Here is a 461,373-nt window from a genome sequence, read left to right as displayed (position 1 = left end):
GGTCTTTAAAAATTAACCCCAATATTCAAGAGGATTTGTCTTTGGAAAAATCATTTCCCTTTGAATACAGTAATAAGGACAATCCTAATTTCAGTATAATGACAAAAGCTGGTTTGCTATGGGATACAAAACAGGAGAAGGCACTTTTAAGAGGTAACCTTATACATTATATTATGGGTTTGATTGAGACCAGTGTCGATATTGACCTTGTTTTTAAAGATTTAGAGCAAAAAGGAGCAATAAATGACGAAGAGACTGCTCCTTTAAGAGAAAAAGTATTGAATGTCGTTAATCATGTCAACCTTAAAAAGTACTATTCCAAAGGAGTTGTTGTCAAAAACGAAAAAGAGATAATTACCAAAAACGGTGAAATATTAAGGCCTGACAGAGTAATAATAAATGAAGGAAAGGCTACTATTATAGATTATAAAACTGGTAAAGAAAATGCTTCTTATTCTAGGCAATTAAATTCCTATGCAACCGCCCTTGAAGATATGGGCTACAAGATCAAGGACAAAATCATAGCCTATATCAATGACCAGATAACAATTGAATACATTTAATTACTATATATTATGTACGGAAAAATAAAAGATCACCTGACAAAAGAACTGGAGTCTATTAAAAATGATGGCCTTTTTAAGCAAGAAAGAATAATCACGTCTCCCCAAGATGCGGTTATTAAAATATCTACAGGTGAAGAAGTAATAAATTTTTGTGCCAACAACTATCTAGGACTTTCATCCCATCCAGAAGTGATTGAAGCCGCAAAAGACACCATGGATACCCACGGCTTTGGAATGTCCTCGGTGCGTTTTATCTGTGGCACACAAGACATTCATAAAAAACTTGAGAGAAAAATCGCTGAATTTTATGGGACTGAAGATACCATTCTATATGCTGCCGCTTTTGATGCAAATGGAGGTGTTTTTGAACCATTGTTAACTGCAGAAGACGCCATTATCTCGGATTCATTGAACCACGCTTCTATTATCGATGGGGTTCGTCTATGCAAGGCGATGCGTTATCGCTATGCCAACAGCAATATGGAGGATTTGGAGAAACAGCTGATTCAAGCCCAAAAAGATCAGGCACGTTTTAAGATAATTGTTACTGACGGTGTTTTTTCTATGGATGGCTTATTGGCGCCGTTGGATAAAATTTGCGATTTGGCCGATAAGTATGATGCCATGGTAATGGTAGATGAATGCCATGCCACAGGTTTCATTGGTTCCCGAGGCAAGGGCACGCTTGAAGAAAAAGGGGTAATGGGCCGCGTGGATATTGTTACCGGCACATTAGGCAAAGCACTTGGTGGGGCAATGGGAGGTTATACAACCGGGAAAAAAGAAATAATAGAAATACTTAGACAAAGGTCTAGACCATACTTGTTCTCAAATTCATTGGCACCGGCCATTGTAGGAGCTTCAATAAAGGTTTTTGATATGTTGTCCAATGACACCTCACTAAGAGATAAACTTCAATCGAATACCGAATACTTTAAGAAAGGAATGAAAGATGCGGGATTCGATATCATCGACGGTGACTCAGCAATAGTTCCTGTTATGTTGTATGATGCAAAATTATCGCAACAGATGGCCAACTTATTATTAGAACGCGGCATCTATGTTATCGGGTTTTTCTATCCTGTAGTTCCAAAGAATAAAGCCAGAATACGTGTGCAACTTTCAGCCGCCCATGAAATTGAACATTTGAATAAAGCCATCGCAGCTTTTGTTGAAGTGGGTAAACTATTAAAAATCGTTTAAATGCATCTTTACGCCCATGAAATGCGTTAAAAAAAATGGGAGTATGATTTTGTTAATAATATTTAACAACTTACATTTGCAGCTAATAAACACTTAAACTTAAAATTTTGAACATGAAACATCTTAGCAAATTAATGGTTGTTGCCTTACTTGTAGTAGGCTTTAACAGTATACAAGCGCAAGACGAGAACAACCCTTGGCAAGTTAGTTTTGGGGTAAATGCCGTTGACGTATTTCCAACTGGTGATGTAAGTTCGTTTGGTGAAGACTTCTTTAATGTAAGCGACCACTGGAACATTCTTCCTTCTATCTCTTACGTTGGCGTATCTAAATCAGTAGGCGATGGTTTCTCTGTTGGTGCAAGAGGTTCCTTAAATAAAATTAGCAAATGGGGAAATACATCTGTTGATGATCTTTCTTATTATGCACTTGACGGTACTATTAAGTACAATTTTGCTAAAAACACTGTTGTTGACCCTTTCTTAGAAATAGGTGGTGGTTATACATGGGTTGATGAAATTGGTGCTGGTACTGTAAATGGTGGATTAGGTGTTAATTTCTGGTTTACAGAAAACATTGGTCTTACATTACAAACAAACTATAAGCATGCTTTTGAAGATTATGGCGTTAAGCATTTTCAACACTTAGCCGGTCTTGCCATTAAATTTGGTGGTACAGATACCGATGGTGATGGTATTTATGACAAAGATGATGCTTGTCCAGAAGTTGCTGGTCTTGAGGCATTCAATGGTTGTCCTGATGCAGATGGCGATGGCATAGAAGATAGCAAAGATAGCTGTCCTAATGCTGCTGGTTCTAAAGAAATGAACGGTTGTCCTGATGCTGACGGTGACGGTGTTGCTGATAAAGATGATGCTTGTCCTAACGAAGCTGGTACTGCTGCTCTTGCAGGTTGTCCTGATGCTGACGGTGACGGTGTTGCTGATAAAGATGATTCTTGTCCTAACGAAGCTGGTCCTTCTGAAAACAAAGGATGCCCTTGGACTGATAAAGATGGTGATAGTGTTTTAGATAAAGATGATCAATGTCCTGATGTTGCTGGTACTGTTGCAAACAATGGTTGCCCAGAAGTAACTGAAGAAGTTCAAAAACAATTGAACGACTATGCAAGAACTATCTTGTTTGACACTGGTAAATCTTCTATTAAAGCTGAGTCAACTTCAGTAATGGTTGATATCATTCAAATATTGAGTGAGTACCCAACTGCTAAGTTTACTGTTGAAGGTCACACTGATAGCGTTGGTAGTGCTAAATTAAACCAAACATTGTCTGAGTCTAGAGCAAATTCTGTTCGTGATTTCTTAATCGACAAAGGAATTGGTTCTAGTAGATTGTCTGCAATCGGTTACGGTGAAGACAAGCCAATTGCTACTAACAATACAAGATCAGGTAGAAAACAAAACAGAAGAGTTGAAATCAACTTAGTAAAGTAATTTCTTCTTCGAAATACCTATCAAAATAAATTTGAAAAGCCCTGACAGAATTGTCAGGGCTTTTTCTATTTTTGGTTATGCGTAGTTTTATAGAAGAAGTTGTAAATAATATATATAGTGAACAAAAATGTTTTGAGGACACTATATTCATCCTTCCGAGTAAAAGGGCTGGTACGTTTCTAAGAAACAGTCTTGCCAAAATTACTTCAAATACAATATTCTCACCTGAAATATTTAGCATTGAAGAGTTCATAGGTAATATTTCAGGACTCTCAACGGCCACTAACACTCGACAACTTTTCGAGCTATACTATGCTTACCTTGAACAAAACAAGGGCAACCCAGAACATTTTTTGGATTTCTCCAAGTGGGGACAAACTCTATTACAAGATATTAACGAGATAGATAGATACCTGATAGATGTTGATGGGCTTTTTTCAAACTTATCAGCCATCCAGGAAATCAATCATTGGTATTTGGCATCTGAAAAGACCAAGATGGTCGAAGATTATATTAAATTTTGGAACAATCTCCACCAACTTTATATTGCGTTCAATGAAAGACTGCTTCAAAAAAAAATAGGACACCAAGGGCTTATATATAGAAAAGCTCACGAAAAGGTAGAAACCTATTTAGAAGCCAACAAATCCACTCAGCATATTTTCATAGGTTTTAATGCTCTCAATACATCGGAAAGTAATATTATACAGCGAATTCTTGAGACTAAAAATGCCCAAATCTATTGGGACGCGGATACTTATTATCTTAATGACCCAATACATGATGCAGGCTATTTTATTAGAGACCACAAAAAAAAATGGCCCTATCTACAAAACAACACACTTAAAGGAATCAGCACTACATTTTTACAAGAAAAGAATATTCAGATAGCCGGCGTGCCAAAAAACGTTTCACAGGTTAAATTTGTGGGTTCTCTTCTCAGAACACTGAATAATGAAAATAGTGATACGTTAAAACGTACCGCCATTGTTTTAAGTGATGAGGCATTACTTAACCCGTTGTTAAATGCTATCCCATCGGAAATTGAAAAGGTGAATATCACTATGGGCTACCCCTTGAATAAATCACCTTTTGACAATTTTTTCAATCAATTTTTCAACCTGTATATAACTAAACAAAACAATGGTTGGTATTATAAAAATGTATTAAACTTCTTATCCGATGCGAATACCCATTTACTTTTAGATGATCAGGACGAAAATATGCCTGAATCTTTGATCTCTGGTATTAAATTAAACAATCTAACTTTTTTAAATAACAACATAATTAATTCTTTAGCCAAGAATCCCAACAAAACCTTAACTCAATTGTTCTTTGAACAAATTCCCTCGCCCAATCAATTTATTGAGCACTGTTTGCAAATAATCTCGATATTAAAAACTAAGCTCCAGGCCTCAGAAAACAAATTGGCTTTGGAAGAGTTGTTTAGATTTTATAGCGTTTTCAACCAAATGCAGCAATTGATTAAAGAACACGATTTTATAAGTGACTTAAAATCTTTACAGGCCCTATTTGTTGAATTGCTATCCATGGAAAACTTGGATTTTAAAGGTGACCCTCTGGAAGGATTACAATTGATGGGAATGCTGGAAAGTAGAAATCTTGATTTTGAAACAGTAATCATCACATCGGTCAATGAAGGAATTATTCCCTCTGGGAAATCCAATAATTCCTTTGTTCCTTTAGATTTAAAAAGAGCATTTGGGCTGCCTACATTCAAAGAAAAAGATGCGGTCTATACGTATCATTTTTACCGTTTACTGCAACGTGCAAAAAATGTGTATCTAGTTTATAATACTGAACCAGATGTGTTAGAAGGAGGTGAAAGAAGTCGATTAATAACGCAACTTTTAACTGATACGAATATCAAAGATAATATCACAGAGTTCATAGCGGTACCCGAAATAAAAGTTGAAATAAACAAAGAAAACCAAATAACCAAGGATGCTTCACTAGTAAATCTTATCAAAGAGCTAGCAACTAAAGGATTCTCTCCTTCCTCACTAAGTAATTACATTAGAAACCCCATGGATTTCTACAAGCAGAATCTTTTGGGTATTAATGATTTAATGGAGGTGGAAGAAACCGTTGCAGCAAATACATTTGGAACTATCATACATGATACTTTAGAAGACCTGTATAAACCTTTTATTGGTCGTTATCTAAACAAGGAGGTTCTAAAAGGCATGAAAGCCAATATAACGGCGTTGGTGAAGAAACATTTTGCAAAAACGTATTCAAATTTGAATACCATCCAAGGTAAAAACTTAATCGCCTACAATGTGATTATAAAATATGTTGAGAATTTTATTGATTTGGAGATAAAGCAATGCCAAGATTCCCAGATAAAAATTCTTGGGTTAGAAGAAAAAATGGAAATAACAATGAACATGCCCGAATTGGGGTTTCCGGTCAAACTAAAAGGTAAGTTGGACCGTATTGATGAAAAAGACGGTGTCCTGCGTATCTTAGATTACAAATCTGGAAAGGTGATGTTAAATCAAGTTGAAATATTTGATTGGTCTTTGATCACCGAAGACTTCAAATTTAGTAAGGCATTCCAATTATTGTGCTATGCCCTTATGTTTAACGATAAGGCTCCCTTAAATCAGCTTGAGGCAGGTATTGTTTCCTTTAAGAACTTAAATGCTGGTACTTTGAGTTTCGCAACAAAAGAAAAAAGAAACAGCCGCAGCAAGGATAAAACCATTACAACTGAAACCCTTAAGACTTTCAGTACAGAATTAAAAAGATTAATTATTGAAATATGTGACCCCAACATCCCTTTTGTCGAAAAGGAGGTTTGATGTTATTTTTTATCTGGTCTGCTTGGTCTAACTTCTATTTTACTAGGAAGCGTTCTTGGGTGCATTTTCAATAGATCCAATACCAGCTCACCAATATCCTCAGGTTGAATTTTCCAAGCATCTTTATCTGAAGGTTCGTTGTTATTAAAGTGTGTTGCTACAGAGCCTGGCATTATTGTAGAAACTTTAATGTCATATTTGCGAAGATCCAACATCGCTGCTTGGGTGAAACCAACAACTCCAAACTTTGTTGCATTGTAACCTGCACCCATGGCAAAGAAATTAGTGCCCGCAAGACTTGCTAACGTAATATAATATCCCTTAGACACTTTCAAAGCCTCTACAGAGGCTTTTAAGGTGTGAAATACACCATTTAAGTTGGTATTGATCATATTATGCCACTGCAACTCGGTCATTTCGTCTACAGGAGCAAAATGCCCAACACCTGCATTGGCCAAAACCACATCCAATTGTCCCCATTTGCCAATAATGGTTTTTATCGCCTCTTCTTCGTCCACATGTTTGGTTACGTCAGATTCAAGGATTAAAACGTTTTCTTTGTTATTCAACTGCCTAGCCGCAGCTTCAAGAGATTTTACGCTTCTACCGCTTATGGCCACTTTCATTCCCTCTTTAAGCAATGATTGAGCTACTCCAAGCCCTATTCCTTTTGATCCACCAGTAATGTACGCTACTTTACCCTTTAAAACTGTCATAATGTTTAGTTAGATTGAAGAAAACGAATATAGTATTTTGATACTTAAACAAAAAGTATTTCCTTTGACCCTCTAAAAGTCGGGGGATTAGCTCAGCTGGCTAGAGCGCTTGCCTGGCAGGCAAGAGGTCACCGGTTCGACTCCGGTATTCTCCACAAAAGACAAAAAGCTGAACTTACGTTCAGCTTTTTTTAGCAAAATGATAAAAGTAATTTTTGGGAAATAATTAGAAGGCTTCAAACCTATTTAACCTCAAAAAAATGTTCTTCCATTATGTAGCTCCCCTCATCAGAATATCCCTCTAATAAAATCCGGTATGTACCTGGAACATCGGAGACATAAAAATGTTGGGTAAGTTTTTTTGAATCGAGGCGAACATTGGGCCCCCAAAACAATTGGGTCCTATAATCAGGAATCCTTTGGAGCGCCTTGGTAGAATAATCAGGAGATGAATATCTTTTGTATAACATAGGGCCTTCCAATTCAAATTCCGTTATGTATTCACCACTCAGTTGCGGTACAAAATCCCCATTTTTTGAGATAATATCAATAATTCCCCAAAATACCTCAGGTCCATAGCGGTATGGCCCTGGAAATACATGAATACGCTCTAGGTCGTGTGCACTATTACCTAAAACCTCATCATGGTCCTGTACCAGTATGCCATCCACTAATAGTAGTGGGTCATTTGAACTAAAAGGTCCTTTCTTGTATGGGTTATATGGGTCAAACACCTCAAATGCTTCCTTACCATTCTTCCTCCGAATTCTCGCAAAACCTACAACCTCAACCATGGTCTCCCTTATAGATGGAAAACGTGTATAATCATCTAAAAAGTAATCTCTACCAATATTACTATAAAATCGGTCACCGCTCTCTCCTTTGGATACAACAATACTTTCTTCATTGAAGTAGGCATTATGAATCTGTAATTGGATGCTTCTTTCTTGCAGCCAATCTTTGATTTCCGGATTTAACTGCAAGTCATAAGTCGATTTCAATTCGGTTGAATCAAAAGTAGCATCCTCTAAGACAATTTTATATTGTTCCTTATCAGGCCCTACTACCTGCATTATGCTTTTTGCAGTTTCATAGGACTGATCTATGGAGATAAAAAACCGTCCTTGAAGATTTGTTTTTGCCATTTTAAAAATATAGTCCTTTCCCGGAACAGTGAACGCTACCACTTGGTTCTCAATAGGTTTCTCTCCATCAACCGACAGTACTCTTCCAAAAATAAGCTCACCCCGAAGTTCGGGAAGGTAAAAAAGGTTTCTGCCCCGTATACTATATTTTTCAGTTTCCGCATGAGGTTCCGAAACTTGAATTGGATCAAGTCTTCGTACCGACAACGCATAGTTTCCAGACCCTTCTTGGTCATTCAGGTTTTCTACAGTAAGATTCACCTCCTCACGTAATGCATATATAGATTTATCGGTTTTGAGGGAAAAATATCTGGCCTCTGGCCGAGGAAGGACATCCGAAGCTGTACTGGGAAATATTCTAACGCGTTGGGCAGAATCGATTTCATTTTTCAAATGAACATTCCCCTTTACATAAGGATTGATAATGTAAATAGTTTTGGGTGTAATCCCATTTTCCAAATTATTCAATGAGAAATTCGTGTAGCTCAAAAGCTGATAAATACCTGTTTCCAAACCTGTTGGGATGAAAAAAGACCCTTGACTCATACCTTTTTTCAATCTCAGCTTATGTTCAAATATTACAGAATCGTTTACCCCCCGAAGTGAAACATAGGCAACCTTGCTCAAGGTACTTGAAGTGTTTGAATCGGTATGGTTATAGATTTTATACTGAAGTGGTTCCCCTGCCAATAATATATTGGTATTGATTACCAGCTTCGTCCTCTCATCTGGAAAAATCTGAACATCCCCTAAAATTTGGTCACGGGAAATTTGGCCCTTTACAACAAAAGTGATACAAAGTAATACGAAGATCAGATCTTTAGGTTTCATAGGTTAGTCCTCCCAATAGTCGGGTTTTATATGTGTTGAAAATGCAGTGCATTTAGAGCACTCCGATTTTGTAATGTAATGAGGGCCTTCCACGATATCATCAGTAGAATAAACCTGGTAGTTCTCGAATTCAAGCTTTCTTCTTAACTCTTGAAAACTAATCTCATTAGAAATGAGCCAAACGCACTCCACAAAATACGGTGGCAGATCCAAGCTAAAATCATTATGGTCGAAGTAGATTCTTTGTGAGTATACCGAGGCGGCCCCAAAATAGCCCAGTACCTTTTCATCTGGGTCGGTATCTGAGGCAATATTGCCCGAAACAAAACCAGGTTGACCTTGGGACAACAGGTTCTCTTCACTACTCAGATCTGCTAAGGTCTTATAAAAGGTATGCGCCTCAATGCTCTGGGTATACTGCCTTACCAGGATACTGTAACGCTCCCTAAGAACAGGATTCTCCTTGTCGATAAACCGTATCGGGAAACGGGTTATCCGTTTCTCTTCCATGTCATTTGTTGAGGTTTGGACATACCCAACAGAACTATCCGTGGGATAGCAGAACTCCTCGTCAGACCATTCCCTGGGGGTAAGCACTATTTCACCAAATTGGGTAAAATCGCTATAATTTACAATCTCCCAATCAAATTTTGCATTTGCTGGGAGCCTTACTTTATAGGTCTCCTCATACTCGTATCTAAAATACTCGGCACCTGTTGCATTATCCGAATCAACAAAGACCTGTATGCCCTCTTTTCCGTTTGCCGAAACAAACTCCGCATAGACTTTTTCTAATTGGGACTTAGGGGGAAGCCCAACAACTTTGGAAGTATAGCCACGACCATCGGAGGTTCTGATTTTTAAGGTATACTGGATATTCGTCTCAGCTTGGAACTCAATATCTGAAAGGTAGGTCTTCGTCTTAGAGTCATAAGAGAAAGTGAATACTGTGGCATTACTGTCCTCGATATTTACATCTGCGGAACCCTCAGTGCTTTCACCAAACTCTTCCAAGCCAATGGTCCTGGATAATTTAACAACCTGTCTTTTTAACTCATCGGTGAGGGTGCTTTCCACTACTAGTACACTATCAAAATCTATGGATTTAATGACAAAGGGCTCTGTACAAGTTGTTTGCACTAAAAAAAGAAAATAGAGCAGTATGTTTTTAGTTCTAATCCTTCCCATGGTCTTTTAAAACTTAAAATTGTATGTAATGGTTGGTACAGGAATCGAGAATATAGAGGTTTTAAACGCCTTTATTCGCCCCTCTTCATTTACAAAAAACACCGAATATGGATTATTCCTTCCTAAAACATTATAGACCGAAATATTCACAAAACTGTGTCCAATTTTTTTCTTTTTATGGTTGCCTTCAATGTTTATTCCAAGATCTAAACGGTAATAATCTGGAATCCGAAATTGGTTGCGATCACTGTACAGTACCTGTTCCTCATTGGCATAAATAAACTTTCCTACAGGGTAAGTAATTGGTCTTCCTGTTTGATAAACAAAATTAGCCGAAGCACTTATACGTTTATTAAACCTGTAATTTCCTATCAACGATAAATCATGGGGTTTGTCAAAATTCGCTGGAAAGAAATCCCCGTTGTTTACCTGCTCTTGCTGTATTGCACTGTTCAATTTTATCAATGCCCTGGAATAACTGTAACCAAGGTACCCATTAAATCTTCCTGCCGTCTTTTTAATCAATGCTTCAACACCATATGCTTTCCCTTGGCCTTGTAGTAATTCAGTTTCCAAAGCATCGTTCAGGATCAATTGCGCACCGATCTTATAGTCCAAAAGGTCATGCATTTTTTTATAATAACCTTCAAGGCTAAATTCCAAATCGTTCTCCACAATATTCTTGAATATACCTATGGAGTATTGATCCGCCCTTTGTGGTTTAATGTTCAGGTCCGATAATTTCCAAATATCTGTTGGAGACATCGTAGTGTTGGTAGTCAGCAAATGTAGGTACTGTAATGTTCGATTGAAACCGGCCTTTAGAGACAGGTCCTTGTCCAACAGATACCGTCCTGAAATGCGGTATTCGAACCCGCCATGAGTCTTTATTACTTCATTGTTACCATAATTACGCACTTCGGCAATTGAGCCTTCGCTTTTAGGCACACCTTCAACATAAACATTTTGGGAAGCTTCACCCAAACCGGCAAAGAGGGAATAACGTAAGCCTATGTCAAGCAACAATTTGTCATCCACCTCAAAAAGGTCCGATATATAAAGTGCTGATTCCAGCCCCTTCTCTCTGTCTATCTTCCTTTGTTGAACATTGGAATCTGATCCTATTGGTTTAATGGTGCCTGGATCCGAAACGTACAATTTACTACTAAGGCCATAGCTCAATTTATGTTTATTACTCAGGGCATTGTAAAGGTTCACTTTGAAGAGGCTCTCGTTCAGGACATATCCGAAATCAAAGTCATTATTTGCCTCAGCTTTATAAAGAATATCATATTGATATCTACTATTACCAACTATTATACTGGCCCTACTCTTTTCACTGAATTTATGGTTCCATTTTAAAGAAACCAGTCCATTACTGTATCCAAAAACAGAATCCGATGTTATGCTAAACTTGTCCTTACTATAATATATAGTACTCTGCACCGAATTGTTTTCATTCACATCGTGGGAATATTTTACTATCCCGTCATAAAATGAAGCCTCGCTATTATTCAAAGATTCTTCATCAAGATTCTTTAGAATATAGTCGGCATAGGTGGCTCGGAAACCTGCAATTATGGACGCCTTTTTTTTAATTAGCGGAACCTCTAAAGCTAGGTTGGCCGTAATAGGGCCAATTGACCCTTCTCCCGAAATCTTTTCAGTATTACCAATTTTCGTCTCAATGTCAAAGACTGAAGACAATCGCCCCCCATATTCAGCAGGTATACTTGCCTTATAGATTTCCAGACTTTGCGTGGTAAAGGGATTGATTGCAGAGAATAAACCCAAGAAATGTGTGGGATTATAGATTACTATATCATCCAGCAACATTAAATTCTGATCTGCCCTACCTCCCCGTACATTTAACCCACCAGATCCTTCTCCAGCAGTCTTGATTCCTGGCAATGTTAAGGCTGCTTTTAGCATGTCACGTTCTCCTAACACCAAAGGTATTGTCTTTATTCCCTCAACATTGATTATTGAGGCTCCAACCACCGCGTCCCTAACATTTGCGTTTTTTTTGGATTCTACAACTACCTCATCCAATACTTCAACATCCTCGGATATTTCCAAGTTCATGGCGCCGTTCCCATATATTATCAAATCCTGGTATACCTTCTCATATCCCAATAAATTAGTTTCCAGCCTATTCAGGCCTTGCGGCAATTTAAAAGAATAGAACCCATCGCTGTCCGTATTTGTATAGATTTCTCTATCTATTGTGAAAATTGACAAATTCTGAACGGGCTCATTATTATTCATATTCGTAACCCTTCCAGAAATCGTGAATTCCTTGTCTCTTGTGTTAGGGTTTTGTTTGCCAATGGTAATGGGACCCCGTTTTCTATTCGTGCCTTTGGGCAGAAATTCCTCTTGAAAAATGGGAGCCGATCTATCCTGAATTTCTTCTTTTAAATTTCCTTCGTCAAAAAAATCAAAGGGCAACTGTTCAAGAACAATAGCATTGTTCAGCAAGATGATACGATTGTCTTTTATAAAATAATTGAGGCTTGTTTCTTCAAACAGTTCGTTTAATATCGCCCTTATTTTCCTGTTGTTATAATTCTTGGTAACCCTGTGATCCTTCAACCAAACTTCTTCAAAGTAAAAAAAGTAATTGGTTTTATCCTCCAGCTTGAGTAATGCGTCTTTTAGAGGAATGTTGTCAAATGCTATGGTTATGATCCGCTCATTTTGGCCCTGCATGACACAAATAAAGCCAAACAGGGCAATAAACATTAGCAGATTCTTTTTCATTCGGCGTTTTACCACAATAGCGGTTGGTTTAATTTGCATCCAGAAATTTTACAAGCGAAGTCATAAAACTATCCATGTTGTTTCTATACAAAGTTTTGTTTTGTTTTTGAAAATTTCGGATTTGCTTGTACTTATCAGGAATCACATTCTTTAAATCCTTGATAGAAAAAATGGTGTGATATTTCCCCTTGTACAACAACACGTAATAATTGTCCTGATAAAAGCGGTACTGTAAAACATTGTCCACGGTTTGCCTTTTTCTCTTTTTGACCTGCTTTATATAAAGTGATACCCTTTCACCCTGTAGGGCGGCCTCGAAAAAACCATTACCCTCAAGGTTCAGTTTCTCATCCATTAACCTAACAAAGGTTTTGTTATGAATTCTAAATTGTGAGATATTCCCAGATAATGGTTTAATCAGAAAATGATTCAACTTGTCATTGGATCTTATAATCAGATTATCCTCCAAAATATCATATTTCATCAATACTTTGGTATAAAACTGATTGTTATATACGACTGTACCACTCATGATGGCAGAGGAGTTTAGATAAATATGACTGTCATCCCAAGAGTCTAAATACTGATCCTTAAATTCGGGGCCATTAAAAAGCCCTGTGTTATCAAGGCCTACGAGTCCATCATATACATGATGAATAATGCTTTTCGTTACAGACTGTGAATAGGAACCTAAACATGTAACAAGAAAAACTAATAAGAACAGACATTTTTTATTTGCAATCATGTGTTCTTTTAATAATGGTTGCCCCATTAACAATTTGGGGACAAGCCACAATATTTTGACTTTCCCAATGGGCATTGATTTGTCAAACTTTTAATGACTCCCTATTAAATATAAGCAGTTTTATTGACGAATTGACTCGTTAGACCAAAAAAGTAGTAAGGCTTACAACTCTTTGCTTTTTTGATATTCTTTGCGCAATTGAAAGTCCCATATAATTCAACCGACAATTATTCGAAATTAAGAGAACGCAGAAACATTTTTATGTACTGCAGTAATACTATAGGTTTTATTAAGGTTCAATTTTTGTGTCTCATAATTTGCACAAACATTTCGTTATTTCAACAAATTTGCAGATTGCACACTTTTCATTGATTTTAAACGAAAATAAACGATTTCAAAAAAATAATTCATATGTTATTGATTATCAATTACATATATCGTAATAGAAATTTCTTTGTTTTTCAAACAGAAGCCTAACAGGCAAGAAGTCACCGGTTCGACTCCGGTATTCCCTACTGCATAAAAAAGTTTCAAGATTCACCTACTTTTGGTACTTTTTGTTTTTTTAATCTATTTAGGATTATATCAACTCCTTTTCTTCTAATGATTTTCTAAGCAAAGCTTGATTCTCCCAAAACTGGTCTTCAATTTTTTGTAGGGTTTTGTCAAATTCTGGATGAGATTGCAATGGTTTCATAACTGGGTCCTTTCTCATAAATAGTAAAATCCAGTATTGGTAATTATCCTCTGTAGCAAAATTTTTGAGTTGTTCCATGGCTTCATCGAGCTCACCTTCATAAGCATATTTTACTGCCATGCTTGCACTTTTATAAATAGATTGATCTTTTTCACAATATTCGGCATACGAATTAAAAAAGGTTGAAGCTTCTTTATCCAGACCCATTTCTTTGTATACTTTACTAATCTTTATATCCTCTTGAGGGTAAATATCTAAATTATAAGCTTCCCGAGAATCAGCGAATTTTTTATAATAGTGAAAAGCTTTTTCATAATCTTCTTGAAAATAATGGAATTTAGCTACCTCTTGCATGAGATCTAAACGCGTAGTATCCTTTGACCATTCAGAGGTTAACTGTTTTGTGGTCTCCTCCATATTTTCGTTTTTAGCATACTCTACGTATACCTTTACCAATGGTGAATAATAATTCTTAGGATCATAATTAAGCGACTCATTAATAAAAGTTATAGATTCATCGACAAATCCCGATTGAACCAATGCATTACTTAAGTGCAAATAAATGTACCCTTTGGCAACCGAATCATTGGCCGCAATGTCTAGCTGTACTCCTTTTAAGGCATACTCCAAATATTTATCTGTATTGGGAATTGCACGGGCATATAAATCCGCAAGCATTTGAACTACAGGAGTTGAATTAGGGTTATACTCCAATGCCTTCTCTAAATGCGGAAGTGCCAATCTATACTCATCAGTTTGGGCATAATATAACGCTTTGGCAATAAGACTTAAGTCCGATTTAGAATCATACAGTAATGCCTTATCGGCATAATTATTTATGAGCTCTGTATATTGTTTATGCTTTTTATCAATGTCTAGAAAATAATATGAAATTGCAATATTAGCATAAGCCCTCGCAAATTGAGTATCTTCTTTAATAGCTTTTTCAAATAATAAAACCGCCTCTTCTAAACCTTCTTTCGTTCGTGAATGATATGGCTCCAGTGCTTTTAAATAATAATCATAAGCTTCTAAGTTATCAGTTGGTTTTTTTTCAATTCGTTCCAACTCTGCAGGTGTAACTACAGCTTCAATGGACACGGCAATCTTCTTAGCAACATCATTCTGTAAAGCAAAAATATCCACTATTTCTTGATTGTATTGCTCAACCCAAATAGGAGTGTCAGTTGAAGCTTCAATCAATTGGATATTGAGCAATACTTGGTTTCCTACTCGTTGCCCACTACCTTCAACCAAATAATTTACGTTGAGTTCTTTTGCAATTTCGGGAGCACTTAAATTGGTTTGCCTAAACTTTTCAACAGAAGTTCTACTTATTACCCTTAGTTCTTCAATTTTTTGAAGGTTGTTTAAAGCAGATTCCATCAAACCATTAACAAAATATAGATTTGTAGAATCGTTACTTTCGTTTTTAAAGGGTAAAACGGCTATAGATTTTACAATCTTTTTTTCTTGAGGCACCTCTTTATTATTGAACATAAAATAAGAGGCTACAACAAGTACTGCACACATTCCTGCAACAAGATACCAACGATTCCTTTGAACAAAAGTGGACGTTGGTTCCTCAATTAATTCTTCATCCTTATGTTTACCAACTTCTCCTGGTGGATATCCATACTGTTCCCGAAAACATTTTATAAAGTACGAAGTACTACCAAACCCCACTTGGTGTGAAATTTCTGAAACCGTTAATTCAGAATAACTTTTCAAAAGCTCCATACCCTCTTGAAGACGGATTTCACGTATAAACTGACTTGCAGAAAGCTGCGTTTCTCTCTTAATTTTTCTAAGCAAATTAGACCTGCTCATGTTCATAGCATCTGCCAATTCTGAGACTCCAAACTGCTCGTTGGCCAAATTCTCACGAATTAATGCTTCCGCCCGATTAATAAAGCCGATCTGATTTGATTCTTGTATTGACATGCTATTCTTTACTAGCCCAAATTTTAAATAATATTAAAAAAACGGTTTTCATTAAATACGTGCTTGGCCTATGAAAAAAGCACCATTTGCATCATAATTTATACTGCCGCGTCATAATTTTTATTCCCTTATGAAACTTTATATGAATATCCGCATAGCTCATATGGCTTGCATCAAGTTCTATAGAACCTTTGTAATATCAAAAATTAAAACAAACATTTTAAAAATTAAATCATGAAATTAGTTAGAATCACATCATTAAGAATTTTAGTAAACATGTCACTTGCACTCCTTTTGTTTACTAGTGCATGCGGGCAATCAAACAAAACAAAAGAATCAAGTAGTGTAGAAGAGCAGTCTAAAGTAGCTGCACCGGAAATAGATATTAATGCGGCAGTACTTACAAATAATATTGAGGCCGTTAAACAACACATAGAAGCAGGTACCGATATTAATACGAAAGATCCAATGAGTGGATCTACTCCGCTAATTACGGCCGCAAGTTTTGGAAAAACTAAAATTGCTAAAATACTTATTGATGCCAAGGCAGATATGTCCTCAAAAAACAATGACGGAGCTACCGCCTTACATTCTGCTGCATTCTTCTGTAGAGTAGAAATAGTACAATTGCTTATTGACGCAAACGCTGACACTACTGCTAAAAATAATTTTGGCGCAACACCGAGAGAATCAGTATTGGGAGCCTATTCAGATATGAAACCTATCTATGAAATGCTACAACAACAATTAGCTCCAATGGGTATGGAAATTGACTTAAACGAGATAGAAAAGACTCGTCCTGTTATTGCAATGATGCTACAATAAATCACCTAATAACTTTATTCCGATGACAACAGAAAGAAGATACGATATAGATTGGTTACGAGTTATTGCTATTGGATTACTTCTTATTTACCATATAGCAATTGTATTTCAACCATGGGCTATGTTCATTGCCTTTATAAGAAGTGACGAACTTTTAGAAGGATTATGGAAACCAATGACAATGCTTAATGTATGGAGAATACCGCTACTCTTCTATGTATCAGGTATGGGATTATATTTTGCAATGCGCAAACGAAACTGGAAACAATTAATTCTAGAACGTGCAAAACGAATTTTATTACCTTTTCTGTTCGGGATTGTAGCCATTACACCCCTACATATGTTTCTTTTTCAGGAATATCATAATATGCCCTTAGGCTATTATCCACACATGGGACATCTGTGGTTCTTAGGAAACATATTTGTGTATGTCGTATTGCTAACACCATTATTCTACTATTTAAAAAAGAATGAAGGGGGAAAGGTAAAAAAGGGATTGTCATTACTTATGAAAAACCCACTAGGCCCCTTATCATTATCGGCATTTTTTGTCATGGAAACTATCATTGTAAAACCACAATTATTTGCTTTATATGCTCAAACTTGGCATGGCTTTTTTCTTGGGCTTCTAGCGTTTTTCTTCGGATTCATTTTTGTGTATAGTGGTAAAACTTTTTGGCAAACTGTTTTAAAATGGAGGTGGCTATATATTGGGTTAGCAGCCGCTCTATTTGGAATTAGGTATTTCGTTTTTGCGACAGAAGCCCCTAGATATCTTACTGCAATTGAATCAAATTGCTGGATTTTTGGAGTTTTCGGTTTAGGATACAAATACTTGAATAAGCCAAGTAATCTCTTAAGTTATTTGAGTAAGGCTGCTTACCCTGTTTACATTGTACATATGTTCGCCCTGTATGCAGGAGCTACGCTCATTTTGCCATTACAAATGCACGTCGTACTTAAATTTATTTCTATAACAGTGTTCACGGTAATTGTATGCTTTGTTATTTATGAGTTCATATTAAAAAGAATCGGTTTCCTAAAACTCTTGTTTGGAATAAATTGGAAACCAAGATTAAAAAAACAATCAATAATTGAGAAAGCAATCAAAAAATTAATTCCGAACTGAAATTTCAGTAAATCGGTTAAATCAACAGTTTATTTAATCAATCAAAAACGAACAACCCTATGAAAGCAGTAATTTATAATGATTACGGCTCACCCGAAGTTCTTAGAGTAGTGGAAATAGATAAGCCAATACCAAAGGATAATGAGATTCTTGTTAAAATACATGCAGCAACTGTGACCTCTGGTGATGTAAGGCTTCGGAGTTCAGATTTTCCGCCATTATTTTGGCTACCAGCTAGACTCATATTCGGTTTATTTAAACCTAAGAAAAAAATATTATGTCATGAGCTAGCTGGAACTATTGAAGCTATTGGGAATAAGGTTACTCATTTTAATGTTGGTAAAGATGTATTTGGAACAACTACCATGCTTAAAACTGGTTCTTATGCCGAATACATATGTTTACCTCAATCTTGGAAAAATGGAGTAGTAGCATTGAAGCCTAAAAATTTAAGTTTTGCAACATCTGCCACTTTACCCGTAGGTGCAATGACTGCAATGTACCTCATTGGAAAAGCAAATATTCAATGCCCCAATTTAGATTTTTTCAACCTAAAATTTTGGCAAAGTTATAACTGGCATTCACCAAATTGTCATAGCTTGAATTCATAGCATCCTCAAGGGATGTGACCTTTCTTAAAATTGAAGTTACATACGAAAGCCCAAATTCTTCTTGCATTTCAATCGAAAGATCAACCGCACCACAAAATGCAGCCACTGGTATCCCTTTCAATTTCGCAGATTGCACAACGCCACCCATGGTTTTGCCAGAAAGGGTTTGTTCATCCAATTGGCCTTCCCCAGTTATAATCCAATCAGCATTCACGATTTTCGAGTCAAATTCTGAAAGTTCTTTTATCAAATCAATCCCAGAGGTCAAATGCCCATGTAAAAAGGCTATCGCACCCCCTCCAGTGCCACCTGCCGCCCCAGCGCCCTTTTCTTGTTGTAGATCTATACCATATTCTTTCTGGACAACTTCAGCCAAATTACGTAGTCCTGCATTAAGAACTTCTATTTCGTCAGTAGTTGCTCCTTTTTGGGCGGCATATATTTTAGCGGCTCCTTGCTCCCCATAAAAAGGATTGGTGACGTCACAAGCAACTTTAATCCTGGCTCCTTTAAGTCTTGGGCGAACCTCTGAGTTATCAATTTTACAAACAGCGACCATATTTTTACCAATTGGTTCCAATTCTTGATTGTCTGCATCAAGAAAACGATAGCCGAGCGCACTTGCCATTCCCATTCCACCATCATTAGTAGCACTTCCTCCGATACCAAGTATGATTTCTTTGGCTCCTTTTTCCAACGCATCTACAATTAGCTCGCCTGTACCAAATGAAGTAGCTTGCATACAATCATATTCCGATTTAGGTAGAAGCTTAAGCCCGGATGCCTCCGCCATTTCAATAAATGCAATTTGTTTTCCTGGGGAATAAACATAAGAGGACTCCATTGATCGAAAAAAAGGGTCCTTTGCCTGTATTATAATTCGTTGACCATTAATATAAGTATTGACCACATCAATAGTACCGTCACCACCATCTGCCAAAGGGATTTTAGTAATTTCGGCATTTTTGAAGACCATACGTAATCCTTCTTCAACCGCCTCGCAAAACTCAAACCCAGATAGTGATCCTTTAAACTTATCTGGAGCAACGACGAATTTCATGAGTCAAAATTTGCATTAAGGGAATAATAGGCTTTTACTAGTCTTTCTTAACACTCAAAACCAAAACAGGGATTGGAACTGAAAATTCAGATTTTAGTACGGTATTCTTTTCCCATATGTTTTTGAAAAAACCTCTTTTCCTCCTAAAAACACTAAGGAGTTCTGGCTGTTTTGATTGAAAATGCTCCATAACCCCAAGATAGGTTGTTGCATTCTCAGTTATAGTAAGCTGGGAGCATAAATCCATCAAAGAAGTATCAACTCTTAAGTCCTCATCTGTATAACCAGGTGTTTTGACCAAAAGTAGGTTTACCTTAGAATCATGCTTTTTTTGTATTGCCACCAAAGGATCCACTATTCTATTTCTTTTTACAACACCTGATTTAAACGCCAAAAGTACATTTTTAAAAGGCTTGTATTTGGTTCCTTTAGGTACTACCAATGCTGGTATATCTGTTCTTTTCACGATTCTACCGGACGTATGGCCTAAATAAAGGCCTTCTTTTATCTCATTACTTCTGGGTGCCAGAATAATAATATCTATCCCCAGTTCTTTGTCAATATTCTTAATACCATCAACTAAATCCCCATTATAGGTTGCAATTTTAATATTTACATTTTTAGAATCAACCTGATTTATTACTCCCTTTAAACGTTCCTTACCACTTTTAGCAACCTTTTCTGAAATATTGGCCAGACTTCCCGCCTTGGCACTAACATTAAATACTTCCATCACAAAAACTGCAGCTGAGAAGTCCGCAGCAAAATCTACGGCATATTGTAAAGTTTCATTTGCGTTAGGCGATGTGCCAATGGGAACAAGGATGTTGATCATATCTATAAGTATTTATTATTACTTTAAATTTACAATTAAAATAAAACCAATTCATGATTCGTCGTGCAAAGATATTGGAAATTAGTAAAATACTTGCCTTAACTAAGGCTTGTGCGGCATATATGATCAAGAACGGGATTTATCAATGGAATGAGCACTACCCTTCTAAACAAGCTTTTGTAAACGATATTGAACGTGAAGAACTTTTCGTGTTGGTCAAAAATGATAAAATCATAGGTACTTTGGTCATTTCTGAATTCATGGATGAAGAATACGTTCCCATCAAATGGTTGACCCCAAATACACTTAATGTTTATATTCATCGCCTTTCTATTCATCCCGATCAACAAGGAAAGGGTCTTGCCCAAGAATTAATGGACTTTGCCGAGAACTATGCCAGGGAACATAGTTATGTCTCCGTTCGTTTAGATACTTTTAGCCAAAATAAGCGCAATCAAAGATTTTATGAAACCCGAGGCTATCAAAGATTGGGTGATATATATTTTCCAAAACAAAGTGAGCATCCTTTTCATTGTTATGAATTGGTGTTGTAATCCAAAAATGACAATTGAAAACAGTAGTTAGTTTTAAAACAATCAACAAATTGGCTATTCCTGCAACCATTGCGGGTATTGCAGAACCTATATTGTCGATTACCGATACGGCTATTGTTGGAAATATTCCAGTTGACGGTATTGAGTCACTTGCCGCTGCAGGTATTGTTGGGTCATTTTTATCAATGCTTATTTGGATCTTGGGTCAAACACGAAGTGCCATTTCCGCCATCATTTCACAATACCTGGGTGCTGGCAAATTGGACCAGGTAAAAACACTTCCTGCCCAAGCTATTACCCTCAATATCCTCCTGAGCATCCTCGTTCTTTTATCAACCATTTTCATCGTTGAGGATATTTTTAAATTAATGAACGCTTCAGGCAAAATTCTACAATATTGTGTCTCTTATTATTCCATTAGAGTTTGGGGTTTTCCGCTCACTTTATTTGTGTTTGCCGTCATGGGAATCTTCAGGGGTTTGCAAAACACCTATTGGCCAATGATGATTGCCATAGTTGGGGCCATTTTAAATATAGGATTGGATTTTCTGTTGGTCTATGGCCTAGAAGGGTATATCGATGCCATGCATTTAGAAGGTGCGGCATGGGCCAGTTTAATTGCCCAGGGAATTATGGCAATAATGGCCTTTATACTTCTAATCACAAAGACCGACATAAACCTAAGAGTGCGTTTTCCACTTCATCAAGAATTGAATAGACTGATCATAATGAGCTTAAACCTTTTTGTGCGTGCAGTAGCCCTGAACGTTGCCCTAATCTTAGCGGTTAGGGAAGCAACAGCTTTGGGAGATAAATACATTGGCGCTCATACCATAGCCATCAATATATGGCTTTTTGGTGCTTTCTTTATCGATGGCTATGGTGCCGCAGGCAATATAATGGGCGGACGATTATTGGGTGCTAAAGATTACAACGGTTTATGGCAATTGGCCAAAAAAATCATGTTGTATGGGGCCATTGTAAGTTTAATATTGATGATCACCGGATTTGTATTCTACCAACCTATTGGCCGGGTTTTTTCCAATGAAATTCAAGTTTTAGAAACTTTTTACGCCATCTTTTTTATATTGATACTTGGCCTTCCAATGAATACCATTGCCTTTGTTTTTGATGGTTTGTTCAAAGGCCTGGGAGAAATGAAATACTTGAGAAATGTATTGTTAACAGCTACTTTTATAGGATTTGTACCAACACTATTTATTACGAAGTATTTGAATTGGGGACTATATGGAATATGGATAGCCCTTACGGTTTGGATGTTCATTCGTGGCACTGCGCTAATATGGAAGTTCAGACGAAAGTTTCGCCCCTTATTACAAAACACTTAATTTTGAACAAAACTATAATTTATGGGCACTAACAGGGAAAACGGAAGTCTCTATACCAATATAGAAAATAAGGTTGCCACTGTTGAATTTGGGCATCCTGCGAGTAATTCTTTCGTGGCGGAACTTTTAGGCCGTCTTACCAATGAAATTAATTCGCTCTCAGAAAATGACAACATAACAGTGATTGTTCTAAAATCGGAAGGAGATAGAGCCTTTTGCGGTGGCGCCTCTTTTTCCGAACTCATGGCAATTTCGAACTTGGATGAAGGTAAAATGTTTTTTAGTGGCTTCGCCAACGTGATCAATGCCATGCGGAGATGTAAAAAAGTAATTGTTGGTCGTGTTCAGGGAAAAACCGTTGGTGGCGGTGTTGGTCTTGCAGCAGCCTGTGATTATGTTTTCGCCTCCGAAAATGCCTCCATCCGTCTTTCTGAACTATCTATAGGAATAGCTCCGCTTGTAATAGCTCCAGCTGTTGAGCGTAAAATTGGTAAAGCTGCAATTGCAGAAATGTCACTTTCCCCAACAGAGTGGAAAAATGCCTATTGGGGTAAAGAAAAGGGATTGTTTTCAAAAGTGTTTGGTTCTTTAAAAGAGTTGGACAAAGAGCTTGACTTCTTTACTCAAAAACTATCATCCTATAACCCTGACGCCTTGTATGAATGGAAGAAAGTTTTGTGGGAAGGTACTGAAAACTGGGATTCACTTCTTACTGAACGTGCTACTATAACAGGAACATTGGTGCTCTCTGAGTTCACGAAAAATGCACTTTCTAAATTCAAAAAATAATATTCCTGAGCAGATTTCGTTTTACTTTTTTAAATATTTCAGATGGATATTCTTGATTTTCTTAACAGTGACCTCGTCTTTCCTATTCTTGCTTTGTTCGTAGTGGTTATATACTTTGTAAACCGTGTTCGTAAAAGAAGAAGATTCAAAAGGTAATTCATGATTCGGTTTCACGTTTAGTTCCGAAGTTATGTGGTGCAAGCATTGATTATAGGTTTTGTTGAGCCCCGTATTTTTTCTTTGTATTATTTTTTTGAGAAGCAAGGAATTACGTGCTCTTTAAAATATGGCTCCTGATTGACCCAAAACATATAGCGGACTTTTAAAAAATCTTTTGCAAATCCATGAAGCAATGGTACAATGTTTTCGTTGTGTTCGTCTACATTTGCGTGCTCCACTTCCCCAGTTTCCCCAATATAATTTCCATCTTGTATAGCAATTCCTAGTGGTACTGTATATTTACCTTCATGCATTAATGTTATGGTATGGTTTAATTGTCCCGTTCTTTTTACCATTAAATCAGGGCCTCCTAGCCCTACACCAATTTCTTCACCATACTTGTATATACTTTTAAGATAACCTTTGTCTTCCCAGGGCAGCCATTCTCCCGGCATGAAATTAGCATAGATCATAGTAGTGGAATTCGAAAAAGCTCTTTTTAATGCCTTCATATTTGCCTTTAATCCAGCAACGTATTTCTGTTCTGAAAACGTAGAGTCCATTTTTTCACTTACTTCAATGGCCGTTTCCTGAAGATTGATGCCTTCAATTTTTCCATCGTATTCTTCTCCTAAAGCCTGTAGAAACAATGCAAAACGTTCTCTTACTTTTTCGTTCCATCTTTTTGCCACCCAACCAGCTGGTTCTCCATTTTCAGTATACTGTTGTATAGCTCCACCATCGTAATCATCTGTTAGCAGGTAGTCTGGCACAGCATTGTTATTTGGATAAAACGTTGCATCTTGTATTTGTAAAAACAGTTTTTTACCATGTTTTTTCAGGTAATCATAATCTTCTTTTAGTAGTGAAAAATCGTATTGTCCTTTTGAGGGTTCAAAATTTTTCCAGAAATACATAATCTGGGCACCTTTGAACATTGGGTGACGAAGTAATGGGTGATCGATTATTTCGTGCCTTTCTCGAGCAAAATAAACAAAGTGTTGAATGCTGTCCTCAGGTATGGGGCAGTTTGCGCTTAAGTACTTTTTGTAAGCATTCTTGTATTTTTCTCCAACATTTTCTGAATTTTGGCCAAAACAAATTTGAGTGGTTATAAAAATAGCTAAAGTTAGCACTACAGTATGTACAATTTTGCCCGCCATTTTTTAATAGTGTTAAAATCTCTTGTATTGGTTACAAAGATTGGATATAGTTCTAAGCTATACCTCACTTATAAAAACTAAGTTACTACCTCCCCAACTTTCATAATACGATTTATACGGCAAAGTAGCTGCAACAATGTTTTTGGTATGTTTTCTATCCTATATATTAGCGCCTGCATAACTAACTTTGTTATATTTGAATAGATTCAATTCAAAACATATGTCTCTACGCAACATAACCTTAATTCCTTTTGTTGCCATTGCTTCTCTTATCCTCATAAGTTGTGGGTCAAAGTCCGATACCAAAAAACAAACCGCAAAGAAAGAAACCGCCAATGAAATCGCGGATAAAGTAGACTATACCTATCAAGGCGAATCTTTAAAAGTGGCAATCATTGGTCTGACCCATGATCATGTTCATTGGATTCTTGGTCGCGAACAACATGGTGATATTGAAATTGTCGGTATTGTCGAGCCCAATCTTAATTTGGTTAAAAGACATCAAAAGCAATATGGGTTTTCTATGGATTTGGTCTTTAAAACCATGGAGGAAATGATAAAAGTGGTTAAGCCAGAAGCAGTAATGGCCTTTAATGATATTTATGGGCATTTGGAAGTTGTAGAATATTTTGCCCCTAAAGGCATTCACATTATGGTTGAAAAACCATTGGCCGTGAGCTTGGATCATGCCGAAAAAATGATTGCTTTGGCCAAAAAACATAAAGTGCAATTAATGACTAATTATGAGACCTCATGGTATGGGAGTAATGCCAAGGCTTTTGACCTAATTCATAAAGAAAAGAAGATTGGAGACATTCGTAAATTAGTATTTAACACAGGACATCCAGGGCCAATAGAAATTGGTTGCAGCAAAGAATTTGTCTCGTGGCTTACAGATCCAAAACTAAATGGAGCTGGCGCCCTTACCGATTTTGGCTGCTATGGAGCTAATTTGTCGACATGGTTTATGAAAGGTGAAACGCCACAGGCAGTAACCTGTATTACCCAAACAATCAAACCGGACCTCTACCCCAAGGTTGATGATGATGCAACAATAATCTTGGACTATGACAAAACACAAGTAGTAATCCAGGCATCGTGGAATTGGTCGCACAACCGAAAAGACATGGCGGTTTATGGTAAGCATGGTTACGTGCTCTGCAAAAATGGCGAGGATATGGAAGTTCTAGAAAATGAAAAAGTTGGCCCTAAACCCTTAAAAGCCTTGGCCCTTAAAAACGGTATACATGACCCTTTTGCCTATTTCACCAAAGTAATAAAAGAAAATCAACCTATGGAGTCTTTCGGTCTTTCTTCACTGGACAACAATTTAATGGTAATGCAGATTCTCGAAGCGGCGAAAGAATCTGCCAAAACCGGCAGAACCATAGTTTGGGATGAATTTTTCGCCAACAAATAATAAGTATATCATGAAATATCTAAAAACCACCCTTGTATTGATTTTGGTTCTCACTATTAGTTACAGTTGTAAAGACGAAAGTGCGAGTACCAAAAAAGAAGTTGCTAAGCAATGGTTCAAAGGAAACCTACATACACATTCTTATTGGAGCGATGGTGATGAGTTCCCAGAACCCATATTTGATTGGTATAAATCCCAAAACTATCATTTCTTGGCATTGACCGATCATAATACCTTGGCAGAAGGTGATAAATGGATTGAAATTAAGGAGGATTCGGTTTATCAAAACGCATTCAAAAAATATCTTGACACTTATGGGGCCGATTGGGTAGAATATAAAATCGATTCGGGTAAAACCTTGGTGAAGCTAAAAACATACACCGAGTATAAAAGTAAATTTGAGGAGCCCGGTAAATTTTTGGCCATTCAGTCCGAAGAAATCACCGATAGTTTTGATGGGAAGCCATTGCATATGAATGCCACCAATTTGGAGTATAAAATCGATCCTTCGGGTGGTGGTAATGTAGCTGAAGTATTGCAGAATAATTTAGACCAAGTACTTAAACAAAGAAAAGAAACAGGCACTTTGATGTTTCCGCATGTTAACCATCCCAATTTTGGATATGGTGTGGCTTTGGAAGATATGATATCGCTAAAAGGGGAGCGTTTTTTTGAAGTATACAACGGGCACCCAATGGTACATAACATGGGTGATTCCGTTCATATTTCAACAGAGATTATGTGGGACCTGATTAATATTTCATACCTGAGAGATAAAAAACCCATAATGTTCGGGTTGGCAACAGATGATTCACACCATTACCATAGAAAAGGCTCTGAATGGAGTAATGCTGGCAGGGGTTGGGTCATGGTACAAGCAGATACGTTGTCGGCCAAATCATTGATTACTGCCATGGAATCTGGGGATTTCTATGCCAGTACAGGAGTTGAGCTTCAAAAAATTGATGCTGTAGCTAGAGAGCTTTCAATAGAAGTCATTCCAGAGACCAATGTAACTTATACCTTGGATTTTATTGGTTGTATGAAAGGTGATTCAGAAAGCAAGGTATTAAAATCAATTAAAGGCAATAGTGGAAACTATAAGATGCCCGACGATCTTTTATTTGTGAGGTGTAAAGTTACGTCCTCGAAAAAACAAGATAATCCCATAGAAGATATAATCTATGAAATGGCATGGACACAGCCCATCTTAGGGTCAAAATAATCCAGAGGTAATACTATTGACTTTCGTTTTAAAGAATGCATACCTTTGCAACCTAATCATGCTTCATGAAAAACATAAGGATTACCAAACAATTTACTTTCGAAACCGGTCATGCGCTATATGGGTATGATGGTAAATGCAGAAATGTACATGGGCATAGTTACAAACTTTCTGTAACCGTAATTGGGACTCCTATTGCCGATACTTCCCATGTAAAATTGGGAATGGTCATCGATTTTGGCGATTTAAAGAAAATCGTAAAAGAAGAAATTGTTGATCCTTTTGATCACGCAACTGTGTTCAACAAAAACACTCCACATGTTGATTTGGCGAAGGAATTAATGGAGCGGGGCCATAATGTAATACTTGCAGATTACCAGCCTACAAGCGAAAATATGGTGATTGACTTTGCGGAAAAGATAAAGACCAGACTTCCAGAAAATATTTCATTGCATTCATTAAAACTACAGGAAACTGATACTTCTTTTGCCGAGTGGTACGCATCAGATAATTAATTGAAAACGCTGTAATTTATTTGCGTCGCATCTATTCTAAATACCAAAAATTATTTCAGGGTAATTCCCATTTGCAATGTAGGGTTGAATATTTTCCTTCGTAATAGTCGTCTTCCACACATAAACCTTTTCTAAATACTCCATTTTTGAAAAAGTGTCAAGGCTCGCTTTGGTAATCTTGGTCCCATATAAATTGAGTCTCGTAATATTTTTACTTGAGACAAGTGCAGCAACCCCAAAATCTGTAATTGGGTTATTATGAATTCTTAGTTTTTTTAAATTCTGAAATTGCCCGATGCTTTTCAAATGTTTATCATTTAAATAATTATCTGCAAGAGATAGGGATATAATATTTTCTTTTATTTTGAGAAGTTTTTGGAGCTTTTCATCCCATATTTCCAAATTGGCTTTGGAAATAGTTTTAGCCGGTAATACGACCTCATACAAATTTGAGCCAAATATTAACTCCCTAATCCTAAAACCTTCAAGAATAATCTCTTCTAAAATAGCAGGGTCAACCATTTCTACAGCTGGCAGTTTATCATGTCTTCCTTCGCCTTTCCTCTCTAAACCAAGCATATTTGACGCAATGTATAGTATTTCATCCGAGGTTTCCACCGAGTCAACTTTTATGGTAAAATCGGCTTTGGCATTTTCTATCCAATATATTAGGATTGTTTTTTCTTCTTCAGTTAAGGGCGTCTTACCTTCGGGAGGCATAAAGTCTTCATGTTGGGAATCAAGTTGAATTCGTCTAATCATTTCCGATTTTGAGGCATTCCCAGCGGTTAAAACCGGGCCGTTTTCACTTCCTTTCAGAATTGAAGTCTCATCTTCATAGGACAGTCCACCTTTCTTCTTACCTGAATTATGACAGCTAATACATTTGTCCCCCAGAATGGGCTCCACCAAATAATCAAATACTTCGGCTTCCTCAATGGTTTCCAATGGTTTTAACTTCTTTTCTTCCTTTTTTCCAAAAGGAGCATATTTAAAGAGATAATCGCTCCCATGAGTCAGGTTTCCTCCATAGTGCCCTGTAACCATTAACAAGGTCATTAATAGTACTAGTATAATAATGCTCAATTTATGGTGCTCTATTTTTGGTATCCTAATTTTATCAATCTTAATAAGCCATGCAAAAAACGCAATTATCGTAGTTGCAATACCAAACCATAGATGATTGTTTAAAGCCTCTTCGTCATAATCCCCACTTTGTGATAACATATACCCCAAAATACAAGCAGTCAAGGCCGTCAACATGCCCAATAGCAAAGCCAAAGGAACAACCTCAGTCAAGGTCTGTTTTTTCCTTATACCACCAATCAATTCCAATACAAATGCAAAAATCAAAAACCCAATAGGCAGATGAACTATTAAGGGGTGAAATCTTCCTAAGAACAAAATAAAATCAGATGCGCTCTCCATATTGACGACTATTAAATATTCCTGAAAATGACCCAACCCCTTTCTAACTTGATTGGAGCGGTATGATGTGAGTTCCAGCGGCACTGGTATGGATTCTTACCCTCATCTATGTATATATCATGTCCATTGTTAAATATGGCAGTTTCATCTTGATACATTTGTTTTACTGGTCTATTCATTGGCGGTTTTTGATAAAATTTCTTCGTGAGTTCAACATTGGTTTATTTGCTTACTTATGCTAAAATATCCTTCACCACGTTTCCGTGTACATCGGTCAAACGAAACCGTCTTCCTTGATACTTATAAATCAACCTTTCATGATCTATACCAAATAAATGCATCAATGTAGCTTGAAAATCATGGGTATGAACTGGGTCCTTTATTATGTTGTAACCAAAATCATCAGTTTCCCCTAATGTAAAACCAGGTTTTACACCTGCTCCTGCCATAAACATCGTAAATGCCTTTGGGTGATGGTCACGACCATAGTTTGTAGCAGTTAATTCACCTTGAGAATACACAGTTCTTCCAAATTCGCCTCCCCAAACCAGTAATGTGTCTTCGAACATTCCTCTTTGCTTTAAATCTTTTATAAGGGCTGCCGTAGCCTGATCAGTATTCTTACTTTGGTACTTAACTCCTCCTGGGCAATTTCCGTGTTGGTCCCACCCTTGGTGGTATAGTTGTACGAATTTCACGTCTTTTTCCAGTAGCCTCCGGGCCATTAAACAGTTTGCTGCATAGGTACCAGGATCTCGACTATCTTCTCCATACATTTCAAAAATATAATCAGGTTCATCAGATAGGTCGGTTACTTCAGGTACAGAGGTTTGCATCCGAAAAGCCATTTCATATTGCTTCATACGGGCATTGATTTCTGGGTCGCCGTATGCGTCATATGCTACACTATTTAATTGGTTTAAATAATCTAGCATATGTCTTCGGTCTTTGCCGTCATAATTTTCTGGGTCACTAAGGTAAAGCACTGGGTCTTTTCCTGATCTAAACTGTACCCCCTGATGTTCAGTTGGCAAAAACCCATTCCCCCACAAACGGGAATACAAGGGTTGTCCAGATCCATTTTTAGACACCAATGTTATGAATGTAGGTAGATTTTCATTGTCCGACCCTAAACCGTAGCTAAGCCATGCTCCTATAGATGGCCGCCCCGGAAGCTGGCTGCCTGTTTGGAAAAAGGTAATGGCCGGGTCATGATTGATTGCATCGGTATGCATGCTCTTGATAAAACATAGATCGTCAACAACTTCTGACAAATAGGGCATTGCATCGCTAACCCAAGCCCTAGACTCGCCATACTCCTTAAAGTTCATGGTGGACGGGGCTATAGGAAATGCAGTTTGGTCAGCACTCATCCCTGTTAGCCTTTGCCCTGCACGTACAGAATCCGGTAAATCCTGACCAAACCTATCAATAAGTTTAGGCTTATAGTCGAACAGGTCCAGTTGAGAAGGGCCTCCGCTTTGAAACAAATAGACAATTCGTTTTACTTTGGGTAAATAATGCGGCAACCCCAAACTATTGGTATTGGTAATTGATAAGTCTAAATCATTATTTTGAGTACCGACAGTACTCCACATCTTGTCAGTTTTAAGTAGAGAGCCTAGTGCGATTGCTCCAAGACCCAATGAGGTTTTCTTAAAAAATGTTCTCCTATCAAGTTGCTTTTCTATTTTCTGTAAGTCCTTATTACTTGATCTCAATATATCGTGGTGGTCACACATTTTTAGGTTTTATGCCTGTTTTCAATTTTTTTAAAACTTACCTTTTGGTAATAGTAGCGTCGGAATTCATGATAGTACTCACTATCACTGTATTGGCCGCAACAAGGGCCTCATCATCTACGGTTTTGATACTAGATGCTCCTGAATTCATCCACCCTTTGGTTTTTAATTTGTTGATTCTAAATTTTTCATGTTCTTCTTTATGGAACTTAGAAAGTATTTCTAATTCTTCGGATTTAATTTTTCTGCCTGTCAACTTCCTAAAGATAAATGCTATACCCTCTTTGGAGCTGTCATAAGCCAGCATCTTCTTTCCTAAAACCCTAGCTGCTTCTATATATGTAGGATCATTGAGTAATACCAAAGCTTGTAATGGTGTGTTGGTCTCCTGCCTACGAACAGTGCATACATCTCTGGTGGGTGTATCAAAGGTCGCTATGGTCGGATAAGGCACTGATCTTTTCCAAATCGTGTACATACTTCTGCGATACAGTTTATCTCCTGTATCCTGTTTATATTCTCCCCCGTTCACCTTCCATAAATCTTTAGGTTGATAAGGTTTTACGCTTTCTCCTCCAATTTCTGTATTGAGTAAGCCAGAGCAAGCTAGAGCATTGTCTCTCAACATCTCACCGGTCAATCTTTTGGAAGGGCCTCTCGCCAACAGCCTATTTTCAGTATCATTCTCTCGTGTTTTTTTATCCACAATGGAAGATTGCTGATAAGTATTCGACATTACAATCATTTTTTGTAGTTCCTTGACGTCCCAGCCTGATTTTCTAAAAGATATTGCCAACCAATCCAACAACTTTGGGTGACTGGGCATTTCGCCCTGGTTTCCAAAATCCTCACTGGTTTTTACCAATCCGACACCAAAATAATGCTGCCAGTATCTATTAACAGCCACTCGTGCTGTTAATGGGTGGTCTTTATGAAATAGCCATTTGGCAAAACCCAGACGGTTTTTGGGGTAGCTATCGGGCATTGGTAATATTGCTTCTGGAGTGTCTGGAGACACCTCTTCTCCTTTGTTATCATAAACTCCCCTTTCCAAAACATATGTCTTTACAGGCTCTGTGGTTTTTCGCATAACCATAACTTCTTGAATCTTTTCTGCACTATCTACATATACTTTCCGAAGCTTTGCTAATTTTTGGTAAGCCTTGTCTGTTTTTTTTGTAATGACTTTAATATAATATTCCTTCAATAATTTTTTGTCCTTTTCAGTTAGTTGAACATTGCTTTTGGACAGTATTAATGATAAATCTTTATTATCTGCCAATTGCATTATCTCAATAGTTGATAATTCCTTATTAAAAACCTTGACTTCATCAACAACTCCTCCCTTAATCCCTTTGCCTCGCCACCGAGCTCCTAGTTGTAGTCCTGGCTCTGTTTCATTTCCAAAAAGAATATTCTTATACAGATTATCGACTTTAATAGCTGTCTCTGCTTTCTTACCATTTACAAAAAGTCTATATCCTGAAGCCTTGCTGGAACCGTCATAAGTGACTCCTAAATGAATCCATTGATCTCTAGGAAACCCGTTTTTGGATATTTTGATAATGGCATTATCGGGCGCGGTATGTGCCATCATTAATTCAAGTCTGTTGTTATTAATCTTTAGATGATACCCCCGCCAATTATATAAAATGGCACCATCTCCTTTGTGAAAAATATTTCCATCTTCTATTTCAGATGGGATATTTGCCCATACACTTATACTAAACTTATCATTTCTTCCAAAAACTCCTGTCTCTTTCAAATCTAACCATGAATCTCCGTCAAATACTATTCCCTTTCCAAATTTCCCCATAGTAAGTAGATCTTTCTGGTCTCGCTTCATAGTGGCCTTTTTAGAGGGATTCAATGCATCTACAAGTGATTCATCGTTCAAATCAAAATAAGATACTATGCCTTTTGGTTTCCTTTTTTGAATTCCTTTATATTTTTGGAATCTTATCCATTCTTTAAAATCCAAGGTTACCTCTGATTTTTCTATTTCCTTTATCTCTGCATGAGACTCTTCCAACAACCCCTCCATATATATTTTTATTTTTTCCTCTTCATCTGTGTATAATAACATAGTGGGAACAGGCATAGCGTTATTAAAAGAAATTTGACCCGATTCATTTATAGAATTAAAATAGCTGGTTAGTTCATAAAAGTTCTTTGTTGAAACAGGATCATATTTATGGTCATGACATCGCGCACATGCAACGGTAAGCCCCATAAAGGCTTGACCAACTGTACTGACCCTATCAACGGCATATTCAACTAAAAACTCTTCATTTACGATACCTCCTTCCATGTTCTGCGGATGCAAGCGATTAAAGGCGGTAGCCAAATTCATTTCAGTCGTTGCATTTTCTATTAAGTCTCCAGCCAGTTGCCATGTTACAAATTGATTGTAAGGCATATTTTTATTGAAAGCTTCAATTACCCAATCTCGCCAAGGTGACATATCACGATAACGGTCAACACTATAACCATGTGTATCTGCAAATCTGGATAAATCCATCCAGCCCAATGCCATTTGTTCGCCGTAATGAGAGGAATTCAATAATCGATCTACTTGCCTTTCATAGGCATTGATAGAGGTATCTCTCATAAAGAAATCCAAGTCTTCCAAAGAAGGTGGTAATCCTGTAAGATCTAGTGAAAGCCTCCTCAGTAAAATCTCCTTATCTGCTTTTGCCGAGGGTAGTATCTTCTCTTTTTTAAGCCTGTCAAGAATAAAATTATCAATTGAATTTGCCGCTAAATTTACATTTTCAACCTTTGGTACCTCATACTCTTGAGGTTTGATAAAAGCCCAATGATCTTTATACTCTGCACCATCTTCAATCCATTTTATCAACATCGCTTTCTCATAATCGGAAAGAGATAAGTGAGATTCCGGTTCAGGCATAACATAATTTGGGTCTTCAGAAATGATTCGATGAAAAACTTCACTATTTTTTAAGTTACCGGGGTCAATGGCTACTTTACCCGGAGATTCAGGTAATTCAGAATAAGCCAAGTTGGAAATATGTAGCTGAAGGCCAGCCTTTATTTTGGCTTTGTCAGGACCATGACATAAAAAACATCTATCTGAAAGAATAGGTTTTACGTGTTGGTTGAAATCTATTCTCTCAGGAAGCTTTTTATATTCCAAAGCCACTGATTCTGGTAATTCTGGGGCTACACAAGAAAAGAAGAACACAAGTACAATGAAGACCAAAAGATTCTTTGCCTTAAATATAAAAAATGATTGTTCCAACATTATTCAACTATAAAATCTTGCTCTTCTGAATTGCAATACTTAACGATTTATTTAATGTACATTTCCAGTTAATCGTACATTAAATATTAACAATATACTGCTTTACAAGCTTATACAAAAACAATGGTTTCCATTTCATTTCGGTATAAAAAATCATAAAGGTTTAAATTCTCCCTGGGTTAGCGTAAGAAAAAATGAATAAATTGTGTTTAGGCTTTCCTTATCTTTGCGACTAAATGACAAAAACCATAAATACGCCTGAAGGTAAAAAAGTCTACTTCGCTAGTGATAACCATTTAGGGGCGCCGACCAAAGAAAAGAGTTTTCCCCGTGAACAAAAATTCGTTGCATGGTTGAATATGGTAAAGCAAGATGCCGCGGCAATTTTTTTATTGGGTGATCTCTTTGATTTCTGGTTTGAATACAAAACCGTTGTTCCAAAGGGCTTTACTAGAACCTTGGGGAAACTTGCTGAAATTACCGATGCCGGAATCCCAGTTTACTATTTTGTTGGGAACCATGATCTTTGGATGAATGGTTATTTTGAAGAAGAATTGAACATTCCGGTTTTTCATAAACCCCAACGATTTAACATTAACAACACTTCTTTTTTTATTGGACACGGTGACGGATTGGGTCCTGGAGACAAAGGGTACAAGCGGATGAAAAAAGTATTCACGAATCCAATGTCGAAATGGTTTTACAAATGGCTACATCCTGATTTAGGGGTTAAACTAGCGCAATACCTATCCGTCAAGAATAAATTGATTTCCGGAGATGATGACATTAAATTCTTGGGAGAGGACAAGGAGTGGTTGGTACAGTATTGTAAGCGAAAACTGGAACAGGAACACCAAGATTATTTTGTTTTCGGCCATCGCCATTTACCGCTCGAAATAAATCTGAATGATACCTCTGAGTACGTTAACTTAGGAGATTGGGTCTCTTTTTATACATATGGGGAATTTGATGGGGAAAAGCTTTCATTAAAGAAATTCGAAGATTAAGCTGTTATCTCTATCCTATTGTTTTCGGGATCCAAAACCACACTTTCGTAATAGCCATCGCCAGTTGTTCTCGGCTCTCCTACAATTTTGAAACCTGCCGTTCTTAACTGCTCAGTAAGTGAATCAACTTTTGTCTTTGACCCAACAGATACCGCAAAATGGGTTATTCCAAACTCCTCTTCCAAATCATTCATTCTTTGGGTAATATCTGGTCTCTGCATAATCTCGAGTCGCGGGCCCTCATCGAAACTTAAAAAATAAGAAGTAAATTTTTTAGTGGGATTATAGTACATTTCGTTGGACCTTGCCCCAAAATACGTTTCATAGAAACCTTTCATGACCTCCAAGTCCTTTACCCAAATTGCTAAATGTTCTATTTTCATTGAATCTTATTTTATATCACGAAGTTTCAATTGTAGGCGAACACTCCCATTCCATTCATTTTCATCGATTGAAAAAACGGCATCAAATGGCTTTGTATTCTTTACAATCGCCATCTTATCCCCAAGATTAAAACCAATTCCCCCAATTGAACGTGAACCATTTTGGGTAACAGCCAATTTTAAATGTTTTTCACCTTCACCCACTCCCTTTGCATAACCAGAATCCTTTAGATTTTCTGCCATGAACACTGGAGTCATATTTCCAGGTCCAAAAGGAGCAAATTGACGAATAATCCGGTATAGTTTTGGAGTGATATCAGACAGTGAAATCGAATTGTCAACGTTTATTTCAGGAGTCAACAAATGGGGCTCTATGGTATCGGCAACCACTTGCTCAAATTTTGCCTTAAAAGGCTCATATTGCTCAGGTAACAAGGTCAAACCTGCGGCATATTTATGGCCTCCAAATTGCTCAATATGTTCAGAGCAAGCTTGTAAGGCATTATAAACATCAAACCCTTTTACCGATCGCGCAGAGGCCGCCAATTTATCACCACTTTTAGTGAACACCAAAGTAGGTCGGTAGTAGGTCTCTGTTAAACGCGACGCAACTATCCCAATCACCCCTTTGTGCCACGAATCTTTATAAACTACCGAGGTAAATCGTTCTTCCTCTTTGTTTTCCTTGATCCGAACCAAGGCCTCAGCGGTAATTTCTTGATCCAGGTTTCGCCTATCAAAGTTGAATTGTTCTATTTCTTTTGCAATAACCTCAGCTTGTTCTAAATTTTCCTCAACAAGCAAATTCACAGCATGCTGACCGTGTTTCATACGACCAGCGGCATTTATTCGTGGGGCTATAATAAAGACTACATCGGTTATGGTAAGTTCATTCTTCTTAATCTGGTTGATTATAGCCTTAAACCCAATTCTAGGTTCTGCGTTGATCACCTTCAATCCAAAATAAGCCAACACTCTATTTTCACCAGTCATTGGCACAATATCGGCACCTATAGCCGTGGCAACCAAATCTAAATACATAACCAAATCGTCAATGGTCTCCCCTTTATTTGAAGCCAAAGCTTGGATTAGTTTAAATCCAACTCCGCAACCACAAAGCTCATCATAAGGGTAGTCACAATCTTCCCGTTTAGGGTCTAAAACCGCAATTGCATCGGGTAATTGATCTCCCGGTCTATGGTGATCACAGATAATAAAATCTATCCCCTTATCGTTGGCATAGGTTACCTTATCAATTGCCTTGACGCCACAATCCAGGGCAACAATCAGGGCAAAATCGTTATCCTCGGCAAAATCGATTCCCTTATAGGAAACCCCATAGCCCTCGTCATACCTATCCGGAATATATGTCGCAACATTGGGATAGCCTTGCAACAAATAAGAAGATACCAAAGCAACTGATGTAGTTCCGTCCACATCATAATCACCGTAAACGAGAATATTCTCATCATTGGCTATTGCCTTTTCAATCCTGGCAACTGCCAAGTCCATATCTTTCATCAAGAATGGATCGTGTAAATCTGTTAATTCAGGGCGAAAGAACTTTTTGGCTTGATCGTAGGTCGTAATTCCTCGCTGAATCAAAAGAGTTCCAACCAAACCATCAACTTTCAAGGCACTGCTAAGTTCTTCTATTTGCTTCTGCTCAGGTTTTGGTTTTAGTGTCCAACGCATCTTATGATTCTCGATTCTAGGAAGTATGAAAAATCGTCTTTATTTCGAGCTCTGCGAACTGTCGAAACATTTCCATCACACCACAATATTTCTCCACAGAAAGATCTACTGCGCGTTGTAGCTTCTTTTCGTTTAGGTCACTACCATAAAAATGATATTCAATCAAGACCGCATCATAGTGTTTAGGATGTTCTTCGGTCATATTGGCAATTGTGTCTATTTTGAAAGTTTCAACTTCCAGTTTCATCTTCTTGATAAGTGAGGCCACATCCAAGCCCGAGCACCCAGCTAATGCAGACAACATCAACGATTTTGGTCTAAGACCATCACCTTCCTCAGCATCTTCTATTTTAAATGAATTTCCTGATGTGTTATTACTTTCAAAGGCCATTCCACCCAACCATTTGGTGGTAATATGATTTGTGTTTGCCATAATTTTCATTGAATTTAAGGGATAAAAATACGATATAAAACTACAATTATTCAGTCTGAATTTTTTTGCCATAGATAACCAGTCACCCATGTTCAACTGGGTTCATAATTTGTCATTTCGAACGAACTTTAGTGAGGAGAAATCTCATTGTCTTACTCTATGGTGCGATTTCTCCTTTTGGTCGAAATAATATCACTCAATGCTCTTTAAATAATACTTGAAACCCGTTGTTGTAACTCAGGTACAACGCTTTCATTAAACCAAGGGTTTTTGGTTAACCAAAAACGATTGCGGGGAGATGGGTGCGGTAGTGGCAAACATTTGGGCAAATAAGATTCATAGTTGGCCACTGTTTCTGTTAGTGTTTTTTTAGCCTCTTTTCCCAAATAGTATTTTTGGGCATACATACCAATCAGGATTACCAATTCTAAATTCGGCATTTTATCCAACATGGGTTTGTGCCATAAGGGGGCACATTCAGTTCTTGGCGGAAGATCACCCGACTTACCTTTGCCAGGATAACAAAAGCCCATTGGAATTAAAGCGATTTTGGAGTCATCGTAAAAAATTTCATCTGAAACCCCTAACCATTTTCGTAATTGCCTGCCACTGGGATCATCCCATGGCACTCCTGTTTTGTGCACTTTAGTACCCGGCGCCTGACCAATTATCACAATTTTTGAGTCGGGATGAGCCGCCACAATAGGCCTGGGACCCAAAGGCAGATGAGACTTACATACCTCACAACCACGAATTTCTGAAAGTAGTTTTTCCATTTTTTCAATTTATTACCGCTTCTGCAGAAAAGGCTTCCCTTGTCCTAAATTATAAAGGTTTTGAACAAAAATATAGTCAACATACCCCAAAATGTACCCGTGGCCATGCTCAAAATAGCCAGAACAATGGCATGTGGCATCCATTTTTTCTCATAAGCTGCAGTTACGGCCGGCGCAGTCGCAATGCCCCCAATATTTGCCATACTCGCAATTGGCACCCAAGCCATATTTATGTTCAACAGTTTGGCAATTAACATCATAAACACAAAATGGCCTACCAACCAGACAATCAAAAACAAAAGAAACGAGCTGTTAAATCCAAGGGTTGCAAATTGCAGTTTCAATCCTAAAACGGCCATAACTACTAGAATGAGTATGCCACCTACCTTAAGTGCAAACCTGTAATTCCAATTAGGTAATAAATTACTTAGAACTAAGCCCAAAAAAGAAAGGGCCACAATTCTACCCACGAAACTATCAATGGTCCAATTACAAAGAACAACCATTCCTAAAATGATTACGAAGCATAACCAAGAAGCTATTAAGTTCCCTTTTTCAGTTCTTATATCTTCCGGTATTCCTGCATCCGTTATATTTAATTTTTTGTTCATCAAACCACTCTTCTTAATAAATTGAAACATTAGAATTGTCCAAATGTTCACCAATATATTATCCATAACAAGAACAGAAAGAAAAATGTTTTCAGGGCATTCTACCAGCTCTTTTAAAACCAGTTGACTCGTACTTCCGCCAATCCAACTACCTACGATTGGAGGGATTCCCATCCAATATTCTTCAGCTATCAATGTTTTGGAAACCAAATCTGTATCAAACAAGCCCAAACCCAATAGAACAGGAAAAACTGCGATGAACATTGATCCAGCTGCAAATAGCAATATAGGCTTCCACCCAATAGCTTTTAATTGACTTAATGATAGACTACTCATTACGGCAATGATCGCCAAAGGAATAAAATAGTCTTTGCTAAAAGTATGGATATCTGCCTGCGAATAATCAACATTCAGGAGATAAGAAATAATTGCCGGAATAACATAAGCTAACAATATGGCCGGTACCCAATCGAAAAGTGACTTAATATGCTTGTTCTCCCATCGATCTAAAAAATAAACCACAATGACCGTAAACAAAGAAATTAGCCAGGGTGTCATTATTTAGAAGGACTTTTTAAGATTCCTAAATGAATGATTCTTCCCCCGCTCATATTTACCGGATTGGTACTTTTACCAATGACTATACCTTCTTCAGGGGCATAGAATTCTTTCAAAACCTCTCCAAATGAATTTTTAACCATTGCAATACGCTGGCCTTTAGAAACTTTTTCGTTTAGACTTACGCCTATCTCAAGCAAGCCCCCTTGATCTGCGAACAGCCAATAAGACTTACTACAAACATTTTCAATTTCGGGAACCTCAACATTTTGAGGTTTCATTTTAAGCCATTTCAAAAGATTGTCTATTCCTCTTTCACCTCGTTCAATCATTACTGGTTGATAAACTTGTGGGTCTCCATACTCTACCGTAATGGATTTGATACCTTGCGCAAGTGCGGCGGCTCTCATCGTTAGACCGCTACTTGTTCCAAAACTTGGTTTTCCCTTGTTGGAGACTATAATATCAGGTAACTGTAGCTTCAGCATTGCAGCCAATGTGTCATTGGCCATGTCTCCCCTACCATATAGGGCATTTATCCTACCAAAACTTGCAGTATGCATATCTATATGAAAATCGAAATGAGGTAGAACCTTCTCATTAATTTGATAGGCCATTTGTTGTGACCTGTTCCCTTCTTTTTTGCCCGGGAAATTCCTATTAAGGTCTTCATCGTCTATGTATTTTCTCTTGTGATTGGAAATACTTATTGGGTTTATCCCTGGAACCCCAATTAGGGTGCCTTTAAGCATTGAAACATCTAAGCCCCTGAAGGTGTTTTGAATTATCGCAATCCCATTAAGTTCATTGCCATGAATTGCGGCAGTAAGCCCTAGGACTGGTCCAGTTTCATTTCCTTTGGCAACAAGTACAGGAATAGAGATAGGTTTGTTCTGGCTATCCGATCCCAATTGCAACCAAAATTTTTGAATGCTTCCGCTTTTGATATTGTCCAGATCAATCTCTTGAATAGTCAAAACTTCATTGGCCGTTTGGCCAAAAAGTAATCCGGATGAACAAAACGCAAAGAAAAGAAGCTTGCATAAATTCATAAGTATGTTGAGGTTGGTTGTACAGCTAAAGATATTCTTTTTTGCTGTTCGGCACGTATTTATTTCCTGCCAGAAACCACAATGACTATTTCACCCTTCGGTGGTTTTGTGGTAAAATGTCCCAAAACTTCTATAATTGTACCACGTACTGTTTCTTCATACAGTTTAGTCAATTCCCTGGAAACTGAAATCAATCTATCTTCCCCAAAATATTCGGCAAAATGAGTTAGGGTTTTTACCAATTTATGTGGTGATTCATAAAAAATCATGGTTCTAGATTCTTCCGCCAATAGTTTTAATCTGGTTTGTCTTCCTTTTTTTACTGGCAGAAATCCTTCAAAGACGAATTTATCGTTTGGCAAACCACTATTTACCAAAGCTGGTACAAAGGCAGTAGCTCCGGGTAAACAATCCACTTCAATATCATTTTCTAAACAAGCCCTGGTCAGCAAAAATCCTGGATCCGAAATGGCTGGAGTACCTGCATCAGAAATCAAGGCGATATCTTCCAAATTGCTTTTCAACCGCTTCACCAGATTATCCACTGTTTTATGCTCATTGTGCATATGGTGACTTTGCATTGGTGTATTGATCTCAAAATGATGTAGCAATTTTCCACTGGTTCGGGTATCTTCAGCAAGAATAAGAGACACTTCCTTTAAAACCCTTATAGCACGTAATGTAATATCTTCGAGATTTCCTATAGGTGTAGGTACAATGAAAAGTTTTCCCATAATCTGAACTAATACCTTACTCTCTTACCTAAAAAATATGAGGTTAACAAGAATACCAACGCCATTAAAGCCCCAAATTGTTCACCGTCACTGACCATGACATGTGCAAAGAAAGCCAAGACAAAATTGAAAAAGAATCCAGCATAGGCCCATTCTTTTAGATTACCTCCAATATTGGTTAAAATAACAATCAGACCTAAAACTTTCAGTGTAGCCAAAGGATAAATTATATAAGTTGGGAAGCCCAAAGCAGTAAAAGCTTTTACAACTTCGCCGTGATTAAAAAAGTACATCCCCGCTGAAAATAGGACTAGTAGTGTCAATAGCGCTGTTGCTATCCAGTAAATTATTTTTTGTGTATTCATCGAATTGCAAATTTAGTAGAAATTAAAGGTAGCCAAAAATAACCTTTGAAAAATCAAAAGGCCCCACTATAGTGTGAGACCTTTAAATTTCATATATCAAAAAGACCTAGGAAAATCTTCGCTCTATCAAAGTCATAAAACGTTCTTCATATTCCTCTTTACCTTCCCAGTTATTATAATCAGGTTTTACCATACTGTTTATAAACGCAATGGAACGTTCTTCTGTTTCTATTGTATTCAATTGTGATAGGACGCGATTATAGTCTTCTGTACTCTCATTGAACAAATGCTTTACAAAAGCCAGGCGGTTGTTCAAATCAATTTTCAATTCTTTATCGGCAAGTTTATCGTTTAACGATTTTACTTTTTCTTCTTTGTTGGATACCTCCTTGACTTGTGGCTCAAAAAGCTCCTTGTCATTTTTCATTAAATTAGGTTTCGCCATAAATTCGGCCAAAACTTCATCAACAGCAGCTGTATTGGGCATTTCAGAAACCATGTCTTTTATGGTCTGTATTCCCGGTGTAATGATATCCTCTTCATGGGGATTGCTCTCAGGAACCGAAGAATCAACTTTCAGTACTGAGTTTGCCATTTTTTCAAATTTGGCTGCAATCACATTTTTGGAAACATCAACCTCAATGTCATTCAATTCTTCTTCAATGAATTTCAATACCGCCAATTTCTCATACAGGTTTTTCGAAGCCTCGTACAAATCGGTAATTTCATTGATGTTCCTAGAGGTAATGATGTCTGTGGACATTTTCACCAATTCCTCTTTTAATTTTCTTTTCATGATGGTTTCTTCTCTTTTATTTTCTCCTTTCGGAAAAGGTGAATCTTTTTTGAATAACTTTATAATTCTTATAAATAAGAACGAAAAAACACCTTATTTTCGTCTAAAATTACAAAATGTTTCTCGAAAATACCGTTAATCATAAAGAACAATTCGGCTGGATAGAAGTTATCTGCGGCTCAATGTTTTCTGGTAAGACCGAGGAATTGATTCGGAGATTAAAACGTGCCCAATTTGCTAAACAAAAGGTCGAGATCTTTAAGCCCATGGTTGATAAAAGGTACCATGAAGAAATGGTGGTTTCCCATGATGCCAATGAAATTAGGTCCACTCCCGTACCTGCTGCAGCGAATATTCGCATTTTGGCCGATACTTGTGATGTGATTGGCATTGATGAAGCGCAGTTTTTTGATGATGAAATAGTGACAGTTTGCAATGACCTAGCAAATAGAGGGGTTCGAGTAATCGTTGCAGGCCTGGACATGGATTTTAAAGGAAATCCCTTTGGTCCTATGCCTGCCTTAATGGCTACTGCAGAATATGTAACGAAAGTGCATGCCGTATGTACACGCACTGGAAATTTGGCCAATTATAGTTTTAGAAAAGCCCATAATGATGATCTGGTGCTTTTGGGTGAAACTGGAGAATATGAACCTTTGAGCAGAGCGGCGTATTACAAGGCTATGCTTAAAGAACGGGTTAAGGAAATTGATGTAGATGTTGAAGAAATTTCAAAAGCTAAAAAAGACGTCAATGGCTAAAGCTTCGGAAACCGTTTTAGAAATCGATTTAAACAACCTAGAACACAACTACAACTATCTTCGGTCAAAGCTGAATTCCGATACCAAATTCTTGGCAGTGGTCAAAGCTTATGCCTATGGTTCGGATGCGGTTAAAATTGCTCTTAAACTTGAGGCTATTGGGGTTGATTATTTTGCCGTGGCGTATGTTAATGAGGGTGTTGCCTTGCGTATGGGAGGCGTAAAAAAATCGATTTTGGTTTTGCACCCCCAATCTGTAAATTTTGACAAACTTATTGAGCATTGTTTGGAACCAAGCCTTTATTCCCCTAAAATTCTCAGGGAATTTTTAGAAGCAACTAAGCGGAATGGGCAAAAGGATTATCCTGTACATATTAAGTTCAATACAGGATTGAATCGTTTAGGGTTTTGGGAAAATGATGTTGATTATATAATGGATCAGCTAAAGGAAAGAAGGGATATTAGAATAACATCTATCTTTTCACATTTGGCTGCTACCGAAGATTCTACTGAAAAACAATTCACACTAAAGCAAATTGATACTTTTACCAAAATAGTATCTGATTTTGAAGAAAAACTGGGGTATAGCCCTTTAAAACATATATTGAATACTTCTGGAATCATTAACTATCCAGAAGCCAATTTTGATATGGTCCGCAGTGGTATAGGTCTTTATGGGTTTGCCAATGATGAAGAAATTGATTCTCAATTAAAACCAATCGCTACTTTAAAAACCATAATCTCACAAATCCACAAAATTGAACCCAATGAAAGCGTGGGTTACAATAGAGCATACACTTCCGAAGGTTACCGTGTAACAGCAACACTCCCTTTGGGTCATGCGGACGGTATTGGCAGACAATATGGTAAGGGTAAAACCTTTGTAAGTGTTAACGGAACTTTAGCCCCAATTATAGGCAATGTTTGTATGGACATGATTATGGTCGACATTACTGGTATTGATTGTAAAGAAGGTGATGAAGTTATTATTTTTGGGGGCAATCCTACGGCCCATTCATTTGCAGCAACGGCAAATACCATCTCCTATGAATTAATTACAGGAATCTCCCAACGTATAAAAAGGGTTTTCAAGAGTTGACAAAATTTCTTTTAACATTTTGTTAAGATTCCGCTTTTTAACTAAATTGCGGTAACATAAATAATAATCAATTAACTAAAAACACTAAGACATGTTAAAAGAATTCAAGAATTTTATTATGACAGGCAATGTAATTGATTTTGCAGTTGCTGTTATCTTGGCTGGTGCAGTTGGCCTAGTAGTAAACGGATTTGTTGCGGATATCATTATGCCAATTGTTGGTCATTTTGCCGGAGGAATGGACTTTGCAAGTATGAAAGTAATCCTAACAGAAGCTTCAGGCGTTGAGGGTGAAGCAGGGTACGTTGCCGAAAATGCAATTCGTTGGGGCGCATGGGTAAACACCATCGTTAATTTGTTAATTGTAGGTTTTGTTATGTTCTTGATTGTTAAGGCATACAACAAAACGAAAACTCCACCTGAACCAGCAGCTCCTGCAGGACCAACTGCTGAAGAATTATTAGCGGAGATTCGCGATTCTTTAAAGAAATAAATTGCAAACTAAGTCCCTTGGACTTACCGCTACATTACTATTAATTTAACCTGCTCTTGTTTAAGAGCAGGTTTTCTTTTAGCCATCATTCACTATTGTTTCGTTTTAATTGATTGTTGTATTTGTAACTTTTTGTTAAATAATATTTATTCAACGCTTTTTATCTTGCCCATTCACGAATCGTGAAGTACATTTGCCCTCTAAATTGATAATAAATGAAAGTTGCTGTTATAGGCGCCACTGGAATGGTTGGCGAGGTAATGCTGAAAGTATTGGCAGAGCGTAATTTCCCGATTACCCAATTGCTATTGGTCGCATCCGAAAGATCCGTGGGTAAAAAACTAAAGTATAAGGGAGAAGATCATACTGTAATTGGTCTTGAAGATGCGGTTGCCGCTAAACCCGAAATCGCGATTTTTTCCGCCGGTGGTGACACTTCTACAGAATGGGCTCCAAAATTTGCCGAAGTTGGTTCCACTGTAGTTGATAATTCTTCAGCATGGCGCATGGATCCAACAAAAAAATTAGTGGTTCCTGAAATCAATGCCAAGGAGTTGACGAAGGAAGATAAAATAATAGCCAATCCCAATTGTTCAACAATACAATTGGTAATGGCATTGGCCCCATTGCATGATAAATATAAAATGAAACGTGTTGTGGTATCAACCTATCAGTCCGTTTCAGGAACTGGCGTAAAAGCTGTACAACAATTGGAAAATGAAATTGCTGGCGTACAGGGCGAAATGGCCTACCCTTATCCTATTGGTCGCAATGCATTACCCCATTGTGATGTTTTCATGGAAAATGGTTATACTAAAGAAGAAATGAAATTGGCTCGTGAGCCTCAGAAAATATTTGATGATAGAACATTTTCCGTTTCCGCTACTGCCGTGAGAATTCCAACGGCAGGTGGGCATTCAGAATCGGTGAACGTAGAGTTCGTGAATGATTTTGAACTGAATGAAGTACGTCAGTTACTCAATAACACGCCTGGTGTTACGGTTCAAGACAACCCAGATACCAACACATATCCCATGCCAATTTATGCCCATGATAAGGATGAAGTTTTTGTTGGTCGTATTCGTAGGGATGAAACCCAAAGAAATACGTTGAATATGTGGATTGTTGCTGATAACCTGAGAAAAGGTGCCGCAACCAACGCCGTACAAATTGCCGAATACTTGGTCAACAATCAATTGGTATAAAATCTTCAATAAACGAATAAATTCAAAACCTTTGGAGCCTAACTGTTCTAAAGGTTTTTTTGTGCTATTTTTAGAGCTAATTAATCCATCAGTCATGAAAAAAGTATTCATAATCCCAATTGCAGTCGTGCTACTTACAGCCTGTAACACCAATACTAAAAAAGACCCAATCACCGTGAACTACCCAACTACAACAAAAGCAGATTCAGTTGATACTTATTTTGGAACAGAAGTGAAAGATCCATATCGTTGGTTAGAAGACGACCGGAGTCCAGAAACAGAAGCATGGGTTAAAGAACAGAACAGTACAACTTTTGGGTATCTGGAGAAAATTCCTTTCAGGGATGGATTAAAGAAACGGTTGGAAAAATTATGGAATTATGAGAAATTAGGCTCGCCTTTCAAAGAAGGGGACTATACGTATTTCTATAAAAATGATGGACTTCAAAACCAATATGTCGTTTATAGACAAAAAGATAGTAAAGAGCCTGAAGTCTTTTTGGATCCCAATACATTTTCAGAGGACGGAACAACATCTTTGGCCGGGCTCAGATTTACAAAAGATGGTTCAAAAGCAGCTTATCTAATTTCAGAAGGAGGGAGCGATTGGCGAAAAGCAATAGTAATCGATGCTAAATCAAAAGAGATTGTCGAAGATACATTGGTCGACATTAAGTTTAGCGGAGTTTCCTGGAAAGGCAATGAAGGCTTTTACTATTCTAGCTATGATAAGCCTAAAGGAAGTGAACTTTCAGCCAAAACTGACCAGCACAAAGTGTATTATCATAAATTAGGGACCCCTCAAAAAGAGGATAAGGTCATTTTTGGAGCGAAACCGGAAGAAAAGCATCGATATATAGGTGCTGGTGTTAGTGAGGATAATAGATATTTGACTATTTCTGCATCCACATCCACATCGGGCAACAAGTTGTTCATTAAGGATCTTACTAAACCCAACAGTAAATTGGTGACCATTTTGGATCATACAGATACAGATAGCTATATTATAGAAAATGTAGGCTCGAAGCTCTATATCGTTACGAACATGGATGCACCCAACCAAAAAATAGTAACCGTGGATGCAGCGAATCCAACCCCAGAAAAATGGATCGATTTCATCCCGGAAACAGAGAACGTATTATCTCCAAATACAGGTGGAGAATATTTCTTCGCTGAGTATATGGTAGATGCCATTTCAAAAGTTTTTCAATATGATTATGATGGCAACTTGGTAAGGGAGGTAAAACTTCCAGGGGTAGGTAGTGCTAGTGGATTTGGAGGAAAGAAAGAAGATAAGGAATTCTATTTCTCTTTTACCAATTACAACACCCCGGGTTCTTCTTATAAATACAATGTTGAGTCTGGTGAATATGAACAGTATTGGAAACCAGACATAGATTTTAATCCCAATGATTATGAGTCGCATCAAGTATTTTATAATTCTAAAGATGGGACGAAAATACCTATGATCATTACCCATAAAAAAGGATTGGAACTAAACGGGGAAAATCCGACTATACTATACGGTTATGGTGGTTTTAATATTAGTCTTACACCATCTTTCAGTATTGGTAATGCTGTATGGATGGAACAAGGGGGCATATATGCTGTTCCCAACCTGCGTGGTGGCGGTGAATACGGTAAAAAATGGCACGACGCGGGTACTAAAACCAAAAAACAGAATGTATTTGATGATTTTATCGCAGCCGGGGAATATTTAATAGCAAATAAATACACTTCTAAAGATTATTTGGCCATTCGCGGAGGGAGCAATGGTGGACTTCTAGTTGGGGCTACGATGACCCAACGACCAGATTTAATTAAAGTGGCCTTGCCTGCGGTCGGGGTACTTGACATGTTGCGCTACCATACCTTCACTGCTGGCGCAGGATGGGCTTATGATTATGGTACTGCCGAAGAAAGTGAAGAAATGTTCAATTACCTAAAAGGATATTCCCCGGTTCACAATGTGAAAGAAGGAACTGAATATCCCGCCACCTTGGTGACAACTGGTGATCATGACGATAGAGTGGTTCCTGCACATAGTTTTAAGTTTGCAGCAGAATTACAATCAAAACAGGCAGGCCCCAATCCCACCTTGATTCGTATTGAGACCAATGCTGGACACGGCGCAGGTACACCAGTTAGTAAGACCATTGAACAATATGCCGATATTTTTGGGTTCACCTTGTTCAATATGGGATTTGAGGAACTCCCCAACCAAAGGGTGTTAAAAGAATTCAAGGATTAAAACTAACTTGTATCAATATTTTATAACAATGTCCGTTTCTTATTGAAACGGACTTTTTTATCCGTAAAACAAAAAATAAATGCTAAACGTAGATCATATTTCCTTTAGTTATGATGATAATTTGGTGCTGGAAGACATTAGCCTAAAAGTATCTAAAGGTGAACATGTATCGATTATTGGGGAAAGTGGGTGTGGAAAAAGCACCTTACTAAAGATTATCTATGGTCTTTTACAAGTTGACAAGGGTGAGGTCTTTTGGGATGAAACAAAGATTTTAGGTCCCAACTACAACTTAGTTCCTGGAGAACCCTATATGAAATATCTTTCGCAGGACTTTGACCTTATGCCTTTTACTTCAGTTGAAGAAAACATAGGTCAATTTTTATCTGTTTTCGAACCTGAACATTTAAAAGAGCGTACCTCAGAGCTTTTGGAAATGATCGAGATGACAAAATTCGCTAAGGTAAAGGTAAAATACCTGAGTGGAGGTCAACAGCAACGTGTTGCACTAGCCAGAGTACTTGCCCAAAGACCTAAGGTATTATTGTTGGACGAACCTTTTAGCCATATCGACAATTTCAGAAAAAACAGTTTGAGAAGAAACCTATTTGGGTTTTTAAAAGAAAAAGATGTGACGGTTATAACGGCCACCCATGATCATAATGATATGTTGCCATTTGCAGACACAGTTGTTGTACTGAAAGACCATAAAATCATAGCTAAAGACACCCCGAAAAACCTTTATGAACACCCAAAAGACCTATACATAGCTGCCTTGTTCAGTGAAGCCAATAAAATTCCAATAAACATTGTAAAAACCTATGCAGATACAAAACGTAGGATTATAGTCTACGCCCATGAGTTTAGGGTTTCTGAAAAATCAGGATTGGAAGTTGAGGTAAAACGTTCTTTTTATAAAGGAGGATATTATATGATCCAAGGAATTTATGAAGGACAGAAAATTCATTTTAATCATTCGATAGCATTGGAGCCAGAGTTGAAGGTGTTTTTGAATGTTTCAATAGAAACAATCAATCAACGATTGAACCAGAACCCAAATGGATAAAAGCACACTACTTCAAGAATTAAAGTTCAAGGCAATACGAAGTAGCGGTGCCGGTGGGCAGCACGTGAATAAGGTTTCAAGCAAAATAGAATTGACATTTGATGTTTTAGCTTCAAACGCACTTTCCGAAATTGAAAAAGAACGTATTTCCAAAAAGCTAATCACTAGATTGACCAAGGAAAATATTTTAATTCTTCAAGCTGATGATTATCGCAGTCAACACCGAAATAAAGAACTGGCAATCAAGCGATTTTTCGAATTACTTGAAAATGCCCTGAAAGTCAAAAAGAAACGTAAGAAATCAAGGCCTACAAAATCATCAATCGAAAAAAGACTGAAATCAAAGAAGAAAGCAGCACTTAAAAAAGTGAGCCGTCGCAAGCCTGATATTGATTGATTTTTTAGATATTTACTGTGAAACACTCATAGGAAATTCTATTAAAAAATGAAATACCCTCTACTACTCATACTATTACTTATAAGCGTTATTGGTATTTCGCAAGATTCCCAGACTAAAGTACTTTTCGTTATTGCCGATGGAATTTCTGCCGATGTCCTGGAAAAAATCCAAACTCCAAATCTAGATGCAATTTCTGAAGTAGGTGGCTACACTCGAGCATATGTAGGAGGAGAAAAAGACGGCTATTCCCAGACTCCCACAATTTCTGCAGTAGGATATAACAGTCTTTTGACGGGTACTTGGGCTAACAAGCATAATGTTTGGGGTAATGGGATTAAAAATCCCAATTATAATTACTGGACCATTTTTAGGTTTGCCAAAGAACAAAATCCAGACCTTAAAACAGCCATTTTCTCCACTTGGTTAGATAATCGCACCAAATTAATAGGAGAGGGTTTAAAGAAAACCGGAGGTTTTGAATTAGACTACCATTTTGATGGATTTGAATTGGACACACTTAACTTTCCACATGATGAGGATCGATTGTATATCCACAAAATTGATGAACATGTAGTTAATGAAACCCATCAATATATCAAAGAAAAAGGTCCGGACCTTTCATGGGTCTATTTGGAATATACAGATGATATGGGGCACAAATATGGGGATAGCGAACAATTTTACGAAGCTGTTCGCATAATGGATAACCAAATCGGCAAAATATGGGATGCTATTGAGCATCGGAAAAAGTTCTTTAGCGAAACTTGGGAGATTTATATTACTACAGACCATGGTCGCCTTCAAGATAATGGAAAGGGGCATGGGGGCCAATCAGAAAGAGAACGTCTCACCTGGATTGTCACCAATGCCAAAAACTTGAATTCTTATTTTATGGGTAACCAGCCTGGTATTGTTGATATTATGCCCAGTATGCTGAAATCCTTAGGGTTGACTCCTTCAAAGGAGCAAAACTTTGAAATTGATGGTATTCCCATAACAGGTGAGCTTTCAACAGCCAATATTAGGTCGGTGCTTTCAGAAAACAAAATACGGGTTTCATGGAAATCATTTGATCCAAATAAAAAAGTAAAAATATGGTTGAGCACCACCAATAATTTTGAAGTAGGTAATAAAGATGAATATAAACTTATGGGCAAAGCTAAAGGGGGCGAAGAAGAGTTTATAATTGATGTTGGCAATATCCCTACCAATTTATACAAAATTGTAGTTGAAGGCAAGCATAATTACGGCAACACTTGGATCGTAAAAGATGAAAAATAAATTTTGCCTTATTCCTCAGTCTTGAATTTGGCCAGACCAGACCAATCGCTCCAATTCAAATTTTGATCCCTGTAACGAACTCTCCAATAATATTGCTGATTGGGTTTTAATCTAAGAATCAACTCATCTGAAAGGTCATCATCTTTCTGGCGATTAGCTTCGTAATACCAATTCTCATGTTGTTTCCATCTGTCAACAACCGGCTTTTTAAAATCGCTTGAAGTAGCTATTTGCCAATGCGATGCAGCATGAAATTTATTTTTATAATCACTTTTGAATTCACTTCCCTTCAAGGTAATGCCCTTGAATTTCACAGTTTCACTATTAGGACTAAGTGACTTTGGCGCATTGGGTTTGCTACCCTTCTTAAAAATGGTGATGCTATCCCTGAGTTCGTTCTCCCTAAATTGTTTGGAATTACCCCTACTTATCCGCTTTACGGTAAAATTTGGGTTATCCTTAGATCCATCAACTTCTACCATTACAAAACCATATTCATCTTGGGTAACTGTAAATTCTTCATAATCCCTTCCTTCAAATTCACCCCAATTATCAATTGCACCTCCTGCTGTGGCTACATTTACCCATAAATGTTTATGGCCTTTGGACTGTCCCCTGGAATACCCATGAGTATGTCCAAAAAAGTGAATGCTGGGTTTTCCAGTACTAGTGCTGAATTCTTCCAATTGCTTGACCACTTTTCCTGCAAAATCAGCCTCTCCTGGAATCCATAGTTCCGATTTATGTGGGTGGTGCAATTGTGCAAACACAAAATCAATCGAAGACTCGTCAGCTGTTTTTTTCAACAAGACTTTTAGCCATTCCAATTGAGCTGAAATGTCCCTATAGCCTTCGTTTGAGTCTAAGCCAATGATGCGGGTATTTCCATAATCCTTATAATACCAATGCTCTGCAAAAGCGGCAGTTCCATTTTCCGGAAGACTAAAATATTTGAAATAAAAGCGAGAATTTCTTTCATGGTTTCCAGGAACTGGGTAAACTGGAACCTCAGCAAACAGTTTTTCAGCAGGATTGAAAAAATGATTTTTCCATTGGTGATATTTTGCACCGTTTTCGACCAAATCACCAGGTATCATCACCATCGCCAAATTATTGGGAAGGCTGCCTTCGTATTCTTTAGTCAGGTATTTTAATACCCCTTCATTCACCATTTCGGCAAATTTATCTGGGTTCTGGTGGTCGTACTGCATATCGCTCATAGCAACAATTTTGAACGACTCCTCATCGGAAGCGAAAGGAGGTGTTTTAAACTGGTATACATCAGAAATTGCTTTCTCGGTCCTTACTCTATAATAATATTCTGAAAAACGCTTTAAACCATTGATTTCGACCTCATGGATCCTTGAATCAGAGAAATTAATACTATGTGAGTTGCCCAGTGTCCTGTTCTTTACCTTTGGGGTTACTCCCCACTCAACAATACTTTCCTCACCGGACGAGGTTTCCCAAACCACTTTAATAGAGCTTGGCGTAGCATCCTGCAAAAAAGGCTGAACCAAAATTTTCGTGTCATTCTTTTGGGCAAAAACTCCTATCGATATAAAAAATGCAGTAAGGAATGCTACTCCATTTGTTCTAATGTGATGTTTGTAAACCATAATTTTCAATTAAATAGTTTTTATTCAAATTTCCAAAAGGATGGATCAAAGCGAAATACAATCTTAAAGTACCTGAAGAATCTTTATTTGATTTCCATTGAAATCAATAACATCATCGACCTTTTTTCCTAATAAAATAATTCCTATTGGTGTATTCATTGAAATGCAATAGGTCCTTTTTTCCGTGGATTTGTATTCGCCTGCCGATATTGCTAAAAAGTAGTTGGAACTATCGGTACAAACCAAACTTCCTAAAGAAGCCGAATCTTTTTTAGTTGTGATATCTACTTTATTAATGATTTTGGCCATTTTTTCAACTTCGGCCAACTGTGTCCCAAGCTTTTCGCGCTCCAGCTGAAGCATAGCGCGGCCAGTTTCATGTTTGTCGCCGGCACTGCTTTTGGTTTCAGAACCTAAAGCTTCATGCACTTCTTTTATCTGAGATTCAATGCGTCCCTTTCTCTCGTTTACAAAACCTTTACAGAAATCTAACAATTGTTCTTTAAGAACGATCTCACTCATATTATGTAGATTAACTAGAAGCTTTATTATTCATAATGGTACAAATCGGCCAATCTGTACACCAAGTAGCTGATCATTTGATCCTCCGTACTCCCTTGATCATACATACTTTGAATCTCAACTTTATTCTCGGCCTTGAAAAAATCCAAATCATTGGACCTATATTCACTGAATATATTCCATGACTTGAGGCCTTCAAGCATTTGTTTATGCGCATGGTATTTTTTGGTCACAACCTCATATTTCTTTTTAAAATCCCGATCTTTTTTTAAGCCCTCATTCGCTTGCATACGATTCCATCTTTCATATTCAGCAGAAAGTCGAGTGTCTGCATTTTCGGCCTCCGAAATTATCTTAAAATATGCCCTCGAAACCAACGAATGAAATCGTTCTTCAAATAGTGATTCCAAATTTAATTTCGTTGATAAGCCATCATCTGCAAGGACATCATCTTCATTAATTGCTACAAAATCAGAATTATATTCCTTTTCATTACTGTTCTTGGCGACCAACGAATTCTTCCATGCCTCAGATTTGATTATTTCCTTCCAAACTTGGGTGTACTCTCTTTGATACTTCGATTTAGTTGTTGAACAACTACCAAGTACACAACCGAGAACCACTATAGTGAGTAGAGTTTTGAAATTTCCCTTTGCCATAAATCTGTATAAAAACCCATAACAACTGGTCACATAAAAACATGAACTACAGTCAATTTTAAATACGGCTAAGAAAATGGAGGAATGCTAAATATTTTGGGGTGTCACAATATAGTGAGAAAATAATTATGTAGGGCCAATTACTCCATTAGATTGGCCAGATCATCACCTATTTGGCTTCCTATGGCCACACCCATACCCCCTAAACGAACACCACAAAAAACATTGTTGGACAATTGCTTTACAATTGGTTTTTTCATTGAGCCAACACCCATAATGCCACTCCACCTTCGTTCAATCTTAAAAGGGGTATTAGGAAGTATTGTTTCTGAAAGCATTTTTTCAAGTTTATCTTGTATTAGTTGGGTCTCACCATGTTCAAAGGTTTCTTCACCCTGGAAATCCAAATTACGCCCGCCGCCAAAAAGTACTCTGTTTTCAATATTCCTAAAATAATAGAACCCTTCATCCAAATGAAAAGTTCCTTTTATTTGGAGATTAGGAATTGGTTTGGTTATTAACACTTGAGCTCTCGCTGGTAGTACTTTTTCGTCAAGGAGTTGTGCGGCAAAACCATTTGTGGCAATGAACAAATTTGAAGTCTTAAATTCAAAGGCATTGGTTTTAACCAAGACTTTATTCCCAATATTCTCAAATTGCTCGACTGCAATGGTGTTTAGAATTGTAATCCCTTTTGATAATACCAAGTTCATCAATCCTAACATCATCTTTCCCGTATCAATTTGACCTTCATGAATATTGGATATATATTTCTCTTTTATTCGCTTAAAATCAAATCTATTGGATTGTGTTTCAAATGCATCGGTACCAAATATTGGGTTCAAAAGCTTATTCGCTTTTTTTAAATTATCCAAACATTTCTCATACAGTTTACTTTTCTCATCTACAAATAATTCATGACCTCCGTGCTGTTGGAAATCCAATGTATCATCCCCTAAGTTCTGTCGAAGTAGTTGAATGCCTTTCCATCTTTTCAGCACCAATTGAAACACTTCTTCCTCAGCGTGTGAATCTAGGTCGGAGAGTACCTCTGAAATGCTTCCAAAGCATGCAAATCCCGCGTTCTTGGTACTTGCACCTTGTGGTAAGACTCCTTTTTCCAAAATCAAGATTTTTGCCTTTGGGAATTTATTTTTTAGTGCAAGTGCACAATTTAACCCAACTATACCACTGCCGACAATTGTAAAATCAACATTTGATAACCACGTTTTATATTCCCAATAGCTAAGATTCATACTCTAATATAAAAAAACCCTGACCGTTTGGTCAGGGTTTTTATCTATTCTTCCATTTCTGGGTCAATTTCAAAATCTTCCATGAATTTAGTAGTGTAATTACCAGCTAAATAATCCGGATGTTCCATAAGTTGTCTATGGAAAGGTATTGTGGTTTTAATCCCTTCAATTACAAACTCATCCAGAGCACGTTTCATTTTATTAATTGCCTCTTCACGCGTCTGTGCCGTTGTAATCAATTTAGCAATCATTGAATCATAATTAGGTGGAATAACATAACCACTGTATACGTGGGTGTCCATCCTAACACCATGACCCCCTGGAGTATGAAGCGTTGTTATTCTACCCGGTGAAGGTCTAAAATCGTTATAAGGATCCTCTGCATTGATTCTACATTCTATAGAATGGAGTTTAGGATAGTAATTTTTCCCAGAAATAGGAACTCCACCAGCAACCAATATTTGCTCCCTGATCAAATCATAATCAACAACTTGCTCTGTAATGGGATGTTCTACTTGAATACGGGTATTCATTTCCATAAAGTAGAAATTTCGGTGTTTATCTACCAAAAACTCAATGGTCCCGGCACCTTCATATTTAATGAACTCCGCTGCTTTTACAGCCGCCTTTCCCATATCTTCCCGAAGTTTATCGGTCATGAACGGTGAAGGGGTTTCCTCAGTTAATTTCTGATGCCTTCGTTGAATAGAACAATCACGTTCAGAAAGGTGACATGCTTTACCATATTGATCACCAACAATTTGAATTTCGATATGGCGAGGCTCTTCAATCAACTTTTCCATATACATACCCCCATTACCAAAAGCAGCCGTAGCTTCTTGAACAGCACTTTCGAAAAGGTCTTCCATGGCATCTTCACTCCAAACAGCACGCATGCCTTTACCACCACCGCCTGCAGTCGCCTTTATCATTACCGGGTAGCCCATTTTTTTTGCTACCTTTTTAGCTTCAACTACATCTTTCAACAAACCTGCTGAACCCGGAACAGTTGGCACCCCGGCTTTTTTCATGGTTTCTTTGGCTGAAGCCTTGTCTCCCATGCGGTCAATATGCTCGCCTGATGCACCAATGAATTTTATTTCGTGCTCAGCACAAATTTTAGAAAATTTAGAATTTTCTGAGAGAAAACCGTAACCTGGATGAATTGCATCTGCATTTGTGATTTCGGCAGCAGCAATTATGTTAGGTATTTTTAGGTATGATTCATTACTCGGCGCAGGACCAATACAAACGGCCTCATCTGCAAACCTAACATGTAAACTCTCTTCATCGGCTTTAGAATAGACTGCGACGGTCTTTATCCCCATTTCCTTACAGGTTCTAATGATCCGTAGCGCTATTTCGCCCCTATTTGCAATAAGTATTTTTTTGAACATCTTTTTAGGTTTTAAATTTTAAGCTCTAAGTCTCTTTGGTGGTCAGCACCAATTGTCAACTTAAAATTTACTAAGATGGATCTACCAAAAACAATGGTTGGTCAAATTCTACTGGAGAGGAATCCTCTACCAAAATCTTCACAATCTTACCAGAAACCTCTGATTCAATATCATTGAATAACTTCATAGCTTCAATAACACAAAGAACATCGCCCTGTCCTATTGATGTACCAACCTCAACAAAAGATGGCTTATCAGGTGATGGTTTTCTATAGAAGGTGCCAATAATAGGTGATTTAATAGTGATGTATTTTGAGTCATCCTCTGCCTCCTTAACTGGAGTTGCAGGTGCCGCAGCTTCCTGTTGAGCTGGTGGTGCGATTGGCGCCATTGCCGCTTGGGCCATTGGAATTTGCTGAACAATTGTAGTTTCGGGACTTGAACTTGTTGATCCCGTCCTAATCGTAATCTTTATGTCATCTGTTTCTAACTTTACTTCGCTAGCTCCGGATTTTGCCACAAATTTTATGAGGCTTTGAATTTCTTTAATATCCATTGAAAATGATTTTAGTTTAGTTGATCGGTTATTTGTTGTATGCCCATTTTAAATAAATGGACCCCCATGTGAATCCGCCTCCAAAAGCAGCGAATACAAGATTGTCTCCCTTCTTAAGCTGTTCTTCATAATCATGAAGCAACAAGGGCAAAGTGGCTGAGGTTGTGTTGCCATATCTATGTATATTCATCATGACCTTAGAATGGTCCAAATCCATCCTATTGGCCGTAGCGTCAATAATTCTTTTGTTGGCTTGGTGTGGCACCAACCATGAAACCTCATCACCAGTAAGTTGATTGCGCTCCATAATCTTAGCAGCAACATCTGCCATATTGGATACGGCAAATTTAAATACCGATTTACCATCCTGATAAATGAAATGTTTCCTGTTTTTTACTGTTTCCTCAGTAGCTGGCATTAAAGAGCCCCCAGCATCCATCCCAAGATACTTTCTTCCATTACCATCAGCCCTTAAATATTGGTCTTGAAGACCCAAACCTTCCATGTTTGGTTCAAAAAGTACTGCACCCGCACCGTCTCCAAAAATTATGCAAGTGGTCCTGTCTGTATAGTCAATAATAGATGACATTTTATCGGCTCCAATTAACAATACTTTTTTATAAATGCCTGATTGTACAAAACTGGACGCAGTCGACATTCCAAATAGAAAACTGGAACAAGCTGCTAATAAATCGTAACCAAATGCATTTGTTGCCCCAATCTCTGATGCCACAAAAGCTGCTGTTGAGGCAACCAAACTATCTGGTGTAGCAGTGGCAACAATTATTAGATCAATCTCCCCAGGGTCAATACCTCTTTTATCGATCAAATCTTGGGCCGCCTTTATAGCCATGTAAGAAGTGCCCTTGCCCTCTTCATCCTTAAGAACCCTTCTTTCTTTAATCCCAGTTCTGGATGTAATCCATTCATCATTTGTATCAACCATGCTTTCAAGCATTTTATTGGTCATGATAAATTTGGGAACATATCCTCCCACAGCCGTTATAGCCGCCGTAAGTTTAGTCATACTTGAATTTCTTTTGTGTCAAAAACCTTCAAAAATGCGTCAAAAGTGGGGAAAATTAATGATTTTTTACGACTTTTTGACTAAAAAGTGATTGTTTATGGATTTTTGAAGTATTTGACATTTATTAGTGAATTTCAGGTTATTCTAAAAATCCACCCCATAAAAAACCCCGCTAATTAATAGCAGGGATTACATATACTTTCACTTAAAGAACTATGCCTCGGCTTCCTCAGTTTTGTCAATAAGAACTTGGCCTTTATAATAAAGTTTACCTTCATGCCAATGAGCTCTGTGAAACAAGTGCATTTCTCCTGTTGTAGGATCCTTAGCAATTGTTGGAGCTACTGCCTTGTAATGTGTTCTTCTTTTATCTCTCCTAGTTTTGGAAATTTTTCTTTTAGGATGTGCCATCGTTATTTATTTATCCGTTTGTAACTTTTTTAATTCATCCCATCTGGGATCAGTATCTTCCTTATTTTCTTTTTCTTCTTTTGGACTAAGCTCTTCTAGTTTCTTCAACGTTTCAGATTCTAAAGTTCCATCCAATACTCCAGGGTGCACCCTTTTCTGTGGAACCGCTAAAACCAACATTTCATAAATGTATTGCGCTATGTTCACTTGATGTTCGGCATGGGGAATAATCAAAATTTCATCATTCTCATCATTATATTCGTCACCAAACTTTACCACCAGCTCCAGCTCACCAGAGATTTTCTGGTCAAAAGGTTCACCTGTTGTATCGCAGTATACATTTACTGAGCCTTCTGCCTGCATGTATAACTCTAACATGGTGCTCATTTTGTGAAGAACAACATGTAAATTGACATGAGAAGCATTGAACTCATCGTACCCAAAAGATTCAAAGAACTTGTTTTCAATATAATAATCAAACTCGTGTTTTCCTTGCTTCAATCCAGAGAAAGGAATATCGAACTCCTTTTGCTTCATCATTTCAACACTTGTTAAATTACTCTAGCCCATATAAAGGCGGGTGCAAAGATAATTTTTTTTTGCTAATTGCCAATAAACTCATGTAAACTTTTAAGATTGGCTGAAAAATTGATTAAATTGATTTCTAGGCGATTAAAGCAGTTAGCCATGAGTGGGTCAGGACACTTACAGGATATGAACAACCGTATTCGGCAAAACAGACCGCAACCGCCTTCCAAACGGCCAAAATTCAAAGATCATAATCGGGAAAGTATCTATTCACAAGGGGATAAGTATAAAGGCACAAAATTCAAAAAAGTATCTGAAGATAAACTTGCCGAAATCAAGCCAAAAGAAATCGTCGTAAAGAATGGGTTATTTTCTAGGCCTAATTGTGGCTTTGCTAATAATAGCTTTTATGTTAATTCTTAAAAGTAAATTACCTCCTCGCTTTTTGTTTTTGTAGCTGATTTTCTGTCAACTTCTGATATTCCTTTCGATTCCTAAATATTTCAATGGCCTTGAAAAGTGCTTCCTTAAATGAGTTATGATCTGCTTTTCCTTTTCCAGCAATTTCATATGCTGTACCATGGTCTGGTGATGTGCGCACCCTTGAAAGGCCAGCCGTATAATTAACACCATTACCAAAAGAAAGGGTTTTAAAAGGTATTAATCCTTGGTCGTGATAGGAGGCCAAAATGGCATCGAAATCTTTATATGAATCAGATCCAAAAAAACTATCGGCAGAATAGGGTCCAAAAACCAAGTGGCCAGCATCTGACATTTCCTTTATAACAGGCTTCATAACCTCATCATCTTCTTTGCCAATAACACCATTATCACCACTATGAGGGTTGATGCCTAAAAGGGCTATTTTTGGCCTACGAATGCCAAAATCCATCTGCAAAGATTTTTCAATGATTCTTACTTTGGTTCGTATCAAAATTGGGGTAATGGCCTCAGGGGCATCTTTTACTGCAACATGATCAGTCAACAATCCAACTTTCAAGTCATTGGTTACCATGAACATGAGGCTTTCGCCTTCAAATTCCTGAGCAAGGTAATCTGTATGTCCCGGAAAATTAAATTCGTCCGATTGAATGTTTTTTTTATTGATTGGTGCAGTCACTAAAACGTCAATCTTGTTTTCCTTCAAAGCTTTCACTGCAGCACGAAGCGATTTTATGGCATATTCGCCTCCTGTTTTGGTCTCTTGGCCAAATTCGATTTTGGGATTCTCTTTCCAAACATTGACCACATTAACCTTGCCGTCAAGTGCCTTGGCCGCGTCATGTACACCGTTGAAATTAATTGCAAAACCCAACTCGTTTTTTTGTTGGGATATGGTTTTATTGGAAGCAAAAATAACCGGGGTACAAAAATCTAACATGCGGGAATCCTCAAAAGTTTTGAGTGCAATTTCACACCCAATTCCGTTTAGATCTCCAATAGATATTCCTACCCTAATTTTACTGCTTTCCTGCATTATATATTTACCTTTGTAACTTAAATTGTTGCACAAAACTACTTAATTTAAACGACACATGTTTACGGGAATAATCGAATCTTTAGGCAAAATTGAGCAATTAGAGAAAGAGGGTGGAAATCTTCATATCAGCGTTAAATCCGACATTACTTCCGCCTTGAAAATTGATCAGAGCGTTGCCCACAATGGCGTGTGTCTAACAGTTGTATCAATTAAAGATCAAGTTTATACAGTTACCGCAATTGAGGAAACCTTGGAAAAAACAAGTCTTAGAACATTGACAACCAGAGATAAAGTAAACCTTGAACGGGCAATGATTTTAGGTTCAAGATTAGATGGGCATATTGTACAAGGGCATGTAGATCAAACAGCCAAGTGTATCAATATCACTGAAAAAGATGGTAGTTGGTTCTTTACATTTGAATATGATCCGGACCTGAACAATGTCACCATCGAAAAAGGTTCAATTACAGTTGATGGAGTGAGTTTGACGGTTGTGAATAGCAATAAGAATTCTTTTAGTGTTGCCATAATTCCCTATACCTACGAACATACCCGGTTTGGTGGTTACAAAATTGGTTCACTGGTGAACCTTGAATTTGATGTTATTGGTAAGTATGTTGCGCGAATGCTTGAACTTAGACAATAAGGGATTTTTCGAGATTTAATAGTTGTGGCTACACCTTAATGAATATCTTCTTTTTATACATTACGTACGCTAAAAGAATGTAAAAACTCACAACAGTCAACGCGTATAGCAGGGAAGAGAGTTCCATTGCCATAAAATCATGAACATAGATATTACTGAACAACCAACCATGTAATGAGGTTTCACCACCCACTTTAATCATGCCAAATAATTTAGATACAAAGCTTGACAAAAAGTAAACCGTTATTGCATTTGCACCGGCATATTTAAAAATGCTACCAAATTCAATTTGCCTAACATCAGAAATATAATAGACAAGTGCCAGAAAAATATTGGCCCAACCAGAGGTAACCAACACAAAACTACTACTCCATAGAGCCTTGTTTATTGGAAAAACCGTATGCCACAAATACCCTAAAGCCAACATTACAACTCCAAGACCGACTAAGACCATTGTTTTATTATCCTTTTTTGAAGTAAGAATCAAACCAGTAAATACTCCCGTTAAAGCAGAGGCTATAGAAGGTAACGTACTCAGAAAGCCCTCAGGGTCATAATCTGGTTTATAGTTATGAGTGCCAAAAATCTTAACATCCAAGTAGTTGGCCAGATTGTTAGGTGCTCTATCAAAAGTAGATTCTATACCTTCTACTGGCACATAACCCATTAAAAGCCAATATCCTACCAAAAGGACTATGCAAATGCCCAACAAAGTTTTCCAATTGAAATTAACGAACAATACAGCCGTAAATAAAAATACAACTCCTATTCGTTGTAAAACACCAGGAAACCTAATATCCGCAAAGTCTTTTATAAAAGGAAAGCTTAAAGTGAACGCCCCTAAAAACAATCCAAGTCCAATAAGTTTTAGACTACGTACTGCTATTTTTTTATACGTCTGTGTGGAGGCCTTTTTTTTCTGATATGCAAAAGAAATGGATGTCCCGACAATGAAAAGGAAAAAAGGAAATACGAGATCTGTAGGTGTATAACCATGCCACTCAGCATGCAAAAAAGGTGTATATACACTGGACCAAGTCCCTGGAGTATTGACTAAAATCATCAATACAATGGTCAAACCCCTAAAAATATCAACCGAAATTACCCTGTTCTTCATTTGCTAAGGCCTATAAAATATCATCTTTCATTTTTCCCCAAGCCTTAATCAGTAAAAATCCTGCGACTAATGCCACGCCCGTAAGAATCATAGCTGAAGTTGTTTTGCCATAGATCCAGTGGCCTGTGGCAAACATGATAGTATAAATCAATACAACACCTAAAAGCATGGCTCCGATACCTGCAGGAACGGTCCATTTTTCTCCTTGGTCAATTTCGATATTTTCTTGTTTGGCTTCGTCCACAATTTTGCTCCAACCTGGCCCTCCTGGCTGTATTTTTTTATAGAATGAACGCAATACGTCCTTGGACTCTGGTTGTGTTGTGAAAGTTGCTGTAAGCCAAATTATGGTTGTTACTATCATCACAAAAGGTATCTCTCCCCACTCAGGAAATATCCCAGTGTCAGCATTGAAAAAGAAATCACCAAGTGGAGTTGCTTTCAATAGGATTGACAATATTCCTGAAGCGAACATTGCAGAAATCTCTGTCCAAGCATTTATTCGCCACCAGAACCACCTAAGTATAAAGATTAATCCAGTTCCTGCACCAAACAGTAACAACATATCAAAAATTTGCATTGCATTCTGCATTGCCAAAGCTAAGATTGCGCTTAAAACCATTAAGATAACAGTAGAGAACCTACCAACAGCTACTAATCTTTTTTCGGAAGCTTGCGGGTTTATTTGTTGTTTGTAGAAGTCAAAAACAATGTATGAAGAACCCCAATTTAATTGTGTTGATATTGTACTCATGTATGCCGCAATCAATGACGCCAACACCAACCCTAATAAACCACTAGGTAATTTGGTCAACATAGCAGAATAAGCTAAATCATGCCCTAATTTATCAGCTGGCACATTTGGAAATGCTTCTGAAATACTAGCGATATCTGGATACACAACCAATGAAGCAAGTGCTACCAAAATCCAAGGCCAAGGTCTAAGTGCATAATGCATAATATTAAAAAAGAATGTGGCACCTATGGCATGGTTCTCGTCTTTGGCCGCTAACATACGTTGAGCAATATAACCACCACCACCAGGTTCTCCGCCTGGATACCAAGAACTCCACCATTGCACCGCAAGCGGAATAGCCAATAGTGTAATCACTGCTTTTGTATTACTGAATTCTGGTAATATAGAAAGTTTATCGATTACGTTTTCGTCTGTCATTACAGCATTTATTCCGCCTACTTCTGGTAAATTAACCAAATAATATGCGGCACCTATAGCTCCTGCCATGGCCACAAAAAACAGAAGAAAATCGGTATAAACCACCCCTTTAAAACCGCCCAAAGCACTAAAAGTCACTGTAATCAGACCTGCCCCAACAACGGTTTGCCAAGGCTCGAGCCCTAGCATAATTCCACCTATTTTAATAGCTGCCAGAGTAACCGCGGACATGGTTATTACATTAAAAATAACTCCTAAATAAACTGCTCTAAATTTTCTAAGAAAGCTGGCTGGTTTACCTCCGTATCGTAATTCATAAAATTCCAAGTCGGTATTTACATTCGATTTTCTCCAAAGCTTTGCGTAAACAAAAACTGTCAACATTCCCGTAATAAGAAAACACCACCAAACCCAATTTCCCGAAACACCGTCAGTTCTCACAATATCTGTAACCAGATTGGGCGTATCTGTTGAAAATGTGGTTGCTACCATAGATAGACCTAGCAACCACCAAGGCATTGTTCTACCTGAAAGGAAGAACTCGGAACTATTTTTCCCAGATTTTTTTGAAACATAAACCCCAATTCCTAATACTATTGAGAAGAATACGATTATGAAGCTATAATCCAAAGTACTTAATTCCATTTGGTTGGTTTTTGGTTAAGAGCTAAAGATAAAATTTTTTGAGATACATTTGCTCCTTGTTCGCTAAATAACAACTGTGCTCCTATCAATAGAATCAAACATATCTCTTTTCTCATGGGTTTTAGCCATCACGGCTGCATTTGTTGTTGGCGTTTCAAAAGCTGGGATAAAAGGCATTGCGATTATCATTGTTACTTTAATGGCTTTAGCATTTGGTGCTAAAGAATCAACCGGTATTATAGTGCCGCTCTTGATTGTTGGCGATATTTTCGCAGTAATCTATTACAACCGTCATACACAATGGAAATACATTGTCCGATTCTTACCGTGGATGGTTGCGGGGGTACTCATTGGAGTTTTTATTGGAAAAGACTTAGATGAAAATACATTTAAAATAGGAATGGCCATTATTATTCTAGGTAGTGTGCTTATGATGTATTGGTGGGACCAAAAAAAATCAAAAAATGTCCCAACACATTGGGGTTTTGCTGGTTTCATTGGGGTTCTAGCAGGAATCACTACAATGATAGGGAACCTAGCAGGTGCTTTTAGTAATATATTCTTTTTGGCGATGCGGTTGCCTAAAAATGAATTCATAGGAACCGCTGCATGGTTGTTCTTTATTATCAATATTTTTAAAGTGCCTTTTCATATTTGGTCTTGGGGAACAATTACTACAGAGACGCTTCTAATAGATTTAAAGCTTATCCCAGGAATTCTTGTTGGCTTGTTTATTGGTGTGCGGCTAGTGAAAATAATCAAGGAAGACTTCTATAGAAAAATGATATTGATCCTTACCGCTATGGGGGCGATTTTGATTTTATTCAGATAGATTTATTTACAAATCGCTCTCTGAAAGTGTTATTGTTAAAGGGTTCTGCAATTGTCTGGAAATCTGCTCCAAATAGTGTTCCCATTGTTGCTGATTATTGAACCGCCCTCTTTCTTTCCATCCAAAACCGGCATAATAAGTGATTTTTTTACCAGACACTTTTAAATGTGCATAAACATTGCTCAAATCTTTTTGTTCAACATCATATTTCTCATAGCCAAGGAATGCTCCTGGCTCTGCAATGATTCCTGTTCCCAATTCAGAATTACCGTGGGGCTGCCAATAGCTCACCCATCCTTGCTCCTTGTTAAATGAAACTTGGCCATCCTTTTCATGAAGTGTTAAGCCAGCAGAAATTTCATTTGTTCCTTCCAGGATAACTTCAAATTTTGACAGATTGTTTCCGTAATCCAAACTTATAACCTTAGACTCTTTGATTAAACTCCCTGCGGCGGTCCATTTGTCAATTTCAAGATGAAAACTGGTCCTAATTGGTCCTGTAGTAATTGTTCTCCATTCTGTATAGTTCTTAGAGAAATGATAAGAAGAGTCCTTTTTAACCGCAACACCACCAACACCCCTGCTCACACCAACATGAAAATTGTCGAGTCCCTCACCATCATCTTCATGATACGTTCCTCCCGTTTGGGTTTCCTTTTTATACCATTTGTTTATTATGGGGTAATCAACCTTTTTCAACCAGGCATCAACTCCACTGGAAAGTGTGCCTCCTTTTTTGCCATCTTCAACCATTTTTTGAGCTGTGGGACCATACATTCTAAATGCCACCCTATTGTTCTCCCAAGCATAGTCATCAGTCCTTTCGGGAACAAATCTTGAATAACAATAGTCTATACTCTGGGGCTGGTCACCGTCTGCGGTTTTTATGATTTCATAAGATTTTCTTGATTTTCCATTTATTTTTGGTTGAAATATTAGTAAATCGAATTGATTATCCCCGTCTTCATCTACTAATTGTGAGATCAATACCTCATTCGACTCCAAATCCCTAACGCCTAAACCATCAAGGCTATTGATTTTTAAAAGTCCTTTTGTCAATTCAACAGTTTCAGAAAACCGCTCAATATCCAACGAATTTTTCACCAATATTACTTTTTTGCTTTTTTCAGCACAAGCAGACATAAGCACTAGGCCGATTATACACATACTATTCCTTATAAAAATCATGGCTCCTTGCTTTTAAAATTTGTTCGCTACACTTCGTTTGAAGGTTTTCCAATGGTCGCAAGTATACCGCCATCCACATAAACAATGTGGCCGTTTACAAAATCACTCGCTTTTGAAGCTAAATAAATTGCTGTCCCGGCAAGATCGTTAGGGTCACCCCATTTGGCAGCTGGTGTCCTATTGAGGATAAACTCATTAAAGGGATGACCCTCTACCCTTATTAAATCCGTTTGTGAAGTAGCAAAATATCCAGGTCCTATTCCGTTCACTTGAATATTATGTCTCGCCCACTCGGTGGCCATGTTTTGGGTCAACATTTTCAATCCACCCTTGGCAGCAGCATAAGCACCAACCGTGTTTCTACCTAATTCGCTCATCATAGAGCAAATATTAATAATCTTACCCTGTTTTCGATTTATCATGCTTTTTACAACATGTTTGGAAACAATAAAAGGGCTTACCAAATCAACATCTATTACTTCTCTAAAATCAGCCACCTCCATTTCTTCCAAAGGAGTCCTTTTGATAATTCCAGCGTTATTTATAAGAATGTCTATTAATCCTATTTCTGTCTGAATTTTTTCGATGGCTTCCTTGACAGCAACTTCATCCGTAACATCGAACTTGTACCCTTTCGCCTTGATCCCTAAAGATTTATAGTATTTTATTGCCTGATCAATTTTTTTCTGTGAAGAATTTCCATTAACGATAATGGTCGCTCCCGCCTTGCCCAGACCTTCGGCCATAGCCATGCCCAGACCATGAGTACTACCAGTTACCAATGCGATTCTTCCTGTTATATCGAATAATGATAGTCCCATATTCTTTATTTTAAATCAGATATTTTGGCAATATCCATATCGTTATAGTCCAAATTCTCTCCTGCCATACCCCAAATAAAAGTATAGTTTGAAGTACCTGAGCCACAATGAATAGACCATGGTGGTGATATAACGGCTTGATGGTTATGCATCCAAATATGTCTGGTTTCATTCGGCTGTCCCATAAAATGACAGACTGCTTGCTCCTCAGGAACATCCAAATAAAAATAAACCTCCATTCTCCGATCATGAACATGAGCGGGCATTGTATTCCAAACACTTCCGGTTTTCAATTCGGTCATCCCCATCTGTAACTGGCAGGAAGTTACCACATCTCCAATAATCATTTGGTTCACAGTTCGATGATTCGCCGTTTCCAAGGCACCTAGTTCGAGTTTGTTGGCATCGGCCAAACTCACTTTTTTAGTTGGATAGGTAGTATGCGCAGGTGCTGAATTTAAATAAAACTTAGCAGGGGTTTGAGGATTCTCACTTTTAAAAACTACTTTTTTGTTCCCCTTTCCTATATACAAAGCATCTTTATGGTTTAACGAATATGTGTTTCCATTAACCTCAACGGCGCCTTTTCCTCCAACATTGATGATACCTAATTCTCGACGTTCCAGAAAATAGTCTGCCTTTATAGGGTCAATTGCCTCAAGTTCAAGTGGCGAGATGGGAACCGCCGAACCAGCAATATATCTATCATAATGAGAATAAGTTAGATTTATTTTTCCCTCTTGCATAAGATTATCAATGAGAAATTCTTCACGCAATTTGGAGGTATCGTGTTTTTTTACTTCTTCAGGACTAGAAGCATATCTGGTTTCATATTCTGTTGGCATCGCTATAAATTGTTACTTAATTAGATTTGATACAAAAATAATAAAACAAAATACAATCGATTGTATTTTTTATATATTTGTCACAAAATGTCTGTTAACACTCGATTTTCATGCAAAAAAACAATGTAACCATTCATGATCTTGCAAAGGCCTTGAACATTAACCCATCAACTGTTTCAAGGGCATTGAACAATAGTTCTAGGGTTACACAACAAACTAAAACCAAGATTTTGGCAAAAGCCGACGAACTTGGTTATCAACGAAATGCATTGGCTTCGAATCTTCGAAAAAACAAAACCAATACAATCGGAGTGATTGTGCCCAGAATTTCGCGTCATTTCTTTTCTTCTGCAATAGCGGGTATAGAGGAGACTGCATTTGAATTCGGATACAATGTGATGATCTGTCAATCTTTGGAAGAACTCGAAAGGGAGCGTAACTTGATTAGCTCCCTAATGGCTAATAGGGTAGCTGGTGTATTGCTTTCGGTATCTATGGAAACCACGAACTATGACCACATGCTCGGATTAAAGAAAAACGGTACTCCGATTCTTTTTTTCGACCGTCATTGCGAAATACCCGGAAATAGTAATGTGTTGATTGATGATTTTCAAAGTGGATTCGATGCTACTGAACACTTGATTGCCAACGGATGTAAAATCATCGCTCACTTCTCAGGCCCCAAGGAACTAAAAATATATCAAAATCGACTGAGAGGGTATCTCGCGGCTTTGCAAAAGCATTGCATTCCTTATCGGCCGGAATTGGTATTCACTTCCAGACTGATGGAAGAGGATGGAATTGAAAATGCAAAAAAGATAATGTCATTGGGTATAAATATAGATGGGATTTTTGCTGCCAACGATGTATCGGCGATAGGTGCCATGAAACATTTGAAAAGTGAGGGCGTAAAAATCCCTGAAGATATTGGAATTGTGGGTTTTAGCAACGAACCTATTTCAGCGGTTATAGAGCCGTCATTGACCACAATAGATCAATCAGGCCATAAAATCGGAAAGTTAGCAACCAAACTATTGCTCAAACAGATTAAAAACGAATCAGGTCAGATACAACCGGAAACACTTGTGCTAAAAACTGCATTAATATCACGCGATTCGTCAAAACATATATCAACTAAAAACTAATAATTCTATGAATTTATCAAAAATTCTTTTTGTAATCATCTTGGCTGGAATGTCATTTTCATGCAAGGAAAACAAAACTAGAGATAAAGCAACCTCAGGGAAAGAAGTCGCATTTTCGCCAATAGAACATTCCAAAGAGCAGTTAACATTGCAACTTATAGATGCCGAAAAAGCAAATCGTATTCCAAGAACAATTGATGTTGATGGCAACATGCATTGGGCAAACAAAGGTTTTGACTGGACCGAAGGTTTTTTCCCAGGTAGTTGTTGGTATCTATATGAGTTCACAAAAGATGAAAAATGGAAAACAGCAGCGGAAAAGTTTCAAGCTTTGTTTGAAGATCATAAAAATTTCACCACATATCATGATTTAGGGTTTGTTTTCAATTGTTCTTATGGAAATGGTTACCGATTGACCAAGAATGAGGTGTTTAAAGAAGTTATGATTACGGCCGGAGATTCTTTAATGACACGCTTTGACCCAACTGTAGGGTGTATCAAAAGTTGGGACGTTGACAAAGGGTGGCAATCTGAAAGAAACTGGATGTTTCCGGTAATTATTGATAATATGATGAATCTTGAAATGCTATTTGAGCTTACCGAGCTTACTGGAAATAAAAAATACAAAGAAGCTGCCATCACACATGCCAGCACCACCCTTAAGAATCATTTTAGGGACGACAATAGCTCCTATCACGTGGTCGATTATAATCCTGAAACAGGTGAGGTGCGCAGCAAACAAACTGCTCAAGGCTTTGAACATGAAAGCGCCTGGGCAAGAGGGCAAGCCTGGGGCCTTTATGGCTATACGGTATGTTATCGCTATACAAAAGATTCCAAATATTTGGAGCAGGCGCAAAAAATTGCCGATTTTATCGTATCCTACAAAACTCTACCTGAAGATGGTATCCCTTATTGGGATTATAATGCTCCAAAAATCCCAAATGAACCTAGGGATGTTTCGGCGGCGGCAATTACAGTCTCAGCTTTAATCGAGTTGGATGCATATTCCGATGTAGAATATCGTTCTATAATCGATAAAATTTTATCATCACTCGCATCCGATGAGTACACTAATAAAACTGGGGAAAACAAGAATTTTATACTTAAACACAGTGTGGGAAGCATTCCTCATGGCGCCGAAATTGACGTGCCTTTGAATTATGCAGACTATTATTATCTAGAAGCATTGACAAGATATCAGAAATCATATGCCAATTAAGTAGTCAGGTCCCTATCAAAATAGAGAGCAATAAAAAAGCTGCTTCCTTTCAAGAAGCAGCTCCTATTGATTTCATTTATAATTTTTTGATTAAATGGTGCCTAAGTGCCATTTAAACATCCAGGCTATCCAAGAAATTCCTAAACAAATAAGGAATTTTCCTAATTCTACATAATTTATCCTTGTCCTCATATTTCGGGGTTTTATTTATACCCCAATATTAAGTCTAGTCACCAAATCGTATTTTGCTTTTGGACTAAGTTTAAACAATAATCGATGAAACCTACCGTAAATACAGTTGGGCGAGAAAAAGATGTGTTTTGCAGAGAGAGGTGAATCATATCTCCTCTAGATAAATTGCACATAGGTTCTATGAAATGAAAAAAGTAGGACTATTTAGAGAATAATAGAAAAGCCCCAGTTTTCACTGAGGCTTTTGTGGTCCCACATGGGCTCGAACCATGGACCCCCTGATTATGAGTCAGGTGCTCTAACCAGCTGAGCTATAGGACCCGCAAAATGCGGTCGCAAAATTAGCATTTATTTTTAAACGCTGCAAACATTATAAGGCCCAATGGGCCGCTATTTCACCTAAACATTTATAATAGCCGAAAATACCCGTAATTCTCCGTATTTTTGCCCCATGGAAACACAACGACAAAAAAAGATTGGAGGGGTAATTCAGAAGGATATCGTTGATATTTTACAACGTGCGGCCATAGATGGTGGTCTTACTGGGATTCTGATTTCGGTTTCCAAGGTAACCGTTACCACAGATCTTTCAATTGCCAAAGTATATATAAGTATTTTCCCAAATAAAGATTCAAAAGAATTATTGGAGGGTATACAATCCAACCAACCACTGATCAAGCATGAATTGGCCCAGCGCACCAAACACCAACTTAGAAGAGTTCCTGAGCTTTTGTTCTTTTTAGATGATTCGTTGGATTATATAGAAAATATTGAAAACTCATTAAAAGGTGAGGAAAATCCAATTGAAAACAGAGACTTGCTTGAAAAAAGAAAAAAATCCTAGCGGTTGAATTTTCCCATTTACATAGCACAACGATATCTACGCTCTAAAAGCAGTCAAAATGCTGTGAACATCATTAATTTCATTACATTTCTAGTTATTGTTATTGGATCGGCTTCATTGTTTATTGTTCTTTCGGGATTCGCCGGTTTAAAAACGTTCAGTCTTTCCTATACCAACATTTTTGATCCAGACATAAAAGCCTCGCCGGTTACTGGTAAGGTTTTCAATATTACCGAAGGGCAAGAAGAAAAGCTTTCTTCAATTACGGGGATAACTTCTTTTTCAAAAGAATTGGAGGAGCAAGTATCATTTACACACAAAGGAAAAAACCATTTTGCCTATATAAAAGGCGTGGATGATTCTTATACCAGCACAACGGCTATAGATAGTGCTCTTATTTTTGGAAACTGGTATTATTCACAGCAGCAAGGTGTTGCAGGCATTGGACTTACCAACAAACTAGGGTTGACCATTAACCAACATAGGAACCCTTTGGTTGTGATTGCACCCAAACCGGGGAAAGGTTCAATTTCGCAATCAAAGCCATATAATGAGTTGCCACTCGTAATAAGCGGAGTTTATTCTGTGGAGGAGACTTTGGATAAAAAATATGTGTTTACAAATTTGGCTCTTGTACAAGCCCTTTTAGAAAAGGATAGTACTCAGATATCAGGAATCAACTTCAAATTATTACCAGATGCCGACACGCCAGAACTTAGAAACCAGATTTCATCTGTTTTTGATGAAGGTATCGTACTCAAAAATAGAGAAGAGCAGAACAGTACTTTATACCGTATGCTCAACACTGAAAATTTGGCCACATACCTTATTTTTACACTGGTTCTTGTTATAGCTCTCTTTAATGTTGTTGGCGCCATTATCATGATGATATTGGACAAACAACAAAATTCCAAAACCCTTTATAATCTAGGTTCTACAATAAAAGATCTTAGAAGAATATACTTTATTCAAGGAGTTATTGTAACCGCGGCTGGTGGTATCATAGGCATTCTATTGGCCTCGTTATTAATTTGGTCACAATTGGCCTTTGGGTGGTTGAAAATAACCCCCTCTTTAGCCTATCCGGTCGAATATCAGTTAATCAATGTGTTGATTGTTTTGGGGACCATTATTGTTTTGGGGATCATAGCTTCAAAAATAGCAAGTAGCAGAATTACCAAAAAATTGATTGCGGCCTAGAAATCATCAAAAACATGGTTGCCAAATTTTTCCAAGACCTCATCAAATGCGGCAAAAACATCGGTTGATTCATCACTGGTAACCATTTTCATTCGGTATTCCTTAAAATTCGGTATTCCCTTAAAATAATTGGTATAATGACGACGAGTCTCAAAAACACCCAATTTTTCACCTTTCCAATCTATGGCCATTTGTAAATGCCTTCTTGCGGCTTCCACCCGCTCTTGCATTGTTGGTGGCGCTAAATGTCTTCCTGTCTTAAAATAATGCTTCACCTCATTAAAAAACCAGGGATAACCTATGCTTGCACGACCTATCATAGCGCCATCCAATCCAAACTCATCTCTCATTCTCATAGCGGCCTCTGGAGAATCTACATCGCCATTTCCAAAGACAGGAATATGCATTCGTTGATTGTTTTTTACCTCGGCAATAGGCACCCAATTTGCCTCTCCCTTATACATTTGAACTCTGGTTCTCCCGTGAATTGAAATAGCTTTACATCCTACATCTTGCAATCTTTCCGCTACTTCAACTATTTTAATGGATTCTTGGTCCCATCCCAACCTTGTCTTTACCGTTACAGGAAGCTTAGTATGCTCAACCATAGCCTTTGTCAACGAAACCATAAGGTCAATATCCTTTAATATTCCCGCACCGGCACCTTTGCTAACCACTTTCTTTACTGGGCAACCAAAATTAATATCGATAATATCTGGATTAGAAGCTTCAACTATCTCAACCGATCGTAACATAGAATCCAAATTGGCCCCAAAAATCTGAATGCCTACAGGACGCTCTTTCTCATAGATATCGAGTTTCATGACACTTTTCGCTGCATCACGAATAAGCCCTTCCGAGGAAATAAACTCAGTATACACCACATCAGCACCTTGTTCTTTGCACAATGCACGAAAAGGGGGATCGCTCACATCCTCCATAGGCGCTAGCAAAAGCGGGAATTCTGGTAATTTTATGTCTCCGATTTTTGGCATGGCACAAATTTACAATTATTACATAAAGCCTTAAAATCATAAAACCCCCTATATTCGTTCTTATGTTTTTTGATTTTACCATCCCCTACGAACCCGTATTCTTTGGGTTTAAAACCAATGTTCATTTGGTTTTGGAATACCTTGCCTTTTTCGTTGGGTTTAGATACTATGTTATTTTAAGGAAAAATACGAAAGACGACATTTCAACCAACAACCGACTTTCAATAATCATTGGGGCAATTTTTGGAGCCTTGATTTTTTCGAGAATCTTTGCTTTTCTAGAAAACCCTACTGTTCACTACGCACAGGGTTGGATTTCAATTTTAAATAACAAGACAATTATGGGCGGGCTCTTTGGCGGGCTACTGGGAGTAGAGTTTGTCAAAAAAATCATTGGAGAGAAACAATCGTCTGGCAATCTTTTCACATTACCCATAATCTTGGGTGTTATCATTGGCCGAATTGGTTGTTTCTTATCTGGAATAAATGAATTTACATATGGTAAAGTCACCGACGCCTTTTCGGGAATGGATTTAGGAGATGGACTCCATAGACACCCAATTGCCTTATATGAAGTTATTTTCCTTATTGTGCTTTTCGTTATTATCAAAAATCTACTTGAGAGAAAAGAACCTGATTTCAATGGAAGTTATTTCAAACTATTCATGATAACCTACTTTTCATTTCGATTTTTAATGGAATTTCTAAAACCAAATATCTTTCTAATTCTTGGCTTGAGCAGCATTCAATATTTATGCCTACTTTGTTTATTATATTATTCCAAATTCATAAAAAATAGCATAACATATGCCTACAAGAGACTACACGTACTATGATTTTACTTTAAGCCTTTGTCCTGACTGTCTCAGGCGTGTGGATGCTAAAATTATATTTGAGAATGAGAAAGTATATATGCTCAAGAATTGCAAAGAACACGGCAATTCAAAAGTCTTGATTGCGGATGATATTGAATACTATAAGAATATTCGCAACTATAACAAGGTCTCTGAATATCCTAAAACCTTTAATACAAAAACCCACTACGGTTGTCCTTATGATTGCGGGCTTTGCCCAGACCATGAACAACATTCGTGCTTAACGGTAGTTGAAGTAACTGACCGCTGCAACCTTACTTGTCCCACATGTTATGCCTCGTCCTCACCTACTTATGGAAGACATAGAAGCTTGGACGAGATAAAAAAAATGTTGGACACCATTGTCAAAAACGAGGGTGAGCCCGATGTCGTTCAAATAAGCGGAGGTGAGCCAACAATACATCCCAATTTCTTCGAAATCTTGGATTATGCAAAATCGTTGCCCATTCGACATTTAATGCTGAATACCAATGGTATTAAAATTGCCAAAGAATTTGCCTTTGCAAAAAAACTGGCTGCCTACGCCCCGGATTTCGAAATCTATCTTCAGTTTGATTCTTTGGATGATACCGTGCTACAAGTTTTGAGAGGCGCCGATTTGGCCGATACTAGATTGAAGGCCTTGGAGCACCTCAACCAACTAAACCTTTCAACCACATTGGTCGTTACCCTTCAAAAAGGACTGAATGATCACGAAATGGGTAAAACCATTGACTTCGCTTTAAAACAAAAATGTATTCGTGGAGTGACCTTTCAACCTACACAAATTGCGGGAAGGTTAGACAATTTTGAGGTAGATGAAAACCGAATTACTTTGACTGAGGTCCGAAGGAAAATTTTGGAACAATCTCCTGTTTTTGAATCAGATGACCTAATACCTGTACCTTGTAATCCCGATGCATTGGTAATGGCCTATGCCCTGAAAATGGGCAATGAGGTTAGCCCTTTAACTCGATATATAAATCCTGATGATTTATTGAATGAAGGTAAAAACACGATTATTTATGAACAAGATGCCGAATTACAGGGTAAAATGATCGAGCTTTTCAGTACAGGGAATTCTGTTGAAAAGGCTTCGGAAAATTTAAAATCGATTATGTGCTGTCTTCCGGAGATAGATGCCCCTGAATTGGGTTACGACAATTTATTCAGAATAATTATCATGCAATTCATAGATGCCCATAATTTTGATGTTCGAGCAATAAAAAAATCATGTGTGCACATTGTGAACAAAGATTATAAAATAATTCCTTTTGAAACTATGAATCTTTTTTACAGAGATGAAAAGGTTGAAAAACTAACTCATCTTCGAAATGAAATTTAAATTAATAACTTAGTAAGACAACAAATAGCAAATGAATAGTCTATCGGTTCTTGAGGTTGGTAACTTAGATGGTCTTGTCGCCATACTTTTTCTAATTATGTTTGGCCCCGCAATAGTACTCGTAATTATTGGCTTTGCGTTGAGGGCAAATGAAAAAAAGAAAGCGTCAAAAGTTCTTTTTATTCTTGCTGGTGTTTATTTATTGATTAGCCTTGGAATCTGCGGTGGCTTAATGGGTGGTTTTTAGCTAGAATTAAATTCTATTTCGCTCCTCAACTTTTCTTGATTTTTTGTTTGTCCGAATCTTTGTATTCCCAAACTTGTATCTTAATCCTAATACCAACATTCGGCTTTCAGGTCGGTAAAATGACGTATTATTTTGGTTAAGATAATTTCTCGTGTTAAAAAGCTTTGCTTTATTGAAAATATCATCAACCCCCAATGATATACTTCCTGCTTTGTTAAATATGGTCTTCCTTAGCGCTATCCCCATTCTGCTGTACTCTTCTTGTCTAGAATTTCCTTGTATTACAGGTGAGGAATAGAGAAAACTCACATCTGCCTTTAAGCTATTATCTTCTAGGAACGAAAGACTGCTGTTGGATCTAATATAAGTGTTCCATAATCCATTTTCAACCTGTTCATCAGAATCCAAATCGGTAAATTTACTCTCAATATAAGAGGTTGATGCCATAAAATAAAAGTACCAATTATTGGTTATGTTCTTACTTACCGACAGATTGAAACCGTAAGCAAAGTCCTTATCAATATTTGAACTTATAAACCGCAAAAGTTGGTTTTGGTTATCTTGAAAAACAAGTCTCTGGTTCTGGTTTGTTCTATTTCTATAAAAAACTTCAAAAGTATAGTTTCGATTCAAAGTGTAACCTGAAACCAAATAATGTCTGGAGGACGGTAATAATTCTGGATTTCCCTCTACCACAGAATTGTAGCTTTGAAAAACCTGAAAGGGATTTACATTATCATATCTAGGGCGGGAAATTCTTCGGTAATAATTAAGATTAAAATCATGCTTTCTATTTGGTGTATACTGGATAGAAAAAGACGGGAAGAGTTTAAAGTAATTATCCTTATCTATACTATTTGTTATGTTCAATTCACCTATCGTTCTTGTATATTCGGCCCTAAGTCCTCCTTTTGCTTTTAACTTGCCCCATTTATTATCAATCCCCAAATACCCAGCAACGATACTTTCATCATAATGGAACAACCCCATTTCAGTCGGATTTATTCCTGGTTGGTCCCGATCAAACCCTTCTTGATCAATAATGCTTTCCGAATGAATTCCGGCATACCGCATGCCTGTTTCAAACTTAGAATTTTTTCCCAAGGGAGAGATGAAATCTGCCTGAAAGCTAAAAAGTTTGATACGCTGTGTGGACGAAGTAGAGAAGTCATTTTCGCCAGTGAGATTGCCCCCTATATCAAGAAAATCAGTTTGTAATTCCTGACCACGCTCAAAATCATAATAAGTGTAATGTGAATTTATGGAGACTTCAGCACCTTTTTTAGGTAATTTATGAACAAAGTCTAAATAGAAAGATACGTTCAACTGTTCAGAATCAGAATCATTAATTGTGTTAAAGCTAGATAGCGGAGTGCCTTCTTCATCATTGATTTGGGTCTTGGTGTCATATACTCTTCCAATGCTTGGATTCCACTGATTTAAGGTTGATAGGGATAATGAATTTCTATCATCAAAAACATAGTCAAAAAAAGTATTGAAATTATGCCGCTTACGTCTTCGAACATAATCTTCATTCGCCGTCCAGCTTGAGGAAATGATTCCATCATCAACAAAATTCGTAATATCTGTGTATTGGGTAAACCACTTTTCATTAGTAAAGCTATAATTTGCAGAAAAACCTGCTTTTTTTCCTTTAAAATAGTGATCCATTCCAAAAGTGTGTTTCGGATAGATTCCTTGTCTATATCTGTTAAAAATGGCCCCATTATATCCTGAAATGAGGTTTTTCTTCATTTTTATGTTTATCAACATTCCGTCCTCCGCACTATATTTAACGGGAGGGTTTGTTATCACCTCAATCGACTCAACATTACTTGCCGTTGTTCCTGAGAGTAGGTTGATGATATCGGCCCTAGGAAGATTCACTTTTCTCCCGTTGATCATAATGCCAATATCTTTACTGCCTTTCACGGAAAGTTCGTTGTTAATAACCACAATACCCGGGGCTCTCTTTAAAGCTTCCCATATGTCACCATCTGAAAGCGCAGTATTTTCAATATTAAAAACCAATCTATCAACCTTTCGCTCAACGCGTGGTTTTTGTGTAGTTACAACAACTTCTTGTAAAGTCTGTGCATAATTTGATATGATCAGAGGGCCAATAATAGTGTCGCTGTTGATTTTTAACTTTAAATAATCCGATTCATTTTCTAAATAACTTGCCTTGATAAAATAATCTCCAGGAGGAATATTGTTTATCTTGAAAGCCCCATTCTCATCGGAAGAAGTTCCGTCAATAATGATAGAATCAATAACACTTAGCAGCAACACGTTAGACAACCAAATAGGCTCGCTATTAGTGCTTACAACTTTACCTTGAATTTCATATTCTTGAGAAAACAAAGAGGAGGTAAGAAAAGTAAAAAACAATAAATAGATTATCTGTTTAATCACAAAAAGACTCTATTAGCGCGTGAATTTAACAAAAAAAAACGGAATTGTCCTACAAAAAAAAGTGCGTTTCATCGATTATTTTCTAAAATGTATTCCCTTTCATAAATGTTGAATGGCAAAACAACCAAGGTATTTTTTGCACTATATTTGCACTTCTGAAAGAGCGGGGTCCAATTCGATTGAATTGAGCCATGGTAAAATTGAATTTAATTTTAGTTAGTTGAAGAAAATAAGAAACTTCTGCATAATTGCACATATTGATCACGGCAAAAGCACCTTGGCCGATAGGCTGTTAGATTTTACTGGTTCCGTTACGGAACGGGAAAAGAAAGAACAGCTATTAGATAGTATGGATCTTGAGCGTGAGCGTGGCATTACTATAAAAAGCCATGCTATACAAATGGAGTACACTTATAAAGGAGAAGAATACATTTTAAATTTAATCGATACTCCGGGCCATGTTGATTTTTCTTATGAAGTTTCTCGATCAATAGCAGCATGTGAAGGAGCGCTGCTGGTTGTGGATGCCGCCCAAAGCATTCAGGCGCAAACGATAAGTAACCTTTATTTGGCGTTGGAAAATGACCTTGAGATTATACCTGTTTTGAATAAGGTTGATTTGCCAAGTGCTAATCCTGAGGAAGTAACCGACGATATAGTGGACCTTTTAGGTTGTGAGGCAGAGGAAGTTATTCCTGCAAGCGCAAAAACCGGAATTGGTATTGGGGAAATTCTAGAGGCTATTATCGAACGTATTCCGGCACCTACTGGAAACCCGGAGGAATCCTTACAGGCATTGGTCTTTGATTCCGTCTATAATCCATTTAGAGGGGTAGAAACCTATTTTAGGGTTATTAATGGCGAAATCAAGAAAGGACAAAAAATAAAATTTGTTGCTACTGATAAGAGCTATTTTGCAGATGAAGTTGGCACTTTGAAATTAACCCAACACCCTAAACAAGTTATCAAAACTGGGGATGTAGGTTATTTAATAACAGGGATTAAAGACGCCAGAGAAGTAAAGGTTGGTGATACCATTACCGATTCGGCCAACCCAACGAAAAATGCCATCGAGGGGTTTGAGGATGTGAAACCCATGGTGTTTGCTGGAATATACCCGGTTGATACTGAGGATTTTGAAGAATTACGTTCTTCTATGGAAAAGCTTCAGCTGAACGATGCTTCTTTGGTCTTTGCGCCAGAAAGTAGTGCTGCTCTTGGTTTTGGTTTTCGCTGTGGTTTCTTGGGAATGCTTCATATGGAAATCATCCAAGAACGTTTAGAGCGTGAATTTGATATGACTGTCATTACCACAGTTCCCAACGTAAGTTACCACGCTTTTACGCGTAAAGATCCCGATGTCCCATTAATCGTTAACAATCCTTCTGATCTTCCTGACCCCTCAACTGTTGATCGTGTAGAAGAGCCTTACATAAAGGCGACCATAATTACCAAATCTGATTTTGTGGGCAATGTTATGTCGCTCTGTATTGAAAAAAGAGGATTAATTACAAATCAAACATATTTAACTACCGAAAGGGTAGAGCTTAATTTTGATATGCCATTGGCAGAAATTGTTTTTGATTTTTATGATCGGTTGAAAACCGTTTCAAAAGGTTATGCGTCTTTTGATTATGCTCCTATAGGTATGCGCACTTCTAAACTGGTACGCGTAGACATATTATTGAACTCTCAACCAGTTGATGCCTTATCTGCCTTAATTCACGCCGACAATGCAACGAATATTGGCAAGAAAATGTGCGAGAAATTAAGACAACTCATTCCTCGTCAACAATTTGATATTCCAATACAAGCTGCTATTGGTGCAAAAATCATTTCTAGAGAAACCATAAAAGCGCTTCGTAAAGATGTTACTGCCAAATGTTATGGCGGAGATATTTCTCGTAAACGTAAGCTACTGGAAAAACAGAAAAAGGGTAAAAAACGCATGCGACAGGTGGGGAATGTAGAAATTCCACAACAAGCCTTTATGGCCGTTCTAAAACTAAACGACTAACAACCAGCTGCCTTCAACTCCTAATCTTCGGTACAAAGTAGGTTTACATATTCTTTAATTGGCACGCCTAACAGATCGTTCTCGGTCAAGGTTTGGGTCGCTTCCCCTTTTGACAAAGTATAGGTGCCATTACCGTTATCACATAATTCATATGCAACATTAGTGCCTGTGCATGACGCACAGGTATTCTTTTCATCATCATTTGAGCAACTACCTGTACAAATCAAAAGACCAAGCATTATAAGTATTGAAAGTGACTTTTTCATAGAAAATTTTTATTAAAAACCCTTATCCAGAAGATTTTCTAGAGTACAATATAATTATAATTCTTTCCAAAAATGTTTTTGTTGTATTTGATGTCCTATTCTAAGGAAAATATTTCTGCAGAAATATAGTCATGTCCAGGGTAAAATTTATAAAAAATCAAGACCTTTATAAAATTGAGTACTCTATGTCCAATTATCAAAATTTTAGATAAAAAACCTCGTAATTCCTGTTTTTTATTAGCGATCCTCAGAATGGTCGTTGGTCTAAAATTCACAAAATTAACGCAAAACCTTCCAGTTATATACTTTTTTGTAGTTAAATTGAGCTACCTAAATTACTACAATAATGACATTATATATTGCCCAATTCACGGCAAAGCACCGTATTATCCAAATCGAGGAGAATTCAATTTTTACCTGGCATCAAGAAAGTGGAGAGATCGATACAGCCATGTTAATGAATAAAATAAAGAACGAATCCTCTATTCATTTCTTTAAATTGGTAGCAGGTAAAAACTATGAAGTAGACCCGGAAGATATCTCTGTTACCATTTGGAGAGCTGAACCTTTCTCAGGATAATTCAAACAAATGGTTTTCCCAAATAAACCAATAAATATCCTTCTTCTATATCCTTGATTTCCTTGCTATAAGATGGCATAATTTTTAAATCACCACCAGGTTTTTTCAAGAATATTGGAATAATATCTTCATCACTTTTAGTGACCTCGATAAGACGTTCGTAATGTGCTTGATCATTTATCTTAATTTCATGGATTTTTGGATATTTCCTACTCGTTTCTACCAATTTAATAAAGTCATCAGTATGCGAAAACAATCCCTCTTTTGGGTTGTCCTTTGAATTTTTCATTTCATCTGAAGTGACCAATCTAAATGCTCCATTTTCACCAAATTGATTTCGAAATTTATTAATCGCATAACTGTTTATTTCAGCATTTCCCGTCATCGCCATTAAATATCCAACATCATTAAGCTCTATATTATCTGTTAACGCGTCTGAATAGATATTGGCGTTAAACGCTTCCAATCCCAATGCCTTTGCTTTATTGATATTTGATTCATTGTTATCGATCAAGACAACATGACGATCATTGTTAAATAGATACTCGGCTATTAGAATTGATACCTGGGAGGCACCTATAATTACAATTCCTTCAGATTTTCTCAAGAAAACACCAACTATTTTTGCAATATACCTTGCAGTGGTTGCATTCAATAACACGGTGCCAAGTACAATCATAAATACCAAAGGGGTAATGTAGTTAGCCCCTTCTACTCCATCTCTTGCTAATTTCAATCCAAATAAGGAGGCGATACCTGCTGCGACAATACCTCTAGGACCCACCCAACTGATAAATAGTTTTTCATTCAATTTGAGTTTTGAATTCCTGGTACTAAGAAAAACACCTATTGGTCTAATAAGAAAAACAACGATAGCGAAAAGCACGACCGTTTTCCAATTATATATCAATAAAAGGTCTTCCATATTAATATTTGCCGCCAGAAGAATAAAGAGAATGGAAATAAGAAGCACACTTAAAGATTCTTTGAAGTAGAGCATTTCTTTTAAATAAGTCGAATTGAAATTACCAAGTACCATCCCCATAACTACCACTGCCAAAAGGCCGGATTCATGTGCAAAACTATCTGATAATACAAAAACACCAAGCACTGACGCAAGTGAAAGCACATTCAATAGATAATGTGGTATCCAATTTTTGGTTATTGCAAAATTCAACGCATGTGCAAATGTGAAACCGAAGGTAAAACCAAACAAAACAATTTTTCCAAATTCAACCAAAGCGGTTTTTGTGAATTCTCCGCCTGCTTCGACACTTATGAATTCGAACACTAATACGGCCACCAAAGCACCTACGGGATCTATCAAGATACCTTCCCATTTTAAAACGGTAGATACATCCTTCTTCAAAGGAATGTTTCTTAAAATTGGCGTAATCACCGTTGGCCCTGTGACTATGATTAAAGCCGAGAATAAATAAGAAATTTGCCAACTTAAATCAAATATAAAATGTGCCGCAATAGCCGCTCCAAAAAAAGTGACAACAGATCCAAGCGTAATCAATTTGGTAATGACCGGGCCAACATTTTTAATCTCACTCAATTTTAGCGTCAACCCTCCTTCAAATAGTATTATGCTTATGGCCAAAGAAACAAAGTGAAATAGACTTTCTCCAGGAAACAAGCCTTCAGTACCATTCCAAATAGGTTCAATCCACTTGGTACCGTCCTCGGATAAATATTCAGCTGCTATTGGGCCCACCAATAAACCAATGAGAATTAGTGGAAGTATTGCCGGGATTTTAAACTTCCAGGCGAACCATTGAGCTATAATTCCAAAAATGATGATTCCCGCTAATTCGATCATTATTAAAAATTTAACGAAAAATACCCTTTTATTGCAAAATGTACAATTTGACGAATCAAGAATTTGCTAAATAAATATTGTTATATTCGACTTTCAATCTTTTTTCATGCAGAACGGTATCCATCCTTTTAAAACCATATTATTTGGCTTTGCTTTCTCGCCTTCACTAAAAGTGAATGTAATGGAGACCGCTCGAATCGCATATTTTTTTAATGCTAAATTGATTTTACTGCACGTAGGTGAAAAATCCGAAGAGAAATCCAATAAAATCAATCGATTACTGGCTGAAACTGAACACAAAGACCTGGATATTGATATCCAATGGAAACAGGGGAAACCATATGATGTTATTTTAAACGCATGCGATACTCTTAAAATCGACCTATTGGTTCTCGGTGCATTGCAGCATGAGAATATGTTCCAATTTTATGTAGGGTCTATTGCGCGTAAATTGACAAGAAAGGTATGCTGCTCGGTATTGCTATTGATCAAGCCATCTGCCGTACGAGTACCTTGCACAAATGTTGTTGTTAATGGTTTGGACGCTCCTGATACGCCTTTGGCAATTACCGATGCCTTTTATGTGGCCAATGCACTTGGCGCGCAACAATTGACAATCGTAGAAGAGATTCTACAAAGTGAGATACATGTTACCGTGGAAGATGACAGATCATTGAAAAAGGCAAATTTGGTCAAAGAAAGACTTAAACATCGTGAAGAATCAAGGGTTCGTAAACTTGTCTCTGAGCTGCCCATTTCACTTACCGGTTCGGTAAAAGTGAAAACCCAAAGTATTTTTGGACAAAGAGGATATTCTATAGGTCATTATGCCGAAGTAGTGAGAGCGGACCTATTGGTTATGAACGCACCTACCAAAACAGGTATTTTGGATCGGATTTTTCCGCATGACCTAGAACATATATTATCTGATTTACCAACTGACCTTTTGATAATTCGAAGATAAAACGTGTCAGCAAAAACCAACCATACCAAGACATTTGTCAAAGCATTACCCAAGAATATTTTCTCGGGTTTTGTTGTTTCTTTGATTGCACTTCCCTTAGGATTAGGACTAGCCTTGGCCAGTGAAGCTCCGCCCATTTCTGGTATTATTGCGGCAGTAGTTGGTGGCATTGTGGCTTCAATTTTAGGTGGGTCAAATGTTACCATTACCGGTCCGGGAAATGGTTTGGTCATTGTACTGCTAGGGGCAATCACTACTTTGGGTGAGGGGGATATGTACCAAGGTTTTCTTTTTACTTTGGCCGCTATAGTCGTATCTGGGGTATTGATGATTTTGCTTGGATTCCTGAAAATGGGTCGCTTGGCTGATTTTTTTCCAGCTTCTGCGATTGAGGGTATGCTCGCCGCAATTGGTTTGGGGATTTTAGCCAAACAGTTTCATATCATGATTGGACACAACAATGAAAGCGGGAGCATCATTGGACTACTTGGAAAAATACCATCTGGGATTTTAGAGATATTCCAAAATTCTGATATGTCTTCTGTAGTAGCGGCCGGTATAGGAGTGGTTAGTCTTTTGATAATGGTTTTCTATTCCAAGATCAGAAATGAATATTTTCACTTAGTGCCTGCGCCCATGTGGATTCTTATACTAACAGTAGGTATGAGTTATCTTTTGGCCGCTCTCAACATCCCTTACCCTATGGATGGTTCATATCTGATCAATATTCCTGATGATGTGGTCACAAATCTAGCATTCCCTGATTTCTCCAAGGCATTGCAAGGAGATTTTATACAGGCTGTTGTGGCAATTACCCTTATTGCAAGTATAGAATCATTACTGAGCATAAAGGCGGTTGACAAATTAGATCCACAAAGTAGAAGATCAAATGTGAATAAAGATTTAAAGGCGTTGGGGTTGGCTACTACTATAAGCGGGTTTCTGGGTGGTCTAAATGTAGTGACCGTAATTGCTAGAAGCTCGGTGAACGTTAACAATGGGGCGACTAATAGGTCTGCAAATTTTTTCCATGCAACATTTTTAGTGGTTTTTGTACTTCTTTTCCAAGAACAACTACGCAGAATTCCTTTAGCTGCCCTAGCTGCAATTTTAGTCTATACGGGTTATAAGCTTGCGACGCCGAAAACCATCACCAAGATTGCCAAAATAGGACGGGAACAAATCATCATATTCCTGACTACTCTATTAACCACTTTATTTACAAACCTTATTACGGGTATTAGTGCCGGTATCTTAATAACATTTATCATTCATGCCATAATCAATAAAGATGTTGGCTTTTTCCTTAGTCATATGGCGAAGCCAAACGTTCTTTTGTACAAAGAAAAAGATGGGGGTAACTTTTATATAAGCATCAAATACTTCTGTACTTTCATTAATTTCTATAAGCTAAAGAGCAAACTGGATGTTGTCCCCGAAAATGAAGATGTTATCCTCGATTTTTCGCTCTGTAATTTTGTGGACCACACGGTAATGGAAGGATTGGAAAACTATACCGAAACGTTCACAAAAAAAGGAGGGAGCATCGAAATAATAGGGTTAGATAAGCATGAGGCCGATTCACACCATCCTTTCGCCATTCGTAAAATCATCCCTTTTGATAAAATTAAGCCGATTGAACGCTACTTTACTAAGCGACAAAAACTTTTAGAGGCAACAGCTAGTGATTTTGATCTTTCCTATAATGCCAAAAAAAATACTGAGACAAGCTTCTTAAGTGATTTTGTGTTTTTCAGAACCCGTGAAATTCCCTATCTGTACAACACCTTATCCGATGAAAAAAATCGCTATGAATTGTTCGATGTTGAGTTTACAGAAGGTGCCTTTATAGCACGTGAAGTTGTCAAGACGACAGTAATGCACATTAATCTAAACTGTGAAATACCAGTCTTTACTTTGGATAAAGAAGGGTTGTTGGACTTTAAATACGGATTGGCAGGGTTTAGGGATATTGAAATTAAAAATCATCCTGATTTTAACAGGCGGTTTTATTTAAGTGGTGAAAATACTGATGCAATACATACTATGTTTTCAGATGATTTAATCCTCTTTTTAGAGAGCCATCCTTACTATCATATTGAATCTAACGGTACGTCTTTATTGATTCTTAAGAAAGAACGACTATTAAGCGTTCAGGAAATCAAAGCATTGCTATATTTTGGCCAACAATTCAGAGAATTGATGCAAAAAAAGTTATAATTTGTTAAAAGGGCCCATTAAACTTCGGCCCAAGGAAAAAATCCACTATCCTTTTCTTAATTTGCAGCCTCTTTATTTTACTTGAATGACATTATACCCCATAGAGACCGGAAATTTTAAATTGGATGGCGGTGCCATGTTTGGAGTGGTGCCAAAATCTATTTGGAACAGGACCAACCCAGCTGATAATAATAACATGATCGATATGGCCGCCCGAAGCCTCTTGCTTGAAGATGGTAACCGACTCATATTGATTGATACTGGTATGGGAAATAAGCAATCTGACAAATTCTTTGGCTATTACTATCAATGGGGAGATCACACCTTGGATAATTCACTGAAAAAATATGGATTTCATAGAGATGATATAACAGATGTCTTTATGACCCATTTACATTTTGATCATTGTGGGGGAAGCATTCAATGGAATAAAGATCGCACAAGCTATGAACCTGCATTCAAGAATGCCCATTTTTGGACCAATAGAGACCACTGGCTATGGGCCACCGAGCCCAATGTGCGTGAAAAAGCATCTTTTTTGAAAGAGAATCTTTTGCCAATGCAAGAAAGTGGTCAATTGAAGTTTATTGAAAAAAGCGAAAAACCATATATAGAAAAATCAGAATTGGGTTTTGGTATTCTTTTTGTTGATGGTCATACAGACAAACAAATGTTGCCACATATTAGTTACAAAGAAAAGACCTTAGTGTTCACTGCTGATTTAGTGCCAACTGCAGGGCACATTCCTGTTCCCTATGTAATGGGTTACGATACACGGCCCCTGCTAAGTATGGCAGAGAAGCAGTTGTTTATGAATGATGCCGTTGCAAATGAGTACTACTTGTTTTTAGAACATGATGCCCATAATCAAATATGCACTTTGAAAAATACAGAAAGAGGAGTGCGGCTAGATAAAACACATACATTTCATGAAGTTTTCAATTAAACCATGTTCAAGGATTTTCGTAAATTTCCATTCTGATATAATATATACTTCCTACAAATAAAATTCCATTATAAACTTTAGACACTAACTTAAATTAATAAAATGAAACGAATCATATTCAAATCGTTCTTAAGTATTACTGCAACAGCACTTATAATAAGTTGTGGTGCAACATCCATGGTATTGACTCCTGTTGAAAATATAGATACCATGCCCCTAAAAGTGGCAGAATTATCTGAAAGTCAGAAAAAGTCATGGGGACATGCTGATCTAGCAACGGACACTATTCCGGGCATGAGTGTGAACAAGGCTTATGCCGAGATAATAGGCACAAAAAAAGGAACAAAGGTAATTGTTGCTGTTCTTGATTCAGGTATAGATCTAAAACATGAAGATTTAGATGGTGTTCTGTGGACAAATAGAAAAGAAAGACCGGGCAATGGTAAGGATGATGATAATAATGGTTATATCGATGATATTCATGGTTACAATTTCTTGGGAGAATCTTATAATGAACAGCTTGAATATGCTAGAATCTTAAGATTGAAGTTGGGTGATGCTAGTTTACAGGCAAATGCCAAAGCTAAGTTGGATCAAGAAAATCAAGAAGCAGTTGGCAATAAACAACGATATGAACAGATTTTACAAGCAGTAAAGAGTGCCGATTCGGCAGTAAAACAGCATTTGGGTAAGGAAGATTACACCAAAAAAGATGTGTCGGGAATCAAAACAGAAGATCAGACCCTACAACAACATATCGGCGTTTTGATGCAAATGTATACCTATGAAGATAGCATCCCAGAACTTATCAAACAGGTTGAAGACGGCATTAAACACTTTACAGAGCAATTGAATTACAACCTGAAGGTTGATTTTGATGGTCGAAAAGTTGTAGGTGATGATCCGTATGATCTTTTGGACACAAAATACGGAAATGGTAATCCTCAAAACAGAGTCGAGGACGAAAGTCATGGTACTCACGTTGCTGGAATTATTGCGGCAGAACGAAACAATGGTAAGGGTGCAAATGGCGTGGCGAATAATGTAGCCATAATGAGTATTAGAGCAGTACCCAACGGAGATGAATACGACAAGGATATTGCATTGGGTATTAGATATGCCGTCGATAATGGTGCCAAAATAATCAATGGTAGTTTTGGCAAATCTTTCTCTCCAAATGCGCAATGGGTCTATGAAGCTATTAAATATGCGGCTTCAAAAGATGTGCTGATTGTACATGCTGCAGGCAACGATGGAGCAAATTTAGATGACCCAAGTAATCCAAACTTCCCAAATGACCAAGTCAATAATGGGCCTGAAATTGCAGACAACCTAATTACCGTTGGTGCTTTAGATCCAAAATATGGTTCAGAAATGCTGGCCTCTTATTCAAATTATGGTGCTGTTAATGTAGATGTTTTTGCTCCGGGAACCGATATTTATTCAACAGTACCCAACAATAAATATGAATTTATGCCAGGTACTTCTATGGCCTCACCTGCTGTTGCAGGAGTTGCTGCTTTGATACGATCACAGTACCCAAAATTAACCGCCCCACAAATAAAAAAGATTATTTTGGAATCTGGCCTACCAACAAAAGCAACGGTAATTCTTGGCGGGGACCCTTCTAAGAACAATACATTGGACAAAATCAGTACATCGGGAAAAATAGTAAATGCGTACAACGCTTTGCTCATGGCAAGGACGATGTCAGCCCGAAAATAAATACATTTCATACACTCAATTATGCAGTTAAAAAAAACAGCGTTCTTTATCTTTTTAATTGGTCTAAGCTCAATCACTTTAGCCCAGAACAATACTTCATATTGGCAACAACATGTTGATTATACCATGGATGTTAATATGGATGTTGAGAATTATCAATACCAAGGAACGCAAAAACTGGTTTATACCAATAATTCACCCGAGGAGTTAAAACGGGTGTATTACCATCTTTACTTTAACGCATTTCAGCCTGGTAGTGAAATGGATATTCGTCTTCAGAACATAAAGGATCCTGACGGTCGAATGGTCAATGAAGGCAAAAGTAGAATTGCCGACTTAACTCCTTCAGAAATTGGGTATTTGCATACCAAATCGTTAAAACAAGATGGTGTAGAAGTTAACTTTAACGAGGAAGGGACTGTTTTAGTAGTTGATTTAGTTAAACCGATTCCATCAGGAGGTAAAACTACGTTCGAGATGGCGTTTAAAGGTCAAGTACCTGTTCAAATTAGAAGATCAGGGCGAAACAATAAAGATGGTGTTGCCCTTTCTATGAGTCAATGGTACCCAAAACTGGCCGAATATGATTTTGAAGGTTGGCATGCTGACCCATATATCGCCAGGGAATTCCATGGTGTTTGGGGTAATTTTGATGTAAAACTTACCATTGACAAGAACTATGTTGTAGGCGGAACAGGGTATTTACAAAACCCTCAAGAAATTGGGCATGGTTATGAAGTCGCTGGAACAAAAGTAAAAAAGGTAAAAGGTAAAACCCTTACCTGGCATTTTAAGGCTCCAATGGTTCATGATTTTATGTGGGCGGCAGATCCTGAATACGTGCATGACACCTTACAAATGGAGAATGGTCCTACACTTCATTTCTTATACAAAAACGACCCTAAATACGCTGATACTTGGACCAAAGTGCAGCCAATGACTGAAAAGGCCATGCGCTTTTTTAGTAAGAACATAGGAGAATACCCTTATGAGCAATATTCTGTGATTCAAGGAGGTGATGGGGGAATGGAGTATGCTATGAGCACACTTATTACAGGAGGCGACAAACCCGGAAGTGTGGTTGGCACTATGATTCATGAACTTGCACATTCGTGGTTTCAACATGTTCTGGCAACAAATGAAGCCAAACATGAATGGATGGACGAAGGTTTTACCTCTTTTATTTCTGCCCTATGTAGCAATGAAATTAGAGAAAGCAAAAAAGACAATCCGTTTGAAAACTCATATAAAGGGTATTATTATTTGGTAAATTCAGGTAAAGAACAACCGCAAACTACCCACGCAGACAGGTTTGCTGAAAATATGCCTTATGGTATTGCCGCCTATAGTAAAGGTGCTATTTTCCTTTCCCAGCTGGGATATATTGTTGGTCAAGACAAACTTATGAAAACCATTAGAAAATATTTTGAAGATTTCAAATTCAAACACCCTGTGCCAAACGACATCAAAAGAACTGCTGAAAAAGTATCTGGAATGGAGTTAGATTGGTATTTAATGGATTGGACACAGACCACCAACACAATTGATTACGGCGTAAAGAATGTATTTGAAGACGGTACTAGAACCAATATAACATTAGAGCGCATAGGCCTAATGCCAATGCCTTTGGATATTTTGGTTGTCTATACCGACGGCTCACGTGAAACTTTTTATGCGCCGCTGAGAATGATGCGCGGTGAAAAAGATAATCCTTATCCAGACCTGAAGAGAACTGTATTGCCAGATTGGCCTTGGACTCATCCAACGTATGGGTTTTCAGTAAACAGACCAAAGAGTGAAATACGGGCCATTATGATTGATCCCTCCCAGCTAATGGCCGATGTAAATACTGAAAACAACGTTTGGCAAGCTCTTGATTAACACATTTTTCTAAATAGATTTACTGGTGGTTATCCTATACCACCAGGTATTTCTATACATCTCATTTTTAGCGGTAAGTTCTCGATTGTTCATCGCAAAATGTGTCTTATCAAGTACACGATTTCTATACCCCAAAAGGTGAAAAAAGGGTTTTGTAAAAAAATGGGCTACTTTGGTGTTCACCAATAGCGATTGCTTTTGTTTGTTGCCCCATGATACCCCTGGTAAAACATGTAGCAGTGCCCCAAAATTGGTTCTCCTTAAAAAAGCTGAAAGTGTAAGTGCCCATGAAGGTATTTTTCGTATTAAAAAAAAGCCCTCCTCGCCTTGTTCTTGATACAAAGGCATAAAAATAATTGTATCTTTTTCTGCCTTTATAAATTCATCTCTTTCCATCGCCAAGGGCGTTCCTTCAACAACCTCTTCAAAACTCTTGAAGCCCTCCATCATCTTAAAATCTTTAATGTCATTAATATGATGGCGGTGCACTATTTCGTAAAAATTCGAGTTTGATTTCGCTGATTTTTTTAATTGATTATAAAAATCCTTAAAGTCCTTTACATCAGTTTTGCTTAAAAAACCACTATACACCAAGGTGAGCCATGTAAACGCTATGCTGTTTTTAATGGCAGTCTCCTCGGTATGCTGGCCAGATTCAAACCCTAAAGAAACGTATCCCTTTTCGTTGATATAACTCAAAAGTGGGCCATTTAAATACTCCTCAATTCCCAAAATAATTGGCACGGGGAAAAGCTTGGAAAACCTACGATTGATCAATGCATCATTTATCGTAATAAAAGGCAGTGTTTTACTAGAGGTAGTATGAAAATCAATAAAATAAAATGGACCTTTTTCCTCTTTTAGTATACCCAAAATCAATTCATGAATAATAACAAGCTCCTTTTCCTCGGCCAACCGGCTGTCTTTATCCTTGAAATTGATATTTCCAATATTTGAATGGGTCCATAAACGGTTTAGGTCTTTCTCAAGAAATCTTTTGCCTTTCAGTAAAGCAGGTAAATTTCCACGAATACCGTAAAAGCTTCCCTTAAATGTAACAGCAGAGGTTTTAAGCTCGTTAAAAACGTGTTCAAGTGCTGTTACCCCCGATTGCTCATTGCCATGAATACCGCCAAAAAAAATCAAAGTAGGACCAGGTAGATTTCCTTTGATCTGGCCAATAATGCGCCTTGTCTCCAAGGTTTTTTTAGGTTTCACGACAGTCTCCATAAATTACAAGTCCTTGGAAGTGATGATGCCAACAAGTTTTTTGTCACGAACAACAGGTAAACAATTTATCTCATTTTCTTCCATTAATCTTGTTGCTTCATCCAAAGGAGTCTCAGGCGTTACTGTAATCAAATTCTTCTGCATTATCTGATTGATGCTTTGTTCATGCTCTTCCGGTCTATCCAAATATTTTCCAACATCGGTCCATGTTAAAAGACCAACTAAATCAAGATGAATATCAAGAATAGGTACATGGTGAATATTCTTCCACTGCATCATTCTCAAAACTAGCTCCATGCTGTCATTTTCTTGAGCGGTAATGGTTCTGATATTCATTCGTTCCCCAACTTTTCTATTGTCCTTAGGGACCTTAAATTCATCGCCTCTAGGTAGTTGCCAAATATCTACGTTATACCCTTTGTCCTGTCTCTCATACATCGTCGCAGACAAAATCTTCAATGCGTCTGGAGTTTTATACTCTTTTTTAAGTTTTCGAAAACCTTCAACTATCCACCTTGAACCATTTCTTGATCGAATTCTGTTCTTTATGATTCTTAGATATTGTTCGGCATCAGCAGGGCTCACTTTCATGCTATACAAGCCTCTATAAGCCATAGGTAAGAAGTGGTCCATTAAAAGGTCTTGACTTGACACCAGTTTGCCGTTCCAATAAAATTGTGTTGCCATACCATATCTGGCCGCATTGAAAAAGTTGCTTTTTGCATCTTTGAATTCCATTTTGGTATGTATGTCATCAAACTCCTTTGGTCTTCCTTTCATCACACCGACCCAAAACATCATATTAGCAATCTCATCGGCTGTCGAAGGGCCCGAGGGTATATATCTGTTTTCTATTCGCATATGGGCCTTGCCATCAGTTGTACCATAGCATAGTCTGTTCCACTTGTACACAGTGCCATTATGTAGTTTAAGCGCTTTTAATTTTGGTGTTTTTCCTTCTTGAATCTCAGTCATACTGTCAGTTTCGAAATCGGTAGTAATAAGACTTCGAAAGCCAATAACAGTATCTTTAAAAAAGTCAGCTACAGAACCTTGAGCCCATCTATTTCCGAAACCAACCCTTGGTTCTCTTTCATTCAAAACAAAAGTGCTTGCCCGTGTATCTACACTTTGCGCAAACAAGGCAATACGCGATTCTTCCCAAAGCTCACGCCCCATTAACATAGGAGAGTTCGTACATATTGAAAGAATAGGTCCGGCAATCGCCTGCGCCCAATTGTACGTATCTGCAAATTCATCAGGGTTTATTTGTAAATGAGATTGAAAGCTGGTATTACAGCCCTCATAAAGTATAGAGTCGTGCTTCAGGTTTAGTTCATCTACCCCTTTAATATGTAGTTCAATATCATTCTTTCTAACTTCTTTTATTGCCTCGTTTAAAATCTTATATCGCTTTAGTGGCGTCATATAAGAAAGACTTAGATGCTTGGTTCGTATGGTTGGCAAAATACCGGTTAACATGATTTTTGTTTCTTTTTTTGCTGCAGCTTCCTCAGCCGTGTTCAAAAGTTTTTTTAACTGTCTGTGTAATGTAGAAAAGCAGTCTCCTTTTAATTCGTGAGGGTCCAGGTTTATTTCTAGATTATAAAGAGCGATTTCAGAGGTAAAGTACTTCTGGTCAAGCTCTTTCAATATTTCAACAGCATTGTTGGCCGGGCCCCATTCTTTATTCACCAAGCAAAATTCCTGCTCGGCCCCTATCCTTGTAATGTCTTTTTCAAACATGTTGTTTTCAAGCATATATTCCAACGCCTTGATGTCTGACATTAATTGTTTTATATAAATTGATTTGTTCGGGTTTCCGATCAGCTTTTCTACGTTTAGTTCTCCCATACTTAATATATTGTCGTCTATCTAAAAAACAGACTAGTGTTCACCAATACAAAATAGCGCCTTTTTCGTCCGCCAACAAATGACAAATGTCATAAAACCTTTACAGTGAAATTTCTTTACTTTTACCCAATCATGTCGATGAAATTTCCAAAAAAAGAAAAACTCAAAAGTAAAAAGCTGATAGAACAACTCTTTCAAGAAGGAAAAAGTTTGTCAAGTTTCCCTATTAAATTAATATACCTCAAGATAGAGGAGCCAATGAACGCAAGATTTAAAGCGGGAATGGCTGTACCGAAAAAGAATTTTAAAAGCGCAGTCAAAAGAAACCGAATCAAAAGATTGCTCAGAGAATCCTATAGGTTGAACAAACACTTGGTTTTTAACAATAGTGAGGGAAACTTTGCGTTTCTAATTTTATACCTTGGTAAGGAAATGCCCAAATACATTGAGTTGGAAAAGAACATGCAATTAACCCTGCACAAGTTTTTAAAAAAAATTGAGGATGAATAAGTTGATTAAAAAAAAGGTGTTGGTTCCGGTTTTGGCGGTTACCTTTTTAATTGTTGGAAGTGGATTTAAGAGCGATTTCTTTGAGATTGCGAAGCAAATAGAGATTTTCACTACACTTTTCAAGGAGTTGAACATGAACTATGTTGATGAAACAAATCCAGCAGAGTTAATGGATACCGCAATAAAGAATATGCTGAATGAACTTGATCCGTACACCAAATTCCTAAATGAACAGGATGTCGAGGCCTATAAAATAAATAATGCAGGAGAATATTCCGGAATAGGCGCATTGGTACGTTCCTATGACGACCGATTATTGGTTGTTGAACCCTATAAAGACTACCCCGCGGATAAGGCTGGTTTAAAAGCTGGCGATGAAATTATTAAAATTGGGGAAATCAACGTTGCCGATTTTGATGATAATGCAAGTGAGTTGCTAAAAGGGGCAAACAATTCATCAGTCGCAATCACCTATAAAAGATTGGGTAAAACGAATACTACAACAATAAAACGTGAAGCCATTGAAGTTGATGCGGTGCCATTTTATCATATGGTAGATGATAAGACAGGGTATATAGTATTGGCAAAGTTTAATGCAAAAGCTTCTTCACAGACCAAAGCGGCCCTAATCGACCTTAAGGGAAAAGGGGCTGAAAAAATAATACTGGATCTACGAGGCAATCCAGGCGGACTATTGTCCGAAGCAATAAATGTCACAAATCTTTTTGTCCCCAAAGGTGAGTTGATCGTGACTACCAAATCAAAGGTAAAGAAGTTCAATTCTGAATATAGAACCAAGCGTAAACCGGTAGATATTGATATACCATTGGTTGTGTTGGTAAACGGGAGCAGTGCTTCGGCCAGTGAAATTGTTTCAGGCAGTTTACAAGATTTAGATAGGGCTGTTATAATTGGCGCACGCAGTTTCGGAAAGGGGCTGGTTCAAAGACCAATGAAACTTACTTACGGAACCCAATTGAAGGTTACGATAAGTCGCTATTACACTTCTTCTGGAAGATGCATACAATCCTTGGATTATTGGAATAGGGATGAGGACGGTAAAGCTGTACGTAATACCCAGTTCAACGAATTTAGAACAAGGAACGGTCGAAAAGTCCAAGATGGTGGTGGTGTATTACCGGATATTGAAGTAGACGAATTAAAAGCAAATTCTTTGACCATGGCCTTGGCACAAAACAATGTAATGTTTGATTATGCCACGAACTACCATTACCAAAATAATATTGAAAACCTCAGCGATTTCACTTTTTCAAAGGATGATTTCAATGCGTTTAAAACTTTTGTTTCCCAAAGTAATTTCTCATACGAAACAAAGACAGAAAAGGCCATCAAAGAAGCTATGGGCAATTCGGATGATGATATGTTCGGGGCTTCAGTCCAAGAAAATTACAAATCTCTTTTAACTGAAATAGAAAAGAGCAAAATCCTGTCTTTGGATAAGCATCAAAATGAAATCCAAAAGAAGTTGGAAGACGAAATCGTAAAAAGGTACTTCTATAGAGAAGGGCTGTTTGAATATTATTTAACCCACGATGAGGCAATCTTGGTCAGTACAGAACTTTTGGCAAATGAAAACAAGTACAATGCCATCTTACAATAATCTAGGATATCATTTATAGATACAACTTCCTGGATTCGATTTTATAAAATGTTTGCCGTAGTTAACGGCTTTTGGATCCATGCACCCTTTCAGGTTTTTTATTTTAATATTCTTAAAGTCAATTGGTTGTCCCTCGCTTTGCAAAGCAATAAATCCTGAAGTCAAAGGCTGTCCGTCTTTTTTTATTTCTGCATCATAACGATCAACCACACCACCTCCCATTTGAGGTTTGGTATATTGCAGCACCTCTTTTCCATTTATAATATGCGTAACCAAAGAATCACCTAATACTATAAGTTCTGCTTTCACCCATTGCTTGCCAAAAAAGGTTTCTGAAGACGAATTGATGCAGTGCCTTGGATCTACTTTTCCTTGATATACTACATCGGTTCCCGGTGAGCACATATTGCCCGTTGGCCTAGGTTTGTCTTTTTCCAATCCTGCCAAAAACTGCATTTCTACAGAAATAGGCCAATTTTGTTCTTTGGGCATGGTTTTAGGGTCTTGACTATGAAACATTATGCCGCTATTTTTCAAGGTAAAGCTTGGAGCACCTGGATGCAGCTCACCTACAAATCTATACTCCATAGACAAATGAAAATAGGAATAGGGTTTATTATAATATAAATGGCCAAAACGATCATTAAAATCGCCCTCGTACTGATTGTAGCGTACTTTTATGATTTCATCTTCTACCCTAAAAGTATCACCATGATTATCCCCTGTCTCATAATGATGAATTTTAGTGGTCCAATCCGCAATGTCCTTTCCATTGAAAAGGTCTTGCCACACATCTTTATCTGAAATGGTTTTTACACTTGCACATTGACTTAGCAAAATCATCATGCCCAAAAAAACAAGCTTGTTCAAAAAAGACCTCATATCTCAAGTTTAAAACGATTCTATCTGTAAGATACCATAAGTTTGTTTGTAAATGTATAATAATGAGCTATTGGGCCAACTATTTCTTACTTTTATAGGCATTTGCAAATAATTTATTCTTTATCAACCTTGAACAAAATTCCATGAGGAAAACCTGTGCTCTTTTCGTGTCGCTCCTTTTTTTAATCTCCTGTAAAAATTCTCCGGAAAAACTTGGTGATTTTGAGGTTTTACCACTACCACAAAAGTTTGAAATTAATGGGGTTAGTAGCCTAAATGTTAAGGATTTAAAACTTTATCATTCAAAAATAAATTCAGAGCTTCCTATTGAAAATGACCTATTTGGTAAAATGAAGCGGGCTGATAAAGAATCTAAAGCCCAGTTGCTGTTTGAGGTTGATAATTCTCTGGATATAAAAGATCAGGGTTACTTGCTGAAAATTGATAATGATAAAATAAAGATTACTGGAAAAGATTCCATTGGTCTCTTTTACGGGGTCAAAACTTTGGAGCAATTGTTAATAGACTCCAAGGAGCAAGAAGTGAACCTGCCAGTATGCACAATTGAAGACTACCCTTTGTTGGCCTATAGGGCCGTACATTTAGATGTGAAACATCACTTAGAAAAAGAGGCATATTATTATGACCTTATCGACAAATTAGCAGGATATAAAGTGAACGCCATTATTCTCGAAATCGAGGATAAATTAAAATTCACAAAACAACCAAAGGTGTCTTCAATGGATGCTTGGTCCATAGAAAAATGGAAGAAACTTAGTGATTATGCCGCACAGCGACACATTAGCATAAGCCCTTTGGTTCAAGGATTGGGCCATGCTTCCTTCATTTTAAAACATGATGAATACAAAGCATTAAGAGATAATACAGAAAGTGATTGGGCCTTTAATCCTTTAGACCCAAAAACTTATGAGGTGCAATTTGATTTATATCTAGATGCTATGGAGGCCACTCCCCATGGGAAATATTTACACGTTGGTGGTGATGAGGTACATACAACCGGGCGTGATAGTGGTAAATCTGCCTTGGAGTTGCAATTGGGATGGTTAGCAAAGGTCAGCACTTTTGCTGAAAAGCATGGTCGTATTCCCATTTTTTGGGACGATATGCCACTGCGGCAAGCGGATGTTTACGAACCAATGTTCAGGCCCAATATGACCAAAAGGGAAGTGGACAGCATATGGTCACAAAATGAACATAAGCTAACTTCTTTTTTAGACAAATTTCCAAAAAACTGTATTTATATGCGATGGAATTATAGTTCACCTGAGGCCTATGGAAATACAAAGGCCATGCAATGGTTCGCCGATAATGGTTTTCAAGTTATGGGTGCCACTGCCGGGCAAACCCGTTGGGTTCTGATGCCACAATCAGAAAGTAACATGGATAACATAAAATCTTTTGCAGTTAACTCTATCAATAGTGGTCTAAACGGACTTTTACTCACGCTCTGGGACGACGATTCTCCACATTTTGAACTTTATACACGCGGAATAATCGCTTTTGCGGAATATACTTGGTCAGGGGAAAAAAGGGGTAAAGACAAAATCAAATCCGCTTACAGACAAAGGGAGTTTTCATATACATTGAAGGACTCTACTATGGCATTCATTGACGATTTGGAAGATCCTGTTGTTTTTTGGAAAAATGCATTGCTTAAGGGGAACAAAAGAAACTATCTAAAAGGAATGGACAACCCTATTGAAGAAGGAGTCATTGATATGCCGAACAGAAACAAAAAGGGAGAATGGAGTATAAAATATAAAGAACGTTTGGCTAATGCTGAACTTGTAATGAAAGGGTACGACAGCATTTCAAACAAAATATCCCAAATGAGATCAAGTGCATTACGGAACAGCTATAGTTTAGATGTTTATAATCAGGTAAATAAACTGGCGCATTATGCCCCAAAAGCATTATTAACTCTTAAGGCTTATGATAAGGCTCAAACACCTGCTGAGGAATTGGAAGCTGTGAAAAAATTAGGTATGTTAAAAGTGGAGTTTTCACTTCTACGAGGTGCATTTGAAGCTGTCTATGAAAAAACCCGGGTGCTTAATAAACCAGATAATTACATTCTAGATCAAGATCATCATGTACATATGGCCAATCAATCCTTGAATTTTGATTGGCAATTCATCGGTGAGCAACTATTCTTAGACAAGCTCGATATGGCCTTGCCCAACTTAATTTATTTGGAAAATGCTGAATCCACATTAAAATAGTAATCCCATTACACTTTAAAATAGACTTTTTTCTGATCTAGAAAGTAAGTGATATACCAAAAGATAAAGAGTACGAATAGTGCATTTACTACCATTATCCAATCATTGGGAACCCCTATGGGTGCCAAAAGGCCTTCGGTGAATATTTTTCCAAAACCACGAAACCACTGAACCCCAACGGTCTCAGCAAAAAGGTAAATGAAAATTGAATTTGTACCCACTACGCTGAAAATCTTTAGCCAATTGGGTTTATTGCCCTTAATGTCAATCCACCAATAAAACAATGCTAAGGTAAGTAGACACCATCCCCCAGAAGCCATTGTAAACGATGTTGTGGCTATTCTCTTGACAATGGGTGTAATGTTCAGTAGGTCCATTGAATACCCTAATATCAACAAAACAACACCCCAAATGACTATGGGCTTAAGCTTATTTTGATCCGTGGCTGATGATAATAGCAACTTACCACAAACAACGCCCCAAATAGTATGGGCAGCTGTGGGTAGAAAATTTACAACCACCCAATAACCACTATTGGTTTTTCCCATGACCAGCATATCAATAAAAGAGCCGAAACTTTCGTGTCCTTGTACATAAGGTGCAGATGGGTTGTAGGTGCGGTAAAGAATTTCAGTGAGCAACAATAACCCTATCGATATACCTATCTGAGCCTTATTGGAAAGACTCATTATAAAATAGGCGATTAAAATCGTAAAGGCCAATTGTACCAAAACATTCCACAGTTCCCATACCAGCGCATGGCTATACACGCAATGAAGCAAGGCACCAAAGGCGAACAAAAGAAAGCATCTTTTCAATATGTGTCTCGTGGCCGACTTCCTTGATCCACTGGCTAAACGTTTTCGTAAAGAAAAGGGCATTGCCACCCCAACAATAAACATAAAGAAGGGTTGGATCAAATCCCAAAAACGCAAACCATTCCATGGATGGTGATGTAATTGATGAGCTAGGCCTGAAAAAATGGTGCCATCTGTTAGCTCGGTGAAATTGTGATGAAATCCAGCAGCTTCGGCCACTAAAAGAAACATGGTGAGTCCTCTAAAAACATCTAAGGAAAACAGCCGTTTTGAAACATTGGTAACGGGTATCGACATAATGAATTTGGTTTGGTTGTTGTTCAGGAAGATACTTAGAAATAATAGAGGGTCAAAATTGTTTGAAACTTATCACATTCAATTAACTTTATGCAAACAATCAAACAATTCGGAATCAACTTTGATTTTTAAATAGTCAAAAAAATAGGATTGCAAACGTCAAAGAAAGAAATTCCCATGAAATCATTTCTAAAAGTATTCATGCTAGTTTTTCTGAGTACGGCCATTCAGGCGCAACAAACAGAAAAGTATACATGGCTAAATCCATTAAACTCCATTAATCAGCTAGAGGGGCAGGGTTGGGAAAACATTGGGTATAATCGATTACCTAAAGAGACAAAAGCGACTGTAAGAGCACCTATTTGGAACCTCTCTCGGCATAGTGCCGGTATTACTATTCGTTTCACCACAAATTCCGAAAAAATTAGGGTTCAATATCAAGTCGAGGGCCACCATGGTATGCCACATATGCCGCCAACGGGTGTCAGTGGAGTCGACTTATATGTAAAAAATGGTACTAATTGGCTTTGGTGCAGAGGAAGATATCAGTTTAAAGATACCATTCTGTATAATTATAGGATTGATAACAATCAATCAGGAAACAAAGAATATCAATTATACCTCCCACTGTACAATTCAGTAAAAAACCTGCAGATTGGAATTTTGGAAAAAGATGAAATTACATTTCAAAACCTAACTGACCAAAAACCCATTGTTGTCTATGGCACATCAATTGCGCAAGGAGCCTGTGCCTCAAGACCAGGTATGGCCTGGACAAATATTCTATCTCGAAGATTTAAGGAGCCTGTTATTAACTTGGGGTTCTCTGGGAATGGCCGATTGGAACAGGAAATAATCGAGCTTATGACCGAAATACATGCCTCCGTCTATGTGCTGGATTGTTTGCCCAATCTCTCGCCCAATGAAAAAAGAACAAAATCTGAAATACAAAAGCGAATTACCAATAGTGTTAATCTATTAAGGAAAGAACATCCTAAAACTCCCATTCTATTAGTACAACATGCTGGATATTCTGATGGGCTTGTTGATATCTCTCGCCAAAAGGTATATACAACACTGAATACCTGGATGACTGAATCCTATGAAAGGCTTTTAGAAGAAAATGTGACTGGACTCTATATGCTTTCAAAAGATAATATTAGGCTCAGTAATGATGCCTTTGTTGATGGTACGCATCCTACAGATTTAGGAATGCAGCAATATGCAGATGCTTACGAAAAAGTTCTCGAAACAATTTTACACCAACAATGATGAAAACATATGTTTTTCTAACCATATTATTTCTATCAATTTCCTGTAAGGATACTTCGAGTAAATTTGAAAAGAAATCTGAGGTGATTTTGAGCAGTCCTGTTTCGGCAAACTCACTAATTATTCTAGGCACAGTACAAGATGCCGGCTCTCCACATATTGCTTGCAAAAAAGATTGCTGTAAGAATCTTTTCGAAGCACCCAATGTTAATCGAAAAGTAGTTTCCTTAGGTCTTGTAGATGTCCAAAATGAAAAGACATTTCTGTTTGAAGCCACCCCGGACATCGCAACACAACTGAAAAGTCTAAAAAAGAAAACTCCTTTTAATTCAAGTGAAATACCAAATGGTATTTTCGTTACCCACGCCCATATAGGGCATTATACAGGACTCATGTATTTGGGCAAAGAGGCAACCAATGCAAAAAAAACAAGGGTGTTTGCCATGCCTAAAATGAAAACCTTTTTAGAGCAAAACGGACCCTGGGGGCAATTGGTAACCAATAACAATATTTTACTTGAAGAAATTCGGAATAATACAACAATTGAATTATCTCAAAAGATAAAGGTTACTCCCTTTAAGGTACCCCATCGTGACGAATATTCAGAAACAGTAGGCTACAAAATTATTGGCCCTAATAAAACAGTGCTTTTCATTCCTGATATTGATAAGTGGTCAAAATGGGAAACCAACATTATTGATGTTGTGAAAGATGTTGATATTGCCCTTTTAGATGCTACTTTCTTCAATACTGAGGAAATAAACAATCGCGACATCTCTGAAATTCCGCATCCATTCGTTATTGAAACTATGGAATTATTCAAAAACCATCCTAAAGATGTAAAGAACAAAATTCATTTCATTCATCTGAATCACACCAACCCACTTTTGGATGAAAATAGTGACCAGACCAAAGAAGTCTTGGCAAATGGATTTAATATTTCCAGAATCAATGATATCATCGAGCTTTAAGCATCATTTGGAACATGTTTTGGGCTGCCCAATCACTAGATTTGAGCCTGTTTCGGGAGGTGATATTTCCAAAGCGTTTTGTATTTATACGGCAACCAATCGTTTCTTTTCCAAGATTAATCAAAGTGATTTAGCAAAAGAAATGTTCTTAACGGAAAAGTTAAGTTTGGACAGTATTAATCAAACCAATACCATTAAAGCACCTGAAGTAATCCATCTTGGACAACATCATGACGGTTCTTATATAATAATGGAATATGTGGAGTCAAAAAGCCCCTCTTCAAAAGAAATGGAGGCTTTTGGGCATCAATTAGCGGCTATGCACAAATACGAAATTGGAAGTTCTTTTGGGCGGGAACAAGACAACTTCATCGGTACCCTACAACAGTCCAATAAAAAACATTCCGATTGGGTTCAATTTTATGTTGGCGAACGACTTTTGCCACAATTGAGATTAGCCAGAAGCAAAGAACTACTGAGTTCTAATGAAATACCAAAAGAAATCGGGCTTTTAAAAGGCTGTGAGAGGTTATTTCCCAAAATAAAACCGTCATTAATACATGGCGATTTATGGAGTGGGAATTACCTGATCAACAATGAAGGTGTTCCTTTTCTTATTGATCCTGCCCTATATGTTGGTCATTATGAGGTGGACATGTCCATGACCCAATTGTTCGGAGGTTTCTCATCACCTTTCTACAAAGCCTATGAAACACATTTCCCAAAAGAAATACTTCATAATGAACGTAAAGACATATATCAATTATACTATCTTCTTGTCCACCTAAATCTTTTTGGGAAGTCCTATTCTCAGGCAGTAAAACAACTATTGAAAATATACTTCAATTAACTAATCTTCCCATTACATTATTTTCTAACTTTAAAACAACCAATTACAACGGTATATGGGTTTTATTAGACAAGTATCTAAATTAGCAATGTGCTGCTCACTTTTGATTTTGGTCATCACTTGCGATAAATCCAGCACCAAAACACAAACATATACAACTTGGTCTTCCTATTTAGGGGATTCTGGACGAAGCCATTACTCTACCTTATCAGAAATTACACCTGAAAATGTTGAAAATCTAAAAATCGCATGGAGCTACAAGGCGCCAGATTGGGGGCAAATGCAAATGAACCCGATAGTGGTAGACACCATATTGTATGGGGTAACCGCAGCGCTTCGCGCATTTGCTCTCAACGCAACAACAGGAAAAGAGCTTTGGCGTTTTGGAGATTCACTTCAGGCCTGGCATTCAACCAGCCGAGGGGTTTCGTATTGGGAAAAGGATAATGACAAAAGAATTCTGTTCACACACGGGCCTGATTTATATGCATTGAATGCGTTAACCGGTCAACCAATTAAGGGTTTTGGGATTCAAGGAAAAATAGATTTGCGTTCTGGTTTACCAGAAAGCGATATGGATAAATTCGTTATTTCCAGTACACCTGGGACCATATTCAAAGATTTAATAGTTATGCCTCTTAGATTATCCGAAGATGTCGATGCCGCACAAGGAGATATTATAGCATTCAATGTTATAACTGGTGCCGTGGAATGGGTTTTTCACCCCATCCCCCATCCTGGAGAAGAGGGTTTTGAAACTTGGGAAGATAAAAATGCATGGCAAAACGTATTTGTTGGAGCAGCAAACAACTGGGCAGGAATGGCTGTAGACGAAGAGCTGGAAATCATCTATATTCCTACTGGTTCGGCAGCTCCGGATTTTTATGGCGGTATGCGAAAAGGCAGTAATTTATTTTCAGATTGTTTGTTAGCCTTAAATGCAAATACTGGTGAGCGAATTTGGCACTTTCAGTTTACCCATCATGATATTTGGGATCGTGACCCACCAGCCCCACCAAATCTTTTAATGGTTGAGCGAAATGGGAGAAAAATTCCTGCTGTTGCGCAAGTCACGAAACAAGGTTATGTGTATGTTTTTAATCGCAAGACTGGGGAGCCGCTTTTTGATATAGAGGAAAAACTTGTACCTAAATCTACCTTAAAAGGAGAAGAAGCATGGCCCACGCAGCCTTTTCCTGTAGCCCCTAAGCCTTTTGCTCGACAATCCTCGGACCTAACTGAAAATGATATTAGTCCGTTTGCTGAAAACAGAGATGAATTGCTAGCTTTACTTAAATCAATTGATAAGCGCATATATGCGCCTCCAGGTATGAACCCGGCACTTTTGCTTCCTGGTTATGATGGAGCTGCTGAATGGGGTGGTGCGGGCACAGATCCAGACGATGGGATCATATATGTAAATTCAAATGAAATGCCATGGATCATGCAAATGCAAGAGGTGAATCAAAAGGGCAGTGCAGCTTCTTTAGGGGAAAAACTATATAATAATAATTGTATTATTTGCCATTTGGCAGATAGGTCAGGAATCCAATTAAGTGGCTTCCCTGCTTTAACGAACCTTAAAGCGACCAAATCAAGAGAAGAGGTTGCTCTACAGATTAACCAAGGTAAAGGAATGATGACCGGTTTTCCCCAGATTACAGGTAAGGAAATGGAGGCATTATTGAATTTTCTGTTTGATGAAAACGATAAGCAAGAAGTTCTTTCCGATACAAAATCATATCCATTGCCATATAAACATTTAGGATACAATAAATTCTTTGATAGCAAAGGAAATCCAGCAATAACAACTCCTTGGGGTACTCTACATGCTATTGATTTAAATACCGGTGAGTATATTTGGTCTATTCCTTTTGGAGACACCCCTAGTTTAGGTGAACATGGAAAAGGTACGGGCACTGAAAACTATGGTGGGCCTGTAATTACAGAGAACGGGTTGCTTTTTATAGGGGCCACAAAAGATGGATATTTTAGAGTATTCGACAAACATTCAGGGGAAATACTATGGGAGCAGAGGCTCCCGGCGGCGGCATTTGCCACTCCTGCAATGTATGAAGTTGATGGTAAACAGTATATCGCCATAGCCTGTGGCGGTGAAAAATTAGGAACTGAAAAGGGAAATCAAATTATCGCTTTCGCCTTGGAATAACAGAAGATATGGGAGAATTAAGAACATTAGTAGTTGGTTGCGGTAATATGGGAGCTTCGCACGCACGAGCCTATCATCAATTAAATGGTTTTGAAATCGTGGGATTGGTAAGTCGTAAACCGGAAAGCAGAGGAAAATTATCCAAAGAATTGGGTGGTCTCCCAACTTTTGAAAATTTTGAAAATGCTCTGTTACTTACTAAACCGGACGTAGTCTCAATAAATACATATCCTGACACCCATGCCGCCTTTATTAAAGCAAGTTTAGAGGCAAATGCCCATGTTTTTGTAGAAAAGCCCTTGGCATTAACTGTTGAGGAAGCTGAAGAGTTAGTTTCTCTAGCACTTGCCAAAAATAGAAAAATGGTGGTGGGTTATATATTACGAGTACACCCAGCTTGGACCAAATTCGTCGAAGTTGCCCGTACGTTGGGCAAACCCCTTGTTATGCGCATGAATCTCAACCAGCAAAGTTCTGGTGTCAATTGGTATACGCATAAGCAATTGATGAATTCAATGTCCCCAATAGTCGATTGTGGCGTGCATTATGTTGATATCATGTGTTTGATGACCCAATCAGTGCCCATAAGCGTAAGTGCTATTGGTGCAAAACTATCAGATGAAATAGATGCGAAAATGTACAATTATGGGCAATTACAAGTTCGATTTGAAGATGGTTCAGTAGGCTGGTATGAAGCAGGTTGGGGACCAATGATGAGTGAAACTGCTGTGTTTATCAAGGATGTAATCGGACCTAAGGGGTCTGTTTCTATTTCAGATGAACCTAAGGGTGATTCCCAGGATATTGAGGGTCATACCAAAACGGGTGGGTTGCTATTGCATCACGGTTCGTTGAATGAAAAAGGTGAATTTGCCAAAAGGGATGAAATGATAAGTACAGTCGATGAACCTGATCATGACGGACTTTGTCTTTTAGAGCAAGAATACTTCCTAAAGTCAATCACTGAGAATCTTGATTTAAGTGACCACCTACGGGATGCTGTAAACAGTTTAAAAATTGTTTTGGCCGCAGATGAATCATTCCGGTCAGGAAAAACGGTAGAACTATAACTAATCCTTGAAAAGCGGTGAATTCGATAGATTGATCAATCCCTCGTTCTCCTCTTTTAATATGCGTTTTGAACGTAAATAGCGACTGTGGTTGTACTCATCATAAATTGATGAATTTTTATTCATGCTGCCTATTTGTACCCTGCCTGATGAATGAATGAATTCGTTATTGCCGATCCACATACCAACATGAACCACTTTTTCCTTGGTCGAATCCGTTGCTTTTCTTCCAAAAAACAAGAGGTCTCCTTCAATCAGGTTTTCAAAGTTTTTTGTAGAATCTATGGCTTTGCCCGTATGAACTTGCTGAGAAGCGTCGCGTGGAATCACCATGCCATTTAGAAAAAATATGGTCTTTGTAAAACCACTACAATCCACCCCTTTTGTAGATGTACCGCCCCAGAGGTAAGGAACTCCCATTAAGGTTTTTGAAGTAGTTACCAATGACTCCGGATTTGGGTTCAAAGTTTCAATCCAATCCTCGTAACTCTGTGCTTTGCTTTTTTCAATAAAAGCGACCCTTCCATCAGGAAATTTGACTCGATAGAATAGTTTACCCTCATCTAATTCTTCTAATATTCCTCCTGCAACTACATCTGAGATTACTTGTGAATTTGTGTCCTTTTCAGAAAATGCATGCCCGAACGTGCTTGTAAATATTACTTTTTTAGAGGACCTCCATATGTTGGCTTCATTCTCATCCATAAACTGAATTCCACCACTGTCGACCCAGGAAAGATATTTATCTGGTGTTTGGATTAAATACCAATTTTCAAACTTCTTAAAAACTTTTATAGGGGTTCCCAAGGTAGCCTGGGTAGCCAATTCAGCTGAATGCGCATGATTACTTCGAAGGTTTGCAACTGATATTTTGATGACTCCTTTGGTTTTTCCTTGTAACTCAGGAGTTGGTAAAATCTGTATACTATCAATAAACACAACGTTTTCAGAAGATAGTTTCTCTTTTAATGCTGATACCGCTTCTGGCAGGTTGCTTTCTCCTTTTAAAACATACTCATCAGTATTTTTTATTGCTTTAACATTGAACAAGGCTACCCGTTTATCAGGGGCAAACGCTGATTTAATTAACGAAATTTCTCCTTCAAGGAGGTTATCCTTTGGTTTATTAGTTTCACACGAGCTAAGCATCAAACAAGAAATTATCACCCAATTAAAAATATGCTTTGGTTTCATTCAAAAAAGTTTCGGTAAAAATAACTAATAATGTTTGGTAAAACTTCTAGCTCGATTCATTACAATAGCCACTATTCTTTTACAGTATGATTTTTCTTAATTTCGTCGAGAATGAAAAAACTAAAGGTCATAGAACTTTTTGCGGGCGTGGGTGGCTTTCGCCTTGGACTTGAAAACACAGGTAATTACGAAGTGGTATGGTCCAACCAATGGGAGCCTGCTACAAAAGCCCAACATGCATCAATGGTATATGAGGCCCGATTTGGTTCTGAAAATCACAGTAACCAAGATATATCTGAGGTGCCCACAGGAGAGATTCCGGATGCTGATATTCTTGTTGGCGGGTTTCCCTGCCAGGATTATTCTGTTGCTACCACCTTACAGAATTCGAGAGGACTAATAGGTAAGAAAGGAGTGCTTTGGTGGTCTATTCACAAAATTCTTTCAGAAAAGAAAAATCCGCCTAAATATTTGTTTCTAGAAAATGTGGATCGCCTGTTAAAATCGCCATCAACACAGCGTGGAAGGGATTTTGCCATTATGCTTAAAAGTTTGGGTGAACTGGGGTATGCAGTTGAGTGGCGGGTGATAAATGCCGCCGACTATGGCATGCCACAACGAAGAAGGCGAATTTTTTTTATTGCCTATCACAAATCAACCGCAATTTATAAAAAACTGAAGAAAGCAGATTCTAGTCAGTGGTTAAATGACATTGGCACCATTTCAGAAGCATTTCCCGTTCATCATATACTTGAAAATCATAAGCGTTTTTCCATTGAAGGTAATTTGGTTGAAATTTCTGAAACCTTCAATCAGGGCGAAAAACTATCTCCCTTCGCAAATAGTGGGGTTTTTGTTGATGGTAGGGCCCATACAGCTAAAGCTTTCGCCAACTATGAGGGGGGCAAAACGGTTCTAAACGATGTTTTACAAAACGGGGAAGTAACACCTGAGTTTTTTATTCCGGCTGAAGACGTGCCAAAATGGGAATATCTTAAAGGATCAAAAAAGGAAGTACGCACTGCCAAAACCGGTTTTCAATACAATTATAGTGAAGGGGCTATGGTCTTTCCCGATGCTTTGGACAATGCATCACGTACCATTATCACTGGTGAGGGTGGCAAAAGCCCGTCAAGATTCAAACACGTAGTGCAATCTTCAAAAGGCCTGCGCAGGTTAACTCCGGTTGAATTGGAACGTTTGAACATGTTTCCTGATGACCACACCAAATTAGAAGGTGTAACCGATGCCAAAAGAGCCTTTTTTATGGGTAATGCCCTTGTCGTTGGTGTAGTTGAAAAAATAGGAAAAAAACTTTTTGATAAAATAAACCAGTAAACAGTGGCACTGGAAAGTAAGTTCAAAAATGATCTAAAGAAAGAAAAACATCTCTTTCCTTTTCTTGATTCAATCTACGAAAAGCATCTTAAACACTACAGTTTTCATCGTATTCATGCTTTAAGGGAACAATTGGAAGGAACTGATTTAATTCTCACCCACTTAATTTCCAAAAAAACCTTTATTATTGACGAAAAGGCGCAATTGGATTATATAAATGATGATCTACCCACTTTTGCTTTTGAATTAAGCTATCAGAAAAAAGGGGAACCTAAAATTGGGTGGCTTTTTGATGTGACCAAGAAAACTGATTTTTATTCTTTGATTACCGCCATTTACTCAGATGAGCCAAATAAGTTTACTTCTTGCAAAATTACTTTTGTAAACCGGGAGAATCTGGTTGGTTTTTTAGAAGCACGTAGTATTACACAAACGTATCTAGAGCAATTTGTTGTAAAGGCCGACAAGGTGCATGGGAAAATCAAAATTCCTGAATTGGATTCTAAAAATGAGGGGTATCTTTTTTATTCGGCGCAAAACAAAGCTGAAAAACCCTTAAATCTTATTTTAAAACTCGACTTTCTAATAGAAAATGGCCTAGCAAAGCGATTGATCTAATTCATTTTACAAACTAATTAGTTTGTAGTAGGGCTAAAACTTGTCCTGTTAGTTTAAAAAACAACCGTTCGTCGATAACATACGAACATATATACGTTATTTAGACATTTCTTTAGCTAATTCTCTTGATTAAAAACAAACTACTTGGTCGGTTCTTGTTGAAGGGAGCTATTTCGAAAAACCACTGGACCATATGTTAGGAGCAATCAATCAAATAACAACATTTATCGAACCGTATTGACTTTTCTTATTGCAATATGCTTTAAGTTGCGACAAAATCCTTAAGCTGAAATCCTTAATTTTAATCAATGACTGACGGCTAGCTGAACAATGTCCATTGGAGAAGTATACAACACATTATAATCGAAAATATAGAAAAATGGAGCTAACATCAAAAATCAAAGAAGCAATTAACAAAAGTGTGTTATGCTGGTTAGCAACAGTATCTGGCGAAAACATTCCCAATGTTTCACCAAAAGAGATTTTCAGCTTTTATGGCAAAGACAAAATCATTATTGCCAATATAGCTTCACCACAAACTGTTCGGAACATCAAACAAAATGAAAACGTCTGCATTAGTTTTATTGATATTCTGGTACAGAAAGGATATCAAATAAAAGGTAAGGCAAAAATCGTAACTAAATCTGATTCTGATTTCATGGAAATGGAGCAAATATTAATCAAAATGACTGGTGATAAGTTTCCTTTTTCCACAATTACGAGAATTTCGGCAGAATACATAAAACCAATTATAGCACCTAAATATATCCTGTATCCGGAAACAACAGAACAGGAACAAGTTGAAAGTGCCAAGAAAGCATATGGGCTTTAATTGTTCTTTACTCTTGTGGTGCTTATAGTGAACGGCAATCTACAATGAGCGTGTGGAAAAACCATCGGCTCAGGACGAGTTACAAAAAGAAATGAAATTACTTACTCATCTTCATGTCGCTTGGATGACCAATCTTATAAGCTTAGTTTTTGATAACCACCTAGATGTGATTCACAAATATCAAGTAAAAGTGTATTTCATCAATAAAGTAAAACGGCTTTAGGGTTTTGGGGCTTTCAAAACAACATTGTTTTATTATATAAACCCGACCGAAGAGTCTGTTGGGCGTTGAATGAACTCGTCTGTCAACTGAAAGGAAATTTTGTTCTATTGGGCAATTTTTCAATGATATTTGTCTCAGTATTAATTCATATCTTTCTCATCATTGACATGATAACCAAGCCATGAGACCTCTTATATATCGCCTTTATATTCTTTTCTTTTTTACAGGGACCATGGCTTGGTCACAGAATCTTGGTGATTCGTACATCGTGGCCTGGTCACAATTTCATCCTTCAAAGGCACTTTCAGAAGGGATTAGAACCGCTGTGTTTGATTATGAGGACCTTTCTCAGGAAAAGATATCGAACTGGGTAGAGTATAACCAGAAAATCTTAGGTAAACTTTCCAGCCCCAACAATGCAAAATCAATTGATCCAATAGATGCTAGATTGTTACGGGTTCAGGTATCGTCTGAAATTGATAATTGGACCAAACTATCGCTGCACGCCAGTTCTTTAACCTTATACAGTAGATTGATCGCGCACAGTATTGAGCCTGTCTTACAGGCTGATTATCTTTTAAGCAATGAAAAATCTTCTTTGATCTGCAAGTGTCTTACCGCAGTCCGTCATTTGAGCGATGCTGCAATATCCAACTTGAAACAGGTAACTAAAAATGATCTTGAAAACGGGAAACAGGATCTTCGTTTAGCATTGGATTTTTATAAAAACGATTTGCCTAAGCTGGTTGAGAACGATAGATCAATTCAAAAATGTGATGGTTTTACTGAGATTTTATCCCGAACTATGGCAAGTCTTGAAAAATTAGTGGCCTTTGTAGCATCGGAACTTCAAAAGAATATAAGAAACGTGGATGATAATATTGGTCGCGATGAATATGCCAGAAGGCTTAAACTTTACACCGATAGTCCGCTATCGCCCGAAGAACTCAGTAAAATGGCCTTAAAGGAAATCGAAATAGTAAGGGGGTTGATGGCCAATGTCTCCAAAGTGTATTTGGCAATGGAATACCCCAATAGATCTATTCCAAAAAAATACGATGAACTAACTGGCGCTGCACTTGCCGATATGGAAAAGGATGCCCCATTGAACGGCGCTGATTATCTTCAGTTTTGGAACGATTTGTCAAATAAAGCCTTGCTGTTCATTAAAGAAAATAAGATTGCGACTTTGCCTAAAAATCAAACACTACGTATATTACCCGCACCAGAAAGTGCTGGCCCTGCAGCAAGAATAGGCTGGGTTGCCAGTGCACCCCCTTTTGAGCCAAACCCATTGACTACCCTTTATCTGCCTTCGATACCAGATACACTTCCTGTGCTAGAGCAAAAAGAATTTTGGGCTTCTTTCAATAGACCCTTTAACCGCATGATTGTAATCCATGAGCTATTTCCTGGTCATTATATGCAATTGAAAATAAGTAGAGAAACCCCACACCCCATTCGTTTATTGTTTCCATATGGCATTTACACAGAGGGTTGGGCCACATTCACTGAAAAAGTTCTCCTTGATGCAGGTTGGGAGGCAGATAATCATTTAACCCTCTTGGCTCATTTACGCAAACGATTGGAAAATGCCAATCGCGCCTATACCTCAGTACAAGTACATTGCAATGGATGGAATCAAGAACAGGTTCTGCAATTTTCAACAGAAACCTCACTCTTGGCCCCCCAATTTGCCAAAAGCCTATGGGGAAGAATCATGAAATCCCCAATGCAACTAACTTCTTACTTTTTAGGGGGTGCTAAATTTACCTCATTGCTTCAATCGGAAAAAGAGCGTCTTGGCAATTCATTTGATTTACAGCTATTTATGGATACAATTATGATATCAGGACCAATACCAATCGATGAATTCCATGAACTATTTGCTAAAATATCCCCCAATTAATATATGGAACGTATAGAATTGCAACAGGGTTATTCGATTTCTAGAGTCATAAAAGGGGGTTGGCACCTAGCTGGTGGGCATGGTGCTATTTCTGAACGACAGGCCCTTGAAGACATGCGCCATTTTGTTAAGGCTGGTATAACCACCTTTGATTGTGCCGATATATATACGGGAGTTGAAGAACTTATTGGCAAGTTCTTAAAAACTTATAAGGATGAAATATCCGCAGGGGAACTTGAACCCATACAAATCCACACAAAATATGTTCCCGATTACAGTTCTCTGGCGACATTAAGAAAAGAGGATGCCACACGGATAATTGATCGCTCTTTGAAACGATTAGGTGTTGACCGACTTGATTTGGTGCAATTTGCCTGGTGGGATTACAGCTTCCCCCGTTACCTTGAAATTGCAATGCACCTAACTGCTTTGCAAAAAAGTGGTAAAATAAGGCATATAGGGGTTACTAATTTTGATGCGGCCCATATTCAGGAAATGCTTGATGCTGGGGTTACAATTGCAGCGAACCAAGTACAATATTCAGTTCTTGATCATCGAGTGGAACATGATATGCTCAAAATTGCACAACACAATGACATCCCTTTTCTATGTTATGGCACTGTTGCAGGTGGATTCCTAAGTAATCGTTATTACCGCTCACCAGATCCCAAATCCCCTTTGGAAAATAGATCATTGGTAAAATACCGTTTAATAATCGATGAATTTGGAGGTTATGGGCTTTTTCAAGAAGCGCTTAATGTGTTAAATGAAATAGGAGCTAAATATAATGTGGGGATTGCTGAAATTGCCAGTAAGTATATCCTTCAAAAACCAAAGGTAGGAGGTGTTATTATTGGGGCAAGAAATCAAAAACACCTAAGTGGATTAAAGAAATTGGGCCATTTTACGCTTAAGGAAGAGGATTTGCAAATGATAGAACGTATTGTCGCACAAAGTAAAGGGCCTAAAGGACCTTTCTATCATCTTGAACGGGATAAAAATGGAAAGCATGGCGCCATAATGAAATATAACCTAAACAAAACCTAAGCACAGTGAAGCTGGATTCAAAGAAAGAGGGAATGCTCCCTCTAAAATTTTATGGTGGTGTCTTGGGCGCTTTAGTGCCCTTTTTAATTTTTGTTGCCGGTGTAATATATATAGCCTTGTCTGGGGCTCCTGATGAGCGTGGGTTTTGGCCAGTTCTACTATTCTCCATTAGCGTGGGGTTGATTTTATCAAAAGACCGCAACGGTTTTTCCGAAACTATTATTTCAGGAATGTCCCAAAAGATTGTAATGATAATGATTACTGCTTGGATTTTGGCATCAATAATAGGAATATTAATGACTTTGACAGGTTTTGTAGAAGCGCTTATTTGGGCCTCGAACTTGTTGAGTTTAAACGGAATAGGATTCGTTATAGCCACATTTATAATATGTTGTATTGTTTCCCTTTCCACTGGTTCAAGTTTTGCCACTATATTAATCTGTAGCCCACTACTCTACCCAACAGGGGGAATTTTGGGTTCCCATTTACCAACTTTGGCCGGTGCCATTATCGGTGGTGCCGCTTTTGGTGATTTTATTGCCCCAATATCCGATACGACGATTGCAAGCGCATTAAGCCAAAAAGCTAAAATCGGGAAAACCGTAAAAAGTCGAATAAAATATGTTCTTCCGGCAACGCTTTTGGCACTGGTCTGTTATATTTTAAGTGCTTATTGGTTTAGAACACCTGGTCAAATAGATCAAGAAGTTTTATCTGGAGACCCTAAAGGACTTCCTATGCTATTGGTTCCCATATTTATCATTTACCTGTTCTTAAAAGGTCGTCATTTATTGCATGGCTTACTGTTGGGTTTATTGTTTGGCACCGTATTGGGGCTCTGTCTAGGACTTCTGCCTTGGACACAGGTCATATCTTTGGATCTTGAAAACTTTGCAGCAAAAAGTTTTATTATCGATGGCATAAATAGAGCCTTGGGCATCAGCATATTCACCATTTTGTTGATGGGTCTTGTTGCGACATTGAAAGCAAGTGGGTTAATGGGAATACTTGTTGATTTTGCGGCCGAGCGAACCAAAACGGAAAAACAAGCAGAAGGTTGGATTTCTGTTGTTATGAGCATGGCGGTTTTACTTACTACCCATAGTATAGTAGCTATACTAATGGTTACTGAATTCACTAAGGAAACTGGAGGCAAACTGGGGGTGCCAAAAATTAGGAGGGCCAACCTATTAAGTCTTATAGCATGTATCTTTCCCTTTATTCTTCCGTATTTTATTCCGGTTATATTGATGTCAAACATGACCAATACAGGTAAGGAATTTGGTCTACCGCAAATAAGTCCATTTCAAGTTGGGCTTTTCAATTTTATGTCGTTGGCCCTTTTGATTGTTGCCATTATTACCATTATTTTTGGGGTTGGAAGAAGAAAAAAGAAAATGAACAATGGGTAAAAAACAACTTCGCGAGGATCAATTTGAGCTCTACGACCTCAGTATCGTGGTAGAAGAAATTTATGGAGTTTGCACTTGTAATATGAATGTTGGAGATTCATTCTATTTGAAAAGTGGAAAAATATCATTGCCAGATAATACTGATTTTTGTTTGTATGCGCTACAATCAACAATTCCGTTATTACCCACTAAACAACGTAAAAACAATCCGGCTGATTGGATGGAGACCGATTCAAGGGTCACATGTCCGGATCCCGAATGTAAATTGGTAATGCGTATTGATCGTGAAAAATCACGTGTATTGAACCATGATGATGTGAGCCCCATAAAATGGAAGAAATAAAGTTTTCTTAAATGAAATGGTAACCGACTGAATTTTGGATATATTATTCAAGAATGTCCATACCATTAAAATAGTGGTATATTCTAAAATCAACTAAATGTTATAATTATGTACACCAAAAAAACCTACTCCACTCTCCAAATGGTCTGGTGGACACGCTTTGAAACTATCATTTTCTTTATAATAATCACCGTTTGTGTCGCTGTTTATTATTTTCTTGATTTGGTGTGGTTAAAAATCCCTTGGACCCCTTTAGCGTTAATAGGAACAGCTGTTGCTTTTGTGATTGGTTTTCAAAACAATGCCGCCTATGGTAGGATTTGGGAAGCGAGAAAAATATGGGGCGGTATCGTAAACACTTCACGGACTTTTGGAATGCTTGTTCAAGATATGGTCAATAATGAGCATTCAGCAAAACCGTTGGGTAAAGAAGAGTTGCAAAAAGAGATAAAAACACTTACTTATCGCCATATTGCCTGGATGACTGCTCTAAGACACTCAATGCGAGAATCAAAACCTTGGGAAACTACAGTAAACCATAGAACAAATCAAGATTGGAATATTCGGCCCCCAGAACTTGACTCTAACTTAGAAGATGATCTAAGACCATATATCTCTGATAAAGATTTGATATATTCCATCAATAAAAACAATAAACAAACAGCACTTCTTTATCTGCAATCACATCATTTAAGAGAGCTTAAAGAACAAGGGGTGATTTGGGAATTCTCTTTTCTTGAGCTAGAAAGTATTTTACAGGAGCTTTTTACGCTCCAAGGTAAAAGTGAACGAATAAAAAACTTTCCTTATCCCAGGCAGTTTGCGACACTTAACCATTTTTTTATGTGGGTATTTGTACTTTTATTACCCTTGGCACTAGTGCCTCAATTTGCAGAGATTGGTAAAGAATTTGTTGATGTATATCCTATGGTTGGTAAATGGTTCGTATGGTTGGCAATTCCCTTTTACGTAATTGTATCCTGGGTCTTCCATACTATGGAAAGAATAGGCAGAACAGGTGAAAACCCTTTTGAAGGCACCGCGAATGATGTGCCTATTTCTACTATAGCAAGGGGTATAGAAATTGATTTAAGACAAAACCTGGGTGAATCAAGTGAAGATATTCCCAAACAATTTCCTGTAAGGCACAATACGCAGTTTTAGAACACTATATATTCAACTCACCATAAACAAAGTTATACAAGGTTTTTTAACTACCTTTAATTGAATATAATTGACAATTAATGGGTTTTATAAAAAATGTTTATTCGGTTTTAATTTTGATTTGCTTTATAACCACAGGTGTGAGTTCCCAACAAACAAAACTTAATGGAAAAATCACCGCAATTAATGGTGTTGTTATAGAAAAAGCCGAAGTGTTGGTTAAAAACAAGCAACGGTCCACATACTCAGATGATTCAGGGTTGTTTACAATTGAATGTAGGTTAAAAGATAAGCTTATTGTTAAAGCCTCCGGGTTTAAGACAAAAACTATAAAAGTCAAAAATATAATAGACACCTTGAATATAGATTTGGTGTTGAATGGTGATGAAAGCAATCTTGAATTAGCGGCGACAGCGGGTCATCTTAAGGGTGATAATCTAATTTTGGCCCAAAAGTACTATGAAGAAAAAAACAATTTTGGTTTTGGCTACACAAATGTGATTGATTTAATAAAAGGCAAATTCCCGCAGATTAGTTATGTTAATAATGAATTTATAATGAGGGGTAATAATTTTGTCGCTACCAATAATGGTAGTAAAAATGGCGCTGTAATAGTTATTAATGGTGTGGTTTCTGATGTAAGTGTTTTACAGAGCATTATTGTTTCAAATATTAAAAACATTAAAATTTTAACCGGGTCTGAAGCTACCAGATTTGGCATGGGAAGCGGAAATGGTGTAATTTCTGTTAGTCTTAAACAAAATTGAATCTATTGTTGTTCGCTTGATTTTCCATTAAATATTATATTATAATTCACTGTTAATCAACGTATAAAATTTGCTGCTGTTAGATTTTTCAACTATCTTTTACCTATGATTAGTTTAGAAAAATCAGCAAATAAGGAATTTTTAGAAAAATCCATTCATCATTTGGAAGCTACCGGTTTTGAAAGCATAAAAGCGGATATTGATGGTTATGAAACCCCTAAATCATACGCTAAGGTAGGTAGCGATGTTAAGATAACCCCAGATATAGTGGCGCTTAAAAATGGAATGAAATATATTTTTGAGATTAGTCTTAAATCAGAAAAGCCATTGCTTTTAAAATCTAAATGGTTGTTTTTAGATGCCCTAAGTAGATTAAAATCAAATAGATTTAGGATAATAACCACAAAAGGGCACTATAAGTTTACCGAGAACATGCTCGAGGACATTAACTTGAGCAACAAATCACCTATTAGAATATAAAGGTTTTATCTATTTTCTCAACATTCCTATATGAGGAATACCATCCTCAAGATATTCTTCTCCTATTTCCTTAAACCCTAAAGAATTATAGAATTTTTTTAGATAGGTTTGGGCAGAAAGATGAATTGTTGTTTTATTGAAATTATCTTGAACGGCCTTTATTGAAGCGTTCATTATATCATAGCCATAACCATATTTTCGTTCATTTTCTTTAACAACCACTCTACCGATGCTTGCCTCATTAAAATAATCACCTGGTTTAAAAATCCTCGTATAAGCAACAACCTTTTGGTCCTTTATCCCAAGTATATGAACAGCTTTTTGGTCTTTTCCATCTAGGTCTTGGTATACACAGTCCTGCTCCACAACAAATACTTCTGAGCGTAATTGAAGTATTCCGTACAATTCACTATTCGTTAATTCATTAAATTTTTTTGTAGTAATAACCATCTTTAGTCTTGAACTATAATTTGTTTAGCATCACATTTTCCAAATTCCGGTTGAATATTAACATGGTTTATTCCATATTTATGATACATTTCTTCTTCTATTTTATCTAGAACAACATCAAATTCTGAAATCTTAATGTCCTCCAAGAAATCTATATGGGCCTCAAGATGAACCTCATCTTCATTCAATTGCCAAATATGCACATGGTGAACATTTTTAATGGGGTTTATTTTACTTATGGTCTCTACTATATTTTTTACATGAATGGTATTTGGGGTAAACAGCATTAAAACTTTGGTAGATTCTTTTAAAAGATCGTACCCCATATAAATAAGATATAAAGCAATAACCAATGTCAATGTTGGGTCAACCCAATACATTTGATAAAATTTCATTAACAACCCACCAACTAAAACAGCAACTGAGGCCATCATATCGGTCAATAGATGTAAATAAGCTGATTTCATGTTCATATTACGATCAGCGTCTTTTTTCAATAATAAAACACTAAAACCGTTTGCTGCAATTCCTAAAAGAGATAACCATATAACTAAGTCAGATTCAATTTCCCGTGGTTCCATAAAACGTTCGATAGCCTCAATAATCAAAATAACGGCCACAATAATCAATGTTGATGCATTTACGAACGCAGCTATTATTTCTGCTCGTTTATAACCAAATGTTTTATTACTTGATGCTTTCTTTTTAGAGAGAAGTGTTGCCCCGTAACTAACAATAAGTGATAATACATCACTGAAATTATGCAAGGCATCAGATAATAATGATAAGCTACCGGAAATTAACCCTCCTATCACCTGAGAAACAGTGATAAGAATATTAAGAAAAATAGAAATAAGAAGGTTTTTACCTTTTAACTCTGTATGGGCATGGGAATGATTGTGGTTATGTGCCATTGATTAAAAAAGTAATATAAAACAAACAGGTTCCTGTATCAAATAGATTAAATCAAGAACATGCTATTTTTTCGATACGTCGTTCATGTCTACCTCCTTCAAATTTAGTGTTCAAGAAAACCTTTACCATTTCCAAGGCCTGAGCTAGTGAAAGAAACCGTGCTGGAAGGCTTAATATATTAGCATCGTTATGTTCACGGGCAAGTTGAACAATTTCTTTATTCCAACAAAGTGCACATCGTATCTTTTGATGTTTATTCGCCGTCATTGAAGCACCATTGCCACTTCCACATATAATTATACCATAATTCACTTTTCCTTCCTCTACATCTTTAGCCACTGGATGTACAAAATCAGGATAATCAACACTATCAGTACCATCGGTACCATAATTGCTAACTTCTATATTCATTGATTTTAAAAGGCCGATTATAGCTAATTTATATTCGGTTCCCGCATGATCATTACCTATTGAAATTTTCATTTTTGTAAGAGTGAGTTTACCACAAATGTACAAATACATTGTTATTAACAACAAATGGAAAGTATTGACGTTTATAGTTTAGAATGTATTCTAATACATTGTTATTAACTTACCAATATCACTTACTAACTTGTTTATAATTAAACTAAAAAAAGTAGTAATTAAATTTTGTTTTTAATCTTCAATTTTGTCTTACAAAACTATTTGGTAAGAAAAGAATTTACTTCTAAAATAATAACAGAAAGATATTAAGTTAAATATCTAATTAATTAACAATTTGTAAATACTAACTTATCAATAAATTTATGTTGAAATAGGTTATCAACCACTATTGATAACAATTATAAATGACTGATTAAAAGCAAAGAAAACCTCTAATAAGATGTAGATAAAATACCAAAATCATATAAAAGTATTTTTAATACATTTTTTATATCAACTATTAACATACTATCATAACCATCATTTTGTTTTTTAATTTAAAAGAAAAAATATGGATATATATAATATTAGTTGATAACTAATAAATTATCAAATAAACTTTAAGGAAAGTATACAAAATATATCTACTGGATTATAATTTGTAATTTTCCGTTCAAATAAAAATTTTAATGTCCAAGAAAAAGAAAAAAGCTAGAAACCATAGAAAAAACGAAATAACAAAAGGAATTTTTACAGTACTTGAAAAAGAACCAAAAAAAAGCTTTACATATAAACAAATTGCCGCCAGAATTGGTGTTAATGACGCCAATGAACGTAATCAATTAATAAAAAAACTTACCGAACTCAAAGAATCAAAGAGAATTTTAGAAGAAACTAGAGGACATTTTAAAGCAACAGCGTCCACTAAAACCTATCATACTGGTATTGTTGATATTACAGGTAGAGGAAATGCTTATATAGTTATAGAAGGAATGGATGAAGATGTTTTTGTTCCGTTCAATAAATTAAGAAAAGCCTTTCATAAAGATACTGTAGAGGTATATATATTTCCAAGAAGAAACGGTAAGAAACTAGAAGGTGAAATAACCAAGGTGGTGAAAAGAAATAAAACCACTTTTGTTGGTATTGTAGACATGCAAAAGACCTTTGCTTTTATAAGACCATCGGATTTTAGAATGTATACTGATATTTTTGTTCCAAAAGAAAAAATAGGTAAAGCTGAGGATGGTGATAAGGTTGTTGTTGAAATTACTGAATGGCCAGATAAAGCAAGTTCACCTTTTGGAACTATTACAAGTATTCTTGGTAAACCAGGTGAACATCATACAGAGATACATTCCATTTTAGCGGAGTATGGTTTACCTTATGAATTTCCTTATGAAGTTGAGCAATATGCCAATACACTGGATACCTCAATAAAAGCAGAGGAAATTGCTAAAAGAAGGGACATGAGAGAGGTGCTTACCTTTACAATTGATCCTAAAGATGCCAAGGATTTTGATGATGCACTTTCATTTGAAATTTTAGAGAACGGAAATTATGAAATTGGTATTCATATTGCAGATGTATCTCATTATTTAAAACCGGATACTATTCTAGACGAGGAAGCTTATGATAGGGCAACTTCAGTATATCTCGTGGATAGAGTGGTTCCTATGTTGCCTGAAGTATTATCCAATAATGCATGTTCGTTAAGGCCTAATGAGGAAAAATACACGTTTTCCGCCATTTTTGAATTAGATGATAAGGCGATTATAAAGAATCAATGGTTTGGTAGAACAGTAATAGATTCAAATGAGCGGTTTGCTTATGAAGAAGCGCAATATATTATTGAAAATGGAAATGGAAGTATTCCTAACGAAATATCAATAAGAGGAAATGGGTATTCTGTTTCTGAGGATATTGTAAATGCCACTTTAACATTAGATAGGTTAGCAAAGATTATGCGTTCAAAGAGAATGCAGCAAGGTGCAATTTCATTTGATAAAGTTGAAGTAAGGTTCAATCTAAATAAGAACAATGAGCCTGAAAGTGTTTATTTTAAGGAAGCTAAAGATGCTAACAAATTAATTGAGGAATTTATGTTATTGGCCAATAGAAAAGTGGCCGAGTTTATAGGAAAACAAAAACCTAAGAAAACCTTTATTTATAGAATCCATGATGATCCAAATGAGGAAAAATTAATGGCTTTAAATGGTATTATCTCTAGGTTTGGGCATAAACTTAACTTTAAGGATAAAAAATCGATCAGTGCTTCTTTAAACCAGCTTCTTGAGGATGTTAAAGGTCAAAAAGAACAGAATTTAGTAGATACCTTGGCTATACGAAGTATGAGTAAGGCAATTTATACAACAGATAATATTGGGCATTATGGTTTAGCCTTTGATTACTACTCGCATTTTACCTCACCTATTCGCCGATATCCAGATGTTATGGTGCATAGATTACTGCAGCATTATTTAGATGAGGGTAAATCCGCTAAAGAAGAGATTTACGAGGATAAATGCAAGCACTCTTCAGATATGGAAAACCTAGCGGCTAACGCCGAGCGCGATTCTATTAAATATATGCAGATAAAATTCATGCAAGACCATCAAGATAAAGAGTTTATAGGTGTTATCTCTGGTGTTACCGAATGGGGTATTTATGTGGAGATTATTGAGAACAAGTGTGAAGGTATGGTTAGGATACGAGATATAAAAGGTGATTATTATATCTTTGATGAAAAACAATACGCTATTGTTGGTGAAAGAACTAAGAATACATATCAATTAGGTGATGAAGTCATTGTAATGGTAAAAAATACAGATTTAATTAAACGTCATCTTGACTTTTCACTCATCGGAAAGAACGAATAAATACCTCTTTTGGAATAGATTTTGTTTAAGTTAGTAAGAAAATACCTAAAAACTGAAACAATGAAAAATTTGGTTTGGCTTTTGTTGCTCTTGTTTACAACACAAACAACAGTAGCTCAAGACGAAAAAATAACCCAAGAACTTCAACCATTTTCAGAAATCAAGGCTTTTGATGGATTATCTATTAATCTAATAAAGGGATCTGAGAACAAGGCGGTTATAACTGGAGTAAACACCAAGAATGTAGCTATCATCAATAACGATGGGGTTTTAAAAATACGCATGCAGATTACAAAACTGTTTAGTGGTTATAGAACATTTATTGATGTTTATTATACCAATAAGTTAGTAGTGATAGATGTAAATGAAGACGCAAAAATTTCTTCAAAAGAACCCATTCAACAAGATGTTTTAGAATTAAAGGCCCAAGAAGGGGGTGAATTATCTATAAGTGCCGAAGTTGAGCAACTTTTGGTAAAAACGGTTACTGGTGGTGTGATTGAAACTTTTGGTAGTGCAGATTTGCAGGATGTAGCAATAAATACAGGAGGAGTCTACCAAGGAAAGGAGCTGATTACAAAGTTTTCAACCATAAATGTTAATGCTGGTTCCAAAGCAGAAATTTATGCTACCAATTATGTAAAAGCCACGGTAAAAGCAGGTGGTGAGGTGTTGGTTTATGGTGATCCCACAAAAATGGACGAAAAAACGGTTTTTGGTGGTATAATTACTAGAATGTAAAGCACGCAGATGTTAGAAGATATTCAGGGAGCGATTCCATTGGGCTTTTTATTAAGCTTTATGATTGGGCCTGTTTTTTTTGTCTTACTTGAAACAAGCGCGGTCAAAGGATTTAGGGCGGCTTTAGTTTTTGATCTTGGAGTTATTCTCGCTGACATTCTTTTTCTTGTAGTGGCTTATTTCAGTAGTTTTCAGTTATTGGAAAACCTAAGCAATCAGCCAGGACTTTATGTTTTTGGAGGAGTTATTCTATTGGTTTATGGAATCACAACCTATTTTAAAACTGATATAAAAAAAGATAAACCTTCATTAAGAACAAAAAAAGGTGATTATATAAGTCTTTTTGTAAAAGGTTTTTTATTGAATTTCATAAATATTGGCGTACTTGTTTTTTGGCTGGGAATAATTATAGTTGTAGGACCTAGTTTAGATAATGACCCTAATCGTATTCTTGTGTTTTTTGGCACAATGCTAGGCGCTTATTTAGCCACGGATATATTTAAAATACTATTGGCCAAACAATTAAAACGTAAGCTAACACATAAGTTGATTTCCCAAATAAAAAAAGGCCTTGGGATAATATTGATCATTTGTGGGTTGGTGCTTATTACAAAAGGTTTCTTACCAAAGGATAAATTCAATATTGAAAAGGGAATTGAAAAAATAGAGCAGATTAGAGAATAGCTGCAAGAAAACCAGAAATAAAAAAAACCTCTGTTTAAAGAGGTTTTTTTGAGGCATCGAGTGGATTCGAACCACTGTAAAAAGCCTTTGCGAGGCCTCGCCTAACCACTCAGTCACAATGCCTTTTTTAATATTGCAAATGTAAGTTCTTATTTTAAATATTGAAAAAAGCCCCCTTAAATATTAAGAGAGCTTTTTGAGGCATCGAGCGGATTCGAACCGCTGTACAAGCTTTTGCAGAGCTGTGCCTAGCCACTCGGCCACGATGCCATTTTAGTGGTGCAAATGTAGCACCTTATTCTTAGGTTTCAAAAATATTGATCACGATCTTTTTGAGCTTAAAACAACGGTAACCATTTCCACATCACCACCTATTGGGGGGTTTATTTTAGAGACGGACACCTTTATTTTATCAACTGTAGTCAATTCGAGAAATACACGGTCTATGATGCGATTAGCAACATGCTCCAATAGTTTTGACGGAATGTTCATTTCCTCCTTTACAATGTGGTTTATATGAACATAATCCACCGTATCAATAAGATTGTCAGAAATTGAGGCTTTTTTCAGATCTGTGCGCAATGTAATATCTACTCGATATTCACTACCAATAATACTTTCTTCATCCAAACACCCGTGATGGGCATGCGCCCTGATATTGGTTACTTTGATTACTCCCATTAAATAATGCTATTTTACGCAAACTTAGGTCAAACCAATGAAAGAACTAGTAAGTACATCGACAATTACTTATACCTTGGAAAAGGTCAACCCCTAAGGTAACAACATGTGTTCCTGTACTGTAACCAAGTATTTCGTTCAAGATTACCTGATAAGAATATCCGAAGTAGAAATTATTCTTTTTAAGACCAACGATTGGAGCCACATAAAGCGGGTCACCAATTTGATCATTTAAGAAGCGATAAGTAGCACCTACATAATAATAATCCTCAAAGTCATACCATCTAAATTTTACATTTAAATCAGTAACTGATCTACCATCACTTTCAAAAAGTTGAAAGAAAACCGAAGGTTCAATTTCTAGCTTACTATTCTTGTTTTTGGTATATCTATATCCTGTATATACATAGTAGTTGCGTAACGTATTTGGCTCAAAAACCGGATTGAATCTAGTAAGATCTTTATCCAATAAATTTGAAGCATTAAGACTGAAATAGAACTTATCGTATCGATACATAACCCCCACATCAAAGTTGTGGTTGGTTGTAGCCCTATCATCGGTAACACTTGGGTCAAGCGCATCAAAATTCTCTATATCAATTCTGAACTGGTTAAAGTTATATGACAATCCAAAAGAGAGGAATTCATCATCGTACCTATCCAAAGTCAAATGGTGGGCAAAGGACATTCTGGCCCCCCTTTGTTTGGTTTCGCCATTACTATCGTTATAAAGCAAGGCTCCAATTCCAGACTTTTCACCAATACGCATGTCTGCAGCAAGAGACTGTGTATCTGGTGCATCTTTGATTCCTACCCATTGTGTAAGTCCATTTACACGAATTTTCACATGATCTCCGATTCCCGCATAAGTTGGAGACATCACAAAAGGATTATCTGCCAAATACTGTGATAATTGGGGTATGGTAAGCTCTTGCCCATTTAGGGCAAGGGCAGTTACCAGTAGCATAAATGTCAATAAGTTATTACGCATTATTGTTTTAGGTTAAGTTTATCTATACAAGGTAAAATGTCCTACGAATTCTCTATCATCATTTTCTCCTTGTAGTTTAATAATGTACCAATAGTCACCCGTAGGTAGTTCGGCTCCATGGTAAGTACCATCCCATCCATTTTGGTCGACAACGTTATCTTCTACTACTCTACCATAACGATCATAAATTTTTATTAGTATCTCAGGGAACCCTTCTAAATTCTCTGGAATCCAGAAGTCATTATTACCATCTCCGTCGGGAGTAAAGAAATTAGGAATTTCAATATCTATGAACTCCATAGCTATCATCGCAACCACTTCACAGCCCAATTCATCAACTACCCTAACTTCAAATGTGTCAGTCCTATTAATGAAATACGTATTGTCATCTCCGTTATCATCTCCATCAAAATAAAAGGTATAAACACCGCTTCCACCTGTTGCAATAGCTGTTATTTCGTTGATATTATTGTTTTGCAACTCTAAGGTCAAAGGTTCAAATGCTTGGATTTCAAAATCAATTTGATTTACACAGCCGTTTGAGTGTGCAATAGTCAATTGATGCATTCCAGGGGCTATATCGGCAAAGTCTGGAGTCAATTGCATATCCAGTGGATCCAGAGAATCAATAGCGTACATGACATCACCAGCAACTGAAGAGTCCTCAAGGGTCACTTCAATATAGTTGTTTGGTGTGTCTCCGGTACACTCGTAGATTGGATCTACTGTGGCATTTAGGTTAACACCAGGAGCAACTTCAACGACCAGATTATCTTCACAACCTTGCGCATCTCTTACAAACAACAAGTAATTTCCAGCTGCAAGATCGGTGAAATCCACTCTATCTTGTACAAAATTTGATAAATCATTTAGACTTATGCTATATGGCGCAGTACCGCCAGATATTGAAACCGTAATCGTACCATTTTCTTCACCTACACATATTTCAGGGGTGGAAGTTGCAGATATCTGCATCATTGCAGGCTGATTAATAGTATAATCCAACATCTCGAAACAACCGTTCATGTCCTGGGCAATAACTGTATAATCACCAGGAGACAAATTGGTAAATGTATTGACCGTATCAAACTGATTTAAATTAGGTGAAATCGCATATTGATATCCACCGGATCCACCAGAAAGTGTTACTGTAATACTACCATTGGTGTCGCCAAAACAGCTAACATCTACAACATCTTCTGTGTAAGTTAAAGGTACAGGCTCAGTAATGATTACCTCTTCAGCAGGGGCAACACAATCTTCACTATATACATTCACATAATATGTGCCAGCAGCAAGACCCGTGAACTCACCCAAACTCTGCGGTCCGGCAATTCTAGAGGCCAATGTTAAGGCGGCATTGGTATATAATTCATATTGATAGTTACCCAATCCACCTTCTGCGCTTGCATAAATGATTGCTGTGGCATCACCATTGCAATTGATTATTGCAGCTGATCTATCAACAATTAGAGCCAGCGGTACAATTGCGTTTTCAGTAATTTGGTTAGAAGCTACCGATTCACAAGCCCCGCCCAAATCCCTAACATAGTACTGATGAGAACCTGCACCCAAGGTGCCTGTTTCAGGCAATGGCATTGGGTTACTGGTCATTGGACTAAATGTTACATTATCTAAACTGTACTCATAAGTACCACTACCACCAGTTGCACTTAATTCAAACTCTACCCCAGTTGCACAGGTCAAAGGATCTGTGCGAATCAGTGTTGCTTCAATTAATGTGGGTTCAGTGATTGTTACTTTGTTGGTTTCAACATCACAGTTCCATCCATCAGAAACAGTAATACTATAGATTCCAGCCCCTAAGCTGTTAAAGGTGTCACTTGTTTGCCTTGCTGATGTAAATTCAATAAACGTATTTGAAGCATCGTAATAGTTTAGTTGATATTCATAATTACCACTACCATTTATTACGTTTGTGGCAGAAACAGTTCCTGTAGTGTCACCATAACATATCAATGCAGTATTTAAAGGAATGGCATTGGCCGTAACAGCTATGGGCATTACAAATAAAACAGGGTATGGGTTAGTAATTGAACATCCACCTGCATCGACAATATTTACACTATAATCACCTGCTGATAAGCCAGCGAATACAGCAGCATTTACATCAAATGCTGTATCATATACTTCTGCAGTAGTCGTGTTGGTTAAGGTAATGTCATAAGGCGCTACACCACCTGTAGGATTCACTCTTATTTCACCTTGATCATCGGTACATTCTACTTCAGCAAGCACTGTAGTCACTTCAGTCAATGGCATATCTGGCGATAAAACGGTAACCATATTGGTATCGTCATTACAGAAAGGCACTGTGGTTTCAGTAACTGTAACATAATAATTACCACCGTCTAACCCACTAATTAATCTAGGGTTAACACTTGTATCTGTACTAACAACTACACCAATAGCATTGTTTGCATCATCATAAAGCTGATAATCATAAGTTCCAGTATAACCAGAAATATTTATTTCCAATGAACCGTTACCATCTCCAAAGCATATCACAGGATCAATTGCAGTTGCAGTAACTTCAATTAAATCATAAGGAGCTATTTCGTAAGGTAATGTATCAACATAACAACCAGTGTTTGTGTCGGTGATTCTAAAGGTATAACTACCTACGGCGGTTAAATCAAACTCGGCCGTAACATTCGTGGGTGTACCAGTTAAGGAACCATTCGGGTTACCAATAGGCAATAATTCATATGTATAATTATTAGCAAGATTACCGTCATCAGCTACTGTGATGATCACTTCTTCCCTTCCATTTACACAGGTTATTGCGTCAATTAAAGTAACAGTAGCTGTGAATGTATTGATTGGATCAATGATAACACTTGTTGTATCGGTACAACCATTGTCGTCCATTATTGTAACAGAGATATTTTGAACCACACCTGTGTCAACCACATCAAAAGTATTTGAGGTGAAGAAATTGGTTCCGTCGATACTGTATGTATATGGAGCTGTCCCATCTGCACCAGTCGCAGTAATTGTAGCAACAGAAACCGTATTGCTTGGATTACAAACAAATGTTGTGGCGGTAGCAGTAACATCGATTGCTACAGGTTCAGATATCACAACTGTCTGTGTGTCTGAACACGCTCGATCGGAAGTCACCGTAATATCATAAGAGCCTTGTACCAAACCAGTGAATATATTACTGGTTTGAACTGTTGGTGGATTCACACCATCATTCAAGGTATAAGTATATGGAGGATTGTCGTTTGAAGGATCAAGGATTACCTCGATAGATCCATCATTGCCTCCGAAACAAGAGACATTTTCCTGAACATATGTGAATACTACAGGTGTAGGTGTCTCTAAAGTTATAGGAGCCTGTGCGTCACAGCCTGAACCGCTTGTGTCATAAACAATGGCAGTATACGTATCTGGTGCTAGACCGGCAAACACATTGGATGGCTGACGCACTCCACCGGTAATACTCACGTTACCACCATCAAGAAGATCATATTCGTAGCTTCCAGAACCTCCGTTTGCAGTTATTGTAATTTCTCCATCATTTAATGCACAACTTGGTTGTACGGTACCAAGTGGGGTCAAACCAAGAGGTGGCAATATTGTAATGGTATCTGTAGACAAACAACCGTTGGCATCTCTAACCGTAACGGTATAGGTTCCAGCTGCAGAAACAATAATTGTATTGCTTGTTTGGTAACCATTTCCAACACTATATTCAAGAGGTGCAATACCAGTTCCTACCACATCAAAAGTATATGTTGTTCCGTCTGAAGCACATTGATCCGTAGCATATACTGGGGCTGTAACCGTTGGCATTGGATCTTCGTCCACTGTTATTGTTATAAAAGTCGTACAACCTCTAGAATCCTGTACATAAACATCATAATCTGTTGGATATGTAGCCGGTGTCAATACCGCACTGGCACTTGAGGTGTACAATCCTGTCGGAGAGGTTGTTGTTGGTACAAATGCATATGTATAACCTGGAGTTCCACCGCTGGCCTGAACACTTACTTGGGCACCAATATTACAATTCGCATTGATGTTACTAATTTCGATTAAACTCACTGCTGCGTCTGGTGATTCTATCGTAACAGTGTTTGATAAGGCATCACAGAAAGGAACGTCTGTTGCAATCACTTCCACATAATAGTTTCCTGCAGGAAGTCCTGTTAAAATTCTTGGGTTTACAGATGTGTCAGTAGCCACAACCGCACCTATTGCCGTTGCTGTATTATCAAATATCTGATAAGTATAATTACCTAAATAATTGTTTACCTGAATACTCATTTGCCCATCAGAATCCCCAAAACAAGTTACTGGAGCTACGGGAGCGGCAACAACTTCAATAAGATCATAAGGAGCAACAGTATATGGTAATGTTGTAAAGTAACAACCGGTTACATTGTCTGTTACCCTGAATGTATAATCACCAGGAGTAGTCAGTGTGAAATCTGCAGTAGTACTCACTAGACTTTGTGATGGACCACTTGGGAGTTGCTCGAAAGTAAAATCTCCCGATCCTCCAACTACGGTTACACGTACAGTTTCTGGATTTGAACAAGTAATAGCATTTACCAAAGATACCGTTGCATCGGTAATAGTTGGTAATGGGTTGATTGTTACAGCGTCAGTATCCATACAACCATTATTATCCCTAACAGTTGCTGTAATGTTCTGAATCGCGCCTGTATCAATAATATTGAATGTATTAGTTGTAAAGAAATTTATTCCGTCAATACTGTATGAATATGGGGCGCTTCCTGTAACTGGAACATCTATCGTAAGGATCGACTCATTTACCGTATTATCAAGAGCACAGGCGAAATCAGTTGCACTGGCGCTGGCCACCAATTGCGTTGGTTCTATAATTTCAATGCTGTCTGTTTCAACACAACCTCTATCGGAAGTGACCGTAATAGTATATATTCCTGAATTTAATCCTGTGAATATGCCCGTATCATTGGTTATTGTCGGATCCACACCATTATCTATTAAATAAGTATAGGGTGGATTGTCATTTACTCCATTTGCTGGAGTTATTAAACTAATCGTAATAGTTCCATTTGCATCGCCAAAACAGGTAATATCTGTTTTTTGTGTAGTATCTAGCGTTACTGCAGTTGGTTCTTCTAATGAGATAGGCGCATCGGCAACACAATTTGGTGTGCCCAGTGTATTGTCGGTAATTCTCACAATATAATCACCAAATGCAACTCCCGTAAATTGGTTTCCAGTTGGGGCTATACCTGTTGGTGTAAGATCAGAACGTAAAAGTACTGCAGTATATGCACCGGACCCACCACTGACTGTAAATTCAATCACACCATCGTTTGTGACACATGTCGGTTGGGTAAGGGCAATTGCATTTGCGGTTAATTCTGGCTCAATGGTAATATTCTCTATTTCACCACAATTATTGGCATCTCTTATCTCAATAACATATGCTCCAGCCGTTAAGCCAGTATAGTTATATGGGAAGCTGGCAATACTTTGGAAAGCACCTCCATTTATACTCATAGTATAAGGAGCTACACCTGTATTGATAGCATCTAAAGAAACTGTTATTGCAAAACTGCCCTCATCTGCACATTCATCATCGATAACCAAAGAAATATCAGGTGTTGTATCAGTATCTACAGTAATCGCAAATGGTACGGCAATAACACACCCGTTTGCATCTTGGACATATATATCCCAATTTAAGCTTGTTGTTGGGTCTAATTCAATGGTATTATCAAAAGGATAAACACCAGGATCACCAGCGCCACTTATTGAGGCACCATAATTATATCCTGCTGTGCCACCAGTAGCCTGCATGGTAACTATCGCATTGGCTTCGTTACAGTTCGCATTAACATTACTGATTAATGTCAAGGCCAAAGGTTCAGGAGCATCAATAGTTACATTATTGGATGTACCAACACATTCAGGGAATGCGGTTTCGGTTATTCGCACAGAATAAATTCCTGCAGGAAGTGTTGAAGCAACATTGAATATATATGGATCACTCGTTGCGTTATCAGAGTTGTTCGTTCCAGCAACAGCTGTGCCAGTAGCATCAAAGACTTCATAATCAAAGGTTCCTATATAGCCCGTGATTGTAACCTCAATTATACCGTCAGAGCTATCACTACAAGTGGCATTATTTGTCACAACGGCCGTTACATCTATTAAATCATAAGGCGCAATTGTATGTTGGACTATAACCGAACAATTGGTTACCGTATCAGTAATTTCATAAACATAGGTTCCTGGTGCGGTCAGAACAATATTTGCTGGGTCGGCTACCACATTAGCGCTTGGTAGTTCGGTATATGTGTATGTTCCCGAACCGTTTGAAGCGACAATTTCAATTATTTCTTGTCCGTTGTTACAGTCAATCACTTGGTTTTGGTTGATAACCGCCGTAACCTCCTGCATGGTAGGAATAGCTACAATCGCATTGTCTTCACAACCATTTGCATCCCGAACAACAACAGTAACATTTGGTGAGCCAAATGGCACTTCAAAAGTACTGGCAGTTTGGAAATTCACACCACCGTCAAAACTATAAACATATGGGCTTGTACCTGAAGGATTTCCAGGGGTGGCATCATTAACAGTTACGCTAATGGTACTGGCCAAATCTGTACAATTAAAGGCAGACGCAGATGCTGAAATATCCAGTTGAGTCGGTTCATCAACATCAATAGGCAAAGTAGCTTGACAACCTTTGGCTGATATTACAGTAACATTATATGTGCCTTGAGTTAGCCCAGTAAATACATTTGAAGGTTGTCTTGTTGTTCCTCCATCTAAACTATATTCATAGGCAACATCAATATTGCCTGGATTTAATGTAGCTGTGATTGTACCATCATTTCCACCAAAACAACTAACATCTGTTGCGTCCAAAGTAAATGTCGGAATTGCAGGTGCGGGTAAGGTAATTGTTACCGGAGTTGTGCAATTTGTTGTTGTATCCTCTACTTCAAAAGTATAAGCTATAGAATGTGTAAGTCCAGTAAATATTCCTGAAGCTTGTGTTGGTCCTGCTGGAGTTATTTGAGTATAACTATAGTTTCCAGAACCACCACTGGCAGTAACTGTAACCTCCCCTGAGTTTGCTGGGACGCAGTTATCTGAAGCCGAAATGTTCGCGATTAAATCCAAAGGAGGAAAAATCGTAATATTTTCGGTCTCCGTACAACCATTGGCATCAGTGATTGTAAATGAATGTGCACCTGAACTTAAGTTAGAAACTGTCATTACATCACTTACCAAAACCAATGAACTCGCCTGTGGCGCACCTCCGTCAATACTAATTGTGTGCGGCACTATACCAATTGCATCTAAGGTAATATCTACAGAGAATAAACCTTCGTCAGCTGTACATTGATCGTTAAGAGCTACACTTATTAATGGGGTGGGATCTTCTGTAATGGTAACATCCAGTAATGGAGAAATACATCCGTTTGAATCTTGGGCATATATATCCCAAACCAAACTAACAACAGGGTCAAGAGTAAATGTTGATCCTTCTGGGAATGCTCCCGGAGCCGCTGCTCCGTCAATTACATATGCATAGCTATAGGGTCCTGTACCACCGCTAGCTCTAACCGTTACCTCTGCATCATCATTACAGTTGGCTGCTATTTGGTTAATTAAATTTAAAGCCACAGGTGTTGGCTCGGTAATTCTAAATGTTGTCGTATTACTACATGAAGGTAAAATAGATTCCTCAACAAAAAGTATATAGTCACCAGGGGGTAGATCTGTAACCGTCAAACTTTGAGGTCCACCCGCAGGTCCAGGCCCAATAGTTCCTGAATAAGTTCCAGCACCTACTACAGGTGTGTTGGTCAACGCATTAAGAATAGAATAATCTATATTAGTAACGCCTATATCATAATTATCTACTGTATAGGTCATGACACCATCATCTGCACCCGAACAAGTAATATCAGTTGTACTGTCTACCACAATTGTAATGGCCGATACTGGCGGAATAATTACTTCTTGATAACTGGTACAAAGGTTTACGTTATCAATCGCCTCAATAATATAAGTCTGGCCAGGATTAAGTCCTGTAAATGTTGCTATTTCCTCACCGGGCAAGCCTGGTACTTCTGTAGTTGGAGCGGTTCCAATTCCGTATATCTGGAAGCTATAATCTCCCGATCCACCTGAGCCAGTGATTTCCGCTGTTCCTCCCGTTGGACAATCCGGTGGAGGAATAAATGCAGATAGACTCAAATATGGATTTGACAATACACGTACCGACCCCAAGTCGCTTTCGCAACCGTTGGCATCCACTATTCTTACATAATAATCACCAAAATCAACACCATCGAAGGAATGTGTTGTACTTGCTGTTGTTGCAGGGTTGGGGTCTCCACTTCCCAAAACAACTATATTGTTTGAGCTATCATAAAGGGTATAAGTAAAGTTAGTAAATCCACCTTGTGTAATAGTTACATCTATCCCACCTAAGTTGTTTCCAACCCCAGGATTACAAGTAACATCCCTTGCAACCATATTAGATAAAATCTGCAATGGTTCATCTACTGTGGCATTACTTGTGAGTTCACAACCTCTTGAGTCTCTTACGATAAAAGGATAAACGCCAGCTGCAAGGCCTGAATATGTTGTAGTTGACGTGAATGCACTTCCATTAAAACTTATAGTGTAAGGCGCTGTTCCAAAACTAGTATCAACATCGATGAAAACTGATCCATCAACTCCACCAAAGCAAGCAACATCGGTAACAACAGGTGTCGCTTGAGGAGTTACAGTTGGTGTTATTAAAATTTCATTTGTTTCTACAGTACAATTTCTGGCATCGGTAATCAAGAACTGGTAAGTTCCTGCCGCACCTGCACCGTTGTAAGTGAATGAATTGCCAATTATTGGTGTCGTTGCACCGTATCCACCACCGTTTAATTGTACCTGATAGGTTGCATATGGCGTATATCCACCATTTACAGTTACATCAATAACAGCGTTTCCTGTGCATAAAAGATCTTGGGTTAATAGTGCAGTTGCCGCTAATTGAGGCTCAATAGTTTCCGTTAGGACATTGGAGACACAACCATAGGCATCAGTTACCTGAATATTATAAGTGCCTGGCGCTAGGTTCGATGTTGTAAAAGGATTTCCAATAATGGCGGTTTGAGCGCCTCCATCTATACTATAAGTATATGGAGCTACACCATCTGTAATATTGATTACAAATGAAGCCTGATTTCCTCCGTCATAACAAAAATCAGAAGCAGGATCTAAGGCAATAGTAGGTGTATCAGCTGGTGTTAATGTAATTGGTTTATCTACCACACAACCTCCTGCATCTCTTACGTAAATGTTGTAAGTCCCTGCAGGTACATTAGTAAACACATTAGAATTCTGGTATGCATAAACAATTGCAGGACCTACTGTATTCTCCAATTGATATTCGTAACTGCCCCAACCGTCTGTTGCAGTTACAGTTACAGTGCTATTTTCAATACAGGTAACAGGAGTATTGGTAAATGTGAAATCCAGGGCAGCAGGAGGGTCATTTATGACCATGCTGGTTGTTGTTGTACAGTTGGTTGTATCGTCTGTTATTGTAACGGTATAAGTGTCAGCTGCAAATCCAGCAACAGCTATTGGCGTTGTAAGATTAATATTGTTTTGAGATTGTACAACCAAGGACATACCATCTGTTACAATGTAACTATAAGTGGATGCGAAGTCACTAACTGTAAACGTGAATGCGCCATCAGAAGCACCAAAACAGCTAACATTATTGGTCAATTGAGAAACCGCAGTAACTTGTGGAATATCTACAACTGTATAACTTTCCTCTATCTGACAACCTTTATCGTCAGTTACCCTGAAGGTATAGGTATCAGGGGATAAACCTGTAAATAAGTTGCTATTGCCATTGTTAACAATGCTACCCGCAGGTGCGATAATTTCGTAGACGAAAGGCGCTGTGCCATTTACCACAGACACAGTAATATTAGACACTAGTGCAGGGCAGGTTATTGCGGAAGCACCAAAAGTAAGGTCGGTAGGTGGGTCAAGGGAATCTATTACAATTGCGGGAGTAATTGCCACACAACCATTTGAATCTCTCACCGTGATAGTATATGAACCAGTCGTAATTCCAGTGTTGAATGTATCTGATGGCTGGAAATTGATACCATCAATACTGAATTCATAGCCAGGAGTACCCCCTGAATAGCCGGTAACTTGTATGGTAGCTGAAGCATTATCACAACGATATTCTTGAACTAAATTGATTGTTCCTGGAGCAACTACAGTAGGTGCGGTCAATGTAACACTATCATTTGTTACACAACCTTTAGCATCAGTAACTGTGTAATTGTATGTTCCTGCAACTAAACCTGCATAGATAGTTTGTGTTGATGGTGCACTACCATCAAAAACAATTTGATAAGGTGTTGATCCACCGCTTATTTGTAGTTCTGCAACACCATCCGCACTTGTATTACAAAGTGGCTCGGTTATTACTTCAACTACTGTTGGAGGATTGTTATCTGTAACAACTATTTGGTTTGTAGTAACCGTACAACTTTCAGTATCTGTAATTATAAATTCATAGGTACCAGCTGTTGTGGTAAAGTATGAAAAAGGTATACTTGGAACAGCCGTACTAGCAAGTATGGTACTTCCATCTCTAATTACCTCATAAGTGAACGCTGGATTTCCTCCAGCAATATTTATGCTTATTTCAGCATCTGGAGTTGCAGTACAATCTAAATCCTTAATTAGGGCTGCAGAGGCTGTTAAAGTTGGGAAAACATCAATACTAGCACTTGCGGTACAGTTTTTACTATCAATAACTTCTACTGTATAACTTCCTGGTCCTAATCCTGTGAAATCAACATCACTTTGATAGGCGCCACCGTTTAAACGGTATTGGAATGGCGCTTCTCCTCCTGAAGTTACAGCAGCCGTTAAAACAAGTCCGGTTGTGCTATCATAACAAAGACTATTGGCGCTAACACTAAGTACCGGTGACACCGTTGGGTTCAACGTGAAATTACCAGATACAACGCAGCCATTAGCATCGGTAACATTTACCGTATAAGCTCCAGAGGTGTCTGAAAGACCAGTGAATGTACCCGAAGTATTTGTAGTTGAAGCTGCACTTGGATCAATAATCTCGTATGTATATCCTACCCAACCTCCAGATACGTCAATTGTAACGGTTCCGTCTCCAGTACAAGTCGGATCTGTTGGTGTAATACTATCAATTACTAAAGTCGATGGTGGATCATTTACTGTAACTGTTGTGGTATTTGTGCAATTGGTTGTTTCGTCCGTAACTACGATAACATAATTGTCAGCAACAAGTCCAGTAAGGTTTATGGTAGTAGTTGATTGCCCTGTAATAGCTGCTCCTCCATTAATTGTGTATTGGTAAGTTGTTGAAAACCCGCTTACGGTATAATCCACCGCTCCGTCAGCAGACCCAAAGCATGAAACATTATCAACTAATATTCCAACAACATCGATAGGGGTAACCGGGTTAATGGTATAATTTTCGGTATAAGTACATCCGTTGGCATCTGTCACCAAGAATGTGTAAGTGTCTGGTGCAAGACCAGTGAATATATTATTTGTTCCGTTGTTTATTGAAACTGGTGCAGTTATTTCATAGGTAATTGCACCTGTTCCATCTGTAACTGTTAGAGTAACATCAGAGGTTTCAGCAGGACAGTTTGGTGGTGTTGCACTAAAAGATATGTCCGTTGGTGGGTCTAATGCGGGAATAATAACCGCTGTTGTAATGAAAGTACATAAGCTGGCATCTCTTACCGTTATTGTATAGGTGCCGTCCGTGAGACCGGTAAAAGTATCCGAAGCTCCAAAAGTTACACCATCAATACTATAAGTATATCCCGGAGTTCCTCCAGTTATATTCTGAACTTGGATGGTTCCATCTTGTAGACAAGTATACGGCTGTGTTAATATAGCATCTGCAGCCATTGGGTTTGGTGCAGTAAGGGTTACACTCCCATTGAAAGTACATCCTTTGCTGTCCTCAACAACATAATTATAAGTACCAGCTGTTAAACCAGTATAAAGTGTTTGAGATGATAAGCCAGCACCATCAAAGTTTACTTGGTATGGGGCTGTTCCAAAGCTTGGGTCAATTACGATTTCAACACTACCGTCAGTTGCCCCATCACATGTAGGATTAATCGGGTTGTTTGTTGCAGTCGGGTTTGTAATTGGATCAACAATAACTGTAGTTTGCGCTGTACATCCTTCGTTGTCTGTAATCAGGAATATAAAGGTGCCATCTACGGCCGTGTTATAGGTAAAAGTGTTTCCTACTACTGCTACGCTTGCCCCACCATTTACTTGATATGAAAAACCAGCATAACCCCCATTTATGGTTATATCAATAATAGCTTCAGGAGAAACGGTACAATCCAGTTCTTTTGTAAGAACCGGTGTAATAGTCAGTTGTGGTTCTATAGTAATATTGTTTGATGTCCCAGGACATCCATAGGTATCAGTAACAACTACAGTATAAGAACCTGGTGTAAGATTATTAAAAATATTTCCACCTTGTGTTGGGCCACCGTTAAGGCTATAGGAATAAGGTGCTACACCTCCACTTGCGGTTGCTGTAAGGCTTACTCCTGTGGTTGGATCATAACATAAATTGGTCGTTGGGTCAAGTGTTACTGTAGGATTTACAGGTGTTGCTATATTAAATATATCAGTTACAATACATCCACCAGCATCAGTTACACGAACTGTATGATTACCAATTTGGGTCAATCCTGTAAACACATTACTTGGTTGTGGGCCAAGAACAACTGCATTTGGTTGTATGATTTCATAAGAATATCCTCCCCAACCATCAGTTGCGGTTATGGAAATTGTTCCATCTGCAGAACAGCCAAGTGGAGTTAAATTATATGTAAAGGCTAAAGGGTCGGTAGGCTCACTAATTGTGACCACATCTGTTGCGGTACAGTTGGTGGTTTCATCTGTGACAATTATTGTATAATCACCAGCTGAAAGCCCTGTCAAGTTAATAGTGCTTGCTGTTTGGGCGGTGATATTAGCCGCACCATTTATACTATAGGCATAAGTTGATGCAAAATCAGTTACAGTAAAATCAACGGCACCATCTGATGCACCCACACAGGTGACATTATTCACAAGAACGCCTGCAGTGGCGATCGGAGTTACGGGTGCAATTGTAAAGTCTTCTGTATATTCACACCCTTTGCTGTCTACAACCCTAAAGGTATAAGTATCTGGAGCGAGATTGTCAAAATTTGCAGTTGCTCCAGTTATAGACGTGGCTGCAATCGTGGCAGGTGCGATAATATCAAAAACGAAAGGTGTATTGCCGTCGACAACGGTCACTATTACGTTTGATGTTTGCGTTGGACAATTTGGAGCCGTTGCTGTAAATGTTAAATCAGAAGGCTCGTTAAGTGGATCTAATGTAATTGCAGGTGTTGGGAACAAACAACCATTCGCATCTCTAACGGTAATGGTATATGTGCCATCAGTTAAATTTTCAAATCTATGTGCATTTGGAGTAGTATCTGGAATAAATGTGACTCCATCAATACTATATTCAAAAGGTGCTGTGCCTCCAGCAACATTTTGTGCTTCGATTATACCATCTTGAGTACAGGTATAATCTTGAATAAGTGCAGAGTCAGCACTTAATGCGCTGGTCGGGGTCGATATTGTGTAATATTCAAAATAATCACACGAGGCACTTCCTTTACGTTGATTGATGACTATTGCATAATCACCAGAAGCCAACCCAGTGAAATATCCTGTGGTATTTGTGTCCAGAGCATTGGCAAGATTGTAATTGGTTTCATCGAAACCTGTAGCATCAAATAGATAATAGGTTAACTGGTAACCGTGAGCATCAGTAAGATTGAATTGAATTGTTCCTGTGGAATCACCAAAACACTGTACATCCGTTAATGTTATTGGGTCAAATTCTGCTGCAGGTTGAAATTCTATACTTACGGTATTTGAAATGACTGGACAACTATTACGGTCTACAACAACAAAAGTGTAATCTCCTGGCAGAAGTATATCAAAAATAACGCTCGTTTGAAACTCAGCTGGTGGAATATCGTTTACGGTTGGATATGAAGTAATCGTAGTACCACCTTCATCAACATATTCCCAAATGGCATAGGTGTGGGGAGTTTGTCCACCATTGGAATCCATTTGTATATTTCCTTCTTTACAAGAAATATGTTGTGAAACCTGAGCGGTTAAGGTTAAGTCATTCTCATCAAGAATGGTGATTTGTTCATTATATGAACAACCATCATCGGTATTTACATAAGCAATATAATCACCTGGATTTAAGCCTGTAAACGTGTAGTTATTATTTGTTTGCGCCAGCTCGTCATCAACCAAAGTTCCTAATCCACCATTAGAGCCATCATCTAATCGTATTTCGTAGTCATAATTAGCATCAGCATTGGTGACCTGAATAGTGGCTGTACCTAATAAGTTACAATTTGCAGGAGTGAAGTTTACGTTGTACTGAACATCCCTTTCTACAATACCAATCACAGGTGTTTCGAAAATACAGGCATCGTCTATTGGTACGCCCGCATTGTCTAACTGAGTAACTTGAACTCTATATGCGCCATTTTCACCAGTTCCAAAATCAAAACTTGGGCCATTGTTGGCGCTAAAAGGAATTAAAATATTACTTGTTGCATCATCAACCAATTGGTAGCCGTAACCCGCACCTAAATTGGTGATGGTAATGTTACCATCAGCCGTACAAACGATATCGTTGTTATTATACAGTATGTCCAATGTATTTTGAAACACATTAAAATAGAATCGGCTCGTACACCCGTTTTGATAGGTTACAGACAGTCTATATTTGCCCGCACTTGAAACCAAATAGTTATTACCAGTTCCCTCTGGAGCCCATGTACATGTAAGGTTTTTATTTGCACAATCATCACCTGAAGGGGTACAACTTCCTTCGTCTAATCGTTCCCAAACAAGACTTTGCGCGTCAAGAATATTAACCTGTAGTTGACGGGTATCACCCACACCACAAAGGAATAACTTGGGTAATAAATCATTATCAATGCTACATTGAACTATTTCCCCAGCCAAATCATTGGAAGGATCTGTGTCACTATTTACATCGTTGAAGTATTCTATTATTGGATTAGGAATTGTACCTGAACCATAAGGAACAACAGTTATAATTTCTTTAAACCCTTTACATGGGTCAGCAACAATTTTGTCTACGATGTAAGTACCAACAGTTGTAACTGACATTGTGCTTGGGTCATTGTCTGGGTCACCATCTGTGATTACCGTATCTGTTGCATCAAACTGATTATTGCCATTGTCATCTCTTACCCAAATGTATTCATCAAAATTATCACCTGCATCTAGAATAGCTTCACTACCACAAAGCTCAACAGTACGTTCAAAATTACAGTCGGAAAGATCATCCAATAAAAAATTGGTTGCTCCGGGAATTATGAATCCACAAGTGTCAAAATCAGTAACACTGGGGTCATCTGTAATTAGTGCCGTATTTTCTACTCCCTGATAGGTTGAATAGGCTAAATTTTGTATGAGATCAGAGCAGGCATCTATAAAGTCAAAGCAATTTTCAGCTACCTGTACGCGCATTCGTATTGAATACGGTGTAAGTCCTTGCTCAACCAAATTGTTTGGGATTGAAAAGGTCACAGTTCTGCTTGCTGGCTCATATATGTAGGTTACACCCGGAGGCAATACCATATCAGCAGCTGTAAAGTCAACGCCATTTGGCGGGGCAACATTTACAGGAAGAACATCTCTTATTGTGTAATTGTCCGCATCATCATTGCCAATGTTCTGAAATGAAAGAACATAGTCTAAAGTTTGACCAAGATTAACGCCGAGACCTGTGATGTCAACCCCTCCTGGAGTATTTACTTTTTTTTCAAGAACAATATTGGGCTCAATGATTTCTACATCAAAAGAGGTAAAGAAAACGTCATATTTATCTTGGGTTGAGCTTAGTCTTAAAACAGCACTTGTTGCGTCATTTGGAATTACATTGTTGCCTGGAACATTGGTGACAGGAAATAAATCCACATCCCATCCTAAAGTATTTAAACTATTCGGGTTTCGTGCTGTAAAAATATTTGGATCTATGGTAATGTTCGAATTAAAGAAATTATTGGCAGGGTTTAAGGTGCTGCTAAGTGGAGTGAAAGAGCCATTAGCGTTTATTTGTAAACCATCTCCACCTATTCTGTTATCTCCTTCAAGAGCAGCAATACCAATATTTGCATTTACTTGAAACGGTGCAGGAAGAGTGGTAAAGCCACTGACTGGGATGTCTACGTCTGGTGCTGCAGAAGCAATACCAGCATACCCATCGAAAGTAGTAATGTATTTACTGCCTGGTAAGTTTGGATTTTCATAAACCACGACCATGGTCCACCCACCAGAAATACCTCCAGATATACTACTTCCGGAGCTTGCATTTACGTTAGCAACAAAATAATCACCATCTGGGTTTGCAAGCCCAGTAACTATTGAAGTTACATCTTTATAACACGCATATGGGCTGTAATAACCAAAATCTGCATCACCATCACCATCAAAAAGAATTTCATCGGCTATAAGATCTTGGTAGGTACCTCCCGGAACTTGAAACTTAACGTCATCAATAGTACTTCTATCACCGTTTACATAAACGGCAGACCAATACAGACCTGCATAGCGCACTAAAGAGCACCCTTCATCAGGGACATCTAGAGTAGCACTACTAGAACTAAATGTAGTTGGATCACTATCAACATCAATATACTGCATATTGAGATTGTCGTTATAGTCTGAAGAGCTTCCTGTTAGGTTATAGGGGTCATTTGCACTATTTGCGGGTATCCACGTATGTTCGGCAACCCATCTCCATCGTCCTCCTCTTCTAACCCAAGCTCCTTGCCAATAACCATCATTTTGTCTGTTTACTATATTATTAGCTATAAATGTCAATTCTCCACGAATGTCAGCGGAATAACGAACGTCAAAATCGTTTTTTACTTGAGAAAAGGCCGAAAAAACACCTAAAAAGAGAAAACTCGTTAATAAAAGAATTTTGGTTGACTTTATTTTCATTAGGTCGGTAAGTTTGGTATTAACTACTACTTAATTCTAATCTTTACATTGGTAGCCTTCGATAATGTTGAATCTGGTTACTACCAATAACAAATATTGCTCTTAAAAATCAGGAAGGAAATTTATTGTTGTAGTCTGCCTTAGTTATGTTGTGAAACGCTATTTTGGCAGGGTTTGTGTAAGTCAGGGACTGAAATGGATTTTAACACTTACTTTTTGTAAGAAAGAACAGTTTTTTTGTTGGTTTAAGTGGTTTATCACGATGTGGAACAGGTAACAGATTTTAATATAAAATCCAGAATTATGGTTTTCCAAATCACTGAATCATTAAGGATTCGGATGAATTTTTTAAAATAAAAAAACAGGTTTAAAGTCGATATTTCTAATCATGAAGAGTGCAATTATACCAAGACTCTTTTCATTGATATTGTGTCGAAAGGACCTTATAAAGTTGTATTTTACAAGTATATAAGGCCATAATTGACGGTAATACGAAACCGTTGTATGCAAGATTAAATCATTATACTATAAGCCAACTTTAACCTGAAAAAAATGAAAAATATTTTGCTTATGCTATTATTGTCATCATTCATTATTGCATGTGGTGATAAAACAAAAAAGCCCAATATCATATATGTTTTAGCCGATCAATGGCGGGCTGAAGCACTAGGTTCCAACGGGAATCCAAATGTTATAACACCCAATCTTGATAAATTGGCTTCAGAAGGAATTAGTTTTACCAACGCCATTTCAACGAGCCCTGTTTGTACTCCATACAGATCGATGATGTTAACGGGACGATATCCTTTGAAGAATGGCATGTTCATGAATGATGTTTCGCTTGACCCTGACTCTCAAAGTTTTGGCAAACTCTATAAAAATGAAGGATATAGTACTGCCTACATTGGGAAATGGCACGTTGATGGTAAGGGCCGTTCTGCATTTATTCCAAAAGAAAGGCGACAAGGCTTTGATTATTGGAAAGTATTGGAGTGTTCTCATAGTTATAATAATTCAAATTATTGGGGAAATGATGATGAATTGCATTCATGGGAGGGGTACGATGCGGCAGCTCAAACGAAAGATGCTATTGCCTTTATAGAAGCTCAGACAGAAAATAAAAGCCCATTTTGTTTGATACTCTCTTGGGGACCACCTCATGCCCCTTATAAGACTGCACCAAAAGAATTTCAGAAATTATACGAAAATATGGACATACAATTAAGACCAAATGTTCCAGTTGAATTAGCTGAAAATACAAAAGCCATGTTGAAAGGATATTATGCACATTGTTCTGCACTTGATAGTTACATCAAACAATTACAGGACGCCATAAAGAGAAATAATCTTGAAGACAATACCATTTTTGTTTTTACATCAGATCACGGAGATTTAATCAACAGTCATACGGAAAGAAAAAAACAAAGAATTTATGAAGAATCGGCTAAAGTACCATTTATTATAAAGTATCCCGCATTATTGGGTAAGCAGGGACGCAAAAGTGATTTCCTGCTAAACACGTTGGATATTTTACCTACAATGTTGGGAATGTCAAGTATAAAAGCCCCTGAGGGTTTGGATGGAGAAGATATATCAGATGTCATTCTTGGCGAAAAAGAGGATAATCGAAAAGCTGCTCTTGTTGCGTGTATTCAACCCTTTGGGCAATGGAAAAGAACTTTAGGAGGTAAAGAATTTAGAGGAGTGATAACAAAAAGATATACTTATGCTAAAGATTTGTCCGGAGAATGGTTGTTTTTTGATAATGTTGAAGATCCATATCAACTGAATAATCTTGTTGGAAATCCATCTTTTAAATCAGTTGCTGAAAATTTGGAAGAATTACTCGATAAGGAGCTCGATCGTTTGGACGATGATTTTTTACCAGGAGCTTCATATTTGGAAACATGGGGGCATAAAGTTGATTCAACCGGAACAGTACCTTATGTAAATTAATGATGAAAAAGTAAAAGAATATATCAAATTAGTTCTTAAAGCAATTGAAGTAGAGCTAAACAAATAATGAAAGAACAACAAAGATTTCAACTGAGAAGACATGTCCTGTGCCCTAAATGTCTATAGAATGATTCTTTGATATAATATTGGGTCAACTTTATAGGGCTAACAAAACCAATAACCTGTATACGTTAAGCGATTTGGCCAGGGGTAACCCGCATAATCCACATTTTATCGTCATAGGCATCATTAAGCTTGGTGTAATAAGAAAGAAGCGCATTGTTCCAAGATCGGTGACGTTTAAGATAAACATACCTATAATTGTTCTCAGGGTTGACAAAATAGCTTGCACTAAGTCCGTAGGAGTTTAATAACTTAACAAACCTGTTTGCGTTTTTTGGGTTCGCAAAAACATTGGCAATTAAGTAGTATCCAGAATCAACACCGTTGATTTTTTGAGTTCTTGGCTCTTGCTTGTTAGCCGTTACCTTGTCTTTGACCACAATGTTTTGTTGTAGAACGTCATCATTATACTTAGAGGACCTTTCTTTGACCTTATTAGTGTTTTCTACATAGGCCTCATTGGTATATCGGTTGTCAACATTCATGATCCATGTTAGACCATCATATTGACCATTAATATTGCTTTTATGAGCATCAACAGCTTCTTGCCATGTATTGTGACGTTCTAAATAAACATATTTAAGACCGTTATTGGGGTTGTCAATATAATCAGCAGAAATTCCTTTTTGCTTAAGACCATTGATAAACTTGGTCATATACTGACCACCTTTATAAACATTGGCAACAAGATAGTAGCCGTCTTTTATACCTTGCAAATCTCTAAATTTTCGACTTTTAACTTTTTTGGCTTTAGTTACGTGTTCAACATTTTTTGAGCGTCGTGTATTGTCTCTAGATGCAACCTGAGGTAAATCTGATTTAATTTTAGTCGCAGCTACGGCCTCTTTTACTTTTTGAGATGGTTGATTGACGTCAAACACAGGTTTGTCGTTAGCTTTTGGCCTATCATTTTTATTTACTGCCAATACCGCGTCCTTCTCCTTAATAAATTCATCTTCTTTGGGTGCAGGGGGTAATTTATCATTAAACTGCTCGGTATATTTGTCTTCGTGTGCATCTTCCTTTCCGTCATTACTAGCATTTTTTGAAGCCATTGCAATATCCGAGTTGTCCCCTAAGAATAGTTTTTCTGCTTTTTTCTCTAGATCTGGACGCTCGCCTTTCGTCTCATTTCGAACCATGCGCATTACCATTTCAAAACGTTTTTCCAAATCTTGCTTGCGATTTAGTTCTAACGAATCCTGGCGAAACATCAATTCAGCAATAATTGCATCATTCTCTGCTAGTTTTTTCTGTAACTCTTCTAACTGCTCATTACTTGCAACTGTATCTTCTAATGGAAGTTCATTGGAATCAACCAGATCATCATTATTGTTTTCCAAGAATACGCGATCCTCAGTCAGGTTAGGGGTAAATGAATAAGCAAAGGATATTTCGTGAGTAACTCCGAAATTGTCAAAGTTATTTGAAAGCCCTTTTTCCATGGTATAACCTAACGAAAGTCTTTTGTTGAGGTTAAATCCGACACCGGCAGAGGCGCCATAGAAACTATCGTAACCGCCTTGTACCCATCCTAATTTTGGAAGGTCAAGTATAAGGCTACCCCCAAAAACGATATCATCTTCACCGACTTTTCTAGCTCTCGCCAAAGGCATTAACCGACCACCTTCTAGTGCACCAGAGGCATTTTCAAAATCATGGGTGTATTGTAAATGGCCAGAAAAGGTTTTATCTGCAAATTCGGTAACTGATTCACTTGTTTTAAGATTGTAATCAAAAAGATTCTCTGCAAAAAGCCCAAAATCAAACTTTCCATAGGAAATGTTGAAACCTGGTTGAAAGGATAACAAGTTGCTATCCTGTAAACCTGCCAAGAATGGATCATCCTCAACGGTTGTAACACGATTAATGTCAAAACCACTGTTATAATAAGAAACATTGGCGCCGAAAGTAAAATTACTTTTATCACTTAGTTTAATACCATATGCGTAGTTTGCTAGGACGCCAAAGTTTGTAACGGTTCCTTCTCGTTGTTGGTACAAACTTAGTCCAAGTCCTGTTTTATCACTGATACGACCACTATAGCTTAAGAAATAGTTTTGGTTGTTATCATCAAATTGTACCGATTGGTTTCTGTGTAAAAGATTCACATAGGAAACATCTTCCCGAACCGTTGAAAATGTTGGGTTTATTAAGAATCGGTTGTATTTTAACAAGTTCTGCGATGGCACATCATAAGGAACAAATGGCGTATCTTCTTGAGCGTTGGCTTTGACCAAAGACAGAACAAACAACAATATGAATAATATATTTTTCTTAAGCATTGTAATAGTTATCTAATCACGGTTATTGTGCCTTGTTTCAGCACTTCTTGAGCATTTCTGATTTTGTAATAGAAAACCATATTTTGCTTAGGAAATGACATGGAAGATGAAGGCCATGTGTTTTTATAATCAAACTCATTTAAAACCTCTTCGCCTTTTTCATTGTAAATAATGACATTTACATCCAATTTATTGGAATAGGAATTAGGTATAACCCATTGATCATTAATTCCATCACCATTTGCACTAATCACATTGGGGACCCTGAATGTATCTAAATAGGTTACGGTAATCTGTCTCGAAATTTCACAATTATCAATACTGGCAACTAAAGTATAGGTGCCTTCCGTTGTGAAATTATAAGAATCGGAAATACTCATCTCCACATTATTTGAGTCGTACCACCGATATGCGGTTCCTCCACTTGCTGTTACAGCTCTAGAAGTACCCTCTGGGAATACTACATCTCCTGCTGGACTCAATGTAATCAAGGAAGCATCTAGAGGTGCAATAGTAATTTCATTGGATGTCAACGAACAACCTCCCCTGTCTAGTACCAATCGGTATGTTCCTGTTTCATTTACATCAAAAGCCCCATCTGTTGTATTAACAGAGCCACCGTCTCTTTGCCATTCATAAGTTTCTCCACTTAAGTCTGTAGCGGTGCTAATGGTTACAATGTCCGATGCACTACAATAAACGGTACTGGTGCTTGATATTGTTAAGATTTCTGATGTCAAAAGCTGTACATTCAATGTATTGGATGGCGCCGTATATGTACTTATGGTTCCTTCAATTGTATAATCACCATTTTCAGAAACATCTGTCAAACTAATAGAATTATTGGTTGCACTTGAAATGTCGGTACCATTTAGTTTCCATTGATATGCGAAATCTGTGGCAATACTTGAAGTAACATCTATTTTGCTCAAGTCAGGCATTACAGCATTGATAGTCTGTACTTGCAATACAATATCAGTTGAAGCGCATGCCGTATAAGAAGAATTATAATCAGTAATAAGTTCAAAAGAAGCTGGTATAACTACTAGTGAGTTTTCAGAATTTTTTATAGCTCCAGGACAGGTTCCACCACCTTGTGTGATTTCGGCGTAATATGTGCCATCCTGTGTAATATCTAGGGTGTTATTAGTTTGGCCTGAGATCTCTACTCCATTTCTGTACCATTTAAATGTTGGTGAAACAGCAGATGTGCTAATGCTTAATGTTTCGGTTTGTGATGGTAACAAAACTATGTTTTCTGGATTATCTCTAGTTGCAGTAAAGCTATCGGCGTTGTTCATGCTTATTGCGGCCGACATTTCGTTGCAAATCGATGCAGAGGAAATCTCAATTTGATAATCACCTTCAAATCCTGGGATGTTGGCGTCAACAGTATATGTTGATAAAGTAGCACCAGAAATCTCAACATTATCTTTAAACCATCTATAACTCCATGATGGATCAGTTGTGTTTATACTTAAGGTTTCAGTTTCACCTGCGCAAAGCACAGTTTTGGATGGTGGGTTTATAAATATACCTTCTCCACCACCACCAATGGTAACATCTACAATATTGGAATCTGTGTTTGCAGAACCTGAACATGTAGGCCCGTAGTCTATCAATGCAAAATACATTCCTGAGGCGGTGACATTTAAAGTATGTCCTGTTTCACCTCCTATAGGTGAACCACTCATATACCATATGTACTGATAGGTTTCGGGATTGGTAACATTATCAACTTGAAGTGTTATAGGTCCTGTTGCACAAATAGTTCCTGGGGGCACACCACTACCATCATCACTGATGTTGATATTTGTAGTAACGTCCATATAATACATATTGTATGCGGGAGACTCAGCACTTGTGTTTGCGGGATCAGTTGATCTTACCCTTATCTTATAACCTTGGCCTCTTGTGTCGGTAGGAATCCCAAATTCAGTATCAAATTCTTTTGAGCTATTACCATTCTGGTCATCGATTGTGGCAAGGACAGAAGCATTGGTAAAATCTCCGGAGGCATCTGACAATTCCAATATAAATTCATTTGAACTGTTGGCTGTACCCGCCCAAGATATCTTGGCATAGTATTCATTAAAACCACCAACGCCTGCGCAAATGGCAGTCCACGGTGAATTACCGGCTAAATTTGGATTGTCAGCTGGTTCTGGTTCATTTACCAAGATTTGTGCAGAAAGAGGTGCGAGGGTCAACAGCAAAAATCCCACAAGAAACATGTGGAAACGGAACTTTGATGTACATTTCATAAGTAGTTACAATTTTTGTTCAACGTGTTTTAGCTGTTTGATTTGGGGTTTGAATTTGTTGTGATTTCGCTGTTTAACGCTTTTAATAACGCTTTTGACAAAGTATCACAACTATTCAACAACAAATATGTTATTTAATTATGCGTTTAGAAACTTATTGTTGTGGCGCATCCCAAATATGTTGTGAAACCCCAATATTTGTATGCTAGGGCATTTCATGGCCTGCAATAGCTGCATTTTTCCTACATTTGCACTTCTTAAAAAAAGTGAAATGAGTGAAGCTCCAAAATCATTGAATTTTATAGAACACATTATAGAAGAAGACCTTGAAAAGGGCTTTCCAAAGGCGAAATTACGTTTTAGGTTTCCACCTGAACCCAATGGGTATCTGCACATTGGACACGCTAGTTCAATTTGCTTGAATTTTGGATTGGGATTGCGTTATGATTCACCTGTAAATCTTAGGTTTGACGACACGAATCCGGTTAAGGAGGAACAGGAATTTGTTGATGCCATTAAACAGGATGTGGAATGGTTGGGCTACAAGTGGAATACCGAACGGTATGCTTCAGATTATTTTCAGGAACTTTATGATTGGGCTGAAATGCTTATTCAAAATGGAAGAGCTTACGTAGATAGTCAGTCCTCCGAGGAAATGGCGAACCAAAAGGGAACACCAACAGAACCAGGCACGAATAGCCCTTTTAGAGAACGTAGTGTTGAAGAAAATCTTGAGTTGTTCAGAGCAATGAAAAATGGTGACTTTAAGGAAGGAACGCATGTGCTTAGAGCAAAGATTGATATGTCCTCTTCGAACATGCTTATGCGTGACCCAATCATGTATCGGATATTGCATAAAGCACATCACAGAACAAATACTGATTGGTGTATTTACCCCATGTATGATTGGACACATGGAGAAAGTGATTATATTGAGCAGGTGTCACACTCCCTATGCACGCTAGAGTTCTTGCCTCATCGCGAATTGTATAATTGGTTTTTGGACCAAGTGTATGACAATGAAAAAGTAAAACCCAAACAGAGAGAATTTGCTCGAAGAAACTTGAGTCATACAGTTGTAAGTAAACGCAAATTGTTGAGATTGGTTGAGGACGGTGTTGTAAATGGATGGGACGATCCTCGCATGCCTACCATTTCTGGATTACGAAGAAGGGGATATACCCCAGATTCTATAAAGAGTTTTGCTGATACGATAGGAATAGCGAAAAGAGAGAATCTAATTGATGTTTCATTGTTGGAATTTCATGTGCGTGAGCATCTAAATAGAATAGCGCCAAGGGTAATGGGCGTTTTGGACCCAATTAAGGTCGTGATAACAAATTACCCTGAGGCTTCTGAAGAATGGTTAAATGCTGAGAACAATCCTAGTGATGAATCCGCAGGTTCAAGAGAAGTTCCTTTTTCTCGTGAAATTTATATTGAGCGTAATGATTTTAAGGAAGAAGCAAACCGTAAATTCTTTAGATTAAAACTTGGTGGAGAAGTACGCTTGAAGAATGCTTATATCATTAAAGCCGAAAGCTGTACTAAGGACGATAATGGCAACATCACAGAAATACAATGTACATATGACCCCAAGAGCAAAAGTGGTAGTGGTACTGAGGAAAGTCTGCGCAAAGTTAAAGGAACGTTGCATTGGGTTTCAGTTAAACATGCAGTGGAAGCAGAAATTAGAGTTTATGATCGTTTATTTTTAGATGAGAGTCCGGATACACATAAAGACAAAGATTTCATGGAATTTGTGAATCCTGATTCTTTAAACGTCATTAAGGGGTTTTTAGAGCCAAGTTTAAAAAGTTCTAAAGTTGGTGATATTGTTCAATTTCAGCGATTGGGATATTTCTGTGTTGATCCAGATAGTTCAGACGAAAAACTGGTTTTTAACAAAACGGTTGGATTAAGGGATACCTGGTCAAAAATCCAACAAAAAAATTAGTATTGATATTTCTTATCGATGAAATTATATCAATCGGTATTATCTATTGAAATAGTACTGTTTTAAGGGCTTTTGAGCAGTTATTTATTTTCCGTCATGCAATGTGATGGTGTCATTTGTTAAAAGGACTTAGAGGCCATTAGAACAAGTATTGATGATTAGGTAACTCTGATTGAAGAAAACAACCGAGAGATGAACATTTAAAACAAAAAAGCCTCCAATTTTGATTGGAGGCTTTTTATTTATTGTAATCCAATTATTTTTTTGGATTATTCTTTTTCATTTCTTCTCCGATCATATTACTTGCCGTAAATGAAGCAACCATGTTGTTTAACATATCGCTACCCGCTTGTGGAGAATTGGGAAGTAATATTAAATTGGTATTTGTCTCCTCTCCTATTGATTGTAGTGTGTCATAATGTTGGGTTACAACAATCAAAGCTGATGCTTCTTGAGAATTTATGCCAACCTTGTTCAATACCTCTACAGATTCTTCAAGTCCACGAGCAATTTCTCGACGTTGGTCTGCAATACCTTGTCCTTGTAATCTTTTGCTCTCTGCTTCGGCCTTGGCTTTTTCTACGATAAGAATACGAGCGGCATCACCCTCAAACTGAGCGGCAATCTTTTCACGTTCAGAAGCATTGATACGGTTCATTGCTTCTTTTACCTGTGCGTCTGGGTCAATGTCAGTCACCAAAGTCTTAATGATGTCATAACCATAATTAATCATCGCCTCTTGGAGCTCAGATTTTACAGCAATTGCGATATCATCTTTTTTCACAAACACATCGTCCAATTTCATTTTAGGAACTTCTGCACGCACCACATCGAATACGTAAGAAGTAATTTGATCATGGGGGTACTCTAGTTTATAAAAGGCCTCATATACTTTTTCCTTAATAACAACGTATTGAACTGATATTTTTAGTTTCACAAATACATCATCTAGAGTTTTCGTTTCAACTATAACATCAAGTTGTTGAATTTTTAGACCAACTCTAGTAGCTATACGGTCAATTAATGGAATTTTCATCTGAAGCCCGGAATGGCGTATGCTTTGAAATTTTCCAAAACGCTCAACTATAACAGCAGTTTGTTGTTTAACTGTGAAAAAAGATGAAAAGAGAATAATCAGTCCGATAAAAATAATCGGTATAAGAAAGAAATTGCCCATGATATTTAGATTTTAGTTAGTGAATTGAAGTTACGAATTAACGGTATTATATACGTATGAAAATAGAGCAATTTGTTACAGTTTGATTCTTAAAGTGTGGAAATGGCTTTTTTAATTCTAGAAATGCTCTCTTCTGCACCAATCATGTCCATGATGTCAAATAAATGAGGACCCTTCATAGCGCCAACAATAACCAGTCGTAATGGCGGCATTACTTTTCCAAAGGACAATTCTTGTTTACCTATCCAATCTTTAATTATCGTTTCAATATTCTGAGAGGAAAAGTCATCAATACCTTCCAGTAGTTGAGCAACTGCATTCAGAATGTCTGGGGTATCCTCTTTCCACTGCTTGCGCATTGCTTTTTCATCATATAACTCAGGAGTTTTAAAGAAATAATCACTTAATCCCCAAAAGTCGGATACAAAGTTGGCTCGCTCTTTAATCAGCTCAACCACTTTCTCAATGAACTGCTCAGTGGGGATGGACTCAAGACCATCTTTGCCTTCTAACTCACCCATGAACAATTTGGCAAGCTCACTGTTTGGTTTGGATTGTAAATATTGATGATTATACCATTTGGTTTTGTCTGGGTCAAAACGAGCTCCCGATTTATGTACACGGTCTAAGCTGAAATCTTGTTTAAGTTCTTCCATGCTGAATAACTCTTGCTCTGTTCCAGGATTCCATCCGAGCATTGCTAAAAAATTGATTGTCGCATCAGGGAAGTAGCCCGCCTCACGATAACCAATAGAATCGTTCCAAGTTAATGGAAACACAGGAAAGCCCATTTTTTCACCATCTCGCTTGCTTAGCTTTCCTTTGCCTACGGGCTTCATAATCAAAGGAAGATGCGCAAATAGTGGTGCTTGCCATTCAAAGGCATCATACAATAATTGATGAAGGGCTAGAGATGGCAACCATTCTTCACCCCGTATCACATGGGAGATTTCCATAAGATGGTCATCAACTATGTTGGCCAAATGATAAGTGGGCATACCATCGCTCTTGAACAGCACTTTATCGTCCAATATGTTGGTATCTATTTCTATTTTGCCACGAATGATATCATTTAACTTAAGCTTCTGGTCTTGTGGTGTCAAGAACCGGACTACGTAGTCATGGCCAGCATCCAATTTGGTCTGTGTTTCTTCCTTGGTCAAGGACAAAGAATTTTCAAGCTTTAACCTGTTGTGCCAATTATAGATGAATGTTTTCCCTTTTGCTTCATGGTCTTTTCTATGAAAATCCAATTTTTCAGAAGTATCAAATGCGTAATACGCCTTTCCTTTAGTTATTAACTCTTCAGCGTATCTTTTGTACAAATGCTTTCGTTCACTTTGTCTGTAAGGTCCAAATCCGCCATCTTTCCCTGGTCCTTCATCAAAGGGGATATTACACCAATTTAAAGCTTCGACAATGTACTGTTCCGCGCCTTCAACATACCTATTTTGATCTGTATCCTCTATGCGTAGAACAAAGTCACCATTGTGTTTTTTAGCAAATAGATAATTAAAAAGAGCAGTACGTACTCCTCCTATATGTAATGGCCCTGTGGGGCTTGGTGCAAACCTAACTCTTACTTTTCGACTCATGAACTAAGATTAAGCGGCAAAGATAATCGAAACCCATGAAGCGCCAAAGCCGTTTATACTTCGTAGAGTGAGAATATTTCGGACGTGTATATGGGGAACTAGTGCTGTTTGGCGAATTTCATCTCATCAGGAACCCTTGGATTCATAATCTTAAACCAGAGAGGAGGTATCAAGGACATGACCATTGACGTTGGATAACCAAAAGGCATTTGGGGAGAAGTGTCATGATAGTCAAGAATTTGATATTTTTTGGAGGCTTTATAATGGTGATCACTGTGCCTGGTTAATTCATATAAGACTATTCGGCCTACTACATGGTTACTGTTCCAAGAATGTATTTCTTTTACTCGTTCATATCGGCCAGAAGGTAGTTTGGACCTTAATAACCCGTAGTGTTCTATATAGTTTACGGTCTCTAAAAGTAGAAAACCGACAATGGCTGTGCCAATTGCAAAATACAAGCCATTTAGATTGAAAAAGGTAAAGACTAAAAGCAGGTATGTAACTTGAATTATTGAATACCAGAGCATATCGTGCCGAACGGAAAACAGTGGAGTATTGTTGTTTTTTCTTAATTTCTGTTGAATTTTCCAAGAGTTTATGTACTGCTTAATTACTGATGTGAACCAAAAAGAGTAAACAGACTGGTTATATTTTGCTGTAGCGGGGTCGTTCTTTGTTGCTGCGTTTGCGTGATGACCATGATTGTGCTCTATATAAAAATGCATATATAAAGAGGGCAGTAATAAAAGCTTAGCTAAGTAGCGTTCTTTTGTTTTGTTTCGATGACCAAGCTCATGCGCCACATTGATTCCATTTGTGCCCAGAACTATGCCTACAGAAATGGTTATGCCAACGATTTCCAGGTAACTAAGAGATTGAGAGTTTATTAGCCATAATGCATAGATCAGGAGACCATACACAACGGGAATATTTAGGTATAGCAGCCAATCAAATATTTGTTGATGTTTCTTTTTTTTACGCTCCTCCAAAGTGGTGTTTGTTGTGTCCAACGGAAGCAGTATTTCAAGTATTGGAATGATAACGAACGCATATAATGGAGTAAAATAACTCCAATAGCCCAATAATTGAATGCTTAGTAAGGCAGAAGCCGGTAATGTGAAAGCCGCTAAGTATTTTAAATCTTTCATCCCATGCCTTTTAACAAATATTTGCTATCTACCATTGATTTATAATATATCTTGGTCTTAAATATAGTTGATTTGCAGGCATATAGTAACATACTTGAGAAATTAAACCTATTCACCAAAAAGTATTATACCAAAATGCTCATAAAGGGTTTACTCCTTTTTGTTGTGCTTTTGGCGATGCTTTTTTTCGTTGTTTTAGGGTTTGAGTTTGTATTATGGATGAATTCTGTTGGTAGAATGGTATTGCTCTTTGTTTTGATTCTTTTGGGCACTTATTTGCTTTATAGATTTATAGTGATACCATTGCTTTTTTTATCAAAAGTTAAGAATGGTATTTCAAACAAAGACGCTTCTTTATTAATTGGCAAGCACTTTCCCGAGGTTGATGATCAGTTGTTTAATTTGTTAGATCTGGCTGACAATAAAAACCAATCGGAATTATTATTGGCTAGCATTGAACAACGTTCAGAAGCACTTAACCCTGTGCCTTTTAGTAGGGCAATCGATTATAGAGAAAACTTAAAGTATGTTAAGTATTTGTTGCTACCTATAGGGGTGTTTAGTTTGGTATGGTTAACGGGGAATATGGGTTCTTTCTTTAATTCTTACGAACGGGTCATCAATTATGATATAGCGTATGAACCACCTGCACCTTTTAGGTTTAAGTTATTGTCCAATGACCTTGATGTGCTAGTGGATAAATCGTATACGATTAGAGTTTCTACTATAGGTGATATGCGTCCAGACGCTGTAAACATTATGGTTAATGGCAACGAGTTAATGATGCAAAATGACAATGGAACCTATAGCTACAGTTTGTCACCTCCTCTTTCCAAAATGGATTTTCACTTTGTTTCGGGTAAAGTAGAATCCAGAATATACACTTTAAATGCTTTAAAAGCTCCCGCAATTCTGAATTTTGAACTACTTCTTAATTACCCTTCTTATGTAAAAAAAGAGAATGAAATTCTGAAAAGTACTGGCAATGCTATCTTACCTGAGGGAACAAATGTTACTTGGAAAATAGTTAGTGAAAACACTTCCAAAGTTTTGCTAAAGGAAAAAGATACTGTACAGGATTTTTTAAAATCCACTGAAAATGTGTTTATGTTTTCAAAGAAGATTTATAGTGATTATTCATACGGAATTACGACTTCAAATGAGAATGTTGATGAGTATGAGAAGTTGGACTATAAGTTTACCACTATAAAAGATTCATACCCTAGCATTCGGGTGGAAGATGTTGTTGATTCTGTAGATTTGAATTTAAGATATTATGTGGGTGAGTCTTCAGATGACTATCAATTAGTAAATATAAGATTGGTATGTTATCCTGAGTTTGATGATGAAAACAAGCAGTATGTTGAAATAAGTAGGCCATCTTCGAATTTCAATCAATTCTATTACACTTTCCCTTCGGGATTAGATCTGGAGGAGGACGTTCCGTATAGTTTTTATTTCGAGGCTATTGACAATGATGCCATCCACGGAGGTAAGTCTATAAAGAGCCAAGTATTTGGCACGACCTTGTTGAACGAAGATGAATTACGCAAGATGGAGTTGCAAAAACAACAGTCTATAATTAAGAACATGGATGAGTCTGTTGAAAGATTCGAGGAGCAACAGGAATCACTTAAGGAGATTAGTCAAAAACAAAAAGAAAAGGAACAGCTTAATTATAGTGATGAAAATCAGATCAAGGATTTTCTAAGGAAGCAGCAGAACCAGGAGGACTTAATGCAAAAGTTTAGCAAGGAGCTGAGGGAAAATCTTGAGAAAACAACAAATAACGAGGAGTTAAATAGTTTACTCAAAGAACGCTTGGAACGTCAGGAATTGGAAGCAAGAAAAAATGAACGTTTATTGGAGGAGTTAGACAAGATTGCTGATAAAATTGACAAGGAAGAATTGGCTAAAAGGCTGGAGGAATTGGCCAATAAACAAAAAAACAGCAAACGTAATTTGGAACAATTGTTAGAACTAACAAAAAGGTACTATGTAACGGAAAAAGCAGCACAATTAGCTGATGAGCTTAAAAAATTGAGTAAAAAGCAGAGCTTGTTATCGGAGCAGAAACTTAAAGAGGAGATTTCCGCCCAAGAGCAGCGGGAATTAAATGTTGATTTTGAGGAATTGGCAAATGAGTTGGGAGAATTAGAAAAGGACAATCAAGATTTAAAGAAACCAATAGATTTGGAGGTTAATAAGAAGAGGGAAGAGTCTATAAAGCAAGATCAACAAGAAGCTTTGGATGCAATAAAAGTAAATCTGAAAAGTGATGAACCTTCTGATTCTCAATTAAAAGACAAAGGCGCTGAAATAGCTAAGCAAAAGCAGAAATCTGCGGCGCAGAAAATTAAGGAGATGGGAGAGGAGTTAAGTGAATCGTCCGCAGCAGGGGGTGGTGAGTCAAGTATGGCTGAAGACGCGGATATGTTGCGACAAATATTGGATAATTTAATTACGTTTTCTTTTAAACAAGAGGGTTTGTTTGAGAGTTTGGAGGCTTCGGATTTAGATATTTCGAATTTTTCAAGCACGATTAGAAAGCAGAGTGAATTGAGAGCGCTTTTTGAGCATGTTGACGACAGCCTCTTTTCTTTATCACTGCGTAGGGCAGAGTTGTCGGAATTTGTCAATGAACAGATTACAGATGTGTATTATAATATTGATAAATCGTTAGAAAGTATTGCTGAGAATCAGATGTATCAGGGTATTTCTTATCAGAAATATGTCTTGAATGCTAGTAACAACTTGGCCGATTTCTTGGCTAATATTTTGGATAATATGCAGCAAAGCATGCAATCAGGTTCTGGTAGTGGTAGCGGTGAACCAGGATTTCAACTGCCCGACATAATAAAAGGGCAAGGTGAATTAAAGGAAAAGATGGATGGTATGGGTGAGTCGGAGGGAGGACAACCAGGCGAGGGAGAAGGTAAAGGTGAAAAAGGCAAGGAAGGTCAAAAGGGGCAAGATGGTGAAAAAGGTGAGAATGGTTCGAAGACAGGAGGAGACACCGGGAAAGGTGAAGGTACATCAGGGAGGGGAGAAGATGGAAAAAGTGCTGGAAATGAAGATGGTGGAAAGGAAAATGGCCCCAGCGAAAGAGAGTTAAAGGAAATTTATGAAATTTACAAAGAGCAACAATTGTTACGGCAAGAGTTGGAGCAGCAGTTGTTGAATATGATAAATGAGGGAGATAGAAAACTTGGGGAGAAGCTTGTAAAGCAAATGGAAGATTTTGAAAACGATTTGTTAGAGAATGGGGTTACACAAAGAACAATATCCAAGATTAATAATATTGAGCATGAGATGCTAAAACTAGAAAATGCCACACTAAAGAAGGGAAAGAAATTGGAACGGGAAAGCAATTTCAATTCAGAGATCTTTCAGAACCCCATTCTTACGAAGCCCTCTGCTTTAGAGAATTATAGAAATGAAGTTGAAATATTAAATAGACAAGCACTACCTTTGCGGCAAAATTTTCAGAATAGAGTAAAGGAATATTTCAAGGACAATGATTGAGTTCTTTCAAGAGGGAAGTTTTAGGATACATGCTAAAGAAAAGTATGCCGATTGGATTGGTAGGATAATTGTTTCGGAGGAATCTTTTGTTGGTATTATAAACTTCATCTTTTGTGAGGACGACTACTTACTAAAGGTTAATCAGCAACATCTTAAACATGATTATTTCACCGATATCATAACCTTTGATTATACAGATGGTAATATTGTAAGTGGAGACGTTTTCATTTCAACAGAAAGAATAGAAGAGAATGCCGGTTTGTTCGGTGTGAATTTTAACACAGAGTTGTTACGTGTTATGTCGCACGGTATTCTTCATTTGCTTGGCTATAATGACAAGTCCGAGGATGAGGTAATTAAGATGAGAGCTAAAGAAGAGGAGAAAATTAAAATGTTCCACGTGGAACAAAGCTAGATTTTATGTTTGGAGAAGAATACGATGTAATAGTTGTTGGTGGTGGACACGCTGGGGCGGAGGCGGCAGCGGCAGCGGCCAATATGGGCTCTAAAACTCTGTTGGCTACAATGAACCTGCAAACTATTGGCCAAATGTCGTGCAATCCTGCAATGGGAGGAATTGCAAAAGGACAAATTGTTCGGGAAATTGATGCTTTGGGTGGTTATAGCGGAATTATTACCGATAAATCGGCTATTCAATTTAAGATGTTGAATAAATCAAAGGGCCCTGCGATGTGGAGTCCAAGAACGCAAAACGATAGAATGCGTTTTGCCGAGGAATGGAGACTGGCTTTGGAGAACACGCCGAATGTGGATTTTTATCAGGAAATGATAAGTGGCCTTTTGCTTGATGGTAATAAGGTCGTGGGTGTCAGAACCTCTTTGGGGATTGATGTTAAAGGAAAGTCAGTAGTACTTACAAATGGAACTTTTTTAAATGGCTTAATACATATTGGAGAAAAACAATTTGGTGGTGGACGAGCTGGTGAAAGAGCGGCAACGGGAATAACCGAACAACTTACTGATTTAGGTTTCGATAGTGGAAGAATGAAGACGGGTACCCCACCAAGAGTTGATGGCAGATCTTTGGATTTTTCTAAAATGATTCTTCAACCTGGTGATACTATTCCGGAGAAGTTCTCTTATTTGGACACTCCTGTTTTGACAAAACAAAGGGATTGTCACATGACGCATACAAGTAAGTTAGTCCATGATTTGCTAAAGGAGGGTTTTGAACGATCTCCTATGTTTAATGGCAGAATAAAAAGTCTTGGGCCAAGATATTGTCCGTCTATCGAAGATAAGATTAATAGGTTTGCGGACAAGGACAGTCATCAGTTGTTTGTTGAGCCTGAGGGATGGGACACTGTGGAGGTTTATGTGAATGGATTTTCCACTTCTTTACCAGAAGATGTTCAGTTTAAAGCGCTGCGTTCAGTGGTTGGGTTTGAGAATGTAAAATTCTTTAGACCTGGTTATGCCATTGAGTACGACTATTTTCCACCTACTCAATTGAAGCACACACTGGAGACTAAGTTGATTGACAATTTGTATTTCGCAGGTCAAATAAACGGAACTACAGGTTATGAAGAGGCAGCCTCGCAGGGACTAATGGCTGGAATAAATGCACATCTTAAGCTAAATGAAAAGGAACCTTTTATTCTAAAAAGAGACGAAGCATATATAGGTGTTTTAATAGATGATCTTATTACTAAGGGTACTGAGGAACCGTACCGTATGTTCACTTCAAGAGCTGAGTATCGTACCCTTTTAAGGCAGGATAATGCAGATTTAAGACTAACTCCTAAGAGTCATGAAATTGGACTGGCAACAGATGACCGATTAAAACGCATGGATGAAAAGAAAAGGAAGTCTGATGCTTTTGTTCAATTTTTCAAAAGTACAAGTGTTGGACCTGAAGCCATTAATCCAATTTTGGAAAGCGTTGACTCTTCCTTGGTAAAACAATCCGATAAGATGTTCAAGGTTTTTTCAAGACCAAAAGTCACCATGAATCATATGCTTCAGTTAGATTCAGTTTCTGAGTTTGTTTCTGATAATGATTTGGACAGGGAGGTAATGGAGCAGGCTGAGATACAGGTGAAGTATTCTGGCTATATTCAAAAGGAGAAGAACAATGCCGATAAATTGCATAGACTCGAGAATGTCAAAATTCCAGATAATTTTGATTATTCAAAGTTGAAATCATTATCGTATGAGGCCCGTGAAAAACTTGAGACCATAAGACCAGTTACGATTTCACAAGCCTCTAGAATTAGCGGGGTCTCGCCATCGGACATTAGCGTGCTTTTGGTATTTATGGGACGATAAAATATTTATTGTTCCACGTGGAACAATTCTTTTTTTGTAGGTTGGTTTATACTTTCACGACAAATTAAAAGTTTGGTTCATCACTTTTAAATTCGCTTTCATAAGAATTGGTTTTAAAGTATCTTCGATGATTCAAAAAGGATAATTTGTCTACTAAACTGCGCAATGAAATCATATTTAAAGACTAAAGATTATTCGGTAACCGGAGAAGTTTTTGAACTTGTTGTCGATGAAGAATTAGAGATGTTGATTACCCAACCTCAACCCAAATATCTTGATAAATATTACGACAGTGACAAATACATTTCACATACAGATGCCAATGATACTTTAGTCGACAGGATATATCAAGTCGTAAAAAAGTATAGTATTTGGAGGAAGTTCAAAATCGTGAAAAAATATGGCACGGATTGTAGAACTATTTTAGATGTTGGAGCGGGAACTGGTGATTTTTTGTTTACTGCTAAAAAATGTGAGTGGGAAGTGAGTGGGGTAGAACCTAATCATGATGCAAGAATGCGTGCTAAAGAAAAAGGAGTGAATCTGTGCACAAGTTTGGAAGATCTCAAGAAGAATAACTTCAGTACAATTACCCTGTGGCATGTTTTGGAGCATTTACCAAATCTTAACCATCAAATTAAGCAACTGGTTTCTTTACTTGGGAAAGAAGGTACGATGGTTGTAGCCGTCCCTAATTATAAATCATACGATGCAAAGTACTACAAGGAATATTGGGCGGCGTATGATGTACCACGACATCTTCACCATTTTTCTAAAACCGCCATTGAGAAACTCTTTTCAAACCATGGGATGAAAGTGGTTAAAACAAAACCAATGGTTTTTGATTCATTCTATGTTTCTCTGTTATCTGAAAAATATAAGACAGGCCGTCAAAACTATGTTAGGGCAATTGCGATTGGTTTTCTTTCAAATTTGAAGGCTTGGGTTAGCGGGGAGTACTCTTCTCATATTTATGTTCTAAAAAGGGAGTAAAATCGATTTTAAGACGGTTTGGGGGCTTTTGAGCCTTGCGAGTGCTAGATAGACTGTATTTCTGTCAAAAGATTAAATATAGAGCACGTTAGGAGTTCAATATTAATTGATATTTTCTATTATTTTATTTATTTATCATAGAAATTATCTATTATTTGCGCTATCTTGATTTTCCTCTGAAATGGAGTCATTTACCAAATCACAAATACTTGAATTAAAGAGTTAGTTTTAAAAACCTTTCCTATTTTTGCGCAATTCTATAATTTAATCCTTTAAAAGGAAGAATTTTAAATCATACAAAAATGAAAAGAGTATTATTCGCTATAGTCGTATTGATGATGGTATCATGTCAACAGGAAAAAATAGGATATGTTGACAACGTAAAATTGATGGAGGACTATCAAGAAAAAATAGATGTTGAGGCCAAATACAAAACAAGATTGGATGCCTTTGGGAAAAAGAAGGACAGTATTTCGCAAGCCTTTCAACTAGAGGCACAGGCCTTTCAATTGAAAGCTCAGAAGATGTCACAAAAGAAAGCTCAAGAAGAATATGCTGTTATTCAACAGAAAGGACAATTCATAGGGCAACAATTGCAACAAGAAGAACAACAATTACAATTACAGGGCCAAACCGAAATGGATAGCTTAGTGACTAAGGTGAAAAATGAGATCAAGGATTTTGGTAAGAAAAACGCCTACTCATATATTTTAGGTGGTGGCGATGGAGGTAGCGTTCTTTATGGTACCGATGCCAATGACCTTACTTCGCAAATCACCAAAATTTTAAATGACAATTACTCAAAGTAAATTTTCAAAATGGCATTTGCCAAATAAAAGTAATCTAGGAGCCCTAACATAACTGTTAGGGCTTTTTTAGTACTACGGTTGTAGCAAAAAGACTAGAAAGATTGCCGGTACAAAGTATATTGCAATGGTTCTTGCCCCATCATAATCTTTGGCTATTCGTTGTCCAAATAGTAACATAAGCAAAGCAATACAAGACAAAATTGCACCATATAATGCCAAGGCACTTTTACCTTCAGCTACAAGTTGGTAGATGCCTATTATGCACAGGATTCCGGCGACTATCTCAAGAATTAGTATTGTGGCCACTAGGAAAGGCACCATGCCTCCCAAAAAGGTCTTTGAAAAATGTCCTCTAAGCCATGATATATTTCCATTCCAGTCCATTATTTTATCCAATCCACTTTGAATAAATGTAATTACCAAAAACAATAAAAGTAAAATCTCAGTGACGTTATTTAGTGGATGCTCCATTTTTTTATTTCAGGGTAGATTAGTTGATAAGCGAACTTTCTTTTTTATGCAATAGACGTGTGAGTTTTATTGAAAGATCGGTAAGTATTATTTTAGAATTGCCATTTCGCTCAATATGGTACATGGCATTTTCTAGCTCTTCCACAATATCCAAAATGTTGTTTTCATGAATAAAAGGGGCGAATTTTTCCAATTGAAAACCATCCATGTGAATTCGCATAAAGGCCAGTTCTTTAATGTTAAAGTTAATCAACATGGCCTGGCGCATTACTGCTATGCAGTATTGTAGAAATTTTTTCTGTGTTTCTCTTCCGGTTTTAGCAACTTCTTCAGCCCATAGAATAAGTTCATGTATAGCAGATTTATTGCCTTTTGCCTTGAACGCACTTCGTACCCATTGTACAAACCATTTCTCAAAGACAAGATCCTCTGAATCGTTGTTCATTAAATCAAGGGCCTTATTAAAATTGCCGTTGGCCTCATGTGCCAGGCGTAATGCCTCCTCTCGCATGAGTCCTTTGTCCTCCAGGGCTTTTGCCATGAACTCTTCGGCAAGAGGCGGAAAATGTAGAATTTGACAACGAGATTTTATGGTCTGGATAATCTGCTCCTCATTTTGTGCAACCAATAGAAAAACAGTTTTTTCAGGAGGTTCCTCAATCAATTTCAAAAGCTTATTGGCCGTGGCAACGTTCATTTTTTCTGCCATCCATATCAGCATCACTTTATACCCTCCCTCATATGATTTTAAGGAAAGCTTCTTCACTATAGCATGTGCCTCATCAACCCCTATTTGTCCTTGTTTTTTTTCAATTCCAATTAAACGGTACCAATCAAAAAGGTTTCCATAAGGTTGTTCCATGATAAATTGCCGCCATTCCTCCATATAGTGATTACTCACTGCATGACTTTTCACCTTATCGGAATTTGAAACAGGAAAAGCAAAATGCATATCGGGATGGGAAAGTGTATTGCACTTAATATTACAAGCTTGATTATCAACACTACTGTTTTCGGCATTTTGATTGGCACATATTATATATTGTGCATAAGCTATTGCCATTGACAGTGCACCCGAACCTTCAGGCCCCACGAATAATTGGGCATGGGGTATTCGACCGGCATCAGCGCTTTGGGCCAGGTGATTTTTTATATGGGAAAGTCCCAGTATATCATTGAACAGCATCATCCAAAGATAGTTTTTTTGAATAAGTAAATAAACATTATATAATATTGAAATTATTCAGCTTATTTTCAATAAAATCCCTTAAATATTTACCTTTGCAGTTCATTTAAAACGAAGCATCATGATGACCATTGACGATTTTAATTTTGAAAATAAAAAAGCATTGATTCGAGTTGATTTCAATGTTCCATTGGATGGGGAATTCAATGTAACGGATACGAATAGAATTGAAGCTGCGAAACCAACTATAATCAAGGTTTTGGAAGATGGAGGCAGTGCTGTTTTGATGAGTCATTTAGGGAGACCAAAAGGGCAGAAAAACCAAGATATGTCGCTTAAACATATTTGCGGTAAAGTTTCTGAGATTATTGGAGTTCAAGTTAAGTTTGTTGAAGATTGTGTTGGTGAGATGGTTGAAAAAGCTGTTGCTGAACTTCAGGAAGGAGAGGTTTTATTATTGGAAAACCTTCGTTTTTATGATGAGGAAACTTCTGGTGATGTCGATTTTGCTGAAAAACTTTCGAAATTGGGTGATATTTATGTGAATGATGCTTTTGGAACCGCTCACAGGGCCCATGCTTCAACTACAATTGTTGCGCAGTTCTTTTCTGGCCAAAAATGCTTTGGCAACTTATTGGCCAAAGAGATAAAATCTATTGAGAAAGTGATGCGTACAGGAGAAAAACCTGTGTTGGCAATTCTAGGAGGGGCAAAGGTTTCTTCTAAGATCACCATAATTGAAAACATACTTGACAAGGTGGATCATCTAATTGTCGGTGGAGGTATGACGTATACTTTTGTAAAGGCCCAAGGGGGTAAAATCGGGGATTCTATTTGTGAGGATGACAAAATGGATCTTGCGATGAGTATACTTGCCCAGGCTAAGGAAAAAGGGGTTCAAGTTCATATACCTGTTGATGTTTTGGCAGCAAATGATTTTAGCAACGATGCCGATACACAAGTGGTTGATGTAGATAAAATACCAGATGGCTGGCAAGGTCTGGATGCCGGTCCAAAAACTTTGGATATTTTCAAAGAAGTGATTTTAAAAAGTAAAACCATTTTGTGGAATGGCCCTGTTGGGGTCTTTGAAATGGAGAATTTTTCGAATGGAACCATCAGCGTTGGTGATTTTATTGATGAAGCCACACAAAATGGTGCTTTTTCATTAGTAGGTGGTGGTGATTCGGTAGCGGCTGTCAAGCAATTTGGATTCCAAGAAAAAGTGAGCTACGTCTCTACTGGTGGTGGTGCGATGTTAGAGAGCCTCGAGGGAAAAACTTTGCCCGGAATCGCTGCAATATTAGAAGGGTAAGGGCGTTATCGATTAACGGGAGTTACCGTATTAAACGATACTTTAGGATTTTAAATTTTATTCTTTCAAAAAAAAATACGATTTTCGTTAGTTCCCGTTAACTAAAGAACATCCTATGTTTTCATTTAAATCTTCATGTTTAAGCTTTGTCTTATTGATTTTTTTGACCATTCCAATAATGGCCCAAGAAACTAAAGACGCTGCTGTTGAACAAGGCAAGGTCGTCGAGGCCAAAGATATTCCGTTAGATACACTTGCCATAAATGATAATGCGCTTCCTGTTATTGCCATTGGCGACAAAAAAACTTTTGATTTAAAGGATATCGAAATTGCTGCAAAATATGATAGCCTTTGGATGAAGGAATTATACGAAAGTGCGGAGCTTTATGACGATATGTACAGAGAAGTATCTCAGCTTGATACTGATTTTGCTCCAAACAGCACATTGAATACCGATACCCTTAAAATGCGATTGGAAAGGTTGAATCAAAAAACACCTTTTAATGTTGCGTATAATCCCTCATTAGAGAACGTGATTAAGTCTTTTTTGGTTCGTAAACGTGGCTTAATTGAGCGAATGCTTACCGTAAGCCAATTTTATTTTCCACTTTTTGAGGAACAATTAGACAACCATGATATTCCTTTGGAAATGAAGTATCTCGCCATAGTGGAATCTGCCTTGAACCCAAGGGCTAGATCTAGAGTTGGTGCTACTGGTCTATGGCAATTTATGTACGGCACGGGAAAAATGTACAAGTTAGATGTTAGTAGTTATGTAGATGAACGTAGCGACCCTATAAAATCCACAGAAGCTGCCTGTTTATACCTTTCTAAACTATATGATATTTTCGACGATTGGGATTTGGCTTTAGCGGCATATAATTCTGGTCCAGGAAATGTGAACAAGGCCATACGGCGATCAGGTGGATATAAAAACTATTGGAACATCAGAAGAAACCTTCCACGTGAAACAGCTGGTTATGTGCCTGCATTCCTAGCAACAATGTATTTGTTCGAGTATGCCGAGGAACATGGTATAAAACCAAAAAAAGTTGACCGCACCTATTTTGAAACAGACACCATTCATGTAAAAAGCTTGATTACGTTTAATCAAATTTCTGAATTGGTCGGAGTGGGCGTTGATGAATTGAAGCTGCTAAATCCATCATACAAATTAAACATCATTCCTTATGTAAAAGGAAAAGATTATTCCTTGAGATTACCAAAGGCTGCGATGGGAAAATTCGTTTCAAATGAGGAGGCTATCTATGCACACGTTAAGGAGCAATTAGGGAGCAAGGAATCTCCTTTGCCCCAGTTGGTAAAAGCGGATGATAGAATACGATATAGGGTACGAAGCGGAGATTATCTAGGAAAAATTGCAGAAAGATATGGTGTGGGAGTTAGCCAAATCAAGAGATGGAATGGTTTAAGAAACAATAATCTACGCGTAGGCCAACGGTTGACTATCTATTCCAGAAAACCAGTTACCTCTAATAGAGCTACAAAAACCACGAAATCAGCTTCGCAAAAGATAAGCGGAGTTGGAGCAAAGGTGCATACGGTAAGGAGTGGCGATTCACTTTGGACCATTTCAAGAAAATATCCTGGAATTAGTATCGAAAATCTACGAGAATGGAACGGTATTAGTGGTAATAACCTAAAACCAGGCACAAAACTGAAATTGTGCGATTGTTCATCGTAAACTAAAATTACATATGAGACATTTTAAGTTACTGTTTGCTCTTTTGTTCTTTATTGTTTTATCCTGTAAAGATCAAGGCAAAAAAAGCTATCTACCCAGCTCTATTGGCGCGTATAACACTTTAATCGTTGTAATAGATAATGAGCTATGGAAGTCTAAGGTTGGCGATAAGGTTCGCGAACATTTTGCAGCATCATCCCTAGGGTTGACAATGGATGAACCTTTATTCTCAATAACGCAGATACCACCAGGGGTTTTTTCAGGAGCAGTTCGTAATAGCAGATCGGTTCTTTATGTGCAAAAAGACACTATTAATTTGGCCCATATTAAAACTGATATGTATTCAAAACCGCAAAAGGTGGCCGTGGTTAAGGGTAATTCAGATGATGAGATAATAGAAAATCTTGACTTGAAAGCCGAAGAAATGATAGGAACCTTTAAAAACCTAGAAATTAGTGAGGCGCAGACTAGATTTCTAAAGTCTTTGAACAAAGAGAAAGATATTCAGGAGAAATTCGGAATCAATTTAAATATACCGTCAATTTATAAAGTGGTGAAAAGTGAAGAAAATTTTGTTTGGGTCGAAAGGCTTATCCAAAAAGGGCAAATGAACATTATTGCTTATGAAATGCCTTGGGATAGTTTTTCGGTAGATTCTACTTTTATTAAAGATATAGTTCGCATGCGCGACTCTATTGGCAGCTTGTATATTCCTGGTCCAGATGTTCCTGGCAAAAGAACCCATATGCGTTCGGAACCGGCATTTGCCCCATCTGTTTTTCCTGCTGAAATTGCAGGCAGAAAAGCAGCTGAGGTTCGTGGTTTATGGGATATTAAGAATTACCCTATGGCGGGACCATTCTTAACTTATATTGTCAACGACAGGGAGAATAATAGAAAAATCGTTGTGGAAGGTTTTACGTTCGCTCCGGCCACTGAAAAGAGAGATTATATGTTCGAATTGGAAGCCATAATCAAAACATTGAGATTCAATTAGTAACTTAAAATGACATAAAAAAAGCCCCTAAACTTAAAGTTTAGGGGCTTTTACCTTTTATAGTGAATCTTAGAAATTGCCAAAACTAAATCCTGTTGATACTCTAAATACAAATGCATAAATCACAATTGCCAGTAGCGAAAAACAAAACCACGAAAAAGCCTTGAAATATCTTTTGATAAATTGATTGCTCCAGTTTCTAAAAGCTTCAAAATAAATGTTTTTTAAGAGTAATAATTTTCCCATACGTCCATTAGTTTAATTATTGTTACAGCAAAATTCACTATTTAGAATAATTGTCAAAAATAAAAAGGACGAAATGACAAATAATTTGGTTCATTAAAGCCTGGAATTGTATCCAATCTATGAACGGCTATTTTAATCGATTAAAAGGAGAATTAATGGAGAGAATGAGATTAAATTTGTTCTGCAAACTGAAAATAAAAAGCGCCCTTTTTCATGGGGCGCTCTAAAATTGGGTTGGTTTAAGAATTACTTAATCGAACGCAAATCCTGTAGACACTCTAAATACGAATGCATAAAGCATTATGACGAAACTGGCAAAGCAGAACCATGAAAAGGCTTTAAAATAGGATTTGACAATGGCATTGCCTAAGTTTCTAAAGGCCTCCAAATAGATTTCTTTGATTAGAAGTACGTTTTTCATGTTGTTTGGGTTTAGGGTTAAATAGTGTCACTTGGTATGATATATAACGGATAATCAGTTAATTAGGTGTTTTTTTCTTAGAATATGTTGTCAACACGGTTTAGAATGTTGTGAACTTTTAAAAGGGGCATAAAAAAACCATGATTCTTTGTTGAATCATGGTTTTTAATATATCAGATTTGTTCCTTGTTTTACATTTCAACAATAATGAATTCAGATCGTCTGTTGAGCAAATGGTTTGCCTCTGAACACCTTACGCTTCCGTCACATCCATTTATCAGTCGCTCTTCTCCATAACCAATAGCACTCTGAATTCTATTTGCGTCAATTCCCTTAGAGATTATGTAAGCCCTAGTTGATTTGGCACGCTTTTCAGATAAATATTTGTTATATACACGTGCTCCCCTTGAATCGGTATGTGATTCAATTTTAATCACCATAGTAGGATACTCGGTCATTACCTGAACGAGCTTGTCGAGTTCCTCAGATGCATCTTTTCTAATATATGATTTGTCAAAATCAAAATAGATCATCTCGGTTTTCAGTTTGCGAATACCATCTTCTACTGCAATCATTTCTTTTAATCTTCGAAGTGCAACTTCTGTATTCACCACTTCGTTGTCCTTTGTTGATACCCCTACTTCTTCATCAAAGTAATCTTGACGAGTTGTTTTGACGGTATATTTTGTGTTACCCTCTAAATCTTCAAATAGGAACGTGCCGTCATCATTGGCCACCATTTCCTTGATTTTCATGTTATTTTCATCTAATAGGGTTACCAAGGCTTTTGGCATAATATTACCTGTAATCAATTCGGTTACAACACCTGCAATGGCATTTAGATTTTCAGGAACTTCTTCAACTACCAATCGTTTAAATGAATAAATATCATCATCTCCTTTACCCCCTCTTCTGTTGGAGGCGAAGAAACCTTTTTGGTTCTCCTCGTTCACGATATAGGAGAAATCGTCTTTGTTACTGTTTATGGGTTTACCTACATTCTTGACTTCAAGAAAACCTTCCTCTTCATCTATGGCCGCTTCGAATACATCTAAGCCGCCTAAGCCAACATGGCCATTAGAGGAAAAATACAGCTTCTCTTTATTTATAAAAGGAAACATTTCTTTTCTTTCTGTATTGATACCGGGGCCTAAATTTCTTGGTTCTGAAAAACTTCCGTCACCGAGGACGTCAACAACAAAAATGTCGGTCTGGCCAATTGTCCCGGGCATGTCAGATACAAAATATAGTAATTTTCCGTCTGGGCTAAGTGCAGGATGTCCAGTAGAATAGTCATCGCTATTAAACGGCACCTCTCTGGCCTCGGTCCATTCACCGTTCACTTTTGTTGAACGATATATTTTGAGGTGATTTACACCTTTTTTATCTCTTTTTAATTTTTTACCGTAATTATTCCTTGTAAAGTACATGGTTTCATTATCCGGAGCGAAAGTCACTGAAGCTTCATGATATTTTGTATTGACCGCTTTAGAGAACTTAATAGCATCTTTGAGCTCTTGCGATTCTTCATTTAGTTTAGCTACATATAAGTCGAGAAAAGGTTGATTGTTCCATTTATACTTTCTGGTATTGAATATAGATGTATCATTAGAAGAGGCGTATACTATTTGCCCATCGCTATGGAACATTGGAGAAAACTCTGAATATTTTGAATTTATAGCTAAATTAAGAACATCAAATTCTTGTTTAGAATTTCGCAATTCGTCCAATACAACTTCGTTTGGCAAGGCATTTTCAGCAACGTCTCTTGAAATTGAAGCATCTGGGTCTTGCATTTTACGGTTGTATAACCTCATAAGGCGTTTAGACCTAGCATATTTACCAGTGCCCTTTAAAGAGTGTGCATATTTGAAAATATTATCAGCGGACATTTCTTTCCCATAATTTTCATATAACAGATTATACCAATGATAGGCTTTTTCCATATTGGTATTAAAGTAATGCGCGTCCCCAGCTTTTTGGATGATGTCGAAAGAATGGTTCTTTTCACTTTTGTTCAAAGCTTGTTCGTACAATTCGGCAGCTTCTGCATACCACATTTTGTCAAAATAAATATCAGCTTTTTCAATAAGTTTACTTCGATTTGGTTTGCCTTGTGTTGTATTTTGTCTTGAGTAATTGTCATCGGAAGTTTTTTGACTTTCCAACATTTCGTAAGATACTTCCTCGACATCCATAGCCTCGTTATTATCACCATTGGCCACATTCAATATCCAAACAGCTTCTTTGTATAATCCATCAAGATCGGTACTGGCCGCATCTATCGCCGTTTCCCAATTTTCATGATGCTGTAGATACAGATAGTTCATCTTGTTTTCAGGATTGTGGATATATCCGGCGTCAAAACCTAATTTTCTATGTTTTTTTGCTGCCTTTTTAGCATTTCGGTTCTTTCCAAAAACTCCAGCGACAATGTAATACCCATCTTCTATTTTATTTAAGTTTGTCAGTTTTCTTTGCAGTATTCCTTTGATATCTGCTGCTGCTTCAAAAAGGTCAGCTTCTGTGGAAGACTCGTTTAATTTACTATAATTCGATTGGAAATTATCGCTATAGATTCCTGTTATTTCTGATGATGGAGTCGCTTGGGCCACAACACCAATATGGAGGAACAGAAAGTATATAACTGCTAGTATGTAATATTTGATTTTCATGGTAGCAAAACTGTAATTTGGTCTTAACTTTAAGATTGGTTGTTTTATTGAGCAAATTAAATAAGGGTTGCCCAATATGAATTAAAGACCGAATCTAAGCGTTCTTTAAGTTTTGAAATATTTTTTGTTGTGAAAGAGTTGTTTTTTGTCGTGTAATACGGCTTTTTGTCGATAGACGCCCAATTTGTAGGATACGAGAAGAAGTGAGAACTTTGCTGAAAATGATCAAAGATTAAAAAATACCAATAAGTACATTGTGATTTTAGAGCAAAAAAACACCCCAAGAAGGGGTGCTGTTATATGATGTATTGAGAAAATGCTATTTGTCGTTGTTATCCTCAATTTTTTCCTCCTCTTTGGAGGCATCTTTAAATTCTTTGATTCCACTTCCGAGCCCTCTCATTAATTCAGGGATTTTTTTTCCTCCAAACAAAAGAAGAACAACCATTACAACGATTGCTATTTGCCACGGACCTATTGCTAAAAATATCTGTAAAGCTGTCATAATTTGTAATTTAATGCAAAGCAAATGTACTAAAAACTTATTAGTTTGCTGTTAATATTAACGTAAGAGGTATTTTTTAATTGCATAAACTGAATTTTAAAAAAATACGTACATAAAAGAGTTGACGAAGCGAAATGCATCTGTTATAAAAAAGTGAAGAACCTCATTAATTTCAATTCTAAGTTTATCTTTGCGTACGATGGCTAAAAAAGTAAAGAAAAGAAAGGATATCAAAAGAAAGCTGCTGCACAAGTATCGCCTGGTAATCCTTAATGAAAGTACTTTTGAAGAAAAAATAAGCTTTAAACTAAGTCGTTTAAATGTATTCGTAACAGGATCACTTTGTATAATTGGTCTAATCGGCCTTACCATATTACTCATAGCGTTTACACCTCTACGTGAGTACATACCTGGCTATTCTTCTACCAAACTGAAAAGACAGGCGACCGAACTCACCTATAAAACAGACTCTTTAGTAAACACATTATATTATACCAATAGGTATTTGAATAATATTAGAATGGTGCTCCGGGGTGATATTGAGAATAATGAGATAAATAGAGATTCTTTATTCGAGCAATTTAAATTGGATCCATCAAGTGTTGATTTAGATCCTATAAAAGAGGATTCGCTACTGAGAGCAGAAGTTGCTTTAGAGGATAAATATAATTTGTTTGAAAGAAACAGTGATAAGTCCAACTTAGTGCTTTTTCCGCCCTTAAACGGAACATTGTCTGAAAAATACAATAGAGATATTAAGCATTTTGCTGTAGATGTTGTTGCCCCCAAAGACACCCCTGTAAAAGCTGTGGCCAACGGTATAGTAATTTTTGCTGAATGGACGACTGAAACGGGATATGTGATTATACTTGAACATAAAGATGGTCTATTGAGTGTTTATAAACACAATGGTTCTCTGAGCAAATCACAGGGTGATATTGTTCGTGCCGGAGAAGTCATTGCTTCAGTGGGCAATACCGGTGAATTTACCACAGGCCCTCATTTGCATTTTGAATTATGGGACAATGGCAACCCTGTTAACCCCTTGGATTTCATAGATTTTAAATAATATGTCATTAAAATCGGCTGCCGCGAGAATTTTTGCCAAACGAATAACCCAAAAAACTTCAAAATGGGCTAATCGTCCAATTGAAACGCAGGACAAAGTATTTAGGTCTTTGATAAAGGCAGGTGGCAAAACCCTATTTGGTAGAGACCATGATTTTGCTGAAATACATAATCATGATAATTTTGTGAAAAGAGTCCCCATAAGGGATTATGAGGAGCTTAAGGACTATGTTGCCAAGGTAGTTGATGGGAATTCAAACATCCTATGGCCCGGAAAACCGATATATTTTGCAAAAACTTCAGGGACGACTTCAGGTGCCAAGTACATTCCGATAACAAAAGTATCTATCAAACATCAGGTTGAAGCTTCACGTAATGCCATTCTAAATTACATTGATGAAACAGGAAATGTTGATTTCGTTGATGGCAAAATGATATTTTTACAAGGGAGCCCTGAACTTGAGGAAAAAAATGGCGTTAAACTTGGTAGGCTTTCGGGCATATCAGCACATTATGTTCCCAATTATCTACAAAAAAACAGGCTACCAAGTTGGGAGACCAATTGCATTGAAGATTGGGAAACCAAGGTAGATGCAATTGTAAATGAAACCATCAATGAAGATATGACTGTAATAGCAGGAATTCCTTCATGGGTGCAAATGTATTTCGAAAAATTAAGCACCAAAGGCGATAAAAAGATTGGTGAATTATTCAAGAACTTTCAACTATTCATTTATGGCGGGGTCAACTATGAACCTTATCGAGCTAAATTTGAAAACCTCATAGGCAAAAAAGTAGATAGTATTGAATTATTCCCAGCCAGTGAAGGTTTTTTTGCATATCAAGATTCTCAAAAAGAAAAGGGAATGCTACTGCTTTTAAATTCCGGGATTTTTTATGAATTTGTAAAAGCAGAAGATTTTCATAATGAAAACAGAAAACGCCTTACACTCAAAGATGTTAAAATAGGGGTCAATTATGTGATGATTATTTCTACCAACGCAGGTTTATGGGCATATAATCTTGGAGATACCGTTCAGTTTATTTCATTGAAGCCTTATAAAATAGTCGTTTCAGGAAGAATTAAGCATTTCATTTCGGCATTTGGGGAACATGTAATTGCCAAAGAGGTTGAAGAGGCAATGCAAAGGGCGGTTGAAGCTACAGATGCCAGAATCAATGAGTTTACAGTGGCACCTCAAATAACACCTAAAGAAGATGAACTTCCTTATCATGAATGGTTGGTTGAGTTTGAGAATCAACCAACTGACATGGATAAATTCATTCAAATTTTAGATGCGTCACTACAACAACAGAATAGTTATTATTTTGATTTGATTGAGGGTAAAATTCTTCAGACCCTGAAAGTTCTGCCTATAAAAGTTGGAGGGTTTCAGGAATATATGAAGTCAATAGGTAAGTTAGGAGGTCAGAATAAAGTACAACGACTATCCAATAATCGCAAGGTCGCTAATGTCTTATCCACGTTTGCCCAAGAGAGTTGATATTTGGTCTTTGGCTAAAGTACCAGTTATGAATCATCAATTTTAATTGTAATTTTGCATGAACTTTCTCTATGAATCCAAGAACTAATACGACAAGAGCACAAGAATCTACAAATGCAATAGAACGTTTGTACATTACAATGCGACATTTATTTAATCGGGGGTTCTATAAGCCCATGGGTGTTTCAGGCGAAACACTAAGAAATGCACTTTTGCAATTACGCCCAGAAATTTATGGCTCAATAGCCGAGGAAAAGGCTGAGTTAAGTGGACTTGTATATGTTTTGGAACGTCTACCAGAAGGCATTGAACAATGCAGGTTTATAAACCTCACTTCAGACGAAGGTTATGGCAAAGCACATTTTGATGCAATTATACCACCTAAGAGAAGAAGAAATTGTTATCGTATCGATGATGAGCAAATGAATATTGAGATCACTAGGGGAAGATCCGATATTTATGACATTCTTACCCACCTAACTTTTTTGTTCATAGAATCTTACAAAATATCTAAGAGGGTATTGATAGAGGATTCCGATAAAACCATTCGAGATTGGGACAAACTGGAAACAGTGGTAAAAAAACAAAAGTTGACCCAGTCAGAGCGTGAGGTCGCTTTGATACATACTGCAAATATCTTAGGTAGGTCTTTTGATGAAATATTGGAGTATTACAAAAAGTTTGCAACCAAAAAGAATCCTGAAAAATTCTTACATATCATTTATTGGATGGGCAAACTGGCGATTGAAGAGGAGGTGACAGGAGATAAGCGTGCTATAACTTTCACTTCACTTTTACGAGAGCGACTTGGCCATCATATCCATGGTGAGGTTTGGGCAAACACGATAAAAGAGGTTTTGGCAAAAAATGAACTACTCTCAAGACCAATACACATCATTAGTGCAAATATGCACAGTGTCATGAATTCTTTGTTTGCAAGAAAGGCACTTAGTAAAGAGTATCCTAAGAATGGCTCGTTGGAAATTTACGAGGCATTAAGTTCACCAAAAAACAAAGAACTGCAGAAAAAGGTAACTCAAATTGCTACTAAGAATGGGATGATAGCCATTGACGACATCTCTGGAACCAACATAGATGTTCAGGTTTTTGACTTGGCCAAACTAGGAAAAGATGCTTGTTGTTATGATTTGGGCGAGGACATTCCAAATAATCAAAAACCTGTTATATTTGTTATGGACTATGCCTTTGGAGAGCAAGCATATGAAACCATAGACGAGCTTTTAAAGCCCTACAAAAGTGCAATGAAAGGGGATATATTTTTGGATGTAGCTTCAATTTCAATAATGGGGAAAGCAGGAATCTTAGAAGGTGGCAAAGGAGATTTAATGATTCCATCAGCGCATATTTTTGAAGGTACATCAGATAATTATCCATTCAAGAATGAATTATGTGCCAAGGATTTTCAGGGACATGGATTGGAAGTATTTGAAGGTGCAATGGTTACAGTTTTAGGCACATCTCTGCAAAACAGAGATATTCTGAAGTTTTTCCATAAGTCTACCTGGAATGTCATAGGATTAGAGATGGAAGGTGTGCATTATCAGAAAGCAATACAATCGGCTTCAAAGATTCGCAGGAGTATTAGAGAGGATGTAAAGGTCAGATATGCCTATTATGCTTCTGATAATCCTTTGGAAACGGGAAGTACATTGGCATCGGGAGGTTTGGGAACAACAGGCGTTAAACCCACCTATTTAATAACTGACAGAATTTTAGAACAAATATTTAACTCATAGGTTATAATGGCAGAAAATAATTCTTCAAATTCAACTTCAAATGATGAAATAGACCTTGGGCAATTATTTGCTCTTCTAGGAAATGGCTTTAGGAACGTTTTTCATGCATTCTTAAGGGTGTTTTCATATTTTAAGAAAAGAGCATTGGTTATGTTCATATTGGTTGTAGTTGGTCTTGCTGTAGGGTATGGTCTAAATCAGATTATTAGCAAAAAGTTGAGGACCCAGGTTATAGTTAAGCCAAATTTGGAGAGCAAAGAATATTTATATGATGTAATCGGCGAAATACAATCAAATATTAAAGCTCGGGACGTTGTGTTTTTTTCAGCTTTGGATATCGATGTTGATGACCTAAAAGGATTTGAAATATCGATAACACCAGTAGAAAATCAGACCAATATAGAGACGGATTTGAAATATTTAGAGCTCTTGGAGAAATTTCAAGGTAGTGAGGTGGTATCTGATGTCGTTCGCTCAGAAATACTGAACAAAAGTTCACTTAACCACAGGATTACCTTTTCATACTTAAATGCTGAAAAAGGGGAGAAATTTTCTAAAAAACTTATAAACTATGTTAATTCTAACAGTTATTTTAATGAGTTGGTAAGTGTAAATATTGAAAATGCAAAGAATAGAATCAAAAAGAATGAAAGTCTTGTTAATCAAATAGACCATTTGATTTTGAACTATTCTAAGACAATAGGGGCTGGGAATAATAACGCTGAGGGAAGGATAGTATTGGATAATGAGGAAAAAATGGATATAACTGGCTTGTTGAAACTAAAAAACGAGCTAATAAGAGATACAGAGAATAAGAAACTGGAGTTGCAAACTAAAAAACAGGCAATCAGTATTATTAATTTTGGTAAAACGCACCAAGTACAGAAGTCCTTTTTTGGAAAGAACATTGTACTTATACCCTCCATTATGCTCTCAATTTATTTTCTCTTTTTGTTTCTTAAGTATTTAAACAAGAAAGCTTTTGAACTGCAACAATGAAATTGGACAATAGCTTAGGTAAAACAGTACTGATAACTGGTGGAGCAGGTTTTATCGGCAGCAACTTCATAAAGTATTTTCTGGCAAAAAACAGCAAAACCAAAGTGGTGAATTTGGATAAGCTAACTTATGCGGGAAATCTTGAAAACCTTGGTGAAATAGGAAATAACGATAGATACAGCTTTGTTGAAGGGGATATTTGTGATTATCATTTGGTGAAAACCATTTTTAAGGAAAAGAGCATAAAAGGGCTCATACATTTTGCCGCAGAATCGCATGTAGACAACTCCATCAAGGATCCGAATAGTTTTATTAAGACCAATATAGAAGGGACTTCAGTTTTGTTGGAAGTGGCAAAAGAATTTTGGTTGGAAGAGCCCAATGTTCCAAAAGGAGGATTCGAAAATTCGCGATTTCATCATATTTCAACTGATGAGGTATATGGTAGTTTAGGTGCTGAAGGGGTGTTTACCGAAGAATCTAAATATGCCCCCAACAGTCCATATAGTGCTTCAAAGGCCGCATCTGATTTTCTCGTAAGAAGTTACAACCATACGTATGGACTGAATATTGTTACCACAAACTGTTCTAATAATTATGGTCCTAATCAGCATGATGAAAAATTAATACCAACTGTAATTCGAAAGGCCTTAAACGATGAACCAATACCAATTTACGGTGATGGTAAAAATGTTAGAGACTGGCTTTACGTGATAGATCATTGTGAAGCACTAAATACTGTTTTCAATAAAGGTAGAACAGGTGAAACTTATGTAATTGGTGGCAATTGTGAGTATAATAATCTGTACATTGCTATCAAGATATGCGATATTTTGGATGAACTTGAGCCTAAAAAAAACGGTAAATATCAAGATCAAATAACTTTTGTAGAGAATCGTTTAGGCCATGATTATAGATATGCAATTGATTTTTCAAAAATATCAGAAGAATTAAATTGGGAGCCAAAGGAAAATTTTGAATCTGGAATTCGAAAAACGATAAAATGGTATGCGCAAAAATATCTTGGAAAATAATATGAAGGGAATAATTCTTGCTGCAGGCACTGGTACACGGTTACATCCTTTGACTTTGGTTGTGAGTAAACAGCTTATGCCAGTTTTTGATAAGCCAATGATTTATTATCCTTTGGCTACTCTGATGTGGGCCGGTATAAGGGAAATTATGATTATCACCACACCCAAAGACAAACTGTTGTTTCAAGAGCTCTTGGGAGACGGGTCACAATTGGGTTGTATTTTTGAGTATGCAACGCAAGAGGAACCAAATGGCCTCGCAGAAGCATTTATTATAGCAGAAGAATTCATTGGCAGTAGCAAAGTAGCTTTGGTTTTAGGAGATAATATTTTCTATGGATCTGGTTTGGCTAAGTTATTAACGGAGAGCATTGACCCTGATGGAGGAATAATTTTCGGATACCACGTAAAAGATCCAAAACGATATGGAGTGGTGAATTTTGATAAGGCGGGCAATGCCTTATCTATAGAAGAAAAGCCTAAGCAGCCAAAATCCAACTATGCTGTGCCCGGAATATATTTTTATGACAATCATGTAATCTCAATTGCGAAGGGCATTAAACCCAGTAAGAGGGGAGAATTGGAAATTACGGATATTAACAAGGTATACTTGGAACAAGGTAAACTAAAAGTGAGCGTGTTGGATAGGGGAACCGCATGGCTAGATACGGGAACATTTGATTCTCTTTTGCAAGCTTCTCAATTTGTTGAGGTCATAGAAAGTAGACAGGGCTTAAAGATAGGGGCTATTGAGGAAGTTGCTTATAGAATGGGATATATCTCCGAAAAACAATTGGCAGATTTGGCCGAGCCCTTAGTTAAAAGCGGTTATGGTTCGTATCTTCTCGATATAGAATAAAATCAGAATTGAATTATATTGACAAATTGTCTTTTCCATTTTAGAAAATCATCATATAATAACTATTGAAAATTGAAAATAACACCAACAAAAATCAAAGATTGCCTATTGCTGGAGCCAAATGTTTTTGAAGACGAAAGGGGCTCTTTTATCGAGTCCTTTAAAAAACAAAATCTAGAAAACGCCCTAGGTTTCAAAATTGATTTTGTTCAGGATAATATTTCTATTTCTAAAAAATGGGTTTTGAGGGGGTTGCATTTTCAAATCAATGATTATAGCCAAGCAAAACTCATTAATGTGGTAAGGGGTAGGGTTTTGGATGTTGTGGTCGACCTTAGAAAAGATAGTGCGACTTATGGCCAACATTTTAAAATAGAACTGGATTCGATAGACAGAAAACTGCTTTTTATACCAAAAGGTATGGCACATGGATTTTTAAGTCTGGCTGATGATACTATTTTTTCATATAAGTGTGATGCCTATTATAATCAGGCGGCTGAAGGAGGTATCTTTTATAATGACCCTGACCTTGCAATAGACTGGGAATACCCTGGGAATAGGTTTATTTTATCGGAAAAAGATTTACAATTAACCCCCTTTAAAACCATATGAAGAAAAAATCAATTCTTGTAACAGGTGCTTCAGGTCAATTAGGAAAGTGTCTCAGGAAAATCGAGAGTGATTATCCAGAACTTTCTTTTGTTTTTAAAGATGCATCCCAGCTGGATATAACCAATAAATCAGCAGTTTTTAAATTATTTGATTCTTTCAATTTTGATTTTTGTATTAATTGTGCAGCTTACACTAATGTAAACGAGGCTGAAAAAAACCCAAAACAAGCTTTTAGAATTAATGAAGAAGGCACTGGAAACATTTCTGAACTATGTAGGCAAAAAGAAGTTGTACTACTTCATATTTCAACCGATTACGTTTTTGATGGGGAGAAGGGTACTCCCTATACAAAAGATGATATGCCCAACCCTATAAACGAATACGGTAAATCCAAGTTAGCCGGGGAAAGACAGATCCAGCAAACGACGAGGAGATATTATATCATAAGAACCTCGTGGCTTTATTCTGAATTCGGTAAAAATTTTTATACGACCATTTTGAAATTGGCCAAATCAAACAAAATTCTAAGAGTTACCGATGAACAAAAAGGCTGCCCAACCAATGCTAATAATTTAGCAGCTTACTTGATGCAGATTATAGGTAATGAAATAGTGTTGGATTACGGCATCGTTCATTTTACGGATTGCGAACCAATGACGTGGTTTGATTTTGCAAAAAATATAATCAAAGAAAATAATTTACAAAACACCGTTGAGGTTGTTCGCGATAAGAATAATCGTACTTTTGTTAAAAGGCCAAAAAACAGCGTCCTAAGTATTAAAAATACTCAAAACCAGTCTTGATGTTTTAACAAATAAAGACATATCGATTATATCGTAAAGCAGATCTTGAGCTATATAGTTCCTACCAGTTTGGTTAATTTTGTAAAATTCTAAGACTAGAATAATGAAATCTATTAAAATAGAAGATTTTTTAATTAGCAAGGAGAGCCCTTGTTTTATAATTGCAGAGGCAGGTGTGAATCACAATGGGAAACTTGAGATGGCGTTGGAGCTTGTTAGGAAAGCTAAGGAAATAGGCGTGGATTGCGTAAAGTTTCAAACATTTACTGCTGAAAGTGTTATCACGAAAAAGGCACCAAAAGCCAACTATCAGTTAGAGGTGACTGATCCAGCAGAAAGTCAGTTTGAAATGTTAAAAAAGCTGGAATTGTCTGGTGATGATTATATAAAAATAATTGAAGAGTGCAACAAGCAGAATATTACCTTCCTTTCTACACCTTACAACGAAGAAGATGCAGATTTTCTTAATAAACTTGGAGTTTCTGCCTTTAAAATAGCTTCTGGACAAATAGTGGAACTTGCCTTTCTTGAGCATGTTGCCAAATTTGGCAAACCAATAATTTTGTCATCCGGGATGGCTACATTGGCCGAAGTTTATGAGGCAGTAATGACTATTAGAGAAGCTGGAAACAATCAGATGGCCATATTGCAATGTACCACCAATTATCCTTCCCAAAATGAGGATGCTAATATCAGGGCGATGATTTCCATGGGCAATTCTCTTGATTTGATTTATGGTTATTCGGATCATATTGAAGAAAATTATGCTTGTTTTGCAGCTGTGGCATTAGGTGCAAAAGTTATTGAAAAGCATTTTACCCTTGACAGGAATTTACCAGGCCCGGACCATAAAGCCTCTTTGAATGTTTTGGAATTCGGGTCTTTGATTGAAGGAATTCGAAAAACGGAAACCGCCTTGGGCAGTCCAATAAAAAGGCCTTCCCTAAAAGAGATTCAAAATACAAAGGGGATGCGAAGGAGTATTGTACTTAATAGTCCGATTAAGAAAGGTGAAACCATTACTATGGGGAACATGGCTTTTAAAAGGCCAGCCACAGGAATTGCCCCAAAAAGAAAAAAGGATTTGATTGGCAAAAAGGCCGCAGTGGATATAGATTTGGACGTGCCCCTTAAAGAAAACATGATTTTATGGGATTAGGTCTGGATGTATTACAAATTTCTCAGAAAAATACTAGTGAGTTGGTGTCCTTTATCAAAAACCTAGGTGATGAGCAAGAATCTTTCAGGTATTTTAAGAGTAGGGATGTAAAGGCATTGGAAAACCATGTTTTTACTTTCCTTTTATTACTTGATAAAACCCCTATTGGTTATGGACATTTAGACGCGGAAGATAACATTATTTGGTTAGGAATTGTAGTAAAAAAAGAGTATCAGGGTAAAGGATTCGCAAAAGAAATAATGCTGGTCTTAATAGATAAAGCTAAGGAACTAGGGTTAGATAGTATACAGTTGTCGGTAGATAATGACAATGTAAGGGCATTAGCTTTATATAAGCGTTTTGGATTCGAAGTAGTTTCAGAGAATGAGGGATATTCCATTTTGAGAAAAGAAATATCCCGTAATCAACAAAAAGCTATGACCATTGGTATAAGTACACTAGCATTTCATAAAAACAGTAGGGAAGAGATTGTTGACCAGGCTAGGGAAAATAACTGGACGATTGAATTTAGTTCAAGCTTTCCCTTTCAGGAGGACATGGTCGATTTTTTTATTGGGACAGATATTAAACGTCTTGCTCATAATTATTTTCCTGCCCCTAAGGAGCCATTTGTCATTAATCTTGCCAGTGCCAATGAAGAAATACGTAAGTGTTCAATTGAACATTGTATCCAAGGTCTTCAATTATCAAAAAAGTGTGGAGCGAAATTTTTTTCAGCTCATGCAGGATTTTGCATTGATCCGGATCCTTATGAATTGGGAAAACAATTAGATGTGAATGTGTCTATTGATCGTGATTTAAATTGGAAATTGTTTTTGGATTCGGTTCAAATTATCCTTTCGGAGGCTGAACGTTTGAATCTTACATTTTTGATAGAAAATAATGTAACAGCCAAATTTAATCTTCGTGATGATGGGCAGGAGGTACTTTTTTGTTCTAGGGCAGAGGAAATGATAAAATTTGTAAAGGAAATATCTTCTAATAGATTTGGATTACTTTTGGATACGGCACATTTGAAAGTATCTTCGCAGGCATTGAATTTTAATATGGAAGATGCGGTTGATAAAATAACACCATTTGTGAAATATTTACACCATAGTGATAATGACGGCGAAAGAGATACCAATGAATCAATATCAACTAACTACTGGTTTCTATCTAAGATGAGGAATTTTGAAGACTGCATTCATATTTTGGAGGTGAAAAATATTGATACAGTTCAAATTAAAAATCAATTAAATTTGCTGGAGATTCATGGACACTAAAAAAATTCCAATATATAAACCCTATATAGGGGAAAACGAGAATAAAATCGTTGCAGAATGTATGCAATCTACTTGGATATCTAGTCAGGGAAAGTTTATAAAGACTTTTGAAGAGAAAGTTCAGGAATATACTAAAGCAAATCATGCTATTACAGTTAGTAACGGTACCGTAGCGATTCATTTGGCTATGTTGGCTTTAGGCATTGGACCTGGAGACGAAGTAATCACTCCGAACTTTACTTATGTAGCTTCTTCAAACTCGATTTTGTATGTAGGTGCAACCCCTATTTTTGTCGATATTGATCCTTTCAGCTGGAATTTGGATCCATCTCTAATTGAGGCAAAAATATCCTCAAGGACAAAAGCCATCCTGTATACTAACGTATATGGGGCTCCTGTCGAATACAATAAGCTTAAAAGAATTGCCGACAAGCATGGAATCTATCTTATTGAGGATGCAGCAGAATCTTTCGGGGCTACTTATGAGGAGAAGATGTCAGGAACATTAGGTGATATTTCTACTTTTTCCTTCTTTGGAAACAAAACCATAACAACAGGAGAAGGAGGTATGGTATTGACCCCTCATAAGAAACTGGCAGATAAAATCAGAAAGCTGAAAAACCAAGGCAATTCAGATACCATTCGGTATTATCATGATGTTCTCGGATATAATTATAGGATGACTAATATTCAGGCTGCAATTGGTGTGGCCCAGCTTGGCAAAATTGATGATATACTGGAACTAAAAAGGCAGCTACAACGAAATTATGAGGAGGGGCTTAAAGATTTGGTGAGTTTCCAGAGGTTGCCAGAAAATTCCACCTCTTCATATTGGATGTGTTCAATTTTGTTTAAATCAATTGATGAAAGGGAAAACATCATAAATGCCCTGGAAAAAGCGAATATAGAGACAAGGCCTTTTTTTACTCCTATAGACGAACTGCCTTTTTATAACAAAGTCGAAGATTGCCCGCATACCAAGGAAGTTGCGGCAAGGGGAATGAATTTACCCAGTTTTCCTGCATTGAAGAAGAATGAACAAGATAGAATAATAGAAATAATCAGAAATAATATTAAATAGATTGTGAAGAAAAAAGCACTAATTACTGGGGTTACTGGGCAGGACGGAAGTTATTTGGCCGAATTTTTATTGGAAAAAGGATATGAAGTCCATGGCATGGTCAGAAGAGCAAGTTTAGAACAAAAATTAAGGATTGATCATCTTTATAAAGGTGTTGACAGTCATGAACTCGATTTTCATGTTCACTATGGGGACATGACGGATTCTTCTAACATAATGAGATTATTACAACAAATTCAACCAGATGAAGTATATAATCTGGCCGCCCAAAGCCATGTTAGAATATCATTTGATATCCCGGAGTATACGGCCAATGCCGATGCAGTTGGAAGCCTAAGAATTCTTGAGGCAATCCGAATATTGGGGCTTGAAAACAAAACCAAATACTATCAGGCATCGACAAGTGAACTTTACGGAAAGGTTCAAGAGATACCACAAAAAGAAACTACACCCTTTTACCCCAGAAGTCCTTATGGGGTCGCAAAAATGTACTCATATTGGTTAACGATCAATTATAGGGAAGCTTATAACATATATGCTTGTAACGGCATTCTTTTTAATCATGAAAGCCCACGAAGGGGGAATAGTTTTGTCACAAAGAAGATTGCGGAATCTGTCGCTAAAATTAAAGCAGGTAAACTTGAAAAGATGCGTCTTGGAAATTTAGATGCCAAGAGGGATTGGGGGTATGCAAAAGATTATGTGAAGGCAATGTGGTTAATGCTACAACAGGAAACCGCTGAAGAATTTGTGATTGCTACCGGAGAAACTCATACAGTAAGGGAGTTTATTGAGAAGGCTTTTAATTACATAGAGATAGACATTGCTTGGAAAGGAACTGGTGTTGATGAAGTTGGTTATGACAGTAAGACGAATCAAATATTAGTTACTATTGACCCATATTACTTCAGACCTACTGAGGTCGATATTCTTATTGGGGATGCGACTAAGGCCAAAGAAAAATTAAATTGGGAAGCCAGTGTAAAATTTGAGGAATTGGTTGATATTATGATGGAATTTGAACTGTCCAAGATTTAATGGTGATAGAGAATGAATCCATTGATAATAATACCAGTAAGAGGAGGGTCAAAAGGTATCCCTGGTAAGAACATTAAAAAATTAAATGGAAAGCCTTTAATTCACTATACCATTGAAGCTGCGAGAAAGCTTTTCAAAGATGAGGTTATTTGTGTATCAACGGATTCCAAAGAGATAAAACAAGTGGTAGAACAAATTGGATTACCCGTTCCTTTTCTTAGACCAAAAGAATTGGCTACGGACTCCGCAAACACTTATGACGTTCTTTTGCACGCCTTAGATTTTTATGAAAAGAAAAATTACTTCCCTGATGTGATTATTTTTTTGCAAGCAACATCACCATTCCGTACATCTAAGCATATAAGTGAAGCATTGGAGTTGTATGACAAAAGTTGTGATATGGTTGTTTCGGTCAAGGAAACAAAGGCAAATCCTTATTATGTGCTTTTTGAAGAAAATCATGAAAAGTGGTTGACAAAATCGAAAAAAGGCAATTTCACTAGACGCCAAGATTGTCCCAAAGTATGGGAATATAATGGAGCTATCTATATCATAAATGTCAATTCTCTAAAGAACAGGAGCCATTTAAGTTTTAAAAAAGTAAGAAAATATGTGATGGAGGAACAATACTCATTAGATTTGGACTCTCCTATGGATTGGTTACTCGCCGAAAGAATTTTCGAGGACCTTGATTAGACAACAACACTCATTGAATGGGCATTCTTAAAAATACTGGGGTTCTACTGGCTTCAGAATTCATAGCTAAAGGTATTGCCTTTCTATTGATTCCCCTGTATTCCTTTGTGATAGCACCAGAGGACTTCGGTAAAATTGCAATCTTACAACTCTTTTTCACAGGGTTTTTTTTAATAATTTCATTTTCACTCAAAAGTACTTTTGATAAGTATTACTTTGATAATGATGGAAAGCCAGTGACCGCTTTATTCACCAACCTTGCCGTACTACAATGTATTTCAATACTTTTTGGAAGTATCTTATATCTATCATTAAGGGTCTCCATCCTTGATTTAATTGACATTGAAAATACAGCTTATTTGGATTTGGTTTTTTTTACATCCGTAGTTGCTATTTTTTTCCCAGTAGTTAGCTCTTATTTGATATGTGTTGGTAACGTGAAAAAAATAGGTTTGATTTCTATTGTGATCTCGATAGTAAGGAGTTTATTTGCCTTGATTCTAGTTCTTAAAATGGAAAATAAAATTTTGGCTGTTTTGTTAGCCAATTTTATTGAGCAGTTGTTGGGTCTATTGATTTCCATGCCATATTATTTTAAAAGTTTAAAAGTTGGATTAATAGAAAGCACTTTCATTAAGGAAATGGGTAGGTACTCAATTTTATTCTTCCCGGCGATTTTATCAACTTTTTTAATTAAATTCTCCGATAGACTTATGATTCAATTGATGTTAGGATATCACAGTTTAGGAATATATTCAATGGGGACTAGACTTGTGAATATTCCAGGGCAGTTCATCTCCACGGTAAATAAAAATTTCACCCCTCAGATATATCAGAGTATTAGCGAGAAAAACCGTAATAAATTTAATCAACTAATCAAGTTTTTTCTTATTGCTATTTTTGTTTTATTATTTGCTTTGATTTTATTTTCGAAAGAGATTTTCTACATAATAGGAGAAAATTACCAAACTTCATTTATTATATTTATTATATTATCATTTTCTTCTTATATAAATGGTTATAATTTGATATTGCAACCATCGATGACATATTTTAGTGAATTCGTAAAATACAAATCGATAATATTCATGACCATTGGGGTTATTAATATAATTCTTAACATAATTGTTATACCAATCTATGGCATCAACGGGGCTGCAATAGTTACTGCATTTTCTTATTTTATTTCTATTCCGTTTAGTTACCACTATTCAAAAAAGGCTTTTAGCGGAGATTATTTTATGAAATGGTTTTTCCTTTCAAGCCTCGCGCTCATAGGTATTTCTATCTATATGATTTTTAGTGCAAATGAGAACTCTAAGTTTGAATTTTTGATTAGGGTAATACTCTATTTTGGTATTAGTTATATTTTCATTGGTAAATTGGTGAACTTTAAAGATTTGTATGTAAAATTGATGAGATTTTTACGTAAAAAGATTACATCGAAGTAATAAGTAAAGATTAAAAATGTTTATTTTTTAAATTTGATTAATGAATAAAAAGGCCCTTGTAATAATTGAGTCACCACTTCAGCTAATTAATTCAAATGAATATCTCAAAGCGCATGCAGTTGACTATGAGGTTGATTATTATTTGATCAGTTCAAGAGAAGTGAACAACCTAAACCAGATAAAAGATACATTCAGCACTTTAGAATTATGTGGTAATGTCAAAATAATTAGCGTTCAGGACATTAATAAAAGTTTTATCACGCGTTTAAAGTTTTATAAGAAAGTTATTCATTCGGCAAGGAGTAATTTAAAAAACAAATATGACCTAGTGCTTGTTGGGCATATTGCATCAATATACCAAGCTATTATGGCCAATAGCACAAAGGGTGCACATTGCATATATCTAGATGATGGAACTGCTGCATTCCATGAACACCAGGTACTTAAAAAGAAAAAAATCAAATCATTTTCTTCAATTTACAAAAGAATATTCCCAACTTTGGTAGGGTTAAATGCCAATATTAAAACTAATAATGATAGAATAAGTTTTTTTACCATGTATAGGGAGTTAATGGAAAATGACCACCCTTATTTAGAATATAAGTACAACAGTTTCAACTATCTTAAAAAGGAGTATACCAAAAAGGACATTGACGCAAACACGGTATATTTCATAGGAACCCCATTTTATTGGAATTCTGAATCATATAATAAAGCAGAACACATTTTTGAACAAGTAGCAGTATCTTATCATGATAAAAAGGTGGTTTATTTTCCACACAGATATGAAAGCCAAGAACATAAATTAATTGTAAAAAAGCATGGATGGCAAATTATAGAACCTGGTATTCCAATAGAGTTGTCTCTAATGAAAATGAGTTATTTGCCTGTTGAATTTGGGATGTTTACCTCATCCGCCTATTATACAATTTTGAAATTGATTCCCAACATTCAATTCAGATCTTTTGAAATTTCTAACCTAAAACACATATTTAACGGTCATAACACCTACAAGCTCTATAGAGAGTATGATAAAAGTGAAAACGTAAAAATCATTAAACTGGAATAATTTTGTAATGACCATATCTCTAAAAAAGGAAATTTACAGTTTGGGGCTAATCGCCTTTGGATTGAACTTGGTCCTTTTTTTCTCCTTATCAGTTAATCTTTTTTTGGGATTGGTGATACTTCTGATGATTTTTTTTGGAGTTGTCAGTAACTCAAAATTGTTTTTCGCATTTTTTATTCAAACGATATTCTTTCAAAATACTTTTATTGCTTTTTTTTCAGATTTGCTTGGTTCCGATGCTGAATTTAAAGTATTGCATGGCATTAATTTTTTAGTACCTTCACTTCTGGCTCTATTTATATTTAAGGATAGTTCAACATTTCTTAACAGATCATTTTATCTAAAAACTATTGGGATTGTTTTACTATTGGTAGTATATTTTGTTTTTGGGGTATTGAATTATGGATTTCTCAATAGCGTTGTATATTTAAGGCTTTTTGTGGCTCCAATACTTTACTTGTTAGCGGGGCTTTATTTTTCTAAAAGGTTAGAACTATCCTTTCTTAACAACAATATGAAAGGCTTACTCATTATATGTGCGATTATTACCACCCTACAGTTTTTGTTCCCCTTAATTGTAAGTTTCTTTCTTAATGACCTTAGTTATTTTGGCATTAAAGTAGGTGTGGCAGATTGGGATGAGTTGCTTGCTTTTTACAGAAAAAAGAAGTTGTTCAATATCTCTTGGTTTGATGTAAAGCTTGCGAGGATAGGATCTTTAATCAAAAGTATTATTTCATTAGGGTATTTCTTGTCAATTTTGGGAATTTACTTTTATTGGCCCCATAAGAAAATACGGCTGTTTCTGATTTTTGTGTTGGTTGTACTATCAGTGAATTCCAAAGGTGCTTTCTTGGTAATTTTTTTCGCGATGTTGCTGTACTTTTTAATGTATAGGACCAATTTGTCAAAAAATCTAGCAATCACCCTTTATTTCGTTATCAATATTCTGCTGATTTGCCTTGGTGTGTACAGCAGAAATGAACATATAGTTGGTTTTTTTGCTGGTGTAGAGTATTTACCAACTTTGGGTAACGGCCTTGGTTTTGGTGGAAATTTATCAAATTCATTGGTTTCCGGCCCTTCTGGCAATCCACTTCCAGATCTTGGGTATTGGACAAGATTCCAAAATGGGAGTGAAAGTGTATTTGGAGTACTTTTCTCTAGTCTGGGAATTATGTCGTTATTTTATATCTATTACTTCATAGACACAATTAAAAAACTATTTATATCACTTGGTTCTTCGGTTGTACAGTTAAATATTATCAAGATATTGACTATTGTTCTTTTTGTTCAGGGAATATATCAGGAGGAGGCATTTTCGCCATATGCCTTTGGGATGGTTTTATTTTTAATAGGGTTAAATTATAATAATGTCAAGGGGAGAAAAGCTCTATCTATTTAGTTTATGCGTATTAGCATTTAGCTTATGTTTTGATCCAGATTGGAGCAGTAAATCACTGATTTTTGTCGGAATTGTTGCTCTTTTTAACTTGAAAATAGAAAGAGAATTGTTCAATAGTAAACTTTTGTACGCATTGTTGGCGCTTCTGGTATTCTCCCTATTGAATATTTTTTTAGTTGCCAAGCGTTTTGATGAATCGTTTCTGATTCTTATCGGATTAGTTTTCTTTTTCTATTTTTTGTTTTTACACACAAGCCTTAGACCAAGTTGGCATAGATATTTGTTGATTTCGTTTGCAAGCGGAGTATATTTTGTGGGATTTATAAACTTGACCGTTGCCTCATTTGAAATAATAGATCTTAGTGCAAATTCTCTTTACAATTCCTGGCAGCAGTATTCTATTATAGATATTCAAAAAATATACTATGCCTTTTACCTTAATTTGGCTTATTTGTTTATTGTTGATGAATTGGTAAAGAGTAATATGAAGTTCAAAGTAATTTCGATTGTAGCAATTTGCGCAATATCACTTTTGTTACTCTGGTATACCGGTTCATTAAGTGGAATCGGTTTGTTGATGGTTTTGAGTTTTCTGATTGTGGTTTATCATGTTATACCAAAGTATATCTCGATTGTTTCGAATGTGATGGTTGTATTACCACTTTTGATCTTTATTGCTTTGACAAATCCAACAGTCCAAAATGTCTTTAGTAAGATTGATGGAGAAAATTCTAGAATACGAAACTTTAACACCAATAAGGAATTGGTAAGTCAAGCCCCGATTTTTGGATATGGCCTGGGTAAAGAATTTGAAATAATGCAGGCGGCAAGGAAGCCTAGAAGTTGGGAATTTAAGAATAAGTATCATGCCCATAATCAGTATTTTGAGTTTCTTCTGGGTGGTGGCGTATTATTAGTGTTGCTGTTTTTTTATTTCTTCTTTATGCTGTATGAGCGTGCTATTAAGAATCGAGGAAAGCATCTTTTGCCAATCGGTTTTTGCGTTAGTATTGTTTTTGTATTTTTAATAGAATCTATCTTTAGAAGACATCATGGGGTACTGTTTTTTTCTTTCTTTTTCATGCTTTTTATCCATTACTTAAAAAATGACAATATTAGTGTAACTTTGAGTAAGGAAATAGAATAAATCAATTGCTATTAAAGGTTTATGAGTGGTACCAAAAGGGTTTTGTTGATTTCCAGTGTTGGCGGGCATTTGGAACAACTGTTAGGGTTAAAAGGGGTTATTGATGAATTTGAAACCTATATCGTAACTGAGAAGAACAAATCAACAGTCAATCTAGAAAATAAATATTCCAGTATTTTCTTTATTCCTTATTTGTCCAGAAAAAATCTTTTGAGCTTTATAATCAATTTTATCAAGGGCATTTTTATCTCCTTTAGATATTATTCGAAGATAAGACCGGATGTTATTGTGACCACAGGTTCAGGTGCGGTTTTGCCAATGTGCCTGATTGGAAAATTATTTGGAAGCAAAGTGGTTTTTATTGAGACTTTTTCGAGAATAGAATCCAAGACCAAAACGGGGAAGGTAGCTTATTTTTTTGCTGATTTGTTCATAGTGCAGTGGGAGGAGTTACTTGAAATTTATCCCAAAGCTGTTTATATAGGACATATTTATTGATGATATGGTATTTGTAACTTTAGGAAATCAAAATTTCCAATTTAAAAGATTGTTGACCAGCTTAGAGAAGCTAAAGAAAGAGGGTGTTATTAAACAGGAAATATTGGCACAGGTTGGCCATACTGATTTTGAGAGTGACAAAATAAAAATCAAAGAACTTTTGTCAAAAGAAGAGTTTGATCAATGCATTGATAGAGCGGATTTCGTTATTTGCCACGCAGGTACTGGTTCAATAATAAACGCAATAAAGAACAATAAGAAGGTAATCGTGGCAGCTAGGTTGGCGGAACACAATGAACATATTGATAATCATCAATTGGAGATCAAATCGGCTTTTGAGAAGAAGGGTTATATACTTGGAACCAGTAATGACATGAGTGATCTTTCTGAAAAAATTAAAATGATAAATGAATTTATACCAAAGGAGTTTGTTTCAAACAATAAAGAGTTCAACAATCAATTGATTTCTATCATCAAAACATTATAATAGATTTGCAAATGTTTTTTAAGCAGGGAAGATATTCCGGTTTTATCACTCCAATTTCGTATATAATAGATTTATTGGTGATTAACTTGTTTGCTTATTTTTTGCCGATCAATTTTCAAAACCCTATACTTTTTCATAGTTACCTAAGTTTATCGTGGATTATTCTTTCATTCAAGAATGAGTTTTATCAAGTTCAACGTTATACTAAAGTAGCCTTTATCTTAAGAAAGTTATTTACCCAATTCGCTTTCTTTTTTCTGATTTTATATGCATTTATCGGGTTTTTTAAGCAACCTATTATGAGTAGGCTTGCCTTGGCCGAGTATTTCTTTTATGTATTCGTGACTGTGTTTATTATAAAATTCCTCAACTATATATTATTATTGAAATATAGAGAGCGCATTAAGGGTAATGTGCGAAACGTCGTGGTTATTGGCAAGAATAAATCAACCGACCAGCTAATCTCTGTGTTTGAGGAACGGGCAGAGTTTGGATACCAATTCAAAAGGCAATTTTGCACGGAGGATGAAAACTTGAACATCCGCGAATGCTTTATGTACATCATGAAAGAAAAAATCGATGAGATTTATTGCTCTATTTCAGCCATATCAAATGAAGAACTGGTAAAGTTTATTGATTTTGCTGATAATAACCTTAAAACCCTCAAGTTTATTCCTGACAATAAAAACATTTTTACGAAAAAGTTGAAATTTGAGTATTATGATTATATTCCAATTTTGTCTTTACGAGATATACCTCTACACAGCCCTATCAATGCTTTCATTAAAAGAACTTTTGATATATTGTTTTCACTGGGAGTTATTTTTGGGCTTTTGATTTGGATTGCACCTTTATTGGCAATCTTAATCCGTTTGGAATCCAAAGGCCCAATTTTTTTCATTCAAAAAAGAACAGGAATCGACAATCGGGAATTTCAATGTTATAAATTCAGGTCTATGGGCATGAACAATTCAGCCGATGATATTCAAGCTGGCAAAAACGACATGAGGGTTACCAGAATAGGTAAATTTATTAGAAGAACGAGCATAGATGAATTGCCACAGTTTTATAATGTTTTGTTCGGAAATATGTCTGTCGTTGGCCCAAGGCCTCATATGCTCAAGCATACAGATGAATATGCCAATAAAGTTGATAAATATATGCTACGGCATTTTGTGAAACCTGGGATTACAGGATTGGCTCAAATTCGGGGTTATCGGGGAGAAATAGAAAAAGACAGTGATATTTTAAATAGAATAAAGTTTGATATTTTTTACATTGAAAACTGGTCCTTCTTTCTAGACATTAAAATTATATTACAAACTGTGTTGAATGCCATTTCAGGAGAAGAGAAGGCATATTGAGCAAATTAGAAAATTGTTTTGTCTTATTTAATGGTAATTTAACAGAATATATTGCTGGACACTATTTACAACTTTACATTTGATCAACGATAGAATAATACATAGACTTCCCACCAACAAAGATTATTTATGAAAAGAGTTTTAATTACTGGAGCAGCAGGCTTTTTGGGCTCCCATTTGTGCGATCGTTTTATAAAGGAAGGTTTTTATGTAATAGGGATGGATAATCTTATTACAGGAGATTTGAAAAATATTGAGCACCTTTTTAAATTGAAAAATTTTGAGTTCTACAACCATGACGTGACAAAATTTGTTCATGTGCCAGGAAAACTGGACTATATCTTACATTTTGCTTCGCCCGCTAGTCCTATTGATTACCTGAAAATACCAATTCAAACATTAAAAGTTGGAGCATTGGGAACGCATAACCTATTAGGGCTGGCAAAAGAAAAAGGTGCGAGGGTTCTTATTGCGTCAACATCAGAAATATATGGCGACCCATTGGTTCACCCACAAACTGAAGAGTATTACGGAAATGTAAACACCATAGGGCCCAGAGGGGTTTATGATGAGGCCAAAAGATTTCAAGAATCAATTACTATGGCATATAATAGATTTCATGGTGTAGAAACAAGAATTGTTCGAATCTTCAATACCTATGGACCTAGAATGCGATTAAATGACGGAAGAGTTATTCCTGCATTTATGGGGCAAGCTTTGCGAGGTGAGGATCTTACTATTTTTGGAGATGGATCTCAAACCAGATCATTCTGTTATGTGGATGATGAGATTGAAGGAATTTATAGACTATTGATGAGCGATTATGCTTTGCCTGTCAATATTGGTAATCCACATGAAATAACGATAAGTGATTTCGCTGAGGAAATAATAAAACTCACCGGAACCAACCAAAAAGTGATTTACAAACCGTTGCCAGTGGATGATCCTATGCAACGTCAGCCCGATATTAGTAAGGCAAGAGAATTATTAGGTTGGCAACCTGTAGTTGGACGAGCAGAGGGAATGAAAAAAACATTCGAATATTTTAAAACTCTTTCTGAAGAAGAATTGAAAAAAACAGAACACAGGGATTTTTCAGACCGAATTAGATAGATATATGGTTATTGCCAACAAGAGAGTGTAGAATTTGTGTTTTAAGAGGGCAATTTTGGGTTCCATACTGTATTTTTGCGCAAACTTTATTTTATGAATATCCTTATTCTTGGATCTGGTGGTAGAGAACACACCATCGCTTGGAAACTACACCAAAGTAAAAACCTTTCTAACCTTTATATAGCGCCTGGAAACGCTGGAACCGCTGATATTGGCATCAATATACCAATTGGTGTAAATGATTTTAAAGGTATAAAAAATGCAGTATTGACCAACGATATTGATATGGTTATTGTTGGCCCTGAAGATCCCTTGGTTAATGGAATCCATGATTTTTTTCTTAATGATTCTGAATTAAGAGAAATCCCTGTAATTGGACCGCAAAAAGCTGCGGCAACATTAGAGGGCAGTAAAGAGTTCGCCAAAGAATTTCTTTACAGACACAATATTCCAACTGCTGCATATCAAAGTTTTACTTCTGAAGACCTTGAAGAAGGTTATACTTTTCTTGAATCGTTAAAGGCTCCATATGTGCTCAAAGCAGATGGACTGGCCGCTGGGAAGGGTGTTGTGATTTTGAACGACCTGAATGAAGCAAAGGAAGAACTGAAATCAATGCTAGTTGATGCCAAGTTTGGTAATGCAAGTGCCAAAGTAGTAATTGAAGAGTTTTTATCGGGTATTGAGTTAAGTGTTTTTGTTTTGACCGATGGTAAAGGATACAAAGTATTACCAACGGCAAAGGATTATAAAAGAATTGGCGAAGGTGACAAAGGATTGAACACGGGAGGAATGGGAGCTATTTCCCCGGTTCCATTTGCCGATAATGCTTTTATGGACAAAATACACGAACGTATTGTTAAGCCTACCGTAGATGGGCTTAAAAAAGATAATCTCCCATACAAAGGATTTATCTTCATAGGATTGATTAAGGTAAATGATGATCCTTTCGTAATTGAATACAATGTAAGAATGGGAGACCCAGAGACCGAGGTGGTCATACCAAGAATCAAAAATGACTTGGTTGATGTCTTTAAGGCCGTTGGGGACCAGTCTTTGGATTCAATTGATCTGGAATTTGATGAACGTACGGCAACTACCGTGATGTTGGTGTCTGGTGGTTATCCTGAAGCGTACGAAAAGGGTAAAGAAATAAAAGGGTATGAAAATATCGAAGATTCAATAGTATTTCACGCAGGCACCCAAATCAAGAATGGTAAGGTAGTTACCAGTGGAGGGCGAGTAATGGCAATAACTTCCTATGGCAATAACCATAAGGATGCATTGCAAAAATCATATCAAAACATCCAAAAGATAAATTTTGATAAAATGAATTACAGAAAAGATATTGGGTTTGATCTATAAGTAAGAATGAGAGGTAATAGACTTGTCCTCTTCATTATTAGCGTTATAAGTCTTTAGCTGTAACATCCAATAGACAAAAGCAGTGGCGCAGATAATCATAAATATCCAATTAACGGTATTGGCAGCCCACCAGTTTTCCATAAACCTAAAAAAGTCATAGGGCCAGAAAAGTCCGTTTACAAATAAATCCTGTATGCCTTCAAAAAATGCCTTCATGTTATAGTATATTTACGAAGCAAAAATATAAAAACCCAAGATGATATCAAGCATTTTTGGAAAAACTAAACCAATAAATTTTATAATAGTACTTACTTTTCTGTTTCTATTCTATTGGTTGGTACACCTTTTTCTATATCAGAAGGTATATGGGCCAAATGAACTTCTATGGCAGGTTTTTGTTTTAGCGCTTTTACTTTTCACTTTTTTTGTGGTCGATTTTATAGTTAAAAGAAATAAAATGACAGGAACAAACTCTTATACAATTTTGTTCTTCGCTTTATTAATGATTGTTTTTCCTGAGGCTCTGTCAGATAGTAAAGCTATACTTTGTAATTTTTTCCTTTTGTTGGCAGCAAGAAGACTTATAAGCATGCGGTCTTTGAAAAGCATGAAATTAAAAATTTTTGATGCATCATTATGGATAATTTTTGCCAGTTTGTTTTATGATTGGGCTATAATTTACCTACTTGTTGTTTATATGGCAATCTATATCTACGAGCCAAAGAATTTTAAAAACTGGATAACACCATTTACCAGTCTTTTTACGGTATTGATGATTGTATATAGTTTCTTGATTATAACCAATAGTCAAGAATTTTTTCTGGACCACTATAGGTTTTCATTAGAATTCGACATTGCCTATTATCTAAATTGGGGAAATAGCTCTAAACTAATAATTTATACACTGCTTTTTTTGGTTGTATCAACAGTTGCTTTTTTAAGGCTAGGCAATTCAGGAGTTGGGAAAATTGTTACAACTCGCCTAATTGTCTTTTTTTTTATAATAGGGTTGGTTTTGAATATTATGGTTTCTTCTGAAAAGCACCACCCAATCCTACTTACTTTTTTCCCTGCGGCTGTCTTAATGGCCAATTATGTTGAGTCGATTAAAAGGCCCAACATAAAGGAAATAGTGCTCATGTTTTCTATTTTTATTCCCTTTATTGTATTCCTTTCAATCCTGATTTTAAAGTAAATAGAAGTATCTTTGTAATAAATAATAATACCTATGTTCAGCGAGTTAGCCAATAAGATTTTTGCCAAGAGTATTGAGAAATATCATGTGATTGATGCAGTAGATCAACAGTTTGAAAACCCTTATTCAAAAGACGATGTTAAGCATCTTTTATATCGTAAAAATTGGATTGATACGGTTCAATGGCATTACGAAGATATTATACGCGACCCAAATATTGATCCTATGGCGGCATTAAGTCTAAAACGACAAATTGATGGCAGTAATCAAGATAGGACCGATTTAGTTGAGTATATAGATAGTTACTTTCTTCAAAAATATAAATCGGTCCAGATTAAAGAAGGTGCATCAATAAACACTGAGAGTCCTGCTTGGGCATTAGACCGATTGTCAATTTTAGCATTGAAGATTTACCATATGCAGGAAGAGGCGTACAGAAATGATGCCTCTAGCGAACATATTACAAAATGTAAGGAGAAACTTAATGTACTCTTGGAACAACGAGTAGATTTATCTACGGCGATTGACCAACTTCTTACTGATATTGAAGATGGCAACAAATACATGAAGGTCTATAAACAAATGAAGATGTACAATGATGATGAATTGAACCCTGTTCTTCGTAATCAAAAATAATTTCTTACTTTTTTAGAATGAGCAGTTATAAACACCTATTGGTAATTCGATTGTCTGCCATGGGAGATGTTGCAATGACTGTTCATGTCCTAAAAGCATTGACCACTACCTATCCCAAATTGAAGATTACAGTCTTGACAAGAGCTTTTTTCAGACCAATATTTGCTGAGATGAAAAATGTGTCTGTATATGAGGCTGAGGTAAAAGGAAGACATAAAGGGCTCTCTGGACTTTGGAGACTATACAAAGAACTCAGGGGTTTGGATATTGATGCTGTGGCTGACTTACATAACGTATTGCGAAGCAATATTTTGATGCAGTTTTTTCGCTTAAGTGGCACTCCGTTCCTTCAGATTGATAAAGGAAGAAATGAAAAGAAGAGACTCACATCACTTGAGAATAAAGTTTTTAACCCTTTGCAGTCTACCCACCAACGTTATGCCGATGTTTTTGACAAACTTAAGTTCCCTATTTCTTTATTGGCGGAGAATGTATTACCAAAAAAGGAATGTAGTTCCAATACCATAAGTATTGTTGGGAAGAAGGACAAAAAATGGTTGGGAATAGCAGCTTTTGCTGCATTTTCAGGAAAGATGTATCCACTTAAGTTAATGGAAGAAGTGGTACAAAAAATAGATAATACCAATAAGTATAAAATATTGCTTTTTGGGGGCGGTGAAAAAGAAAAAGAACTTCTGGGTTCCTGGGAAGGCAAATTCATCAATTGTACCAACATGGTTGGTAGGCTCTCCTTTGAGGAAGAATTGGCTTTAATATCAAACCTTGATGTAATGCTATCTATGGATAGTGGCAATGCCCATCTCGCATCATTATATGGAATACCCACTGTGACCCTTTGGGGGGTAACACACCCGTATGCTGGTTTTGCCCCATTTGGACAAGACCCTCAAAATGCGCTACTATCTGACCGAAATAAATTTCCGCTTATTCCGACATCTGTTTATGGTAACAAGGTTCCTAACGGGTATGAAAAGGTTATGGAAACCATTCCACCTTCAGTTGTAATCAAAAAAGTGAAGCAGCTCTTGGGATAAAACTACGTTGATTTTTAAAAAGTAGATTGCTTTACCTCTATAGATTTAAAATACTGTTTCAATTGAGCCATGAAACGATATTTACGAGCACTAGGGGTAGATTCTGCCATTAGGGTACGTACACCGATAAAAGAACTCATCAAAAACAAAGCAACACCTTCTGCATCAACATGTCTATCTATATGACCATTGAATTTTCCTTTTTGGATGGTTGAAACCAAGTTCACTTCCCATATTTTAAGGATGTCATTCAAATGTTTCATGATCTTATCATTTCTACCATTGAATTCATTGACAAAATTGTTCAATACAAAACCATAGTCCAACTCATTATGGACAGCAGTTTCCAATGCGTTTTCAAAGCAATTTGTGATAAGATCTAAAGCATTGTCGTGACCTTCTATTGGTTCAATAAGCAAACTATATACTCTACGTACCAATAAATTTTCTATGATTTGAATAAAGAAATCCTCTTTGGAGTCAAAATGATAGTAGAAAGCTCCTTTAGATAGCGAAAGCTCTTTGAGAATGTCATCGACGCTTGTATTGTAATATCCTTTTCTATAAAACAATTCCAAGCCTGTTACTTGCATACGTTGCATGGTTGCCATGCGTTTTAGATTCTTGTCCATAATGGTTTTTGATTTGGGGTTAAACCGACCGTTAAGTCATATACAAAGAACCCTCGGAATTGGGTTATAAGCATTTATCAAAGACGTAGCAAGAGAAAAACTCGTTGAAATGAGTAATTATCGATGTATAACCTTATTTTTTGAGTGGAGGACAAACCACATGGTCGGTTTAAGTGTTAGTTTATCAAGATAAAGAGATAGGAGTATTCCTACATATTGCTTGATTTTAGGATTGTTTTACGTAACTGTACCTTGACAACTACTACCTGCACCAGCAGTGCAACCGTAACAATGCTGCGAAATAATAATGTTTCGGTCATTGAGAATATCTTCATTGTAATCTTTGATATGCTTTATTTTACTCGCAACCTTTAAATCCAGCATTTGGTTAAAATCACAATCATAGAGCCACCCGTCCCAACTTACTGAAATTGTATTGGTACACATTACATTTTCAACAGCGGTAGGATTGTATGCTTCTACCAAAGCATACATATAATCTTCATAATTATCTGAAGCAATTAGATAATCAAGAAACCGGGCAATAGGTAAGTTCGTGATTGCAAATAGATTGTGAAACTGAATTTCAAAATCTTCATTCAAGGCCTTTTTAAAATCTTTTTCCATTGCCATTTGGTCCCCGGGAAGAAAAGCGCCTGAAGGATTATAGACCAAATCCAATTTTAGATTGCTATCTGGCATACCATAACCAACGGAATTCAATTCTTGTAAGGCTTTTATTGATTTGTCAAAAACACCATCCCCCCGTTGCTTATCAGTTTTACCTCTTGTATAGTGGGGCATAGAGGAAACCACATGTACATTGTGTTTTTTAAAGAACTCTGGAAGATCATGATATTTTTTATTCGCCCGAATTATAGTCAGATTTGACCTTACGATAAAATCCTTAATTCCCGCCTTGGCCGCTTCTTCGACGAACCATCGAAAATCAGGATTCATTTCTGGAGCACCTCCGGTGAGATCAAGCGTATGCGCGCCTGTATTGCGAATTACCTCAAGACAAAGATGCATTGTTTCTCTGGTCATAATCTCTTTCCGGTCAGGTCCCGCGTCTACGTGGCAGTGCTCACAAACTTGATTGCACATATAGCCCACATTAATCTGTAAAACTTCTAATTTTTTGGGGCGAAGAGGAAAATTACCAGTATTTGCTATTTTATCCTTAAAGTAGGGCAACTCGCCTTCTTCGAATATTCCACCATTAAGAATATCTAACTGCTTATTGGTTTTTGCAAGTTCGTCATGCCTTGCTTTTAGAGATTTTAGAGCCATTTTTTTATCTGAATATTGTTCGTTAGTTGTAAGTTTTCTTTAGAACTAACAGCGAACAATAATTTTACATTGAAATTTTATTGTACTTATTCATCATTTGAACACCATGCACCAGTGTTGCTCCACTTTCAATAGCGGCCCCGGCATGAACTGCTTCCATCATTTCTTCTTTGGTGATTCCTTTTTGAAGCCCGTCTTTGGTATAGGCATCAATACAATATGGGCATTTGACCACGTGTGACACTGCCAATGCAATTAGTGATTTTTCACGGGCGGAAAGTGCTCCTTCTTCAAACACTTTTCCGTAATAATCAAAGAACTTGGTCCCTAGTTCCTCACTCCATTCTGTTATTTTTCCAAATTTTCTTAAATCCGTTGGGTCATAATATGAGTTTGCCATATAATAGTTTATTAGTAATTGTGTTAGTGAAAACCATTCACATTTGATGCGAACAACAAATTCACGTGTTGATTAATTAAATAGATGATTGTGGATATTTTAAGTGAATATCCAGGGTGATGGGATTTTTACAATTGTATTGGAGAACCACGGTTGTGAAGTAGGCCAAGGCCATGTGATTCCACCAGAGGTAAACCGAACTTATAAAACACAGGATTTTGCCTAATAATGGCGAGGAGAATTCTAAAAACCTGTATGGGTAATCCTGTTGTATACGAAATAATGTACCTTATATCGTTCGAATCATCAATATCTTTCAGTCTCTTTAGTTGAATAAGTTCAACACCAACTGTAATAAACTCATTTATAAATTGACCGTTTAACCCCATGGTCTTCCATGGTAATGACTTAAAGGATTTTTGATTGAAATTGACCTTATGCATTCCCAGCAAATAGAATCCACCATCAGTTGAAGGGCCTAAAACCACTTTTTCTTCTGATAATATATCTGCTGTCCTGATTATTTGGGAAGCATTCAGGTGTGGAGTATCGTTGCCTATTGCGATGACTTGGTCAAACCCTTTGTCATAAACAAACTGAAATGCATTGGTAAAACGCTCTCCGAAAGATATTCCGTTTTGTTCTTTTTCTGTAAGATAGAAATACGGAAGAGCTGTTTTTTTAACGGTGTTAAGAGTATGTGCTGAAAGTGTAGAAAACAATAAGCCAGCACCATTGATTTTTTTTCGCCTCATTTCCTCATGTGGTGAAAGGGCAAAAACCAAAATGGCAGTTTTATGTGTAATCGGTGCTCGCATTTTAACTAATGTAGTAGTAAATTTACAATAATACCTGTTTAATATGAGTCGATAAGCATAGAATAACTTAACAAACAAGCTTCAATCATATTCTAAAGGATGAAAACGCTTAACCGACCATCAGGTCAGATTTGTGAAGTTAAAATAGATGTGCTAAATCACTGAATTGGGATTGTAGACCCGTATTGATCGATGAAAGGCAATAAGCTCTAAACATTAAGTGAAAGAAAACAACCCAACAGACTAAGTGGTTTGTAAATTGAAAAACAAAAAGGGTCTTATAAAGGGTGCCAATTGCTAAACATCATCATAATCAACCGTTAGAGAAGGGGTCGTTGGTTTAGCCTGACAGGTAAGGATCAAACCTTCCTCAATTTCGCCATCGGTGAGTATTTGATTCTTTACCATTTCGGCCTTTCCTTCAGTAATTCTGGCAATACAACTGCTGCAAACACCACCCTGACAGGAATAGGGCGCGTCAATATTTTCTTTTAAAACCGCATCAAGAACCACATCGTTCTTACCCATGGTCAATGCATATTCTTCATCGTCTAAAACTACCGTGACCTGGGTTTTACCGTCTGAAGAAGTTGTAGGGGTCACTTCAGCTATGGTTTCAGAAGTGGTGAAAAGCTCAAAATGAATCTTTTCTTTATTAATTCCATTTTCTTGAAGTGTATTACTTACTAAATGAATCATGTCCTCAGGACCACAAAGATAAAAAGCATCAAACTGGGTGTCCTTGTGTTTGTTCTTTAAGGCATAATTTACCGTTGATGTATCAATGCGACCAAAAAGCGAACCTTCTTCTTGGGTTTTACTGTTAGTGAAATAGACAAAGAATCGATTAGCATATTCCAACTGAAGTTTAACCAATTCCTTATAGAACATGGTTTCTGCATTTGATTTATTACCATACACCAATACAAATTTGTTGCTGGTATTACTTGTTAATACCGACTTTAAAATGCTCATTATTGGCGTAATGCCACTACCGGCAGCGAATGCCGCGATGTTTTTGGGTTCATCTGCACGTTTGAAAATGAACCGGCCTTCAGGAGGCATAACTTCAAGCACGTCACCTTCTTTTAAGTTAGTATTGGCGTATGCTGAGAATCCACCCTTATCCACTTTTTTAACCCCAATGGTCAGATAATCTCGTTTTGAGGAAGAACTAATTGAGTATGCACGGCGCAGTTCTTTACCATTTACTTCTTTCTTAATGGTTATATACTGCCCAGGAACAAAGGCAAAGGTTTGTTTCAACTCTTTGGGAATATTAAAGGTGATAGCTACAGATGTTGGGGTAAGTGGTTTTATGCTTTGTACCGTAAGTGGATATAAATCGGCCATTTTATTGTTTCATTGAAATTAATCTGCAAAGCTAAGCATTGGTAAATCGATTTAAAACGGAAACTAAAAAAAAACATACCTAAAATACTTATGCATAAGAAAATTAAGTATATATTTGATTCAACTACTGGTTAAGGAGCAGTCGGGAATTTAAGTTAAATGTGAATGGCGAATTCTAAATTATACAAGGGCAGTCTAAATACGATAATCCTCAAATTATTGGAGGAAAAGGGGAAGATGTATGGTTATGAGATTACACAAAAGGTAAAAGAACTCACTAAAGGAGAATTGAACATTACCGAAGGAGCGCTTTACCCTGCATTGCATAAACTGGAGGCAGAAGGTCTTTTAGATGTTGAGGTGGCCAAAGTTGATAACCGGCTGCGCAAGTATTATAAACTCACAGAACAAGGAGAAAAAGAAACCGTAAACCGTTTGGCCGAATTGGAGGATTTTATTCGCAGTATGCAAAACTTGGTAAACCCTGATTGGAGTATAAACTAGATTTTATGAAATTAACTCAAAATCAGATACAACAAATAGAGACTTATCTTGATTCTAAGGAGCTTACCCATTTAGATCTTAGAAATGAAGTATTAGATCATATGGCGAATGCAATTGAAGAATCAATTCAAGAAGAAGGGTTGACTTTTAAAGAAGCCTTTAACCAAGAAATCAACAAATGGAATCCAGAACTGGTAAATTATTCCAGTTTTTGGATAGGATGGGCTTGGACCGGACCTAAATTAATGATTATAAAAGCTGTTAAGGAAACAAAGAAATTCTATTTAAAGAGTTTGTTGGCCACTGCAGTTATCTCTTTAATGATTCACATGACCTATATAAGTTTAATAGGAAATGACCATTTGAACATAATGGATGGCTTTGTAGGATTGGTTTATATCGCAATTTTAGGTTTAACGCTATTGTTCTTCTGGAGAATTAAAGCGACGGATTACCAAACCACTTATAGTTATTTGTATAAAATAAACACTATTGGTTTTGCCTTTATGTACCTGGCTTTTAACCCATTGTTGCCTGAATCGAACATGATTTTCGATATAGAAAAGACATATTATTGGGGTTTGTTCTTTCATTCGTTCCTATTGTCTTTCGCATATACCTTTTGGGACTTATATAAATCGCATCAGAGTTCAAAAAAGTTGACTTTTGCATGAAGTTCACTCAAGACCAAATACAAGAACTGTTTAAATTTACTCGCAAACATTATGTGGAGCATTACGATGTGCAGACCGAATTGGTTGATCATTTGGCAAATGGCATTGAGGAGCAAATAAGTCTACAACCCAAAATAACGTTTAAAGAGGCTCTTAATCTGGAATTCAAGAAATTCGGGGTTTTTGGTTTTCAGGAAGTTATCAATAAAAAGACAAATGCCATGTCTTGGCGTTACTGGAAGATTATTTTTCAATTTTATAAAGAATATTTCAAGCTTCCTAAGTTGGCAATGACAGTTACTTCAATTTTAGTCGTAACTGCATTATGCAGGTTGATTCCAATGGAGTTTAAGCATTATACTTTTGTGGGCATCTTATTTGCAATTGAAATAATCCTATTTGTCATCTATTTCCGGAATCGAAATAATTATCAATCGGAACGAATTAAAGATGGTAAAAAGTGGATGCTAAAAGATCAGATTTATTCATTTGCAAATAGTATTCAGATTATCAACCTCTTCCCTATAATGCTTAATTTACCTTTTTTCAGTAATTACTTTATGGAGTATAGTTTTCTTATTGACCTCTCTTTTGCATTGTTGGTAGTTTGTTTGATAGTGTTTTGTTACGTGGTCGTCAAAGTTATTCCCCAAAAAGCGGTGGAACTCTTGTCCGAAACCTATCCGGAGTATAATATGGTAACTTAATATGTAACAAATCCTCTTTCCTTTATACTAACTCCACAGAGCAAAATACCAACCTATGTTCAAACACTTTGTTAAGCTACAATGGAAAGCATTTTTTAGGTCATCCAATTTTGGAAAGGGCCTTGCCCTTAAATTGTTAATGGGCTTTTTCGCAATTTACATGATGGTCTCTTTTGCAGGCCTTGGTGTTGGGCTTTTCTTTATTCTTAAAAAATTATACCCAGATGTTGACCCTATGTTGACCGTTAGTGGCTTTATGTTGTATTGGGTACTGATAGAGCTTCTAGTTCGTTACTTTATGCAAAAATTACCGGTAATGGATGTAAAGCCTCTGCTTAACAATCCAATTAAAAAAAGTAGCATCACCCATTATATATTGGCAAAATCCGGACTCTCAGGGTATAACTTTATGGCCCTGTTTATCGCTGTGCCATTTTCTGTTGTATTGTTAGTACAGGGTTATCCCATGCTTAACGTTTTGGTTTGGTTGTTTGCGGTAGTATGTATTGTATTGACAATCAACTACACCAATTTCATAATCAATAAAAGCGACAAGATTTTAATAGTCTTGGCTACTTTAATTTTGACTCTTTATGGGTTGGAGTATTTCAACTTCTTTCCAGTAAAAGAATATGCTGGCAAGGTATTCTACTATTTATACCAAAACCCAATTTTGGCCTTTGTGCCATTTGGTTTGGCTTTAGGAACGTATTATGTCAATTATAATTTCCTTCGCAAGCGTCTGTTTTTAGACGCATCACTTAAAAAGAAAGCCAAAGAAGCGGTTACCTCAGATTTGTCTTGGACAAAACGTTTTGGGGACATTGCCCCCTTTCTTCAATTAGATCTAAAATTGATATGGAGAAACAAGCGTACCAAAATGCAGGTCTTCATATCCTTGGCAATGATTCTTTATGGATTGATTTTTTATGGAATGGATGCTTACGGCCAAACAAGCACCATATTCCTTTTTGTGGGGATTTTTATGACGGGAATTTTCCTTTCTAACTTTGGGCAATTCATTCCCGCGTGGGATAGCGAATACTATGGAATGATGATGTCACAGAATATTCCGCTACGAAAATATCTTGAATCAAAAGCAGGACTAATATCAGTTAGTATTGTAGTAATGTTCTTGTTGTCTATACCTTATGTTTATTTTGGTTGGAAGGCCTTGGCCATAAATTTTGCGTGTGCCTTGTACAATTTGGGAGTTAATGTACCGGTGATCTTGTTTTTTGGATCATTCAATAAAAAACGAATAGATCTTACAAAAAGCGCAATTGGAAATATGCAAGGAACCAGTGCGACCCAATTTTTGGTACTGTTACCTCTAATGGTCGTTCCAAGTCTTATCTATTTTGGTTTAAAAATGCTGGTTTCTTTCGAAGCGGCTATTATTACACTTGCGGTGTTGGGAATAATTGGTTTTGCACTTAGGAAATCGCTTTTAGATAAAGTAACAGAGGCATACAGAAAAAAGAAATACGGAATGATAGCTGGGTTCAAAGAACAGAACAGTTAATAGAAAATAAAACTTGACACTTAAAAGTAAAGTATGATCACAACACAAAATTTGACCAAAAAATACGGCAGCCAGTTGGTTTTGAATATTGAGCATTTAGAAATTCCTAAAGGCCAGAGTTTTGGTTTGGTAGGAAATAATGGTGCAGGTAAAACCACTTATTTTAGTTTGTTGTTGGATTTGATTCAACCTACGACCGGTCATATAGTGAACAATGGTGTACAAGTGAACACTAGTGAGGATTGGAAACCTTTTACCTCCTCTTTTATCGACGAATCATTTCTAATTGGGTATTTAACACCCGAAGAGTACTTTTATTTTATTGGTGAATTACGTGGTGAAAATAAGGCGGATGTTGATTCGCTGTTATCCAATTTTGAAGAACTCTTCCATGGTGAGATTTTAGGGCAGAAAAAGTTTCTACGTGACCTATCTAAAGGAAACCAGAAGAAAGCAGGTATTGTAGCGTCTTTCATAGGTAATCCCGAAGTGATAATTTTGGATGAGCCTTTTGCTAACTTGGATCCAACGACCCAAATAAGATTAAAAGCGATTATAAAAGATTTGGCAGCCAAACAAGAAGTTACCGTTCTGGTTTCAAGTCACGACCTTATGCACGTAACTGAGGTTTGCGAACGTATAGTTGTATTGAACAAGGGCGAAATCGTAAAAGATATTCAGACTTCTGCCGAAACACTTCGAGAACTTGAAAGCTTCTTTGCAGGAAGCCCTGTTTCTGAGACTGAGGAATAAACCTGTAGCGAAAAGCTTCACATATTTTTATTGAAATATCCCGTTCGCTACAATCTAGGAAATAAGTGGCATTGGATAAATTATGCATTTTGTCGATAAACAGCATAATAATCCCGCTGTTTTTCAGTTTACTAGATGTACGAATACAGAGAATTTTGAAGCTTCAATATAAAATCATCTTAACCGCGGTTTTGGCAACGCTCATCTTAAGTGCCTGCTCTACCAAAAAAGACGCATTTCTCAATAGAAATTGGCATGCTATGAATACAAAGTTCAACACTTTGTACAATGGAGATATTGCATTTGAACAAGGGAGAGAAGAACTCAACTCCAGTTATCAGGATGATTATTGGGAGGTTCTGCCCATAGAGCGGTTAGAAGTAACCGAAAATATAAAACTCGATTCCGAGGACAACAACCCCAATTTTATAATAGCAGAAGAGAAGGCGACCAAGGCCATACAGAAACATAGTATGGATATTAATGAGGAAGAACGAAACCCAATGACCGATGAGGCATTTTTGCTTTTGGGGAAGGCAAGGTATTTTGATCAACGTTATATGCCAGCATTGGAAGCTTTCAATTATATCCTTAAAAAATACTATGAAAGCGATAAATTAAACGAGGCCAATATCTGGAGGGAAAAAGTAAACATTCGCTTAGAAAACGAAGAACTTGCCATTAAGAACTTGAAGCGTTTAATGAAGTTTGAGAACCTAAAGGATCAAGAATATGCCGATGCCCGTGCAATGATGGCACAGGCCTATATTAATCTAAACGTACCAGATACTGCCATACAGCATCTAAAAGTAGCGTCGTATTACACTAAAAAGAACCCTGAAAAAGGACGATATTATTACATCATAGGGCAATTGTACAATCAATTACAGCATAAAGACAGCGCTAGCTATGCTTTTGATAGGGTGATTGAGTTGAATAGAAAATCTCCACGCGTATATATGATAAATGCGCATCTCCAAAAAATAAAAAACACAGAACTTACAGATGAGAATAGCTTAGAGTTATTTGAATATTTGACCGAACTGGAAGAAAATCGGGAGAACCGGCCGTTTTTGGATAAGATATATCGTCAATTGGCAGAATATCATTTAGAAAGCAATTCTGATAGCTTGGCATTGGTTTACTTTAACAAGTCTTTACGGGCAACACAAAATGAACCAAAATTGAACGCCCTTAATTATGAGAATTTAGCGGTTTATAATTTTGATTTGAACGAGTACAAAGCAGCTGGTTCCTATTATGATAGCGTTTTGACCAATCTCCCGGAGAACACCAAGAAGTACCGATCGATTAAAAAGAAACTAGACAATCTAGAAGACGTAATCAAATATGAGGACATAGTTCATTATACTGATAGTGTAATTACACTTTTTGATTTACCCAAAGACAAACAAATAGCTTATTTTGAAGCGCATATCGAAGCTTTGAAAAAAGCAAAAGAAGAAGCTGAGAAAAAGGAAGTAGAACGAATTACGGAAGGTTTTGCGGCGTTTACAGAGAGTAAAGGCGGGAAAGAAAACAAGGGCAAATTCTATTTTTATAATATTACCAGCCTTGGTTATGGTAAGAATGATTTTACCAACAAATGGGGCAAACGTACCCTTGAAGATGACTGGCGATGGTCGAATAAAAACACTATAGCCATTTCGGATGAAAATGGCGAATCCATTGTCGATGCCAACGATCAGGAATTGGAACCTTCGGAGGATGAGAAATTTTCGTTGGATTTTTATATGGATAAGATACCTAACGATGTGGCCATTATCGATAGTCTTAAGACCGAGCGAAATTTTGCCAACTATCAATTGGGACTGATTTATAAAGAAAAATTCAAAGAGAACCTTTTGGCCACGGGCAAATTGGAGGATGTTTTGGCTTCCAAACCAGAGGAGCGATTGATACTTCCGTCAAAATATAATCTGTATAAAATTTACGAAGAAGAGGGTAGCCCATTGGCGGCCAACATGAAAGAGAATATCATTCAAAATCATTCCGATTCTCGATATGCTGAGATTTTGTTGAATCCTGCGGCTGTTTTAGAGGGTAATTCGGATAGCCCGGATGCCCAATATGTAAAACTTTATAAATTGTTTCAAGGGCAAGAATTCTTGAAAGTGATAACTGCCACCGAGGAAAGCATAAACAAATACACTGGTGATCCAATTGTACCTAAATTTGAAATGTTGAAGGCAAATGCGATTGGTAGATTACAAGGGTTTGAGGATTTTAAGGAAGCCCTTAATTATGTTGCCTTGACATACCCGAATAATCCTGAAGGTAAAAAGGCGGAGCAAATGGTTGCCGAGCAATTACCAAAATTGGAGCCTAAGGAATTCTCGCCGGAAGTTGGTTCTTCTGGCGCAGGAAATTGGAAAGTGGTTTTTCCTTTTAAAAGACATAACAATGAAGAGGCGTTGAAACTCAAGGAGCTTCTGGAGAAATCGATTGTAGATCTTAAATACAGGAACATTGTTTCAAAAGATATTTACAATCTCGAAGATCAATTTGTGGTAGTTCACGGTTTTAAATCAAAGGAATTTGCCTTGGGATATGCCGAACTCCTAAAAATTAACAGGGATTACAAGGTTAGCAAAGAGAATTTTGTAATTTTATCTTCCAACTATAAAATCATACAAATACATAAAAACTTATTAGATTATAAGAATATCGTTTTAACCCCAAAACCTTGAACATGTTTTCAGATAACAAAAAACCTAGAACTATGAATGAAATCGGTGGACAACCAAACAGAATCGAGAAAAACACAAAAATCAAAGGAGACATCATCTCTGAAGCAGATTTTAGAATCGACGGAAAATTAGACGGAAATGTTAAAACTTCCGGTAAAGTGGTAATTGGAAAAGACGGTTACATACACGGAAAAGTAGAATGTGTAAATGCCGATATCGAAGGTAATTTTAATGGAGAACTTTTGGTTTCAGATTTATTATCGTTAAAAGCTTCCGCAGTTATTGAAGGAACAGTGGCTGTGACAAAATTGGCCGTTGAACCTGGGGCCACCTTTAATGCTTCTTGTACCATGAAAGGTAAGGGCGGATCATTTAAAAGTGGAAACAACCCATCCAATACTGGCGGTTTTAAATCCGCTGTAAGTAGTAATGGACCAGCAAAAGCCTCCTAAGAAAAAGAATAATCTTAAAAATTTTGCAATGCTTTCGGGTATTGCATTTGAGATGGGCGCTATAATATTTTTAGCGGCCAAAGGGGGTGTTTGGCTTGACGAACACTATCAAACAGATAAAAGAATATTTACAGCAATTGCTACACTCATAGGTGTGGCAATTTCTATTTGGGTAGTTTTACGACAGCTTAAAAGAATTAGAAACTAATGGCCAAGATTAACCCAATCGTTCAATTTATTGCCCTCTTGATAACTTCATTGGCTGTAGCATTTTTTCTGCACATTGTTTTTCTTAAAACTAATGAACTACCACAATTTGACAATCTTATTGTACTTTCTTATGTTGTTAATGGTATTTTGGCTGGGACTATTTTCGCTGGCCTTTATGCATTTAGAAATAAGCTTAAAAATCAAATAGGTTTCTTATTTATAGGAGGTAGTTTCTTGAAATTCATCTTCTTTTTCATTCTTTTTTACCCCGTCTATAAAGCGGATGGAGAAATGAGCGGAATGGAGTTCGCCTCTTTTTTTATTCCTTATGGTATTTCTTTAGTTGTTGAGACGGTTTTTACCGCCAGGCTGTTAAAAAAACTTGATTAATTATCCTATTCCTTTTTCTTTGCCAAATCCCTGAAAATAAACTCTAAAATGCTTTTTTCTTTTTAGTAGAAAATCATACATTTGCACCGATTTTTAGAGACCGATATTTTTGAGTGATATGCGAAATCCATTTTTATTGAAATTTCTTTTGGCCGCTGTTCTTCTTTTGGGCAACATCTCTTTTGCGAACATAAGTGATACTTCTTCTAAAGAGCCTGAAAAGGATTTAAAGACCAAAATCAAGGAAGATATCGATCATCATATTAAGGATTCACATTCGTTTACTTTTTTTTCAGATTCTAAGAAGAATAAACACTACGGCTTTTCGCTTCCTGTAATTTTATGGGATGACGGTTTAAAAGTATTCTCTTCATCTAAATTCCATCATGGCGAAACATTGGCGGAGGTAGATGGCAATTATTATAAACTATACCACAGTAAAATTTATAAGACGGACGCGGAGGGTACCATCAATTATGATGAGGACCATCACGCCACTAATGTAAAGCCAATTGATTTTTCGATTACCAAGAATGTGGTAATGATGTTTGTGACAGGCTTGTTAATGTTTTTATTGTTTAGTGGTTTGGCTAAGTCGTTCGGAAAAGGACCTATTGCTAAAGGAGCCGGTCGTTTCTTTGAGCCTATAGTACTTTATATTCGTGATGACATTGCAAGACCAAACATTGGCGAAACGAAATACAAGCGATTTATGCCCTATTTATTGACGGTATTCTTCTTTGTATGGTTTTTGAATCTTTTTGGCCTTACTCCGCTTGGAGTAAATGTTACTGGCAATATCGCAGTTACTTTTGCCCTAGCAATAATAACTTTTTTAATTACTCAATTTTCCGGAAATGGAAATTATTGGAAGCATATTTTTTGGATGCCTGGAGTGCCTGTGCCAATGAAGTTTATTTTGGCCCCTATTGAATTATTGGGTGTGTTTATCAAACCGTTTGCCCTAATGATTCGTTTATATGCCAATATTATGGCAGGTCACGTGGTTCTAATGAGTATTATAGCCTTGGTTTTCACAGTCCAGAATTGGCTTGGAGGTGGGTTGTCTTTAGTGCTTGCCTTTTTCCTTTCTATTATTGAGTTATTGGTTGCGGCCTTACAGGCCTATATTTTCACCTTATTATCGGCTTTGTATTTTGGCTTTGCAGTAGAGGAGCACGAGCATGATGAGGCACATTAATTTTGAATGTTTAATTTTTAATTTATATATATTATGGAAGTACCAACTATAGTAGGAGCAGGTTTGATCGTAATCGGTGTAGGTATCGGTATCGGTAGAATTGGTGGTTCAGCAATGGATGCTATCGCCCGTCAGCCTGAGGCTACTGGTAAGATTCAAACAGCGATGTTGATAGCAGCAGCGCTTATTGAAGGTATTGGCTTTGCAGCGTTGTTTGTGGGCTAGTAGTATTGAACAAAGGCCATAACGGTTGGTTGTGGCCTTTGTTTTTTTATAAATTGATTAAATAAAATAGTATGGATAAGTTAATTAATGATTTTTCATTTGGGCTATTTTTCTGGCAGATATTACTTTTTGTATTGTTGCTGCTATTATTGCGCAAGTACGCTTGGAAACCAATTCTAAATGCGGTAGATGATCGTGAAGATGGAATTAAAAGTGCGCTCGCTGCTGCTGAGGAAGCAAAAAAGGAAATGCAGAATGTCACTGCTGATAGTGAGAAATTGTTAAAAGAGGCTAGAGCAGAACGTGAAGCTATGTTGAAAGAAGCTCGTGAAATAAAAGATAAATTAATCGCTGATTCAAAAGAGCAAGCCAAGGTTGAAGGTGATAAAATGATCAAGCAGGCTCAGGCTACAATCGAGAGCGAAAAGAAAGCGGCTGTTTCAGACATCAAAAACCAAGTAGCAGAACTGTCAGTTGATATTGCTGAGAAAGTCATTAGAGAACAATTGGCCAATAAAGACAAACAGTTGAAATTGGTTGATGATATGTTGGGTGACATTAAATTGAACTAAGGTAAGAATGAAGGATACTAGAGCAGCCATACGATACGCAAAAGCAATTTTGGATATTGCAGTTGACAATAAAGCAACTGATGCAATTGAAAAAGATATGCGCTCTGTGGTGAGTACCATTTCTGATAGTAAAGAACTAAAAGATTTGTTGTCAAGTCCTATCATTAAGGGAGAAGACAAGAAAGTTGCCTTATCTAAGATTTTCAAAGGAAGTCATGCTATTACTGAAGGTATGATCAAGCTTTTGGTAGACAATAAAAGAGTGGGCATGTTGAATGAGGTTGCTTTAAAGTACATCATTCTCAATGAACAATTAAAAGGTCAGGATGTTGCTGTTGTTACCACAGCTGTTCCGTTGACCAAGGACTTGGAAAAGAAAATCTTGGGACAAGTCAATAAGATTACGGGTAACGAAGTAACTATTGAGAATAAAATCGACGAAAACATCATCGGAGGTTTTGTGCTAAGAGTAGGCGATTTGCAGTTTGATGCAAGTGTCGCCAATAAATTAAGTAGTTTAAAAAGAGAATTTACAAATAGTCTTTAATATATTTTAAGGCCTTTGGGTCTAAAACTTTATATCTAAAACAAATGGCAGGAGTAAAAGCCGCTGAAGTATCAGCAATTTTAAAACAACAATTATCAGGATTTGAAGCAACCGCTTCTTTAGACGAAGTAGGAACTGTATTGCAGGTTGGTGATGGTATCGCAAGGGTATACGGATTATCAAATGCACAGTATGGTGAATTGGTTGAGTTCGAAGGAGGCCTTGAGGGTATCGTTTTGAACCTAGAAGAAGATAATGTAGGTGTTGTATTGTTAGGCCACTCCAAAGCAATTGGAGAAGGAGCTACAGTTAAACGTACTCAACGTATCGCATCGATAAATGTAGGTGAAGGTATTGTTGGTCGTGTAGTAGATACTCTAGGAGCTCCTATAGATGGTAAAGGACCTATATCTGGAGATTTATACGAAATGCCTTTAGAGCGTAAAGCTCCAGGTGTTATATTTCGTCAGCCGGTAACCGAGCCACTACAATCAGGTATTAAAGCAATTGATGCTATGATTCCTGTTGGTCGTGGACAACGTGAATTGGTGATTGGTGACCGTCAAACAGGTAAGACAACGGTTTGTATTGATACCATCCTAAACCAAAAAGAATTTTACGATGCAGGCGAGCCTGTTTATTGTATTTATGTCGCTATTGGCCAAAAAGCTTCCAACGTTGCGAACATCGCGAAAGTGTTGGAGGATAAAGGCGCCTTGGCATATACAACTATTGTAGCGGCTAATGCTTCTGACCCTGCACCAATGCAGGTTTACGCTCCTTTCGCTGGTGCTGCGATAGGTGAATATTTCAGAGATACTGGTAGACCAGCCTTGATTATATATGATGATTTGTCTAAGCAAGCTGTTGCTTACCGTGAAATTTCATTATTACTAAGACGTCCACCGGGACGTGAGGCGTATCCAGGTGATGTATTCTATCTGCATTCAAGATTATTGGAACGCGCCGCAAAAGTGATTGCTGATGATGATATTGCAAAAGACATGAATGATTTACCAGATGCCTTGAAACCTTTGGTTAAAGGTGGGGGATCGTTAACCGCATTGCCAATTATTGAAACGCAAGCGGGAGATGTATCAGCATATATTCCAACAAACGTAATTTCTATTACTGACGGACAAATATTCTTGGAACAAGATTTATTCAACCAAGGTGTTCGACCTGCTATTAACGTAGGTATTTCGGTATCAAGGGTGGGTGGTAACGCACAGGTAAAATCAATGAAAAAAGTAGCAGGTACTTTGAAACTGGATCAGGCCCAGTTTAGAGAATTGGAAGCGTTCGCAAAGTTTGGTTCCGATTTGGATGCGGCTACATTGAACGTTATTGAAAAAGGACGTCGTAATGTTGAGATTTTGAAACAAGCTCAAAATGATCCTTTCACTGTTGAAGATCAAGTTGCAATCATTTATGCAGGATCTAAAAACTTATTACGTGATGTTCCTGTAGAGAAGGTAAAAGAATTTGAAAATGATTTTATCGAATTTATGAATGCCAAGCATAGAGATGTATTGGATTTGTTAAAAGCAGGGAAGCTTACAGATGAGGTTACAGAAACTCTGACAAGTGTTTGTAAAGATTTGACAGGGAAGTATAGATCATAAATAATTGTCATTCCTGCGAGGGCAGGAATCCGTAATCAATTGATTCCGCACTTAGTGCGATATGACAAATAAGAAGTATGGCAAATTTAAAGGAAATACGTAACAGAATATCATCGGTTTCTTCAACGATGCAGATTACCAGTGCCATGAAAATGGTTTCAGCTGCAAAATTAAAGAAGGCACAGGATGCAATTACCGCAATGAGGCCTTACGCTAACAAGCTTACTGAGCTGTTGCAGAGCTTAAGTGCGAGTTTGGATGCTGATTCTGGGAGCACTTATGCCGACAATCGTCCAATAAATAAAGTATTGGTAGTAGCTATTACTTCGAATCGTGGATTATGTGGTGCGTTCAACACCAATATCATTAAACAATGTGCAACTTTAACCGACGAATCATTCGGAGGTAAGCAAGTTGATTTTGTCGCGATTGGGAAAAAGTCCAATGATATTTTAAGCAAAAACGCAGCCGTAATTTCTAATCATAGTGATGTTTTCGATGATTTGACCTTCGAAAATGTGGCTGTCATAGCCGAGGAATTAATGGAGTTGTTCAGAGACGGCTCTTATGATCGAATAGAATTGGTTTATAACAAGTTTAAAAACGCGGCTACGCAGATTGTGATGTCCGAACAATTTTTACCAATTGTTCCTTCTGAAGATTCTGAGGCTTCGGGTGCTGACTATATTTTTGAGCCTTCAAAAGCTGAGATTGTTGAGCAATTGATTCCAAAATCATTGAAAACACAATTGTACAAGGCAATTCGTGATTCTTTTGCCAGTGAGCATGGCGCACGTATGACAGCAATGCATAAGGCAACAGATAACGCTACAGAGCTTAGAGATCAATTGAAATTGACCTACAACCAAGCGAGGCAAGCTGCAATTACAAATGAAATTCTTGAAATTGTTGGTGGAGCGGAAGCTTTGAATAACTAAAAACTAGAATTTGGCTTTTAATTCGGAAGCTGAAACCTTAATAAAAAACAGACCTCGCATCATGCGAGGTTTTTTTTGGATTAAATCTAATGGAACGGACCTTCTTTGTTGCCTTGCGATAAATACCTATTTTTAAGCTCTAATTACTCTCATTTGAACCTTTTGAACAAACTTTTTAAGCAGACTGCGATTTACGGGCTCGCCACGGTATTTCCCAGAATGCTTTCATTTCTTCTATTGCCGTTTCATACAGATATTTTACAAACTGCTGACTATGGCCAACTTTCTGTTATTTATGCCTGGTTTGCCATTTTTAACGTGTTTTTGGCCTATGGAATGGAAACTGCTTTTTTCCGCTTTTACAATGGCACTGACAGTAAGAAAAAAGTCGTTTCAACCTCATTGGTATCAGTAATAATAACTACTGTGGCATTTATGGTAATTGCCTTATTGCTTCAAAATAGTATTTCCGTGGCAACCAATATAAATCCAAATTATTTGAGATACGCCATATTTATCTTGACATTGGATGCATTGGTAATTATTCCGTTTGCATGGTTACGTGCAAATGAAAGACCAATGCGCTATGCCGTAGTCAAAATCTTGAATGTTGTTGTGAACCTTGGACTGAATGTGTTCTTTCTTTATTTCTTGCCTAAGTTGGCGCAATCGAATCCAGATGGTTTGTTCAGTGGTATTTATCGGCCAAATTTTGAAATATCGTACATTTTCATCGCTAATCTCATTGCCAGTGCCATTACACTTTTCCTTATGCTGCAGCTGTATTTAAAGACCAAGTATGTCTTTGACAAGGTGCTCTGGTGGAAAATGATGAAATATGCAATGCCTGTTCTTGTGGCTGGCGTCGCTTTTACAATTAATGAAGTTTTTGATAGGATATTGTTGGAGAGGTTACTGCCAGCGGATGTTGCTGATAGCGAAGTGGGAATGTATTCGGCCTGTTATAAGCTGGCATTGTTCATGACCTTGTTCGCAACAGCCTTTCGTATGGGAATTGAACCGTTTTTCTTTAGCCATTCAAAAACAGAAAATCCACAAAAGGCATATGCCCAAATTACCAATTATTTTGTTGTTTTGGGGAGTATTATTTTATTGGGGGTAGTTGTGTTTGCAGATGTTTTGAAGGAGCTTTTTGTTAGGGACCCCAAATATTGGGAGGCAATGAGCATCGTACCTATCATAATTCTTGCTAGTTTCTTTTTAGGTATTTACCACAATCTTTCAGTATGGTATAAAGTAACGGATAGAACCAAATATGGGGCTTATATTTCAATTATTGGAGCCATTATAACCATTATCATTAACCTTGTGTTTATTCCGCATTTTGGGTATATGGCCTCTGCGGTGGCAACATTGGCGGCTTATGGAAGTATGACGATACTTTCCCTGTTTTTTGGCAGAATGTACTACCCTATTCCGTATAATTTCAGAAAAATAACTTTTTATCTATTAATCTCAATACTATTTTCGGCCTTGTCATTTTACGTTTTTGATCGTAATTTGTTCTATGGTATTCCTTTGTTGCTGTTATTTTTGGGAATGGTCTATAAGCTTGAAAATAATAACCTAAAAAAAATATTTCTTAAAAAATGAATATTAAAATAATTAATAAATCTGCCCATGCCCTGCCACATTATGAAACTATTGCTTCGGCTGGTATGGATTTGAGGGCAAATAGCACGGACACAATAACTTTACAACCTTTAGAACGCACAATAGTCAAAACCGGTTTGTTTATTGAATTACCCATTGGATATGAGGCGCAAGTTCGCCCTAGGAGCGGTCTGGCTGCAAAAAAAGGCATAACAGTACTAAATGCTCCAGGAACGGTAGATGCGGACTATAGAGGTGAAATAGGGGTTATACTAGTAAATTTATCAAATGATCCCTTCGTCATTGAAAACGGGGAACGGGTGGCACAATTGGTTATTGCAAAACACGAACGTGCCGAGTGGCAAGAGGTAAAAGAGCTATCGGATACTTCAAGAGGTGCTGGCGGTTTTGGAAGTACAGGCACAAAGTAGTTTTAGGTAGGCTTTAATCAGTTAAGGGTTTCTTTAAGGGTGTTTTAACAAAAAACAGAAGGGCTCTGGAATACTTATTGATAATTTTACTTCGTTATTCATTTCAAAGAGTAATTCATTAAGACTAGAATGAAAAAAGTACAATCGGTATCGGTATTGTTAATGGCATTTATGCTAAATACCTTTTTGGTTGTTGCTCAAGACCAAGAAATCAATATTGAAGATAGTGCCGAAGTCTTTCTAGAGGAATATTCCGATTCTTTTCAAGAAAATTTCTTTGAAGCGTTAAAGCAAAAGGGAATTGAAAATTATGACAAGGCCATCAATTTGCTATTGGAATGCAAGTTGCTGGATGCAAAAAACCACGTGGTCGATCATGAATTGGCCAAAGTCTATTTGGTCGATAAACAATATATTTCCGCTCAGGATTATGCACTTTCAGCACTTTTGGCAGAACCCACCAATCTCTGGTATCTTGACACCATGGTCCAGACGATACAAATGCAGGGTAGTTCTTTAGATCAGGAGAATCTGGGCATTCCTTGGAGCAATAACAAACTTAAAGAAAATCTGGCATTGATTTATTTTAGGCAGAAGAACTATCAAAATGCATTGGCAATACTATCAGAGGTTAAGAAGTCATCTTTTAAACAAGATTTAACTTCGAAAATAAACGATTCAATTAAGGAGAATGAAGTAAGAAGAGAAAATAAAAATGCTCCTGTTCCAATTGAAGTCAAGACGTACCCCTTAAAGGAACTTAAGACAAGATTGACCGAATTAATGGTTCAAAACAAAATTTCGGAATTGGTTCAACAAAGTGAAGAAGCAATAGAGAATTACCCCTCCCAACCCTATTTTTATTATTTGAATGGGCACGCTTTGAATAAAAGTGCAAAACACAAAGAGGCCATAGAAATCTTAGAAGCTGCTTTGGATTATATGCTTGATGATGTGCCATTGTTGAACAATATATATCAAGAATTGGTCGATGCACATACGGCCTTGAATAATTCTTCGAAGGCAAATACGTATCTTCGAATGATAAAACCCGGGTTTTAGACTATGACTACTTTTATTCGATGGGCACAGCTCAGTGTTATTGTACTGCTAATATTTTCCTGCAAATCCAAAAAACTTGTTTCAGATGGTACGGTTGATGAAAATATGTCTGCAAAGGCTATTATTCGAACACACTATCAAAATCAGATAAATTTTAAAACCTTAAGGGGCAGGATGAAGATTGGGTATTTTGATGGGGAATCCTCAAAAAGCACAACAGTTAGCTTGCGAATGGAAAAAGACAAGGCCATTTGGATCAGCGCGCCTTTCGGTGTGGTCAAAGCCTACGTTACACCCAATAGGGTTTCTTTTTACAATAAGTTGCAAAACGAGTATTTTGATGGTGATTTTTCATATTTGAGTAATATGTTAGGGACTGAATTGGATTTTGATAAACTCCAAAATCTGCTTTTGGGCCAGGCACTTTTTGATTTGAGAAAAGACAAATATGAAGCATCAATTGCATCAACTGGCTATATTCTAAACCCAAAAAAGCCATTGACTTTGTTCAAAACCATGTATAGGATTGAACCTGAGAATTTTAAAATATCCTCTCAACAGCTATCTCAACCCTTAAAGAAACGCTTATTGGACATTGAGTACAAGAACTATCAAAAAATAGATAAAAAGATTCTGCCCAATGAGATTGTGGTTACTGCAGTGGAGGTCAATACTGAGAGTATTATCAACATAGATTATCGTAATATTGAATTCAATGGATCGTTGAACTTTCCATATAAAATACCAAAAGGTTTTAAAAAGATCACTATAGACACTAATGCCCTATAAACAAGTTTCACTTTTTTGCTTAGTACTGCTTTTGACTTTTTTGTCATTAGGGAACGTTTACGCCCAAACCAATGAACAAAAAGCATTGGAGGTCAAACGTGAACAGCTTCAAAAAGAGATAAATGAAATTAATCGCCTACTCTTTGCCGAAAAGAAAGAAAGGGGCAATGTATTGGATCAGATGGAGGCCTTGGACAAAAAGATAAATGTTCGGCAACAGTTGATTCGAGTCACCAATCAACAATCAAATTTATTGAATAGGCAAATCAATGCCAATATTCGAAATATCTCAAAACTTCGTGAGGATTTAAAATTGCTTAAGGAGGAATATGCTACTATGATTCGGAAATCGTATCAAAATAAATCGCAGCAAAGCAGATTAATGTTTCTGTTATCCTCCGAGAATTTTTTTCAGGCATTCAAGCGCATGCAGTACATGAAACAGTATACGCAGTACCGCAAAGAACAGGGAGAGCAGATTATGGTCAAAACAGACGAACTTACACAATTGAATGTTGATTTAACCGCTCAGCGCAAAGAGAAAGACCAATTGATAGCAACAAACAATCGTGCGAAGGCGGAATTAATGAAAGAAATGAAATCCCAAAAGACATTACTGGGAAGCATTCGTCAAAATGAAAGTAAGTACGCATCTGCTATTCAAAAGAAAAAAAGGGAGGCTCGCAAGATAGATAGACAAATTGAAAAATTGATTCGTACGGCAATTGCTGCTTCCAATAAAAATTCAGGAGCGGGAAAAACTAGACGAACCTCTGCCAATAAATTCTTTCTAACGCCAGAAGCCACATTGGTAGCCAACAATTTCTCGGCTAATAAGGGGAAACTCATTTGGCCCGTTGAAAAGGGAATAAAGAGTCAAGGTTTTGGGGTTTATAAAGATGCGGTGTACCCTGGAATAAAGCATCAGAGCAATGGGGTAATCATAACTACCGATGAAGGGGCAACAGCAAGAGCTATTTTTGAAGGCGAAGTAATTGCTATTCTATCGGTGCCAGGGGGTAATAAAGGTGTTCAGATAAAACATGGGAATTTTATCAGCACCTATTACAATCTATCTGACCTATATGTAAAAAAAGGAGATAAAGTTGCCATTAAATCTGAGCTTGGTAAAATTTATACCAATCGGTCTAATGGTCAGACTCGCCTAAAATTCTACCTTTATCAAGATACCTCACGTCTAAACCCCGAGGAATGGGTTTATCAACTTTAATCATTTAAAATGACCTTCGAAAAAAAGACTATTACCAATTTAGCAGGAACCTTCAAACTACACAACGGTGTTCAAATGCCTTATTTTGGATTAGGGGTGTATTTGTCTGAAGATGGGCAAGAAGTTATAAATGCGGTAAAGTGGGCTATTAAAACCGGCTATAGGCATATTGACACTGCATCAATCTATAATAATGAGGAGGGAGTTGGAGAAGGTATTAAGCAAAGTGGAATTAAAAGGGAAGAAATTTTTGTCGTAAGTAAAGTGTGGAATGCAGACCAAGGCTATGAAAGCACGTTGAAAGCTTTTGACGATAGCCTAAATAGACTTGGGTTGGATTATTTGGATTTATACCTTGTACATTGGCCAACTAAAGGCAAGTATAAAGAAACTTGGAGGGCTTTGGAACAGTTATATAAAGAGAAAAAAGTTAAGGCTATAGGAGTAAGTAATTTTTTACAACACCATTTGGAAGATTTGTTGGGTACAGCTGAAATTGTACCGATGGTCAATCAAATGGAGTTTCATCCATATCTGGTTCAACAAAACTTAATCGATTTTTGTAATACCAATAACATACAATATGAGGCCTGGTCTCCTATGATGCAAGGTCGAATCTTTAATTTGGACAGCATCAAAGAAATAGGGGAAAGGCATGGCAAATCTCCTGCTCAAGTAGTTCTACGTTGGGATTTGCAAAAAGGTGTGATAACCATTCCTAAATCTTCTAAAAAAGAACGCATAATAGACAACGCTGATATCTTCGATTTTGAACTTTCGAATGACGAGGTCGCTTATTTGGATGGTTTGGAAAAAGGGCAAAGATTTGGCCCTGACCCCGATAATTTTGATTTCTAGTTTTATTTAAAACAGACTATTCACCCATAAATAAGGCTCTTAGCTCCGTGGCCTCATTGGGTTTCATTTTGCCGGCAAGTACCAAACTCAATTGCTTTCTGCGCAAAGCTGCGGCGAAACGTTCTTTTTCCAATTCAGTCTCAGGCTCAATAGCAGGTACTTCAGTTGGTTTGCCAGTTTCATCAACGGCCACGAACGTATAAATAGCCTCATTGGCCTTTGAACGTTTGCCGTTATAACGGTCTTCCATCCAAACATCAATATATACTTCCATAGAGGTGTTGAACGCTCGTGAAACCTTAGCTTCAACAGTCACAACACTACCCAACGGAACAGCGTGGTTGAATGCAACATGGTTTACAGAGGCCGTGACAGTAATTCTTCGACTGTGTCTTCGTGCAGCTATACTTGCAGCTCTGTCCATTCGTGCTAGTAGTTCTCCTCCAAAAAGATTATTTAAAGGGTTGGTCTCACTAGGGAGAACCATATCGGTCATTATGGTACGGGATTCACTGGGATTCTTTGAATGCATATTCAAGTTTTGGACAAAGATAATTTATTGAAAGAAAGTAAAGGGGGCAGAATAGGGTCTATCTAACAGATTTCATCCAAGCATCTTTTGAATGACTTCTCTTTATTTGCCTTAAAACCCGTAAAGCTTCTTGGGCATCTGTATAGCTACTATAGGTTACCATATGTAAACCATGCTCATTTGTTCCTAGATAAGTAGCATCATAACCTTGTCTTTGTAAAAGGCGTATTTTTTTATCCGCGTTTGGCTTGAATCTAAATACACCAGCAACTATATGGTGCATGGCCAATTGTGGTTTCTTGGTTATTACTTCAAGGTTTAATGTTGGTAATTCCAAGGGGGCAGTATCAAAGAAAGTTGCCTCCTGAATATTTTTTGAAACTTTTTCCTGTGCTTTTTCAACTACTATTTGTTGCTGGTTAAGGCCTTCATTATAAAGTCTATATCCAGTTAATCCTGCTGAAAGCGCTAAAAGAATAATAGCGGCGTATTTTAAATAGGGTCTTAGTGATGACTCGCTTCTGCGCTCAGGAGTAATAATAAAAGGTACTTTTTCCTCAATTGCAACTACCTCTTCTTTCAAGACTTCCCGGATAATTGGGGCAGAGACAAATGATGACAATCCAAAGGATGAGGTTAAATGGTTGAGTTGATAAGAAGGTTGAAACAACATTCTTCCTTCTTTACTTGATTTCAGATCACCAATATTCTCTAATGTCAAACGCTCGCCTTTATCCAATACACGCTTCCATTCATTTACCGTTTCCAATACCTTTTGCAACATTTCCTCATAGGAGCAATTTTCAATTTCGGCCATGTACGAAACCAAAAGACCATCATTCGATGATAATTGCTTGTTAAAGGACAATGACTTTGAAGGAGGATAAAATGAGTTGGAATTCTTATTGAGCACCGCCGATTTGTGTTGGGACAAAAATGCACCAAAACTAGGTACAACCACACAGTTGTAACGGTAAAGTAAATCTGATATATAGCGTTCTAAGACCATTTCAACAAATATTGTAAAAAATTCATAGCATCAATAGGCTGGAATGGACTTTTTATTAACATTATATTTTTGGTAATTTGTGGATAACTAAGCACTGACCATAAATGACTACAGATGAATTAATTGCGGTTTTAAGACTGCAGAGCATTCCCAATATTGGGGATGTCACGGCTAAAAAACTTATTTCGCATTGCGGCAGTCCAACGGCTGTTTTCAACGATAAATCGCAAAACCTGCTTAAGATAGATGGGATTGGCAGCTTTACCATCAAAGGACTTCATGATTCAGAACATAAAGAAGCCGCCGAGAATGAATTAAAATACATTCAGGATCATAACATTTCCTATTCATATTTTACTGATAGTACATATCCTAAGTATTTGAAGCATTGCGTTGACGGCCCATTGATTATGTTCAAGAAGGGCAATATTGACCTTGAGGAGCAAAAAACTATAAGTATTGTTGGTACTCGAAAAGTCACGAGTTACGGCACTGCGTTTTGTGAAAAGTTAATAGAAGATTTGGCACCACTTAACCCTGTAATAGTGAGTGGTTTTGCTTATGGGGTCGATATTTGTGCACAAAAAACAGCAATAAAACACGGTTTGCAGACCATAGGGTGTTTGGCCCACGGATTAAATCAAATATACCCAAAGGTTCATTCAAAATATGTTGAGGAGATAGAGAAAAATGGAGGCTTTTTTACCGAGTTTTGGAGCACCAGTAATCCAGACAGAGAGAATTTTTTAAAAAGAAACCGGATTATTGCAGGTATGAGTGAGGCTACCATTGTTGTAGAATCAGCAGAGAAGGGCGGCAGTCTGGTCACGGCCGACATTGCAAACAGTTATAACCGTGATGTATTTGCCGTTCCTGGAAGGGCTCAAGACAAGTACAGTTCTGGCTGCAATAACTTGATTAAACAGCAAAAAGCACATATGATTACATCAGCTGCAGATTTAATCTATTTATTGAATTGGGAACTCGAGGAAAAAGAAGGTAAAACTATTCAAAAACAGTTGTTCGTTGAATTGGATGAGGTTGAGAAAGCTATTTATTCATATTTGGAGAAGGAAGGCAAACAATTATTGGATAGTATCGCCTTGGATTGCAATTTGCCAATTTTCAAAGTTTCCTCTACGCTACTGAATATGGAAATGAAAGGTGTTGTTCGGCCATTGCCAGGAAAATTGTTCGAAGTAATCTAAATCAGACCACTTTATTGTCATTTTAGCACGAGTTTCAATCCACAATTTACAAACCGAGTAGTTTGTTCATTGTCCCTGTTTCCATCAAATCTACGTTAAGACGGTATTTCATCGATAAAGCGTGGATTGAAATCTGAACAATGGAGCTTTTGATACAAAACTCAATCAATCTAAAACCAACTAAGTGGTTTGTTTCCGGGAAACTTAATCTTTTTGACCAAAAGTTTTAAGATAAACACCAGGGGTACCATATTCTGATAGTCCTTCGATGTCTACTTGAAGTTGTGTTGCATTATCAGAATTGTAAAAAATCAACTGGGCATTACCATTTCTGTCAGTGGTAAAAGAGGGGTTCCAGTATAGCGTGGCACGATAGTCGGGAACATCATTTCCTTCAAAATTAGCATCATATTTCGGTGAATAAAACTCTCTCTTGGCGGCATGCCCAAAAATTGAAAAACTTGGTGATTGCGGAAGGTCAAGGGTTTCACTACCTCCTCTTTTGGTATAGACGAGAAAGACTCCATCGCCACCCCTTGAACCCCAAATGGCTGCAGAAGGCCCCTTTAGGAGCTCTACCCTTTCAACGTTTAAGATATCCATTGAGGCAATTCGACTAGGTACACTAGGTCTTAACTGTGCAATATCAGTAATGACTGGATTACCATTAAGCACCCATAGAGGAGCACCACCTCCGCGTACACTTACTGTAATGTAAGGAAAGGACCCTGTAACCGTTACACCCGCAAATCTTGTTATGAAGGCCATTAAGGTTAAAGCTGTTTCATGAGTGTCTTTTGTATATAAAGTAGCATCAGGTGTCTGCCCAAGAGTAGAGGGCATTGTTGGCATATCATTTTTTATAATTCGTTCAGTAAGTACTACCTCTTCCAACTCCGTGGCATTCTGAAAATCATATATAAGACGCATATTCTTTCGTGTCGCCGAGAAATTGGCATATTCCTTAATCGCTTCTGTACTCTTATTTGTTTGGAACCCGCTGTGTCTTGGCAAGGGTAGATTGATTTTGTTGGTGTCCAGTATTATTTGAACATCTATTGCAGCGTTTCTTTTGTCAAGCGCGTTGAACACTAACTTTGTAGAATCCCTAAAATTAAAATTAGGTATTGAAAATTTACCCTCGTGAGATGTTTTGGCAGAAAACATATCTAAATTCTCTTCGGATTTGCCTACTACATTTAGTGTTGTATTATCTAAGGTTTTGCCGCTTAAATTTTGGGCAATCCCAGATATTATAAGTCCTTTCGAAAAAGGATATTTCTTTGGAGTATTATGGTTTTTATTGATATCCTGCCACTGAAATTTTCGCCAACCATGTGTTAGCATAACCAAATCAAGACTGTGCATTGTTGACCTTCTTTGGTTCTTGAAGAGTAGGCCGGAGTTGCTTATATGACCTTTTACGTCTGATTGCAGGAGGAGATGAGTAAGGATATTCCCTGAATCCTGATTTTTAACTAACTGTCCTTTATCAGTCACCGCCATAGAAAGTTCTGCCGAAATAGGCCGTCCATAAGTATCTGTCACATGAACGTCTATGGCAACCTTATCTCTTCTTTTGAATTTTTTTTGATTGATTTTAGCAGTAACAACCAATTCATCCTGATTGTTCACGAAAACCACACGTTCGGACCAAGGCTTTTTGTCCTGATCAAAAAGTGTGAGGGCCATTACACCACTTGGAATTCCATTTTTTGGAATTTCAAAACTAACAGTTTCCAAATCCTCAAATTCAAACTTGCCCTGATAATATTTTTTATTGTTTAAGTGACCTACAATATAGAAGGGTTTCTTCCTTAAAAGTGAGGTGGCCTGTATTTTTACTTGAATGCTTTTTGGATTAACATTGTTCACGGTCATCGTATAGCCCTCTTCCATAATTTCAGGAAGCTTAAACTCGGTCCCGTCATTTAAAATTGCCGTATACCGCTCCCCAGATTTGGGTTTATAAGAGAAAAAACCCGAACCTCTTGCCATGGTTCCTAAGGTAGCCACAAATTTACCTTGCGAATCCACTATTCGTCCCTTTATTTTTCTTTCGAGACCATCACTTCCAATGGCTTTAAAAGCCATTACACTAATAAGACCATCAACTGAATGACCTCCTTCCGGAAAAAACTGTAGATCAATCTTATCTTCCATCTTGGACAATACCTGTGGTTTGCCTCCTTCAGTTACAACCTCGATTGTACGAGTAAAAAAGAATTCAGATTCAAAATTTCGCATCCAATCGGTATAAGAACGTATTTGATACTTTCCGGATGGTAAATTTTCAGGAAGTTTAATGGAACCATAACATTTTCCTCCAATTATTTCATTGGTCTGTGAACGTATTATTTTGTTTTCAGACCCTATTAAGTCAACATAGAGAACTTTACTGCCCGTTGAGAAATGGTGATGGGATCCCAATACCACATAACTACTATACCAAACATCTTCTCCTGCAGAAAACAACTCTTTATCAATATGCAGGTATACTTTTTCTACAGGATTATAATTGTTATATAGACCAACATTCTTACCCATTTCTTTAATGAATGGATCACCTGCCAAATTAGATTTCATCAGTGCTATTTGATTACGACTGTTCAAAAATATAGAACCAAACGCCCCGTTCTTTTCAAAAGAATCAATGACCTCTTTTTCCACAGGTGTCCGCTTTATGATAGGATTGTCCTGCCAAAACTTTTCGTTATAACCAATTTCATCTAGCTTCTGCCAATCGCTTTTATTTTTTCTGAACTGGCCACCCAATTTTTTTCGTGAGGTGGGGATGTAATGTTCGAAAAAAGTCAAATTGGATGTTGACGTAGTATGATATTGGAGGCTGTCATTTTTATAATAGTCAAATTCCTGGTCAATTTTAATATAATCAACTACCGATTTAAGAACACTGTCCTGCCGGTAAACAATTTCATAGGAAATGGAATAGTCTTTCCATGAGCTATTTTTTTCAGTAAGTTTTACCAATTTCAAATTGTCATGGGCCAAATCACCTTTAATTTTAAGAATCTCATGATTGGATGTATTAACATATACTTCAGCATCAAAGATTGGAATTTGAAGATTTTTTTTTGGTTTGAACCATAGCACGGCAATTTTGCCATTTTCAGATGAAATATATTCGATGATTTTGACCGTATAAAATGAGGCAAGATCAGAATGCATTGGAAAAATTAGATCATCTGTAGCCGGTTGCAAAGGAGTTAATAAACGAGAAAGAAGCGTATAGTTTTTATTATGGACACCTCCCGGTTTTAAGGCATAACGCCCTTCCAATATTTCCCAATTCCCGATACCTTTTGAAGTATAATGAAGGTCATAGATAATTTCTGAAAACTCGGAATAAGCATCATCGTTTTTTGATTTCTGCCTGTAAAAAGCCCTTCCATAGTTACGTTTGTTAGAATTTCGACTAGCCTTTTCAAATGCTTTTCTGGCCAGTTCATAGGCATATTTGTCCCTTTTGGAATCCACGACCACCACCTCGTCAAGATTATTGGTCAGGGGTATAAGATTGATGGTCAAATCCGAGGCATCTGATATTTCCAATTGCTGTTTTTCATAGTTGAGGTGAGAAAAGACAAGTTTAGTGGGTAATGAATCCACATCCAGGACGAATTCTCCTAGCTCATTACTTGCAGTACCGGTGAAGGATGATTCCACGGTTATATTGCAATAGGGTATAGGTTCACCAGTAGCATTGTCAATGACCTTACCATTAATTTCCTTTGGATTGGGAGTTTGGGAAAACGCACTTACACTTATGAAAAAAATTGTGAGAAACCTTGTGACTCGTCCCATGACTAATACCTCTTTAGCTAAAGTTACGAACTAAAGCTCAGAATGTTAATGTGAAAACAATAAAACTAATACCCTACCTTACCCATGATCCGATTTGCGACTAACAATTTTCATGGCTTTTCCTCTACTTCGTTAAAAGAATTCAAATAGGCCCCTGGGGTTCCTTGATTAGAAAGCCCTTCAATGGCCACCTGAAATTGACGGGCATTATCTGAATTGAAAAATTTCAGGGAGGCATTACCACTCTCATTCGTTGTAAACGAAGGGTTCCAATAGAGCGTTGCGCGATGGTCTGGTAGACTGTGCCTGTCAAGCTTTACACTGTAATTGGGAGAATAAAACTCTCTTTCTTTTGCATGCCCCATAATATCAAATTCTGGGGAGAGTACAAGTTCACTTCCACCACCTCTTTTTGTATAAACAAGGAAGACCCCATTGGCACCCCTCGAACCCCAAATAACCGCGGATGGTCCTTTAAGAAGTTCTACCCTTTCTACATTGGAGATATCCATTGAAGCAATTTGCGCAGGTACACTTGGTCTTAAACTTCCAATATCGTTACTGACTGGAATACCATTGAGTACCCATAACGGAGCACCACGCCCACGTATACTTACGGCAATGTATGGAAATGATCCATAAACTGTTACACCTGCGAATCTTGCAACGAAGTCCATTAAGCTTAGACCTGTTTCACGCGTGTCTTTTGTTCGTAAGGTCGCATCTGGGGTCTGACCGAGGGTGGAGGGCATTGAAGGGTCTATCCTTTTTGCAATTCTTTTTGTAACTACGACCTCGTCAAGCTCAGTGGTTTTATTATAATCGTACAAAAGGCGCATATTTTTTCGTGTTGCCGAAAAATTGGAGTATTCATTAGTCGCTTCTATATCCTTGACTGTAGGCATACTTTTAAAATGAGACAAAGGCACTGTTATAATGTTGGTGTCCAAGACCACTTTTACATTCATGGGTTTTTTTGTGGAACTAAGCGCATTGAAAACAATTCGCGTAGTGTCACTAAAATTAAAATCAGGTATTATGAATTTTCCATCCCGTCCTGTTTTAGTGGAGAACATACCCACAAAATCACCAGATTTGGCAATTACATTAAGATCTACATTTTTAAAAAGTTTATCAAATTTGCTTCTGGCCTGGCCCGATATGGTAAGTCCTTTTGTGAAGTCGAATTCCTTGGAGGGGAGGGTGGTGCCTTCATGAAGATCTAGCCACGGAAATTTTCGCCAGCCATGGGTTAGCATTACCAAATCCATGGCATGTAATGTTAATCTATTTTGATTCTGAAAAAGAAGTCCTGGATTGCTTATATGACCTTTGATATCGGACTGTAATAAAAGGTGAGTCAATATATTTCCTGAATTAGGATTTTTTATGACTTGACCCGCATCGGTTATGGCCAAGGAAAGTTCTGTAGAGACTGGTTCTCCATCATTGTTGGTGACATTTACATCAACTGTGATTTCACTTCTTTTTAAGGGCTTTTCCGGGCTTATTTTTGCATTTATCACCAACTCTTTCTGATTGTTGATAAACACCACCCTTTCGCACCAAGGCTTCTTGTTCTGATCAAAAAGGGTGAGGGCCATTACACCACTTGGAATTCCATTTTTTGGAATCTCAAAGCTAACTGATTTCTTACTATCAAAATCAAACGCACCTTGAAAATATGTTGTGTTATTTATAATCCCTAGGATATAAAAAGGTACTTTCCTTAAAAATTCTGTAGCCTGTATTTTTATTTTGATGTTCTTTTTGCCCGTATTATTTATGGTCATGCTATAACCCTGATTCATAATTTTGGGAAGTGGATACTCCGAGCCATTGTCCAAGATAGCAGTATAGTTTTCACCTATCTCAGGCTTAAGATAGAAAAAGCCACTTCCTCTTGTAATGGTGCCTAAATGCGCCACAGGCTTTCCTTTCGAATCCTTGATATAACCCCGAATTTTTCTGTCCAGCCCATCACTCCCAATGGCTTTAAAGGCCACCTGCCCCATAAGGCCTAACACAGAATGTCCTCCTTCCGGGAAGAACTGTAGGTCCATTGAATCCGAAATACTCTGGGGCGGAAGATGCATATCTGTTGCACCGACCACCTTTATCGTTTTTGTGAAAAAGAAATTATCGTCAAAATTCCGCATCCAATTGGTATAGCCTCGTAGTTGGTAATTCCCTGAAATGAAATCCTTGGGAAGTGCTATGGAACCAATGGCCTTGCCATCAACAAGTTCGTGTGTTTGAGAAACCAAGATTTGAGTATCAGGACCAATGAGGTCAACGTGAAGGACCTTACTGGCCAATGAAAATAGGTGGCGCTCTCCTAGAACGGTATAAGCTTTATACCATAGATTTTCCCCAGAAGAGAAAAAATCCCTGTCTGTATGGAGATACATTTTTTCTACAGGATTATGATAACTGTATTGTGTAACACTGGAATCCAACTCCTTTAAAATCAGCCCATTGATCTTATCGGATAGTATCAATGTTTCTGGATTCTGGCTATTGACAAAGCACCCTAGTAAAAGAAAAAAAATAAGACATTGAATGGTTGTGGTTGGATTTTTCATTAATTGAAAAAGGTTTTACGGGCGGTAATAGAGTTAAGATCAATATGCATCCACTTCGCATCTTCACTTGCAAAGAAAATATACAAAAATTGTATCAAAAATCATACAATTTCAAGCCCTTGACCAAAAATTAATAACCAACCTTGCCCCTAACCCTCTGGAGAACTTCATTTGCCACTTTTTTGGCTTTTTCAGCCCCGATTTCAAGGGCATGATCAACCTCATCAAGATTAGTCATATAGTAATCGAATTTTTCGCGTGCCGAACCAAACTTTTCCAAAAGCACTTCATACAATGCCTGTTTTGCATGACCGTATCCGTAGTTTCCACCTTTGTAATTGGATCTCATTTCAGCAATTTGTTCAGGAGACGCAAGAATCTTGTAAAGCGCGAAGACATTATCCGTTTCAGGATTTTTTGGATCCTCCATTGGCGTACTGTCCGTTTTTATGCCCATTATCTGCTTTCGTAATTTTTTGTCCGGCTGAAAGATATTGATAAGGTTCCCTTTGCTTTTACTCATCTTTTGGCCATCGGTTCCAGGAATGTACATAGTTTCTTCATGAACTTTTCCTTCAGGAACCACAAATACTTCTCCCAGTTGGGCATGAAATCTAGAAGCTACATCTCGTGTCATTTCAATATGTTGCAACTGGTCTTTGCCCACAGGGACAATATTGGCATCGTACAATAAAATATCAGCAGCCATTAACATCGGGTAAGTAAACAATCCTGCATTTACATCTTCAAGCCTATCTGCTTTGTCTTTAAAAGAATGTGCGAGAGTTAAACGTTGATACGGAAAAAAACAACTGAGATACCAAGCTAGTTCGGTTACTTGAGGAACATCACTTTGCCTGTAAAAGACAGTTTTATCTATATCCAACCCAAAAGCAAGCCATGTAGCAGCAGTTGCATAAGTGTTTTGTCTTAGTTCCTCCCCATTTTTAATTTGGGTCAACGAATGCATATCCGCTATAAACAGAAATGATTCGTTTTTGGGATTCTTAGCCATTTGTATCGCCGGTGCAATTGCACCCAAGATGTTTCCTAAGTGGGGAACCCCTGTACTCTGTATGCCTGTTAGTATTCTTGCCATTGGTTTGGTTTCAAGGAAGCACAAAGGTAAAACAAATCATAAATAACAACATCAAATTGTTATTTTTGATCAATGCCGAAATTTGTACGTAACATAGGACATATTTTATACCGAATTTGGTTTTATGTAATGGTCACATTGCCCATAATCCTTTTCTTTCCGTTTTTGGTGGTTTCAACCTTGTCTGAAAAATGGTATCCCCAATTTTTCTGGTTGGCCAGGAATTTGTGGGCCAGACCAATTTTGTTGGGAATGGGCTGTCCCCAAAGAATTATCAGGAAAGAGAAGCTTGTAAGTGGCAAGAGTTATATGTTGGTTGCCAATCATACCAGTATGTTGGACATTATGTTAATGCTCCGTATTAGTAGAAACCCTTTTGTTTTTGTCGGAAAGAAAGAGCTTGTAAAAATTCCACTTTTTGGGTTTTTCTATAAACGTGTTTGTATCATGGTCGACAGAGAAGATAGCAGGAGTAGGACAGGTGTATACAGAAGGGCACAACGAAGATTGGACCAAGGTTTGAGTATTTGTATTTTTCCCGAGGGAGGGGTGCCTGAGGAAGAAATATTATTGGATTCTTTTAAAGATGGTGCTTTTAAAATGGCCATTGCGCATAATATACCAGTAGTGCCGATGACATTTTATGACAACAAAAAACGTTTTTCATTTACATTTTTAAGTGGAGGCCCGGGAATGATTAGGGCCAAAGTGCATTCTTTTTTTGAAACAGGAATTTTAGAAGATGAGGACAAGTCCACTTTAAGGGAAGAGGTACGAAATATCATTTTAAATGAACTTATCACTAACTCGTAATTGTTTCAGGTTGAGTATAGCAACGCCTCTTTTATATCTCCGTCAATTTTGATTAAACCCTTTTTATTCAAACCAATTTTGGACAACAGATTCTGCGATTTTTTGTTTTTTTGAGAGGTAATGGCCAGGATTGGACTCAAACCCAATTCTTTTTGACCATAGTCTATTACAGCTTGGGCTGCCTCATGGGCATATCCCTTACCTTCAAATGCAGGAAGAATTGCGTAGCCAATGTCAACACTTTCTAAATAGTCTCGTTTTAAAAAACCACAAAGTCCGATGGGCGTTTCATTTAATTTCAAACAGACCTTTAACAATCCATAACCGTTTTTATCAAGGGAATCTATTAAACTTTCTTGAATATACCTTTCGGCTTTTTTTAAGTTTGAAATACCCCTGTCTCCTATAAATTCTAGCCATGTAGGGCTATTCAACAATTCAAAAATAAAAGGGGCATCACTTAATACTGCTCGTTGGACAATAATTCTGTCTGTTTTTATTAGTAGCATCTATCTCTTTAAATTTGTTTGATTGTCTAATATAGAATTAAAACAACAAACAAAGCCCTGCCGAGAGATCGACAGGGCTTTGGGTGTCATTGTGACCAACAATGACCTACCTAACCAACTTTTTTTAAAACTTAAAATTCAGCCCACTATAAACACCAATGGTAAAAGGTCTGAAATCGCCCGAAGTACCAGAAAATGTGTTCAATTGATATTTGAAGACGGGTTCAATATTCATCTGTACTTTAGGAGAGAATTTATAATTTAGGCCAAAACCAACATTGGTACTAAAGTTCACATCGTTTACATTGTTGGCTTCGCCCATTTTGGTAACCAATTCACCTGAGGTGAGTGTAACCGAATTATCAATCAAGAACAAAGAACTAACACCACCGATAAGATTAACACCAAACTTAGAATCAACTAGGGAATAATTGAGTTCCAATGGAATTTCTAAATACCCAAACTGTTGTGCCATTACTCCCAATAAGGATGGATCTTGTGCAGCAGCATCCAATGCAGCATTTTCTGCAAAGGAGTTTCGTCCATTTACCTTACTTTCAACTACAATATTTCTTGAAGCAAGACTATAATCAATATTGTCAATTTGGCCACCCCCCAAAGCCTCCAATGATGATGAAAACTCAATATCATTTGTGTTATAACCATAATCAACTTTATGAACCCCAGTTTTTATTAATAGCTTTTTGTTTATTTCATAAGAGACGGCAAGTCCATAACTAAGATTAATATCGCCCGATTTTGAATTAGGGACAAATATTGAATGGACAGGGGAACCCTCACCAATGGCGTCAAAGTAAACAGGTGCTATGCTAGGACCAGCAGACCATCTGCTTTTTGTAGCCTCTGCCACAATTTCCTCTTTCTTCTGTTCCTCAATCTCATCAAAAATTGATTTTTTACCTTCTTCAATTTCTTGTTTGAGATTGTCGGTTTTCTCTTCGGCTACTTCAGTAATTATATTCCGCTCGTTTAAATCTTTGGTCCCTGTTTCACTTTCAGTTGTAATGACTGAAATGCCCTCGGCTATTTTTTTATTGGGATCCTTGGATTGATTGGCAGCAATTTCGGTCTCTTTTTTATTGGAAATAACATCATTAACAATATCGTTCCTTTTCTCAACCGTAACTTCACTTTTTGTTATTGCAATTCCTGTTTTGGTAATGTTTTGCTTCTGTTCAGTATTTACAGGTTTGTCGTTTTCTGCCAAACTGATGTTGGTATCAACCGTTTTCTCGATGTTTGATCTTTCCTTTGGGCCCTTGTTTAATTCTTCTAAAGTCCCACTATCAGATTTCGTGGTTTCAACAACTTCTTTCTGTTCAGAGGTTGCCGATTGATTAATCCCTTGTTTTTCATTCAGGGTTTCTACATCCGTAATGATTGTATTGGTCCCGTTTTCGCCATTCTTGAAAGGATTAATGAGAAATAATCCAATTGCCAGAGCTGCGGCAATACCACCTAGTTTCCACCAAAAGGGGATAACCATGCGGGTTTTCTTCTTTTTATTCAAAGAGGCCTCAATAGATTTCCAGACTTTTTCTGTAGGGATGTCTGAAAACTCCGAGAATTTCTCTTGGAATATTTTGTCCAGGTTCTTTTTACTCATTTTGCTATTTGTTAAGCAAGGTTCATTTTTTTGATTCTGATGTGAACTAAATATTGGCTCACAAGTTTATACCCAACGCAATGATTAAAATTCCAATGATTGCCTTGTTTGTTTTGTTTTCGATTTTCTCTTTTAATATCATTCTTGCTCTAGCAAGATTTGATTTTGACGTTCCAGTTGACGTTCCCAACATTGCACTTATTTCTTTATGCGAATAACCGTCCAATACGTATAAGTTAAAGGTCATTCTATATTTATTTGGGAGTTCCTGAATATATTTTAGCAGTGTTTGGAGACCAACATCAGTATGTTCCGTTTCAATTTCTTCCTCCCCTTCCACATTGTCTGTAACTACCTTTAAGTATTCTTCTTTTCTATATTTCTGTAATACTGTGTTTACAGTGATCCTTTTGATCCAACCTTCAAAAGAACCTTTTGATTTATACTGTCCAATTTTCTCAAAAATGGTCATGAAACTATCATGGAGACTATCTTCGGCCTCCGTTTTATTGCGCGAATACTTGAGACAGATACCGAACAGTATATGGGAAAACTTCCTATATAACTGCTCCTGCGCCTTTCTATCGCCCTTTTTACATTTATCTATGAGTTCTTCCAGACTCAAAATATTGGTTAGGTTATGGTGTAGGTTTAGTTCACAGGAACTTCAACCTCTAAATATTGTCGGTTACCATCTGCATCTTCACCCTGATAAAATTTGAATAAATATGTTTGGTTATGAAGCACTATGAAATCGAATGATGCCATTTCTTCACGAATTGCCTGTGTGCATGCCTCGTCATCAGTGCGTTGTGAGCCGATTGCCACTACTTGTCTTGTGGTCAAATCATCCTTAAACACATCAAAACCTTCATAATAAGTACACCCATCAGGAAGAATATATGTAACCTTGATTTCATACGTTTCTTCGAGGTCAAACGATTCAGGCATTTCAACACTTTCTATTTGTAATGGAACAAAATGAAAATTTGGGCCATCATCTTCTAAATCGCAAGAACTAAAGGTTAGGGATACCGCTAGGGCACATAGTGCCAAAAACATCCTTTTCATAAGCTGATAATTTATTTCTAAGATGAAACTATTTGACTATGGTTGCGTTTATTGTCGTTAAGGTACAAGAAAAGTTGTTCAGCTCAAGAAATTCTCCTTCGAGCTACAAAAAATTAGGACAAAAAAAGGCACCGTAAAGGTGCCTTATACTATTTAATGATTGAATCCTATTTTACTGTTGTAATGGCCTCACGAATTTTTACATCAAGTTCTTCATATAATTCTGGATTATCATTTAGTAACGCTTTTACAGCATCTCTACCTTGACCAAGTTTAGTATCACCATAACTGAACCAAGAACCACTTTTCTTTATGATTTCATATTCAACACCTAAATCTATGATTTCACCAACCTTAGAAATACCTTCACCATACATGATATCGAACTCGGCTAATCTAAAGGGCGGGGCAACTTTGTTTTTAACAACTTTTACTCTTGTTTTGTTTCCTCGCACGGCACCGTCTGTATCTTTGATTTGTGTTGAACGACGAATATCCAAACGAACGGAGGCATAGAATTTAAGAGCATTACCACCTGTTGTAGTTTCTGGATTACCGAACATAACCCCAATTTTTTCTCTTAACTGGTTGATAAATATAACTGTGCAATGGGTTTTACTGATTGACCCTGTCAATTTTCTTAAGGCTTGTGACATTAGTCTTGCATGCAGCCCCATTTTTGAGTCTCCCATTTCACCTTCAATCTCGCTCTTTGGAGTTAAGGCGGCAACAGAATCGACCACTACGATATCAATTGCTCCTGAACGGATTAAATTATCAGCAATTTCCAAGGCCTGTTCACCATTGTCTGGTTGCGAAATAATGAGGTTGTCAATATCAATACCTAATTTTTCGGCATAAAAACGATCAAAAGCATGTTCCGCATCAATAAAAGCTGCTATTCCACCATTTTTTTGTGCTTCTGCAATCGCATGTAGTGTTAAGGTCGTCTTACCAGAAGATTCGGGACCATAAATTTCAATAACCCTGCCGCGTGGGTAACCACCAACACCGAGGGCAATATCAAGACCTAGAGAACCAGATGGGATTACTTCAACATCTTCTACAACACTATCTCCCATTTTCATTACGGCACCTTTGCCGTAAGTCTTGTCCAATTTATCAAGGGTTAGTTTTAATGCTTTTAATTTTGCTTCTTTTTCAGAACTCATTTCGTATAAAATTAGGAACGCTAATTTACCAATTCTTTTTTCATAAAACCATTGCCCCAAATTATTTTATACACAGTTTTTAGGTGCTGTATTTTTTTATGACGCAACCTTTTTGCAAAAAGTACATCTTACTAAAAACTGTATATACTAACTCTATATATAAACCATTTGTCTCAGGACAATGGTCAACGGTGGTCATTTCCCTTTTGCATTTTAAGAATGCTATGAAAAAGAAAAAATGGAGTGGCCAATTAAGAGTCTTGAAATTTCAAGACTCTTTTTTATGCAATACATTCAGATTTTAGAGTTACAATACACAAGATATTGGGCTTACTTATTAATTTTCTTATAAAACGTATCTTTGCGGTCCAAAATCAAAGACCTTGCAGGTATGACAACAAGTGGAAAAATTGAATTGATGGCGCCGGCCGGGAATTTTGAATCCTTGCAAGCAGCTATTGAAAATGGTGCTGATTCGGTTTACTTTGGTGTTGAACAGCTGAATATGCGCGCCAGGGCAAGTATTAATTTTACTTTGGAGGATTTGCCCGAGATTGCAAGCCGATGTATTAAAAAGAATATTAGGACCTATCTTACCCTTAACACGATTATATATGACCATGACCTTTCAGTAATAAAAACCATTCTGAATTTGGCCAAAAAAGCCAATATTACGGCGGTGATAGCCATGGATCAAGCTGTGATTGCCTATGCTAGGCAAATAAATTTGGAAGTCCATATTTCAACCCAAATCAACATCACCAATATTGAAGCTGTAAAGTTTTACTCCTTATTTGCAGATACAGTGGTTTTGAGTCGCGAGTTAAGTTTACGACAGATCAAAAACATTTGTAATCAAATACAAAAGGAAGAGGTAAAAGGGCCTTCTGGCAATCTAATTGAAGTTGAGATTTTTGGACACGGGGCTTTGTGTATGGCTGTGTCTGGGAAATGTTACCTAAGTCTACACTCCCATAATTCATCGGCAAATAGAGGTGCTTGCAAGCAGAACTGCCGCAAGAAATACACAGTTATTGATCAGGAAAGTGGTTTTGAGATTGAGTTGGACAATGAATATATGATGTCACCGAAAGACCTGTGTACAATTGATTTTTTGGATCAAATAATTGAAGCAGGTGTAAAAGTTTTGAAGATTGAAGGTAGAGGTAGGGCACCTGAATATGTAGCTACCGTTATAAAAACATATAGAGATGCTATAGATTCCCATGAAAATAATACCTACTCCAAAGAAAAGATAGAAGATTGGATGGTTGAGCTTGAAAAAGTGTATAATAGGGGGTTTTGGAGCGGTTATTACTTGGGTCAAAAACTTGGAGAATGGAGTGACGGTTCTGGTTCTCATGCCACTCAAAAGAAATTGTATGTTGGTAAGGGAATTCATTATTATCCAAGGCCTGGTATCGCTGAATTCAAAATTGAAGCTTTTGATATAAAAGTCGGGGACAAGTTGCTGATCACGGGTCCTACAACTGGGGTTGAAGAATTGGAACTAAAAGAAATGATGGTTGACGATGTCATAGCTGACCAAGTAAAAAAAGGCCATAATTGTACAATCCCTACAGGGTTTAAGGTCCGCCCTTCTGATAAATTGTATAAAATAGTCCAAGAATAATGGTAGTTGTTACGCTACAACGTAAAAAATGTATTGGGTGCAATTATTGTGTTGAACTGGCACCCGAACAATTTCAAATGTCCAAAAAAGATGGAAAGACCGTTTTGTTGAAATCTACAGAAAAGAAAGGGTTTTTTACCATCAAATCCCATGACCATAGTACTTACGAACCTTGTTTACAGGCACAGTTGGCTTGCCCGGTGAAGATTATAACCACCAAAATAACTTAGGATTATTCTATCTTTGTCGTTTAAACTATTCTTTAACTTAAACGATTGGTATAGCATGCAACTGTACAATACATTAAGTGCAAAGGAAAGGGAATCTCTTATTGAACAAGCGGGACAAGAACGTTTAACAATTTCCTTTTACCAATATGCACACATAGGGAACCTTTCTATTTTTAGAAATCATTTATTCATCAATTGGAATGAAATTGATGTTTTGGGACGGATTTATGTTGCGAATGAGGGCATAAATGCCCAATTATCGGTTCCAGCTGAAAACTTTGATTCCTTTAAAAATCATTTGGACAGCATATCTTTTTTGAAAGATGTACGATTGAACATAGCCATAGAGCAGGACAACAAATCTTTCTTAAAGTTAAAGGTAAAGGTCAGGAAGAAGATTTTGGCAGATGGTCTTAATGACGAGACTTTTGATGTTACCAATATAGGGATCCATGTAAACGCCGTTAAATTCAATGAACTTATTGAAGATTCCAATACGGTTTTAGTTGATATGCGTAATCATTATGAAAGTGAAATAGGCCATTTTAAAAATGCCATTACACCTGACGTTGATACTTTTCGTGATTCGTTGGATATAATAGAGAAAGACCTTGAAGACTTCAAAGAGAACAAGAAACTGGTCATGTACTGCACAGGAGGTATTCGTTGTGAAAAGGCAAGCGCATACTATAAGCACAAAGGTTTCAAAAATGTCTATCAGTTGGAAGGGGGTATTATTGAATACGCAAGACAGGCCAATGACCAAAATCTAGAAAACAAGTTTATTGGAAAGAATTTTGTCTTTGACCATAGAAGAGGTGAGCGTATTTCAGAAGATATCATAGCTCAATGCCATCAATGTGGTAAGGCTTGCGATACTCATGTAAACTGTGCCAATGAGGCATGCCACCTGTTATTTATCCAATGTGAGGAATGCGCAAAAAAAATGAGTGATTGTTGCTCTCAGGAATGTAAGAATGTTTCAGCATTGCCCTTTGAGGAGCAAAAAAGGTTGCGAAAAGGGAAAACTGCGAGTAATAAAATCTTCAAAAAAGGACGTTCCGAGGTTTTGAAGTTTAAAAAATAAGAACTGTAGACAGGGTATTTTTTCAATTGCAAGAGCATGCTTTATATCTGCAACAAATTATACTATCTTTACATTTAAGATTAATATGAACCTTTTTTGGGGAAAATTTTTGGTTTTTCCCAAATCAAGATACAAAATATGGGTTGTAACAGTTGTTCAACCGGTAAGGATGGACAGCCAAAAGGGTGCAAGAACAATGGTACTTGTGGCACAGACGGCTGTAATAAATTAACGGTATTTGATTGGCTTTCCAACATGTCACTTCCAAGTGGTGCAAAACCGTTTGACGTTGTTGAGGTCCGATTTAAAAATAGCAGAAAAGAGTTCTTCAGGAATACAGAAAACCTATCACTTTCAATTGGTGACATAGTCGCCACCCAAGCACAATCAGGTCATGATATTGGCATGGTTACATTAACAGGGGAACTTGTTAAAGTGCAAATGAAAAAGAAAAAGGTGAAATCCGACTCTGAGGAGATTGCAAAATTATATCGAAAAGCTACCCAAAAAGACATCGACATTTGGCAAAAGTCAAGGGATAGAGAAGAAGAAATAAAGAAACGTTCCCGGGAAATTGCCATAATTCTAAAATTGCAGATGAAAATCTCTGATGTTGAGTTTCAAGGTGATGGGTCGAAAGCAACTTTTTATTATACAGCGGAAGAACGGGTCGATTTTCGACAATTGATAAAAGATATGGCCAAAGCCTTTGGAATTCGTATCGAAATGCGCCAGATTGGTTACCGTCAAGAGGCCCAACGCTTAGGGGGTATTGGCTCTTGCGGTAGAGAATTGTGTTGTTCTACGTGGTTGACTGATTTTAGGTCAGTGAGTACTTCGGCAGCGCGTTACCAACAGCTTTCTCTAAACCCCCAAAAACTTGCGGGACAATGCGGTAAATTAAAATGCTGCCTTAATTATGAACTCGATTTGTATTTGGAAGCCTTGAAAGATTTTCCGCCTCAGGACACCAAACTATTTACTGAAAAGGGAATGGCGTTCTGTCAAAAGTCCGACATTTTTAAGGCCACATTGTGGTTTTCTTATAAAGATGAACCTGCCAACTGGCACATACTTTCAAAGGATCAAGTAATTGAAATTGTTGCAAAAAACAAAAAGAAAGAAAAAGTTGCAAGCTTAGAGGAATATGCTGCTGACAATATTATTGAAGAAAAGGTAGTTTTCGAGAATGTTGTGGGTCAAGACAGTCTAACCCGTTTTGACAAGCCAAAACGCCGAAATAACCGAAACAAAAGCAAAAGGAGAAGAAACGATAATAGAAAAAGACGACAAAAAAATGCATAGGGTACTTTTATCATTTGTGTTTATTGCCTTAATGGTTTCCTGTGATGATTCTCTGGTGAAAACAGGCTTTAAGGCAACAAATAATGGTGCTTGGAACAAAGATAATATTGTGGAATTCACTTTTTCTGAGATGGACACCGTTCAAAATCATCATGTGTATATCAATGTGCGCAACGATAATACTTTTCTGTACAGCAATCTATTTTTAATAGCGGAACTTGATAAACCAAATGGTGACACTGTCACTGATACTTTGGAGTTTATAATGGCCAAACCGGACGGCACATGGTTAGGTAAAGGGTATGCAAATACTAAAGAAAATAAACTATGGTATAAAGAAAACATCGTTTTTTCCTCTTCAGGCGTATATACATTACGGTTGTCCCATGCCATGCGTAAAAACGGCAATTTAGATGGGATTATTAACCTCGAAGGCATTACAGATGTCGGGTATGAAATTGTAAAAAGTAATGAGTAAACGTATGGCAAAGACCAAAAGAAAAACATCAAAAAACAGTTTTATTAGTTTTATTAAATGGTTTTGGATTCTTTTTGCCACTGGAGTGCTATCCGTTGCATTGTTATTTTTATCGGCTTCTTGGGGATGGCTTGGACCACTACCGACATATGAAGCTCTAGAAAACCCACAGACCAATTTGGCATCCCAAATCATATCATCCGACGATGAAGTTCTTGGTAAGTTTTATCTTGATGATAATCGTACAGATGTGAGTTATGAAGACCTTCCACAAAACTTAATAGATGTTCTTGTCGCTAGTGAAGATATTCGATTTTATAACCATTCTGGTATTGATTGGTTTGGAACATTGCGAGCACTCTTCTACTTAGGTAGTCGCGGTGGTGGAAGTACCATCACACAGCAGCTTGCAGGACAAATTTATGTTGGTGCTAAATCAAGAAACCCTATTGAACGAATAAAACAAAAAGCGAAAGAATACGTAATCTCCACACAACTAGAACGAAGGTATACCAAAGAAGAAATTATAACGATGTATCTGAACATTTATGATTTCGGCAATAATGCAGATGGAATTCAATCTGCATCAAGAATCTACTTTGGTAAAGAGCCAAAACATTTGAAAATGGAAGAATCTGCAATGCTAGTAGGCATGTTACAGAATTCCTCTTTGTACAACCCATTACGCCGCCCTGAGAGAACACAGAATAAAAGAAACCTCGTTTTACGTCAATTAGGTAGATATGAATATATAACTGAAGCAGAAAAAGACTCTTTACAAGCTCTGGAATTGGATTTAAATTACCATCCACAGTCCCATAGTGTAGGCCTTGCCACCTATTTTAGAATGTACCTTCAAGGCTTTATGAACAAGTGGATAGCAAAGAACCCAAAGCCTGCGGTTGAAGGTGAACGTGATAAATGGAGTCTTTATTTAGATGGATTAAAAATTTACACTACTATAGATTCCCGTATGCAATTGAATGCTGAAGAGGCAGTTCAGGAACATATGAAAAAGTTACAAGCTGAGTTTTTTCATCAGAATACACCTGAGCGGAACAGAACTGCTCCTTTCCTAAATCTGGAAAAAGAGGAGATAGACCGAATTATGGAACAGGCCATAAAAACTTCTGATCGTTGGCGACAAATGAAAAAACAAGGCAAATCAGAAAAGGATATTCGCAGTTCTTTTACAAAAAAGACTGAAATGGCTGTCTTTGATTGGAAGAGTGAAGGTCATGAAAAAGATACTATCATGACTCCGATAGATTCAATCAGGTATTATAAAACGCACTTAAGAACGGCAATGATGTCCATGGAACCACAAACCGGACATGTAAAAGCTTGGGTCGGAGGCGTTGATTACAGGCATTTTCAATATGATAATGTGTACCAAGGTAAACGCCAAGCGGGCTCAACCTTTAAACCTTTCGTTTATGCGGCTGCTATCGATCAGTTGAGATTATCACCTTGTTACGAACTGCCAGACTTGGAGTATTGTATAGAGGCACATAAACACGGAAATATGGAAGCTTGGTGTCCCGACAACTCAAGCGGAAGGTTTTCTGGTGAAATGTATTCCTTGAAAAGAGGATTGGCCAATTCAAAAAACTCAATAACTGCCCAACTAATAGATATGGTTGGTCCAAAATCTGTTGTATCCATTGTAAAAAACCTTGGAATTAATAGAGATATTTTAGAAGTGCCTTCAATTGCTTTGGGAACGGAAGATATGAATGTTTATGAAATGGTTGGTGCTTATGGTGCTTTTGCCAATCAGGGCGTTTTCGTGAAACCGGTTATGGTTACCCGTATTGAAGATAAAAACGGGACAGTATTGTATGAATATGTTCCTGTAACCAAGGACGTATTAAGCAAGGAAGTATCTTATGCAATGGTGAACCTTATGGAAGGGGTTACACAGGGAGGTTCAGGAATTCATTTGCGAACTACAGGTTACGATAAAATTAAATCTAGACCAGAGTTCAAAGAGATTATAACTGGATACCCTTATGAGTTCAAAAACCCAATTGCCGGAAAAACAGGAACAACACAAAATCAAAGTGATGGTTGGTTTATGGGAATGGTACCCAATTTGGTAACCGGAGTATGGGTTGGTGGTGATAATCGATCTATACACTTTAAATCCCTTAGATATGGTCAAGGGGCTTCTATGGCATTGCCTATTTGGGGACTGTACATGAAGAAAAATTACGCAAATGAAGAATTGGGAGTCTCTGATGGCGAATTCATTGAACCTGAGAATATGTCAATTAATTTGGATTGTTCAAAACCAGTGGAAGACCCCAATGCACCAAAAGAAACAGATGATTTAGATGATTTGGACTTCTAATAATGGCATAGATAACCTAATATCTTAAAAGCTAAATGCCCTTACTTTTTAAAATAAAGTAAGGGCATTTTCTTTTTTAAAATGCTAATTTAGTAATAGGGATATTTTTGTTTAATCCAAGACAATTTTTATGATTCGTAAAACAGTAGAGAATGTACGTGAGGCATTAAAAGGGGTAAAAGACGGAATGACATTTATGTTGGGCGGCTTTGGTCTCTGTGGAATTCCTGAAAACACAATAGCCGAATTGGTACGATTGGGTATTACAGATATTTCATGTATATCAAACAATGCTGGGGTTGATGATTTTGGTCTGGGGCTTTTACTCCAAAAACGACAGATACGAAAAATGACATCTTCATATGTTGGAGAGAATGACGAGTTTGAACGACAGATGCTAAGTGGTGAGTTGGAGGTGGAGCTCACCCCTCAAGGCACTTTGGCGGAAAAATGTAGGGCCGCTCAAGCTGGTTTCCCCGCTTTCTATACTCCTGCAGGATACGGCACAGAAGTAGCCGAGGGAAAGGAGACAAGAGAATTCAATGGTAAGATGTATGTTCTGGAAAACGCCTATGAGGCTGATTTTTCCTTTGTTAAGGCATGGAAAGGGGATGAGGCAGGAAATCTAATATTTAAAGGTACTGCACGTAATTTTAATCCTTGTATGTGTGGGGCGGCCAAAATTACAGTAGCCGAGGTTGAGGAATTGGTGCCTGCAGGTTCCTTGAATCCAAACGAAATACATATACCTGGAATATTTGTACAACGCATATTCCAAGGTGAACATTACGAGAAGCGAATAGAACAACGAACGGTAAGACAAAGGGATTGATTACTAATACTCAATAAATGAAGTTATCATATACCTGCTCTGCATGTAAAAAACAAAATACACTTAAAGAAAAAGAGAACACTAGAGCTGAGTTACAAATGAAATTGAGAGGTGATGAAGTCCATGTAAATTGCCAAAACTGCGGTAAAATGGATAAAAAACATCTAAATAGAATTACGGCCATTGTTGATAACAGAATTGTTTTGTTAGGAGTTGGACTTGGAATTATATCGACAATAGTTCTTTGGAGCTTTTTAGGAGCAATTGCAGTTTTTACATTCAGTATACCTATTATGTTTTGGAGACATGATAGTGAGAAAGCTCATAAGTTTAATTCCTATATTATTAAAAGAAATTAACATGCTTGATAAGAACGGAATCGCAAAGCGAATCGCAAAGGAGGTCAAAGATGGCTATTATGTAAATCTGGGGATAGGCATTCCCACCCTTGTTGCCAATTTTGTACGCAATGATATTAGTGTGGAATTTCAAAGTGAAAACGGGGTTTTGGGTATGGGGCCATTTCCGTTTGAAGGGGAAGAAGATGCAGATATCATAAATGCAGGCAAACAAACAATTACAACCTTACCGGGAGCTTCATTCTTTGATTCGGCAACCAGTTTTGCCATGATTAGGGGCAAACACGTAGACCTTACTATTCTGGGTGCGATGGAAGTTTCGGAAAAAGGTGATATTGCCAATTGGAAAATTCCAGGTAAAATGGTTAAGGGAATGGGAGGCGCGATGGATCTAGTTGCTTCAGCAGAGAATATTATTGTCGCTATGATGCACACCAATAGAGCTGGTCAATCCAAATTACTTAAGGATTGTAGTTTGCCTTTAACAGGAGTGGGTTGTGTTAAAAAGATTGTTACAAACCTTGCTGTCCTTGAAGTGGTAAAAGAAGGATTCAAACTTTTAGAACGTGCTCCAGGTGTTAGCGTTAAGGACATAAAAAATGCGACCGAAGGAGTATTGATTATCGATGGAGATATCCCTGAAATGCAGGTTTAAAATAAAAAAGCAGGTAGTTCATCGATGAAAATCACCTTTGACTTTTTTCACAACATTTTAAAGTTATTTCACAACAATAATTTAGAGAAGACATACGTTTTAATCTAAATTTACTTTGTAATAAAAAGTTGAAACCCAAATCAAAACTATAAACCTACTTTATTATGGAAGCCCAAATTAACCATGCCCCAAGTCCTAAAAAAATACAAGTTTACAAGAATGACTTCTTCAGTGGAGTTGTCTTATTGACCAAAAAATTATTTATGCTTTAAATACTAGTATAGAATTTATTCCTTGAGCCACGCCCACAACGTGGCTCTTTTTTTGCTTAATTTTAAGGGTAATGAGGAAGCAACACAAACTTGTATATAAAAAATGTGGCCCGGAAGATATAAATGAGCTAACGCAGGTTTCGATAGCAACATTCGTTGATGCATTTGAAAAAGATAATGACCCGGAAGATTTTAAAAACTATATAGACCTTGCATTCAACAAGACTAAATTGAATAAGGAACTTAAAAATCCGAACACATCTTTTTACTTTGTTTTTTTAGAAGAAAACCTCGTAGGGTATTTTAAATTGAATCAAAACGAGGCTCAATCTGATTTAAAAAACATGGATTCGATTGAGTTGGAACGAATTTATGTTATAAATGAATATCAGGGTCAGGGTTTGGGATTGCAAATACTTCAAGAGGCAAAGAAATTGGCCAAGAAGACCAATAAGTCATACTTATGGCTAGGAGTTTGGGAACTTAATAAAGCAGCAATTAAGTTCTATGAAAGGCATGGATTCTCAAAGTTTGGAATGCACCCTTATTACATTGGAAAAGACAGGCAATTGGATTGGCTTATGCAATTTGATTTGATTAACTTCAACCAGGAATAAAACCAATCACCATGCGAGTTTTTAAACTACTTCTTTTAGCCCTTATATGCTCAAATTTTGCAATTTCACAAGAAGAATTCTACTTTCCGGAACGAAATGTAGAATGGGAGGTGAAATCTTCCGAAGAATTTAAAATAGACACCGAAAAACTTCAGGCTGCTGTTGAATTTGCTAATAACAACGAATATTCTGGCTCGCGGGATCTTAGAATAGCAATATTAAAGGGATTTGAAAGAGAGCCATTTCATGAAATATTAGGGCCGACCAAAAAGCGTGGAGGTCCGGCAGGAATGATTTTAAAGAACGGGTATGTAATTGCAAAATGGGGAGATACCAAACGAGTTGATATGACCTTTAGTGTTACCAAAAGTTTTTTATCAACCATTGCCGGATTGGCTGAGGACCATGGGCTGATAGCAAACACGAAAGATATAGTTGAGGATTACATTTGGGATGGTACATTTGGAGGTGAACATAATGGCAAGATTACATGGGAGCATCTCTTGCAGCAAAATTCAGATTGGTCTGGAGAACTTTGGGGTGGTAAGGATTGGGGAGATAGACCGCCAAAGGAAGGTGACATTGATGATTGGAAATTCAGAAAACTCAATGAGCCGGGAACAGTTATGGAATACAACGATGTTCGTGTAAATGTTTTGGCTTATTCCCTTACCCACGTGTGGCGAAAACCATTGCCAATGATTCTAAAAGAGCAGGTGATGGATAAAATTGGAGCATCGACTACATGGCGTTGGCATGGTTATAAAAATGCTTGGACAGAGATAGACGGAATTCAAATGAAATCGGTAACGGGTGGAGGTCATTCAGGTGCTGGAATATTCATAAATGCCGAAGACATGGCACGTTTTGGTTTATTGTTCTTGAACAATGGTAAATGGAGAAATGAAAGGATCATTAGCGAGGAATGGATTCAAAAAGCTATTACACCCTCAAAACCCAATGTAAATTATGGTTATATGTGGTGGTTAAATAAAAAGGGTAATCGCCATTGGAAAGGACTCTCGGAGAACATTTATTATGCTGCGGGATTTGGAGGCAATTTCATTGTCATTGACAATAAAAACGATTTGGTGATTGTTACGAGGTGGTTGGAGCCAAATAAGATAGGTGATTTCATGAGCAAGGTCAATGCTGCCCTGGATTAACCTAAGTCATTGCCGTTAACCTTTCTTAGAAGCGAAGTCTTGAATGATCTTCCAATAGGAATTTTATTATCCTTCATTATCAATTGATTCCCATTAATTTTTTCAATTCTATTGTAGCTAACTATAAATGATTTGTGCACTTGGATAAAATCGTCAGCAGGCAATTTCAGTATCCAATTTTTGAGTGATTCAATATAGGACCATTTTGCATGATCTGTTACCACGGTCACGTAGTTTTTGTCAGATTCAATATAGATAATGTCACTGAAGTTGATTTTATGAAGGGTTTTATCAATGTTTAAAAAAACATGTTCTGTACTTGTTTCTACGTTGATGATGTTGTGTGCCTTTTTTTGATGGTTTTTTTTTGCCTTATTTACGGCCTTTAAGAAACGCTCGAATGAAAAGGGCTTTACAAGATAATCGCAGATTGTATCCAATTCAAAACTCTCTACCGCATGTTCATGATAAGCAGTCGTCATAATCACAGCAGGAGGATTGGCAAGGGTCTTTATGTATTGAATTCCTGAAATATCTGGGAGATTGATATCAAGAAAAACAACATCAATATTTTGGTTTGAAATTAACGTATTGGCATTCAAGGCGGATTGAAAACAGCCCTCGATTGTTAAATCTGGTAATTTCGAGATATAGTTCTGCAAAATCCGTTGGGCTGGAAGTTCATCTTCAATGATAATACAGTTCATATAAGCTGAATTTTTAGGATCACCTTGTAAAGATTCTCATTGGAGATTTTCAATTCATATTTGTCTTTATAGATTAAATTTAATCGTTTTTTCAAATTTACCATACCAATCTTAGTGTTCTCCTCTGAATCATAATTTGGATTCACAGCATTCTCACAAATACATTCCAAAGAAGCATTTTTTACTCTAATACGGATTGTAATTTTGCTGTTCGATGCGCTATGTTTAAAAGCATTTTCAATGAGGGTTATAAGTAAAAGGGGTGCAATTACAAAGTCATTGCCTTCAATTTCCTTGCTATAATCAACCTCCTTTATATTTTCGGTTCTAATTTTTTGAAAGGCGATATAATTATCAATATAATCCAACTCTTTCTGTAAATCAATCTTGTGGGCATCACTCTCGTACAATACATGTTTCAAGTTATCGGAGAGTTTTAGGATCATTCCAGGAACTTCTTTCGGCTTTTCAAGGGAATAGGAGTAAATGGTGTTCAAGTTATTGAAAAGTACATGCGGATTTATCTGTGATTTCAGGAATTGAAGTTCCATTTCGGTATGTTCCTGTTTAATGAGTTCTACCTCCTCCTGTTTTTCAAGGTAGCTATACAACATCCATAGGAAAGAAAAGAAAACGATGGGTACAAGGGTTTGCCAGAGGTAGTCAGATAGGCATTTCATGACCGAACATCCACACTGCGCAAAATAATTGCAATAGGCTTGTGTACCTAAAAATGCTATTGACCCAATTATCAAACCATAGACCAAGTACATTTTTCTTTTGACAAAAAATGGCAAAAGAATGCCATTATTCACATATACAATGGCCACAAGAATAAAGAAATACTGTAAAAAAGGATTCTCTTTCCAGTAGTAATTGGAAAATACGAAAAGTGATATGAATACAAACAAGGCCCAAAAAAGGAGGTGGATTAGGATTTTGGATATATGTAGGCCTTTAAATGTCATATAGGACTTATTTAATGAGAAAAGTAATAAGAATGTACAAGATGCTCAAATCTGGTGTACAAAGTGCTATTTCAAAGGTATAAACGTCAATTAACGCTAAAGAACAGTTGGTTCATACAGGACTGTTGTTGAAATGACTTTCAATGCAGATGGTACATTTTTATGGGTAATTATGCCATTTGACCCTAGGTTTGAAGAAATGACAACCTTTATTATGAAGACACGAACTATACTGATAATCGGAGTTTTATTCGGCTTGGGCACTCTAAATACTTGGGCTCAGGAAATCAATCAAAAATCAACTGACACCAACGGGAGAGAAAAGCTTCTGGGTGTTATAAATGAAGAAGGCCTAAAGCAAAATTCTTTTGCCCAATGGTACAAAACCAATTATGATAATTATGTGGTAGATTCGGAAGTACTAACCATCATTGAAAAGCGATTGAAGAAATATGAGATTCTGGCTTTTATGGGCACTTGGTGTGGTGATAGCAGACGTGAAATCCCTCGTTTTTATAAAATTTTGGATAGTATTGATTTCCCTATGGAAAATCTCACTATGGTTGGAGTGGACAATGCACGTGAGAATTATAAAAACAGCCCAACTGGTGAGGAAAGAGGGCATGACATTATAAAAGTCCCCACATTTATTATTTTGAAAGATGGGAAAGAAGTAAACCGAATTGTCGAAACCCCTAAGGTTTCTTTGGAAAAAGACCTAAAAGCTATTGTTCAGAACGCCTCTTATATACCTAATTACAAAATTGTACCTGTAGATTAGTTTAAAGCTTTTTCAAAATTTCAGTTGCTTGTTCGAGCGTATCATTCGTTTTAGCAAAACAAAATCGAAGGACTTTATTGTCTTGACCTCCAACGTTAAATACTGAAATGGGAATTGATGCTAATTTGTATTCAATGATCAATCTTTTGGCAAAGTCGACATCACTTTCATCCGTGATTTTTGAATATCCAAGCAATTGGAAATAAGTGCCTTTTGAAGGTGCTATCTCAAAACGTGAACCCTTGAGGCCATTAAGGAATAAGTCTCTCTTTTTCTGGTAAAAATTATTGAGGTTTAAATAATGTTGAGGTTCTTGAAGATAAGTTGACAGTGCATGTTGCAGAGGGTGATCTACACAAAATACATTGAATTGGTGAGTCTTTCTGAACTCATGCATTAGTTCGGCAGGTGCGACGCAGTAACCCACTTTCCACCCTGTCACATGAAAAGTTTTCCCAAAAGAAGCACAGATAAAACTGCGTGATGCCAAATCATCAAAACGGGATGCACTTTCGTGCACATAACCATCAAAGACGATATGTTCATACACCTCGTCGCTTATAACGATAATATTGGTGTCTTTTAAACTCTTTTGAAGTTCAAGCATATCTTCTTTGGAAAAGATTGTGCCACTCGGATTGTGTGGGGTATTCACAATGACCATTTTGGTCCTTTGTGTTATTTTATTTCGGAATACTTCCCAATCAACTTTGAAATTTTGATTCAATTGTAAATAAACAGGGCTGCCACCATTTACCTCAATAGCCGGTTCGTAACAATCATAGGCAGGTTTAAATACAATTACCTCGTCTCCGGGCTCAACGAATGCTGTAATAGCCGTGAAAATAGCTTGTGAAGCTCCGTTCGTAACCGTTATTTCTGTTTCTGGGTTATATTCCCTGTGGTGCAAGGTCAATATTTTATTGGTAATGACTTCTCTTAGTTTGGGCAAACCCGCCATGTGTGCATATTGGTTATGCCCTTCATTCAGGGCTTTTGTAACCAAATCGAGTAGGTGTTGATCGGGTTCAAAATTGGGAAAGCCCTGTGATAGATTTAAGGCATTGTGCTGTTTGGCCATTTTCCCGACAGTTGTAAAAATGGTTGTTTTTACATTGGGGAGCTTTGATTTTATGGGCATAGTTGGGCATAATTTAGTTCTCGATTTATAAAAGTAATAAAACCTTAAAGGTTTAGAGAACTTGTTTTTTGAAGATGGTCAATTACTTTTTGAAGACATTCATCCAATTCTTTTTTTATCTGATGCTCCCAAAACCGGAATACTTTATACCCTTGTTGGCCAAGTGCTAAATTCACTTCTGCATCTCGCTGTTGGTTCCGTTCAATTTTGGCAATCCAGAAATCTCGGTTCGATTTTATTTTATGCTTTCGTTCTTCCCAATTATGACCATGCCAAAACTCGCCATCAATGAAGACGACTGTTTTGTATTTATTGAGAACAATATCGGGTCTGCCTATTAATTTTCTCGAATCAACCCTGTATCGATATCCTATAGCCCATAGTGCTTTTCGAAAAGCAAGTTCTGGTTTGGTGTTTTTACCACGAATCTTGCTCATGATTTTAGAGCGTTCAGGGGTAGTATAAAACCCAGATTCTTCATTAAATCGAGGAACCTTGATGGGTTCTTTGGAATAGGGTTTTGGCATAACTAAAGATAAAAAAATCCCATCTGAAACCAGATGGGATTTTTAAAATTTATAGTCGGGGTAAGTGTTTTAGAACTTAATTAAACTTGCTTTAACCAATTCACGGTTCATACGTGCAATATTCTCTAAAGAAATTCCTTTAGGACATTCAACTTCGCAAGCTCCCGTATTTGTACAGTTTCCAAAGCCTTCCAAATCCATTTGGGCAACCATGTTTTTAACACGGTCAGCAGCTTCAACTTGTCCTTGTGGTAATAATGCAAATTGAGAAACTTTAGCTCCAACGAATAACATGGCGGAAGAGTTTTTACAACTTGCAACACAAGCTCCACAACCTATACAAGCAGCAGCATCCATGGCTTCATCTGCATTGTGTTTTGAAATAGGTAAGGCATTTGCATCTTGGGTATTTCCTGATGTGTTTACAGAAATATATCCACCAGCTTGTTGTATACGTTCGAAAGCCATTCTATCAACTATTAAATCCTTGATTACAGGAAAAGCTTTTGCTCTCCAAGGTTCAATAGTAATAGTATCACCGTCTTTGAACATACGCATATGCAATTGACAGGTAGTAATACCTCTATCGGGACCGTGGGCTTCACCATTTATATGCAAGGAGCACATGCCGCAAATACCTTCACGACAATCATGGTCAAAAGCAACTGGTTCTTCACCCGAATTTACAAGCTGTTCATTTAGAACATCCATCATTTCTAAGAATGACATATGTTCTGAAATGTCAGAAACCTTGTAATCGACCATCTTGCCTTTATCCTGTGGTCCTTTTTGTCTCCAAATTTTAAGCGTCAGATTCATACTATATGAGTATTGAGTAATAAGTATTGTGTATTGAGAAATGAGAAAAATAAATATCTCACATCTAATACCTCACCACTATTTATAACTACGTTGTTTTAATTCTATATCCTTAAATTCTAATTCTTCTTTATGAAGTACGGCATCTGCAGGTTCTCCTTTATACTCCCAAGCAGATACAAAAGCAAAGTCTTTATCGTTACGTTTTGCTTCTCCTTTTTGCTCACCGTCCAATTCTACAGATTCTTCACGGAAATGTCCTCCACAAGATTCATTTCTTATCAATGCATCTTTAGCGAACAACTCTCCTAATTCTAAAAAGTCCGCTACACGACCTGCTTTCTCCAATTCAGGATTCATTTCGTTTGCGTCACCAGGAACTTTTACCTCTTTCCAGAACTCTTCACGAATGGCTTTAATTTCAACCATCGCTTCTTTTAGGTCTTTCTCGTTTCTAGACATCCCTACTTTATCCCACATTACTTTACCTAAACGTTTGTGGAAGTGGTCAACAGATTTCGTTCCGTTATTATTGATAAAGAAGTCAATTTTATCTTTTACCTCTTTTTCAACTTCATCAAATTCTTTTGTCTCCGTTGAAATAGGACCAGTACGAATATCATCAGCTAAATAATCGCCAATAGTATAAGGTAATACAAAGTAACCATCGGCCAAACCTTGCATTAAGGCAGAAGCTCCAAGTCTGTTTGCCCCGTGATCCGAGAAGTTGGCTTCACCAATACAATACAAACCATCAACGGTTGTCATTAAGTTGTAATCAACCCAAACACCACCCATAGTATAGTGAGTTGCAGGATAAATCATCATTGGTGTTTCATACGGATTTTCAGCGATGATTTTTTCATACATCTGAAATAAGTTACCGTACTTCTGCTCAATAATTTCTTGACCTAATTTTATTATTTCCTCTTTCGAAGCATTCTTAAGCCCTTTTATTTTTGCTTGTTCTGATCCATAACGCACAAAAGCAGCCGCGAAATCTAAATAAACAGCTTCACCAGTTGCATTTACTCCGTAACCAGCATCACAACGTTCTTTTGCAGCTCTTGAAGCTACATCACGTGGCACTAAGTTACCGAATGCAGGATAACGACGTTCTAGGTAGTAATCTCTATCTTCTTCAGCCAATTCAGTAGGTTTTAATCTACCTTCTTGAATTGCTTTAGCATCTTCTAACTTTGCGGGCACCCAAATTCTACCATCATTACGCAATGATTCAGACATCAATGTTAATTTTGATTGATAATCACCTGATCGTGGAATACAGGTTGGGTGTATTTGAGTAAAACAAGGATTTGCGAAAAACGCTCCTTTTTTATGTATTTTCCAAGCAGCAGTTGCATTGGATCCCATTGCATTGGTTGATAAGAAATATACATTTCCATATCCTCCTGTTGCAATAACAACGGCATGTGCTGAATGACGTTCTATTTCACCTGTGATCAAATCACGTGCAATAATACCTCTTGCTTTCCCATCAACCTTAACCACATCCAACATTTCGTGACGATTGTACATATCAATCTTACCACGAGCAATTTGTCTGTTCATTGCTGAGTAGCAACCTAACAATAATTGTTGCCCAGTTTGTCCTTTAGCGTAAAAAGTTCTTGAAACCAATACCCCGCCAAAAGAACGGTTGTCTAACAGACCGCCATAATCACGAGCAAAAGGAACCCCTTGAGCTACACATTGGTCAATTATATTTCCAGAAACTTCAGCCAAACGATGTACGTTCGCTTCACGAGAACGGTAATCACCCCCTTTTACAGTATCATAAAAAAGACGATAAGTAGAATCGCCATCGCCCATATAGTTTTTAGCGGCATTAATACCACCTTGTGCTGCTATTGAGTGAGCTCTACGTGGAGAATCCTGGTAAGCAAATGCTTTTACATTGTAGCCTAACTCCGCCAAGGTTGCAGCGGCAGAACCTCCTGCCAGTCCAGTTCCCACAACAATAATATCAATATGACGTTTATTCGCAGGGTTTACAAGATTTATCTTGTCCTTATAGGTGGTCCACTTGTCCTTAATTGGCCCTTCAGGCACTTTTGAGTCTAATACAGACATAAGTAAATGGTATTAATGGTTAAAATGATGACAAAGAGCTATTATAATGAATCCTAATGGAATCAATATTGAATATGCCGTGCCAATATTTTTCATAAACTTTTTTCTTCCCATTGTCGCTCCAATGGATTGGAACGCTGAGGTAAATCCGTGAAGCAAGTGCAATGCCAATAACACAAAGGCTATTACATAGGCACCAACACGCCAAGGTTCAACAAACTTATGTTGTAGTTCTTCAAAATAACGATAACCGTCTGCACCTTCCAACATTCCGGTCATATCGCCTTGAACATATTTAGTATTCAATTCAGGAATCCAAAAATCGATAAAGTGCAACACGATAAAGGCAAGGATTGCCAAACCGCTATAAATCATGTTTCTACTCATCCAAGTAGAATTTGCAGCGCCATTGTTTCTGGTATACTTTACATTTCTTGACCCCTTATTTTTAAGTTCAAGAACAAATCCCATGACAAAATGAAATACAACCCCAAAGATAAGAACAGGCTGCATTGCAAACTGTATTAATGGATTCGTGCCCATAAAATGGGAAAGCTCATTAAATAAGTTCTCACTGAAAAGTGAAGTTATGTTTACCGCTAAATGAATGACTAAGAAAATAATAAGAAAAAAAGCAGAAAGTGCCATCGCATACTTCCTACCGATTGAAGAATTAAAGAACCCGCTCATTGGTAGTTGAATTTAGGTTGCAAATTTACTGATCTGCTAAAATATTAACAAACTTTGCAGGGGTTTAGCGCCTTATTTAGATTGATTTTAATCAATTTGGATTCAATTCGTATAAAACGCCTTTTTGGTTTTGGTAAAATTGTAATTTTTAACCGATATTACATACCAATTGAATCACTAACCAGTTAATTTAATGGATATCGGACTTCTTTCAGTGAGTATGAATGTGTATTCTACCAAGCGCATTGCAGAAGAAGCTGAAAAACTTGGACATTATATTGAGTTGATAGACCACACCAAATGTTCCGTTAAATTGGGGTCATCTCGACCAAAAGTGTATTATTTAAATGAAAATGTGACAAATGCTTTTGATGCCATCATACCTAGAATAGGAGCTAAAGTAACTAGACACGGGGCAGCAATAGTAAAACAGTTTGAAATGAATGGAGTTTTCAGTACTGCGAAAGCGCTAAGCATTTCTAGAGCACGAAATAAGGTCCGAACGTTGCAAATTCTTTCAAGAAAACACATTCCTATTCCCGACACCTTATTTTCAATAAATCCAGACGATATAAAAGAACAGATAGAATTGTTGGGCGGCCCTCCAGTGATTATTAAACTTCAAGAAGGTACGCAAGGTCTAGGGGTTATATTGGCGGAATCTGAGAAATCAGCAAAATCAATTATTGATACTTTTTATAAGATGGATACTAGTATTCTCCTTCAAAAATATATTGAAGAATCCAATGGTGAGGACATTCGAATTTTCGTAGTTGGAAATAAAGTTATAGCTAGTATGAAACGCACCAGTCCAGTTGATGAGTTTCGCTCCAATGTACATAGGGGAGGTCTTACAGAAGGTATTGAGATAACTCCCAAGGAAAAATATATAGCCTTGAAAGCAACTGAATATCTTGGTCTTGGTGTTGCAGGGGTGGATCTGATCAGATCTAAAAAAGGGCCATTGTTGTTAGAAGTAAATGCTTCTCCAGGTTTACAAGGAATTGAGGCTGCCACAGGCGTAAACATTGCTAAAGAAATTATACTTTTTGTTGAGAAAAATGTTCAAAGAAAACGAAAATAGAAATATTATTATCGGAGGTGAAACAGTTGCTCCGGGGGAAGAAAAGCTATTGAAAATAAATATTGACAGACTTCCGACCGGAACACTGATAGATATTCCTATCTACGTGTTCAATGCTAAAAACCCTGGACCAACCATTTTGATTCAAGCGGGTTTACATGGTGATGAAATCAATGGTATTGAAATCGTTCGGAGAATGCTTGATGAACAACAGTTTCGAATTAAGAAGGGTGCTGTAATTGCTGTACCAATACTTAATATTTTTGGTTTTATTCATTTTTCCAGGGATGTTCCTGACGGTAAGGATGTAAACCGAAGTTTTCCAGGGACAAAGTCGGGCTCAATGGCCAGCAGAATTGCTTACCATTATGTGTCAGAGATAATGCATCAGATGGATTTTGCGATAGATCTGCATACAGGAGGTGCGCAGCGTCACAATTTTCCACAAATACGATTTACAAAAGAAGATGATTATAGTAGCGAATTGGCCCATATATTCAATGCCCCTTACTCATTTTCATCCAGATTGATAAAAGGGTCATTTCGTAATGCAGCTTTTCGTATGGGCAAGCCATCCATTGTTTTTGAGGCTGGGGAAAGTATGCGATTTGATGATTATTCCATTTTAGAAGGTATGCAGGGCATCTTAAATGTATTGAAGCATTTTAGTATGATTTCTAAAATAGAGCCCAAATATGTCGAGCGGATGAAAACAGTTCAATTACAGGAGCGTAAATGGTTACGAGCACCAACAGCAGGAATGTTCATTCCTGAGCTTACTAATGGGAGTGAGATTAAAAAAGGTCAAGAACTAGGATTGATAACTGATACATATGCAAAGCGAAGTAAAAAAATCAAAGCACCCTATGATGGTTATGTTTTTAGTATTAATCATCAGGCCGTGGTGAACCAAGGAGATGCTCTATTTCACATTGGAAAAGGGTAAAAATGGCGTTAACTCATTAATTCCCTTAAAAAAACCAAGGATTTCCAGAATAGACTAACTAGTTTGTTTTTGCAAGCTGATACCATCTTTAAATGGTTTGTTTAATCCGATTTCAACCTTAATTTCATCGATAACCAACCAATAAATCTATCATAATGCCGAAAATGCGGAACGAACAAACCAAGGAGTTTGTAAAGAACTCCTCCATTGCATCTGAATTAAGATTAAAAAACAAGAATTTACTGTTCTTTTCAATACCATTCCATTAAAAACGGTAGGTGTAAACAATTTTCATAGCCCCTCCTTGTTGTATTGTAAAAAACCTATTGTCAAATGTGGGGTTGTTCAGCCAATTGTGGTTATATACAAAAAAAACATCGGTCCCAGGAGTAACTATCCATCGAAAACGGGTATTAGTGCCCAAAATCTCACTTACATCATCAAACTGAATATTTGATGACAACGAAATATCGGGGGTAAAATCAAGCCCTAGATCTATCTGAAACAAATTTGTGTTAAACCCACTATTTTCAGCTGTTACTTTTGAATATCTATACCCACTGCGTAGATTAATACCAGGTACAGGACGAACAGTTAAGCCCAAATCCAAGCTGGAAATATTCCCAGTCCAAAACCCTCCGGATTCGTATTCAATAGAACCAGATATCTTCCGAAATGATGCGGAAGAGGCCTCTAATTCGTAATTCCAATTCACATATTCTCCAGGAACCACGATTACTGAACCGTCTCCAAGTATATCAAAATTTTCATCAAGAAGTTCATAGTTTCTAGATACTTCAACACCTAAACTCTCACCTGATTCGAATCTGATTTCACCTAAGGTAAACCTAAGATTTTCGGTAAGAAGTTTGTTTTCTAATGAAGTGAGATACTCGTAGTTTATACCCCATTCTATCTCTCTTATGACATTGCTTTTTTCAAATAAAGGAGCGTATTTAATTGTTGGTTGTAATCTTTTGAAACCATTCCTTCGGTTAAACCCAACCGCTGGATTGTACTCATCCCCAAATTCCCTATACGAAACCCAGGCAGACCAAGGTTGGTTCGGAAAATTAAATCGTAGACCGCGTACCGATCGATCTGACAATGTTGTGGAGTCGTCAAAAGGCGAATCAGGATTGTGCCCAACAAAAAAAGCTGAGAACTGCAGTACTTTGTCGCCCAAGAATTCGGAAGTGCTCAAAGTTAGATCGGCCGCTAATGTTTTTCTATCTTGAACGGGATTACCAAACAACATATCGTTTTCGGTACTTCTATGGGTATATAATATGCCGATTGCACTCTCTTTCCAAAAATCGCGTCTATATCTGGCCACGGTAAAACTTTCCGGATTCAATTCCCCCTTTTCCCCTGTACGAGTATGTATAAGTGCAATGTTGTTCTTGCCGATATTTCCTATAAGACGACCACCATACTTAATGGGGACAGGCACCCCGTCAACTAGGCCGATCCTACGGCTAAAATAAGGATCTACACGACTTTGAGGAGCAAATTGTAGAATTGAAGATCCTTCAAGGAAAAAATCTCTTTTTTCAGGAAAACGTAAAGGAAAACGAGTAAGGTTTATTTGTCTATCGTCTACCTCGGTCTGTGCAAAATCAGTGTTATACGTGAAAGAAGCCTTCAATTGGGGCGTAATGTTATAATTAATATCAAATCCCATATCCGCAGATTCGTCATTTGTATACTCATCTATTTCATTGTTATATTCCTTTCCTACCTGTGTTATGAAGTAAGGGACGACTTCAAGCCCTATTCCCTGTGATGGATTAACAAGGCCTGTAAGTATGCCGGCATTTTGTGGTCGTAACAATCCCTGATTACGGTGGTGACCTGTCCATAGTAGTTCCTCATTTTTACGACGGATTGTTCTTTGAAAATTTATCCCCCAGGTATCACTTTTGGAATCAAAGTTTATGCTCCTAAAAGGAATCCTAATTTCGGCCGACCAGCCAAAGTCGCCAATATGTGTCCATGCTTTCCAGATACCATCCCAGTCTTGATTCAGAGTTTGCCCTTGTCCTGAAGAAATAAGACCATCTCCACGCAATCCCAAAGGATTTATTTCAAAAAAATAAGCCCTTCGTTTGTCCATGAATGTGTCAAAAACCCATCTAAATCGATCGTCCGTTTCCAGTGATGCGTCTCTTTTCATTTGAAAAGCCTTTATCCCTGATGGATCGCTGTCATAACAAATTACTGAGATATAGATATTTTGCTGATCGAATGCGATCCTTATTTCTGTGCGCTCCGTTGGTTCACCGCCCTCTTTCGGTTCTTGCATTAGAAAATTTCCATTTCCCGGAATATTCACCCAAAATTCCTCGTCTACTATACCATCTAAATGTAGCTCAGTGTTATTGAGTAAACGTCCTTTAATTTCCTTAGGCGCCTGCCCATTGCCAATATCCTGACTTGATCCTAGAAGTGAAAAAAAACATAAAGGAATCAGACAAATTACATTAACAATATTCATTAAAAAGCGATTCATAATGAGTTCTTTACGCTAATCCTTTTAGTTTTAAGAGACATCCATATCTTCCAACTGTATTCCTAATGCTTTCGTTGATAATTGTACTTCAATCAATGATAGAATCAAAGAAACCATCAAGGCGAATAAACTTATTCCGAAGACCAGATTGGCCCAAAAATCAAGCTCAACATATATCAAAAACATGGTAATAACAGCCAGTAGAAAGCTTATTATAGCTACGGCCTGCATATTCTTGATAATAGTTAATCGTTTTCTCAGTTTTTTAACTTGTAAACCCACAGTGGTAGATTCGGTTTCCTGATATTTCTGATGCAATTGTCGAATCAAAGCGGCAATTGCCAAGTATCTCGCATTATATGCCAACATTGATAATGAAATTGCCGGAAAAAGCAGCGCGGGAATACTTAAGGTCAGCTGCATCTATTCTTTTTTTGTAAAAATTCGAGCACTTGATTCATTAGCAGTGGGAAAATCATCCGGAATAGGGATGCTTACATTTCCGGTGGCAGCCCACTCTGCGCCACGAAGCATGGTGGTTATGAAACCAACACATTGTACCGAATAGTCTGCATGCCCCATGATATTATGAAAAACACGTCCCTTACCATAATTTATTACCATTAATGCTGGCTCATGCCTTTCTGTTCCTTTATATTCCTTGGCAGCGTATGTAGTGGCCAGAATCTCCATATTCTTGGCAGGACCACGAAGTTGCTCATACAATTCATCTTTGGTGTGCAGCCATTTAGAGGGCATATCTCGGGTTATCGGGTGTTCTGAATTTCTTAGTTGAATGGTATATTCATGTTGTGGTCCATGGGAGCCACCATTTCCCGGGGTCATATCGCGAATCTCTTCACCAGAATCATTATAATAAACATAAGGACCATCCTTCTCCGTTCTATCGCCCCAGCCCCCTAAGCCAATCATTTGATTGTATGCGGTCCATTTTGGAAAAGAGTTGTCTGCGGCATGAAAAACCACCAATCCCCCTCCATTTTTCATGTACGTTTCAAATGCTGTCTGGGTTTCATTGGGCCAAGGTGCGGCATTCCATCCAAAATTGCATAGGATTACATCATACTTGGAAAAATCAGGTTTAAAATCAGGGTCGGTTTGTGGCTCATTCTTAGCTATTGTTTTATCCATTCCTTTTATAGCAAAATCCGATAAAAATGGCTCGCCTTTCCAAGTATATGCTGTACGCTTTATATCAACTTTGAACAAATCCGTTTCCTCCATATATTTTTTCAACATGAAAGTTGTTTTAGGCCATTGATCATGGTTGTTCTGACCATCAATGATAAGTGCCGTTATTTTCTTCTCTTGACCTTTAGATCTTTCCTGGGAAATTGCTGAAAAGGAAAGGCATAATGTTAGTAATAGTATAAGGGATTTCAATCGCATTTTATAAGAATTTAACTGTCATTAAAAATAAGGTATCATACTTCAATTTACAAGGTTTCACTGGTGTTTTCCTTGATTTTCAAATCGTTATAAAAAAGAGTTTAAAAATTACAAATCAGCAATAATTAACTTGTAAAATGAATATATGTGCAATATTTTGTTAAATTTATGATTATAATCAACTAAATCATTTTAAAAATGGAAGAGTATTTACCGTTAATTATTCAACTGGTTTCAGGTGCCCTTGGGGGCAATGTAGCTGGAAAGTTATTAAAGAATATGTCCTTGGGTACCCTAGGAAATTCAATTGTTGGTATTCTAGGTGGTGGATTGGGAGGTCAACTTCTAGGCATGCTTGGAATGGACGTTGATGCTGGAGGAATGGACATAGCAGGAATTTTAGGTAGTGTTGCTGGCGGTGGTGTTGGTGGTGGTGTTTTAATGGCAATTATAGGTGTTATTAAAAAAGCCATGGCTAAATAAAGTAAATTAACCAACTTAAATCAAGGAAGGAGGCTAAGTCAATTTGGCCTCTTTTTTTTATCTTTCCTGAAAAGAAATCATCACATGTATAAGTTATTGATTCCCATCGTTTTTTTATTGTCAAACTGCTCTTCTGAAAAGATGTATGACGTAGGGCAGATAGATACTCCAAAGGGTGAAATACTGGTTTGGCTTTATGAAGAAACCCCAAATCATAAGAATAGCTTTGTTCAACTGGCAAATGACGGTTATTGGGACTCCCTCACTTTTAATAGGGTTATTCCAGATTTTGTTGCCCAAGGAGGTTGCCCAGATACTCCTGAGGGTTTTAATGACCCGGAATATTTGTTGGAGCCAGAATTCAACGATAAACTTTTACATGAATATGGTGCCTTTGGTGCTGGTAGGGATGGTAACCCTGATAAGCTATCGGCACGATGTCAGTTTTATATTGTACACAATAAGAAAGGGGAGCATCGTTTGGATGGCGACTATACCGTTTATGGAAAAGTGATAAAAGGGATGGGTGTCGTCGATGCTATCGTTAACAGCCCAAGGGATTCAATAGACGAACCCCTTACCCCAATAACTATGGATGTGAATATCATTAAAATGAAAGCAAAAGACCTTCAAGAGTTTGGTGTAATAAAATAATCTATTGGTTACGATTTAATTTTTTTGTCCAATTGGATCTGCAGCTTGCTTTTTTTCAATTGGGAATTAAGCTTTTTCACCTCTACCTTCATAAAGGTTTTGAACTTCTTGTTCACATTTTCCAATCGTTTGTTAAAGATTGCATACACATCGCGTTGCTGATCGGTGGGTTTAAAGTCTATTCCATGTCCGCCAATATCGCTTGCCAAAGCGCTTAGTCTACCGTATAATTTCATCGGAGATCTAAAGGCATCTTCCCTTGCTCCGGTCAAATGAATATCATAAAGATGGCCTACAATTTCCTCTGCCACAGAGCGTAACTCAGTTGCGTGATTAATATCGCTTTTACGTTTTAAGGCAGGGATGATTTCGTTCAGTTCGGCACGAATGTCCTCAATATCATTGATCATGGTAACCGCAAGGTTCATGGCATCACGCAGTTCCAATGAAAAAGCTACTTGTTCCTGTATACTCTCTAAGGACCCTTCTGAAACGGGATCTTTGAGTACTTCCAGATCTCGTACATATTCTTCCTCGCCAATAACAAGTTTTACCTTGAAATTGCCAGGAACCGCTTTTGGACCAAATTGTCCGCGCCATAGATCCAAATCCCAAGTCACTAATGGTCGCCAACCTTCTCCTTTCAGCTGTACCCATGGTCTTCCTGGAGGGGTCGATTTTAATTTTGGTTTATAAGTGGGTTCATATCGCAAATCCCACATGGTTCTATGTATGCCCTTATCGTTTTTGCCTTTTAAGGTTCTTATGATTTCATTATTGGCATTTAATATCTGTATTTCCACCTTTTGATCCGTACTGTCTTTTAAGTAATAGTGAATGTCTGCCCCATAACCAGGGTTTTTCCCGGAATTATTACTGGGACCATCCGTCTTTATGCTTTGCTTATCATGGAATCTATAAGCCTGTCGCAAACTAAAAAGATGCGCTTGTTTATCTTTTGCATCTAAATCAAACTCTCGCAGTGGCGCAATGTTATCCAAAATATAATAGCCTCTTCCGTAGGTTCCTACGACCAAATCATCAAACCGTTCTTGAATTGCGAGCCAGTATACCGGAACTGGCGGCAAATTGTTTCGGAAACGCATCCAGTGTTCGCCATCATCATGACTTATGTAAAGCCCGTTGTCAACCCCGGCATACAGCATACCTTCACGCTTTGGGTCTTCTTTAACCACGTGCACAAAACTATGAACGGACTTCGGGATATTGTCACTGATTTTCTTCCAGCTTTGCCCATAATCCTCAGTTTTATAAATATACGGGTCAAAATCACCCATTTGGTGCAAATCAACACTTATATAAGCAGTGCCTTTTTTATAACGGGAGGTTTCTATATTTGATATGGTGCTCCACTTTGGAAGATCCGTGATATTTGAACTCACATTGGTCCAATTTTCTCCACCATCTCGGGTAATATGTACTTGGCCATCATTGCTACCCGTCCAAATGACCCCTTCTTCTAGGGTCGATTCTGAAATTGATATCAAGGTAGAACCATCAAAGGTCATTAGGTTGTCGGTTGCAATACCGCCAGAACTCTGTTGATGCGATTTGTCGTTCAAGGTCAAATCTGGGCTGATCACCTGCCAGCTTTGCCCATTATCGTCAGTTTTATGTACAAATTGGCTACCTACATAAACACGATGCTTTACATGGTTTGAAAACTCAAGCGGAAAATACCAATACCATCTGTATTTCATATCCGCAGGTGCCCAACCGTAACCAGCTTCTGGCCAAACCCGAACATCTTGCGCATGCCCTGTTTTGGCATTGAATCTCTCGAGTCCACCATCATAACATCCGGACCAAATTATATCATTGTCAAACGGGTCGGGTTGCGCAAACCCGCTCTCACAGCCACCTACGCCTTCCCAAAGACCAATCGGTATATAACCTTGTAGGCTATTGCTGGGGCCTTTATAGGAATACCCGTCCTGACGGTTACCGTAGACATTATAGGGTATTTGATCATCAACAGAAACATGATACATCTGGGCAATGGGGAGCACTATTCTTTGAAAAGTTTTACCATGGTTCAAACTTATACTGGCACCACCATCGTGCGCGACCATTATGCGATCTGCATTGGTAGGGTCTACCCAAATATCATGATTATCCCCTCCTGCCTTATAACCGCCTTTTATCGTTTTACCACCATCTTTTGAGGTGCTGAATTTTACGTTGGCAAAATAAACCTCGTTGGGATCAGCCGTAGAAACCGCCATTCGGGTATAATACGGGGCACGCTCATTAATATCGTGATTACGTGTCTGTAAGGTCCAGCTTTCACCAAAATCCTCGGACTTATATAAAGCCGGACTATCAATTTCAAACAAAGCATATACCACATTGGGATTGGAATGCGAAATGGCTATTCCGGTTTTTCCCACGGGATTGTTTTTTCCTCCTGGCAGCCCATTTTTGGATAGGGCTTCCCAAGAATCACCACCATCCAAAGAGCGATAAATTCCTCCGCCAGGACCACCACTGCGTAATCCCCAGGTATTTATATGAATAGACCACATGCCGACTAAAAGGCGATCCGGATTTTGGGGATCTAAACCAATATCCGCAGCACCCGTATTTTCATCGACGAATAGAATTCGTTTCCAGTTTTTACCACCATCGGTTGTTTTATAGATACCACGTTCTTGTTGAGGTCCGTACGTGTGACCCAATGCCGCGGCATAGACGATATCGGGATTTGTAGGGTGTACAATAACACGACCAATTCGCCCAGTTTTTTCAAGACCCATATTTTTCCAGGTCTTACCTGCGTCCTCTGACTTGTAAATACCATCACCCATGGCATGCGCTGGCCTGATTACAAAGGTTTCGCCCGTTCCTACCCAAACAATATCAGGATTAGAGGGGGTTATGGCCACAGACCCAACAGAGGAAACATCTTGGTCGTCAAAAATAGATTTCCAAGTGGCCCCGGCATCTTCGGTTTTCCAAAGGCCACCGGATGCAGCCCCAACATAACTGATCATATTGTCGCCTGGCACTGCGGCTATGGCTATGGTCCTATTGCCTTCTGGACCAATAAATCGGAATTTCAGGTTTTTAAAAACTTCGTTATCGGTTTGTGCGTTGTTGGAAAATGTTACTAAAAAGAGAAGGCAAAGGGTGAATAGTTTTGATTTCATATGGTGGTTGTCTGCAGAAAAATTCCTTTAATTGGTTGCTATTTGAATGAATCGGGGAAATTCAAAGATAAGTTGCATTCACTAAGATAATTAAATTCAGAAATTGACCCTTTCAAATATCTAATTATTAAATTTATCCTTTATAAATAGTGATATGAAATACGAACAGATTAGCAGTCAACTCTTCATTAAGAACCGCAAAAAATTTATGTCTAAAATGATGCCATCGAGCATTGCGGTCTTCAATTCCAACGATATTTATCCGGTAGGTGCAGATTCTACTTTAGATTTTGAACAGCATCGCGATATTTTTTATTTAAGTGGTGCCGATCAGGAGGAAACCATTTTAGTATTGTTTCCTGATGCGATGGATAAAAAGCACCGGGAAATTTTGTTCGTTCGCGAGACCAACGACCATATTGCGGTATGGGAAGGCCCAAAATTGACCAAAGAAAAAGCGACCGAAGTCTCGGGGATAGAGACTATTTATTGGTTGACCGATTTTGACAAGGTTTTCTTCGATTTAATGACTGAGGTATCCACCATTTATTTCAATACCAATGAACATTACCGGCAAGCGGTAACCACCCAAACAAGGGAAGACCGTTTTATCTTGGATTGCAAACAAAAATTCCCAGCGCACCAACCGGCCAAAAGTTTCCCGATCATGCAGGAAATTCGTGGGGTCAAAGAGCCTGAGGAAATTGCATTGATGCAAAATGCATGTGATATCACCGAAAAAGGATTTCGAAGATTATTGGGATTTGTTAAACCGGGAGTTTGGGAATATGAGATCGAGGCGGAATTGTTGCACGAGTTTGTACGTAATCGTTCAAAGGGTTTTGCCTATACACCCATAATTGCATCTGGGGGCAATGCCAATGTGTTGCACTATATAGAGAACAATTTACAATGTAAAGATGGCGATATGTTGTTGATGGATGTCGCTGCTGAATATGCCAATTATTCCAGTGACCTAACCCGTACCATCCCTGTAAATGGTAGCTTTACCAAGCGACAAAGAGCTGTGTACCAATCGGTATTAAAGGTAAAGAACGAAGCGACCAAGCTATTGGTTCCCGGAACCATTTGGGCAGAATACCATAAAGAGGTAGGTAAGATCATGACCTCAGAATTATTGGATTTAGGTTTGTTGGACAAGGCCGATGTCCAGAACGAGGATAAGGATTGGCCAGCCTATAAAAAGTACTTTATGCATGGCACGAGCCATCATATTGGATTGAATACCCATGATTATGGAGAACTCAAAACCCCTATGAAAGCCAATATGGTTTTTACGGTAGAACCGGGAATCTATATCCCTGCTGAGCATATGGGTGTTCGTTTAGAAGATGATGTGGTGATCCAGGAAAAAGGAGAACCATTCAACCTAATGGCCAATATTCCTATTGAAATAGAAGAAATCGAGGACTTGATGCAGCAGGCATAGCCTGTTTAGTTCACCCATAACCAGCCATGGCTACCAGCAACTGCTCCGGCTGTGGTAATTAAACTAAGTATCAATAATATCCAGTGTGCCCTGTGCATGATGGCAAATGTGCGCCCTGGGTTTTCATTCCCATATTTTCTGAATAATTTATGTAGCACCAGCGGTTCTAGGATGAACAATACGATGGTGAAGAGTATCCAGACCAAGGTCATGGCATGGATCCACCAGAATTTAAAATCCAAATACCTATCCCAAGCATCGAGAACGTAAAGCATATAAAATCCTGAGAGACCTGTTAAAACGGTAGTGATTTTGGCTTGTAGCGCAAACCTGCCCTCAATTTGTTCAAAAGTCTTTAATTGCTCCTCTTTGGATTTCATTTTTTTTACGGCAGGGATGATTACGGTGGTCACCATACTTACCCCACCGATCCATAAGACGACGGCGATAACGTGAATGACCCGCGCCAAAGTAAAATGCTCCATGATTGATCCAATTAGGAGTGTAAATATAGGCTAGAAATCCACCATCATATATTCTTGTTCGAAAATATAAGGCCAATGTGATCATTCATAGCGCAGATGGCACCATTCGTAATCGTATCAACTATGATTAGGAGTGTCGAGAAACCTTAGGAACGAGTGAAAATGAAATGAATGGAGCACGACACCGAATTCCCGTCATTGTTAAAGTCATATTCTCCGTTATCGGTGCCCCCGTTAAAGGATAGGGTTGTCCCATCAAAAGTATGGCCGTAGGTATCCCAATCATCAGGATAATCATCCCAGACAATTGCAAAGTAGTAGGTTTCTTGCCATTCTTCCCAGAACAGTTCCCCACTTACAGTATATGCATTGCGGTCCAAGGGATTTATGGTCAAAACAAACTTTCCATTAGATTGTACAGTCATGCTGGCTGTACCGCCGTCTTCGACCACGTCTACTGATACGGAGCTTACACTAAATTGGGCTTTTGTGGCCTCCCAGGTTCCAGCGAGTTCGCTGATTGGGAACTTACCGTCTTTGGTGAGTAGGTCTTCGGGATCATCATCCTTAGTACAGGAGAAAGTCAGGGAAATCAAAGCGAGCAAAAAGAGTGGTAGGTACGTTTTCATAGCGATAAATTTTTGAAGAGGGGGGCATAGCCCCTTCTGTTTATACCAATAAAACTATCGTGTTTTTCTACGGTCGGCAATGACAAGGATCAGTACTGCACACTCTTATGACATATGCCCTCTACAATTAATTTCTTTTGGTATAGAATGATAGTAGATTAGAGCAGCTGAATTTATAATTACTTTTTTATTCTTATAGTGAAATTAGTATGTAACCAAAAAAAGCGCAAGAGATTAATTTGCGCTTTTTTGTGTTTAAAAATTTGAGTCTAGAGAGGGTATGGCCAATCGATTTGGCCTTTATAATCAGAATGATGTTCGTGTACCAATTTCCATTCACCCTTTACTTCAACAAATAATAATGTAATTAGATTATTGACTCTAAAACCTGTTGTCCCGTCATTAAAATCCAGTATAAAATCTGAGAGAAAGGTTAAATTAGCAACATTCCCATTATATACAGCAACTTTCAAAGTTCCAGGGGCAGCGTTAAAGTATTGAACATTAGACACTACTTCGCCAAATAAAGTACGTTCGTTATGTTCATTGCCCGCACTATCAAAAGATTCTCCATTATTGAATTCAACAAACTTCTTTCCATAGGCATGAAAAGAAATCAGCTTGTCCATATATTCGCTATCATATCCTTTTCCGGCTCCGTCTATTATAGTTTGTGCAATAGCTCCGAAAGTTGTTAAGACCTCTTGCTGCGCTTCTGAACCAAAATCAGGAACAGAAGGGTTGGATCCAGTTGAGCTCTCTATTGCTTCTTCAACATTGACGGGAGAATGATGTTCGTGGTTCATTTTCCATTCACCATTTGTTTTAACAAATAATAAAGTAATTAGATTGTTGACTTTATGTAAATTTCCACCTATCATCAGTTCAAAATCTGAGATAAAAGTCAAATTAGCTACATTTCCAAAATAAACAGCAACTTTCAAAGTTCCAGGAACAGCTGCAAATTTTTGAACTCCTCCTGGGTCTACTATAGTACCAAAAAGCGCACGTTCATTAGCTTCATTACCCGCACTATCGTAAGATAGTCCATTATTGAATTCAACAAAATTATCGTCATAGGCATGAAAAGAGATAAGTTGGTCCATAAAGTCGGAATTAGGTCCAAGTCCTGCTCCGAGTGTAATATTTGTTGCAATGGCCCCAAAAGTTGCTAAGACCTCTGCTTGTTCTTTTGGATATCTCCGGTGAATTTCAGATGAGCCCTTTGATGCGGATTTGCCCTTGACTTTAGTCAAATCTTGAGATTTCGATTGTGTCTCTTGAACATTGTCTTCATTTTGCGAACACCCATATAAAAATAATAAGGATGTAAGAAATACAGTTACTACTAGTTTTGTTTTCATGATAATTATATTAAGATTGCTGAAAAATCAGGAGGATGTCAAGGAACGTTCAAGGTTCCAGGTATATGTTCCTTCTTAAACAAGGACCATAGGCTCATACTCATTTTTAGGCAGATTCCGGAGGAAAAGAAACAGAATCCCAAGGCTTCAGTGTATATTATTCTGCAAGCAAATCCACCAGTTCTTTTTTTACAGATTCAAAAAACAGCAGCAACTACATTCATACACTGACCAATTGCGTTAGTATACGCCCTGAACGGGCGTAAAAGAATGGATTATCACAACCGCCTTTATTTTTTGTTTTCCATGTTAAATGAAGTGTCGGTATAACTAGAAAGTCCGCCTTTTTTACATTAATGTCACTTTTTAACCCTCTTCCTTTTTCAAAGGCGAATGGTGCTCATGAACCATCTTCCACCCATCCTTGGTTTTAACAAATAGCAACGTAATCTGATCGTTTACCACTACAAGGTCTTCCCCAAATTTGAGTTGAAAATCAGAATGAAAGGTTAAATTGGCCACATCGCCATATACGGCAATCTGTAGATCGTTGGCATCAAATTTTACGACTTCGGTCACAGATCCAAAAACACTGCGTTCGTGTGTTTCATTTGCTTCACCACCATTTCTAGGTTCACCATTTTTGAATTCTGTGAACTTTGGGCTGTAGGCGTGAAAAGAAATGAGCTTGTCCAGGTCTTTGTCTTTAATACTCTGTGCTATTGCCCCAAAGGTTTCCATTACTTCTTGTTTGGCTTCAGGAAATTCATCATTGACCAAATCTACCTGTGCGGCGCAACTGGCAGTTAAAAAACCCGATAGAATAATACTTGCTAACGTTAATCTTGATTTCATACTAAATAATTTATATGGTTGGTTTTGTTTTGGTGCAAGACCTTCTTACACCAAGATTTTGTATGTAATAAAGATGACAAGAAGTGTAAAACACCACTAAACAGGCATGTTGCGATGTTGTTAGTTTTTTGTTCGAGGGTTTAAATTATGGTGCAGAACCTTTAAATGGTGTTGAAATGGTTATTTGTGGAAATCAAAACTCGGAGGTGGACTTTATGGCCAAACCAATACTTGAAAAGCCAACTTTGTCATACAGCTCCTTGTACCGTGGGTCGTTTCTTAAAGGGGCCAAAAGGGGTTCTTCGCGTATCCAGGTCATTTCAACTTCATGCCTGTCATACGATTTTTGTAACCATTTAAATGCCGCTTCATAATCTTCTAAGCTGCAATAATACATGGCAAGAAACCAGGCAGGGCTACCGGAAGAACCAGCGTTGTATGCTGCATGCAGCTCGGCCAAGTACTTGGCTGTATTTTTTGAATCCCCATCCATTTGGGCATAAACCGCATTCAGCCACATTAAAATAGGCGGATAATCAGGAAATTTGGTCAATATTTTATGTAGCTGAACCTTTGACTTTTCATATTCCCCTAAATAGAAATAGATCTTCGCAGATTCTCGTAAATACCACAAATTGTCGTCATATAAACTATTGTTGGTTTCCAACAAATCGAATGCTTCACTCTTTTTATCAAGAAATAGGTTAGCTTCCGCCTTGAAACAAAAAAGAACACCAAAAGAAGGGTCGATCATAAGAAATTCGTTCATATCATCTATAGCCTCTTGATATCTTCCTGTTTTTATTGCATAATCCGCATTGATTGATGGCGTATCATCGTAATAAGGATCTTTCAACAATCGTTGATAGTAGGGCTCTACCTTTTCAAAATCCCAATCAAAATAGTAATAACCAGAATATAGTTCTTCTTCTACGGCTGCATTGTCAGGATCCAACTCCAATGCTTTTTCCAGCAACTTTTTTGTATTCTCCCAGGCAATTTGTTCATCAAAAATTCCCCAAACCAATCCCCCAAAACTCCATACCCTTGCCTGGCTGGTATAGGCCTCAACAAAATTCGAGTCTATTTCTATCGTTTTTTGGTAAAGAGCGATGGCATTCTTATACGTTGATTCATTGGCTTTGTTGCGTTGAAACTCAGCTTGAAGAAAATAGGAATAGGCCTGTTTACTTTGTGTGGGTATTTTTTGGATAGCTGCCAATTCGTTTTCTGAAATTGTAGCACTCATATTTTTGGCTATGGCTTCGACCACCTCAGTCTGTATCTTAAAAATTTCGTCACTTTTCCATTCTTTCATATACTCCTCGGACCAAAGATGCACATCTGAGCGCCCATGGATCAATTGTAGGTTGATTTTTATCTGATCACCGGAAATCTGGAGATTCCCCTGTAAAACATTCGCCACTCCTAATTCTTTGCCGATTTCTTGTAAGGTTTTTTCGGTCTGCTTGTATTGAAGGGCAGAGGTAAAAGGAACTACCTTATCAATAGCCTCGATTTTGGTGAGTCTAGAGATAATGGCATCGGTCATACCATCAGAAATATACTCCAACTCGGGATTCCCTGTCCAGTTTTTAATGGGTAATACAACTATTGATTTATTATCGATGGCGGTTGCCTGTGTTAGCGATTCTTTATGCTGTGTGGTATCCGATCCAAAGAAATAGTAGATTACCAATAGAATTGCGGGAACCAAAAATATGGCCCAAAGTAATTTTTTGTTCGTAGATTTTCTTACCGTTTTGGTGCTTTCTCCACTGATAAGACCTTCAATCTCATCGTTGGTTTTTGATTTGACTTCTCCTGGGGTGAAGCCATAAAACTTATGAAAACAGGTATTGAAATAGGTGGGGCTGCTAAAACCTACCCGATATGCAGCCTCAGAAGCGGTTACCCTTTCGTTCCTTAGAATCTCCAAGGCTCTTTTTAGCCGATATTCTCGAATAAATTGGCTGGTTGAAATACCCAATAGCTTTTGCAGTTTTCGATGAAGACTGGATCGGCTCATGCCAACCGCTTGTGCTAGATCATCAACGCCGAATTGCTCATTATTAAGATTGGACTCAATTGTTTGGGTCAGTTTATCGACCAAAGTTCCACCCGAGGATTTTTTTTGAAAACTATCGTCCAATTTATGGTTTGTACTCATTAACGTATCTAATTTCTTTGGGGGAGCTATACAAGGTAAACAATTTAAAATTTCTTACTAGTTCAGGTGTTTTTTGATTTCCTCAATACTTGAATTTATTATAACTTCGATTATCGCAGGTTAGGTTGTTGAACAAAAACCAACCGCTAACATTCAACTACAGTTTATGAAACGTAGATCATTTTTAAAAGGAACCACCACAGCCATTGCAGGACTTGGACTTACAACTTCTTGTGCCAATACAACTCAGGAGAAAATCAAGAAACCAGTTAAGGTTTGTGCAACTATTGACCAGCAAAAAGTTTCTTTCTACGCTGAGGTTATCAATGAGTCGATAAAGGTAATTCACATAGCCGACACGCATTTGTTTAAAGATGATGAAAGAGGAATTCCGTACCAGGAGTATAGTGATCGAATGGCGAAGGCTTACAATCAAACCATACATTTTCAAACGGGCATAAATACCACTCCGGAGGAAGCCTTTGAACAAACACTGGCATTTGCCAAAGAAGAAAAAGCCGATGTGATAACCTTGATAGGTGATATTTTTAGTTTCCCGTCTGAAGCGGCAATAGAGTGGGTTCTCTCAAAATTGAAGGATACGGGTATCCCGTACATTTATACAGCAGGAAATCACGATTGGCATTATGAAGGTATGAAAGGCACATTGGAATCTTTACGTGATACGTGGATTGCAAAGCGATTATTGCCCTTGTATCAAGGAAATAACCCTTTAATGGCGGCTTACGATATCAAAGGAATCCGGTTTTTGGCCATTGATAACTCTACCTATCAAATCAATGAGGAGCAATTGGCCTTTTTTACGGACCAAGTTGCCACTGGAATGCCATTGGTTTTATTGGTTCATATTCCAATGTACGCTCCTGGAAAGAGTATTTCTTTTGGTTGCGGAAATCCGGATTGGGGAGCAGCCACTGATCGCAATTTTAATCTGGAAAGACGCCCTAAATGGCCAGAAAGTGGACATACGCAAACAACGCGTGATTTTCACAAGAAAGTTTTTAATGCGCCAAATGTACTAGGCATTTTTGCGGGACATATTCATCGAAATTCTATTGAAATGATCAAAGGAAAACCACAAATAGTTGCAGATGACAATGCCAGTGGTGGTTATTTGGATATCAACTTCTTACCCATGGATGAAAAGGATAAAAAGTTAATCCTGTAATAGTTGATAAATTTTAATCCTTCCTTTATTTTCTCAACGCATTAACCAGAAGCATTACCAATAAAGAAGGTAATACCCATCCCATGCTAAAAGTGCCCAAAGGGATCAACTCTTTAATTGAGGCAATGGAATTTTCAAACCCAATACTCCCTAAAAAGTCAGGTATACTAAATAGGATGGTGGTAACAACAACTGCTTTAAAAACCAGAGGGGAGGTATATTTTTCTGGCATCACATTCAATAAAATCAATATTATGGTAATGGGATAAATGAACATTAGGGCAGGCACAGCAACCGCAATTATATAATGTACATCAAACTGTCCCATGACCACACCAAGGACACAACCTACGATTGCCGTAATGGTATACGCCAATTGTGAGTCTCCAAATTTATATTTCATAAAATCGGCTGTACCGGTAACAATACCTACCGCTGTGGTAAAACAGGCCAAACTAACCAAAATGCTTAAAAAGAGGTTTGCAGTGTTGCCCAATGTTTTAATACTAATACCATTTAACAATGCAGTACGTGAAATATCAGCATCAAACTCATTGTGCATCAGGGCACCGGTAAAAATGAGTCCGGCATAGATCAGGAACAAGCCCAGACCAGCGAGCCAACCTGCTCGGCGTATCAAACTCTTTTTCTCGGCATAGGAAGCATTCTTTTTTCTAAGGTTTATCGAAATAATAATGACCCCACCAACGACCACCGCCCCGATAGCATCAAAAGTTTGGTAGCCTTCCAGAATTCCATCGGTAAAAGGTTTGGTAAAAATGATTTCCCCAAAGTCAAAATCAAAAGAGAAGGTAGCCACGCCTATAATCAACAACAGAATACTAATAATTGCAGGTGTAAGTATTTTGCCTATTACATTCAATATTTTAGATCTATTTATTACAAAGAGGTAGACCAGGCCAAAGTAAATAAAACTGGTAACCAAAGACGAAGATTCAAAAAAAGGCTGTATGGCTATTTCATGGGTGACCGATGCTGTACGGGGTGAGGGCAATGCAATAGAGATGGCATAAACGATAAAAGAGTATACCAGGGCAAAGGTGGGGGAAACTTTCTTGCCAAAATCGAACATAGTGCCCTGTAATTTGGCATGTGCCAAAATTCCCAGAATGGGTATCAAAACGGCTGAAACACAAAACCCCAAAGTTACCAGCCACCAAAAATCACCTGATTTGAATCCCAGTAAGGGCGGGAGGATTAAATTCCCTGCTCCGAAGAATAATGAAAAAAGGGCAAAGGCAATTACTAGGGTTTCTTTGGTTTTAATCATTGTTGGTAAATTGATTGGAAAGATAGAGCAAAAATAGCTAAAGACGATTATGTATTTCGTCGATAAAAGCATACCGATAATCGAAATATGTGCAATTCAACGAATAAACGACTCCAAAATGGTGTCAGTGCCAATAAAAAGCAGTAATGCGGCGTTGTAGCATAAAGAGTTTTATAAGAGACTTTTTTGAATAACCTAAAATCGAACTATAGCATTTATTTGGCTCCCAAATCTCAATAAATGCGCGCCTAAAAACCTACAGCATGAAAAAAATGATATGCCAACTTTTTGGACACCACTACACAGTCTCCAAAAAAGTCACCAAACACATCAAGGAATATAAATGCATTCATTGCGATAGAGAAGTAACTACTGATGTGGATGGAAATCTATCTGTGTTAACACCAGAATTACAAGATATCAACAAAACTCTAGAAAATATTTATCAAAGAAGACATAGAACTGCGGATCACGCAGCCTAATTATGTTTTGGCAAACGAATTCCAACCCTGAGCGGTCAATGGAATTTTAGAGTTATTCCTGGAAATTAAGTGTGCACCTTCGTTCTCAGCAGTCATGTGCCCCACGACTGTTAAGTTAGGATTGCCCTTTATTTTCGGGAATTCTTTTTGGTCTATAGTAAACAATAACTCATAATCCTCACCACCACTAAGGGCGACCAAAGTGCCGTCCATTTTAAATTCTTCACAGGCGGATATCACTGTTGGGTCCAACGGGATTTTATCCTCGAACAAATTACAGCCTACATTACTTTGTTTGCACAAGTGCAATATTTCAGAAGAGAGGCCGTCACTAATATCGATCATTGAAGTTGGTCGCACCTCTAATTTGTTTAGTAATTCTGAAATATCCCTTCTTGCTTCGGGTTTTAATTGGCGCTCAACGATATAAGAGTAGGGTTCTAAATCTGGCTGGCTGTTAGGGTTCACTTTAAAGACCTCTTTCTCACGTTCAAGTACTTGCAACCCCATATAGGCACCTCCCAAATCTCCAGTTACGACCAGTAGGTCATTGGCTTTTGCACCAGACCTGTAGACAATTTCATCCTCGTTTGCTTCCCCGATGGCAGTTATACTTATTATGAGCCCGGTCAAAGATGAAGTAGTGTCACCACCTACCAAATCAACATTGTAGCTTTTGGTGGCCAAGGCAATACCAGCATATAATTCCTCCAAGGCCTCTAAGGGGAACCTATTTGATACGGCAATCGAAACCGTAATCTGTGTTGCCTTCGCGTTCATGGCGTATATATCAGAAAGATTCACCATAACCGCTTTGTAGCCCAAATGTTTTAAAGGCATGTAGCTGAGGTCAAAATGTACGCCTTCAATCAAAAGATCAGTAGAAACCACGGTTTGCTTTTCTTTGAAATCCAGAACCGCCGCATCATCACCAATTCCCTTGAAGGTTGTTTTATGGTTAATGGAAAAGTGTTTCGTCAGGTGCTCAATTAACCCAAATTCCCCCAAATTTTCCAAGTCCGTTTTTTCTTGATTTTTGTCTTCTAGCATTTGGCAAAAGTAGGTAGTAATTACAAAACAAGCATTTAAATTATGATTAAAGCTAAGGCCTCTTTGTCTGTTCATTATATAAAATGGGTTTTAATTTACTTGTAGATCGGCGATTATCTGTTAGCTTTATAGCTATACAATTACCAAAACCATGAAAAAAACCAAACTTTTCCAACTGGTAATCATTCTGATTATTACGGTTGGCACAATCTCATGTGAAAGAACAATTGACCACGACCGCCCTATTGAGAATTGGGTTTTTCGCTCCGTGATAGACAAGCAACCAAGAATGCTCACAGTAGCTCTGCATAAAGACTTATATGCGTGTTACAATCTACAATCTGGGAATTTGTATAAGATTTGGAAAGGCGGTGTTAACTACGATGGGGCGGTCTACACGACAGCTCATGGGATTCAACCCACCAGTTTCGGTTTTCCGTACATGCAAGACGATTCGCTTGAGACCCAATGGGCTATAAAATCAGATAAAACACTGGAAATCCCAAAAATCAATTATTTGGGCTATACCTTGATCAAAGGTCAGGTAGCTCTTGATTTTGAACTAAAATCACAAGCGGGAAAATCAATAAAAATTCGTGAAATACCAGAAGTGGGCCTAAAGGATAGCACGATAGGTATGATTCGAAAATTTCAAATTTTGGAAGGTTCTTCGATGGAGATGGTGCCAATCTTGACCTATAACCTGGATAAGGAAAAAGTTCAAAATGAAACAATTACCGGAAGTACCAGGAATGAAGTTTCAGATCAATTGGAAATTACCAAAAACACAACGATAAAAACCTATTTTAATCAACCTCCCAAGGATTGGAAGCCACCTGTCATTGATTATTTGGGCCTTATTTCTGATGGGATGCAATTGGCTGAACAAAGTGATTGTAAAGCGTGTCATTTAATCAATGAGAATTTAGTTGGGCCTGCATATGATTCCATCGCCACGAGATATCCTTTTGATTGGGCGAGTGTAGATTTGCTTGCAGACAAAATCAAACTGGGCGGTACTGGTGTTTGGGGAGACCTTTTAATGACTGCACATCCCGACCTCTCTAAGGCTGATACGCAAAAAATGGCGTATTATATTCTATCCTTGGATGGGGAAGCTGAGCCATCTACAAGGAGTGTTGACCTTGCATTGGATACTCCTGATATACCAATTGAATTGGATGTTACTGATAGAACAATAGAAGACCAGTATCTAAAGAAAGAAGGAGTTGCCATCAGTTTTTATTTGCAAGACGATAGTGGAAACCTTTATGAGGAATTGACCAAAAGCACCTTGCCAATTTATAATACTGTAGCACCTGCTATACATATGCCAACATCTGGCATCTTGGGTGAAATCAACGAGAACTTTTATATGGAGTTCAATGGTTTTATTAAATCGGAAACCCAAGTTGAAAAAACGTTTCGATTGATTAGTGATGACGGTTCTGTTCTTAAACTTAATGGTAAGGAGGCCATTGATAACAAGGGATATCATGCACCTCAGGCAGTGAATGCTCAAATAAGGTTGAACAAAGGGTTTAATGACTTTCTATTGCAATTTCATCAAGGTGGTGGCGGATACGGACTCTCATTACAATGGTCGGATGATGGAGAAAACTTTACGGTTGTTCCTGATTCTGTTTTTTACCATGACGCATCGGCTTTTCGAAAGCTAACGCCGTATGTTCCAAAAACGGCAAGTAAAACACCTGGCGATCAAATGTCATTAGACGCAGTTCATCCTTCCTTTGATATGTACCAAGCAAAACCAGCCGATTTTCATCCACGAATAGGGGGAATAGATTTTATAGACAAGGATAAAATGGTGATTTGCACTTGGGACGAAACAGGTGCAGTTTATATATTGAAAAACTATAATACCAATGACCCTGAGTCAATTGAAGTAAAACAAATCGCAACAGGATTGGCAGAACCCTTAGGAATAAAATATGTTGATGGGGAGTTGTTTGTATTACAAAAACAGGAGCTTACCAAATTGATAGACACCAACGGTGATGAAATCATAGACGAATACCAAAAAGTATGTGATTCATGGAATGTTACCTCACATTATCACGAATTTGCATTTGGTTTGGTTTATAAAGAGGGTAGTTTTTACGCCACTTTGGCCACCGATTTAGGGTCCGAATTCAAAGATGTGGAACATCGGGGCAAAGTAGTGCGTATTAGAAAAGACGGCAGTGAAATTGAGTTCATAGCAGAAGGCTTTAGAACACCTAATGGTATTGCCGAAGGTCCTGATGGCGCACTTTATGTTGCTGACAATCAAGGAAATTGGATACCCACAAGTAAAATTGTTCGTGTGGAAAAAGGTAAGTTTTATGGATTTAAACATGCCGATTGGGAACGTGTGAAAGATTATGAAGAAGATCCACCTTTGGTTTGGCTACCCCATGGGGAAATTAGCAATTCGCCTAGTCAGCCTGCAATTTTAAATATTGGACCATATAAAAATCAAATGATTCATGGCGATGTCACCCATGGTGGAATAAAAAGGGTTTTTATTGATGAAGTTGATGGTGTAAAACAAGGAGCGGCTTTCCGTTTTATTCAAGGTTTGGATGCAGGAATAAACAGAACGATTTGGGGTCCCGACGGGAATTTGTATGCAGGCGGAGTTGGATCTGGTGGAAATTGGAGACACGAGGGTCGACTATGGTATGCCCTGCATCGATTTAACTATAACCAAAAATCAACTTTCGAAATGTTGGCCGTAAGGGCAAAGCGCAATGGAATGGAAATAGAATTCACCGAACCTGTTGCATCCGATACACAATTAGGTGTTGAAAATTTTGATGCTCAACAATATTATTATGTGGCGACCGATCAATACGGCGGCCCTAAAATGGGGGAAGAGGATTTGAAGGTTGTTTCAGTGAATTTATCGAATGACAGAAAGAAGGTTTTCTTGGAAATTGATGGAATAGAAGAGAAAAAAGTAGTTTACATTCATATAAAGAAACCTTTTAAAAGTGAGAATGGTCAATCCCTGTGGTCAACGGAAACATGGTATACGATGACAAAAAAACCCGGTGATGACCTAGGACTTTGAGCCCCATAGTCCTGTTGTTTTAATTAGGTGTTGAGTGCTACTATCAAAGCAAGGTTAGTAATAAACCCTATCTTTGAGTAAAAAGAACTAAATCAATGCTATGATTAAGAATAGGTTCTACGCACTTGTATTTGCCCTAATGCTAGTTTTTGGCTGCTCAAGCGATGATGGCAATTCTGATACTGATTTATTGGATGATGAACAAACAGCTGTGTTTACACCATGTGAAAACGGCATGGCAGACATTTACCCTTGTAACGGTTACGATTTACTGGGAAGAATATCGCTATCTAATTTTTCGGCATCCAAAGGAAACGATATTTGGGGATGGACAGACCCTACAACAAATAAAGAATACGCCCTATTGGGTTTGGATAACGGAACGGCCTTTGTTGATATAACCGATACAGAAAACCTTGTGTACCTAGGCAAATTACCATCAGCAACAAGTTCTAGTTCTTGGCGAGATATTAAGGTTTATCAAAATCACGCCTATATTGTTTCTGAAGCTGATGGCCATGGCATGCAGGTTTTTGACCTGACCCGTTTACGTAATACAACCGATGCTCCCCAAGTTTTTGAAGATGATGGTCTTTATACAGGTTTTGGTAATGCCCATAATGTGGTAATTAATGAAGAAACAGGTTTTGCCTATCCCGTAGGAACAGCAAGGGATGATGCATTTAATGGTGGTGTTCATTTTTTAGATTTACAGAATCCAAAAAACCCTATATCCGCTGGCGGTTATGGCGTTAATGGTTATTCCCACGATGCTCAAGTCGTTATATACAATGGCCCAGATACTGATTATGCGGGCGCCGAGATTTTTATAGGAGCGAATGAAAATCAAGTGGCCATAGTAGATATAACCGATAAGGATAATCCTGTTGAGATATCAACATTCGGATACTCTAATTTGGCATATACACATCAAGGATGGTTTACAGAGGATCAGCGGTATTTAATTCTTGGGGATGAACTGGATGAGGTTAATTTTGGATTTGATTCACGAACGCTGGTTTTTGACCTAACTGATTTGGACAGTCCTGTTTTGCACACTACATATTCTGGGCAAACAACGGCTATTGATCATAATGGCTACGTAAAAGAGGATCAGTATTTCTTGGCAAACTATAGAGCCGGAATGAGAGTGTTGGATATTTCTGATATCGCAAATAAAAATATTGCAGAAGAAAGCTTCTTCGATACTTTTCCTTCGAGTAATAGTGCTGGTTTTGATGGGGTGTGGAGTATTTATCCCTATTTTGAAAGTGGAAAAATCATAGTGAGCGATATTAACTCTGGGTTGTTTGTGATTAAAAAATCAGAATAATGCAAAGGCTTTTTTCCTTCCTAATTGTACTTGGTCTTTTTAGCTGTTCTTCAGATGATGGCAAGGACGGGATTATTCTAAAACCCGACGGACAAATTGAATTTCTGGAAGAAGTTGAATGGGTAAAGAGTTTTGGTGGCTCAGGAGAAGAAACGGCTCAGGCAGTAATTTCAACCATAGATGATGGTTATGCCATTTTGGGATATTCAAACAGTACCGATGGTGATATCGTGGGCAAATCGACAGCTGTAAATGATTATTGGCTTTTAAAATTGGATGGTTCTGGGAATTTGGAGTGGAACAAAACCTATGGCGGCAGCAAAGATGATAGAGGTCAATCTTTGGCCCAGACCAATGATGGAGGCTATATTCTTACAGGTTATGCCATGAGTGATGATGGTGACGGAACGAATAACGAAGGATTTCATGACAATTGGATTTTAAAACTGGATGCATCGGGAGAATTGGAATGGGAAAGAAGTTTTGGTTTCTCTGGCCATGACCATTCATACGACATTATTCAAACACAAGATGGTGGATATTTTTTTATTGGTTTTTTAGATATTACGGCAGCCAAGGCAGATGGTTATACTGAGAAAGGACGTTTTTTGACAAGACACGGTGTGGGTGAGTTCTGGGGTACCAAGATTGATGAGCAGGGGAATATTCAGTGGCGTAGATACTTTGGAGGTACAAATAATGACAGAGCGCATGCCGTAGTACAGTCAAACGATGGCGGATTTGTGATGGCGGGTTTTTCCGAAAGCGACGATTTTGATATCAGTGAGACAAAGGGCAGTTATGATTTTTGGGTAGTTAAAATTACAAGTAGCGGCGATTTGGTTTGGGAACGTTCGTTTGGAGGGTCAGGCATTGAGATTTCCTACGATATTGCAAAAACTTTGGACAACGCATACGTTATTACGGGTAATACTTTTAGTGATGATGCCGATGTTACCTCGAATAGTGGAGAATCGGATATTTGGATGATTAAGATTGATGACAGTGGTAATCTCATTTGGGAAAAAACCTATGGAGGTACCCAGTTTGATGCGGCTCAGGGAGTAAGCACCTGTATCGATGGAGGTTTTCTTATAGCAGGGAACTCCAAAAGCTCGGATTTTGATACAAGATCCAATAATGGCGAAAACGACTTGTGGGTCGTAAAAACCAATTTTAACGGAGATTTAATATGGCAGCAGACCTTTGGTGGTGCCGACTTGGACTACGGTTTCGATGTTCTTGAAAATGCTGATAAAAGCGTAATAGTCGTTGGCGAAAGTGCAAGTATTGATTTTCCTAATCTTCAAAATAAGGGAATGTCAGATTTAATAGTGATCAAAATCAAATAGTTAATCTTATTTATCCTTTTACCCATAGAAAAATCTTATAAATCTATACGTTATAATAATGTTAGGTTTTGTTGCAAAACCCTACTTATAACCTATATTTGTAAACTATTTAGAATCGTACCAAATAAGGATTGGTACAAAGAACTAGAAAAATGATACAAGTTTCAGAAACGGCAAAACAAAGAGTTATTAGCCTAATGACAGAAGAAGGCTTTGATGCTTCAAAGGACTATGTGCGTGTTGGTGTTAAGAGCGGAGGTTGTAGCGGATTATCTTACGAGCTGGACTTTGATAACAAAATCAATGAAACCGATAAGGTTTTTGAGGACAACGCAGTTCGAATTCTCGTTGACAAGAAAAGCTTTTTATATCTTGTAGGAACCGTTTTGGAGTATTCAGGAGGATTGAATGGAAAAGGATTTGTATTCAACAACCCTAATGCGCAACGTACCTGTGGGTGCGGCGAGAGTTTTTCATTATAAGACAAAGCATGGCATATACTGAGGAGGAATTAAAGAAGGAGCTCGAAACCAAAGAATATGAGTATGGTTTCTATACTGATATTGAATCGGATACTTTTCCTAAAGGATTAAATGAAAATATAGTTCGAGCGATTTCTAAAAAAAAGAACGAACCTGAATGGATGACCGATTGGCGTTTGGAAGCTTTTCGTATTTGGGAAGAAATGGAAGAACCGGAGTGGGCAAATGTTCATTATGAGAAACCTGATTTTCAGGCTATCAGTTATTATTCCGCACCTATAGCAGCAGATCCAAATAAAACATTGGATGATGTGGATCCCGATTTGTTGGAAATGTATCGAAAATTAGGAATTTCTGTTGATGAGCAAAAGAAATTGCAAAATGTAGCTGTTGATATTGTAGTTGATTCCGTTTCGGTTGCAACAACTTTCAAAAAGACTTTAGCGGAAAAAGGAATTATTTTCATGCCTATTTCAGAAGCAATTCAGGAACATCCAGAGTTGGTAAAAAAATACATAGGTACTGTTGTTCCAAAGACAGATAATTTTTATGCGGCTTTAAATTCAGCTGTCTTTACAGATGGATCTTTCTGTTATATTCCAAAAGGTGTGAAGTGCCCTATGGAATTATCTACCTATTTTAGAATTAATGAAGGTGGCACAGGTCAGTTTGAAAGAACACTTGTAATTGCAGACAAAGGTAGTTACGTGAGTTATTTAGAAGGCTGCACTGCACCATCAAGGGATGAAAACCAATTACATGCAGCTGTTGTTGAGCTAATTGCGTTGGATGATGCTGAAATAAAATACTCAACGGTACAAAACTGGTATCCTGGCAATTCAGAAGGTAAAGGCGGTGTTTACAACTTTGTAACTAAACGTGGTATCTGTGAGAAGAATTCAAAGATTTCTTGGACGCAGGTAGAAACAGGTTCTGCTGTTACCTGGAAATACCCATCTTGTATTTTGAAAGGAGATAATTCGATAGGTGAATTCTATTCGATTGCTGTGACCAATAATTTTCAGCAAGCAGATACAGGCACTAAAATGGTGCATATAGGTAAGAATACTAGGAGCACGATTATCTCTAAAGGTATTTCTGCGGGTAAATCACAAAACAGTTACCGTGGGTTGGTACAAGTTAATAGGCGTGCTAAGAATGCTAGGAACTTTTCGCAATGTGATTCGCTGCTAATGGGTAATGAATGTGGTGCACATACATTCCCTTATATAGAAGCTAAAAATAAAACGGCACAAATAGAACACGAGGCGACAACAAGTAAAATTGGTGAAGACCAAATATTTTATTGTAATCAACGCGGAATTGAAACCGAAAAAGCCATTGCATTGATTGTAAATGGTTTTAGCAAGGAAGTGTTGAACAAATTGCCAATGGAGTTTGCGGTTGAGGCCCAAAAATTATTGGAAATAAGTCTTGAAGGTTCAGTAGGATAATATTTATTATAAAAAAGAAAAGATGTTAAAGATTAGCAACCTGCACGCAGGTATAGAAGATAACGATATACTAAAAGGGATAAACCTTGAGGTTAATGCGGGAGAAGTACATGCGATTATGGGGCCAAATGGCTCAGGTAAAAGTACTTTGGCTGCAGTTATTGCCGGTAAAGAAGAATATGAGGTTACAAAAGGAAACGTTGTTTTGGACGGCGAGGATCTTGAAGATGATGCTCCAGAGGAAAGAGCGCACAAAGGTATTTTTCTTTCCTTCCAATATCCTGTTGAAATCCCAGGAGTTTCTGTTACCAATTTTATGAAAACGGCTATCAACGAATCTAGAAAAGCCAAAGGTCTTGAGGATATGCCTGCCAATCAAATGTTGAAGTTGATTCGCGAAAAATCTGAATTATTGGAAATTGACCGAAAATTTTTATCGCGTTCACTGAATGAAGGGTTTTCCGGTGGTGAAAAGAAAAGAAATGAGATATTTCAAATGGCCATGCTAGAACCTAAGTTGGCGATTTTGGATGAAACTGATTCTGGTCTTGATATTGATGCTTTGCGTATTGTTGCCAATGGGGTGAACAAATTGAAAAGCAAGGACAATGCAGTCATCGTTATCACACATTATCAGAGATTATTGGATTATATAGTACCAGATTTTGTTCATGTCTTGCATGAAGGTAAAATCGTGAAATCAGGTACTAAAGAGTTGGCACATGAATTAGAGGAAAAAGGGTACGACTGGATCAAACAAGAGGCAGCAGTATAACCTTTGATATGTCATTCCTGATAAGTCAGGAATCCAAAGTAAATTATAAAAGATGGATTTAAAAGATAAACTGGTTTCTTCATTCATGGCATTTGAGAATAAAGTGGATGTTGAACACCCTGTTCACGATATTCGTTCCGAGGCTATCAAGAATTTCGAGGAAAAAGGTTTTCCAAGTAAAAAGGATGAAGCTTGGAAGTACACCTCATTGAAAGGTTTACAGAAAATAGATTTTAGCATTTTCCCAAAAGAGGTAAATGCCTTGGAATATAAAGATGTAAAGAAATTTTTCTTGCATGAGATTGAATCCTATAAGATTGTTTTTATTGATGGGATATATTCTTCTTTTCTTTCTGAAACCACACATGATGGAGTAGATATCTGCTTGATGAGCGCGGCGCTTACAAAGCCAATGTACAAGCAGGTGATTGATGTCTATTTTAATAAAATTGCTTCTAAGGACGAAACGCTAACAACGTTGAACACAGCGTTTAGTAGGGAAGGGGCATATATCTATATTCCCAAGAACAAAATGCCTAAAAAACCGATTGAAATCTTGTACTTTTCAACGGGAAATGAAGCTTCGTTAATGTTGCAACCAAGAAGTTTGGTTGTTGTTGAGGAAAATGCTGAGGTGCAGATTATTGAAAGGCACCAAAGTTTGACTTCCAATGAAGTTTTGACGAATGCAGTGACAGAGATTTTTGCCGCAGAGAATTCCATTATAGACTACTATAAAGTTCAAAATGATAGCAAAACGGCATCTTTGATAGACAATACATATATCAATCAAAAAAGCAAAAGTGTTGTAAAGGTGCATACCTTTTCGTTTGGCGGGAAATTGACAAGAAATAACCTGAACTTCTATCAGAATGGTGAGCATATTGATTCGACCATGAAAGGGGTTACTATATTAGGATATAAGCAACATGTTGATCACCATACGCTGGTGCACCATATTGAACCAAATTGTGAGAGTCATCAGGATTATAAGGGCATTTATGGAGAGAATTCGACCGGTGTTTTTAACGGAAAGATCATAGTCGATAAAATTGCGCAAAAGACCAACGCCTTTCAACAGAACAATAATATATTGATCAGTGATAAGGCAACAATCAACACCAAACCACAATTAGAGATTTTTGCGGATGATGTAAAATGTTCGCATGGGTGTACCATTGGGCAATTGGATGAAGATGCACTTTTTTATCTTCAATCACGGGGAATTCCTAAGAAAGAAGCAAGAGCCCTACTAATGTATGCTTTTGCCAATAATGTGTTGGCAAGTGTGCTTATTCCTGAGCTAAAATCAAGAATAAACAAATTGATTGCTGAGAAATTAGGAGTTAGTCTGGGGTTTGATTTGTAAAATGGAGATGAGTTCTATCAATCCAAAATTAATACGAGAAGATTTCCCAATCCTTAATCGCGAGGTGAATGGCAAACCGTTAATCTATCTTGACAATGCGGCCACTTCGCAGACACCACAACAAGTGATAGACACTATTGTGGGCTATTATAGTAATTATAATGCCAACATTCACCGAGGGGTACATACACTTTCTCAAGAGGCGACGGATAAATATGAGCAGGCACGTATAAAAATCCAAAGACATTTTAATGCTGCCGAATCCCATGAAATTATTTTTACATCTGGGACAACACATAGTATAAATCTGATTGCAAATGGATTTACTTCTCTCTTAAAAAAAGGGGATGAGTTGATTGTTTCGGCCATGGAACACCATTCGAACATTGTGCCGTGGCAGATGTTATGCGAACGTACAGGAGCTGTACTAAAGGTTATTCCCATGAATGAAGATGGGGAATTGGTTATGAATGAATATTATAGTTTGTTGTCAGATAAAACCAAATTGGTTTTTTGTAATCATGTGTCAAATGCCTTGGGAACTGTAAATCCTATAAAAGAGATTATTGACCGAGCGCATGAGGTTGGAGCAGCCGTATTGATTGATGGCGCACAAGCTGCCCCTCATATTCAGGCGGATGTACAAGAATTGAATGTGGATTTTTATACGGTTTCTGCCCATAAAATGTGTGGCCCAACAGGTGTTGGCATTCTATATGGAAAAGAAAAATGGTTAAACAAATTACCACCTTATCAAGGTGGGGGTGAGATGATAGCTGAAGTCACTTTTGAAAAAACAACCTATGCTGATCTACCTCATAAATTTGAGGCTGGTACGCCAAATATTTGTGGCGGTATAGCATTTGGTGCCGCATTGGATTATATGAACTCTATTGGCATTTCCAAAATTGCTGCCTATGAGAATGAATTGTTGCAATATGCCTCAGAACGCCTATTGAGCATTGATGGTTTACGTATTTATGGAACTTCAAAAAATAAGACTTCAGTAATTTCATTTAACATCGAAGGTATTCACCCTTATGATATTGGTTCAATTCTCGATAAATTAGGGGTTGCCGTGAGAACTGGCCATCATTGTGCACAACCAATAATGGACTTTTATAAAATACCCGGTACTGTAAGGGCTAGTTTTAGCTTTTACAATACTATGGAAGAAATTGATGTTTTGGTCGAAAGTATAAAACGCGCTAAATCGATGCTTCAATAGTATTTGTGTGTGAAAAGGCAGAATTGAAAACCACAGATACTTATCGTATTTTTGCACAAAGTCAGGTAATGGGAATACAAGAAATACAAGAAGAAATTGTTGATGAATTCTCGATGTTCGAGGATTGGATGCAGCGCTATGAATATATGATAGACCTGGGCAAATCCCTTCCCTTGATCAATGAGAAGTTTAAGACCGATGATAATATTATCAAAGGTTGTCAAAGTAAGGTATGGGTACATGCTGAATTGGATGGTGATAAATTAATTTTTACTGCCGATAGCGATGCGATTATTACCAAGGGAATCATAGCAATATTGATTCGTGTTTTCAGTGATCAAAAACCACAGGATATTATAAATGCAGATACAAGTTTTATTGATGAAATAGGATTAAAGGAGCATTTGTCTCCGACAAGGGCAAATGGACTTGTGAGCATGATTAAACAGTTGAAAATGTATGCTATTGCATACCAAACTCAATTGAACTAAAGGATGAAAAATGAGTGAAAAGATAAATACCCAGGAATTGGGAGAAAAAATAGTACAGGTCATGAAAACAATTTATGATCCAGAAATCCCTGTTGATATATATGAATTGGGATTGATTTATGACGTTTTTGTAAATGAGGATTATGATGTCAAGATTTTAATGACCTTAACATCACCTAACTGCCCTGTAGCAGAGACGCTTCCTGTTGAAGTTGAGGAAAAAGTAAAGTCACTTGATGCGGTCAAAGATGCTATGGTCGAAATTACTTTTGACCCACCTTGGACCCAAGATTTGATGAGTGAAGAAGCAAAATTGGAACTGGGGATGCTTTAACCATCTTGGTTGTCGTTCTATCGCTAGGAGAGAATCCATTTTAAATACCCTGATCCCTGAAATCTAATAACCCGTGGAAGAGGAAATCATAAATCGTGTTGCTCAAAGTCAATTAATGACTATTGATCTTGAAGACTATTATCCAGTTGGGGAAAGGGTCTTGCTTGATATAAAAGATTGGCTTCATGAGGGCTTTGTACTTCGGGAAAAAGATTTCAGGTCCAGTATCAAAGCACATGATTGGAATCAATATCAAGACAAATATGTGGCCATGGATTGTTCTTCCGATGCAATTGTTCCTGGTTGGGCGTATATGTTAATCGCATCCAAATTGCAACCCTTTGCCAATAAAACTGTTCAAGGAAATTTGGAGCAATTGGAAACATCTTTGTACCAGACCATCATTGAAAATCTGGATATTTCGGAATTTAAGGACAAACCTGTTATTATAAAAGGGTGTAGTAATAAACCTGTCCCTCCCAATGCATATTTGTGGATAACTGCAAAACTGATTCCTGTTGCAAAAAGCGTCATGTACGGTGAGGCATGCTCTTCGGTGCCACTTTTTAAAAAGCGATAATTGTTAATAACGGTAATTGTTTATAGTTAACAATTCTTATTTTTGCACCTCATAACATTAATTAAACACTAAACATTATGAGAAAATTAGTATTTACTTTGGTCGCTATCTTAACATTGACAGCTACCAATGCACAAACTGCAGATGAGCTTAAAGCGCTACAAGGACCTAAAAAAGATTCTATTGCGGCAATTCAAGGAAGGGTTGATGCCCTTCAAGCAAAAATTGATGCCCTCCCCGGGTGGAAAAAAGGTGCCTTCGGTACTATTGGGGCTAACCTTTCTGGTTTTAGCAATTGGTATTCGAAAGGTCAGGCTAATTCAAGTGCTGGTAATATTGGAATTACCGTAAACGGTTTTGCCAACCTAAATCAAGAGAAGTTTTTCTGGAGAAATTCTGGTAACGTAAATGTTGCCTGGGTTAAATTCGATGATAAAGATGATTCCACGGATGATGACAGCTTCAAAGAAGCAACAGATGTATTTACAATCACATCACTTTACGGTCAAAAAATCAGTGAAAAATTTGCTATTTCTGCTTTAGGGGAATATAGAACAACTTTACTGAGCAATTTTAATGATCCTGGATATTTGGATCTTGGTGTTGGTGGAACTTGGACTCCGATTACTGATTTGGTTATTGTTATACACCCTTTGAACTACAACTTTGTATTCAGTGATGAGGATGCAATCTTCGAATCTTCTTTAGGTGCTAAAATTGTTGCTGATTATACTAGAAAAATTGGCGCTGTTAATTTCAAGACCAACCTTTCGATGTTCAACAGTTATAAATCATCTAATCTTTCAAATTGGACATGGATTAACTCATTGGGGTATACCATATGGAACGGTATTGGTTTAGGTTTTGAATTTGGTCTTAGAAACAATAAACAAGAAGCACTTAATTATGCATTGAACGGACCTACACCTGACACTGGAGCTACATTTGACAATGTTGATAATGAGTTACAAACGTATTGGCTGTTTGGACTTAATTATGCATTCTAAAAATAGTATTGCTAGATACATTAAAAGCCCTGACGTTTTCGTCAGGGCTTTTTTTGTTAAGTAGGATTTGTAATATTGGGTTAATCAGTCAAAATTAATCCTTGTCTAATACATTTAGACTTGGAAAAATCCAAATACTTATTTGGTTAAGTAATGTTTTAATCTGGGTGTTATAAATCATAAATACAGGACGAATGTAAACGGCTTATATTCTTCCACTAAATTTTTGTTGTGAATCATCTTGTAAATGTGGTGAACTACGTTAAAATGTATGATTTATCCGATAAAATGCTTGTTTTTTAGGATTAAGTGCAAAAAAAGCCCTTTCGCAAAAGGGCCTTTAGGTAAAGTAGGTTTGTAATTTTGGGTATTAGCTTTTTATAGGTTTGTGTTTGTTTTGGGGAAACACACACTTTGTTTTTTGATTAAGTTCATGATATGATTTGGGGTCAACACTATCACTTAATTACAATGTAAAGGTATGTTGGTCACATAAAATGACCTAAATAATGTTGTGAAGCAAGGCTAAAATGTGGTGAAAAAATTAAAGGTGCGATATCTTCGATGAACGGTTTGTTTTACGCCGAAAAAAAATGAAGTTAAGCGAAGTATGTGAAAATAAAAAAGCCCTTTTGAAAGGGCCTTTTTTTTAGTTAAGTAGGTCTGTAAAATTTGGTTTTAGCTTATTTAGGCTATGTATAGGTTTTGGGGAAACAAATACTTTAATTTAGATTAAGTTCATGATATGATTTGGGGTCAACACTATCACTTAATTACAATGTAAAGATACGTTGAGACCTCTACATTTACCTAAATAATGTTGTGAAGCAGGGTCAATTTGTGGTGAAAAAATTAACGGTATGATTTCCTCGATGAACTACCTGTGATTATCCAGAATATGGCTCTAATATTGATCTAAATGCTCAGGATACAAAAAGTTGTTGTAAGGGAAACGGGTAACATGAATGTCCCGAACTACATTGTAGACCCTTTTTCTAAATTCATCAAGATTTTCTTTGTTCAACGCAGAAATGAACAAGGCATTTTCGCCCATCCTTTGCATCCATGTACGTTTCCATTCTTCGATTGTAAAATGCTTAGAAGTTCTTTCAGTAATAAGGTCATCGTCATCAATCGTTTCATGTTTATATTGATCGATCTTGTTGAAGACCATTATGGTTTTTTTATCGGCACTTTTAATTTCTGCCAAAATATTGTTTACCGATTCTATGTGCTCTTCAAAATTGGGGTGCGAGATATCCACCACATGTAGTAATAAGTCTGCTTCACGTACTTCGTCCAATGTACTCTTAAAGCTTTCGACCAACTGGGTAGGGAGCTTCCTGATAAAACCAACAGTATCACTCAATAGAAAAGGCAAATTTCCAATCACAACTTTTCTAACAGTTGTATCCAAAGTTGCAAATAGCTTGTTTTCGGCGAATACATCACTTTTGCTGATAACATTCATTAAGGTTGATTTTCCAACATTGGTATACCCCACAAGTGCAACACGTACCATAGCCCCTCTGTTGCCCCTTTGGGTCTCCATTTGCTTGTCAATCTTTAAAAGCTTTTTCTTTAACAATGAAATACGGTCCCGAACTATACGTCTATCGGTTTCAATTTCGGTTTCACCAGGACCACGCATACCAATACCCCCTTTTTGACGCTCCAAGTGAGTCCACAGACCTGTTAATCTTGGTAGAAGATATTCATATTGTGCAAGTTCTACTTGGGTGCGTGAATAGCTTGTACGCGCCCGTTGGGCGAATATGTCGAGAATCAAACTTGTGCGATCCAATATTTTGCATCGCAATTGCTTTTCAATATTTCGTTGTTGACCGGGGGATAGTTCATCATCAAAGATGACCGACCCTATTTTATTTTCTTCGACATAATGTTCTACCTCTTGCATCTTCCCACTTCCTATTAAGGTTTTGGGATTGGGAACCTCTACACGTTGCACGAAGCGTTTGGAGACTTCACCTCCCGCCGTATAGGTTAGAAATTCCAGCTCATCTAGGTATTCATTTACCTTTTCCTCATTTTGCTCTCTATTGATGACACCAATTAGGACAGCTTTTTCGTATTCAATGGATTTCTTTTCTAGCATACTTTGAATTAAAGTGCAAATTTACATAATACTGACCAAGCTATTTTTGTAAATTTGTGTCCCTTTAAATAAAATGCATGGTATTTTCACTTTTCAAGAAAAAAAAGAAACATAATCTTCATACGATTGCATTCTATAACCTTGAAAATCTTTTTGATACAATAGATGATCCAGAAACCATGGATGATGATTTCACGCCAGAAGGATTTAAAAAATGGACACCAAAGCGGTATAAGAAAAAAGTATATAAGTTGGCCAAGACCATATCGGAAATTGGGCTCGAATCTGCGAATAGACCACCGGCTTTGGTTGGGATTGCTGAGGTAGAAAATGAAATGGTCGTACAGGATTTGATAAATGCCGAACCTTTACGAAAGACAGCCTATGATTATGTACACTATGATTCTCCCGATGAGCGTGGAATCGACACTGGTCTACTATACCATAGAGACTATTTTGAAGTTCTGTTTTCAGAACCTATTACATTAATGGTCTATAATCCTGATGGAGCACGGGACACAACCCGTGATATTTTATATGTACACGGAAAGTTGAATGGTGAAGTAGTGCATGTTTTTGTTAACCACTGGCCTTCGCGTCGTGATGGTGAGGAGGAAACAGGTTATAAGAGGGTAGAGGCAGCAAAGACCATTAAATTTAAAATGGCGCAAATTGAGGAACAATTTGAAAATCCAAATTATATTATCATGGGTGATTTTAATGATAACCCTGATTCTAAAAGTATTCAGTTGTTGCTTGAGGATTCCAATCTCTATAACCCAATGGAAAAATTGGGATCCCCGGAAAGAGGAAGCGCCAATTACAGAAGAAGTTGGAGTCTATTTGACCAAATTATGGTCTCCCATAATTTCTTTAATTATGAAAAAGGCACGCACAGTTTCGCTCATGCCAACATCTTTGATGATAACCTATTGACGGAATGGAAAGGTAAATTTAAGGGAACCCCGTTTCGCACCTATGCTGGTCGTAAATATATAGGTGGCTATAGCGATCACTTCCCAGTCTATATTCAATTGAAATATAACGGTTAACCTAAAATTATTTAATCTTTGGTTAATTGACTTCCCCACCAATTATTTTTGGGGTCAAAGTCTTCGGATAAAAATTCCATGCGTTGCTCTTCCAATTGCGGCCATTTTTTTTCAACCACATTTTTTAGGTAAGCTTGCTCTTTAGATATGTCGTGTTCTGGATCCCTTTCTGGGAATCTTGCTCCGACTTCGTTTAGATAGTTAAATAAGTCTTTACTTAATTGCTGAACCAATTTAGGCTTCTCATTAGCAATATCCATAGTTTCAGACAAATCGTTTTCAAGATTGTATAGTTCTTCCCTACCGTCTTCATAATAATGAATAAGCTTCCATTCTCCTTTTCTGATTATCGATGAGGGCTCTCCTCCTTGATTACCATAATGGGGATAATGCCATATCAGTGATCTTTCTTCAATTGATTTGTTCTTAAGTAGTGGCACTAAGCTCACACCGTCCTGATGTTCCTCAGGTTTCAAATCCATTCCGGTCAATTCAAGTAGTGTGGGATAGAAATCCGTTCCGGTAACTGGAATATCTGATTGCTGACCACTTTTGGTCAGACCTGGCACTTTTATAAAATAGGGTTCTCGAATTCCACCTTCAAACTGATATCCTTTTCCTGCCCGAAGCGGTAAATTGGAGGTGGCAAAGGCATCTCCTGCAGCAACTCCTCCGTTGTCAGAGGTAAACACTACAATAGTGTTATCATCTAGCCCCATTGCCTTTAATTTATTCAATACCGTCCCAACGGCATCGTCCATAGCTTCAACAAGCCCTGCATAAACGGGATTGTCCTGTACTTTCCGAATAGGAAGAAAATGACCCATTTCAAACCCTTTATCCGCCAAGCCTAGATCCATGGCCTTTTTCCTGTATTTGGTCCATTTTTCTTTTGTGGTCTGTATTGGCCCATGAACGGCATAAAAAGAGAGAAAGGCAAAAACAGGCTGACCTGTGGTTTTGGGATTATTTTCCTCTAAAAATTGAACTGTCTCTTGAGCCAAACGCATGGAAAGATTTTGACCGTCTTCTTTATTTATTAGATTAGGATTTTCATAGGGTGAAAAGTAACCTCCGATAGGGCTCCCAGCGTGCCAACCGCCTTTATTAATGTCAAAACCGTGATCTTCTGGCCAAGACCCCTCGCCACCAAGATGCCATTTTCCTGCAAAAAAGGTTTTATAACCGTTTGCCTTTAACGCTTCCGGTAAAGTAGTAATGTCGTGTGATAAGTTATGAACGTACTTCGGTGGGAGGAGCTTGTTATGTCTTCCTACTTTTCGCCATTCAGTTCCTGTGCGGGCACCAATCCAGTCTGTAATTCCGTGGCGCGCCGGGAATTTACCGGACATGATACTTGCTCTTGAGGGGCTACATACTTGACAAGTGGCATAGCCATTTGTAAAGGTCATCCCTTCATTACCAATACGGTCTATGTTAGGAGTTTCATAAAAATTACTTCCTGTACTACTTAAATCATGATTGCCATAATCGTCTGCAAGAATAAAAAGTACATTGGGCCTAACAGTTTCAATAGTCTCTTTTTGTTCTTTGCACGACATTAAGAGAAGTATAAAAAATATTGACCCTATTAATGGTAGATTTCTGTAGTTATTTTTCATTGGTTAGCTAATAGTTTTGTCTTTAATTAGATGGGTTGTTTTTTACTAGACAATTGTGAATGCATTTCCTGTGATTATCAAGAAACTCTTCAGTTTCTTCTATAAAATCATTGGGTTTTTCATGCCTGTTCATGGTTAAATGGATTATAATGCTATCGGGTGCTGGGGGATATCCTGTGGTAATGGTCCATACTAAGGCATTTGGACATTCCTTCAATGCATAGCGCACACCACCATTAATTGTGCTTTTCTCCAAAGTAAACTCCCCCCAGATACCACCAATTGAGGCCGATATTTCATTGATTTGCTCGAGTAAAACAAATTCATCAGTGAATTCCTCTAGTCTTTCCAAAATAAATGTTTCTTGAATTTTATTTTCGGTGGTTTTAATGTCAATTGTTCTAAAAAATTCCATTATAAAGAGGTTAAATCGATTTTAAACTTTCTTGATTTCAGAGTCGACAAGAAGTTGCTCATTGCGAAGCCTCAAGAAGACTTGGGCGGTCGTAACAACGTCCAGTTCACAATATTTTATTATTCTATCGATGTCCTTATCAATATAATATACATCTCTCACCATGCTACCGTCTATGTCTTCTTTTGGAGAGGGAATGCCCAAAATATTTGCCATTAATTTTAGTGAAGTAAAGTGTTTGTAGTCTCCGAATTTCCATAGCTCCATGGTGTCCAAATGCGGTACTTCCCAAGGTTTTTTACCAAAAAGATCTAATTTATGGGGTAAATCAATTCCATGAATGATCATACGTCTTGCTATGTATGGAAAATCGAATTCCTTGCCATTATGTGCACAAAGCAAATTCTTGGGATACCTAAAATGACTGTTCAAGAGGGTTTTGAATTCTCTGAGTAATTTTGATTCCTCCCCGTGAAAGCTCGTAACCCTAAACTCTCTTATATCACCTTTCATGTTGAAATACCCAACAGAAATACAAATAATCTTTCCGAATTCTGCCCATATACCTGCCCTTTCATAAAATTCTTCAGCAGTGAATTCGTCTTTTCGTTGGTATTGGGATTTATGGTCCCACAATTCTTTTTTTGAATCATCCAAATCAACGTAATTCTCTACTTCTGGAACCGTTTCAATATCCAGGAATAGAATATTCTCTAAATGAAGTTTGTGCAACATGTCACTTATGTTTTAGAAATATAAAAGATCTCGCTTGATTCAACTCTATTGTGTCGTTAGTTATATAATAATCCAAGTCAGAAAACATAAGCTTAAACATAATGCTGTCATTTCCAGTGTCTAATTCCAATTCTTTTTTTGGAGCGCCATTGAGATTTTGACCGTGCTTTGTTAAATGCATTAACTTTGGTCTTATGGGCACGTCAAGGATCAATTTGCTGTCTCTTATTGTAAAAAATGAAAGCGTTTTTCTTTTTTGACTATAATATACTTTGTATTTGCCGATTTCTTTTTCATATTCCTCGCGGTCATTTAAAGAAAGTGTAGTAAAATAGTCATACCCTGATATATCTGTATTTGTTTCAATATTCCAAGAAGAATAATGGTAATATTCACCATTTATGATGTTAATAGTACTGTCTGGCTCTACCTCAATCTTGAGACTATCCAGAAGCATATTTGCAGCACCATAATCATAAGTTCGTCTAGAATTTTCACTAGTATCACGACAGATTTCGTGGGTTGATAAACCAACAATTTCATCCAGCATTTGCACTGATTTTCGGTCTGCTAGAAAGTCAATTATAGACCTTAGGCGTTCATACTGTTCATTTGAGGCCATATTCTTATTTGTTTTGACCTCCTGAAAGATATTTTGAAACTGTGCTAATTGGCTATTTTTTGAGATACTAAAGGCTCCCCAGAATCCAAAAGAAGACAACAGGGCGATAGCACAGAGAGCTATGGGCAGTACTTTTAATTGCTTTCTCTTGCTGAACAATAAGAAAAGAGCCATTCCTAAAATCCAAAACGCGATGAGCAGTACAAAGTATCTGTTTTCAGTAATACCATAGTCTCCAATACGTCTAAAGATTGCAACGAATAACAATACTACTAACGGAAGTAATAATATGTAGAACCAAGGACGAAACTTATTTATAATCCATGACTTTATTGTTTTTTGGATGGGATTGATCATGACCTGGATGATGAATCCCAATAATGAAAGTGCAATAACCAAATAAGAAACCCAGCCCTTTGGTAAGCTCCATTCCAATACTATTTTGATGGTGTAGGCATAAAGAATTATCAGATATAATATCACAAGCGGTATCAAAATGTATTTCACAAAAACTTCCAGCGCCTTATTGTAGTTAATAGTTGTCTGTACCAATACATTTTTGGGGAAATCAGAAAGGTATGTCCAGGTGTTGACGATGCCCAGGCAAAATATAAATAGCTGCCCGTAGCGTTTTGGTTTAATATCTACATCGAACAAGGCCTGTATTGCCGCCAATGCCAAGACCAGTCCTAAATATAGAACACCTGAAAATAAGGCACTTCGACCAATAGCAATGCACATTGATTTTAGATAATTCCAATATGCTTTTTTGTCCCAATTAAGGATAAACGGAGCCACGAAGGCGAATAAATGACCAGCTAGGAAGTACAAAAAGAAACGGATATTGTATTTTGGGTCTATATCGTAGGTTTTGAACTCTGGCAAATGCAAATAAAACAACACCAAAAGAATCAGTGTCAACAGTTTCAGCCATTCCCATTTCTCTGGATTTTTTGACTGCTCAATAAAAAAGCGAACTCCAATAAACCAACTTATTCCTAATACAAAGGTTTGTAAAAGACTTGAATACTCATCAGAGAAAAGGTTTCCATCTACATTGACAATGGCAATACAAATGAGACTCCCTACAATTGCCCAAGAAATTGTAATAGGAAATCTATTAAAGGCATTGAGTGCCTTTTGGGTGATTTCATTGATTGAGGGTAGATTCATATTGAGCAATATCACTTAAATATACAAACAAATTCTAACTTGTTTTTGAGGTGTTTCGGTTCAATTTTAGTCGAAAAATGTGGATATTTTCATGATTTCTCGAAAACTGGTAAAACCGACCGAGTGGTTTGTGAAATGTATCATTTCAGGCCTTCGTAACGGCCAAAATCCCAATTTGGGACCAGAGAAGATCGATGAAATGCACAAAAGTGAATATTTATTCTAAAAAGAAGGGAATAACAAACTAGCTGGTCGGTAAATTCTAAAAGAGAGATTGTTGTTTTACAGGTGACTCATGGTCTAACAACCATTTTTTACGATGAAGACCACCTGCATAACCGGTTAAAGAACCGTCGCTACCAATAACACGATGGCAGGGAACAACAATCCATAATGGGTTTTTACCATTGGCTGCTGCAACCGCTCTAATTGCTTTTACGTCACCCAGTGTTTTAGACAATTCTAGATAAGAAACCGTTTTTCCGAAAGGGATTTGCTCAAGTGCTTTCCAAACCTTTTTTTGGAATTCCGTACCATTGGGATTAAGTGTTAAACTGAATGCCTCTCTATCTCCTTTAAAATATTCTTGAAGTTGATAAACAGAATCTTCAAGGGACTCAGGGATTACGGTACTGATAGGTGTTTCACTGTTGAGAACTGTAATGGAAGTCAAACCATTTTCATCACCTTCTACTTTGGTAATTCCCAGTGGTGTATGTATGAATGCAGTATCCACTAGTCTATTGTTGCATCTTCATCAATAATACCTAAGCGTTTAGCGCGAGTTTTCCAATTTTCACGTGCAAGGTGTTGCAAATCTTCCACATTGTCGCTCTCATCTACTATTTCGAGGCCCAAGAGTGTTTCTATGACATCTTCCATTGACACCAATCCACTTACTGAACCATATTCATCAACAACAAGCGCTATGTGCTTTCTTTCAGAGATAAATGTTTCGAACAAATCTGGGATGGGTTTGTTGCGGTCAACCACAAAGACCTCCCTTTTGATAGATGACAAAGGGTTGTCACCATTTTCGTAGATCATTTCTTCCATGACCGTGTCTTTTAAGACAAAACCAGTGATATTATCCATCTTATCCTTATAAATTGGAATTCTAGAAAATCGAAGTTTTGGATTATCATCAAAAAACTCTTTGATGGTCATACTCTCAGGAGCAATCTTCATTACCGTTCTTGGGGTCATCACATCTTTTGCCAAGATTTCATCGAATTTCAATAGATTTTTTATGATAAGTGATTCAGATTCTTGAAATACTCCTTCTTCATGGGCGATATCTGCCATTGCTGTAAAATCTTCCCGACTCAGTACGCTACCGTGATGCCCTTTGCCACCAACCAACTTGGTGAATAACTGCAATATCCAAAGTAATCCTGTATACTTCAAGATCATGACCATGACCTTTAATGTTTTGGCCGTAAAATTTGCCAACTTCTTCCAATAGGTAGCACCAATGGTCTTGGGAATTATCTCGGAAGCCACTAAAATGAGAATGGTCATAATGGTTGAAACCACACCAACCATTAAATCTTCGGTAAACTCTATTCCGAGAATGGTTCTTTGAGCGCTGCCGTACATACTGCCATACGCTGCTTTTGCCTGTACACCAACCAAAATGGCTCCGACGGTATGTGCTATAGTATTTAACGTAAGAATGGCGATTAAAGGCTTGTCAACATCTTTTTTTAGAGCCTCCAAGGTCTCAGCATAGGGCTTTCCTTCCTTCAACTTTAAGTTGATAAACGTTGGGTTTATGCTCAATAAAACAGCCTCCAAAATGGAGCATAGAAAAGAGAAAAAAATTGATATAAATGCGTAAAATAAAAGTAATCCCATGAACTCGGTTTGTAAAGACTAAAATAATGATATTAAGTGTTAATTGGACAAAACAGCTTGATAAAACACTTGTTGAACTGCAGGTCTAATGTTTAAATTATATAAATTTCTATGCGTTCTTGATGGATTTACTCGATTAGATAGAAATATATATACCAATTGGTTTTTAGGGTCAGCCCAAACGAAAGTACCTGTAAAACCGCTATGTCCAAAGCTATAAGAACTAACCTCAGGCGCAGGGTAGGCCTCTTTTAGTACCAATGTGTCATTTCCAATCATAGGTTTATCAAACCCTAATCCCCTTCTGTTTTTATTCTTTGGATATTGCACCTTGGTAAATTCTTTTAAGGTTGCTTCAGTTAGGATTTGCTTACCGTTGAATGAACCATAATTCTGATACATCTGCATCAATTTCGCTAAATCAGTAGCAGTGCCAAACAGTCCGGCATTACCGGAAACACCGCCCAGTAATGAAGCATTTTCGTCATGTACCCAGCCTTGGGTCAAATCATGCCTATATAAAGTATCTATTTCAGTCGGAACTATTTGGTTTGGAAAGTTTTTAGTTTTTGGGTTAAATCCTAGCGTATTTGCACCCAGAGGTTCATAAAAGTTCTCTGTTAGATAATCCTCATAACTCTTTCCTGTCAATCTCTCAATGAGTTCAGGAAAGATAAGAAACGTAAGGCCCGAATACTTGTATTTTTTTTCGTCATCGACTTTTGACCTCTTTATTATCCGATACATTTTTCGATTAAAATTGCTCTTCACATATAAGTGGTCATAAACTTGATTATTAAACCTTGAATTGGATGTAGTTCTTAAAAAACGGCTTTTCAGTTTTCCGTTTTTCTTAATGGTCTTGCTTAGAAATACAATATATGGAGTTAGGCCAGCTTGGTGGGCCAATATTTCCCTAAGGGTAAGATCCTTTTTGTCTTTTTTGCTTTTCCAGTCATGCCAATAGGTACTAAAAGGTTCGTCCAAATCAAGTTTGCCTTCTTGTACCAATTTCATCAATGCAGGTAAAGGACCACTTATTTTTGTGACAGATGCCAAGTCGTAAATATCATCATTCGAGACAGATTGAATACTGTCATAGGTATGATGACCATAACTTTTATGAAATACGATACTACCGTTTTTTGCTACTAGAATTTGCGCTCCCGGAAATGCTTTCTTTTTTATACCATTCGTTATTATTGAATCTACTTTGTTATAAACAAATGTAGAGTCCATACCCATATTAGATAAAGTTGAAAATGATAGACCATCATCAACTTCAATATTAAGAGGAATTGCCGTATCTTCCTGGGAATAGGCACTCAAATAGAATAAACCAAATAGTATAATAAGTAAGAATCTCATAATATTTTACTCCAAAACACGAATAACATCTTTGGCAAAGTAACTGGCGATGATATTCGCACCAGCTCTTTTGATTGCCAGGAGTTGTTCAATCATAACTGCATCATGATCTAACCAACCTTTTTCAGCCGCAGCTTTTAACATGGCATATTCACCAGATACTTGGTATACTGCAATAGGCACATCAACCTCATTTCTTATTTCACGAATAATATCCAGATAGGCGATTCCCGGTTTTACCATGACAATGTCAGCACCTTCATCAATATCCATTTGGGTTTCACGAATCGCTTCAAATCTGTTGGCAAAATCCATTTGATAGGTCTTCTTGTCTTTAGGCACGTTTTTAATATCTACAGGTGCCGAATCCAGTGCATCACGAAAAGGCCCATAGAATGAGCTCGCATATTTTGCACTATAACTCATAATCCCAGTATTGATATAACCTTCTTCTTCCAAAGCCTCTCTTATGGTCAGAATCCTTCCATCCATCATATCACTTGGGGCCACAAAATCAGCTCCCGCCTCAGCATGGGATACGCTCATTTCTGCCAAGACCTCAGTGGTTTCATCGTTCAATATTTGTCCGTCTGCTACAATTCCGTCATGTCCGTAAGATGAAAAAGGATCTAAGGCTACATCAGTCATGACCAACATTTCTGGGCAGGCATTCTTAACTGTTTTTATTGCACGTTGCATTAGACCATCGGCATTTAAAGCCTCTGTTCCCTTATTGTCTTTGAGGTTGTCTGGTACTTTTACAAACAGCAAAACTGAGCAAAGTCCCATTTTCCACAACTCTTTGACTTCTTTATCAAGATTATCAAGGCTTAACCTATAATAATTGGGCATGGAAGCTATTTCTTCTTTGATTCCTTTTCCTTCAACCACAAAAAGAGGTACAAGAAAGTCATCAGGGCCAATGGTTGTTTCCCGGACTAACCTGCGTATTGATTCATTGGCGCGAAGCCTTCTATTTCTTATGATTGGATACATAACCGGTTTGTCTTTAATATTGACGCGTTAATCACTACAAAGTAAAGAAAATGTGGCTTAGAAAGTACTATCCGCCAATATAATTAGTTCCTCTAACGTTCTATACATATTTTTAATCTGAATAAACAACCCCGGTTTGTTAGAGAGTTTCAAATCCTTAAAATTCAAGTTTCCCTGGCGGAAGTATCAAGAACAGTTCTTACGGCACTTTGCTGAACATGTTCTTGACAATCACCTTCATGTAATCGCACCACCGGGTTCAGGAAAGACCCTTTTGGGAATTGAGATATTAAGACAAATAGGAAAAAAAACCCTTGTTCTATCACCAACATTGACTATTAGAAATCAGTGGGAAGACAGACTACAGCAATATTTTACCACGGGGAGACCATTTGTTAATACCTCTTTTGATATAAATGAACCAAGGGATATTACTTTTAGTACCTATCAAGGGTTACATGCTTTTTTTAAAAAGCAGAATGATGTTCAGGATTTTTTGGAACATTTTAAAAGTAAAGGAATAAAGACCATTGTTTTAGATGAAGCACATCATTTAAAGAATGAATGGTGGAAGTGCTTATTTGCACTTAAAGAGGATCAAGGCCTTACTATAGTTGCTCTTACGGCAACACCACCTTTTGATAGCAGTAGAGCCGAGATAAAACGATATTTTGATTTATGTGGCGAGGTAGATGACCAAATTGCGATTCCTAACTTAATTAAGGAAGGTGACCTATGTCCGCATCAGGATTTTGTTCATTTCTCATTACCTGATCAGTTGACCATTGATTATATAGTGGATTTCAGGTTAAAGGTTGCCCGACTTATTGAAGGGCTAAAGTTTGACCAAGGGTTCATTGATCTTGTAATTAATCATAGATTTTATTCGGATACTGAAAACAGTTTAGAGGAAATCTACAGGTATCCTGCTGTTTTTTCGGCACAACTAATTTTTCTAAACAACGTTGGTGTTGAAATTCCCAAAGAAAAACTGAAGATATTGGGTTTTAATGCTAAGGAAAAAGTTACTTACCCATCATTTACCCATGACTGGGCCAGTGTGCTGCTCAATTTTATGTTCTTCGCTGACCGGGATCAATTGTCGGCGGAAGAAGGTATTGTTACTGCCTTCGAAAGAAAACTCAAAAAAATAGGGGTGCTAAAGACACATCGGGTCGATTTAATTGGTAATGACCGATTTTATAAGACACTCTCCAATAGTCCAAGTAAACTTAAAAGCATTGTTGAAATAGCGAAAGCCGCAGAACACGAGCTGGGAGCGGATTTAAGGACGGTTGTATTGTCTGATTATATCCGAAAGGAATATTTAGAATTGGGTGATGATAGAATCAATGAAATTGAAAAGTTAGGTGTGATTCCCATTTTTCAAAAGTTGAGAACCTCAATGACCAATAAATCCAAAATTGCCGTTCTCACAGGAAGTGTGGTGATTGTTAGCTCCCAGGTCTATGACTTTGCTTTAAAAAATTCAGGACAAAACAACCTTAGTACCACACCTTTAAAAATCGATTCATCCTTTGTAGTTCTAAAAGGGAATAACAGTAATGCCAAAAGCCTGGTCGAAATGGTAACCGAATGGTTTCAAAAAGGGGAGATTACAATTCTTATTGGCACAAAAGCACTTCTTGGAGAAGGTTGGGATGCTCCGGCAATAAATACATTGATTTTGGCTTCATCTGTAGGCTCCTTCGTGACCTCGAATCAAATGCGAGGAAGAGCTATTAGGACTTTTGAACAAGTTCCCGATAAAACGGCGACAATTTGGCATTTGGCATGTTTGGACCCTTCAGATGAGAACGGGGGGAGCGATTATGAAATTCTTAGTAAGAGGTTCGCCGCTTTCATGGGAATATCCAATACCGAAACTTTGGTAATTGAAAATGGCATTGAAAGGCTGAATCTTGGTTTGCCAAAAACTGAGACCGAGGTTGAACGAATAAATAATTATAGTTCGTCTCTTGCCATGAATCGTTCAATAATTCGAGAAAAGTGGGAAAAAGCGATAACCACAGGGCGTAGTTTAGTGAAGGAGTTAAAACATTTTTATTCGGGGGATACAGACTATTCCAAGCAAAAGAGACTCTATTATAATGATGTTGTTTTGAATGTTGTTATGGAGTTGATTCTAGGTTTAAGCTTCTTTATTCCTGAAATTGTTTTAAAGAATTTGAACATATTACTACAAGGGGGTTGGTTAAAATTTGTTTACATTCTCTTGTCAGCATTGGTGTTAGGTTATGGGGCAAAAACCTATAAGGCAATTAGATTATATATTGTTCATGGCCGTTTGCATAAAGACATTTTTAAAATTGGTTGGGCAATAATCAAGACGCACAAGGAACTTGGTTATTTAAAAAGTACGATATCCGATATTAACATTGAAGTTGACCTTGGCCCTAATGGTACCGTTTCGTGCGTTCCTAAAGGTATGACCACTTATGAGAGCACTTTATTTGTAAACGCGTTGGATGAGGTTATCGCTCCAATTGAAAATCCCAGGTATTTGATAGTAAGAAAAGAATGGATGCGGAAACTGATAGGTGTAGAGCGCTTTTTTGTTATCCCGGAATTGTTTGGTGATAAAAAGGAAAATGCCTTAATCTTTTTGAAGCATTGGAAAACAAATGTTGGCAATGCACGAATTATTTATACCCGTCATTTAGAAGGCAGAAAGTTGCTGCTGAAGGCTCGGATGTTCCACATGGGCAATTCAGAAGAAAAGAGAACCAAGAAATCGGTTATTTGGGGTTAAACCTCAATTTCACCTTCTAGGTAAGCTACCGCTTTTCCAGAAATGCTTACCCGATTACCTCTATTTTCACAAACAAGATCTCCACCTCTTTTCGACAGTTGTTTGGCGAAAAGTTTGTCTTTTCCCAAAACCTTTGACCAATAAGGTGTTAAGGATGTATGTGCTGATCCAGTAACGGGATCTTCCGGTATGCCACATAGTGGAGCAAAAAACCGAGAAACAAAATCCACCTCTCTGCCTTGAGCTGTAACAATAACTCCTCTTGCATCAACTTGATCCAAAATAAAATAGTTTGGAACTATTCGCTCTACTTCCGCTTGATTTTTACAGATAACCAAATAATCAGTCTTTCCTTTAAAAGTGATTCTAGGTGAAATGTTTAATGCTTCATTTATTTTTGAAACCGATTTCACTTCTATCAGTTCATCAGTAGGGAAGTCCATCGTAAAAGAACCATCATCTTCTTTTTGTACTGCCAATGCACCGCTTCTCTCTGAATAAAAATCTATATGAGTGGTTTTGGGAATAAAGCGATTGAATAAGACATAGGCCGAAGCAAGAGTAGCGTGTCCACATAAATCAACCTCGATTTCAGGAGTAAACCAGCGTATTTCATAACGGTTCTTATTTTTTACGATAAAAGCGGTTTCAGCCAAATTGTTTTCTGCTGCTATTTTTTGCATTAATTCGGTGTCTAACCAAGCATTCAACACACAAACCGCAGCGGGATTACCAGAAAAGACCTTGTCTGTAAATGCATCTATTTGATATATTTTTAATTTCATAATTAGTAATTAATCAAGGATCTACGGTTTGCGAACAGTCAAGGATGCGCATTAAATCCTCATTCAATCCGTGTTTCTCCCATAACTTTACATCTTTTTCGATGTTTTTGGGATTCTGGTCGGCATCTATATATTTTTTGATGGAATCAATCAGCGGGTCATCCAAGGATTCTATTCTCAAAATAGACTTATTCCCCGGAATACTCAAGGCATTTTCATAATCATAACAAAAGACCAAAAGGTGGTCATCTACTTTTAGATTTAATCCATTAAAACAATCACTTACGAAAAATTGTTGGCTCTTATAACTCTGCTGTCCAAGGTCCTTTGCTTTGAATACACGGTCAATAAGAACATATCCTTTTTGGGAAGTATATAAAGGGCCAGCTTCATCAGTCGGTTCAAGAATATCAGTAATTGTGCCACTGAACACCAAGGATAATTCATCACCACATTGACCAATGAACGCACCTGATTCTGGCCACCAATAGGTATATCCCACATCTAAGGTGTCTTTGGTAAATTCAATTTCTAAATCGCTTTTAGTCTTCTTTTTTGAATTACAGGAAGAAAAGAAGCTTAAAAAGGCCAATAAGAATAGGAAATGTCTACTCATTTTTTTCATGATGCATTTTAACAATAGCCTTTAATCTTTCTTTACGAGTCTCTTTTTCTTTTTTTAGTTTGTTCTTTTTCTGGTTTAAGAGTTTTGTATGCTTTGCTTTATTGACCGTATTTTTCTCTTTACCCTTTTTAGCCATAATATGAATACTTATACCCAATTTTTAGGCCTTTGTAAAACACTAATCAATTTTTCTTCTTCACTTCCTTTTATAGGATGATGGTCGTATTGCCATTGTACATGAGGAGGTAAACTCATTAGTATGCTTTCAATTCTACCGTTAGTTCGTAAACCAAATAAGGTACCTTTATCATGAACCAGATTAAATTCAACATAACGACCACGTCTTATTTCTTGCCAATTGCGCTGTTCTTTTGAATACGTAAGTTCTTTTCTTTTCTCAATAATAGGAACGTAGGCACACAAAAAACTATCTCCCACTTCAGTTACAAATTTATACCAATCTTGCATAGATATATCTTTGGTTGCCTTACAGTAATCGAAAAATAGCCCGCCTACACCTCGGGCCTCATTTCTGTGTGCATTCCAGAAATAATTATCACATTTCTTTTTATAGGTAGGGTAGAACTCGGGATTATGTTGGTCACAGGCTCTTTTACAAACAGCATGAAAATGTTTAGCGTCCTCGTCAAATAAGTAATACGGAGTTAAATCCTGTCCGCCTCCAAACCATTGATCAACAATATTCCCTTTTTTGTCATACATTTCAAAATAACGCCAATTGGCATGTACTGTTGGTACCATTGGGTTTTTGGGATGGAGGACCAAGCTCAATCCGCAGGCAAAAAAATCAGCATCTTTAACCCCAAAATAGGCTTGCATGCTTTCAGGTAAAGCTCCGTGTACCGCCGAAATATTCACACCACCCTTTTCAAAGACGGCACCATTTTCAATTACACGTGTTCTCCCGCCGCCGCCTTCCGGTCTTTTCCAAAGGTCTTCTATAAAAGACGTCTGCCCATCAACTTCTTCCAATTTTGAAGTTATGCTGTCTTGAAGTTTAAGTATGTAATTGTAAAATTTATCTTTCATCCGTATAGTTCGTAAAGTTCCATATCCAAGGCATCTTCCCCTGGAGGAGTATGTTCTTTTTTCAAAGTACGTTGCCAAATATAACCATTGTTCTGCGCAACCTTTATGCTTCCAATATTTGTATTGTGCACTATAATTTGAAGTTTGTTTAGTCGCAGATTCTCAAAGGCATATTGAGATAGTTTTTCGACGGCTCGAGACATCCAACCTTTACCTTCATATTGGTAACCTATGCAATAGGCGAGTTCGGCCTGTTTCTTTTTCCAATCCAATTCCTTGATATAGACCAGACCTATGATTGTTCTGTTTTCTTTATGTTTAAGGGCGTATAATAGTTCTTCCTTAGCTATAAATTGTCGGGCTTTTTTAGCTACGAAATTTGCGGCTAGAGTTGGATTAAGATTTTGTTCTAAAGTCTTTGGAAAATAACGTTTTAAACGGTCTTCGTTTGAAACTACAAAATCACAAAGCCGCCATGCATCTTTCTCCGCTATGGCTTCTATGCTGTAGTTTTCAAGCTCTAAAATCATTAAACCAATTGGTATTAAACGGAACTTTTGTATTCTTTTACTGCATCAATGAAGGCCTTGGCATTATCCAATGGTATATTTGGTAATATACCATGACCAAGATTTACAACGTATTTGTCCTTGCCAAATTCATTGATCATTTGGGTTACCATTTTTTTGATTTCAGCAGGAGGAGACAATAACCGTGAAGGGTCAAAATTCCCTTGTAACGTTATATTGCCACCTGACAGATAGCGCGCATTTTTTGGAGAGCATGTCCAGTCGACGCCTAAGGCCGATGCTCCTGATTTTGCCATATCATTTAAAGCGAACCAACACCCTTTTCCGAAAACTATGACAGGAGCCTCCTCTTTTAATGCATCAATAATCTGTTGAATGTATTGAAATGAGAATTCCTGATAATCGGTAGGAGAAAGCATTCCTCCCCAAGAATCGAAAACCTGTACGGCGTTCACTCCAGCTTTTACTTTTTCCTTTAGATAGGCTATTGTGGTATCTGTTATTTTTTGAAGTAGTTGATGAGCTGCGACGGGCTGTGTAAAACAAAATTCCTTGGCTTTGTCAAATGTTTTGCTGCCTTGACCTTGTACGCAATAGCAAAGTATCGTCCAAGGGGAACCTGCAAATCCGATCAATGGAATCTCATCATTCAGTTTCTCTTTTGTCATTTTTATAGCCTGCATCACATAATCCAATTCTTCAGTTACATCAGGAACTATTACGTTATCAACAGCCTTTTGGGTTTGTATAGGGTTGGGAAGGTAAGGTCCAAAATTTGGTTTCATTTGCACCTCTATATTCATTGCCTGCGGTATCACAAGAATGTCACTGAAAAGAATAGCAGCATCCATACCGTATCGGCGTATAGGTTGTACCGTAATCTCAGAGGCCAATTCCGGGGTTTGACAACGCGTAAAGAAATCGTACTTTTTACGAATCTCAATAAATTCAGGTAAATACCTACCTGCTTGGCGCATCATCCAAACGGGTGGTCTTTCTACAGTCTCACCTTTTAACGCTCTTAGGAATAAATCGTTTTTCATATAGTTCTTAGCTATTGGCTATTTTAAAATGTTCATTCACTAAATCAATAACGCCGCTAACGTCAGGGATTTTGGCTACTTTAACTTCTTGAAAATGTACTCTTGCCGCCTTTGCGGTCGTTTCTCCAATACAGTAGGCTATTTTGTTCGCCTTATTTTTTTGCAGATAACTTTCAACACCCGACGGACTAAAAAATAACACCCCTTCTACGCTATCTTCAATCTCAATGGGCGTAAGTTTAGTTCGGTAAGTTTCAATCTCATGAACAACAATATTATTATCCTTCATTATTTTAGGAAAGTCATCTAACCGAATATTGCTACAAAAATATGTTACTTCGGTACCATCCATGAATTCGACCAAATGCTCGGCAAGCTTCTTTGCATTTCTTTCAAAATGAGTGACTTTTCCAATACGGTTTTCAACCAAACGTTTTGTTTTGCGCCCAACACAGTAGATATTTTTGAACTTAAGTTCATTGGCACTTATATTGGTCAATAATGCCTCTACCGCATTTTTACTTGTTAGAACAACATTCTGTATTTCGGTCTTTAATTCTTTAAGTGGAATACGCGTGGGGCTTGTTTTTATAAAATCTTCAGAGGCTACATGAAGGTCATCTTTAAACTGTAGTCGCTGATTTTGCGTTAATTTTTTAGTTGAAAAAATGGTCGTTTTTGTACTACTGTTAAGTATTTCACCCATAAGGCGTTTGCCACCACGTGCCAAGATACTATTGGCGCAATCGCGTGCCATGTTTTGGTGTTTGCCCAAAGGTTCGGCAAACTCTGCTTCCAATCTTTTCTTCCCGTCCAAGGAAAGCAATACACCTTTAAGTTTTACTTCTTCCTCTTTGTTTATATATGCCAAGGCTCCAATTGGGGCGGTACAACCTCCTTCTAAAATGCGCAAAAACTCACGCTCCAATCCAGTACAGATTTCGGTTGCTTCATGGTTCATTTGAGCACAGGCTTCTAGGACATACTCGTCATTTTCCAAGGCAACCACCATAATTGCCCCTTGTGCGGGAGCAGGAACCATCCAAGTAAGACCAATTGTGTTTTCATGCTCCAAACCAATACGATCTAAACCGGCTGCGGCAAAAATTGCCCCGTTCCAATCATTATCGTTCAGCTTTTGCATTCGACTGTTAATGTTCCCCCGTAGATCAACTACAGTATGAGTCGGGTATCTGTTGAGCCATTGCGCTTTTCTACGCAAACTCCCTGTGGCAATAATGGCATCCCTGCCGCCCAAAAATTCTTCATTGTCATTATAGGCAAGAATATCCAAATAATTAGCACGTTTCAAAACTGCAGCTTGTACTATACCTTTTGGTAATGCTGTGGGAACATCCTTCATCGAATGCACGGCAATGTCAATATCGCCATTGAGCATAGCGACATCCAATGTCTTGGTGAATATACCAGTGACCCCCAATTCATAAAGAGGTTTATCAAGAACAATATCACCTGTAGATTTTACAGGTACTAAAGTGGTCTGGTGTCCTAAAGCTTCAAGTTGGTTTTTAACGGCATTTGCCTGCCATAGCGCCAATTCACTATCGCGGGTACCTATTCTAATTATTTTACTCATTGGGAATTTAGTTCTAACTGAAAAACTTTTTGGATAAGTGCCAAACTTTCACCTGCATCACCATTGGCATCCTTAAGGTGGTTGGCAAATTGTTTGGTGATTTTTTGAATAATACGGTCCGATATGACATCAGCCTGTTCTGAGTTGAAGTCCGATAACTTTTTAGATTGATAATCAAGCTCTTCAACCTTCATGGTATTCAACTTATTCTTAAGTGCCTTAATCACGGGTGCGAACTTTCTAGTTTCCAGCCATTGAATAAACTCGCCTTTAATAGCCTCGATAATACGTTCCGCTTGGGGAATGAATTGTTTTCTTCGCTCCAAAGTCTCATCAGTCATCTGAGAAAGATGATCCAAATGAATAACAGTCACGTTTTCCATTTCGGTAACGTCTTCAGCAACATTTTTAGGGACTGAAAGATCCAAGATCAATAAAGGTTTTTTGGTATATAATAATTCTTTGGATATGGTAGGAGTTTGAGCCCCAGTTGCTACTATCAACACATCAGAATTCCGAATCTCAGTCTGTAGGTCACCATAATCCTTTACCACCAAGTTGAACTTTCCGGCAATTTTTTCTGCCTTGTCCTTTGTTCGGTTGATTAATGTTATATGTGAATTATGCGTATGCTTAATTAAATTCTCACAAGTATTCCTTCCTATTTTTCCAGTTCCAAAGAGCAGAATATTCTTGTCTGAAATGTTCTCTACATTTTTAAGGATGTATTGAACCGATGCGAAAGCTACAGAAGTTGCACCAGATGAGATTTCGGTTTCGTTCTTAATACGTTTGCTTGCCTGAATCACTGAATTGCATAAGCGCTCAATGAAAGGGTTGGCAATGTCATGTTTTTTCGAACGATTGAAACTTTGACGCAATTGACTGATTATTTCAAAATCTCCTAAAATTTGACTATCCAATCCTGTGCCCACCCGAAACAAGTGTGAAATGGCATCATTGTTCTTGTACACATAAGCTACTTCTTGAAATTGTTCAATAGTACCTAACGTATTGTCACATAAAAGCTTTATAAGTTGAAAGGGGTGCTGGGCAAAACCATGAAGCTCGGTACGATTACAAGTAGACGTAACCAATAAACCGTCAAGGTCTTGTGCCTTGGCCTGAGTCAATAAATTTTTCATGGCAGCTTCATCTAAACTGAAGTTACCTCGAATAAGAGCATCAGCTTTTTTGTAATTCAAGCCAATGGTGTAAAAAGAATTATGTTTTGAAATATGATAATCTTTCATAGGTCCGTTTGGAACGTGCACAAAAATAGAAGCATCATTTGTATAAAAGTAACGCTAGAGGAACAATTAATATCGATTTCGGTGATTTTAAGACCTTTTCGTCGTAAATTAGCCCTAAACCATTAATTATTTATCGTTTCGAACGATTTCAATAATCACTATTTAGAATATTTCTAAATAAAAATTTAATTTGAATCCATGACTTTAAAAGAAAATGTCGCTCAAGGGTCATTTAATGAAGTGCTGATTGAGGACGGATTTTATGTTCTGAAATTACAAAATGATCATAATGACATTCAAAGAGTTACCCGTGAGATTGATAGTTCTTTTATTCAATTTCATTTTTGTTTAAAGGGCAACGCCAAATTTGTATTTAATGAAGGTAGATATGCTCTAGAGGTAACCGAGGAAAATTCGTTGCTTTTATATAATACTCAGGTAGATTTACCCATGAACCTCGAAATGGCTCCTAATTCTTGGATTGTATCTGTGGTTATGACCATAGGAAAGTTTCACTCCTTATTTTCAAAAGAAGCAGATTACATTCCTTTTTTAAGTGAAGAGAACAAAGAGAAAAAGTATTATGCCCAAGAAGCAGTTTCCCCTGCCATAGCTGTTGTACTTAGTCAAATCATGAATTACAACCTGCACCCCTCAATCAAGGAATTGTACATCATGGGTAAAGTATATGAGCTTATTTCATTGTATTTTAATAAAAGTACCGATGCTGATTTAGAACAATGTCCGTTTTTGGTCGATGAAGATAATGTAAAGCGCATTCGACAAGCAAAAGAAGTTATGATTTCCCATATGGCCGAACCACCTTCGCTGCCCGAATTGGCGAAAGAAGTAGGACTCAGTTTAAAGAAATTAAAGGAAGGCTTCAAACAGATCTATGGTGACTCAGTCTATAGTTTTTTGTTTGATTATAAGATGGAACATGCCCGTAGATTGCTCGAAACCGGTCAGCACAATGTGAATGAAGTTGGGTTAAAAGTAGGTTACAGTACCTCGAGTCATTTTATTGCTGCTTTTAAAAAGAAATACGGCACTACGCCTAAGAAATATGTGCTCTCCTTGGCAAAATCTTAGAGTTGTAACCACCGCATTAGACCATAATACCATTTTAGGGTAAACCGACTGAGTAGTTTGTGGTCTATTGGTGCTTGGCACCTTAAATCATGCATTTTTAAGGTTAGAAATCCAGAAAATATCGGGTAAATGCAAAATATCGGAACTTAAAAAGGTGCATTGGGAATAAAACCAACTAGGTAGTTTGTTTTGTTTAGATTTAATAGGATGGTTATTGCACCCTAGCAACCATGATTCCTGTATTCTTTTTCACCTTTTTAAGATAATCGACCAAAGGTTCTTCCGAGAGCATAACTTCACCCGATGAAGAGGCATGCAGAAGGTGAATTCTGCCATTTTTTTCTCGCGATGCGAAACCTGTATGCGTAATATCCAAGCCGTTTATTGAAGTTGTCAATGCAATAATATCCCCTGATTGGATTAAATGTTCATTTGCCCCGATTTGGTCTTGGGGTAAATAACAAATGGCTTCATTGTTCAAAAAGTTTTCAGAAGCTTTTATTTTCTCAAAATTGGTGTCGTCTTTTAAGAAAGGATAAAGCTCACGATGTTCACTCATAAAGTTGATTTTCTTAGTTATTTCAACTCCACCGATTTCAGAGGTCATATCCTTTATAAGTCCTTTTACTTCATTATTGGTGATCCATTCCGAAAAATAATGTAGTCGAGACGCGTACCCATCGAGTTTTCCATTTTTATACCGAATGGTTTCAAGTGCGTCGACAAAGGAATCAAAATCGGACTTTTCATCTTTTAAAAGCAGACTAAAAGCTAGTACGTTTTCGACATAAGTGGTGCAATCCAACCCATGAAGATTAACGACCAAAGTTTCTGTTTCTCCAATTTCAAGGGTTTTGGCAACATAAGCCGTGCCCAAAAAAGTTTTCCCGACCGAAATTAAGGTCTTGCCCAAATCTTTTTCTAAATACCCATCTACCTCAATGACCTTATCTTCAAAAGCCTGCTTGTCTTTAACCGAACAGGTGATTTGTTGGGCATTGCCTATTTTCAATAAACCGAAAAGCATAAGAAATATAGAAAGAAACCTCATAGGATGCATTTTGTTTTCAAAGTTAATGATTAATGGGGATTGATTGTAGTGTTCAAATTTTGACATTCTGGATAATCATGATTTCTTATGGCTATATTGACACTTATTAATGATATGCCCTTGAGGTTTGCCCACATTTGGTATTTTTGCGCTAACAAAGAAAATGATTTATGAAAGGAGTTTTATTGGTCAATTTGGGTTCTCCTGATAGCCCTACCCCCAAAGATGTAAAACCATATTTAGATGAATTCTTGATGGATCCGCGGGTTATTGATGTTCCCAAATGGTTGCGCAATATCATTGTACGTGGAATAATTCTTCAGACCAGGCCAAAAAAATCGGCCGAAGCTTATCAAAAAATTTGGTGGGAAGAAGGTTCACCTTTGGTAGTAATCTCCGAACGTTTTTCAGAGAAAGTAACGAAAGAAGTTAAAATTCCGGTTGCATTGGGTATGCGTTATGGGAGTATGACAATTAAGAGCGGTTTACAAGAACTACATGATAAGGGCGTGGATGAGGTCTTGTTGGTACCATTATATCCACAATACGCCATGTCTTCTTTTGAAACCGTGGTCGTAAAAGCGTTGGAAGATCAACAGCAGTTTTTCCCCAGTATGCATTTGACAACCTTGCCTGCGTTTTATAAAAACACGGATTATATAAAAGTCCTTTCTGATAGTATTGCTGAAGGTTTGAACGGTTTTGATTATGATCACGTGCTATTCTCTTACCATGGTATTCCTGAACGTCATATTCGAAAGTCGGACCCTACAAAATTCCATTGTAAGATTGATAATAGCTGCTGTACAACGAACTCAGTTGCTCATCATTCCTGTTACCGTCATCAATGTTTTAAAACCACTGAATTAGTGATCCGGAATTTGGGATTGGAAGAAAGTAAATATAGTATTTCTTTCCAATCAAGGTTACCGAATGATCCTTGGTTAAAACCTTTTACCGATTTTGAATTTGTTCGCTTAGCCAAAGAGGGCAAAAAACGTCTGGCGGTTATTACCCCTGCCTTTGTTGCCGATTGTCTTGAAACCTTGGAAGAAATTGCCATGGAGGGCAAGCATCAGTTTCAAGAAGCTGGTGGGGAAACCTATAAGCATATTGCTTGCTTGAATGATAGCGATGTTTGGGTACAAGTTATGGCCAACTGGATAGATACTTGGCAAACTACTGAAATACTGCCTGGGTAAATGGCTAGAGTTACTTCAGACCAGTTAGGAACAGAGCCTATAGGTAAATTGCTTGTTAAACAGGCAGTACCGGCATCTATTGGCATTTTGGTTATGTCACTAAATGTTTTGGTCGACTCGGTTTTTGTTGGTAATTGGATTGGTTCTATCGCCATAGCCGCGATCAATGTTGTGCTTCCTGTTTCCTTTTTTATTGGTGCTTTGGGCATGGCGATAGGTATTGGGGGTTCTAGTATAATATCACGTGCGCTGGGAGCCGAAAACAAGGCTAAAGCTTTAAAGACATTTGGTAACCAAATAATGTTGACCCTAACGATTACCTTGACCATGGTGATTCTTGGGTTGACCTATGTTGACGAATTGATTCCTGCTTTTGGAGGCAAGGGTGCCATTTTTGATCCTGCGAAAATCTATTATGTTATTGTGGTCTGTGGAGTGCCTTTTCTTGCACTTTGCATGATGGGGAATACGGTAATTAGAGCGGAAGGGAAACCTAAATTTGCCATGATTGCCATGATAATCCCATCAATTGGTAATTTGTTTTTGGATTATCTATTTATTTATGTTTTTGATTGGGGTATGGCGGGTGCAGCCTGGGCAAGTACAATTAGCTATTTCCTATGTTTTAGCTACGTGTTATACTTTTTTTTATCCAAGAACTCAGAACTTAAATTACGTTTACCAGACTTCGCTTTGAACATCTTGATTCTTAAAGAAATAGGCTCATTGGGTTTTGTAACCATGGCAAGGCAAGCAGTGGTGAGTATTATTTACCTTTTGATGAACAATATTCTTTTTGATCTGGGAGGAGAAGCCATGGTGGCCGTATATGCAATTATTGGTCGTATGCTAATGTTTGCCTTATTTCCTGTTTTTGGGGTCACTCAAGGGTTTTTACCTATTGCAGGGTATAACTATGGTGCGCATAAATATAAAAGGGTCAAAGAATCCATTTATACGGCAATTAAATATTCAGCTTTGATGGCAACTCTTGTTTTTATTGGATTAATGGTGTTTCCTGCTGAAATAGCATCTTTGTTTTTAAGTAATAAACCTGATCTGTCTGATTTGGAATTGGCAACAAATGCCTTCGTTTTGGAGCATACGCCAGCTGCGATGCGTTGGGTGTTTGCTGCAACCCCGATAATTGCCCTGCAATTGATTGGAGCGGCTTATTTTCAGGCCGTGGGTAAAGCGGTTCCAGCATTGTTGTTGACGTTAACACGTCAAGGTTTCTTTTTTATTCCTTTGATATTGATACTCCCAAACTTTTTAGGGGAATTAGGAGTATGGATATCTTTTCCTATTTCTGACCTATTAGCAACTATTGTCACTGGTTATTTTTTAAGGAAAGAAGTAAAGCATACATTGTCCACTTAGATTTGATTCTCGAATTAACTTGTTATTTTTAAGGCTTAATTGAATTGAACACTATGAAAAAGTATCTTTTTTTATTGATTTGTATAGTAATATCCATCAATGGATGCAAAAAAACCGAAACATTGAAAAACCATACACTTTTTGTTGGTACCTATACAGATAATGGGAGTGAAGGTATTTATAGTTACTCCTTTGACTCAACCTCTGGCGAATTATCACATAAAAAATTATCTGTGAAAATAGGAAATCCGTCATTTGTGAAGATTTCCCCAGATAAAAAATATTTGTACGCCGTTGAAGAGACGGACAGTCATGAGGGTAAAAGTGGTGCGGTTGCTGCTTTTGAAATAATAGGTGATTCGTTGAAGAAAATCAATGATGGTAAAACTCTTGGCGCCCATCCTTGTCATATAGGAATTTCTGAGGATGGCAAGTTCTTGGCCACCTCAAATTACAGTGGAGGTAGTGTGGCGGTCTTTAAATTGGGGCCAAATGGAGCACTAAAAACCAATCCCCAGTTCATAGATCATAAAGTACTTGATAGTACAAGCACTTCACATGCTCATTCGGCCCTATTTACAAAAGACGAGCTCTTTGTAGCCGATTTGGGACTGGATGCCGTTTTACGATATAATTTTCAAAATGATAATTGGGAGCCCTATAAACAACCGCCGTTAGTAATGGCGCCCAAAGCAGGTCCAAGGCATTTTACGTTTAATGAGGATGGTAAATTCTTATATGTCATTAATGAATTGAATTCAACCATAACAGTTTTACAACGTAATCCTGATTTCTCGTATACAGAATTAGAAACCCAAAGTACAATTGCAGCCGATTTTGATGGGGATAGTTATTGTGCAGACATTCATTTGTCAGATGACGGTAAATTTCTTTATGGTTCCAATCGAGGGGAAAACACCATCGTGGTCTTCAAAGTTCATGAGACCAATGGAAAGTTGAGTTTAGTTGGGCGCGAATCTGTAAAAGGGGACTGGCCTAGAAATTTCACTTTGGATCCTACAGGCAAATTTCTTTTAGTGGCTAATCAACGTAGTAACAACATCACTGTTTATGGCAGAAATACCGAAGATGGAACACTAACTTTTCTTCACGAAGAGAAATTATCTAGTCCTGTGTGTTTGGAATTTTTGGAGTAGTTTCCTTATCCGTGCTGCTAAATAATCAATGAATCACATTGAATTAAAATTCAAGCTTTTTCCTTACATTTAGTGTTGACTAATTACAACATTTAAAAAATGAAAACTTTCTACGCTTGGGCGAGCATGTTTATGCTGGCCATTTTACTATTACCAACTTCTACTTTTGCACAAAGGCGAAAAAAATCTACAACAGTAACGCCGCAATATCCAGAGGAACTGTATTCGAGTATGGAATACCGATTGGTAGGTCCGTTTCGTGGTGGCCGTTCGGCGGCTGTTACTGGTGTTCCTGGCGAACCTAACCTCTTTTATTTTGGTGCTACTGGCGGTGGTGTTTGGAAAACTTTGGATGGTGGTCGTTCTTGGGAGAATATTTCCGATGGCTATTTCGGGGGTAGTATAGGCGCTGTTGAGGTTGCTAAAAGCGACCCAAATATCATCTTTGTTGGCGGCGGTGAAAAAACTCTTCGCGGAAATGTTTCCTCAGGATATGGGATATGGAAAACGGAGGATGCAGGGAAAACATGGACTTCAGCTGGACTGAAAAATAGTAGACATGTACCAAGAATAAGAATCCATCCTACAAATCCAGATATCGTATATGCTGCGGTACTTGGCAACATATACAAACCAACACAAGAGCGCGGTATTTATAAAAGTACGGATGGAGGTAAAACGTGGAGCAAGAAATTATTTGTGAACAATCAATCCGGTGCGGTTGATTTGACTTTCGACCCAAATAATCCACGCATTCTATATGCTTCAACTTGGAGAGCACAAAGAACGCCTTACAGCTTGAGTAGTGGTGGCGACGGTTCTGCACTTTGGAAAAGTACTGATAGTGGTGAAACTTGGAAAGAAATTTCTAAGAATGAAGGTTTTCCAAAAGATACTCTTGGAATTATCGGGGTAACAGTTTCTCCAAAAAATTCAGAGCGCGTTTGGGCCATTGTAGAGAACAAGGAAAAAGGCGGACTATACCGTTCTGATGACGGTGGCAAAAAATGGACACAAGTAAATAGCGAACGTAAGTTGCGTCAACGGGCTTGGTACTACACCAGAGTGTATGCCGATACGGAGGATGAGGATGTTGTTTATGTCCTAAATGTACGTTATCACAAATCCACCGATGGTGGTAAATCATTTAACACATTTAATGCTCCGCATGGTGATCATCATGATTTATGGATTTCTCCAGAAAACAGTAAGCGAATGATTATTGGCGATGATGGCGGTGCTCAAGTATCTTATGATGGGGGTGAAACATGGAGTACATACTACAATCAGCCTACAGCACAGTTTTATAGAGTTACGACTGATAATGCGTTTCCATACCGAATTTATGTAGCACAACAAGATAATTCTACGTTGAGAATTAATCACCGCAGTGATGGTAGAACCATTGGTGAAAATGATTGGGAACCTACGGCCGGAGGAGAATCGGCGCATATAGCGGTTGACCCATTGAACAATGATATTGTGTATGGAGGCAGTTATGATGGTTTCTTAACCCGAGTAAATCACGATAAAAATACGGTTCGGGGTATTAATGTTTGGCCCGACAATCCTATGGGTCATGGAGCTGAAGGGATGAAATATAGATTCCAGTGGAATTTCCCGATAATATTCAGTAAACACAATCCTAAAAAACTGTATACCTTTTCGAATCATGTTCATGTTACTGAAAATGAAGGACAAAGTTGGAAGTTATTAAGTGATGACCTCACAAGAAATGACCCAACTAAATTAGTTTCCAGTGGAGGGCCGATTACGCAAGATAATACCAGTGTTGAATATTACTGTACCATTTTCGCGGCCAATGAAAGTCCTTTAAAAGATGGATTATTGTGGGTTGGTAGTGATGATGGTTTGATTCATATTACAAAAGACGGTGGTGCTAATTGGGAGAATATTACTCCGCCAAATATGCCTGAATGGAGTATGATTAATAGCATTGAACCTTCAGCCTATGATGAAGGAACTTGCTATGTTGCAGCTACAAGATACAAGCTGGGAGATTTCCAACCTTACCTCTTTAAAACAGCGGATTTTGGTAAAACTTGGGAAAAAATAACGAATGGTATAAAAAAAGAACATTTTACACGCGTGGTTCGCGAAGACCCTAAGCGTAAGGGATTACTCTATGCTGGTACCGAAACAGGAATGTATATTTCTTTTGATGATGGCGCAAATTGGAGTCCATTCCAAATGAACTTACCTATTGTTCCAATTACTGATTTGACTATAAAAGACAACAATTTAATTGTGGCAACACAAGGGCGAAGTATTTGGATGTTGGATGACTTAACAGTCTTACATCAAATAGATGCAAGCAAGAAAAATGCTTCTGCTATTTTATATCAACCAAAAGATTCATATAGAACAAAAGGTGGTACCACTCGAACTCCTTCTAAAACCTCTGGAGCTAATCATCCGAACGGAGTGATAACACATTTTTATTTAAAGAGCCTTGCTGAAAAAGACACTGTTAAATTGACCTTTACTTCTATGGCGGGTGATACTTTGGCCAATTATAGTAATACAGCGAAAGAAAAAGACAAAAAGCTAAAGGTTGAAAAAGGAGGAAATACCTTTGTTTGGGATACACGCGGCAAAGGGGCTAAACTACTTAAGGGAATGATTCTTTGGTGGGCAAGCTTAGATGGGGCAAAAGCAGTTCCTGGAGATTATAAAGTGCATTTAAATGTGAATGGAGATTCACAGTCGCAGACTTTTAAGATTATTCCTGACCCAAGGGCAGAGGTTTCTGTTGCTGATATGCAAAAACAATTCGATTTTATAACTGATATCAACACTACTATTGATAACGCCCATAAATCAATAGAAAAAATCAGAAAAATAACGAAGCAATTGGACGCCTTCTCCAAACAATACAAGGACAATGACCAAACCAAGGAATTGGTAGAAAAAGCTAAGAAGATGAAAGAGAGCTTGGGCACTGTTGAAAAAGCCTTGTATCAAACTAAAAATAGAAGTGGACAAGACCCTTTGAATTTCCCTATTCGATTGAATAACAAATTAGGGCATTTAAACAGTTTGGTTGCCATTGATGATTTCCCACCCACTGAGCAAGATATTGTTGTAAAAGATGAATTGACAGGGCAAATCGATAATCAACTAAAGGCGTTTGACGAGGTAGTTTCAAAAGAGCTAAAAGAGTTCAATGATGCCTTCAATGAATTAAAATTGAATTACCTGTTTGTAGAAGACTAGGGTAAATACAAATAAATCAGTCATATCGAGCGGAGTCGAGATAAAGGATTTTTTCACCTAATTTCTTCTCGACTCCGCTCGAAGTGACAGTAGTTTAATAAATCAAACACCAAATTGAAGTTTTATTATGTGTATATGGTAAGATGTTCGGATGATTCTATTTATACAGGACTCACTAATAATTTAGAACGTAGATTAAAAGAACATAATGTTGGAATTAATGATAATTCATACACTGCAAAACGAAGGCCAGTAGATTTAATTTTTCATCAAGAATTCATGCAGTTTGTTCAAGCTGAATATTTTGAAAAGAAAATTAAAAAGTGGAGTAGAAAAAAGAAGTTGGCTTTGGCGGAAGGGAAATATGACCTTCCTCCATTGTTGGCTGAATGTAAAAATAAAAGTCACTTTAAAAACAAAAGTGAGCATTAATTCCTGTCTGGTCGAGCGGAGTCGAGACCTTTGAACATAGAGTTACAAATATGAAAAGCAAAAGGTTTTTATTTACTATTTTTTGGACGTCTTCATTGATGTTCCTTTATCCCCTGGTGAGCTTATCTCAAGAAAATAAACGACCTAATGTCATCATCATCATAACAGATGATCAAGGGTATGGTGATTTAGGTTATACAGGGAATCCACATGTAAAAACCCCAAACATTGATTCTTTTGCAAGTGAAAGTATTCGTATGAACAACTTTTATGTTTCACCTGTTTGCGCCCCTACAAGGGCGAGTTTAATGACGGGGAGATATTCGCTCAGAACAGGAATTAGGGACACATACAATGGTGGGGCAATAATGGCGTCCAACGAAGTCACAATAGCAGAAATGCTTAAGCAGGCCAATTATAAAACAGGAGTTTTTGGCAAATGGCATTTAGGTGACAATTATCCCTCACGTCCCAATGACCAAGGATTTGATGAATCATTGATTCACCTTTCAGGCGGAATGGGACAGGTAGGTGATTTTACAACTTATTTTCAAAAAGAACGAAGTTATTTTGACCCAGTATTATGGCACAATGGTGAGCGGGAATCATATGAGGGTTATTGCAGTGATATATTTGCAGAAAATGCCATAGATTTTATTGAAAAGAATCATGATCAGCCTTTTTTCTGTTACCTTTCTTTTAACGCCCCGCATACGCCGCTTCAGGTTCCGGACAAGTATTATCAACAGTATAAAGACATAGACCCTTCTTCTGGTTTTGAGGATGATTCCAGGCCGTTTGTAGAAATGACCAAGAAGAACAAAGAAGATGCCCGAAAGGTATATGCCATGGTTTCCAATATCGATGATAATATTGGTAAGTTGATGCGTAAGCTTGATGACCTCAAGATTGCCGAGAATACGTTAGTTGTCTTTATGACTGACAATGGACCGCAGCAGGTAAGATATGTGGCAGGTATGCGAGGAAGAAAGGGCAGTGTTTACAGAGGCGGTGTGCGAGTTCCTTTTTACTTAAGATATCCCTCAAAGTGGCAAGGAAATCAAGATGTAGAAACCACCACGGCGCATATTGATGTTCTTCCTACCCTTTCAGAAATTTGCGATGTTAAGTTACCTGAAAATCGAAAGATTGATGGTAAAAGTTTCACGGCTCTTTTTGACGGAAAAGAAGCTGAGTGGCAAGACAGGTCCTTATTCTTTTATTGGACTCGACGCTACCCTGAATTGTATCAAAATATGGCATTGCAAAAAGGACCCTATAAGCTGGTTGGGCACACGGATTATAATGCTCAACTCAATGATTTTGAATTGTTCAATCTTAAGGATGACCCTTACGAACAACATAATTTGGTTGCTGACAATAATGAAATTGCAGCTTCATTAAGAAATGAATTGGATTTAAGGTTCAATGAGTTAATAGCATCCGAAAACATAATTGAACAGCCAAAAATCAAAATCGGTACAGAGTTTGAAAATCCGGTTTTTCTCAATAGGAACGATGCTGGTGGTGAGCGAGGTATCTGGGACCAAGAAGAGATTTATGGTAAATGGAATGTTGCAATCGAAGAAGGCTATTATAATATAAAGTTCAGATTCATTAAACCGGTACCCAAAGGAGGTAAAATGTACCTTGAAACAGGAGCAAGAATCAATCAAATGAAAAATACGCTTGACCACACTGAGATTATTGAAATGGTTAATGTCTCTTTACCTAAGATGAATTGTGACTTAGTTCCTTTTTACAAGCTGGGCAATAAAAAAATACTCCCATTTTGGGTAGAAATTCAAAAATTAAACTAGAACCAACTCCCTATACAATGAAAAAACTTGTTCTTCTATTTTTAACTTTTACAGCTACATCTGCGTTTACTCAAACAGCCGATACTTATTTTAAACCTTTAAAATATCGGAATATTGGTCCGTTTAGAGGGGGTAGGTCAGTTATGGCTACTGGAGTAATTGGCGACCCATTGACTTATTATATGGGAACTACTGGTGGCGGATTATGGAAGACTTCGGATGCAGGTCAACGATGGGAAAATATTTCTGATGGTTTTTTTGAATTAGGGTCTGTTGGAGCAATTGCGGCATCAGCTTCAAACCCAAATATTTTGTATTGTGGTATGGGAGAACATGCTCCTAGGGGTGTTATGACTTCTTATGGGGACGGAGTGTATAAATCTACAGACGCTGGGAAGACTTGGAAAAAAATGGGGTTGGCAGCAACCCAACATATTTCCCGTATAATAATTCATCCAACCAATCCTGATATCGTATATGTTGCTGCTCAAGGTGCACTTTACGGGCCAAATAAAGAGCGCGGAATATACAAGTCTACAGATGGCGGAGAACATTGGAAAAAGGTTTTATTTGTTAATAAATTAACTGGTTGTTCAGAATTAACTATGGATGCAAACTATCCGGAAGTAATGTATGCAACTATGTGGGAGCATCAACGTAAACCTAATATAGTAATTAGTGGTGGAGAAGGTAGTGGTGTTTATAAATCGACTAATGGTGGAGATAATTGGTTCAAGATTGAAAAAGGTCTTCCAAAGGAAAAAGGAAAGATGGCAATTTCTGTAAGTCCGGCTAATTCCAATAAAGTATATGCCTTAATTGAAAGTGATTCCAACCAAGATAAAGGCGGTTTGTTTGTGTCAAATAATGCAGGAAAAAGTTGGAGTTTGGTTAGTGGGGATAATCGCTTAACACAACGGGCTTGGTATTATACAGAAGTATTTACCGACCCAAACAATGAAAACACCGTCTACGTAATGAGTGCTCCTGCCTTACGTTCTATTGATGGGGGTAAAACTTGGGAGCGATTGTCAGGAACACATGGTGATTTCCATGATTTATGGATAAATCCTGATAATTCAAACAATATGGTGATTGCTAATGACGGTGGTGCTGCCATTAGTTTTAATTATGGCAAAACTTGGTCTTCGCAAGATATTATGCCAACCGCCCAGTTTTATAGAATTAGCGTTGACAACCTATTTCCATATAATATTTATGGAGGACAACAGGATAACACTTCAGTTCGCATTGCTAGTCTTTCTTTAGGAAGAGGTGGCATTACAGAACAGGATTGGACTTATGCCGCGGGGGGTGAAAGCGCCTTTTTGGCCTTTGATCCAGATAATCCCAGGTATGTTTTAGGAGGAAGTTATTTGGGGACCATTGAAGCCTTAGACATGGATTCAAAAGCCTCTACCCAAATAATGGCCGCTCCTATTCAATATTTAGGGCGCGAAGCACGAAACATGAAATACCTCTATAATTGGAATGCTCCGATTATTAAGTCACAGCACGAACCCAATACATTTTACCATTGTGCCCAATTGGTTCTTAGAACAAAGGATATGGGAGTTACTTGGGAAGAAGTGTCACCAGACTTAACACGTAATATGGATGATAAACAAGGTAATGGTGGAGGACCGTATACTAATGAAGCGGTTGGTGCTGAGAATTACGGGACAATCGCTTATATGATTGAATCTCCCCATGAAAAAGGAGTGTTCTGGACAGGTAGTGATGATGGTTTTGTTCACATTTCAAGGGACAATGCATCTACTTGGCAAAATGTGACTCCGAAAGGATTGAAAGAATGCCTGGTCAATGCGATTGAAGTATCACCGCACGATCCTGCGACGGCCTATATTGCCGCTACCAGATATAAATTCAATGATCATACTCCAGCTATTTATAAGACCACTGACTATGGAGTGAGTTGGACCAATATAAGTTCAGGGATTCCGAACGGAGCATTTACCAGAGTTGTGAGGGAAGATCAGAATCGACAAGACTTGCTATATGCAGGTACAGAAAAAGGAGTTTATGTTTCGTGGAATGGCGGTAAGAATTGGGAGTCTTTTCAATTGAACCTTCCTAAAACTCCAATCACTGACTTAAAGGTGCATAAAGGAAATTTGGTCGTGGCAACTTCTGGCCGTTCATTTTGGATTTTGGATGATTTGAGTGTCTTGGAGCAATATGAACCTTTAAATAAAGAATTGAAAATTCATAGACCCAATGATGCGTTAAACGGTTCATGGCGAAGCCCATTAAGTAGAAATTCAGATAAATTCAAGGGAACTAACCCTTTCAATGGTGTAAACCCTGCCAATGGGATGGTTATGTACTATGAGTTACCCAAGCTTTCTGATTCTACTCATATTTCTTTGGATATCATAAATTCAAAAGGCGTTCTGGTACGAAGTTTTAGTTCTAAAAGAGATATTGAAACTCCTAGATTTAATGGAGGTGGGCCGTCGCAAGCGCCATTGTTATCTAAAAAAGAGGGGTTGAATCGTTTTGTCTGGGATATGAAAACATCCCTCTTACCCGGAATTCCCAATGTTTATATAGAATCTCGTTTTAGTGGGCATACTGTACCCCCTGGCAATTATGCCCTTAAGTTAAAAGTGAATGATAAGATTGCAACTACTGCAGGCACCATTGTTGAAGTTCCTACTTATCAAACTAAAACTGGGCAATATGATGCATATGATGATTTTATGACTGAAATGGAAAAGAAATTGACCACAATGCATAACAGGTTAAATGGATTGTATAAAGCTCAAAAACAGCTAAAATCAGTAATAAAGGATATTGGGGATGAAGCATTGAAAAATGAAGGCAATGAACTTCTGAAACAATTGGATGCTTGGGACAAAGACATGGTTCAACGTAAGTCGAAAGCCTATGATGATGTTGAGAACTTTCCGAACAAATTCACGGCTGAGTATTTGTTTTTGATTGATGCTACGAACAGCAGTATTCCAAGAGTGAATCAATCCTCAAAGGACCGTAAGAACGAATTGGATGCCCAGTGGAAAACACTTAATACAGAAGCAGAGCGATTAATGAATAAGGCTATCCCTGAGTTTAATAAAAAGCTATGGGAATCTGGAATAGGGGCAATTAGATTATAAAACCGCTTATATTCCCCAATTCTCTTTTTCAGCCTTGGACCATAGGGTTGGAAAAAATTTACGCTGCTGGTATTTTGGATGAAGGTATTTGGCCCAATCAGAACCACCAGTAGCTTCTTTCTGTTCTCCTTTCTTACTTAAGTAGTGCTTGGCTGTATTTAGGTGGGTCATTGGCCAATTTATATTGTACAGCTCATCAAAAGATCTAAGTGTTTCTTTAAGGTCTTCAGAAATAGGGGAAAAGGTTAAAATCTTATCCGCGATGGTATTTCCTTCAACTTTTTTTGCCAATCCTTTAAACTTGTCCAAATATCTCTTTTCAAATTCAATAAGTGTTAAGCTCTTTTCTCCTGTTTTACGATTATACCCGGCATCTTTCCAATATAAGTTTTCAAAATAATCTGTTACAGTAGGATTGTCGGGCAATCTCTTTTTGCCAGAGGTGTTTATTAAGTTTTTAAGAGGGGTACAATGAAGTTCAAGATATCTGAACTGTGCGCTTTGAAACCCACTGGCTGGAGTTAAGGTTGTTCTGAACGTATTATAATCATCGTAATTCATACCATCTTTCATAATGGAGAAGGAAGTGATCAGCATTTTAGTATACCGATTCATTCTACTTACTTTGGTTTGTATGAATTCTTCAGTAATGTTTTCTTCTTCTACGATTTGTTCCGCTTCATGCACCATCATTTTTAACGTGAGTTCAGTAATCTGATGGTACATGATGAAGATAGATTCATCTTTAAAATAAGTCCGCGGCTTTTGGAGTGATAGCAAAGTGTCAACCTCAATATAATCCCAATAATTAATAGGTTTGGCCTGTAAAAGTCCTTCCAAATAGGTTTCGTGATTTTCTCCTAAATCTTCGTATTTTTTTTGAAGTTTTTTATTGATGTCGGACATAATTGAGGGCAATGCTATTGCAATTTAAAATGTTGGTATGGGTTGACAATAATCTAAACAATAGATTGTAAAGATTCATTATTGGGTAAAAGTATTATAATTTAGTCAATGGCTCTTCCAAGACTTCATACAATCTTCTTATTTTTGAACTTTAGGAAGTTAATTTTTACGTTATTTCCAATTCATAACGCGTTACAACTCAAATGTCAGAATACTACAACTATATAAAAGCATTGCATCTCATTTTTGTTGTTACCTGGTTTGCGGGCTTGTTTTATATTCCGAGACTTTTCATTTATCATATTGAAGCATCGGAAAAATCATCTCCAGAGAAAGAAATTTTAACGACTCAACTAAAATTGATGACCAAAAGGCTATGGAACATAATTACTTGGCCCTCAGCAATTTTGTGTACGATTTTTGCCATTTGGTTATTGGTGTTAATGCCTGGTTTTTTAAAAATGCCTTGGATGCTTATAAAGTTAGGATTTGTGCTTTTACTTTTCATATACCATCTAAAGTGTCATCAGATTTATAAGCAATTGCAGCGAGATGAGATTAAGTACACATCGCGGTTTATGAGGATTTGGAATGAGGGTGCTACTTTGATTTTGTTCGCCGTTGTTTTCCTTGTAATACTCAAAGGCACGTTCAATTGGATTTTCGGTGTTATCGGCATTGTCGTTTTGGGTGTTTTGTTGATGTTGGGAATAAGATTGTACAGGCGAACCCAACAAAAGAATCCAAATGCATAGGCAATCTTCTTGGCTTGATATTTGCTATCTTTAAACTTCAAATTCCATAAAATTGTTCAATAAGCTTGCCCTTAGGTCACGAATAATAATCAGCATGGTTATGCTAGTGCTGATATCTTCGATATTAATTTCAGGAGTGGCCATCTATCAATCTCGAGAGCAATTGAGGGACTATCATTCCAATCGGTTGGACCGTAAAGAGGAACAAGTTCGACAAAGTGTTGCTTATACATTGAAAAGAACAACATATCCGCAGACGACAGAGAATTTAGGATTGATTTTCCAGTATGATATTTATCAGATTTCAGATGTACTTTCTACTCCGTTCAATATTTATGACCTTGAAGGGCAATTAATAAAAAGTTCCAAACCAAGATTTGAATTTGACGCAAACTCAAACTGTCTGGATGCTGAAGTACTTAATAATCTAGGGTCTAGTGTATCTCGACGCTATGTAGAAAGGAATTCAGCCGCTGGTGACAGGTACCAGGCTGCGTATACCTACATAAATGACAGTAAGTTTAAACCTATAGGAATATTGAATTTACCTTATTACGAAGATTCTACCTTCAATGATATGGAATTAAAGGAATTCCTGGTTCGATTAGGGATGGCATTTTTCTTGATCCTACTAATAGGGATTGGGCTTGCGTATTTTATATCTAGATATATTACTCGTTCCTTACAGACGGTTTCCGATATGATGTTCAAAACGGACCTAACAAAACGCAACAAAAAGATATTTATTGAAGATTCGGGTTCTGAGATCGGGAAGTTGGTTACTTCGTATAATGCGATGATTGACGAGTTGGAGCAAAGCGCAGTAAAATTGGCGCGAAGCGAAAGGGAGCAGGCTTGGCGGGAAATGGCAAAACAAGTAGCTCATGAAATTAAGAACCCATTAACCCCTATGCGATTGAGCGTACAGAGTTTTGAACGTAAGTTCAATGCTGCTGACCCAAATATAGAATCAAAGGTCGCAGAATATTCCAAGACCCTAATACAACAAATAGATACGATGAGCAGCATTGCCTCTGCCTTTTCGAATTTCGCTAAAATGCCTGCACAGCAGAATGAAACCTTAAATGTGGTTAGCATAGTTAAACTGGCACTGGACATATTCAATGAACCTTACATCCACTTTATTTCAAATGAAGAGGAAATTATTGCAAAATTAGATAGAACACAACTCATAAGGGTAATAACGAATTTGGTGAAGAATGCCACCCAAGCAGTACCTGAAGTAGAGTCGCCTAGAATTTTAGTTTCAGTATCATCAGAGGGTGACAATGTGAAGATATCAGTGGCTGACAATGGTGTAGGAATTGATGATGAGCATACAGATAAGATTTTTGAGCCAAAGTTCACTACCAAATCCAGTGGAATGGGACTGGGGCTTGGTATGGTAAAGAACATTGTTGAAACTTATAATGGCAGTATTGATTACACTTCCCAGCCAGGAAAAGGAACGGTATTTACCGTGGTTTTTCCAAAAGAGCAAATGTCCAAAAACTAGTATAAAATTAATCTTATGAAATATCAGAACATTTTGGTCGAGAAAGATGCAGCTATTGCAACTATCACCATAAATCGCCCAACCAAACTTAATGCACTCAATCGAGTTACTATTAAAGAATTAAACCAGGCTTTTTCGAAATTGGAAAAAGACAAAAATATTCTGGCCATAATTCTTACTGGTAGTAGTGAAAAAGCTTTTGTTGCCGGCGCCGATATTTCGGAGTTTGCCGATTTCTCGGTCAAAGAAGGAAAAAAATTAGCTGCCAAAGGGCAAGAGATATTGTTTGACTTTGTTGAAAATTTATCCACCCCAGTTATTGCAGCAATAAATGGATTTGCCCTTGGCGGGGGATTGGAGTTGGCAATGGCTTGCCACTTTAGGGTTGCAAGTGATAATGCCAAAATGGGCTTACCAGAAGTTTCATTAGGCGTCATTCCCGGTTATGGCGGCACCCAACGTTTACCCCAATTAGTTGGTAAGGGCAGAGCAATGGAAATGATTATGACAGCCAATATGATCGATGCGCAAAGAGCGTTGGACTATGGTCTTGTTAACCACGTAGTTTCTCAAAATGGGTTGTTGGAATTTTGCCAAAAATTAGCTGGTAAGATATCGAATAATTCGTCTGTTGCCATTGGCTATGCAATAAAAGCAATAAATGGATGTTTTAACAATAGTGTTAACGGATTTTCTACCGAGATTAATGCTTTTGGAAAGTGCTTTGGAACGGCCGATTTTAAGGAAGGAACCACAGCATTTATGGAAAAAAGAAAAGCACATTTCCCGGGTAAATAAGTATCTTAAAAATTCTACCTATGAAGCTACGAAGAAGCATGTCCCTACTTCTTTTTCTTGTGGTATCTTTTACATTGACTGCACAAGATATTCCTCTTGATTTTTCTATTGGAGAAAGATATAACGACAGGTATAAATACTCAAATCTTTTGAGCATTTCTGAAGATGGAACTGGCGGAACTTTTCTTGTAAGGTCCTATTACACGGGTGTTATATTACGACCAAAAGGATATTTCATTGAACATTATGATGCAAATATGCAATTGGTAAATGAGTATAATTACAAACTCAAAAACGCTAATTTAGTTGATGGCTATGTCGCCAACGGGCAAATTTATCTTATCTTTTTAGATTATGACTATGAGGCTTTGACCTATGAATATTCTGTACATAGGAGTCCGCTTTCAGGAATGAGTTTTACTAGAGAATCACTGTTGACCATTCAGTCAAAAGAGGTTTCCAATCCATTGGATAAAAATTACTATAACAGAAATTTTTCATCTGGCTTTACAACTTCCGTGCTCTTTAATGATAAAAAGAATGCTTTCGTTATCAGCACCCATTTCAAGAAAGGAAAAAAGAACAAACATTTTATATATCTATTTAATTCAAGCTTGAAAAAGGTAGTTGAACACGATTTTTCTGCAGAGGTTGAAGAGAAAAACTACGCTTTTGAGAATGTAGCATTTTCTAAGGACCTTACCGAGGCATATATTGTCGGCAAGGCTTATTTTAAAAAGAAAAGGTTTCAAGCCCTTGAACGCAAATTTCAATATGAGTTAATAAAGGTCTCCAAAAGTGGTGCTCAAATTCAGAACTTTGATGGCCCTGGAAAGTTTTCGGAGGCTTTGATTCCTATTGTAAGCGGAGATGATCTGTTATGTGTTGGGTTTTATGCAAATAGAAAGGACAATCGATATAATGGGCTTGCTTATTTTAATCTAGATCCTAAATCACTTGTTCTAAAATCTAAAAAATACAGTCCTTTCTCGGAGCAGTTCATGATGGATAAATTTGGTCGTGAGGAAGATAAGGTGATTAAAAACTTGGTGTTTAAAAATGTTGATGTTGCCAACGACGGCACAATACATTTTAATGCCGAGGAGTATTTTGTAACATCAAGCGTACAGGCAAATTCGAGTGGTGGCAGACTTAAGGTCACAAGATATCACCATAATGATATTGTTAGCGCAAAACTCAGTGCTACCGGAGATATGGTCTGGGCAAGAAATATCAATAAAGCGGAAGTAACACAGGGCGATGGGGCATATGCTTCGTATAGCTCATATACAAAGGACGGGAGCACCTATTTCTTTATAAGCACTGCGGCTGAAAATCCGCAACTATTAACGGGTGACCGCCTGCTATTTAAGCAAGGACTAAGTAGAAATAGAAATGTATTCGTCATTAAACTTGATGATAAGGGACACTTGAGCTACAAAAAATTGATTGATGACAAGGATGCCCGTTTACCCCTAATGGTTTCGATACCATTGATAAATACCCTTGAAAACCAAATTGTATTTTATGCCAAAAGAGGAAGCAAAAAGCAATTGGTAAAAGTTACTCTAGATTAATAAAATAATTATTCATGAATAGGAAATAATCCATAAATTTGGAATAAATCCTATTTTGAAAAAGAAAATGGATACAAAGGGCAGGGGTGCCCAGCAATTTGTTTCAAATAAATTCTTTGAATTTAAGCATGAATTACGAGATGATTTTCTTGAATTCTGTCGTATTGAAGGCGAAGCTTCCCATCGTTTAAAGACCAATTATCTTCCTATTTTTCCTAAAACCGTTGTCAATAAAGTTACAAGTATTGACGTGGGTATGAAATATTCCTTAAATCCGTATCAAGGCTGTGAACACGGTTGTATTTATTGTTATGCTAGAAATACACATGAATTCTGGGGATATGGGGCTGGATTGGATTTTGAACAACAGATTTTAGTGAAGAGAGATGCTCCAAAATTGTTGGAGGAAAAGATTAAAAATAAAAACTGGAGGGCTGAGACCATTGTTCTTTCAGGAAATACGGATTGCTACCAGCCTGCGGAGAATAAATTCAAAATTACAAGGGAATGTCTAAGCGTGTTTTTAAAGTATCGTCATCCTGTCGGGATTATAAGCAAGAACGCTTTGATTTTACGTGATCTGGACATCTTAAAGGAATTGGCAAAAGAGCAATTAATAGCCGTCAATATATCAATCACAACCTTATCTGAAGACACGCGCAGAGTTTTGGAGCCACGAACAGCAACGATTAAAAAGCGTTTGGAAACGATTCGAGTGTTATCTGGGAATGGAATACCTGTGAATGCAATGTTGGCACCCATAATCCCAGGTATCAACAGTCATGAAATAATGGGAATGGCCAAAGCTGCTTCAGATAATGGAGCACTGTCATTTGCAGTGATGGTCGTGCGATTAAATGGGGCTATTGGCAATATTTTCACTGATTGGATTCGTAAGACCATGCCCGATAGGGCAGATAAAGTCTTGAACCTTATTAAAGCTTGTCATGGTGGTACTTTGAATGATAGTAGAATAGGAATTAGAGGTAGGGGTGAGGGTAAAGTGGCTGAACAAATACATGATTTGGCTAGATTGGCAAAACGAACATATTTTAAAGAAAGGGAGTTCCCGGCATTGAATAGAAAACTGCATGAACAGTTTAAGACAGGTCAAATGAGCTTGTTTTAAGTAATACTATGAATCACGATGATGATTAAGATTCCCCATTCCATTCTTTGTAGAATTGGTCTAGAAACCCCTGCATATATTCATGTCTATCCTGCGCCATATTTTTCCCACCAACAGTATTCATTTTTTCTTTGAGTAAAAGCAGCTTTTCGTAAAAGTGATTTATAGTGGGGGCTGCCGATTTCTTGTATTCCTCTTTCGATAAGTTTAGATTTGGTTCAATATCAGGGTTATATAACTCCCTATTTTTGAATCCACCATAATTAAATGCCCTGGCGATTCCTATCGCCCCAATAGCATCTAGTCGATCTGCATCCTGTACAATCCTAAGTTCTATTGAACTAAATTGATTTTGGTTTTCTGACAAACTATTTTTGAATGAAATATTGTTGATGATATATACAACCTGATCTATAATATCTTGGTCAACGTTGATAGAATTTAAAAAGTCTTTGGCCATTTTTGGACCTACCGTTTCATCACCGTCATAAAATTTAGCATCAGCAATGTCGTGTAATAAGGCGCCCAAGGAAACAATTAATTCATTAGATTCTTCGGTTTTGGCAATTTGTTTAGCGTTTAAAAATACCCTTTGAATGTGAAACCAATCATGACCGCCCTCAGCTCCTTGTAATGTCTTTTGAACAAAGGTTTTGGTTTGCTCAATAATGTCTTGATTTGTCATTTTGGGAGGTTAATGCCTGATACTACTTTTTCTTCTGCCAATGCAATTATTGCATCTAAATCACCGTCATTTTCTATAGGTGGGTGAACATCAAAAGTGATTCTATTTCCCAATCCATATGGGAATTTGCCATATCGGAGCATTTCCCAGGAGTTATTTATACTAATCGGTACAATTAAAGCAGAAGGAGCATTTTTCATCAAAATCTTTAATCCAGTGGGTTGGAATTTTTTTGGATGCCCATTTCTACTTCTGGTTCCTTCAGGAAAAATAACAGCACTTCTATCGTGTTTTTCAATATACTTTCCAAGTTTGGCAATTTGCATCAAAGCCTGTTTGCTATCTTTTCTATCAATTAAGACTGAACCACCGTGCCTAAGATTGTAAGAAACACTTGGGATCCCTTTACCAAGCTCGATTTTACTAACAAATTTTGGATGGTACTTACGCATGAACCAAATAATGGGCGGAATATCGTTCATGCTCTGGTGGTTCAAAACCATGATCAAAGGTCTATCGGCAGGTATCTTATGTGAGTTGTTGAATTTATATGTTGTTCCCAAGACATGGGTGCATCTAATAAGAACACAGTTTAAAGCAGCAACACTGAGTCTATGTGCATTGTAACCAAAAACGTTAAAACAAATCCATTGTATGGGGTGAAAAATGGCAAGCGCCAATCCAAACAAGAGGAAGTATAGAAAAGTAAGAGGATAGGCAATGATTTTTTGCATATTACAAAAATAAAAAACCACTCTTTTAAGAGTGGTTTTTATAAGAACTTTTTTTGAAGAATGATTAACAGAATTCGTTATATGCTTCAGTTAAATTTTCAGCAATTATTTCTGCCGGCCTTCCTTCAATATGATGCCTCTCGATCATATGAACTAATTCACCATCTTTAAAAAGTGCCATACTTGGCGAAGAAGGAGGAAAAGGAATCATTAAATCTCGAGCTGCATTAACAGCTTCAGTGTCAACGCCTGCAAAAACCGTAACGGCAAAATCAGGTTTTTTGTCATTCATTAGACTCATTTTGGCAGCAGGGCGAGCGTTGGCAGCCGCACAACCACATACCGAGTTAACCACAACAAGGGTCGTGCCCTCTTTTTTAATGGCACTCTCGACTGCTTCAGCCGTATATAATTCTTCAAACCCAGCAGAAGCCAGGTCGTCTCTCATAGGTTTTACCAATTCAGGAGGATACATATTTTGTTTTTTATCGATTTATAAAAGTTTTCAAAGATAACCAATTTGTCGTAGCTAGTGTGATTACCTTAACTTTTCGTTACCACTTGTATTGGGATGTAAAAGTATATCTTTGGCAAAAAAATTGATTTAGGGCATGATTAAATGGTTTGCAGCCTTTATTGGATTTACGATTCGCGGTTTTTCAGGAGCAATTCTGGGATTTCTCGTTGGAAGTTTTTTTGATAGCTTAAGTGGTGGAGGTAAAGGGCCAAGTACTGTTTTTGGAGATATGACAAGACAGTCTGTTACTCCGGCTGATTTTGAATTGAATTTACTCTCATTATGTTCTATTGTTATTAAGGCAGATGGTAATGTAAATCAGCGTGAAATGGATTATGTGCGGCAATACTTTGTTGCTACTTATGGAAAAGATAAAGCCAATGCTATTTTCAGGACTTTCAATGATATCAACAAAAAACGTGAGATTTCAGCACAACGAATATGCACATACCTAAATCAAAGAACAAGGTATGAGGTAAGATTACAATTATTGCACTTCTTATTTGGGATAGCCCAGGCCGATGGGTCTGTCAGTAATCCTGAAGTATCTAAAATTCGTGAGATTGCCGGGTATTTACGAGTAGCGATACGAGATTTCGAAAGTATTATGGCCATGTTCATTAAATCGGCTGATAATGCTTACAAGATTTTGGAGATAGATAAAACCGCTACAAACGATGAAATTAAGAAAGCCTATAGGACAATGGCCAAAAAATATCATCCTGATCGCGTGAATACTGAAAACGAGGCAATAAAGAAGGGAGCTGAGGAAAAGTTTAAAGAAGTACAAAAAGCCTATGAACAAATTCAAAAAGAGAGGGGTATATCATAAATTTAGTCAATAAAAAAGATGGATAGTTTTTTATTTTATATAGAATTGGGCCTAAACCATGTATTGGATTTTGCCGCTTATGATCATATTCTTTTTTTAACAGCGATGAGTGTACCTTTCACTTTTAAAAGTTGGAAAAAGGTATTGTTACTAGCGACAATATTTACTATTGCGCATTGTCTTTCTTTGGCCTTGTCGGTGTATGGTGTTTTGGTGATTGATGTTGCACTCATTGAGTTCTTGATTCCAGTGACAATTGCCTTGACCGCCATTTTCAATCTATTCTATATACGATCTGATCAAAATAGCAAGAGTATTTTACTCCATATGTTGGCAACAGCTTTTTTTGGACTGATTCACGGTTTTGGATTCAGTAATTATTTTAAAATGCTTATGGCAGAGGAAGATGAAAAGCTTTCGCCATTACTGGGTTTTGCAACTGGGATTGAATTGTCACAGGTCTTGATTGTATTGGTAGTATTATGTGTTGCTTACCTTGTGCAATCCGTTCTAAAATTTAAACAAACCTATTTTATTGCAATTTCTTCGATTTTAATTCTGCTTATTACAATACCCATGTTAATAGATACGTTCCCTAGATAGGCTTATGTTAAATTTAGCCTATTGTTTTGTTGAACCTTTTTAAAGCAGGTATATTAGTCCTTTACCATGAAAGCTGTTTTGTGATTTTATGAAGAAAACCAAACAAGAAAAATACGATAAGGCATATTTACGAATGGCTCAGGAATGGGGAAAGTTGTCCTTTTGCGAACGAAAGCAGGTGGGGGCGATTGTGGTTAAAGATAGAATGATTATTTCGGATGGATATAATGGTACGCCAACTGGTTTTGAAAACGTATGTGAGGACGAGGAAGGCTATACCAAATGGTACGTTCTTCATGCCGAAGCCAATGCTATTTCGAAAGTAGCATCGTCAACCCAATCTTGTGAAGGAGCCACGCTGTATATTACCCTTTCACCTTGCAGAGAGTGTAGTAAGCTTATTCACCAGTCTGGTATAAAACGTGTGGTTTATAAAAAGGCCTATAAAGACGGTTCTGGTTTAGAATTTTTGGAAAAGGCAGGGGTTGATTTGGTTCATATGCCCGTTATCGAAGAATCAGTTGTTGAATAGTTTTGATTTGAAGTGAAAAGAAAGCACAATTACATATTGCCAACGATTATTGCCGCAGCTCTGGCACTAGGAGTATTTGTCGGGGGGAAACTTCATTTTAATGATTCGCCGGAAAAGCTTTTTACCACAAACTCTAAAAAAGACAAACTAAATAGATTAATCGATTACATAGACTACGAATATGTAGATGAAATCGATACCGATAGTATTGTTGATGTTACTGTAAACAATATTCTTGAAAAATTGGATCCACATTCTGTTTATATCCCAAAACGGGATATGAATGAAGTTTCAGAGAATATGAAAGGGGATTTTGTTGGGATAGGTGTTAATTTTTACCCGTACAAAGATACGATTTCAGTCATAAGAACGGTTACCGACGGCCCCAGTTTCCTAAAAGGAATTTTACCAGGTGATCGTATTCTAATGGCCGGTAATGACACGCTGTTTGGCCGGAATTTAGAAAGCGAAAAGATTGTGGAAAAGCTTAAAGGTGAACGAGGGTCCAATGTTGAACTCACCGTTTATCGTAGAAGTGAGGATAAAACCTTTAAAGTAAATATAAAGAGAGATGTTGTTCCTATTAAAAGTGTTGAGGCGTACTTTATGATGACCCCAACAATGGGTTATATTAAAGTAAATCGTTTTGCCGAATCTACATTTAAGGAGTTTAAAAAAGCATTAAAGGAGCTGAGAAAGCAAGGAGCAAAGAAGCTTACTTTGGATTTAAGGGACAATCCTGGGGGCTATTTGGGAATTGCTGAGCAGATGGCCGATGAGTTTTTGGAAGATGGTAAATTAATACTGTTTACAAAAAACAAAAAAGGTAAGATTGATAATATTTATGCCACGGATAAGGGAAGTTTTGAAGATAAGCCCGTCTACGTATTGATAAATGAACGTTCAGCTTCTGCAAGTGAAATCATTGCCGGAGCACTACAAGATAACGACATAGGTACAATTGTTGGTAGAAGGTCTTTTGGAAAGGGTCTTGTGCAAAGAGAAATGGAACTGGGGGACGGTTCCGCAGTACGCTTGACAGTTTCAAGATACTATACCCCCACTGGGCGAAGTATTCAACGAAATTATGAAAAAGGGAACAAAGATTATTATAAGAAATTTACTGACAGATACCATAACGGGGAACTAGTATCGGTTGATAGTATAAAAGTGGCCGATTCGTTAAAATTTACAACCCCGAAGGGCAGAATCGTTTATGGCGGCGGCGGTATTATTCCAGATGTATTTGTGCCGATAGGCACTAATGAGGAAGAGGCGGTAGAAAGTATGGACAGCCTTGGGTTTCTATCATTCTTTGTATTTGAATATCTAGATGAAGATAGAAGTAGATTTAATGATGTTGACGAAGCAGAGTTCGTTCGAGACTTTAAGGTAGATGATATTCTTTTCGAAAAATTTGTAGATTATTCGGTAGCTCGAGGATTAAAAATGAGTTTCTACGATTTTGAAGATCAAATAAAGCTGTATTTAAAGGCGGCTTTGGCAGAACAACTTTTTGGGGCCAACATCCACGCAAAAATCAAGGGTTCAGCGGACGCAATGCTGAAAAAGGTTTTAGATTTAGATAGACCGATGATAAAACAGGCCGAAGCTGATAAAATAGAAGCGATAAATTAATCCTGATCTATTTTCTTTTGAATATTCTTTGAGACCATAAAAATCAACAACAAGACTATCGCGCACAAAGCAGCCAAAATACCTATAAGGGCAATGAAGCTATTTCCTTCAAAAGGGTTGTTGAAATCTACTAAGGTTACATTGTAGGCGATAAGTAATATGGCCAGAACAATCAATATAAGAATAAAGGTTTTATTCATTGGTAATCTGTCTATTTGAATAACACATTAATATTTGCAGCAAATAATTTAACCGCGATGGCAAGAAGAATCACACCGAATATTTTTTCTATGATACTGATGCCGTTCTTACCTAGTACCTTTTCTATTTTACTTGAGGATTTTAGAACTATATATACAAAGATAATGTTTATCAATATTGCAACAATAATGTTTTCTACCTGAAATTCAGCCCTTAAAGATAAAATAGAAGTCATGGTCCCAGCACCAGCGATCAATGGGAAAGCAATTGGTACGATTGAGGCACTTTCGGGAGCGTCATTTTTATAAAGTGTAATGCCCAAGATCATTTCTATGGCAAGAAAAAATAAAATAAAAGATCCCGCGACAGCGAATGAATAAACATCGATTCCTATCAACTTCAAGATTTCTTCTCCAATAAAGAGAAAGGCGATCATTATAATTGCCGCTACAACCGAAGCTTTTTCAGATTGAACATGCCCGACCTTTTTTCTTAACCCAATAATTACGGGAACACTACCTATTATATCTATTACAGCAAAAAGAACCATGCTCGATGTTGCAATTTCCCTAAAGTTTAAATTTAATTCCATAGTGATAAGTTTTCAAATGGCCGACAAATCTACGTTAATCAATCTGTATTTGGATCTCGGAAGTAATAAATCATCCGAACATTTAAGAAGTTAGATCTATCTTTGACCAAAAAATAGCATATAATGTTCCAACTGGGAAAGACGATTGTATCTGAGGAAATTATAGATAACGATTTTGTATGTAACCTTAGTGCTTGCAAAGGCGCATGTTGTGTTGATGGAAATGCCGGTGCTCCGCTGGAGGATAAAGAAACAGAAATCCTTGTCGACATATATAAAGATGTAAAACCCTTTCTTCGCGATGAGGGTATTGCTGCAATTGAGGAGCAGGGAGCATTTGTGAAAGGTGACGATGGTGAATGGGAAACCACTTTGATCAATAATAGTGAATGTGCTTATGTGATTTATAGTGATGACAATACGGCCAAATGTGGTATCGAGGAAGCTTATAATCAAGGGGCCGTATCTTGGAAAAAGCCTGTCTCTTGTCATTTGTACCCAGTAAGGGTAAGGGAGTATTCAGAACTTACAGCGGTGAATTACCACAAATGGCAAATTTGTGATTCAGCCTGTTCGTTAGGTAAAGAACTCAAGGTTCCAGTGTTTAAATTTGTAAAAGAGGCTTTGATTAGAAAGTTTGGTGAAGATTGGTACAAAGAATTGGAGAAAGTTGCCGCAGAATATGCTAAACTGTAGGTATGTGTAGGACTACCCTGGTGCCTGTAGCGTTACTTTCTTTGTCAAATAAATCAATTATGGTCACATCAAAGGTGTTTTGGTAATCCCTTGCAAAATTTGCAAGTCGCTCTTTAGTGATTTCAATGCCGACAGATTTACGTTTTAAGACTTTACTTTCTTTAATGATTTCTGCTGCATCTCTTCCAACGCCATTATCTGTTATGCTTATGTCAATAAAGTTATTACTTCCTCTGCTTACGTGCAGATCTATATTTTTTTCACCTTCTTTCGGAGAAAGACCATGCCATAAAGCATTTTCTAAGAAAGGTTGAAGTATAAGAGATGGTATTTTTATGGTATGTACATCAATATCTTCATCAATGGCAATGGTGAAATTAATCTCATTGGAGAACCGAATGTTTTCTATATTCATATACAACTCAACCGTTTCCAACTCCTCGGCCAAAGGAATTTCTTTCATTGAAGATGCTTCTAATATTTTTCGAATCAATTTGGAAAATTTGTTCAAATAATGAACTGCGTTCTTTTTTTCATTGTTTATGATGTAAAGCTTAATGGAATTCAAAGAATTGAACAAAAAATGTGGGTTCATTTGACTGCGAAGCATCGATTGTTCAAGAGTTAGTAGTTTTTTATCATTCTTTAACTGGTATTGTCTGTAAAGAATATAGAATATTCCCGCTAACAGCAGTAACCCAAATCCGCCAATTAAAAGGGAGGTTTTGTTTTTACGTAGTTTTATTTTCGCAATCTCATAATCCTTTGCAAGAACCTCGATTTCTTCATTCTTTTTTTCTGTTTTATATCTACTTATAACATCATTTACATACCTCAGATTTCTCTCATTAACAATTTCTTCATTGAATTCTTTGGCCATTTTGTAATATTCCATAGCCTCTTTATACTGGCCCCGATTTTCTGAGAGACCCGACAAATGTGAATTTGCCATTGATATGTTCATGGGAAAATTATATTGCTTTGCCAAAGAAAGACCGGTCTTAAGATTGTCTTCTGCCTTTACGAGTTTTTTTTGCTTTAAATAAGCTGCTCCCAAGTTTATATGAATTCCAGATGTTATGTGCTTATCTCCGATTTCTTTTGACGCCAATAGGGCGGGTTCAAGTATGTCAATAGCCTCATCCAATCTGTCTTGAAGTATATATACATTGGCAACACTGTTTTTACAAATGACCTTGCCTTTTTCATTGTTAATGTCTTCATTAATCGCAAGCGAAGTTCTGTAACCTTCTAAGGCCTTGTCAAGATCACCTTGAAGTTCGTAACATTCCCCAATATTTTGATGATTGATGGCAAGCCCCCATTTGTTGCCCAAATCCGCTTCAAGTTCAAGTGATCTCTGAAATTGCTCAATGGCAAAATCGTATTGCCCTAGGATTTGATATATATTTCCCAGTCCGTTTAAAGAAACATTGATGCTTCTCTTTAACCCTTTTGAAGGGTTTTTTACGGTTTCGGCCAGTTCAAGAGCCTCCTGAGTATAGTCCAAGGCAGAATTTATAGCATCTTTTCTCCGATAAATAACACCTAGCATATTAAGGCTGTAAACCCTGAATTCTAAGTTTTCACCTGTAGTTGCCGCCTCTAATGCATTTTGGTGCAAATTTATGGCCGTTGTAAATTGTGAAATATCGCGATACCTTCGACCAAGTTGGTTCAGGGCATAAGCTTGGCCACTGTAATACTTTTTTTCACCGGCTATATCTGAAAAATACCTCATCAAAGTGGTATCTTTCCTTGAAGGTCTTAAGACCACATCAAGTTCAGCGTAAGTCGTGGGACCTGAATTTATTAGACTATCAGAAATTCTTTTAAAATCATCCGGGATATTTTGACTACTCCCAACGCAAAAACAAAGGACTGCGAAAAAGAAAAAACCATATTTACATTTACCCATGAAACGTAATCTAAAAATTATATTGTGGAAGTTTTGGGTGAACATTTATGATTATATCATATCTAAGAAATCTGATTTCTTTTGTCTTGATACTGGTATTTTATGATTAGAACTGAGTACTACATAACCATCTGTTTTTAAAAACTCCTTGATTTTATGTAGATTGATAATATATGAATTATGAATTCTAAAAAAGGAATCATCTGGTAAAAGATCGTTGACTTCCTTTAACTTTTTGGTCAAGACAATTTTATTGCCATCCGTAAGATAAATGGTGCTATAATTACCATCGGATTCGGCATATAAGATTTCATCACTTTCTAAGAAAAGTAATTTGCCATCAGTATTGAAAGTGATTTTTTTATTGTGGGTATTTGAATTAAAATTCAAAAGGATTTTCTCTAATCTTTCCGAAGTATAGTTTCTAGAATTATATTTCTTTATTTTGACAATAGTTTCTTTCAAATCATCAGTGTCTATTGGCTTTAGCAAATAATCAATTGCCTCATTCTTAAGGGCCTTGATGGCATATTGATTATAGGCGGTCGTAATGACAACGGGGAAATTTTTGTTTGTCAATTTTTGTATAAACTGAAAACCATCCATTGTCGGCATTTCTATGTCCAAAAAAAGGCAATCTGGAGTGTTTTTTTCGAGATATTCCAAAGCTTCGAAAGGGTTTGTAAATGACGCGTTGACCTTGATTTCATTACTAAAATTGGTCAATTCCCAAGAAAGGCTTTGGAGGGCTTTTACCTCATCATCAACAATTACCGCTTCTAACATATTAAATAGTAGTATAGTAAGTTACTCAAATTTAGAATTAAGTTCGGAGTATTCAAGGGAATTTGTGTCAATGGAAGTATTTTAAGTATGATCGGTCTTATTCATATGAAAGACAGTTAGAATCATTTGGCTCTGCTCAAAATAAGGTAAAATCTTACAATATGCTAGCGCAATGTCACTCGTCAAAATATGAATTTGCCGATTATACACGTTTTATCACCATTTATACATAAGGCGAATGGTAATAAAACGGCATAGGATAAATTAGAGGAATTAAATTATGTTTTTGTTTCCCCCACATATTGTTGGAATAAAAAACAAGCTCATGAAAAAATGTATATTAATGTTTACTTTATTGGTTCTTGCCCTAGTGGTTGCAGTTTTGTTGGAAAATGATTCCGAAATTGTATCTGATAAGGGATTGCTATTAAGCGAGAACAGTATTGAAAACATTTCATTGGACAAATAAAAGTTTGATTAGAACCATTATTGAATTTAATTTAAACACTGACCATGTATCAATATATCTTCAAGTCCATTAAAATTGGTTTTTGGTTTTTGGCTCCTTTGCTGCTCATCTTAGATACTAGTATAGAAAAAGTTGAGGTTCCTAATGATTTTGATGGCTTTTATCATTTAAAAACCAGTGGGGTGGTAGAACAATCTTTGCAAGGCAAGGCCTTCTTTGAAACTACTCCTGGGTTTGATAGCGATGATTCCCCTTATTCTTCTTTAGCGTTGAAATTCAAAAGCAACAAACAAGAAAAAGCGCATATAATAGAGCTTATTATTTCAAAAAAAGGTCAACCTCAAGAATTGGGTGTTGGACAGTATGAGGTATCAAATAGTATTGAAGGATTGCTAAACGGTTTTGATGGTGTTTTTGGCTATGCAAATATTAAAATGACTGGGGAAAAACCTTTTTTTACAACAAAAGGAAAAGTGGTCATTACTCGAAAGAGCAAGATAGATTTAAAAGGGTACGTTAGTGTTGTCCTTATGTGTAATAAGGGCAAAAAATTATTTATTAAAGGGGATTTTCATGCGGTTAAACATGATTAGTGCTATGTAAGTTACTGAAACATAGGTTGTTTATGTGGTTTTATTTGTATTTATAACGCTCCTTAAATAAAAAACTAAATCTGTATCTAGAATATAGGTTTATTGAAATTACTGCCAATCAAAAAGGTACGGCTCAAGGGACATGTAAAGAAAAAGAACATGTAACTGTTCAAAGAACAGCCTGTCTGATGAAAAGCTACATATTGGCACCTAAGTTAATTCGTTAACTGAAGTGTGGCTCGATTATAGGTTTCGGGGGAACTACCTGGATCAGCGCAAAATGTGGTCAAATTGATTTTGATTTATCGGGGAGCCGTACAGTTTGGCAGTATTATTACTTCAAGCTTCTTCAAAAAGAATTTTCAATGTATTACCTTGATATTAAACCAAATAGTATAACGTTATATACTTTTTGGTTTATTTTGTTCGTTCGCTTTTTTATCCAAAATATTAATTTTGAGAAAGGCAATAAACATAGTGAGTGAACCTACATTTCAACATTTTCTGTTAAAAACTTTGTGGTTGAATTCAATATTCTACCCCTAGAAATCGGGCACTATTTTTCATCTTTGTTAGTCCCAACAGTAAGGTAATTATCATCTTACATAGCTAACTTTTAAATAAACAGAAATATGTCCACAGCCGTAGAGCCCATTTTACAGGAGAACAAAGACCGCTTTGTTATCTTTCCAATACAACATCATGATTTATGGGAATGGTATAAAAAACAAGAAGCCTGTATCTGGACTGCGGAGGAAATAGATCTTCACCAAGATCTTACTGACTGGAATACTAAACTTAATGATGATGAGAAATACTTCATCAAACATATATTGGCCTTTTTTGCTGCATCCGATGGTATTGTAAATGAAAATTTAGCTGAAAACTTTGTGAATGAAGTTCAATATTCTGAAGCAAAATTTTTCTATGGATTTCAAATAATGATGGAGAACATCCACTCGGAGACTTATTCTTTGTTGATTGACACGTATGTTAAAGATGATAAGGAAAAAGATATTCTTTTTAAAGCGATAGAGAACTTTCCTGCTATTAAGAAAAAAGCCGATTGGGCATTGAAATGGATAGAATCTCCAAGTTTTGCGGAAAGATTAATTGCTTTTGCTGCGGTGGAGGGTATTTTCTTCTCAGGATCGTTTTGCTCTATTTTTTGGTTAAAGAAAAGAGGGCTAATGCCAGGATTAACTTTCTCGAATGAACTTATTTCAAGGGATGAAGGTATGCACTGTGATTATGCCGTGCATCTACACAAGAATCATATTGTAAATAAAGTAACAAAAGAGCGTATTACTGATATAATAGTCGATGCACTGAACATTGAACGTGAATTCATCACAGAATCCTTGCCAGTGAGTTTAATTGGAATGAATTCAAAACTTATGACTCAATATCTCGAGTTTGTTACTGACAGATTGTTGGTAGAGCTTGAGTGTGACAAAGTATATAATTCAAGTAACCCATTTGATTTTATGGATATGATTTCCCTTCAAGGAAAAACAAATTTCTTTGAAAAAAGAGTATCAGAATATCAAAAAGCTGGTGTCTTGAACAAGGATAAGGATGAAGATGCCCAAAAAATCAGTTTCGACGCTGATTTTTAATTTTTTCAGACCGAAGAGGATGTAAAAATCAACTTGGTTGACACCCGAATATTATTTAACCTACACCAAAATGCCTGCAAGACTGGGATGTCTTTTCGGGTAATTACTAATAGACTAACCATAGTTCACTAAAAAACAAATGTAGCCACATGTATGTAGTAAAAAGAGACGGAAGAAAAGAGCTGATAATGTTCGATAAGATTACAGCGAGAGTACGAAAATTGTGCTACGGCCTAAATGGGCTTGTAGACCCTTTAAAAGTGGCCATGCGCGTCATTGAAGGTTTGTATGATGGCGTAACAACATCAGAACTGGATAATTTGGCGGCGGAAATAGCTGCTACCATGACAACCACTCACCCAGATTATGCAAAACTGGCTGCTCGTATCTCTGTTTCTAACCTACATAAAAACACCAAGAAATCCTTTTCAGAAACTATGGAGGATCTATATACTTATGTAAATCCAAGAACGGGAAAGAAAGCTCCGTTGTTATCTGATGAAGTCTACAAAGTAATTGCTGAAAATTCAGTAGCCTTGGATTCCACAATTATTTACAATCGGGATTTTGGCTACGATTATTTTGGTTTTAAAACTTTAGAACGCTCCTATCTTTTGAAATTGAATGGAAAGATCGCAGAAAGGCCACAGCATATGTTAATGCGCGTATCTATTGGAATTCATTTAGATGATTTAGATGCAGTTAAAGAGACATACGAGTTAATGTCCAAAAAGTATTTTACGCATGCCACGCCCACTCTTTTTAATTCAGGTACTCCAAAACCACAAATGTCATCCTGTTTTCTTTTAGCAATGAAAGATGATAGTATTGATGGTATCTACGATACATTAAAACAAACCGCTAAAATTTCGCAATCCGCAGGAGGTATAGGATTATCTATTCATAACGTTAGGGCAACTGGATCATATATTGCGGGAACCAATGGTACATCCAATGGAATAGTGCCCATGTTACAGGTTTTCAATGATACAGCAAGATATGTTGATCAAGGTGGCGGGAAGCGCAAAGGCAGCTTTGCTATTTACATGGAACCTTGGCATGCGGATATCTTTGAGTTCCTTGAACTAAAAAAGAACCATGGTAAAGAAGAGATGCGAGCACGTGATTTGTTCTATGCTATGTGGATTTCCGATTTATTCATGAAAAGAGTTGAGGCCAATGAAGAATGGACATTGATGTGCCCAAATGAATGTCCAGGGCTTTTTACAAACCATAGTGAAGAGTTTGAGAAGCTTTATCTAAAATATGAATCAGAAAATAAAGGCCGTAAGACGGTTAGGGCAAGAGAGCTTTGGGAAAAAATATTGGAATCCCAAATTGAAACGGGGACTCCTTACATGCTATATAAAGATGCAGCAAACCGTAAGAGCAATCAAAAGAATTTAGGCACTATCCGTTCATCAAATTTATGCACGGAGATTATGGAATACACTTCTCCAGATGAGGTTGCCGTTTGCAATTTGGCTTCAATTGCCCTACCCATGTTCATTAAGAACGGTGAATTTGACCATAAAGAATTGTTCAGGGTAACCAAACGCGTTACCAAAAACTTGAACAAGGTCATAGATAGAAATTATTATCCTGTCAAAGAAGCTGAAAACTCTAATATGAGGCACCGACCAATCGGACTGGGGGTCCAAGGTTTAGCAGATGCCTTTATTTTATTGCGTTTGCCCTTTACGAGTGATGAGGCTAAAAAATTGAATCAAGAAATTTTCGAAACCTTATATTTCGCGGCGGTTACAGCTTCGATGGAAGCAGCCAAAGAAGAAGGCAAATATTCATCTTATGACGGTTCCCCAATTTCACAGGGCGAATTTCAACATAACCTTTGGGGAATTAAGGATGAAGAGCTCTCAGGTCGTTGGGATTGGACCAAATTGCGCAAGGATGTAAAGAAAAACGGTGTTAGGAATTCTTTGTTGGTGGCGCCAATGCCAACAGCATCGACCTCTCAGATATTGGGTAATAACGAATGTTTTGAACCCTACACTTCGAACATATATACGCGAAGAGTGCTTTCTGGTGAGTTTATCGTAGTTAACAAACATTTGTTGGAGGATTTAGTTAATCTTGGTATGTGGAATGAGAATATGAAGCAAGAACTTATGCGCGCCAATGGTTCAATTCAGCATATTGAAACTATTCCACAGGATATAAGAGATTTGTATAAAACGGTTTGGGAGCTTAGCATGAAAGATATTATTGACATGAGTCGTCATAGAGGGTACTTTATTGATCAAAGTCAATCATTGAATCTTTTCATGGAAAATGCAAACTATTCAAAGTTGACATCAATGCATTTTTATGCATGGAAGAGTGGCTTAAAAACAGGAATGTATTATTTGAGAACAAAGGCTGCTGTTGATGCTATTAAATTCACATTAGACAATAGTAAAAAGAAAGAGGAACCTGTCGAAGCTGAAGTCCCTTTGGCTGCCACACCGGCACCAGGGGTGGCAAATGCAATTGAGGTGAAACCAACCCCTGTTGCACCGCAACAAGAATTGGATATTCAACCAATGAGCCCACAGGAGATGAAAGAAATGATTGCACGAGCCAAAGAGGGGCAAGCTGATGATGATTGCTTAATGTGCGGATCATAATGATTCAAAATTCATGACTATGTGTATTAAAAAAGCCCAGCAATTTGCCGGGCTTTTTTTGTTCAACTCTTATGTAAGATTAATTTATTATTTAATAAACCTAATATGATTCCTCTCAAAAATTCATGACAGGAACAACTTTTATAAAGTCACCTTATTATTTTTTAAAGTAATAAGGTCTTATTGCAACAGAAAAAATGTAAGCTGCAACATAAATAAGAAGTAGTATGATATATTTGTCCATGCCCCGATAAAATATTCTATAATGTATATACGCAATAAAAGCTCAAAAAGTTGCCCTTGACTTTATTTATTTGTCAATAATACATGTTAAATATTTACAATATCGCGTTTTATGACAATTTTATGAAATTATGAAGTATGCGCGATAGATAAATAAAAAACTCCAGGAGAATGAAAATGTCTTGAACGGATTTATTCTTTCAATGTGCGTTTAAGAAATTGTCGATACCCTATTTTGGAAAGAAAAAGCAATGAGATATAAACACTTAGAACTGTCAAATACGATATCATAATATATGAAACGAAAAAGTAGGTAAAAGATTACATTTATTCGATGAAGTGTAATTTTTTCTATAAAAATATCTGAAAACTTAAATGTATATGCCTTTTTTGCACCTTATCTTTATGGTATCTTTTTATTCTACCCGATAAAACCCAGAATCATGAAAAATCAAATTTTAAGGGTACTAGTTTCACTGGCCTTACTGCTTGTTTGCACTGTTCAAAGTCAAGAAAAATATGAACCTACTTCAGAGAATTTGGAGAACAGGATCTGGTTTCAAGATGCGAAATTTGGCATGTTTGTTCATTGGGGTGTTTATAGTGTGTTAGGCGGTGGTGGTGATACCGGCATTGCAGAATGGATTATGCAAAACAAAAAGATACCTATTTCACAGTATGAGAAGGTTCCAGATTTTTTCAACCCAATAGATTTTGATGCCGAAGAATGGGTTACTATGGTAAAAAATGCTGGTATGAAATACATTACCATTACAAGTAAGCACCATGATGGCTTTGCCATGTACGATTCTAAGGTGTCTGATTATAATATTGTGGACAAAACCCCTTATGGTAAGGACGTGATTAAAATATTGGCTAAGGAAAGCAGAAGACAGGGTATTAAACTTTTTTTCTACTACTCTCAATTGGATTGGCATCATCCAGATTACTTTCCTCGAGGTAAAACAGGTCAAGGATTTACGGGCAGAGAAGAAAAGGGAGATTGGGATGCATATTTAAATTTCATGAATACCCAATTAAATGAACTATTAACTAATTATGGGCCTATTGGTGGTATTTGGTTTGATGGTATGTGGGATAAGATTGATGAGAATTGGCAATTGGACAAAACTTATAAACTTATTCATGAATTGCAGCCAGGAACTTTGATTGGGAGCAATCATCATGTTAAACCTTTTCCTGGAGAAGATTTTCAGATGTTTGAACAAGATCTTCCTGGTGAGAACACCACAGGATGGCAGGGTTCACACATAAGTGAATTACCGCTTGAAATGTGTTTGACAATCAATGGTTCATGGGGATTTAATCTTATTGACCAAAAACATAAGACTCCAAAAGAATTGGTTCATATGCTTGTAAAAGCAGCGGGAAGAAACGCCAATCTTTTATTGAATGTTGGTCCCATGCCCAATGGAAAAATACAGCCTGAACACAAAGCATCATTAGATGCTATGGGTAAATGGATGGAAATAAACGGAGAAACTATTTATGGCACTAGAGCAGGAATAATAGGGGCTGAAGATTGGGGTGTAAGTACTCAAAAAGGAAAAAAGTTGTATATCCATATTTTGGATTGGAAAAAAGAAGCTTTGCTTATTCAACCATTCGACCAAAAAATAAGGGATATAAAATTCTATAACGATAAGTCTAAGGTACAATATAAGCTTAATGAATATGGCTTATTACTCAAACTACCGAAAGGTAAAAGAACAGATTTTGATACAATTATTGAGATAACCCTAAAATAAAACTACAGAAAGGAATCTACCTCTTTATAAGCATCGATTACAGCTTGCTCACCCAATTGGTCAGGTTTGGAATTTCCATGTTCCATACCCAATATTCCATTGAATCCTTTATCGTGAACCCATTTAAAAACATTTTTATAATTAATTTCGCCTGTGGTGGGTTCTTTACGACCAGGGTTGTCCCCTATTTGTATATAGGCGATTTCATCCCAAGAAGCTTCCATGTTTGGAATTAAATTACCTTCCTGAATCTGTTGATGATAAATATCAAACAAAATCTTGCAAGAAGGGGAGTCAACAGCTTTACAGATTTCATAGGCCTGGGGCGAATCTGTAAGAAACAAACCGGGGTGATTTCTAAAATTTAAAGGCTCCAGTACCATTACCAAGTTATGGGGTTCTAATATTTCTGAAGCTTGTTTTAAACTTTCAATAACATGGGCCCTTTGATAACCAGGTTGTTGTCTCAGATCCACATGACCGGGTACGACTGTCATCCATTTGGCATTAACGCGTTTTGCAACGTCAACTGATTTTTTTATGTAATCTAAAAACTCTTCTCTTTTAGTTTTGTCGCCCGACGCTAAATTAGGTTCTCTCCAATAGATTTCATGTGCCACGAATACTCCCATTTGTAAACCTCTATCTTTCATGGTTTGTGCCATTCTTTCCTGAAGTTCAATAGTCCTTGTCCTCATACCATTGTCTTCAAATGCTGTAAAACCTTGATCTGCCATAAAATTCAATTGATCAATGGGGTCATCACCAGCGTGATGTTTGAACATACCCAAGTGTGGAGCATATTTTAGATTGAATTTATGCTTTACAGCAGTTTGATCGCTAGCACCAAAGGCTAAATTACCACCAATTGCAATGGCCCCACTGGTCATTGCCGTTTTTTGAATGAAGTTTCTTCTTTTCATAATAGTTATTTTAAAGGGCCCAAGCTTTGCCCCCGGTTAATTCTTCTGGATTTCCACATGCGATGTACTCCCCTGGGACTGGCAAGTATACCAAAACATTTTCTCCTACATACTCAGAGGTTTTATAACCCCAAACCGCCATTCCTCGCAGATTTTTGGCAAAGGCATTTCTGGCTACTTCATCATCAAGTTCAACCTTGGTTCCTTCAGACAAGGCACCCATATATTTTTCCAAGGCCTCATCATAGGTAGTCTGTTGTACTTTTGAAATTTTTAACGCCGAGGTCAAAACCTTTTCTAGTTGTTTTGAGGTTAAATCAGCTGCATTTTCTTTGCCGTTATCCCTAAGAGCTTTATCAATGAATTTGTTCATGGCCATTTTAAAGAGGTCTTGTTGCTCTTTAAGCATTACCTGATCAGCAAAGCGATCAATAAAAAGGTTTACTTGTACCTCAGTGGCAGAAGGGGTATCCGTTTTCGGAAGTATAATGTCTACTAGGTGTGTAAGAACAGAACCTTCCTCTTTGGAAAAGAAGTCAGGTGTCCATTCAAGAACATTTTCAGATTTACAGCTCTGAACTATGCTTATCAATGTTGGGGTTGCCACAACATAGCCCAATGATAGCCCCATATTTTTAAGTGCTTTTCTTCTATCCATTATAAATTTCCTTTTTTAAGTTCTTGAGCGGCATGGTTAGCAGCTCTTGCAGTAAAGGCCATATAGGTTAGTGAAGGATTTACACAACTGGCTGAGGTCATGAATGCACCATCTGTCACATACACATTTGGCACGTCATGCAATTGATTATATCCATTAAGCACCGAAGTTTTTCTATTTCTTCCCATCCGTGCAGTTCCCATTTCATGTATTCCTAGGCCTAATGCGCCTGGATTATCAAAGGGTTGTACATCGCGTAATCCCGCTTTTTCCAGCATATCAACTGCAGATTCTTTCATGTCTTTTCGCATCTCCCATTCGTTTTCTTTGAATCCTGCATCGAAAGTCACGGTAGGTAATCCCCATTTATCCAGTTTATCATAATCCAAGGTCATTCGGTTGTCTTCGTAAGGCAAGACCTCTCCAAAACCTCCCATACCAAAGGTCCAACCTCCTGGTTTTAAAATAGCGTCTTTTAAACCTTTTCCAAAAGAAAGTTCGGCAATTTGTTCCTCCCAATTTCCTCTTGTGGCACCTCCTTGGTAACCGAAACCACGTTTGTATTCTTTTCGATTTGTGGCACCACCTAGATTTCTAAAACGTGGTAAATATATTCCACCGGGTCTTCTTCCTTTATAATATTTGTCCTGAAATCCATCAAATTTCCCTGAAGCACCTACACCTAAATGATGATCCATAATATTTCGTCCTAATTGATCCGAATCATTTCCCAAGCCATTTTCGAACCGATTTGATTTTGATTGCATTAGAATAGAAGTGGATGCTATTGCTGAAGCGCAAAGGAAAATTACCTTTGCTTTGAATTCAAATTCTTCGTTGGTCTCTCTATCAATAACTTTTACACCTGTCGCCCTTTTCGTATCAGCGTCATAAATTACCTCATGAACAATAGAATCAGGTCTCAACGTCATATTCCCTGTACGTTCAGCAGCCGGCAGCGTGGAGGAAAGACTACTAAAATAAGCTCCAAAAGGACAACCTCTAATACAACGATCCCTAAACTGACATCTTTGTCTACCTTTAAAATCTTTATCACTGTTTATATGAGCGATTCGACCTCCTGTCATTACTCGATCTTCATAGTTTTCAGCTACACTTTCACGAACATGTTGTTCAAGACAATTTAATTCCATCATTGGTTCAAATTGCCCATCGGGGAGCTGTTCAAGTCCCAATTTTTCACCAGTGACCCCGATATAGGACTCTACCTTATCATACCAAGGAGCGATGTCTTTATATCTTACCGGCCAATCAACTGCAATACCTTCTATTGAATTGGCTTTGAAATCAATATCACTCCAACGATAGCTATGACGGCCCCATTGTAATGAACGCCCACCAACATGGTAACCACGCATCCAATCAAAACGCTTGGTTTCATTGTAGGGGTGTTCTAGATCATTTACAAACCATTGTGAGCTAGCTGCGTGTGCTGTGTACCCTGTCCTATTCTGTTTTTCCTGTTTGGCAATCATTTCCCTTGTTGGTTGCCCTGCATTGGGAAAATCCCAGGGGTCTTTATGTGCTGTGGTATAATCCTCAACATGTTTTACCATTCTACCACGTTCTAGAACCAATGTTTTTAACCCATTTTCACATAATTCTTTTGCAGCCCAACCACCGCTAATACCTGTTCCAACGACGATTGCATCATAAGATGATTGCTCGTCGTTGTAATAAAACTTACCCATATTTTAAATTGTTTACCCTTTAAATGTATTAAATATTAAATTAATTTTCTAAATTTAAAATTCATTCATTCCCCCAATAAAATAACGCAAACGTTATAGTTAGTCAAAGCAAAATTTCCGTTATAAATCAAGATTATGAAAAGATCCATGGTATACCGCACTAGTACCTTTTTAGCCTTAATACTTTTTATGACCTGTATAATTTCATGCAGGGAAACCAAAAAGGAGGCATCGAAAAATAGCGAAGCATCGGAAATGAAAGCCAAACAAAGCGATCCATTTTTTAAATTGTCATTGGCGCAATGGTCCATACACAAGATGATTCGTAATGACAAGGTCGATCCTTACTCCTTTGCTGAAAAAGCGAAAGAATGGGGTTTTACCGGATTAGAATATGTCAGTCAATTATATCCAGCGGATTTAGAGAATAATGAATATTCTAAGGAAGCCATGAAAACCTTTATTGATAAATCAAACGCTGAGGCAAAAAAACATGGTATGCAGAACGTTTTGATTATGATAGATAGACAAGGTAATTTGGCCGTAAGCGATGCTGCAGAAAGAAAAGCTGCAGTTGAGCGGCATTTCAAATGGGTAGATGCTGCCGCATCCATGGGATGTCATTCTATACGTGTGAACCTCGCTGGGAGTGATGAACCTGAAGAGTGGATGGCCAATTCAGTTGATGGATTAACTCAATTGGCGACTTACGCAAAGGATAAGAATATCAACGTTATCGTAGAAAATCACGGAGGCTTGTCATCAAATGGTGCTTTGTTGGCTGAGGTAATGAGCAAAGTGAATATGGATAACTGTGGGACGTTACCAGATTTTGGAAATTTCTGTATCAAACGTTCACCGACAGGATGTGAAGAGGCATATGATAAATACAAAGGGGTAAAAGAGTTAATGGTCCATGCAAAGGCAGTTAGTGCAAAATCCAATAATTTTGATGAGTTGGGGAACGAGACTGAAATAGATTACGTGAGAATTCTTCAAATGGTCAAAGATGCTGGGTATAAGAGTTTTATTGGTGTTGAATATGAAGGGAGCGAACTTAACGAAGAGCAAGGAATAATCGCAACCCGTGATTTACTATTAAACGCGGCTCAGAAAATAAAGTAACGTAAAACAGTTATGAAGGTATTTTTCAATCATTTGTTCGACTACAATTTTTATTGCAATAAAAAATTAATTGAGGAATGTATTAGGTTGAATAATGCACCTAAAAAAAGCATTGAACTTTTTAGTCATATTCTCAATTGTCATCATTTATGGAACTCAAGAATACTTTCGAAACCAATGGAATACGGTATATGGCAGATTCACTCTGTTTCGGATTGGGGAGACATACATTATGAAAATCAACGTAGTTCGTTTGAGATAGTCACCAATGCTACGGATTTTGATAAAAGAATTGATTATGAGAATACCGAAGGCAGGTTGTTCACCAACACCCTACAGGAATTGTTATTTCAGATAATCAACCACTCGACCCATCACCGAGGACAAATTGCCATGGATTTTCGTAATAACGACATAGAGCCCATTAACATGGACTATGCTTTTTATAAGAGATAAGAACAACAAGACATGAAAAAAATTATCCAGATTCAATTATCAGTAATGATGTTTCTGGAATTTTTTATTTGGGGAGCTTGGTATGTGACAATGGGTACTTATCTGCCGAATACTTTAGGGACAACCGACCCTGAAACCGCCATGGCATACTCAACACAATCTTGGGGTGCGATTCTCGCTCCGTTTATAATTGGATTAATTGCTGATAGGTATTTTAATGCGGAAAGGATTTTAGGGGTTTTACATTTGTTGGGGGCACTTCTCATGTACCTCTTGTATAGTGCTACAGATTATACCACTTTTTATCCTTATCTATTATTTTATATGATAATGTATATGTCAACGCTGGCATTGGTAAACTCAGTTTCGTTCAATCAAATGAAGGATCCAGCAAAGGAGTTTTCCTTTATAAGGGTTTTTGGTACACTAGGTTGGATAGCTGCAGGATTACTTATTAGTTATCTAAGCTGGGATTCGGCAAAAGGTATCTCAGAAGGTATGTTAAAATATACTTTTCTTATGGCATCCATTTGCTCTGTAATTCTGGGTGTATTTAGCTTCACTTTACCAAGAACACCTCCAATAAAAAATTCAGATAAAAAAACCTCACTTTCTGAAATATTAGGGTTGGACGCTCTGGCTCTATTAAAGGACCGAAATTTTCTTTTATTTTTTATTTCTTCCGTATTGGTTTGTATTCCATTGGCATTTTATTTTCAAAATCTAAGCGTATTTCTTACGGAATCGAATGTTGACAATTCTACGGCTTGGTCTTCTATTGGCCAGTTTTCAGAAATCATGTTTTTATTACTATTGCCATTCTTTTTGAAAAAATTTGGATTCAAAAAAACGATAATAGTGGGCATGTTGGCATGGATCGCACGTTATATACTTTTCTCATTTGGGAATAGTGGTGATCTTTTCTCACTATTGGTTTTGGGTATTTTTCTTCATGGTATTTGTTATGACTTCTTTTTTGTCTGTGGCCAAATATATACAGATAGCAAGGCTGGGAAAAAATATAAAAGTGCAGCACAAGGCCTGATAACGCTTGCAACCTATGGCATAGGAATGTTAATTGGTTTTTGGGTTTCCGGTATGATAACAGATTCATATTTGAATGAAAATGCAGGTCATGATTGGGCCAGTATTTGGTTGTTTCCTGCAGGATTTGCCTTTGTTGTATTCATTTTCTTCACACTTTTTTTTAAAAACGAGAAGATTACTTATAAAGCTTAGTAATTTTATATAAATTAAAAGTAGATATACTTAATATTAAATTAAATCAATCATGCCAAAAAAATTAAGACTTGGAGTAATAGGTGGTGGTGGGGATTCTCTAATCGGAATTTTACATCGTGTAGCTTCACAGATAAATGATAATTATGAAATTGTAGGGGCGGTCTTTAACCCAGATTTCAAACTGAACAAGGCCTTTGCTCGGGAGATAGATGTGCCTTTGGATAGGATCTATGAAGATTTTGATACTTTCATAGACGAAGAAATGAAGCTTCCTGAAAATATAAGGATTCAAGTTGTTTCGGTACTTACCCCAAATTTTTTACATTATCCGATGGCTTTGAAGCTTCTGGAAAATGGTTTCCATGTAATTTGCGAAAAACCAATGACAACGTCTTTGGATGAAGCAAAAGCACTTCAGAAAGCGCATAAAAAGGCAGGAGCAGTATTTGCTTTGACCCACACCTATACAGGTTACCCTATGGTTCGTCAAATGCGGGAAATGATCAAAAAAGGTGCTTTAGGTAAAATCCATAAAGTCGATGCAGTGTATTATCAAGGATGGATAAATACCATTATTCACGATAAAAAGAAAAGATCTTCGGTATGGCGTCTTGATCCTAAAAAAGCAGGAATAAGCTCTTGCATAGGTGATATTGGGGTACACGCCTTTAATATGGTTGAATATACCACAGGGTTAAAGGTAAAGTCAATCTTAAGCGATTTCAACTACTTGTACAAGGATAATAAGATGGATGTTGACGGCACGGTGCTTATTCGCATGGGGGACCATATTAAAGGTGTTATTCGCTCCAGTCAAGTCGCAACAGGAGAAGAGAATGGCCTTGCTATTTCAATTTATGGGGAAAAGGCAGCTTTCCGCTGGGAACAGGAAAACCCCAACTTTCTTTATGTTTTGAGTGATACTAAACCTACACAGGTTTATAAACCTGGACATGCCTATAATACAAAGCTATCGCTAGATGGCACAAAACTACCACCTGGTCATCCAGAAGGTATTTTCGATTCAATGGCCAATATTTATAAAGGTGCTGCAAAGGCAATTAGAGGGCGAAAATACAATGATGGCGAATTCCCGACCATGTTGGACGGTGTAAGGGGAATGAATTTTATTGAAGCGACAGTTGAATCCCATAAAGGAGGAAACGTATGGGTTAAAATGGGATAGTTGTTGAAATACCTATAATGAAAAACGCCCTCATATAAGGGCGTTTTTTGTTTATTTTTTTCTTTCGAATACTTTCTCGAATTCTTCGCAAACTATAATCATGCTGTCTCTCGGAACCCTGTTAAATTCTTCCAACTCTCTTTCATAATAATCCCAATGTACTTTTTTCCAATATTCTAAACTCTTATCACCTTCACCTTCTAATTCAGCATATGATTTATCAATACTAAAAAAAGGCTTTATTCTAACTGCTGTGGTTTTAACAATACACTGGGCTTTGCCTTCCCAATCTGTAACAACACTAAAATCGCCAATTTTTGGCAAAGGTTCTTTTCGGTATTGAAGACCTAAGAGAGAGTGAGAAGTAGCACGTTTTATTCCTTTCTTTACCAATTTAGCACATTCATTAGCATCATTTTCGTTATCGCAAAAATGAATCGCTTTCGGAGCCTCTGCAAAAGCATCCTCTAAATGATTGTCCAAATAATCTCCCCACATGTTTCTGGCTGATGCATTGTCCATGTTTGTATTGAAAATTTTAAGTTTATGGTTCTATTAAATATAGTATTGTAAAAATGTACAATAATTTAACGAAAAAGCTTTTAGTTTAGTGCTTTAATATTGATTGGCAGCAAGACTTCAAATTTTTTATACCGGCTTTTTTATTAAAAAACGAGTGTAAAATTCTTACGCTGTTCAAAAACAATGTGATACCCTGTTTAATTTCTGATCTATTCCATATCTTTATAAATCAAGGTTTTTAGACATAACCATTATTTAAATCATTAAGTATCTGGTTTGGCCTTAATCAAATTATTTATGTAAGCGATAATGAATTTATTAAAAATAAAGAAATGAAAACAATTAAGGGACCAGCGGTATTTTTGGCTCAGTTTGTAGATAGTAAAGCACCATTCAATACATTGGATGGAATGTGTAAATGGGCTGCGGATTTGGGATATAAAGGAATTCAAATTCCAACTTGGGAGAATTTTTTGATAGATATAGATAAAGCGGCTGATAGTCAAACTTATTGTGATGAACTAAAAGGAAAAATAAACTCATACGGTTTGGAGATTACTGAGCTTTCAACACACCTACAGGGTCAGTTGGTTGCAGTAAACCCAGCCTATGACTTGATGTTCGATAATTTTGCCCCTGACAGTGTCAAGAACAACCCTAAGGCAAGAACCGAATGGGCTGTTGATGTGGTAAAAAAGGCAGCTACGGCAAGCCGAAGGTTAGGAATTAAAGCCCATGCTACATTTTCTGGAGCACTTTTGTGGCATACATGGCATCCTTGGCCTCAAAGACCAGCTGGTTTGGTGGAGATGGGATTTGAGGAGTTGGCGAAAAGGTGGATGCCCATATTAAATCATTTTGATGAGCAAGGGGTAGATGTATGCTATGAAATACATCCAGGAGAAGATCTTCACGATGGTGATACTTTTGAGCGGTTTTTAGAAGCCACGGGCAATCATAAAAGAGTGAATATACTCTACGACCCAAGTCACTTTGTTCTTCAACAATTGGATTATATTACGTATATAGATCATTACCATGAGTTCATAAAATCTTTTCATGTAAAAGACTCTGAGTTTAACCCAACTGGAAAAAAAGGTGCTTTTGGAGGGTACAATGATTGGGGAGATAGAGCGGGACGCTACCGTTCATTGGGCGATGGTCAAATAGACTTTAAGAGTATCTTTTCTAAATTAACTCAATATGGTTGTGATGTTTGGGCGGTAATGGAATGGGAGTGCTGTATAAAAAGTCCTGAACAGGGAGCCAGAGAAGGGGCTGTGTTCATCCAAGATCATATTATCGAAGCCACCGAAAAGACTTTTGACGATTTCGCTGGAGCTGAAATTGATAAGGGAGTGTTGAAGAAAATTCTCGGAGTCTAGATTGACAGACAAGCGATACAAGTTAGCGGAATTACGGAGTCTAGTAAGAGTGGTGATTTGTTTTTGATTTTAAAAGAGATTATAAAACCCAGCAATACGGCAATCTACACGTAATACTTACCTTTGCGTCAAAATAATTTTGAATTATGATTCAATCCATGACAGGATTTGGGAAGTATGTTGTACAACTTCCATCTAAGAAGGTGACAGTAGAGCTTAAATCGCTCAATAGTAAAAGCCTCGATTTAAATGCAAGAATGCCTTCTGCCTATAGAGCAAAAGAACTTGAGCTTCGCAAAACAATAGCCAATTCACTTTTACGTGGTAAAGTTGATTTTGGTCTTTACGTTGAAGAAACTGGTGATGAGACATCTACACAAGTAAACGAAGGTGTTGTAAGGAAATACATGAGCAACTTAAGAGCCATTGCGGACGGAGATGATTTACGTCTTTTAGAAATGGCCTTGCGATTGCCGGATGCCATGAAAACAGAGAGAGAAGATATTGAGGATGAAGAATTTGAAGCTATTCAATTGGCACTCAAAGAAGCTTTAAAGGAAATCAATAATTTCCGGTCTGAAGAGGGTGCCGTTCTCGAAAAGGATTTTGTACAAAGATTAAATACTTTAAATGAGTTGTTGGAAAAGGTTAAGACCATAGATCCAGAAAGACAGGCAACAATTCGTGAACGCTTGGAAAAAGCAGTAAATGACCTTAAGACCGAAGTCGATGAAAATAGATTTGAACAAGAACTTATTTATTACCTCGAGAAATACGATATCACCGAAGAAAAGGTAAGATTGGCCAATCATTTGGATTATTTTAGTAAAACCTTAAACTCAAATGACAGCAATGGGAAGAAGCTAGGTTTTATAAGTCAAGAAATTGGTCGGGAAATCAATACTATTGGATCCAAGGCTAACTTTGCCCCCATGCAGCAACTAGTAGTGCAGATGAAAGATGAGTTGGAAAAAATAAAGGAACAAATGCTAAACGTGCTATAATGAAAGGTGGTAAGTTAATTATTTTTTCTGCCCCTTCAGGTAGCGGCAAGACGACCATTGTAAAGCATCTTTTAAAACAGCCAGAACTTAATTTGGCTTTCTCGGTATCTGCAACTTCAAGAGCTAGGAGAGGAAAAGAAAAAGACGGGGAACATTACTATTTTCTTCATGTTTCAGAATTTAAAAAACATATTAAGAATGATAACTTTTTAGAGTGGGAAGAAGTATACCGTGATAACTTTTACGGCACGTTAAAAAGTGAAGTTGAGCGCCTTTGGGCTGAAGGGAAAAATGTGATTTTTGATATTGACGTGGTCGGAGGTTTACGAATAAAAAAGAAATTCCCTAAGGAAACGTTGGCAGTATTTGTAAAGCCCCCAAGTGTTGATGAACTGAAGATTCGATTGAAAAAACGCAGTACCGAAAGTGATGACAAGATAAATATGCGAATTGCTAAAGCCTCTGTTGAGCTTGCCACAGCACCACAATTTGATATAATAATAAATAATTACGATTTGGAGACGGCTCTTAATGAGGCCCATACACTGGTCGCGGATTTTGTTGGCGCTGATAAATCGATAAACGAGGAGTGAATGAAAAAAGTTGGACTTTATTTTGGTACGTTCAACCCAATTCATATTGGCCATTTAGCCATTGCTAACCATATGGTTGAGTTCTCGAATTTAGATGAGATTTGGTTTGTTATTACGCCCATGAGCCCATTTAAAACTAAAAAGTCTTTATTGGACAATCATCATCGCTATCAAATGGTTTATGAAGCTGTAAAAGACTACCCAAAGTTGAAGCCGAGTAAGATTGAGTTTGATTTGCCACAACCCAATTATACAGTCAATACACTGGTGCAATTGGATGAGGAATACGGGGATGACTATCATTTTTCATTGATAATGGGTGAGGATAACCTGAAAGGGTTTCATAAATGGAAGAATTATGAGACTATATTGGAGAATTATTCCATTTATGTGTATCCTAGGATATCATCGGGTACAGTGGATCACCAGTTTAAAAATCATAGTAAGGTGTATAAAGTAGATGCGCCGATTATGGAGGTTTCCTCTACATTTATTCGGAAGAATCATAAACTGGGAAAGAACATACGTCCTTTACTGCCAGATTCAGTTTGGAAATATTTGGATGAAATGAATTTTTATAGATAAGGACATAATAAAGAGGCCCCATTAAGATTAAATAGGGCCTCTTATTTTCAGAATGAGATCAATTAAAGAAATTCACCAGTATCATCAATCTTCACTCTCATTATTTTGTCACCGTTCTTAAGTTTAACCTTATAGCTTTTGTTAGCGCCTTTCTTTTGGTTGTAAGTTACTCGATATACATCATTGACAACCTTCCATTTAGGGAATCTCTCAGCAACGGCATTTCTTACTGCAGTTGGAAGTTTAACGTCTTCAAACCTTTCTATTGTTCTGATTATTTCACCTTTAGTATTATAAGCTGCAACTATTTTTCCTTCTGGAATATAGAATGAAACATAGTAAAACCCGAAATCATCTTGGTAAAAATCAGAATCCTTTACGTTATAAGCAGCTACTTTTCTTTCTAACATTTTTACAGGAATAGCCACCTCTTTAGAATCTATTGCATTGAGGTATTTATAGTTAACGGCAGTTACAACTACTTCGGATAACTCCTCAACCTTAGGGATCTGGGCAAATACTTGGCTTGTTAAGCCAATTACAAATAAACCAATTAGAAACTTTTTCATGATTAAATTATTTAAGGATTAATAAATTGGTCGACCAGCGTCCATAATCTAACCATTATGTTCAATAAATTTAATCTAATTCCATGCCCTGCACAATGATGTAAATCAGTTGGTTGCTATGCGATTTATATAAGGAAGGATTGCCGTATTTGGCAAATGCAAATAGTATGACTGGCGACTAATGGTTCAGTTTAATACGCTTAAATTTGATTTTCTTGTAATTATCTGTTTCGTAGATGACCCCTAGTATATTCTTATTAAGTTTTACCATATCTGAGTATGCTGAAAAACCATTATGAACTTTAATAATCGACTTCCAAGTTTTAGCTTCATCGCTGCTTGCCATAAGAATTAGATTCACTCTTTTATCTCTGTTGGACGGTGTTGAAAACAATAACAAATTTTGTTTTCCGTGTTGGTTACTGCCCCATCTTAATAAGGCTGATTGTACAATTGGACTAGGGAATTTACTGGATTCAACAATGGGTTGTGAAAATGAAAGGCCACCGTCTATGCTATAAGTTTCTCCTCGATTTTTCTCTTTAGAGCCACCTAAATGATCACGGGTGTTCACGTAAATAGAACCGTCGTTCAGTTCAACAATGGTCGTTTCGTTGGATTGTACCGTATCAGTTAAATTATTGTCAATGGCGCCAATTTTCCAGTTTTCACCTTGGTCGTCAGAATATATGAGGGCCATACAATACGCCTTATTTCCTTTTTCGATACTTATGGCGACAGGGGCCACTAATCTGCCTTTATGGGGACTTTGTTTCAATTCAATGCCATGCACGGGGCCAATTGCATGCCATCGCCAATGGGGAAGCTTAACGTCTTTAGTAATATCTTTTGGGGTAGACCATGTTTTCCCATCATCAACTGAATGAATAACCAATGCTCTACGCTGATTTTTTGGCTCGTAATCTTTATTAAGAATGTCGTGTTCGCTTTGTGGGGTAATATTGAAAAGCAAGACTATTTTGTTTTGTGACTTTACATAAATGGGGACGGGATTCTGTACTGCGATGGTATCCTCATCCACAAGAATTTGTATGGGTTGCCATGTCTTTCCTTTGTTAAGCGATCTACGATATACTAAATCAATGTTTCCGAAATCACTTGTGGAATTTTTCCTCCCCTCGGCAAAAGCTATAACCGCTTTTTTAGATTTTATTAGGGTGGGTATTCTATAAGAATAATAACCATTTAGCCCTGAATAGAACGGAGTCGTCACATTACTTGAATCTTTTGATAGGTCTCTCGTATTCTGGGAAAAAACTAATCCTGTAAATACAATAAATAAAATATAAGGCAGTAATTGCGAGCATGTTTTTGACATTGTCTTATTTTTTATGTGTTAAGATTCTTCCGTTCTTTAATTGGGTATAAGAAGCATTATCAATACTCAGTTGCCCATTTATGATTGCGTATTTTATTCCATGGCTGTACTCATAAGCATTTGTATAGTCAGCCTTATCAGTAAAAGAATTTGAGTCAAATAAAATTATATCAGCAAAGTAACCCTCTATTAATTTTCCTCTTTTGGGTAATTGTAGAATCTCAGCGGTTTTGGACGAACTGTTGTTGATGAATTGATATAATGGAATAATTTTTTGCTCCATCACATATTTACGATACTTTCTCGGAAAAGACCCATATTTTCTAGGATGGCCAGAACCACCATCAGAACCTGTTACCACCCAATCCTGTTTCATGAAATTGGTAATATCCGAGGTGTTCATATTAAATGAAGCTACTTTTATATTATTCTCTTTCAATACTTCAAGTACTGTTTCCTCTGGGCTCAGAGCCATTAGGTTTGCAACTTCAAAAAGTGTGTTGCCAACCAGAGTAGAATCTTCGGCTCTTACCATGAGCAGTTTATCAGCCCCTCCACGACGTATAATGTTGTTCTTTGTATCCTTTAAGATCCTTTCTTTTAATTCTGAATTCTTATATCTAATGAACAAGGAATCTTTTCCTCCGCTCTCCGCCCATCTAGGAACCACCGCGGCCTGCAAACTTGTAGCGGATGCTTCATATGGATATTGATTTGCGGTTATTCTAAGGCCTTGTTCATTGGCTTCTTCTATTAGTCCAATAATTGTATCGCTTTCCTCCCACACATCAACACCCAGGCATTTAATATGCGAAATATGTATTGGAATGTTGGTCTTATCACCTATTTCAATGGCTTCTTTTATTGCTGGAATCAATCCGACGGAGAATGTACTTTCATCTCTTAAATGTGTATCATAGATGCCGTTATTTCTGGCCACGATTTTGGCCAATTCAATAACTTCATCAGTTTTGGAATAACTACCCGGTTTGTAAAAAAGGCCGGTTGAAATACCTATTGCACCATCATCCATTTCTTTTTGGAGCAGTTGTTTCATTTGCTCCATTTCTACTTCGGTTGGGTCTCGATCACTATCGCCCATACTTTCTTTTCTGATAGTTCCGTGGCCTACGAACATTACTATATTTGTGCCTAAACCTACTTTTTGATGAATAGGCTTGTATTTGCTTATAGGGTATAGACTATTACCATCGTTGCCAAGTGCGACAGTAGTAACACCTTGCCATAAAAACGGCTGATTGTGAGATGTTTCCGCATTTATGAGGTCTCTATCCGAATGGGTATGTGGATCAATAAATCCAGGACTAACAATTAATCCTTTTGCGTTAATGACTTTTTTAGCTTTTAATCCAATGTTGCTGCCAATGAAACTGATTTTATCCCCAGAAATACCAACTGAAACCATTTGGGGTATACTATCGACACCATTATAGACCATTCCATTCTCAATAAGAATATCAATTTCTTTAGCTTGTTTACAAGAAAAGAATAAAGGGATAATAAATAATAGCCAAACTTGCGATGACCTGGATTTGAGCATAACAAACTTTCAGGTTTATGAATTAATAGATGCCAGAATTTGACTAAAGATGTGATGCTTTGGTAAGTTCATCAGTTCCCAGATGCTTATCATCTTTATTGAAATACCAAGCACGTGTTTTCGGCAATTTTATACTTGCGGCTTTTTCAATTCCACTAAGAAGAATATACTCACCATCGTTTTTTGATTCGTCATGAAAAAACTGATATACTTCCATAGCGAATGTTTCAGGATCAAAATAAAAATACCAAGTATCCTTGCCAACATCTTCATCATAAGTCACTTTTAGTACCAAATACTCTTTTCCTTTGAATTTCTTGGTTTGAACAGTTGGATCAAGATGTGTACCTGGATCTTTTAGTTTCATGGGAAGTCCATATAGATAGGTATAGTAATTCTTCATGACATGAACGCGCTCACAACTAATACGATGTTCTTTTTTGTCCTCCTCGGAAATATCAGTATTTCCATTCAACCTAAGTGTACAATCACCATTAGAAAGTGACTGTTCAATTACATCATCTTTGGTTGTTGTGGTGAGTTTAAATGATTCTTTTGGTAAATCTATTTCTACCACACTAAGTCTTTCCCTGCCATCGGGATAGCTCATGGTTATGAATAATTTTCCTTGAAAAATATCCCAAAGGTCGTTGGGATCATGATATTCAATTGACTTGTCCAATAACTGAGTTGCGGTCAAATCTTGTGCCTTAGCATCATAGAAAATAATAAATACAAGTAATAGAATAAAATACCGAAGCATACCCGAAATAATTTATTTCTAAGATAGCCCTTTTCTTGGTACTCAAAAAATTATTCTTCCGCCCGTGTTGGCTCTATACTACTATCGTGTTCATTGTAGTATGATTCTATCAAGTTCATAGTACCGGTCATTAGATCTTTTGTTTCTAAAAGCAAAGAAAAATATAATGTGGTATTCTTTGGGCTTGATTCTTCAGTTCGTGTTCTTGTTACTTGTTTTTGAATTTTTTCAGTTACTAGATTAAATAATTCTTGTTTTCTTTTAAGTATTACTCCAATTTCCTCAAATGACCTGTTGTCAAACGCTTTTTTGGTCTTACCGAGTAGATCCTCCAATTCAAAATCTAACTGTTTTAATTCCTTGATCTGGTTATATTTTAATTTCTTGTGATTGTTATTGATATGTTTATGGCTTATTTTGGCGATGTACCCTAACGACTGAACAATATCGGTTAAATAGCCTAAAATGGTGATATAGAAATCACTTGCCCCAATACTGGATTCATCAAGGTTTTTGATAAAATAAAAAAGGTTGTCGCGTAATTCATCTATTTCGCCTGTAAGTTTGGAAACCTGCTTTTTATTCTTTTTTAATTGATCCAAATCCTGCCTTGCAAGACCATTGATGGTGTTAGTATAAATCTTGTTTGTTCTTTTGATTACCCTAGCAATATTATTCGCACTTTCCTCAATTACTCCTTGAATAGAACTACTTTCGGCTTTTCTTAAACTGTCTTCCGCCTTTATTTCCTTTGATTTTTTATTATATGAGATATAATTTCTTGCCAACAATAAGATGGCTATAAATAATAGAATGGCGATTGCCGTACCTTGGCCAAAACTAATTAGGGTTAGGATCGTACCGGCAACAATAAATGCGATTACCGCAGTACCGAACCAACCACCAATTACATTTAAAACCCCTGCCACCCGATAAACAGCACTTTCTGCTCCCCAGGCCCTATCGGCCAAAGAAGTACCCATTGCCACCATGAATGTGACATATGTAGTTGATAAAGGTAATTTATAAGAGGTAGCGATAGAAATCAATATACCCGCCACAGTTAAATTGACTGCAGCCCTAACCATATCAAAGGCAGGCATTTCATAGGTTTTCTCCTTTGAAAGTACAATAACAGGTCTCTCAAACTGCGCATCTATTTTATTCGCAAACGTCTTAGGGAAAAGCAATGAAATCCTAGATAGGGCAACAGAAAGTCTTACTATTCCCCTTGAAAGTACATTGGGTTGAAAACGTTCTTTGGCTTCACCTTCCCTTGAAAGATTAATCTCTGTATCAGCAACGTATCTTGCTTTTTTCGAAAACCATAAAGTTGCCACCATTATCATTCCAGAAATGAACAGTAATAATGTTGGTGTGGGTACTTTTTTGGCAAGTATGTCCATACTGAATTCCGATGCTAGAATTCCAGAGGCATTCCAAGCCTCGTATGACTGAAATGCTGCAATGGGAACACCAATAAAATTCACCAGGTCGTTACCAGCAAATGCGAGTGCCAAGGCGAATGTGCCAACGCCGATAATCAGCTTATAAATGTTGATATTAGCCAAGGTCATGAGTATAAAAGATAAAAATGACCATATCACAAAATTTACAAGAATAAGGCTCCAGACTTGATCTTCAAGAAAGTCTTTAATGGTCAGGCCGCCTATAATATGAAAGCTTTGACTGGCATATGCAGTTCCTTTTATACCTTTCATTAAAATGAAATAAGTAATGGCCGAAAGGGCAACGCCACCAAATATTGAACCAACCCATTTAGGCTTTTTTTCAAAATTATAGGAAAGCAATAATCTTGTTATCCATTGTACCAAAGCACCAATAGTAAAAGCAAAAACTACCGAGAGAAGAATTCCCATGATTATTTGAAATGCTTTTGAGGTGTTTATATAATTTACCAGTTCGGCCATTTCACCTCCAGCATTCCAAATTTTAATCATTGACATAGCAACAGCAGCACCCAAAAGTTCAAATACGATAGAAACAGTTGTAGAAGTGGGCATGCCCAGTGTGTTGAAGAAGTCCAATAGAAGTATATCGGTTATCATAACTGCCATGAAGATGAACATGATTTCATTGAACATGAACTCACCAGGGTTGAATATTCCTTTTCTGGCAACCTCCATCATTCCACTTGAAAAAATTGCTCCGCATGCGATTCCTACACTTGCGACGATCATAATTGTTCGAAATGAAATCGCTTTTGAGCCAATGGCCGAGTTAAGAAAGTTCACGGCATCATTACTTACGCCTACAACTAAATCAGCTATGGCAAGAACCGCCAACGCGATGATCATTAGAAGATAAATATTATCCATTTCTTTTAATTGAAAGTAACATGCAAACGTACTTTAATTTCGATAAATGAATGTAACCTAAATGTTATCAATTGGGGCAATAATCTATTTAACTCAATTACATTTCAATTCTTGGAATATTTTTTGGCAATCAACTGAAAAAGAGCTTTTGACAACGGTATGGGGTAAAAAAATCTTTGATGATTTTACTTGTAGTTTACATTAAATTTACATTAATTTAACAATAGTTTAAATTGTATTAGGGTGGATTACGGGTTATACGAAATATTGCAATTATTTGGGTCTTTAGGACTGTTTTTATTTGGGATGAAGGTGATGAGCGACGCTTTAATGAGCCTTGCTGGAGATAAAATGAGGAAGATTTTGGCGACAATGACCTCCAATAGATTTTTAGGGATTTTCACCGGTTTTTTTATTACCTCGGTTATTCAATCTTCATCGGCTACTACATTAATGGTTGTAAGCTTTTCAAACGCGGGCTTACTCACATTAATGGAATCGATAAGTGTAATCATGGGTGCCAATATAGGTACAACCATTACCGCATGGTTGATTACTATTTTAGGATTTAAAGTTAGTATGAGTGTGATTGCGCTGCCGTTGGTTGGACTTGGATTCTTATTTACGTTTGCAAAAAAAGAAAATTTAAAGAATTGGGGAGGGTTTATAATCGGATTTGCAGTTTTGTTCATAGGACTACAATTTTTAAAAGATGCTGTTCCTGATATCAGACAAAACCCGGAAATACTTGAATTTTTAAGCAGATATACTGATTTAGGGTTTTGGTCTGTGCTTCTTTTTCTTGCAATCGGAACTATCTTGACAGTAATAATTCAATCCTCAAGTGCTACTATGGCCCTTACATTGATTATGACCGCTCAAGGATGGATTCCTTTTCCACTTGCGGCGGCAATGGTTTTGGGAGAAAATATAGGAACAACTATTACTGCTAATTTAGCAGCTCTGGTGGCGAATTTTCACGCAAAACGAACAGCACGGGCACATCTTATTTTCAATGTAATTGGGGTAATCTGGGTTCTGTTGTTGTTCTATCCATTCTTGAGGTTTGTAGAATGGCTTGTTAGTTTAACAGGGTCTGAATCACCTTATATGAGTGCCGCGGCCATACCTGTTGCATTATCACTTTTTCATACCAGCTTTAATATTATCAATACGTTTGTTTTGGTTTGGTTCATTAAACCAATTGCAGCTGTTGTTGAAAGATTAGTCCAAGCAAGAGTTGAGCCTTCAAAAGAAATTGATGAGCCAAAATTCTTGAATGAAAAGGTTTTAAAATATCCTGAAACTTTACTTATCTCATTGGTTAATGAATCAAAATATCTTTATAAAAATGCTGTTTTTCAAATAGTTTCACATGCATTGAACATACATCGTGAAGATGTTACTTCCGATGTTGGACTCAAGAAAATAGTCAAAAGGTCAAAAGAAGATTTTAAAACGGATGTGCGTGAACTATACTATACCAAGGTGAAAAAAATATATGGCGAGATAATAAAGTATGCTACAACAGCGCAAACTGCCTTAAAGTTGAATGAAATACAAAACCAACGGGTTTCGGAAATCAAAATAGCAAACCGTAAAATGGTTGAAATTGTTAATGATGTAAGAGAACTTGGCAGAAACGTTTCTTTTTACTTAAACTCTGAAAATAAACACGTAAGTAAAGAATATGATAAATTCCGCAAAAAGATAATCAAGACTTTGCGCGTTATTTATTTGTTTAGAACTAAGGAAGACAAAGAACAATACTACGTAAAGCTTTTGAAACTTAAAGAAGCAGCTAAGGAAGGCGCTAATCAATCCAATAAATCTATAAATAAACTCATCCGAGAGGATTTGATTACTGTTGACATGGCATCCTCATTAGTGAATGATAATGACAATGTAAATAATATTACCAAAAAATTGATTGATGTCGCGGAACTACTTTATAGCGAAAAGGATTCTTTGTTAGAAAATGGAGGTGTAGAAAGCGTGCAAGAAGAAACAGTTAATCTTTAGAGTACTTATTACCATTGGAATAGTTAAACTAATTATATATAAATAATAGCATGTTCAGAAAATCTCTGTTTTATCTTTTCTTATTGGCACTGGCCATTGTACTGATTTATAATCCAAATTTTAAGACTATTGCGGCTGGTGTGGCAATACTACTTTTTGGAATGATCATGCTCGAAGAAGGTTTTAGGGTATTCACAAAAGGACCACTTCAAAATCTACTTAAAAAAGCAACAGATAAGCTATATAAGAGTATTTCGGTTGGGGCATTAGTAACTGCTTTAATTCAATCCAGTTCCCTGGTATCGGTAATTACCATTTCATTTATTAGTGCAGGTTTAATATCCTTGGCAGGCGGGTTAGGACTTATTTTTGGTGCCAATATTGGTACTACTGCAACAGCCTGGCTTGTTGCAGGTTTCGGATTGAAAATAAAGATTTCAGCACTTGCGATGCCCATGTTGGTTTTCGGAATAATTTTTTCATTTCAAAAGAAGGCTTCATTAAAAGGAATAGGAAATGTATTGGCGGGATTAGGTTTTTTCTTTCTAGGTGTACATTATATGAAAGAGGGGTTCGATGTCTTTAAGGAATACATTGATTTGACCCAATATGCTGTCCCAGGTTTTTTAGGGGTTGTAATCTATACCGGCGTTGGTATTCTTATAACAACCATTCTTCAATCAAGTAGTGCCACATTGGCTCTAATTTTAACGGCCTTATCCGCAGGGCAAATAGATTATGAAAATGCTTTGGCATTAGCTATTGGTGCAAACGTGGGAACAACGATTACCGCAGTTTTAGGGTCATTAAGCTCAAATGTGGCAGGGAGACGATTGGCCGGTGCCCATTTGATTTTTAACATGGTAACAGGGTTGGTAGCACTGGGTTTTATTTACCCTTTAGCTGATTTAGTGAATATATTATCAGATTCCTTTGGAATTTCCACTACTGATTACACCCTAAAACTTGCACTATTTCATACGATATTCAACATAATAGGGGTTCTTCTTATGATTCCGTTCATTAAAAAAATGGAAAAACTATTGATTAAGGTATTCAAGGAAAAAGATGAAGAAAAAGATATTAGTGAACCTAAATTCTTGACTGAATCTGTTTTGGAATTCCCTGCTTCGGCCATTTGGGCATTGAGAAAGGAATCTAAATATCTATTTAAAAAGGCAATTTTTGAAATTGTTGCCCATGCATTGAATATTCATCGTGAAGATATAAAGTCAAATCTTAAGCTTAAGAAAGTCGTAAAGAGATCTCAAGAAGATATGAATACTGATGTAGAGGAACTCTATTATACTAAGGTAAAGACCATATATGGTCAAATCATTAAATATGCTACTACAGCTCAAAGTAGATTAAAACTGTCCAACAAGCAGAATAATCAAATATCTGAGATAATTGTTGCAAACCGTAAAATGGTAGAGATAATTCGTGATGTGAGAGAATTGAATAAAAATGTTTCTTTTTATTTAGATTCTGATAACGAATACATTAGTAAGGAGTATGATAAATTTCGAAAAAAAATAGCCAAGGTGTTAAGGGTTATTTATTTGTTTAGAACACAGGACGAGAAAGAACAGTATTATTCAAAGCTGATTCTTCTTAAGCAAGAAGCTAAAGAGGCCATGCGCCAGGGAAATGATTCAATAAATAAGTTGATAAGAGATGGTTTGATTACCGTTGAAATGGCATCTTCATTAGTGAACGATAATGATAATGTTAATGATACAATTAAGAAATTGATACAGGTTGCTGAACTACTATATGGCGAAAAAGATTCATTACTTGAAAAGGCCAGTTAAAACAAAAGCCCTTCATTGAAGGGCTTTTGTTTATGAAGTTTAATTCGCAACTATTCAGTCAACTCTTTACTCATATTCGTATTGTTGTGTTCTTCAAAATACAAGTTGAGAATATTCATATTCGCTTTAATCAAATCCTGTGTTTCCAACAAAATACTAAAGTAAAGTGTTGTGTTTTTTGGACTTGATTCTTCAGTTCTGGTACGTACAACCTGTTTTTGAATAGATTCTTGAACACTATTTAACAAGGTCTGTTTTTCTTCAAGTATTCCAGGAACAATTTCGTGGAATGTACGTGCATCAAAAATCTTTCTGATTTCACCAAAAAGATGAACCAACTTGTCGTTGATGTCCAATAATTCTTCTGCTTGTTTTTTCTTTAGCTTCTTATGATTATTGTTTACATGCTTATGGCTCACTTTTGCGATCAAACTTGATGATTGGGCAACATCTTGTATACTGCCGATGACGTCAATATAAAACTTACTGGCTCCTAAATAAGAGTCATCAAGGTCTTTAATGAAATAGAAAATATCGTTCTGTAAGTCCTCAATTTCATTTTCTAATTTAACTACATTGTTTTTGGCTTTTTTAAGGCCATCTAAATCTTGATTTATCAATCCATTTATTGTGACCTGGTTTATTTTACTTACCCTTTTCAATGCTTTTGAGATATTATCGGCACTTTCCTCAATAACACCGTGGATTGATTGACTTTCGGCTTTATTTAAACTGTCTTCGGCCTTTACCTCGCGGGTTTTCTTCGTGTGGCTAATATAGTTTCTTACCAATAGTAATACCGCCAATAGTAATAGAACGGAAATCATTGCGCCACCTCCTAAATGAATTAGATACGCAACCGTTCCTGCCGCAATAAAAGCACTGATTGCCGTAAAGAACCATCCCCCGATTACGTTAAGGACTCCAGCAACTCTATAAACCGCACTTTCACTTCCCCAGGCCCTATCTGCCAAAGAAGTACCCATCGCAACCATAAAGGTTACATAAGTAGTTGATAATGGCAATTTCATCGAAGTTGCAATTGAGATCAATACACTTGCGACCATCAGGTTTACAGCAGCCCGCACTAAATCAAAAGCTGGTAGCTCATGCGTCTTACCTTTAGGGAGTTCAATTACAGGTTTTTGAAATTGGTTTTCAATCTTAGTTTGAATAGAATTTGGTATTACTGTGGCAGTGTATTTCGCTGCCAACATGGTAATACGAACTAAGTTTCTAGACAAAAAATTAGGGTTAAACCGTTCTTTTGTGTCACTTTGACTAGATAAATCAATTGAAGTCTTTACCACTCTTTTGGCTTTACTTGAGAACCATAAGGTCAAGACCATAACCAAACCAGCAACTAAAAGGAAAAAGGTCGGAGTCGGAACTTTTTTTCCAAGAACGTCCATGGCAAATTCTGTTGCTGGGACACCAGAAGCGGTCCATGCCTCATAAGATTGATAAGCTGCAATAGGCACACCTATAAAGTTCACCAAATCATTGCCTGCAAATGCCAATGCCAACGCAAATGTACCCACGCCAATAATGAGTATGTAAATGTTCTTTTTAAACACCGCTACTACTAAATATGACAACAAGCTCCATATCACAAAACTAATGGTTACGATGATAGCAGTCTTACCCTCAATCATAGGTTTTATTTCAGCATAATAATCTGTGCCTTTTAATCCTTTGATAAAGATAAAATAGGTGATTGCTGCTAAAGCAAATCCTCCAAATACAGCACCTACCCATTTGGCTTTCTTTTCAAAATTAAAGGAGAGTAACAGTCGTGATACATATTGCACCAATGCCCCTACTGAGAAGGCGACGACCACCGAAAGTAAAATACCCAAGATAATCTCTGTTGCCTTAGTTGTATTGATATAATTAACGACTTCAGAGAACGAACCTCCTGCGGCACCAATCTTAATCAATGCCATGGCTACAGCTGCTCCCAAAAGTTCAAAAACGATGGAAACCGTTGTTGAAGTTGGCATCCCAAGAGTGTTGAAAAAATCAAGCAGAAGAATGTCGGTAATCATCACGGCCATGAATATGATCATGATTTCATTGAACATGAACTCCCCAGGAACAAAAATTCCTTTCCGGGCAACTTCCATAAGTCCACTAGAGAAAACAGCACCACAAAAAATACCTAAACTGGCAACAATCATGATGGTTTTAAAAGAAATGGCTTTAGAACCTAGGGCGGAATTCAAAAAATTCACGGCATCATTACTAACACCTACGACAAGGTCTGCGATTGCTAATACGGCAAGCGCTATAATCATTAAAAAGTAAATATTGTCCATAATATAATTTAGTTGGTATAAGATATAAAATTGACGAAATATGTTGATAAAAAATATGACTTATATCAGTAAAACATGCACATTCGAATCAGTGTTACATTCTGATCATCAATATGTAATTATACAGATTGACAATCTAATCCAATTTGAACTAATGATTTATGAACAATTTATAACTGTTGAAAGTAACGTCGTAAACATAATTTATGTTTGGACAATCAATGTTAAGTAAACATTATGAAAGCGTTAAATTAAAAGGAGCTGTTGAATTTTGGAAAAACCCCTATTTTTTTCTTTTGTGTTTCAGGATTTCTGCATCGGTATAAAAAATAATTTCCTCGGCTATGTTCTTGATCAGGTCTCCAACACGTTCCAACTTTTTTATAACAGAAAACAAGAACAAGGCTTCCTTGATTAGGGTTTGGTCTTTTTGAATCTCCATCTCCAGAATTTGGAACGATTTAATATTGATTTTGTCAAGAACCTTGTCCTTTTTGAATACTTTCCGTGCTATTTTCACGTCTTTGTCTTCAAAGGCAATGGTAATATGATTCAACATAAGCTTAATCGTTTCCATCATTTTGTCAAAGTTCACTGCCTCAAATAATTGTGAGGGTATAGCTTTGTCTTCTTCCACCACATAATTGGCAATGTTAAAGGCGTGGTCTCCAATTCTTTCTAAATCAGAATTAATCTTTAGAATGGCCATAACAAAACGAAGATCAACTGCTACTGGGGTAAATAAGGCCAGAAATTTTTCGCAATCCTTTTCGATTTTGATATCCATTGCATTGACTCTATTCTCTTTATGTATAACTTCTTCTGATAGATCACTATCGTGGTTTACAAAAGCCTCAATTGATTTTTCCAATTGCGATGTGCATAAGTTAAGCATGTCAAATGCCGATTGGTTCAAAGATTCTTGCTGGTATTCTGCGTTATCCATGTCTTTTTATTTTAGCCAAATCGACCTGTTATGTAATTCTCGGTCTGTTTTTTATCTGGGTTCGTGAAAATTGTTTTTGTCTTTCCAAATTCTATAAGTTCACCCATATAGAAAAATGCTGTATAATCACTGATTCTACTGGCCTGTTGCATATTATGAGTAACAATAACTATGGTGTACTTCTTTTTCAATTCAAAAATAAGATCTTCGATTTTGGCTGTTGAGATGGGGTCCAGTGCTGAGGTTGGTTCGTCCATCAAGATAATGGATGGTTCTACTGCTAAAGTTCGTGCAATGCATAAACGTTGTTGTTGTCCTCCAGACAAAGCAAGACCAGATTTTTTCAGATTGTCTTTGACCTCATTCCAAAGGTCAGCTTGTTTTAAAGCTTTTTCTACCCTCTCGCGTATGAACTTTTTGTCGTTTATCCCTTGGATTTTTAAACCATAAGCTACATTGTCAAAGATGGATTTTGGAAAGGGGTTGGGTTTTTGGAAGACCATGCCGACTTCTTTACGAAGTTCTTCAACATTTACTTTTTTCTTGTAAATGTTTTTGTCATCAATTTTAATCTTTCCTTCCATTTTATAGCTATCCACGTAATCGTTCATTCTATTGAATAAACGAAGAAAAGTAGATTTTCCACAACCTGAAGGCCCAATAAATGCCGTTACAGAATTGGCTTTTATGCACATATCGATCCCTTTAATAGCTTGAAAATCACCATACCATACTTTGGAACCAGTGACTTCGATTTTTACCTTTCTCTTTAGTGAGGGATCAATTATTTTATCCACTATCTTAGGCTCTTTAACAAGTTCTTCCATAATTATTTCCATTTCTTTTGCCACTTATTTCTAAAATAAACTGCGATGCCGTTCATTATAAATGTGATTAATAACAAGATTATGATAGCGGCGGCTGCATTTTCAATAAAACCGTGTTGGGGTCTCGAAATCCAGTTGAAAATTTGGATTGGTAGTACAGAAAATTCATCCATTGGACTTTCTGGAGCAAATGGAACGTAAGCCAAGGCTCCAACAACAATCAAAGGCGCGGTTTCACCAACGGCCCTAGAAAGTGCCAATATTACGCCAGTAAGAATACCACCGCTTGAGGCAGGTAGTATCTGATGCCAAATTGTTTGCCATTTTGATGCTCCAAGTGCATAAGAAGCATCCTTAACTGTAGTTGGGACGGCTTTTATGGCTTCTCTTGTTGCTACAATGACAATAGGAAGTATTAACAATGAAAGTGTTAAACTCCCGGCAAGTACACTGGCGCCCAAATTCATTATTCTTACAAATACCTCAAGTCCCAAGAGACCGTATATAATCGAAGGAACTCCTGCCAAATTTGAAATGTTGATTTCCAGAATTCCGGCAAATCTGTTCTTTTTACCATATTCTTCTAAGTAAATACCAGCAGCTACGCCCAAAGGAAATGCTATGACTGTTGTTAGAAGTAAAATCCAGATACTGCCCATTAGAGCTGTATAGATCCCAGATTTTTCTGGTTTTCTCGAAGGTAAACTTGAAATAAAGCCCCAGTCTATTCGTCGTAGACCATCAATTAAAATGTCGCCTATGAATACAGAAAGCAGTACCAAACCAATTGCAGTACAAAAAATGCCCCAATACTTAAATGCATTATCCTTGAGCCTGTTTTTTATAAGACTATTCATATTTTTCTTGATATTTTTTCCTGATTCTATAGCTCAGGGTGTTCAACAAAAATGTGAAAGCGAATAAAGTAATTCCTGCAGCAAAAATTGTACGGTACTCGAGCGAACCATGTTGTACATCACCTAAGCTGACCTGAACAATATAAGCTGTAATAGTTTCTATTGGCACCGTGGGGTCAAGAGTCAACCTAGGTTGTTGGCCAGCCGCTACAGCTACAATCATTGTTTCACCAATAGCTCTTGAAATCGCCAGTATAATGGAGACAATTATACCTGAGGAGGCAGCTGGAACAATGACCTTAAATGCAGTCTGAAATTTTGTTGATCCCATACCATAAGAAGCTTCCCTAAGTGAGTCCGGGACCGAATGCAAAGCATCTTCGCTAATTGAAGAGATATAGGGTATAATCATTATTCCCATGACCAATCCTGCCGATAAAGAGTTGAAACCTGATAGATTTGGAATTATTTCTTGCAAGAAGGGAGTTACTACCACTAGGGCAAAGAAGCCATAAACCACTGTAGGGACAGCTGCCAACAATTCTAGAAGAGGTTTAACCGATTTTCGAAAACTTTTAGGCGCATATTCGCTTAAATAAATGCTTATTGACAGGCCAATGGGCAGTGCAAACGCTATAGCGATGAATGATGTGAGAAGGGTGCCAGAAAGCAATGGTAAAATGCCAAAATGTTTTTCGGTAAAGAGGGGAGTCCATTGTGAATCGGTAAAGAAATGGATAATGGAAACTTCACTAAAGAAGCGCACTGCCTCAATAGACAGCACAAGAATGATTCCAACTGTAACCGCAATGGTTACAAGGGCACTTGATAAGAGCGATTTCTCAATGATTAACTCTTTTATCTTTCGCATCGAACTTTAATTCTATTAAGGAAAGCAGATGCCCGAGAAGGCATCTGGCTTTCCTAAACCAACCTTTGTTTATTTGTTACTTTCAACAAAAGTTTGGAAATTCTCTTTTTGCACTTTGTAATTTTCATCAGGAAGCGGAATATATCCAACATCTTTGGACAGTTCGCCTGCGTTGTCTATATAAAAATCTACAAACTCAATAACCTCGGGAGCGGAAACGGAGGTGCTGTTCACATAGATGAACAAAGGCCTGGAAAGTGGCTTGTAAGTTCCGTTTTTCACGGTTTCCAATGATGGTTTTACAATTGATTCGCCATTATGAACTCCAATCAGCTGTAATCGATCCTTGTTTTCAGCGTAGTAAGCAAGGCCAAAGAAGCCCAAAGCATATTTATCACCAGCAATTCCCTGCACCAAAACGTGGTCGTCCTCACTTGCTGTAAAATCCCCTCTACTTGAACCGCTTTTTCCAACAACAGCTTCAGTGAAATAATCATATGTACCGGAGGCTACTCCAGGGCCGAACAAATGTATTTCCTCATTTGGCCACTCCGGTCGAATTTGATTCCATTTCATAACTTTTCCTTGAGCGGCAGGTTCCCAAATCTTTTTAAGTTCTTCCACTGTGAAATGGTCTACCCAGTTATTTTCAGGATGAACAATAACTGCAAGACCATCATAAGCAACTTCCAACTCTAAATACTTGATGTTGTTTTCTTTGCAGGCCGCTTTTTCTTTGTCTTTGATTGGTCTTGAGGCGTTTGAAAGATTGGTTTCTCCTCGAGAAAATTTCTTGAACCCGCCACCAGTACCTGAAACGCCAACGGTAACTTTCACCTTGGGTTGTACTCCTCTAAATTCTTCTGCTACTGCTTCAGTAATCGGAAATACAGTACTGGATCCATCCACTTTGATTGTTCCGGAAAGAGATGTAGTTTCTTGTGAAGCATCACCACCTTTTTTTTCTTTTTTATCACCGCATGCAACTATTGCCAATGCCAATGACGCAATAACCAATATTCTTTTCATTTTTTGTCTAATTTATTTTATACAAAGAAATAATGGGAAGGTTAAGTTGGAGTTAAGGCAAAATGAAGAAACTACTACTTTAAGGTTATTAATGTGTTAACGTACTTACATTAAATCAACACAAACGAAAAAAGAGGGCTATAATGGCCCTCTTTTTATCATTTAAAAGAATGCGTTTTCTAGAAATGTACATCCAATTGCAAGCGGTACATTAATTCATCATTGCTTCCATCAACTGATAGGTAGCTCAAATCGGTTTGAACTTTCAATTTATGCCCTACAATAAATTTTGAAAGCCCTAAGGTATATTGCTCTACAGGATCTCTTCCTGTAATGACTTCATCAAGGTTGATATCGGTATATCTTGCGGAGACCTCCCAATTGCTAGGAAATAGATAACCTGCTTGTAGGTTCAATGCATCTCCTACCTGAACTTCAGCACCTGTTAAAGAACCATCAGTGTTTTTAGCATAAGGATCATCTGCATCCCTTTTTGCATATTCCCCCATTAATGAAAAGCCATTGTATTTGAACATGGCATCCAAAAAGAAAGTATTGACGTCGGTCTCAAAAAATCCTGTGTCATTGATCATATAGGACCCCTGATTACTTCTGTTCTTTACTGCATTTTTATTGATATCATAGGTTGCGGCAAGCATTAATTTTGGTTTTTCTTCCCTTTTTAAATCACTGCCGCTATATTCTCCTTTGCTTTCGAACTTGCCAAAAGGCAAAAGTTCTAATCTCGCAGTATATTGATGTCCACCAATATTACCACTTGTTATGTTTCTTCCTTCACCCTGTGAAATGGCAAACTTTTCACGAACCAAGAATTTATCGGATAAGTTAAAATGGTGTCTCAGTTGAATACCTAGGTCGCGATCAATATTAAATCGACTGTTCAACAAAGAACGGTCTACTTGCTGTAGGTTCCCTGAAGATATAACACGTTCTATATTGCCGGGTAATTTGGTCTGCCCAACCCACAATTCAAAGTTTTCATGAAAGTTCCACATGACTACCGCATCAAGAATATATCTTGGTGCATTACTTGTGAAAGCTGAAGCTCCTGAAATATCCCTGTTGGACAACCCTAGTTCCAATTTGTATTTAAGTTTAGGAGTGTAGGCGAAACCATTGAATTTCAATCGTGCTCTGCGTACTAAAAAGTTTTGATTGGGATTAACCCAACCTCCATCTGCTCCTTCATCCCAAGTACTGGTGGACAGAAATTGCATACGTGCAGCAACTTTCATGGTCCAAGTGCTATCTTGACCAACGAGGTTGAAAAGGCCTTTTCCAAATTTAGGCGCATTCGTTTCTTGTGAAAATGAAGTGATGATCCCTGAAAGGATCAATGCTAAAGTAATGAGTTTGGTTTTCATTGTGTTATTTAGTTTTATCGGTGCAAATAACCAAAACCAATGTTAATTTAATGTTTTTTAAACGTCAATTTTTAATCATTTTTAACCGGCATATATTCTTATATAAAGTTAATGAATAAGCGCCATTTTTCCTCATTTTATACTGGGTAATAATGTATCTTGTGCCAACAAAATTCTACTATGAACTGGGAACAATTACTCTCTCTTAAACGCCATGGCGATTCACATAAAAGAATAAGAAAAGAACAGGATGAAACTCGTTTGGGTTTTGAGGTTGATTATGATAGGATCATCTTTTCATCGGCTTTCAGAAGCCTTCAGGATAAGACGCAAGTAATACCACTTTCCAAGACCGATTTTGTTCATACACGCCTTACGCATAGTTTGGAAGTATCTGTAGTTGGTAGAAGCTTAGGTAGGATTGCTGGAAAAAAAATATTGGAAAAACATCCTCATCTGAGTGAGGTCCACGGGTATAAATTCAATGATTTTGGAGCTATTGTTGCTGCCTCCGCTTTGGCGCATGACATTGGAAATCCACCTTTTGGTCATAGTGGCGAAAAAGCGATTGGCGAGTATTTTAAAACTGGCTTGGGGCAACGCTTTAAAGAAGTTTTATCAGCAAAGGAGTATCAAGATATTATCGATTTTGAAGGTAATGCCAATGGCTTTAAGTTATTGACTGAATCTCGACTAGGGGTTGAGGGTGGTTTGCGGTTAAGTTATGCAACATTGGGGGCTTTTATGAAGTACCCAAAAGAATCTCTTCCCAAAAAGCCGTCTGGCCATATTGCTGATAAAAAGTTTGGATTTTTTCAGGCAGAGAAAAACACTTTTTTGGATGTTGTCAAAGAATTGGGTCTGCAGCAAACCAGGAATGGTGATGATGTTTCTTTCTCAAGGCATCCACTTACTTTTTTGGTAGAGGCAGCGGACGATATTTGCTATACAATTATTGATTTCGAAGATGGGATTAACTTGGGTCTTATTTCAGAAGATTATGCTTTGGAATATTTAATTAAACTGGTAAAGGATCGCATTAACACTAAAAAATATAATGCATTAGCCTATAAAGAGGATAGATTGAGTTATTTACGAGCGTTGGCCATTAATACTTTAATAACTGATGCTATTGATGTTTTCACAAAGAATGAAGAAGCTATTTTAGCTGGTTCCTTTGATGTTTCTCTACTGGACAAAAGTAAATATGAAGCTCAAACTGCCGATATTATAGCATTGAGCGTTGACAAAATATACAGATCACAAGAAGTTATAGAAAAAGAGATTGCAGGGTACAGAATAATTTCAGATTTGTTGGATGTTTATACAACAGCACTGGTAAGGACTAATAAAGGGAAAGCCTCAAATTATGACAAACTAATGGTCAACACTCTTCCCAAATTTTATCAGCGAACGGAGTTGCCTTTATATAATATATTGTTGAATACCTGTTGTTATGTGGCAAGCCTCTCTGATAGTGCTGCGATTCTCTTGCATCGAAAAATCAAGGGTATAGAAATTTAATGCGTTGATTAAACTTTTTGAAGCTTAATTTCCTCTACAAATCCTAAATTTGATTTTTTCTGATTGTTTTATTCTAGGTGAGGCAGATGCGTAATTCTTTAGCGACAATATGAATTGAAAATGAAAGAAGTTACTTCAGTTTTAAATGTCAAGCCACTTTTTAAATTCAGAAGCCTTGTTTTTGCTAATTATTATAGAATTCTCAGAAGGAGGGTTCAATTCAATTTTTAATTGATTATTGCCATATCTTAATATTTCATCAATCCCTTTCACAGAGATAATATATTGCCTGTTTGCCCTAAAGAAAAACATTGGGTCAAGACTGCCATAAAGTTCATCTAGACTCGAGTTACTCGAATGCCTTTGACCGTCAACACAGGTTATAGTTGTCAAAGAATTCTGAGTATTTATAAATGCTATTTCATCAACCTTAACAGATTTCAATTTATCTCTAGAATAGGTCAATAATCGGTTTTTGATTTTAGTGTTTTCTTCACTATCCTCCTCAATGTTTTTACTGATCTTATTCTTTAAATTGTACAGATCACTATTCATTTTTGAAAGGTTAATCACTTCCTCCGATAGTTTTTCGTTTTTTAGCTCTAGGGTGTTTTCATAATAACTGCCTAAAAACCGAACGGTCAAAAGAGATAACAAAACTATTGTAGCACTTGAAAGTAAGTAGACCAACAGAAAATTGAACTTTAGCTTATCTATTTGTTTTTCGATTTTATCAATATTAGCATGGGCTGCAATAATCCAATCAGAATTCTTGACAGGGTACAGATAAATTATCTCTGAGTTTCTATCTTCATTTGGAAAGTCCCTTATTCCCCCTTTTTGTTTTTTATTGGTCAATAGGCCATAAAAATCCTCTGAATTTATTTCATTATCAATAGATCTAACATAGGATTCATTTGGATTTGTTTTTTTTCCAATTTTCTGTGGATCTGGATGGCAGATTTCGACACCCGACCAATCGAACATACAAACGAATCCAGATTCTATATCGGTACCTTCAATGCTTTTTTGAATATTATTGACTACAGTTTCACGTGCTATTCCGTTGGCCAATTGTGAAGACACCAATTCAGCAAATTCTCGGGCCTCTCGTTTACTTGATTCAATTTGGATTTCAAGAAATTGATTGGTACTGACCTTTACCATATAGGACATACTAAAATAACCGATGATAAACACAATGGTCGATATGGCCAGAAGGGTAAACAGATATAGATTGTCTTTTTTCAAAAAACGATAAAACCTTTAAAGTTAATTTTTCCTTTTCAAGTGCATTTTTTCCTTATTCACATAAATTTATTTGAAATAGGGATAAGTGTGGGGTTAAATTACTTCCATAAATAATCTAACACACCACAAATTATGAAAAATATATTTTTAGTATTGTTTGTGTCTGCCTTTTTACTTCAAAGTTGTAGCAGCGATGACGACCCGGCACCCAAAATCGATGATGACCCAATACAAATGGATGACCCTGTACCAGAAGTCAATTCAGTACAGCTTGGAGATGATGCCACTTTAGGTAAAATACTTACCGATTCTAATGGAATGTCTCTTTATTACTTTTCTTTAGACACGAAAGAAACTTCGGAGTGTACGAGTTCGGCATGCTTAGATGCATGGCCAATTTTCTATGAGGAAACCATAACAGTTGACGCTGGTTTGGAAATTTCAGATTTTGGGACGATCGATCGTGCCGATGGGGCAAAACAAACTACCTACCAAGGCTGGCCTCTTTATTATTATGTAAATGATAATGCAGCGGGTGAAACAAATGGCGAAGACGTTAACAATGTATGGTATGTGGCCAAACCAGATTATTCCTTAATGTATGTACGTACACAATTAGTTGGCCATGATGGTTTGAACTATTTGGGGGATTATACAGAGGGTGATGGTGCCACATCATATATTACCGATATCGATGGGAATACGCTATATATATTTATAAACGATAGAAAGGACACCAATAACTTTACAAATTCAGATTTTTCCAATGACGGGGCTTGGCCCATTTTTGAAATGGATCTTGACAAAATACCGAGTATTTTGGATATGGCAGATTTTGGAAGTATAGATGTTTTTGGAAGAACACAAGTAACTTATAAAGGGTGGCCACTGTATTATTTTGGACAAGATATGGCGCGTGGAGACAATAAGGGAATTAGTTTTCCATTCCCTGGAGCATGGCCAATTGCAAATGTTGACACCCCTATGGCACCAGAGCCGGAAAGTACCGTGAAATTGGCCGAGGATGGCACATTTGGTAATATTTTGACCGATGCTGAAGGGAATTCGCTCTATTTCTTCTCGTTGGATACTAAGGACAACTCAGCTTGCACCAGTGCCGGATGTTTAGGGGCATGGCCCGTTTTTTACCAAGAAGACATCATAGTTGACGCCGGATTGGATGCCGCTGATTTTGCTACAATCGAAAGAACTGACGGGGCTATGCAGACGACTTATAAAGGATGGCCACTTTATTATTTTGCCGGCGACAATGCTGCTGGAGATACTAGTGGGGATAAGGTCAATGATGTATGGTATATTGCCAAACCAGATTATTCTTTAATGTATGTCAGAGCTCAACTGATGGGTCATGATGGATTAAATTATTTAGGAGATTACACAGAAGGTGATGGGTCGACATTTTATATAACCGACATTGAAGGAAGAACGCTATACGGTTTTATAGCAGATACAAAGGACACAAATAATTATACCTCTTCTGATTTTTCAAATGACAGTGTATGGCCCATTTTTGAGATGGATCTTGATAAAATACCAAGTATCCTTGACCCTGCAGATTTTGGAAGTATAGATGTTTTTGGTAGAACACAAGTTACTTATAAAGGATGGCCACTTTATTATTTTGGGCAAGATGAGGCACGTGGTGATAATAAGGGTATTAGTTTCCCCGCACCTGGCGTATGGCCAATTCTTAATGTTGATTCTCCCCCATTGGAGTAGAGAAGTTAACTATATTAATTAGAATTATTTCTTAGTTTAGGAGAAACAGTAAATATGAAGAAGATACAATTATTCATAACCATTACGGCTTTGGCATTTGTTTTGTCATCCTGTGAATACAACGTTGAAAATGAAGATGTGGTGATAGATCCTTGTGAAACAGAGGTCTCATATGGCAATGTCATACGACCATTGATTGATTCAAATTGTATGCCTTGTCATAATGGTGATGGCAATACTCCTTTTGCACCGGATTTAACGAATTACAATTCGGTGCAGGGAATTGCCAGTTTGATAAAGGATGTAACCCAAAGTGGTCGCATGCCAAAAAATGGCAGCTTGACCGAGGTCGAGAAAGATGCTATTAAATGTTGGGTTGATCAAGGAGCCCTGAATAATTAAAATCATAATAAATTGAGAGGTAGAAAGTTTAGAATAATAATAGGGTTCTTTTTAATCGTGATTAGCGGTTTGATCGTTTCTTTATTTTATTATAATAAACCACATGTGAACGTTGAAAAATCTGATGCAATTTATAGTTTAACTGCGCAGAATCTCATTAAGGAGTATCAGGAAAATGAATTGGGTACGGACAAGAAATATACTGAACAAATTATTGAAATCGAAGGTCATATTCATGAGATTTCAACTTTAAAGGGAAGCAGTGTTATTACGCTAAAAGATCCAGAATCTGATTCCAGTATTATATGTCATATGCAGGCGAAGGACAATAAAAGGGCATTGACCCTTAAAAAAGGCCAAAGGGTAACAATTAAAGGAGTCTGTACAGGATATCTCCTCGATGTAATGATGGTAAGGTGTATTTTAGTTGAATAAACAATATGAAAGGATTTTATTTTATAGTTTTTGGCACCTTGCTTATGCATAATATTAGTGCCCAGGACAAGTATCTAACCAAAGAAGGGTTTGTGTCTTTTTTTTCACACTCAATTGTGGAGGATATCAAGGCTGACAACAATCAGGTTTTAAGTATTGTAGATACGAGTACTGGAAAAATCGCCATTCAATTGTTGATGAGGTCCTTTATATTCGAGAAGGCATTGATGCGTGAACATTTCAATGAGAACTATGTTGAATCGTATAAATTTCCCAAGGCCACATTTTCAGGGGAAATAAAAAATTTTGCCGATCTTGATGAAACAAATACGGTTGCTGAAATAGTTGGGACATTGACCGTTCATGGTAAGCAAAAAGAAATCAGCAGCATGGTCACCGTAATTATTGCAGATAATAATATTACTCTCACCGGTGATTTTATGGTAGAAGTGGCGGATTTTGATATTAAGATTCCTGCTATTGTTGCCAATAATATAGCTAAGACCATAAAAGTGAGTTTTGAATTGCATCATGAACCTTATAATTAAAACTATGAAATACACTCTGCTATTCGTCATTATGTTGTTTGTTTCATTAAGAGGAAATTCTCAAGATTTAGAATCCATTCTAGAGCAGGAATCGTCAGATACTACCCATTTGGTATTTGCTACGTTCAATGGTACTAGGTTACTGAATGGCCATTCTGTAGAAACTAGGAAAGAAGGTATTCTTGAATTTATGATTTCGCATCGTTTTGGCAGGGTCAATTCTGGGTTTGACCAGCTCTTTGGATTGGACGAATCGAACATTAGATTTGGTTTTGAATATGCTTTCGCTGATAAACTAACCATAGCATTGGGTAGAAGTTCATTTGAAAAAACTTTTGATACTTATGCAAAATATAGGTTGGCGCAACAGAAAACAGGGAAAAACCCTTTTCCTTTGAGTATTACTCTTTTTGGAAGTGCTACCGCAGAAACGATTAAGGATTATTTGCCAGAAAACAAGCCTTCATTCAGTGAGAGGATTACTTATACGGGTCAAGTATTGTTAGCTCATAAAATGAATCCGAACCTTTCTTTACAGGTTATGCCCACATTTGTTCATTTTAATACCGTACCATTCGATAATGACCCACATGATATGTTCGCCTTAGGAATTGGCACTCGCATAAAGATCAGCAAACGTGTATCGCTTAACGGAGAGTATTATTATAATATAAACCCTTTTGAATCGGTAGACGTAAAAAATTCCCTCGCATTGGGCATTGATATAGAAACTGGCGGGCATATTTTTCAGCTTGTTTTTACAAATGCGGTTTCTATGATCGAAAAAGGCTTTATTTCAGAAACTACTGGAGGCTTCTTTAATGGCGACATCCATTTTGGATTTAATATATCAAGAGCATTTCAAATAAAAAAAACGAAATAGCTCTTTAGTTTAATGTCTTTTAACCCACCCTCTCTGGGGAATGAGAGAAATTGCTATGAAAACAAGGGCCTTTCTTTAAGAAGGGCCTTTGAAGGATATTAGGTTATACATTAATTAGAATTCATATGTCACTCCCACACCAAGTAATTGTTTGAATTGTAATCTGGGTTCCCCAGGATCAATGACAATGCCATTTGCATCTACTTGGCGATCAAAAAGAATATCATCATCATAAATAAAATGCGTACCTAAGCTTGTGGTTATATATTTATTGACTTTTAAGTTAATATTCAATTCCCAATCAATATCAATATTTCCAAAACTAGAGAGATAGTCTGTGTATAAACTAAGGTTAGAACGTAGACCAACATTTTCCATAATTGCTGTCTCCCACTTGTTTGTGATTAGAAAACCAAGCTCGATGAATTGGTTTTCTCCTTCGGTCAGAACGTTTCCATTGGAATCTAGAATTGCTTTTTTAACTCCAAACGCTCCTTTGTTGGCTAAATCTTGATCCATAACAAATGTAGCTTTTTGGGTCAAAGGAGAAACATAAAGGTTGAATTTTTGATTTTCTGAAATATAGGACGTACCTGCACCTAGAAAGAAATATCCGGGAGCCATAAATCTAGAAATCGGGGTGGTACGGTCGGGATATTTGTAACCGTTTGCGAATTGAGTGTTAAATTTGGCTTTTACCGAATAATACCAATTACTTATTGTATCTCTTCGGTATCCGAAGGTAGAGCTAAACCTTATCGCATCATCTGTTTTACGAAGCTTACGTCCTTCTTGTGCATTGAGACCGTATTTTAACTGAAGATAATTATCCCATTTAATGTACCTGAACTTGTAATTTCGTTCAAATCTTGCATTGCCTAACCCAGAAACCGAATTATTACCACCAGCATTCCAATTTACAAAAGCTACCTCGCTTAGGTTTATGCCCAATTTATTTATTTTGGTCCAAAACGAAGGCACCCTAAACTTACTAGATACATTTAGCAAAGGTTTTGTTTTATTGAATGAAATAATGGGATTGGTCAAATTAACCCCTCGAGGTATATATTTTATTTTTAAGAGTGTACGTCGTATTACCACAGTATCTATACGCGTAGAATCTATAACTGTTGAATCAATTTGATTTAATCTAGGAATTGAATCCTGTGTATACCCCCAACTAAAGCAAATAAATAGAATAAATACCGAAATTACCTCTCTTAAAATCCTACTGTGCATTTATGATATTGTTAATATGTTCTTTGATTGATTGACTATCTATTTGTGCGATTTTTTGGAGCTCCTCAGTTGTACCATGTTCTATAAAATTATCAGGTATCCCAAGAATATCAAGTTTTCCACTATAACCTGACGCATTTGCAAATTCTAAAACAGAACTTCCGAAACCACCTGCTTTGCATCCATCCTCAACCGTTATGATATTTGAATAGCTCGAAAACACCTCCAATAGCAAATTCATATCCAGCGGCTTTATAAACCTCATATCATAATGACCAACTTTGTTTGGGTTACTTGTCGAAGGAATTGTTTCTGAAATCATATTACCGATATGTCCAATTGACAGAACCGCAATTTGTGTACCCTTTTTGAGTTCTGTGGCCTTTCCAATTTCAATTTTTTCAAAAGGTTTTTGCCAACCGGTAGAATTTCCCCTGCCTCGTGGATATCTAATTGCTATAGGTTGTGATAATCCCAATTGTGAAGTGTACATAATATTACGCAGCTCAACTTCGTTCATGGGCGCAAAAATAATAAGATTGGGAATACAGCCCAAAAAGGCAAGGTCATAAACACCGTGATGAGTAGCACCATCTTGCCCTACAAGACCTGCCCGGTCCAAACAAAATACCACGGGTAATTTCTGTATGGCAACATCATGGATTACTTGATCATAGGCGCGCTGTAAAAAGGTTGAATAGATATTACAGAAAGGCACTAATCCTTCAGCCGCCATACCAGCAGATAATGTTACGGCATGTTGTTCGGCTATACCTACGTCAAAAGCACGTTCAGGAATTTCATTCATCATGAATTTTAATGAACTTCCCGTTGGCATGGCCGGTGTTATACCCACTATATTTTTATTCTTTTTTGCTAGCTCTACTATTGTATGACCAAATACATCCTGGTATTTTGGAGGAAGATTTAAATCAGATTCTTTCTGCAGTACCCCTGAGTGTTTATCAAATTTGCCTGGGGCATGATATACGACCTGATTTTCCTCAGCTTCTTTTAGACCCTTACCTTTTGTGGTAATGATGTGCAATAATTTTGGCCCCGATACATTTTTTAGTCTTTCAAGTTCTCGAAGTAGGCTATTTAAATTATGACCGTCAATAGGTCCAGTATAATCAAAATTTAAACATTCGAAAATGTTTTCATCTTTGGCAGTACCCTTTTTTACATTGGTTAAATATTTTTTTAAAGCTCCAACACTGGGGTCAATGCCAATGGCATTGTCATTGAGTACCACCAGCATATTGGCGTTCGTAACACCAGCATGATTTAAACCTTCAAAGGCCATGCCACTGGCAATAGAGGCATCTCCTATTACTGCAATGTGATTTCTTTGCGTATCGCCATTTAATTGTGCTGCTATTGCCATTCCAAGAATAGCGGAAATCGAGGTAGAACTGTGACCGGTTCCAAAAGGGTCATAATTGCTTTCAGATTTATTAGGAAATCCACTAATTCCTCCCAATTGGCGGTTCGTTTCAAAGAGATTTTTTCTACCAGTCAATATTTTATGACCATAGGCTTGGTGGCCAACATCCCAAATTAGTTTATCATCTGGTGTATTGAAAACATAATGTAGGGCAATAGTTAATTCAACCACTCCCAAACTGGCACCGAGATGCCCTTCTTTAACGGCAATAATATCGATAATGAATTTGCGTAGCTCCTTGGCAAGCTTGGGCAAATCGTCTTTAGCAAGGTTTCGCAGGTCTAATGGTGAATTTATATGTTCGAGAAGTGAGACCAAGTCAGATAGTTAAGATGCAAAAATAGGTCTTTTAAAGATATTTCAGTTCTTTTCTATTCTGGTAAAATTGTACTTTTGATGACATGATTTTACCTTTTGACGATACATATTTTATGAAAAAGGCTTTGCAGGAAGCTGAAGCCGCTTATGAAAAAGGGGAAGTCCCGATTGGGGCAATTATTGTTATCGATGATAGGATAATCGCTAGGGCGCACAATTTGACCGAGCAATTAAATGATGTCACTGCCCATGCAGAAATGCAAGCCATAACGGCAGCAGCGAATTTTTTAGGGGGTAAATACCTTCAAAACTGCACCATGTATGTTACTTTAGAGCCTTGCCAGATGTGTGCAGGTGCGCTTTATTGGAGTCAGATTTCCAAGATTGTTTTTGGGGCTAAAGACACGGAGAGAGGATGTGGTGCAATGGGAACAAAACTTCACCCAAAAACAAAGATAACGGGAGGTGTCATGGAGAACGAAGCCTCTGAATTATTGAAGCGGTTTTTTATCGAACGTAGAAATCTAAACTAATTAGAGGTAAATAAAAAACCCCAGCTGTGAAGCTAGGGTCTAGATACCTTAGAGAATACAATACTTTAGTCGACTACCTGCACTTGTGCTGCAACCATTCCTTTTCTACCTTCTTCTTCCTCGTATTCTACTTTGTCACCTTCTTTTAACTCAACACCGTTCAACGCTGTTGCGTGTACAAAGATGTCGCTGCCCGTCTCGTCGTTCGTAATGAACCCATATCCTTTGGATTCATTGAAAAATTTAACTGTACCTGTCATTCTAATTGATATTAAATAATAGATGTTTAGAATACTAATTTATAATTTTTATGGCAGACCTTTACAAATTGGACACTATTTCTTGTCAAAAATCATTGATTTTCAGGCTTTTCGGATTCTTTCCCTTGCATTTTTCGAATATTTTCTTCGGTCAACATATAGTCTTTCATCTTTTTACCTTGGCTTTCTTTGAATAGAAATAGGGGCATGGCCAAAAGAAAAATTCCAGCTGTTCCAAAACCAATAAACTTGTTTGCCAAAGCAACTTCATCTTCTTGTATTTTAAAACCATATAATATGGAAGCGATGGATGCTAAAACAATAAGTGTTATGACATATTTCATGTGTTTGATTTAATCAAGTTGGTTTCACTTTGTAAAATTAATCAACTTTCTACGGTAGGCCGTTAACAGTTTGGATTTGGAAACAAAACCTAAGTATTTTCCATCTTTAATGACAGGAAGATTCCAAGCACCACTATCCTGAAATTTTTGCATTACCTTTTGCATACTATCAGTACTATAGAAGATATGTTCAGGAGCCGAATGCATAAAAGTTTCTACAGTCGTAGATTCATACAGTGTAGTATCAAACATGAATTCTCGAATATCATCTAAAGAGACAATACCAATCAAAGTATCTTTATTATCAATTACCGGGAATATATTTCTCGATGATTTTGAGACAACACTATGCACCATTTTGCCAAGAGTTGTTTCAGGATGGACTGGTGTAAAATTCTTTTCAACTACTTCATCCAACTGCATCAAGGTTAAAACAGTTTGGTCTTTATCATGGGTCAATAATGCACCTCGTTGGGCCAGTTCTCTGGTATAAATGGTGTGGTCAACTACATTCTTCGTAATTAAATATGAAATGGAAGCAGTTATCATCAATGGAACGAACAATTCGTATCCTCCAGTGATTTCTGCAATTAGAAATATTGCTGTCAACGGGGCATGAATTACACCAGCGATTAACCCTGCCATTCCGATAAGGGTAAAATTACTTTCCGAGACATTAAAGCCTAAACCGATATTATTTATAATCTTGGCTACCATATTTCCCAACGCACTACCCATTACCATAGTCGGAATGAAAATACCTCCGGCACCACCAGCAGCAAACGTAGTTGTAGTAGCTATTGCCTTAAAAACGGTAATGCTGAAGAGTAAAAGAATCACTACCCATATGTTGTCTATGTACTCATTAAAAGGGGTTTCCCCTAAGGCCTTTAAATGGTCACCTTCCAACAAGCTATTTATAAAACCGAAACCTTCGCCATATAGTGCAGGAATAAAATATAACATAGCTCCAATGGCTAAACCACCAATTAACAGTCTGTATTTGGGGCTCTTAAATGGTTTGAACAATTTAAGGATAGCAAAATACATTCGTGTAAAATAAATGGATATAAAGGCTGTACAAATACCTAAGGCAACATAGAATAAAGTGTCTTTTACCTTAAAAGTGTGGATTACACTAAAATCGAAAAGCACCTCATTTCCTAAAAAGAAGTATGAGGTAAGCACACCTGATATTGATGCCAATAGCAAAGGAAGCATCGAAATCATAGTTAGATCAAGACTAAAAACCTCTACGGCAAAAATTATGGCTGCAATAGGGGACTGAAATATTGATGCAATTGCCCCTGCCGATGCACAGGCAATCAATAATGAGCGTGTTTTTGCATTTACATGAAACAGGCCTCCCATATTTGAACTTATGGCAGCCCCGGAAGCCACGGCAGGACCCAATAACCCAGTTGAACCACCAAAGCCGACAGTAAGGGGAGCGGTAACCAATGGCGTCCATATTTTTTTTAATGGAATGATTCCTTTTTTCTTGGAGAGCGCGAATAAAATTGATGAAATGGCATGTTGCAATTTCTCTTTGTGGACATACTTCACATATAAATACACCAATGTAAGTCCTATGATAGGTAATATAAAATGAAGTTCATTGCCAGAAAAAATGATTCCTTTTTCTGTAAGTGATTCAATGAAATAGGTTATGTTTTTTATAGTAACGGCAGCCAAACCTGCAAGCAGACCCACCACTACACTCATAATGTGGGTAAAAGTCTTGTTGGAGATATGTTTATACCTCCATTTTAAAAAGCGTGTGAAATATGTGTTTTTATGTGTAGACATTTTTGATTCTTATCTAAAAGTATTAAAAAATCCCGCTGTTCGGCGGGATTTTCTTTACTATAGATCTAACTTCAAATTAAGTTCTTTCAATTGCTCTCTATCAATAGGGGCAGGGGCATCTATCATTACATCCCGACCACTATTGTTTTTAGGGAAGGCTATGAAATCTCGAATAGTTTCTTGTCCACCTAAAATTGATACCAAACGGTCAAGGCCAAATGCGATACCGCCATGAGGCGGCGCGCCATATTGGAAGGCATCCATTAAAAAACCAAATTGCGCTTTTGCTTCTTCAGGGGTAAAGCCCAAATGTTTGAACATGGTACTTTGTATATCCTTATCATGTATTCTTATTGAACCTCCGCCAATTTCATTACCGTTTAAGACTAAATCATAAGCATTTGCCTTTACGTTACTTGGTTCAGAATCCAATAGTTCCAGTTGACCTGGTTTTGGTGAAGTGAATGGATGGTGCATAGCATGGTATCTTCCTGTTTCCTCATCCAACTCCAATAAAGGAAAGTCAATTACCCATAATGGAGCGAATTCTGCATTGTTACGAAGACCTAAACGTTCTGCAAGTTCCATTCGCAGTGCACTCAGTTGAGCCCTTGTTTCATTTATATTACCTGATAGTACGCAAATTAAATCACCGGGATTTGCCTCTGTGGCCTTTGCCCAATTACCAAGGTCATCCTGGTCATAGAACTTATCTACAGAGGACTTGAATGAACCATCTTCATTACATTTTACATAAACCATTCCTTTAGCACCCACTTGTGGTCTACGAACCCAGTCAACAAGCTTGTCAATCTCTTTTCTGGTATAGGAAGCACCTCCTGGAACAGCAATACCTACCACCAATTCTGCAGAATTAAAGACATTGAAATCTTTATGCTGGGCAACCGAGTTTAGTTCCCCGAATTCCATTCCAAAACGAATGTCAGGTTTGTCATTTCCGTATTTGGCCATTGCCTCATCATAGGTCATTCTTGGAAATTCAGTGGTCTCCACACCTTTGATTTCTTTTAAAAGATGACGGGTAAGTCCTTCAAAGGCTTTGAGAATGTCTTCTTGCTCAACAAAGGCCATTTCGCAATCTATCTGCGTGAATTCGGGTTGTCTATCTGCTCGTAGATCTTCATCCCTGAAACACTTTACGATTTGAAAGTACTTATCCATGCCTCCAACCATCAATAATTGTTTGAAAGTTTGGGGAGATTGTGGTAGGGCATAGAACTGACCTTCGTTCATTCTACTTGGTACAACAAAATCTCTTGCGCCCTCAGGGGTCGATTTTATTAGATATGGAGTTTCAACTTCGATAAATCCTTCTTTAGAGAGATAATTTCGAACTTCCATGGTCACCTGACTTCTAAAAATCAGATTCTCCTTTACTGGATTTCTACGAATATCCAAGTAACGATATTTCATGCGAAGATCCTCGCCGCCATCTGTTTGGTCTTCAATAGTAAAAGGAGGTGTCTTTGAAGTATTTAAAATGTTTAGTTCTTGAACAAGCACTTCTATATCACCCGTGGCTATGTTATTGTTTTTCGAAGCTCTTTCAATCACTTTACCTTTTACCTGTACCACAAATTCACGGCCTAGATTTCTAGCTTTTTCAAGCAGTTCGGTAGAAGTTCTTTTTTCGTCAAAAACGAGCTGGGTTATACCATAACGATCTCGTAGATCAACCCATGCCACAAATCCTTTATCCCTGGTTTTATGAACCCAACCTGATAAGGTCACGACTTCATTAATATTCGACTCTCTTAATTCTCCACAGCTATGACTTCTGTACATATATCGTATTTTAAAAATGCAAATTTAATAAGTATTGTGAAGTATTGACCATATAAAAGAAGACATTCCTATAAAATTTACAGGAATGTCTTTTAAATGTTAGTTTTCTTATGAACTATGCGGCCGCTTCTAGTTTTTCACTTGAACTCGTCGCATTTCCTTTGTTTCGCAATTTTTTAAGCCTAATTTTCATTCTATAGGAAATATTGAACAAGACTGGAACAATGATTAAGGTAAGGAATGTAGCCACTATCAATCCGTAAATAACAGTCCATGCCAAAGGCCCCCAGAAAACCACATTGTCTCCACCAATATAAATTTTAGGGTCGAATTCTGAAAATAAAGAGAAGAAATCTATATTCAAGCCGATTGCAAGAGGTATCAACCCCAGTACAGTAGTGATTGCCGTTAACAGAACAGGCCTCAATCTTGCTTTACCACCTTTAACAATAGCTTCTGTTACTTCTTCTTTAGAGAGTAGTTCATTTTCTGAATGGCCCAATTCTAACATTTTACGATCTATAAGAATCTGGGTGTAATCAAGTAATACCACGCCATTATTTACAACAATACCTGCTAATGAGATAATACCCATCATGGTCATCATTATCACGAACGCGTTCCCTGTAATCATAAGCCCTCCAAATACACCAATAAAACTTAAGAATATTGCAATCATTATAATGATAGGCTTCGAGATCCCACTAAATTGGAAAATCAAAATCAACATAATCAATCCCAACCCGGAGAAAAATGCACCAACTAAAAATTGCATTTGTTTATTCTGTTCTTCGATTTGTCCTGTGTAATCAATATTAATGCCTGATGGAAGATTTTTATACTCTTCCATTTCTTTTTGTATTTCGGCAACAATGGCACCAGCATCACTAAATCCTGGTTTTAGTTGGCTATAAACGGTGACAACACGTTCATTGTCCTTATGTTTAATAGCACTAAAAGATGAGGTGTTTCGTTGGGAAGCCACAGCAGATACGGGGATTTCCTTAATCTGGCCGTTCGCAGGGTCTCTGAAAATAATGTTCTGATTGAACAAGGCACTTGTGTTGTATCTGAGATCTTCATTGAACCTAACATTTATATCATAATCTTCACCATCCTTTTTATAGATTCCAGCTTTTTCACCAAACAATGAACGTCTAAGTTGGGATCCTACTTGACCTACAGATACGCCTAATTCACCAGCTTTTTCACGATCAACCACAACTTCCATGGCCGGCTTACTTTTGTTTACATCAATTTTAAGTTCTTCAATTCCAGCAATGTTTTTGCCATTAATGAAGTTGCGCATGTTTTCAGCCGTATTGATAAGCTCATCATAGTCTTTTCCTTCTAATTCAATATTGATGGGATAACCAGCTGGAGGTCCTTCCGCATTCTTTTCAACTGAAATAGCGACACCTGGATAGATGCCCGTTAAGGCATTTTGAATATTTAGACGTAGTTCCTCAGTATCACGACCACCTCTATGTTTAAATTCACGCATTGATACCGTAATCTTTCCTCGATGTGGCATTTCTGCAGCAGAACCACCATCAGTAAAAGGGTTGCCCGCACCTTCACCCACTTGAGATACAGCAGATTCTACTAAATAATTGAAATCTCCTTTTTTATACTTGTCCTCATTGATTACTGCATAAACACGTTTTTCTATATCAAGGGTAAGTTCGTTGGTCTTTTCGATAGATGTGCCTTGGGGATATTCGATATATGCATATATCTCATTTGGTTTGTTATCGGGAAAGAATTCGATTTTTGTTCTTCCACTACCCACAGACTTGCCAAAAAGCATGAAAACAACAATTAATAACGAAAAGGTTAAGCCAAAATACCAATACACGTTTTTTCCCCTTAGGGCATTTTTTAATTGTTTTTCATACCCATTTTCCAAACGTGTCATTACGTTTTTTTGGAATTTGATAGCAGCACCTTTGATTACATATTTATAGACCCAAAACAATAGAGCGGTCATTATCATTATCGACCCCAATCCTCTCATTGCGCCACCAACAATTAAAATAAATAGTCCAAAACCACCTAATATGATACTCAGACGAATCAATTGTTTTAGGGTTAACTCTTTTTCCCCAATTTCCATAAAACGGGAAACCAGCATAGAGTTCATAAAAATTGCAACGAACAACGAAGAACCTAAAACTACAGACAAGGTAATTGGCATTAAAATCATGAATTGACCAAAAATACCAGGCCATAATCCCAATGGTATAAATGCAGCAACCGTGGTAGCTGTTGAGATAATAATTGGGAATGCGATTTCCCCAATTCCTTTTTTAGTGGCTTCTATGCGTGGCATCCCTTCGCTCATAAGACGATATACGTTTTCAACAACCACTATGCCATTATCCACTAACATTCCCAGTCCCATTATCATTCCAAATAATATCATGGTATTCAATGTATATCCCAACATTGATAATATCATAAATGACATGAACATGGACATTGGGATGGCGAAACCAACAAACAGAGCATTACGAAAGCCTAGGAAGAACATAAGTACTGTTACTACTAGAAGAATTCCGAAAATGATATTGTTCACTAAATCATCTACTTGATTCAAAGTTCTTTCTGAAGAATCGTTTGCAATTGATATTGATAAATCGGCTGGATAATAATTCTCCGCTTGATCTTTGACCAAGTCCTTGATTTTATCAGAAGCGGCAATCATGTTTTTGCCAGCACGTTTTTTAATGTCTAGCATGACAACGTTTTCTCCAAATTCTCTTGCGAAGGTGGTTTTGTCTTCTTCTTCGAATGTTACTTCTGCTATATCTTTTAGATAGACCGCCCCATTTTCAGATTTAACAACAAATTCATCCAACTTTTTTGGGTTTTCAATTTCACCCATTATGCGAATTGTACGTCGTTGACCACTAGTTTTCAAATTACCTGCCGACATGGTCATGTTACCATTTCCAATAGCACTTAATACATCTTGAAAGCTAACTTTGGCCGCCATCATCCGATGTATGTCCACAGCAACCTCAACCTCTTTTTCTTGCGCACCACGAATATCTACTTCTTTAATCTCTGGTAGATCTTCAATTTCATCTTGTAAATGTTCGGCAAATTCCTTGAGTTTTTCAGTAGGGTAATCTCCCGTAAAACTTACGTTCATGATTGGAAAAGATTCAGATAAGCTTAAATCAAAAACATTAGGTTCTACCTTGGCGTTGTTGAATGTAGGCCAATCCTCACTGGCCTTTTCCCCATCAACTTCATCCTTAACTTTTTGTTTAGCCTCTTGTATAGTAATATCCTCATCAAATTCTACGGTGATAATAGAATAATCTTCTTGTGAAGTAGATATTATGTCAACTACATTACTCACGTTCTTTAACTTATCCTCTAATGGATCCGTAATTAAACGTTCAATATCTTCGGCAGTGTTACCTGGATATGGAGTGCTTATATATACCTTGGTGTCAACAATCTCCGGAAAATCTTCTCTGGGCATTGCATTATAAGATTGGAACCCGATATAAAGGAAGATTGCAATCATCACGTAGATAACCGACGGATTGTCTATCGCCCAAGATGAAAGCCTAAACTCCTTATTGGCGTTTTTTAACTGTTTGCTCATGTCTTTAACGTCTTTATTTAAGGATTTTTACTTTTTGACCGTCTTTCACCGTTCTTGCGCCTTCCTGAATTATATGATTGCCATCGGTTATTCCCGATAGAACTTCAACAAAACCATTTTGGGTTTTACCTGTTGTTATAATGCTTCTCGTAACTATTGCCTCATTGTTTTCATCAGGTTCTGAACTAACATAAGTGTATTGGTCACCAACTGCATTTTCAGATATTATACTCTGGGGTATAAGAATTGCATTATCATTTGAATAATCATTAAGTCTAACCTTAGCCGTAAGGTTTGGTTTAATATTTCCTTTTTTATTCGGAACAGGAATCTCGACAGTAAAAGACCGGTTACTGGGATTAATAAAATTACCGGTTTCACGAATCTTGGTATTGATACTATCACCTAGAACAGGGAAATAGACTACGGCTTCTTTGCCCTTGGTTATTTGCCCCAAATATGTTTCTGGAACATCAACCTCGATATACATATTACTAAGGTTCACAATACGAAAAACCTCTGAGCCAGGACCAGGTGACACTACTGTACCTTGATCTTTGATGACATCATCGATAATACCGGAAAAAGGAGCCCTTATGGTTGATTTTCCAAGTTGACTTTGAACTTGTTTTACTGTATTCTCTGCAGCGACAAAATTGGTTTTTGCCTGTAAGTATTGAATCTCGGAACCTATTTTTTGTTCCCAAAGTCTTTTTTGGCGCTCAAAAGTTGTTTTGGCCAATTCAGCTTGGGTTTTTAGTTGTTCTAACTGACTTCCCACGCCACCATCATCTATCTTTGCCAAGATTTGACCTTTAGAGACACGTTGCCCTTCCTTTACATATACGCGCTGTAGCGTTCCTGGCATTTCAGGGTAGACCAAAACATTCTGCTTGGTCTTAACTGCACCTTGCAATTCCAAATAATGTACAAAATTCTCCGTTTTTGCAGTTAAGGTAGTAACCAACGGAAGCTTCTCATTACTGTCCAGAATGGAAATAATAGAATCTAATTGGTTAGCTTGTATTTCGAGAGTCTTTTGTTGTTCAGAAATATCATTCTTCTTAGCTCTAATTGCTTCAAGGTCACCTTGGGCAATAATATCCTCAATTGATTTTCCTTGATCGGATCCACAAGCAAATAGGAGTAAAGTAGCTGTGATTGTATATATAACCTTCTTCATTGTTTGATGTTTAGTTGTTTGATTGATTAAGACTTGTTGTTCATTATTGTTTCTAAAGCAGTCTTTTTATTGATAACTTCTACCATTGATTGTAAGTATTCTTGCTGTGCTGTGTACAATTGGGTTTGCGCTTGACGCAGCTCAAAACTGCTTGCTAAACCTTCAAAATATTTTATTTGATTTTTACTTTCAATACGTTCTGCCAATCCCAGATTTTGTTTTGAAGTTTCATATTGTTCAATTGCCAAAATGTAATCGCTTTTAGCACGGTCCAATTGCAAGCGAATTTGTTCTTGAGCTTCTATGAATTGTGTTTTAGCCTTTTCAAGCGCAATTTTTGCCCGTTGTGTACTAGCACTTCTTTTTAATGAGCTGAAAATTGGAATATTTAAATCAAATCCCATAATGGAAGAATTGAACCACTTTGGATCACCACTTAGAAAATTAAAAGAATCGCTAAAGGATGAACTTCCGTAGTTGACAAAGGCATTCAATGTTGGCAATGCCCTACTTTTAGCTAACTTCAACTCTAGTGCTCGTTGTTGGTTCAAGTTGGCTGCCAATTTATAATCTACATTATTTTCTATGGAGAAAGCACTGTCCAATAAACCTAAATCTATTTTCTTTAATGTAAGATTGTCCAAACTATCAGTTAATTGGGTTGGGGAGTCTATGCTAATTCCCATAACCAAATTCAACATTTGTAAAGTGATCTCTTTCAGGCGTATCGCGTGTTTTAACTGGGTTTCAATAGATGAGAGTGTGATTTGCAATTGCTCTACGCTTTCTTCATCACCTAAACCATTTTCAAATATTTTGGTAGTTTCAAATAGATTTTTTTCCAAGGTTACCAGGTTCTTTTCAAGGATAGAAACACTCTCATTGGCCAACAGAACATTTCCATAGGCTTCAACAACGGATTTTCTTACTTCTAAATCTGTTTTTTCTTTATTGTTGGCACTATAATTCAAAAACGTTTTTGTTGCCTGAACTCCTACGATATAAGACCCATCAAATATTTGTTGTCTCAATGTTGCAGTTGCTGAGGCTTGCTGAGGTTGTGAAAATATTATAGGTATATAAGTACCAGGATCTCCACCAATTATTTCACCGGGGAGAAGACTAACAGGTTGCTTCAACTGATTTTGATAACTAATTGCTCCGCTAATTTGCGGTAAACCATCAGCAATGGTTTCCCATTTTTGTTTTTGGGCATCCACAATGTCCCGACCGGCATTAATGGCGGTGTAGTTGTTCTCGAGCGCAAATACTATGGCCTCATCCAAAGTAAAACTACTTGGTTGTTCTTGGGCGTATAAGCCCCCTGTGATTAGCAGGATTAGGATTAATACTCTAAATTTCATTATTGATTTTTTTGATTGTTTTTAACTAACTCTCTTTCAAGGATACTAATGCCATACAATGTTGAAATAGCCCTAGTATGATATTCTAGGATTTTCATTTCGGTATAGAAAATATCTTGCATTTTATTACTGAACATTTCATTCTCATAGGCTCCAAAAAGCAAGGTGAAATACATTTTGGTCACGATTTCTTTGTCGATATTCTCCCGATAGATTTTTTCTTCTATTCCTTTTTCTATGTTTGTCATTATACACTGACTGAAAGTAAGAGCCTCTCTTTGCATTAGTTTGGCGTAGATGGCTGGGTAGTACTTTTTTAATTGATACATAGGCGATGTTTCGGCTTTCTTGAACATATCATTAAATACGTTCTTTATTGCAAAATTTTCCTCTATTGCGTTTCTTCCCTGTGTTGAAACATCACTTATCATCTTGTCGATCGCATCTTGCATATTGATCACACAAGCTTCAATCAATTGTTCTTTATTATTGAAATATTTATAAATTGTTTTCTTAGAAATTGCCATTTCATTAGCAATCTCATCCATAGTCACACTCTTGAAGCCCAATTTCAGAAATAGATCATTGGCCTTATCTAGAATCTTTTCTCTCATACCTCTTTTGCATTTAGCGGGCAAATATAGGGACGGAAACTAAGAAAACACAAAAAGTTTCCAAAGTTTTACAATTTTTTAACATTAAAGTTTTTATGGCTCTAATTACAAGTAGTTTAGGCTTATTCAGTATTACTCTCTTTTCTCTGATTTACATAATTGTTAAACGCCTTTTCGCCTTCTTCTTGCCAGAACTGATCGTAGTATTTCCAGTTTGAAAAATCTTTTTTTGAGGAAGTTTTATCTTTGGATTTACATTTGTTTTTGAATTTTTTATCCCTTTTCTTAGAACTATGGTCTCCAAATCCACCAAAAAATATTTTAGCTAGAACCAGTATTCCAAGGGCTTGCCAATAACCCAAAGTTGTAAGCCCAAATACCTCGGGCATTAGCCAGTTCCATAGGCGCATCGTTATGTATCCAAACAGCAAAATCAAACCAATTACTATTATTCCCCCAATTAGCACTTTGAAAAATCCTTTGAAGAATCTTTCTGCGTTTCCTTTAATTCTATGTTCAATATATTCTGACATACTATTTTTATTTTAGTTAATATTTCTTTTTGTGTTTAATTCATTATACAATATGGCAATTGCCCTATGACGTCTAGACATTAATGTGCCTATGGGAATTCCGGTTTCAAATGAAACCTCTCTATAGGTAAAACCTTCAAAATCTATGGCAAGGATTACGTTCTTATAAAGCGGTTTTAGATTTATAATGGCAGTTTTCAATTCACTTTTCAAAGAATCTGAATAGTTGTTGTCCGATGCTCCATATAGGAGCTCTGTGAATTCAATCAATTTTGACTCTAATTCTTTTACAATCTCAACACGTTCCCTTTTAGTACGTAAAATGTCTATTATTTTATTTTTTAAGGAGTTATAGACAAAGCCGGCAATATTATTTATCGGTGAAGTACTATCGGCCCTAGCAAATAGTTTAAGTGCTACTTCTTGAACTATATCCTCAGCATCCCTATCTGCGGCATTATCGATTTTGGAACGGGCATATGCCTTTAATGAATGATATTCCTCATTAAAGAAGGTGTTAAGGTTATTATAGTTGTCCGTTTTTTCACTCATTCCAATGCTCTTAAAAGCAATGCTTCAATCTTAAAGACGCAGCTTTTCAAAACTATTGCATTTTTTGGCAATTTTATTTTTGCAGAATAATATTTCTAATGCAAATTTGATAAAAGAGTTTTGTCAAAATGGACGTATTTTTGGCAAAAACAAGGGTAATGCATTCAATTGATTTTTATAGAACTGAGTTTATTTCCTATTTGGAAAAAAACGCCAAAACCAGAGAGCCACTTAATCTATATAAACCGATGTCTTATATTTTGGGATTAGGTGGGAAAAGATTGCGCCCGGTACTCACCTTGATGACCACTGAAGTTTTTGGTAAAGATCATATAAATGCCATGGATGCTGCCTTGGCTATCGAAATATTCCATAATTTCTCATTAGTACATGATGATATTATGGATGATGCCCCTTTACGCAGGGGAAAGCCGACAGTTCACGAGAAATGGGACTTAAATACTGGCATTTTATCAGGGGATGCCATGTTGATTAGGGCCTACCAATTGTTTGAAAACTACGAGAGTGATACATTTAGGGAATTGGCCCAACTATTTAGTAAAACTGCCTTGGAAGTCTGTGAGGGTCAACAATACGATATTGATTTTGAGACTCGTGAGGATGTTACAGTACCCGAGTATTTAAAGATGATTGAATATAAGACTGCTGTTTTGGTGGCTGCGGCAATGAAAATGGGAGGAATAATTGCAAACGCTTCTTCGACTGATCAAGATTGCATTTATGATTTTGGAAAGAATTTAGGGTTGGCATTTCAGTTACAAGACGATTATCTAGATGCTTTTGGAGACCCAAAAACGTTTGGAAAACAAGTTGGAGGAGATATTATTGAAAACAAAAAAACAGTATTGTATTTGGCTGCGTTGGAAAATGGAGATGAAGAACAAAAAAATGAACTTCTGGACCTCTATTCCATTCAACCAAAAGATCCAAGCGAAAAAGTTGAGGCCATAAAGGAAATGTTTCACTCGACTGGTGCTGTTAAGCACACAAAAAGCCAAATTGAATTCTACACCAAGAAGGCCTTTGGGAAGCTTAATAGTTTGGATATATCGAATGAAAAAAAAGAGCTTTTAAGAGGTTTTGGTGAGAGTTTGATGCAGAGGGAAGTTTAGTATTTTTTTCTTTTTATTGCTTCCTTTTTTTATAATGTTTAGAGATGAGTTATATTTAATTAGTGAGGAATAACAGCTTATTACTTAACATCTTTCTTTCGATACTAATAGTATTGATGGTTTTTATTGTCTATAACTGTAAGAACCCTGTAGAAGAGTCAGATTATTTTAATCCCTCGGAAGTAGCAACTCATTTTAGCGGGAAACATTTTGTGGGCTCAGATACCTGTATAGAATGCCATTCAGAAATTTATAGCACTCATTTAGAAACTGCTCATTTTAATACTTCTGCAATTGCTGATACCAGTAATGTCTTAGGAAGTTTTAAGACTGGGTCAAACTTATTGGACCTCAAAGACGTTTCTTTTGAGATGAAAATAAAAGAAGACAGTTTATTTCAGCATACGAAAATCAAAAATAGGAGTTTAGCTACTTTTCCTTCCAAATTTGATATTGTAATTGGTTCTGGAGTAAAAGGGCAGTCATACCTGACTTGGGATAACAACGAGCTCTACCAATTACATGTTTCTTACTACACACCTACCGATGATTGGGTTAACAGTCCTAGTTTTCCAACATATCATTATACAAGACCAATAGGAGATGCGTGTTTAAAATGTCATATGACCTTTGCAAACAATAATAATTCTAAAAAACATAATACATATAATAGGGAAAAGATGGTTTATGGTATTGATTGTGAACGATGTCATAGACCTAGTAAAAAACATGTCGTCTATCATAGAGCCAATCCAGAGGCAAAAGAAGCAAAATATATGCTTAAAATAAAGGACTTATCAAGACAACAGCGTTTAGATGCATGTGCACAATGTCACTCTGGTTTACGAAGAGAATTAATTAAGGGAACACCATTTTCTTTTCTTACAGGTGAAAATTTAAACGAATATTCCCGTAATTATGAAACTAAGGTTTCAAACGATAAGTTAGACGTGCACGGTAATCAATATGGATTATTGACAAGTAGTGAATGCTTTAAACAATCCGAAAACATGGATTGCACTACGTGTCACGACCCCCATAAAAATCAAAGAAATAATTCTGCCTATTTTAATTCTAAATGCATTAGTTGTCATAATATGAATAGCACATTATGCTCTGAACAAGAAGAGGAGAATCTCAAAATGAACAACAACTGTATTGCATGTCATATGCCTACAAAAGCCTCCAAGGCGATGATGGTTCAGTTGAATAAAGATAGTTTGGAGACTTCCTTTTATGTTCGAACACATTTGATAGGTAAATATTCAGAAGATCAATTAAAGTAATGAACCTACTTCTATAAGTTTAGTAGGTAGCTGCCGATGTCTGCGATTTCCTGCTCCTTAAGGTTTAAAGTTAAAGCATCGGGCATAATACTAACTCCCATCTTTTGGCTACTTTCAATATCTGCTTTTAGGAGTACAGTTTTATTTCCAGCCATATCTTTAATAATAGTAGTTTCTCCTTCTGAAAGTAGGAAACCGTAAAATGTCTGACCGCTTTTAGTTTTGACCATTATAGATTCATAGCCAAAAACGATAGCCGCACTTGGGTTTATGATGGCTTCAATAAGTCCAGTCATATCAAGCTTTTCACCTATAGAGGTTAAGACAGGCCCTATATCATTCCCAACATCGCCAATTTTATGACAAGAAGCACATTTTGAGATAAAGAGTTTTTCACCTTTATGAACATCACCAATTAGCGAATTAATATTTTTTAATGATATTTTCTTTTTGTCTTTTTTTCTGAAGTATGAGCTGGCCAATGTTCTGATTTCCAACTCAGGGTTGTTATGAATTGTGCTGGAAATACCGTTTAAAACTTCTTTGGACAAACTCTCATTGGAGGCTAGGCCAATAAGTAACCTGGCTCCTATTAAACTTCTTGCCATTTCCTTGCCTACTTCTATCCGTTCTTGGATAGATAACCCTCGACTGAGTATTTTATCCTGAAGCAATGCAATATCTTCTGGAATCACCAGAGTTTTACTATTATTATCAAGGTTTTTCCAGTCCCAATGGGCGAACCATTCATTATTTTCTCTAAAACTAACCCACCACTTAGCTAGTTCACCAATATTGTTGTCTTCTTCGTTTTTTTGAATATCAAGCATGGCAGCAACTGCTTCTGTGTCTGGAATAAAGGCAATTGCATCAACAGCAAGTACTCTCAAACTATCAACTAGTTTTTTGGACATAGCCATCTCCTTCAAAGCAGAGATTGAAGATTTTGGGTGTATTCTCCATACAATATTTGCTATGTTTGTGGGCCAGACCAAAGGGTCTTTATACTGCTTTAATATGTTCTTATAGGCAATATCTTCTTTGCCTTCCAAAGCCATACCTAGAGCTTCAAGATACCAACGATCAGTGCCATTATATTTTTTAATTAGCTTATTAATTAGCACTTTGCTTTTAATCCAAGGGACACCCCTTAAGGATATGGCAACTTCCCTTCTTACTGCCGGAGAGGGGTCATCAACGGCTATTCTGGCATATTGTAGTAAATTGGTTTTGAATTGTTTAAGTGCCCTATACGCGGTAACCCTTAAGCGGGGGTTAGGGTCATTTTTTAATATTTTTTCTACTGTTTTCTTACCTTTTTCACCGAATTGGGGCAAAAGCCATATTGCTCTTGCTTTATGATATGGATTTGAACTTTCCAATATTTTTATTACCTCTTCGAATGCAGAATCTCCATTTTTCAACAATTTTTCAAATCCTAAATTTCTAACGTTTATTGCCGGATTTAAAAGTGCCGAAATCTGCCCTTCTGTAGTATTTATATCAATATCAGGAATACTTAAATTATTGTTCTTAGGGGTTATTCTATAAATTCTTCCATAACCAAGACTGTCCATCATCTGATGTCCTCCAACAACCGGATCATACCAATCTGCAATATAAATTGCGCCATCAGTTCCTACTGCTACATCACTAGGTCTAAACAATTTGCGCTTGTCACCATCTACCTCGTTCCAGATATACCCCTCTGTAGATTCTTGCATTGAGGTAATCAAATCCTGTCTTTTAAGTTTAAACCCTGATTCGTCCATACTCGGTTGGTATGCAAATATTACATTTCTACCAGCATCTGCGCTCATAAGGGCACCTCTATATGTTGAGCCAAAAGCATCTCCTTCGTAAACGACAACACCAGTTGGTGATCCTGCACCTGTATTATCTCCTGCGGGTAAAATTCCTGGGTCATCTTGATGCCAGTGTGCGGTAAATGTATCTTGCCCTGGTCTGCGGTCTGCCTGCCAGGTTCTTGAGCCATCCGGGCTAAAATAACCTGCATTCCCACCTTCCATTAACCAAGTGGTCCTACATGTTTCTACCTGATCATCATTGTCATTTTGCCACATGTTACCAAAAGAGTCCAAGGCCAATTCATAGGCATTACGGAAATTATGCCCTACAACTTCCAACCCATTTCCATCATTTTTTATTCGTAATGCTAATCCACCTACCCAGATATGCCCATCATCACTTACTTGAGCAGGGGTGTTAGCGTCATTATAAGGAGTTCCTCCCGTATAAACACTTCCTGACCGAAGCTGCCATCCTGACTTGTCGGTAACCATGTGGGGTCCGGCGTTTCCAGTGTTGAAATACCATTTTCCATCGGGACCTGCAATAACGGAATGAAGGCTATGATCATGGTCGAATCCACCAAACCCAGTAAGAAAAATTTCCTTTTTGTCAGGAACGTCATCACCATTTTCATCTGTATAAACAATTAGATTTGGCGCGCAAGAAACCACTACTTTGTTACCTATGACTGCTATACCCATGGGAGCTACTAGGTCTTTATCTTGAACGAATACCTTTGAGGAATCACTTACACCATCCCCATCGGTGTCTTCCAAAATCATTATTCTATCACCTTTTTCAAAACTGAGGCGTTTGTCGGAAGCATTATTAAATTCACGGTAGTTTACAGCTTCAGTAACCCAAATTCTACCTTTTATGTCTACATCTATATTTGTTGGATTGTATAGGTCTGGGGATTCAGCCCATAGTGTTACCTGCCACTCTTCAGGAAGTATAAAACCGTTACTATCGCCAGTCTTGAAATCCAATTGGGGCGTTTCAAAAGAAGCCGTCCTGGAATCTTTACATGAAAGTAGAATTGAACACAACATCCAAACAAATAATATGTGGACGATTTTTGTATTACCAATATGTTTTTTTTGTAGTACCATAAGTTTTAATACAGCCTAGCAATAATTTGATAAGACGACCCTAATTAGAGTCTCCTTTTATTAATCCTTCGCGGTAAAGGAAATTAAACCTGAAGGCGGCACCTCGAATGTATGGGTGCCTTGGGTAATCTGAATGGTATCTTCACTTGTTATCTCTCCAAGGCAGTTTTTGATAACATAATCAAAATTTCTTTCGACTCCAGTAGCAGCTATTATCAATCGTGTTGATCTTTTTGCATTCAATACATCAATATGGGTGAATTTCTCTTGATTTATTTCAACAACTTGATCATTGAATACGGTAGTTATTTTTTTGTCTTTGTTCCAACCTTCCAATACAGGGTAATTGGTTAATGGACTTATTGCATGGAACTCGCCATCTAATAGTACCGCACTATTATTTAGCCAGTAAGAAGTATAGTGTTTGATCATTTTAGAATGATCTTCAGGAATATCCTCTAATCGTACAGAAATTTGAGGCACAGAATACATCACATTTAACATTTGTAGTGCAGCCACCTCAACAGGTTCATCATAATGCCACATCAACATATCAGAATGTACTGCAGTATTACCACTTAAAAATCTAAGGTCCGAAGTCCTTATTCTATTCACGGATGCAAGGTTGGGGCAATCAGTTGCCCTGAACATATTGCCATATTTTCTCATGGCCGGTCCTACGTAAGGTTGCCTAAACTCAATCATAATGTCTGGTTTAATCTCTTGCAATGATTTCATTAAATCTGTCATCAGTACATCTGTAGCTTCATTTACTGAAGCATAATCACGGCCATTCTCCTTAGTTAATTCGGTATCATTACCGGCATTAAATCGACCAATAAAGTCCAATTTGAATCCATCAAGGTCCCATGCTTCTGTAGCGTCAATATAGGTCTGAATGATGAATTGCCTAACTTCTGGATATCTTGGGTCTAGAACATAGGTGCCTTGCCCATCCCAATATCTTAGAAATTTACCTTTCATTTTTTCATAGGCTTTCGATTTTTCACCTACAAACGGAACACCATACCAAAGCATGAATTTCATGTCCAAATCATGTACGGCAGCTACAAATTCTTTCATTTCGGGTATACGCTCTGGTTCCCAATCCCCAGTATATGCATAGCCTCGACTGCTATCGAGAGTTTGCCACCCATCATCTACAATAATGGATTCAAAGCCCATTTTCTTGGCCAATCTACACTCAGCAAGCAGATTTTTCATCGTAACATTCTGATGGTAGCTATACCAGCTGGAATAAACAGGTTTTCGTGCAACTTCAGGCACTTGTGACGGCGTATAGAGCTCAAAAGAAGCCCACCAGTCGGCTACTTGATTCAATGCTTTGGAATACAATTGAGATCTAGTGTCAAAGCGCACTTTAACCTCATATGTTTTAAGGGATCTATATTTTTCTGAGAAAAAGGTCACCTTGTTATAGACCAATCCATCTTCTTCCATAATTCCTGAGCTCAGGATAGTCGTATTGAGGGCTTCAGAAGCGGAAAATGTAAGTCGATTGGAGTCATCATGACCAAATAATGTAATTACAGGAGCTTGTTTCGCCAACATTGATTTAACAGCCGATGGCCCCCAACTTGGGCCAATTGTTTTATCATTAAAACTTCCCGTACTCCAATACCCTGCAATGTCGCTTGATGGCAATGCCCAATTCAATGAAAATTCTGGTGGTGGTGCACCTTCAGTATGATTTAAGGTAATGGTTACTATTTCTAGTCCTTGAGTTATTTTTTCAATTTCAAGTGTCGTATCAAATTCACCGAAATCCCCTTTAAGTTGAATCTTGTGACCTGCTAATTCAAAATCTTGTTCATTTTGTTGCGCGAAAGCAATTCCTTGGCCAACTAAAGAGAAAACAATTAGCAATGTGTTTATACAATTTTTCATATTTGAATCTTGTTATAAGACGATTTACGAATATAAAGTATTCGCGATTCAGTAGTCTAGAGATACTTATGATTTTAGTTTATCTCTATAAGCTGCAGTTGGGCGTTATTTTTAGCGACCATTAAGTGGTTTTTGCCATTTTTTGTGAGCAGCTCCATGTCCCGCACATCTCCAACTATCTTCAAACCTGTGTCAAGCATGGTTTGTGCAGTGAAATTCCCGGCTCCATCTCCCTGTAGAAATAGCCCGAAACTTGAATCATTTCTTGGCGTTTCCACTTCTGAATTATAAAGGTTACCTGCTAATACAACATCTAGATTTCCATCTGAATCAAAGTCTTTCACCACGAATTTATTTATACTTGAAAATTGTGCCAATTGGGGAAGCGGTTTAGCTGTGAAAGCTCCATTATTATTTTCAAGATAGATGCTAGCAAAAGAGGTTATCTCGTAACTTAATGCTTCATCAAGTAATTTGCTCGTATAAATCTGGTTCAATGATGCACTGGCAAACGAATTATAATCTTTGAATTTATGTTTAATCGCTGGCATTTGTTGCGAAGAACATTGTCGGCCACGAACAGGAAGTTCAATATCACCTTTTTTGTAGGCCAAAACAATATCTACTTGGTCATTACTATCAAAATCATTCAAATAAATTTTAAAGGGCCTGTCGGCGCTAGCTTGGTATTTGTAGTTTTTCCCCAAATTCCCAACAATAAGATCTAAATCGCCATCGTTATCAAAATCACCTTTTTGGATATCGAACCACCAACCGGATAAAGGATCACTTAATAATTCATTGGATACATCTTTGAATGATCCGCCATTATTTTTGAAAAATTTTACTGGCATCCATTCTCCAACCAGAACAAGGTCTTCCCATCCGTCATTATCAAAATCAACCCAACTAGAGGCGGTTACTAGCCCCAGGGACTTTAATTCTGGTAATACCTTTTCTGTTACTTCCACAAATCTTGGTCCAGAGGCATCACTTACGTTTTCTAAAATTCGTGAATCCGCTGGATAAGGGTATTTTTTGGGGATCAAGCGCCCTCCTACAAACAAATCCAGGTCTCCATCATGGTCAAAATCTGATGCACTCACATCCAATCCACTTATTTTTGTATCTGGAAGTGTATCATCATTCCTGCGAAAATTATTATCGCCCAAATTTTCATAAAAACGATCTTCATACCCAGGAGAACCAGCTTCAAACTCATTACCGCCCGAGGCAATATAAAAATCGTTGTCGCCATCATTGTCAGCATCGAATATTAAAATACCTAAATCCTCATAATATTTATCATCTACCAAATCAGCAATGGGCAAAACAGAAAATTCACCCTTATCATCTTGAATAAAAACTGTGGCAGATTTACCAATTGAACTGCCAATGATATAATCATCCAATCCATCATTGTTTAAATCTCCTGTTGCCAGGGCAGGACCCAAGGTGGTATTTTTATGTGGAAGCAAAATCTCGACATCAAAATCATTAAAAGGATTCTCTTCGTGAACAGTTAATTCTGGAGCATCAACGGTGTTAAAGAGTTTAGGAATGTCTTTAGATTTATCAGAGCTACGGGCAAAGGCCTTGGAATCATCATAATTAATGGTCAACCTTTGATTTGCTTTTACATTATCCATCTTGGTTATTGATCCATTTGGCCAGGTAACCAAGACACTGTCAATTTTGTTAGTAGACCCCAATCCAAAGTGGAGTAGAGGTGTTACCGAGGACATGTAGCCGCGCACAACATTATGCTCTTGTACCTGTATTCCGTCTGGAGTATAGAGAGCAACCTTGCTTTCATTGGGTAAAACCTTGCCATCCCCATTTAAATTAATCGTTAGCTGGTTTGTATCAGAACTATTGTTTCGATAAATACTGGAAGTGTCCTCTAAATTATTAATGACCAAATCAAGATCACCATCATTATCCAAGTCTGAATAGGCAACACCATTTGAAAAAGTTTTTTCTTCAAAGCCCCAGTCTTTTGTTCTTTTGGTAAAGGTAAGATCATGATCGTTTTGAAACATATAGTTGCTCAAACGTTCGGAAGGCAATTCATTTAAATAGTTCAAGAGACCTACTTCTTCCTCCTTGTTTTCGTAGTCAGGGGAGTTTTCCAATTTGTCGAAGAATGCTCTGTATTTGCCATAAAAATCTTTATTGTTAACATCACGTCTAATACCATTAGTAACAAAGAGGTCTTTCCATCCATCGTTATCGAAATCGGCAAGTAAGCCACCCCAACTCCAATCAGTGGATGAAACACCGGCCAAGCGTGAAACGTTACTGAATACAGGAAGCTCACCATTAGAATTGCCGCGATTCAATTGAAGTGAGTTTTGCATGTATTGATGATGCAGCCCTATATTTACAGATTGATAAAAGGCATCAGGATTCATTGATGACATATTGGCCTTTGAGCGAAAATGATCTGCTGCTGACATATCCAATTGAAAAATGTCCATATGCCCATCATTGTTAAAATCAGCAATCTCAGCACCCATTCCAAAGAATGAGGTTTGCTGTAGGCTAGTGTCTATCTGATTTGTAAAAGTGCCGTCTTGATTATTGATATATAAGAAGTCAGGGGCATTGAAATCATTTGAAACAAAAATATCGGTGTACCCATCATTATTCACATCAGCTGCAACTACACCAAGACTTAATCCAAAATTACTCAGTCCGGCATCAATAGTTACATCGGTAAAATGTCCATTATCATTACGGAAAAGGCGGTCAGATTCACTTAATTCATGGTTTTCTAGTTTATGTGCATAATATGGAACTGGAGCAATAAAACTAGTTGGAGGATAGTTTATTACATATAGATCTAAATCCCCATCTTTATCATAATCGAAAAATGTTGATTGAATACTATTCCCATCACAGTCAATCCCATATTCCGAAGCTTTTTCAGTAAAAGTATTGTCTTGATTGTTGATATATAGCAAATTATTGTGTGGGGGAAATTTCCCATTGACGGAACAATAGATGTCCAAGTAACCATCTCGGTTTATATCTACAAATGTGGTTCCCGTAAACCAGCGTTCATCACCTAAAATCCCTGCATTTTCTGAAATATCTTCAAATTCCATGTTGCCCTTATTAAGGTAAAGTTTGTTAGGCACCATGTTCCCACTAAAAAAGATATCTTCTAAACCATCATTGTTAATGTCACCTACGGAAACCCCTCCACCCAAATACATATATGGATTTGTAAAATAATTGTGTTTATGGGTTTCGTTTAATTCATTTTTAAAATCAACACCCGTTTCTAGGGCATCTAGTTTCGTAAATAAGGTGTCGTGTTTTTTTTCGCATGAAGACACCAACATTAGAAAAACAATGAAGAACAATGCATTTTTCATCTTTGTAGAATATAATTATGGTAATATAAAAATAAGAATAACCCCGTATTTATCATACGAGGTCATCCTACTAATTTGCTAATATTTGGAATAATTAACTAGTAACCTGGATTTTGTATTAAAGATGGATCTTTATCGATTTCAGATTGCGCTATTGGCAAGAAATATACTTTATCCAACCATTGTCTGTTTTCAAAAACAATATTCGTTGGAGTATATGTATAATCCCATGCCGCAGGATCGCGTCTATATTCAGTTACAGGACCTGTTTGTGTAGCTTGTATCAAGACTGTCTGTACTTGCTTGTCCAAAGAATAAGGACCTTCAAGCCAGCGTTTCATGTCAAAGAGTCTGGCATCTTCATTCACCAATTCCTTGTCACGCTCTCTTCTATACAATTCCTTAAGTGCATCTCCTGTTGCCGTAACACCTGGCAAGCCATTTCTGTACCTTAGTTTATTCAACCATAAAATGGCTTCAGCTTCATCGCCCAATTCAATCTGAGCCTCAACATAATTCAATAGAATCTCTGAATGCCTTAGATATGGTGAATCTATCTTTTGCAAATCGTTAGGCCAAGAGGCAGGTTGGTTTGGATCAGAGAATTTCCTGAAATAATAACCAGTCCTTGAACCGTTCCAATCTTCAATAGGACCCTGACGTGTGTCCACACCATTTTTAATTGGTGATCCGTTGAACTCTGTACCATCTGTAAAGGTATAGAAACCAGTCTGTATCTCATTGAAATTATCATGAGTGACTACATCACTTGTTCTATCTTTCCATGGTGCGCCATCGTAAAGAATAGTTGAATAAAAACGAGCTTCACGATCAGCATAAGGATCTGCTGAATGTGCAGGGTTACCCCAATCGAACTCAGTACCATCTGACATTGTGTATTTTGATACCAACGCTTCGGTAGGAGTTGTACCAGCCCATTCATGATACCCATTAGGTCCTTGGTTCAATGCGAACATTCCAGGCCCTTGCGACCATCCGTCACCACCTTCATAAGTTCTTGAATCAAAACCAAACTCTTCGACCAAACGACCCCAGATGAAATCTACATTATCATCACCTTGGATCCACATATCGTCATAGTTTTGTTTGGCTTCTTCCTGAGAGGCAGGAGCCGCATAATCCAATTTATAGCCAGGGTGCTCATCCAATAGTGCTTTTGAGGCCGCTGCTGCCGCCGTCCATCTAGCATCTTGAGTACCACTGGTATATTGAATCAAATCTTTATTGCCATAACCAGAAATAGTGGATACAGAAGCAGATTTTGTTGCGTCGTATAAATCACTGGCCGCATGTGTCAATATTCTTGATTTCATTGCGAGGGCAGTAAGCTTGTGAGCCCTTGCAGGACTAACAGGAGCACCATCCAATAGCGTAATTGCTTGATTCAAATCTGAAACAATCAGATTTACGGTAGCTTCCCATGAAGACCTTGGATTATTTGCCTCGCTATCTAGAGCCAATGGTTCGGTCAATAAAATCAACCCACCATATTGTCTCGCCAAATTAGTGTAAAAATGTGCCCTCATAAAATAGGCTTCACCTAATAGTTGATCAACAAAACCCTGATCAAAACCAGCTTCATTCGCTGTAAGGTTGGCAATTGCAAGGTTAGCACCACGAATAAAGGAGTACAATGCTCCCCAGTTGTCTAACCAGTCACGTCCTAAATAATTGCCCGCAGCCGTCATTTTTCCTTCAGTATACCCGTCTACACCACGACCAGGGTGGGTAAAAACAGCATTATCAGTATACGCATCAGAAGTTTCCTCTTCTGTAAGGGTTCCTGCCCAAGTACCTTGATACAAATCAAGTACTGCAGCTTCAGCCAAATTTTGATCGGCCCACACTGCATCTTCAGCAATTTCATTTAGCGGGGTCGTGTCTAAAAAGTCCTCGTTACATCCTATCGCCATAAAAACGAACAGGATCAACGCTGTAGATTTTAAAATACTCTTTCTCATTTTCATAGTTTTTAAAAAGTTATTTGAAGTCCAAGATTAAATGTTTTTAATGATGGATAAGCACTACCATCAGTTTGTCTACCGCCACTTACTCCAATCTGGGATCCACCTTGGTTAATACCATTGTTGTTAAGTGTCCCATTGTCAATATCTAAAGTTTCAGGATCGAATGGGAAATCAGTAATGGTTAAAAGGTTGGTACCTGATGCTGAAACTCGTATGCTTTTAGCTCCAATTTTACTGGCAAGATCATCATCTAAGCTATAACCCAATTCCAAATTCTTTAAACGAATATAATCTCTTGTAAGTAGGTATCCATCAGTTTGTCCTGAATACCATTGGTCACCTCTATCTGCCAATCTTGGTAAAGGGGCGTCAATATTATCCAAAGACCAAGCTCTGTCTCTAACATCACGCTGAACGTTAGCCAAGGTACCTGACATAAAGGACCACTCATAGTTGATATAACCACCGGCACCACCAGCCCAATACATACTAAAATCGAAATTCTTATAGTCTAAGGATGTGTTAATACCATACTGTGTATCTGCAAATGCACTACCTCCTGTACGACGCTTATCTGCATCGGTAATTCTACCATCACCGTCAAAATCAACTACTCGCGCATCACCTGGTTTTAAAACCGGGGCAACCTCGCTATAATCCAATGTTTCTGAATCGATCTCAGCCTGTGTACGGAAAACGCCATCAAAATCGTAAAGAAGTGGTCTTCCTATTTCCCCTCCGGTTTGTCTTTGCCATGGACGATCGGCCAAAGTTGGTTCGTCAAAGAAGAGCAATTTATTATTCGAGTCACTAAAGTTAACAGTTACACTATAGTTAAGTCCGTATGATGTAGTATTATTATAGCCAATGGAAATATCAAATCCTTTGTTCTCAAACTCACCAATATTTACGTTTGGCGGAGTAATACCACTATAGTCAGGTAAAGTTAAATTTGGTCTGGTTAAAATATCCTCTCTTTTATTGATGAAATAATCAAAACCAAGGGATAGTTTATTATCGAGCGCTTTAAGGTCAAACCCAATATTCGTTGAAGTTGCCGTTTCCCATGTAACGTCTGGGTTGGCTACTTTGTTCTCATTAGCCGTAGTTACAATACTCTCGAGACTTGTAAATGACAATGCATATGAAGCGTTGAATTGATATGGATCAACGTTGTCGTTACCCATTTGCCCCCATGAACCTCTAAGTTTAAAGTAATCTAACCAAGGGATGCTTTCTTTGAAGAAATCTTCTTCCGACACTACCCAACCAGCTGACATTCCTGGGAAGAATCCAAATCGAGTATCTTTAGGGAAAAGGTCTGAGCCATCATATCTAAATAACAATTCCAATAAGTATTTACTTTGAAAGGCGTAATTAATACGACCATAATAGTTTAAACGAGCACGCTCAAATGCGCTACCTTGACTAAATTGTCCTTCAGTACCACCAAAATCCAATTGGGCAAGGTCACTGGATAAGAAAAACCGCTTAAAAGCCCTAGTGAAACTCTGCTCATTTTGTTCTTTGGTTACCCCTCCTAAAATTTTCAAATAGTGATCGCCAAACTCTTTTTCATAAGAGGCGTTAAGGGTTGCCGTAAAGTCGGTACGATCAGTAAGGTCTTCAGTCAAACTTGGATCTCCAGGACCACGTTGCGCTTCTGTTAAACCAGAAGAGTCTCTGTTAACTCCATCCCAGGTATACAAAGTCCAAGGCCTGTTCCATAGTGAACGTTTATAGCTGAATCTGTCAAAAGATACATTACCTCTTAATTGTAAACCTTCAATTCCAGGAACTTTTAAGGTAAGACCAATATTACTTTGTGTATATGTACGGCTATTATCGTTATAACCAGGCCCTTCGGTAACTCTAACCGCTGGGTTGTTCCCGTTTTCGATATCAGGTCCAAATTCTCCAGTGGGCCAATAGGCAGGAAACCAAGGGTATTGTCTTATTAAATCACCAATTACGTTTTGTCTTGTCGCTGTACGATTATCTTCTTGTCTACCGTACAAACCAACATCCATTTTCAAGTATTCATTGATGTTCGCATCAAGATTCAATCGTAAATCGAACATTTCAAATCCTTTTGGAGCACCTACAAAATTGATTTCTTGTGTAAAGTGACCTAATGAGGCTAAATAATTGATATCCTCTGTACCACCAGAAATTTGGATGTTTTGACGAGCTATAGGCGCATTTCTGCGATGTAGTTCATCAAACCAATCCGTATCAGGATACTGCCATGGGTCATCACCCGCCTCAGTATTAGCAATTCTCTCATTACCAAAAGTTGGATTAACAACCTCACCATTATCTGCACGTGTATAAGGTGCGCCACGACCAGCATGTGCGGCATCCCACTCTGATGTAGGAAGCTTGTATACATTAAGTACGTTTACGAGGTCCATGTATTCTGCACCTGTTAACATCTCTGGAAGTTCGGTAAAACTTTGCCATCCGTAGTTTGAAGTAAGCTTAACCGTTGGAGCTCCTTTTTTACCACGTTTTGTGGTAATTAAGATTACACCGTTCGCAGCTCGCGCACCGTAGATAGCAGCTGAAGCATCTTTTAAAACCGAGATACTTTCAATATCAGCTGGATTAATTCTATTGATTCCTCCCGCTCTATTAGGAATACCATCAACTACAATTAGTGCTGATGAATTTCTAAAGGTGTTCGTACCACGAACCCTAATGGCGGAATTGTCTGATCCAGGTTGATTACTACCAGTATCGACAAATACACCCGCTACCTTACCAGAAAGCGCCGAAGCAAGGTTAGGGGAGGATGATTTTTCCAATTGTTCACCAGAAGCAGTTGCAACAGAACCAGTCAATGTTCCTTTTTTCTGGGTACCATAACCAACAACAACAACTTCATCCAGACTGGCAACATCTTCTTGCATCGCCACACTTAAGCTGGATTGGTTGTTAACGGCCATTTCTACAGGAGTAAATCCTATATAACTAAACCGTAGGCTACTATTGCCATCAACTGTAATTACATAGTTTCCGTCAAAATCTGTTACCGCTCCTTTGGTAGCATCATTAACATCAACTATTGATACCCCTGGTAGGGGTTGTCCATCTGATGCTGCAGTTACAGTACCAGAAACTTGAATTTCCTGGGCCTGGACTGCTGAAATCAGTAATCCACTAAAAAATAAAATCGTAGTTAAGAATGCACATTTTCGCAATATGCCATTCTTTCTAAATTTTGATTCGTAATTCATAAACTTAGGTTCTTAGGTTGTTAGTTATTTCTGTTTTATAGGTACCTTGGTTTTCAATTAATACTATGATACACTATGCTACATGGTTCAAATATATAATAAAATGTTAATTATAAAAGTTAATCATTGATATAATTCACAATAATTTAAAAAAAATAACAAAAATGACTAAAAATCATATTTATATAGATATCATCTACAATTTGCTCATCGAACATTAAATTGTATATTGGGTCGCTTTTAGAATTAGCAGATTAAGTATGCCCGTAGTTCAACGAATAGTAAGATTAAAGCAAAACGATAGCCTTTCCAAGCATGAACATCTGGTTCAAGGAGTTATTGAAGCTATTGATGATAATGTTTTACCAATTGGGCATCAATTACCTTCGATAAATAATATGGTTGATGAAATTGGTTATGCCAGAAAAACCATTTTCAGGGCTTATGAGGAGTTAAAGGATAGAGGGCTAATTGAGTCTAGAAAGTTAAAGGGTTATTTTGTAATTAGCCAAGAAACCAATGTGACCAAAAGATTGGCCTTACTATTGTTTGCCTTTCAAAGCTTCCAAGAAGAGTTTTACAATACGTTTAGGGAAGAGATGGGGAATCGTTTTCAAATAGACGTTTTTTTCCATCATAATAATGTAGCCATATTCAAAACAATCCTTGCCAACATCCAAGGCAAATATGGCATGTATGTTATTGCCCCTATTCAGCATTCAAGTATAAAATCATTACTCAAGACTATTGAACCAAAAAAACTATTGTTAGTAGATAGGTATTTAGATTTAGGTGTTGAATATTCATTTATCGCCCAAGAATTTGAAGAGGCTATTTATTTATCATTGGTAAAACTACTTCCGGCAATTACAAAGTATAAAAAGTTTATTTTAATACTAAATAAAGATACGGATCATTCACCTCCTAGTATTCGAAGGGCGTTCGAAAGATTTTTAGTTGATTATAAAATCGAAGGAAAGGTAAAGAACAAGTATAAGTTGGGCTCGGTAAAAAAAGATAACTTATATTTTATTTTGAGTGATACCTTTTTATGGGATGTTTTACGTGACTGCGAGCAGAAGAATTATAAAATCGGACAAAATATTGGAATACTTTCTCAGGATGATAATGTCGCCAAGGAAATTGTCTTTGGTGGTATTACTACAATTTCAACTGATTTTAAGGAAATGGCAAGATTAACAGCCCAACATGTAAAATTTGGTGATTACACCCAAATAATAATTCCTACGAAGTTAATAAAACGTAATTCTCTTTAAAACTTGCATTTTACTATGTTACACTCTTTGATATTATGTGAACATGAAAATAGTATCTATAGTATGGATAATAACTGACTTGAATCCATATATTGAAAATAACGGGCTGTGGCTTCAAATTTTTCATTTAAGAGTACAATAGCTGGCAAAGAAAATGCTTTATCTTTTCGAGCGGCCATTAATAAAGGAATCTGATGTAACGGATTTGGTCTGTTCTTGTTCTTATTTATGTATGTCTTGTTTCCAAAATTGATAGTGTCATTGGTCTCTACGTTCATTCTAACAGCATAGTATTCCTTGTTCAATGTTGTTATTACTTCAGTGTTTTTATAGGTGCTTTGATCCATTTTATGACATGGGGTACACCAATCGGCATAAAAATTTATGAAAACCTTCTTGGGTTTAATTGCCAACGAATCGTCCAATTCCTCAAATGTTATCCAATTAACTTTTTCGTCATTTTGAGCCACAAGCTGACTAATGGAAAAAACCCCAAAGAGGAATGTCAATATGTGAACAATCAACTTGTTATGGGTCATATTATAATGATTTTAATCGTACCCCAGTGAAAATTGTCCTAGGAGAATTTGGTCCATATATATAATTGCTATCTCGGTTTTTACCTAAATCAAAATCATTTTGATAAGCATTGGTAATGTTTTTGACACCGCCAAAAAGTTCAATACCACTACTTACCTTTTTCATTTTGAATGTATAGCCAATACGAAGGCTTATATTAGTAAAAGTTTGTGTTTTAGTATAAACATCAATTGTTTGCCCAGTATTCACACCTCCAAAATGAACAAGATCCATACTACCAGTATGCACTACATTTGCGCTTGCACTAAAACTTTTGGTGGGGGTATAGTTTAAATTGGCAAAACCATAGACATTGGGGGTTCTAAGAAATTCTTTTTTTAAGGGTAATCCTTCAATATTTTCAACAGCTTTGTCATAAGTACTTGATTGATAAGTGAATCCTGCATCTAAGGAAAGAATGTAGTCGAAGTTGCTCCTGGCCTCGAAAGTAAATCCTTTTACAGTAGCGCCACTTCCATTTCTTTTCTCAAAGCGTTCACCAAAAGTATCACTACCTATTGGCTCTAAATAAAAAGCATCGTTGAGTTTGGTGTAGAACCCTTCCAATGTAAACCCTGCTATGAAATGTTCGGTAGCTTTATCAAAATTGATCGAAGTCGTTAGACTGTTTGACCGCTCTTCCTTTAAATCATTACTCAAAGAAATTCTAGATATTCCACCAGCGGCAAAAGCAATATGAAGGTCGGTATCAAAAGCTTGTGGGGCCCTAAATCCAGTTCCCCAACCAATTCTATATTGGGTGGTGTTATTAGGCTTATAAAGTAAGGATAGTCGTGGGCTTACTACGGCATTGTCCACAAAATTGTGCTTATCTATTCGGAAACCAGAGAGGAAATTTAATTTGGGGGTGATATCCCAATCATTTTGGAGAAAACCTGCAAAGTTCCTGGTTGTCTGATCAATTTTATAATTGTATGCCGATATCACATCAAGAACATCATCATAGACATATTCTAAACCAGAGGTAAGTACTAAAGAGCCATTTAGAAACTCATTGAATCTATGGTTGTACTGTGTTCCACCTTGATGGGTTGTGACATTGGAGGTGCCGTAAGGGGCATTTGCCAGAAAGGCGGTCAATTCTTCAGGGTTATCAGGCTGTATGCCTGTGTAATGATCCCTCTTGGTATTTTGCCAGCCATAATAAAAAATCAAAGAATTTTGGTTTTCATTGAAGTTCAATTGGTAATCCAAATTTCCCATTAATACATTGTGTGTACGTTCTTCTGCTTGCTGTGCTGTGTGAGCTGCGTTATCTATTAGTTCCCCACCATATCTATATTCATTTAGACTACTGAAGCTGGCATCTAATTTTTCATTTTCTGAAGGTAGAAAGAACATATTTGCGCCAAAAGAGTTATTTCTTAAAAGTGGTAATTCAGAAAAATTGTCATCATTGTCATCATAAGCCTCTCTACTTCTATTGTTCACAAATAATGTGGCTCCTGCATTCCCTTCTTCATTGACTATTGTGGCGTTCCCAAGAATAATATTATCGCTACTGCCCTTGGTATTTTGATATGAATAAGAAATATTATAGTCATTTTTTTTAGGAATTTTGGTCAGAACATTCACGGTGCCGCCAATCGCACTTGAGCCATATAGTGCTGAGACACCGCCGCGTACCACTTCAATACGCTCTATCATATTTACAGGTATTTGTTCAAGGCCATATAAACCTGTGAGAGGGCTAAAAATTGGTCGTCCGTTAATTAGAATTTGAGAATACCCGCCTTGAAGTCCGTTCATTCGTAATTGCGTATAATTACAAGTTTGGCAATCTGTTTCAACTCGAAGTCCCGGTTGAAAACGTAGACCTTCAGAAAGGTTTGTTGCCACTACCTTATCTAATGTTTCACTATTTATTAAGTTAACAATCACAGGAGAATCTACTCTACGCTTATCTGTCCGGGTCCCAGTTACAACGACTTGTTCCAGATTTAGGATGTCGGTTTCTAAATTGATATTGATTTTCAACTTTTCGGATTTAAAGTCAATCTTTTTAAATACTGTCTTATATCCAATAGCACTTACCCTAAAGGTGTATTCCCCAAAAGGAACATCAATAAAAGCGTAATTTCCATTTTCCTCAGTGATTCCTCCAAAATTTATGGTTTTACTTTTAAGTTGCACTGTCGCAAATGCTAGTGCACTACCATTATCTGTTATTGAGCCACTTATGTTTCCAGTTTGTGCGTTCGCGTTCCAAAAAACACTTTCTAGAATTGAAATAATAAATATCGAAAACAGGTTTTTCATTAAATATTCGAATATATTAAATATAAATTTAGACAAATCTAAAAATATGTTTTTACAAATAAAAATGTAATTTTGAATAAATTAAAAATCCATGACCCTATCTGAGGAAGATTACATTAAGGCCATTTATCATTTAGGTAAAATAAAAGCGGATTCAGTAAGCACAAATGCGATTGCCAAAAAGATGGAAACTAAACCATCTTCTGTTTCAGATATGCTTCAAAAGTTATCGGACAAAGGGTTGGTCAACTATAAAAAATATAAAGGCGTTACCCTTACAGAGGCAGGAGTCGTTACTGCCTTAAATCTTGTACGCAAGCACCGTCTTTGGGAGGTTTTTCTAGTGGAGAAATTAGGTTTTACCTGGGATGAGGTACATGAAGTTGCTGAGCAATTGGAGCATATAAAAAGTGAGAAATTGATCGATGGGTTAGATCAATTGTTGAAATTTCCAAAGTATGATCCCCATGGGGATCCAATTCCTACAAAAGAAGGGGAACTAATAATTCAGAAAAAAAAGTTATTAAGTAATTTGGCAATTGGTGAAAGTGGTACATGTATTGGTGTTCGGGATTCATCAGCAAAATTCCTTAATTATTTAGATAAACATAATATTGCTTTAGGAAAAAACATAAGCGTTGTTGATCGCGAGGAGTTTGATGGCTCTGTGGCTATTCTCCTTGAGTCAAAAGAAATCAATATATCAAACCAAATAGCATCAAATTTGTATGTTAAGTTAATACCATAATTATGCAAGAAATAATAGATTATTTTGAATCGATCAATCCTATTTTAGCGGCTTTATACGCGACTATTTTCACATGGGGATTAACTGCTGCAGGGGCAGCGCTAGTGTTTTTCTTTAAAGGAATGAACCGAGCAGTTTTGGACGGTATGTTGGGTTTTACAGGAGGGGTTATGGTAGCGGCGAGTTTTTGGAGTCTTTTAGCCCCAGGAATAGAAATGAGCCCAGGAGAAGGATTCGTGAAGGTGATTCCAGCAGCTGTAGGTTTTTCTCTGGGAGCTTTGTTCTTATTTGGTTTGGATAAGGTTTTACCACATTTACATATTAATTTTAAAGAAAGTGAAAAAGAAGGTATTAAAACACCTTGGCATAGGACTACCCTTTTAACATTGGCCATTACCTTGCACAACATACCTGAAGGATTAGCGGTTGGAGTACTTTTTGGTGGAGTTGCCGCCGGTTTTGATGGCGCGAGTATTGGAGGAGCAGTGGCCCTAGCATTGGGAATTGGTCTACAAAACTTTCCTGAGGGATTTGCAGTGGCAATGCCACTAAGACGACAGGGCCTTTCCAGAACAAAAAGTTTTATGTTTGGTCAGGCCTCGGCAATAGTTGAACCTTTTGCTGCAGTATTAGGAGCATGGGCAGTAATGACATTTGAACCAATATTGCCATATGCGCTTTCATTTGCAGCAGGAGCCATGATTTTTGTCGTAGTTGAAGAGGTAATACCGGAAACGCAGCAAGATAAGTATACTGATATTGCAACCTTAGGATTCATTGGCGGGTTTATAATTATGATGACTCTAGATGTTGGTTTAGGGTGATAAAAAAGGAGATGTCTTATAAAATGAAGGCCTAATTATAAGCATGGAAATTAACATTGATTAATTATATAAAGCGAACAAAATGGAGTTTCTAAAACATGGATTATTTGTTTTATTGTTCTTTTTAAATTGTAATAACAGTTCTTCAACACAAGTTTCCGATTCGATTTCCGCAAATCGTGACTACCGAAAAGACATGCGTGATTTTGTGATTGATATCAGCACCTACGCCAAGTCCAAGAAATCAGGATTTTCTGTAATACCACAAAATGGTATAGAGTTGGTCACCGATAGTGGCTTACCAGGTGGCAACCCTAATTTGCCTTATCTCGAAGCAATTGATGCAAATGGTCAAGAAAATCTATTTTATGGTTATAATGGCGATAACAAATCGACCTCAAAAAAAACAAGTTCTTATTTAGTTGAATTATTAAAAGTTTCTCAGAATGCTGGGAACTCTATCTTAATTACTGACTATTGTGATTCTAAGAAAAAAATTAAGAATTCCTATCGAAAGAACTCGGAAATGCGTTTTATACCGTTTGCTGCGACAGAAAGAGACCTTACTAACATACCCAATTTACCTCAACCATGTGGAGCTGAAAACAGTAATGATGTTCTAAGAATTGATGCTGCCAAGAATTTCTTGTTTTTTTTGAATTATGAAAACTATCCAACGAAAATTTCCTTGATGAAGGGACTTTCAAAAAGTAATCATGATGCCCTTATCATAGATCTTTTTGCCAATGATGGTTATGTTTTTAGCGCTGAAGATATTAATCTCCTAAAAATCAAGGCAAATGGAGGTAAAAGGCAGGTAATCTGTTATATGTCCATTGGCGAGGCCGAGGATTATAGATATTATTGGGATGCTGATTGGAAAACAAACAAACCAACTTGGTTAGATGAGGAAAATAAGAATTGGGCAGGAAATTATAAAGTGAAATATTGGGACACAAATTGGCAAAAATTAATCATAGGTAGCGAAGAGTCTTACTTGGACAAAATATTGGCTTCCGATTTCGATGGGGTCTACCTTGATATCATAGATGGTTTTGAATATTATGAGAATCGTTGATTATACTTACATAGTATTGATGAATGGCTCAAGAGTTGGGTATAATAACACTTCATAGATTAAATGCACTTATTTAACCAATAAAAATTAACATTTAAATACAATGTGTTTTTTTTGTGTTTGATATTTAATTGTCAGGCAATAGGAAAAGACTACTTTATTGGAAAAAAAATTACAAGTATTACTTATTTCTGAAGGCACATATCCATATAATTTTGGAGGAGTATCTACGTGGGCACATGATTTATGTACAAAAGTTTCCAATGTTGATTTTACAATCTATTCTATTAATTCAGGAGTTGAACATAAGGCAAGATACCCCATAGGGACGAATATCAAAAAGATAATTCAAGTTCCTATGTGGTCACCTGAAGAGCCTCTCGATTGTGTTGATTATGATATCAAGTATTCTGATATTCTAAAATCCAGGGAATTCACCACAGAAGAAATTACATCAACATTATTTATACCTCATTTTAAAAAATTCATTGCCGAGATATATTCAGAGGAAATCTCGTTAAAAGTTTTGAGTACCTGCTTTTACAAGATGTGGCAATTTTTTCAAAAGTATGATTACAAAACCGCTATGACCAGCAAGGCTGTATGGAATACCTTTTGTGAAACATTGCAATTGGTAGTACCTGAGGAAGAACTCGAAAAAGTTTCTTTGGAAGATGTTACCATAGCAATGAGATGGATTTATCGTTTTCTAATCCCAATTGCTATAGATGTCCCTAAAGTGGACATTTCCCATGTAACTATTTCAGGTATCGCGGTCCTCCCGGCCTTATCGTTAAAATACAAGTATAATACTCCGATACTGGCAACTGAACATGGAGTTTTTATTAGGGAAAGAATAATTGCAATCAGCTCTGCTGATTATTCATACTTTTTAAAGAAGATGCTGATAAACTTCTCGGAGTGCATAACGAGATTAGTATATCATTACGCAGATAAAATCACCACAGTTAGTAAATTCAATATTTCTTGGGAGAAGTTTTATGGTGCGAATGTTTCCAATATAGATGTTATTTATAATGGCGTGGATGATTCATTTTTTAAACCAAGGCCTAAACCTGAGCATTTAAAAAATACACCAACGGTTGTTGCCGCGGCGAGGATTTTTGATTTAAAAGACATACTTACAATGATAAGAACCTGTAAGGTCGTTAAGAAGAAGGTGCCAAACGTAAAGTTCTTTGTCTATGGCAATAAAGATGCTGTTCCCGAATATACTAAAGAATGCGAGGCATTGGTTAAATACCTGCAATTGGAGGACAACTTTTATTTAATGGGATTTCATAATAATCCGGAATTAATTTATGCAGAAGGTGATGTTTCGATTCTTACTTCAATCTCTGAGGGATTCCCTTATACCGTTATTGAGTCAATGAGTTGTGCGATTCCTGTTGTGGCGACAGATGTGGGTGGCGTGTCGGAAGCATTGGATGAGAAATGTGGATTCATTTGTAAACCTAAGGATCATGATGAAATAGGGGAGCGTGTCATATCACTTCTAAAGAATGAAAAACTAAAAAAATGGATGGGTGAAAATGCTAGAAAGAAGGTTGTTGAGAATTTTACTATAGAGAACTTCGTTTCCGAATTTGAGAAAACATATGAAAATTTAAGAATAAAAAACACCGTGATTAGCCAAAAAATTGCTTAAAACCAACCATATAATATTGGTCAAGTTCTCCCTACATGAACCATATTCAACAAAATTTAGAAAAAACCACCACTGAGGTTATCCAAAAATCTGGAAACCCTGTTAGTGCTATGGTTGTTTTGGCTACGCTTGAGTCATTTGGAATCAGGGAAAAAGATGTTTTTAAAGATTATGGATTCGTATCCATAATGGATTTGGCAATACATATTTATGAGGATTTGCTTTCTAGACCGATTGAAACATTGGTCAATATAAATGAGCTCAAAAAACGAAAAAAGCATGATTCCCAAATTCCAGTCTCAGGTTATCTCTGGATGAAGGCTAAACTTTTAGCACAGTTTTATCCTTTGGGTCTATTTCATTTACTGCCAATTTTTCTTCAAGTAGCCGCGATTATATTCTTTGGTTATTCACTTTGGACTTTTGTAGGTTTTAATATTATTCAATCTACTTCAGTGGTTTTTGGAGTCATTCTTGGATTGATTATTTCTGGTGGATATGTACAGGTAATGGGGAGACAGGCTTCGTTCTATTGGCACCATGAAGAATTTACGAAGGCAAGGATGGTTATGGACAAATTGATTAAGTCAGGAATTAACGGCATGCTTTTATCCTTTTTGGCATTGGGCATGATCAATTTCTTTTTTAACCTTTACCCATTTTCATTTGTTCTTGTAATGTTTACCTATGCTTTGCTTATAGGAACACTTTTATTGGTTTCAGCTCCTTTTCATACCATAAGACAACGATGGGCAATAACATTGTCTATTTCGATCGCCACTTTATTTGCACTGGCATTAAAAGAGTTTTCCTCTTTACATATATATCTAACCCATTGGATTGGAGTATTGGTGGCCATTTTTTTATCTAAAACAATTTTATGGGGGTTTTTCAAGGTTAAAGGAGTTGGTACTGAATCTGTTCATGTAACGCCAAGTAAGTCTATGGTAATTTATAGAAATTATCCATATTTCTTCTATGGCGGCCTAATTTACATTTTCATTTTTATTGACAGGATTTTGGCTTGGTCAGCCGATTTTACACTTACCCATCAATATGTATTTCTCTATGAGAAGGATTATGAAATTGGTATGGATTTGGCTATCCTTATTTTTTTCATGCTGGCTGGTGTATTGGAATATGCTATTGCTTCATTCTCCAAATTTTTAGACATAAAGCAAAAAAACACTCCTTTTTTAAATAGGAAAGAATTTAATAGAAGGATGTATAGGATGTATAGAGGGCATATTTTTTTATTGGTTATTACAGCATTGGTGACCACAACTTTGATTTATTTGATAATAACCCAACCATGGGGGTACGAGGCCAGTTTTAATGAAAGCCTTGATGTTCTTAGTATTAAAGTCTGCATAATTGGTGGTATTGGCTATCTATTTCTTACTTGGGGCATGTTGAATGCGCTTTATTTATTTACGTTGAGTAAACCAAATGGAGTGTTGAGTTCGTTAATGATTTCTTGTGTAGTGAACTTTGTTGTAGGATTTACTGTCAGTAGAATATTTGCCTATGAATACAGTGTTGTTGGTATGTTGGTTGGTTCAATTGTTTTTATGACTTTGACTTTAAGAGAGATTAAATCATTCTATAAAAATCTAGACTATTATTATTATGCGGCCTATTAACCTAATATATTTTGTGTTGCCGTTTTTGACAAGTGCGCAAATGGCTGAAAAAATTCAAATGGATAAAGAACTTTTTATTTGTTATGGTAAGATATCTCCTGCTATGGTGCAGGGTTATGAACTCGTGGTTCTTGAGGCTCAGCACTATACGTCAAAAGAGATTGAATTGTTCAAGACCAATAACAGTAAAGTGTTGGGTTATTTAAGTGTAACAGAGGTTAACATGTCGGCAACGCATTATGAAAAGATAAGGGAGTATACTTTTGGGCAAAATGTAAATTGGGGAAGTTGTTTTATAGATATATCAGACAAGAAAGCCCAAGACATATTACTTACAATAGCAAATGAATTGGTATCAAAGGGACTTGATGGCTTTTTTCTGGATAACCTTGATAATGCTTCGCAGTGGGGAAGGCTTAAAGGGCAAAAAGATAATCTTTTAAAGCTCATTGGCAGGATAAGGCAAGCAAACCCAAGCTTATGTATAGTTCAAAATTCGGGATTGTTTGTGGCGAACCAATTGAAGCACATCACTGATGCTGTTGTAATCGAATCTGTATTTACAGATTACGATTTTAAAAATAAAAAGTATGGCTATAAATATGAACAAGAAAGGACCAAAATCGTCAAAGAACTAAAGGCCTTCAGAAAATCCTTAAAAAAACCTTTGATCATTGTAGAATACGTTGATAATGAAGTTATGAGGAAAACAATTGAGACACAATTAAAAGAACTTGGTTTCGGATATTTCATTGCCAATATAGATCTTCAAACCAAGCCTGAATTCACTGAATAAATAAAAATGCAATTAATTGATAGTATTTTATTGGGTCCTTTAAGAATCCTACTGTTATTTGCAGGAGTCCTTTTTATGCATCAGATTGTGACTAGACAACCGGTTAATACTTATAACCTTGACTATCTTCTCAAGCGATTGGTCTTTTATGGTAGCATTGTTGTGCTAATGATATTTGTACTTATTCAACTGAATATGTATGACATCTTCTCCTTACTTGCAATTTTCTTTATAATTCTTGGCATTAAATATCTAGGGATAAGGCATTTTAAAAATCCTGAAAAGCAGATTCGTAAAAAACGAAGATACTTTTTGCTTGGTTTTTTTAAACTTATGGAACAAAATTTAAGTCCTGGGAAACTTGTTGCCAAAAATTTAAAAATATTTCATACCAAAAAGATAAACCATGTTTTTTCAATGGCATTTATATGCGCTTTGGCTGTTTTTATATCGCGCTATATCTTTTTGAAAAATGACATGTATACTTTGTCAAGTTTGTGGTCTAAGAACCTTGAAATTCTTAAGGGACTCAGTTCTAATATATGGTTTATTAATGACAATAATCTTTTGGGTGAACTGGCCTTAATGAGCTTTTATGGAAAAATGACAGGTCTAAGTGAAGAAATGGCAATGCACTCCTTTGGGCTGATTGAAAATTTTGCTTTGGGGTTAGTAATTTACTGGATTCTGGTTAAGGTATCAAAATCTAAGTTCTTTGCTCCAATATTGTCCGTATTGTTTTTTGCTTTTTTCTACAGGTTCCTACCTATCAATATTAATCTCCTATTGGAGCATAATTCTTTGTACCTGGCATTGATTTTTGCATTGCCAGCCATGATGTTCACGGTTATTCCCAAGTTATTGCATGTTTCAAAAAGAAATTACATTTTTATAATGATAACTATGTTTTCTGCAATTACCTTCATCAATTTTTTTGTTGCTTTTGTTGTATTGCCCCTCTTTTTACTTCTATCGCTTGTTTTTTTTACGAAGAAGACTTTACCTTATACTTTGAGGAGTGTTTTTGCCTATGCTTTGGGAATTGGTTTGACCTTGACACTTCATGCTGTTGGTTGCTACCTGAACGACATTTCATTTCAATCATTCTTACGGTCAAATATGATTCTAGTTGAGTCATACACGCATTTTCCACAACTGATATTTCCGATAGATCATTTATTGCTAATTTACCTTGTTTTTGGATTTATTACTCTTTTGGCGATTTTGCCCTTATATTTTAAGAACAGGGCAAAATGGACACCTGCCTTTATCTTTTCAGTTTTTGTTTCAATTTTCATCCTTTTAAAGAAATTGAATTTAACGTGGTTGGATAAGGACCTTTTCTTTCAAGCACTTTCAGTGATTATAGTAATTCAAGTGGGCTTATTTGTTGGTTGCCTTCAGTACTATTCCAAAATATCAATTCCTAAAAGACCAGCTTTGAGGTTGATTAGCTTAGCTGTTGTATTGATTGTTGCACTCTATTCTTCTTTCGCAATGAATGGGTTTTTAAAATTTGATTCGCCGCATTATGGTAATCAACTAAAAACAGATGTTATAGAGGTATATCATACCCTATCAAGTGATTATTTGCCTTATTCCTATGCCGTGGTAAATCAGCGTTATGGTCAAAATATGAGTAGCAATGAACATCATTTTATCAATTACCCTGCTTTTATTGATAAATATGTACAAAGGGACTCAGTTTTTAATGCGAACAAAACCAATGCTGAGTTTCTAAACCAGAACTCTGATTATATACTACCAAACAGTGTTTTCGTGTTCATTACCAAAAATGAACCTCTAGAAACAAAATATAATTTGTCAACTTCAAAAGAGGTGTCAGAACAATTATTGTCCCAAATAAGAATATTGAGAAGAAGAGGTCGAAACATCAAAATTTTCTTTGATGACGATTACTTAACCGTTTACGAAATAGTGAATAGGAAAAAATCCTCTAAACTCGATGATTTGATATTCAATTTATGAGAAATCTTAAGAAAGGCATATTCACAGGGTTATTGGTTATTCTTGTTTTAGGATGCCAACGTGATATATACAAGTTTTCAGGTGAATTCAGCATGCCTGAGGTTAGTAAAGAACCTCCATTAATTGAGTTTGTTATGGACAATTCAAGCTATGAGAATGTTTTAGAACATAGGAATTTAAAAAAAGTGGCTGATTATACTAAGATTCCATATCAAAGTATTCCAATCTTAAATTTCAATGCCTCTTTCAAAATTGAGCCCACCACAAGAGTACTATGTGTTACTGAAACGTATGAGTTGAATAACACTGCAATTGATTCACTTCTGGGTTTTGTTGCCAAGGGAGGTACCTTGTTTATTACAAAGAAGAATTATGACCAGAGGCTTGGGTTTTTAATGGGTTTTAAAAGTGAGGCCAGTTATGAATTGGATAGTACCGCAATGGGAATTCGTTTTAAGAAGCCTATTTTTCCAGACATGGCAGGCTTTTCATTAAGTTCTGATAAAATTCCCCATAGAGGATTCAAGAGTGTAAATTTTTCAAGCAATGTTAATGTCTTGGCATCCAGTGCCAATAATAAGGATTACCCATTGATTGTTGAAAACAGGATAGGAAAGGGTAGGGTGGTATTGTATAATTCGATAAGAAGTTTTAATAAGAATTTGAGAGGCTTACTTTTTTCACAAGTACTTTTAGGTCTTGAGGGTATCCCATATCCTGTTGCCAATACATCAACAATATTTCTAGATGATTATCCTTCTCCACTTTACAATGTATATAAAGAGCCGATTAAAAGTGAAATGAATAAAACTATGTCCGAGTATGTCACTGATGTTTGGTGGCCAGACATGAAAAAACTAGCTATAAGGGAGAGTATAAAATATACTGCCTACGTCACATTTGATTATAACACCTATACAACCCCTCCCTTTACTTTTAAAGAATGGGATAATAATGCATTCAACAGGGGCGACAAAGTTATCCAGAAAAGTAGTTGGTTGGGTCAGGACATTATTAGAAGTGGGCATGAACTTGGTTTTCATGGCTACAACCATGTTTCCTTGTTAAAATCTGACTGGCCAGAACCTGAATATATTGGAACTTCTTTGAACGCAGGGATCAAGAAATGGAAAACTTTGGATTTTAAAAAATTGCCAATTTCGTACGTTCCACCGTCAAATTATATCGATAGTCTTGGGCTTGCTGAACTGGAAAAAGGCATGCCAAGTTTAAAATATATTCAAAGTACTTATTTGGGAGACCTTAAAGAAGGTGGGAACCGGGAATTTGACCCTGAACCTTTTAACGATTATTTCTTTGACTACCCAAGAATTACAAGTGGTTATTATCTGGACGATGTGAATTTGATGACAGCAGAATCACTATACCTTTTTACTGGAATTTGGACACATTTTGTACATCCAGATGATGTTTTTCAGTTGCCAATTAAAGCAAATTCAGCCACAAGCGGACATTTTGAATACAGAAACAAGTATGGATTGAACTGGCGATCAAGAAATGGAAAAGTTGGCCTATTCGATAGTTTCAAAAAAGTCCTTGAAGATTTTAGGAAAAGACATCCTATGGTTAGATATCCGAATGCCACTGAATCATCGAATATAGTTCGCGATTGGCGTTATTCTTATTTTACGCATTTTCGTGAAGACGGTAATTATATTGTGGAAAGTGATTTTCGCTCGGCAAGTTCAGAAAATCAATATTGGTTTTTGTATGTAAGTTCAGAAAATCAAAGATTAATTGATCAAACATTGAATGGAGAGGCCCTTGAATATAAAAAGTCCTCAATGTTGAACGGGCATCTGTATTCTATAGAATCAAGGGAGCCATTTCTAAAATTGCCAGATTTATATTATAAAGGAAGAGGTGCCGACAGAAATAACAAACAGGTTGTGGCCAAAACTTTTAGCGACTACAGAACTTATAAAAATGATAGAACGGTTTTAATGCCTTTAATGCAATTAGTAGAGCACTATGTAAGTAACAATGAATTAGAATCGGCAACAAATTTACTAGAGCAAAGAATAAATGAAGGTGTTAACCTTTCAGGAGATCAATGGAGTGATTTTGCCAAATATATGACCTGGCAAAAAAGAGGGTCCGAGATTTGGCCAATACTTGAAAGGGTCTATCAGAAAAATCAATCGATTAAACTATCCGAAATTTCAAGGAGAATATCATATCAGACCGCTTATCCTTTGAAAAAAATAAGAGAAAGATGGCTTAAAAGACAAATAAATTGGGGTACAAAAGATTTAGATGTTCTTAGAGAATATGTTGATTATTTTAATGTAGAAGAGTATAAGGATCAAGTTGCAAGGGCCTTGAAAAGGTTAAAAGAACACCACCCATCGCCAAAAAATATAAAAAAGTACTTAAGACATTTGATTGATTATGATTTTGATTCTGTCATTAAAGAATTGAATAAAATTAAGCCTTGCGATGAAGATTATAAAGAAATGGCTACAGCGATTTCTTGGGCATATGCTCACCGTTTTAGATATGATAGGGCTCTCGAATGGCAAGAATGCAGCTCAGAAATCGAAAAAGAGACAGTCAATGATTGGTTGATAAAATCAGATTCATTCGATAAGCTGAAGGAAACAGATTATTCATATTATTTAGATGTGATTTTGGCCAATGATGAGAAGAAAGCCTTAACCGAAATTCAGAAATACGAGTCGTGTGACAATAAATTAAAATTAAAAGCATCACAGATTGCTTACGCATATGCAAACTTTAAATTATATCGAGAGGCACTTTCTTGGTCCAAATGCACCAATAAAATTCCTGTCACTACGAGGTTAGGTTGGCTTTATGAACTTAAAGAATATCATAGACTAAGGCAGCTTTATAATACTCATATAGCTGAAAATCCAGAGGATTATGAGGTTATGTTGCTAATGGGAACATTGATGTTGTACGAAGGCGATATAAAAAGATCTGCACAGATAGCCGCGAGTCTTCCTTCAGATGTTGAAAATTCAACGCTAAAAAGAGAGTTGAACAAAGAAATAATGTCTTTGAGCTTTGCGGACAAAAAAGAAATGCTTGGAAAGTACAATAAGATTATATACTCTGGTGTTCGTAAAGACATGTCCAAAAGTATTCGCATGGCCGAGGGCAATTCGGTCAGTACTAACAGTTATGCCATTAACGATAAATTAGAACCAAATACAATTTCTAATGTACTGAGCTATAACATGTATGATGAAAATTATAATGTTCATAGCGTTTCAGGAACCCAAAGCATTATGTATCCTATTAACTACGATTTACCAACTTCAGATAATCTACGAAGAGAATTGTTTGGGTTTGAATATGGTTTTAAAACAACTTCAACTAAGAAATTTGGTTTTAACGGTAGGGCTAGAATAGAAAGAGACAATGAGAGTAAAGTGTATTATCAAGTTGGCGCTGGGGTAAATAGGGTAGGAAAAAGTAACTTTAATTCTCTTGCATTTGATTTTTTTCCTGTTCGGAATGGCCCAGGTCATGTTTTGGATATTTATAGAACTCAATTGGCAAGTTATAATGAATTTAAAATAACCGATGATTTAAGACAGATTTTTTCTCTTGAAAGTAATTACTATTCCGATGAAGAAATTGATGGTACTTTATTGGGTAGAATAGAGTATTCCATAATCAATAATGATGGTTTTGATATGTCTCCGCTAATTGAGGGGGCCTATACTTTAGGGACTGTCGATCGTAGAGACGGGTTTCCCTACTGGATGGCGGATAAGCGTCTTTACGGTGGTGGTGGGCTTGTAATGACCCTTGGAAAAGAAAATGGTGGTTTTCATTTTGTTGCAGATGCGTCAATATTTGCTGAGAATAATAACACAACTTTTGAAAGATATACAGGAAACCTTGCCTTTAGAATAATGGATTTTACCACGATAAAGGCAGCCTATGAATTTTATACCATAGATAATTTTTATTCTAATGTATTTCAGTTAGGGCTGACATATAATTTTAAATAGGCGTTTCTTAATTCAAGAACAACGTTGAACCATAGTGAATTCTCTTTGCTAGAATGGCTGTTATTGTTTAAGTTTAGATATTAATTATATCTGTGCTATGCAATTAAAAACTCTAGTAATCTCCGCATTTATTTTATGTTTCGTTTTTATAGGAAATACCCAGGAAAAGAAGTTATTTTCTTATTTGGATCTTTATGATTTACAATATGCATCAGATCCTCAAATTTCTCCGAATGGTGATTGGATTGTATATCGAAGAATGAGGATGGATGTAATGAAAGACAGAGCCGTTGGCAATCTTTGGATGCTGAAGGGTGATGGTTCCCAACATCAAAAACTTACTTCACGGGAAAGCGGTGAATCAAGCCCTAAATGGTCTCCTTCAGGGGATAGATTGGCCTTTGTAAGTGATACGGATGAGGAATCTGAAATCTATATATACTGGGTGAATTCTGGTAAAATTGCCAAAATATCGCAGTTGCCATTTAGTCCGAGCTCATTGGTTTGGTCACCTAAAGGTAATCAATTGGCATTTACGATGAATAAGGAAAAGAAACCCCCGGTTATCGCAAAAATGCCAAAAAAACCAAAGGGTGCAAAGTGGGCAGATTCTCCGAGGGTCACAGATAGGCTCTATCATGAGGCTGATGGCAGAGGTTATATAAAACCTGGATTCACACATATTTTTGTAGTTCCGGCATTGGGAGGAGCACCTCGTCAGATAACTTCTGGGGACCATCACCATAGGGGAAGTCTTAGTTGGTCACCAGGCGGTGACAAAATCTATTTCTCGGCCAATCGGAATGAAGATTGGGAGTACAATTTTAGGAATAGTGAAGTTTATGAGGTAGGGGTCCAAAGCGAAGAGATAAAGGCCTTGACCGATCGAAAAGGCCCGGACAGTAACCCCAAAGTGTCTCCAAATGGCAAATACATTGCATATATAGGTTATGATGACAAGGTGCAGACTTACCAAGTTCGTAAACTACATCTTATGAATGCAGATGGTAGTGATAAAAAAGCAATTTCCGAAAACCTTGATAGAAGTATTTCCAATATTGTTTGGGATGATAAAAGTGAGGGACTTTATTTTTCTTATGATGATAAAGGAAATGGTAAAATTGGGTATATAACCATAAAGGGAAAGGTATCAAAGATTGCTGATAATATGGGCGGAACGACCATAGGCCGCCCTTATTCCAGTGGCGGTTTTAGCGTTTCTAAAAACGGAGTTGTAGTAATGACAAAGTCAAGACCTGAACATCCTGCTGAATTGGCAATAGTAGACCAAAAAAGAAAAACTGTAGTTAATATCACCAATTTGAACAATGGTTTATTAAGCCATAGAAATTTGGGTAAGGTTGAAGAAATTTGGTACAAATCATCTGTAGATCAAAGAAATATACAGGGGTGGTTGGTTTATCCGCCTGAATATGATTCAACTAAAAAGTATCCTTTCATGATTGAAAATCATGGAGGTCCTATTTTGAATTATGGTGATCGCTTTTCCGTAGAAATGCAATTGTACGCTGCTGCTGGGTATATTGTTTTCTATCCAAATCCTAGAGGGAGTACTAGTTATGGTGAGGAGTTTGGAAACCTTCTTTTCAATAACTATCCAGGGGATGATTACAACGATGTTATGGATGGTGTTGATTATTGTATCGCCAAACGCATTGCGCATGAGGATCAATTATTCGTTACAGGAGGTAGTGCTGGTGGAATAATGACCGCATGGATAATTGGAAAAAACAACAGGTTTGAGGCTGCAGTTGTTGCAAAACCTGTGATGAATTGGATCAGTAAAACACTGGTGGCCGACAATTACTTTGGGTATGCGAACTCACGTTACCCAGGACAGCCATGGGAAAATTTTGAAGGGTATTGGAAATTTTCGCCACTTTCTCTCGTTGGTAATATTGAGACCCCTACTATGGTTATGGTGGGCATGAATGATTTAAGAACACCTCCAAGTGAAGCAAAACAGTTGTATCATGCACTAAAATTGAGGAAGAAAGAAACCGTTTTTATTGAGATTCCTGGAGCTAGTCACGGTATCGCGAATAGACCAAGTAATCTAATAACCAAAATCGCCCATACTTTGGCTTGGTTTGATAAATATAAAGAGGAAGAAAAAAATTAAATGGCAAAAAAAAGACATGGTTTTTGGAATGTGGTAATTGTGTTAACGGTTGTCATTTGTTTAACTGCTTTTACCATACATTATAAAAATTGGACGAAGATAGAACAGGATGAGGTCAAAATACTTTCAGGATTTTATTATAAGAAATTGAATTTTTCGGAAATTGATAGTGTTATAATGATAGAAAAGATTCCTCCTATGGAAAGACTCAATGGATTTTCGGCATTACAAAAAGAAAAAGGACTTTTTCGAGAATTCAAAGATTCACTTACAGATAAGAAGATTCATGTGTATGTAGATAACCTAGAAAATAAAAAAATAAAGGTAGTTTATAATGATTCTGCCAAACTCTACCTGAATTATGCTGATAGTCTAAAAACTCAAAAACTCTTCACTTTTTTAAAAGGAAAAATTCAGAATATTAATTGAAACTAGGTAAAAGGTGAGTTTGGTTATCTTAGCCCAAAAATTTGAAGTATGGTTCTTTTAGCTCAGGTAATAGGTGCGTTGTTTGGTTTGCTGGCAATAGTATTTGGTGCTTTTGGTGCGCACCTCTTGAAAAAAACATTGAACAGTGATCAATTGAAAAGCTTTGAAACAGGGGTCAAATACCAAATGTACCACGCTATTTTGTTGTTGGTTCTTAGTTTTAATTTAAATCTGGACACTTCATTGGAACAATATATGATCTATTGTTTCATGTTTGGGATCTTTTTGTTTTCATTCAGTATTTACGCCTTGGTCATTGGGAAAACCAAAGGAAAGAATATGAGGTTCTTAGGGCCTATAACGCCGATTGGTGGTCTGCTTTTAGTGATTGGTTGGGGACTTTTACTCTACTCTTTCATCAAGAGTTTTGTATGAACTCCTATTTAGCTATTTCATCTTCTGAAGTGAATTCCCTTATAGCCTGATTAGGCTCAATGATAGAATACCCCTTCCAGAACTCCGGATTGTAATTAGGCATATATGTTGGTAGTATCGTGTTATTTTCTGTAAATGAATCATAGGTTGTTTGTGAGACAGTTTCACTATCAAATACTATTAGTTCATGTTTGTTCACACCTGTTGTCGCCATATCCAATTTAACATACAGTTCATTCTGCTTATTTCTGCCCTTTACATGTTTGTTTTTTTCAATAATTTTTAGTGGTCTTCTTATTCCAAATCTACTCCCATCTTCCTGTTCCAAATAACGAAGATCATACTTGTCATTGACTGATTTGTCGAAGATCATTTTGCCCTTTCCTAAATAATTGTTCATTGAAATTCCCAGAAGATTAAATTTTTTCAATGGCTTTGTGTTTTCATAATCCAACCTTAGAATGGCAAAATTTTCCGAATTAATATAGAGACTACCTTTATAATCAGCGGATCCTTTAGGTTCAAAATCTAAAATATAAACAGCATCTTCTCCTATATAGGTAAAGTCTTTGATGGTAAAATTATATTTTCTTGATTTTTTAAGAATATCCAAATTTGAATCCTCCATAAAGAATAGATGTTGCATCATTCCCACAATAGTTCGTTTTCTATATTTGGCAAAATTGGTCTTACGTTCTTCCTCCTGCTTTTTCTTTTCTTCCAGTTCTTTTTTAAGAGCTACGGCATCGGTTGAGTCAATCTCGGACGCAAAAATTTCATCAAAGTCTTCTCCCTTTACTTTTGTGCCAAAAAGACCAGATTTGATTTTGAAATAGGAGTCTCGTTTAATGTTTGATTTTATGATTTCATTGAATTTTTCCTCAAGCTTTGTGTAATCAAGCTCTTTACTTTTGTCATAAAGTTCAGAGGCTTTAATGAGGTCCATTTTTTGATTGCCCTCATCAAGATTTCCATAGAGGTCACATAGAACCTCTGTATAATAGCTGGATTGCTTTGGAAGGGTTCCAAGTACGCTGTCCAAGAAAGTTTTATTAAGCTCCTTAATGGTTGATTTCATGAAAGTATAATCGGTCTTACTAAAATTCTGAAAATATGAATCCCTAAAAAATAGTCTTTTTTTGCTTAAATCCTTATTGTAGTTTTTATCCAAATTGTCTTTTACAAATGCAATGATTTCTTTGGCGGAATAATTTTTATTGGTGACAATGACGGGATTAAGCTCAATAGCTTTTGGAGCAAGGTAAATTACACTTTCTGTAAATTCACTAAGTGGTTTACCAATTGATGCGTAACCAATACAAGAGATAAAAAGCGAATCTATCTCAGCAACATTTTGGTCCAATAGAAAGTTGAACCTGCCCTCTTCATTGGTTATCACTCCTTTTTTCTTCAACTGAACCGTAACATACGGAATAGGCTTTTGAGTTGTGGAGTCCAAAATTCTTGAACTAAGGCTTTGACTCTGAACAGTGCTAAAAACAACAGAGATTAAAGCGGCGATGAACCACAGGATAATTTTGCTCATGATTGATTATTGATTAGTTGTTGACAAACTAAAGCATAGTAAAAATCAAGTGTGTCATATTTTAATTTTCTTTATGACAGATTTATCTTTTTTTTAAGAGTATGCTCAAAGTATGTAGACGATATAAACTGTGATTCGTTACATCATTTAAAAACGAAAAGTACTTTATTTAAAACCTGGAAAGTTAGTGGCAACCACAATCTTCTTGCCCACAGATTTTTTTGGATTCTTTTTTGGTAGAAAAAAGTGATTTTGGCAAAAAGAATTTCTTGAGAATAAAACCAAATGCCATGAATACAATAAGGTAAACCAAGATTTCTTGAAGAGTGGCCATATTATTTTAGGATTTGATAAGCTATCAATGCAACAATATAGGCAAAAAGACTCATAAAAACCAGTTGTGAAGCCGGCCATTTCCATGAGTTTGTTTCTCGTTTTACAATGGCCAATGTACTCATACACTGCATTGCAAAAGCATAAAAAAGCAATAAAGATATACCAGAGGCTAAATTAAAAAGCGGCTTTTTGTTGTCTTGGTTGACCTCTGCCGCCATTCGATGTTTAATGGTGTCTTCCTCGTCACTACCAACACTATAAATTGTTGCCAACGTACTAACAAAAACTTCTCTGGCTGCAAATGACGTAATCAGGGCAATGCCTATTTTCCAGTCATACCCTAAAGGTTTAACCAATGGCTCAATAGCCTTTCCCATATTGCCTATATAAGAGTTTTCGAGTTTGTAACTTGCTATTTCTTGATTCTTTGCTTTTTTAAATAATTCATTCCTGAATTTACCTATTGAGTCTGCTACTTGTGTAGCGTTAATGTCATAAGCTTGATTGGCAATACTGTCGTTCAATGCATTTTGGTAAGCTATTAATTCAGCTTCTATTCCATTTTGATTGTATGACGAAAATCCTTCGTTATTAATTTTGTCTTCAATAATCGATTCTGCGTTTTTATAATTGTCAGTGATGCCGTTAGAACCCAAAAACCACAAAACAATTGAAATGGCCAATATTATCTTACCAGCGCCAAAAACAAAACTTTTTGTTTTTTCCCAAACTGTATAGGCCACATTTTTAAGAAGAGGAAGTTTGTAACTTGGCATTTCTACTACAAAAAAAGTACGGCTTTTTATTTTTAGAACTTTGTTTAAAACCATGGCCGAGATAATCGCGGCACCAAACCCAATTAAATATAAAAGCATTAGTGTTAAAGCTTGGAAACTAAGGCCTAAAAAGCGACCCTCAGGAATTACCAATGCAATTATAATAAGGTACACAGGTAACCTTGCGGAGCAAGTAGTAAAGGGGGTTACCAAAATAGTAATAAGGCGTTCTTTCCAATTTTCAATGGTTCGGGTTGCCATGACTGCCGGTATTGCGCAGGCCGTTCCCGAAATTAGGGGCACCACGCTCTTGCCACTCAGTCCAAAAGGGCGCATAATACGATCCATTAAAAAGACCACTCTACTCATATAACCCGACTCTTCCAATAATGAAATGAACAAGAACAAGAATGCTATTTGGGGTATAAAGATTACGATACCGCCTATTCCGGAAAGAATTCCCTCGGCAATTAAGTTGGTTAACATCCCGGCTGGCAAAGAGTTTTTGACCCATTCACTGGCTGAGGCAAATGACTCGTCAATGAAATCCATTGGATAGCTGCTCCAGTCATAAATTGCTTGAAAAATCGTCAGTAGTATGACGAAAAAAATAAGATATCCAAAAACCTTATGTGTCAATATTTTATCAAGAGTTGCCTTTATGCCTTTGGCCGCGTTAGCATCAACTTTATAAGTGTTTTTTAAGGCAGAACTAATAAATTGATACCTTAAAATGGTCTCTTTGTGCTGTAACTTTTTTAGTTCAGATTTTGACTTGGTCTCGAATGAAGTATGTTCTTTGATCAAGTTCTTTTCGATGGGCATAAAGTTCACATCCTGGGTTATTACCAGCCAAAGCTTATATAGGTCTTCTTTGGGGAATGTGGTTTTTAGCCGTTCAAAGTATTCTGGGGCTATTTTTGTTGTGTCTACAACTGATGTTGCTGAAAGGTTTTTATAGTTTGCGATTAATTCTTTTAACTTGTCTATTCCTGAATTTTTTCGGGTACTTACTAAAGCAACTTTGGTATCGAGTTTTTTTTCAAGCTTTTCAATATCCACTGTAATACCCTTTCGAGACATACGGTCTGCCATGTTGATAACAAGAATAGTGGGTATTTGTAGGTCTTTTATTTGGGTGAATAATAGAAGGTTTCGTTTTAGGTTTTCAACATCGGAAATTACAATAGCAACATCAGGGTGGTCCTTGTCATTTTTGTTCAGCAAAAGTTCTACCGCCACACTTTCATCAAGAGAAGTTGTATTGAGACTATAAGTACCTGGCAAATCCAATATGTGTGCTTTTACCCCTCTAGGTAATTTGCAAATCCCCTCTTTTTTCTCAACAGTGATTCCCGGATAGTTACCTACTTTTTGATTAAGCCCCGTAAGTTGATTAAAAACAGAAGTTTTGCCCGTATTTGGGTTGCCAATGAGTGCAACATTTATTTGTTTGCTCATGGTCTAATCGTGGGTTATGATTTCCAATTCAATTTGAATTGCGACTGACCTTCTAATGGCTATATGCGAGCCATTGACATTAATGTAGATGGGATCTTTGAAAGGTGCAACTTGAACCAATTCTACCTCATTCCCCGGCAGACAACCCAATTCTAGAAGTTTTATGGGCAGAATATCTTCAGCAAATTCCTTGATTATTCCTCGTTCCCCACGTTTGAGGTCTGCAACCGTTACTATCAATTTTTATTTAGATTGATTATAAGTAAGGACAAAAATAAAGTAAAAAAGTGAAATAGGAATGCAAAACCTGTCTAAATATGAGAAGAATTTATTGTGAATATGAGGCTTTAAGAATATCGAGGTCTTCCATCAACTTCTCAACATCTTCGCTTTTGGTCCCATCATAAAACCCTCTTATTCTTCTTTCTTTATCAATAAGCATAAAATTTTCGGTATGGATCATATCGTAAGGTCCACCATCGCCGTCAGATTTGACAGCCAAATACGATTTTCGAGCAAGTTCGTAAATTTGTTTTTTATCACCGGTGACCAAATTCCATTTAGCATCTATAACTCCCTTTTCAAGGGCATATTTTTTCAACTGGGCAACCGAGTCAATAATGGGTGTTACCGAGTGTGATAGTAGTAAAACCTCATCATCTTCTATGATTTGCTCTTGAATTTTGACCATGTTCTTGGTCATTATTGGGCATATGGTTGGGCATGTGGTGAAGAAAAAATCGGCAATGTATATTTTATCCTTATAATCATTTTGGGTTATCGTATTGCCATTTTGGTTGACAAGAGAAAAATCACTTATGGTATGGTACTTTTTTACGTGCTGTAGTGTGCTGTCCACAAGTTCGGCATTCACCATTGAAGGTTGATAAATTGTCAATGTCTTCTTAGGTTGTAGCGCATTATAGAAAAGATACATTATAATAATCGATAGTATCGAGAATACAATAAAGAACAATTTATATTTGGCAAAAAATGAGCCCATAAACTTTTTTGTAAAGGTACGGCAGACTTTTTCAGCTTTCAAATAATATACAAGGCCTAGCTGCTAAAATATTCTTAAAAAGAAAACGGTCCTTATAGTTTCTTTTTGTAAGACCTTGTAAAAGTGTACTTTTGTTCGTTCAATTTTAGAAAATATAAATGAGTCCTATACTTATACAGGTCATACAATTCTTTTTAAGTCTTTCTCTCTTGATTGTGCTTCACGAATTGGGGCATTTTATTCCTGCGAAATTATTCAAAACAAGGGTAGAAAAATTCTATCTGTTCTTTGATATCAAGTTTTCACTTTTCAAAAAGAAAATAGGTGAGACAGTTTATGGTATTGGTTGGTTACCATTGGGAGGCTACGTTAAGATAGCCGGTATGATTGATGAGAGTATGGATACCGAGGCTATGAAAGAAGAGCCAAAAGAATGGGAGTTTAGAAGTAAACCGGCTTGGCAACGATTGATTATTATGTTGGGTGGTGTTACTGTCAATTTTGTACTAGCTGTTATAATCTATGTTGGACTGGCTTTTGCCTATGGCGATGAATATGTGTCTGCTGATAGTTTAAAGGACGGATTTTGGGTAACTGAAAAGACCCTTGGTGATAAACTTGGTGTACAAACAGGAGACCAGATTTTGGCTGTTGACGGCAATAAGATCAAAGAATTTAGAAATACTTTGCCTGAAATCGTTTATGGGGAGACCATGACGATTGTTAGGGACGGTAGGACGTTTGATCAACAAATACCTGTTGATTTTATATCTACCCTTTCAGAGGATAAAGAAAAAGTAAGATTTATAAACCTTAGGGTTCCTTTTATAATTAAAGAAGTATCCAAAGGCTCAATCAACACAGGTATTGATTTTCAGAAATTCGATGAAGTTGTAAAAATCAATGATGTAGATGTCGCTTACCTTGATGAGGTAAAACCTATTTTAGAAGAGAATAAAGGAAAAGAAATTACAGTTACAGTTAAAAGACTTGCTGGTAACTTAGAAACAATAACTGCGAAGGTTAGTGATGAGGGGGCTTTAGGAATTGCTTTGGGGGCATTGACAATGAAGGAAATTGCAGAAAGAGGATATTTTGATATTGAGACCAAGAAGTATTCCTTTATGGAGTCTATTCCTGCTGGTATAGATAAGGGTGTAACCACCTTGAACAATTATATCAAGGGGATGAAAAAGATTTTCAATCCTGATACTGGAGCCTATAAAGAGGTAGGTGGTTTTGCTGCGATTGGAGGGTTGTTCCCTGAAAAGTGGGATTGGCCGGTATTCTGGAATACCACGGCATTTATATCCATTATTCTTGCTTTTATGAATATTCTACCCATACCTGCATTAGATGGTGGTCATGTTGCATTTTTGCTATATGAAATGGTTACAGGAAGAAAACCAAGCGACAAATTTTTAGAGACAGCCCAGATGATTGGCTTCTTCATTTTAATTGCATTATTGCTTTTTGCAAACGGTAATGATTTGTATAAATGGTTATTTAAATAGAGAAAGCATTTTTTTGTTGGGCGTATTTGAAAAAACATTTATATTTGCACCCGCTTTAGGTAATTAAAGCGGCATAAATTCCTCCTTAGCTCAGTTGGTTAGAGCATCTGACTGTTAATCAGAGGGTCCTTGGTTCGAGTCCAAGAGGGGGAGCAAAGTTTTAATTAAGGTCATACTTTTGAAGTATGACCTTTTTTTATAAATTTATATTCGTTAGAAAGTAGAAATACGTATATGAAGAAGATGATCCTTGTTTTAATTTCGTTTCTGTTTATCTCTTGTGGGACAATAAAAACATCTCAAAAAAAATCCAATAGTAGATCTAAAGAGCATATCTTACCTCCCAATACAGCCTCAAATAAGTACTCCAAAATAAGACAAGACCATTAACTATAGTAGAGTTTGCTGCGGAAAATGAAAGCCTTGCAGGCATTTCATAGCTGATAAATATAACGTATTTGGTTCGAATACCAGTGATGCCTTTTGGATTGCGAGCCTCAAGTCAATAAAAACAAATGTGCGGTGTTCCAAGGTCAAAATGGTATAATACCGAACAACTTTTCTAAGGTGTAGGTGAGCAGTTTTTGGTAAATCATTTGGGATCTTTAGGTTCCATAATTATATATTTAATTTCGACTAGTCTTGTTTTTCACTGTAATAAGTAGAGCTACAAAAATTAAACTTAAAATCACCAATAACCCAGCAACCATAAGAAACATTTGTTTTTGATCAAAAATATCTAGCAAGGGAAGTAACAATAATGGTGACAAAAATTGACCCATAAACCAGAATGTTGTAAGTCTACCTATTTCTCTTCCTCTAATTTCAATAGGGGCTAATTGCATCACCCAAACATTGGCATTTGGAATCATAACGCCCATACCTAGGCCTCCCAATAACATAGCCAATAGTACCATTGAATAACTATTGCTATAAGCTAAGACTAGAAAGGCTAAGGCCATGATAAAATAGCCAATGACAAACACTTGTTTAAAGTTCAATGACTTACTGATTTTGCCGTATGTTATTGCAGACACAGCAGAGAAAAAAGTACTTGAAGCAATAGCAATACCTATTAAACCATTTGACTCAACCCCAATAGCTTTGAGATGAAAAGGAATTTGAATCGGGATTATGAAAAACAAAATCCACATCAGCATAACATTAACGAAAACAAACCAGATAATATTCGGCGATTTGGTTTCTTTGGTCTTATTGATCTGTTCATCACGCTTTGGTTCCTTCAAATACTTATAGGCAACTGGCAATATAAGCAAGGAAAATGCATATAATAAAAAGGGTACACGCCAACTAACATCGGCCAGGAAGCCACCAAGGGTTATAAATACAATACCTCCCAATGACATAACCGCTATTTGCAAACCGGCAAATTGCTGTCTGGCTTGCCCTTTGTAGTAATCGGCAACTAAGGTGGTTACTATGGTCATGGATATACCAACACAGATTCCTAACAAGGCTCTTCCCACTAATATTAGGTATAGATTATCCAGCCAATATCCAGACGTACCACCAACAGCATATAAAAAAAGTGCCGCACCCAATAGTTTCAGCCTTCCCACCTTATCAATCACTATACCTGCGATAATGGCACTTAATGCAATAAAAAGACCAGGAAATGACAAGGTGAATTTCACCAATTTGTCGCTATTATCAAGATATTTAAAATGATCTGTCATATCGGGTAAAGACGCCGATATCGTTATCATTGACATTATTGTTAAACTACTCACTAACAATAATGCCAATTTTACTTGCTTACTTTCTGGGTTCATAGTTTTAATTGTAATCTGAATTAAACCATCTCTCCCTTCATAAGCTTAGGCAGCATTTTTTTGAAATTCTCTTTTTTATTTAAATGGGGTAGGGGTTCTGCGGGTTCTGGCACTCCTAAAAACTTACAAAGTGGCCCCCAACCATCTCGCACATCGTAAATCAATAATTTATCCTCTGGAACAGAGGCCTTTACATTGGAAATATGATCTTCCCAGAATTTTTTTGCAAAATCAATATCTCCAAACCGGCCTTGCAATCGCTCAGCGAAAAAGACTTTTTTAAACCATTTAATGCACTGGACCACCTTTCGCGCCCTTGAGCTGAATAGTAATTTCCCTATCATTTTTATTTTCTCAAAAGGCGTTTGTGGCCCTGCTCTAAAAACTGTGCTGTCAACACTTTTATACCAGCTTTCAAAATCCCGTATCGTCATTATAACTTTTGCATCCGGGTATTTTTTCATGTGTTCTTTGTACCAGGGATATGCAGGAAAATCCACTGTTCCATCAAAACCTTCGTATAATGCATCCCAATCGGTATCTCCCGTTTCGTCAAGCGTTTTCCATAAATGAAGTTTTTCCGGATTCACCAGTAATTCTTTCATATGGTACACATGTTTGTGACCTAATTGTTCTAAACTTTGCTTTAAGGTATTTGTGCCTGTTCTCGGTAATCCGGCACCTATAATTTTTATAGACATTTTATTTTAGTTTAATAAATTTTTCATTTTATTGAATCATGCCCGCAGCTACAGTTTCGTTTGTTGCATCATCAATCAATATAATACTACCTGTAGTTCTATTTGCTCTATATGAATCGAACATTAAAGGTTTGGTGGTTCTAATTTTTACTTTGCAAATATCATTCATACAAAGTGTTGTATTATCAGTGTTTCTTTTTAAAGTATTAATATCAATTTTATACATAAACTCCTTAATAATTGCTTTTTGTTCATTAGAGGTGTGCATAATGGTGTATTTGGTTCTTGGTTTCGCAGGTGCCTTATTTAACCAACAGAGCATAACAATTAGGTCCTGGGATGTTTGGGGTAAATTTGTGGTACGTGCGATCATATCCCCTCTACTAATATCAATGTCATCTTTAAGGGTGATTGATATTGACATTGGTGCATAGGCTTCTTCTAATTGACCATCAAGTGTATCGATGGTATTTATTTTAGAGGTAAGTCCCGAAGGCATAACAGTTACTTTATCGCCAATTCTAAAAACCCCACTAGATACCCTACCAGCATATCCCCTATAGTCTCTAAATCCTTCTCTTTGTGGTCTCAATACTGTTTGAACAGGAAATCGGGCATCTATTTTGTTAATATCACTACTAATATGCAAGGTCTCTAAGGTATGTAATAAAGGTGCCTCTTGGCACCAATCCATGTTCTTGGATCTATTTACCACATTATCTCCCAACAGAGCACTCAATGGAATAAAGCGAATATCTTTAATCACGAATTTTGAAGAAAACTCTTCAAATTGCTTGATGACATCATTATATATATCTTCATTATAATCTACCAAGTCCATTTTGTTTACACATACAATAATATGTGGTATTTGCAATAATGAGGCAATAAATGCATGTCGTTTGGTCTGCTCAATTACACCATGCCTGGCGTCAACTAAAATAATAGCCGCGTTTGCAGTTGAAGCTCCCGTAACCATATTTCTAGTATATTGAATGTGACCTGGAGTATCGGCAATAATAAATTTTCGTTTTGGTGTTGTAAAATATCTATAGGCAACATCAATTGTAATCCCTTGTTCCCGTTCGTCTCGTAAACCATCTGTAAACAGGGCAAGGTCAATTCCGTCATGACCTTTTCTTTTACTTGTATTTTCGATGGCTAGTAGTTGATCTTCAAAAATAGATTTAGAATCGTACAATAATCGTCCTATAAGGGTGCTTTTTCCGTCGTCAACACTACCGGCCGTTGTAAAACGTAATAATTGATTATTGTCTATTTTCATTTAACCTATGTTTTGTTAAACCTATTTTAATGAAATGTAAATGTTTGTATTATTCTAAAAATAGCCCTGTCGTTTTCTATCTTCCATAGCGGTTTCTGACCTTTTATCATCTGATCTGTTGCCCCTTTCGGTATACCGCATTGTCGCAACCTCATCAACAATTTTTTCCAACGTATCCGCACCTGACTCAATTCCTCCAGTTATTGTTATGTCCCCTAAAGTTCTGAATCTTATTTTCTTTGATTGGACCTTCTCATTTTCACCAAGGACAAGAAATTCGGAGAATGGAATCCAAGAATCATTTCGCCAAATCACTTTTCTATTGTGGGCATAATATAAGGAGGGAATTTTAATCTTTTCTTTTTTAATATAATTCCAAACATCCATTTCTGTCCAATTACTTATTGGGAAAGCTCTGAAATGCTCCCCTTCAAAACACTTGCCATTAAAAATATTCCATAATTCCGGGCGTTGATTTTTTGGATCCCATTGACCAAATTCATCACGATGCGAAAAAAAACGTTCTTTTGCCCTCGCCTTTTCTTCATCTCTTCGTCCACCACCAATAGCACAATCAATTTTATGTTCCTCTATTGTATCCAATAATGTGGTTATTTGAAGTGCGTTTCTTGTGGCATTCTTTCCTCTTTCTTCTGCCACACGACCTTGGTCTATAGAATTCTGTACTGAAGCTATCAGTAATTTAATGCCCAATTCCTTGGATAAATCATTCCTAAAATTAATGGTCTCAGGAAAGTTATGTCCTGTGTCGACATGCAACAATGGAAAGGGAATTTTAGAAGGGTAGAAGGCTTTCTTTGCCAAATGTGTAACAAGTATGGAGTCTTTTCCTCCAGAAAACAATATAACTGGATTTTGAAATTGGACATAAACCTCCCGTAGAACATAAATAGCCTCTGATTCCAATTCATCTAGATAATTTAAGTAGTACTTCTTCATCTTTTGAATTGTAATTTATCTTTTATTTTGGAGTAAATAATATCTACCGATTCCTCAACGGAATTAAATTGTGTCAATTTAACATCTGGATTCTCTGGAGGTTCATATGGAGCTGAAATGCCTGTCATATTTTTTATTTCGCCTGCTCTTGCCTTCTTGTACAATCCTTTTACATCCCTTCTTTCACACTCTTCAAGGTCTGTACTCATATAAACTTCTATAAAATTTTCAGGACCGACGATATTCCTAATATTATTTCTGTCTTTTTTATAGGGTGATATAAATGCAGCTAAAACAACTAGTCCTGCCTCTACAAAAAGATTGGCTATCTCGCCGATACGTCTGTTGTTTTCGGAGCGATCTTCTGGGGAAAACCCCAAATTTTTATTGATACCTTGACGAATATTATCGCCATCAAGTACAAATGTTTTAATGCCCTCATTGTGTAATTTTTCTTCCATTGCACATGATATGGTCGTCTTACCAGAACCGGACAAACCTGTAAAGAAAACAAGAAAGGAGTTGTGCCCATTACGCAGCCTTCTGTCTTCACGAGTGATTTTAAATTCTTGTTGAATTATATTTTTTACCATTTTTTATCCTTATATCGTCTTTTAGTACAAAAGGCCTACAACCTGATTTGGCCAAATGTCGCTTATGAAAAGTCTTAAGCATTATTTTTTTACGATGAAGTGACTGTTTAATAAATCTTTCTTGTTGTATGCTAATTCTTTATTTGTTTCTTTAGAAATCACAGTAAGTCCTACAGCACTGCAGATGGCATGACCGGCAGCTGTATCCCATTCCATTGTTGGAGCAAGCCTTGGATAAATATCAGCTTTACCCTCTGCTACAAGGCAAAATTTTAAAGAACTTCCTTTCGAAACAATATCTATTCCTCTATATTCATTTTTTAACTCTTCGATAAACTTAAGAGTGTCTTTGTTCATATGCGAACGGCTTCCCACGACCTTTATCATTTCTTTATCATCTTCTATTGGAGTAATTAGATCATTATCATTAAAATATGATCCATCAGTTTCATGGGCATTGTTTAACAATGTTTTGTATGCTTTACCTTTGGAAACATCCGCATAATAGAGTTCCCTGGTAACAGGTACATAAATAACCCCCATTTTTGGTATGCCATTTTCGACTAATGCAATGTTTACTGTAAACTCTCCATTTCTTTTGATGAATTCCTTAGTTCCATCCAAAGGGTCAACTATCCAACAAGTTTTCCAATCTTTCCTTATGTCAAATTCCAGGTTCCTAATTTCTTCACTGATTATGTGAAACCCAGTGGGCTTCAAATAACTATTGATAATGTCACTAGAGGCTATATCGGCTTCTGTAAGAGGTGATTTATCTTCCTTGATGCTGATTTCAAATTCATTCTCGTAAATTTTTAGAATTTCTTTGCCCGCTTCAACTGCACTTTTTAATGCAATTCTGAGATAATTATTCATATACAGATTTGAGTTTTTATTATTAGGTATAATAATGATAAGACTTTCTTTCCATATTTTCTTTAAAGCCGTGCCAAACGCTATATATAGGATAGGGTTCCCGTACTTATTCTAGCACAATTACAAAAATTGGTGGGAAGGGTCTGCCAATTAAAATCATATTTCAAAAGGTTATTTCCTAAGTTTATAATATATAGAGTTTGACCATCATTTGTGTTAGTAAAAGCTTAGCCTTAATACTTTAGCTCCAACCTTTCAGACCTATATAATATATCCGTTTGCCCCCAATTACCTGTTTGCCCATGATTTCCAGGTTCATTACTGGTTTCATTCTTAAAATAAAGCGAAGCTTCAAAAACTTCTTCCCCGCTCTCGTAATCGACCTCAACTATTTTACCATGAAGACTAGCTCCATTCTTCAGATATCCAGAAGTAACTAATATATTATTAGGTCCAGACAGATAATCCACATCACCAATAATACTAGAGAAAAATTCCTGGCCTCTTTCTTTGCCATATTGCCAAACCTGCTCAACAGTTTTGTTTTTCTCATTTATTTTATACTCAACAGCACGTGAATAATGAATATTATTTTCATAGTTCCTATATGTCCCATTATCAAATACCAAAAGATTGCCATTCGGAATTATATCCGGAGCATGCATACCCCAAGGAAATTCAAAATTGTCATTGCTTTCAGCTCCCTCCTGAAAAGCATATGGATAGGGTTTTCCTACAGAATCAACCGCTGTTAATAAAAAAGGGGTTGTTTTGAAACCTTTTCCGTCTCTACCAGATTTGCCCCAACCTTTTTTTGGAGCCATTATCCATTGTAGTGAATCCGACAAAGAAATTTTGATTAACCCCTGATTTTTACCAGATACTATTACAGAATTATCTCTTTTATCAAACGCCAGTCCATTCATGTGTAGCCAATCTCCGGGTCTGAAAAAATTTAATTCATTTCTACTTACATCTAAGTGTTTGGCTAAATCCCATACTCTAAGAATTTTAGAGTTTTTGCGGTCAAATACCATCATAAAATCACTATCAGATTTAACTTTTTTATCATCCAAGGTGATGGATTGTCCCCTTACACCAACACAGATCAGTAAATTACCGTCAGGAAGTTCAACCACATCATGGTGCATACCATAATTTGGATTTATTTTAGTTTCTTTTAATAGTTTGCCCAACATATCGAATTCATAAATGATATGCCTGCTCACCATTAAAATTGTTCCATCCTTAAGACGTTGAAACGGGCTAACCATTTTACCAGCAAAACTTAAGTCTAAATACCACCTGATTTGACCCTGGTCATCAAAAAAAAGTGGCCCCGATTTAAATTTCCCATTGTTGGCAAAATGAATGTCGCAAGCATGTATACCAGCTGCCATTTTATTCCGATTTACCTTATTTATGGTTATTTCAGGAAAATAACTGGGCGTATTTTCAGTTTTTATTTCAACGGTATCTATAACTTGTCCCTTTTCATGATCCAGCGTAACAACAACCTTATTTAATGTATTTGCATATAGCCCTACTACCGGAATCTCCATACCGGTGGAATTATAATTAAAAGTTTGTTCAATAGGAGTCTCACCCAAAACTTTAATGGTAGCATTGCAAGGTTTGTCTGTTTCAATTTTTATTACAGCTGTTAATGGTGAAATTTTATATGGGTTTAAAGTCGTTTCCATGACGTATTCAAAATCAGAAGCACAACTACTAAAAAGAAGTGCTGCTAGAGCCACTATATTAATCGAACGAAGAGTTACTTTTAATGCCATTTTATTTTTTTTTAAAAATAAAGGTTTACATCTGATTTTACCGAACTTTTTTCTCTAAAGTCAATAGAAAGCAGAAATACGACATTCCGGGGTCAAACTAGGTATAATACCGAATATTATACACTAAAGATCTTATTCTAATTATCTTTGAAAAGTTAGTGTGGAATCAGTATATTGCCCTAAGTATAGAGTAATTACCCTACAATAGCATAGTAAAAAGGAACTCATTTGATGTAAAAAATGAGATTCATTTTCAAAAAAAAGACCTAAATACTCTTAAAGAAAATCCTAATGTCAAAAAATGAGAAAGCTGTAATTAATTTACACGACGATCAGAAAACTGAATCGAAGATTGAAGCAATTAAGAATTTAATATTTGGTGAGAATATAAAAGAATATAATTCTGAGTTTGAGTCGCTTAAAAAAGAAATTCTTGAGAAGAAGAAAGTATTGGAAGATTTAATTGAGGATGTTGGAGCAGACTTGAGAAAATCCATAGACGATGTCTCAACTGATGTACATATTAGAATAACAGACCTAGAAAAAAGTTTGGAGTCCAAAATTGATGATTTGGATGATAAGAGTGTGGGCAAAGAGGTTCTAGGTAAACTTCTAATTGAGCTTGGTGAAAAGGTTAGTAGCAAATAACAGTTCCCTCCAGATAATATAGATGAGCGAAAAAGATAGGTTAGAAATCCTAAAAGACATCTTGTTCACCGATGATCGGGAAGATATTGATAGAATTTCCGATCGTATTGAGTTGCTTGAACAAGCTTATAACGACCGGGAGAAATTCTCATCTCGTGTAGATCCCATAGTTGAGGATCAATTGAATGAATTCACAAAACAAATACCACATACCTTAGGTCCAACAATAACAGCTACATTAAAAAAAGAAATACAAAACCATAAAGATGAAGTTGTGGATGCGCTATATCCGGTGCTTGGTAAAATGGTTAAAAAATATGTAGCCCAAGAAATCAAGGTCCTTTCAGAGAAGATAGACAATCAGTTGAGCTTCATAACTACTTGGAAACGAAGAATCAGAGCATTTTTCGGAGGCAGTAAAGAAAAAGAACTTTTGTTGAATGACCTTGCTTCGGAAAAAATAGAGCAGGTAATGCTAATTGAAAGAGGTTCAGGGTTGTTAAAGGCCAGTTTTTCGAGGACTAAAACAATTGATGAGGATTTGGTCTCCGGTATGTTGACAGCGATAAAAACCTTTGTTGAAGATGCGTTCAATCAAAAAAATCAAGATTTGGAATTGATTGAATATGAATTATACAATATTCACATTCAAAGTTTTGTAAACTACTATGTTGCGGTTGTCGTATCGGGTAATTATGGGTTAAGGACTAAAAACAGAATTCAGGACATTATTTTTAATTTCTACAGGAATTTTATGGAAATGAACTTGGATTTGATCTACACAAGCCGTCATTTGGAAAAACCAGTTGATATTATGAGCACAGAGCTTATAGAAAAAAAGCTTAAAGAATACTTTGGAAATGCAAAGGTCTAAGAAGATTGTTATACTTGGTCATTTCGGCGTTGGCAAAACTTCTTTGATCAGAAGATTTGTCAAAGACAGTTTCTCCGATAAATACAAGGTTACTATAGGGGTTCATATCACCAAGAAAGTCGTTGAAGTCAATGAAGATGAAGCTATTTCTCTTATAATTTGGGATTTAGAAGGTACTGATGAGGTTAGAATGATTCGCGATTCGTATTTATTGGGAACACACGGGGTTGTATTTGTTTTTGATGTTAGTAGACCATCTACTTTTCAGAACATAAACGAAGATTTAAAAATTGTTGCTGAAAAAACGCCGAATACTCCGTTAATGGTAGTTGGTAACAAAACAGATTTGATAATTCTGAACGAATTGCAAGTTTTGTTGAATGAGAATAGCATACAAACGAATTTTTTAACCAGTGCAAAAACCGGTGATTCGGTCAATGAAATGTTCACACAATTAGCAGCTCTTTTACATGACAAGTCTTGAAGATTATAAAGAGCAATATGTTAATCAGAGTATTCAATTTGTTGTAATTGATTTTGATGGTGTTATTGTTGAAAGCGACCAGACTTTCATGCACCTTGATTCTGGAGGTTTTATCTACGACATACATCCATTCTTTATTTCTTATACATCAGTTCTTGATTCCCCGGACGATACCATTACCTATAATTGTGTTCATATTGATTTTAACGAAAAAGAGTTAATAACCGATGTAAAAATGATTAAGAAGAATAGTCATATTCTTCTTGTTATTTATGACCTTACGGACCATTATCTCTCATATCAAGCTATAGCACAGGCCAGAAATGAATCCATCATAAATTCGGAATTGATGGTACTTAAGAATATTGAGCTCGAAGAAAGAGAGCGGTTTAAAAATACCTTCATTCAAAATTTCAGTCATGAGTTAAGAAATCCACTAACAAGTGTCATATCAATCACCAATGTTATCGAGGGGACAGAATTAAGTAATGATCAACAAAGAATGGTAAGTTTTCTTAAAGAATCGAATGCTAACCTAAAGTTGTTGCTTAATGATATTATGAGCATTAGCATGATCTCGTCTGGAAAATTGCAACTAAGGAATAAGGAGTTTAGTCTGTATCGCCTTTTGGAGCTTGTAGAATTCACATATAAGACGAAAGCCGCCCAGAAATCTCTCAAGTTTATAATGAATCGGGGCAAGAAAGTTCCGGAATTTGTTGAAGGTGATCGGTTAAGATTGTTTCAAGTTATAACAAACCTATTGGACAATGCTCTTAAGTTCACCAACGAAGGGAATATTGGATTAACTGTAAAAGTCAACCAGAAAAGAGCTAATAAAGTAAGTTTAAGATTTGAAGTTTATGATAGCGGCATAGGTATTTCCGAAGAAAAACTTGATGCCATATTCGAAAGCTTTACAAAATTGGAAAGCGAAGGCAAGAATGAGGGCTCAGGTTTAGGGCTATCGATTGTCAAAGGTCTTGCTGAACTCATGGGTAGCAATATCAGGGTAACATCTGAATTGGGATCAGGGGCCAAGTTTTTCTTCGATTTGACTTTGAAGTTTCAGTTGGATTTAGCTTCAAAACCAGTTGTCAAAAAACCAGATGCTAGAACCAAACCTCTAAAGAAAAAATTAAATAGAAAATATAGATTACTGTTGGTTGAGGATGATGAACGCATACAAACAGTATTGTTTAAATCTTTGATGGATACGAATCTTTTTTTTATCGACCTTGTCAATGACGGAGCATTGGTATTCGAAGAGGTAATGAACAATACCTATGATATTATTTTAATGGATATTGATCTGCCAAATGTTCAAGGAGATCAAATAACTAAATTAATTAGAGAGTTCCCATTTAAAAATATAAAACACATTCCAATTATTGGTATCACAGCCAATGCCTATGAAGAGAATATCAAGGATTATTTGGCAAAAGGAATGAACACAGTTATTACCAAACCTTTTGATCTCCAAGAACTTTTGAATACCGTTCAGAAGTACCTAAAAAAGTAAAATTGCGCGGCCTGCTTCAACTATAACCCAGATTTTTATCTATGTTTTTATTTTTAAAAAGTAAGAAAAAACTTCAATTTGCGCATTTCATCGATTAATTTGTACATTTCATCGATATCAGATTTGATTGATTTGATTCTTCTTTCCTGTTGACACTCACGTGTTAGATTTACAAAGTATTAGGGTTTAATAGAAACAAATGCCCTGAACGATTAAGAGAGGCACTTATGAATTTCAATTTTTTAGTAGACATCCTTTTCATAATAAGCGTACTTGTTTTTATATACACATTGTACATTATTATTCCTAAAACCCGACTAAAAAAGAAGATGATTCCAGGGCCAAGTTCTGATCAAAAATTGAGAGATCAATTGCTAAAAAAAAAAGAATAAATCAAAACTGGGCAATTGGTTTTCCAGAATAAAAACAAGAAAATAATAGACAGGTAATTAGCTATGCTAACACTAACCATTAATTATCTGTTGGATCCATTAGAATATGATTGGCAATTCTAATGAGGTGAAAAAACCAGCCAGGGTTTTGATAATAATTAAGAGTAATTTAGGTTTTAATTAGTTTGGTTGGTTTAAAGGCCCTGTTTACAGGGCCTTTTTTTAATAGTTAGTGATGAAATAAAGAGAAGAGTTTTCACTCCTGAACATTTAGAATATATATGCCTTTAGATTTTAAACTTATCCGTCTTAAAAAATTCACTAATGATTATTTAGGGTTAAATACAAGCGATACCACTCTTAAGATTGGTGGTTTTGGTTCGGAAAATCGGGACGATGAGTTGTTCATAGGATCAGCATTGAGTGGTGATTTGTATAAATCCAAGGATGTGGTTGATTGTACGATAGAAAGGTTAGAAAAAAGATATGGTTTCGTACCCAGTAAGAAGTAAATTTTGAGAAACGTTGTCAATAATCGATTGATATGAAAAGAAAAGAAAATGGTTACGGTTTTTTAATTCTGTTTGGGATTTTAATTATACTACAGATTTTGAATAATGTGTTGACGTAGGGTCATGAGGAATTATTATACTGTATGTATGTTTTTCGGTATTCTCCTAAGTGTGGGATTTGGCACAAATGAGAATGGAGTTATTCAGGAACAGGTAGAGATTATTGAGCCAGATACAATCGTATTGGAACGCGATTCGTATTGTGATTTGCCTTTAAATTTTCCAGTTCCATTTTTGGGAAAGGGCTATATTGGTTTCAAAGAGGCTATGGCTTTTAAAGAATCAAGCGGCGATTATTTTGCTACCAATGATTTAGGGTATCTAGGTAAATATCAATTTGGAATTGAAACATTGAACCTAATGGGGGTAAACAATCAAATTATGTTTTTGAGCTCCCCTAAATTACAGGAAGAAGTATTTCATCTGAACTTGAAAAGAAACAAATGGATACTAAGAAGAGAGATTAAAAAAAGTATTGGAAAGACAATTAATAAGATAAAAATTACTGAGTCCGGAATATTGGCTGCAGCCCATTTAGCTGGTGCGGGAAACGTAAAAAAATATTTGAGGTCAAATGGGCAGTTAAATGTTGAAGATGTCTTCGGGACCAAACTTTCTAATTATTTAAACGATTTTTCTGGGTTCGATATGTCGAGCATAGTTGCTTTGAAAAACCCAAAAGTAAATAAATGACAATTGGGAGGTATTCGTTTTTTGATATTTAAAAAGTAAGGGTTGTGTTTGTTACGTTCCCCCTTAAGGGATAATTAGAAAGAGATTTCGGTTATCCCTTTTTTTTATGCCTCTATGAATTTTGTATATTTAGAATGAAGTGAAAAATTTAAATATGTTCTTCACAAGAACTTTCAAAATACTACTAATTGGCATATGCCTATCTGCCTGTAACAGAATGGACACTACTAATAAGGTTCTTATGGTTAAAGAGATTGATGTTTCAACAGATGTAAGTACCCAAGAAGTATCAGATATTTTGAATAACAAAATTGAATTTCAAAGTGTTGATCTAATTAACTGGCAAGAATTTCCTTATGAACCCACGGTTCGTTTTAAAATAGCTCATAACAACGATCAAATATGGTTGAAGTTCTACGTCCAAGAAGAACATATTCTCGCTCAAAGAACAGAGACGAATAGTGCCACACACAAGGATAGTTGTGTTGAGTTTTTTATAGATCCACAACAGAATGGCAATTATTATAATTTTGAGTTTAATTGCATAGGCACTACTCACCTTGCTTATGGGCCAAATAGAGGGAATCGACAATTCATCGATCCTCATTTAATCGAAAACAAAATTCAAATCGAATCTTCACTCGGCAACCTTCCTTTTGAAGAGAGAACAGGGGAGTATTCGTGGGAACTAACAATAATTATACCTGTGGAGGTCTTTGTGCATGAAGATGGTTTAAAACTTAAGGGACTAAAGGCTAATGCCAATTTTTATAAATGTGGAGATCAAACTTCTAAACCGCATTATCTGAGTTGGAACCCCGTCGGTACTGAAAGACCTGACTTTCACCAACCCGGGTATTTTGGAAATCTGATGTTCGAATAACACATAAAATACTTTCTTTAATTTCTAAAGCATAAAAAAATTAAGTACATTATTACAAAATTAAAGATGTGCACGAGCACATATTGTCAAAATGGATTGTTTTAAAGCAGTAGAAACTTTACTTAATAAGACCTTCTTTTGCGGTAATTACAGCTAAATTGATTACGAAATAAGGAGAATTTTATAAGATCTATATCGGAATCAATTTTGGCAATGATGCCTCCACTACAATCCCTGTTGAAAATAAAAAAAATAAGAAAGGAACAAGTAGAGAATAACACCCTCATCGAACCAATTAAATCTGTCACTAATTAAGATAATCATGATGAAAAAAAGTATCATTCTGTTCATATTAGTATTATTTGTCTCTTTCATGGGAGACGCTCAGGAGATTGATGTTCTCATAAAAGGAGGAACGGTCATTGATTCAAAAAACAGTTTAAATGGGGTATTTGATGTGGCCATCAAAGATGGGAAAATCGCTAAAGTAGAGAGAAACATTTCTACAAACCAAGCATCAACGGTTATAAACGGCAAAGGATTATTGGTTTGTCCAGGACTCATAGATATTCACAGCCATAACTTTCATGGTACTGAGCCTAATGCCTATTTAAGTAATAGTTTTACGGCTTTGCCTCCTGATGGTTTTTCATTTCGTAGCGGGGTTACCACTATTGTTGATGTTGGTGGTGCAGGCTGGAAAAATTTCAGAACTTTCAAAGAACAGACAATTGATCGATCTAAAACGCGTGTATTGTCCTTCTTGAATATAGTTGGATCTGGAATGAAAGGGGGGGTCATTGAACAAAATTTGGAAGATATGAATTCCAAACTCACCGCTTTGGTAGCCAAACAATATCCTGGAATCATAGTTGGTGTAAAGTTGGCCCATTATAGCGGTTTTGATTGGACCCCTACTGATCGTGTTGTTGAGGCAGGGAAGCTCGCCAATATTCCGGTAATGATAGATTTTGGAGGTAGTAACCCAGAATTATCTATTGAGAAACTTTTTATGGAAAAATTAAGACCCGGTGATATTTTTACCCATGCCTACGCGCAAGTAAATGGCCGAATACCTATAGTTGATGAAAATGGTAAAGTCCATGATTTTGCCTTTAGAGCTCAAGAGCGTGGAATCATATTTGACGTTGGTCATGGTGGTGGTAGTTTCTT

384 protein-coding genes and 5 tRNA genes (2 of these 389 cut by a window edge) are annotated in these 461,373 nt (G+C 37.1%); 216 read left to right on the top strand and 173 right to left on the bottom strand.

Annotated features, from left to right (window positions below):
- The 4 genes from FB2170_RS07700 to FB2170_RS07685 all read left to right on the top strand — a co-directional run.
- Positions 1-563, top strand: the 3' end of a protein-coding gene (locus FB2170_RS07700; RefSeq protein WP_013305971.1) for a UvrD-helicase domain-containing protein. The gene continues 2,551 nt to the left of window position 1, outside the view; only the last 563 of its 3,114 coding nucleotides appear in the window; the start codon falls outside the window, past its left edge; the stop codon is at positions 561-563.
- A 12-nt stretch (positions 564-575) separates the two neighbouring features.
- Entirely contained in the window at positions 576-1,769 is a 1,194-nt protein-coding gene (kbl, locus tag FB2170_RS07695) for a glycine C-acetyltransferase (RefSeq protein WP_013305970.1), read from the top strand.
- Positions 1,770-1,882: 113 nt separating this feature from the next.
- On the top strand, positions 1,883-3,223 hold the full coding sequence (locus FB2170_RS07690) for an OmpA family protein (protein ID WP_013305969.1): 1,341 nt from the start codon (positions 1,883-1,885) through the stop codon (positions 3,221-3,223).
- 77 nt (positions 3,224-3,300) lie between these two features.
- Positions 3,301-6,051, top strand: a complete 2,751-nt coding sequence (locus tag FB2170_RS07685; RefSeq protein ID WP_013305968.1) for a PD-(D/E)XK nuclease family protein — start codon at positions 3,301-3,303, stop codon at positions 6,049-6,051.
- Positions 6,052-6,053: 2 nt separating this feature from the next.
- On the opposite strand, the gene FB2170_RS07680 is transcribed toward FB2170_RS07685, so the two are convergent.
- Complete coding sequence (locus tag FB2170_RS07680) at positions 6,054-6,767, bottom strand: SDR family oxidoreductase (RefSeq protein ID WP_013305967.1); 714 nt, start codon at positions 6,765-6,767, stop codon at positions 6,054-6,056.
- A gap of 81 nt (positions 6,768-6,848) precedes the next feature.
- Here FB2170_RS07680 and FB2170_RS07675 point away from each other — a divergent pair.
- Positions 6,849-6,922, top strand: a tRNA-Ala gene (locus tag FB2170_RS07675).
- Positions 6,923-7,009: 87 nt separating this feature from the next.
- On the opposite strand, the gene FB2170_RS07670 is transcribed toward FB2170_RS07675, so the two are convergent.
- The 5 genes from FB2170_RS07670 to FB2170_RS07650 all read right to left on the bottom strand — a co-directional run bounded on the left by FB2170_RS07670 (position 7,010) and on the right by FB2170_RS07650 (position 16,080).
- Positions 7,010-8,743, bottom strand: coding sequence for a hypothetical protein (locus FB2170_RS07670; RefSeq protein WP_013305966.1), 1,734 nt, complete (start codon positions 8,741-8,743; stop codon positions 7,010-7,012).
- 3 nt (positions 8,744-8,746) lie between these two features.
- Entirely contained in the window at positions 8,747-9,931 is a 1,185-nt protein-coding gene (locus tag FB2170_RS07665; RefSeq protein ID WP_013305965.1) for a DUF4249 domain-containing protein, read from the bottom strand.
- 6 nt (positions 9,932-9,937) lie between these two features.
- Positions 9,938-12,733 (bottom strand): carboxypeptidase-like regulatory domain-containing protein, encoded by a 2,796-nt coding sequence (locus FB2170_RS07660; RefSeq protein ID WP_013305964.1) that lies wholly within the window; start codon positions 12,731-12,733, stop codon positions 9,938-9,940.
- The gene (locus FB2170_RS07655; protein WP_148232078.1) at positions 12,723-13,439 is read right to left on the bottom strand and encodes a hypothetical protein; all 717 of its coding nucleotides are present in this window, start codon (positions 13,437-13,439) and stop codon (positions 12,723-12,725) included. Before FB2170_RS07655 ends, FB2170_RS07660 begins: the two co-directional genes overlap by 11 nt.
- Positions 13,440-14,019: 580 nt before the next feature.
- Positions 14,020-16,080, bottom strand: coding sequence for a helix-turn-helix domain-containing protein (locus FB2170_RS07650; protein WP_013305962.1), 2,061 nt, complete (start codon positions 16,078-16,080; stop codon positions 14,020-14,022).
- Between the two features lie 276 nt (positions 16,081-16,356).
- Between FB2170_RS07650 and FB2170_RS07645 the strand changes: the two genes are divergently transcribed.
- From FB2170_RS07645 to FB2170_RS07635, 3 genes are read left to right on the top strand one after another with little or no spacing between them, the layout of a single operon-like run.
- Positions 16,357-16,905 carry an ankyrin repeat domain-containing protein gene (locus FB2170_RS07645; protein ID WP_013305961.1) on the top strand — a complete coding sequence of 183 codons (549 nt, stop codon included), beginning with the start codon at positions 16,357-16,359 and terminating at the stop codon, positions 16,903-16,905.
- A 22-nt stretch (positions 16,906-16,927) separates the two neighbouring features.
- Positions 16,928-18,034, top strand: a complete 1,107-nt coding sequence (locus FB2170_RS07640; protein ID WP_013305960.1) for an acyltransferase family protein — start codon at positions 16,928-16,930, stop codon at positions 18,032-18,034.
- Positions 18,035-18,093: 59 nt separating this feature from the next.
- On the top strand, positions 18,094-18,645 hold the full coding sequence (locus tag FB2170_RS07635) for an alcohol dehydrogenase catalytic domain-containing protein (protein WP_013305959.1): 552 nt from the start codon (positions 18,094-18,096) through the stop codon (positions 18,643-18,645).
- Here the strand turns inward: FB2170_RS07635 and FB2170_RS07630 are convergent.
- Complete coding sequence (locus FB2170_RS07630; RefSeq protein ID WP_013305958.1) at positions 18,581-19,705, bottom strand: glycerate kinase; 1,125 nt, start codon at positions 19,703-19,705, stop codon at positions 18,581-18,583. The genes FB2170_RS07635 and FB2170_RS07630 overlap by 65 nt on opposite strands.
- A 37-nt stretch (positions 19,706-19,742) precedes the next feature.
- Complete coding sequence (locus tag FB2170_RS07625; protein WP_013305957.1) at positions 19,743-20,540, bottom strand: universal stress protein; 798 nt, start codon at positions 20,538-20,540, stop codon at positions 19,743-19,745.
- Between the two features lie 53 nt (positions 20,541-20,593).
- Between FB2170_RS07625 and FB2170_RS07620 the strand changes: the two genes are divergently transcribed.
- The 3 genes from FB2170_RS07620 to FB2170_RS07610 are packed head-to-tail and all read left to right on the top strand — an operon-like array spanning position 20,594 to position 23,232.
- Positions 20,594-21,094 carry a GNAT family N-acetyltransferase gene (locus FB2170_RS07620; protein WP_013305956.1) on the top strand — a complete coding sequence of 167 codons (501 nt, stop codon included), beginning with the start codon at positions 20,594-20,596 and terminating at the stop codon, positions 21,092-21,094.
- 14 nt (positions 21,095-21,108) lie between these two features.
- Positions 21,109-22,443, top strand: a complete 1,335-nt coding sequence (locus FB2170_RS07615) for an MATE family efflux transporter (protein ID WP_013305955.1) — start codon at positions 21,109-21,111, stop codon at positions 22,441-22,443.
- Between the two features lie 21 nt (positions 22,444-22,464).
- Positions 22,465-23,232, top strand: a complete 768-nt coding sequence (locus FB2170_RS07610) for an enoyl-CoA hydratase/isomerase family protein (RefSeq protein ID WP_013305954.1) — start codon at positions 22,465-22,467, stop codon at positions 23,230-23,232.
- A 245-nt stretch (positions 23,233-23,477) separates the two neighbouring features.
- Here FB2170_RS07610 and FB2170_RS07605 read toward each other — a convergent pair whose 3' ends face one another.
- Positions 23,478-24,554 carry a hypothetical protein gene (locus FB2170_RS07605; RefSeq protein ID WP_013305953.1) on the bottom strand — a complete coding sequence of 359 codons (1,077 nt, stop codon included), beginning with the start codon at positions 24,552-24,554 and terminating at the stop codon, positions 23,478-23,480.
- Positions 24,555-24,774: 220 nt separating this feature from the next.
- Between FB2170_RS07605 and FB2170_RS07600 the strand changes: the two genes are divergently transcribed.
- The 3 genes from FB2170_RS07600 to FB2170_RS07590 all read left to right on the top strand — a co-directional run bounded on the left by FB2170_RS07600 (position 24,775) and on the right by FB2170_RS07590 (position 27,714).
- Entirely contained in the window at positions 24,775-25,974 is a 1,200-nt protein-coding gene (locus FB2170_RS07600) for a Gfo/Idh/MocA family protein (RefSeq protein WP_013305951.1), read from the top strand.
- A 10-nt stretch (positions 25,975-25,984) separates the two neighbouring features.
- The gene (locus FB2170_RS07595; RefSeq protein ID WP_041633106.1) at positions 25,985-27,199 is read left to right on the top strand and encodes a PHP domain-containing protein; all 1,215 of its coding nucleotides are present in this window, start codon (positions 25,985-25,987) and stop codon (positions 27,197-27,199) included.
- Between the two features lie 65 nt (positions 27,200-27,264).
- Complete coding sequence (locus tag FB2170_RS07590) at positions 27,265-27,714, top strand: 6-pyruvoyl trahydropterin synthase family protein (RefSeq protein ID WP_013305949.1); 450 nt, start codon at positions 27,265-27,267, stop codon at positions 27,712-27,714.
- A 36-nt stretch (positions 27,715-27,750) separates the two neighbouring features.
- On the opposite strand, the gene FB2170_RS07585 is transcribed toward FB2170_RS07590, so the two are convergent.
- The 4 genes from FB2170_RS07585 to FB2170_RS07575 are packed head-to-tail and all read right to left on the bottom strand — an operon-like array spanning position 27,751 to position 34,149.
- On the bottom strand, positions 27,751-29,142 hold the full coding sequence (locus FB2170_RS07585; RefSeq protein WP_013305948.1) for a DUF2231 domain-containing protein: 1,392 nt from the start codon (positions 29,140-29,142) through the stop codon (positions 27,751-27,753).
- An 11-nt stretch (positions 29,143-29,153) separates the two neighbouring features.
- Complete coding sequence (locus FB2170_RS17355; RefSeq protein WP_013305947.1) at positions 29,154-29,321, bottom strand: hypothetical protein; 168 nt, start codon at positions 29,319-29,321, stop codon at positions 29,154-29,156.
- A gap of 54 nt (positions 29,322-29,375) precedes the next feature.
- Positions 29,376-30,884: a DUF1501 domain-containing protein gene (locus FB2170_RS07580; RefSeq protein WP_013305946.1), complete on the bottom strand. Its 1,509-nt coding sequence runs from the start codon at positions 30,882-30,884 to the stop codon at positions 29,376-29,378.
- 37 nt (positions 30,885-30,921) lie between these two features.
- Positions 30,922-34,149 (bottom strand): DUF1553 domain-containing protein, encoded by a 3,228-nt coding sequence (locus tag FB2170_RS07575; protein ID WP_013305945.1) that lies wholly within the window; start codon positions 34,147-34,149, stop codon positions 30,922-30,924.
- 248 nt (positions 34,150-34,397) lie between these two features.
- Here FB2170_RS07575 and FB2170_RS07570 point away from each other — a divergent pair, with 248 nt between their 5' ends.
- Positions 34,398-35,156: a UDP-2,3-diacylglucosamine diphosphatase gene (locus FB2170_RS07570; RefSeq protein ID WP_148232160.1), complete on the top strand. Its 759-nt coding sequence runs from the start codon at positions 34,398-34,400 to the stop codon at positions 35,154-35,156.
- Here FB2170_RS07570 and FB2170_RS07565 read toward each other — a convergent pair.
- The 9 genes from FB2170_RS07565 to FB2170_RS07525 all read right to left on the bottom strand — a co-directional run bounded on the left by FB2170_RS07565 (position 35,153) and on the right by FB2170_RS07525 (position 42,559).
- Positions 35,153-35,539 (bottom strand): VOC family protein, encoded by a 387-nt coding sequence (locus FB2170_RS07565; protein WP_013305943.1) that lies wholly within the window; start codon positions 35,537-35,539, stop codon positions 35,153-35,155. The genes FB2170_RS07570 and FB2170_RS07565 overlap by 4 nt on opposite strands.
- 6 nt (positions 35,540-35,545) lie before the next feature.
- A complete protein-coding gene (gene recJ, locus FB2170_RS07560) occupies positions 35,546-37,234 on the bottom strand; it encodes a single-stranded-DNA-specific exonuclease RecJ (protein ID WP_013305942.1) in 1,689 nt (562 codons plus the stop codon).
- A gap of 16 nt (positions 37,235-37,250) precedes the next feature.
- Entirely contained in the window at positions 37,251-37,667 is a 417-nt protein-coding gene (locus tag FB2170_RS07555; protein ID WP_041633104.1) for an OsmC family protein, read from the bottom strand.
- A gap of 206 nt (positions 37,668-37,873) precedes the next feature.
- The gene (locus FB2170_RS07550) at positions 37,874-38,443 is read right to left on the bottom strand and encodes a uracil-DNA glycosylase family protein (protein ID WP_013305940.1); all 570 of its coding nucleotides are present in this window, start codon (positions 38,441-38,443) and stop codon (positions 37,874-37,876) included.
- A 44-nt stretch (positions 38,444-38,487) separates the two neighbouring features.
- Positions 38,488-39,612, bottom strand: a complete 1,125-nt coding sequence (locus tag FB2170_RS07545) for a DUF819 family protein (protein ID WP_013305939.1) — start codon at positions 39,610-39,612, stop codon at positions 38,488-38,490.
- Entirely contained in the window at positions 39,612-40,664 is a 1,053-nt protein-coding gene (locus tag FB2170_RS07540; RefSeq protein WP_013305938.1) for a succinylglutamate desuccinylase/aspartoacylase family protein, read from the bottom strand. Before FB2170_RS07540 ends, FB2170_RS07545 begins: the two co-directional genes overlap by 1 nt.
- A gap of 59 nt (positions 40,665-40,723) precedes the next feature.
- Positions 40,724-41,398, bottom strand: a complete 675-nt coding sequence (gene rsmI / locus FB2170_RS07535; RefSeq protein ID WP_013305937.1) for a 16S rRNA (cytidine(1402)-2'-O)-methyltransferase — start codon at positions 41,396-41,398, stop codon at positions 40,724-40,726.
- Positions 41,399-41,406: 8 nt separating this feature from the next.
- Positions 41,407-41,763 (bottom strand): DoxX family protein, encoded by a 357-nt coding sequence (locus FB2170_RS07530; RefSeq protein ID WP_041632753.1) that lies wholly within the window; start codon positions 41,761-41,763, stop codon positions 41,407-41,409.
- Positions 41,764-41,869: 106 nt separating this feature from the next.
- Positions 41,870-42,559, bottom strand: coding sequence for a hypothetical protein (locus tag FB2170_RS07525; protein ID WP_013305935.1), 690 nt, complete (start codon positions 42,557-42,559; stop codon positions 41,870-41,872).
- A gap of 116 nt (positions 42,560-42,675) precedes the next feature.
- On the opposite strand from FB2170_RS07525, the gene FB2170_RS07520 reads away from it, so the two are divergent.
- From FB2170_RS07520 to FB2170_RS07485, 8 genes are all read left to right on the top strand, one after another.
- The gene (locus FB2170_RS07520; protein WP_013305933.1) at positions 42,676-43,320 is read left to right on the top strand and encodes a thymidine kinase; all 645 of its coding nucleotides are present in this window, start codon (positions 42,676-42,678) and stop codon (positions 43,318-43,320) included.
- On the top strand, positions 43,313-44,419 hold the full coding sequence (alr, locus tag FB2170_RS07515; RefSeq protein WP_041632751.1) for an alanine racemase: 1,107 nt from the start codon (positions 43,313-43,315) through the stop codon (positions 44,417-44,419). The genes FB2170_RS07520 and alr overlap by 8 nt, the downstream gene beginning before the upstream one ends.
- A gap of 91 nt (positions 44,420-44,510) precedes the next feature.
- Positions 44,511-44,912, top strand: a complete 402-nt coding sequence (gene mscL / locus FB2170_RS07510) for a large conductance mechanosensitive channel protein MscL (RefSeq protein ID WP_013305931.1) — start codon at positions 44,511-44,513, stop codon at positions 44,910-44,912.
- A 215-nt stretch (positions 44,913-45,127) separates the two neighbouring features.
- A complete protein-coding gene (locus FB2170_RS07505) occupies positions 45,128-46,117 on the top strand; it encodes an aspartate-semialdehyde dehydrogenase (RefSeq protein WP_013305930.1) in 990 nt (329 codons plus the stop codon).
- Between the two features lie 94 nt (positions 46,118-46,211).
- The gene (locus FB2170_RS07500; protein WP_013305929.1) at positions 46,212-48,368 is read left to right on the top strand and encodes a prolyl oligopeptidase family serine peptidase; all 2,157 of its coding nucleotides are present in this window, start codon (positions 46,212-46,214) and stop codon (positions 48,366-48,368) included.
- Positions 48,369-48,447: 79 nt separating this feature from the next.
- On the top strand, positions 48,448-49,434 hold the full coding sequence (locus FB2170_RS07495; protein ID WP_013305928.1) for an ABC transporter ATP-binding protein: 987 nt from the start codon (positions 48,448-48,450) through the stop codon (positions 49,432-49,434).
- Complete coding sequence (gene arfB / locus FB2170_RS07490) at positions 49,427-49,831, top strand: alternative ribosome rescue aminoacyl-tRNA hydrolase ArfB (protein ID WP_013305927.1); 405 nt, start codon at positions 49,427-49,429, stop codon at positions 49,829-49,831. The genes FB2170_RS07495 and arfB overlap by 8 nt, the downstream gene beginning before the upstream one ends.
- A 48-nt stretch (positions 49,832-49,879) precedes the next feature.
- Positions 49,880-51,115, top strand: a complete 1,236-nt coding sequence (locus FB2170_RS07485; protein ID WP_013305926.1) for an alkaline phosphatase family protein — start codon at positions 49,880-49,882, stop codon at positions 51,113-51,115.
- Positions 51,116-51,123: 8 nt separating this feature from the next.
- Here FB2170_RS07485 and FB2170_RS07480 read toward each other — a convergent pair whose 3' ends face one another.
- The 9 genes from FB2170_RS07480 to FB2170_RS07440 form a co-directional block, all read right to left on the bottom strand.
- Positions 51,124-52,734, bottom strand: a complete 1,611-nt coding sequence (locus FB2170_RS07480; protein WP_013305925.1) for a purple acid phosphatase family protein — start codon at positions 52,732-52,734, stop codon at positions 51,124-51,126.
- Positions 52,735-52,797: 63 nt separating this feature from the next.
- Positions 52,798-53,256, bottom strand: a complete 459-nt coding sequence (locus FB2170_RS07475; RefSeq protein ID WP_013305924.1) for a 3-oxoacyl-ACP synthase — start codon at positions 53,254-53,256, stop codon at positions 52,798-52,800.
- A gap of 26 nt (positions 53,257-53,282) precedes the next feature.
- A complete protein-coding gene (locus FB2170_RS07470) occupies positions 53,283-53,915 on the bottom strand; it encodes a hypothetical protein (protein WP_013305923.1) in 633 nt (210 codons plus the stop codon).
- Positions 53,916-54,055: 140 nt separating this feature from the next.
- Complete coding sequence (locus tag FB2170_RS07465) at positions 54,056-55,171, bottom strand: NAD(P)/FAD-dependent oxidoreductase (RefSeq protein WP_013305922.1); 1,116 nt, start codon at positions 55,169-55,171, stop codon at positions 54,056-54,058.
- Positions 55,172-55,215: 44 nt separating this feature from the next.
- On the bottom strand, positions 55,216-56,568 hold the full coding sequence (accC, locus tag FB2170_RS07460) for an acetyl-CoA carboxylase biotin carboxylase subunit (protein ID WP_013305921.1): 1,353 nt from the start codon (positions 56,566-56,568) through the stop codon (positions 55,216-55,218).
- A gap of 70 nt (positions 56,569-56,638) precedes the next feature.
- Positions 56,639-57,124 (bottom strand): acetyl-CoA carboxylase biotin carboxyl carrier protein, encoded by a 486-nt coding sequence (gene accB, locus FB2170_RS07455; RefSeq protein WP_013305920.1) that lies wholly within the window; start codon positions 57,122-57,124, stop codon positions 56,639-56,641.
- Positions 57,125-57,152: 28 nt separating this feature from the next.
- A complete protein-coding gene (locus tag FB2170_RS07450) occupies positions 57,153-58,151 on the bottom strand; it encodes a beta-ketoacyl-ACP synthase III (RefSeq protein ID WP_013305919.1) in 999 nt (332 codons plus the stop codon).
- Between the two features lie 213 nt (positions 58,152-58,364).
- Complete coding sequence (gene rpmF / locus FB2170_RS07445; protein ID WP_013305918.1) at positions 58,365-58,562, bottom strand: 50S ribosomal protein L32; 198 nt, start codon at positions 58,560-58,562, stop codon at positions 58,365-58,367.
- A 6-nt stretch (positions 58,563-58,568) separates the two neighbouring features.
- Positions 58,569-59,102 (bottom strand): YceD family protein, encoded by a 534-nt coding sequence (locus FB2170_RS07440; protein ID WP_083802954.1) that lies wholly within the window; start codon positions 59,100-59,102, stop codon positions 58,569-58,571.
- A gap of 147 nt (positions 59,103-59,249) precedes the next feature.
- Here FB2170_RS07440 and FB2170_RS07435 point away from each other — a divergent pair, with 147 nt between their 5' ends.
- Positions 59,250-59,513: a hypothetical protein gene (locus tag FB2170_RS07435; RefSeq protein WP_148232077.1), complete on the top strand. Its 264-nt coding sequence runs from the start codon at positions 59,250-59,252 to the stop codon at positions 59,511-59,513.
- 7 nt (positions 59,514-59,520) lie between these two features.
- Here FB2170_RS07435 and pdxA read toward each other — a convergent pair whose 3' ends face one another.
- Entirely contained in the window at positions 59,521-60,567 is a 1,047-nt protein-coding gene (gene pdxA, locus FB2170_RS07430) for a 4-hydroxythreonine-4-phosphate dehydrogenase PdxA (RefSeq protein WP_041632748.1), read from the bottom strand.
- Between the two features lie 58 nt (positions 60,568-60,625).
- On the opposite strand from pdxA, the gene FB2170_RS07425 reads away from it, so the two are divergent.
- Positions 60,626-61,216: a riboflavin synthase gene (locus tag FB2170_RS07425; RefSeq protein ID WP_041632747.1), complete on the top strand. Its 591-nt coding sequence runs from the start codon at positions 60,626-60,628 to the stop codon at positions 61,214-61,216.
- 28 nt (positions 61,217-61,244) lie between these two features.
- Here the strand turns inward: FB2170_RS07425 and FB2170_RS07420 are convergent, their stop codons facing one another.
- Both FB2170_RS07420 and FB2170_RS07415 read right to left on the bottom strand, forming a co-directional pair.
- The gene (locus FB2170_RS07420) at positions 61,245-62,333 is read right to left on the bottom strand and encodes an acyltransferase family protein (RefSeq protein WP_013305917.1); all 1,089 of its coding nucleotides are present in this window, start codon (positions 62,331-62,333) and stop codon (positions 61,245-61,247) included.
- 10 nt (positions 62,334-62,343) lie between these two features.
- Positions 62,344-64,152 carry a sodium:solute symporter family protein gene (locus tag FB2170_RS07415; protein ID WP_013305916.1) on the bottom strand — a complete coding sequence of 603 codons (1,809 nt, stop codon included), beginning with the start codon at positions 64,150-64,152 and terminating at the stop codon, positions 62,344-62,346.
- A gap of 76 nt (positions 64,153-64,228) precedes the next feature.
- On the opposite strand from FB2170_RS07415, the gene FB2170_RS07410 reads away from it, so the two are divergent.
- Positions 64,229-64,984: a sulfite exporter TauE/SafE family protein gene (locus FB2170_RS07410; protein WP_041632746.1), complete on the top strand. Its 756-nt coding sequence runs from the start codon at positions 64,229-64,231 to the stop codon at positions 64,982-64,984.
- 6 nt (positions 64,985-64,990) lie between these two features.
- Here FB2170_RS07410 and FB2170_RS07405 read toward each other — a convergent pair whose 3' ends face one another.
- Genes FB2170_RS07405 through kduI form a run of 3 tightly spaced genes read right to left on the bottom strand, consistent with a single transcriptional unit; the run spans position 64,991 to position 67,838 of the window.
- On the bottom strand, positions 64,991-66,172 hold the full coding sequence (locus FB2170_RS07405; RefSeq protein WP_148232076.1) for a DUF4861 family protein: 1,182 nt from the start codon (positions 66,170-66,172) through the stop codon (positions 64,991-64,993).
- 26 nt (positions 66,173-66,198) lie between these two features.
- Positions 66,199-66,993 (bottom strand): gluconate 5-dehydrogenase, encoded by a 795-nt coding sequence (locus tag FB2170_RS07400; protein ID WP_013305912.1) that lies wholly within the window; start codon positions 66,991-66,993, stop codon positions 66,199-66,201.
- 5 nt (positions 66,994-66,998) lie between these two features.
- Complete coding sequence (gene kduI / locus FB2170_RS07395) at positions 66,999-67,838, bottom strand: 5-dehydro-4-deoxy-D-glucuronate isomerase (RefSeq protein ID WP_013305911.1); 840 nt, start codon at positions 67,836-67,838, stop codon at positions 66,999-67,001.
- Between the two features lie 110 nt (positions 67,839-67,948).
- Between kduI and FB2170_RS07390 the strand changes: the two genes are divergently transcribed.
- Complete coding sequence (locus FB2170_RS07390) at positions 67,949-68,983, top strand: LacI family DNA-binding transcriptional regulator (RefSeq protein ID WP_013305910.1); 1,035 nt, start codon at positions 67,949-67,951, stop codon at positions 68,981-68,983.
- Positions 68,984-68,990: 7 nt separating this feature from the next.
- Positions 68,991-70,205: a glycoside hydrolase family 88 protein gene (locus FB2170_RS07385; RefSeq protein ID WP_013305909.1), complete on the top strand. Its 1,215-nt coding sequence runs from the start codon at positions 68,991-68,993 to the stop codon at positions 70,203-70,205.
- Between the two features lie 439 nt (positions 70,206-70,644).
- Here the strand turns inward: FB2170_RS07385 and FB2170_RS07380 are convergent.
- A tRNA-Ile gene (locus FB2170_RS07380) sits at positions 70,645-70,718 on the bottom strand.
- 130 nt (positions 70,719-70,848) lie between these two features.
- Between FB2170_RS07380 and rbfA the strand changes: the two genes are divergently transcribed.
- The gene (gene rbfA, locus FB2170_RS07375; protein ID WP_013305908.1) at positions 70,849-71,241 is read left to right on the top strand and encodes a 30S ribosome-binding factor RbfA; all 393 of its coding nucleotides are present in this window, start codon (positions 70,849-70,851) and stop codon (positions 71,239-71,241) included.
- Positions 71,242-71,244: 3 nt separating this feature from the next.
- Positions 71,245-72,441 (top strand): ABC transporter permease, encoded by a 1,197-nt coding sequence (locus FB2170_RS07370; protein WP_041632744.1) that lies wholly within the window; start codon positions 71,245-71,247, stop codon positions 72,439-72,441.
- On the opposite strand, the gene dusB is transcribed toward FB2170_RS07370, so the two are convergent.
- Positions 72,438-73,436, bottom strand: coding sequence for a tRNA dihydrouridine synthase DusB (dusB, locus tag FB2170_RS07365; protein ID WP_013305906.1), 999 nt, complete (start codon positions 73,434-73,436; stop codon positions 72,438-72,440). The genes FB2170_RS07370 and dusB overlap by 4 nt on opposite strands.
- A 62-nt stretch (positions 73,437-73,498) precedes the next feature.
- Between dusB and FB2170_RS07360 the strand changes: the two genes are divergently transcribed.
- The 3 genes from FB2170_RS07360 to FB2170_RS07350 are packed head-to-tail and all read left to right on the top strand — an operon-like array spanning position 73,499 to position 75,882.
- Positions 73,499-74,272, top strand: coding sequence for a prolipoprotein diacylglyceryl transferase (locus tag FB2170_RS07360; protein ID WP_013305905.1), 774 nt, complete (start codon positions 73,499-73,501; stop codon positions 74,270-74,272).
- Positions 74,244-75,635, top strand: coding sequence for a radical SAM protein (locus FB2170_RS07355; RefSeq protein ID WP_041632743.1), 1,392 nt, complete (start codon positions 74,244-74,246; stop codon positions 75,633-75,635). Before FB2170_RS07360 ends, FB2170_RS07355 begins: the two co-directional genes overlap by 29 nt.
- Before the next feature lie 31 nt (positions 75,636-75,666).
- Positions 75,667-75,882, top strand: a complete 216-nt coding sequence (locus tag FB2170_RS07350; RefSeq protein ID WP_013305903.1) for a hypothetical protein — start codon at positions 75,667-75,669, stop codon at positions 75,880-75,882.
- Positions 75,883-75,888: 6 nt separating this feature from the next.
- On the opposite strand, the gene FB2170_RS07345 is transcribed toward FB2170_RS07350, so the two are convergent.
- Entirely contained in the window at positions 75,889-78,297 is a 2,409-nt protein-coding gene (locus tag FB2170_RS07345; protein ID WP_083802953.1) for an outer membrane beta-barrel family protein, read from the bottom strand.
- A 220-nt stretch (positions 78,298-78,517) separates the two neighbouring features.
- Between FB2170_RS07345 and lepA the strand changes: the two genes are divergently transcribed.
- Positions 78,518-80,314 carry a translation elongation factor 4 gene (lepA, locus tag FB2170_RS07340; RefSeq protein ID WP_013305900.1) on the top strand — a complete coding sequence of 599 codons (1,797 nt, stop codon included), beginning with the start codon at positions 78,518-78,520 and terminating at the stop codon, positions 80,312-80,314.
- 20 nt (positions 80,315-80,334) lie between these two features.
- Here the strand turns inward: lepA and FB2170_RS07335 are convergent, their stop codons facing one another.
- Positions 80,335-80,580, bottom strand: a complete 246-nt coding sequence (locus FB2170_RS07335; RefSeq protein ID WP_013305899.1) for a hypothetical protein — start codon at positions 80,578-80,580, stop codon at positions 80,335-80,337.
- Positions 80,581-80,926: 346 nt separating this feature from the next.
- On the opposite strand from FB2170_RS07335, the gene FB2170_RS07330 reads away from it, so the two are divergent.
- Entirely contained in the window at positions 80,927-81,160 is a 234-nt protein-coding gene (locus FB2170_RS07330; RefSeq protein WP_013305898.1) for a hypothetical protein, read from the top strand.
- Between the two features lies 1 nt (position 81,161).
- Here the strand turns inward: FB2170_RS07330 and FB2170_RS07325 are convergent, their stop codons facing one another.
- Complete coding sequence (locus FB2170_RS07325) at positions 81,162-82,985, bottom strand: cation:proton antiporter (protein ID WP_013305897.1); 1,824 nt, start codon at positions 82,983-82,985, stop codon at positions 81,162-81,164.
- Between the two features lie 106 nt (positions 82,986-83,091).
- Here FB2170_RS07325 and FB2170_RS07320 point away from each other — a divergent pair, with 106 nt between their 5' ends.
- From FB2170_RS07320 to FB2170_RS07300, 5 genes are all read left to right on the top strand, one after another.
- Positions 83,092-83,949: a universal stress protein gene (locus FB2170_RS07320; protein ID WP_013305896.1), complete on the top strand. Its 858-nt coding sequence runs from the start codon at positions 83,092-83,094 to the stop codon at positions 83,947-83,949.
- Positions 83,950-83,952: 3 nt separating this feature from the next.
- Positions 83,953-86,169, top strand: a complete 2,217-nt coding sequence (locus tag FB2170_RS07315; protein WP_013305895.1) for a SulP family inorganic anion transporter — start codon at positions 83,953-83,955, stop codon at positions 86,167-86,169.
- A gap of 85 nt (positions 86,170-86,254) precedes the next feature.
- Entirely contained in the window at positions 86,255-87,115 is an 861-nt protein-coding gene (locus FB2170_RS07310; RefSeq protein WP_013305894.1) for an MBL fold metallo-hydrolase, read from the top strand.
- A 102-nt stretch (positions 87,116-87,217) separates the two neighbouring features.
- The gene (locus FB2170_RS07305) at positions 87,218-88,840 is read left to right on the top strand and encodes a S8 family peptidase (RefSeq protein ID WP_013305893.1); all 1,623 of its coding nucleotides are present in this window, start codon (positions 87,218-87,220) and stop codon (positions 88,838-88,840) included.
- Positions 88,841-88,861: 21 nt separating this feature from the next.
- The gene (locus tag FB2170_RS07300) at positions 88,862-90,721 is read left to right on the top strand and encodes a M1 family metallopeptidase (RefSeq protein WP_013305892.1); all 1,860 of its coding nucleotides are present in this window, start codon (positions 88,862-88,864) and stop codon (positions 90,719-90,721) included.
- Positions 90,722-90,730: 9 nt separating this feature from the next.
- On the opposite strand, the gene FB2170_RS07295 is transcribed toward FB2170_RS07300, so the two are convergent.
- Together FB2170_RS07295 and FB2170_RS07290 are read right to left on the bottom strand one after the other, a co-directional pair.
- Positions 90,731-91,951: a succinylglutamate desuccinylase/aspartoacylase family protein gene (locus tag FB2170_RS07295; protein ID WP_013305891.1), complete on the bottom strand. Its 1,221-nt coding sequence runs from the start codon at positions 91,949-91,951 to the stop codon at positions 90,731-90,733.
- 3 nt (positions 91,952-91,954) lie between these two features.
- Positions 91,955-93,805 carry a CBS domain-containing protein gene (locus FB2170_RS07290; protein WP_013305890.1) on the bottom strand — a complete coding sequence of 617 codons (1,851 nt, stop codon included), beginning with the start codon at positions 93,803-93,805 and terminating at the stop codon, positions 91,955-91,957.
- 138 nt (positions 93,806-93,943) lie between these two features.
- Here FB2170_RS07290 and rnpA point away from each other — a divergent pair, with 138 nt between their 5' ends.
- Positions 93,944-94,315 (top strand): ribonuclease P protein component, encoded by a 372-nt coding sequence (gene rnpA / locus FB2170_RS07285; RefSeq protein WP_013305889.1) that lies wholly within the window; start codon positions 93,944-93,946, stop codon positions 94,313-94,315.
- Positions 94,308-95,936, top strand: coding sequence for a S41 family peptidase (locus FB2170_RS07280; RefSeq protein WP_013305888.1), 1,629 nt, complete (start codon positions 94,308-94,310; stop codon positions 95,934-95,936). Before rnpA ends, FB2170_RS07280 begins: the two co-directional genes overlap by 8 nt.
- Before the next feature lie 9 nt (positions 95,937-95,945).
- Here FB2170_RS07280 and FB2170_RS07275 read toward each other — a convergent pair whose 3' ends face one another.
- Entirely contained in the window at positions 95,946-96,818 is an 873-nt protein-coding gene (locus tag FB2170_RS07275) for a DUF1080 domain-containing protein (protein ID WP_013305887.1), read from the bottom strand.
- Between the two features lie 143 nt (positions 96,819-96,961).
- On the opposite strand from FB2170_RS07275, the gene FB2170_RS07270 reads away from it, so the two are divergent.
- Positions 96,962-99,061 (top strand): glycoside hydrolase family 20 zincin-like fold domain-containing protein, encoded by a 2,100-nt coding sequence (locus tag FB2170_RS07270; protein ID WP_013305886.1) that lies wholly within the window; start codon positions 96,962-96,964, stop codon positions 99,059-99,061.
- Positions 99,062-99,069: 8 nt separating this feature from the next.
- On the opposite strand, the gene FB2170_RS07265 is transcribed toward FB2170_RS07270, so the two are convergent.
- Positions 99,070-100,176 (bottom strand): acyltransferase family protein, encoded by a 1,107-nt coding sequence (locus FB2170_RS07265; protein ID WP_041632740.1) that lies wholly within the window; start codon positions 100,174-100,176, stop codon positions 99,070-99,072.
- A gap of 201 nt (positions 100,177-100,377) precedes the next feature.
- Between FB2170_RS07265 and FB2170_RS07260 the strand changes: the two genes are divergently transcribed.
- The 5 genes from FB2170_RS07260 to FB2170_RS07240 are packed head-to-tail and all read left to right on the top strand — an operon-like array spanning position 100,378 to position 106,509.
- A complete protein-coding gene (locus FB2170_RS07260; RefSeq protein ID WP_202795957.1) occupies positions 100,378-101,448 on the top strand; it encodes an SGNH/GDSL hydrolase family protein in 1,071 nt (356 codons plus the stop codon).
- Positions 101,445-102,419 carry an MBL fold metallo-hydrolase gene (locus FB2170_RS07255; protein ID WP_013305882.1) on the top strand — a complete coding sequence of 325 codons (975 nt, stop codon included), beginning with the start codon at positions 101,445-101,447 and terminating at the stop codon, positions 102,417-102,419. Before FB2170_RS07260 ends, FB2170_RS07255 begins: the two co-directional genes overlap by 4 nt.
- Positions 102,376-103,269: a fructosamine kinase family protein gene (locus FB2170_RS07250; protein WP_013305881.1), complete on the top strand. Its 894-nt coding sequence runs from the start codon at positions 102,376-102,378 to the stop codon at positions 103,267-103,269. The genes FB2170_RS07255 and FB2170_RS07250 overlap by 44 nt, the downstream gene beginning before the upstream one ends.
- A gap of 55 nt (positions 103,270-103,324) precedes the next feature.
- Positions 103,325-105,439, top strand: coding sequence for a PQQ-binding-like beta-propeller repeat protein (locus FB2170_RS07245; protein ID WP_013305880.1), 2,115 nt, complete (start codon positions 103,325-103,327; stop codon positions 105,437-105,439).
- 8 nt (positions 105,440-105,447) lie between these two features.
- Positions 105,448-106,509 carry a Gfo/Idh/MocA family protein gene (locus tag FB2170_RS07240; RefSeq protein WP_013305879.1) on the top strand — a complete coding sequence of 354 codons (1,062 nt, stop codon included), beginning with the start codon at positions 105,448-105,450 and terminating at the stop codon, positions 106,507-106,509.
- Here FB2170_RS07240 and FB2170_RS07235 read toward each other — a convergent pair whose 3' ends face one another.
- A complete protein-coding gene (locus FB2170_RS07235) occupies positions 106,510-107,703 on the bottom strand; it encodes an SH3 domain-containing C40 family peptidase (RefSeq protein WP_013305878.1) in 1,194 nt (397 codons plus the stop codon). It lies immediately after the preceding gene.
- A gap of 111 nt (positions 107,704-107,814) precedes the next feature.
- Here FB2170_RS07235 and dcm point away from each other — a divergent pair, with 111 nt between their 5' ends.
- The 10 genes from dcm to FB2170_RS07185 all read left to right on the top strand — a co-directional run bounded on the left by dcm (position 107,815) and on the right by FB2170_RS07185 (position 117,836).
- Positions 107,815-109,041, top strand: coding sequence for a DNA (cytosine-5-)-methyltransferase (dcm, locus tag FB2170_RS07230; RefSeq protein WP_013305877.1), 1,227 nt, complete (start codon positions 107,815-107,817; stop codon positions 109,039-109,041).
- A 3-nt stretch (positions 109,042-109,044) separates the two neighbouring features.
- Positions 109,045-109,659: a hypothetical protein gene (locus FB2170_RS07225; RefSeq protein ID WP_013305876.1), complete on the top strand. Its 615-nt coding sequence runs from the start codon at positions 109,045-109,047 to the stop codon at positions 109,657-109,659.
- 379 nt (positions 109,660-110,038) lie between these two features.
- Positions 110,039-110,491: a pyridoxamine 5'-phosphate oxidase family protein gene (locus tag FB2170_RS07220; protein WP_013305875.1), complete on the top strand. Its 453-nt coding sequence runs from the start codon at positions 110,039-110,041 to the stop codon at positions 110,489-110,491.
- Between the two features lie 404 nt (positions 110,492-110,895).
- A complete protein-coding gene (locus FB2170_RS07215) occupies positions 110,896-112,623 on the top strand; it encodes a DUF885 family protein (protein ID WP_083802952.1) in 1,728 nt (575 codons plus the stop codon).
- A gap of 3 nt (positions 112,624-112,626) precedes the next feature.
- Positions 112,627-113,670, top strand: a complete 1,044-nt coding sequence (locus FB2170_RS07210; RefSeq protein ID WP_013305872.1) for an aldo/keto reductase — start codon at positions 112,627-112,629, stop codon at positions 113,668-113,670.
- A 5-nt stretch (positions 113,671-113,675) separates the two neighbouring features.
- Entirely contained in the window at positions 113,676-115,082 is a 1,407-nt protein-coding gene (locus FB2170_RS07205) for a Na+/H+ antiporter NhaC family protein (protein WP_041632738.1), read from the top strand.
- Positions 115,075-115,425, top strand: coding sequence for a TIGR04076 family protein (locus FB2170_RS07200; protein ID WP_041632736.1), 351 nt, complete (start codon positions 115,075-115,077; stop codon positions 115,423-115,425). Before FB2170_RS07205 ends, FB2170_RS07200 begins: the two co-directional genes overlap by 8 nt.
- A gap of 108 nt (positions 115,426-115,533) precedes the next feature.
- Positions 115,534-116,589 carry a bestrophin family protein gene (locus tag FB2170_RS07195; RefSeq protein ID WP_041632734.1) on the top strand — a complete coding sequence of 352 codons (1,056 nt, stop codon included), beginning with the start codon at positions 115,534-115,536 and terminating at the stop codon, positions 116,587-116,589.
- Positions 116,590-116,669: 80 nt separating this feature from the next.
- Complete coding sequence (locus tag FB2170_RS07190) at positions 116,670-117,356, top strand: carboxypeptidase-like regulatory domain-containing protein (RefSeq protein ID WP_013305871.1); 687 nt, start codon at positions 116,670-116,672, stop codon at positions 117,354-117,356.
- Between the two features lie 105 nt (positions 117,357-117,461).
- Positions 117,462-117,836, top strand: coding sequence for a hypothetical protein (locus tag FB2170_RS07185; protein ID WP_013305870.1), 375 nt, complete (start codon positions 117,462-117,464; stop codon positions 117,834-117,836).
- 9 nt (positions 117,837-117,845) lie between these two features.
- Here FB2170_RS07185 and FB2170_RS07180 read toward each other — a convergent pair whose 3' ends face one another.
- From FB2170_RS07180 to rpiB, 3 genes are read right to left on the bottom strand one after another with little or no spacing between them, the layout of a single operon-like run.
- Positions 117,846-118,286 carry a GNAT family N-acetyltransferase gene (locus FB2170_RS07180; protein ID WP_013305869.1) on the bottom strand — a complete coding sequence of 147 codons (441 nt, stop codon included), beginning with the start codon at positions 118,284-118,286 and terminating at the stop codon, positions 117,846-117,848.
- A 2-nt stretch (positions 118,287-118,288) separates the two neighbouring features.
- Positions 118,289-119,200: a cation diffusion facilitator family transporter gene (locus FB2170_RS07175; protein WP_013305868.1), complete on the bottom strand. Its 912-nt coding sequence runs from the start codon at positions 119,198-119,200 to the stop codon at positions 118,289-118,291.
- A gap of 52 nt (positions 119,201-119,252) precedes the next feature.
- Complete coding sequence (gene rpiB / locus FB2170_RS07170; protein ID WP_041632732.1) at positions 119,253-119,684, bottom strand: ribose 5-phosphate isomerase B; 432 nt, start codon at positions 119,682-119,684, stop codon at positions 119,253-119,255.
- A 611-nt stretch (positions 119,685-120,295) separates the two neighbouring features.
- Between rpiB and rnr the strand changes: the two genes are divergently transcribed.
- The 3 genes from rnr to FB2170_RS07155 are packed head-to-tail and all read left to right on the top strand — an operon-like array spanning position 120,296 to position 123,910.
- The gene (rnr, locus tag FB2170_RS07165) at positions 120,296-122,485 is read left to right on the top strand and encodes a ribonuclease R (protein WP_013305866.1); all 2,190 of its coding nucleotides are present in this window, start codon (positions 120,296-120,298) and stop codon (positions 122,483-122,485) included.
- 60 nt (positions 122,486-122,545) lie between these two features.
- Positions 122,546-123,226, top strand: a complete 681-nt coding sequence (locus FB2170_RS07160) for a head GIN domain-containing protein (RefSeq protein WP_013305865.1) — start codon at positions 122,546-122,548, stop codon at positions 123,224-123,226.
- 9 nt (positions 123,227-123,235) lie between these two features.
- Positions 123,236-123,910 carry a LysE family translocator gene (locus tag FB2170_RS07155; protein WP_013305864.1) on the top strand — a complete coding sequence of 225 codons (675 nt, stop codon included), beginning with the start codon at positions 123,236-123,238 and terminating at the stop codon, positions 123,908-123,910.
- 51 nt (positions 123,911-123,961) lie between these two features.
- Here the strand turns inward: FB2170_RS07155 and FB2170_RS17290 are convergent.
- From FB2170_RS17290 to FB2170_RS17285, 5 genes are all read right to left on the bottom strand, one after another.
- Positions 123,962-124,033: transfer RNA gene (locus FB2170_RS17290), tRNA-Cys, on the bottom strand.
- A gap of 76 nt (positions 124,034-124,109) precedes the next feature.
- Positions 124,110-124,180 (bottom strand) — tRNA-Cys (locus FB2170_RS07150).
- Positions 124,181-124,231: 51 nt separating this feature from the next.
- Complete coding sequence (gene folB, locus FB2170_RS07145; protein ID WP_041632730.1) at positions 124,232-124,591, bottom strand: dihydroneopterin aldolase; 360 nt, start codon at positions 124,589-124,591, stop codon at positions 124,232-124,234.
- A gap of 46 nt (positions 124,592-124,637) precedes the next feature.
- Positions 124,638-125,582, bottom strand: a complete 945-nt coding sequence (locus FB2170_RS07140) for a type IX secretion system membrane protein PorP/SprF (RefSeq protein ID WP_049782640.1) — start codon at positions 125,580-125,582, stop codon at positions 124,638-124,640.
- Between the two features lie 18 nt (positions 125,583-125,600).
- The gene (locus FB2170_RS17285; RefSeq protein ID WP_041632728.1) at positions 125,601-142,733 is read right to left on the bottom strand and encodes a T9SS type B sorting domain-containing protein; all 17,133 of its coding nucleotides are present in this window, start codon (positions 142,731-142,733) and stop codon (positions 125,601-125,603) included.
- 552 nt (positions 142,734-143,285) lie between these two features.
- On the opposite strand from FB2170_RS17285, the gene FB2170_RS07130 reads away from it, so the two are divergent.
- Positions 143,286-144,689: a sulfatase gene (locus FB2170_RS07130; protein ID WP_013305862.1), complete on the top strand. Its 1,404-nt coding sequence runs from the start codon at positions 143,286-143,288 to the stop codon at positions 144,687-144,689.
- Positions 144,690-144,880: 191 nt separating this feature from the next.
- Here FB2170_RS07130 and FB2170_RS07125 read toward each other — a convergent pair whose 3' ends face one another.
- Positions 144,881-147,097: a type IX secretion system membrane protein PorP/SprF gene (locus tag FB2170_RS07125; protein WP_013305861.1), complete on the bottom strand. Its 2,217-nt coding sequence runs from the start codon at positions 147,095-147,097 to the stop codon at positions 144,881-144,883.
- Between the two features lie 8 nt (positions 147,098-147,105).
- Entirely contained in the window at positions 147,106-149,361 is a 2,256-nt protein-coding gene (locus tag FB2170_RS07120; RefSeq protein ID WP_237701169.1) for a gliding motility-associated C-terminal domain-containing protein, read from the bottom strand.
- Between the two features lie 271 nt (positions 149,362-149,632).
- On the opposite strand from FB2170_RS07120, the gene FB2170_RS07115 reads away from it, so the two are divergent.
- Positions 149,633-151,318: a glutamine--tRNA ligase/YqeY domain fusion protein gene (locus FB2170_RS07115; RefSeq protein ID WP_041633099.1), complete on the top strand. Its 1,686-nt coding sequence runs from the start codon at positions 149,633-149,635 to the stop codon at positions 151,316-151,318.
- Positions 151,319-151,574: 256 nt separating this feature from the next.
- Here FB2170_RS07115 and FB2170_RS07110 read toward each other — a convergent pair whose 3' ends face one another.
- From FB2170_RS07110 to FB2170_RS07100, 3 genes are all read right to left on the bottom strand, one after another.
- On the bottom strand, positions 151,575-152,495 hold the full coding sequence (locus tag FB2170_RS07110) for an SPFH domain-containing protein (protein WP_013305858.1): 921 nt from the start codon (positions 152,493-152,495) through the stop codon (positions 151,575-151,577).
- Positions 152,496-152,584: 89 nt separating this feature from the next.
- The gene (gltX, locus tag FB2170_RS07105) at positions 152,585-154,090 is read right to left on the bottom strand and encodes a glutamate--tRNA ligase (protein WP_013305857.1); all 1,506 of its coding nucleotides are present in this window, start codon (positions 154,088-154,090) and stop codon (positions 152,585-152,587) included.
- A gap of 98 nt (positions 154,091-154,188) precedes the next feature.
- On the bottom strand, positions 154,189-155,241 hold the full coding sequence (locus tag FB2170_RS07100; protein WP_013305856.1) for an alkane 1-monooxygenase: 1,053 nt from the start codon (positions 155,239-155,241) through the stop codon (positions 154,189-154,191).
- A 72-nt stretch (positions 155,242-155,313) separates the two neighbouring features.
- Between FB2170_RS07100 and FB2170_RS07095 the strand changes: the two genes are divergently transcribed.
- From FB2170_RS07095 to FB2170_RS07075, 5 genes are all read left to right on the top strand, one after another.
- Entirely contained in the window at positions 155,314-158,766 is a 3,453-nt protein-coding gene (locus FB2170_RS07095) for a hypothetical protein (RefSeq protein WP_041633098.1), read from the top strand.
- Positions 158,759-159,181 (top strand): rRNA maturation RNase YbeY, encoded by a 423-nt coding sequence (gene ybeY, locus FB2170_RS07090; protein ID WP_013305854.1) that lies wholly within the window; start codon positions 158,759-158,761, stop codon positions 159,179-159,181. Before FB2170_RS07095 ends, ybeY begins: the two co-directional genes overlap by 8 nt.
- 5 nt (positions 159,182-159,186) lie before the next feature.
- A complete protein-coding gene (gene mnmG / locus FB2170_RS07085; RefSeq protein WP_013305853.1) occupies positions 159,187-161,055 on the top strand; it encodes a tRNA uridine-5-carboxymethylaminomethyl(34) synthesis enzyme MnmG in 1,869 nt (622 codons plus the stop codon).
- Positions 161,056-161,220: 165 nt separating this feature from the next.
- On the top strand, positions 161,221-162,048 hold the full coding sequence (locus FB2170_RS07080; protein WP_013305852.1) for a class I SAM-dependent methyltransferase: 828 nt from the start codon (positions 161,221-161,223) through the stop codon (positions 162,046-162,048).
- 302 nt (positions 162,049-162,350) lie between these two features.
- Complete coding sequence (locus tag FB2170_RS07075; protein ID WP_041632726.1) at positions 162,351-162,857, top strand: OmpH family outer membrane protein; 507 nt, start codon at positions 162,351-162,353, stop codon at positions 162,855-162,857.
- 72 nt (positions 162,858-162,929) lie between these two features.
- On the opposite strand, the gene FB2170_RS07070 is transcribed toward FB2170_RS07075, so the two are convergent.
- Both FB2170_RS07070 and FB2170_RS07065 read right to left on the bottom strand, forming a co-directional pair.
- The gene (locus FB2170_RS07070) at positions 162,930-163,328 is read right to left on the bottom strand and encodes a DoxX family membrane protein (RefSeq protein ID WP_013305850.1); all 399 of its coding nucleotides are present in this window, start codon (positions 163,326-163,328) and stop codon (positions 162,930-162,932) included.
- A 19-nt stretch (positions 163,329-163,347) separates the two neighbouring features.
- Complete coding sequence (locus FB2170_RS07065; RefSeq protein WP_041632724.1) at positions 163,348-164,514, bottom strand: ATP-binding protein; 1,167 nt, start codon at positions 164,512-164,514, stop codon at positions 163,348-163,350.
- 121 nt (positions 164,515-164,635) lie between these two features.
- Here FB2170_RS07065 and FB2170_RS07060 point away from each other — a divergent pair, with 121 nt between their 5' ends.
- The 3 genes from FB2170_RS07060 (at position 164,636) to FB2170_RS07050 (ending at position 168,531) form a co-directional block, all read left to right on the top strand.
- On the top strand, positions 164,636-165,829 hold the full coding sequence (locus FB2170_RS07060; protein ID WP_013305848.1) for a phosphoglycerate kinase: 1,194 nt from the start codon (positions 164,636-164,638) through the stop codon (positions 165,827-165,829).
- Between the two features lie 115 nt (positions 165,830-165,944).
- Positions 165,945-167,534: a LysM peptidoglycan-binding domain-containing protein gene (locus FB2170_RS07055; RefSeq protein WP_013305847.1), complete on the top strand. Its 1,590-nt coding sequence runs from the start codon at positions 165,945-165,947 to the stop codon at positions 167,532-167,534.
- 13 nt (positions 167,535-167,547) lie between these two features.
- Positions 167,548-168,531, top strand: coding sequence for a DUF4837 family protein (locus FB2170_RS07050; protein ID WP_013305846.1), 984 nt, complete (start codon positions 167,548-167,550; stop codon positions 168,529-168,531).
- A gap of 69 nt (positions 168,532-168,600) precedes the next feature.
- On the opposite strand, the gene FB2170_RS17640 is transcribed toward FB2170_RS07050, so the two are convergent.
- The 4 genes from FB2170_RS17640 to FB2170_RS07040 form a co-directional block, all read right to left on the bottom strand.
- Positions 168,601-168,777, bottom strand: a complete 177-nt coding sequence (locus tag FB2170_RS17640) for a DUF6747 family protein (RefSeq protein WP_013305845.1) — start codon at positions 168,775-168,777, stop codon at positions 168,601-168,603.
- A 250-nt stretch (positions 168,778-169,027) separates the two neighbouring features.
- Positions 169,028-169,198, bottom strand: coding sequence for a DUF6747 family protein (locus FB2170_RS17425; RefSeq protein WP_013305844.1), 171 nt, complete (start codon positions 169,196-169,198; stop codon positions 169,028-169,030).
- Between the two features lie 191 nt (positions 169,199-169,389).
- A complete protein-coding gene (locus FB2170_RS07045) occupies positions 169,390-171,873 on the bottom strand; it encodes an OmpA family protein (protein ID WP_013305843.1) in 2,484 nt (827 codons plus the stop codon).
- Between the two features lie 319 nt (positions 171,874-172,192).
- Positions 172,193-172,378, bottom strand: coding sequence for a twin-arginine translocase TatA/TatE family subunit (locus tag FB2170_RS07040; protein ID WP_013305842.1), 186 nt, complete (start codon positions 172,376-172,378; stop codon positions 172,193-172,195).
- A gap of 199 nt (positions 172,379-172,577) precedes the next feature.
- Here FB2170_RS07040 and FB2170_RS07035 point away from each other — a divergent pair, with 199 nt between their 5' ends.
- The 22 genes from FB2170_RS07035 to purD all read left to right on the top strand — a co-directional run bounded on the left by FB2170_RS07035 (position 172,578) and on the right by purD (position 196,174).
- The gene (locus FB2170_RS07035; protein ID WP_041632722.1) at positions 172,578-173,447 is read left to right on the top strand and encodes a M23 family metallopeptidase; all 870 of its coding nucleotides are present in this window, start codon (positions 172,578-172,580) and stop codon (positions 173,445-173,447) included.
- Between the two features lies 1 nt (position 173,448).
- Positions 173,449-174,951 (top strand): GH3 auxin-responsive promoter family protein, encoded by a 1,503-nt coding sequence (locus tag FB2170_RS07030; RefSeq protein WP_013305841.1) that lies wholly within the window; start codon positions 173,449-173,451, stop codon positions 174,949-174,951.
- A 71-nt stretch (positions 174,952-175,022) separates the two neighbouring features.
- Positions 175,023-176,708, top strand: a complete 1,686-nt coding sequence (locus FB2170_RS07025) for a DUF6909 family protein (protein WP_041632720.1) — start codon at positions 175,023-175,025, stop codon at positions 176,706-176,708.
- Between the two features lie 6 nt (positions 176,709-176,714).
- Complete coding sequence (locus tag FB2170_RS07020) at positions 176,715-177,707, top strand: hypothetical protein (RefSeq protein WP_013305840.1); 993 nt, start codon at positions 176,715-176,717, stop codon at positions 177,705-177,707.
- Positions 177,704-178,741, top strand: a complete 1,038-nt coding sequence (rfbB, locus tag FB2170_RS07015; RefSeq protein ID WP_013305839.1) for a dTDP-glucose 4,6-dehydratase — start codon at positions 177,704-177,706, stop codon at positions 178,739-178,741. The genes FB2170_RS07020 and rfbB overlap by 4 nt, the downstream gene beginning before the upstream one ends.
- A gap of 1 nt (position 178,742) precedes the next feature.
- On the top strand, positions 178,743-179,600 hold the full coding sequence (gene rfbA, locus FB2170_RS07010; protein WP_013305838.1) for a glucose-1-phosphate thymidylyltransferase RfbA: 858 nt from the start codon (positions 178,743-178,745) through the stop codon (positions 179,598-179,600).
- A 72-nt stretch (positions 179,601-179,672) separates the two neighbouring features.
- The gene (gene rfbC / locus FB2170_RS07005; protein WP_013305837.1) at positions 179,673-180,212 is read left to right on the top strand and encodes a dTDP-4-dehydrorhamnose 3,5-epimerase; all 540 of its coding nucleotides are present in this window, start codon (positions 179,673-179,675) and stop codon (positions 180,210-180,212) included.
- On the top strand, positions 180,209-181,015 hold the full coding sequence (rfbD, locus tag FB2170_RS07000) for a dTDP-4-dehydrorhamnose reductase (RefSeq protein ID WP_013305836.1): 807 nt from the start codon (positions 180,209-180,211) through the stop codon (positions 181,013-181,015). The genes rfbC and rfbD overlap by 4 nt, the downstream gene beginning before the upstream one ends.
- A gap of 103 nt (positions 181,016-181,118) precedes the next feature.
- On the top strand, positions 181,119-182,174 hold the full coding sequence (neuB, locus tag FB2170_RS06995; RefSeq protein WP_013305835.1) for an N-acetylneuraminate synthase: 1,056 nt from the start codon (positions 181,119-181,121) through the stop codon (positions 182,172-182,174).
- Complete coding sequence (locus tag FB2170_RS06990; RefSeq protein ID WP_013305834.1) at positions 182,165-183,460, top strand: GNAT family N-acetyltransferase; 1,296 nt, start codon at positions 182,165-182,167, stop codon at positions 183,458-183,460. Before neuB ends, FB2170_RS06990 begins: the two co-directional genes overlap by 10 nt.
- Positions 183,450-184,541, top strand: coding sequence for a DegT/DnrJ/EryC1/StrS family aminotransferase (locus tag FB2170_RS06985; RefSeq protein WP_013305833.1), 1,092 nt, complete (start codon positions 183,450-183,452; stop codon positions 184,539-184,541). Before FB2170_RS06990 ends, FB2170_RS06985 begins: the two co-directional genes overlap by 11 nt.
- Before the next feature lie 3 nt (positions 184,542-184,544).
- Positions 184,545-185,579: a GDP-mannose 4,6-dehydratase gene (gene gmd, locus FB2170_RS06980; protein ID WP_013305832.1), complete on the top strand. Its 1,035-nt coding sequence runs from the start codon at positions 184,545-184,547 to the stop codon at positions 185,577-185,579.
- Between the two features lie 12 nt (positions 185,580-185,591).
- Positions 185,592-186,275, top strand: coding sequence for a cytidylyltransferase domain-containing protein (locus tag FB2170_RS06975; RefSeq protein WP_013305831.1), 684 nt, complete (start codon positions 185,592-185,594; stop codon positions 186,273-186,275).
- A gap of 17 nt (positions 186,276-186,292) precedes the next feature.
- Positions 186,293-187,726, top strand: coding sequence for a lipopolysaccharide biosynthesis protein (locus tag FB2170_RS06970; RefSeq protein WP_013305830.1), 1,434 nt, complete (start codon positions 186,293-186,295; stop codon positions 187,724-187,726).
- A gap of 40 nt (positions 187,727-187,766) precedes the next feature.
- On the top strand, positions 187,767-188,795 hold the full coding sequence (locus FB2170_RS06965; protein WP_013305829.1) for a hypothetical protein: 1,029 nt from the start codon (positions 187,767-187,769) through the stop codon (positions 188,793-188,795).
- Between the two features lie 514 nt (positions 188,796-189,309).
- Positions 189,310-190,200, top strand: a complete 891-nt coding sequence (locus FB2170_RS17350; RefSeq protein ID WP_158306086.1) for a hypothetical protein — start codon at positions 189,310-189,312, stop codon at positions 190,198-190,200.
- Entirely contained in the window at positions 190,169-191,347 is a 1,179-nt protein-coding gene (locus tag FB2170_RS06955) for an O-antigen ligase family protein (RefSeq protein WP_013305827.1), read from the top strand. Before FB2170_RS17350 ends, FB2170_RS06955 begins: the two co-directional genes overlap by 32 nt.
- Positions 191,348-191,368: 21 nt before the next feature.
- Positions 191,369-191,845 carry a PssD/Cps14F family polysaccharide biosynthesis glycosyltransferase gene (gene pssD, locus FB2170_RS06950; protein WP_013305826.1) on the top strand — a complete coding sequence of 159 codons (477 nt, stop codon included), beginning with the start codon at positions 191,369-191,371 and terminating at the stop codon, positions 191,843-191,845.
- A 4-nt stretch (positions 191,846-191,849) separates the two neighbouring features.
- Positions 191,850-192,332, top strand: a complete 483-nt coding sequence (gene pssE / locus FB2170_RS06945) for a PssE/Cps14G family polysaccharide biosynthesis glycosyltransferase (protein ID WP_013305825.1) — start codon at positions 191,850-191,852, stop codon at positions 192,330-192,332.
- A gap of 11 nt (positions 192,333-192,343) precedes the next feature.
- Complete coding sequence (locus FB2170_RS06940) at positions 192,344-193,696, top strand: exopolysaccharide biosynthesis polyprenyl glycosylphosphotransferase (RefSeq protein WP_013305824.1); 1,353 nt, start codon at positions 192,344-192,346, stop codon at positions 193,694-193,696.
- Between the two features lie 129 nt (positions 193,697-193,825).
- A complete protein-coding gene (locus FB2170_RS06935; RefSeq protein ID WP_013305823.1) occupies positions 193,826-194,809 on the top strand; it encodes a UDP-glucuronic acid decarboxylase family protein in 984 nt (327 codons plus the stop codon).
- A gap of 93 nt (positions 194,810-194,902) precedes the next feature.
- Positions 194,903-196,174: a phosphoribosylamine--glycine ligase gene (gene purD, locus FB2170_RS06930; RefSeq protein WP_013305822.1), complete on the top strand. Its 1,272-nt coding sequence runs from the start codon at positions 194,903-194,905 to the stop codon at positions 196,172-196,174.
- Here the strand turns inward: purD and FB2170_RS06925 are convergent.
- Positions 196,169-196,390, bottom strand: coding sequence for a DUF6341 family protein (locus FB2170_RS06925; RefSeq protein WP_013305821.1), 222 nt, complete (start codon positions 196,388-196,390; stop codon positions 196,169-196,171). The two genes, purD and FB2170_RS06925, sit on opposite strands and share 6 nt — an antisense overlap.
- A 241-nt stretch (positions 196,391-196,631) precedes the next feature.
- Here FB2170_RS06925 and FB2170_RS06920 point away from each other — a divergent pair, with 241 nt between their 5' ends.
- Genes FB2170_RS06920 through FB2170_RS06910 form a run of 3 tightly spaced genes read left to right on the top strand, consistent with a single transcriptional unit; the run spans position 196,632 to position 199,060 of the window.
- Entirely contained in the window at positions 196,632-197,369 is a 738-nt protein-coding gene (locus FB2170_RS06920) for a hypothetical protein (protein ID WP_237701167.1), read from the top strand.
- 33 nt (positions 197,370-197,402) lie between these two features.
- Entirely contained in the window at positions 197,403-198,005 is a 603-nt protein-coding gene (locus FB2170_RS06915; protein WP_013305819.1) for a DUF4254 domain-containing protein, read from the top strand.
- Positions 198,006-198,022: 17 nt separating this feature from the next.
- Complete coding sequence (locus FB2170_RS06910) at positions 198,023-199,060, top strand: glycosyltransferase family 9 protein (RefSeq protein WP_013305818.1); 1,038 nt, start codon at positions 198,023-198,025, stop codon at positions 199,058-199,060.
- A gap of 14 nt (positions 199,061-199,074) precedes the next feature.
- Here the strand turns inward: FB2170_RS06910 and FB2170_RS06905 are convergent, their stop codons facing one another.
- The 5 genes from FB2170_RS06905 to FB2170_RS06885 all read right to left on the bottom strand — a co-directional run bounded on the left by FB2170_RS06905 (position 199,075) and on the right by FB2170_RS06885 (position 203,556).
- Positions 199,075-199,692: a TetR/AcrR family transcriptional regulator gene (locus FB2170_RS06905; protein WP_013305817.1), complete on the bottom strand. Its 618-nt coding sequence runs from the start codon at positions 199,690-199,692 to the stop codon at positions 199,075-199,077.
- A gap of 237 nt (positions 199,693-199,929) precedes the next feature.
- Positions 199,930-200,985, bottom strand: coding sequence for an arsenosugar biosynthesis radical SAM (seleno)protein ArsS (gene arsS / locus FB2170_RS06900; protein WP_013305816.1), 1,056 nt, complete (start codon positions 200,983-200,985; stop codon positions 199,930-199,932).
- Between the two features lie 64 nt (positions 200,986-201,049).
- Entirely contained in the window at positions 201,050-201,385 is a 336-nt protein-coding gene (locus FB2170_RS06895; protein WP_013305815.1) for an arsenosugar biosynthesis-associated peroxidase-like protein, read from the bottom strand.
- A 128-nt stretch (positions 201,386-201,513) separates the two neighbouring features.
- Positions 201,514-202,203, bottom strand: a complete 690-nt coding sequence (locus FB2170_RS06890) for a DUF2064 domain-containing protein (RefSeq protein ID WP_013305814.1) — start codon at positions 202,201-202,203, stop codon at positions 201,514-201,516.
- A gap of 297 nt (positions 202,204-202,500) precedes the next feature.
- The gene (locus FB2170_RS06885; protein WP_013305813.1) at positions 202,501-203,556 is read right to left on the bottom strand and encodes a ferredoxin--NADP reductase; all 1,056 of its coding nucleotides are present in this window, start codon (positions 203,554-203,556) and stop codon (positions 202,501-202,503) included.
- A 165-nt stretch (positions 203,557-203,721) separates the two neighbouring features.
- On the opposite strand from FB2170_RS06885, the gene FB2170_RS06880 reads away from it, so the two are divergent.
- The 21 genes from FB2170_RS06880 (at position 203,722) to FB2170_RS06780 (ending at position 222,575) form a co-directional block, all read left to right on the top strand.
- Positions 203,722-204,060, top strand: a complete 339-nt coding sequence (locus FB2170_RS06880) for a PadR family transcriptional regulator (RefSeq protein WP_013305812.1) — start codon at positions 203,722-203,724, stop codon at positions 204,058-204,060.
- Between the two features lie 5 nt (positions 204,061-204,065).
- Positions 204,066-204,734 carry a hypothetical protein gene (locus FB2170_RS06875; protein ID WP_013305811.1) on the top strand — a complete coding sequence of 223 codons (669 nt, stop codon included), beginning with the start codon at positions 204,066-204,068 and terminating at the stop codon, positions 204,732-204,734.
- Complete coding sequence (locus FB2170_RS06870) at positions 204,731-205,441, top strand: hypothetical protein (RefSeq protein ID WP_013305810.1); 711 nt, start codon at positions 204,731-204,733, stop codon at positions 205,439-205,441. Before FB2170_RS06875 ends, FB2170_RS06870 begins: the two co-directional genes overlap by 4 nt.
- A gap of 55 nt (positions 205,442-205,496) precedes the next feature.
- Positions 205,497-206,966: a DUF5687 family protein gene (locus FB2170_RS06865; protein WP_013305809.1), complete on the top strand. Its 1,470-nt coding sequence runs from the start codon at positions 205,497-205,499 to the stop codon at positions 206,964-206,966.
- Between the two features lie 33 nt (positions 206,967-206,999).
- Positions 207,000-207,719, top strand: a complete 720-nt coding sequence (locus FB2170_RS06860) for an ABC transporter ATP-binding protein (RefSeq protein ID WP_013305808.1) — start codon at positions 207,000-207,002, stop codon at positions 207,717-207,719.
- 155 nt (positions 207,720-207,874) lie between these two features.
- Positions 207,875-210,430, top strand: a complete 2,556-nt coding sequence (locus tag FB2170_RS06855; RefSeq protein ID WP_013305807.1) for a tetratricopeptide repeat protein — start codon at positions 207,875-207,877, stop codon at positions 210,428-210,430.
- 2 nt (positions 210,431-210,432) lie between these two features.
- Complete coding sequence (locus FB2170_RS06850; RefSeq protein WP_013305806.1) at positions 210,433-210,882, top strand: polymer-forming cytoskeletal protein; 450 nt, start codon at positions 210,433-210,435, stop codon at positions 210,880-210,882.
- Positions 210,860-211,090 (top strand): AtpZ/AtpI family protein, encoded by a 231-nt coding sequence (locus tag FB2170_RS06845; RefSeq protein ID WP_013305805.1) that lies wholly within the window; start codon positions 210,860-210,862, stop codon positions 211,088-211,090. Before FB2170_RS06850 ends, FB2170_RS06845 begins: the two co-directional genes overlap by 23 nt.
- A complete protein-coding gene (locus FB2170_RS06840; protein ID WP_013305804.1) occupies positions 211,090-211,482 on the top strand; it encodes a DUF6168 family protein in 393 nt (130 codons plus the stop codon). The genes FB2170_RS06845 and FB2170_RS06840 overlap by 1 nt, the downstream gene beginning before the upstream one ends.
- A gap of 118 nt (positions 211,483-211,600) precedes the next feature.
- On the top strand, positions 211,601-212,683 hold the full coding sequence (gene atpB, locus FB2170_RS06835) for a F0F1 ATP synthase subunit A (protein WP_013305802.1): 1,083 nt from the start codon (positions 211,601-211,603) through the stop codon (positions 212,681-212,683).
- A gap of 33 nt (positions 212,684-212,716) precedes the next feature.
- The gene (gene atpE, locus FB2170_RS06830; RefSeq protein ID WP_013305801.1) at positions 212,717-212,908 is read left to right on the top strand and encodes an ATP synthase F0 subunit C; all 192 of its coding nucleotides are present in this window, start codon (positions 212,717-212,719) and stop codon (positions 212,906-212,908) included.
- Between the two features lie 71 nt (positions 212,909-212,979).
- Entirely contained in the window at positions 212,980-213,480 is a 501-nt protein-coding gene (locus FB2170_RS06825; RefSeq protein ID WP_013305800.1) for a F0F1 ATP synthase subunit B, read from the top strand.
- 7 nt (positions 213,481-213,487) lie between these two features.
- The gene (atpH, locus tag FB2170_RS06820) at positions 213,488-214,027 is read left to right on the top strand and encodes an ATP synthase F1 subunit delta (RefSeq protein WP_013305799.1); all 540 of its coding nucleotides are present in this window, start codon (positions 213,488-213,490) and stop codon (positions 214,025-214,027) included.
- Between the two features lie 44 nt (positions 214,028-214,071).
- A complete protein-coding gene (gene atpA, locus FB2170_RS06815; RefSeq protein WP_013305798.1) occupies positions 214,072-215,652 on the top strand; it encodes a F0F1 ATP synthase subunit alpha in 1,581 nt (526 codons plus the stop codon).
- Between the two features lie 77 nt (positions 215,653-215,729).
- Positions 215,730-216,590, top strand: coding sequence for an ATP synthase F1 subunit gamma (gene atpG / locus FB2170_RS06810; RefSeq protein WP_013305797.1), 861 nt, complete (start codon positions 215,730-215,732; stop codon positions 216,588-216,590).
- Positions 216,591-216,743: 153 nt separating this feature from the next.
- Positions 216,744-218,204, top strand: coding sequence for a lipopolysaccharide biosynthesis protein (locus FB2170_RS06805; protein ID WP_041632717.1), 1,461 nt, complete (start codon positions 216,744-216,746; stop codon positions 218,202-218,204).
- Positions 218,201-218,635 carry a dUTP diphosphatase gene (gene dut, locus FB2170_RS06800; protein WP_041632715.1) on the top strand — a complete coding sequence of 145 codons (435 nt, stop codon included), beginning with the start codon at positions 218,201-218,203 and terminating at the stop codon, positions 218,633-218,635. Before FB2170_RS06805 ends, dut begins: the two co-directional genes overlap by 4 nt.
- A 129-nt stretch (positions 218,636-218,764) precedes the next feature.
- A complete protein-coding gene (locus tag FB2170_RS06795; protein ID WP_041632713.1) occupies positions 218,765-219,697 on the top strand; it encodes a tetratricopeptide repeat protein in 933 nt (310 codons plus the stop codon).
- Positions 219,698-219,700: 3 nt separating this feature from the next.
- Positions 219,701-220,486, top strand: a complete 786-nt coding sequence (locus FB2170_RS06790; RefSeq protein ID WP_013305795.1) for a DUF4292 domain-containing protein — start codon at positions 219,701-219,703, stop codon at positions 220,484-220,486.
- Positions 220,476-221,717, top strand: a complete 1,242-nt coding sequence (locus tag FB2170_RS06785; protein ID WP_013305794.1) for a murein hydrolase activator EnvC family protein — start codon at positions 220,476-220,478, stop codon at positions 221,715-221,717. The genes FB2170_RS06790 and FB2170_RS06785 overlap by 11 nt, the downstream gene beginning before the upstream one ends.
- 9 nt (positions 221,718-221,726) lie before the next feature.
- Complete coding sequence (locus FB2170_RS06780) at positions 221,727-222,575, top strand: aldo/keto reductase (protein ID WP_013305793.1); 849 nt, start codon at positions 221,727-221,729, stop codon at positions 222,573-222,575.
- A 16-nt stretch (positions 222,576-222,591) separates the two neighbouring features.
- On the opposite strand, the gene FB2170_RS06775 is transcribed toward FB2170_RS06780, so the two are convergent.
- Together FB2170_RS06775 and FB2170_RS06770 are read right to left on the bottom strand one after the other, a co-directional pair.
- A complete protein-coding gene (locus FB2170_RS06775) occupies positions 222,592-223,107 on the bottom strand; it encodes an acyl-CoA thioesterase (protein ID WP_013305792.1) in 516 nt (171 codons plus the stop codon).
- A gap of 58 nt (positions 223,108-223,165) precedes the next feature.
- Positions 223,166-224,116, bottom strand: coding sequence for an HU-CCDC81 and SPOR domain-containing protein (locus FB2170_RS06770; protein WP_013305790.1), 951 nt, complete (start codon positions 224,114-224,116; stop codon positions 223,166-223,168).
- A 104-nt stretch (positions 224,117-224,220) separates the two neighbouring features.
- Between FB2170_RS06770 and dprA the strand changes: the two genes are divergently transcribed.
- Positions 224,221-225,324 carry a DNA-processing protein DprA gene (dprA, locus tag FB2170_RS06765; protein WP_041632711.1) on the top strand — a complete coding sequence of 368 codons (1,104 nt, stop codon included), beginning with the start codon at positions 224,221-224,223 and terminating at the stop codon, positions 225,322-225,324.
- 204 nt (positions 225,325-225,528) lie between these two features.
- On the opposite strand, the gene FB2170_RS06760 is transcribed toward dprA, so the two are convergent.
- The 3 genes from FB2170_RS06760 to trpS form a co-directional block, all read right to left on the bottom strand.
- On the bottom strand, positions 225,529-229,149 hold the full coding sequence (locus FB2170_RS06760; protein ID WP_041632709.1) for a carboxypeptidase-like regulatory domain-containing protein: 3,621 nt from the start codon (positions 229,147-229,149) through the stop codon (positions 225,529-225,531).
- 110 nt (positions 229,150-229,259) lie between these two features.
- Positions 229,260-231,734 (bottom strand): TonB-dependent receptor, encoded by a 2,475-nt coding sequence (locus FB2170_RS06755; protein ID WP_013305789.1) that lies wholly within the window; start codon positions 231,732-231,734, stop codon positions 229,260-229,262.
- A 130-nt stretch (positions 231,735-231,864) separates the two neighbouring features.
- On the bottom strand, positions 231,865-232,833 hold the full coding sequence (gene trpS / locus FB2170_RS06750; protein ID WP_013305787.1) for a tryptophan--tRNA ligase: 969 nt from the start codon (positions 232,831-232,833) through the stop codon (positions 231,865-231,867).
- Between the two features lie 72 nt (positions 232,834-232,905).
- On the opposite strand from trpS, the gene FB2170_RS06745 reads away from it, so the two are divergent.
- Positions 232,906-233,646, top strand: coding sequence for a lysophospholipid acyltransferase family protein (locus tag FB2170_RS06745; protein ID WP_013305786.1), 741 nt, complete (start codon positions 232,906-232,908; stop codon positions 233,644-233,646).
- Positions 233,647-233,651: 5 nt separating this feature from the next.
- Here the strand turns inward: FB2170_RS06745 and FB2170_RS06740 are convergent, their stop codons facing one another.
- From FB2170_RS06740 to recA, 5 genes are all read right to left on the bottom strand, one after another.
- Positions 233,652-234,155: a GNAT family N-acetyltransferase gene (locus tag FB2170_RS06740; RefSeq protein WP_013305785.1), complete on the bottom strand. Its 504-nt coding sequence runs from the start codon at positions 234,153-234,155 to the stop codon at positions 233,652-233,654.
- 124 nt (positions 234,156-234,279) lie between these two features.
- Positions 234,280-235,782 (bottom strand): outer membrane beta-barrel protein, encoded by a 1,503-nt coding sequence (locus FB2170_RS06735; RefSeq protein ID WP_041632707.1) that lies wholly within the window; start codon positions 235,780-235,782, stop codon positions 234,280-234,282.
- Between the two features lie 58 nt (positions 235,783-235,840).
- Positions 235,841-236,407, bottom strand: coding sequence for an RNA polymerase sigma factor (locus tag FB2170_RS06730; protein ID WP_041632706.1), 567 nt, complete (start codon positions 236,405-236,407; stop codon positions 235,841-235,843).
- Positions 236,408-236,433: 26 nt separating this feature from the next.
- The gene (locus FB2170_RS06725; RefSeq protein ID WP_041632705.1) at positions 236,434-236,853 is read right to left on the bottom strand and encodes a hypothetical protein; all 420 of its coding nucleotides are present in this window, start codon (positions 236,851-236,853) and stop codon (positions 236,434-236,436) included.
- Positions 236,854-237,020: 167 nt separating this feature from the next.
- Complete coding sequence (gene recA / locus FB2170_RS06720) at positions 237,021-238,025, bottom strand: recombinase RecA (RefSeq protein ID WP_041632704.1); 1,005 nt, start codon at positions 238,023-238,025, stop codon at positions 237,021-237,023.
- A 391-nt stretch (positions 238,026-238,416) separates the two neighbouring features.
- Here recA and FB2170_RS06715 point away from each other — a divergent pair, with 391 nt between their 5' ends.
- The 11 genes from FB2170_RS06715 to FB2170_RS06665 all read left to right on the top strand — a co-directional run bounded on the left by FB2170_RS06715 (position 238,417) and on the right by FB2170_RS06665 (position 249,012).
- Positions 238,417-239,658 (top strand): peptidase U32 family protein, encoded by a 1,242-nt coding sequence (locus FB2170_RS06715; RefSeq protein WP_013305781.1) that lies wholly within the window; start codon positions 238,417-238,419, stop codon positions 239,656-239,658.
- A complete protein-coding gene (locus tag FB2170_RS06710) occupies positions 239,658-239,888 on the top strand; it encodes a ferredoxin (protein WP_013305780.1) in 231 nt (76 codons plus the stop codon). Before FB2170_RS06715 ends, FB2170_RS06710 begins: the two co-directional genes overlap by 1 nt.
- Positions 239,889-239,943: 55 nt before the next feature.
- Positions 239,944-240,975, top strand: a complete 1,032-nt coding sequence (locus FB2170_RS06705) for a rhodanese-related sulfurtransferase (protein ID WP_013305779.1) — start codon at positions 239,944-239,946, stop codon at positions 240,973-240,975.
- A 138-nt stretch (positions 240,976-241,113) separates the two neighbouring features.
- The gene (locus FB2170_RS06700; RefSeq protein ID WP_041633095.1) at positions 241,114-242,280 is read left to right on the top strand and encodes a stage 0 sporulation family protein; all 1,167 of its coding nucleotides are present in this window, start codon (positions 241,114-241,116) and stop codon (positions 242,278-242,280) included.
- Positions 242,273-242,758: a gliding motility lipoprotein GldH gene (locus FB2170_RS06695; RefSeq protein WP_013305776.1), complete on the top strand. Its 486-nt coding sequence runs from the start codon at positions 242,273-242,275 to the stop codon at positions 242,756-242,758. Before FB2170_RS06700 ends, FB2170_RS06695 begins: the two co-directional genes overlap by 8 nt.
- 4 nt (positions 242,759-242,762) lie before the next feature.
- Positions 242,763-245,111: a penicillin-binding protein 1A gene (locus FB2170_RS06690; protein WP_041633094.1), complete on the top strand. Its 2,349-nt coding sequence runs from the start codon at positions 242,763-242,765 to the stop codon at positions 245,109-245,111.
- A gap of 130 nt (positions 245,112-245,241) precedes the next feature.
- Positions 245,242-245,943 carry a CoA transferase subunit A gene (locus FB2170_RS06685; protein WP_013305774.1) on the top strand — a complete coding sequence of 234 codons (702 nt, stop codon included), beginning with the start codon at positions 245,242-245,244 and terminating at the stop codon, positions 245,941-245,943.
- Between the two features lie 17 nt (positions 245,944-245,960).
- Positions 245,961-246,302 carry a hypothetical protein gene (locus tag FB2170_RS06680; RefSeq protein WP_013305773.1) on the top strand — a complete coding sequence of 114 codons (342 nt, stop codon included), beginning with the start codon at positions 245,961-245,963 and terminating at the stop codon, positions 246,300-246,302.
- A gap of 1 nt (position 246,303) precedes the next feature.
- Positions 246,304-246,957 (top strand): 3-oxoacid CoA-transferase subunit B, encoded by a 654-nt coding sequence (locus FB2170_RS06675; RefSeq protein WP_013305772.1) that lies wholly within the window; start codon positions 246,304-246,306, stop codon positions 246,955-246,957.
- Positions 246,958-247,300: 343 nt separating this feature from the next.
- On the top strand, positions 247,301-247,846 hold the full coding sequence (locus FB2170_RS06670) for a GNAT family N-acetyltransferase (protein WP_013305770.1): 546 nt from the start codon (positions 247,301-247,303) through the stop codon (positions 247,844-247,846).
- 11 nt (positions 247,847-247,857) lie between these two features.
- Complete coding sequence (locus tag FB2170_RS06665) at positions 247,858-249,012, top strand: serine hydrolase domain-containing protein (protein WP_013305769.1); 1,155 nt, start codon at positions 247,858-247,860, stop codon at positions 249,010-249,012.
- Here the strand turns inward: FB2170_RS06665 and FB2170_RS06660 are convergent.
- On the bottom strand, positions 249,009-249,719 hold the full coding sequence (locus FB2170_RS06660; protein WP_013305768.1) for a LytR/AlgR family response regulator transcription factor: 711 nt from the start codon (positions 249,717-249,719) through the stop codon (positions 249,009-249,011). The two genes, FB2170_RS06665 and FB2170_RS06660, sit on opposite strands and share 4 nt — an antisense overlap.
- Positions 249,716-250,687: a sensor histidine kinase gene (locus FB2170_RS06655; protein WP_013305767.1), complete on the bottom strand. Its 972-nt coding sequence runs from the start codon at positions 250,685-250,687 to the stop codon at positions 249,716-249,718. The genes FB2170_RS06660 and FB2170_RS06655 overlap by 4 nt, the downstream gene beginning before the upstream one ends.
- A gap of 133 nt (positions 250,688-250,820) precedes the next feature.
- Between FB2170_RS06655 and FB2170_RS06650 the strand changes: the two genes are divergently transcribed.
- Positions 250,821-251,468: a thioredoxin family protein gene (locus FB2170_RS06650; RefSeq protein WP_013305766.1), complete on the top strand. Its 648-nt coding sequence runs from the start codon at positions 250,821-250,823 to the stop codon at positions 251,466-251,468.
- A gap of 1 nt (position 251,469) precedes the next feature.
- On the opposite strand, the gene FB2170_RS06645 is transcribed toward FB2170_RS06650, so the two are convergent.
- The 5 genes from FB2170_RS06645 to FB2170_RS06625 all read right to left on the bottom strand — a co-directional run bounded on the left by FB2170_RS06645 (position 251,470) and on the right by FB2170_RS06625 (position 256,739).
- Positions 251,470-252,609, bottom strand: a complete 1,140-nt coding sequence (locus tag FB2170_RS06645) for a methionine aminotransferase (protein ID WP_013305765.1) — start codon at positions 252,607-252,609, stop codon at positions 251,470-251,472.
- A 44-nt stretch (positions 252,610-252,653) separates the two neighbouring features.
- Entirely contained in the window at positions 252,654-253,136 is a 483-nt protein-coding gene (locus tag FB2170_RS06640; RefSeq protein ID WP_013305764.1) for a very short patch repair endonuclease, read from the bottom strand.
- Positions 253,137-253,205: 69 nt separating this feature from the next.
- The gene (locus FB2170_RS06635; RefSeq protein WP_013305763.1) at positions 253,206-253,955 is read right to left on the bottom strand and encodes a succinate dehydrogenase/fumarate reductase iron-sulfur subunit; all 750 of its coding nucleotides are present in this window, start codon (positions 253,953-253,955) and stop codon (positions 253,206-253,208) included.
- A 78-nt stretch (positions 253,956-254,033) separates the two neighbouring features.
- Positions 254,034-256,049, bottom strand: a complete 2,016-nt coding sequence (locus FB2170_RS06630; RefSeq protein ID WP_013305762.1) for a fumarate reductase/succinate dehydrogenase flavoprotein subunit — start codon at positions 256,047-256,049, stop codon at positions 254,034-254,036.
- A 12-nt stretch (positions 256,050-256,061) separates the two neighbouring features.
- Positions 256,062-256,739 carry a succinate dehydrogenase cytochrome b subunit gene (locus FB2170_RS06625; protein ID WP_013305761.1) on the bottom strand — a complete coding sequence of 226 codons (678 nt, stop codon included), beginning with the start codon at positions 256,737-256,739 and terminating at the stop codon, positions 256,062-256,064.
- A 193-nt stretch (positions 256,740-256,932) separates the two neighbouring features.
- Here FB2170_RS06625 and FB2170_RS06620 point away from each other — a divergent pair, with 193 nt between their 5' ends.
- Together FB2170_RS06620 and FB2170_RS06615 are read left to right on the top strand one after the other, a co-directional pair.
- Entirely contained in the window at positions 256,933-257,823 is an 891-nt protein-coding gene (locus FB2170_RS06620; protein WP_013305760.1) for a RimK family alpha-L-glutamate ligase, read from the top strand.
- A complete protein-coding gene (locus FB2170_RS06615) occupies positions 257,801-258,769 on the top strand; it encodes a succinylglutamate desuccinylase/aspartoacylase family protein (RefSeq protein ID WP_013305759.1) in 969 nt (322 codons plus the stop codon). The genes FB2170_RS06620 and FB2170_RS06615 overlap by 23 nt, the downstream gene beginning before the upstream one ends.
- Before the next feature lie 265 nt (positions 258,770-259,034).
- Here the strand turns inward: FB2170_RS06615 and FB2170_RS06610 are convergent, their stop codons facing one another.
- The 3 genes from FB2170_RS06610 to FB2170_RS06600 are packed head-to-tail and all read right to left on the bottom strand — an operon-like array spanning position 259,035 to position 262,691.
- On the bottom strand, positions 259,035-261,281 hold the full coding sequence (locus tag FB2170_RS06610; RefSeq protein ID WP_202795956.1) for a carbohydrate binding family 9 domain-containing protein: 2,247 nt from the start codon (positions 261,279-261,281) through the stop codon (positions 259,035-259,037).
- Positions 261,282-261,311: 30 nt separating this feature from the next.
- Entirely contained in the window at positions 261,312-261,704 is a 393-nt protein-coding gene (locus tag FB2170_RS06605) for a DUF2721 domain-containing protein (protein WP_013305757.1), read from the bottom strand.
- Positions 261,705-262,691: a ThuA domain-containing protein gene (locus FB2170_RS06600; protein ID WP_013305756.1), complete on the bottom strand. Its 987-nt coding sequence runs from the start codon at positions 262,689-262,691 to the stop codon at positions 261,705-261,707.
- Positions 262,692-262,889: 198 nt separating this feature from the next.
- Between FB2170_RS06600 and FB2170_RS06595 the strand changes: the two genes are divergently transcribed.
- Both FB2170_RS06595 and FB2170_RS06590 read left to right on the top strand, forming a co-directional pair.
- Positions 262,890-263,174: a hypothetical protein gene (locus tag FB2170_RS06595; RefSeq protein ID WP_013305755.1), complete on the top strand. Its 285-nt coding sequence runs from the start codon at positions 262,890-262,892 to the stop codon at positions 263,172-263,174.
- Positions 263,175-263,258: 84 nt separating this feature from the next.
- Positions 263,259-263,828 carry a peptidylprolyl isomerase gene (locus FB2170_RS06590; RefSeq protein WP_041632703.1) on the top strand — a complete coding sequence of 190 codons (570 nt, stop codon included), beginning with the start codon at positions 263,259-263,261 and terminating at the stop codon, positions 263,826-263,828.
- An 8-nt stretch (positions 263,829-263,836) separates the two neighbouring features.
- Here the strand turns inward: FB2170_RS06590 and FB2170_RS06585 are convergent, their stop codons facing one another.
- On the bottom strand, positions 263,837-266,998 hold the full coding sequence (locus FB2170_RS06585) for a WD40/YVTN/BNR-like repeat-containing protein (protein ID WP_013305753.1): 3,162 nt from the start codon (positions 266,996-266,998) through the stop codon (positions 263,837-263,839).
- A 154-nt stretch (positions 266,999-267,152) separates the two neighbouring features.
- On the opposite strand from FB2170_RS06585, the gene FB2170_RS06580 reads away from it, so the two are divergent.
- The gene (locus FB2170_RS06580) at positions 267,153-268,448 is read left to right on the top strand and encodes an aminopeptidase P family protein (RefSeq protein WP_041632702.1); all 1,296 of its coding nucleotides are present in this window, start codon (positions 267,153-267,155) and stop codon (positions 268,446-268,448) included.
- 5 nt (positions 268,449-268,453) lie between these two features.
- Here FB2170_RS06580 and FB2170_RS06575 read toward each other — a convergent pair whose 3' ends face one another.
- The 5 genes from FB2170_RS06575 to FB2170_RS06555 form a co-directional block, all read right to left on the bottom strand.
- Positions 268,454-268,933, bottom strand: a complete 480-nt coding sequence (locus FB2170_RS06575) for a membrane protein (RefSeq protein WP_013305751.1) — start codon at positions 268,931-268,933, stop codon at positions 268,454-268,456.
- 146 nt (positions 268,934-269,079) lie between these two features.
- Complete coding sequence (locus FB2170_RS06570) at positions 269,080-269,562, bottom strand: hypothetical protein (protein ID WP_013305750.1); 483 nt, start codon at positions 269,560-269,562, stop codon at positions 269,080-269,082.
- A 269-nt stretch (positions 269,563-269,831) separates the two neighbouring features.
- The gene (locus FB2170_RS17345) at positions 269,832-270,926 is read right to left on the bottom strand and encodes a nuclear transport factor 2 family protein (RefSeq protein WP_013305749.1); all 1,095 of its coding nucleotides are present in this window, start codon (positions 270,924-270,926) and stop codon (positions 269,832-269,834) included.
- Between the two features lie 366 nt (positions 270,927-271,292).
- Positions 271,293-271,781: a YybH family protein gene (locus tag FB2170_RS06560; protein WP_013305748.1), complete on the bottom strand. Its 489-nt coding sequence runs from the start codon at positions 271,779-271,781 to the stop codon at positions 271,293-271,295.
- Positions 271,782-271,974: 193 nt separating this feature from the next.
- A complete protein-coding gene (locus FB2170_RS06555) occupies positions 271,975-273,951 on the bottom strand; it encodes a helix-turn-helix domain-containing protein (RefSeq protein ID WP_013305747.1) in 1,977 nt (658 codons plus the stop codon).
- 166 nt (positions 273,952-274,117) lie between these two features.
- Here FB2170_RS06555 and FB2170_RS06550 point away from each other — a divergent pair, with 166 nt between their 5' ends.
- The gene (locus FB2170_RS06550; protein WP_041632700.1) at positions 274,118-275,140 is read left to right on the top strand and encodes a metallophosphoesterase family protein; all 1,023 of its coding nucleotides are present in this window, start codon (positions 274,118-274,120) and stop codon (positions 275,138-275,140) included.
- A 25-nt stretch (positions 275,141-275,165) separates the two neighbouring features.
- Here FB2170_RS06550 and brnQ read toward each other — a convergent pair whose 3' ends face one another.
- Positions 275,166-276,431: a branched-chain amino acid transport system II carrier protein gene (brnQ, locus tag FB2170_RS06545; RefSeq protein ID WP_013305746.1), complete on the bottom strand. Its 1,266-nt coding sequence runs from the start codon at positions 276,429-276,431 to the stop codon at positions 275,166-275,168.
- A gap of 263 nt (positions 276,432-276,694) precedes the next feature.
- Here brnQ and FB2170_RS17175 point away from each other — a divergent pair, with 263 nt between their 5' ends.
- Positions 276,695-276,913 (top strand): hypothetical protein, encoded by a 219-nt coding sequence (locus FB2170_RS17175; protein WP_013305745.1) that lies wholly within the window; start codon positions 276,695-276,697, stop codon positions 276,911-276,913.
- Here FB2170_RS17175 and thiL read toward each other — a convergent pair whose 3' ends face one another.
- Positions 276,914-277,963 carry a thiamine-phosphate kinase gene (gene thiL / locus FB2170_RS06540; RefSeq protein WP_013305744.1) on the bottom strand — a complete coding sequence of 350 codons (1,050 nt, stop codon included), beginning with the start codon at positions 277,961-277,963 and terminating at the stop codon, positions 276,914-276,916.
- 151 nt (positions 277,964-278,114) lie between these two features.
- On the opposite strand from thiL, the gene FB2170_RS06535 reads away from it, so the two are divergent.
- The 12 genes from FB2170_RS06535 (at position 278,115) to FB2170_RS06480 (ending at position 291,444) form a co-directional block, all read left to right on the top strand.
- Positions 278,115-281,039, top strand: coding sequence for a PA14 domain-containing protein (locus tag FB2170_RS06535; RefSeq protein WP_013305743.1), 2,925 nt, complete (start codon positions 278,115-278,117; stop codon positions 281,037-281,039).
- Between the two features lie 100 nt (positions 281,040-281,139).
- Positions 281,140-282,372, top strand: a complete 1,233-nt coding sequence (locus FB2170_RS06530) for a choice-of-anchor B family protein (RefSeq protein WP_013305742.1) — start codon at positions 281,140-281,142, stop codon at positions 282,370-282,372.
- The gene (locus FB2170_RS06525; protein ID WP_013305741.1) at positions 282,372-283,724 is read left to right on the top strand and encodes a hypothetical protein; all 1,353 of its coding nucleotides are present in this window, start codon (positions 282,372-282,374) and stop codon (positions 283,722-283,724) included. Before FB2170_RS06530 ends, FB2170_RS06525 begins: the two co-directional genes overlap by 1 nt.
- 152 nt (positions 283,725-283,876) lie before the next feature.
- Positions 283,877-284,206 carry a HesB/IscA family protein gene (locus FB2170_RS06520; RefSeq protein ID WP_013305740.1) on the top strand — a complete coding sequence of 110 codons (330 nt, stop codon included), beginning with the start codon at positions 283,877-283,879 and terminating at the stop codon, positions 284,204-284,206.
- 8 nt (positions 284,207-284,214) lie between these two features.
- Positions 284,215-285,660 (top strand): Fe-S cluster assembly protein SufB, encoded by a 1,446-nt coding sequence (gene sufB, locus FB2170_RS06515; RefSeq protein WP_013305739.1) that lies wholly within the window; start codon positions 284,215-284,217, stop codon positions 285,658-285,660.
- 22 nt (positions 285,661-285,682) lie between these two features.
- A complete protein-coding gene (gene sufC / locus FB2170_RS06510) occupies positions 285,683-286,435 on the top strand; it encodes a Fe-S cluster assembly ATPase SufC (RefSeq protein WP_013305738.1) in 753 nt (250 codons plus the stop codon).
- A 52-nt stretch (positions 286,436-286,487) separates the two neighbouring features.
- The gene (sufD, locus tag FB2170_RS06505) at positions 286,488-287,804 is read left to right on the top strand and encodes a Fe-S cluster assembly protein SufD (protein ID WP_013305737.1); all 1,317 of its coding nucleotides are present in this window, start codon (positions 286,488-286,490) and stop codon (positions 287,802-287,804) included.
- A 1-nt stretch (position 287,805) separates the two neighbouring features.
- A complete protein-coding gene (locus tag FB2170_RS06500; protein WP_013305736.1) occupies positions 287,806-289,032 on the top strand; it encodes an aminotransferase class V-fold PLP-dependent enzyme in 1,227 nt (408 codons plus the stop codon).
- 68 nt (positions 289,033-289,100) lie between these two features.
- Positions 289,101-289,523, top strand: a complete 423-nt coding sequence (locus FB2170_RS06495) for a SufE family protein (RefSeq protein ID WP_041633088.1) — start codon at positions 289,101-289,103, stop codon at positions 289,521-289,523.
- Positions 289,524-289,533: 10 nt separating this feature from the next.
- On the top strand, positions 289,534-289,857 hold the full coding sequence (locus FB2170_RS06490) for a DUF59 domain-containing protein (RefSeq protein WP_013305734.1): 324 nt from the start codon (positions 289,534-289,536) through the stop codon (positions 289,855-289,857).
- A gap of 73 nt (positions 289,858-289,930) precedes the next feature.
- Complete coding sequence (locus FB2170_RS06485) at positions 289,931-290,437, top strand: DUF2480 family protein (RefSeq protein WP_041632699.1); 507 nt, start codon at positions 289,931-289,933, stop codon at positions 290,435-290,437.
- 77 nt (positions 290,438-290,514) lie between these two features.
- The gene (locus FB2170_RS06480) at positions 290,515-291,444 is read left to right on the top strand and encodes a DUF3078 domain-containing protein (protein WP_013305732.1); all 930 of its coding nucleotides are present in this window, start codon (positions 290,515-290,517) and stop codon (positions 291,442-291,444) included.
- 904 nt (positions 291,445-292,348) lie between these two features.
- Here the strand turns inward: FB2170_RS06480 and hflX are convergent.
- Positions 292,349-293,560, bottom strand: a complete 1,212-nt coding sequence (gene hflX / locus FB2170_RS06475) for a GTPase HflX (RefSeq protein ID WP_013305731.1) — start codon at positions 293,558-293,560, stop codon at positions 292,349-292,351.
- A gap of 77 nt (positions 293,561-293,637) precedes the next feature.
- On the opposite strand from hflX, the gene FB2170_RS06470 reads away from it, so the two are divergent.
- The gene (locus tag FB2170_RS06470) at positions 293,638-294,612 is read left to right on the top strand and encodes an endonuclease/exonuclease/phosphatase family protein (RefSeq protein ID WP_013305730.1); all 975 of its coding nucleotides are present in this window, start codon (positions 293,638-293,640) and stop codon (positions 294,610-294,612) included.
- An 11-nt stretch (positions 294,613-294,623) separates the two neighbouring features.
- Here the strand turns inward: FB2170_RS06470 and FB2170_RS06465 are convergent, their stop codons facing one another.
- The 8 genes from FB2170_RS06465 to hemB form a co-directional block, all read right to left on the bottom strand.
- On the bottom strand, positions 294,624-296,234 hold the full coding sequence (locus FB2170_RS06465; RefSeq protein WP_148232073.1) for a sulfatase: 1,611 nt from the start codon (positions 296,232-296,234) through the stop codon (positions 294,624-294,626).
- 22 nt (positions 296,235-296,256) lie between these two features.
- The gene (locus FB2170_RS06460; protein WP_013305728.1) at positions 296,257-296,649 is read right to left on the bottom strand and encodes a hypothetical protein; all 393 of its coding nucleotides are present in this window, start codon (positions 296,647-296,649) and stop codon (positions 296,257-296,259) included.
- A gap of 21 nt (positions 296,650-296,670) precedes the next feature.
- A complete protein-coding gene (locus tag FB2170_RS06455; protein ID WP_013305727.1) occupies positions 296,671-297,384 on the bottom strand; it encodes a 3'-5' exonuclease in 714 nt (237 codons plus the stop codon).
- A gap of 1 nt (position 297,385) precedes the next feature.
- Positions 297,386-299,179 (bottom strand): DUF4153 domain-containing protein, encoded by a 1,794-nt coding sequence (locus FB2170_RS06450; protein ID WP_041632698.1) that lies wholly within the window; start codon positions 299,177-299,179, stop codon positions 297,386-297,388.
- A 262-nt stretch (positions 299,180-299,441) separates the two neighbouring features.
- Entirely contained in the window at positions 299,442-299,915 is a 474-nt protein-coding gene (locus tag FB2170_RS06445; RefSeq protein ID WP_013305726.1) for a methylated-DNA--[protein]-cysteine S-methyltransferase, read from the bottom strand.
- Positions 299,915-301,036, bottom strand: coding sequence for a CNNM domain-containing protein (locus tag FB2170_RS06440; protein WP_013305725.1), 1,122 nt, complete (start codon positions 301,034-301,036; stop codon positions 299,915-299,917). Before FB2170_RS06440 ends, FB2170_RS06445 begins: the two co-directional genes overlap by 1 nt.
- A gap of 39 nt (positions 301,037-301,075) precedes the next feature.
- Entirely contained in the window at positions 301,076-302,404 is a 1,329-nt protein-coding gene (locus FB2170_RS06435; protein ID WP_013305724.1) for a serine hydrolase domain-containing protein, read from the bottom strand.
- Between the two features lie 6 nt (positions 302,405-302,410).
- Positions 302,411-303,400 carry a porphobilinogen synthase gene (gene hemB, locus FB2170_RS06430; RefSeq protein WP_013305723.1) on the bottom strand — a complete coding sequence of 330 codons (990 nt, stop codon included), beginning with the start codon at positions 303,398-303,400 and terminating at the stop codon, positions 302,411-302,413.
- 136 nt (positions 303,401-303,536) lie between these two features.
- Between hemB and FB2170_RS06425 the strand changes: the two genes are divergently transcribed.
- On the top strand, positions 303,537-306,173 hold the full coding sequence (locus FB2170_RS06425) for a DEAD/DEAH box helicase family protein (protein ID WP_013305722.1): 2,637 nt from the start codon (positions 303,537-303,539) through the stop codon (positions 306,171-306,173).
- On the opposite strand, the gene FB2170_RS06420 is transcribed toward FB2170_RS06425, so the two are convergent.
- From FB2170_RS06420 to hemA, 8 genes are read right to left on the bottom strand one after another with little or no spacing between them, the layout of a single operon-like run.
- The gene (locus FB2170_RS06420) at positions 306,170-306,958 is read right to left on the bottom strand and encodes a PhzF family phenazine biosynthesis protein (protein WP_013305721.1); all 789 of its coding nucleotides are present in this window, start codon (positions 306,956-306,958) and stop codon (positions 306,170-306,172) included. The two genes, FB2170_RS06425 and FB2170_RS06420, sit on opposite strands and share 4 nt — an antisense overlap.
- A 13-nt stretch (positions 306,959-306,971) precedes the next feature.
- A complete protein-coding gene (locus FB2170_RS06415) occupies positions 306,972-307,583 on the bottom strand; it encodes a hypothetical protein (protein ID WP_013305720.1) in 612 nt (203 codons plus the stop codon).
- Complete coding sequence (locus tag FB2170_RS17420) at positions 307,567-307,719, bottom strand: hypothetical protein (RefSeq protein ID WP_013305719.1); 153 nt, start codon at positions 307,717-307,719, stop codon at positions 307,567-307,569. Before FB2170_RS17420 ends, FB2170_RS06415 begins: the two co-directional genes overlap by 17 nt.
- Before the next feature lie 11 nt (positions 307,720-307,730).
- On the bottom strand, positions 307,731-308,633 hold the full coding sequence (hemF, locus tag FB2170_RS06410) for an oxygen-dependent coproporphyrinogen oxidase (RefSeq protein WP_013305718.1): 903 nt from the start codon (positions 308,631-308,633) through the stop codon (positions 307,731-307,733).
- Positions 308,630-309,163: a GNAT family N-acetyltransferase gene (locus FB2170_RS06405; protein ID WP_013305717.1), complete on the bottom strand. Its 534-nt coding sequence runs from the start codon at positions 309,161-309,163 to the stop codon at positions 308,630-308,632. The genes hemF and FB2170_RS06405 overlap by 4 nt, the downstream gene beginning before the upstream one ends.
- A gap of 14 nt (positions 309,164-309,177) precedes the next feature.
- Positions 309,178-310,206: a uroporphyrinogen decarboxylase gene (hemE, locus tag FB2170_RS06400; protein WP_013305716.1), complete on the bottom strand. Its 1,029-nt coding sequence runs from the start codon at positions 310,204-310,206 to the stop codon at positions 309,178-309,180.
- A gap of 7 nt (positions 310,207-310,213) precedes the next feature.
- Positions 310,214-311,803 (bottom strand): hydroxymethylbilane synthase, encoded by a 1,590-nt coding sequence (gene hemC, locus FB2170_RS06395; protein ID WP_013305715.1) that lies wholly within the window; start codon positions 311,801-311,803, stop codon positions 310,214-310,216.
- Positions 311,800-313,056, bottom strand: coding sequence for a glutamyl-tRNA reductase (hemA, locus tag FB2170_RS06390; RefSeq protein WP_013305714.1), 1,257 nt, complete (start codon positions 313,054-313,056; stop codon positions 311,800-311,802). Before hemA ends, hemC begins: the two co-directional genes overlap by 4 nt.
- Positions 313,057-313,254: 198 nt before the next feature.
- Here hemA and FB2170_RS06385 point away from each other — a divergent pair, with 198 nt between their 5' ends.
- Positions 313,255-314,148, top strand: a complete 894-nt coding sequence (locus FB2170_RS06385; protein WP_013305713.1) for an AraC family transcriptional regulator — start codon at positions 313,255-313,257, stop codon at positions 314,146-314,148.
- A 211-nt stretch (positions 314,149-314,359) separates the two neighbouring features.
- Here FB2170_RS06385 and FB2170_RS06380 read toward each other — a convergent pair whose 3' ends face one another.
- On the bottom strand, positions 314,360-315,199 hold the full coding sequence (locus FB2170_RS06380; RefSeq protein ID WP_041633086.1) for an N-acetylmuramoyl-L-alanine amidase-like domain-containing protein: 840 nt from the start codon (positions 315,197-315,199) through the stop codon (positions 314,360-314,362).
- A 170-nt stretch (positions 315,200-315,369) separates the two neighbouring features.
- Here FB2170_RS06380 and hemH point away from each other — a divergent pair, with 170 nt between their 5' ends.
- From hemH to FB2170_RS06345, 7 genes are all read left to right on the top strand, one after another.
- On the top strand, positions 315,370-316,401 hold the full coding sequence (gene hemH, locus FB2170_RS06375; RefSeq protein WP_013305712.1) for a ferrochelatase: 1,032 nt from the start codon (positions 315,370-315,372) through the stop codon (positions 316,399-316,401).
- On the top strand, positions 316,402-317,781 hold the full coding sequence (locus FB2170_RS06370; RefSeq protein WP_013305711.1) for an MATE family efflux transporter: 1,380 nt from the start codon (positions 316,402-316,404) through the stop codon (positions 317,779-317,781).
- Positions 317,782-317,834: 53 nt separating this feature from the next.
- Positions 317,835-318,938 carry a lactonase family protein gene (locus tag FB2170_RS06365; RefSeq protein ID WP_013305710.1) on the top strand — a complete coding sequence of 368 codons (1,104 nt, stop codon included), beginning with the start codon at positions 317,835-317,837 and terminating at the stop codon, positions 318,936-318,938.
- A gap of 99 nt (positions 318,939-319,037) precedes the next feature.
- Positions 319,038-322,175 (top strand): VPS10 domain-containing protein, encoded by a 3,138-nt coding sequence (locus FB2170_RS06360; protein ID WP_013305709.1) that lies wholly within the window; start codon positions 319,038-319,040, stop codon positions 322,173-322,175.
- Between the two features lie 135 nt (positions 322,176-322,310).
- On the top strand, positions 322,311-322,607 hold the full coding sequence (locus FB2170_RS06355; RefSeq protein ID WP_013305708.1) for a GIY-YIG nuclease family protein: 297 nt from the start codon (positions 322,311-322,313) through the stop codon (positions 322,605-322,607).
- A 50-nt stretch (positions 322,608-322,657) separates the two neighbouring features.
- Positions 322,658-324,427, top strand: coding sequence for an arylsulfatase (locus tag FB2170_RS06350; RefSeq protein ID WP_013305707.1), 1,770 nt, complete (start codon positions 322,658-322,660; stop codon positions 324,425-324,427).
- Positions 324,428-324,444: 17 nt separating this feature from the next.
- Positions 324,445-327,567: a WD40/YVTN/BNR-like repeat-containing protein gene (locus FB2170_RS06345; RefSeq protein WP_041633085.1), complete on the top strand. Its 3,123-nt coding sequence runs from the start codon at positions 324,445-324,447 to the stop codon at positions 327,565-327,567.
- Positions 327,568-327,573: 6 nt separating this feature from the next.
- On the opposite strand, the gene FB2170_RS06340 is transcribed toward FB2170_RS06345, so the two are convergent.
- Complete coding sequence (locus FB2170_RS06340; RefSeq protein ID WP_013305705.1) at positions 327,574-328,473, bottom strand: tryptophan 2,3-dioxygenase family protein; 900 nt, start codon at positions 328,471-328,473, stop codon at positions 327,574-327,576.
- 203 nt (positions 328,474-328,676) lie between these two features.
- Here FB2170_RS06340 and FB2170_RS06335 point away from each other — a divergent pair, with 203 nt between their 5' ends.
- The 5 genes from FB2170_RS06335 to FB2170_RS06315 all read left to right on the top strand — a co-directional run bounded on the left by FB2170_RS06335 (position 328,677) and on the right by FB2170_RS06315 (position 334,248).
- The gene (locus tag FB2170_RS06335) at positions 328,677-329,228 is read left to right on the top strand and encodes a CopD family protein (RefSeq protein WP_013305704.1); all 552 of its coding nucleotides are present in this window, start codon (positions 328,677-328,679) and stop codon (positions 329,226-329,228) included.
- A gap of 94 nt (positions 329,229-329,322) precedes the next feature.
- Positions 329,323-330,744: a sensor histidine kinase gene (locus FB2170_RS06330; protein ID WP_013305703.1), complete on the top strand. Its 1,422-nt coding sequence runs from the start codon at positions 329,323-329,325 to the stop codon at positions 330,742-330,744.
- A gap of 15 nt (positions 330,745-330,759) precedes the next feature.
- A complete protein-coding gene (locus FB2170_RS06325) occupies positions 330,760-331,542 on the top strand; it encodes an enoyl-CoA hydratase/isomerase family protein (protein WP_013305702.1) in 783 nt (260 codons plus the stop codon).
- Positions 331,543-331,562: 20 nt separating this feature from the next.
- Positions 331,563-333,119 carry a hypothetical protein gene (locus FB2170_RS06320; RefSeq protein WP_041632696.1) on the top strand — a complete coding sequence of 519 codons (1,557 nt, stop codon included), beginning with the start codon at positions 331,563-331,565 and terminating at the stop codon, positions 333,117-333,119.
- Between the two features lie 67 nt (positions 333,120-333,186).
- A complete protein-coding gene (locus FB2170_RS06315) occupies positions 333,187-334,248 on the top strand; it encodes a PA0069 family radical SAM protein (RefSeq protein WP_013305700.1) in 1,062 nt (353 codons plus the stop codon).
- Positions 334,249-334,273: 25 nt separating this feature from the next.
- Here the strand turns inward: FB2170_RS06315 and FB2170_RS06310 are convergent, their stop codons facing one another.
- From FB2170_RS06310 to FB2170_RS06300, 3 genes are all read right to left on the bottom strand, one after another.
- Complete coding sequence (locus tag FB2170_RS06310) at positions 334,274-334,933, bottom strand: HD domain-containing protein (RefSeq protein WP_013305699.1); 660 nt, start codon at positions 334,931-334,933, stop codon at positions 334,274-334,276.
- Positions 334,930-335,667, bottom strand: coding sequence for a lysophospholipid acyltransferase family protein (locus FB2170_RS06305; RefSeq protein WP_013305698.1), 738 nt, complete (start codon positions 335,665-335,667; stop codon positions 334,930-334,932). Before FB2170_RS06305 ends, FB2170_RS06310 begins: the two co-directional genes overlap by 4 nt.
- Before the next feature lie 64 nt (positions 335,668-335,731).
- Positions 335,732-336,142: a BrxA/BrxB family bacilliredoxin gene (locus FB2170_RS06300; RefSeq protein WP_013305697.1), complete on the bottom strand. Its 411-nt coding sequence runs from the start codon at positions 336,140-336,142 to the stop codon at positions 335,732-335,734.
- Positions 336,143-336,278: 136 nt separating this feature from the next.
- Here FB2170_RS06300 and FB2170_RS06295 point away from each other — a divergent pair, with 136 nt between their 5' ends.
- From FB2170_RS06295 to FB2170_RS06280, 4 genes are all read left to right on the top strand, one after another.
- On the top strand, positions 336,279-337,016 hold the full coding sequence (locus tag FB2170_RS06295; protein WP_013305696.1) for a TerB family tellurite resistance protein: 738 nt from the start codon (positions 336,279-336,281) through the stop codon (positions 337,014-337,016).
- Between the two features lie 18 nt (positions 337,017-337,034).
- Positions 337,035-337,619: a HupE/UreJ family protein gene (locus FB2170_RS06290; RefSeq protein WP_013305695.1), complete on the top strand. Its 585-nt coding sequence runs from the start codon at positions 337,035-337,037 to the stop codon at positions 337,617-337,619.
- 88 nt (positions 337,620-337,707) lie between these two features.
- Positions 337,708-338,151: a deoxycytidylate deaminase gene (locus tag FB2170_RS06285; protein WP_013305694.1), complete on the top strand. Its 444-nt coding sequence runs from the start codon at positions 337,708-337,710 to the stop codon at positions 338,149-338,151.
- A 12-nt stretch (positions 338,152-338,163) separates the two neighbouring features.
- Positions 338,164-339,789 (top strand): S41 family peptidase, encoded by a 1,626-nt coding sequence (locus tag FB2170_RS06280; protein WP_013305693.1) that lies wholly within the window; start codon positions 338,164-338,166, stop codon positions 339,787-339,789.
- Here FB2170_RS06280 and FB2170_RS06275 read toward each other — a convergent pair.
- Together FB2170_RS06275 and FB2170_RS06270 are read right to left on the bottom strand one after the other, a co-directional pair.
- Positions 339,786-339,989 (bottom strand): DUF1003 domain-containing protein, encoded by a 204-nt coding sequence (locus FB2170_RS06275; RefSeq protein ID WP_013305692.1) that lies wholly within the window; start codon positions 339,987-339,989, stop codon positions 339,786-339,788. The two genes, FB2170_RS06280 and FB2170_RS06275, sit on opposite strands and share 4 nt — an antisense overlap.
- An 11-nt stretch (positions 339,990-340,000) precedes the next feature.
- Positions 340,001-340,582 carry a MarC family protein gene (locus FB2170_RS06270; RefSeq protein ID WP_013305691.1) on the bottom strand — a complete coding sequence of 194 codons (582 nt, stop codon included), beginning with the start codon at positions 340,580-340,582 and terminating at the stop codon, positions 340,001-340,003.
- Between the two features lie 123 nt (positions 340,583-340,705).
- Between FB2170_RS06270 and FB2170_RS06265 the strand changes: the two genes are divergently transcribed.
- Positions 340,706-341,278: a DUF3109 family protein gene (locus FB2170_RS06265; protein WP_013305690.1), complete on the top strand. Its 573-nt coding sequence runs from the start codon at positions 340,706-340,708 to the stop codon at positions 341,276-341,278.
- On the opposite strand, the gene FB2170_RS06260 is transcribed toward FB2170_RS06265, so the two are convergent.
- Positions 341,268-343,196 carry a tetratricopeptide repeat protein gene (locus FB2170_RS06260; RefSeq protein ID WP_013305689.1) on the bottom strand — a complete coding sequence of 643 codons (1,929 nt, stop codon included), beginning with the start codon at positions 343,194-343,196 and terminating at the stop codon, positions 341,268-341,270. The genes FB2170_RS06265 and FB2170_RS06260 overlap by 11 nt on opposite strands.
- Before the next feature lie 51 nt (positions 343,197-343,247).
- Positions 343,248-343,982: a LytR/AlgR family response regulator transcription factor gene (locus FB2170_RS06255; RefSeq protein WP_013305688.1), complete on the bottom strand. Its 735-nt coding sequence runs from the start codon at positions 343,980-343,982 to the stop codon at positions 343,248-343,250.
- Between the two features lie 325 nt (positions 343,983-344,307).
- On the opposite strand from FB2170_RS06255, the gene FB2170_RS17340 reads away from it, so the two are divergent.
- The 5 genes from FB2170_RS17340 (at position 344,308) to FB2170_RS06230 (ending at position 351,302) form a co-directional block, all read left to right on the top strand.
- Positions 344,308-344,451 carry a hypothetical protein gene (locus FB2170_RS17340; RefSeq protein ID WP_158306085.1) on the top strand — a complete coding sequence of 48 codons (144 nt, stop codon included), beginning with the start codon at positions 344,308-344,310 and terminating at the stop codon, positions 344,449-344,451.
- Positions 344,452-344,495: 44 nt separating this feature from the next.
- On the top strand, positions 344,496-345,044 hold the full coding sequence (locus FB2170_RS06245; RefSeq protein WP_013305686.1) for a hypothetical protein: 549 nt from the start codon (positions 344,496-344,498) through the stop codon (positions 345,042-345,044).
- Between the two features lie 632 nt (positions 345,045-345,676).
- Complete coding sequence (locus FB2170_RS06240) at positions 345,677-346,663, top strand: ribonucleotide-diphosphate reductase subunit beta (RefSeq protein ID WP_013305685.1); 987 nt, start codon at positions 345,677-345,679, stop codon at positions 346,661-346,663.
- 149 nt (positions 346,664-346,812) lie between these two features.
- Positions 346,813-349,290 carry a ribonucleoside-diphosphate reductase subunit alpha gene (locus FB2170_RS06235; RefSeq protein WP_013305684.1) on the top strand — a complete coding sequence of 826 codons (2,478 nt, stop codon included), beginning with the start codon at positions 346,813-346,815 and terminating at the stop codon, positions 349,288-349,290.
- 686 nt (positions 349,291-349,976) lie between these two features.
- The gene (locus FB2170_RS06230; RefSeq protein WP_013305683.1) at positions 349,977-351,302 is read left to right on the top strand and encodes an alpha-L-fucosidase; all 1,326 of its coding nucleotides are present in this window, start codon (positions 349,977-349,979) and stop codon (positions 351,300-351,302) included.
- A 2-nt stretch (positions 351,303-351,304) separates the two neighbouring features.
- On the opposite strand, the gene FB2170_RS06225 is transcribed toward FB2170_RS06230, so the two are convergent.
- Genes FB2170_RS06225 through FB2170_RS06215 form a run of 3 tightly spaced genes read right to left on the bottom strand, consistent with a single transcriptional unit; the run spans position 351,305 to position 354,595 of the window.
- Entirely contained in the window at positions 351,305-352,225 is a 921-nt protein-coding gene (locus FB2170_RS06225) for a hydroxypyruvate isomerase family protein (protein WP_013305682.1), read from the bottom strand.
- A 10-nt stretch (positions 352,226-352,235) separates the two neighbouring features.
- Positions 352,236-352,883 (bottom strand): gluconate 2-dehydrogenase subunit 3 family protein, encoded by a 648-nt coding sequence (locus tag FB2170_RS06220; RefSeq protein WP_013305681.1) that lies wholly within the window; start codon positions 352,881-352,883, stop codon positions 352,236-352,238.
- Entirely contained in the window at positions 352,883-354,595 is a 1,713-nt protein-coding gene (locus tag FB2170_RS06215) for a GMC oxidoreductase (RefSeq protein ID WP_013305680.1), read from the bottom strand. The genes FB2170_RS06220 and FB2170_RS06215 overlap by 1 nt, the downstream gene beginning before the upstream one ends.
- Before the next feature lie 135 nt (positions 354,596-354,730).
- On the opposite strand from FB2170_RS06215, the gene FB2170_RS06210 reads away from it, so the two are divergent.
- The 4 genes from FB2170_RS06210 to FB2170_RS06195 are packed head-to-tail and all read left to right on the top strand — an operon-like array spanning position 354,731 to position 358,604.
- Positions 354,731-355,720: a sugar phosphate isomerase/epimerase family protein gene (locus tag FB2170_RS06210; protein ID WP_013305679.1), complete on the top strand. Its 990-nt coding sequence runs from the start codon at positions 354,731-354,733 to the stop codon at positions 355,718-355,720.
- 12 nt (positions 355,721-355,732) lie between these two features.
- The gene (locus FB2170_RS17615; protein WP_013305678.1) at positions 355,733-356,176 is read left to right on the top strand and encodes a DinB family protein; all 444 of its coding nucleotides are present in this window, start codon (positions 355,733-355,735) and stop codon (positions 356,174-356,176) included.
- A gap of 12 nt (positions 356,177-356,188) precedes the next feature.
- A complete protein-coding gene (locus tag FB2170_RS06200) occupies positions 356,189-357,415 on the top strand; it encodes an MFS transporter (RefSeq protein WP_013305677.1) in 1,227 nt (408 codons plus the stop codon).
- Positions 357,416-357,467: 52 nt separating this feature from the next.
- A complete protein-coding gene (locus tag FB2170_RS06195; protein WP_013305676.1) occupies positions 357,468-358,604 on the top strand; it encodes a Gfo/Idh/MocA family protein in 1,137 nt (378 codons plus the stop codon).
- A 51-nt stretch (positions 358,605-358,655) separates the two neighbouring features.
- Here the strand turns inward: FB2170_RS06195 and FB2170_RS06190 are convergent, their stop codons facing one another.
- Positions 358,656-359,126 (bottom strand): ASCH domain-containing protein, encoded by a 471-nt coding sequence (locus FB2170_RS06190; RefSeq protein ID WP_013305675.1) that lies wholly within the window; start codon positions 359,124-359,126, stop codon positions 358,656-358,658.
- Between the two features lie 332 nt (positions 359,127-359,458).
- On the opposite strand from FB2170_RS06190, the gene FB2170_RS06185 reads away from it, so the two are divergent.
- From FB2170_RS06185 to nadD, 4 genes are all read left to right on the top strand, one after another.
- On the top strand, positions 359,459-360,511 hold the full coding sequence (locus FB2170_RS06185; protein WP_013305674.1) for a sugar phosphate isomerase/epimerase family protein: 1,053 nt from the start codon (positions 359,459-359,461) through the stop codon (positions 360,509-360,511).
- Positions 360,512-360,657: 146 nt separating this feature from the next.
- A complete protein-coding gene (locus FB2170_RS06180) occupies positions 360,658-361,515 on the top strand; it encodes a YicC/YloC family endoribonuclease (RefSeq protein ID WP_013305673.1) in 858 nt (285 codons plus the stop codon).
- Complete coding sequence (gene gmk / locus FB2170_RS06175; protein ID WP_013305672.1) at positions 361,515-362,108, top strand: guanylate kinase; 594 nt, start codon at positions 361,515-361,517, stop codon at positions 362,106-362,108. The genes FB2170_RS06180 and gmk overlap by 1 nt, the downstream gene beginning before the upstream one ends.
- Positions 362,109-362,693 (top strand): nicotinate (nicotinamide) nucleotide adenylyltransferase, encoded by a 585-nt coding sequence (gene nadD / locus FB2170_RS06170; protein WP_013305671.1) that lies wholly within the window; start codon positions 362,109-362,111, stop codon positions 362,691-362,693. It abuts the gene before it with no gap.
- Positions 362,694-362,755: 62 nt separating this feature from the next.
- On the opposite strand, the gene FB2170_RS06165 is transcribed toward nadD, so the two are convergent.
- The 5 genes from FB2170_RS06165 to FB2170_RS06145 form a co-directional block, all read right to left on the bottom strand.
- Positions 362,756-363,262 (bottom strand): nicotinic acid mononucleotide adenylyltransferase, encoded by a 507-nt coding sequence (locus FB2170_RS06165; protein ID WP_013305670.1) that lies wholly within the window; start codon positions 363,260-363,262, stop codon positions 362,756-362,758.
- A 178-nt stretch (positions 363,263-363,440) separates the two neighbouring features.
- Positions 363,441-364,601, bottom strand: a complete 1,161-nt coding sequence (locus tag FB2170_RS06160) for a sialidase family protein (protein ID WP_013305669.1) — start codon at positions 364,599-364,601, stop codon at positions 363,441-363,443.
- Positions 364,602-364,605: 4 nt separating this feature from the next.
- Entirely contained in the window at positions 364,606-366,162 is a 1,557-nt protein-coding gene (locus tag FB2170_RS06155) for an N-acyl-D-amino-acid deacylase family protein (RefSeq protein WP_013305668.1), read from the bottom strand.
- 43 nt (positions 366,163-366,205) lie between these two features.
- Positions 366,206-366,925, bottom strand: coding sequence for a DUF6503 family protein (locus FB2170_RS06150; protein ID WP_013305667.1), 720 nt, complete (start codon positions 366,923-366,925; stop codon positions 366,206-366,208).
- A gap of 50 nt (positions 366,926-366,975) precedes the next feature.
- Complete coding sequence (locus tag FB2170_RS06145; RefSeq protein WP_013305666.1) at positions 366,976-369,264, bottom strand: inorganic phosphate transporter; 2,289 nt, start codon at positions 369,262-369,264, stop codon at positions 366,976-366,978.
- 243 nt (positions 369,265-369,507) lie between these two features.
- Here FB2170_RS06145 and FB2170_RS06140 point away from each other — a divergent pair, with 243 nt between their 5' ends.
- Complete coding sequence (locus FB2170_RS06140) at positions 369,508-371,286, top strand: Na/Pi cotransporter family protein (RefSeq protein WP_041632695.1); 1,779 nt, start codon at positions 369,508-369,510, stop codon at positions 371,284-371,286.
- 50 nt (positions 371,287-371,336) lie between these two features.
- Complete coding sequence (locus FB2170_RS06135) at positions 371,337-373,100, top strand: Na/Pi cotransporter family protein (RefSeq protein ID WP_013305663.1); 1,764 nt, start codon at positions 371,337-371,339, stop codon at positions 373,098-373,100.
- A 50-nt stretch (positions 373,101-373,150) separates the two neighbouring features.
- Here FB2170_RS06135 and FB2170_RS06130 read toward each other — a convergent pair whose 3' ends face one another.
- The 7 genes from FB2170_RS06130 to FB2170_RS06100 form a co-directional block, all read right to left on the bottom strand.
- The gene (locus FB2170_RS06130) at positions 373,151-375,418 is read right to left on the bottom strand and encodes an inorganic phosphate transporter (protein ID WP_013305662.1); all 2,268 of its coding nucleotides are present in this window, start codon (positions 375,416-375,418) and stop codon (positions 373,151-373,153) included.
- Between the two features lie 283 nt (positions 375,419-375,701).
- Positions 375,702-376,364 carry a phosphate signaling complex protein PhoU gene (gene phoU / locus FB2170_RS06125; RefSeq protein WP_013305660.1) on the bottom strand — a complete coding sequence of 221 codons (663 nt, stop codon included), beginning with the start codon at positions 376,362-376,364 and terminating at the stop codon, positions 375,702-375,704.
- Positions 376,365-376,375: 11 nt separating this feature from the next.
- Entirely contained in the window at positions 376,376-377,191 is an 816-nt protein-coding gene (pstB, locus tag FB2170_RS06120) for a phosphate ABC transporter ATP-binding protein PstB (protein WP_148232070.1), read from the bottom strand.
- A gap of 2 nt (positions 377,192-377,193) precedes the next feature.
- Positions 377,194-378,048: a phosphate ABC transporter permease PstA gene (pstA, locus tag FB2170_RS06115; protein ID WP_013305658.1), complete on the bottom strand. Its 855-nt coding sequence runs from the start codon at positions 378,046-378,048 to the stop codon at positions 377,194-377,196.
- Positions 378,041-378,919: a phosphate ABC transporter permease subunit PstC gene (pstC, locus tag FB2170_RS06110; protein WP_013305657.1), complete on the bottom strand. Its 879-nt coding sequence runs from the start codon at positions 378,917-378,919 to the stop codon at positions 378,041-378,043. Before pstC ends, pstA begins: the two co-directional genes overlap by 8 nt.
- Positions 378,920-378,988: 69 nt before the next feature.
- Positions 378,989-379,948 carry a PstS family phosphate ABC transporter substrate-binding protein gene (locus FB2170_RS06105; protein ID WP_013305656.1) on the bottom strand — a complete coding sequence of 320 codons (960 nt, stop codon included), beginning with the start codon at positions 379,946-379,948 and terminating at the stop codon, positions 378,989-378,991.
- A 179-nt stretch (positions 379,949-380,127) separates the two neighbouring features.
- The gene (locus FB2170_RS06100; protein ID WP_013305655.1) at positions 380,128-381,333 is read right to left on the bottom strand and encodes a porin; all 1,206 of its coding nucleotides are present in this window, start codon (positions 381,331-381,333) and stop codon (positions 380,128-380,130) included.
- 180 nt (positions 381,334-381,513) lie between these two features.
- On the opposite strand from FB2170_RS06100, the gene dgt reads away from it, so the two are divergent.
- Positions 381,514-382,857 carry a dGTP triphosphohydrolase gene (gene dgt, locus FB2170_RS06095; protein ID WP_013305654.1) on the top strand — a complete coding sequence of 448 codons (1,344 nt, stop codon included), beginning with the start codon at positions 381,514-381,516 and terminating at the stop codon, positions 382,855-382,857.
- 141 nt (positions 382,858-382,998) lie between these two features.
- Here dgt and FB2170_RS06090 read toward each other — a convergent pair whose 3' ends face one another.
- Positions 382,999-384,108 (bottom strand): LytTR family transcriptional regulator, encoded by a 1,110-nt coding sequence (locus tag FB2170_RS06090; RefSeq protein WP_041632694.1) that lies wholly within the window; start codon positions 384,106-384,108, stop codon positions 382,999-383,001.
- 132 nt (positions 384,109-384,240) lie between these two features.
- Between FB2170_RS06090 and FB2170_RS17170 the strand changes: the two genes are divergently transcribed.
- Genes FB2170_RS17170 through FB2170_RS06060 form a run of 5 tightly spaced genes read left to right on the top strand, consistent with a single transcriptional unit; the run spans position 384,241 to position 388,116 of the window.
- The gene (locus tag FB2170_RS17170) at positions 384,241-385,848 is read left to right on the top strand and encodes a putative lipoprotein (protein WP_013305652.1); all 1,608 of its coding nucleotides are present in this window, start codon (positions 384,241-384,243) and stop codon (positions 385,846-385,848) included.
- Positions 385,849-385,902: 54 nt separating this feature from the next.
- Complete coding sequence (locus FB2170_RS06075) at positions 385,903-386,250, top strand: c-type cytochrome (RefSeq protein ID WP_013305651.1); 348 nt, start codon at positions 385,903-385,905, stop codon at positions 386,248-386,250.
- Positions 386,251-386,262: 12 nt separating this feature from the next.
- Complete coding sequence (locus FB2170_RS06070; RefSeq protein WP_083802951.1) at positions 386,263-386,685, top strand: OB-fold protein; 423 nt, start codon at positions 386,263-386,265, stop codon at positions 386,683-386,685.
- A 5-nt stretch (positions 386,686-386,690) separates the two neighbouring features.
- On the top strand, positions 386,691-387,233 hold the full coding sequence (locus tag FB2170_RS06065; RefSeq protein WP_013305649.1) for a YceI family protein: 543 nt from the start codon (positions 386,691-386,693) through the stop codon (positions 387,231-387,233).
- A gap of 4 nt (positions 387,234-387,237) precedes the next feature.
- Entirely contained in the window at positions 387,238-388,116 is an 879-nt protein-coding gene (locus FB2170_RS06060; protein ID WP_041633080.1) for a DUF5777 family beta-barrel protein, read from the top strand.
- Positions 388,117-388,230: 114 nt separating this feature from the next.
- Here FB2170_RS06060 and FB2170_RS06055 read toward each other — a convergent pair whose 3' ends face one another.
- Together FB2170_RS06055 and FB2170_RS06050 are read right to left on the bottom strand one after the other, a co-directional pair.
- Positions 388,231-389,355, bottom strand: a complete 1,125-nt coding sequence (locus FB2170_RS06055) for a DUF3078 domain-containing protein (RefSeq protein ID WP_013305647.1) — start codon at positions 389,353-389,355, stop codon at positions 388,231-388,233.
- Positions 389,345-391,120 (bottom strand): 1-deoxy-D-xylulose-5-phosphate synthase, encoded by a 1,776-nt coding sequence (locus FB2170_RS06050; RefSeq protein ID WP_013305646.1) that lies wholly within the window; start codon positions 391,118-391,120, stop codon positions 389,345-389,347. Before FB2170_RS06050 ends, FB2170_RS06055 begins: the two co-directional genes overlap by 11 nt.
- A gap of 83 nt (positions 391,121-391,203) precedes the next feature.
- Here FB2170_RS06050 and FB2170_RS06045 point away from each other — a divergent pair, with 83 nt between their 5' ends.
- Positions 391,204-391,653 (top strand): nucleoside deaminase, encoded by a 450-nt coding sequence (locus FB2170_RS06045; protein WP_013305645.1) that lies wholly within the window; start codon positions 391,204-391,206, stop codon positions 391,651-391,653.
- A gap of 65 nt (positions 391,654-391,718) precedes the next feature.
- On the opposite strand, the gene FB2170_RS06040 is transcribed toward FB2170_RS06045, so the two are convergent.
- From FB2170_RS06040 to FB2170_RS05995, 10 genes are all read right to left on the bottom strand, one after another.
- Positions 391,719-391,913: a cold-shock protein gene (locus tag FB2170_RS06040; protein WP_013305644.1), complete on the bottom strand. Its 195-nt coding sequence runs from the start codon at positions 391,911-391,913 to the stop codon at positions 391,719-391,721.
- 92 nt (positions 391,914-392,005) lie between these two features.
- On the bottom strand, positions 392,006-392,257 hold the full coding sequence (locus tag FB2170_RS06035; RefSeq protein ID WP_013305643.1) for a hypothetical protein: 252 nt from the start codon (positions 392,255-392,257) through the stop codon (positions 392,006-392,008).
- A 24-nt stretch (positions 392,258-392,281) separates the two neighbouring features.
- Positions 392,282-394,066: a chloride channel protein gene (locus FB2170_RS06030; protein WP_041632693.1), complete on the bottom strand. Its 1,785-nt coding sequence runs from the start codon at positions 394,064-394,066 to the stop codon at positions 392,282-392,284.
- 57 nt (positions 394,067-394,123) lie between these two features.
- Positions 394,124-395,872: an aspartate--tRNA ligase gene (gene aspS, locus FB2170_RS06025; RefSeq protein ID WP_013305641.1), complete on the bottom strand. Its 1,749-nt coding sequence runs from the start codon at positions 395,870-395,872 to the stop codon at positions 394,124-394,126.
- A 115-nt stretch (positions 395,873-395,987) separates the two neighbouring features.
- Positions 395,988-399,494, bottom strand: a complete 3,507-nt coding sequence (locus tag FB2170_RS06020) for an efflux RND transporter permease subunit (RefSeq protein ID WP_013305640.1) — start codon at positions 399,492-399,494, stop codon at positions 395,988-395,990.
- 13 nt (positions 399,495-399,507) lie between these two features.
- Positions 399,508-400,677 carry an efflux RND transporter periplasmic adaptor subunit gene (locus FB2170_RS06015; protein WP_013305639.1) on the bottom strand — a complete coding sequence of 390 codons (1,170 nt, stop codon included), beginning with the start codon at positions 400,675-400,677 and terminating at the stop codon, positions 399,508-399,510.
- Positions 400,678-400,703: 26 nt separating this feature from the next.
- Entirely contained in the window at positions 400,704-402,041 is a 1,338-nt protein-coding gene (locus FB2170_RS06010) for a TolC family protein (protein WP_013305638.1), read from the bottom strand.
- Positions 402,041-402,655, bottom strand: a complete 615-nt coding sequence (locus tag FB2170_RS06005) for a TetR/AcrR family transcriptional regulator (RefSeq protein WP_013305637.1) — start codon at positions 402,653-402,655, stop codon at positions 402,041-402,043. Before FB2170_RS06005 ends, FB2170_RS06010 begins: the two co-directional genes overlap by 1 nt.
- A 122-nt stretch (positions 402,656-402,777) precedes the next feature.
- Complete coding sequence (locus FB2170_RS06000; RefSeq protein ID WP_013305636.1) at positions 402,778-403,188, bottom strand: hypothetical protein; 411 nt, start codon at positions 403,186-403,188, stop codon at positions 402,778-402,780.
- Positions 403,189-403,200: 12 nt separating this feature from the next.
- On the bottom strand, positions 403,201-403,740 hold the full coding sequence (locus tag FB2170_RS05995; RefSeq protein ID WP_013305635.1) for an RNA polymerase sigma factor: 540 nt from the start codon (positions 403,738-403,740) through the stop codon (positions 403,201-403,203).
- 158 nt (positions 403,741-403,898) lie between these two features.
- Between FB2170_RS05995 and FB2170_RS05990 the strand changes: the two genes are divergently transcribed.
- Together FB2170_RS05990 and FB2170_RS05985 are read left to right on the top strand one after the other, a co-directional pair.
- Complete coding sequence (locus FB2170_RS05990) at positions 403,899-404,873, top strand: polyprenyl synthetase family protein (protein ID WP_041633079.1); 975 nt, start codon at positions 403,899-403,901, stop codon at positions 404,871-404,873.
- A 116-nt stretch (positions 404,874-404,989) separates the two neighbouring features.
- Complete coding sequence (locus FB2170_RS05985) at positions 404,990-406,159, top strand: multiheme c-type cytochrome (protein WP_013305633.1); 1,170 nt, start codon at positions 404,990-404,992, stop codon at positions 406,157-406,159.
- An 11-nt stretch (positions 406,160-406,170) separates the two neighbouring features.
- Here FB2170_RS05985 and FB2170_RS05980 read toward each other — a convergent pair whose 3' ends face one another.
- From FB2170_RS05980 to FB2170_RS05960, 5 genes are all read right to left on the bottom strand, one after another.
- The gene (locus FB2170_RS05980; RefSeq protein WP_013305632.1) at positions 406,171-409,083 is read right to left on the bottom strand and encodes a PVC-type heme-binding CxxCH protein; all 2,913 of its coding nucleotides are present in this window, start codon (positions 409,081-409,083) and stop codon (positions 406,171-406,173) included.
- 60 nt (positions 409,084-409,143) lie between these two features.
- A complete protein-coding gene (locus FB2170_RS05975; RefSeq protein ID WP_013305631.1) occupies positions 409,144-410,991 on the bottom strand; it encodes a glycoside hydrolase family 36 protein in 1,848 nt (615 codons plus the stop codon).
- Between the two features lie 74 nt (positions 410,992-411,065).
- Complete coding sequence (locus FB2170_RS05970) at positions 411,066-414,374, bottom strand: VCBS repeat-containing protein (RefSeq protein ID WP_013305630.1); 3,309 nt, start codon at positions 414,372-414,374, stop codon at positions 411,066-411,068.
- 98 nt (positions 414,375-414,472) lie between these two features.
- The gene (locus FB2170_RS05965; protein WP_041633078.1) at positions 414,473-416,356 is read right to left on the bottom strand and encodes a RagB/SusD family nutrient uptake outer membrane protein; all 1,884 of its coding nucleotides are present in this window, start codon (positions 416,354-416,356) and stop codon (positions 414,473-414,475) included.
- 11 nt (positions 416,357-416,367) lie between these two features.
- The gene (locus FB2170_RS05960) at positions 416,368-419,601 is read right to left on the bottom strand and encodes a SusC/RagA family TonB-linked outer membrane protein (RefSeq protein WP_013305628.1); all 3,234 of its coding nucleotides are present in this window, start codon (positions 419,599-419,601) and stop codon (positions 416,368-416,370) included.
- A gap of 260 nt (positions 419,602-419,861) precedes the next feature.
- On the opposite strand from FB2170_RS05960, the gene FB2170_RS05955 reads away from it, so the two are divergent.
- Complete coding sequence (locus FB2170_RS05955) at positions 419,862-420,878, top strand: GntR family transcriptional regulator (RefSeq protein ID WP_013305627.1); 1,017 nt, start codon at positions 419,862-419,864, stop codon at positions 420,876-420,878.
- A gap of 56 nt (positions 420,879-420,934) precedes the next feature.
- Here FB2170_RS05955 and FB2170_RS05950 read toward each other — a convergent pair whose 3' ends face one another.
- Both FB2170_RS05950 and FB2170_RS05945 read right to left on the bottom strand, forming a co-directional pair.
- Complete coding sequence (locus tag FB2170_RS05950; RefSeq protein WP_013305626.1) at positions 420,935-421,417, bottom strand: thioredoxin family protein; 483 nt, start codon at positions 421,415-421,417, stop codon at positions 420,935-420,937.
- Position 421,418: 1 nt separating this feature from the next.
- Positions 421,419-423,737, bottom strand: coding sequence for a TonB-dependent receptor (locus FB2170_RS05945; protein WP_013305625.1), 2,319 nt, complete (start codon positions 423,735-423,737; stop codon positions 421,419-421,421).
- Positions 423,738-423,828: 91 nt separating this feature from the next.
- On the opposite strand from FB2170_RS05945, the gene FB2170_RS05940 reads away from it, so the two are divergent.
- From FB2170_RS05940 to FB2170_RS05890, 11 genes are all read left to right on the top strand, one after another.
- Positions 423,829-424,485 carry a metal-dependent transcriptional regulator gene (locus FB2170_RS05940; protein ID WP_013305624.1) on the top strand — a complete coding sequence of 219 codons (657 nt, stop codon included), beginning with the start codon at positions 423,829-423,831 and terminating at the stop codon, positions 424,483-424,485.
- 2 nt (positions 424,486-424,487) lie between these two features.
- Complete coding sequence (locus tag FB2170_RS05935; protein ID WP_013305623.1) at positions 424,488-425,309, top strand: ZIP family metal transporter; 822 nt, start codon at positions 424,488-424,490, stop codon at positions 425,307-425,309.
- Between the two features lie 82 nt (positions 425,310-425,391).
- Positions 425,392-426,387: an endo alpha-1,4 polygalactosaminidase gene (locus FB2170_RS05930; protein ID WP_013305622.1), complete on the top strand. Its 996-nt coding sequence runs from the start codon at positions 425,392-425,394 to the stop codon at positions 426,385-426,387.
- 160 nt (positions 426,388-426,547) lie between these two features.
- Positions 426,548-428,056 carry a GT4 family glycosyltransferase PelF gene (gene pelF / locus FB2170_RS05925; protein WP_013305621.1) on the top strand — a complete coding sequence of 503 codons (1,509 nt, stop codon included), beginning with the start codon at positions 426,548-426,550 and terminating at the stop codon, positions 428,054-428,056.
- Positions 428,057-428,091: 35 nt separating this feature from the next.
- Positions 428,092-429,699, top strand: coding sequence for a hypothetical protein (locus FB2170_RS05920; protein ID WP_013305620.1), 1,608 nt, complete (start codon positions 428,092-428,094; stop codon positions 429,697-429,699).
- A gap of 58 nt (positions 429,700-429,757) precedes the next feature.
- Positions 429,758-430,495, top strand: a complete 738-nt coding sequence (locus FB2170_RS05915; protein ID WP_158306084.1) for an endo alpha-1,4 polygalactosaminidase — start codon at positions 429,758-429,760, stop codon at positions 430,493-430,495.
- Positions 430,496-430,501: 6 nt separating this feature from the next.
- Positions 430,502-432,484, top strand: coding sequence for a hypothetical protein (locus FB2170_RS05910; RefSeq protein ID WP_013305618.1), 1,983 nt, complete (start codon positions 430,502-430,504; stop codon positions 432,482-432,484).
- A complete protein-coding gene (locus tag FB2170_RS05905) occupies positions 432,481-436,488 on the top strand; it encodes a DUF2194 domain-containing protein (protein ID WP_013305617.1) in 4,008 nt (1,335 codons plus the stop codon). The genes FB2170_RS05910 and FB2170_RS05905 overlap by 4 nt, the downstream gene beginning before the upstream one ends.
- Positions 436,489-436,585: 97 nt before the next feature.
- Complete coding sequence (locus FB2170_RS05900; protein ID WP_013305616.1) at positions 436,586-438,631, top strand: S9 family peptidase; 2,046 nt, start codon at positions 436,586-436,588, stop codon at positions 438,629-438,631.
- On the top strand, positions 438,632-439,060 hold the full coding sequence (locus FB2170_RS05895) for a hypothetical protein (protein ID WP_013305615.1): 429 nt from the start codon (positions 438,632-438,634) through the stop codon (positions 439,058-439,060). It begins immediately after the preceding gene.
- Positions 439,061-439,108: 48 nt separating this feature from the next.
- Positions 439,109-439,495 carry a DUF423 domain-containing protein gene (locus tag FB2170_RS05890; protein ID WP_013305614.1) on the top strand — a complete coding sequence of 129 codons (387 nt, stop codon included), beginning with the start codon at positions 439,109-439,111 and terminating at the stop codon, positions 439,493-439,495.
- A gap of 4 nt (positions 439,496-439,499) precedes the next feature.
- Here the strand turns inward: FB2170_RS05890 and FB2170_RS05885 are convergent, their stop codons facing one another.
- The 4 genes from FB2170_RS05885 to FB2170_RS05870 form a co-directional block, all read right to left on the bottom strand.
- Positions 439,500-441,041, bottom strand: a complete 1,542-nt coding sequence (locus tag FB2170_RS05885) for a carboxypeptidase-like regulatory domain-containing protein (protein WP_013305613.1) — start codon at positions 441,039-441,041, stop codon at positions 439,500-439,502.
- Positions 441,042-441,376: 335 nt separating this feature from the next.
- A complete protein-coding gene (gene feoB, locus FB2170_RS05880) occupies positions 441,377-443,614 on the bottom strand; it encodes a ferrous iron transport protein B (RefSeq protein ID WP_013305611.1) in 2,238 nt (745 codons plus the stop codon).
- Between the two features lie 3 nt (positions 443,615-443,617).
- Positions 443,618-443,854, bottom strand: a complete 237-nt coding sequence (locus FB2170_RS05875) for a ferrous iron transport protein A (protein ID WP_013305610.1) — start codon at positions 443,852-443,854, stop codon at positions 443,618-443,620.
- A gap of 88 nt (positions 443,855-443,942) precedes the next feature.
- Entirely contained in the window at positions 443,943-444,617 is a 675-nt protein-coding gene (locus tag FB2170_RS05870; protein ID WP_013305609.1) for an SCO family protein, read from the bottom strand.
- Between the two features lie 158 nt (positions 444,618-444,775).
- On the opposite strand from FB2170_RS05870, the gene rseP reads away from it, so the two are divergent.
- On the top strand, positions 444,776-446,131 hold the full coding sequence (gene rseP, locus FB2170_RS05865; RefSeq protein WP_013305608.1) for an RIP metalloprotease RseP: 1,356 nt from the start codon (positions 444,776-444,778) through the stop codon (positions 446,129-446,131).
- Between the two features lie 79 nt (positions 446,132-446,210).
- A tRNA-Asn gene (locus FB2170_RS05860) sits at positions 446,211-446,284 on the top strand.
- A 473-nt stretch (positions 446,285-446,757) separates the two neighbouring features.
- Here the strand turns inward: FB2170_RS05860 and FB2170_RS05855 are convergent.
- The 7 genes from FB2170_RS05855 to FB2170_RS05825 form a co-directional block, all read right to left on the bottom strand.
- Positions 446,758-447,924 carry an MFS transporter gene (locus tag FB2170_RS05855; protein WP_013305607.1) on the bottom strand — a complete coding sequence of 389 codons (1,167 nt, stop codon included), beginning with the start codon at positions 447,922-447,924 and terminating at the stop codon, positions 446,758-446,760.
- A 20-nt stretch (positions 447,925-447,944) separates the two neighbouring features.
- Complete coding sequence (locus FB2170_RS05850) at positions 447,945-448,625, bottom strand: sulfotransferase family protein (protein WP_013305606.1); 681 nt, start codon at positions 448,623-448,625, stop codon at positions 447,945-447,947.
- A 28-nt stretch (positions 448,626-448,653) separates the two neighbouring features.
- Positions 448,654-449,910, bottom strand: coding sequence for a sulfate adenylyltransferase subunit 1 (locus FB2170_RS05845; protein WP_013305605.1), 1,257 nt, complete (start codon positions 449,908-449,910; stop codon positions 448,654-448,656).
- Positions 449,911-449,964: 54 nt separating this feature from the next.
- Complete coding sequence (gene cysD / locus FB2170_RS05840) at positions 449,965-450,870, bottom strand: sulfate adenylyltransferase subunit CysD (protein WP_013305604.1); 906 nt, start codon at positions 450,868-450,870, stop codon at positions 449,965-449,967.
- Positions 450,867-451,463 carry an adenylyl-sulfate kinase gene (cysC, locus tag FB2170_RS05835; RefSeq protein ID WP_013305603.1) on the bottom strand — a complete coding sequence of 199 codons (597 nt, stop codon included), beginning with the start codon at positions 451,461-451,463 and terminating at the stop codon, positions 450,867-450,869. Before cysC ends, cysD begins: the two co-directional genes overlap by 4 nt.
- Positions 451,464-451,544: 81 nt before the next feature.
- Positions 451,545-452,339 carry a 3'(2'),5'-bisphosphate nucleotidase CysQ gene (gene cysQ, locus FB2170_RS05830; protein WP_013305602.1) on the bottom strand — a complete coding sequence of 265 codons (795 nt, stop codon included), beginning with the start codon at positions 452,337-452,339 and terminating at the stop codon, positions 451,545-451,547.
- Between the two features lie 233 nt (positions 452,340-452,572).
- Positions 452,573-454,132: an aryl-sulfate sulfotransferase gene (locus tag FB2170_RS05825; RefSeq protein ID WP_013305601.1), complete on the bottom strand. Its 1,560-nt coding sequence runs from the start codon at positions 454,130-454,132 to the stop codon at positions 452,573-452,575.
- Positions 454,133-454,423: 291 nt separating this feature from the next.
- Here FB2170_RS05825 and FB2170_RS05820 point away from each other — a divergent pair, with 291 nt between their 5' ends.
- The 8 genes from FB2170_RS05820 to FB2170_RS05785 all read left to right on the top strand — a co-directional run.
- Positions 454,424-454,780 carry a hypothetical protein gene (locus tag FB2170_RS05820; RefSeq protein ID WP_013305600.1) on the top strand — a complete coding sequence of 119 codons (357 nt, stop codon included), beginning with the start codon at positions 454,424-454,426 and terminating at the stop codon, positions 454,778-454,780.
- 22 nt (positions 454,781-454,802) lie between these two features.
- Positions 454,803-455,654, top strand: coding sequence for a hypothetical protein (locus FB2170_RS05815; protein ID WP_013305599.1), 852 nt, complete (start codon positions 454,803-454,805; stop codon positions 455,652-455,654).
- Positions 455,641-456,138, top strand: coding sequence for a Rab family GTPase (locus tag FB2170_RS05810; protein ID WP_013305598.1), 498 nt, complete (start codon positions 455,641-455,643; stop codon positions 456,136-456,138). The genes FB2170_RS05815 and FB2170_RS05810 overlap by 14 nt, the downstream gene beginning before the upstream one ends.
- A complete protein-coding gene (locus FB2170_RS05805; RefSeq protein ID WP_013305597.1) occupies positions 456,125-457,660 on the top strand; it encodes a hybrid sensor histidine kinase/response regulator in 1,536 nt (511 codons plus the stop codon). The genes FB2170_RS05810 and FB2170_RS05805 overlap by 14 nt, the downstream gene beginning before the upstream one ends.
- Positions 457,661-458,333: 673 nt before the next feature.
- Positions 458,334-458,564, top strand: coding sequence for a hypothetical protein (locus FB2170_RS05800; protein WP_013305595.1), 231 nt, complete (start codon positions 458,334-458,336; stop codon positions 458,562-458,564).
- Positions 458,565-458,711: 147 nt separating this feature from the next.
- Complete coding sequence (locus FB2170_RS05795) at positions 458,712-459,317, top strand: hypothetical protein (protein ID WP_013305594.1); 606 nt, start codon at positions 458,712-458,714, stop codon at positions 459,315-459,317.
- A 241-nt stretch (positions 459,318-459,558) separates the two neighbouring features.
- Positions 459,559-460,200: a carbohydrate-binding family 9-like protein gene (locus FB2170_RS05790; RefSeq protein ID WP_158306083.1), complete on the top strand. Its 642-nt coding sequence runs from the start codon at positions 459,559-459,561 to the stop codon at positions 460,198-460,200.
- Positions 460,201-460,522: 322 nt separating this feature from the next.
- A protein-coding gene (locus FB2170_RS05785) for an amidohydrolase/deacetylase family metallohydrolase (protein WP_041632690.1) crosses the window boundary here: on the top strand, positions 460,523-461,373 show its 5' portion. Its footprint extends 391 nt past the window's final position; 851 of the gene's 1,242 nt are visible here — the first part of the coding sequence; its start codon is at positions 460,523-460,525; its stop codon lies off the right edge, out of view.

The sequence above is a fragment of the Maribacter sp. HTCC2170 genome (assembly GCF_000153165.2).
GTDB lineage: Bacteria > Bacteroidota > Bacteroidia > Flavobacteriales > Flavobacteriaceae > Maribacter_A.
The sequence above is the reverse complement of the archived record's forward strand: the minus strand, read 5'-3'. Positions and strand labels throughout refer to the sequence as shown.

Bases quoted from the DNA above. Each gene is read 5' to 3' on its own strand.
- kbl (WP_013305970.1), top strand. From the start codon at position 576: ATGTACGGAAAAATAAAAGATCACCTGACAAAAGAACTGGAGTCTATT.
- FB2170_RS07690 (WP_013305969.1), top strand. From the start codon at position 1,883: ATGAAACATCTTAGCAAATTAATGGTTGTTGCCTTACTTGTAGTAGGC.
- FB2170_RS07685 (WP_013305968.1), top strand. From the start codon at position 3,301: ATGCGTAGTTTTATAGAAGAAGTTGTAAATAATATATATAGTGAACAA.
- FB2170_RS07680 (WP_013305967.1), bottom strand. From the start codon at position 6,767: ATGACAGTTTTAAAGGGTAAAGTAGCGTACATTACTGGTGGATCAAAA.
- FB2170_RS07670 (WP_013305966.1), bottom strand. From the start codon at position 8,743: ATGAAACCTAAAGATCTGATCTTCGTATTACTTTGTATCACTTTTGTT.
- FB2170_RS07665 (WP_013305965.1), bottom strand. From the start codon at position 9,931: ATGGGAAGGATTAGAACTAAAAACATACTGCTCTATTTTCTTTTTTTA.
- FB2170_RS07660 (WP_013305964.1), bottom strand. From the start codon at position 12,733: ATGCAAATTAAACCAACCGCTATTGTGGTAAAACGCCGAATGAAAAAG.
- FB2170_RS07655 (WP_148232078.1), bottom strand. From the start codon at position 13,439: ATGATTGCAAATAAAAAATGTCTGTTCTTATTAGTTTTTCTTGTTACA.
- FB2170_RS07650 (WP_013305962.1), bottom strand. From the start codon at position 16,080: ATGTCAATACAAGAATCAAATCAGATCGGCTTTATTAATCGGGCGGAA.
- FB2170_RS07645 (WP_013305961.1), top strand. From the start codon at position 16,357: ATGTCACTTGCACTCCTTTTGTTTACTAGTGCATGCGGGCAATCAAAC.
- FB2170_RS07640 (WP_013305960.1), top strand. From the start codon at position 16,928: ATGACAACAGAAAGAAGATACGATATAGATTGGTTACGAGTTATTGCT.
- FB2170_RS07635 (WP_013305959.1), top strand. From the start codon at position 18,094: ATGAAAGCAGTAATTTATAATGATTACGGCTCACCCGAAGTTCTTAGA.
- FB2170_RS07630 (WP_013305958.1), bottom strand. From the start codon at position 19,705: ATGAAATTCGTCGTTGCTCCAGATAAGTTTAAAGGATCACTATCTGGG.
- FB2170_RS07625 (WP_013305957.1), bottom strand. From the start codon at position 20,540: ATGATCAACATCCTTGTTCCCATTGGCACATCGCCTAACGCAAATGAA.
- FB2170_RS07620 (WP_013305956.1), top strand. From the start codon at position 20,594: ATGATTCGTCGTGCAAAGATATTGGAAATTAGTAAAATACTTGCCTTA.
- FB2170_RS07610 (WP_013305954.1), top strand. From the start codon at position 22,465: ATGGGCACTAACAGGGAAAACGGAAGTCTCTATACCAATATAGAAAAT.
- FB2170_RS07605 (WP_013305953.1), bottom strand. From the start codon at position 24,554: ATGGCGGGCAAAATTGTACATACTGTAGTGCTAACTTTAGCTATTTTT.
- FB2170_RS07600 (WP_013305951.1), top strand. From the start codon at position 24,775: ATGTCTCTACGCAACATAACCTTAATTCCTTTTGTTGCCATTGCTTCT.
- FB2170_RS07595 (WP_041633106.1), top strand. From the start codon at position 25,985: ATGAAATATCTAAAAACCACCCTTGTATTGATTTTGGTTCTCACTATT.
- FB2170_RS07590 (WP_013305949.1), top strand. From the start codon at position 27,265: ATGAAAAACATAAGGATTACCAAACAATTTACTTTCGAAACCGGTCAT.
- FB2170_RS07585 (WP_013305948.1), bottom strand. From the start codon at position 29,142: ATGGAGAGCGCATCTGATTTTATTTTGTTCTTAGGAAGATTTCACCCC.
- FB2170_RS17355 (WP_013305947.1), bottom strand. From the start codon at position 29,321: ATGAATAGACCAGTAAAACAAATGTATCAAGATGAAACTGCCATATTT.
- FB2170_RS07580 (WP_013305946.1), bottom strand. From the start codon at position 30,884: ATGTGTGACCACCACGATATATTGAGATCAAGTAATAAGGACTTACAG.
- FB2170_RS07575 (WP_013305945.1), bottom strand. From the start codon at position 34,149: ATGTTGGAACAATCATTTTTTATATTTAAGGCAAAGAATCTTTTGGTC.
- FB2170_RS07565 (WP_013305943.1), bottom strand. From the start codon at position 35,539: ATGAAAATAGAACATTTAGCAATTTGGGTAAAGGACTTGGAGGTCATG.
- recJ (WP_013305942.1), bottom strand. From the start codon at position 37,234: ATGCGTTGGACACTAAAACCAAAACCTGAGCAGAAGCAAATAGAAGAA.
- FB2170_RS07555 (WP_041633104.1), bottom strand. From the start codon at position 37,667: ATGGCAAACACAAATCATATTACCACCAAATGGTTGGGTGGAATGGCC.
- FB2170_RS07550 (WP_013305940.1), bottom strand. From the start codon at position 38,443: ATGGAAAAACTACTTTCAGAAATTCGTGGTTGTGAGGTATGTAAGTCT.
- FB2170_RS07545 (WP_013305939.1), bottom strand. From the start codon at position 39,612: ATGACACCCTGGCTAATTTCTTTGTTTACGGTCATTGTGGTTTATTTT.
- FB2170_RS07540 (WP_013305938.1), bottom strand. From the start codon at position 40,664: ATGAATTTATGCAAGCTTCTTTTCTTTGCGTTTTGTTCATCCGGATTA.
- rsmI (WP_013305937.1), bottom strand. From the start codon at position 41,398: ATGGGAAAACTTTTCATTGTACCTACACCTATAGGAAATCTCGAAGAT.
- FB2170_RS07530 (WP_041632753.1), bottom strand. From the start codon at position 41,763: ATGAATACACAAAAAATAATTTACTGGATAGCAACAGCGCTATTGACA.
- FB2170_RS07525 (WP_013305935.1), bottom strand. From the start codon at position 42,559: ATGAAAAGAAAATTAAAAGAGGAATTGGTGAAAATGTCCACAGACATC.
- FB2170_RS07520 (WP_013305933.1), top strand. From the start codon at position 42,676: ATGTTTCTCGAAAATACCGTTAATCATAAAGAACAATTCGGCTGGATA.
- alr (WP_041632751.1), top strand. From the start codon at position 43,313: ATGGCTAAAGCTTCGGAAACCGTTTTAGAAATCGATTTAAACAACCTA.
- mscL (WP_013305931.1), top strand. From the start codon at position 44,511: ATGTTAAAAGAATTCAAGAATTTTATTATGACAGGCAATGTAATTGAT.
- FB2170_RS07505 (WP_013305930.1), top strand. From the start codon at position 45,128: ATGAAAGTTGCTGTTATAGGCGCCACTGGAATGGTTGGCGAGGTAATG.
- FB2170_RS07500 (WP_013305929.1), top strand. From the start codon at position 46,212: ATGAAAAAAGTATTCATAATCCCAATTGCAGTCGTGCTACTTACAGCC.
- FB2170_RS07495 (WP_013305928.1), top strand. From the start codon at position 48,448: ATGCTAAACGTAGATCATATTTCCTTTAGTTATGATGATAATTTGGTG.
- arfB (WP_013305927.1), top strand. From the start codon at position 49,427: ATGGATAAAAGCACACTACTTCAAGAATTAAAGTTCAAGGCAATACGA.
- FB2170_RS07485 (WP_013305926.1), top strand. From the start codon at position 49,880: ATGAAATACCCTCTACTACTCATACTATTACTTATAAGCGTTATTGGT.
- FB2170_RS07480 (WP_013305925.1), bottom strand. From the start codon at position 52,734: ATGGTTTACAAACATCACATTAGAACAAATGGAGTAGCATTCCTTACT.
- FB2170_RS07475 (WP_013305924.1), bottom strand. From the start codon at position 53,256: ATGAGTGAGATCGTTCTTAAAGAACAATTGTTAGATTTCTGTAAAGGT.
- FB2170_RS07470 (WP_013305923.1), bottom strand. From the start codon at position 53,915: ATGGCAAAGGGAAATTTCAAAACTCTACTCACTATAGTGGTTCTCGGT.
- FB2170_RS07465 (WP_013305922.1), bottom strand. From the start codon at position 55,171: ATGAATCTTAGCTATTGGGAATATAAAACGTGGTTATCAAATGTTGAT.
- accC (WP_013305921.1), bottom strand. From the start codon at position 56,568: ATGTTCAAAAAAATACTTATTGCAAATAGGGGCGAAATAGCGCTACGG.
- accB (WP_013305920.1), bottom strand. From the start codon at position 57,124: ATGGATATTAAAGAAATTCAAAGCCTCATAAAATTTGTGGCAAAATCC.
- FB2170_RS07450 (WP_013305919.1), bottom strand. From the start codon at position 58,151: ATGACTAAACTTACGGCGGCTATAACGGCTGTGGGAGGATATGTTCCC.
- rpmF (WP_013305918.1), bottom strand. From the start codon at position 58,562: ATGGCACATCCTAAAAGAAAAATTTCCAAAACTAGGAGAGATAAAAGA.
- FB2170_RS07440 (WP_083802954.1), bottom strand. From the start codon at position 59,102: ATGATGAAGCAAAAGGAGTTCGATATTCCTTTCTCTGGATTGAAGCAA.
- FB2170_RS07435 (WP_148232077.1), top strand. From the start codon at position 59,250: ATGAGTGGGTCAGGACACTTACAGGATATGAACAACCGTATTCGGCAA.
- pdxA (WP_041632748.1), bottom strand. From the start codon at position 60,567: ATGCAGGAAAGCAGTAAAATTAGGGTAGGAATATCTATTGGAGATCTA.
- FB2170_RS07425 (WP_041632747.1), top strand. From the start codon at position 60,626: ATGTTTACGGGAATAATCGAATCTTTAGGCAAAATTGAGCAATTAGAG.
- FB2170_RS07420 (WP_013305917.1), bottom strand. From the start codon at position 62,333: ATGAAGAACAGGGTAATTTCGGTTGATATTTTTAGGGGTTTGACCATT.
- FB2170_RS07415 (WP_013305916.1), bottom strand. From the start codon at position 64,152: ATGGAATTAAGTACTTTGGATTATAGCTTCATAATCGTATTCTTCTCA.
- FB2170_RS07405 (WP_148232076.1), bottom strand. From the start codon at position 66,172: ATGATTTTTATAAGGAATAGTATGTGTATAATCGGCCTAGTGCTTATG.
- FB2170_RS07400 (WP_013305912.1), bottom strand. From the start codon at position 66,993: ATGGGACTATCATTATTCGATATAACAGGAAGAATCGCATTGGTAACT.
- kduI (WP_013305911.1), bottom strand. From the start codon at position 67,838: ATGCCAACAGAATATGAAACCAGATATGCTTCTAGTCCTGAAGAAGTA.
- FB2170_RS07390 (WP_013305910.1), top strand. From the start codon at position 67,949: ATGCAAAAAAACAATGTAACCATTCATGATCTTGCAAAGGCCTTGAAC.
- FB2170_RS07385 (WP_013305909.1), top strand. From the start codon at position 68,991: ATGAATTTATCAAAAATTCTTTTTGTAATCATCTTGGCTGGAATGTCA.
- rbfA (WP_013305908.1), top strand. From the start codon at position 70,849: ATGGAAACACAACGACAAAAAAAGATTGGAGGGGTAATTCAGAAGGAT.
- dusB (WP_013305906.1), bottom strand. From the start codon at position 73,436: ATGCCAAAAATCGGAGACATAAAATTACCAGAATTCCCGCTTTTGCTA.
- FB2170_RS07360 (WP_013305905.1), top strand. From the start codon at position 73,499: ATGTTTTTTGATTTTACCATCCCCTACGAACCCGTATTCTTTGGGTTT.
- FB2170_RS07355 (WP_041632743.1), top strand. From the start codon at position 74,244: ATGCCTACAAGAGACTACACGTACTATGATTTTACTTTAAGCCTTTGT.
- FB2170_RS07350 (WP_013305903.1), top strand. From the start codon at position 75,667: ATGAATAGTCTATCGGTTCTTGAGGTTGGTAACTTAGATGGTCTTGTC.
- FB2170_RS07335 (WP_013305899.1), bottom strand. From the start codon at position 80,580: ATGAAAAAGTCACTTTCAATACTTATAATGCTTGGTCTTTTGATTTGT.
- FB2170_RS07330 (WP_013305898.1), top strand. From the start codon at position 80,927: ATGACATTATATATTGCCCAATTCACGGCAAAGCACCGTATTATCCAA.
- FB2170_RS07325 (WP_013305897.1), bottom strand. From the start codon at position 82,985: ATGATCGAATTAGCGGGAATCATCATTTTTGGAATTATAGCTCAATGG.
- FB2170_RS07320 (WP_013305896.1), top strand. From the start codon at position 83,092: ATGCAGAACGGTATCCATCCTTTTAAAACCATATTATTTGGCTTTGCT.
- FB2170_RS07310 (WP_013305894.1), top strand. From the start codon at position 86,255: ATGACATTATACCCCATAGAGACCGGAAATTTTAAATTGGATGGCGGT.
- FB2170_RS07305 (WP_013305893.1), top strand. From the start codon at position 87,218: ATGAAACGAATCATATTCAAATCGTTCTTAAGTATTACTGCAACAGCA.
- FB2170_RS07300 (WP_013305892.1), top strand. From the start codon at position 88,862: ATGCAGTTAAAAAAAACAGCGTTCTTTATCTTTTTAATTGGTCTAAGC.
- FB2170_RS07295 (WP_013305891.1), bottom strand. From the start codon at position 91,951: ATGGAGACTGTCGTGAAACCTAAAAAAACCTTGGAGACAAGGCGCATT.
- FB2170_RS07290 (WP_013305890.1), bottom strand. From the start codon at position 93,805: ATGGGAGAACTAAACGTAGAAAAGCTGATCGGAAACCCGAACAAATCA.
- rnpA (WP_013305889.1), top strand. From the start codon at position 93,944: ATGAAATTTCCAAAAAAAGAAAAACTCAAAAGTAAAAAGCTGATAGAA.
- FB2170_RS07280 (WP_013305888.1), top strand. From the start codon at position 94,308: ATGAATAAGTTGATTAAAAAAAAGGTGTTGGTTCCGGTTTTGGCGGTT.
- FB2170_RS07275 (WP_013305887.1), bottom strand. From the start codon at position 96,818: ATGAGGTCTTTTTTGAACAAGCTTGTTTTTTTGGGCATGATGATTTTG.
- FB2170_RS07270 (WP_013305886.1), top strand. From the start codon at position 96,962: ATGAGGAAAACCTGTGCTCTTTTCGTGTCGCTCCTTTTTTTAATCTCC.
- FB2170_RS07265 (WP_041632740.1), bottom strand. From the start codon at position 100,176: ATGTCGATACCCGTTACCAATGTTTCAAAACGGCTGTTTTCCTTAGAT.
- FB2170_RS07260 (WP_202795957.1), top strand. From the start codon at position 100,378: ATGCTAGTTTTTCTGAGTACGGCCATTCAGGCGCAACAAACAGAAAAG.
- FB2170_RS07255 (WP_013305882.1), top strand. From the start codon at position 101,445: ATGATGAAAACATATGTTTTTCTAACCATATTATTTCTATCAATTTCC.
- FB2170_RS07250 (WP_013305881.1), top strand. From the start codon at position 102,376: ATGGATTTAATATTTCCAGAATCAATGATATCATCGAGCTTTAAGCAT.
- FB2170_RS07245 (WP_013305880.1), top strand. From the start codon at position 103,325: ATGGGTTTTATTAGACAAGTATCTAAATTAGCAATGTGCTGCTCACTT.
- FB2170_RS07240 (WP_013305879.1), top strand. From the start codon at position 105,448: ATGGGAGAATTAAGAACATTAGTAGTTGGTTGCGGTAATATGGGAGCT.
- FB2170_RS07235 (WP_013305878.1), bottom strand. From the start codon at position 107,703: ATGAAACCAAAGCATATTTTTAATTGGGTGATAATTTCTTGTTTGATG.
- dcm (WP_013305877.1), top strand. From the start codon at position 107,815: ATGAAAAAACTAAAGGTCATAGAACTTTTTGCGGGCGTGGGTGGCTTT.
- FB2170_RS07220 (WP_013305875.1), top strand. From the start codon at position 110,039: ATGGAGCTAACATCAAAAATCAAAGAAGCAATTAACAAAAGTGTGTTA.
- FB2170_RS07215 (WP_083802952.1), top strand. From the start codon at position 110,896: ATGAGACCTCTTATATATCGCCTTTATATTCTTTTCTTTTTTACAGGG.
- FB2170_RS07210 (WP_013305872.1), top strand. From the start codon at position 112,627: ATGGAACGTATAGAATTGCAACAGGGTTATTCGATTTCTAGAGTCATA.
- FB2170_RS07200 (WP_041632736.1), top strand. From the start codon at position 115,075: ATGGGTAAAAAACAACTTCGCGAGGATCAATTTGAGCTCTACGACCTC.
- FB2170_RS07195 (WP_041632734.1), top strand. From the start codon at position 115,534: ATGTACACCAAAAAAACCTACTCCACTCTCCAAATGGTCTGGTGGACA.
- FB2170_RS07190 (WP_013305871.1), top strand. From the start codon at position 116,670: ATGGGTTTTATAAAAAATGTTTATTCGGTTTTAATTTTGATTTGCTTT.
- FB2170_RS07185 (WP_013305870.1), top strand. From the start codon at position 117,462: ATGATTAGTTTAGAAAAATCAGCAAATAAGGAATTTTTAGAAAAATCC.
- FB2170_RS07180 (WP_013305869.1), bottom strand. From the start codon at position 118,286: ATGGTTATTACTACAAAAAAATTTAATGAATTAACGAATAGTGAATTG.
- FB2170_RS07175 (WP_013305868.1), bottom strand. From the start codon at position 119,200: ATGGCACATAACCACAATCATTCCCATGCCCATACAGAGTTAAAAGGT.
- rpiB (WP_041632732.1), bottom strand. From the start codon at position 119,684: ATGAAAATTTCAATAGGTAATGATCATGCGGGAACCGAATATAAATTA.
- rnr (WP_013305866.1), top strand. From the start codon at position 120,296: ATGTCCAAGAAAAAGAAAAAAGCTAGAAACCATAGAAAAAACGAAATA.
- FB2170_RS07160 (WP_013305865.1), top strand. From the start codon at position 122,546: ATGAAAAATTTGGTTTGGCTTTTGTTGCTCTTGTTTACAACACAAACA.
- FB2170_RS07155 (WP_013305864.1), top strand. From the start codon at position 123,236: ATGTTAGAAGATATTCAGGGAGCGATTCCATTGGGCTTTTTATTAAGC.
- folB (WP_041632730.1), bottom strand. From the start codon at position 124,591: ATGGGAGTAATCAAAGTAACCAATATCAGGGCGCATGCCCATCACGGG.
- FB2170_RS07140 (WP_049782640.1), bottom strand. From the start codon at position 125,582: ATGCGTAATAACTTATTGACATTTATGCTACTGGTAACTGCCCTTGCC.
- FB2170_RS17285 (WP_041632728.1), bottom strand. From the start codon at position 142,733: ATGAAAATAAAGTCAACCAAAATTCTTTTATTAACGAGTTTTCTCTTT.
- FB2170_RS07130 (WP_013305862.1), top strand. From the start codon at position 143,286: ATGAAAAATATTTTGCTTATGCTATTATTGTCATCATTCATTATTGCA.
- FB2170_RS07125 (WP_013305861.1), bottom strand. From the start codon at position 147,097: ATGCTTAAGAAAAATATATTATTCATATTGTTGTTTGTTCTGTCTTTG.
- FB2170_RS07120 (WP_237701169.1), bottom strand. From the start codon at position 149,361: ATGAAATGTACATCAAAGTTCCGTTTCCACATGTTTCTTGTGGGATTT.
- FB2170_RS07115 (WP_041633099.1), top strand. From the start codon at position 149,633: ATGAGTGAAGCTCCAAAATCATTGAATTTTATAGAACACATTATAGAA.
- FB2170_RS07110 (WP_013305858.1), bottom strand. From the start codon at position 152,495: ATGGGCAATTTCTTTCTTATACCGATTATTTTTATCGGACTGATTATT.
- gltX (WP_013305857.1), bottom strand. From the start codon at position 154,090: ATGAGTCGAAAAGTAAGAGTTAGGTTTGCACCAAGCCCCACAGGGCCA.
- FB2170_RS07100 (WP_013305856.1), bottom strand. From the start codon at position 155,241: ATGAAAGATTTAAAATACTTAGCGGCTTTCACATTACCGGCTTCTGCC.
- ybeY (WP_013305854.1), top strand. From the start codon at position 158,759: ATGATTGAGTTCTTTCAAGAGGGAAGTTTTAGGATACATGCTAAAGAA.
- mnmG (WP_013305853.1), top strand. From the start codon at position 159,187: ATGTTTGGAGAAGAATACGATGTAATAGTTGTTGGTGGTGGACACGCT.
- FB2170_RS07080 (WP_013305852.1), top strand. From the start codon at position 161,221: ATGAAATCATATTTAAAGACTAAAGATTATTCGGTAACCGGAGAAGTT.
- FB2170_RS07075 (WP_041632726.1), top strand. From the start codon at position 162,351: ATGAAAAGAGTATTATTCGCTATAGTCGTATTGATGATGGTATCATGT.
- FB2170_RS07070 (WP_013305850.1), bottom strand. From the start codon at position 163,328: ATGGAGCATCCACTAAATAACGTCACTGAGATTTTACTTTTATTGTTT.
- FB2170_RS07065 (WP_041632724.1), bottom strand. From the start codon at position 164,514: ATGCTGTTCAATGATATACTGGGACTTTCCCATATAAAAAATCACCTG.
- FB2170_RS07060 (WP_013305848.1), top strand. From the start codon at position 164,636: ATGATGACCATTGACGATTTTAATTTTGAAAATAAAAAAGCATTGATT.
- FB2170_RS07055 (WP_013305847.1), top strand. From the start codon at position 165,945: ATGTTTTCATTTAAATCTTCATGTTTAAGCTTTGTCTTATTGATTTTT.
- FB2170_RS07050 (WP_013305846.1), top strand. From the start codon at position 167,548: ATGAGACATTTTAAGTTACTGTTTGCTCTTTTGTTCTTTATTGTTTTA.
- FB2170_RS17640 (WP_013305845.1), bottom strand. From the start codon at position 168,777: ATGGGAAAATTATTACTCTTAAAAAACATTTATTTTGAAGCTTTTAGA.
- FB2170_RS17425 (WP_013305844.1), bottom strand. From the start codon at position 169,198: ATGAAAAACGTACTTCTAATCAAAGAAATCTATTTGGAGGCCTTTAGA.
- FB2170_RS07045 (WP_013305843.1), bottom strand. From the start codon at position 171,873: ATGAAAATCAAATATTACATACTAGCAGTTATATACTTTCTGTTCCTC.
- FB2170_RS07040 (WP_013305842.1), bottom strand. From the start codon at position 172,378: ATGACAGCTTTACAGATATTTTTAGCAATAGGTCCGTGGCAAATAGCA.
- FB2170_RS07035 (WP_041632722.1), top strand. From the start codon at position 172,578: ATGGCTAAAAAAGTAAAGAAAAGAAAGGATATCAAAAGAAAGCTGCTG.
- FB2170_RS07030 (WP_013305841.1), top strand. From the start codon at position 173,449: ATGTCATTAAAATCGGCTGCCGCGAGAATTTTTGCCAAACGAATAACC.
- FB2170_RS07025 (WP_041632720.1), top strand. From the start codon at position 175,023: ATGAATCCAAGAACTAATACGACAAGAGCACAAGAATCTACAAATGCA.
- FB2170_RS07020 (WP_013305840.1), top strand. From the start codon at position 176,715: ATGGCAGAAAATAATTCTTCAAATTCAACTTCAAATGATGAAATAGAC.
- rfbB (WP_013305839.1), top strand. From the start codon at position 177,704: ATGAAATTGGACAATAGCTTAGGTAAAACAGTACTGATAACTGGTGGA.
- rfbA (WP_013305838.1), top strand. From the start codon at position 178,743: ATGAAGGGAATAATTCTTGCTGCAGGCACTGGTACACGGTTACATCCT.
- rfbD (WP_013305836.1), top strand. From the start codon at position 180,209: ATGAAGAAAAAATCAATTCTTGTAACAGGTGCTTCAGGTCAATTAGGA.
- neuB (WP_013305835.1), top strand. From the start codon at position 181,119: ATGAAATCTATTAAAATAGAAGATTTTTTAATTAGCAAGGAGAGCCCT.
- FB2170_RS06990 (WP_013305834.1), top strand. From the start codon at position 182,165: ATGGGATTAGGTCTGGATGTATTACAAATTTCTCAGAAAAATACTAGT.
- FB2170_RS06985 (WP_013305833.1), top strand. From the start codon at position 183,450: ATGGACACTAAAAAAATTCCAATATATAAACCCTATATAGGGGAAAAC.
- FB2170_RS06975 (WP_013305831.1), top strand. From the start codon at position 185,592: ATGAATCCATTGATAATAATACCAGTAAGAGGAGGGTCAAAAGGTATC.
- FB2170_RS06970 (WP_013305830.1), top strand. From the start codon at position 186,293: ATGGGCATTCTTAAAAATACTGGGGTTCTACTGGCTTCAGAATTCATA.
- FB2170_RS06965 (WP_013305829.1), top strand. From the start codon at position 187,767: ATGAATAAAAAGGCCCTTGTAATAATTGAGTCACCACTTCAGCTAATT.
- FB2170_RS17350 (WP_158306086.1), top strand. From the start codon at position 189,310: ATGAAAGGCTTACTCATTATATGTGCGATTATTACCACCCTACAGTTT.
- FB2170_RS06955 (WP_013305827.1), top strand. From the start codon at position 190,169: ATGTCAAGGGGAGAAAAGCTCTATCTATTTAGTTTATGCGTATTAGCA.
- pssD (WP_013305826.1), top strand. From the start codon at position 191,369: ATGAGTGGTACCAAAAGGGTTTTGTTGATTTCCAGTGTTGGCGGGCAT.
- pssE (WP_013305825.1), top strand. From the start codon at position 191,850: ATGGTATTTGTAACTTTAGGAAATCAAAATTTCCAATTTAAAAGATTG.
- FB2170_RS06940 (WP_013305824.1), top strand. From the start codon at position 192,344: ATGTTTTTTAAGCAGGGAAGATATTCCGGTTTTATCACTCCAATTTCG.
- FB2170_RS06935 (WP_013305823.1), top strand. From the start codon at position 193,826: ATGAAAAGAGTTTTAATTACTGGAGCAGCAGGCTTTTTGGGCTCCCAT.
- purD (WP_013305822.1), top strand. From the start codon at position 194,903: ATGAATATCCTTATTCTTGGATCTGGTGGTAGAGAACACACCATCGCT.
- FB2170_RS06925 (WP_013305821.1), bottom strand. From the start codon at position 196,390: ATGAAGGCATTTTTTGAAGGCATACAGGATTTATTTGTAAACGGACTT.
- FB2170_RS06920 (WP_237701167.1), top strand. From the start codon at position 196,632: ATGACAGGAACAAACTCTTATACAATTTTGTTCTTCGCTTTATTAATG.
- FB2170_RS06915 (WP_013305819.1), top strand. From the start codon at position 197,403: ATGTTCAGCGAGTTAGCCAATAAGATTTTTGCCAAGAGTATTGAGAAA.
- FB2170_RS06910 (WP_013305818.1), top strand. From the start codon at position 198,023: ATGAGCAGTTATAAACACCTATTGGTAATTCGATTGTCTGCCATGGGA.
- FB2170_RS06905 (WP_013305817.1), bottom strand. From the start codon at position 199,692: ATGGACAAGAATCTAAAACGCATGGCAACCATGCAACGTATGCAAGTA.
- arsS (WP_013305816.1), bottom strand. From the start codon at position 200,985: ATGGCTCTAAAATCTCTAAAAGCAAGGCATGACGAACTTGCAAAAACC.
- FB2170_RS06895 (WP_013305815.1), bottom strand. From the start codon at position 201,385: ATGGCAAACTCATATTATGACCCAACGGATTTAAGAAAATTTGGAAAA.
- FB2170_RS06890 (WP_013305814.1), bottom strand. From the start codon at position 202,203: ATGCGAGCACCGATTACACATAAAACTGCCATTTTGGTTTTTGCCCTT.
- FB2170_RS06885 (WP_013305813.1), bottom strand. From the start codon at position 203,556: ATGGCCGATTTATATCCACTTACGGTACAAAGCATAAAACCACTTACC.
- FB2170_RS06880 (WP_013305812.1), top strand. From the start codon at position 203,722: ATGGCGAATTCTAAATTATACAAGGGCAGTCTAAATACGATAATCCTC.
- FB2170_RS06875 (WP_013305811.1), top strand. From the start codon at position 204,066: ATGAAATTAACTCAAAATCAGATACAACAAATAGAGACTTATCTTGAT.
- FB2170_RS06870 (WP_013305810.1), top strand. From the start codon at position 204,731: ATGAAGTTCACTCAAGACCAAATACAAGAACTGTTTAAATTTACTCGC.
- FB2170_RS06865 (WP_013305809.1), top strand. From the start codon at position 205,497: ATGTTCAAACACTTTGTTAAGCTACAATGGAAAGCATTTTTTAGGTCA.
- FB2170_RS06860 (WP_013305808.1), top strand. From the start codon at position 207,000: ATGATCACAACACAAAATTTGACCAAAAAATACGGCAGCCAGTTGGTT.
- FB2170_RS06850 (WP_013305806.1), top strand. From the start codon at position 210,433: ATGTTTTCAGATAACAAAAAACCTAGAACTATGAATGAAATCGGTGGA.
- FB2170_RS06845 (WP_013305805.1), top strand. From the start codon at position 210,860: ATGGACCAGCAAAAGCCTCCTAAGAAAAAGAATAATCTTAAAAATTTT.
- FB2170_RS06840 (WP_013305804.1), top strand. From the start codon at position 211,090: ATGGCCAAGATTAACCCAATCGTTCAATTTATTGCCCTCTTGATAACT.
- atpB (WP_013305802.1), top strand. From the start codon at position 211,601: ATGCGAAATCCATTTTTATTGAAATTTCTTTTGGCCGCTGTTCTTCTT.
- atpE (WP_013305801.1), top strand. From the start codon at position 212,717: ATGGAAGTACCAACTATAGTAGGAGCAGGTTTGATCGTAATCGGTGTA.
- FB2170_RS06825 (WP_013305800.1), top strand. From the start codon at position 212,980: ATGGATAAGTTAATTAATGATTTTTCATTTGGGCTATTTTTCTGGCAG.
- atpH (WP_013305799.1), top strand. From the start codon at position 213,488: ATGAAGGATACTAGAGCAGCCATACGATACGCAAAAGCAATTTTGGAT.
- atpA (WP_013305798.1), top strand. From the start codon at position 214,072: ATGGCAGGAGTAAAAGCCGCTGAAGTATCAGCAATTTTAAAACAACAA.
- atpG (WP_013305797.1), top strand. From the start codon at position 215,730: ATGGCAAATTTAAAGGAAATACGTAACAGAATATCATCGGTTTCTTCA.
- dut (WP_041632715.1), top strand. From the start codon at position 218,201: ATGAATATTAAAATAATTAATAAATCTGCCCATGCCCTGCCACATTAT.
- FB2170_RS06795 (WP_041632713.1), top strand. From the start codon at position 218,765: ATGAAAAAAGTACAATCGGTATCGGTATTGTTAATGGCATTTATGCTA.
- FB2170_RS06790 (WP_013305795.1), top strand. From the start codon at position 219,701: ATGACTACTTTTATTCGATGGGCACAGCTCAGTGTTATTGTACTGCTA.
- FB2170_RS06785 (WP_013305794.1), top strand. From the start codon at position 220,476: ATGCCCTATAAACAAGTTTCACTTTTTTGCTTAGTACTGCTTTTGACT.
- FB2170_RS06780 (WP_013305793.1), top strand. From the start codon at position 221,727: ATGACCTTCGAAAAAAAGACTATTACCAATTTAGCAGGAACCTTCAAA.
- FB2170_RS06775 (WP_013305792.1), bottom strand. From the start codon at position 223,107: ATGCATTCAAAGAATCCCAGTGAATCCCGTACCATAATGACCGATATG.
- FB2170_RS06770 (WP_013305790.1), bottom strand. From the start codon at position 224,116: ATGGTCTTAGAACGCTATATATCAGATTTACTTTACCGTTACAACTGT.
- dprA (WP_041632711.1), top strand. From the start codon at position 224,221: ATGACTACAGATGAATTAATTGCGGTTTTAAGACTGCAGAGCATTCCC.
- FB2170_RS06760 (WP_041632709.1), bottom strand. From the start codon at position 229,149: ATGGGACGAGTCACAAGGTTTCTCACAATTTTTTTCATAAGTGTAAGT.
- FB2170_RS06755 (WP_013305789.1), bottom strand. From the start codon at position 231,734: ATGAAAAATCCAACCACAACCATTCAATGTCTTATTTTTTTTCTTTTA.
- trpS (WP_013305787.1), bottom strand. From the start codon at position 232,833: ATGGCAAGAATACTAACAGGCATACAGAGTACAGGGGTTCCCCACTTA.
- FB2170_RS06745 (WP_013305786.1), top strand. From the start codon at position 232,906: ATGCCGAAATTTGTACGTAACATAGGACATATTTTATACCGAATTTGG.
- FB2170_RS06740 (WP_013305785.1), bottom strand. From the start codon at position 234,155: ATGCTACTAATAAAAACAGACAGAATTATTGTCCAACGAGCAGTATTA.
- FB2170_RS06735 (WP_041632707.1), bottom strand. From the start codon at position 235,782: ATGAGTAAAAAGAACCTGGACAAAATATTCCAAGAGAAATTCTCGGAG.
- FB2170_RS06725 (WP_041632705.1), bottom strand. From the start codon at position 236,853: ATGAAAAGGATGTTTTTGGCACTATGTGCCCTAGCGGTATCCCTAACC.
- recA (WP_041632704.1), bottom strand. From the start codon at position 238,025: ATGAGTTCTGAAAAAGAAGCAAAATTAAAAGCATTAAAACTAACCCTT.
- FB2170_RS06715 (WP_013305781.1), top strand. From the start codon at position 238,417: ATGACAACAAGTGGAAAAATTGAATTGATGGCGCCGGCCGGGAATTTT.
- FB2170_RS06710 (WP_013305780.1), top strand. From the start codon at position 239,658: ATGGTAGTTGTTACGCTACAACGTAAAAAATGTATTGGGTGCAATTAT.
- FB2170_RS06705 (WP_013305779.1), top strand. From the start codon at position 239,944: ATGCAACTGTACAATACATTAAGTGCAAAGGAAAGGGAATCTCTTATT.
- FB2170_RS06700 (WP_041633095.1), top strand. From the start codon at position 241,114: ATGGGTTGTAACAGTTGTTCAACCGGTAAGGATGGACAGCCAAAAGGG.
- FB2170_RS06695 (WP_013305776.1), top strand. From the start codon at position 242,273: ATGCATAGGGTACTTTTATCATTTGTGTTTATTGCCTTAATGGTTTCC.
- FB2170_RS06690 (WP_041633094.1), top strand. From the start codon at position 242,763: ATGGCAAAGACCAAAAGAAAAACATCAAAAAACAGTTTTATTAGTTTT.
- FB2170_RS06685 (WP_013305774.1), top strand. From the start codon at position 245,242: ATGATTCGTAAAACAGTAGAGAATGTACGTGAGGCATTAAAAGGGGTA.
- FB2170_RS06680 (WP_013305773.1), top strand. From the start codon at position 245,961: ATGAAGTTATCATATACCTGCTCTGCATGTAAAAAACAAAATACACTT.
- FB2170_RS06675 (WP_013305772.1), top strand. From the start codon at position 246,304: ATGCTTGATAAGAACGGAATCGCAAAGCGAATCGCAAAGGAGGTCAAA.
- FB2170_RS06670 (WP_013305770.1), top strand. From the start codon at position 247,301: ATGAGGAAGCAACACAAACTTGTATATAAAAAATGTGGCCCGGAAGAT.
- FB2170_RS06665 (WP_013305769.1), top strand. From the start codon at position 247,858: ATGCGAGTTTTTAAACTACTTCTTTTAGCCCTTATATGCTCAAATTTT.
- FB2170_RS06660 (WP_013305768.1), bottom strand. From the start codon at position 249,719: ATGAACTGTATTATCATTGAAGATGAACTTCCAGCCCAACGGATTTTG.
- FB2170_RS06655 (WP_013305767.1), bottom strand. From the start codon at position 250,687: ATGACATTTAAAGGCCTACATATATCCAAAATCCTAATCCACCTCCTT.
- FB2170_RS06650 (WP_013305766.1), top strand. From the start codon at position 250,821: ATGACTTTCAATGCAGATGGTACATTTTTATGGGTAATTATGCCATTT.
- FB2170_RS06645 (WP_013305765.1), bottom strand. From the start codon at position 252,609: ATGCCCATAAAATCAAAGCTCCCCAATGTAAAAACAACCATTTTTACA.
- FB2170_RS06640 (WP_013305764.1), bottom strand. From the start codon at position 253,136: ATGCCAAAACCCTATTCCAAAGAACCCATCAAGGTTCCTCGATTTAAT.
- FB2170_RS06635 (WP_013305763.1), bottom strand. From the start codon at position 253,955: ATGAATCTGACGCTTAAAATTTGGAGACAAAAAGGACCACAGGATAAA.
- FB2170_RS06630 (WP_013305762.1), bottom strand. From the start codon at position 256,049: ATGTCTGTATTAGACTCAAAAGTGCCTGAAGGGCCAATTAAGGACAAG.
- FB2170_RS06625 (WP_013305761.1), bottom strand. From the start codon at position 256,739: ATGAGCGGGTTCTTTAATTCTTCAATCGGTAGGAAGTATGCGATGGCA.
- FB2170_RS06620 (WP_013305760.1), top strand. From the start codon at position 256,933: ATGGATATCGGACTTCTTTCAGTGAGTATGAATGTGTATTCTACCAAG.
- FB2170_RS06615 (WP_013305759.1), top strand. From the start codon at position 257,801: ATGTTCAAAGAAAACGAAAATAGAAATATTATTATCGGAGGTGAAACA.
- FB2170_RS06610 (WP_202795956.1), bottom strand. From the start codon at position 261,281: ATGAATCGCTTTTTAATGAATATTGTTAATGTAATTTGTCTGATTCCT.
- FB2170_RS06605 (WP_013305757.1), bottom strand. From the start codon at position 261,704: ATGCAGCTGACCTTAAGTATTCCCGCGCTGCTTTTTCCGGCAATTTCA.
- FB2170_RS06600 (WP_013305756.1), bottom strand. From the start codon at position 262,691: ATGCGATTGAAATCCCTTATACTATTACTAACATTATGCCTTTCCTTT.
- FB2170_RS06595 (WP_013305755.1), top strand. From the start codon at position 262,890: ATGGAAGAGTATTTACCGTTAATTATTCAACTGGTTTCAGGTGCCCTT.
- FB2170_RS06590 (WP_041632703.1), top strand. From the start codon at position 263,259: ATGTATAAGTTATTGATTCCCATCGTTTTTTTATTGTCAAACTGCTCT.
- FB2170_RS06585 (WP_013305753.1), bottom strand. From the start codon at position 266,998: ATGAAATCAAAACTATTCACCCTTTGCCTTCTCTTTTTAGTAACATTT.
- FB2170_RS06580 (WP_041632702.1), top strand. From the start codon at position 267,153: ATGAAATACGAACAGATTAGCAGTCAACTCTTCATTAAGAACCGCAAA.
- FB2170_RS06575 (WP_013305751.1), bottom strand. From the start codon at position 268,933: ATGGAGCATTTTACTTTGGCGCGGGTCATTCACGTTATCGCCGTCGTC.
- FB2170_RS06570 (WP_013305750.1), bottom strand. From the start codon at position 269,562: ATGAAAACGTACCTACCACTCTTTTTGCTCGCTTTGATTTCCCTGACT.
- FB2170_RS17345 (WP_013305749.1), bottom strand. From the start codon at position 270,926: ATGAAAACAAAACTAGTAGTAACTGTATTTCTTACATCCTTATTATTT.
- FB2170_RS06560 (WP_013305748.1), bottom strand. From the start codon at position 271,781: ATGAAATCAAGATTAACGTTAGCAAGTATTATTCTATCGGGTTTTTTA.
- FB2170_RS06555 (WP_013305747.1), bottom strand. From the start codon at position 273,951: ATGAGTACAAACCATAAATTGGACGATAGTTTTCAAAAAAAATCCTCG.
- FB2170_RS06550 (WP_041632700.1), top strand. From the start codon at position 274,118: ATGAAACGTAGATCATTTTTAAAAGGAACCACCACAGCCATTGCAGGA.
- brnQ (WP_013305746.1), bottom strand. From the start codon at position 276,431: ATGATTAAAACCAAAGAAACCCTAGTAATTGCCTTTGCCCTTTTTTCA.
- FB2170_RS17175 (WP_013305745.1), top strand. From the start codon at position 276,695: ATGAAAAAAATGATATGCCAACTTTTTGGACACCACTACACAGTCTCC.
- thiL (WP_013305744.1), bottom strand. From the start codon at position 277,963: ATGCTAGAAGACAAAAATCAAGAAAAAACGGACTTGGAAAATTTGGGG.
- FB2170_RS06535 (WP_013305743.1), top strand. From the start codon at position 278,115: ATGAAAAAAACCAAACTTTTCCAACTGGTAATCATTCTGATTATTACG.
- FB2170_RS06530 (WP_013305742.1), top strand. From the start codon at position 281,140: ATGATTAAGAATAGGTTCTACGCACTTGTATTTGCCCTAATGCTAGTT.
- FB2170_RS06525 (WP_013305741.1), top strand. From the start codon at position 282,372: ATGCAAAGGCTTTTTTCCTTCCTAATTGTACTTGGTCTTTTTAGCTGT.
- FB2170_RS06520 (WP_013305740.1), top strand. From the start codon at position 283,877: ATGATACAAGTTTCAGAAACGGCAAAACAAAGAGTTATTAGCCTAATG.
- sufB (WP_013305739.1), top strand. From the start codon at position 284,215: ATGGCATATACTGAGGAGGAATTAAAGAAGGAGCTCGAAACCAAAGAA.
- sufC (WP_013305738.1), top strand. From the start codon at position 285,683: ATGTTAAAGATTAGCAACCTGCACGCAGGTATAGAAGATAACGATATA.
- sufD (WP_013305737.1), top strand. From the start codon at position 286,488: ATGGATTTAAAAGATAAACTGGTTTCTTCATTCATGGCATTTGAGAAT.
- FB2170_RS06500 (WP_013305736.1), top strand. From the start codon at position 287,806: ATGGAGATGAGTTCTATCAATCCAAAATTAATACGAGAAGATTTCCCA.
- FB2170_RS06495 (WP_041633088.1), top strand. From the start codon at position 289,101: ATGGGAATACAAGAAATACAAGAAGAAATTGTTGATGAATTCTCGATG.
- FB2170_RS06490 (WP_013305734.1), top strand. From the start codon at position 289,534: ATGAGTGAAAAGATAAATACCCAGGAATTGGGAGAAAAAATAGTACAG.
- FB2170_RS06480 (WP_013305732.1), top strand. From the start codon at position 290,515: ATGAGAAAATTAGTATTTACTTTGGTCGCTATCTTAACATTGACAGCT.
- hflX (WP_013305731.1), bottom strand. From the start codon at position 293,560: ATGCTAGAAAAGAAATCCATTGAATACGAAAAAGCTGTCCTAATTGGT.
- FB2170_RS06470 (WP_013305730.1), top strand. From the start codon at position 293,638: ATGGTATTTTCACTTTTCAAGAAAAAAAAGAAACATAATCTTCATACG.
- FB2170_RS06465 (WP_148232073.1), bottom strand. From the start codon at position 296,234: ATGAAAAATAACTACAGAAATCTACCATTAATAGGGTCAATATTTTTT.
- FB2170_RS06460 (WP_013305728.1), bottom strand. From the start codon at position 296,649: ATGGAATTTTTTAGAACAATTGACATTAAAACCACCGAAAATAAAATT.
- FB2170_RS06455 (WP_013305727.1), bottom strand. From the start codon at position 297,384: ATGTTGCACAAACTTCATTTAGAGAATATTCTATTCCTGGATATTGAA.
- FB2170_RS06450 (WP_041632698.1), bottom strand. From the start codon at position 299,179: ATGAATCTACCCTCAATCAATGAAATCACCCAAAAGGCACTCAATGCC.
- FB2170_RS06440 (WP_013305725.1), bottom strand. From the start codon at position 301,036: ATGGGATTACTTTTATTTTACGCATTTATATCAATTTTTTTCTCTTTT.
- FB2170_RS06435 (WP_013305724.1), bottom strand. From the start codon at position 302,404: ATGAGATTCTTACTTATTATACTATTTGGTTTATTCTATTTGAGTGCC.
- hemB (WP_013305723.1), bottom strand. From the start codon at position 303,400: ATGTATCCAATCATAAGAAATAGAAGGCTTCGCGCCAATGAATCAATA.
- FB2170_RS06420 (WP_013305721.1), bottom strand. From the start codon at position 306,958: ATGAAATTAAAAATATATCAAATAGATGCATTTACAGACAAGGTCTTT.
- FB2170_RS06415 (WP_013305720.1), bottom strand. From the start codon at position 307,583: ATGAAAAAAATGAGTAGACATTTCCTATTCTTATTGGCCTTTTTAAGC.
- FB2170_RS17420 (WP_013305719.1), bottom strand. From the start codon at position 307,719: ATGGCTAAAAAGGGTAAAGAGAAAAATACGGTCAATAAAGCAAAGCAT.
- hemF (WP_013305718.1), bottom strand. From the start codon at position 308,633: ATGAAAGATAAATTTTACAATTACATACTTAAACTTCAAGACAGCATA.
- FB2170_RS06405 (WP_013305717.1), bottom strand. From the start codon at position 309,163: ATGATTTTAGAGCTTGAAAACTACAGCATAGAAGCCATAGCGGAGAAA.
- hemE (WP_013305716.1), bottom strand. From the start codon at position 310,206: ATGAAAAACGATTTATTCCTAAGAGCGTTAAAAGGTGAGACTGTAGAA.
- hemC (WP_013305715.1), bottom strand. From the start codon at position 311,803: ATGAGTAAAATAATTAGAATAGGTACCCGCGATAGTGAATTGGCGCTA.
- hemA (WP_013305714.1), bottom strand. From the start codon at position 313,056: ATGAAAGATTATCATATTTCAAAACATAATTCTTTTTACACCATTGGC.
- FB2170_RS06385 (WP_013305713.1), top strand. From the start codon at position 313,255: ATGACTTTAAAAGAAAATGTCGCTCAAGGGTCATTTAATGAAGTGCTG.
- FB2170_RS06380 (WP_041633086.1), bottom strand. From the start codon at position 315,199: ATGAGGTTTCTTTCTATATTTCTTATGCTTTTCGGTTTATTGAAAATA.
- hemH (WP_013305712.1), top strand. From the start codon at position 315,370: ATGAAAGGAGTTTTATTGGTCAATTTGGGTTCTCCTGATAGCCCTACC.
- FB2170_RS06370 (WP_013305711.1), top strand. From the start codon at position 316,402: ATGGCTAGAGTTACTTCAGACCAGTTAGGAACAGAGCCTATAGGTAAA.
- FB2170_RS06365 (WP_013305710.1), top strand. From the start codon at position 317,835: ATGAAAAAGTATCTTTTTTTATTGATTTGTATAGTAATATCCATCAAT.
- FB2170_RS06360 (WP_013305709.1), top strand. From the start codon at position 319,038: ATGAAAACTTTCTACGCTTGGGCGAGCATGTTTATGCTGGCCATTTTA.
- FB2170_RS06355 (WP_013305708.1), top strand. From the start codon at position 322,311: ATGGTAAGATGTTCGGATGATTCTATTTATACAGGACTCACTAATAAT.
- FB2170_RS06350 (WP_013305707.1), top strand. From the start codon at position 322,658: ATGAAAAGCAAAAGGTTTTTATTTACTATTTTTTGGACGTCTTCATTG.
- FB2170_RS06345 (WP_041633085.1), top strand. From the start codon at position 324,445: ATGAAAAAACTTGTTCTTCTATTTTTAACTTTTACAGCTACATCTGCG.
- FB2170_RS06340 (WP_013305705.1), bottom strand. From the start codon at position 328,473: ATGTCCGACATCAATAAAAAACTTCAAAAAAAATACGAAGATTTAGGA.
- FB2170_RS06335 (WP_013305704.1), top strand. From the start codon at position 328,677: ATGTCAGAATACTACAACTATATAAAAGCATTGCATCTCATTTTTGTT.
- FB2170_RS06330 (WP_013305703.1), top strand. From the start codon at position 329,323: ATGGTTATGCTAGTGCTGATATCTTCGATATTAATTTCAGGAGTGGCC.
- FB2170_RS06325 (WP_013305702.1), top strand. From the start codon at position 330,760: ATGAAATATCAGAACATTTTGGTCGAGAAAGATGCAGCTATTGCAACT.
- FB2170_RS06320 (WP_041632696.1), top strand. From the start codon at position 331,563: ATGAAGCTACGAAGAAGCATGTCCCTACTTCTTTTTCTTGTGGTATCT.
- FB2170_RS06315 (WP_013305700.1), top strand. From the start codon at position 333,187: ATGGATACAAAGGGCAGGGGTGCCCAGCAATTTGTTTCAAATAAATTC.
- FB2170_RS06310 (WP_013305699.1), bottom strand. From the start codon at position 334,933: ATGACAAATCAAGACATTATTGAGCAAACCAAAACCTTTGTTCAAAAG.
- FB2170_RS06305 (WP_013305698.1), bottom strand. From the start codon at position 335,667: ATGCAAAAAATCATTGCCTATCCTCTTACTTTTCTATACTTCCTCTTG.
- FB2170_RS06300 (WP_013305697.1), bottom strand. From the start codon at position 336,142: ATGTATCCTCCTGAATTGGTAAAACCTATGAGAGACGACCTGGCTTCT.
- FB2170_RS06295 (WP_013305696.1), top strand. From the start codon at position 336,279: ATGATTAAATGGTTTGCAGCCTTTATTGGATTTACGATTCGCGGTTTT.
- FB2170_RS06290 (WP_013305695.1), top strand. From the start codon at position 337,035: ATGGATAGTTTTTTATTTTATATAGAATTGGGCCTAAACCATGTATTG.
- FB2170_RS06285 (WP_013305694.1), top strand. From the start codon at position 337,708: ATGAAGAAAACCAAACAAGAAAAATACGATAAGGCATATTTACGAATG.
- FB2170_RS06275 (WP_013305692.1), bottom strand. From the start codon at position 339,989: ATGAATAAAACCTTTATTCTTATATTGATTGTTCTGGCCATATTACTT.
- FB2170_RS06270 (WP_013305691.1), bottom strand. From the start codon at position 340,582: ATGGAATTAAATTTAAACTTTAGGGAAATTGCAACATCGAGCATGGTT.
- FB2170_RS06265 (WP_013305690.1), top strand. From the start codon at position 340,706: ATGTTCCAACTGGGAAAGACGATTGTATCTGAGGAAATTATAGATAAC.
- FB2170_RS06260 (WP_013305689.1), bottom strand. From the start codon at position 343,196: ATGGGTAAATGTAAATATGGTTTTTTCTTTTTCGCAGTCCTTTGTTTT.
- FB2170_RS06255 (WP_013305688.1), bottom strand. From the start codon at position 343,982: ATGTTAGAAGCGGTAATTGTTGATGATGAGGTAAAAGCCCTCCAAAGC.
- FB2170_RS17340 (WP_158306085.1), top strand. From the start codon at position 344,308: ATGAAAAAATGTATATTAATGTTTACTTTATTGGTTCTTGCCCTAGTG.
- FB2170_RS06245 (WP_013305686.1), top strand. From the start codon at position 344,496: ATGTATCAATATATCTTCAAGTCCATTAAAATTGGTTTTTGGTTTTTG.
- FB2170_RS06240 (WP_013305685.1), top strand. From the start codon at position 345,677: ATGTCCACAGCCGTAGAGCCCATTTTACAGGAGAACAAAGACCGCTTT.
- FB2170_RS06235 (WP_013305684.1), top strand. From the start codon at position 346,813: ATGTATGTAGTAAAAAGAGACGGAAGAAAAGAGCTGATAATGTTCGAT.
- FB2170_RS06230 (WP_013305683.1), top strand. From the start codon at position 349,977: ATGAAAAATCAAATTTTAAGGGTACTAGTTTCACTGGCCTTACTGCTT.
- FB2170_RS06225 (WP_013305682.1), bottom strand. From the start codon at position 352,225: ATGAAAAGAAGAAACTTCATTCAAAAAACGGCAATGACCAGTGGGGCC.
- FB2170_RS06220 (WP_013305681.1), bottom strand. From the start codon at position 352,883: ATGGATAGAAGAAAAGCACTTAAAAATATGGGGCTATCATTGGGCTAT.
- FB2170_RS06215 (WP_013305680.1), bottom strand. From the start codon at position 354,595: ATGGGTAAGTTTTATTACAACGACGAGCAATCATCTTATGATGCAATC.
- FB2170_RS06210 (WP_013305679.1), top strand. From the start codon at position 354,731: ATGAAAAGATCCATGGTATACCGCACTAGTACCTTTTTAGCCTTAATA.
- FB2170_RS17615 (WP_013305678.1), top strand. From the start codon at position 355,733: ATGAAGGTATTTTTCAATCATTTGTTCGACTACAATTTTTATTGCAAT.
- FB2170_RS06200 (WP_013305677.1), top strand. From the start codon at position 356,189: ATGAAAAAAATTATCCAGATTCAATTATCAGTAATGATGTTTCTGGAA.
- FB2170_RS06195 (WP_013305676.1), top strand. From the start codon at position 357,468: ATGCCAAAAAAATTAAGACTTGGAGTAATAGGTGGTGGTGGGGATTCT.
- FB2170_RS06190 (WP_013305675.1), bottom strand. From the start codon at position 359,126: ATGGACAATGCATCAGCCAGAAACATGTGGGGAGATTATTTGGACAAT.
- FB2170_RS06185 (WP_013305674.1), top strand. From the start codon at position 359,459: ATGAAAACAATTAAGGGACCAGCGGTATTTTTGGCTCAGTTTGTAGAT.
- FB2170_RS06180 (WP_013305673.1), top strand. From the start codon at position 360,658: ATGATTCAATCCATGACAGGATTTGGGAAGTATGTTGTACAACTTCCA.
- gmk (WP_013305672.1), top strand. From the start codon at position 361,515: ATGAAAGGTGGTAAGTTAATTATTTTTTCTGCCCCTTCAGGTAGCGGC.
- nadD (WP_013305671.1), top strand. From the start codon at position 362,109: ATGAAAAAAGTTGGACTTTATTTTGGTACGTTCAACCCAATTCATATT.
- FB2170_RS06165 (WP_013305670.1), bottom strand. From the start codon at position 363,262: ATGAAAAAGTTTCTAATTGGTTTATTTGTAATTGGCTTAACAAGCCAA.
- FB2170_RS06160 (WP_013305669.1), bottom strand. From the start codon at position 364,601: ATGTCAAAAACATGCTCGCAATTACTGCCTTATATTTTATTTATTGTA.
- FB2170_RS06155 (WP_013305668.1), bottom strand. From the start codon at position 366,162: ATGCTCAAATCCAGGTCATCGCAAGTTTGGCTATTATTTATTATCCCT.
- FB2170_RS06150 (WP_013305667.1), bottom strand. From the start codon at position 366,925: ATGCTTCGGTATTTTATTCTATTACTTGTATTTATTATTTTCTATGAT.
- FB2170_RS06145 (WP_013305666.1), bottom strand. From the start codon at position 369,264: ATGGATAATATTTATCTTCTAATGATCATCGCGTTGGCGGTTCTTGCC.
- FB2170_RS06135 (WP_013305663.1), top strand. From the start codon at position 371,337: ATGTTCAGAAAATCTCTGTTTTATCTTTTCTTATTGGCACTGGCCATT.
- FB2170_RS06130 (WP_013305662.1), bottom strand. From the start codon at position 375,418: ATGGACAATATTTACTTTTTAATGATTATAGCGCTTGCCGTATTAGCA.
- phoU (WP_013305660.1), bottom strand. From the start codon at position 376,364: ATGGATAACGCAGAATACCAGCAAGAATCTTTGAACCAATCGGCATTT.
- pstB (WP_148232070.1), bottom strand. From the start codon at position 377,191: ATGGAAGAACTTGTTAAAGAGCCTAAGATAGTGGATAAAATAATTGAT.
- pstA (WP_013305658.1), bottom strand. From the start codon at position 378,048: ATGAATAGTCTTATAAAAAACAGGCTCAAGGATAATGCATTTAAGTAT.
- pstC (WP_013305657.1), bottom strand. From the start codon at position 378,919: ATGCGAAAGATAAAAGAGTTAATCATTGAGAAATCGCTCTTATCAAGT.
- FB2170_RS06105 (WP_013305656.1), bottom strand. From the start codon at position 379,948: ATGAAAAGAATATTGGTTATTGCGTCATTGGCATTGGCAATAGTTGCA.
- FB2170_RS06100 (WP_013305655.1), bottom strand. From the start codon at position 381,333: ATGAAAACCAAACTCATTACTTTAGCATTGATCCTTTCAGGGATCATC.
- dgt (WP_013305654.1), top strand. From the start codon at position 381,514: ATGAACTGGGAACAATTACTCTCTCTTAAACGCCATGGCGATTCACAT.
- FB2170_RS17170 (WP_013305652.1), top strand. From the start codon at position 384,241: ATGAAAAATATATTTTTAGTATTGTTTGTGTCTGCCTTTTTACTTCAA.
- FB2170_RS06075 (WP_013305651.1), top strand. From the start codon at position 385,903: ATGAAGAAGATACAATTATTCATAACCATTACGGCTTTGGCATTTGTT.
- FB2170_RS06065 (WP_013305649.1), top strand. From the start codon at position 386,691: ATGAAAGGATTTTATTTTATAGTTTTTGGCACCTTGCTTATGCATAAT.
- FB2170_RS06060 (WP_041633080.1), top strand. From the start codon at position 387,238: ATGAAATACACTCTGCTATTCGTCATTATGTTGTTTGTTTCATTAAGA.
- FB2170_RS06055 (WP_013305647.1), bottom strand. From the start codon at position 389,355: ATGCACAGTAGGATTTTAAGAGAGGTAATTTCGGTATTTATTCTATTT.
- FB2170_RS06045 (WP_013305645.1), top strand. From the start codon at position 391,204: ATGATTTTACCTTTTGACGATACATATTTTATGAAAAAGGCTTTGCAG.
- FB2170_RS06040 (WP_013305644.1), bottom strand. From the start codon at position 391,913: ATGACAGGTACAGTTAAATTTTTCAATGAATCCAAAGGATATGGGTTC.
- FB2170_RS06035 (WP_013305643.1), bottom strand. From the start codon at position 392,257: ATGAAATATGTCATAACACTTATTGTTTTAGCATCCATCGCTTCCATA.
- FB2170_RS06030 (WP_041632693.1), bottom strand. From the start codon at position 394,066: ATGTCTACACATAAAAACACATATTTCACACGCTTTTTAAAATGGAGG.
- aspS (WP_013305641.1), bottom strand. From the start codon at position 395,872: ATGTACAGAAGTCATAGCTGTGGAGAATTAAGAGAGTCGAATATTAAT.
- FB2170_RS06020 (WP_013305640.1), bottom strand. From the start codon at position 399,494: ATGAGCAAACAGTTAAAAAACGCCAATAAGGAGTTTAGGCTTTCATCT.
- FB2170_RS06015 (WP_013305639.1), bottom strand. From the start codon at position 400,677: ATGAAGAAGGTTATATATACAATCACAGCTACTTTACTCCTATTTGCT.
- FB2170_RS06010 (WP_013305638.1), bottom strand. From the start codon at position 402,041: ATGAAATTTAGAGTATTAATCCTAATCCTGCTAATCACAGGGGGCTTA.
- FB2170_RS06005 (WP_013305637.1), bottom strand. From the start codon at position 402,655: ATGAGAGAAAAGATTCTAGATAAGGCCAATGATCTATTTCTGAAATTG.
- FB2170_RS06000 (WP_013305636.1), bottom strand. From the start codon at position 403,188: ATGTCAGAATATATTGAACATAGAATTAAAGGAAACGCAGAAAGATTC.
- FB2170_RS05995 (WP_013305635.1), bottom strand. From the start codon at position 403,740: ATGAGTGAAAAAACGGACAACTATAATAACCTTAACACCTTCTTTAAT.
- FB2170_RS05990 (WP_041633079.1), top strand. From the start codon at position 403,899: ATGCATTCAATTGATTTTTATAGAACTGAGTTTATTTCCTATTTGGAA.
- FB2170_RS05985 (WP_013305633.1), top strand. From the start codon at position 404,990: ATGGTTTTTATTGTCTATAACTGTAAGAACCCTGTAGAAGAGTCAGAT.
- FB2170_RS05980 (WP_013305632.1), bottom strand. From the start codon at position 409,083: ATGGTACTACAAAAAAAACATATTGGTAATACAAAAATCGTCCACATA.
- FB2170_RS05975 (WP_013305631.1), bottom strand. From the start codon at position 410,991: ATGAAAAATTGTATAAACACATTGCTAATTGTTTTCTCTTTAGTTGGC.
- FB2170_RS05970 (WP_013305630.1), bottom strand. From the start codon at position 414,374: ATGAAAAATGCATTGTTCTTCATTGTTTTTCTAATGTTGGTGTCTTCA.
- FB2170_RS05965 (WP_041633078.1), bottom strand. From the start codon at position 416,356: ATGAGAAAGAGTATTTTAAAATCTACAGCGTTGATCCTGTTCGTTTTT.
- FB2170_RS05960 (WP_013305628.1), bottom strand. From the start codon at position 419,601: ATGAATTACGAATCAAAATTTAGAAAGAATGGCATATTGCGAAAATGT.
- FB2170_RS05955 (WP_013305627.1), top strand. From the start codon at position 419,862: ATGCCCGTAGTTCAACGAATAGTAAGATTAAAGCAAAACGATAGCCTT.
- FB2170_RS05950 (WP_013305626.1), bottom strand. From the start codon at position 421,417: ATGACCCATAACAAGTTGATTGTTCACATATTGACATTCCTCTTTGGG.
- FB2170_RS05945 (WP_013305625.1), bottom strand. From the start codon at position 423,737: ATGAAAAACCTGTTTTCGATATTTATTATTTCAATTCTAGAAAGTGTT.
- FB2170_RS05940 (WP_013305624.1), top strand. From the start codon at position 423,829: ATGACCCTATCTGAGGAAGATTACATTAAGGCCATTTATCATTTAGGT.
- FB2170_RS05935 (WP_013305623.1), top strand. From the start codon at position 424,488: ATGCAAGAAATAATAGATTATTTTGAATCGATCAATCCTATTTTAGCG.
- FB2170_RS05930 (WP_013305622.1), top strand. From the start codon at position 425,392: ATGGAGTTTCTAAAACATGGATTATTTGTTTTATTGTTCTTTTTAAAT.
- FB2170_RS05920 (WP_013305620.1), top strand. From the start codon at position 428,092: ATGAACCATATTCAACAAAATTTAGAAAAAACCACCACTGAGGTTATC.
- FB2170_RS05915 (WP_158306084.1), top strand. From the start codon at position 429,758: ATGGATAAAGAACTTTTTATTTGTTATGGTAAGATATCTCCTGCTATG.
- FB2170_RS05910 (WP_013305618.1), top strand. From the start codon at position 430,502: ATGCAATTAATTGATAGTATTTTATTGGGTCCTTTAAGAATCCTACTG.
- FB2170_RS05905 (WP_013305617.1), top strand. From the start codon at position 432,481: ATGAGAAATCTTAAGAAAGGCATATTCACAGGGTTATTGGTTATTCTT.
- FB2170_RS05900 (WP_013305616.1), top strand. From the start codon at position 436,586: ATGCAATTAAAAACTCTAGTAATCTCCGCATTTATTTTATGTTTCGTT.
- FB2170_RS05895 (WP_013305615.1), top strand. From the start codon at position 438,632: ATGGCAAAAAAAAGACATGGTTTTTGGAATGTGGTAATTGTGTTAACG.
- FB2170_RS05890 (WP_013305614.1), top strand. From the start codon at position 439,109: ATGGTTCTTTTAGCTCAGGTAATAGGTGCGTTGTTTGGTTTGCTGGCA.
- FB2170_RS05885 (WP_013305613.1), bottom strand. From the start codon at position 441,041: ATGAGCAAAATTATCCTGTGGTTCATCGCCGCTTTAATCTCTGTTGTT.
- feoB (WP_013305611.1), bottom strand. From the start codon at position 443,614: ATGAGCAAACAAATAAATGTTGCACTCATTGGCAACCCAAATACGGGC.
- FB2170_RS05870 (WP_013305609.1), bottom strand. From the start codon at position 444,617: ATGGGCTCATTTTTTGCCAAATATAAATTGTTCTTTATTGTATTCTCG.
- rseP (WP_013305608.1), top strand. From the start codon at position 444,776: ATGAGTCCTATACTTATACAGGTCATACAATTCTTTTTAAGTCTTTCT.
- FB2170_RS05855 (WP_013305607.1), bottom strand. From the start codon at position 447,924: ATGAACCCAGAAAGTAAGCAAGTAAAATTGGCATTATTGTTAGTGAGT.
- FB2170_RS05850 (WP_013305606.1), bottom strand. From the start codon at position 448,625: ATGTCTATAAAAATTATAGGTGCCGGATTACCGAGAACAGGCACAAAT.
- FB2170_RS05845 (WP_013305605.1), bottom strand. From the start codon at position 449,910: ATGAAAATAGACAATAATCAATTATTACGTTTTACAACGGCCGGTAGT.
- cysD (WP_013305604.1), bottom strand. From the start codon at position 450,870: ATGAAGAAGTACTACTTAAATTATCTAGATGAATTGGAATCAGAGGCT.
- cysC (WP_013305603.1), bottom strand. From the start codon at position 451,463: ATGGTAAAAAATATAATTCAACAAGAATTTAAAATCACTCGTGAAGAC.
- cysQ (WP_013305602.1), bottom strand. From the start codon at position 452,339: ATGAATAATTATCTCAGAATTGCATTAAAAAGTGCAGTTGAAGCGGGC.
- FB2170_RS05825 (WP_013305601.1), bottom strand. From the start codon at position 454,132: ATGGCATTAAAAGTAACTCTTCGTTCGATTAATATAGTGGCTCTAGCA.
- FB2170_RS05820 (WP_013305600.1), top strand. From the start codon at position 454,424: ATGTCAAAAAATGAGAAAGCTGTAATTAATTTACACGACGATCAGAAA.
- FB2170_RS05815 (WP_013305599.1), top strand. From the start codon at position 454,803: ATGAGCGAAAAAGATAGGTTAGAAATCCTAAAAGACATCTTGTTCACC.
- FB2170_RS05810 (WP_013305598.1), top strand. From the start codon at position 455,641: ATGCAAAGGTCTAAGAAGATTGTTATACTTGGTCATTTCGGCGTTGGC.
- FB2170_RS05805 (WP_013305597.1), top strand. From the start codon at position 456,125: ATGACAAGTCTTGAAGATTATAAAGAGCAATATGTTAATCAGAGTATT.
- FB2170_RS05800 (WP_013305595.1), top strand. From the start codon at position 458,334: ATGCCTTTAGATTTTAAACTTATCCGTCTTAAAAAATTCACTAATGAT.
- FB2170_RS05795 (WP_013305594.1), top strand. From the start codon at position 458,712: ATGTTTTTCGGTATTCTCCTAAGTGTGGGATTTGGCACAAATGAGAAT.
- FB2170_RS05790 (WP_158306083.1), top strand. From the start codon at position 459,559: ATGGTTAAAGAGATTGATGTTTCAACAGATGTAAGTACCCAAGAAGTA.